The organism is Winogradskyella ludwigii (assembly GCF_013403985.1).
Taxonomy (GTDB): domain Bacteria; phylum Bacteroidota; class Bacteroidia; order Flavobacteriales; family Flavobacteriaceae; genus Winogradskyella; species Winogradskyella ludwigii.
The window spans coordinates 1-461,373 of record NZ_JABFDF010000001.1 but is presented as its reverse complement, the minus strand read 5'-3'; the positions used below and the strand labels follow the sequence as shown (position 1 = coordinate 461,373).

Below are 461,373 nucleotides of genomic sequence, written 5' to 3'. Positions count from 1 at the left end.
GTGAACTTTTTAGTGCGGTTTCTGGTGATTTTAGTTTTTGGTCAGGGCCTGTGAGTTCATTTAGTGTGAATTTTGTTACTGCGCCGTATGTTCCATCCGCTTTTGTTTATAATGTAAATACTACGAATACTGAAGGTACTGCTGGTGATTGGGTTTCAGCTAGTGGCTCAATGGTAAGTGGTAAGGGTTATCTTGTAGATGTCCCAAGTGCATTTGTGTCGTCGGGATTCACAGCGGCATTCGAAGGTACTGCGACTAACGGATTAGTTAATATCGATGTCCTTAAGTCCCCTACAGCAACTGAGCCAGTTGAAGAATTAAGACATTGGAATTTGATTGGTAATCCTTATCCATCAGCATTAAATGTTGAAGAATTTTTAACTGCAAACACATCATTGGAAGGTAACGTAAGATTTTGGGCGAACTCAGGAACAAGTAATACTGCTATTGCAGGTCAGTTCTATTCAGGAGTCGCTTATGAATATGGTGATGATTACGTAACTTATAATCGTACAGGTTCTGTGCCAGATATGTTTGGTGGAAATCTTGCTTCTGGTCAAGGATTTTTTGTTCAGGTAGATGAAAGTGCAGCGGCAACTTCTCAAGTTACTTTTGAAAACGTAATGCGTTATGATGATGCTGAGATTGCTTATGATAATTCACAATTTGTACAAACTAATGAGTCAAGTAGTGTAACAGGTAGTTCTAGCAACCAATTGGTTTGGTTAAGCTTAGTGGATAATACAAATACATCATCTTTAGCACTTGTAGGTTATGTAAATGGTGCAACAAATGGAAACGATAGAATGTATGATGCATTTTCGGATGGTAGTCCAATGCGTATTTATTCAACGATAGGAACTTCAAAAATGGCTATTCAAGGTCGTGCGCTTCCTTTTGATGCTGCAGATTTAGTACCATTAGGTGTTGATTTGCCATCGGATGGTACATTTACTATAGGGATTGATCAAGTAAAAGGTGATTTATTTCAAACGTCCGCTCAAGGGATTTATCTTGAAGATGTATTGTTAGATGTTGTTCATGATTTAAGAGCACAGCCATATAGCTTTACTGGTATCGAAGGGTCAACTTTAGATCGTTTTATTTTGAGATATACTCCTGCACCGCTTTCAGTTGATGAGTTTGATCTTTCTAGCACATATGCATTTGTAAAAGATAACGAGTTAAATATAAATTCATCAAGCAGTATTAAAGAGGTTACAGTTTATGACCTTACGGGTAAGCAGATTGTCGTTTATACTCCAGATGTTATTGATACTAGCTTTACAACGCCTTTTAACTTTTCTAAAGGGATGTACCTTGCGGTAATTAAGGTTGGAGAAGGAAACGAAATAGAAGTAACTAAAAAAATTATGAATTAGAAAGGCTTTTATTCTTCTAATATATAGAAATGCTGTCAGAATTTATTCTGGCAGCATTTTTTTTATTTAATAGTATAACTATGTTACTACCATTAAGTAAGCTTATGTAATTGTAGATATTGCATTCAGTTTTATATTAAAATGTAACTTTTAGTTAAGTTTATATCAATAGTTGACTTTATTTATAATGACTATAAATAAAAAAGATGTTTTAATATGAAAATTATTTGAGCAATAATTCGTAAATTCGCACGGATTTTTTAGATAACTAATCTTTAATAGATATGTCAAAAGACATCAAAATAAACAAAGGTTTGGACATAAAGCTTGTCGGTGTAGCCGAAAAAGCAATAGAGAATGCTATTATTAGTAATTCTTATTCCATAAAGCCTGAAGACTTTCATAGTGTAATACCAAAACTTGTAGCAAAAGAAGGAACTCTTGTAAAAGCGGGCGAAACTTTATTTTACAATAAGGACAATGAAGCTATGAAATTTGTATCGCCTGTTTCGGGTGAAATAACAGAAGTACAACGTGGAGCGAGACGTCGAATAGATGCTGTTAAGATTACAGCAGATAAGACTCAGACATTCCTAGATCATGGTAAATTTGATTTAGCGTCGGATGCTGAAAAAACTAAAGCACATTTATTAGCAACTGGTTGTTGGGCTTTTATTAAGCAACGTCCATACGATGTTATAGCAAAAGCGGATAGCACACCAAAGGCTATTTTTGTTTCTGGATATGCAAGTGCACCTTTGGCGGCAGATTTGGATTATACTTTATCTAGTAAAGAAGCAGAATTACAGGCAGCAGTAACCGCATTATCTAAATTTACAGATGGTGGAGTTCATATTTCTGTCGGAAAAAATTCTAATTCACCTTTAGCAAACTTACAAAACGCGATAACTCATAAAGTTTCTGGGCCACATCCATCTGGTAATGTTGGGACATTAATTAATAAAGTGAATCCTGTTAATAAAGGAGAAACAGTTTGGACAATAAACGCACAAGATTTAGTGATTATTGGAGAGTTGTTACTTACAGGTAAATTTAATGCCGAGCGTATAATTGCGCTTGCAGGATCTTCTGTTAAGAAGCCAAGGTATTTTAAAACAAAGTTAGGTTCTGAAATCGCCACTATGATTTATGATAATGGCGTTGAAAGAGATGGTAATGATCGTATTATTTCAGGAAATGTTTTAACTGGGAAACAAGTAAAGCCTGATGGTTATTTAGACTATTATAGTAATGTTATTACAGTGATTCCTGAGGGTGATGATTATGAATTATTTGGATGGAATAAGCCAGTATTTAATAAGATATCGACATCTAGAGCATTAACTTTTTCTTGGTTAAGCCCTAAGAAAAAATACGATTTAAATACTAATACAAACGGTGAACATCGTGCATTTGTAACTACAGGTACTTACGAAGAAGTATTTCCTTTGGATATTTATCCAATGCAGATATTAAAAGCTTGTATGTATAAAGATTTAGATGAAATGGAAGCTTTAGGAATGTACGAAGTTGCACCTGAGGATTTTGCATTAACAGAATTTGTATGTGTATCTAAACAACCACATCAAAAAATTATAAGAGAAGGATTAGACTTAATGCTAAAAGAGATAGGATAATGGGTTTAAAACAAAATTTACATAATTTTAAGGAAAAGAATAAAGACAAAAAATGGTTGCCTGCATTTTCTGCAATACATACATTTTTATTCTTGCCTAATGAGACCACGCATAATGGAACTCATATAAAAGCAGCCGATGATTTAAAAAGAACAATGAACACTGTTATTATGGCAATGGTTCCTTGTTTGATCTTTGGGATGTTTAACGCTGGTTATCAGCATCATTTAGCTTTTGGAGAGATTCAACAGGCAACAGGTGGATTCTTAAGTGCCGAGTTTTGGACTTTAGATAATTTCTCTGTTGGTTTTTGGAAAGTAATTCCATTAGTCGTTGTGTCTTACGTTGTTGGTTTAGCAATTGAGATTTTATTCGCAATTAAAAATAGCCACGAAGTAGAAGAAGGGTATTTAGTAACAGGAATGTTAGTGCCACTTATTGTACCAATTGATACACCTCTATGGATGTTAGCGGTTGCTGTTGCTTTTGGAGTTGTCATAGGTAAAGAAGTATTTGGAGGGACAGGGATGAATATACTTAATCCTGCCTTAACGATTAGAGCCTTTTTATTCTTTGCATATCCAACTTGGATGTCAGGAGATAAAGTTTGGGTACATGGAGCTGTAGAACGTGATCAGATGATTGCTGCAGGACAAAATGTAGATGCTATTTCAGGTGAAACGATATTAGGTTCATTAGCACAAGGTAAAGAAGTTGCTTATTCTGTTTGGGATATGTTTTACGGAATTATTCCAGGTTCAGTTGGAGAAACATCAACACTTTTAATCTTGTTAGGAGGGTTATTCTTAATCTTCGCTAAAATTGGAAGTTGGAGAATTATGTTATCATCTGTTGTAGGTGCCTTAATTATGGGCTTAATTTTTAATGGTCTTGTTAGTGCAGAAGTTATTTCAGAAGGAAGTAAATTCTACGGATTAATGAGCACAGAATTCTGGCAGCATTTACTAATTGGGGGTTTTGCCTTTGGTACGGTGTTTATGGCAACGGATCCTGTAACAGCATCACAAACAAATAAAGGGAAATTGATATATGGTTTCTTAATAGGATTTCTTTCTATTATGATTCGTGTATTCAATCCAGCATATCCAGAAGGTGTTATGTTAGCCATTCTATTAATGAATGTATTTGCACCAACAATTGACCATTATGTGGTTCAAGGAAATGTGAAGAAAAGAATGAAACGTTTAAAAGCTAAAGTTGCATAACGATGGAAAATAGAACAGATAAAAATTCGTACACAATACTATTTGCTATAGGTATGGTATTGATCGTTGGCTCTTTGTTAGCATTTACAGCGTCTTCATTAAAACCTACCATTGCAGAGAATCAGCGAATGGAAAAGCAACAGAATATTCTGTATGCAATGGGAGTTAATGATAATGATGAAAGTAGTGCAACGTTTATTTCAACAGATAAAGTAGCTGATGAATTTTCAAAATATATCAAAAAACAAGTTGTCATTGAAGGTAGTAAATCAACAGAAAATGACCAGGCTTATTTAATTGATGTTAAAAAGGAACAAACAAAAGCAAAAGCAGGTAAAACAAGAAGATTACCTTTATTCGTTGGTGAAAAAGACGGTCAAATGTTTTATATAGCGCCAATTAGAGGTAAAGGTTTATGGGATGCGATTTGGGCATACATAGCTTTAGATGAGAATATGGTTGTTCAAGGTGCTTATTTTGATCATAAAGGTGAAACACCTGGATTAGGAGCTAATATTAAGCAACGATTCTTTATGGACGATTTTATTGGAGAGCATTTATTAGACGAGTCAGGTAATTTTAAAGGAATTACTGTTGCAAAAGGTAACGCAGATCCAAAGAATTTAAATAAAACAGATAACGAGGTAGATGCAATTGCAGGAGCAACAATTACTGGTGATGGTGTTACAGCTATGATTAAAAGTGATTTGAAGCTATACGTGCCTTATTTTCAAACTTTAAAACAATAAGCAATGGGACTTATATCAAAAAAAGACGCCAAGTTAATTACAGATCCATTAGCAGACAATAACCCTATTACTATACAGGTATTAGGTATTTGTTCCGCTTTAGCAATTACAGCAGAGCTTAAAGCTTCAATTGTAATGGCTGTTTCAGTATTATTTGTTTTAGGAATTGGTAATGTTGTGATTTCTTTAATGCGAAATATTATTCCTTCAAAAATTAGAATTATTGTTCAATTGGTTGTAGTTGCTGCTTTAGTAATTATTGTTGATCAGGTTTTAAAAGCATTTGCTTACGAGTTAAGTAAAACACTTTCTGTATTTGTTGGATTAATTATTACGAACTGTATTATTATGGGACGTTTCGAAGCTTTTGCTTTAGCAAACAAACCATGGCAATCATTTCTAGATGGTATTGGTAATGCAGCGGGTTATGGCTTAATACTTATAATAGTTGGTTTCTTTAGAGAACTTTTAGGTTCTGGAACTTTATTAGGATTTAAAGTTTTAGGAGACCCTATTGAAAAAACAGGACTTTATGCTATTGGCTATGAAAATAATGGATTTATGTTATTATCACCCATGGCACTAATTGTTGTAGGAATCATTATTTGGATTCAACGTAGTAGAAACAAAGCATTAATAGAAGATTAAATTAGTTAATGGTTATTAGTGTTAGTTAATAGTTTAACTAGCATCGAAATCATACCAACTAAAAAAGAAAATATATGGAACATATAGAATTATTTTTCAAATCGATATTTATAGATAACATGGTATTTGCTACGTTCTTAGGAATGTGTTCTTATCTTGCTGTATCTAAAAAAGTATCTACTGCTGTAGGTTTAGGAGCAGCTGTAATTTTTGTATTGGCAATAACTGTCCCTTTAAACTGGTTGTTAGATCAGTATTTATTACAACCAGGAGCTTTATCTTGGTTAGGTGAGGAGTATGCAGATTATGATTTAAGTTTCTTATCATTTATTATGTTTATTGCAACCATTGCAACAATGGTTCAATTAGTAGAAATAGTAGTCGAGAAATTTTCACCATCATTATATAATTCACTAGGTATCTTTTTACCTTTAATTGCTGTAAACTGTGCTATTTTAGGAGGGTCATTATTTATGCAGTCTCGTGAAATTGCCACTTTAGGATTAGCTACAACTTACGGTGTTGGTTCTGGTATTGGTTGGTTTTTAGCAATTTTAGCAATTGCTGCTATTCGTGAGAAAATCAGATACTCTAACGTACCACCAGCTTTACGTGGATTAGGAATCACCTTTATTATCACAGGTTTAATGGCTATTGGTTTTATGAGCTTTGGAGGAATGTTAACAGGTGGTGATGACGAAGTGAAAAAAGAAGATACAACTGCTCAAGTTGAAGCAGCGAAGAAAATAGAAGAAACAAAAGCATTAGCTGATAACACAATTAAAGTAATTGAGTAATATGATTTTATTAGCAGCAAGTACAACAGGAACAATATTAGCAACAGTAGTCGCGTTTTTAATAATTACGTTATTATTAGTTGGACTATTATTATTTGTTAAACAGAAACTTTCTCCATCAGGTCCTGTAAAGATTACCATTAATGGTGAACGTGAAATTGAAGTAGGTTCTGGAGATAGTTTACTAACGACTTTAGGAGCACAAAAAATATTCTTACCATCTGCATGTGGTGGTGGTGGAACATGTATTCAGTGTGAATGTCATGTTATTAATGGTGGGGGTGAAGCTTTACCTACAGAAACACCACATTTTAGTAGAACAGAATTACAACATGGTGCACGTTTAGCTTGCCAAGTAAAGGTAAAGCAAGACATGGAAATTACTATTCCTGAAGAGATTTTTGGAATTAAGAAATGGGAAGCAACTGTGGTATCTAATTTCAACGTAGCGACATTTATTAAAGAATTTATTGTAGAGATACCAGAAGATATGGGTTACAAAGCTGGTGGTTATATCCAGATTGAAATTCCTGAAACTACAGTTAATTATTCTGAAATGGATGTTACAGCACATCCTGAAGATCACCCTGGGGAGCCAGATAAATTTAAGCCAGATTGGGAAAAATTTGGATTATGGCCTTTAGTAATGAAAAATACTGAAACAGTTGAGAGAGCTTATTCAATGGCATCTTATCCTGCAGAAGGTAGAAAAATTATGTTGAATGTACGTATTGCAACTCCTCCTTTTGATCGAGCCAAAGGCGGTTGGATGGATGTTAATCCAGGTATTGCATCGTCTTACATATTTAATCAGAAGCCAGGAGATAAAGTGGTAATCTCTGGACCTTATGGTGAATTCTTTATCAACGAGTCTGAAGCAGAAATGTTATACGTTGGTGGTGGAGCAGGTATGGCACCAATGCGTTCACATTTATATCAATTATTTAGAACCTTAAAAACAGGTCGTAAAGTAACATATTGGTATGGTGGTCGTTCTAAAGCCGAATTGTTTTACATTCATTATTTTAGAGCATTAGAAAAAGATTTTCCAAACTTTAAATTTTACATTGCATTATCAGATCCTACAGAGGCTGATAACTGGAAAGTTAAGACTGATGTAAATGACGAAGCTGGAGATGGTTTTACAGGTTTTATACACCAAGTAGTAATAGACCAGTATTTATCTAAACACGATGCACCAGAAGATCTAGAATTGTATTTCTGTGGACCTCCTTTAATGAATCAAGCGGTTCAGAAAATGGGTGAAGACTTTGGAATGGATGATGAGAATATTAGATTTGATGACTTTGGAGGATAGAATTCCTTTGAAAAAAGAACCTTATAGTAGAAATTATAAATTATAAAAAAAGCCAATACATTTAATGTATTGGCTTTTTTAATTTATCAGTATTATTTTCTAAATCATGGTATGTTGTTGGTTTGCGATATCAAAATTAAATAATATGGAACAATCCATAATATTATTTATACCATCTAAAATGCAAAGTTGAGCTACAACGTCACTTAAACCATTAAACAAGATAGTCTTATTGATGTTTTTAGGTCTATATAAGCGTTGTTTAGTTGTAAAGTGATAACCACATCCTTTTAGAAATGCAATTTCAATTTGAAGTAACTGTGTAGGAGAATACCCATTAAACTGTTTGCCTAAATTTTGGTGCACTAAACCAATGTAATTTAATTGTAAGGATCCATGTTTATCTGTAAAATATTTCCAAGATTCATTGTTGTCTAGAATATTTCCAACGGCACATTGTTTACAATCTTCTGGATTTAACGAGCCATTATGAAAGGCATTGTATAATTTTAGAATAGCATTTTCAAAACGAATTGAAGTTGTCATAGTTATACCCTTTATCTTTTAAAGACTTAAGATACAATAAAATAACGTTATGTTCCACGTTATGCATTAAGACAATGCATTATTGAGGTTTTTACTCTTGTAGTTCTTCTTCTAAGATTCCTTTTAGAGTCTCTATAGAAATTGGTTTTATAATATAATTAGATATGTTTTTATAGCGCTTTGCACGATTTAAGTCTACAGGATCAATAGAAGAACTTACAATGTAGATCGTAATCGACTTATGAGCTTCAATCTTAATAAACTCGTCTAAAAACTCCCATCCATCCATTATTGGCATGTTGATATCTAACAATATAATATCAGGAATGTCCTTACCATTGAGCATTATGGGTTTTAATTGATTAATAGCTTCTTGTCCATTTTTAAAAACCATGAATGATTTACAAAAATTTGATAACTCCATCATTCTTTTTGCACCAAAAATAAATATGGGATCATCATCGATGATACATGCTACGTCAATTTTACTCATGTTTTTTTAAATGTATATAAAAGGTTGTACCTTCATTAACTTTACTTTCTACTTCAATTTTTCCGCCTATGGCTTCTACTTGATTTTTAGTTATAAATAATCCTAAACCGCGAGAATCATCATGTTTATGAAATGTTTTATACATGCCAAATAGCTTTTCGCCGTATTTTTCTAAATCAATACCTTGGCCATGATCTTTAATTTCTAAAACAACAAAGTCATTTACAATATTAGTGTTTATTTCTATGTTAGCGGGCTCATTAGGTTTTTTATATTTTATAGCATTGGTTAAAAAGTTCAATAAAATACTATCTAGATATGCAGGTACTGCTTTTACTAAAATATTAGGATCAATGTTTATAGAAACGGTAGTTTTAGAATCTATAATGAGCGCAGCAATACTTGAATGCGCACGATTAAAGTTTTCTAATAAGTTTAATGGTTCAGTTTTTAAATCCTTTTGAATGTTTATTGCGGCAACTTCGTTTAAGTTTTCTACAGTCTCACCAAGATGACTTACAGCTAAGCCTATTAAAGGAAAAATTTCATTTTCAGTAGTTTCAGGTAAGTCCATTTTTACAATATCTAACAGCATATCTAAATTCCCGTAATGCGATCTTAAATTATGCGAAACAATATGTGCAAAATTTAGTAAGCGCTTATTCTGATCTTCTGTAGTCGCTAATAATTGATCTACTTTTTTACTCGTTTCTTTAATTTTTGTAAGGTCATTAATTTGTGCGACATAATGCAGTGGCTCTCCACTGTCATCTCTAATAATTGATGTAAATAACTGTGCCCAAATGTTTTTTCCTGTTTTACTTATATAGCGTTTTTCTGTCTCGTAATATTCGCGTTGCCCTCTCATCATTTCTATCATGGCTTTTTGACCAATATGAATATCTTCAGGGTGCGTAATAGTTTTAACTGTCATGGTTGATAATTGATCTTTACTGTAGCCCAAAGTTTTACATAAACTTTTATTAACATCAAGCCAATTGCCATTTAAATCTACAATGGCCATACCTACTAAAGTGTTTTCAAACGTCTTTCTTAATTGTTGTTCTTTATAAGCGAGTGCTTTTGTATCTTTTGTTTTTTTATCTATATCTTGAAATAGACCTTGTACTTTAATACATACATTGTTTTTAATTATAGGCATCCCTATCGCTCTTATCCATTTGTCTTTGTTAGTAGGAGTGACAATTTGAAGTTCTACATCAAAATCTTCGTGATTTGAAATGCACTTAGTGAATAAAGTAGAAATAGTATCTCTGCTATAGCCTGTTTTGTAAAAAGAAATACCAGATTCAACATTTGGTGTGAAATCTATTGGTACTTCGTGTATTTTTTTTGTTTCAGAACTCCAATCTAGAGTTTCTAATTCAAGATCAAATTCCCATGTGCCAATAGAGGCATATTTTTGAATAAAATCTAATAGGTTTACTTCATTTTGGTTGGTTGCCTTTGTGACTTGAGAGCTCAAAATATAGGGGGTATTAATTAATAAGGGAACACGAATATAATTTTTAAATTTTAAAACCAAAGATATTTATTCATTTAAATCCGTTTAAAGCCCTTTAAATGTAGGGTTTAGATTACTTTTTTGATTTTGAAATTAAAATAGAGCGATATAATCTTGTTATTTGGTTTTTTTTTATCACATTTAATCCCTGTATTTCGACTACGCTTATTATAAAATTTAGAGAGAATCGTATTGCTATTGTTACTTCGTTTGTTCAACTATTTTAATTCCTTATAATGGTTTATCATTATATTATTACAAAAGAGTTTCTTTTAAAAGCCGAATTAATCCGGAAATCCTACCATAACGAACTATAATTCATTATTCAACATACGAAATATTAAAGGTTTTACGTTTGTTAAAATATGAAGAAAGTTATACTCATCCTTTTTATATGTGCATCTCTTATTGTTTTTGCACTTCAATTTAAACCCGTAGAAAAAGCTGTAGGTATAGTTTCTGCTGTTATTGATACTCCAGGTCTTGTTAATAAGGATAGTTTAACCATTGTATCAAGAGTTAATATTCCTAATGGTTACAAACGTGTTGACTATGCAAAAGGAAGCTTTGAAACATATTTACGCCATTACAAATTGAAAGCCTTTGGAAGCAAAATTATAAATTATGATGATACCAACTATTTTTGGCAAGGAGGTCATATTGGTATTTTAGAAATTTCGGTTCCTAAAAACGGACTGCAACAATGTGCCGATGCATTAATCAGGATAAGAAGCGAATACCTGTGGGATTCTAACAGAAAAGACGAAATAGGTTTCAACTTTACCTCTGGTCATTATTGCTCATGGACAAAATATGCTGATGGTTATAGACCAAAAGTTAATGGTAATAAAGTATCGTTTCATAAAACGGCAAGTGCAAATTCATCTAAAGATAACTTCTATAAATACTTGAATTTAATATACATGTATTCTGGAACTTTGTCACTTTATAACGAATTAGAATCTGTTTCTGCTAAAGATTTAAAAATAGGAGATATGCTCATCAAAGGAGGTTCACCTGGCCATATTGTTATGATTGGAGATGAAGTTGTAAATAAAAATAACGAGAAATTATTTGTACTATTTCAAGGTAATACACCAGCTCAAAGTGTGCATTTGGTTAAGAATTTGGAATACTCAGCGATTTCGCCATGGTATCAATTGGAAGATGATGCTATAATTCTGGTTTCAAATTACACGTTTAGTAGTGCAAAATTTGTACGTTTTAAATAGCAAGTTTGTATCTTTGTTTTATGAGTAAACCTTTAACACCTCAAGAAATTCATAACCTCGCCATGAACCACGTAGGTAAAGACCTAGAAGCTCGTGGTTTTGAATTTGTAGCTATTAATAGCACACTAAAACGGCATCCACAATTTGTTTGTATAGATAAAAATAGTCAATACTTTTTTGTGGTTGTTAGAGCTGTGATTTTGCCTGAAAACCCAAATAACTATGATGTTGTTTGGATGGAGACATTCAAAAAACATGCTTACGAGAAAGATGCAAAAGTATTATATGCTGGAGTTGGGTTGGGCAATCCTAAAGGTGAAGATTTACCTATTCATTTAAATGAAGACTACTTAATTGAATACAATGGTATACAAGTATTAGAAATGAATTTAAATTAATTAATTTCTACAAAAAAATCTCATCAACAAAAATCAATAATTTCAGTTTTTAAATAATGATCAAAAAATTACTCATATTTAGTTTTGTATTACTAATACTTTCTTGCCAAGGAGAACCTAAAAACATCAAATTATCTGGACCTGTTTTTGGTACAACTTATAATATTCAATATCATTCTGAGGATAATACCAATTATAAAAAGCGGTTTGACAGTCTTTTTAATGTGGTAAATGAATCCATGTCTACTTACATTCCAAATTCAATAATTTCTAAAATTAATAAAGGAGAAAATATTGAAATAGACGCGCATTTTAGACGTGTTTTTACTAATGCAAAGCAAATTTATAGAGCAACAGAAGGTGCATTTGATCCCACTATAGGAGCTGTTGTAAATGCTTGGGATTTTGGACCGGAAGGAAAAATTACCAATATAGATAGTACTGCAATTAATAGCTTAATGAGATCGGTTGGCTACAACAGAATGGGACTTAGAGATAATAAAGTTATTAAGAATAAGTCTTCTTTTATTGATTTTAATGCCATTGCAAAAGGTTACGGAGTAGATGTTATAGCAGAATTTTTAGAACAGAACAATATTAAAGATTATTTGGTTGAAGTAGGAGGGGAAATAAGAGCAAGAGGGATTAATGTTGAAAAAAAATCCCCTTGGAAAGTCGGTATCGATGATCCAAATTTTGAAGGCGAACAATCATATTCTAAAGTGCTTACTTTACAAGATGAAGCTATGGCAACGTCTGGTACGTATCGTAAATTTAAGATTGATGAAAACGGAAATCGGTATGCACATATTATTGATACCAAAACCGGTTATCCATCAAAAACAAACATTTTAAGCGTTTCTGTGATTGCAGAAGATTGTATGACGGCAGATGCTTATGCTACAGCGTTTCAGGCGATGGGAATTGAGCGTGTTTCAACGTTTTTAGAACGTCATGATGAGTTAAAAGCTTATTTTATTTATGAGAATGAAAATAACGAACTAAAAACACAATCTATAAATGATTTCCCTGTCAATTAATATATTGACTGTTTAAGTGGCATTCTCGCCCATTCACTAAGATTTTTGAAATTATGAATGTTCAATTTCGTAGTTTTGATAGAAACCGTGGATTCTTGATTTTTCGTTATTTCATCCTAACACTATTTTTTTTCGTCTTTCAAAAGAATGCTGCACAACAACCTGTGTCTATTCATTTAACAGAAAAAGATGGTTTACCTGATATAGAATTTTACGATATTCTAGAAGATGAAGATGGTTATATTTGGCTCGCTGCAGACAAAGGCTTGTATCGTTATGATGGTAAGCACTACAAATTATTTACCAATCCTTTAAAACGTGGTCGTTCTCTGTTTAGCCTTACTTTAGATGCAAAAGGGCGTCTTTGGTGTAATAACCTTTCTGGGCAATTTTTTTATGTCGAAGACAACGAACTAAAGCTCTTTAAAGATTTTGAAGATTTAAATACATTAGTTGATTTTCAGGTTTACGATAACCATCTTGTTATTGCTGCGAATAACAAGCTAACAACCATAAATTTAGATACAAAAAAGACAACGCATGTGTTAGATGGTGTTTATCAAGATCATTTTGCAGCATTAGATGGAAACAACGATGGATTTTATTTCAATAGAAATAACATTATTCATTTTACTAAAGATGTTACATTTAAAGAAACACAACCAATTCATTTTAATCCTTTTAAAGCAGGACAGCAGAGTGGTTTAAAAATGTTTTTCGATTATAAGAATCAAGTATTTTTCTTCAATGAATTAAAGTCTACCAAAAGAAATAATTTATTTTATGTAGCAGATAATGATTTAATAAAGGTTGAATTGCCCAATGCATTAGAGTCTGCAATAATTGTTAGTTCTTATCAAGTTGAGAATAAGTTATGGGTCTTAACTAATAAAGGGATTTACATTTCTACTATTGAGAATAACCGTTTAATTGTATTAGAACATTATTTTAAGAATAGTTATACTACTGATTTTATTATAGATCACAACAGCAATTTCTGGGTTACTACATTAAAACAAGGTGTGTTTGTTATGCCTAATTTGGCTTTAAAAAAAATAGATTTACCAGAGAATTTAGGAATAACTGCCATAGAAAAAACAGATCATGAAGAGTTGTATTTAGCAACGTCTAATTTTAAAATTTTTAATTATTTAAAAAAAGATCATAGCATAAAAAAACTCAATGTATCCTTTCGTAATAATGTATATGGTATTTGTTATAATTCGTTATCAGATGATTTATTGATGGTAGCCACAACAGAGTCCATTTTTTACAATTCAAAAGAAAGATTAAACAAGAAGAGTCAACTTATTGTAACGAAGTCTATAGAGGTTTACGATGATGATCAATATTTAGTAAGTCTTCCACACGCCTTGTGTCTCTACAGTAAAAAAAGAGATTCGCTGTCTTTGTTACGCCTAGCTAGAAGTTATGGTTCCGTTTTAAATACCAACAAAACAAAAGCCTATTGTAATTTTATTGATGGTTTTGGTGTCGTAGATTTAAAAACAAAAGCCTATAAACAAATTACTTATAACGATTCAACGGTATATGGTGCTAAAATAGCAATAACAAAAGACGATATTGTTTGGGTTGCCACATATAATAAAGGATTGTATGGATTTGTAAATGACACTTTGCAGTATAAATTAGATACTAATAATGGATTGGCTTCTAATGTTATTAATGTTATTACTTCAGATGAAAAATCAATTTGGATTGCTACAGATAAAGGCTTACAAAATTATAACTACGAAAAGCAAGAAGTTATAACCGTAAATAGAGAAGATGGTATAGAGTCCTACAATATTAACTCTATGGTTGTTTTAGAAGATGATGTTTTCTTTGGCTCTAATCTGGGATTATATAAGTTTAATAATAAGAGTATTAATAAAACAAGAAAAACACTTCAGCCGTATTTTACATCTGTAGCAATTTTAGAGAAGGATACTATTATTCAATCGAATTATGAGTTAGAGCAAACGGAGAGTGAAATTAGGTTTGGTTTTAATGTTAACGGATTTCAATCTAACGATTTTGTAAATTATGAATACAAATTAGAAGGTTACAGTAACAATTGGATTGCGGTAGAAGAGGGGCTAGATTTTGTAAAATTTAATACCTTGCCAGCCGGAAAATTCACATTTCATTTAAGAGCAAGAAACACATTTCAAAAAGAATATACGCGACCTATCAGTGTCGTTTTAAAAGTACGATTACCGTTTTACAAGACATGGTGGTTTTATATATTGCTTTTAATAATTTCAATAACTGTGGTGTGGTGGTATTTTTCTAGAAAAACAGCACGTTTAAATGCTGCTCAGCAACAAGCCTTAGAAAAAGCTAAAATCAATCAGCAATTGGTGTTTTCTCAGCTAGAGAATTTGCGTTCTCAAATGAATCCTCATTTTATATTTAATGCCTTAAACTCTATTCAAGATTACATTATTTTGAACGAAAAGAAATTGGCACGCGAGTATTTAGTGAAATTCTCACGTTTAATAAGAACGTATTTAGAGCACAGTCAATCCAATGAAGTATCGTTAAAAGAAGAAATAAAAGCACTCAGTTTATATTTAGATCTTGAAAAAGAACGGTTCGATGATGATTTTAATTTTAAAATAACAGTAGACAAAAGTCTTAATCTGGAGACGATATTTTTGCCCTCTTTATTTATACAGCCTTATGTAGAAAATGCATTGAAACACGGATTACTTCATAAAAAAAACAATAAGAGATTACAGTTAAATTTTATAAATGATGACGTTCAAAACTTATTAATCTGTGAAATTATTGACAATGGTATAGGTCGTGAAGCATCAGAGAAAATTAAGAGTCAGCGTTTAAAACAACATAAATCTTTTGCGACTTCTGCAAACCAAAAACGTATAGATTTATTGAATAGAAGTCAAGATAAAAAAGTGGTATTAGAGGTTGAAGATATTGTCAATGAAAAAAGGGAAGTACAAGGGACTAAGGTAATTATTACAATGACATTAACATATTAAAGGTAAAACTATGAAAGCGATTATTATAGACGATGAGAAACGCGCAAGACGAATTTTAAATGTGTTAATTGAAGAAGAATGTCCTGAGATTGACACTGTTTTTGAAGCCGAAAATTTAGTAGATGGAGTAGAAATAATTAAAGCCAAAAAACCTGACATTGTATTTTTAGATATTGAAATGCCTAACCATTCTGGCTTGCAAATTCTAGATTTTTTTAAAAAGGATCCTATTAATTTTCAAATTATATTTACAACTGCTTATGGACATTATGCTATAGAAGCCTTTAAATTATCTGCTGTAGATTATCTTTTAAAACCTATAGATACAAAGGAAATGAAACTAGCCATTTTAAAAGCATCTAATAATCTTGAAGAAAATTTTATAAAACAAAAATTACTAAATCTAGAACGTAATTTTGAGCAGTTGGCACTAAATAAAATCGCTTTAGAAGTGCCTAAAGGCATCAGGTTTGTATCACATGAAGATATCTTAATATTTGAAGCTGATGGTGCTTATACAAAAGTATACTTGCAAAATGGTAAAACAGAATTGATTTGTAAAACGTTAAAGCATTTTTCAGAACAGCTTAGTAATAAACCATTGTTTTATAAACCACACCGTTCATTTGTAATCAATTTAAAGTATATGACAGAGATTACAAAGAAAGACGGTTTACAAGTTATTATGAGTAACAATAAAAGTATACCTATTGCTCGTGAACGTAAAGATGAGTTTATGAAAATTATAAATCGAGTGTTTTAAACACCTAAATTTAGTTAAATCATAATTTTAAGTTCCGCTCATTCACAAAATCATACCATTCATAAAAAAGTTAAAAATAGTTTCCCTTTCCCTTGCCATTTTTGTTTCATAATTATAAAACCAAATTTATTATGAAAAAATTATTACTCATTTGCAGCTTATTAATTGTGAGCAGCATTCATGCAACTACTTTTACTTCTGGAGGTATTAATTATTACATAGGTGTTGACCTTGCTCCTAATACGGCTAGAGTATCTACACACGGTTATTTTTTCGGAGCTGCTACTATACCTGCTTCTGTAACTTACAATGGAGTTACTTATAATGTTACGTCTATTGGAGATAGTGCTTTTTACGGTTGCTATGGTTTAACTTCTATTAGTATTCCTAATTCGGTAACATATATTGGTTCGGCGGCTTTTAAAGGATGCTATGATTTAAGTTCAGTTAGTATACCTAATTCTGTTACGTCTATTGGGGAAAGTGCTTTCTACGGTAGTTATAATCTAACTTCTGTAAGTATTCCTAATTCTGTAACATCTATTGGAGATTCTGCATTTCAAAATTGCACTGGTTTAACGTCCGTTAATATTCCTAATTCCGTAACTAGCATTGGAGACCATGTCTTTTATTATTGCAATAGTTTAACTTCTGTAAATATCCCTAACTCTATAGTGTCTATTGGAGATTCTGCATTTTATGCGTGTAGTAGCATAGCTTCATTAAGTATTCCTAACTCGGTAACGTCTATTGATAGTCAGGCTTTTTACGAATGTACTAGTTTAACTGCTTTAGATATTCCTAATTCGGTAGTTACTATTGGAGCTGCTGCTTTTGCCAATTGTAGTGGATTAACGTCTTTAAATATTCCTAATTCAGTAACAAATATTGGGAATTCAGCATTTTCTTCTTGTGAGAGTTTAACTTCTGTAAATATCCCTGATTCGGTAACGTCTCTAGGTGAGTATGCGTTTAGCTCTTGCACCAGTTTAGGCTCTGTAAATATCCCTGACTCCGTAACATCTATTGCTGAAGGTACTTTCTACAATTGCACTAGTTTAACAGATATAAGCATACCTAACTCTGTAACTTCTATTGAAGCGTATGCTTTTGGAAATTGTACTGGATTAATTGCTGTATATGTAAATCTTGATACACCAATAACTATTGATGATACTGTTTTCTATAATTTATACTATTCTAACACTTTACTTACTGTCCCTACTGGTGCTACTACAGCTTATGAAGCAGCAGCATATTGGCAAAATTTCAATCCTATAGAGGAAAGTAATACCTTAGGTACAGGTATTCTTGAAAAAAGTTTAACAGTATCGATATATCCAAATCCTGTAAAAGATATTTTAACGATTCAATCAGATAAAGAAGTTCAATTCGTTGAACTATTTAATTTACAAGGACAAAAAGTAAAAACATTTAACAAGAAACATTTACCTATATCAGATTTGGCAAGTGGTGTATATCTCATTAAGATTTCAGATTTAGAAGGCCATCAACATATAAAACGATTTATAAAAGAGTAAAACTAATTATTATAGATTTTAAAGAAGGGAAGTCATTATGGCTTTCCTTTTTTTTGTTATTACTATTCATTATCTAAAATCTACCATTCACTAAAAAGTTAGAAATTACACTGCAGCACTTTTGCATTTTTGTTTCATAATTATAAAACCAAATTTATTATGAAAAAAATTACATTTTTTCACGAACACATAATTAATAAATGTCTCGTGAGTAAATCAAGATTACTTTTTTTATTACTGCTTATTAGCAGTTATGCATTTGCACAATTTCCCACAGATGCAACTAAGCAATATTCGTTTACAAACGGAGATATTATTAACGAAGCAGGTAGCAATTACGATTTAGTGCTTAATGATGGTTATGGAACACCAACTTTTGTGGCTGACCGTTTTGGGAATGCAAATTCGGCTACCGATTTAAATAATGGACATTTTAGTATGGGACCAATGCCAAATCGTAGTGGTTACGATGGTAACCAATTTGCTATTAGTTTTTGGTTTAATACAACCGATTTAGGAACGCTTTTCGATCAATACGATAATGGACAAGAAAAAGGTTGGATTATAGCTGTTTTTAATACCAAATTAGCATTTATAACGGCATATGACTGTTATTATGGGTATTCATGTAGTAATACTCTGGATTTTCAATATGCCAATCAAAATTATAGAGATGGAAATTGGCATCATGTTGTTGCCATGATGTACAAGGAAAATGATGGAATGGATCAACAATACATAAAAAGATTATATGTAGATAATGTTTTAGTTCAAGATGATGTTCAGGTTACATTACCTTTTAATGGGACACAGCAAATGGGTATGATAAGTAGTACAAGTACTATGGAAGCACTAACTGGATCGAGATCATCTAATGATCTCTACGATGGACTCATGGATGATATTTATTACTTTGAACGTGGAATTACTACCGCTGAAGTTAATGCATTATATAACGAAGGTTTAGTTATAGATATTCCAGATGTTAACTTAAAAGCAGCTTTACTAAGTGACTCTGCCATCAATGCTAATGGAGATAATGATATACAAATTTCTGAAGCTACAAACTATACAGGAGCCATTAACGTATCTAACTTAAATATTAGTAGCAGTAAAGGCTTAGAGGCCTTTGTAAATATAACGAGTTTAGATATTAGCAATAATAATTTAGAACATTTAGACTTGTCTAGCAATACTACACTAGCAAGCTTAGATGCTCAAAACAATACATTAATCACTTTAAACATTCAAAACGGTAATAATAGTAATATAAGCGATGCGGATTTTAATGTAGAAAATAACTATGCTTTGTATTGTATTGAGGTAGATGATGTAAGTTATAGTGAAACCAATTGGACTAACACAAATGCTTATACTATGTTTTCTTTAAATTGTGACTCAGCGATTGTAGACATACCAGATTCGGCTTTGAAGGCTAGTTTAATAAGTAATTCTTCATTAAATGGTAATGGAGATTCGGAAATACAAGTTATAGAAGCTAGAGATTATACAGGAAGTATTTATGTAAGCACAAGCTCAATTCAAGATATTACAGGCTTGCAAGCATTTCCTTACATAGTTGGATTGGATTTAAGTTATAATAATCTCGCAACTATAGATCTTAGAGCTAACAGATATATAAATAGTACCAGTGTTGCAGGAAACCCTTTAACATTATTGGATATTAGCGGTTTATATTTACTACAATCGGTTAATATGAGCTTTACAAGCTTAACTCATATAGATTTATTAACCAATACAAGTTTACAATATTTAGAAGCCCAATATGTACATAACTTAGGTAATTTAGATTTTTCTTCAAATTTGAATATAAATTATATTTACGTTAGTGGTAATTCTTTGTCAAATATTGATTTAAGAACAGGAACCAATGTGGCTAATAATTTGTATATAGAAACTATTGGGTCTCCTAATTTAACTTGTATTTTTGTTGATGATCCTTCATTTAGTCAAAATAATTCTTTTAAAAATTCAATTACTGAGTTTTATCAGTTAGATTCAGAGTGTGCAAATTTCACTTTAAATACTGAAGATGTAGAGTTTCAAACTAACATAATTTCAATTTATCCTAATCCAGCACACTCCATATTAAACATTGAGACGAAAGTAGAACTCACTACTATTTCTATTTATTCTTTATTAGGAAAAGAAGTTATTAAAACGAATACTAAAACTGTAGATGTTTCTAATCTTTCAGAAGGTATCTATCTAATTAAAATGCTAGATTTAGAAGGCCATCAGCAAATAAAACGATTTATAAAAGAGTAAACCTAATTAGTATAGGTCTTAAAAAGGGAAGTCATTATGGCTTTCCTTTTTTTTGTTATTACTATTCATTATCTAAAATCTACCATTCACTAAAAAGTTAGAAATTACCCTACAGTACTTTTGCATTTTTGTTTCATAATTATAAAACCAAATTTATTATGAAAACCATTTTATTATTTTTTGTTGCATTAATAACGACAAACTTATTTGCACAAAAAACTTTTTTTGAAAATTTAGAAGACCATGGAGACAATATTACCTATTTAGAATATGGGTCTATTGGTAAACTTAATGATGGCACCACTTATGCGCAAGGATCAGGAGAAGAAGTGAAAATAAAAATAAGAAGGCACCAGAATATTCCTTGTGGACTTGAAATTTTATCTGTTTCGGAAGATGGCGAACAATCTGTGAAATATTGGCAAGATATGACCAAACAAACCTATATCGATTTAATAAATTATCCGCTAACCTCTATTAATTTTCATAACGGGTATTACGAAGGTTATGTAGCTATAGGTAATTATGTGTTTTTTCTTAAAGATTTTAAAAGTAAAACAGAATTTGGAGAAATTAGACGTGTTTACGTTTTAAAAGGTACTACTCCAGATGGTGTTGAACCCGTAAAGAAAAAGAAGAAAAAGTTCGGGAAATTTCTTAACAAGGTAAAAAACGTTGCATTAAATACAACTTCTGAAGAAGATTACACAAAAGCACCAGAGTATAAAGCGCTAATGTCTCAAGACAATAAAAAAATGATCACAGATTATTTAGTGGCTATGAAAGCAAAAGAAGCGGCACATACAACAACTGCAAAAGAAGAAGCAGATTTAGAGCTAGTAAAAGCTGAAGGTAAAAAATATGCCGCATATATTAAGAGTAAAAACGATGCATATTGGCAGAGTCCTGAAGGTCAAAAAACACTTAGAGGTTGGAAATTAGCAGATGAACACAAAGCGAGTTGTCCTAAAACAGCAGAATCTTGTGGTAGTCCTTTTCATTAATTAATATATAAGATTTATGAAAATATTTAAAAATTTGGTTATAGTTGGCTTAATGTTATTGGTTTTTAACTGCAGTTCAGATGATGACCAATCGAAAGAAAACAATAACCCAAGTACTTTTGTATTAACAGAAGGAATGGCAACAAGTATCGGTATACCTTTTAATTGGACAACGTCCATAGATCCAGATAATGACACTGTTATTTATGCCGTTTACTTAAACAACAATTTATTAGTTGAGGATTTAAACGCTTTAACTTACGTTATTGAATATAACCTGTTTTTATCTGGAGAAAATACAATTTTAGTGATTGCCTCAGACGGTAACGGAGGTTTCACAGAGCAAGAGCTAGTTGTTAATTTGTTGTCCTAAAGTTACCACGAGAGTTTAAAAACAAAACTAGAGCTAATAGTAATCATGTGTTTTTTTATTAATTAGAATTCTAGCTAAGGCTGAGTCATTAAATGCTCAGCTTTATTTGTTTTAGGATTATGTTTGTTTTTTTTGACACTTAAAATGTTACTCAGCAACTCAAAACTGTATTTTAGAAATTTAAGTATTATTTAATTATAGTAAATTGTATTTTTATCATTCACATTTTGTTTGTTCAATTGTATAGAAATTATTTTCTGTTATGTTTTTTTCTGCTTTCTTTTCTGATGGAAGCACAGCAACCTGTGTCTATTCATCTTACTGAAAAAGATGGCTTACCAGATATTGAGTTTTATAATGTTTTAGAAGATAGTAAAGGGTTTATTTGGTTAGCTGCAGATACCGGTTTATATCGTTATGATGGCAAAACATATACCCAATATACTAACCCAGAAAAGCGAGGCTTATCTGTTTTCGAACTTTTTGAAGATGAAAATGGACGTATTTGGTGTACCAATATTTCAGGACAGTTTTTTTATGTTGAAAACAACAAACTCATCACCTTTATAGATTTAAAAGAAGAGCTAAAAGGGAAGTTAGCAAATTACACTATACGAGATAACAAACTTTTAATAACCGCAAGTCATTCGATATATATCATTGATTTACTTACCAAGAATATTCTTTTAAAAGAAGTTAGTGATGATGGAGGCATTAGATTGATGCCGCTCAAGGATTCATACATGATAATCAGTTTTTATACTGTGAAACTATTTAATAAAGACTTAAGGGAAACGAATCGATTTTTGTTAAATATCCACTTTCGTGATACTAAAGGTAAAACTACAGCACAAGGTCAAACTCAAGTTTTTAAACTAAATGAGATTTTATTTTTTTCTCAACAATTTAAGTATAAAAACATGTTTAGAAGTATCAACCTAAATACAGGCACTACGGATGCTACAATAGGATTAGAACTTCTGAAAAATAAAAGGATTATTAGGATAAAGACCATAAAGGACAATATGTGGGTGTTAACCCATACTGGAATTTATATTTATGAAAACGATAAAAATGAATTCACACTTAAAAACCAAATATTAGAAGATGAAATCGTTACTGACGTTATCATTGATAAAGATCAAAATTTTTGGGTGTCCACACTTAGTAATGGTGTTCATTTAATTCCGAATATAGAGGTTGTAAAACATAAATTGCCTGAAAACAGCGATGATATTAGGGCAATCGATAAGGTGAATGATTCGCTTGTGTTTTTTGGTTCTAAAAGTGGAGTCGTAGGGTTTTTAAACGTTGATGCTTCTACTTATAAAGCATCTGCTAATCTGGGTAATAAAGTCTCTGCAATACAGTATAATTCTAATATTGGATATAGTTATGTAAGTATCGATGATGGTGGTTATTTTGTAAATAACAAAACATTAGAAACCATAAAAAAACATGAATTTCTTGGTGTGAAAAGTTTTTCTCGCGTTAATGAAACAATGACACTTTTTGGAACCTATAGCAGATTGGCTTTTTTGAATAATAAAGCAGAGTTAGTTAAAACATTTTCTGATAACAAGCGGATCTATACAACCTACTACAGTGAAAATAGCAATACTATTTTTATTGGGTATGTAGATGATTTATTAGTTTTAGATAACGACTTTAAGTCCACTACAATACGCTATAAAGAGAAAGAGATTTTAGCCATTTCTATTACGGAAACTGCAGATGGCATCGTTTGGGTGGGAACGTTTAAAAATGGAATTTTTGCAATAAGAGATAATCAAGTTATTGCGCATTACACTACAGAAGAAGGCTTGTTGTCTGATCAGATTAAATATTTAAAGGCAGACGAAAATTCGATTTGGATAGCGACACCAAAAGGTTTGCAAGTATTTAATACGGATAGGAAGGATTTTAAAAATTTAAACAAGACAGATGGTATTTTGTCTTACAAAATTTCTGGAATCGAAGTCTTAAAGAATCGCGTGGTGTTGTCTTCAAATAAGGGGATTTTTTCTTTTGATAAAGAGAAGGTATTTAAAACGACGTCACAACCCGAAATTTATTTTAATGACATAAGAATTAATGAAGAATCGACTGATCTAGGAACGGATTATGATTTAGATTATAATCAGAATTCAATTCAATTTAGTTTTAATGTCAATGGTATTTTATACAATATAAATAAAACGTATCAATACCGTTTAGTTGGTTATAATAATAATTGGATTACTACAGATTTAGGTGTGAATACCGTAAAATACAGTAGTCTACCAGTGGGTAAATATGCGTTTCAGGTAAGGCCAACATCAATTATTGACGGGACTGACGCTAACCTTAAAAGTATTAAATTGAATATCAAATTGCCATATTGGAAAAAGTGGTGGTTTATTTTAGCCTACAGTTTATCTGTTGTAGGTCTCATTATTTTGTATTACAAAAGGAAATTAAAAAATAAAGAAATAGCGAAAGAAATAGAGATTAGACAACTCTCTTTAGATAATGAGTTAATCGCTTTAAAGCTAGAAAATTTACGCTCGCAGATGAATCCGCATTTTATATTCAATGCGCTTAATTCTATTCAAGAGTATATTATGCTCAATCAAAAAAAACTAGCTAGTGAATATCTAGGGAAGTTTGCCGATTTAATTAGAACCTACCTCAGCCATAGTACCAAAGGAAAAATCACCTTACAAGAAGAAATAGATTGTTTAGAAATGTATTTAGAATTAGAGAAATTACGTTTCGAAGATAAGCTGCATTATGCCATTACAACTTCTGGTAATTTAAAACCAGATGAGGTTAATATACCAACAATGCTTGTTCAACCTTATGTAGAAAATGCTTTAAAACACGGATTGTTACATCGTAAAACGAATCGTGATTTAAGAATCAATTTCTTTGTAAATGAAGTATCAAAAACAGTGCAATGTATTATTGTAGATAATGGTGTTGGTAGAGCGCAAGCCGAAAAGTTTAAGGCTAGAAGTCGTAAAAACCATCCGTCTTTTGCTACTAAAGCCACACAAGATCGATTAGCATTATTAAACTACGGCAAAGAAAAACAAGTTGGTGTGGTTATTACTGATCTGTTTGATAAAGATATGCCTATAGGCACGCAAGTTGATATTACCATTCCGTATACCACAGATTAATCTCTAAAACAGATCCTGATAAAATAAGACAAGGAAGTCGTAATTATAGGTGAAGAACCTAAAGTGTTTTGAGGAATTTTGGTTGCCTTTTTCATATTTTACAGACCAAATCGTTCGTATAAATTAATTTTAAGTGTATCGAAGAATACTCGAAAAGAGATAATGGCTACCTATGAATCATTACCATATTCGCTTTAGAAACTCAAAACCGTTTTTCAGAAGAAAAGCAAATGACCCTTTGTTATTAATTTTATTTTTGTTTCCTCTTGAAGAAGGCCTTCTTTTCAGTATAAAATTTAATTATACCTTTCTCAGTATTAAATAATGAAAAAAGCAATCTTATTTTTCGTAATTATTTTTATTGGTCAACTTTGTTTTGCTCAAAAAGAAGAAGCAAATGACAGTATTGTAATTAAGAAAGTAGACAGTATATTAGTTATTGTTAGAGGTCTAATGAATACTGATTTAGAGGCTGCCGAAACGATGGCTAATTATACTTTGAATTATTCTAAAAAGCATGATTATTTAAGAGGTATAGGTAAATCTTACGGTACCCTTGCAGGAGTGTATAATTACCAAGGGGAAACGGAAAAATCAATTACCTATCTCATAAAATCAGCGCAAATTTATGAGTCTATTGATGATCAAAAACTTGCTGCTGTAACAAACGTTAACATTAGTTATTCGCTATACGAACAATCTCAATATAAGGAAGCTAAACAATATGCGTTAAAGGCACATAATTATGCACAAAAATCTAACGATGTAGAATATTTAATATTAACACATACCTTATTTGGAATAATTGGTGTTAAAACTAAAAATAGTTATGAATATGTAACAAAGAACCTAAAGCAAGCTAAAGAATTTTCACTCATACAAAAAGACACAATTTGGCTAGCAAGTGTTTTAAATTTGCAAGGAGAAGCAGATATAGAATATGATAAAAGCTATGTTGATGCTATAATTCTTTTAAACAAAGCGGCAAAAATAATTAGAAAAAAAGAGCCTAACAATCATTTTCATTTGGGCTTCAGTTATTTGAATTTAGGGAAGGCTTACTATAAAATGAAAAATTATAGAGAAGCACTGCAGTATAACGATACGTCATTAACGCATTATAATGCACTAAATTATGCAAAAGGACTTCGATTAACCTATGAAAATAGAAAGGATATACTCGCAAGCTTAGGCAAATACAAAGAAAGTAATGAAGCTTTTGAGTTATTTATTCAAAATAAAGATTCTGTATTTAAAAAAGAACAAGCCTTTCAACTTAATAGAATAAGAACAGAATACGAAACAGAACAAATTACGACTCAAAAAGAAAGAGCCGAAGCTAAACTAAAACTAACTGAAACCATTAATCAAAAAAATAAAATCTATTTTATTAGTACAGCTGTAATTGCTGGCTTGATACTACTCGTGTCCATCTTTTATTTTAGTCGATTAAAAGCGAAGAAGAAAGCAGAATTAGTAACTATAGAACTTAAAGAAACACAGAAGCGATTAGCCATTGAAAAGCAATACAGAGATTCTGAACTAAAGGCTTTGAAAGCACAAATGAATCCACATTTTATATTTAATGCGCTTAATTCTATTCAGGATTATATTGTGTTAAATCAAAAAAATCTGGCGAGTGATTATTTAGGGAAGTTCGCCGATTTAATCCGGAATTACCTTCATTTTAGTGATACAGGATTCATTTCAATTCAGGATGAAGTTCATAATTTAAAGCTCTACTTAGAGCTTGAGAAATTACGTTTTGAAGAACAATTAGAATATACCATTCAAGTTGATGAGACTGCGAATTTCGATGAGATTAATATCCCAACAATGTTAGTTCAGCCTTATGTTGAAAATGCATTAAAGCATGGTTTATTGCATAAAAAAGATAATAGAAAACTTCATATATCTATTTCTAAAACTTCAGATAAAATTATAGAATGTATCATTGAAGATAACGGCATTGGTAGAGAGAAATCGAAAAAAATAAACACGAAAAGAGAAGGGCAACACAAATCCTTTGCCTTAAAAGCGACTACGGAACGATTAGATTTATTAAATTATGGCCGTGATAAAAAAATCGGTGTGGAGTTTATCGATTTAAAAGACAATGAAAAAGCTGTTGGGACAAAAGTGATTTTAGTAATCCCTATTATTAAAAAGTAAAAATGAAAGCATTAATTATAGACGACGAAAAAAAAGCAAGACATGTTTTACATATTTTAGTAGAAGAAAATTGCCCTAAGATTACTCAAATTTTTGAAGCTGATGACTTAATTTCAGGTGTAGAACTTATAAAAAAAGAATCACCAAGTATAGTGTTTTTAGATATTGAAATGCCTGAGCATTCTGGTTTAGAAATTTTAAATTTTATTGAAAAAGAAGTTTATAATTTCGAAATCATTTTCACTACGGCGTATAGCGAATATGCTATACAAGCTTTTCAATTGTCTGCTATAGATTATTTGTTAAAGCCTGTAAGACCTAGTCAGGTTAAGGAGGCAGTAGATAAAGCGATTGCGTTTTTAGGCAATACCCAAATCAACAAACGACTAGCGGAATTAAAAACAAGTTTGCAAGATTCTAACTTTAAAAAAATAGGATTGCCAAATGCAGATGGCATTAAGTTTGTGAATTTTACTGATATTATTATGTTAGAAGCAGACGGCATGTATACAAATGTTTCAACAACTATAGATGGAAGTATCTTAGTAAGTAAACCTTTAAAATTCTTTGTAGATATCCTTAATGACATAAAAACGTTTTATCGTCCGCATCGCTCACATCTTATTAATCTATCTTATATCAAAGAATATATTAAAAAAGATGGAGGTTATATCGTGATGGAAAATGATAAAACCGTATCTATTTCTAATGATAAAAAGGAAGAGTTTTTAACTATAGTTCAAAATATAGGATAGCTTCATTTAGAGTTCAAAATAGAATAATAGTGATTATGGTTTTAAAGCCGAAGAGAATGCGCTTGCATTTGCCATTAATTGGATTAGAATAAAAGAATAAAAAGTTAAATCAAAAATAGAAGATAAAAGCAAAGTTGTAATTATTCGTTGCTTTATAGGGTGAAAAAATCTTCTAATAATCTCGTAAGTGTAGGGGCTTACGGGATTTTTTTTTGTTTAGAAGTTGAAAGTGGTGTTTCAGAAGTTTATACCATTTTATATAGGCTTCATCGTAGATCTTTGTTTTCATAAATCTTAAAAATATAACCTATTATGAAAACAAAATTACTTTTAATCTGTTGTTTAATTGCTACAAGCTACTATAGCTTTGGCCAAAATGTAAATATCCCAGATGCAAATTTTAAGGCGGCATTAGTTGCTAATAGTAATATAAATACTAATGGAGATAGTGAAATACAAGTAAGTGAAGCAAACGCTTATACAGGCGGAATTGCTGTTGGAAATCAAAGTATCCAAAGTCTTGTAGGTATTGAAGAATTTACAGAAATAGTTGTTTTACAGGCTTTTGGTAACTCATTAACTAGTGTAGATGTATCTCAAAACACAAAACTTACGCAGCTTTTATTAGAAAACAACAATAACTTAGCCGGACAACTAGACCTTGGAGCATTAACAATGCTTACAGATGTTAAAACAACCAGTACCCAATTAGAGTCTATTAATATGGCTAATGGTAATAATGCTAATGTAACGCGTTTTGAAGGTAGCTTAAATTTTTCGTTAACTTGTGTACAGTTAGATCCTGGTTTTTCACCTGATTTTCACTGGCAAACAAGCAACGGTTCTGTATTTGGCTATAACTGCTTTGGTACTTGTTTTGTAACGATTCCAGATGCCAATTTTAAAAATTATCTTCTAAATAATACCGCTATAAATACAAATGGAGATACTGAAATTCAATGTGATGAAGCAGCGGTGTATTCAGGTGCTATTTTAGTATCAAACTTATCTATTCAAGATTTAACAGGAATTGATCGATTTTTTAATCTTACAGAATTGGACTGTTCTAATAACCAATTAACTAATATAGACTTAACGTCTAATGATGATTTATTGGTCTTAGATTGTTCTAATAACCAACTTGGAAGTTTAAATCTTTTATTAAACACACAATTGGTAGATTTGTATTGTAACGCAAATATGCTCACAAGTCTTGATGTTAGTAATAACATAAATTTAGTACAGTTAGATGTAAACACAAATCAACTTTCAGCTTTAGATGTGAGTGCACTTACGGGTTTAAATAGTTTGATATGTGGCTCAAATCAAATAACAAACTTAGACGTTTCAACAAATTCTGTTTTAACAGAAATAGCTTGTAATGATAATGATCTTTTTGAGTTGAATGTAGCCAACGGAAACAATACAAATTTCTCAACGACTGTTTTTAACGCGACGTCTAATTCTAATCTCGATTGTATAAAAGTTGATGATGCAGCTTACAGTGATTCAAATTGGACAAACATAGATTCGCAAACTAGTTTTGACGAGACTTGCTCGTGTAATATAACCATTCCAGATGCTGCTTTTAAAGCATATTTAATAGGTAATAGTAATATTAATACTAATGGTGATTCTGAAATACAATGTAGTGAAGCTAGTTTGTACTCAGGCGGAATTAGTATTGGAGGTCAGAGTATTCAGGACCTTACAGGAATAGAAGCATTTACGGAAATTGTAGCTTTACAGGCTTTTAGTAATGCACTTACAAGTGTTGATCTTTCTAATAATACTAAATTAACACAGCTTTTACTTGAAAACAATGCAGGACTTACTGGGCAATTAGACCTTAGTACTATGACACAATTAACCGATTTTAAAGGAAATAGTACACAATTAAGTGAGATTAATGTGGCAAACGGAAACAACTCTAGTTTTAGTCGTTTTCAGTGTGTAAATAATTCAGTATTAACATGTGTGCAAATAGATTCAGGTTTTACGCCCAGTGTAACTAACGGGTGGCAAATAGCGAGTTCTTCAGCTTATAGTACAAATTGCTTTACGTTAAGTGTACAGTCATTTGAAGTCGATAAAATAGTCCTATATCCAAATCCATCTATTTCAGGGTTAAATATTGAAATGACTCAAGATCTAAAGCAAGCAACGATCTATTCTATTTTGGGAGCAGAGGTTTTAAAAACAAATTCAAAAACCATAAATACATCAAACTTAAAAAGTGGCATGTACATTATCAATATTGAAGATAAAACTGGAAACGTTTCAATTAAACGCTTTATCAAGCAATAACACATGGTTTTGTTTTTTAGAAATCTCGTAAGTGTAATGCTTACGAGATTTTTTTTGTTTAGAAGTTCAAAGTGGTGTTTCAGAAATTAACAGCCTTTTTTTGAAGCTTCATTCTTCATATTTGTGTTCTAAATCTTAAAAGAGAACCTATTATGAAAACAAAATTACTTTTATTACTAGCTGTGTGTAGCTTTTTAAATATCCAAGCTCAACTATGTACCACAAGCTTTAGTCAAGGAACTAGTAGTCTTAGTCCTAATTATAGTTGTGGTCAGGGATATATAGCACAATGTGATGGGACTTTAGAATATGTTCAATTCTTAGCCGCATCTGCAGGTACAATTCCGGCTGGAACCTTAAAGATATTTTCTGGCAATCAGGTAAGCGGTTCACCAATATACACGCAATCACATCCTGCAATTACGGTAAGTCAAGCTAACGATCCTATTAGAGTAGATATTACAGGTGTTGTAAATATGGTTAATAATGTCCAATATACTTTTGAAATTACCATAAACAACGTTGATATTTTATTTGATTTTGCTGGAGGTTATTCAGGTGGTACTTTTTTTCAAAGTGATAACGGGATAATAATTGAACAGCCTAATTTCGATTTAAATTTTGATGTGTCTATTCTAGAACCTTGTACAGTAAATATTCTAGACACGAACTTTAAATCTTATTTAGTAAGTAATATAGCAATAAACACTGATAGTGATACAGAAATTAGTTGTGCAGAAGCAACAGCTTTTACAGGAGCAATTAATGTTTCTAACCAATCTATCTCAAATTTGGTTGGATTAGAAGCTTTTACGAATATTACACAATTAAATTGTAGTTATAATTCATTAACATCTTTAGACCTTGCTAATAATATAGTTTTAGAGTTATTAAATTGTCAGAATAATTCATTAGAAATTTTAAATGTGGCAAATGGAAATAATACAGCTATCACATCCTTTACAGCAAGAAACAACCCAGATTTAACCTGTATTCAAGTAGATGATGTAGCATATATTAATAGTGTTAACTTTTTTTATATAGACAATGGTGTTGCTAGTTTTAGTACAAATTGTAATTTTTGTTATGTAACCATACCAGATGCTAATTTAAAAGCTGCTTTACTAGCAAATACAGCAATAAATACAAATATAGATTCTGAAATTAGTTATACTGAAGCATTAGCTTTTACAGGTATTTTAGATGTTCAAAATCAATCTATATCAGATTTAACAGGTATAGAAGCTTTTACAAATATTACAGGATTATTTTGTAATAATAATGCATTAACTAGCTTAGATATCACTAGTAACACCTCTTTAATTGCTTTAAGATGTCTTAATAATTCCTTAACGAGTTTAAATGTCGCTAATGGAAACAATGCTAATATTGTTCAATTCAATACGCTTAATAACCCAAATTTAACTTGTATTCAAGTCGATGCTGGTTTTACACCTCCACCAACAGCTTGGCAAAAGGACGGAGTAGCAAATTATAGTGATAACTGTTATGTAGCTCCTTGCATCGTAAATATACCAGATGCTAACTTTAAAACAATACTTGTAGCAGATACAGCAATAAACACAAACGGTAATGCAGAGATTGAGTGTAGTGAAGCAAGTAATTTTACAGGGTCTATAAATTGTGCTAATAGTTCTATCTCAGATTTAACAGGTATAGAAACATTTACAGCTTTAAAATGGCTTTACTGTTTTAATAATACAATAAGTAGTATAGATGTTTCTCAAAATGTAGCTCTAATAACACTAAGCTGCGGAGATAATACTTTAAGTAGTTTAGATGTATCACAAAATCCGGACTTATTAATTCTTGGTTGCGCAAATAATGTATTAACGAGTTTAAATGTAGCCAATGGAAATAATGCTAACACTATTGATGCTTATTTTGAGGCAACAGGAAACTCAAATTTAATTTGTATACAAGTAGATGACGCAACATACAGTACAAACAACTGGACAAACATTGACACACAAACAAGTTTTAGCACTAACTGCTCACTAAGCGTAAATGATTTTAATCTAAACTCAATCTCATTACACCCAAACCCAACAAGTTCAATGTTAAATATTGAAATGACTCAAAACATAAAACAAGCAACTGTCTATTCTATGTTAGGTAAAGAAGTGCTAAAAACTCAAAATAAACAGATTGATGTTTCTCGTTTATCAAACGGAGTATTTTTGATTAAAATAGAAGATGAAAACGGAAACGTTTCAACCAAACGTTTTGTTAAGCAATAACGATTAATCGTAGTTATTTTAAATCTCGTAACTCTTACACTTACGAGATTTTTTTTGCTTTAGAAGTTGAGATTGTTGTTTCAGAAGTTAAGTTGGATTTTTAGTAGGCTGGTTTAAGATATTTGATTTTATAAACTTTAAAATTCTTAACCTATGAAAACAAAATTACTTTTATTATTGATGTTAATTTCAACATTAAGTTATGCGCAAACAAGAATTGCATCAGGTAGCGGAGACGCAAGAGGTGTCACAGTAGTAGATGATTATGTCTATACCACGAGTAATGCTAATCTTTTAAGAGCTAATAAAAATCAAGTTGGGACAAATAATTTCGAAACTGTGTCTACAGGGTTCACTAGTAATGGTATAAGTTATAATGGCTATAATCTTTGGAGTCTAAACCAGAATATTTATGTGCCAGGTTATGGTATTAGATCGGCTTATGTTGGAGGTACAATACCAACAAGCTCTTATGAAGCATTAAATACCTCAGGAACTGTGTCTACAGTTTACATTTATAATAATGAATTATATTTTACATCTACAAATCCTAATAATAATTCGCTAAACGAATTACGTAAAGCTACAGGTGTTAACTCGAGTGTATTTGTTGCTTCATTGCCAGTAAGTCATCAATATATAGCAGATGTTACTAATGAAGGGGCAATTATGTATTTTACATATACTGGTACAGGCAGCAGTAATGGAGCTATCTATAAAATAGACTTAGCAGCAGCGACACCAATGGCTCAATTGGTGAAAAGTGGCTTGCCAAAACCATGGGGAATTCATTTTGTAAATGATTATCTGTATTTTGTTAGCAGTGCAAGTACAGGATATATTCGTAAAATTCATAAATCGGGTACAGGAGTAGTTTCGTACATAGGTCAATCGATCAATAATCCAAGAGGTATAGATATTGATGGTGAAGATATTTATATCGCTGTGGTTGGAACACTACCAGGTATTTATAAATATACAGACACTAATTTAGCACCTTGTACTGTAAATATCTCAGATGCCAACTTTAAATCTTATTTAGTTGGAAACACCGCTATAAACACCAATGGTGATGCAGAAATACAATGTAGTGAGGCAAGTGCTTTTACGGGAGCCATAAATGTTGGCAACCTATCTATTTCAGATTTAACAGGAATTGAGGCGTTTACGAACTTAACTCAATTATACTGTTATAATAATAATTTAACAAGTTTGGATGTATCACAAAATACGGCTTTGATAAATTTAGAATGTTATACTAATCAATTAAGCAGTTTAAATGTATCACAAAATATGGCTTTAACAAGACTTTCGATTAGTAGTAATATGTTTACAAGTTTAGATGTTTCTGCAAACACTGACTTAGAATATTTAGATTGTGAAGCCAATCAACTAAGTGCTTTGGATGTTTCTACGAATACAGCTTTAACACAGTTATATTGTAGTTATAATCAACTCACCAGTTTAGACGTTTTAGCAAATACGGACTTAGGAGTGTTGCAGTGTAGTAATAATCAACTAAGTAATATAAATGTTTCAGCAAATACAGCTTTACAAGGACTAGGCTGTAGTTATAATCAGCTCATAAGTTTAGATGTTTCAGCAAATACGGCTTTACAAGGACTAGATTGTAGTAATAATCAACTAAGTAGTCTAGATATAGCTAATGGATACAATCCGAATTTAGTTCAATTTAATGCACTTAACAACCTAGATTTAACCTGTATTCAAAGAGATGCAGGCTTCACGCCAACATCAGGATGGCAGAAAGATGCAACAGCAAGTTATAGTGACGACTGCGCAGCATTAAGCATAGATGATTTTCATCTAAATTCAATCTCATTACACCCAAACCCAACAAGTTCAATTTTAAATATAGAAATGACTCAAAACATCAAGCAAGCAACTGTCTATTCTATGTTAGGGAAAGAGGTACTAAAAACTCGAAATAATCAAATTGATGTTTCTGGTTTATCAAACGGAGTATTTTTGATTAAAATAGAAGACGAAAACGGAAACGTTTCAACCAAACGCTTCGTCAAGCAATAACACATAGTTTTGTGTTTTTATAAATCTCGTAAGTGCTATGCTTACGAGATTTTTTTTGTTTAGAAGTTGAAATTAGCATTTCAGAAACTCAAGCCATTTTACAATGAGTCCATATTCGATATTTGACACTATATAAACTTAAAATTTAACCTTTTATGAAAAAAATAATAATAACGGTTGCTTTAATTTTTACAGCAACCATAGCGCAAGCTCAAAAAACCTTTTACGAAGCGCTTGAAGCTAATGGTGAGACAGCAACCTACGAAGGGTTTTCTGGTATATCTATAAATGACGATGGCACTGTAGCTATTGTAAGTGGTAAACCTGCAGTAACTATTACCGTAATAAAATTAGCAACCGGACAGCCTGTGGGCTTTGAGGCTAAACCAGTTTCTGAAACTTATGGTGGTTTTGGAGCGTCTGAACTAGGCGATTATGATAGAGTAGATAGTTACCCAAATGTAATGACCATAAAAAACACTTACAAAAGAGGGTTAGATGGTTACATGGTCATTGACGATTTGTTATTTAAGATTAGTTACATACCAAGTGAAGGTGTTCCAGAAGTGAAGAATGTTACTGCGGTATATGTTATGGTAAAAGATCGTAGCGAAACAAAAGAAGACACAGGAAAGAAGAAAAAGAAGAAAGGTGGTTTTTTAGGCCGTATGAAAGCTAAGTTAGAAGCTACAGGACAATCACCAACCTATAAATATATACAAACGGTAAATATTGAAAAGATATTCAACGATTACGTCACGGCGATGAAAGCCAAGCAAGCGAGTCCAATAACTGCACAAGACAAAACAGATATTGCAAAAATTAAGCGTGCAAGAGAAGCAGGTGACGAAGAAATAAAACGCTACAACGATTCTATAAAAGCAACGCCAGAGTATAAAGACTTGCAAAGAAGAATAAAACAAAATGAGGCAAACTATCAGGCATCAGAGTTAAAAAACACGGTAACACTTCGTAATAACTCGAATCATGAAATTTATGTAGGTAGAGCTGGAAGTAGTAATCCAGGAACAAGAATTAGTGCTGGTGGAACAGCCAGATGGAGCTGTGATCAAGATGCTTATTTACAAAAAATAACGAAGTCTGGTGGAAGTAATGCTTATTATTCTACTAATGTACAAGTGTACCGCAAAAATTCGGGTTGTGGTAATACGGTTAACGTAAACTAATAATAGTAAAATTAATTCTAAAATTTCGAAAAGTTGGACTAATTAATTTTAGTCCAACTTTTTTTATCATTTATGAAGTATTTAAAGCAAAATAAATTAGAAATTTTTCTTGTGCTATTCTATATCATCATAGGAATAGTTCTATTGCTATTATTCTAAAAATTTTTTTACCTTTAGAGTAAATACCAAAAAATGAAACATTTACTACTCGTCTTTTTCTTATTGCCAATACTAAGTTTTAGTCAATGTCCACCAACAGGAGGCATATTTACTTCACAAGCAGAAATAAATGCCTTTGCTACCAACTATCCAAACTGTACAGAAGTTGATAGCTTTGTTATTTCAGGAGATGATATTACCGATTTAAACGGACTTCATCAAATAGAATCTTGTACGAGTTTTTCAATTAGTAATAATTTAATATTACAAAATACAAATGGCTTAAATCCTAATATAATTATACAATATGTTGAAGGTACAGGCACGACGTTTTCTATATCTAATAACGCATCATTATTAACGATTAATGGATTAGAAAATTTTCAAAGTCAATCTGGTTTTGAAAGCTCATTTACTATTACTAATAACCCTATGTTGCTTAGTGTAGATGGTGCACCTAGTTCTTTTAGTCCACTTACTTGGCTTTATATTGAAAACAATGATGCCCTTTTAAACTTAAATGGATTAGAAAATTATGCAGCAGCAGAATATACAAGTATCTCTGATAATGACAGTCTTATAGATTTAACAGGTCTTGATGAAATATATGGAGAAACAGTTCATATTTCTAATAACAATAATCTTCAAAGTTTAAATGGCCTTGTGTCCAGTGGTTTTGATGATTTTTTATATATAGAAGGCAATCAGAACTTAACAGATATTAGTGCAATCTTTGCAGGAAGTTATTTTGATGATGGTTTAATTATAAGAAACAATCCCAATTTATCAATTTGTAGCACAGATCAAGTCTGTTTTTTTATAGATAGTAATATAGAAGAAGGTGTTATGCTTCCAGGTATTTTTGAAAATAATGCACCTGGTTGTAATAGTAATTTTGAAGTAGAAAATGTTTGCGGAGTCAATTCAAATGATAATTGTGGATATACCATTAATCTATTGACCTTCGGTGAAATGATAACAGCAAATAATGAATTTGCCACGACGTCGTTACAAACACCTAGTTGCAGTGATGTCGCTAATAGAAAAGATGTTTGGTTTGCCTTTAATTCAGGTGAAAATCTAACGGTTGATGTTATTATAGATTCAGGATACAATTTACAATTATGGGAAGGAGATTGTTATGATTTAGTTCCCTTAGACAATGGGTGCAGTAATGCATCATTAGAAGATGTCTCTGTATCTCCTAATACATCTTATTATTTACAAACTTGGAATGATGATTCTACTGATAGAGGAGGTTCGTTATGGTTTGATTTATTAGTACAAGATGGTAATTTGTCTACACCAGAGTTTAAAGTTTCTGAAATTAATATCTATCCTAATCCTGTACAAAACGAATTACACATTCAATCTAGTTTAACAATAGATACAATTGAAATGTATAACTTATTAGGTGAACTCGTTTTAGAAAGTAAATCTAAAACACTAGATGTATCAAATTTAACAACAGGTTTATATCTAATGAAAGTGGTTAGTAATGGAAGAGAATTTACCTCTAAAATAGTGAAGCAGTAATTTTTTTGACTTTAAGTTTTATTGAAGTGCATTAATCAATACCAACAACCAACCAACAGCTAAAAGTAAACCACCAATTGGAGTCACAGGGCCTAAAAACCGAAGTTTTTTGCCTTTAGCATCAGATAATATCAAACCATAAATACTAAAGGAGAATAGTATAATACCTATTGTGAAACACCAATACGTAGCTGAGGTCACGTTGGTAGCGTTAAGGCCTAAAGCTAATAATGCGATGGCGTGATACATTTGGTACTTTACGCCAACTTCAAAACTATGTAATTGATCTGTAGATAAGATTTTTTTTAAAGCATGAGCGCCAAAGGCACCAAAGGTTACAGCTAACATTCCAAAAAGTGCACCTGTGGCAATTATAATGTGTTGAGTCATTTAAGCAAATTGTTTTATTTATAAACTACAGGGATAATTTCGCCTTTAGCCAAGCAGTATTTTTCAATATCTTCGTTAGAAAGGGAAGCGGTATAGTCTACTTCTTCAACTTTAAAACCTATAGAACGAAGCTTATCAAAATAATCGCGACCATAAACACGAACGTGATCGTATTGTCCAAAAATCTTAGCACGTTCATCTCTATCTGTAATAGAATCATCTTCAAAAGTCACTTCTCTATCTAATTCTTGTGGAATCTGAAAAATACCATAACCACCAGGTTTCATAACTCTATATAATTCTTGCATGGCTTTAGTATCATCTGGGATATGCTCTAAAACATGGTTACAGAGAATTGCATCATAACTGTTATCTTCAAAAGGCAAATTGCAAATATCTGCTTTAACATCTGCAATAGGCGATAATAAATCTGTAGTGGTATATTTTAGGTTTTTAAGGGCTCTAAAACGATTTAAAAAACATTGTTCTGGAGCAAAATGAAGTACACTTTTTTCTGCAGTAAAAAAGTCAGTTTCATCTTTTAAATACAACCATAACAAACGGTGACGCTCTAAACTTAATGTGGAAGGCGATAATACATTGTTTCTTTGATTACCATAACCATAAGGTAAAAACGTTTTAAAACTTTTACCATCAATTGGGTCTGTGAATGTATTACCTTTTAAAAAGAAAGCTAAAATTGGTCGTGCCACGTAACTAAGCCTTATTAATAAAGGTCTTGGTATGGTGTTTAATATAAATTTAAAGACTTTTTTCAAATTATGTTCTTAAAATGCCTTAACCTCTATTGGGCTAGAAATTAAATTATAAATGCCATCCCAAAGTATAATACGCTGTTGTAAAGATGCTTTTGCAATATCTAATGTCTCGTTCCATTTTTGCGCATCATTTCCACATAATTCTTCAATCATTTTTAAAGAAAGCGGACCATGTTCATCACCATCTAATTCAATATGGCGCTTTAAATAGTACGTCAGTTTACTATATGTATTATCGCTAGTTTTTGATTGATTTATAATTTGAAAAAACATATCAGGAATCACATCTTCACGACCAAATGTAAAACTGGAAGCAATTTTATGTGGTTCATCTGTTGCAATTACTTTAAAAGTAAAGTCAACAAATTCTAACGTTTCCTTATTTAATTTAATTTTTTCTGCAGCAACTAAAACAGAGTCTCCATGTCTAACATAATCTACAAATTGTTCAATGGACATTGTGCTTGCTCCAACTTGGTGCATTGCGTCCAAATACATTTCGTAATGACTTTTAGGTTCACCTTTCTCATTAATATCACTTTCTTCTCCAAGTACAATTTCGTTTATAAAACGCGCTGTAGATGGATTTTTAACAGGAGTCCAAGGAAGTGTTGTGTTTGTTAGTTGACCTTGAAGTGCTTTTAATAAAGACATAAAGTCCCATACAGCAAAAGCGTGTTGCTCCATAAAAATTTTTATGTCTTCAACCGAAGCTAATGCACTGTATAATTTATGATTGTTGAGCTCTGCTCTTAATGATGATAATTCTTTTTCTAAGTAATCAATGGTCATAAATAAAAATTATAGAACTAGGGCTTTTTGTCTAAAAGCATCTTCCTCATCAGAAACAATGCCTAAGGCTTCATGCACATATCCAAACGTTGATAAAATTTCAGGTTTTCCATTTACAATAGCAATATCATGCTCAAAATGTACACTTGGTTTAGCATCTTGTGTTACAATAGTCCAACCATCACTCAATTGTTTCACTTTATGAGTTCCTAAATTTATCATTGGCTCAATGGCAACTACCATACCTTCAATGAATTTTTTACCACGACCACGTTTTCCATAGTTTGGCATTTCAGGATCTTCGTGCATTTTTCTACCTAAACCATGACCAACCAATTCTCTTACTACACCATAACCTTCAGCTTCACAATATTGCTGGATTGCAAAACCAACATCACCAACGCGATTACCAACCTTTAATTGTTCGATACCAACGTAAAGTGATTCTTTAGTAATCTGAATGAGTTTCTTAGTCTCTTCGGCAACATTTCCAATTTCAAAAGTATAAGCATGATCTCCATAAAAGCCATTCATAAAAGAACCACAATCTATAGAAACAATATCTCCATCTTTTAACGGAATATCAGTTGGAAGTCCGTGAACAACAGCTTCATTTACACTACATAATAATGTAGAAGGACAATCGTAAAGTCCTTTAAAACCAGGTAAAGCACCATGGTCTCTAATAAATTCTTCGGCTATGGCATCTAAATGGTTAGTGGTTACACCTTCTTTAGTTTCTTTAGCTAACATACCTAAAGTTTTAGATACGATGAGTGCACTTTGGCGCATTAACTCAATTTCTTCTGCTGTTTTTACTATAATCATGATTCAAAATATTGAGCGGCAAAGATAGGGAATTTATATAATTTATAAATTCATTACAACATGATAAATGACAGTTTATAAAAGGATTTTCTATTATAAATTTGCAGTCTAAAAAAGGAACTCAACATGTATAGAACCGTTACTGCAGAAGAAGCTTTAAAAGTTGTAAAATCTAATGACCGTGTGTATATTCAAGCAGCAGCTGCAGCACCACAATCACTTGTAAAAGCATTATCTGCAAGACATGAAGAATTAAGAAATGTTGAAGTCTGCCAGCTACATACTGAAGGTGTAGCACCTTATGCGAATCCAGAATTAAGGGATAGTTTTCATGTCAATTCTTTTTTCATAGGAAAAAATGTTAGACACACTCTAAAAGCAGGAAATGGATCTTACACTCCTGTTTTTTTAAGTGAGTTACCACTCCTTTTTCAACGACATATTTTAGAACTCGATGTGGTTTTGATTCATGTTTCTGTTCCAGATCGTCATGGCTATTGTTCATTAGGCGTTTCTGTAGAGGCTTGTTTAGCCGCAATAGATAATGCAAAAACGGTTATTGCTCAAGTAAATCCGCAAATGCCAAGAACTCATGGAGCGGGAATTATTCATATTTCTGAAATAGATTATTTTGTTGAGTCTAATGAAGAATTACCAACACACTTAATGGCAGCACCAAATGCTGTTGAACGTGAAATAGGGAAACATGTAGCCAATTTAATAGAAGATAGAAGTACGTTGCAGCTGGGAATTGGTTCTATACCGAATGCGGTTTTAACACAGTTAACAAATCATAGAGATTTAGGTTTACATACTGAGATGTTTTCTGATGGAGTCATCGATTTGATTTTAAACAATGTAATAAACGGAAATTATAAAAAGATTAATAGAGGACGAGCATTATCTACTTTTGTATTAGGTTCTAAACGCTTGTATGACTATGTAGATGATAATCCGTTTGTAGAAATGCGTGCTTCTAATTATAGCAATAATGCTGCATATATTAAACAAAACCCAAAGATGGTTGCTATAAATTCTGCTATTGAAGTCGATTTAACAGGTCAGGTTTGTGCAGATTCTATTGGATCTGATATTTACTCTGGTGTTGGCGGACAGATGGATTTTATAAGAGGAGCTTCTTTAAGCCAAGGTGGTAAAGCGATTATTGCATTACCATCAGTGACTAAAAATGGTATAAGTAGAATTGTACCTGCTTTAAAATCTGGTGCAGGTGTAGTAACAACTAGAGCGCATGTTCAGTATGTGGTTACAGAATATGGAGTTGCCAATCTTTATGGCAAAACAATTAAGAATAGAGTAAAAGCGTTAGTTGATATTGCACATCCCAATCATAGAGAATCTATAGATAGAGACTACTTTGAAATGCTTAAGTAATTTTAAGCCTTTAAAATTGCCACCATTTTTTTGGAGGAGCAGCAATTTTTGGTTCTTCATTAGTAATCATTTGATAAACTTCTCCCCAACCTAAAATTCCACCTATATTACGATCGTCAATAAAAAGGTCTGCATGGATTTTACGACTTCTGCTATAATCGAATTTTTCTTCAGGGAAACTGGCATTAACAGCATAAAATTCTATGCCGTTTTCTTTACAGAAATCGACAGCTTCATCTAGTTTAACACCACATCTATAGGTCCATAGTATAAGTCGGTGTCCATCTTCTTGGAGGCGCTTAAGTGTTTCAAAAGCAAAAATGCGCGTTTTTCCAATACCTGGATAGCCATCATCTACTATGGTGCCATCAAAATCTACGGCTATTATTAATCTATTTTGAAAATTCATGCTTTAATCAATTGTTGCGCAAATTTACAATAATTGAAGATTTATACAAGGCTTTGTTGTGTCATTAGCTTTGGTTGTGGTAGACCAATTAATTTTAAGATGGTGGGTGCAATGTCACCTAAAATGCCATCTTTAATATTTTTTAAATCCTTGTCTATTAAAATAATAGGTACAGGGTTAGTTGTATGAGCCGTGTTTGGTGAACCATCAGGATTTATCATCGTTTCACAATTACCATGATCTGCAATTAGAATGGTCGTGTAATCGTTTTCTAAAGCCGTTGTAACAACTGTTTTTACACAAGCATCAACAGCTTCACAAGCTTTAATAGCTGCAGCCATAACTCCTGTATGTCCAACCATATCGCCATTTGCGAAATTTAAACACACAAAATCAACATCACCTTTTTGTAATTCTGGTACTAAAGCATCTGTTAATTCAAAAGCACTCATTTCTGGTTTTAAATCGTATGTCGCTACTTTTGGTGAGTTTCTTAGAATTCGTGTTTCACCTTCAAAAGGTTTTTCTTGTCCTCCTGAAAAGAAAAATGTTACATGAGGATATTTTTCAGTTTCAGCAATTCTAATTTGTTTTTTGCCGTGATTCTCTAAAACTTCACCTAAAGTTTCAGAGAGGTTATCTTTATTAAAAACGACGTTAATACCTTTAAAGCTATCATCGTAATTCGTTAAAGTAACATAATAAAGATTTAATTTATGCATGTTCTGTTCGTGGAAGTCTTTTTGCGACAATGCTTCTGTTAATTGTCTTCCACGATCTGTTCTAAAGTTAAAAAAGATAACAACATCGTCTTCTTTAATAGTTGTTACAGGTTCGTTATTGTCGTCTGTAGCAATTAAAGGTTTTATAAACTCGTCTGTAATATCATTATCGTAATTATTTTGAATAGATTGTAAAACGTTTTGTGTTTTTTCTCCTTCGCCATTAACTAAACCATCGTAAGCTAATTTTACACGTTCCCAACGTTTATCTCTATCCATAGCGTAATAACGTCCAGTAACTGTTGCTAGTTTTCCCGAAGTTTTACTAAGATGATCTTCTAATTTTGAAATATAACTATAACCCGATTTTGGATCTACATCTCTACCATCTGTAAAGGCATGTACAAAAACATTTTCCAAACCATAATCATGCGTAGCGTTAAGTAAACCAAAAAGGTGATTGATGTGAGAGTGTACACCACCATCACTTACCAAGCCTACTAAATGCACGTTTTTATTATTGGTTTTGGCATATTCAAAAGCCGTTTTTAACACAGGCTCTTCACGTAGTGTTTTATTTTCTACAGCAAGGTTAATCTTCACTAAATCTTGATATACAATACGTCCTGCACCCAAATTCATATGTCCAACTTCACTATTTCCCATTTGTCCTTCTGGTAAACCAACATGTAAACCATCGGTTCTTAAACTTGCGTTTGGGTATTTAGTATAAAGTGAATTTATAAATGGAATTTGTGCATTATCTATAGCCGAAACTTTAGGGTCAGGTGATTTTCCCCAACCATCTAAAATCATCAAAATTACCTTCTTGTTCATGTCAGAATTTTTAGTGAATTCAAAGATAACATTTACTAAGCTATTTCTATTTTGTAAAGTGAAAAAATTAAGTTGTTATTTTATTTTTTATCAATTTAATAACCTTAATGCTTAGCTTGTTATTATAATAGGTGTGTAGGTAATCAATTCGTTTGCAAAATGTTAAATATATGTTATAGAATTTTTAAAGTGTAACAACTTTAGATTTTGGTCGTCTATTATTATGTAATCAAAAAACAAATCAAATCATTTTAATTTAAAATCTTTCATCATGAAAAAATCAACAGTAGTTTTAGCTTTAGCATTAAGCTTTTCAATTTGTAACTTAAATGCAACGAATAGTATTTCAACATTAAAAATCAATGAAACTTTACAGCAAACCATTGAAATAACACCACTTTGTAAGGCTGTTGCCACAGGTAATACCGAAGAAGTAAAAAGACTTATTAATAATGGAGCAAATGTTAATGCCAAATCTAATGGTATGTTACCAATTCATTATGCTGCAAAATACAACCGAGTAGAATTAATTAAGGTCTTAATTACAGCAGGATCTGCAATTCATGATTCTTGCGATAAAGGCTATACTGCATTAAGACTTGCAGAGAAAGCCAACGCAGTAGATGCGGCATCGTTCTTAAAACGTTTTAAAAACAAAAATGCTTAGGAGTAAGCAATTATTTGAGTTAGTTAGTTAAAATGCGTCTTATTTATAGGACGCATTTTTATATTTTATCTTTACCTCAATTTAAACTCAAGCTATGAACTACCAATTCAAAATAATTCCAAGTGAAACTATTAACCAAATAATTCCTTTAGTTTATGCGCTAAATGATGGTAAAGTAAGCGAAGAATTATTGAAATCTCGTTTTGCAGAAATGATAACGCAAAATTATAAATGTGCAGGTGTGTTTTATGGAGAAGAATTGGTTGGTGTATCAGGATTATGGTTTTGTACACGACACTATTCTGGTAAATCAGTAGAGTTAGATCATGTCTATATCTTACCTAAGCATAGAGGCAATGGTCTTGGAAAACAGTTTATGGCATGGATTTATAATTATGTTAATGATTTTGGCTGTAACACTATGGAGTTAAATACCTACGTGCAAAATTATCCCTCTCACAAATTTTATTATAATGAAGGTTTTGAAATTTTAGGATATCATTTTCTTAAAAAACTATAATTTATTTTAAAAAGCCTAAATCAGAGTTTGTAGCAATTTCATAAGGGGCTTTATTGTACTCAAAAACTCTAGCTTCTAACATTCCTTTTAATGTGAGTTGATTGCCTTCTGCCGCAATCCAACTTCCTTCACGTAAACCAATTACAGGTTGGTTGTTATACGCATGAAATTCTTTAATACGAGTTTCTCTGGTTTCGCCCATATGAGTGCTACCTTCAATAGGATCTAAATAATGCGGATTGATATTAAAAGGGACTAATCCTAAGGTTTTAAAACTAGGAGGATATACAATAGGCATATCATTAGTGGTATTCATTGTTAAGCCGCAAATATTACTTCCAGCACTTGTTCCTAAATAAGGAGTTCCTGTTTTTACAGCATCTTTAATAGCAACTAAAGCGTTGTTTCGGTATAATTGAGATACGAGAACAAAGGTGTTTCCTCCTCCAACAAAAATACCTTTAGCATCTTGTATGGCTTGCTCTGCATTAGTAAATTCATGAATGCCTTTTATTGTTTTTCCTATTTTACTAAATGCTTTAGCTGCTGTTTTGGTGTAATCGTCATGCGAAATACCTCCTGGTCTTGCATAAGGGATAAATAAAATTTCGTCTGTAGATTTAAAATGAACTTTAAGCTCGTCTAATAAATACTCTAAATAACCAGAGCCATGAATGGTTGATGTGCTTGCGATTATAATTGATTTCAAATTTTGAATTTTTAGGTGCTAGAATTACAAAGAAAGTTAAACTTTTTTAAAGGTACTATTTTATCATTTAACAAATATTTACTAGTCATTTTCTATGAGAATAGAAGAATATAACCGAAATTTAGTCAAGAATTAAAACCAAAGAAAGAAGATGCTTAAAATTGTTTTCGTTTCAGGGAATAATTTATAACCAATATCAAGCCGAATTTTTAAAATAAACACCTTTAAATACATGAAAAAAATACTACTCTTAATATTCGCAATCTCTACGTTTTCAGCCTTTAGTCAAGAGCTAGAAAGAGTAACTGTAAATGGTAGAATTGTTGTTGCTACAGGCGACAAAGAAGGTGTTGCCGTTTTTAATACCTCTTCTAATAAAGGGACGTACACGGATAAAAATGGAGATTTTGAAATTAAAGTTGGCCTTAACGATATTGTAGAATTTGGAGCGCTTCAGTTTAAAGATTTTAATGTTACTATTTTAGAAAACGTAATAGCGTCTAAACGTTTAACGGTTATTCTAGTAGAGGAAATTAATAAATTAGATGAAGTTGTACTGTTGCCATTTGGTCTTACAGGAAATTTGGGTGCAGATTTAGATAATGTCAGAACTCATAATGTAAGTTTAGATGCTGTTTATTTTGGATTAGATAATATAGACGATTTTGAATTTTCTGCAGATTACAAAACTAAAGCAGATAATTTAGCTTTTAACGAATACAATCCGCACATGGAGAACATGGTAGATTTAGTTAATGTAGCAGGATTTTTAATCAAACAGATAGTAGATTTAGATAACATTAAATTTAAATCGAAAAAAGAAAAAGAATTAAAGAGAACACCATTTAAGAAGGCATTAGATGCCTATAGCGTTAATTATATACACACCAATTTTGAAATCCCTTTAGATCAAGTCGAAGCATTTACAGATTATGTAGAGCAAGAAGGTGTTGATACGGAGTTGTTTGAAACGGATAAAGAAATGCAACTTTTAGAGCGTATTTCACAATTGAGTAAGGAGTTCATAAAAGGTCTAAGTGAAGAAGATTAAAAAGCTTTACTTTATTATTTTACTTTTAACTGTTGGTGTTTTAAATGCACAGCGAACAAATTTAAGTGGGCAAATTAGTGCAGATGATGACGTTGAAGGTCTACATATTCTCAATAAAACAGCTGCAAAATATACGATATCTAACGACGATGGAAGTTTTATAATTCCTGCAAGAGCCTTAGATACTTTAGTTGTTTCAGGAGTAAAATACCAATTACAAGAAATTATTCTCACAAACACTGTAGTTAAATCTGGTGAAATTAATATTCAACTTATTGAAAAAGTAAATGAACTAAACGAAGTGGTTGTTGGTAAGGTTTTAACAGGTAACTTAGAGTCTGATGTGCAGAATCTAGATATTAAACCCGAAATTAATTTTTACGATTTAGGAATTCCAGGATCTACAGATTTACCATTAACTCAAAATGAACAGCGCTTGTACGATGCAGATCATGGTCAGTTTGTGTATTATTATGGTCTAGCATTGTCAATAAATGTTCATAAAATATTAAATAGAATCAATGGAGACACTCAAGCATATAAAGCTAGAGTTTTAATGGAATCTAATGAAGTTTGTATTAAACGATTAAAGACAGAATATTCTAAAACCATTTTTGAAGCGCTTGTAATTCCTGAAAAACATAGAAATGAATTTTTTCAATTCTGTCTCGAGGATGAGGAGTTTAATTCTATTTGCGAAGATGGTAACCACATAAACGATGTTAGTTTTCTCTTAGAAAAGTTAACCGTTTTTAAAACTAGATTAAATGAAAATGATTAAAGTTATAGTTGTTTTTATGTGGTTTACTCTAAGTTGTTGTCTTGAGGCTCAAACTATAGATCTTAACGGTCAGCTTATCGCAAATGATGAGGTAGAAGGACTTCATATTCTTAACAAAACAGCTGCAAAATATACCATTTCTAATGATGATGGTAGTTTTGTTATTCCTGCGAAAGTATCAGATACTTTAGTTATTTCTGGAGTTAAATATCAATTAGAAGAGGTTATTATTACAGCATCTATTATAGAATTAGGTGAGTTTAATGTGCAACTTAAGGAAAAAGTAAACGAGTTAAACGAAGTCGTTGTTGGTAAAATTTTAACTGGAAACTTAGAATCTGATTTAGAAAATTCAGAAGCAGAACCCAAAATTAATTTTTACGATCTAGGGATTCCAGGATTTACAGGGAAACCATTAACCCAAAATGAGCGTAAACTTTTTGATGCAGATGCAGGCGATATGGTTGGTTTAGTAGGAGGTACTTATGGAGGTGGTCCTAGTCTCAATCTTAATAAATTTTTGAATACCATAAGTGGTAGAACAAAAAAACTTAAAGCAATTGTAGAACTTGATAATAGATCTAGCTGTATTGAACGTTTAAGAAGAGATTATGAATCTTATATTTTTGAAAAAGATACCTTAGCAGAAAATTTGCATAACGAGTTTTTCTTGTTCTGTCAAGAAGATGCCAGATTTTTAAACTTATGTAAAGAAAATAACGATTTAGAATTGCTTGAATTTTTACTAGCAAAACTAGAAATCTATCAAGAAAATAGAACGTCAGTAATAAAAGAGTAATACAAAACAATTATAATAACACATGAAACCATTTCGCATTTTAGTCATCTTATTAATACTTCCGCTGTTAAGTTTTACCGGAGACCAACACGAGTATTACGTTAGTGTTACAAAAGTAGAATACGCTAAAGAATCACAATCACTTCAAATTATTAGTCAGATTTTTATAAACGATTTCGAAACGCTATTACGTAAGCGTTACGATGAGAAAATAACGTTAGATACTACAAACGAATCTGAACTTGTAGAAACTTACATGAAACGTTATTTAGCCGATAAACTAAAAATTAACGTTAATGGCAATGCCGTCAATTTTAAATTTATAGGTAAAGAATACAAGGATGATATTACGTATTGTTATTTAGAGGTAGAGAATGTTACTGATATTGAGTCTATAGAGGTTACAAATCAAGTATTGTTCGATGCGTTTTCTGGTCAACAAAATATTGTTCGTTTAAAACTCTTGGATAGAAATAAAAGCTTTTTGCTGTTGCCAGATAATGATTCATGCATGTTAAACTTTAAATAAAAATCTGTTAAAACCATCATAAATTCATATTTTGGCATCTCTTTTAAAACACTAACTATTCAATATGAAAATTTTCAAGTATTTTTTATGCATTATGCTTTTTACATCTTTTAGCGCTATTGCTCAAGATGACGTAAAGCCAGAACGTGAACAAGGTCACACTAACCAAAACAAGTTTAAACAGTTATATGATGAGTTTTCTACTCCTAACATGTTTAGAACAGGTTCTGGTGCTCCAGGTCCTGGTTATTATCAACAGCAGGCAGATTACAAAATGGATATTGAAATCGATGATGATACTGCAAAATTATATGGTAACGAAACGATTACTTATACTAACAATTCACCAGACGAATTAAAATATCTTTGGGTACAGTTAGATCAAAATATGCGTGCACAAGATAGTAAGACTCCTCTTATTAGTAGTACGGGAATTGGACCAGTAACATCGTCATCTAGAGCTGTAAAATCATATTTAAAGGAATCTTTTGATGGTGGTTTTATTATAGAACATGTAAAAGATGTTAACGGAAAAGATTTAGCGCATACCATTAATAGAACAATGATGCGTATTGAGTTGCCAAAAGCAATGAAAACAGGGGATAAGTATTCTTTTAAAATAAAATGGTGGTACAATATTAATAATCACGTTACAGATGGAGGGCGTTCTGGATATGAGTATTTTGAAGAAGATGATAATAACTTATATACAATAGCGCAGTTTTATCCACGTATGGCTGTTTATAATGATGTGGAAGGATGGCAAAATTCTCAATTTTGGGGACGTGATGAATTCGCTTTACCATTTGGAGATTTTGACGTTAATATTACAGTACCTGCAGATCATATTGTAGATGGTACAGGTGTTTTAGTAAATCGTGAAGACGTATTTACAAAAGACATGATGAAGCGTTATAAAAAAGCATTGAAATCTTATGACAAGCCTGTTATGATTGTAACAGATGCAGACGCTAGATTAGCTGAGAAGTCTAAAAGTAAAAAGAAAAAAACATGGAAGCTTTCGGCTAAAATGGTTCGTGATTTCGGTTTTGCATCCTCTCGTAAATTCCTTTGGGATATGATGGCTGTAAAGATTGGAGATAAAGATGTTATGGCTGTTTCACTTTACCCTAAAGAAGGAAATCCTTTATGGGAAGAATGGTCTACAAGAGCCGTAGCTGCGACATTAAAGTCGTATTCACGTATGACGTTTGATTACCCTTACCATAAAGCAATTTCAGTGAATACACCAATGGGAATGGAATATCCTATGATTTGTTTCAATTTTGGTCGTCCAGATGAGAATGGTAAATATTCAGATAGAACAAAATACGGGATGATAAGCGTTATTATTCATGAAGTTGGTCATAACTTTTTCCCAATGATTGTGAATAGTGATGAGCGTCAATGGACATGGATGGATGAAGGTTTAAATACATTTGTTCAGTATGTAGCAGAACAAGATTTTGGAGAATGGAATCCTACAGCGTTATCACCTTCAGATAAAACGTATCCATCACGAAGAGGACCTGCAAAAAATATTGTAAGATATATGGGCGGAAATCAAGATTTTATTGCGCCAATTATGACTAAAGGTTTAAATACATACCAGTTTGGTAGCAACGCTTATAGCAAGCCAGCAACAGGTTTAAACATGTTAAGAGAAACCATTATGGGGCGTGATTTATTTGATTATTCATTTAGAGAATATGCACACCGTTGGATGTTTAAACACCCAACACCAGAAGATTTTTTCCGTACGATGGAAGATGCTTCTGCAGTAGATTTAGATTGGTTTTGGAGAGGTTGGTTTTATACAACAGATTACACCGATATAGGTATTAAGGGAGTTAAGAAATTTGCCGTTACAGGAACACCAAATGAGAATGGTAAAAAAATAGCAGAACGTAACAATAGAGACCCAAAAAGTTTAGTTTATTTTATTGAAGAAGGAGCTGACGGTTATGAAGATGCAATGAAAAGCGCAACACCTATAGATGGTTTACCTACTGTTAAGGAATATATAATGGATAATTTTACTCCAGAAGAGCAAAAGGCAATGAAAACAGCACCAAAATACTTCTATGAAGTAACTTTTGATAAGCCAGGTGGATTAGTAATGCCAATTATAGTAGAGTATAATTATGCAGATGGAACCAAAGAAAAAGTAACGTATCCTGCTCAAATATGGAGATATAATGATAATGAAGTAAGTAGAACAGTCGCTAGTGAAAAGGAGATTGTATCTATTAATTTAGATCCAGATTTGGAAACTGCAGATGTTGATACTACTAACAATTCTTGGCCAAAAGAGGTTAAAGAAAGTGATTTTAACAAGTTTAAGAATAACGTAAAGAACTAATACTGTTTTTTATAGATCTAAAAGCCGACTTTTTTTGAGTCGGCTTTTTTTATTTCTATACAAGAAGTGGTTTAATTGATAAACTCACTTTATATTTGCACTGTGATACATCAACCAACATTATTATTCATTGGAGGTACCGAAATAGTATTTGTACTATTAATTGTGGTATTGGTATTTGGAGCAGATAAGCTTCCTGAGATCGCACGTGGTTTAGGGAAAGGTATGCGTCAATTAAAGGACGCAACTAATGATATTAAGCACGAAGTAACTAAGAGTGCCAAAGAAAATAATATCATTGACACAGATGTTACTAAAAACGTTAAGGAAGAGCTTAACAAAGTAAAAGATGACCTAGAAGACTTCACAGGATCATTAAAACGCTAAACAGAGTTTATTTACAAAGCTTGTAGTTAATATCTTGGGCGCCTTAGTCACTCTCTAAAACATGTCTATCAAAAATAGTTTGTAGCTCCTTTTTTGGATTTTCAGTTAAACCCGAATGTGTTTTAGAACTTTGTATAATAGTACTACGAGAAGCGGCTAACCATCTAAATCGGTCTGACATTTCAAATTGGGCAATAGCGCCTCCAGAAACATCTCCCTTACAAATTAATTCCCAAGAATTTAAGTAGCAGTTAATAGCCTCTAAATCGAGTTCGCATGAAAACGCATTCAATTTTTGTTCGTTCACTTTAAATTTAACACCAAGAAATTTTTTACGCTTAGAGAATAAAATAACACCAATGTTAAAAAATTCTTCACGCTCTACTTTAGGCACTAATCTAATAATAGCATATTCAAAAGTAACTTTATCTTGCATCTTCAGCTTCTTTTACTAGTGTGTCAATTTTTGAAAGTCTCGAATTTAAGTAGTCCATATAAGCTTTTCGCTTTTGGTCAGGAGTCAATGAGTCAGACTCATTTATTAACCAATCTTCCGGTATTTTGTGTATTATAGCTTCAATGGTTGCTTTGTCTAGTTCCTTAACTATTGTTTTAGAGACTGCGTTAAGTTGAGTTGCACGTTCTAAAAGTACATGGTCTTTAATAAGTGGAAATGTTCTAGTAAGATGATTCTCCCAAGTATTCCAATTATGATGAAAATAAAAACTGGCACCATTATCTATAACCCATAATTCTTTATTCCAATTGAGCAGATTGGTGTTTTTTACAGTACGGTCTATATTGCTAATAATACTATCTAGTAAAACAATTTTAGAAGACGTTGTAGCATCTGCAACAGACACTAAAGGATCAAAGGTGATTGAGCCACTTAAGTAATGTAGTCCTAAGTTAAGACCAACACTAAATTTAAGTAAGTCTTGGATTTCTTCATCAGGTTCGGTTTTACTAAAGGAATCATCTAAATTCATAAAAACCAATTCTGGAACTTTTAATCCAATGGCTCGTGCTAATTCTCCGCCAATAAATTCAGCGATTAATGCTTTTGTACCTTGACCAGCGCCTCTAAACTTTAAAACATACAGAAACCCATCGTTAGCCTCAACAATAGCAGGAAGAGAGCCACCTTCTCTTAAAGGAGTGATGTATTTAATAACATCGACCGTTCTTATGTCAATTTTACTCATATCTGCGTTATTATATTTTTCTACTAATTGTTAAGCCATCTCTTATAGGAAGTAAAACCGTTTCAATGCGTTTATCATTTTTAAGAAGCGTATTGTAATCTAAAACGGCTTTTGTAGATTTATCTTTATCATCTAAAGGTTCTACAACTTTTCCATGCCATAATACATTATCAGAAAGAATAACACCTCCTTTATTCAATTTGTCTATTATTAAATGAAAATAATTTGAATAGTTTGGTTTATCAGCATCAATAAAAATCAAGTCAAAAGTTCGGTCTAATTTTGGAATAATATCTAGTGCACTTCCTGTATGCTGAATAATTTGGTTTCCAAAATTCGATTTATCAAAATATTTTCTTTGAAAATCAGTCAATTCTTCATTAATATCAATGGTATGAAGCTCTCCTTCGTCTTGTAAGCCTTCAGCTAAACATAACGTAGCATAACCTGTAAAAGTGCCTAATTCTAAAATAGATTTTGGTCTAATTAATTTAGATATCATACTTAAAACACGACCTTGATAAGGTCCGCTAAGCATAATGGGTTGTAGTACTTTTTGATAGGTTTCTCGGGTTAGTTGCTCTAATAATTGTGGTTCTTGTTCAGAATGAGCAACAACATAATTGTCTAAATCTTCAGGAAGAAAATACATGAGTATAAATATTTTGTAGAAAAATAAAAGTTATTAATAAATGAAAAGATTAAGATAAAATTCGAGAAATTAACTTCTGTTTAGCCGCTTCGTCATCTCCGCATAACCATTGAATTACATTATCTTCCCAAATAGCATCTCCTTCTGTTTCTGTTATAATCTTTCTATCGATAGCTAAATCTATAATCTTACCTGGATAAGACGATTGTTTTTCGCTTTCCATTTCACCTAACGGATAAGGGTCATCTAATCCCATAATAACTTGTTTAGCACCTTGATTTCTAATCAGTAATTCTAAACCACCAGTATCGTGCACTAAAGTATCAAAGAAAATATTTTTGTGGCCAACGGCTTTTCTTGGGTGACTTTTGCCTTCAAATAAATCTGGTCGTCCATCAAAACCTTGAATACGTCGTCCTAAATTAATTTGAGCTAATTGTCCGCCATGAGCAAAACAAGTCCTCATGTTAGGATATTTATCTTGGTAGCCATTCAGCGTTAAAAAGTGATAAGCGTCTCCACATTGTGCTAACATCCATATCAAATGAAAACGCCAAGATATATTTTCAAGTTTTATAAATTTTTCACCGTCATAAGGATGAATTTCAACAGCCAAATTATATTTATTAGCCATTTCAAAAATGGGTTCGTTTTCTTCATCAAAAATACAGCGCCAAGTGCCTATAGAATCCATATAATGCGTTGGCAAACATAAGAGTTGCATCCCTAGAACTTCTACACAACGTTCAATTTCCCAACATGCACTTCTTACAAAACCAGGATGAACAACAAAGCCACAAGTAAATTTACTCGGATGATTATGCTGTACTTTAGCATTGAAATCATTTTGAAATCGCAATGCTTGCTTCATTTCTTCAACTCTTAAACCGTTTCCGTAAAGCTGAGATAAATTTAAAACCACAGCATGGTCTAACTTATTTCGCTCCATCCATTCTAACTTTTCATCTAAGAAAAAACTAGAATCTGTGATTGGACGATTCCAATCTTTTTGAAGCATAAATTTCCGATCTTTATCCACCCAAAAAATGCCTTTTTCTTGCATAAATGGAGGGATTTCTTCCGGATATGGTAAAAGGTGTGAATGGCCGTTTATTCTAAGTTTGCGTTTTTCCATGTTTAGTTGCCGAGAAATGAGGGATTATTATAGTGTTAATTATCTTATTTTGAAAATAGGATGTTCTTTTTAATAGCTAAAATGAACCTTTTTCTATAAGCTTATTCTATTTTAACTTTTTGTGGTGGTTGCATAATTTCTCCACAATTTGGACAGGTTCGTTTGTCTTGATTTCCATAATATTCATCAAATATTTTTGGCATATCAGTTTCAATATTATCTAGCGTAAAATCTTCTTCATACAATTTTGTTGTACAACTTTCGCAAAACCAAAGTAAGGCATCTTTTACATCTTTTTCTCTAGGATATTCAATAACTAAACCTACAGTGTTTGCTCCACGTTGAGGAGAATGTGGCACTTTTGGAGGTAGAAGAAAAATTTCACCTTCTTTGATATGAATATCTTTGGGCGTCCCTTCGTCAATGATTTTAAGCACCATGTCTCCTTCTATTTGATGAAAGAATTCTGGTGTTTCGTTATAATGGTAATCTTTTCTGCTATTTGGTCCACCAACAACCATGACTATATAATCTCCATCTTTCCAAACCACTTTATTGCCAACAGGTGGTTTTAATAAATGACGGTTTTCGTCTATCCATGCTTTAAAATTAATTGGAGGATATATCTTGCTCATGGTTATGTTATTTTTTTGTCATTCCTGCGAAGGCAGGAATCTATATTATAATTGTTTTTATTTTGGATTCCTACGTTCGCAGGAATGACAAGTTATAAAGTTACAAAGATTTTGTTCGTCCGCCATCAACAGGAAGATTAATTCCGTTAATATAAGCAGCACGTTCACTTGCTAAAAACGTTATTGCATCAGCTAATTCTTCTGGTTTTGCAAAACGTTTTGCAGGAACAGCATTTTTCATGGCATTAGCTGCTTCTTCTTCTGTGCTTCCAGATTTCGCCGATTTGTTTTTTATAATTTGAGTTAATCGCTCAGTTCCTGTCGCTCCTGGTAAAACATTGTTTACTGTAATGCCAAATTGACCCAATTCATTAGCTAAAGTTTTACTCCAATTAGCAACTGCACCTCTAATGGTATTGCTAACTCCAAGTCCATCTAAAGGCTGTTTTACAGACGTTGAAATTACATTAATAATTCGTCCGTAATTTTCATCTTTCATAAACGGAACAACCGTTTGAACCAATACATGATTACATTTTAAATGTTGGGTGAAAGCCGATTCAAATTCGTCTACTTCAGCGGAAAAAACTGGACCACCTTTTGGGCCACCTGTATTATTTACCAAAATATGAAACCCGTGATTTTTAGAAATATAATCTGAAACCTTTGCTTTTAAATCATCAGGATTTGAAAAATCAGCCACAATATAATCGTGTGCTCTTTGTTGAGGTAATTCTGAAAGTGTTGCTTTTAACTTGTCTTCATTTCTAGCAATTAGGGTTACTTGTACTCCTTCTGCTGCAAAAGCTAGTGCTGTTGCTTTTCCTATGCCTGCTGTGCTACCACAAACTAATGCGTATTTGTTATTGAGGTTGAAATTCATTTTCTTTTTCGGATTTATTATAATTACTTATTTTACTATTTAGAATTATGAGTACTAATACTATCGCTTTAGGTTTGTTTTCAAACCAGAAATGATAAATTAATGCGCCCAAAATAAAAGGAAGTATATAACTTATGATTTTACTGAAAATTTGTAGTATCTGTTTAATAGAATCTGGTAGTATTGAATATATTTTATCCCTAATTAATTCAATAAATATGTTTAAAAAGTATATCGAAATGTAAATTAATAGTATTAGGATAATGAGTTTTCCAATATTTATAAAATTATCGAAATTACCTTCTTTGAAAACATCAATTAGAAAATTGATACAAAAGATTATGATAAAAATAAATAAGATTGGTCTTAAAAATTTTGTCCATACAAGTAATAAAAATTCTCTTCTGTTCAAGGTTGCTTTTTGGATACGGTTAATATTTTATACAAACATTCTTGGCTTCCGTGAAAAAACGCAAGGCTTCAAATCCACCTTCACGTCCAACTCCAGATGCTTTTACACCTCCAAAGGGTGTTCTTAAATCGCGCATCATCCACGTATTTACCCAAACAATTCCTGCTTGTAATTGGTTGCTTAGTTTCATGGTGCGTTTTAAATCGTTTGTCCAGAGTGTAGCAGATAAACCATATTTCACTTTATTGGCCATTTCTAAAACCTCGTTTTCTGAATTGAATGGCATTATAGTAACGACAGGTCCAAAAACTTCTTCTTGGTTTACTCTGCAGTCGTCATTTGGAACTTCAATAACCGTTGGTTCTAAATAATAACCGTTTTCATATCCATTTACTGTGACTTCGTTTCCGCCACATAAAATAGTTCCGTTTTCGTCTTTAGCGATTTCAATGTAATCTTTTACCTTTTCTAAATGCGATTTAGAAACTAAGGCTCCAATATTGGTGTCTGCTTCAGATGGATGTCCAACTTTTAAAGCTTTTACTTTTTCAACAAAGTCTTTTTTGAATTTTTCATAGATAGAAGCATCCACAAAAATGCGACTGCCACACAAGCAAATCTGCCCTTGATTAGCAAAAGACGAACGAACCGTTGTGTTTAGCATATCTTCATAATCACAATCAGCAAAAATGATATTTGGGTTTTTTCCACCTAATTCTAAGGATAGTTTTTTGAATAGTGGTGCAGCGACTCTCGCAATATGTGCTCCTGTTGCTGTGCCTCCTGTAAAACTTATGGCTTTAATGTCTGGATGCTCAATAATGGCTTGTCCAGTGGAAGTGCCTAATCCGTGAACAATATTTAAAACACCTTTAGGTAATCCTGCTTCGTTACAAATTTCGCCAAGTAAATAAGCTGTCATTGGTGTGACTTCACTTGGTTTGGCAACTACGCAATTTCCTGCCGCTAAAGCTGGTGCAATTTTCCATGTAAATAAATAGAGTGGAAGGTTCCAAGGCGAAATACAACCTACAACTCCAATGGGTTGACGTAAGGTGTAATTAATGGCATTTTGACCAACGGATTCATGACTTTCACTCGCGAATTGTGTTATCGCATTTCCAAAGAATCGAAAATTACTTGCTGCTCTCGGGATATCAACGGCTTTTGCTAACGAAATAGGTTTGCCATTGTCTTTACTTTCGGTTTCTGCAAAACGGTCTAAGTTAGCTTCTAGTAATTCTGAAATTTTAATTAAAATTCTGCTGCGTTCTTCTAGCGTCGTTTTGCTCCATGTTGGAAATGCAGTTTTTGCAGCAATGTATGCGCTTTCGACATCTTCTTTTGATGAGTTTGGGATTTCTCCATAAACCTCGCCATTAGATGGATTGTAGTTGTTGATCCACCCATTAGCAAGAGGAAGCAAAAATTCTCCGTTTATGTAGTTTTTGATATTTTCCATTTTATAACGCGCTACAATGATTTATCATTAATATTGAATATCTGTTAAGTAGTTCTTCTTTTTTGAGTGATAAATACTTATGCATTCGATTTTGGGTTGAAGAAAGGTTTTTGCTAAATAAACTTAATTCATGTGAAATCTCTTTTTTGTGTTTAGATAAATCAGTTTTTGAGTTCCAACATAACAAAATATAATTACAATTTTCAGCTATTTTTTGGTTATATATAAATTCTATTTCCGGATTTTTACTTCCAATTAATAAGAATTCCTTAGGAGAAAGTTCAACAAGTGGATGGTATACTTCAGGCTCCGAATAATTAATAATTCTTATTTTTTTAAAATTATTTAAATCTATTTCTATTTTATAATTGTTTGAAGTGAAATCTAGTTGTAACTCACCGAGATTCTTTGTTTGAATAAGAGTGTAAATTGTGATACTATTTTTGTTTAGTAGGTTTTCTAACCTTTTACCATAATCCGTATTTTCATCGTATTTGTCATAAGAATAGTGATAGTAATAACCATTTAGTCTCTCACCACTTTTCGATTCTAATTCTAGATTTAAACGATAAATGTTTCCTGCATCCGCATGAGAAAAAAGCGCAGTGAATAACGATATGATAATTACAAATGGCTGCATTTAAAGTTTTTTATAAGCCATAACCTTAATCTCCACCACCAAATCAGGATGAGGTAACTGATGCACTGCAACTGTTGTTCTGGTTGGTCCTGATTCTTTTTCAAAGAATTCTCCATAGGCTTTATTGTAGTCTGCAAAGTCATTCATGTTGACTAAAAAAGAGGTCACATCTACCACATCTGTTAAGCTAGCTCCAACTTTTGCTAAGTTTTTTTCTATGTTCTTTAAGACTTCTTGGGTTTGGGTGTATGCGTTTAAACGTTTTGTTCCCATGTCGTCGATTAGGTCAACGCCTGCAATGGTGTTGTCTGCACGTCTAGAACTTGTACCCGAAACGAATATGAAGTCTCCGACTTGTTTTACGTGTGGATACGCTCCTCTTGGTGTTACTCCTGTTCCTGAAGAAGCAGGAATCTTATTATCTGTGTTACTCATGTTATTGTCATTCCTGCGTAGGCAGGAATCTTTATTTAATTCAACTCCAATTTATAATGGATTCCGCATCAGGTGCGGAATGACAAAATTGCTAATGCAATCCAGCAATTTTATCATCTTCTAAAATAGCTTCAGTTTCTGTTTTTACTTTTTTTAGAATATCTTTTAAATCGTCTTCGGGTGAAATAATTTTATCCGTTAACATATTTAAAATCGCTTTATCTTGAGCTCTTCCTCTTAACATGGCTTCTCTGTAGCCTACCATTTCGTTGAAAGTTACTAAACTATATTTAGAATCGTATTCCGTTGGAAACTCTTTTTCTAGAGCCATTTCTATTTTTCGTTTTTCTTGAAAAATAGGATTTGCCACATGACCTTTCATTTCGTGGAAATTATCTATCGCTAAGTCTGCTATGGCATCTGTGTCTTTCTTTCGGTTTTTTTCGTAAGCTGTAAAAGTAGCTTCCCAATTGTCTAAATTTTGGTCTAAAACTTTATCGAATTCAACGACATCTTCAAAAGATGCATTCATACCTTGACCATAAAATGGTACAATAGCATGGGCAGAATCTCCCATCAATAGTGTATTTCCTTTATAATGCCAAGGTGAACATTTTACGGTTCCTAATGCAGCTGTTGGATTTTCGAAAAAATCATCCACTAAATTGGGCATAATCGCTAAGGCATCTGGAAACTCTTTTTGGAAGAATTCCGTAACTAATTCTGGTGTCGTTAAATTATTAAAATTGTATTCGCCTTCAGCATAACTTAAAAATAGTGTGACTGTAAAACTACCATCTAAATTTGGTAAGGCAATCAGCATAAAACTACTTCTAGGCCAAATGTGTAATGCGTTTTTGTAGGTTTTATAGTCGCCATTTTCTGTTGGTAGAATGCTTAATTCTTTATAACCATGACTTAAATAATCTTGCGAAAAGCTGAATAGAAATTTCTTGCCTAAATAATAACTTTTTCTAAGTGCAGAACCTGCTCCGTCTGTTGCTATGATACAATCCGCATCTTCAATAAATTCTTCTTTAGAGTTGTAATCTTGAAATGTAGCTGTAGTATTTTCAAAGTCTACAGAGTTACATTTCTTGTTAAAATAAATTTTTACGTTATCGTGTTTTTCTGCTTCGTTTAGTAGTAATGCGTTTAGTTCACCTCTAGAAATTGAATTAATATATTGATGCTCGCGACCACTATAATTTGATAAAAAGGTGTTGCCGTCTTTATCATGAATCATTCTGCCATTCATTGGTATGCAAAGTTCCTTTACTTTGTCTTGAATACCAACAAGTTTCATGGCTTTGTTACCTCTGTCTGAAAATGCTAAATTTATAGACCGTCCTGCAGAAATATCTGTTTTTCTTAAGTCAGGTCGCATTTCGTAAACAGTAACGTTATAGCCTCTTTGTCCTAGTCTTAAGGCTAGTAGACTTCCGCAGAGTCCTGCTCCGATGATTAGTATGTTTTGTTTTTTGTTATTCATATATTTATTTTTCTGTTCATTTGCCTTGATGCAAACGAACCAAAAATCACAATCAATCTGAGGAAATTCCTTCGGAACATTCGCTTTCAAAGCTTCATGCTTGAAGCTTTGCTTCGCAGTTCCGCTTTTTCGCTCTCTATTTCTGCAGATTGATGTTCAATTCTCCGAATTGATTAAGGACTTGATAGTTTAATTATTCCGTTCTTAATTCAGTCAGTATTCTATTTTTGTTAATAAATCCATTACAGTTCCTTTTTTGCTAAATAACTAGGATGGGCTTTTTAATATTGCTTTCATTTTTTCAACCATCAAATACACATCTTCAAATGAGTTGTACAACGGAATTGGTGCACATCTAATAACATCTGGTTCTCTCCAATCGCTAATAACTCCAGCTTCGGTTAATTTATCGTGTAATGATTTATCTGCATTTAAAACCTGAATAGATAATTGACAACCACGTTCATCGGGATTTTCTGGTGTGATGATTCGGATGGTGTCTTCACCTAATGTTTTCAATAAAAACTCAAAATACCCAGTTAGTTTTTTCGATTTTTTTAGAATTTTATCGAATCCTACTTCATTAAACATATCTAAAGAAGCTTTTATAGCTGCCATGGATAAAATTGGTGGATTACTGAGTTGCCAACCTTCGGCTCCAGGTAACACATCAAACTCATGTCGCATATTAAAACGTGTATCTTTATTGTGGCTCCACCAACCTGTAAATCGGTTTAAGGTTTTATCATAAGCATGTCGCTCATGAACAAAACAACCTGATAAACTTCCTGGGCCAGAATTCAAATATTTATAAGTACACCAAACGGCAAAATCAGCTCCAGAATTATGTAAATCTAAATCTACGTTTCCTGCACCATGTGCACAATCAAACCCAACTTTACAACCATAACGGTGTCCAAGGTCTGTAATGCGTTTAAAATCGAAAAACTGACCAGTATAATAATTGACGCCTCCAACCATAATAAGTGCAATTTCATTGCCATGCGCTTTGAGAATGGTTTCTAAATCTTCATAATTTAGTAATTCTTCGCCTTCTCTTGGTTTCCATAAGATTAAACCTTCTTTATCATCGTAACCATGATGACGTAATTGTGATTCTACAGCATATTTATCGGAAGGAAAGGCATCACTCTCAATCAATATTTTATAACGTTCTTTCGTTGGTTTATAAAACGAAGCCATCATAAAATGAAGATTTGCCGTTAAGGAATTCATGGTTACGACTTCAATGGGTTTTGCGCCTACTAATTTTGCTGTAGCTTCTGTTAAAAATTCGTGATAAGGTAACCACGGATTTTTGGCATCTGTATGGCCTTCAACTCCGAGATTTGCCCAATCTTCTAACTCTTGATTGATATAAGCTTTTGTTGATTTTGGTTGCAAGCCAAGTGAATTTCCACAGAGGTAAATAAGCTCATTTCCATCTTTGTCTTTAGGAATATGAAATTGTGCTCTGTAGCTAGATAATTCGTCTAATTCGTCTTGTTTTTTTGCGTAAGCAAGACTAGGTTTGTAGTTGGACAATTTGAGTTTGTTTTCGGTTGCTAACAAAAATAGTATAATTATATTAAATTTCCGTTTATCGAATAACCTAGAAATAATCATCTAGATATTAGTGAATTATATATTATTGTAATTATATTTAGGTTTAATTGATCCTTATTTCCTTATAAATGCTAAAAAAACTATGGTTGTCTTATCGTCATTGGTATATTAAGTACAGTGGTTTTTCTAATAAGAGCGAAAAAGAAGATTTAACATACTTTAGAGATAAATTGTTTATCTCTATTTTAATATTAACTCTTGCTTTAAGTTCATTATCATACATTCCTAGTGCAATAATGGCTATTGCATTAGATAAATGGTTTGTGTTTTATATAGATACTATTGCTGTTCTTGTAATCGCATTCTTGTTTTTTTATAAAAGAATGTCTTTGAAAACAAAGAAAATAATTCTTTCTGTTAATTTCTTCTTGCTTTCTTTTGCGTTGATAATTGACTTAGGACTTAATGGTAATGGAACTATTTTGCTATTTATGCTTAGTGTTTTAATGACGCTTTATAGTGGTGAAAAAGCAGGTGTTATTTCTGTGGTGGTTACCGCTGCGTTTTATATAATTGTTTTATTAATTGATTATATGAAATGGATAGATCTCCATTTTTTTACAGTGTTTGACATCGAAATATTATTTATTGTTTTTGTTAATAATATCGTTTTCGGTTTGTTATCTGTTTTTTCAGTATCGTTTTTAATAGATCGTTTACATAATGCATTATTAAAAGAGAATCAATTACAAGATGAACTTATTGAAAAACATAAAAATGTAATCATAGCTAAAGATAGAGCAGAGGAGTCTGATCGATTAAAATCTGCATTTATGACTAATATGAGTCATGAAATTAGAACACCTATGTATGGTATTTTGGGTAGTGCAGAACTTTTAAAGTCCTACCAAACTGAAGATGATGAATATCAGGAGTTTGTGTCTGTAATTGAAAGTAATGGTAACGAGTTACTCGATGTTATTTCGGATATCTTGGATATATCTAAAATAGAAACAGGTCAAATGTCTATTAGAATATCGTTGTTTAATGTTAACGATACTATTCAGGCTATTTATAAAACGTTTTTACCAGAAGCAAAATTAAAAAATGTAGATTTTACCGTAAATAATTTTATTTCAGAAAATGATAGTCTTATAAATTCAGATATCGATAAGCTTAGCATGGTTTTGAAGCATTTAATAGAAAATGCTATTAAATATACATCAAAAGGAGATGAGATTATGTTAAGTTGTAATGTAGATAGTAATACGTCTCAATTAAAGTTCTGTATTACAGATACAGGTGTTGGTATTCCTGAGGATAAAAGAGAGACTATTTTTAATCCTTTTTATCAAGTAAATGTAAATAAGAATACAGCAATTCATGGTTCTGGAATTGGTCTGTCTATATCAAAAGCGTACGTAAAACTGTTGGGTGGTCATCTATCACTAATTAGTGAAATAGATGAAGGCTCTACTTTTACTTTTAGTATTGATAAAAATTTACAAAACAAAAAAGAAGGACTGACTTAGATTCAATCTTTCAAAAAAATAAAGCACTTTTAACAAATCGTAAAAGTGCTTTAATATATAATAGGCGCCAAATGGCGGAAAATGTAAGCTATACATTTTGAAGTAAAAACTTAAAACGCGAATCTTACATTATAGGTTACAAAAGTAAGTTATATTTCTACTCATCCAAAGTTATAGTGACATCAGTAAAATTTAAATTCCAATTACCGCTTTCCATCTTGTGGTCGGTTGCAATTTTAATTCCATTGTAATCTTTATAGTTTTCGAAGGTTGTTGCCATCGTTGGTGTTACAGAATTTCCTTTTCTATAAATCCACTCCGTTATAATAAAATTGTCATCAAAAAAGATATCGTAAGCATCACCAGGAGTATAACCACCTTCGTTAGGGTAGGTTAGTGTAATCATATTAGATAGCGTTTTACTAACAGGTGACTCTGCTTTTTTAGACTCAGATATGGTAGCCGAAGTGTCCCAAACCAATTGAAATGGTATTAACAACCAAAATTTATCATTTATAAAAGCGCTATCAGCATTACTATTTGTAGTATCTATTTGGTTTCTGCTATACTTAACGGTGTCTTTGTTCGTTGTCATGCTCACCATATTAGCTTTAGGTTGCCAAGTCCAAGATCTTCCATTTCCTTTTATAGTATCTCTATCGACTTGAAAGGTGAATTTAATTTCAGAAACATTTTTCCAATTCTCGAAACCATGCGCATTTGCAATTTTCCTAGCAACAGTTGGTTCTTTATGGATTTCTTTTAAAGGAGATTTCGCTCCGTCAGACTTACAACTAAAAACAAGTAACAGACAGGTGAGAACTAAATATATTGATTTCATATTAAAAAAGTTATAGTAAATTACATGCTAAATTAACCAACCATGAAGGACAACACGAATTATTTTGAAGTTAATAAAGCCACTTGGAATAAAAAAGTAGCTATACATGCCCAAAGTGAAATGTATAATATTGAAGCCTTTAAAAAAGGTAAAACATCGTTAATATCTTATGAATTAAAAGCTTTAGGTAATGTTAAAGGCAAGTCATTACTGCACTTACAATGCCATTTTGGACAAGATACATTGAGTTGGAGTCGGATGGGAGCGAAGTGCGTTGGAATAGATTTAAGTGATGAAGGAGTGAAATTGGCAAAACAATTAAATGCCGAATTACAACTTGATGCTGAGTTTGTGTGTTGTAATGTTTTGGATGCCTCTAAGCATGTTTCTGAAACCTTCGATATTGTTTTTACAAGTTACGGGACTATTGGTTGGTTACCAGATTTAAAACCTTGGGCAAAAATGATTTCTGAACGCTTAAAAGTAGGAGGGGAATTTTATATTGTAGAATTTCATCCTATTGCGTGGATGTTTGATTATGCAGATGGACAACCTAAAATGACATATCATTACAGTCAAGATGAAGTGATTTATGACGAATATGAAGGCACTTATGCTAATCAAGATTCAAAAATAGTAAGTAAGGAATATGGTTGGAATCATGGTTTAAGTGAAGTGATAAATTCACTTATTGAAGCCGGATTACAAATTGAGTACCTCAATGAATATGACGAAAGTCCGTATGATGTATTTCCAGATTTAATAAAAACAGATTCAGGAATGTATAAAATGAAGAATCAATTGTTTCCTATGATCTTTGAATTGAAGGCAACGAAAAAAAAAGTCATTTTAATTCCTAAAGAGAAAACTGCACAATTGGACCTAAAAGATCTGAAATTTAAATCGAAAAGTGAATAGTTTTAAATATGAAAATAGTAAAATTATTAATTCTTGTCCTAACTCTTAACTTCAGCTTTGCTCAAACAATTAAAGGCATTGTAAAAGATTCATTAACAGGTGGTGCGATCTCTTATGCTAATGTTGTTTTAAAGAATGGAAAAGGAACTTATGCTAATGAGTTTGGGGATTTTGAATTGAAAATTAAAAACATAAATAGTGATACATTAAAAATTTCAACTATAGGTTATAAATCTAGGCTATTGCCTGCTACTAGTTTTAAAACTGATGTGATACTTGAAATTTTCTTAGAGCCTGAAATTGAGAATTTGGATGAAGTCGTCATTTCTAGTAAAAGAATAAAATATGGTGAGAAAGAGATTCTAGGCGAAAAAAGAGACGGAAATATGGGTGTTACGTCCTTAATTGGTTATGAAACTACTGTTTTAATAGAAAACCCCAAAGACAAAACAGGTAAAGTTAATAGCGTTTATATAAATCTTAAAAAACGAAAAGATGCTGAATATATAGCAACCTTTAATCTTAAGTTTTATGAATTTGATTCGATAACTAATTCTCCTGGTAAGTTGTTATATCATGAAAATTTATATGTGAAACCTAAAAATAAAAAATATAAACTTTGGGTTGATGTAAAAGATTTAGGAATTAGATTCCCTAAAAATGGAATTTGTGTTGGTGTAGAAATGGTAAATACATCAGGGAAAGTGAAAAAGTACGCTTATTTTGGACCAAATTATCGTTATACGTTTACCGAAGTGAAAGATTTACAGACTTGGTCTAATTATCATAATACAGGATGGAGAGATGGATCAATAAAATATAAAAACCCCAAACGTACTAAAGTTGGAGTTTTAAATCCAATGATAGGTATTGAGGTTGAATATATATATTAGAATAGTTTTTTATATTTTAAGACCTGTCAGTTTTTGAAAACCTGACAGGTCTTGTGCTTTAATGTTTTACTTCAGTCTTTAATAACTGAGGAAACTTAGCTTTAAATTTATTTAATCTCGGAATAGAGACGCTTCTAATATAACCTTGATTGGGATGTAAACGCTCGTAGTTTTGGTGGTAATCTTCACCAATCCAAAATTTTTGAAAAGGATAAACTTCAGCAGCAATGGTAGCATCTAATTCTTTTGCTAGTGCAGCTTTTTTAGTTTCAATGATTTGTTTTTGTTCATCGTTTTGATAAAAGATTATAGAACGATACTGTGAGCCATTATCCGGACCTTGACCATTAACTTGAGTTGGGTTTTGAGATCCAAAATAAACATCGACTAAATCTGAAAAACTAATCACTTCTGGATCATAAATGATCTCTACAGCTTCAGCATGACCTGTTCTTCCTGTGTTGCTTGCTTTATATGTTGGTTTCTCTGTGTGTCCGCCAGCATAGCCAGAAATGGATTCTTCAACACCTTTTACACTTTCAAAAATAGCTTCTACACACCAAAAACAGCCACTAGCAAAATAAGCTCTTGCTTTTCCATCTTTTATAGGGACAGCAACAGGATCTGCATCAATAACTGTTTGTTGTTCTGGGTTAGTTTGTGCTTGATTGTTACAGCTAAATAATAAGCTGATGGTTAATATACTTAAGATTTTTTTCATGTTATAGTTTTTCTTCACTTGTGTAGTCGTTTAAAATTACAATTCCTTAAATACAGTTTTGCTAAAATTATATTAAAGAATTAGTAGCTAACTTTTGAACAAAAAAAAAGCCTTTGCAATTGCAAAGGCTTAGATATATAATATTTGAATGCTTATTTGCTAAGTTTTGCAAATAACTTATTCATTTTTATTTTTTCTTCTTCAGCTAATGCAGCATCAACTAAGATACGTCCACTATGCTCATCAGTAATTACTTTCTTACGAGAAGCAATTTCTACTTGTACTTGTGGTGGAATAGTAAAGAAAGAACCTCCAGAAGCTCCACGCTCAATAGCAACAACAGCTAAACCATTTTTAACGTTGTTTCTAATTCTTTGGTATGCTTTAACTAAACGCTCATCGATTTTCTTTTTAAAATCTTCAGACTTTCCGTTAAGTGCTTCTTCTTCTATTTCAGTTTCCTTTAAAATCTCATTAAGTTCGCCTTTCTTGTGCTTTAAATGCGCAGTACGATCTTTTAAACGATTTTTTGTTTCAGAAATAACTTCTTTTTTCTGCTCTATCTGAACCTTAAATTCTTTTATGTTCTTTTCAGCCAATTGAATTTCTAATTCTTGAAATTCAATCTCTTTTGTCAATGAGTTATATTCTCTGTTATTTCTAACATTTTTTTGTTGCTCACTGTATTTTTTGATTAAAGATTTTGCTTCTTCGATTAAGTTTTTCTTTCCTTTAATCTCATCATCAACAATTGTAAGGCTATCATTAAGTTTTTCCATTCTTAAGTTCAATCCTTCAATTTCGTCTTCTAAATCTCTAACTTCTAAAGGAAGTTCTCCTCTGACATTTCTTATTTCATCTACTCTAGAGTCAATTAATTGTAAATCATATAGTGCTCTTAACCGCTCTTCAACAGAAACTTCAGCTTTTTTTGCCATAATTATAAATACTTTATCGGATTTGTATTTGTCTTTGATAAAATGATTGCAAAATTAGTGATTTTTTTCGAGAGATAGTCTACTAAAAACGATTTTGTGAACTGTTCGCTTTCATAATGTCCAATATCTGCTAAAACAATGTTGTTTTCCGCGCTAAAAAAGTCATGATATTTAAGGTCTGCAGTAATTAAAATGTCAGCATTCATAGCTTTTGCAGCAGGAATAGCAAAACTTCCTGAGCCACCTAATACAGCAATGCGTTTTATAGGTTTGTGTAATGAATTTGAATGCCTTATGCATTCAGTATTCATCCTGTTTTTAATAAAATGGAGACAATCCATAGTTTCCATTTCATTTTCAAGCTCTCCAATCATTCCAATACCTATATGTTGATTGGTGTTTTCTAAAGTTGAAATTTCATAAGCAACCTCTTCATAAGGATGCGATTCAAATAAGACTTTTAATATTTTTGGTTCTAAATGCTTTTTAAAAGTTACAGAAATAGCGATTTCTTTTTCTGTATGCAATTGTCCTTTTTTGCCAATGACAGGATTTGAATCTTTATTGCCTAAATAAGTGCCTTCTCCTTCAATATTAAAACTACAGGAGTCGTAGTTACCAAGACTCCCTGCGCCAGCTTCAAATAATGCCGTTCTTAATGTCTGAGCATTTGCTTTAGGAACATAAGTTTGTAATTTTTTTATAGTTCCTTTTTGAGGAATTAATATTTTCTTATTTTTTAATCCTAACTGATCACAAATAATAGAATTTACGCCTTGTAGTGCGTTGTCTAAGGCTGTATGTATAGAAAATATAGCAATGTTATGTTGAATTGCTTTTATGACAACACGCTCCACATATGTTTTTCCTGTTAGTTTTTTTAAACCTGAAAAGATAATAGGATGAAAGCTTACTATGAGATTACAATTGTTTTCAATCGCTTCATCAACAACTGCTTCAAGTGTATCTAAAGTGACAAGAATACCTGTAACTTTTTCATTTTTATTACCAACAAGAAGTCCTACGTTGTCAAAATCTTCAGCATAGGCTAAAGGTGCTAAGTTGTGCAAGTGATTAATTACGTCTTGTATAATCATAAGTGTATATTTGTTTCAAAAATAATATAATTTAGTCGTCGTGAAACATCAATCCTCTATTTTGCCCTTAAAACACTATGGTTATTGTGATGTTCCTTGTTATAAAAATAGGCTATAAATAAAATACATGAAGTTTATCCGCATCATATTGTTTCCTATTATGCCCTTCTATTACGTGATTACTTGGTTGCGAAATAGGATGTACGATTTAGGTTTTAAATCCTCTAAGTCTTACGATTTCCCTCTGATTTGTGTAGGAAACTTAAGTACAGGTGGCACAGGAAAAACTCCAATGATCGAGTATTTAATTCGGTTATTAAAGGACGAAAAATCAGTAGCGACTTTAAGTAGAGGTTATAAACGAAAAACTATAGGTTTTGTTTTAGCAGACCAACATGCCAATGCAGACACTATTGGTGATGAACCTTTTCAGTTTTATAGAAAATTTAAAGATATTACTGTTGCTGTTGATGCTAATAGGCAAGAAGGCATAGGGAAACTTAGAGAATTGAAACCGCAACCAGAAGTGGTTCTGTTAGATGATGCTTTTCAGCATAGAAAAGTTAATGCTGGTTTTAATATTCTTTTAACCGCTTATAATAATCTTTATTTTAAGGATATGGTTTTGCCAACAGGGAATTTGCGAGAGCCAAGGTCTGGAGCAAAACGAGCAGATTTAATAGTGGTTACAAAATGTAGTAAGACTATCTCAGATGCTGAAAAAAGCATGATTACGTCTAAATTAAAATTAAAAGATTCTCAGCAAGTGTTTTTTAGCTATGTAGATTATGCCTCTAATGTAATATCTGAAAATGATGAGTTAGAATTATCCAAGCTTCCAAAGTTTACTTTGGTTACAGGTATTGCTAATGCTAAGCCATTGGTGGATTTTTTGAAAGAAAAAGGACAACAATTTGATCATTTAGAATATAGTGATCATTATAGTTTTAAAGCGTCAGACATTGATGTTTTGGCATCTAAATCGCTTATTATTACCACAGAAAAGGATTTTGTACGTTTGTCTGATTATAACCCTTTGAAAAGTAAATTGTACTATTTACCTATAGAAATGGTTATAGATAAAGCACTAGAATTTAATACTACGGTAAGCAATTATATTAACTAAAGTAGCTAGATACTATTTCTTCTCCTGAAAGTGCAGCATGTAACTTAGTTTCAAAATCTTCTTGTTTAAACGGTTTAGAGATGATATCATTAAAACCAGCATCTCCAAATTCATGCATTTTATCTTCTAATGTTACTGCAGTTAGGGCAAAAATGGTTAAATCTTTATCAAATGTTCTTATGATTTTTGTAGCTTCTAATCCGCTAATGCCAGGCATATGAATATCCATTAAAACAATATCATAGGTAACTTCTTTTACTTGCTCTACAGCAGCTTCTCCGTTGTCAACCACATCACAATACAGACCCATTTTATTAAGTATCTTTTTAGTGATCATTTGGTTAATTTTATTGTCTTCTACAATTAGAATTTTTACATTACTTAAATCCAAACTCTTCATTTTATTAACTTTAACGACGTCTTCAATTTCTGGTTTGTCTACGCTTTTATCATATTTTAACGGAATCTCAAAAAAGAATGTTGTGCCTTTTCCAAGTTCACTCTTTAGGTAAATTTTTCCTTTAAGAATTTGAATTAACCCTTTTACAATAGATAAACCTAAACCTGTACCTCCATATTTTCTATTAATTTGTACAGAGCCTTGAGAGAAGCTCTCAAACATGTGATCTTGCTTTTCTTTTGTAATACCAATACCATTATCTTCAATTTCGAAACGAAGATTGTACATATTGTTTTCTAGCCCAATTTTGTATGTTCTTACCCATATGTCACCATCTTTTGTGAACTTGATAGCATTTCCGAGCAGGTTAATTAAAATTTGAGATATTTTTAGTTGATCGCCAACAAATGTTTCTGGCAATCCCTTTTCGTAGTCAAAATGAATTTTTGTATCCTGATCCTTAGCAGAATTACTAAGCGCAGAGATCACGTTTTCTAATTTGTTTTTAAGGTTGAAATGTTCAGGATCTATTTCAACTTTATTAGCTTCAATTTTATTAATTTGAAGGATATCATTAATAAAGGTTAACAGATAGTCTCCTGAGAATTTTAAAGATTTTAAATGCGGAATTTGATGTTCTTTTGGTTCTTCATCTAATAACATATTAGTAAGACCTGTTACGGCGTATAAAGGTGTTCGTAACTCATGAGTAACTGTAGATAAGAAATTAGCCTTTGTTTTGGAAGCCAGTTCTGCTTTTTCTTTAGCAACAATAAGCTCATCATTCTTTTTATGAAGCATAGTGTTGGTGTTTAACCTTATGTTATTGTTTTTGTATAAAGACAAGGTTAGTAGTGATAATATGGTGATTAAGGCAATACTTAAAATAGTTGTTATTCTTGTAAACGCACTTTCTTTATTTATATCTTCAATTTGAGCTACTAGTTGTGCGTTTTTTGCATCTTGATAATTGCTAATGTCTTTACCTGATGTTCCTGGTGCAATATTTGCCCTTTTTACATTTAATATAGAGTCAGATAAATGAATGTGTTTTGTGATGTAGTAATGCGCATTTTTAAAGTCCTTATTCTTTTCATGAATATTACTAAGCGTTAAGAAGGCTTCATTTACATTTTCTAAAACTTTACTCGACTGTGCAATAGCTAGACCTTCTTCAGTTTGAGATAAAGCCATTTTAGGGTTATTTAAAGCACTGTGTATCTTACCACTTTCAATTAAAGCACTACCAAGTCGTCGCATTTGATTGTGTTTTTTTGCGAGAAGTATAGTGGTGTCTAATTTGGCTTTTGCTTCTTCATAACGATCTTGGGCGATGTATACTTTAGCTTCGTTTAATGTAACTTCAGAGATATATTCTTCTAAATCTTCTTGTTCAAATAAATTTTTTGCAGATGTGAAATACTCTAAGGCTAGTTTATATTCTTCTTTTGTACTGTGAATTACACCTCTAATATTATAAGTTATCGCGAGGTTGCCTAAATCATCATTTTCACGTTGAATTTGAACAGCTTTCGTAAGAGAAGCATTAGCTTGATCTTCTTCTCCAACTAAAAATTGAACTTTAGCTATTTTAGTATGAATCTTACCTTGATTTAACTTATCCTCAATTTTTATAGCAATATTTAATGCTTTATCTAAGTTGTCTTTAGCATTATAATATTTACCGCGATCCGTATCTAGTTTTGCTTGCTTTAAGCGTTCATTAAGCTGTAAGCCAAGCATGTCTATATCTTCTCCGCTATCTTGTTGCGCAAAAATAAGACTACAAAAACATGTAATAAATACAAATATATAATATTTGATTTTGGACATTTAGCTCAATTTAATTCAAGCAAATATAATTATTTATTCGACAAAAGTGCTTTTTTGTCCGTCAAATTGCAAATTAAGTCTAAAACCCTTGAACTATAGCCAGTTTCATTATCATACCAACCAACTATTTTTACCATATTACCAATAACTGAAGTCATAAGTGAGTCAAAGATACAAGAGTGCGGATTACCAACTATATCAATAGAAACAATAGGATCTTCTGTGTATTCCAATATACCTTTCAGTTCTTTGTTTGCTGCATTTTTAAAAATTTCGTTCACTTTTTTAATTGTCGTTGGCTTTTCTACATTAATAGTAATATCAGTTAAAGATCCGTTAGCAACAGGAACTCTAATACCACAACCACCTATAACATCTGATAAGTCAGGGAAAATTTTGGTTAAAGCCTTAGCTGCACCTGTTGTTGTTGGTACAATAGATTGACCAGCGGCTCTTGCTCGTCTTAAATCTTTATGAGGCTGGTCATGTAGACTTTGATCTGTTGTGTAAGAATGTATGGTGGTAATGTAAGCTTGTTTTATGCCTAGATGTGCTTTTATTAAAGCAATCATAGGTGCTGCATTATTTGTGGTACACGAAGCATTAGAAATAATAGTTTCAGTACCCTCTAATGTAGTATCATTAACACCTAAAACAATTGTTTTAATATCATCTTCTAAAGCCGGAACTGATAATACAACCTGTTTTGCTCCATTAGTAATATGATGTTGAAGCTCTGTTTTTGTTTTAAACTTCCCTGTAGATTCTATAACAAAATCGGGTTGTACTGTAGACCAATCAATTAATTTAGGATGCAACTGATTGTATAGTGGAATTGAAACATTATTTACAATAATATGATGGTCATCAAACGAAACAGTTTCGTTTAAAACACCATGAATGCTATCGTATTTTAATAAATGACTTAATGTTTTGGCATCTGCCAAATCATTTATAGCTACGATTTGTATTTCTGGATGTTTTAATGCGAGTCTAAAAACACGACGACCAATTCTGCCAAAGCCATTAATAGCAACAGTTATCATTAATTAATGTGTTTTTGAGCTTTATAAGAAGATCTTACCAAAGCACTACTTTCTACATGTCTAAAACCTAACTCTAATCCAATTTCTTCGTATTCTTTAAACTGATCTGGATTAATAAATTGTTTTACAGGTAAATGTTTTTTACTTGGCTGTAAATATTGACCTATCGTAACAACATCTACATCATTGTTACGTAAATCATGTAGCGTTTCAATAACTTCTTCACGTTCTTCCCCTAAACCTAGCATAATTCCAGATTTGGTTCTGCGCTGTCCTTGAGATTTTAAGTATTTTAAAACGCCCATACTACGATCATACTGCGCTTGTATTCTTACTTCGCGAGTTAGACGTCTTACGGTTTCAATATTGTGAGATACAACTTCAGGAGCTACGCCTATGATACGGTCAATATGTTTTTCTACACCTTGAAAGTCAGGAATAAGAGTTTCTAGAGTGGTTTCAGGATTCATTCGTCGCACTGATTTTACAGTTTCAGCCCACATAATACTTCCCATATCTTTAAGATCATCACGATCTACACTGGTTAATACAGCGTGCTTAATTTGCATCAATTTTATAGAGCGTGCTACTTTTTCGGGTTCATCCCAATCAACCGTTTCTGGTCTTCCTGTTTTTACACCACAAAATCCACAAGAACGTGTGCAAACGTTTCCTAAAATCATAAATGTTGCTGTACCTTCTCCCCAACATTCTCCCATATTGGGACAACTTCCAGAAGTACAAATCGTATTTAGTTTGTACTTATCTACTAAGGATCTTAGTTCAGTGTATTTTTTACCTGTAGGTAATTTAACTCTTAACCATTTTGGTTTACGTTCTGGTAAAATATTTGAAGCAACTTTGGTTTCCATGCAATTCTAAATTTCAATACACAAAGATACAAAGTAAATAATAAAAAGTGTTTTATGATAGGAAGGATGATGCGTAAGATTTGTAAATAGGTTTTACTTTCAGAGAATGAATTAAATCCATTTTTTTTAAGGGTAACTATACTTAAGATTTTGTAATAATTGCAGCCAATAGCTTTTTTGCTCTTAGTAGTTTAACTTTTACATTATTAATGGGTTCATTAAGTTCTTCTGATATTTCCTTATAACTCAACTCTTGGAAAAATCGTAAATTAATGACTTTTTGATAATGTGGTTTTAATTTTTTAATATCTCTTAAGAGATTGGCGAGATTTTGTTCGGTAATAATTTTGTCTTCAGGAGTTGGAGAATCATCAATAATTTCAAAATAATTAGCCTCGTTGTCTTTAGAAGTATTTCTAATTGAATGTTTTTGCTTTCTTACTAAATCAATATGAATGTTTTTAGAAATAGTAATTAGCCAAGTCTTAAATTTATAATCGTCGTTATAAGTTGCAATTTTGTCAAAGGCTTTTGAAAAGGATTGAATGGTAATATCTTCAGCATCATTTTCATTTTGAGTGCGTTTAAGCTGAAAAGCATAGACGTCATTCCAATACGTATCTAGAAGAAATTTGAAAGCGATTTGTTCTTTATTTTTTGCTTTTTTTATAGCTTCTTTTATTTCCAATGTTTTGGCTTAGATATCAAATTAGCAATAAAGATACTTAATTGTGTAGTAATTAAAAACAATTCTAAAATTGGTGCTAATATAATAAGATCAACTTCACCGAATTTTTTAGCTGTAAAACCAAAACAAAGCCATTGAATTAGAAAACGTAAGCTTATTAAAGCGACTATCCAATGCCATGAAAAGCCTATCGCTAAAAGTGAAATGCCAAGAATCCAGAATAGTAATTGTGTGCTAAAAAATAGGCCTAATAAAAATTGATGTTTCAATTTATAAAATGAAGCTGTACTAATATGTCTTCGTTTTTGAAGTATCCAAGCTTTAAACGATGTTTTAGGTTCAGAAATGGTAAAGCTGTCTTTAGTAAAACATAAAGCTGTATTTGATGAATTTGCGACTTCATTTATAAATAAGTCGTCATCACCAGATTTTATAGACATGTGATTGTTAAATCCAGAATTGTTAAAGAATAATTCTTTCCTGTAAGCCATGTTACGGCCAACTCCCATGTATGGAGATCCCATATTCGCATAAGAGAAATATTGAAGGGCCGTCATCACAGTTTCATACCTAATAAGTTTGTTTAAAAACGAAAACCTTTTTTTTGCATAAGCTCCATAACCTAAAACTATAGATTTTTTATTAGAAAAATGGCCACTCATATGTTCTAGCCAATGCTTTGAGTTTGGTGCGCAATCTGCATCAGTAAAAACAAGAAAATCGTGTTTGGATGCTTTAATTCCTAATGTGAGCGCATACTTTTTATTTCCCCAAAAAGCTTCATTGGTCTTAACATCTACAAGTTTGATGTTAAGGTTGTCTGCTTCAAAAGTTTTCATAACCTCTAATGTATCATCAAAAGAACTATCGTTGACTAATACAATTTCGAAGTTTGAATACTCCTGATTAATTATTAAAGGAATGTTTTTTTTTAAGTTTTCGGCTTCATTTTTAGCACAGACAATTACTGAAATTGGAATATGCTTTTTTAGTTGTTTATCGGCACGTTTAATGCTAAACGAGAAGAGAAAACTGAGATAATAAATAATTTGAACACTAACAACTGCAATAAATGCATAAAATAATAATAGGTAAAGCGTCATTAAGGCTTATGAGTGTTGAGGTTCACTACAGTCTTTATATTCTTCTGGAGATTTTCCGCAAAATCCACAAGCTTCACCTTCTTGGTTAAGCATTGGGTTTTGGCTTGCACAAGTACCAGCAAATTTTCCATCTTTTTTAGCCCAAATTTTTATAGCAATTCCTGCTACTGCTAAAGCTAATAATCCCAGTGTAATTAATAATAATTTCATTGTAAGCTTAATTTTTCACAAAGATAATGCTTTTACATTTATTTTCTGTTCATTTTGGTTGTGACTTAACGCTTTGATTGTGTGTCTCATCACTATTAAACATATATAATTAACTAATTAATTTATCAATTATGAAAAAATTATTCGCAGAGTTCTTCGGAACATTTTGGCTAGTATTTGGAGGTTGTGGTAGTGCTGTTTTTGCTGCTGGATTTCCTGAACTAGGAATTGGATTTGTAGGTGTTGCTTTGGCATTTGGTCTTACGGTATTAACTATGGCTTATGCAGTTGGGCATATTTCAGGAGCCCATTTTAATCCAGCAGTATCAATAGGTCTTTGGGCTGGAGGAAAATTTGAAGCTAAAGATTTACCAGGTTATATTATTTCTCAAGTTTTAGGTGCCATTGCAGCAGCTGGAGTATTATATGTTATTCTTTCTGGTAAAGTTGGGTTTGATGGCGTAGGTAGTTTTGCGGCTAATGGTTATGGAGATTTGTCACCAGATGGTTATAGTATGGCATCTGCATTGATAGCAGAATTTATACTAACAGCCTTTTTTCTATTGGTTATTTTAGGAAGTACATATCCAAAAGCACCTAAAGGATTTGCAGGTATAGCAATTGGTTTAGCTTTAGTTCTTATCCATTTAATTAGTATACCTATTACTAATACGTCAGTAAATCCGGCAAGATCTTTAAGTCAGGCTTTATTCTCTGAAGGAGCACATTTATCTCAGGTTTGGTTATTTTGGGTAGCTCCAATAGCAGGTGCAATCGCTGGAGGTATTATACATAGAACTTTATTCTCTAAAGACTAAGTCTAAATATTCAACAAAAAAAAGAGGCGCAATTTTAATTGCGCCTCTTTTTTTTATATAAAAGTATTTTATTTTTCTTTTAGAGAAATTTCAGCAACTTCAGTATCATTTTCGCTTGCGTTGTCTCCTTTTGTACCAATTTTAATACTAAGTGCTAATGCATCTTCCATATATGGGATTTGTTTTAGCTTACGGTCAGATTCATCTAAAATTCCTAAGTTCACCATTCTATCTTGCAACTCAGCCCAAATTTGGTATTGTTGCTCTTCTGGTAATTGAGGTAAAGTGATCACATCAATCATAGATGTTTTTTCAACCGAATTAATATAAGCTACAGTTTTTAAATTTTTGGCGCGTGCATTACCATTAATGACATATTTTCTAGAATCAGGATTATTAAGTTTTAATAATTCTCTAGATAACTCATCTAATTTAGAATTGTTACTTTCAATATCGCTTCTTAGATCAAAAATTTCATCTACAACCACATTGTTTTCACTACTTAAATCAATATTTTTTTGATAAAGCATAAATGATGTTGCAGCAAATAAAACGGCTGCTGCACTTGCTGCAATGCTATACCAAGGGGTTTTTCTGTCTTGAACTAATTGAATCACTTTAGTATCATTGGCTTCTTCTAAAGAATCCATAATGTTTCCTAACATATGATTTGGTAAATCAACAGCACCTGCTTTTGCTACAATTTCTAAATTATCTTGAAGTTTTTCATAAGCTTCAGCAGCTTCTGGATAGTTTGAAATAAAGTGTTCTACTTCTATAGATTCCTCTAAAGAAAGATCTCCAACCAAATACTTATTAAGTAGATCGGAATTTAAAAAGTTTTGTATTTGTTTTTCCATGATCAAATAATTTAGGGATTGTAGACTTTTTTAAGTTCTCGCAATCCTATTTTTAATCGAGATTTAATTGTGCCAAGCGGAATATCTAATTCATCACTTGCTTCTTGTTGTGTCATCCCTTGAAAAAATAAGGCATCTAGCACAATTTGATATTTATCTTCTAGTTTTCCAACATGTTGTTTGATGTCCATGACATCTTGATTAAAATTTGTTGTTGGTAGAATATATACGTTCGAAGTTTCAATTTGGACTTCTTTATGGAAACGATTATTAAAACTTCTTAGTTTATCTATAGCTGTATTTCGTGCTATACGAAACAGCCATGTAAAGAGTTTAGCTTTTGAGGCATCGTACTTTGAAGCATTTTTCCATACTTTAATGAAGGTTTCTTGTAACGCATCTTGAGCAATTTCTTCATTAATTGTAATTTTTAAGATTACACCATAAAGACTGTTAGAATAGTTTTCGTATAATAAATTCAACGCACGCTTATCTCCTTTTTGGAGATATGCGATAATTTTTTGTTCAGTAGGTGTAATACTCAAAATGTTAAAATCTTATTTTATTCGACTTTTAAAACGTCTAAAGCTAACTTATAAACGTAAATATAATTAAATACACCTAATAGGTGCTTATTATAAAGAATTAGAATGGTTTTATCTCTTAGGGATTTGATTAATAGCGTTTTCAAAAAAAATTATTCTAAACTCAAAAGTCACAATTTAGGTTGTGACTTTTGCTTTATATAATGTTCACTTCTGTTTCAATACTAATATTAAATAATCGTTTTACTGTTTTTTGAATCAACTGTGCCAATTCAAAAATTTCTTTTCCAGTTGCGTTGCCGTAATTTACTAAAACCAACGCTTGTTTGTCATGTACACCATAATCTTTAAAACGCTTTCCTTTGAAACCCGCTTTTTCAATAAGCCATCCAGCCGGTATTTTTATAGCTGTTTCTGATATTTTATAAGAAGGTGCTTCAGGAAAATTTTGTTCTAGTTCAGTGAACTCTTCAGCAGTAATAATTGGATTCTTAAAAAAACTACCACTATTACCAATTTCTTTTGGATCTGGTAATTTACTTTGTCTAATGGCAATTACAGCATTTGAAATATCTTGAATTGTAGGTTGCGTTATACTTTGAGTGTCTAATTCATTTCTAATAACACCATAGTCTGTGTGTAATTGATGGTTTAAGGTTGTAAGCTCAAGATTTACACTCGTAATAATATACTCTCCTTTGATACCTTGTTTAAAGATGGATTCTCTATAACCAAAATTACAATCTGATTTTAAAAATGTTTTTACAGACTGATCTTTTATGTTTACGGCTTCACAACTTACAAAAACATCTTTTAGCTCAACTCCATAAGCACCAATATTTTGAATTGGAGCTGTACCAATATTACCTGGTATTAAAGATAAATTTTCAATACCACCATAATTATGCTGTAAGCACCATAGTACAAAATTGTGCCAGTTTTCGCCAGCCATAGCTTTTACAATAACGGTATTTTTAGAGGTGCTTACGACTTCAATTCCTTTTAAATTAATATGAAGTACTAAAGCTTCAATATCTTTAGTTAACAACATATTACTTCCTCCTCCTAGAATAAAAAGAGGATTAGAATGCTGTTTTTTTAATATCGTGTTTAGTGCTTCAATAGAATTAATATCGCAGTATGAAGCTGCTTTAGCATCGATACCAAACGTATTAAATGGTTTTAATGAAGCATTATTAATAACAGTCATTAGTCCTTATATACTTTAAGTGCTTCCTCTAAAATTTTCACTGAAATCTTTAGACTCTCTTCGTTTAAAACGTAAGCAATACGAATTTGGTTTAGTCCTACACCTGGAGTAGAGTAGAAGCCAGCAGCTGGAGCAACCATAACAGTATCATTATTATAATCGAAAGATTCTAATAACCATTTTGCAAAATCGTCTGAGTTTTTTACAGGTAATTCTGCGATGCAATAAAAAGCACCATTTGGAGTCGCTACTTTAACACCTTCTATTTTTTCTAAGGCTTCAATTAAAGTGTTTCTTCGTTTTACATATTCCTCAATAACATCATCAAAATAACTTTGTGGTGTTTCTAAAGCCGCTTCACTTGCAATTTGTGCTAATGTAGGTGGACTTAAACGAGCTTGAGCAAATTTCAATGCCGTTTTGATAAAGGCTTTATTTTTAGAAACTAAATAACCAATACGTGCACCACACATACTGTAACGTTTAGAAACTGAATCTATAACAATAGCATGTTCTTCTAATCCTGGTTCTTGTAGAATAGAATAGTGTTCCATACCATCGTAAACAAATTCTCTGTATACTTCGTCTGCAATTAAAAACAAATCGTGTTTTTTTACAATTGCAGCCAATTGTTTTATTTCTTCTTTTGAATATAAGTAACCTGTTGGGTTTCCTGGATTACAAATTAGAATTCCTTTAGTTTTTGGTGTTATAAGCTTTTCAAATTCTTCAATTGGAGGTAATGCAAAATTATCTTCAATTTTAGAGATTACAGGAACAACATTTACACCTGAAGCTGTAGAAAAACCATTGTAATTTGCGTAAAATGGCTCTGGGATTATAACTTCATCTCCAACATCCATAATACTTCCAAAGGCAAATAAAAGCGCCTCACTTCCGCCTGTAGTCACAATAATATCATTGTGAGTAACATTTATAGAATTCCGTTTATAATAGTCTGCTATTTTTATTCTATAGGTTTCGGAGCCTTCAGATCTGCTGTAAGCTATGGTCTCTAGAGTGTTATTTTTAATAGCGTCAAGAGCAACTTGCGGAGTTTTTATGTCTGGCTGACCTATATTAAGGTAATAAATATTTTTACCCTTTTTTTGAGCTTCTTCAGCATAGGGAACCAATTTTCTAATTGGAGATTCTGGCATATTGATGCCTTTGTTTGATATTGTTGGCATTGTATATTTGTTTTAAAATGCTAAGTTCTGAAAATTCTTAAAGCTTATATAAAGAAAAGACATAAAAAAAATGAGTCCTTTATGTGAGGACTCATTTTTTAAGTTATTGTAAGCGTAATTGATTATTGCTCAATCATACTTTTACTTTTCTTTTCTAAAACACTTGTTTTATTTGAATCGATAACCGTTCCTTTAATTTTTAAAGCTACAGTTGGTGTATCAGCATTAGAAAATACAGTAATAGTTTTTCTAATTGGGTTGACTCTTTTAGTATCGTATTTTACTTCAATTACTCCAGATTCACCAGGAAGAATTGGTCCTTTTGGTTTCTTAGGCACTGTACATCCACAAGTAGATTTTACATTAGATATTACTAAAGGTGCATCACCAGTATTGGTAAACTCAAAAACTCTAACTCCATCAGCACCTTTTTCAATGGTACCGTAATCTATCACGTCTGTCTTAAATTCTATTTTTGCAACTTTTTCTTGTGCATAAGAACCTAAGCTCATTAATCCTACAAATAATACTGCTAATAAATTTTTCATCATTTTAATTTTGATTAGTCAAACTTAGTCACTTTTTCATTCCTAACAAAATTTATTAGACGTAATACACTCCATTTAACAGAATTTATGGCTTTTAAACCCATATTCTTACGTTAATAATTTCTCTAAATAGGAATTATAAGTACTTTTGCTCGTTATTATAAGTTATTACAAAAACAATACCAAACATGGAAATTCCTTCTAAATATAATGCACTGTCAGTAGAAAGTAAATGGTACGACTACTGGATGCAAAACAATTATTTTCACTCTAAACCAGACGAAAGAGAACCTTATACTATTGTAATTCCTCCACCAAACGTGACAGGAATATTGCATATGGGACACATGTTGAATAATACTATTCAAGATGTATTAATTCGTCGTGCACGTTTATTAGGTAAAAATGCCTGTTGGGTTCCTGGTACAGATCACGCATCTATTGCTACAGAAGCTAAGGTTGTTGCTAAATTAAAGGAACAAGGGATTGATAAAAATGATTTAACACGCGAAGAGTTTTTAGAACACGCTTGGGAATGGACAGAAGAATACGGAGGCGTAATCTTAGAACAGCTTAAAAAACTAGGTTGTTCTTGTGATTGGGACAGAACTAAGTTCACCATGGACGATGATATGTCTGAAGCTGTAATTAAAGTATTTGTTGATTTATATAGCAAAGGCTTAATTTATAGAGGATACCGAATGGTAAATTGGGATCCAGAAGCCAAAACAACTTTGTCTGACGAGGAAGTAATCCATGTTGAAAAGCAAGGTTTACTTTATTACCTTGAATATAAAATTGAAGGTAGCGATGAAAAATTAACCATTGCAACTACAAGACCAGAAACTATTTTTGGAGATACTGCGATTTGTATCAATCCAAATGATGAACGTTTTACACATTTAAAAGGGAAGAAAGCCATTGTTCCTTTAAATGGACGTGTTATTCCTATTATTGAAGACGAATATGTAGATTTAGAATTTGGTACAGGTTGTTTAAAAGTAACACCTGCTCATGATGAAAATGATAAAGTTTTAGGAGATAAGCATAATTTAGAGGTTATAGATATTTTTAATGACGATGCTAGTTTAAATAGCTTCGGATTGCATTACGAAGGTCAAGATCGTTTTGTTGTAAGAAAAGCAGTTACTAAAGAATTAGAAGGAGCTGGTATTTTAGTAAAAACTGAAAACCACATTAATAAAGTAGGAACTTCAGAACGTACAAAAGCTGTAATCGAACCAAGATTAAGTGATCAGTGGTTTCTTAAAATGGAAGATTTAGCAAAACCTGCTATTGATGCCGTTTTAAAAACAGGTGAAGTAAAATTATTTCCTAAGAAATTCGAAAATACCTATCGTCATTGGATGGAGAATATTCGTGATTGGAATATCTCTCGTCAGTTACTTTGGGGACAACAGATTCCTGCTTATTTCTATGGCGACGGAAAAGAAGATTTTGTAGTTGCAGAAACTATTGAAGACGCTTTAAAATTAGCACAAGAGAAAACTAATAATTCAGCTTTAAGAATCGAAGACTTAAAGCAAGATACTGATGCATTAGATACATGGTTCTCTTCTTGGCTTTGGCCAATGAGCGTTTTTGATGGAATTAGAAATCCTGAAAACGAAGAAATTAAATACTATTATCCAACAAATGATTTAGTAACTGGTCCAGATATTTTATTCTTCTGGGTTGCACGTATGATTGTTGCAGGTTACGAGTATAGAGATGAAAAACCTTTTGAAAATGTTTATTTAACTGGTTTAGTTAGAGATAAGCAAAGACGAAAAATGTCTAAATCTTTAGGGAACTCGCCAGATGCCTTAAAATTAATTGAAGATTATAGTGCAGATGGTGTACGTGTAGGTTTATTATTAAGTTCAGCTGCCGGAAACGATTTAATGTTTGATGAAGCCCTTTGCCAACAAGGAAAAGGTTTAGGTAATAAAATATGGTCTGCGTTCTATTTAACTAATTTATGGGAAGTTGAAGATATTGAGCAGCCACAGTCTAGTAAAATAGCTATCGAATGGTTCGAGTCTAAATTTCAGAAAGTACTTTTAGAAATAGAAGATCACTTTAGTAAATATAGATTGTCTGATGCTATAATGGCAATCTATAAGTTAATAAATGATGATTTTGCATCTTGGTTATTAGAGATTGTAAAACCAGCCTACCAACAGCCAATAGATTCAAAAACATATAATGCTGTTATGGTAATTTTTGAAGATATTCTAAAAGTAGCTCATCCATTTATGCCATTTATTACAGAAGAAATCTGGCAAACTATAAGTGACAGAACACCAGATGAAGCGTTGATAGTTTCTAAATGGCCAGAAGCAAAATCAATTAATGAAAATTTGATTTCTGAATTTGAATTTGCAACTGAAGTTATCTCTGGTATCAGAAACATTAGAAAACAAAAGAATATAGCTTTTAAAGATGCTATTGGTTTTTCAATAGTGAATAACGAAAATGTAAATTCGACGTTTGATGCAGTGATTTCAAAATTAGGAAATCTTGAAAGTTTCGAGTATGTAACGGAAGCTGTTGAAGGCGCATTAACTTATAGAGTAAAATCTAACGAATACTTTATTCCTATGGAAGGAAGTATTGATATTGAAGCAGAAATAGAAAAGCTTTCTGAAGAGTTAAAATATACAGAAGGATTTTTGAAGTCAGTACAAAGAAAATTATCCAATGAGCGTTTTGTTGCAGGTGCACCAGAACAAGTAGTAGCAGCAGAAAAGAAAAAAGAAGCCGATGCTTTAGCTAAGATTGAAACCATTAAAGCAAGTTTATCGAGTTTAAAATAGAGATAAACTTCATTATTATAAGTAATAAAAAAAGACTGCCATAAAGGTGGTCTTTTTTATTTACCACTCATTAATCCTATTACTATCCAACTTCACAAAAATAAACAGCAAAATAGTAAAGCCCCAAAGTCCAGAGCCGCCATAACTGAAAAAGGGTAGTGGAATACCAACAGTTGGAATTAAACCCATAACCATACCAATATTAATCGTAAAATGGACAAATAATATAGAAGCTACACCATAACCATACACACGACTAAATTGTGATTTTTGGGCTTCAGCGAGATATAAAACTCTAATGATAAGTAGAACAAACGTAATCACTACGAAGCTTGTACCTAAGAATCCCCATTCCTCACCAACTGTACTAAATATATAATCGGTGTGTTGTTCTGGTACAAATTTACCAGTTGTTCTAGTGCCTTGTAAAAAGCCTTTCCCTGAAACACCTCCAGAACTAATGGCTTGTTCAGATTGAATAAGGTTGTAAGCTTCGGCTTTTTTCATCCGTTCTAGCTTTGTTGGGTCTTTTTCTAAGCGTAACCAAAGGCTAATTCTATTTTGTTGATGGATTTTTAAACCATGCTGATAGAATAGTTTTACACCATAAGAAAAGCTTACACAAACTAAAAGGACTATAATATATTGTAATATTGAACCTCGTTTTTTCCGTCTAATAAAGTAAACACTAGCAATAATAATAGTAGCTATAATAGCGGTTATTACGATACCAAATTTTAGACCTAAAACGGCAAGTATTATTAATGATAAAGCGATGATTAAATAGACCTGTTGTAAGCCTTCACGATAAAAAACAAAGAAAAAAGCTAAGTAAACAATAGTACTACCAGCATCATTTTGAAGTAAAATAAGTAAAGCAGGAGTAAAAATAATAGCAGCAACCCTTAACTGATCTTTTACGGTTTGCATATTGGTTTGTAAATCACTGATGTACTTAGCGACAGCTAACGCTGTAGCAAATTTAGCGAATTCACTAGGTTGGATGGTCATACTACCAATACCATACCATGAACGTGCGCCATTAACATCCTTACCGAAAATGAATAAACCAATTAAGGCTAATATGGCGACGAAATATATAACACTGGCAAATTGCTCATAGAATTTGGCTTCAAATGATAAAATAAAAACAATGAGTAAAAATGTTAAACCAACAAACACAAGGTGTTTCCCATAAAGTTGATCTGTATCAAAATAGCTTGTGACCTCACCAATATGAGATGCTGATAAGATATTAAGATATCCAAAACCTAGTAATAATAGAAATAGGATGATGGTAATCCAATCGAAATTAAAATTTTTTTGATTTACTCTTAACATGAAAGATTATAATTTTAAGTCGCTTGGTTTTTCAATTTTAATAGGATTTTTTTCTTCGATGGCATAATTCTCAATGACCTGAAGTGTTGTTTCACGATTAATTTTGAAAGGTTCTCCAGAATATGGTTTTTTGTATTCGTTTTCTAGACTATGGGTTAAGATCCAATTTTCTAAATCTGTTCTTGTAATATCTCCTTTAATATGTTTTTCAATCATTAAACTTGCCATTCGTCCTGCAAACCGACTTCCCCAATATCCGTTTTCAACAAATACAGCAATAGCAATTTTTGGATTATCTTTTGGTGCAAATGCTACAAAGATAGAATGATCTGTAAGTTGGGTTTTCACACTATCAATTTTCATAAAGTTTTCTGCAGTACCTGTTTTTCCACAGATATCAATACCAGGAATTCTTAATGAAGCAGCTGTTCCTTCGTTATAAACATCAAACATACCTTGAACTACAGGTTCAAAATGACGCTTGTCAATGGTTGTGTAATTTGGTGTTGTATATTTACTATCAATAGTTTCACCTTCAATATTTTTTATAATATGAGGAGTATAATAATAACCACGGTTTCCTATCGCAGCAACCATATTTGCAAGTTGAATTGGAGTTGCTTCAACTTCGCCTTGACCAATAGCGTTAGAAACAATATAGGTAGATCCCCAGCGATTGTCTCCGTATTGTCTATCGTAATAATCTCCATCCGGAATTCGTCCAGGTTGTCCAACTGATAAATCATTGTTTAGGAAATTACCTAAACCAAAACTTTTGGCGTGATTAGCCCAAACATTCATGCCTTTTCCAGCATCATCATACTTGTCAACAATTCGTCTATACACATTTACAAAATAGGCATTACAAGATTGTGCAATACCATCATTCATATCCAATGGACTTTTATGATGATGACAACCTGTTAATTTTCGACTACCATAATAGTAGCCCATTCTGCATGCAAATTTATCATGAGTATCTACAACTCCTTCTTGTAAGCCAATAAGTGCATTAATAACTTTAAATGGAGAACCTGGAGGATATTGTGCTTGTAAACCTCTATCAAAAGTTGGTTTGTTTACCTTGTCTAGAAATAATCGAGAAAAATTCTTGTTACGTTCTCTACCGACTAATAAATTAGGGTTGTAACTTGGGCCTGTTACCATCGCCAAAATTTCGCCGCTACTAGGATCAATAGCAACAATACCTCCTCGTTTATGTTTCATTAATAATTCGCCATAAGCTTGTAATTCAGAATCAATAGTTATGGTAACGTCTTTTCCTGGTTGTGGTAAAGTATCTAGTTTTCCTTCTTTAAAAGGACCTATATTTTTGTTAAATCGATCTTTTTGAATGAATTTAATGCCTTTTACTCCACGTAAGGTTTCTTCGTAAGTCTTTTCAATACCTTGTTTTCCAATAAGATCTCCTAAACTATAATACGCATCATTTTGAATAATTTTACGATTAACCTCTCCAAGATCACCAAGAACATTGGCTCCAATACTTGTTTGGTACGATCTAAGTGATCGTTTTAAAATGTAGAAACCTTCAAATTTTCTTATTTTTTCTTGAAGAACTGCATAATCTTTTTTTGATAGTTGAGGTACAAAAGGTGAGGGTAACCTTGGCGAATAATGCCTTGCTTTTTCTAATTTCTTGTCGTAATCTGCTCTTGTGATTTTTAAAAGGCTACAAAACTCTTCTATTTCTAAAGAATCTAAAGGAGCAACTTCACGCGGAATTACCATCACATCATAAGACGGTTGGTTAGCTACTAAAAGTTTTCCGTTTCTGTCATAAACATAGCCACGTTTAGGATAATTGTATTCTTTTCTAATGGCAGTGTCTTCAAATATATTGTAAGCAGAATTGTTATAAACTTGAAGGTAAAATAAACGTGCAATAAATACAAGACCAACAAGAATAACAGTTGTTAATAATAGCAGTTTTCTCATTTACGGTTTCGGCTAAATAATATTATTAATAATAGACTTAGGAGTATAGTGAAGATACTAGAAAATAACGTCTTTTTTAAGATTAATAGTATATTGGAAATGTTAAAAATTTCTAGCGAGAATAATATTAAATGATGAATAACGGTACCTAAAGTGATATATGTGATTAAGCTACCAATATCTGTAGTGGTAAACTTTATACTTTGATGCTCGTACAACATACCAAATGAACTTTTTAAAAGTACTGGTCTGGCATAAGCTAATGAGACAGCAGCTGCAGCATGCACTCCACCTGAGTCTGAAAATAAATCGACGAACATACCTAACAAGAAACTTACTAATAAAAGCATTAATCGTTCTTCTTTGATAGGAAATAGAAAAATGAATATAATATAGATGTATGGATTAATATAACCAAAGAAATCAATATGATTACAAATGACCACCTGCGCTAACAGAAGCAAAATAAATCGAGCGATATTTAAGCCTGTAACGTTATTCATTGGTATTATTTTCTAAAGAACGAATTTCGTTACGGTTTAAATTTTCTACGATATAAACCGCTCCAATATTGGTCATATCATTAAATAATTTGACTTGAATGGTATACGTATCTCCGCTAATATCACTTTCAAAACTAGTAATGGTACCAATACCAATTCCTTTTGGGAAAATTGAAGATTCCCCTCCTGTTTCAATAGTATCTCCGACTTTTACGGGAGCAAACTGAGAAACATCTTCAAGTTGAACATAAATAGGGGATTCACCATTCCATGTTAAAGAACCAATATGATTAGTAGATTTAATTTTAGCATTAATTCTACTTTTTGAATTTAATATAGACAGTGTAGTCGAATAATTTTTAGAGGTATTATCAATTATTCCAATAATCCCGTTAGAAGTCATAACTCCGAAATCTCTTTTAATACTATCGTTTTTACCTTTGTTTAATGTAAGATAGTTATTGGTTAAAGAATAACTGTTTTTATAAACGTCTGCAATCGTAATTCTATATTTTCCTTTGGAGTATGTACTATCAATAAATGAAGAATCCGTTGCGATATTAGTATTAAGTAATTGCTCTCTTAAACGTTTGTTTTCTTCAGCTAGAATATCGTTTTTAATTTTCAAGTTGAAATATTGGTCCACAGAATTCATGGTACCATAAACACCTCCAGTTAAACCGTTGGCTGAATTTATAAATTTACTCCTATGATAAGAATGCGATTGAATGGTTAAAGCTAAGGCAATACTAAAAAGCAAAGAAAACAACAGAAAGGTTTTGTTTCTTATAACAAAATTAAAAATTTGTTGCATTAGTTATGGCTTATTTAATCAATACGCTTTTGTATTTAGGTAAGTTTTTAAGTACGATTCCGGTACCTCTTACAACAGCTCTTAATGGATCTTCTGCGATATAAACAGGTAAATCTGTTTTTTGAGATAAACGTTTATCTAAACCTCTAAGCATTGAGCCACCACCTGCTAAGTATATTCCTGTATTGTAAATATCTGCAGCTAATTCTGGAGGTGTTTGAGATAAGGTTTCCATTACAGAATCTTCAATACGTAAGATTGATTTGTCTAATGCTTTCGCAATTTCTCTGAATGAAATTTGAACTTGTTTTGGTTTTCCTGTTAATAAATCTCGTCCTTGAACGCTCATATCTTCTGGAGGTAATTCTAAATCTTCAGTAGCAGCACCAATTTGAATCTTGATTTTTTCAGCAGTTCTATCTCCAACATACAAGTTGTGCTGTGTTCTCATGTAATAGATAATATCATTTGTAAATACATCTCCTGCAACTTTTACAGATTTGTCACAAACAATACCTCCAAGGGCAATCACGGCGATCTCAGTGGTACCACCTCCAATATCAACAATCATGTTTCCTTTTGGTTGCATAATATCTATGCCAATACCAATAGCAGCAGCCATTGGTTCATGTATTAAATAAACTTCTTTTCCGTTAACACGCTCACAAGATTCTTTTACAGCTCGCATTTCTACTTCTGTAATTCCAGAAGGAATACAAACCACCATGCGTAATGCAGGATTAAAAAACTTCTTCTTCAGTGCAGGTATGTTTTTAATAAACATGCTAATCATCTGCTCCGAAGCATCAAAATCTGCAATTACACCATCTTTCAATGGACGAATGGTTTTAATGTTTTCGTGCGTTTTTCCTTGCATCATGTTGGCTTCTTTACCAACGGCTATAATTTTTCCGCTAATGCGGTCTCTTGCTACTATCGATGGATTGTCAACAACAACTTTGTCATTGTGGATTATCAGTGTATTTGCGGTTCCTAAATCTATGGCTATTTCTTCCGTTAGGAAATCAAAAAATCCCATGTGCTATTCTTAATTATTTCGGGTTATTCTCGTCTTTTTTTAAGACTATCAGTAAAAGTAATAAAATATACGTTATTTATACGGTTATAGATGTTTATTGCGAAACTTTTTTTGTTTTTTTTTATACATTGATAAAGCAATGTGTTGCCTAAATGTTTACGTAAAAAAAAAGAACCCAAAATTAAGGTGAATTATACCTCGATTTTGGGTTCTAAAAGTAAGCTATTTAGTGCTTGAAATGACGTGTGCCTGTCATTACCATAGCCACATTGTTTTCATTACAATAGTCAATACTTAATTGATCTTTTATAGAGCCACCTGGTTGTATAACAGCGCTAATACCAGCGTTATCTGCAATTTCTACACAGTCTGGAAAAGGAAAAAATGCATCACTCGCCATTACCGAACCTTTTAAATCAAATTTAAATGATTGCGCTTTGTGTATCGCTTGGTTTAAAGCATCAACTCTACTAGTTTGTCCTGTACCACTTGCACATAATTGTTTGCCTTTAACTAAGACAATTGTATTTGATTTCGTGTGTTTACAAATTTTAGAAGCAAATATTAAATCGTCTAATTCTTGAGTTGTAGCGGTTGTTTTTGTAACTGCTTTTAAACCTTCAAGTGTATCTGTAATGTTGTTTCTATCCTGAACTAAAACACCATTTAAACAACTTCTTACGTTGGTTTGTGGCATTTCAATATCTTTTAGAATTAAAAGGATTCTGTTTTTCTTTCCTTTTAAAATGTCTAAAGCTTCAGGTGAAAATGAAGGTGCAATAACCACTTCACAGAATAATTTGTGAATCTCTTCTGCTGTTGCAACATCAATTTCAGTATTACTGATTAAAACTCCACCAAAAGCCGAAACAGGATCTCCTGCCAAAGCATCTACATAAGCTTGGTGTAAGGTGTCTCTTTGAGCCAACCCACAAGCGTTGTTGTGTTTTAATACGGCAAATGTTGGTGCGTCGTTTTTGAATTCTAGCATTAAATTGACAGCTGCATCAACATCTAAAAGATTGTTATAACTTAATTCTTTACCATGAAGTTTTGTGAAAATTTCATCAAAATCACCAAAGAAAAATCCTTTTTGATGTGGGTTTTCGCCATATCGTAAAACTTTTCCATTGTTTTCAGAGATTTTTAATGATGGAATCTCATTGTTTTTGTTGAAGTAATTGAAAATTGCAGAATCGTAATGCGATGATACATTAAATGCTTTTGCTGCAAATTGTTTTCTGTCTTCTTCAGATGTCTCTCCATTTTTAGTTTCTAACAATTCTAAAAATTCAGCATAATCGTCAACTGAAGATACGCAAGTTACATCGGCATAATTTTTAGCTGCAGCTCTAATTAAAGAAATACCTCCAATATCTATTTTTTCTATTATATCCTGATTAGCAGCTCCTGAAGCTACTGTTTTTTCAAAAGGATATAAATCTACAATAACTACATCAATTTGTGGAATGTCAAATTCTTTTAGTTCAGCAACATCACCTTCGTGATTCTGACGATTTAAAATCCCTCCAAATACTTTTGGATGAAGTGTTTTTACGCGTCCACCAAGTATAGACGGATAAGATGTTACATCTTCTACAGGTACAACTTTAATACCTAGGTCTTTGATGAATTTCTCAGTGCCTCCAGTTGAATAAATGGTGACGTTGAGGTCGTTTAATTTTTTTACAATTGGTGCTAATCCATCTTTACTAAATACAGAAATTAGTGCCGATGAAATGGTTTTGTTACTCATAATGTTGTGTTGTGTTTTTAGATGGTGCAAAAATAGGGATATTCAAAACGATAGCTTTGTGCTAAATTGAGTTTCTTTCAGTTTTTTGTAACAATAAATTGTTGAAAACGTCCTATATTTAAAATCTTATAAAAGAACTTATAAATGCTAGTCTATTTACGTTTACTAAAAGAGAGTTTTTCGTTTGCTTTAAATGCACTTCGTAACAATAAACTCAGGACCTTTTTATCGCTATTAGGTGTAACTGTAGGTATATTTTCTATTATTGCTGTTCTGGCTGCAGTAGATTCATTAGACAAAACAATAACATCTCAATTAAGTTCTTTAGATAGTAATACCATGTATTTGGCCAGTTTTTCTTTTGGGCCAACAGATGTACCAAGATGGAAACGCGAAACATTTGATGAAATTTCTTATAACGAATTTAAAACTTTGCAATCCTCAATAGGAGATGCTGAACATATTGGCTTACAAAAATTTGTGAAGCGCGAAAATATTAGATATGAATCTGAGCAAGTGAATAGTGTAAATACGGTTGTGGTGTCTCATGAGTTTAGTGACATACAAGTATTACAATTTGAAAAGGGCCGTTTTTATAATGAATCTGAATCTAATTCGGGAAAAGCTGTTGTAGTTATAGGTTCGGAAATCGCAAAGGCGCTTTTTGGAGACTTTGAACCTCTTGGGAAAAAGGTGCGTTTGTATGGTCAGAAATTTACAGTTATTGGAGTTGTAAAAAAAGAAGGCTCTGGTTTATTTGGAGATAGTAATGACGAATCTATATTTCTTCCTGCTAATTATATTAGAAATAGATATGGTGATAATAATGCTAGCATTAGAAATATTGTAATAATAAAACCCAAAGAAGATGCCGATATTGATGGTTTAAAAGCTGAAATTATTCAGGTATTAAGAAATAAACGTGGTATTAAGCCTGACGAAATAAATTCGTTTTTTATAACCATTGTAGCTGGTTTACAGAATTTAATTGATGGTATTATTAGCAGTTTAAATATAATAGGTTGGGTAATTAGTGGTTTTTCACTTTTAGTTGGAGGCTTTGGTATAGCTAATATTATGTTTGTAAGTGTAAAGGAACGGACTAATCTAATTGGAATTCAGAAATCTTTAGGAGCAAAAAATAAATTTATATTATTTCAATTTTTATTTGAAGCCGTTATCTTAGCTGTAGTTGGTGGACTCGTAGGTTTATTTCTAGTCTGGATTGGTACCATAATAGGAAGTAGTCTTACTGAGGATTTCGAATTTGTGTTGTCTCCTCAAAATATGGCTCTTGGATTTTTTATATCTTCGGTAATTGGACTTATTTCAGGAGTGATTCCTGCATTAAGAGCTTCTAGATTAGATCCGGTTGAAGCCATAAGAACAGGTATGTAGTTTTTCTTTACAGCTGTTTAGCGAAAAAATTATTTTAATATTGAAGCAACTTCTTTACAAACAAATTCTAAGAATCTTTCGTCTGCTTCTGTAAATGGATCTGGAGTATTAGAGTCTATATCTATTTGTCCAATATTTTCTCCGTTTACAAAGATTGGGATTACAATTTCGGCTTTAACGGTTATGCTGCATGCAATATAATTGTCTTGAGCAGCCACATCTGCAACCACAAAATTCTCATTGCTTACAGCAACTTGTCCACAAATACCTTTTCCAAACGGAATTATGATATGATCTGTTGGTTCCCCAACGTAAGGTCCTAATTTTAATTCGTCCTTATCTCCGTTTTTAAAATAAAAACCAACCCAATTATAGTAGCTAATATTTGTATCTAGAATTTCGCAAATCTTTAATAAGCGTTGATCTACACTAAGATTTTCTTGTGCTACAATCGATTTTATTTCGGGTTTTAGGTCTTGTAAATTCATGAGTAAAAATAAATTTTTGTAAAAGTATCTAAAAACCCCTATTTTAATATGTAGTTTTTTATAAATTTAACAGCAATCTAACACAAACACTATTTGAAATCACTTTTAATAAAATATAAATCTGTTATTCGTTTTATAGTTACATTCTTAGCTGTTTATGGTGTTTTAACTATTGGTTATAATGTGTATTTAAATGCCTCAGACGGTTCTAAATTTTATCCGGATTACTTAACACACTTAGTGGCAGAGCACACTAATGCTTTGTTAAATAGTGTTGATTACCAAACAGATATTGTGGCACATCCTAGTGAGCCTTCAATTAAAATTATAATTAATGGAAAGTACGTGGCTCGTGTTATTGAAGGTTGTAATGGTATAAGTATTATTATTATGTTTCTGTCTTTTATTGTGGCTTTTGCCGGTAAGTTTAAAACTACTTTTTTCTACGGTCTCGCTGGTAGTATTATTATTTATGCGTTTAATTTAATTAGAATTGTAATTTTATCTATTGGATTATATCATTATCCATGGAGAAGAGAAATTTTACATACCGTTATATTTCCTATGTTAATTTACGGAACTGTTTTTTTACTTTGGATGGTTTGGGTAAATCGATTCTCTAAAAAAGTAAAATCTAATGCATAAAAAAGTTACTTATATATTAGTAGGATTATTAGTGCTGTTACTAGTCTTAATTAGAGCTTATGAAAACGTTCTGTTTTACGATCCTTACTTAACGTTTTTTGAAAACGACTACTTATATATAGATAGTCCGAGGAGGGAAGTGTTAAAGCTGGTGTTGTCTACAACATTTCGGTTTTTATTGAATACGGTAATTTCGTTAGGAATTTTATATCTCATTTTTAAGGATAAAAGTATTGTCAAGTTTTCGATAATAATCTTTGCTGTCGCTTATGTTTTATTGCTGATTCCGTTTTTATATTTTGTAATAAACCCGAATCAAGAAGATTACTATTTGTTTTTCAATATTAGACGCTTTTTAATTCAACCTATTGGATTAATTTTGCTCTTGCCAGCTTTCTATTACTATAAGCTTAATCGTTAATAGTTTAATAATTAACATTATGAATTCATTAATTTTGTAGCTTTGCATCGTGAAATTTTCATACACATATAAAACTATTTCTATAGCGCTATCATTGTTAGTGCTATTGTCTACATTATCTTTAACTATAGATAAGCATTTTTGTGGAGATGTTTTAATTGATGTGGCCATATTTTCAGAACCAGATAAATGTGCTGATGATGTGGTTAATTTTGATACGTCTGAGACCATAAACAAAACGTGTTGTAAAGACGAAATTGATGTTATTGAAGGTATTAATCAATTAACAATAAATGCTTTTGAAGATTTGGAGCCTGTACTTAAGCAGGTTTTATTTGCATATACGTATTCATATATCAATCTTTTTGAAGAAGTACAAAACTTAAGTATACCTCATAAAGATTACTCACCACCTATACTCATCAAAGACATAGTGCTCTTAGATGAAACTTACCTTATTTGATTTAATTATAACCCTTTACTAAAAAAAGGAAGCACATATTTATGTGTTATTAGTTATACTTATAAATCAAAGAAATGAAAAGAATTTTATTAATAAATATTATGTTCTTGTCGCTAATTACGTCTGCGCAAGATCAATTAAAAGGTATTGTTTTAGAAACAAGCAGTACTAAAGAAATGCCGTTATCTGGCGCAAATGTATACTGGTTAGGCTCATCAATTGGCGCTATAACAAATGAAGATGGTACGTTTTCGTTGCCTTATAAGTTTTCGTATAATGCGTTAGTAATTAGTTATGTTGGTTTTAAAACAGATACACTAACCATTAATGAAAACAAGTACATTAAACATGTGCTTCAGGCTAGTGAAGAGTTAGATGCGGTAGAAATTACATCTCGAAATCAAGCCACCCGAAAATCGTACTTAAAAGCCGCAAATACCTTTACTGTGACTAGTGACGAACTCTTAAAAGCAGCCTGTTGTAATTTGGCAGAGAGCTTTGAAACCAATCCTTCAATAGATGTTAATTTTTCCGATGCTATTTCAGGGTCAAAGCAAATTAAAATGTTAGGTTTAAATTCACCTTATATATTAATTGCAACAGAAAATATACCAGCGATACGTGGTGCTTCTCAAGCTTATGGCTTAAGTTTTATTCCTGGTACTTGGGTAGAAAGTATTCAGATTACAAAAGGTACAGGCAGCGTGGTTAATGGGTTTGAGAGTATTGCAGGTCAAATTAACGCTGAAATGGTTAAACCTTCTACAGACGATAAGTTATTCGTGAACCTCTACGGAGCTTCAAGTGAGCGTTTAGAGTTAAATACCCATATTAATACTGAAGTTTCCGACAAATGGAGCACAGGTTTATACATACATGGTAATACACATCAAGAAAAGCACGATGTAAATAATGATGGTTTTCTAGATATGCCAATCTATAATCAGATTAATGTTATGAACCGTTGGCAATACACTAATCCTGAAAAAGGAGTGGTGAGCTTTATTAATTTAAGATATCTTAATGATGAGAAACAAGCAGGACAACTCAGTTTTGATCCAGATAGAGACAAAGGCACTACTAATTTTTGGGGAAGCGAAATTAATACAGAGCGTTTTGAAGTTACAACAAAATTAGGTTATGTAAATCCAGAAATTCCCTACCAAAGTCTTGGATTTCAAACGGCTTTTAGTCATCATCAACAAGATTCTTATTTCGGGCTAAATATCTATGATATTAAACACAATAGTTTTTACTCCAACTTGGTATATAATTCAATTATATCAGATTCCAGACATAAAATAAAAACAGGATTAAGTGTTACATATGATCATTATGATGAGCTTGTAAATACTACCATCTATGAGCGAACAGAAAATTCCGTAGGTGGATTTTTTGAGTATGCTTTTGATAATTTAGATAAACTATCATTAACAACAGGAGTCCGTGTAGACCAGCATAATAGATTGGGCTTTTTTGTAACGCCTCGTTTGCATGTGCGTTACACACCTTGGGAGAAATCGGCGTTAAGAGCGTCTATAGGAAGAGGAAAGCGTAGTGCTAATATTTTTGCAGAAAATCAGAATATGTTTTCAAGCTCTAGACAGATTAATATTTTAAACTCGAATGGTAAAATTTACGGTTTAGATCCTGAAATAGCTTGGAATTATGGAGTTAGCTATTTGCAAGGTTTTAATTTATTTGACAGGAAAGCAGACGTTACTTTTGATTTTTACCGAACAGATTTTCAGAATCAAGTGGTTGTAGATTGGGAGAATCCATATGAAGTTAATTTTTATAATTTAGAAGGCGATAGTTATGCCAATAGTTTTCAATTTGAATTTAATTATAATGTTTTTGAACATTTTGATTTACGTATGGCTTACAAGTATTATGATATTCAAACGGATTATAATTCTGGTCAATTAGAAAAACCATTAGTACCAAAACATCGTTTGTTTGCAAACACATCTTACGAAACAGAAGTTAGCAGTAATGGTGCACAATGGAAGTTTGATGCCACCTATAATTGGTTAAGTTCTCAGCGTTTTCCAAGTACAGACATAAGTGCTCCTCAATTTCAGGTAGCAGATAGAACACCAACTATAGGAACCTTGAACTTGCAAGTCACTAAAGTGTTTTCTCCAAAATTTGAAGTATATTTAGGAGGCGAGAATGTTACTAACGTGCGCCAAGACAATCCTGTAATTAGTCCAGATAATCCATTTGGTTCAAATTTTGATAGTAATTTTGTGTATGGCCCAATTTATGGAAGTATGTATTATGCAGGATTACGATTTAGAATAAAATAAAGAATGCCTGAGACGACAGGAATAGTATAACTAAAAAGATATAATAATATGAAAACAGTAATTTTAATATTTACGTTGTTAGTAACAACATTAACTTTTGCTCAAAACAAAAATGCAAAGGCAAACATAGAAGTAGATGGTGTTTGCGGTATGTGTAAAGAGCGTATTGAAAAAGCAGCAATTAGAACCAAAGGAGTAAAATCTGCAGTTTGGAATGTAGATACACATGAGTTAAAGTTAATTTATGATGGACGTAAAACAGATGTGAAAACTATTTCTAAAAATGTAGCTGCTGTTGGTCATGATACTAAAGAAATTAAAGCAACAGACGAACAATATCATTCTGTGCATCCATGTTGTTTATATCGCGACGAAGATGTTAAGAATGACCATGCGAAAGAAAAGAAAGAAGACGGAAAATAAGAGTTAATAGAGAAGCCTGAATTTAGATTCAGGCTTTTTTATGTCTTGTTGTCTCATAACTTTAATTGTGTTTTGTTATAGAGGTGGTTTTCTGTAAATTTTGAACGAACTTAGCTGATGATGCTGATAACTAATTATCAAAAATGTAATCCATGAAAAAGACCATTTTTATTCTATTACTTTTAAGTTTTTTAATAGCATGTAAGAGTGAAAAAGTAACCCATCAAGAAATTGTAACTAATTACTATAAGGCTAGAGATGCATTTAATTACAATGCGTTAAAAACAGTTATAGATGATAGTATTACTGTAATAGGAGGGGATTACGTTATGCCTTATAATCAGGATAGTTATTATGAAGAATTTAAGTGGGATTCCATATTTAGAACATCTTATAAAATAGTTGAATTAATAGAGGAAGACGATTGGGTCATGGCAACTGTAGTTTCAAATTCTATTAAATATGAGTTTTTAAAAAACAATCCGCTTACATGTCAATACAGAATATCTTTTAATTCTGATAAGATCTCAAAGATTGAATCATTAGAATGCTTAGGTGTAAATTGGGATATTTGGCAGGAACAAAAAGATACTCTCGTCAGTTGGATTGATAAAAATCACCCTAAACTCGATGGTTTTATTCATGATATGACTATGAATGGAGCGCTAAATTATCTAAAAGCAATAGCGCTTTATAAGGAAGAAAAAGAATCCTTGTAGTTGTATATAAGCAATGTTTATTTTAAAGCAGAATCAATTTCTGCAATTAGAATGTCACAACTTTCAGCATTAAATTTTGTTGCATTTTTCTTTTCGTCAAATGTAGTTAGTAAGGCTCTTACAATGTTTTTCAATTTAATTTCATCTAAAAAAGGATCTTTACCATATTGAATTTGGTCGTAATCTGCATGATTTACAAGATAGTTGCCTAAATAATCTTTAATTAAGCTGGTGTGTCTAATATAAGCATCTGCCATTTCTTCGTAATCAGAATAGTGTTGCTGAATAACTGTTTTTAACTTGAAATCTTCGATCAATTTTAAATCGCCAGAATTAATTAGAGTTTTATAAGTGATACTTTTAGGTCTAAAATTCTCGTATTTGACGATTTCAAATATATTATTTAATAAGCGCATATCTTGGTTCTTTTCAGAATTTAATACAGGAATAATATCTTCGCATATTGCTATTTTTTTATCTATAGCTTTAATATTTTTTTCGAGTTGAATTTTATCTGCTTCTATATCACTTTTAAGATTTGTGAGATATTGATTTTTGAGCTTACTGTCTTTTACGTTTTCGGCACATTTATTCATGCTAAAGGCAATAGAAATTCCTATAATAACAATAATGATTTCTCTTAAGGTGTATTTCCAAGTTGTTTTTGCCATTGTATTGTGAATTAGGTTTCTAAATCTAAGGAATATAATTTAAATTTCGGTTTTAGGCAACGTAAAAGACCTCACAGGTTTCTAAAAGTTGCGAGGTCTAAAAAGAAAAAGCCTCTGATTCTCATCAAAGGCTTTTCAACTTTATAATATTTATACTCACTAATAGTTTTGGTAGCAGTGAGTTCTTTGCTTATCCTTACTGAGGATTACATCATGCCTGGCATACCGCCTCCGCCCATTGGCATAGCAGGTGCATCTTCTTTAATGTCTACTAAAGCACATTCGGTCGTTAAGATCATACCAGCAACAGATGCTGCATTTTCTAAAGCGATACGCGTTACTTTCTTAGGATCAATAATTCCAGCTTTAAGCATATCTACATAAGTTTCAGTTTTAGCATCATAACCAAAGTCTTTTTTGCCTTCTAAAACTTTATTGATAACCACAGAACCTTCACCACCAGCATTTTCTACAATAGTACGTAAAGGAGCTTCAATCGCTTTATTCACGATTTGTACACCAGTTGTTTCATCTAAGTTCTCAGTAGTAATTTTTTCTAAACACTTCTTAGCTCTCACTAAAGCAACTCCACCACCAGCAACAATACCTTCTTCTACTGCAGCACGTGTAGCATGTAAAGCATCATCAACTCTATCTTTCTTTTCTTTCATTTCTACTTCAGAAGCAGCACCAACATAAAGTACAGCAACTCCACCAGCTAATTTAGCTAAACGTTCTTGAAGTTTTTCTTTATCGTAGTCAGAAGTTGTAGTTTCTATCTGAGCCTTAATTTGGTTAACTCTAGCTTTAATATCTTCAGCTTTTCCACTTCCGTTAACAATAGTTGTGTTGTCTTTGTCAATAGTTACCGTTTCTGCAGTACCTAGCATGCTAAGATCTGCATTTTCTAAAGAGAAACCTCTTTCTTCAGAAATAACAACACCACCTGTAAGGATAGCGATATCTTCTAACATTGCTTTACGTCTGTCTCCAAAACCTGGTGCTTTTACAGCAGCGATTTTAAGTCCACCACGTAATTTGTTAACTACTAAAGTTGCTAAAGCTTGTCCGTCTACATCTTCTGCGATGATTAGTAACGGACGACTAGATTGTGCAACTGGTTCTAAGATTGGAAGAATTTCTTGTAAGTTAGAGATTTTCTTATCGAATAATAAAATGTATGGATTCTCTAAATCAGCAATCATTTTATCAGCATCAGTAACAAAGTAAGGAGATAAATAACCTCTGTCAAACTGCATACCTTCAACAACGTCAACGTAAGTTTCCATTCCTTTAGCTTCCTCAACAGTAATTACACCTTCTTTACCAACTTTAGCGAAAGCCTTTGCGATTAAATCACCAATAGTATCGTCATTGTTAGCAGAAATTGCAGCAACTTGCTTTATCTTATCAGAATCGCTACCTACTTTTTGCGTCTGTTTTTCTAAATCTGCAATTATTGAAGCTACAGCTTTATCAATACCACGTTTTAAATCCATTGGATTTGCACCAGCAGCAACGTTTTTAAGACCTTCTTTTACTATTGCTTGCGCTAATACAGTTGCAGTAGTTGTACCATCACCAGCTAAATCGTTAGTTTTAGAAGCCACTTCTTTTACCATTTGAGCTCCCATGTTTTCAAGCTCATCTTCAAGCTCAATCTCTTTTGCTACAGAAACACCATCTTTAGTGACTTGTGGTGCACCAAATGATTTTCCAATAATTACATTACGACCTTTTGGTCCTAACGTTACTTTTACTGCGTTTGCTAAAGCATCAACACCACGTTTAAGTCCGTCGCGTGCTTCAATATCGAATTTTATATGTTTTGCCATTATTTAATTTTTTAACTTTTAGTTTCAGCACTTAGCTTTTAACTAGAAGGTTATAATTTATAAATTGATTTTTTATTTAAAGTGAGCTAAAGGCTAACAGCCAATAACTAAAAGCAATCTAGATAATTGCCAAAATATCGCTTTCACGCATCATTAAATAATCTTTGCCTTCAAGTTTAAGCTCTGTTCCACCATATTTGCCGTAAAGTACAGTATCTCCAACTTTGACAGTAATAGGTTCGTCTTTTGTTCCTTTTCCAGTAGCGACAACAGTTCCTTTTTGAGGTTTTTCTTTTGCATTATCTGGAATAATAATACCTGAAGCCGTTTTTGTTTCAGCCTGCATAGGTTCTACAAGAACACGGTCTGCTAAAGGTTTAATGTTTAAGCCCATTTTGTTATATGTTTTTAGTTGTTTATTAATTTATAATTGGTTTTAGTTCGAAAATTATGCCAAGACATAAAGTCTGACAAAGTTTCAGATGTGTATATCTAAAAGTCAGGCATAAAAAAAAGCCAACTTAAAAAGTTGGCTTGATGTTTTATATTAGGATAACGTTTTGTTATTCTGCAGATGTACCGTCTGTTGTTGCTGCATCGTTTGCTGCAGGTGTAGAAATTGGCATATCTGTAGGTTCGTTAGTATCTAAAGCTTTAGATTCTGTTGTACCTCCTGATCCAAGTGTTAAGTTAGAAGCTAAGATTAAAATAATTAATCCTGTAGCTAAAACCCATGTACTCTTGTCTAAGAAGTCTCCAGTTTTCTTTACTCCACCCATTTGTTGGGTTCCACCACCTCCAAAAGATGAAGAAAGACCTCCGCCTTTAGGGTTCTGTACCATAATTACTACGATTAGTAAAAAGGCAACGATTACTATTAGTCCTAAAAATATTGTAAATGCACTCATTTTATATTGTGTTATTGTCTTTTAATTCTTTTACCAATTTTATTTGGTGTGCAAAGAAACTACTTTTTTCTGGATATTTCAAACTTAAAATTTTGTAAGATTGAATTGCTTTATCGTAGTTTTTTTGTTCTAAATAAATTCGAGCTAATGTTTCGGTCATTAGACTGTCCGAAATAGCATCGTCATTGTTAACTAGTTTTGGTTTTGGTGCGTTGCTAGTAATGGGTTTAATCTTTGGATTCTCAGTTATAAATTTATCTATAATTGCAAGTTTATCTTGCAAAGGAGATGTGAGTTTTTCATCAAAAGCTTTAGTAGTATCTTCTTTTTTTGATTCCACTATAGGTTCCACTTTTATTTCTTCACCTTTTACTTCTTCAATTTCCTCGCGAACAATAGGTTTAAAACTTGTAATTTTTAACCATTCTGAAAATGAATGATTTTCAGTTTTATCAAATTCTAAAGGTTTACCAATGTTTAGTTCCTTTTCTGCTGTTATGTTTTTAACATCTACAGCTATAATAGAATCTTCAATTTTTGGTTTTTTGACTTCTAATTTTGGTTTAGGTAAGGGTTTTACCTCAAACAAACCAGGATCTAAAACACCTTCTGTAGCCTTAATGTGTTGTTTTAAAGCATCATCTATAGTTACACTTTTGTTTACTGAAATATCATCTACAGCGTTAACTTCAATAGATCTTATGTGCTCAATATTTTGTTTGATTTTTTCGGATATTTCATTCTGATTGAAAACAGCCGAAGTAATATAATCGAATAATACACTACGATCTGTAGTATGTGCTGCTGTGACTTTTAAAGCATTATTGTATTTGTAGCTTTCCTTTTGTTTTAAACCTTTAAGGTATAGTGCTCTTAACGGTTGAAAATAAGGATAGTCTTTAATAACCGAAGAGAGTTCTTCAGTTTGAGATGCTGTAACGGCTTCTGGGTGCAGTAATAAATGGGAGAGTTCTCTAAGCTGCATAATTTACCAATCTGCTAATGAAGCGTTAAGAATATCTTGAGTTAATCGTTCTAAAATTTCGTCTAAGGCAGTGTCTTTTACACTTCCAGTAAGTTGATCTGCTGCAGGGTAATCAAAATAGAATGAGAAACGTTTTTCAAAATCTTTTTCTGAATCTTTAGTGTTAATATAACGCACATTAACACTAATAGTTAACCTGTTTTGAGCTGCTGTGTTGTCTGAAGTTGCCGTCATTGGTGAAACACGATATTCAACAATTTCTCCTTCGTAAATAACTTCTCCACCAGAGTTTACTAAACTAGCACTTGTTTGATTAACGATGTAATCTTGAAGAGTGATTGTAAATAATTGGTCTAATCCAGGTTCAATTAAATCGGCATTATTCTGGAAAAAGTTAACTTGAAAGGACTCTGGCATATCCGTAATTCCTGTAAACGAATAATTTACTTTACAGCCAAAAGATAAGAGGCAAATAGCAACTATAAAAAGGTATTTATATGGTTTCATCTAATATGTGTTTGTTCGTTTTGTCTAGATAAACGATTTTTTAAGCTCAATATTCTTACTGCGTTCTTAAACTTATATTAAAGATCAAATTGCTTAATCTTTCTGTACAATGTACGCTCGCTAATACCTAATTCTGCGGCTGCTAATTTACGTTTTCCGCTATGACGTTCTAAAGATTTTTTAATTAATTCTAATTCTTTGTCATGTAATGAAAGTGTTTCCTCTTCTTCAATTTCTTCGGCAAAATGATATTTGTCTTCTAATTCAGAAGTGTCTTCAGTGGTTTCTTCACGATGTTCTCCAAGCGCTAAAACTTCTAAATCTTCAATTGTAGTATCAAATTTTTCCTCTTTATCTTCTCCGTAAATCTTTTCAATTAAATGTTCATTGGCTTTTTGAACATCAGAATCACTTCCTTTTTTCATCAGTTCCATGGTGAGTTTCTTAAGATCGTTTAGATCACTCTTCATGTCAAATAAGACTTTGTATAAGATTTCGCGTTCGCTACTAAAATCACTTTCAGACTTTGTATTATTTACAACAGCTGGTAAATTACTGCCTGTATTTGGTAAATAATGTTGAAGCGTAATACCGTTTATTGTTCGGTTTTGTTCTAATACAGATACTTGTTCTGCTACATTTCGTAATTGACGAATGTTACCATTCCAGCGAAATTTGATGAGTAGATTTACAGCATCGTCTGTTAACTTAATCGTGGGCATTTTATACTTTAATGCAAAATCACTAGCAAATTTTCTAAATAATAAGTGAATATCCTCCTTACGTTCTCTTAATGGAGGTAAGTTAATTTCTACAGTGCTTAATCTGTAATATAAATCTTCTCTGAATTTTTCTTTTTTTATGGCCTCAAACATATTAACGTTTGTTGCAGCTACAATTCTAACATCAGTTTTTTGAACTTTACTAGACCCTACTTTTATAAATTCTCCATTTTCTAAAACACGTAGTAAACGGACTTGAGTTGTTAATGGTAATTCTCCAACTTCATCTAAGAAAATAGTCCCTCCATCTGCAACTTCAAAATAACCAGAACGTGTAGACGTAGCTCCTGTAAATGCTCCTTTTTCATGGCCGAATAATTCACTGTCTATAGTGCCCTCTGGAATGGCACCACAGTTAACAGCAATATATTTACCGTGTTTTCTGTGTGATAATTGATGTATAATCTTAGGGATACTTTCTTTACCTACACCACTTTCTCCTGTAACTAAAACAGAAATGTCCGTTGGTGAGACTTGTATCGCTTTTTCTATAGAACGATTAAGCTTAGCATCGTTACCTATAATTCCAAAACGTTGTTTTATGGCTTGAATAGATTCCATAGTTTAGTTTACAAAATTAAATACTTCATTAAATTCAAAAGATAATTCTGGTCCGAAGTTGTAAGCAATATCACGACTTATAATTCTTCCTGCAGAATTGTACTCTAAATTGAAGTTAAAAACGGTTCCGTTAAATGAAGCTCCGTTCCAGTTGTTTGTTGAAAGAAATTGTGCTATTTGCCCTCCGATTTCATCAGAATAATCATCATTTAAAAAGTTTAATAGATAATTATCACTGTATACTACTTTTAGTGGGTTTAGATTATTGTCAAATTGATAAATTGTGTTACTATCAATTTCTCCGGAGGTTGTGCTGCTTGTAATATTGCCAATAACATTATAAGCTATAGTTTCTAATTGAATAGAAAACTCTCCATCAAACGATTCTTTTTTTATAACACGGTCAGAACCATCTACTGTAAATACGGTAGAAATACTAGATCCAACTTCGATTCTTGTAATAGTGTTTCCGTCATAAGTGAAATTGTATGTATAATCGTCCTCATCATCTTCGTAATAATCATAAGTTATACTTGATATGACACCGTTGGTATAATTTATTAAAGTTTCGTTTGTAGTAACTCCGCTTGTATTAACAGAGATATCACTAACAATTTGACCAGAACCATTACGTTCTATAACTTGATTTTCGTTTTCGGAAGGACTCCCGTTAGCAGATAAAGCATGTGTGCCAGATACAATTTTGTTATTACTAATGGTTAGACTAGAGTTGGTTGTTGTTTCAATTGGAAGTCCAAAAAACACCAAGCTTATTTCTGTATCTAAATTATAAACAGAAAGGGTTAAGTCTGAACTTTCACTAGAACTGCCTCCACCTGTGTTACCTCCACCTTCAATTATAGCAGGATCTAATGGTTCTGTATTACAAGATGTTATGAGAGTTAGCATGAATACTATTAAGGCTAATTTTTTCATCGAAAATTTGTTTTTTGTTCTCATAACCAAAATGAGAATATTAATATAATTTTAATTGTTTTTAGAATAGTCAATCGCTTTTCCAATAAGCGTTGCACTTGTACAATCCGTAATTAGTACATTAACTAAATCTCCAATTTTATAATGTTCTTTAGGGAAAACAGCAACTGTATTATCAGAGGTTCTTCCAGACCATTGTAAGTCCGATTTTTTAGAGGCTTTTTCTATTAGGATCTCAACGGTTTTATTTACGTTTTCACGCGTGTTCATTTCGCTATACTTTCGTTCTAATAGAATAATTTCGCTTAGACGTCTCTTTTTTACTTTTTCAGGGACATCATCTTCCATTTTTCTCCCAGCCATGGTGCCTGGTCTCTCAGAGTAGGTGAACATAAAACCAAAGTTATATTTTACATATTCCATTAATGATAACGTATCCTGATGATCCTCTTCAGTTTCAGTTGGGAATCCAGCAATTAAATCTACGCTTATTGAACATTCCGGAATTATACGTCTAATATTATCTACAAGCTCAAAATATTCTTGACGTGTATGTAAACGATTCATTTCTTTTAGAATCCGATCGCTTCCGCTTTGCACAGGTAAATGGATGTGTTTACATATGTTATCGTATTTTGCCATGGTTTCAATAACATCTAATGTGAAATCTTGTGGATTAGAGGTTGAAAATCGAATTCGCATTTTTGGTTGTGCTTTTGCACATAGCTCTAAAAGATTAGCAAAACTTACAGCAGTGGCTTTTTGAAGCTCAGAAGCGTTGTTAAAATCTTTCTTTAAACCACCTCCGTACCAAAGGTAGCTATCTACGTTTTGTCCTAAAAGTGTAATTTCTTTAAATCCTTTAGACCATAAATCATTAACTTCTTCAATAATACTTTGCGGATCTCTACTGCGTTCTCTTCCACGTGTAAATGGTACAACACAAAATGTACACATGTTATCACAACCTCTTGTAATTGAAACAAAAGCTGTAATTCCATTGGTGTTTAGACGGACAGGAGAAATATCTCCGTATGTTTCTTCTTTAGAAAGTATAACGTTAATAGCATCTCTTCCTTCATCAACTTCAGCAAGGAGATTAGGTAAATCTTTGTACGCATCTGGTCCTACAACTAAATCTACAATTTTTTCTTCCTCTAAAAATTTGGTTTTTAAACGCTCTGCCATACAGCCTAAAACACCCACTTTCATTTTTGGGTTGGTTCGTTTTGCAGCGTTATAATGCTGTAGTCGTTTTCTAACAGTTTGCTCTGCTTTATCTCTAATAGAGCAGGTGTTTACCAATACAAGATCTGCTTCTTCAAGGATTTGTGTAGTGTTAAAACCTTGTTCAGATAGAATAGATGCTACAATTTCACTGTCGCTAAAATTCATGGCGCAACCATAGCTTTCTATAAATAGTTTGCGTTGGTTACCTTCTTTTTTATCTAAAATTAAGGATTTTCCTTGTTTTTCTTCGTCTATAACTTTCTCCATAACATGTTCCGTAAAGTAAGAATTTCATCGTTTTTATAATGCAATCTCCAAATAGGAATGCAAAGGTAATACTATTTTAGAAATTGTGACAAAGTGGCAGTTATAATATTTGATTATACTTTAAAAGGTGTTTGAGCAATGATTTTTTTGAGTATTAACTGAAAATAGATTTCTTTTGGCAATTAAATCAAATTATATCAATAGAAATGAACATCACAGAAATGCAAAACCGTATTCAGAACGCAAGAGTATTGGACTTTGGAACGCTTTTTAATCAATCTGTAGAACTCTTTAAGAAAGTTTGGGTTCAAGGATTAGTCACTTTATTGCTTAATATGGTTTTGGCAATACCAGTAATAATGATAGTTTATATACCATTATTGTTTTTTGGTTTTATGAGTGCTTTAACCGTTGATAGTAGCTATGATTCCTATGGAGACACAGGAATGAGTGTTATAATGGTAATTATAGTTTTAATAGCCTATATTTTTATGGTTGTAGCAATGAGTGCTATTGGATTGGGTTTAAAAGCTGCATTTTATCGCATATGTAAACTTAAAGACCTAGAGCAGCTGGGTAAAGAGGATTATTTTTATTTTTTTAAAAAACCGTATTTGGCCAAAACAATTAAGTTAGGTATGGTATTTACTGGTATTGCTGTTTTAGCAACACTTTTGTGTTTTCTTCCTATTATATATGCTCTTGTTCCTCTTTCGTTTATTGTTACTGTCTATGCTTTTAATCCTGATATGTCTATTTCAGAAATTGTTAAATTAGGTTTTGATCTTGGCCATAAAAAATGGTTAATCTCTTTTGGGCTTATGTTCGTAGCTGGATTTTTAGGAATGATTATTGGCTTTTTAATGTGTGGTTTTGGTGTCTATGTGACCTCTTCATTTGGTCAATTACCAGCCTATTTAATTTATAAAGAGGTTATTGGGTTTGATGATGATAATGAACAGATGAGGCGAATAGAAAATCTTAATACAATTTAACACCATCATTTATGTGGTTTAAATAAAAGGAATCACTGTCAATGTTAAAGGTTTAAAGAAAAGGACTCTTATTCAGTGGCTTTTAGTGTGTATTGGTTCTATTTAATAATTTATACTTTTTACGAATTAAAAATGATTTATAAATATTTATAAACAGTAGGAGTCTTACAAATTGTAAGGCTTTTTCTGTTATTGTTCATATATTGATTACGATAAAATGTACTGTATTTACGACCAAATTAGGATTGTAACTTAATTTTCATATACATTTGTACACGCAAAATTTTAAGAATGTCGAAGAATCTAGTTATTGTTGAGTCACCTGCAAAGGCTAAAACTATTGAAAAATTTTTAGGAAAAGGGTATAAGGTAGAGTCCAGTTTTGGACATATTGCAGATTTACCATCTAAAGAATTAGGAGTAGATGTAGAAGGAGATTTTATGCCTAAGTATCAGATTTCCAAAGACAAAAAGGATGTTGTTAAGAAGCTAAAAGATTTAGCGAAAAAGGCAGACATGGTTTGGTTGGCTAGTGATGAGGATCGCGAAGGAGAGGCGATTGCATGGCATTTAGCAGAAACGCTAAAACTCGATGAGAAAAAGACCAAACGTATTGTATTCCACGAGATTACTAAAACGGCGATTAACAAAGCAATTGAAAATCCACGAACTATAGATTATAACTTAGTAGATGCGCAACAAGCAAGACGTGTTTTAGACCGTATTGTTGGTTACGAATTGTCTCCTGTATTATGGCGAAAAGTTAAAGGAGGCTTATCTGCAGGTAGAGTACAATCTGTTTCTGTACGTTTAATCGTAGAGCGTGAGCGCGATGTACAAGCTTTTAAAGCTAAAGCATCTTATAGAATAGATGCCGAATTTACAACGGAAGGAGGTAATTCATTTAAAGCCAAATTACCAAAGAATTTTAATTCAGAAAAAGAAGCTTTAAAATTCCTAAACGATAATATTGGAGCATCTTATGAAGTTGCTGATTTACAGAAAAAACCAGCAAAAAAATCTGCTGCTGCACCATTTACAACATCAACCCTTCAACAGGAAGCATCACGTAAATTAGGTTTTTCTGTAAGTAGAACCATGACTAATGCACAACGGTTATATGAAGCTGGTTTTATTACCTATATGAGAACAGATAGTGTTAATCTATCTAACGACGCTAAAAAAGGAGCTGAAACAGAAATTATTTCAGCTTATGGATCAGAATACAGTAATCCAAAAAATTATAAAGGAAAATCTAAAGGAGCACAAGAGGCTCACGAAGCGATACGACCTACGGATTTTTCAAATCACACTGTAAATGCAGAACGCGATCAAGCAAGATTGTATGATTTAATATGGAAACGTGCTATTGCTTCACAAATGAGTGATGCTAAATTAGAACGTACAAATCTTAAAGTTCAAATTAACAGTGAGAATAAAGTTAAAGAACAATTTACTGCTAATGGTGAGATTATAACTTTCGAAGGCTTTCTTAAAGTCTATTTAGAAGGTACAGATGATGAAGATGCGGAACAAGAAGGTATTTTGCCAGATTTAAAAGTAGGTGAAGCCCTTCAAAATAAATTTATCACAGCAACAGAACGTTTTACAAGACCACCTGCAAGATTTACAGAAGCTTCTTTGGTAAAGCAATTAGAAGAGTTAGGTATTGGTCGTCCGTCTACATATGCACCAACAATTTCTACGATTCAGAATAGAAACTATGTCGAAAAAGGAACTAATGAAGGTGATGAAAGAAATTACAAACAATTAGTTTTAAAAGATCAAAAAATAACCGACAACGCACTTTCAGAACAAACAGGTTCTAATAAAGGCAAGTTGGTACCTACAGACATAGGAATTATTGTTACTGAGTTTTTAGTTAAGCATTTTGAAAGCATTTTAGATTACAATTTTACAGCGAAAGTTGAAGATCGTTTTGATGACATTGCTGAAGGGAAGCAAGATTGGCGTGAAATGATGAAAGACTTTTATAAAGGCTTCCATCCACAAGTTCAAGATGTACAGGAAAATGCAGAACGCGAATCAGGAGAACGTATATTAGGTACAGATCCCAAAACAGGTCGGACAGTTTTAGTAAGACTTGGTAAATTTGGACCTTTAGTGCAATTAGGTACACCAGACGACGAAGAGGACTCTCAATATGCAAGTTTATCACCAGACCAACAATTAGGTACTATCACTTTTGAAGAGGCTATGGACTTATTTAAGCTTCCAAAAGCACTAGGTCATTATAAAGATGAAGAAGTTGAAGTAAACAATGGGAGATTTGGACCTTATGTAAAGTTTGGTAAAAAATTCGTTTCATTACCTAAAGGTGTAGATCCTTTAAGTGTTGAGTATGATGAAGCTTTAATTTATATAAAGGAGAAAGAATTAGCAGATGCTCCAATATACATGTATAAAGATCTTGAAGTTACAAAAGGTAAAGGACGTTTTGGGCCATTTATAAAATGGAACAATTTATTTATCAATGTAAATAAAAAATACGATTGGGATAACTTATCAGAAGAAGACATTGTTACTCTAGTTGAAGAAAAAATTCAGAAAGAGATAGATAAAGTTATTCATAACTGGGAAGACGCAGGTGTTAGAGTAGAGAAGGCAAGATGGGGAAGACACAACATTATTAAAGGCAAACAAAAATTAGAGTTGGCTAAAACCGTTGATGTCACTAAAATGACATTAGCTAAAGCAGAAGCTTTGCTTGAAAAAAATGCGCCCAAAAAGAAAAAAGCAGTAAAAAAGAAAGCGGTTAAGAAAACTACAGCCAAGAAAACTGCAACAAAGAAGAAAACAACGACAAAAAAGTAATAGTAACTTATGAATTTTAATTTTCTCACGCCTGTATCTGATGCGGTTTTAGCTCACAATGAACTAACAGCGCAGCAAGCGCTAGGAAAAAAAATTAAGATCCATTCACGCCAAAACGGTATTCCAAACTTGGATAACGTTCAAATGGCTATTATTGGAGTAAAAGAAAATAGAAATGACGTCAATTATATTGGTGCTGAGATCAATTTTGACACGATACGTAAAACACTTTATACGTTGTTTCCGGGTAATTGGCACACAACACTTGCAGATCTTGGTGATATAGAACCAGGTGAAACTGTAGAAGATACTTATTTTGCAATACGTACAGCTATTACTGTGTTAGTAGAGAAAAAAATCATTCCAATTGTTATAGGTGGAAGCCAAGATTTAACTTACGCTAATTATAGAGCTTACGATTCTCTTATGCCAATGGTTAATGTTGTAAGTGTAGATTCAAACTTTGATCTAGGTGATGCTAACCTTCCTATTAAAAATAATAGTTATGTTGGTAAAGTAATCGTAGAAGAGCCATATAACCTGTTTAACTATGCTACCATTGGCTATCAAACTTATTTTAATTCTCAAGAAGAGATAGATCTTATAGAAAAATTATATTTTGAAGCGTATCGCCTAGGTGAAATTTCTGGTGATATAAACAAAGTAGAACCTTTAATGCGAGATGCAGATATTGTTTCCGTAGATTTAAAGTCTGTAAGAGCTTCAGAGGTTAGTGATAACCAAAAGTACTCGCCAAATGGTTTTTCTGGCAAGGAGATTTGCGCTATTAGTAGATATGCCGGTATTAGTAATAAAGTATCCTCGTTTGGGATTTATGAATATCATGGATCTAAAAATGATAGTGCTACTGCTATGCTAATGGCTCAAATGATTTGGTATTTTATTGAAGGAGTCAATTGCAGAATGAAAGATGATGATTTTAATAACGAAAAATCATGTCAGAAGTATAATGTTTTGGTTGAGGATGATGAATTAATTTTTTATAAAAGTTTAAAAACTGGACGTTGGTGGATTGAAATTCCATTTTTACCAAATGTTAATAATAAATTAAAAAAGCATACGTTATTACCATGCATGCATTCCGATTATGTGCGCGCTACTCAAGGTGAAACACCAGAGCGTTGGTATAAGGCTTACAGGAAGAATAGCTTTTAAATAAGCACTTTATCGAACTTTAACATTTTTTTTATCGATGAAATGCTTATTTTGAGGGTAAAGTGCAAAAAATATAGAAAAAAAGTTGTTTATTCGGAAATATATAAATATGTTTACGACCTCAAAAATAATAAGGACTAATTTAACCTAGAGTTACTATGAATATTAAGAAGTTTATTTTACTAACCGCAGTACTAATTATGGTAGCCAGTTGTAATTCTGGAGACCGCGGACAATTAGTAGGCGTACAAGGTAAGAAGTGGCATCCGGAAAAGCCCTATGGTATGACGTTAGTTCCAGGTGGAGCTTTTATTATGGGTAAATCAGATGATGATTTAGCTGGAGTACAAGATGCGCCAACTAGAACAGCGACAGTTCGTGCATTTTATATGGACGAGACTGAAATCACAAACAGTGAGTATCGTCAATTCGTAGAATGGGTAAGAGATTCTACTCTAAGGTTAAAATTAGCTGAGATGGCTGACTTAGAAGGGAAGACACCAGGAAGTGGAGATATAGGCGAGTATGCATATGTAGATGCTGAGTCAGAAGAGCTAAACGCTTATGAAAGCTATATGGTTAATACCTATGGTAACGAACAAAGAAAAATTAATCGCGATGCAGAATTACAATTCAGTACGGATGATTATCCAGATGAATTATATGCAGAAGTGATGGATGGTATGTATTTACCATTAGAAGAGTCTTACAACGGACAACGTACTTGGGATGTTAAACAATTTAAATTCCAGTACACTTATATGGATATTCAGAAAGCTGCTAAGAATAGAGATTTAAAGCGTTCTGAAGTAATTATTCAACAAGAAGTTGAGATTTATCCAGATACAACAGCTTGGATTAGAGATTTCGCTTATTCATATAACGAGCCAATGCATAACGATTATTTCTGGCATGATGCTTACGGTGATTATCCTGTTGTAGGTGTGTCTTGGAAACAAGCACAAGCGTTTTGTCAGTGGAGAACTTTATATCATAACAGTGATAGAAAGAAAAGAGGAATGCAGCAAGTAAACTCTTACAGATTGCCATCTGAAGCAGAGTGGGAATATGCTGCTCGTGGTGGCTTGCAAGGAGCAACTTATCCTTGGGGTGGACCTTATACTAAAAATGACAGAGGTTGTTTTATGGCTAACTTTAAACCATTAAGAGGTGATTATGCTGCAGATCAAGCATTATATACTGTAGAAGCAGATTCTTATGATCCTAATGATTTCAACTTGTACAACATGGCAGGTAACGTATCTGAATGGGTAAATGGTTCTTATGATCCTGCATCTTATGAATTTGCATCATCAATTAATCCTAATGTAAATGATCCAGATAACGCACGTAAAGTCGTTAGAGGTGGGTCTTGGAAAGATGTTGCTTATTACTTACAAGTAAGCTCAAGAGATTACGAATATGCAGATTCTGCAAGAAGCTACATTGGTTTTAGAACAGTTCAAGATTATATGGGAACTGAAGTGACTAAAAATGCAGCAACAAACTAATTAAACTTAACTTAAATTAAATATTAATCCAGACTGAGCAAAACTTAACCAAGGCTCCTTCGAAAAACAAAAAAAATTAAAATCATGGCAAAAAAGAAACTATCAACAATGAATATGGTCTATGGACTTGGAGCAGCAATTGTAATTGTAGGTGCATTATTCAAAATTCAACACTGGCCAGGAGGATCCCTTATCCTTACAATTGGTATGATTGTAGAAGCGCTTGTATTTACTATATCTGCATTTGAAAAACAAGGAGATGATTTAGATTGGTCATTAGTATATCCAGAATTAGCTGGTGGTGAATCATTAGGTGGAAAAAAGAAAAGTATTGAAGCGCCTAAAGATGCTGAAGGTTTATTGTCTAAAAAATTAGATAACTTATTAAAAGATGCTAAAATTGATGGTGCGCTTATGGCAAGCTTAGGTGATAGTATTAAGAACTTTGAAGGTGCAGCAAAAGGAATTTCTCCAACTGTTGATTCTATGGCTTCTCAAAAGAAATATAGTGAAGAAATGTCGTTAGCAGCAGCTCAAATGGCTTCTTTAAATAGCCTATACAAAGTACAGGTAGAAAGTGCAAGTCGTCAAGCTACAATTAATGAAGAAGCAGTTGAAAATGCAACTAAATTAAAAGAACAAATGCAATCTTTAGCATCTAACCTTTCATCGTTAAATGGTGTATATGGTGGTATGTTAACTGCAATGAATAAAAACTAATTGGTTTTATAATCGATTTAATTAATTAATTCAAAATTAAAACTAGTTAGAAATGGCAGGAGGAAAACAGTCCGCAAGACAAAAAATGATTAACCTTATGTATCTAGTATTTATTGCGATGATCGCAATGACTGCAAGTAAGGAGATATTATCAGCATTTAGTCTTTTTGATAAGAAATTTGAAAACGCAAATGAATTAGCTGTAAATTCTAATACAACTTTATTAAAGGGTTTAGAAAAACAAGCTGAAGAAAAACCAAATGAATTTGGTGTAACGTATAATAATGCTAAAAAAATCAGTTCTTTATCTGATGAATTTTACACATTTTTAGAGACTCAGAAAAAAATGATTCTAGATAAAGGTGGATATGCAGAAGAATATAAAGAATTAGGCCTATTACCAGCTGAAAAGATGGATAAAGGTACTGTATTAGATGAAGCATGGTTTACAGGAGATCGTTTAACAAAACCAGGAGATGCGTTTGTTGCTAGAATTGAAAAGTACAAATCAGATATTAGAGCCGTTTTAGGTGAAGATGTAGCTTTTAACCCAGCTAAAGAAACTCTAGAAACGCGTTTCACTACAGCTGAAATGAAAAACAAGGAAGGTAAAAGTCAAAGTTGGTTAGAATATAACTTTAAGAGTTTTCCAGCAGTAGCATCATACACGAAGCTTACAGCTATGCAAAATGATATTAAAGCTACTGAAGCTAACCTTTACAATGTGTTTTTAGGTAATACAGTAGATGAAGTAACATCTTTGAAAAACTATACAGCAATTGTAATTCCAGACAAAAATGCTTTTTTCGCAGGTGAAACTTTTACAGGTAGAGTTGTTCTTGGTAAGTATGCTAATGTAATCCCAACAAAATTAAAAGTTGGAGATGATGAATTAGATTTAAATAGAGAAAATGCAATTGACTCTACAGGAGCTGCACGTATCGAATTTAAAGTAGGTAATGTTGGTGAGCATGATATTAAAGGTCAGTTTACTTTTTCTGAAAAAGGTCAAGATTTACCTATCGATTTCACAGGTCAGTACGTAGTAGTGCCAAGACCAAACTCTGCAACAATTTCTGCAGACAAAATGAACGTTGTTTATCGTGGTGTTGCTAACCCAATGACTATCTCTTTTGCAGGTGTACCTGATAATAAAGTAAGAGCTACAGGAGCAGGACTTAAATCTACAGGTAGTGGTAAATATGTAATGAATCCTGGTACAGGTAGAGAAGTTACAATTAATGTTTCTGCAACTTTAGATGATGGAACTCCAGCAAGTGATAAAAAGACGTTTAGAATTAAAGATATTCCAAAGCCTACAGGAACAATTTCTGGTAAGGATGGGGTTGTAAAACTACCTAAACGAAATATTGAAATAGGTACAATTGGAGCTAAGTTAGATGATTTTGTATTTGATTTACCGATCAATGTAACATCGTTTAAAATGAAAGTTCCTGGACAGCCTACAGTTTCTGTTGCTGGTACTAAAATGAATAGCCAAGCAAAATCTGCAATAGGTAAAGCACGTAAAGGTGATGTCGTTCAGATTTTTGATATTCAGGCTAAAATTACAGGAAATGCTAAATACAGATTAAAAGGTGTATCACCTGTATTTGCAGAAGTAACAAACTAATTGATAGTTTTAAAGTATCAATAAAAGTAAATCCCAAATTATAATAAAAATAAGATGAATTTAAAAAGCTTTTTATGTATCGGAATAGGAGTTTTAGCAGCAAATACAATGTTCGCTCAAGCTAATGTTCTAAACGCAAAAATACCTGAAGAAATAGGTATGAAAACTGAAGCGCAGTTACTTCTAGATAACGACAAGCCTTTAGAATATGGATATGTCGGAGATAGAGATATCTTATTTTCAAAAATGACTTGGGAGAAGATTGTCTTAGACGAACGTGCTAACTTTCCATTATATTTTCCTATTGAAGATAACTTAGGTGATGATAGAAAATCATTATATATGGTTTTATTGGAAAATATCAAAAATGGTACGATATCAAAAGTGTACGCAGATTCATATTTTACTGAAGAACGTACTATGGAAGATTTGGCTCCATCATTAAAAACGGAAAAGATTACAGATGAAGGAATTGATTGGATGAACGCAGAAGGTGTTTCTGATACATCTTTGATTCCTGAAGAGTATGTTATTCGTAGAGAGATTGGTCCAGCTGATATTAATTCTTATTTAGTAAAAGGATTATGGTATTTTGATAAACGTCAAGGTGAACTAAAATTTCGTATTCTTGGTATTGCACCAGCAGCACCAGATGTGAATTTTATTGATTCTGAAGATGATGCTAACAAAGAACCAATCGGTTTATATTGGGTGTTCTTTCCAGAAATAAGAGATATTCTTCATGAAGCAAAAGCTTTCAATAATAAGAATAGTGCAGTGCCTATTTCTTTCGATCATTTATTAAACAGTAGACGTTTTAGTGGAGTAATCTACAAAGAAGAAAATGTTTATGGTGATAGAGAGGTTAAGGAGTATGTTGCAGAAAATGCATTAATGCAGCTTTTAGAGTCTGAACGTATCAAAGACAAGATTAGAAACTTTGAACAAGATATGTGGAGCTACTAATTAGTTCTAACATAAAATATATAAACGTCCACTTTTAAGTGGGCGTTTTTTTATGCCTAAAATTCAAAACATAGCGTTATATGAATATTTTTAAATTCATAATCTATAATTAAAGAAACCATTTATCAGTTATACTTTTTTACTTTTGCTATTATGAAAGAAGTCGATTATATTATAGTAGGTTGTGGGTTAGCAAGTATTGCATTTTGTGAGAAATTAAGAAGTAATAATAAAACATTTGTGGTCTTTGATAACAATTCTCAAAAGTCGTCTTTAGTTGCAGCAGGACTCTATAACCCTGTTATTCTTAAACGATTTTCTGCCGTTTGGAAAGCTAAAGAACAGATGAGTATTGCACTTCCTGTTTATGCGAAAATTGAAAAAGAGTTAGGTATTAAGGTCGATTATAAGCTTCAAATCCTAAGACGTTTCTCTTCAATAGAAGAACAAAACCGATGGTTTAGCGCTATGGATAAGCCTAATATAGAACCTTATCTGTCTTCTGACCTCATAAAAAATTCTAATCCTTCTGTAGATGCATCTTTTGGTTTTGGAGAAGTGCTAAATGCTGGTAGAATTGATACTGAAATGCTTATAACAAGTTACAAGATATTTTTAAAACAACATGATTGTTTGAGTGAAGTTGAATTTCAACATGATCAAATTCATTTTGAAAATAATTCTATTCAATACGGAAATCTTAAAGCTAAGCATCTAATTTTTGCCGAAGGTTTTGGTGTAAAGCAGAATCCGTATTTCAAAACTATTCCACTTGAAGGTACAAAAGGAGAAGTGCTTACAGTAAAAGCACCCGATTTAAAAATGGATTATGCGATTAAGGCTTCGGTATTTATCATTCCGCTTGGAGATGATTTATATACTGTAGGTTCTACTTATAATTGGAAAGATAAAACCAAAACGCCAACAGAGGAAGGTAAAGAAGAGTTACTTACAAAATTAAAAACCTTTATAGATTGTGATGTTACTGTTGTAAAACATGAAGCAGCGATAAGACCGACAGTAAAAGATAGACGACCATTAGTAGGTAGACATTCTGAATTTAAAAATCTGTATATTCTTAATGGATTAGGTTCTAGAGGTGTTATGATTTCACCTTATGTAGCAAAAGAACTTTTTAATTTTATTGAAAATGACCAAGCTTTAGATGTTGAAATTGATGTTAATCGTTTCAACTCATAGAAGTATTCCTCGATTTTTCAGTATGCGGCTTAAGAAGAATAGTTTATTCAATATTACTGGGTAGTTATATACTTGCTTATAGAGCGTTATGTTATTTCTCTTTTACAAGATTTTTATCATAACTCATAAAAATATTAATCCAAATATTACGAGATAAACGCATTATAATAGGAGCAAAACCAATTAGAGTGGCTACAATTGCAATAAATGCTATGGTTAAATTAGATTCTAATATATTGTAGCTAATAATAAATGCAGCTACAGCAAAGGCAATACCAACACCATAACTCACGTACATAGAACCATAGAAAAACGAAGGCTCTATCTCATATTTTGTTTTACAATGAGAGCAAGTTTCTTTCATTTTTATAACTTCAGAGAGTACATAAGGGTTTTTGTTTACGTACATCGATTCTTGGTGACATTTTGGACAAACACCAAAAAGAATACTATAAAGTTTCATTCCTTTTCTAATCATAACTAAAACCTTTACTTTTGCATTTTCGAAGACAATGCAAAGATAAAATATTAATACTGAAGCATTGTAACAATTGTAACGTAAAACGCAATTGTAATACTCAAATATACTTATGTTAAATATCCATAACCTTTCTATATCATTTCAAGGAGAATACCTTTTTGAAGAAATTACATTCAAACTAGGTCTTGGCGATCGTATTGGCTTAATTGGTAAAAACGGAGCAGGTAAATCTACTATGCTAAAGATTTTATCTAAAGAACAAGAACAAGATACAGGTCAAATTGCTGCTGATAAAGACATGAGAATTGGATTCTTAAAGCAAGATATTGATTTTGATTTAGGGAAAACAGTATTGGAAGAGTCGTATCAAGCATTTAAAGAAATTAAGAAATGCGAAGCGCAACTCGAAGATATTAACATTCAATTGGCTGAGCGTACAGATTACGAAAGTGAAGTGTATCATCAATTAATGGTAGATTTAAATGATGTTCAGCATCAATACGAAATATTAGGAGGTTATAATTACCAAGGTGAAACGGAAAAAATTCTTCAAGGTTTAGGGTTTAAACGTGAAGATTTTGATAAGTTAACGGATACCTTTTCTGGTGGATGGAGAATGCGAATTGAATTAGCAAAACTTTTACTTCAAAATAACGATCTATTACTTTTAGATGAGCCCACTAACCACTTAGATATAGAATCTATTATTTGGTTAGAGAATTTCTTAAAAACCATAACAGGAGCCGTTGTTATTGTATCTCACGATAAAATGTTTTTAGATAATGTAACTAATCGTACTATCGAAATCTCATTAGGTAGAATTTACGATTATAATAAACCGTATACACAGTTTTTAGAGTTACGTAAGGAAATGAAGGTTCAGCAATTAGCTGCGCAGAAAAACCAAGAAAAACAAATACAACAGACCGAAAAGCTAATTGAGAAGTTTAGAGCAAAAGCATCTAAAGCTACAATGGCGCAATCTCTAATTAAAAAATTAGATAAGATTGATCGTATTGAAGTTGATGAGGATGATAACAGTGTGATGTCTCTAAACTTTCCAGTGTCAATTACACCAGGAAAAGTGGTTGTAGAAATTGATAACATTTCTAAAAAATATGGAGACTTACAAGTTTTACATAACGTAAACTTATCTGTTCCTAGAAATATGAAAACGGCCTTTGTTGGTCAGAATGGTCAAGGAAAATCAACACTAGCTAAAATTATTGTTGGAGATATTGAGCACCAAGGAAATTTAAACTTAGGACATAACGTACAAATTGGGTATTTCGCACAGAACCAAGCAGAATATTTAGACGGAAACAAAACCGTTTTGGATACCATGATTGATGCTGCTAATGAAACCAACAGAAGTAAAGTTAGAGATATTTTAGGATCGTTTTTATTTAGAGGATCTGAAGCAGAAAAGTATGTAAGAGTACTTTCTGGTGGAGAACGTAACCGTTTGGCTCTAGCTAAATTATTGTTACAACCTTTAAATGTGCTTATCATGGATGAGCCAACCAATCACTTAGATATTAAATCTAAAAATGTATTAAAAATAGCGTTACAGAATTTTGAAGGAACGTTAATCTTAGTATCTCACGATAGAGATTTTCTTCAAGGCTTAACAGATACGGTTTACGAATTTAAAGATCAAAATATCAAACAGTATCTAGGGGATATTGATTTTTACTTAGAACAACGTAATCTTGAAAATTTAAGAGAAGCCGAAAAACGAACCGTTGTAGCAAATAAACCTAAGGAAAGTAATAAGCAGAGTTACGAAGATCAAAAGAAATTAAAATCTTTAAATAATAAGTTGAGTAATATTGAATCTAAAATCAATCAACTTGAAAAAGATATAAAAACCGATGATACTAAGCTAGCCACTGATTACGATAAAACAGCGTCAGATCCAAAGTTTTTTGATGGGTACCAAAAGAAGAAAAAGTCGTTAGAGAAATTAATGAACGATTGGGAATTGGTCCAAGCTGATTTAGACAAGATTTCCTCTTAAATATTAAGAATACTTTAACGAATTCACATAATGATAAAGTTAGCTTTGCAGATTACTGACGACCAATATCATTATGCTAAGAAAAATTATATTATCTGTTTTAGGTATTGCCTTAATTGTAGGTGCCTTTATTTTTGCCAAAAGCTTAATTGACAACAAACATAAGCCTAAACCTGTTATTCCAAAGGTGGTTAAAACAGTCCTTATAGATACTGTTACAAACGGAACAATTCCTATCGTGATTTCTGCAAACGGTAACCTGACTGCAAAACAACGTGTTGAGTTGTATTCTGAAGTTCAAGGTATTTTTAAAACGGGTTCAAAACTTTTTAAACCTGGAGAAAAATTCAATAAAGGAGAAACGTTAATTCGTTTAGATGCATCTGAGTACTACGCAACTGTGCAATCTTCTAAAAGTGAATTATATAATAGTATCGCTGCTATAATGCCAGATTTACGATTAGATTTCTCTGATGTTTATCCTAAATGGCAAGCTTATTTAAATGGATTCGACTTAAATAAATCGACACCTAAATTACCAGAAATTTCAGGAGAAAAAGAAAATTACTTCATCACAGGTCGTGGTATTGTAAGCGCTTATTACAATGTTAAAACGCTAGAACAACGTTTAACTAAGTACAGGATTACAGCGCCATTCTCAGGGATTCTAACCGAAGCTCTAGTTACAGAAGGTACTTTTGTTAGAAGCGGACAGAAATTAGGGGAATTTATTAATCCTGCTGTTTACGAAATGGAAGTTGCTATCAGTAAATCTTTTGCAGATGTTTTAAAAGAAGGTGAGAGTGTGAGTTTATCTAGCTTAGATAAAACAAAAACTTACAATGGTAGTGTTTCTCGTGTAAACGGAAGTATTGATGCAACTACTCAAACCATAACCGTATACATTGAAGTAAAACATCCAGATTTAAAAGAAGGCATGTATCTTGAAGCCAACTTAAACGCCGAGAAGATTGAAAATGCTATTGAAATAGATAGAAATTTATTGTTAGACAGTCAAGAGGTGTATGTAATAAACGATAGTTTGTTAGATGTTATTTCTGTAAAACCAGTGCATTTTTCTAATGAAAAAGTGGTTTTAAAGAATGTGCCAAACGGAACTGTTATTCTAAGAAAACCTGTTCCAGGTGCTTATGCAGGAATGCATGTAAAGGCTGCTAAAAGTAAAACTTCAACTTCTGATTCTATTCAATAATGAGAAAACTAATTGAATATTTTATTAGGTATCATGTTGCAGTAAACATATTTATTATTGCATTTTTTGTATTCGGGATTATTGGCGCATTGTCTTTAAAGTCATCTTTCTTTCCGCTTACAGAGTCTAAAATTATCAATGTTAATATTGCTTATCCTGGTGCTTCACCTCAAGAAATTGAAGAAGGGATTGTGCTTCAGATTGAAGATAATTTAAAAGGATTAAAAGGGGTTGATAGAGTCACATCAACTTCGCAAGAAAATAGTGGCTCAATAACTGTAGAGATTGAAAAAGGGGAAAGTCTAGATTTTATGCTTCTCGAAGTTAAAAATGCGGTAGACAGAGTGCCTTCTTTTCCAACAGGTATGGAACCTTTGGTGGTATCCAAACAAGAAGCCGTTAGAGAAACGATTTCTTTTGCCATAAGTGGAAAAAATATTCCTTTGGTGACGTTAAAGCAATTAGCAAGGCAAGTTGAAACTGATCTGCGTGCTATAGATGGAATCTCTCAAATTGAAATGTCAGGTTTTCCTGAAGAAGAAATAGAAATTGCAGTTAACGAATTAGATTTACTAGCTTACAATCTTACATTTGACGAGGTTTCTTCAGCCGTGAGTAATTCTAATATTCTTGTTACAGGTGGAAATGTAAAAACGGTTGCAGAAGAGTATTTAATTAGAGCTAATAATAAACAGTATTATGGTGCAGAGCTATCAAATATTATAGTGAGAGCATCTCCCGATGGTAAAGTCATTCGTTTAAAAGATGTTGCTATTATTAGAGATCGGTTTTCAGAAACACCAAATGCAACTTATTTTAATCAAGAATTATCTGTAAGTATTTCAATTACAAGTACTAATAATGAAGATTTAATAACGTCTGCAGATAAGGTAAAAACATTTATTGAAGAATATAATCAAAAATATACCAATGTTCAGTTACATGTAGTAAGAGACTTATCTATAACACTTAATCAACGTACACAATTACTTACAGAAAACGCCATTGTAGGTATGATTTTGGTATTACTGTTCCTGTCTATATTTTTAAATACAAGATTAGCATTATGGGTTGCCTTTGGATTGCCTATTTCGTTTTTAGGGATGTTTATATTTGCCGCTCAGTTTGATGTAACTATTAATGTATTGTCACTTTTTGGAATGATAATCGTTATTGGTATTTTAGTAGATGATGGTATTGTTATTGCCGAAAATATTTACCAACATTACGAAAAAGGAAAGAGCCCAGTACAAGCGGCTCTAGATGGAACAATGGAAGTTATTCCACCTGTAGTTTCTGCAATTATTACAACATTATTAGCCTTTTCATTATTCTTCTTTTTAGATAGTAGGATTGGTGAATTTTTTAGTGAAGTCGCTGTTATTGTAATTTTAACGCTTGTCGTTTCTTTGGTAGAAGCACTTGTTATTTTACCAGCCCACTTAGCGCACTCGAAAGCATTGAGAGCTAAAAAAGTTGAGGAGAATCCATCAAAAATAAAACAGTTTTTCTCATTTATGAGAGTTATTAATAATGGTGGTGATCGATTAATGGCTTTTTTAAGAGACCAACTCTATACTCCTATTTTAGAGCGTGTATTAAAATATAAATTATTCTCATTAGGTGTATTTGTTGCTTTATTAGTATTAACATTTGGGTCGCTTGGAGGAGGTGTTATTGGCGTAACATTATTTCCTAGAGTGGCTAGTGATGCGGCCAATATAGAGTTGGTAATGCCTGCTGGTACAAATGTGAAAATCACTGATTCTATTATTTCTCTAATAGAAGATAAAGCATTTATTGTAAATGAAGAATTAACTGAGAAATATCTAAAAGGAACAGGTAAACAGTTATTTGAAAATACCATTGTAGATATTAGTAGTAGTTCTAGTGCAAGATTAAGAATTAACTTATTACCAGGAGAAGAACGACCAGATGCTATTAAAGCAAATTTAATTACAGATCGTTTAGAAGAATTAGTAGGACCAGTAATTGGTACAGAACGCTTAATTTATGGTTCTGGTGGTAATTTTGGAGGTAGCCCAGTCTCGGTATCCTTATTAAGTAATAATATTGAAGAATTAAAAGCGTCTAAAGCAGAACTTAAAAAGTATATGGAATCTAATCCATTGCTTAAAGATATTGGAGATAATGATCCCGCTGGTATAAAAGAGATAAGATTAGAACTTAAGGAAAGTGCTTATTTATTAGGCTTAGATTTAAGAACGGTTATGGCTCAGGTACGTTCAGGGTTTTTTGGATCACAAGCACAGCGTTTTCAACGTGGTCAAGATGAAATTAAAGTTTGGGTTCGTTACGATAAAGAGAACAGAAGCTCAATCAATGACTTAGATGCCATGCGAATTGTGACACCAACAGGAGAGCGCGTAACATTAAAGGATATTGCAGATTATACCATTGCGAGAGGTGATGTGGCAATAAATCACTTAGAGGGTAAACGTGAAATTCAGGTTTATGCAGATTTAAAGGATCCTAGCACAAGTAATACAGATATTATAGACGATATTAAAACGGTATTTATTCCACAATTACAATCTAAATATCCAACGATTAATGCGTCTTTTGAAGGACAGAACAGAGAAAAAGATAAACTAACAAGTTCATTAGGAGTTGCAGGTCCAATTATTTTATTATTAATATATATCACTATAGCATTTACGTTTAGAAGTTATTCTCAACCCTTTTTATTATTGCTGTTAATTCCATTTAGTTTAACAGCTGTAGCTTGGGGACATTGGTTACTAGATTTTCCAGTTAATATTTTATCCCTTTTAGGAATTATTGCTTTAATTGGTATTATGGTTAATGACGGATTGGTTTTAATAGGAAAATTTAATAGTAATTTAAAGGAAGGAATGACCTTTGATCTGGCATTGTCTGAAGCAGGGAAATCAAGATTTAGAGCTATTTTCTTAACCTCATTAACAACAATTGCAGGACTAGCACCTTTATTATTAGAAAAAAGTAGACAAGCACAATTTTTAAAACCAATGGCAATTTCAATTTCATTCGGAATCGCTTATGCAACAGTCTTAACCTTGTTGGTACTGCCTTTATTTTTATCCTTTAGTAATACTATTAAAGCAAAGAGTAAGTGGTTAGCGACAGGAAAAGAGGTAACAAAAGAAGAAGTAGAACGTGCAATTAAAGAACAACAAGAAGAAAATGAGCACTAAATATCAATTAATTACGCTACTTCTAATGTACTGCTTTAGTGTAAAAGCACAAGAAGTTTTAACCAAAGAGGAAGCAGTAGCATTAGCATTAGAAAATAATTACGGAGTTAAAATTGCAAAAAACGCTGTTTCAGTGGCAGAGAATAATAAAAGCATTCTTAATACTGAATTTTTACCTACGGTATCTAGTAGTGCAGGAGCAACCTATAATTTAGATAATACGGAAGCTGAATTTTCTGATGGTTCAACTACAGTATTAAATGGAGCTGAAAGTTCTAATTATAATGCGAGTGTCAGTTTAGATTATACAATTTTTGATGGGTTAGGCAGACGCTATAATTATAAAAGATTAAAGGAACAGTACAGGTTATCAGAACTTCAAGCTAGAGAAACTATAGAGAATACTATTATACAATTATTTTCAGTGTATTATAATGTTGCTCAATTAACAGACAATTTAAATACATTAGAAGAGACTTTAAATATTACTAAAGATCGATTGACAAGAGCAGAATATCAATTTGAATATGGTCAGAACACAAAATTAGAAGTGTTAAATGCAGAAGTTGATATTAACAACGATAGTATTAATATCATTAATATTAAGCAAGATATCAAAAATGCTAAACGCGATTTAAAACTTGTTTTAGGTAAAACATATACAACAGATTACGATGTAGAAACAGAAGTTGAGTTTACATTACAATTTCAAAAAGATAGTTTATATCAAAAAGCAAAATCTAGGAATGTAGCTTTATTACAAACTGAAAGTAATATTGCTATATCTACATTAGATATCAATTCTGGTAAATCGGCATATTTACCAACAATTGGTTTGACAGGAACTTATGGTTGGAACAAGAATAATAATAATGCGGCTTCCTTTGTTTCTGTTTCTACTAATACAGGTTTGTCTGGTGGATTAAATTTAAGTTGGGATTTGTTTGATGGAGGTTCTACGATTACTACTGTTAGAAATGCCAGAGTGAATTTAGAAACTCAAAAATTAGAAAAAGAAAATATTCTTTTAAGTATAGAGCGTGACTTTAATAATGCTTGGGATAATTATTTGAACAAGTTAGAAATTTATAGTATTCAGGAAAAAAACATAAGAACTGCTGAAAATAATTTTGAACGTACACGCGAAAAATTCAAACTAGGGCAAGTTAATTCTATCGAATTTAGACAGGCACAACTCAATTTATTAAATGCAGAGTTAAGTAGAAATGAAGCTAAGTTTGCAGCCAAGTTATCTGAGTTAGAAATTCTTCAAATAAGTGGTGAATTATTAAATGTTCAATTTTAAATAGAAGCTAAAATGGAAGAGCATTTCTTTCAATGCCCATACTGTTGGGAGCAAATTTCAATGCTTGTAGATGGCTCTCAAAGTCATCAAAATTATATTGAAGATTGTGAAATTTGCTGTAATCCTATTCAGATTTCTATAACTATTGAAAATCAAGAAATTATTAGTTTTAATGCCGAAAATATAGAACAGTGATATTTTTAGCGTGTTGATTTTACTAGGCTCTTGTTTTTAATTGTGTAGTTCGTCGAAAAAATTTGCATTTCGTGGTAATCGTGATTATATTCGTAGTGTTATTGTGTCCCTCCGCAAAAATCTACTATTATGAAGACTATAAAAACAACATTACTATTCTGTTTAATTTCATTATTTTCTTTTGCAGGTGTTTCTGAGGATCAGAAAGCAGCACTTGTAGACTTATACAATACAACCAATGGAGACTCTTGGAGACAATCTTGGGATTTAGATCAGCCAATTTCAAACTGGTATGGTGTAACTCTAGAAGGAGATAACGTAATTGCTGTAAATTTAAGTTTCAACGGGTTGGTAGGGAATCTTCCTGAATCAATTTCAAAATTATCACATTTAAAATCTCTTAATCTATCATTTAATAAACTAAGTGGCCAATTACCAGGTACTTTAGTAAGTATGATTAATTTGGAAGATTTAAAATTATTTTCTAATGCATTTAATGGTGCAATTCCTTCAAATATTGGAAATCTTAAAAACTTAAAATCTCTAGAGTTATATAACAATGATTTCTTTGGTGAGATTCCTGCTTCTATTGGAGATCTAACTAATTTAGAGAGTTTAATGTTAAGTAGCAATCAATTAATAGGAAGATTACCATCAAGCTTATCACGTTTAAAATCGTTAAAAGTACTAAGTGTTTTTGATAATAGTTTATTGGGGAACATTCCTTCTTCACTAGGAGAGCTTAAAGACTTGGAAGAACTAATATTATCAAACAATGCATTTTACGGAGATATACCAAATGAGTTAGCGCAACTAACAAACCTAAATACATTACTATTAGGGCAGAATCAGTTTAAAGGTAATTTTGCAGCTTTAAAAGATAAATTACCAAATATTGTAAATTTCGATTTAGATGATGTTAATAGAAAAGGGGCATTAGCTACTTTAGATGATGAGGAAGATGATGATTAATGTCTAACATAATTTCATAAAAAATAACGCTAAAAATAAAATTTAGCGTTTTTTTTATGTTTTATCTTTGGTAATAGAAATAAAGTATTATCTTTGCAGTCCCAAAACGATATGTCGGCATTATGAACCGAAAGTTAAAAGCTAAGATAATCGTTTTTTGAATACACATCGCGGGATAGAGCAGTAGGTAGCTCGTCGGGCTCATAACCCGAAGGTCACTGGTTCGAGTCCAGTTCCCGCTACTAAGTAAGACAAGCCTTTCAAGAAATTGAGAGGCTTTTTTTATGAGTTTTTTTGAATAATTAAAAATTCCTTTTTTAATTTTATAGAATGAATGATAATTTAAAAAATGAATTCTTCGGTATAGGTATTCAAAATGGGAAGACTCCAGAAAATCTTGGAGTGCTTTGGAGATCTGCTCAAAATTTGGGTGCTAGTTTTATATTCACAATTGGAAATCGTTATGCTAAACAAGCCTGTGATACACATGATGCTGTAGCTTCAATACCTTATTTTCATTATGAAAGTTTTGATGATTTCTTTAAAAACATACCAAAAGGAGCTAGACTTGTTGGCGTAGAATTAACTGATAAAGCAATTCCTTTAGAAACATTTAATCATACTCGACGTTGTGTCTATTTGCTTGGCGCAGAAGATCACGGTTTGTCTAAAAAAGCTATTGAGAAGAGTCATTTTTTAGTGAAGTTTCAATCTCAATTAAGTCTTAATGTTTCTGTAGCTGGTAGTATTGTAATGTACGATCGTGGTATTGATAAACCAAGAGTATAGTTGTCATTATTTAATATTTGACCTGTAACAAACAAGCATAAAAAAACCTTGAACTATTAATTCAAGGTTTTTCAGTGTTATATATTTTGAAAGCGTTTAACCATTCATAGAGATTAAGAACTCTTCATTGTTTCTAGTTTGTTTAAAACGATCATTAATGAATTCCATAGCTTCCACAGGATTCATATCTGCTAAATACTTACGCATTACCCACATTCTTTGAATTGTAGTAGCATCTAATAAAATATCATCACGACGCGTGCTAGAAGATGTTAAATCGATAGCTGGATAAATACGACGATTAGAAATCTTACGATCTAATTGTAGTTCCATGTTACCAGTTCCTTTAAATTCTTCAAAAATAACTTCGTCCATTTTAGAACCTGTTTCAGTTAATGCCGTAGCAATAATGGTTAAAGATCCACCATTTTCTATGTTACGAGCTGCACCAAAGAAACGTTTTGGTTTGTGTAAAGCATTAGCATCTACACCACCAGAAAGTATTTTACCTGATGCTGGTTGTACCGAGTTATATGCTCTAGCTAAACGTGTAATTGAATCTAAAAGAATAACCACATCATGGCCACATTCCACTAAACGTTTTGCTTTTTCTAAAACGATATTTGCAATCTTAACGTGCTCGTGCGCTTCTTTATCAAAAGTAGAAGCAATAACTTCGCCACGTACGTTACGTTGCATGTCTGTAACTTCTTCAGGGCGTTCATCAATTAATAAAATCATTTGATAAACTTCAGGATGGTTGGCTGCAATGGCATTGGCAACATCCTTTAATAACATTGTTTTTCCCGTTTTTGGTTGCGATACAATCATACCACGTTGTCCTTTACCAATTGGAGCAAACAAATCCATAATACGTGTAGAAATCGTTGCTTGCTTTTCTGCAATGTTAAATTTCTCTTGTGGAAATAATGGTGTTAAATGTTCAAAAGCAACTCTGTCTCTGACAACATTTGGACTTTGACCATTAATTTTGCTCACTTTTATTAAAGGGAAATATTTTTCACCTTCTTTTGGCGGACGTACATTTCCTAAAACAGTATCACCAACTTTTAATCCAAATAAACGGATTTGAGATTGTGATACATATATATCATCTGGAGAGGATAGGTAATTATAATCCGAAGATCTTAAAAATCCATAACCATCTTGCATAACATCTAATACACCTTCACTTTCAATGATAGCATCGAATTCAAAATCTGGCTCGCGATAGCGATTTCTGCTATCCTTATTGCCATTATTTTTATTACCATCTTTAGAACGAGGTTGTCTGTTATCCTTGCTTTGTGGACGTCTATTGTCGTCTTTACGAGGATTAGGTCTTTTCTGTTCTTGTGGTTTATTTGGTGTTTTATCGTTAACAGGTTTTTCTGTTTTCGATTTATTGTCTTGAGGTTTGCGCTCTAAAGGTTTACGAGGGTTAGGTTTCTTACGCTCTTTAGGTTCTGTTTTTACTTCCTCTTTTTTATCTGTAGTTTCCTTAAGATCTAAAGTTTTTTGTTCTTTATTCTCTTTCGGCTTTTGAGTAACTCTAGCACGTTTTTCAGCTGGTTTACTTTCTTTTGGCTTTACTTCTGATGGTGTTTCAGTAGCTACCTTAGCTTTAACAACATCAGGATTTGCCGCTTGGTAATCTAAAATTTGATAAACCAAGTCTAATTTTTTTTGTGTACGGTATTTTGGTACATTTAGTTTTTTCGCTATCTCCTGTAATTCAGGAAGTTTTTTAGCTTTTAACTGTGAAATTTCAAACATTCGTATGTTGTATATGTATTATAATTTGATATTATTAATTCAATATTTTCTAAATGAAATATAAGTAAGAAAAAGTGAGATTAATGTGGAAGATTAGAAGGATGCAACTCAGAGCGTTACTTCTTTCTACTGCAATAATACAATTTTATTTTAAAACAATTTCTATCTTTTTAAAAAATAAACTGCTAATTTCGCAGAGATTTAAAAACAAAAAGTCAATATTAGTTTGTTATAAAAGATATGATTCAACGTATTCAGACCTTATATTTATTTTTAGCCGCTGTTATTTCTGCAGGCTTAATATTTGTATTTCATTTATGGACCAATAATGAAGAGGCTAAAGTGTTTGCTCTAGATAATTATTTGTATTTAGGCTTGTTTTTAGGCTCAGCATTACTATCTTTGATTTCAATATTTAGATTTAAAGACAGGAAATCTCAATTTGTATTGGGACGACTTAATATAATATTAAACTTAATTTTACTAGGAATTTTTGTTTATCAATCTCAAAATTTATCTGGAGAAACTAACGTTTCTGAGAAAGGTATTGGGATTCTTCTTCCTATTTTTTCTATTGTGTGTTTAGTCTTGGCTAACAAGGCTATTAAAAAGGATGAAGATCTCGTAAAATCTGTAGATCGATTACGATAAAACTAGAATCTTAATTAGTGTGAAAAACCCAGACTCTGCCGTCTGGGTTTTTTTATTTATCGTTTTTCAAATTCAATAACTTCTAAATCTTTAATGTTCTTGCCGTCAATCTTAAATCGTAACATGGTTCGAACTTTATGAAACCCATGTTTACCAGCAGCACCTGGATTCATATGTAATAGATCTAATTTTTTATCTGGCATTACTTTCAAAATATGAGAATGTCCTGTAATAAAAAGATCTGGCGGATTAGCAACTAGAGCATCTTTTACATTAGAGTTGTACTTTGGAGGATATCCACCAATATGCGTTATCCAAACATCAACACCTTCGCACATAAATCTATTATTAAGTGGGAATTCTGTTCTTGCTTTAGCATCATCAATATTTCCGTAAACGGCCTTTAAGGGTTTTAGCTTAGAAATTTCGTCAGTAACGTCTAAATCACCAATATCGCCTGCGTGCCAAACTTCATCGGCTTGTTTTACATGTTTTAAAATGGCATCATCGATGTAACTATGTGTATCTGATAAAAGGAGTATTTTTTTCATTTTATGTTTGTAGAAACTATGGTCTTTTTATTCACTTGTAAAAGAATTTTATGTCCTTTTCTTATCCGTGAAATGTTATTTGTCTTATTGGATTTTGTTAAATATAAATTCTAGAGTTTCTTTTTAACTCTAAATATTACGTTAACGAGATTCCTGCGTTCGCAGGAATAAAGTATCTTTGCACTTTAACAAAAGTAATATTTCTATTGCGATTTTTCATCGAACTTTCATACAATGGTAAAGCATATCATGGTTGGCAAAATCAACCCAACGCAATCAGTGTACAAGAAGTTTTAGAAAAAGCTCTGAGTACAATTTTAAATACTAAGATTGCCATAATGGGAGCAGGTAGAACAGATGCAGGCGTTCATGCGTCTCAAATGTTTGCTCATTTTGATTTTGAACAGAAAATTAAATCAAAAGATTTGGTTTATAAATTGAATTCATTTTTACCTAAAGATATTGCTGTGACTTCTATTTTTGAGGTGAAACCAGAAATGCATGCCAGATTTTATGCGACAAGTAGAACTTACAATTATAAGATTTCGACAGCTAAAAATGTATTTAATTATGATTTTACATACTTAGTGCATTTACCATTAGATGTTGAAGCCATGAACGATGCTTGTAAAATCTTATTTGAGTATAAAGATTTTCAATGCTTTTCTAAGACCAATACAGATGTAAAAACTTATAATTGTGATATTAAAGAAGCATTCTGGACGAAGACTGAAAACCAGTTGATTTTTACGATTACTGCAGATCGATTTTTACGAAATATGGTGAGAGCAATTGTAGGAACCATGGTAAATATTGGCTTAGGGAAAATGAAAGCTAACGATTTACATCAAATTATAACGTCAAAGAATAGAAGTGAAGCTGGTTTTTCAGTTCCAGCGCATGGTTTGTATTTGGTGAAAATAGTTTATCCAGAAAGTATAAAAATAGACCAATAGAAAAACAAATAATTAGATTTCCGTTGTCCGGAAATTAGATACAGAACCCATTCCTATAGCTATAGGAACAACATAAAATGGCAAAAAAAGAAAAGAAAATATTTGATGTATCGTTGTTTACACGATTGTTGCAGTACATAAAACCGTATCGTACAGTTTTTACGATTTCGTTGTTTTGCGTCATTGGTTTAGCATTATTTGGTGCCTTTAGACCTTATGTTCTAAAAGAAGCTATAGATATCAAAATTGCAAACAAAGAGTATAATGGCTTTGTTATTTACATGGTGGTGATGTTAACCCTTTTAATATTGGAAGTAATTTCTCAATTACTTTTCATTTATTACGCAAGTTGGTTAGGTCAGTCCGTGGTTAGAGATATACGTGTTAAGTTATTTAAGCACATGCTTAAATTTAAAATGACGTATTTTGATAAATCGTCTGTAGGTGTTTTAATTACAAGAGCTGTTACAGATATGGAGCGTATTGCAGACATCTTTGGGCAAGGACTATTTATGATTTTTAGTGATGTCTTAAAAATGTTAGTTGTTGCTGGTTTTATGTTTTACATGAACTGGAAGTTGAGTCTCATCGTTATTGTGACGCTACCTTTTGTTTTAATAGCAACTAATATTTTTCAAAAGTATATGAAACGTGCTTTTGAAGATGTACGTACAGAAGTATCTAACCTAAATTCATTTGTACAAGAACGTGTTACTGGTATGAAGATCCTTCAGTTATTTACACGTGAAGATACTGAGTACAGGAATTTTAAAGCTATAAATGAACGTCATAAGAAAGGATGGTTAAAAACAGTTTGGTACAATTCAATCTTCTTTCCTATTGCAGATTTTATTTCATCTTTAACTATGGGAGCTGTAATTTGGTATGGTGGCATAAATGCGGTATCAGGGCAAACAGCAACGTTAGGAGATCTTATTGCCTTTACCATGTTTATTCCAATGTTGTTTAGGCCTTTAAATCAAATTGCAAATAAATTCAACACATTACAAATGGGAATGGTTGCTGCAGATCGTGTTTTTAAAGTGTTAGATACCACTTCAAATATTGATGATTCAGGGACTATTGAAGCCCTTCATTTTAAAGGTCGAATAACTTTTAAAGATGTGCGGTTTTCTTATGTGAAAGATGAAGAAGTTCTTAAAGGAATTTCGTTTAATGTAGATGAAGGTGAGACTGTGGCAATTGTTGGAGCAACAGGTGCAGGAAAATCTACGATCATTAATTTATTGAATCGTTTTTACGATATTAGTTCAGGAACTATAAAAGTTGATGATACAGATATAAAGGATATGACTTTAACGTCGCTAAGAAGTCAGATAGCAGTGGTGTTACAAGATGTATTTTTATTTGCAGATACTATTCTTAATAATATAACTTTAAATAACGAGGCTATTACAGAACAAGATGTGGTGAATGCTGCTAAAGCAATTGGAATTCATGAATTTATTTCTAGTCTTCCGGGTGGTTATAATTATAATGTTAAAGAAAGAGGTGTGATGTTATCTTCAGGACAACGTCAATTGATTTCGTTTTTAAGAGCTTATGTGACTAATCCAAGTATTTTAATTTTAGATGAAGCCACATCTTCTGTAGATTCGTATTCAGAGCAATTAATACAGGATGCTACAGACAAGATAACTAAAGGAAGAACTTCTATTGTTATTGCGCACCGATTAGCAACCATACAACAAGCCGATAAAATTATAGTAATGGATGCTGGCGAAATCGTAGAAATAGGAACACATAAATCCCTTCTAGAAAAAGAAAGTGGTTACTACAAAAACCTTTATGAAGTTCAGTTTTTAAAGCCTGAGGTGGCATAAAATTTGCTTATTTATTTTTGGCTGCTGCAGCTGCTTCTGCTGCTTTTTGTCCAGCTTCAAACGCACCTTTCTGTAGTTCTATGAGATCTTGCATAAAAACAGAATCTTTAAACATAATGCCTATTATCACAGCCATAATAGTAAGAATAATCATAAGGACTAATAAAATGCCCAAAAAGATTAAAGTTCTTAAGATAATATCTGGAATGGATAATTTATATAATCGTTTATAACAATACCCAAAAAAGGCTATTTGAAAAAAGATACTTCCGCTACTTAAAATACTAGCTGGTAATTGAAGCAGAAATAATAATAAGTTTAAAAAAGAACTAATTAAAGAGAACTGTGCAACCATATACATTACCATTACCAAATGTTCGGTATAGTTAAATTCTTTTTTATTTATAAATACTAATCTAGAAATTAAAGCATAAAACGGAATTAAAAGCACCATAAATAAAGAGTAATAATCTTTAACGCCAGACATGAATTTTGCAGCAAAAACTTCTTGTTCTTTTATACCTGCAGAAGACATTTCTATAAGTTGGTTAGGGAAGTACTTATTTAGGATAATCATGTAGATTCCTCCAATTGTTATTGCTAAGGCTAAATAATTAATTGGATTAATATAGCGTTTTCGAGTACCATTTATAAAACCACCAATAACATCTTCAGGTTTTTTGAAAAGATTTAAAAAAGTGAGTAAAAATGTATTATCTAAATTTAAGAAGGTAGAGCTTACATGTTCAAATAGATTTTTAATTGTTAACCTATTTCGTATTACTTTACCACCACAATTTTTGCAATAGTCATCGTTCTCTTCAAGCTTGGTATGGCAATTTTTACAATTCATTTATTTAACTCTTAAATGCTATTATAAAACCGATTATAACACCTAAAACACTCAGTATCGTAGTAATTATGGTATAGACTGCACCAACTAATAAAAAATACAGGACACTATACCAGAATGTGGTTTTGTATATGCGTTTTAATAGGTAAAATAAATAGGCAAAGTTAAGCACAGTGATTACTCCGATTACTACAAAGTAATTAAGACCTAAGAATAAAAATAAAATACTCAAGATTACTGTAACTATAATAATTTGTGCATTATAATAAAGGTTTAAGACCAAATGCTCTGTGAAATTAAATTGTCTTTTTCCAGCAATGAAGTAAGCAAGCCAAGTTGATAATGCAGAAAATGGAACAGTAATAATATAGATAATAGTTTGGTATTTATTAAAGCCATCAAAATCCATAGTACTCATAGGATTGTTTTTATCCTTAGGAATACTTCTAAACAAATTTTCTAGTGTAAGCAAATCGGTATCAATAGCTTCTTTAAAGAATGTGGTCATTAAAAACACCTGAATTCCGGCAAAAGTCAATGAAATTGCAAAATACTGCAATACATCAATGTACTTTTTTCGAGTACCATCAATATAGCCTACAATTACAGTTTCTGGTTGTTTAAAAAGGTGAACAAAGGTTCGTAGGAATTTGTTATCGATAGAAATAAACTGTTCATTTACTTGTTGAGCCAATACTTTTGGTTGTAGTCGATTCTGAATGATTTTCGCTCCACATTCATCACAGAATTTCTGTGTGTCTCTAAGCGTGTTATTACAGTTTTTACAATCCACTAGCCTAAATCCTCTTTAATTTTTTGAGTCAATTCATCGGTGTTCTTAAATATTTCAAATTCACCATTTTTTATATACGAAATCTGTCCTGTTTCTTCACTCACACAAAGTGCTAAGGCATCTGTTTTTTCCGTAATACCAATCGCAGCTCTATGTCGTAAGCCAAAACGTTCTGGGATTTTCTTTTCGTTATTAACAGGAAGAATAACACGTGTTGCTTTTACTATATTTTTATCTATAATAACAGCTCCATCGTGCAGCGGACTATTTTTAAAAAAGATACTTTCTATAATAGGTTGTGACACTAAAATATTCATAGCATCTCCAGTGTCAGTTAAAAAGTCTAAGTTGTTATTACGTTCTATAACAATTAAAGCGCCAGTATTTGTTGTTCCCATTTTATGACATGCATTAATAATGGCATCAACATCTGTAGAGGTTTGGTCGTCGTTTTTTAGAAACTTAAAATTTTTAAAAAGATTATTTTTTCCTCCAATATTGGTGGAGCCAACCATTAAAAGGAATTTTCTAATTTCAGGCTGAAACACGACAATCAAAGCAATAATACCAACTTTCATAAAACCATCAAAAATGCTGTAAAGCATGTGCATATTAAGATAGTCCGTTAATCGCCAAGCAAAATAAATAATAAGAATTCCAATAAAGATATTAATGGCAACTGTACCTTTTACAAGCTTGTAAATGTAATAGAGTAATATAGCCACGAGGAAGACATCCACGAAGTCTATAAATCTAAATTCCCAAAGTTGTAAGTTTTCCAAATGGTTGGTGTTTCTGCTAATTTAAGAATTTATGTTAAAGCGATGCAAAAAATGATTATCAATAATTCTTATTTTGTGTCCTGTAAGGTTTTTGAAAACTGACAAGTCTCCTTTTTTAGTATATGAATTCGTTATAATCAATATTGATCTTGTTAGATTCAATTTTTGATAATTTTGATTTTATAGAAATATAATCCTCGAATTTTAATTTTTCATTAAAGTTACAAACTAACGTTACTGAATCTTCTTTTACTATTTGACGAATTGTTTTTAATAGATCTGTAAATTTCAATTGTGGTTGAACTTGATTGTTAATGATACCTTCAATGAAGGCATTTGTATCATCTATAAAATGTATTTCTAGATGGTTTTTTTTATAAATATTGTTTTTTCTTACCCAATAATTACTCGTATCTTTTTTAGCATAGTTTATTTCAGTAAACTCCAAAAATCCTAGGTTCTTAATGCTTGTATCATTACAAGTAAAATAATTTTTAGCATCTTCATTTTTGTGCATTTCGGCATTTCGCTTTTTGTCTTGTAGAAATTTTATATGCGGAATCGCTTGCGCTAATGTTAATCGCTTATCTACATTAATAAGCCAATTTGTTGTAATAATTAAATTCTTTCGATTTAACAATGTGGAATCGGGTTGTGTTTCATCATAAAAAATATAGGCAGGAGACACGTCTAAGACTTCTGTGATTTCTGCATTTTTAATTTCGGGTAGTAGTAAAACACGTTCGTTATTACAGCTAAAACAGCATATAATGATGAGTAAATATATAAAGCGCATAGTTAATTAGATTTCAGTTGGTTAAAAAGTGTAATGCATTCCATGGCTTCTTTTACATCATGAACACGTAATAGTTTAGCTCCTTTTTGTAAAGCAACCATGTGTAAAGCCGTTGTTCCGTTTAATGCTTCTTTAGATGTTGAATTTAAAGTTTTATAAATCATAGATTTTCTAGAAATACCAGCTAAAATTGGTTGGTCTATTAGTTGAAGTAGCTCTAGTTGATTTAATAATTGAAAATTTTGATCCAATGTTTTTGAGAAGCCAAAGCCAGGATCTATAATAATATCATTTATTTTTTCTTGGTGTGCAGCAGCAATACGTTCAGCAAAATAGGCGATAATATCTTTAGTTAAATCATCATATTGCGTTTGTTGTTGCATTGTTTTAGGATTGCCTTTCATATGCATCATAATGTAAGGCACGCTTAATTTTCCAACGGTTGCTAGCATATTAGAGTCTAATTGTCCTGCAGAAATATCATTGACCAAAGCCGCTCCAGCGTCTATACTTTGTTTAGCGACATTACTTCTAAACGTATCAATAGAAATTAAGGTTTCCGGAAAATGCTTTAAAATTAATTCTATAACAGGGATAACACGATTTAACTCTTCCGTTTCACCAACATCAGCAGCATTTGGTCTAGAACTGTAACCACCAATATCTATAAAAGTAGCTTGGTGATTCAGCATGGTTTCCACCTGATTTAAAATACCAATTTCATCCTTGTATTTTCCACCATCAAAAAATGAATCTGGAGTCACGTTAAGGATTCCCATCACTTTTGGAGTCGATAAATCTATTAATTTTCCTTTACAATTTATATTCATATTTCATCTCAAAAAGGCATTAAGAAAACTTTAAACCTCAAACCTTGAACTTTTAATTTATTTGTCCGAAATTTACGGAAATTATAATGTAATAAATGCAAGATACTTCAAAACAATACGATGCAGTTATCGCTAAATGTAGAGCACTTTTTGTGAATAAAATGAGTGATTATGGTAGTGCATGGCGAATTTTAAGATTACCATCATTAACCGATCAGATTTTTATAAAAGCGCAACGCATTAGAGGTTTACAGCAAAATGCAGTTAGAAAAGTAGATGAAGGAGAAGTAAGTGAGTTTATTGGTATTATAAATTATTGTTTAATGGCACTAATTCAACTAGAAAAAGGTGTGGTTGAACAACCCGATTTAAACACAGAAGACGCTACCGAATTATACGATGCAAAAATTGCACTAACTAAGCAATTAATGTTAGATAAAAACCATGATTACGGAGAAGCTTGGAGAGATATGCGTGTAAGTTCGTTAACGGATTTAATTTTACAAAAATTATTACGCGTTAAGCAAATAGAAGACAATGCTGGTAAAACTATTGTTAGTGAAGGCATCGATGCTAATTATCAGGATATGATTAACTATGCGATTTTTGCTTTAATTCACTTAGGTGAATCTAATTAATGGAGCTAAATGTTAGTGGTTTATCGTAATCGGATTCATATTAAAATAATCAAGAAAACAAACTAAAACAGATTCCTGCTGTAGTTTTTATTGAGAAAGGTCAAAAGCAGGAATGATAATAAGGAAATGAAATACATTGTACAATTAAGCCGAATATTTACAGGAATACTTTTCATTATCTCAGGATTTATTAAGCTTAATGATCCTTTAGGATTTTCTTATAAGTTGCAAGATTATTTTGCGGCAGAGGTTTTAAACCTTGAGTTTTTAATTCCTTATGCGCTTGGTATTTCAGTAATTGTTGTGGTATTCGAAGTGGTTATTGGTGTATTTTTATTATTAGGTTACAAACCAAAATTTACGGTTTGGAGTTTACTCTTAATGATTGTGTTTTTTACATTTCTAACAGGATACACATATTTAACAGGCTACGTACCGCAAGGAGTTAGTTTTTTAGACTTTTCATCTTGGGAAGCATTTAACTCTAGTCAGATGAAAGTTCAAGATTGTGGTTGTTTTGGAGATGCTCTAAAATTAACCCCTTTTGAAAGTTTCAATAAAGATTTGGTGCTTTTAGTTCTTATAGTAATTTTATTTATTGGACAAAAACACATTAAACCGTTATTCACAAAATTACCAACAACAGTTATAGCATTATTAAGTTTTATAGTGTCACTGTGGTTTGGTTATCATGTTTTAATGCATTTGCCTTCAATAGATTTTAGAGCTTATAAAATTGGAGCTAATTTTCAAGAAGGTATGGCAACACCAGAAAATGCAGCTAAAGCAGTTACAGAATATACATGGACATTTAATGTCAATGGAGAAGAAGAGGAGTTTGTAACTAACGGAAGCTACCCAAAAGTAGATGGAGAATATGTTGGTGTAGAAACTAAAATGATAGATGAAGGTTATGTACCACCAATTCAAGATTTTTCTATAGAATCTGAAGACGAAGATCTAACAGAATTCTTCCTAGAGAAAGAAAAATTAATAATTATTGCGATGTATAATATTGCAACAGGTGAAGCAGAAGGTATCGCAAAATTAAAAGCATTTACAGACCAAGCCACTAAAAAGGGTTATACCGTAATTGGATTAACATCTTCAGGGAATCAACTAAAAGCCAATCTAAAAGCAGATTATAAGCTTAATTTCGATTTTTACCTGTGTGACGAAAAAGTGATTAAAACTATTGTGCGTGCTAGTCCTGGAATTGTTATTTTAAACAAGGGAACTGTGGTAAATAAAGCACATTGGAATGATATTGAAGATATAGAACTATAATTTGATAAGATATTTCTTAAATAAACTACTATACGCTTTCATCACTTTAATAGGTGTTATAACAGTCATTTTCTTTTTGTTTAATATTCTGCCAGGAGATCCTGCAAAAATGATGTTGGGTCAAAACCAAACAGCAGATCAAGTGCAGGCTGTAAAACAGAAATACGGTTTTGATAAACCTATTGGTACTCAGTTTTTGTATTACTTAAATGATTTATCACCACTATCATTTCACTCAAACACACCAAAGGATTACACACATTTAAGTCCTAATAAATATACAGCAGCACCACTTTTTACAATTGGCAACACAACTACAGTACTTAAAGCACCATATTTAAGAGAATCCTTTACCAAGCAAGGCAAAAAAGTAACCCAAGTTATTAAAGAAACAATGCCAAATACGTTTGTTCTGGCGGTTTCTGCAATAGTTATAGCCATTATTTTAGGTGTTATTTTCGGAATCATTTCAGCCTTATACAAAGATACTTGGATAGATAAAACCATTCAGATTTTAAGCACATTTGGCATGAGTGTACCATCCTTTTTTAGTGCCATTTTATTTGCATGGCTATTTGGTTTCGTATTGCACAAATACACCAACTTAGAGATGACAGGCAGTTTGTATGAGCTTGACGACTTTGGAGAAAAAATGACCATTAAATGGAAAAATTTAATCCTTCCAGCCATAGTTTTAGGCATTAGACCTTTGGCTGTTGTTATTCAATTAATGCGAAATTCATTATTAGAAGTCCTCAATCAAGATTATATACGAACAGCTAGAGCAAAAGGATTAAGCGAATTTCAAGTGATAAAAAATCACGCTGTAAAAAATGCGTTGAATCCTGTGGTTACAGCAATTTCAGGTTGGTTTGCATCTATGCTAGCAGGAGCCGTTTTTGTCGAGTATATTTTTGGGTGGAATGGCTTAGGCAAGGAAATTGTAAACGCACTAAATACATTAGACTTACCAGTAATAATGGGAGCCGTTTTAGTGATTGCCATTATCTTTATTACCATCAATATTTTTGTAGATATTATATATGCTTGGCTCGATCCTAGAGTAAAATTATCTTAATTTAAGCTCTTAAATAATCTCAATTTCGAGATTATTACTTCGAATAAACCATAATCATCATTTCTATAACGTTTGCGCTCATTATTCCTGCTTTCAGAAAAGATTTGTGTGGTCTTTTTACCTTATTTTTGTATTATAAAAGTACAAGTCAATAAACACTTCTTTTCTAAGAAGCTAATACATAACATTATGAGAAAAAATATCGTAGCCGGAAACTGGAAAATGAATAATGATCTAGCGCAAACAGAAACGCTAATTACACAATTAAAAGGTCAAACTAAAACGTCTAATGCAGAGGTAATGATCGCGCCATCATTTACAAACCTATGGCACGCATTTCAGTCGTTAAGACAAGACGATATCGAAGTTGTGGCTCAGAACATGCACTTCGCAGAAAACGGAGCTTATACAGGAGAGGTGAGTGCAAGTATGTTAAAAAGCATCGGGATTCAAACCGTTATTCTTGGACATAGCGAACGTCGTGCTTATTTTAATGAAACAGATGCGTCATTAGCAAAAAAAGTAGATGCCGCTTTAACCAACGATATTAGAATTATTTTCTGTTTTGGAGAAGAATTAGCAGATCGTAAAGCAGGTAACGAAGAAGCGGTTGTAGAGAGCCAAATAAAAAATGCATTATTTCATTTAGGAGCAGAGGCTTTTAAAAATATCGTTTTAGCATATGAGCCAGTTTGGGCTATAGGAACAGGAGAAACAGCAAGTCCTGAGCAAGCACAAGATATGCACGCGTTTATTAGAAAAACGTTGGCAGACACATACGGAAACGAGGTGGCAGATAATATGTCTATCCTTTACGGAGGTAGTGTAAAACCAGCAAACGCTAAAGAAATTTTTGGTAAGCCAGATGTAGATGGTGGTTTAATTGGAGGAGCAGCTCTAAAAGCAGAAGATTTTTACGCTATCGTTAATGCGTTTTAAAAAAATAAATTATTAAAGTGCGTCCAACTCATTTTTAGTGAAGTTGGGCGTTACTTTTTACAACCCTATTAGTTTTAGATACCAAAACAAGTTTGGTACAAGCCTAACAGGGTTGTAAAAAGTCGCGTCATCCACTATATCTTTTTATGCGTTGGCTTCTACTTCGTTCAGCCACCAAATAAAAAGGATGCCGTTTCTACCGCTAACGCATGCAAACCAAAGACAGTTGTATAGAGTAAAACATGTTAAGCACCAATCGTAAATAAAAAACCGTATTTCAAAACAAAATATGTCCAACATAATATACATAGGCTACAATTTTAAAGTAAAACCGTTACAACCAGCAACCGAAATTATAATCGCAGAACTCGGTTACGCAGGTTTCGAAAGTTTTGTAGAAACAGAAGAAGGTGTAACAGCTTATATTCAAAAAGAAGAATGGAATGCCAATATCCTAGATGACATTCATATTCTAACGTCAGATGAATTTGAGATTACATTCGACTTTAACGAAATAGAACAAACTAACTGGAATGAAGAATGGGAGAAAAACTTCAATCCTATAATTGTAGATAACGAGGTTTCAGTACGTGCACCATTTCACGAGAAACCAGATACTAAATACGATTTAATCATAGAGCCTAAAATGAGTTTCGGAACAGGACATCATGAAACCACTCATATGATGATTCAACATATTCTAAAAAATGATTTTAAGGGTAAGTCGGTTTTAGATATGGGTTGTGGTACTGGAGTTTTAGCCATTTTAGCAGAAAAAGTAGGAGCAACAAAACTCGATGCCATTGATATAGATAATTGGTGTTACCTAAACAGTGTAGAAAACGTAGAGCGTAACGATTGTAATAATATTTCGGTTTACGAAGGAGATGCAACGTTGTTAGACGGCAAAACATACGACAGTATTATAGCTAACATCAATAGAAATATTTTATTGGCAGATATTGAGAGTTATGCCAAATGTTTAAATGAAAATGGGACACTTTTTTTAAGTGGTTTTTACCAGGAAGATATCCCAATTATTGAGGCAGAATGTAATAAACAGATGTTAAAATTGAGCGAAACTCTACAAAAAGGTCAGTGGGTTTCGTTAAAATTTATAAATTAGTATAAACTTAAGTTGAACTATAATTTTTATTTAACGAAAATTATAAAGGACAAAAGGGATGACAAAAGAAAAATATTCAGAAGAATTACTTCTACAAGAAGAAGAAATTAGACAGAATGAAATTGTATTATTTAATGACGAGGTCAACACCTTCGATCATGTAATTGATACGCTCATTTATGCCTGCGATCACATGCCAGAACAAGCGGAACAATGTGCTTTGTTAGTGCATTACAAAGGTAAGTGTACTGTTAAGACTGGCTCTTACGAGGATTTAGAACCACGATGTTCTAAGCTTCTACAAGCAGGACTAAGTGCAGAAATAGTTTAAATAAAAAATCCCACTAATAGTGGGATTTTTTATGTTATAAAATGAAATGAATATCAAATTTATTTCGTCATTCTACCTACAGCACAACTCACAAAAGATTTTGCTTTCTTTGGTAACGAGTTAGCATCACCAACAATAGGATAACCTAAATCTGATAATTTTTCTTTTGCAATAGTAATGTCGTTTTCAGAAACGGAAGTGAAACTTACTTCATCAGTATCGTTATTCACAATAACCTCAGAAATACCTTCTAATTTAGATAACTGTGTTACAATAGTATTTGCACAGCCACCACATTTTAAGTTTTGAATATTAAGAGTGCTTTCCATGTTTGTTTTTATTTAAGTTTACAAGAGTTCCAACCAAATAAGGTGTATAAAGGACAAAAGCTGATAAAGCTTGTTAATAAGAATATAATTGAAAATGCCATCAGGACGTAAGCTAACGTTCCTTCAATAACATTAAAATAATAGAGTAAGGCTATAATAACTGCAGCAGCAATTCTAATACCTTTATCTAAAGTGCCCATGTTTTTTTTCATAACAGTATAGGTTTATAAGGTTGATGGACAAACAAAGTCCGTCGTTTTTAAATCCGTATTTTTAATTGCAGCAAATCCGCCTTCTACATCAATCAGGTTATTAAAACCTCTTGCTTTTAAAATAGATTCAGCAATAACAGAACGATAACCACCAGCACAATGCACGTAGTAGGTTTTATCCTTGCTGAGGTCTTTCATTTTTTCATTAATAACATCTAATGATAAATGTTGAACATCTTCTAAATGCGATGCTTGGTATTCTCCATCTTTACGTACATCTAAAATATTGAGTGTTTCAGATTTTGCTCTATTGGCAAATTCTTCTGCAGATATAGACTCTAAAGTGTCTATGTCTTTTCCTGCTTCTTGCCAAGCTTCTAAGCCACCATTGAGATAGCCTAAAGTATTATCGTAACCAACACGCGATAAACGTGTAACGGCTTCGGCAGATTTTCCTTCAGGAACAACTAAAATTATAGGTTGTTTAATATCTTTAATTAAAGCGCCAACCCAAGGAGCAAAACCACCATTTAATCCTATAAAAATAGAATTAGGAATGTGACCTTTAATAAAATCGGCTTGAGATCTTACATCTAAAACCAAAGCAGATTCCTGATTTGCGATAGCTTCAAACTCTTCAGGATTAAGTGCAATATCACCTGTTTTTAAAACAGTATCAAAATCATCATAACCCATTTTATTCAACAACGCATTTTTTGCAAAGTATTGAGGTGGAGGCGCAATACCATCTAAAACTTCTTTTACAAATTCAGCTTTAGTCATATCTGCACGTAATGCGTAATTGGTCTTTTTCTGTTCTCCTAAAACACCAACAGTTTCTTTACTTAAATTTTTACCACAAGCAGAACCCGCTCCATGAGCAGGATAAACAATAACATCGTCTGCCAAAGGCATAATTTTAGTTCTTAACGAATCAAAAAGCATACCTGCTAAATCTTCTTTAGTTAAGTCAGATTTGATTGCTAAATCGGGGCGACCAACATCTCCTAAGAATAAGGTATCACCAGAAAATATAGCATGATCTTTACCATTTTCATCTTTCAATAAATACGTTGCAGATTCTAAAGTGTGTCCTGGAGTGTGTAAAACTTTGATCGTTACTTTTCCTAGTTTTAATTCTTCACCATCTTTAGCAGAATGAATATTATATTCGGTTAATGCTCCAGGTCCAAAAACAATAGTTGCTCCTGTTTTCTTAGCCAAATCAACATGTCCTGAAACAAAATCGGCATGAAAATGCGTCTCTAAAATATATTTAATTTTTGCGTTATCAACTTTTGCTTTATCTATATACTGTTGTATTTCTCTAAGAGGATCAATTATAGCAACCTCACCGTCAGATTCAATGTAATAAGCACCCTGTGCTAAACAACCTGTATATAATTGTTCAATTTTCATAGTTACGATTTATTGTGGTGCAAATTTACGAAACTTGCGTTTTTGAAATGTGATAATTGTCACAAAGTGTGTTAAAAAAGTTCTTTGTAAACGATATAAACAGCCATTACTAAGGTGAAATAGCCAAATCCTTTTTTTAATCCTTTTGCACTAATTTTTTTAGAAAAAGCCAATCCAATAAAAATACCAATAATAGAGAAAATAGTGAATGTTATTAAGAAACGCCAATCTATGGTCAGCGTTTTTAAGTCACCTAAAAAGCCTATTAACGATTGAATAGATATGATAAACAAAGAGGTGCTAATCGCTTTTTTTATGGGTAATTTTACTAAAAGCACTAAAGCTGGCACTATTAAGAATCCGCCTCCTGCACCAACTAATCCTGCTAGAGCTCCAATTCCTATGGCTTGTGTACCAATAGCAATATAATGGTTATTATCATAATCTCTGATTTCTGTATCACTAGCAATTGTTTTCGATTTTATCATAGACCAACCAGCTAAAAGCATGATCAATGCAAATAACAACATAATAAAAAGTGAATTGGTAAGTGAAAAATTGCCAATTGAAAATATAACCTCAGGCAAGTTAGGTATAACGATACTTCTAACTGTGAACACTGTGATTATTGAAGGAAGCGCAAATATTATAGCTGTTTTAAAATCTATGGTCTTTTCCTTTATGTTTCTTACAGTACCAACTAAAGCTGTACTACCAACAACAAAAAGGGAATAGCTTGTGGCAATTATTGGACTAAAGCCTAAGAAATAGACTAATATTGGGACGGTCAAGATTGAGCCACCTCCACCTATTAGACCCAAAACAAGTCCAACAATTAAAGCTCCAATATATCCTATAATCTCAACGAAATCCATTTTAATGCGGTAATTTATCTTTAACTATACCATAAACAAACGTGCCCAATAAAGCCGCTGCAATAACAATGAGTATGGAAGGAACACCAGTTCCAATAAGAATATACATTGGTCCAGGACATGCGCCACACAGCGCCCAACCTAATCCAAAAATTGTTCCTCCTATAATATAACGTTTAAAACCACTTTCTTTTAATGGTACTTGTAAAAATGATCCTTCAATGTTTTTTACTTTAAGCAGTTTTGCAATTAATAATAAAGTTATACCTGTGATTACTGCTGTGCCTATGATTCCATACATATGAAACGATTGAAATTTAAACATTTCAAAAATACGATACCATGAGACGGCTTCAGACTTTACTAGTACAATGCCGAAAAGAATACCGACGATAAAGAATTTTATATACTTGCCCATGGTTAAAAGAGTATTGGAAAAATAAGATGAATCATTATTAAGCCACCTAGAAAGAAACCTATTACAGCAATTAATGATGGTAATTGTAAACTACTTAATCCTGTAATAGCGTGGCCAGAAGTACAACCACCTGCGTAGCGCGTACCAAAACCAACTAAAAAACCACCAACGATTAATATGAGTATACCTTTAATACTAAAAACAGCCTCCCAACTAAATAATTCTGGAGGTAGTAAACTATTACCAATATCAGTAAATCCAAGAGTTTTTAAATCTATAATTGTAGCATCGCTAAGATCTATAGCAGCGGGTTCAGATAAATAATAATGAGCAATAAAACCTCCTAAGATAGCTCCTAGTACTACGACCAAGTTCCATCTTTGGCTTTTCCAGTCGAATTTAAAAAAATCAGAATGTTTTCCTGCACCTCCAATAGCACATAGCGTTCTTAGGTTCGAGGACATTCCAAATGTTCTTCCAAAATAAAGTAGAAGGTACATTATAATTGCTATAATTGGCCCTGAGACATACCATGGCCATGGTTGTAAAATATATTCCATTGATTAATTTGATACAAAAATAGGATTCTATAATTAAGACTATGTTACAAAAGTGACTAAAAGTCGAGGACTAAAATCTTGTTTCTACCAAGTTCAATTTTGTTTTCGCGTTCTAATTGTTTTAATAGGCGAGAAATGACCACTCTAGACGTGTTTAAATCTTCAGCGATTTCTTGGTGTGTAACTTCTAAACTGGTTGAAGAAGATAGTTTAACTTGGTCTGTAAGATATTTAAACAAGCGCTCGTCCATTTTCATAAAAGCTAGGGTGTCTATAGTTTCTAGCATTTCGTCAAAACGAACCTGATAACTTTGTAATATAAAACTTCTCCAACTTTCGTTAGAATTAAACCATAATTTCATGTTTGCAATTGGTATCATTATAACCGAAACATCTTCATCTGCTATAGCGCGTATTTTACTAATAGATTTAGACATACAGCATGTTAGTGACATGGCACACGTATCTCCTGCTTCTAAGACATATAATAAAAGTTCGTCTCCATGACTATCCTCTCTTAAAACTTTAATATTTCCACTAACTAGTAATGGGATGAAATTTAAGTCTTGACCTATATCAATAATGATATCTGCTTTTTTGTACGTTTTTAAAGAGGCAACAAGAGCAATACTATCGATTATTTCATTATCGAATAAGTAGCTCATCGGTTCGAGAAGTTCTTTTGAAATCATACTTCAAAAATAAGAATAAGAATTTTGAAAAAATAATTTGGTTGTTATTTAATAAAAGTATTATATTTGCACCCACTTAAAAAAAGGCCTCGTGGCGCAACTGAATAGCGCACTTGATTACGGCTCAAGAGGTTACTGGTTTGAATCCAGTCGAGGTCACAAGAGCACAAAGTCCATTTCTTCACTGAAATGGGCTTTTTTCGTTTTACGGAATAGCAAAAACAAAAGTTTTTTTATCTTAAAAACTAAAATATAATCTATTATTTAGTGATTGTATTTACACTGAATTGGTGATTTATACAAGGCTTTTAAAAGGACTTCAAAAGAAAATATAGTACTCACTTGAGTATTTTCTTAATGAAAAGTTTAAAGCTACAGTGTTTTATCCTAAAGCATTTTTGGTTACATAAACACGCCAACCTATCATAGCCAATTGAAATTTATTCGCTTTGCTAAGATCTAACTGTTTTTTAGAATAAGAAGGGAGTACGGCTTTATTAAGTTTAGCCAAAAATCTAAAGATTTTAATTTTCATGTACTGTTGAATAATAAATCTTTAACAAAAGTAGTAAAACTTATTCTAGAACTAAGTCTTACGTTTTTTTGATTGGTGGTTTGGTTGGTTTAGATTATTGCTAATATTATTTCAATAATCAATTTAGTTAGTGTCATCATAATTTTTTGGTTTTAGAGGTTAATAAAATTGGTTGTTCGTTTGATTGAGTTTTCAATATATCATCTAAACAGCTACTTCTCCAAATGTTTTTATAAAAATCGATGAATTTGAATTCTAATGTGTAACAAAATAAAGCATAAGTATTTCTATATTTTGTGACTTGTCTATAATTAAATTAACATTTGTAATCTAAAATGCTATTTATGGTTATTATTTGTTATATTTCTAGGGTGTTTTTAGAGCTGTTTCGTTAATCGTAGAGGGATTTTGTGCTATAATCCTTCAAATTTTATGCTTTTGTCTTTTTTTGATTTTTTTTTCATGACAAATTTCATGTTTTATTTCAACCTTTTTTTGTAATTAATTTAGACTTAACAGTTAGATTTAATAATAAAACTATCTTTGTAAAAAAAAAGAAATGAAAAGAATTACTTTACTGGTATTGTTATTAATTTCAGGATTAAGTTGGTCTCAAGTTTTACTGATCAATGAATTAGATCCTGATACTCCGAGTATAGATACTCATGAGTTTATTGAATTAAAATCTGAAACCCCATATTTTTCTACTGATGGTTATATATTAGTATACTTTAATGGTTCGTCTAGCGGAGGAGATAGTAGTTATTATACTTACGACTTAAATGGATTAACTACAGATATTAATGGGTTATTAGTAATTGGTAGCAGTAATGTGTCTCCTTTTCCACAATCATTAATGTCTGAGAATGTGATACAGAATGGACCAGATGCTGTAGGAATTTATCAAGCTTCTATTAGTGATTTTCCAGAAGAGACAGTAGCAAGTCAAACTAATTTGATTGATGCTATGGTTTATGGTACAAACGATTCTGACGCTACAGGTTTATTAACTAAGCTTGGGCAAACGGAACAGTATAATGATAATGGAACCAATGCAAATCCAAAATCGATTCAGCGTTACGTAGATGGAGGAGGGGTTGTAACATTTTCTGCGGCAACACCAACACCAAGAAGAGAAAATGATGGCTCTGGTATCGCAATTAATCCTATCGCTATTTCTATAGATGACACACAATATGGAGAAGGAGATGTTTTTGATATTACATTCACAGCAGAAACAAATTTGACTTCAGATTTAAACTTCACGATTAGTTTAAGTGATTTTGGGTTTGATACATCTGATTTTACAGGAAATACGAGTCTAACAATTTTAGCAGGTGAGAACATAACAACTACAACTATTACGTTGATAGATGATGCTGATGATGAAGGTGATGAGGTTTTAAAAATTAGATTTTTAGATTTAATTGAACCAATTGTAGCTTCTAACGGAGCTGTTGAAATTAGAGTTGTAGATAATGATTTTACAGTTGCAGCTTGGGGAACACCTATAAATCCAACTTATGGCATTGTAGAAAGTACCCAGTCTGATGGGTATTATAATAGTTTAGATGGTTTATCAGATGTGGCATTGAGACAAGCGCTACAAGATATCATTGCAGATCCGTCTACAGTTAGAGCACAAACCTATACAGATGTTATTGATATATTAAAGGAGGCAGACCAAAACCCAGAAAATAGTAATGAGGTTTGGTTAGTGTATTTGGAAGAGGGGAGAGCTAAGTTAGATTATCAAACAACTTCTTTAAGTACAGGTAAATGGAATAGAGAACATACTTTTCCTAGGTCTAGAGGTGGATTTTTTAGTATTGAAGAAGATGAAGTTGCAGATGGTATTGATGTTTTTTGGACAACTAAAGCAGATTCGTTACGTCATGGAAACTCAGATGCGCATGCGTTAAGAGCTGCAGATGGCCCTGAGAATAGTACTAGAAATAATCAGTTTTATGGAGAATACAACGGTCCAACAGGAACTTTAGGTAAATTTAAAGGAGATGTTGCAAGAAGTGTTTTTTATATGGCTGTACGTTACAATGGTTTAGAAATTGTAAATGGTTTTCCTGATGGTATTGTTGGTGAATTTGGTGATTTAGCAACATTGTTAGATTGGCATAGAAATGATCCACCTGATGATTTTGAGATGAATAGAAATAATGTGGTTTACAATTGGCAGAGAAATAGAAGTCCATTTATAGATCAGCCAGATCTAGTAGAATATATTTGGGGAAATATGATTGGTGAAGAATGGGATCAATCATTAAGTATAACTGATAATACAGAACTTAATATTGCTGTGTTTCCTAATCCTACAACAGGACGCATATATTTTTCAGGTTTAAATTCTAAAGCAGATGTTGAGGTTTATTCTATAGAAGGAAAACTTTTAGCGCAATATCAATCTGTTGAAGATTCCATAGATTTAGATGTTACTTCAGGAATATATCTTATAAAGTTAACTAACGATAACCGTTCTGTAATTAAGAAGGTTGTTGTAGATTAAATGATATATCACATAAATTGAAAAGCCAAACTAATTGATTTTAGTTTGGCTTTTTTTGTTTACGAGTTAATAACCTTCAAGCTCGAGTTCACTAGTTCTTACTACTAATGCATTCTTAACTATACCAAATTCTATATTGGGAATTCCATAGTTGTTTTTATAGCTTGCGCTGCTTTTTTGTCCTTCTTCATTGTTAAGACTGATTTTTATACTTATAATCTCTCCTGATTTATTACGTTTTAATTTTGAGTATTTGACTAAGATACCTTGTTTTTCTAAAATGGTTTTTTGAGCTTCTAAAATATGATTTTGACTAGTTTTTGAGATGTAAACTAAAGATGCACTTTTTGAGATGTCTTCTATATCAATGTAAGTTGTGCTATACGATATGCTCAATGGACTAGCTTTTTCGTTGCTTTCATCGTCTGGAGTAAAAATAAAAGTTTTACCCTCTGTAACGTCATTTTTGTTTTTGGAAATAACTTCTACAGCGCCATTGGCGCCTTTGTCTCCATATTTTTCTTTTGCTTCTTTGCCTTTTAAAACATTTAAGCTTAAAACGGTTTCTTTTGAGTATACTTTTAATAAATCTGATTTAGATATTTCTTTACCATCTAAGATATATAATATGTTCTCATTAGGAAATTGGTTGTCTAAAATGGCATTATTAGAAGTTCCTGTTTTATTCGGTTTTGTTTTGATAATAATAACACCATTTTTACCTTTTTTTAGGCCGTAAGCATTAATTGCATCTTTACCTTTTAAAACAGTCATGCTTTCAATGTCATCAGGATTGACAGATTTTAAATATTCCGATGTAGCAGGTTTACCCTCTACAATTATTAATGGTTTTGGATTCTGAAGATCATGACTCGTATTGTAAATTGCCTTATTTGATGGGTTGTGTATAGTAATCTCTTCACTTATTATTTTAGGATTAGATCCGTCTTCATAATAAAAATCAGATTTTGTGCTAGTTGGACTTTTAATCTCTAACGAATCTATCGTGAAATAAATAGTGTCTTTCGAGTTTTTACTAGAGACTAACCGTTTAATATAAGTTTTGTGTTTAGGATTATGAGATTTAAAATAGGTACTATCTTCAACTATAACTACTAAAGTGTCGTGATCAATAATTTGGTTTTGAAGATTTTGTTGCTCTTGAGTTTCTTCTATGATATAAATTTCTTTTAAATGATCTTCATCTTGAATTGAACTAACTCCAAAATTGCCATTGTCGTTCATTTCAAAATAGAATGAATCTATACCAGTGTTATCTTTAACATTATAATTTGTAGACTTGTTTTCGGTTTTGAAATCAATATTAATGGCTGTAATCTCATTTTTACTATTTCGCTTTATGCGTTTTATAGTCATAGTAACACCTTTGGATTTTAAAAGTGTTTTAAACTCTTCTAGGCGATCGTCGTTCATTTGGTTTGTGAACTTTAGCTTTATGCTTTCGTATGTAATTGAATCTTTTGTACTTGTTGTTTCAGCTTCAATATAAACCTCTTCCGTATTCATACTAATGAGTAGACCAGCTAAAAGTGGTAACATAAGTAAGTATTTCAATTGATTTTTTTGTTTTGATCTCGATTTGTTTAACATAAGTATTCGCTTTTTGATTGATGAATTATAAAAATTATTAGATAATATGGTGTTGTGATTAGCAACACTAGTTTTTAATAATAAATGCTGATATTCTTTTTTAGAATTCGATAAAGATTGTGTTTTAGAATCTGCGATATACTCTAAATTTTGACGAATTTCTTTTCTGTATAGCCAAATTAATGGGTTGAACCAAAACACTGCACAGGCAGCTTGAGTTAATAAAATATCTATAGAATGTAATTGGTTAGCGTGTACTTTCTCATGTGTTAATATAAGTTGAAGTTCTTCCTTTTTATAAGATTCTGGATTATAAACAATCCATTTAAAAAATGAAAACGGTGAGATTTTAGTGTTTACAATGACATAAGTGAAACGCTTCTCTTTATGTTTTGGATTTTTTAGAAGGAGTAAAACTAAAGATCCAAACTGAAGCACAAATTGAATTAAAAATACAGACAATCCAATTCCATATAATATAGGTATAAGTTTAAACCAATCAAATGCGGCTTTAGTTTGTGTTTGAGTCACAAAATTTGAAGGTAATGTTTGAATAAATGCTGTTTCTTGAATTGTTATAGTTTCTATAGGAATATAAACAGGGATTACAATTAATGGAAAAACCAAGGCCAAAATTAAGCCTGATAAAAGAAACCATCTATTATGTTCAAAAAACGTTTCCTTCTTCAGAAAAATGTAAAAACATAAATACATTAAGGTAATTACGACTGATGCTTTAAATAGATATTCCATAATTATTTTTTGTTTTCTATTAAGGCAATAATCTCTTTGAGCTCATCAACGCTTATTTTTTCTTCTTTTGCAAAAAAGGAAACGACGTTTTTATAAGAATTATTGAAGTAATTTTCAATAGCAGTATTCATAAACTTAGTTTTGTAGTCCTCTTTAGTTACTATAGGGAAGTATTGGTGTGTTTTACCATACGCATTATAACTTACGTAACCTTTTTCTTCTAGATTTCTTATAATAGTAGAAAGCGTATTGTAATGGGGTTTGTCTTCCTTTATTTCGGCTAATACATCTTTTACAAAAGCTTTTTCTAGCGTCCATAAAATGTGCATTATTTCTTCTTCTTTATTTGTTAGTTTTTGCATGATGCTATTTTTTACTTCTCAAATGTATAACTATTTTTTTAGTTATACAACTAGAATAATAGTTGTATAACGAAACATATAGTTTTAGTTTCTCTGAAAATGAAGTATTATCTTCGCGTTTTTAAGATAAACAAGAACTTAAATAATAGATTGGAGATGAGTGTGTTTTGGGTAATTGCAGGTTTAGCATTATTAGTTGTAGGTGGTGATTTTTTGGTAAGAGCTTCTGTAGGTCTGTCTTTTAAACTTAAAATTTCTAAATTAGTTATTGGGATGACGGTTGTGTCTTTTGCAACATCAGCCCCAGAACTGTTAGTGAGTTTGCAAGCGGCTTTAGAAGGAGTTTCGGATATTGCATTAGGTAATGTCATAGGGTCTAACATTGCTAACATCGGATTGGTTTTAGGGATTACAGCTATAATTTCTCCTCTAGCAGTAGATAAGGAGTTTTATAAGCTAAATTGGCCAATGATGATGTTGTTGTCATTTGTACTTTATTATTTTTTAAAGAACGATGGGGTTTTAACAGCTATTGAGGGAGCAATTTTGTTAGTAGCTTTAGTGATTTTTCTAGTTGTTTTAATTAGAAGTTCTCGGAAATCTACAAAAGCAAATATAGATGAGGTAGATGATGCGCTAGCTGCTGTTTCTAACTTTAAAATAATAATGTGGTTATTAATTGGAGCCGCAGGATTATATTTTGGTTCGCTTTGGTTAGTAGATGGAGCAAAAGAATTAGCAACAACAATAGGTATTAGTGATTATGCGATTTCGGTTACTGTAATTGCAATAGGGACTAGTGTGCCGGAATTAGCAGCTTCTGTTATTGCAGCTCTAAAGAAGGAAAAAGCCATTTCGTTAGGAAACCTTATTGGTTCTAATATCTTTAATATCGCTTCTGTTCTAGGGCTTACAGCGATGATTAAGCCTATCGTTGTTAATCCAGAAACTCCGGAGATATTATCGACCAACATTTTTTGGATGATTGGTTTTGCAGCTATTTTAATTCCATTTATTATCATTCCTAAACGTTTTGAAATAGGTAGAATTAAAGGGTTTTTGTTGTTTGGTGCTTATTTGGCATTTATATATATAGCCTTGAAATAACCATTAGGTTTATATTTAAGTTGATTAGAGTTATAACTTTAGTCTAAAGTTGTAACACGTAAAAAAAGAAAGCCTCTTGAAGATATCTTCAAGAGGCTTTTTATATAGTAATAGAATTACTAATAAGTTGTTTTATTTATTTTGTAACAATAAACTTCTCTGTAATGCTAGAGTTACCAGTTGTAACCTTATACATGTATAAACCTGAAGCTAGATTGTTGGCGTTAAATTCAGCTTTGTAAGATTGTCCAGAATAAGCTTCTCCATTAAAGATTTGACCAACTTTACGACCATTTATATCAAATACCTCAATAGTTACATCACTAGTAGCTCTTGGTGTGAATTCTATATATGAAATACCATTTGTTGGATTAGGATATGTTTTAAAGCCTAATTCATTAGCGTTTACATTATCTACGCTTAATAAATTGTAATGAGCTGTAGCGTAAGCTGGGTAGTTAAATGGCTCACAAGTTCCAACAGCAATTACTCCATCAAGATCATAAGCGTCTTCAGTTGTAGATAATTCATTGTTGTTTACAACTTTTACATAATAGATAAAGTCAAAATCTCCAGCATCTGAAATGTCAATTGCATTATTTGATTTACAAACAGTACCTGCAAAATGATAATTGATATTATCTGCAGAAACATAAATATCAGCAAATTCATTATATGTGTCACAACCCCAAGTGTTTTGGAATGTAGTTTCTACAACAACTAAATCTGGACCAGCTTGATTGTAAACAGCACCACCAAATGTTAATGTGATTTCTCCACCATAACCAAGAGTAGTAAATACATACGCGTCAGTTCCTTCAGGTTCACCTAAAACATTTTCTGGAGTTTCAGTTCTAATAGCGTCAATTACTCCACCGTTCTTTTTTGTTCCTTCAACATAGTTTAAGTAATCTAAAGCATAACATCCAGCAGGAGTTGGGTCAATAGCTTCATTACAGCCTGTTAAGGCTACAACACCATCTAAATCAAAACCATCTGTAGAAATAGATCCAATAGGTGTAGTATCCACGATTTTTACTTCTGTAATATAGGCAAGAGCAATAGGTGCATTGCTAATGTCTAAATCTCCAGCATCGTCAGTAAGTACAGATCCTATTAAATAAAAGTCTATGCCATTTTGAGAAACATAAATATCCGCAGATTCTGGGTAGCTTGAGAAAGAAGCATTACCAAAAGTAGTTTCAACAACTTCGATATCTGGTCCTGCGTTATTATAAACAACACCGTTAAAACCTATAGTAACTTCTCCACCATAACCTAATGATAAGAAATTCATTGAATCATCCATTTCTGGTTGACCTAAAGCTTTGTCAGTGTCCATGCGATCCGCAACATTTAATGGTGCTCCTGTTTCATTTGTTCCTGGAACATAGTCAATAGCGAACGAACCATAGCAAACATCACTAGGTATTTCTTCACATCCATTAATTGCTTCAATACCATCAAGGTCATAACCGTCAAAAGAAGATCCTGTTGTAGTATCTGTAATTCTAATTTGAATAACATATTCTAAACCAGTAGTTGAGATGTCAACAGATCCGTCACGGCAAATAGTACCATATTCAACCCATGTTGTTCCATCTTGAGATAATTCAATTAAAGCATTTTCGTCATCAGATCCACTACAGGTATCACCAGAAAATGAAGTTTCATAAATCATGATGTCATTTCCAGCTTCGTCATAAACGGCACCTCCTAAAGATAGTGTAATAGTTCCGTTGAGTCCTAAAGCATAAAATCCGCCAGCAGCGTTAGACTTGTCTGGTGTGTATAAAGCGGCAGATACATCAGAACGATCTGCACTTACAGCAGTTCCATCTGATTTCAAGCCTTGAGTAGCTGTAACCACTTCAACGGCATTACAGCTGTCCTGTGAATTGCCTTGAAATGCATTCAAGTTAATTGAAGCCAACGTTGCAGCTCCGCATAAAACAGGAAGTAAAAGTTTAGTAAATTTTTTCATATTGATTAAAATTATGATTAATAACATATCAATATTATGAATGTATTTATGCAGTACCTAAATAAAACGAAGACAGTCAATAAAGCTCGATAAAAAGATGAAATTTCTTTAAAATGCAGATTTAACCGTTACAAGGATATTCTCACAGTATCCTATGGCAACTTTTATAATTTTAAATATTGAGTTGGTTTTTTAAATAGTTGTGGTTCTTGTGTTTACTAAGTGTTAAATGAGTAATTATGATTTTTGAAAGCAAAATGTATATCCGTTAAACGGAGAGAGAGGTAAGTAGATTCTTTGATGGTAAAAGTACAATCAATCAGTGTTATTGTTGCTGCTTAGATGTATATTTTTAATGTTATTATTATAATGAGTAAAATTAATTGAAATAATTACGAAAGAAAAAGTCGTTTAGAAAATAAATTCTAAACGACTTTTTGATGTGTGTTATTATGCTTAATTAAGAGATATTAGCGCTTTTTACAGTTTTAATAATTCTACCAGCAATTTTGTATGGATCACCATTAGAAGCTGGTCTTCTATCTTCTAACCAACCTTTCCAGCCTTTTTCAACTGCAATAATTGGAATACGGATTGAAGCTCCTCTATCAGAAACTCCCCAAGAGAAATCTGTAATAGCTGCTGTTTCATGTTCACCTGTTAAACGTTGGTCGTTAAACTCTCCGTATACGGCAATATGTTCTTTAACAACAGGGCGGAAAGCTTCACAAATTTTTCCATAAGTTTCTTCAGAACCACATGTTCTTAAAACTTCGTTAGAGAAGTTAGCATGCATTCCAGATCCATTCCAGTCCATATCCTTACCTAATGGTTTTGGATGATAGTCAATATAGTAACCATATTTTTCAGTTAAACGGTCTAATAAATATCTAGCAACCCAAATTTCGTCACCAGCTTTTTTAGCTCCTTTAGCAAACAATTGGAATTCCCATTGTCCAGAAGCAACTTCTTGGTTAATACCTTCAAAGTTTAATCCAGCATCGATACAAAGATCTGCATGTTCTTCAACTAAACCTCTACCATGTGTGTTTTTTCCTCCAACAGAACAATAGTACATTCCTTGTGGTGCAGGATACCCACCAATTGGGAAACCTAATGGCAATTGTGTTTTAGTATCCATAATGAAATACTCTTGCTCAAAACCAAACCAGAAATCATTATCATCATCATCAATAGTAGCTCTTCCATTAGAAACGTGTGGTGTTCCATCAGCGTTTAAAACTTCTGTCATTACTAAATATCCATTAATTCTATCTGGGTCAGGATAAATAGCGATAGGTTTAAGTAAACAGTCAGAAGCTCCACCGACAGCCTGTCTTGTTGACGATCCGTCAAAAGACCACATACCTAACTCGTCTATGGTTCCTTTAAAATCTTCGTGCTCTTCTACTTTTGTTTTACTTCTCAAATTTTGAGTTGGGAAGTACCCATCTAACCAAATGTATTCTAATTTAATTTTTGCCATAATGAAAATTTTGTTGTTTTCTATAAAAATTATAGTTACAAATATTGCTTTTTTTTTCTTTTGGTCAAAAAAAATAGGGCACTTTAGGTAAAATGTTATTAATTATTATTGATAACCCTATTTGTTTATGGGTAGGTTGATCTATTTTAAAGATTTTGTATTTTTGCCCCAAAATATTATCAATATGTCAACACTTAGATTTCATGCTGTAAAAGCATCATTAAAGAGGAAGCCATTAAAAATTAAAGACGTAAAACGACGTTCCGAAATTTTTGGAGCAAATGTTTTTAATGAACCCTCTATGCGCCAATATCTCACTAGTACAGCGCTTAATAGTGTATTGGAAGCTATTGATAAAGGCACAAAAATTAATAGACTCGTTGCAGATCATGTTTCAACAGGAATGAAAGAATGGGCCATTTCTAAGGGCGCAACGCATTATACACATTGGTTTCAGCCGTTAACAGGTGCAACAGCAGAAAAACATGATGCCTTTTTTGAAACAATAGGTGATGGTTTAGCTATTGAGAAATTTGGTGGAGACCAACTCGTACAACAAGAGCCAGATGCCTCTAGTTTTCCTAATGGTGGCATTAGAAACACGTTTGAAGCAAGAGGTTATACGGCTTGGGATCCAACGTCTCCTGCATTTATATATGATAAAACTTTATGTATACCAACCGTTTTTGTGTCGTATACAGGTGAAGCTTTAGATTTTAAAACTCCGCTTTTACGAGCATTGCAGGTGGTAGATAATGCTGCTGTTGCAGTTTGTAAATACTTTGATAAAAATGTGAAAAAAGTTAATGCGTCTTTAGGTTGGGAGCAAGAGTATTTTTTAATTGATAGCGCTTTAGCAGCCTCTAGACCAGACATTTTAATCACAGGAAGAACTGTTTTAGGACATTCTCCAGCAAAAGGTCAACAGCTCGATGATCATTATTTTGGAACTATTCCTGCAAGAGCAATGGCTTATATGCGAGACTTAGAGCATCAATGTATGCTGCTTGGTATTCCGGTTAAAACAAGACATAACGAAGTAGCTCCAAATCAATTTGAATTAGCACCAATTTATGAAGAAGCCAATTTAGCAGTAGATCATAATTCGTTATTAATGGATGTGATGCAAAAAATAGCCAAGCGTCATAATTTTACTGTGTTAATGCACGAAAAGCCGTTTGCAGGAGTTAATGGGTCTGGAAAGCATAATAATTGGAGTTTAAGTACTAACACAGGTGTTAATTTATTATCGCCAGGAAAAACACCAATGAGTAATCTTCAGTTTTTAACATTTTTTATAAACACCATTAAAGCGGTTGAAACTCATGAAGAGTTACTAAGAGCGGCTATTGCTTCTGCTAGTAATGATCATCGATTAGGTGCTAATGAGGCACCTCCTGCTATTATTTCTATTTTTATTGGCGAGCAGTTAACTAAAGTTTTAAAAGAGTTAGAAACGGTTACTAAAGGAAAATTATCTCCAAAAGAGAAAACAGATTTAAAACTTAATGTCGTTGGTAAAATACCAGAAGTTATATTAGATAATACAGACAGAAATAGGACGTCACCTTTTGCTTTTACTGGTAATAAATTCGAATTTAGAGCCGTTGGTTCTACCGCAAATTGTGCCAATCCAATGACCGTTTTAAACACCATTGTCGCTAAACAGTTAATGGATTTTAAAGTTGAAGTTGATGAACTAATTGACGAAAAAGCAATGAAAAAAGACGATGCTATTTTCAATGTTTTAAGAGAGTATATAAAAACGTCTAAAGCTATTTTGTTTGAAGGTAATGGCTATAGTGCAGATTGGGAAAAGGAGGCTAAAAAACGCGGCTTAAGTAATAATAAGACCACACCTGAGGCTTTGAAAATTAAAAAGGCCAAATCTACTATCGAACTTTATAATAGTTTAGGGATAATGAATAAGATAGAGACCGAAGCACGTTATGAGATTGAAATGGAAGATTACAGTCATCATATTCAAATAGAAAGTCGCGTAATTGGAGATATTGCTAGAAATCATGTGGTACCAACTGCTGTAAAATATCAAAATGTATTAATAGAAAATGTTACAGGTCTTAAAACAATTTATGGCGATCGATTTAAAGATTTTGCTAAAGCACAATTAACACTAATTGAACAAATATCAGAACATATAGAAGCTATAAATTCATCAGTTACCAAAATGATAGAAGCGCGTAAAGTATGTAATCAACAAACAGATTTAGAAAAAAGAGCGAGTGGTTATTGTAAGGAAGTGAAACCATTTTTTGAAGAAATTAGATATCACTGTGATAAACTAGAATTAATGGTTGATGATGAATTGTGGCCTTTAACTAAATATAGAGAGCTTTTATTTACCAAATGATATTATAGCAGTAGTTTAGGGTTTTAATGAATGAAGTTCATGTCGATGAAATACGTATTTATACGTACGTAATGAAATCGAAAATAAGCAAAATATGTCGTTTGTCGATAACTTTAAACTAGTTATCGAAAAGGAGTGATTTTCATCCGAATTTATTATGGTTGTCACTTTAACGATAGGTTTGTTTTGTATCTTTGTAGGGCTATTAATCAATACCTATAAAAATGAAAAAGTTACTGCTAAGCGTAGCAATACTTATCGGAGCAACACTACTTCTTTCACAAGATAATTCAGATGAATTGAATAATCTTAATCAAGATGATGTTGCAAGTGTTCAGGTAAAGTTACCCTTGAATCTTAAAAATTAAGGTAAACATATAAGGTGAATTTAGAATTTGCCTTTTTAAAGAGAAAAGATAAAACTGATGATTCGGTTTTATCTTTTTTTTTTGCAATTTTAATCACTTTTAATGTGGTCGTTGGTGGATGTGTATTCTTTAAATATTGCGCACTATAGATTAACATTTATTCCAAACTTATACATTCAGTTAAAGGAAATTGTCTTCACTGTTTATTTTCTTAACAAGAAGAAAATGAAAACTGTAATTAATTCCAGTCAAATCATTCCTTATAATTAAACACAATTCTTACTTTTGCAACACCTATTCCAATAAACTGTACTATGAGTAATTCGGTGAGTAAAAGATATGCACAACGAGGTGTTTCTGCTTCAAAAGAAGATGTCCATAATGCCATTAAGAATATAGACAAAGGTCTATTTCCTAAAGCATTCTGTAAAATAGTTCCAGATTATTTAACTAATGATGATGATTATTGTTTAATCATGCACGCAGATGGTGCAGGTACAAAGTCATCATTGGCATATATGTATTGGAAAGAAACAGGAGACTTATCTGTATGGAAGGGTATAGCACAAGATGCCTTAATAATGAATATTGACGACTTACTTTGTGTTGGAGCGACAGATCATATTATGTTGTCTTCAACTATAGGAAGAAACAAGAATCTAATTCCTGGAGATGTAATTTCTGCAATTATCAATGGAACAGAGGATTTAATAGAGGATCTAAAATCTTTTGGAGTTACTATTCACTCTACAGGAGGAGAAACTGCTGATGTCGGAGATTTGGTAAGAACCATAATTGTAGACTCTACAGTGACTGCTCGTATAAAACGAAGTGATGTTATAGACAATGCTAATATAACTGCAGGTGATGTTATTGTAGGTTTAGAATCCTTTGGTCAAGCATCTTACGAAACCGAGTATAATGGAGGCATGGGAAGTAATGGCTTAACATCAGCAAGACACGATGTGTTTTCTAAATATTTAGCCGAAAAATATCCTGAAAGTTACGATGCTGCTGTGCCTGAAGATTTAGTGTATTCAGGTCATACTAAATTAACTGACGCTGTAGAAAATTCACCAATAGATGCAGGGAAATTAGTCTTATCACCAACACGAACCTATGCTCCAATTATAAAAGCTATTTTAAATGCTTATAGCAGTGAAGAAATTCACGGTATGGTGCATTGTAGTGGTGGTGCGCAAACTAAGATACTTCATTTTATAGACGAACTTCATATTGTAAAAGATAATATGTTTAAAGTTCCTCCGTTATTTAAACTGATTCAAGAACAATCTAAAACAGATTGGAAAGAAATGTATCAAGTTTTTAATTGTGGACATCGAATGGAGTTGTATGTAAAACCTGAGGTTGCTAATGCTATTATTGAGATTTCAAAATCTTTTAATGTTGAAGCTAAAATTATAGGAAGAGTAGAGGCTTCTCAACATAAGAAGCTTACAATTACAAGCGAATACGGCACATTTATGTATTAATTTTTAGGTATGAAAAACTATTCGTGGTTTATTTTTGGTGTATTTGCATTATGTTGTACTGTCCTTTCTGCGCAGCCAGACTCTTTATATTTTAAGAAAAAAAAGAATGAACCTATTAAATTAGGTTGGAGAACAGTAAAAGAAGTGGGTTTAAACGTTAATCAGGTGTCTTTTACCAATTGGAATTCTGGTGGAACCAATTCTATTTCAGGAATTATAACAGGTAAAGCTGAAGCAAAATATAAACAAGAAAAATGGTTTTGGAATTCTAATTTTAACGTTCGTTATGGTTTAAATAAGCAAGACGATCTTAATGTTAGAAAAACAGAAGATGTTATTGAAGTGATTTCTAATATTGGTTTAGAAAAAGATCCCAAAAGTAACTGGTTTTATTCGTCAAAATTTAGTTTTAATACACAATTAGCCAATGGATACACGTATCCAGATCGAGATAATCCAATATCTAAGTTTTTAGCGCCAGGATATATGTTTTTTGGTTTGGGAATGGAATATGGGCGTTTTATTGAGCGTATGTCTTTTTATGCGTCTCCGTTTACATTAAAAACAACGTTTGTTTTAGATGAAGAATTAGCAAATGCAGGTGCTTTTGGTGTAGATCGTGCCATTTATGATTTGGAAGGCAATGTGATACGAGATGGCAGAAAAGTAAAACAAGAATTAGGTGTTTTATTAACAAATCAATACGAAGAAGAAGTATTTGAGAATATAAAAGTCACTAGCCTTTTACGATTGTATACCGATTATATTAATAGTTTTGGAAATATAGATTTGGAGTGGGAGCTTAATTTTGATATGAAAGTTAATAGGTTTGTTAAAGCTACATTAGGTTCGCATCTTAGATATGATAATGATATTAAGATTGAAGTAGAGCGTGATGAATTAACCAATGAAGAAAACGTAATTGAAGGTCCAAAATTACAATGGAAACAAATTTTAGGAGTTGGTGTGGTTGTTGATTTGGATAATCTAATTAAATCTAATTCATCATCTTAATGCATTCTAGGTTTTTATAGGCTTCCTACACTCAAATACTTGTAATCTTCAAGTTCTGTAAGTTTATCTATCTTTTTTGTAGTGCCATTTTTTAGTAGGTAAATATTATCTGACGCTTCAATGATGTGTTGGTACATATGATCAGAAATTACAATCGCTTTTGTCTGCTTCTCTTCAACAATCATTTGTTTTACAGTTTCAATGTGTAGAGGTGATAAATGTGAAAAGGGTTCATCTAAAAACACAATTTTACTTTTCGTTTTCAGAATAATATAAGTCTCAATGATGCGTCGTTCTCCTCCTGACAATGCTTTAAATCTAGAATTTTCATAGATTGAAAATGCCTTAAATTTTTCAATAAAAACAGTCCAATTCAATTTATATAATTTAAATATAAATGACAATTTAAACGTGTCAGGAATAAAATTGTATTGCGGAAGATATTTGGAAAACCCTGTCAAATACAAAGGTTTTAAAAACGGTTTATGGTTTAATCTAATCAACATGTATTTCGGTTTTAAATTTCCGAAAGCAATATTTAATAAACTACTTTTTCCACAGCCATTTCTACCTAAAATAGCTGTGACTTGTCCTGTTTCAGCTTTAAGGTAAATACCATATAAAATGCGTTTGTTTTTGAAGTAAAGTTCTACATTGTCTAGTTCAAATATCATTTAATTATTATAAAAAATCTGTAATTTTATTTTTTGCTACACGGCTTTATAAACAGCACTTAAGTAAATTCATTAAAAACGGTTAGGTAAGTAATAGTTAACAGGCTATCCACAATAAACATAATAAAAAAGAGCTTAAAAGGTGATATGCCTAAATTCTTATAAAATGTTAATTTACGCTTGTTTGGCGTTTCGCTCACATAATACCATGCAAAAACCGTAAGAAATAGTTTGGTAAATAGGGCAGGTGCCACATACGGATTGAAAAACGCAATTATGACATTTGCAATAAAAGACCAAACCACAAACGGTTTGTAAAAGGTAAGTATAGCTAGGAATCGATACATACTATAGCTATAACGTTTGTTTTGTGTAGTTTATTTTTGAAAAGTTAAGCTTATCGCTTTTTTATGTAGTTTTTATTTTAAAGTAGATTTCAATAACACGAACTAGTACCAACGATTTGAATCATTTATTCCTAAGAAGCCTTTGTTCTTTTTTCTTAAAAAAATCGTATTTTTGAACTTCAATTTTTGAAGATAGATGTTAGAGAAAATACAAATTATAAATCAACGTTTCGATGAGATCAATGATCTTATCATTCAGCCAGATATTATATCAGATCAGCAACGCTACACTAAGCTGATGAAAGAATACAAGGATCTTAAATTAATTGTAGACAAAGGAGCTGTTTACAAAGAAGCCTTAGAGAATAGTGCTGAAGCTGAAGAAATCATAGCAGATGGTTCTGATGCCGAAATGGTAGAAATGGCAAAAATGCAACTTGATGAAGCCAAAGAAGCTATTGAGAAATTAGAAGGAGAGATTCGTTTTATGCTTATTCCTAAAGATCCAGACGATGCTAAAAATGTCGTGGTTGAGGTACGTGCAGGAACAGGTGGAGACGAAGCTAGTATTTTTGCAGGTGATTTATACAGAATGTATTCTAAATACTGTAGTGATAAAGGCTGGAGAGTTGATGTAGTAAGTACAAGTGACGGAACTTCTGGTGGATTTAAAGAAATTATTTTTGAAGTTTCTGGTGAAGATGTTTACGGAACTTTAAAATTTGAAGCTGGTGTGCATCGTGTACAACGTGTGCCACAAACCGAGACACAAGGTCGTGTACATACAAGTGCAGCAACAGTTATGGTGTTGCCGGAAGCAGAAGAATTTGATTATGAATTAGACATGACTGAAGTACGTATAGAGCGTACAACATCTACAGGTCCTGGAGGTCAGTCAGTAAACACAACGTATTCTGCAATTAAGTTACATCACGAGCCAACAGGTATGATTGTAAGCTGTCAAGATCAGAAATCATCACATAAAAACTTAGAGAAAGCTTTAAAGGTTTTACGTTCACGTTTATATGATTTAGAATTAGCAAAACAACAAGCAGCAGATTCTGCTAAACGTAAAAGTATGGTAAGCTCTGGAGATAGAAGTGCTAAGATTAGAACGTACAACTATTCTCAAGGTCGTGTAACCGATCATAGAATTGGTTTAACACTTTACGATTTATCAAATATCATTAATGGTGATATTCAAAAAATAATAGACGAATTAATGTTAGCTGAAAACACCGAGTTGTTGAAAGCTGATGATGATTTAATTTAATAAATTCCTGCGAAAGCAGGATTTTTTATAGTATACGATGAGTCTTTTTCATAATCATAAGAATTTAAAGTATTACGATTTGTAAAAGTAAGACCAACAACATGGCAAAAATAAGAATCGAACGAAGTTCTGAATGGAATAATAAAGGTCGAAAAATTGGAGTTTACATCAATGATATTAAAGTTGGAACCGTTAATGACGGAGAAACTGAGGAGTATGAAGTAGAAAGTGGAGTCAATGAGGTTTATTGTAAAATCGATTGGTGTAGAAGCCCAAAAATTAAACTCAATAGTGTCCAAAATGAAACAAAGACTTTAAGTTTAAACGGATTTAAATACGGAGTTTATATCATAAGAATCACATTAGGATTATTACTTCTATATTACCTTTTAAGTTATGCTTTTCAATTACAAGTTAATTTCTTAATCATAGTTATTGCTATGGGATTCTTATATCCTCTTTACTTTATAACACTAGGAAAAGATAAATATCTAAGGTTAATTGAATCAGTTACAAAATAATGACAACACAACAACTTACAGCCCAAATCCACAAAAAACAATCCTTTCTTTGTATTGGATTAGATGTCGATTTAAATAAAATTCCAAAGCATTTATTAAATGAAGAAGATCCTATTTTCGCTTTTAATAAAGCTATAATTGATGCTACACACCATTTATGTGTAGCTTATAAACCCAATACAGCGTTTTATGAAGCTTACGGAATTAAGGGTTGGCAAGCTTTAGAAAAAACAATCGACTATCTTAACGAAAACCATCCTGAAATTTACACGATCGCAGATGCCAAACGTGGAGATATTGGAAATACAAGCACCATGTATGCTAAGGCATTTTTCGAGGATTTAGGTTTCGATAGTGTTACAGTTGCACCTTATATGGGAAAAGATTCAGTAGAACCTTTTTTAGCATTTAAAGATAAACACACCATACTTCTAGCCTTAACGTCTAATCAAGGGGCTTTCGATTTTCAAACTAAAACAGTGGATGGTGTAGAGTTGTACAAGCAAGTCTTAGAAACTTCTAAATCTTGGGCAAATTCAGAAAATCTAATGTATGTTGTTGGTGCTACTAAAGCTGAGTTTTTAGCAGATATTAGAAAAATTATACCGGACAGTTTTTTATTAGTTCCTGGTGTTGGAGCACAAGGCGGTAACCTTCAAGACGTTTGTAAGTATGGTATGAATGATTCCGTTGGTTTATTAATAAATTCATCTCGTGGAATTATTTACGCTTCTCAAGATGCTGATTTTGCAAAAGCTGCCGCAGAAAAAGCAGAGGAATTACAGTTGCAAATGGCTGTGGAATTGAATGATCGTCATTAACCAAAAAGATGATTACGTAAATTGTCTCCATGATTAGGCTTTAGAAGTCTTTTAAAGTGCCTGATTTTTTAATTTTCGATACAGCTTTATGAATTATACAGACCAACTTAAACGAGAGATCCAACTAAAAAAAACACCCAAACGAATTGTCTCGTTAGTGCCATCTCAAACCGAATTGTTAGTGGATATAGGATTAGAAGCATCAATTGTTGGTGTCACAAAGTTTTGCGTACACCCAAAACATCTTCGAATGTCTAAAGCAGTGGTTGGTGGTACAAAGAAAATTAACATTGAAAAAATAAAAGCACTCAGGCCAGATATTATTCTTTGCAATAAAGAGGAAAATACTAAAGAAATTATTTCAGAATTAGAGGACATAGCTCTAATTCATATTAGTGACATTTACAATCTAGACGATTGTTTTGAGCTGATTAATATGTATGGGGAAATTTTTGATATTAAAAGGACAACGTCAACTTTAGTCTCAAATATTAAATTAGAACGCGAAACATTTCAAGTTCAACTTCAAAATAAAGCCAAGTTAAAGGTCGCTTATTTTATTTGGAAAGCCCCTTGGATGGTTGCAGCTTCAGAGAACTTCATTGATGTTATGGTAAACGAAGCTGGTTTTTCTAATGTTTTTGAAGCTGAAAAACGGTATCCAGAAATTGATTTAGATAATTCAAAATTAAAATCGGCAGATGTTATTTTTCTGTCTAGTGAACCTTTTCCTTTTAAGAACGATGATCTCGTAGAGTTACAATCTCAATTTCCTAATAAGACGATTAAAATTGTAGATGGAGAATTGTTTTCTTGGTATGGAAGTCGGTTGTTACGGTCTTATAACTACTTTCAAACACTTCACGATTAAACATGAAAAAGTCGATACCTAACTAAAATATCGACTTAAAAATTCTAAACTAACTGTTTTAAGATGTGACTAACTAACTCAATCTTTATGACACTACAAAGATGATTCTATTCTTAAAGTTAAATGTTAAGTGACTATTAGGATATTATTAAATGTAAGTTCAATAAATTAATTAGCTTGAAGCGTTGTGTCTCCAATTACGAATTTCAACTTGTTAATTTTGTGTAGCACTTTTGTCGCTTTGTACTCCGAGAAATCACTTAACGCATGATCTGTCGGTCTTAAATTGTAAGCATCTTCAATAAGTTGTTGATACTTTTTATTTAATCTTTTCTTTTTGTCTAGGAGTTTATTTAGGTTAGCCACAATTAAAATGCTTTAAAAATTAGTTACTTAAAATTAGTAATTAATTTTTAAAGCATATTCTATTTAACTTTTTTTTAATCCTGTAAAGCAAATACTTTCTTCAACAAATCAGAACTACGAGAAGAAACATTACTTCTAATTTCTTTTTCTTCAACAGCAATCATCGTATAAACACCTTTTAAAGCTTCAGTCGTTACATAGTCCGTTAAATCGGTATTAACATTGTTAGTTAAAGGTAAGTTGTTGTATTTAGTAATAAGGTTAGACCAAATTTTATCCGCTCCAACTTTACTAATAGAACTATTAATAACGGGTTTAAATTTGCTATAAAGTTCTGTTTCCGTCTTAGTTGTTAAATAAGAAGTTGCAGCATTATCTTGTCCTAAAAGAATATCTTTTGCGTCATCAAAAGTGATATCTTTTACTGCATTTACAAAAATAGGTGTTGCTTCAGATACCGCATCTTCAGCAGCTCTATTCAATACTTTTAAACCTTCGTCTGCTAAACTGCTTAATCCAATTTTACGCAGTGCGCTATCTACTTTTTGTAATTCTTCAGGTAAAACGATTTTTACTAATTCGTTTTTAAAGAATCCATCTTCAGCAGTTAATTTAGTTACTTGTTTTTCTATACCTAAGTCTAAAGCTTCTCTTAATCCAGAAGCAATATCGGCATTACCTAATATGTCAGAAGTTCCTTGTGGTAAAGAGTCTACAACTTGTTGTAATTCAGCACAAGCAGTTAAATTTAAAATAATAAGTAGGGCAAAAATTCTTTTAATCATAATATCGTTTTTAAGTGGTTAGCAAAGATAATTCATATTAACAAAGAAGACTTCAAATTTTAAGTTAATAATAGGTCACAATGTCTCTACAACTCTAAGCGTTCTTAAGCTTAGTTATCTAATTAATTTATTAGACTCTAATAATTGTAAATAGTCACATTTGGATTTACTATTAATAGAAGCTACTTTTATGCATTAGATACTATTAGTTTTTAGACAAAAGATTTAAAACGTTATTTTTAGCACAGTATTTGATTATCCATTAGTAAATTATTTTATACCTATGAGTTGTTTAAAAAAGAAACACTTTACTTTAATTATAATTTGCATCCTAACAGCAACATATTCTTACGGTCAAATTAAAGTATCAGAGTTTATTCAAGACTCAAAAATTGCTTCAGCAGAAAATAATAAACTCTATTTTATTGATTTTTGGGCAACATGGTGTGGTCCATGCATTACAGCAAAAGAACATTTAGGTGTTTTGCAAAAACAATTTCCTAATGATTTATATATTGTATCTCTTACAAAAGAGAGCCCTTTAACAGTAGAGCGTTTTTTGAAGGGGAAACCTACAGAATTGGCTATTGCTATTGATTATAATGGAGAAACATTTAATAGTTATAAAGTAGCAATTTTACCAGATGGAGTTCTAATTAATGCAGATGGAAAAGTATTATGGAGAGGAGGTGCACCAGATCTGAAGAAAGAAATGGTTTCCAAGTTTTTGAGGCAACAAAAAGGTGAATCTGCTCTAAATTCTGTGGTGAAAGTGTTAAAAGTTGAAGAAGAGATTATTGATGATTATATGCCAACAGAAGATTTAGAAATAAAAACAATTCTAAATAGTTTTGAAGATTTAGATATTTCAAATACGACTAATTATTTAAAATTATCGGGATCACTAAATCGTATTGTTAGTTATTTGGCAAAAATATATAAAAATCAAATTGTGTTAGAGGAAGGGTTAGACATGAATTATGAGATTTATTTTAAGAAACCTTTTGATAAAAATGAAAATTTAGCCGTTAAGCTTATTACTGAAATGAATCTTGACATTGAACGAAAATTTAGTGAAGGAGAAGGTATTAGTTTTGTGGTTGATTCCCCGAAATTTTGGAATACGGATCAAATTGATTGGGGAAAAAATAATGCGCAATATTTAGTAGATGATTCTCAGATTAAGGCAGATAATGTATCTCTAAGAGATGTAGCGTATCAATTGGCTTATGTTTTAGATATGCCTATAATAGTTCCAGATGATAACGAAATAAGCCTAACACTTCATGATTGGGATTTTCATTATAAGTTTTTTCAATTAATGCAATCAGATCTTGAAGATAATTATGGAATAAAGGCGGAGAAGAAAAAAATAACTTTCCCTGTTTACCATATACAAAAAATTGCACCTTAAAACGTGGCCTGTTTAATTATAAATTATCTTTATTCTCTAGAGCATCTGCTATATTAAAGTCTTTCCATAAATAGTCATTTTCTAAACTAAAAGATCAATTTTATTTAAAAGAATGATGTTTAATAAACGTTATAAAAACTACTAATCGAAGTGATTTTAAAAGCCTAAAGAACAAAATTGAAATTCTATATTAATGAGATGATGCCATGCATATACAATCCTTAAAATAGTTGTTATATTTTATAACCATAGGTAAGCATTAAAATTATACAAATAAAAAAGCTCCTTATTAGGAGCTTTTTGTATTATAAATGATATACTAAATTCTTAGTTACTTAAAACTCTAAATTCCGTACGTCTGTTTTTTTGATGTTGTGCTTCAGAACAATTAGATCCGTTAGAACATCTATTTGTTAATCTAGTTTCACCAAAACCTTTAGCTGTTAATCTACTTCTTGTAATTCCTTTAGACACTAAATAGTTAACTACAGAATTAGCTCTTTGTTGAGATAATGATTGATTGAAATCATCATTTCCGTTAGAATCCGTATGAGACATAATTTCAATGCTCACGTTAGAATCATTTAAAATTGGTAATAAAGTATCATCAATAGTCTTCTTAGAAGCTGCAGTTAATCTTGCACTACCTGATTGGTAAAATACAGGTAATACATTTGGATCTAATAATTCACAATCAACTTCTTCCCAAGTTGTAATACCTCCTTTTTTATCTAAAACAGTTCTAGTTACTGTTTTGAATTGTGCAGCAATTGTATTTGTAGATGTAGATGCAGGTGTTTCAATAACTCTTCTCTTAATCGTTGTGTATTCAGCAGGAATTTCAATTTCATCCATTCTAGAAGGTGTTTTAATAACACGCTTCTTGTAACTTGTGTTTTGCTCAGCAACAGGAATAGAATTTGTGCTAGCGTCAGAAGATAAAGTTGTAAAACCAACATCTTTAAATTGAGATGGGTACTCAACGAAACATGCAGCAACACAATCATCTTTGTTTACAGAAGGACAATCTTCTAATACTTTGTATTCCCATCCAGATGTTTTTGGGTAAACTTCAAAAGTTCTTGAATCATTTCCAAAAGATGCAGGTACAACTTTTAAATCTGTACGACTTTCTTGTTTAATGTAAGGTACATCTACATTTTCATAGGTAGCAGGTACGTAAACAAACTTCTTAGAAGCTTCTTTTACTAATACGCGGTCTTCAACCGTTTTGTATGTTGCAGGAGTAACTTGTAACGTTGTGTAGGCTGGATACGCTTGAATCGTTTCTTCAACCTCTTTAAAGGTATCTTTTGTAATACACTTTACGTAGCATTTACCTGGTTCTGGATTTGTTGGTAAACCTTGTGCTTGAGAAAATCCAATTCCAGCAACTAAGGAGACGAATAATAATAGTTTGTGTTTCATAAAATAAGTTAATAGTTAATAAATTAATTTTGTATTTATAGTAAAGGGTATTAACCTCTTACATATTATGAGACGCGATTATTTACTAAGAGTCACAATTAACTTGTAGTTCTAATGTTTTTTAGTATGAAGCAGTATGGTAATTTATGTCGTGAAACTACTAAATTCAGGAGGGGCAAGTAAATCTTAAAAAGACGAATAAAATTAATTATACTTTTTATTTATAGCAAGTTGTAGCCAGATTTATTGTCTTTTGCTAATTTTATTAAGAGAATATTATAGTCTTATTGTTATATACCATCACTTTTCTATTCGCATGAAGTTTTATAGCATTAGACAACACAATTTTTTCTAAATCACGTCCTTTGGCTATTAAATCTTTTATAGAATGTGTATGTGAAACTCGTGCAACATCTTGTTCTATAATAGGACCTGCATCGAGTTCTTCAGTTATATAATGACTAGTTGCACCTATGATTTTTACACCACGTTTATAAGCAGAATGATAAGGTTTTGCACCAACAAAAGCAGGTAAAAAGGAATGATGAATATTAATTATTTTATTAGGATATTTATCAATTAAGGTGTCAGATACAATTTGCATGTATCTAGCTAATACCACAAAATCAATGTTGTGCGTTTCTAATAATTCTAGTTGTTTCTGTTCTGCCTCATCTTTTGTAGCCTTGGTAACAGGAATATGAAAAAAAGGAATATTAAAACTGTCTGCAATGGGTTTTAAATCGAGATGATTACTCAATATAAAAGGAATCTCTAAAAATAATTCACCCGAGTTATAACGACCAAGAATATCGTATAAACAATGGTCATATTTTGAAACAAATAGCGCCATTTTTGGCTTTTGTTCTGCAGCATAAATACGCCATTTTAGATTGAATTTTTCAACCAAAGTACTACTGAATAGTTCTTTGAATTCTTCAAGAGAAAAAGTACTTGAAGCAAACTCGCACTCTAAACGCATAAAAAATATATCTTGTTCTCTGTCAACATGTTGATCTATGTAAACAATATTTCCTTCATTAGAAGCCATGAAATTGGTAACTGAAGCAATTATATTCGATTGATCTTTACAATTGATGAGAAGCGTAATCTTATGCATAAAATTGATCTTAAATTAGTTGATAAAAGTAATTAAAATAGTATGCTATCGCTACTTTCTTTAAATTTTAGATAATTAGTGAATGTTGCTTTAAATTTTTGAATATTCCTTAAATTTGTCACTCAAAACAGCAATATTTTTACGAATGAAACAAGTTGCACCTTACAAGCCAAAATATAAAGTACGTATAGTTACTGCTGCATCGCTCTTTGATGGGCACGATGCTGCGATAAACATCATGCGTCGTATTATACAATCTACAGGAGTAGAAGTGATCCATTTAGGTCACGATAGAAGTGTAGACGAAGTGGTAAATACGGCCATCCAGGAAGATGCTAATGCTATTGCGTTAACATCTTATCAAGGAGGACACAATGAGTATTTTAAATATATGTACGATTTGCTCAAGGAAAAAGGAGCAGGTCACATTAAAATCTTTGGAGGTGGTGGTGGAGTGATTCTTCCTGCAGAAATTAAGGAATTAATGGATTATGGAATTACCAGAATCTATTCTCCAGACGATGGAAGGGCATTGGGTTTACAAGGCATGATTAATGATTTGGTACAACTATCGGATTATGCAATTGGAGATCAATTAACAGATGAAGGTAAAATGCTTCATGAAAAGAATTCAAAATCTATTGCAAGAGTAATTTCTTCAGCTGAAAATTTCCCTGAGGTTGCTAAAGAGACTTTAAAAGTTATTCATGAAAAGAATAAAAATTCTACAACACCAGTTCTAGGAATTACGGGAACAGGTGGGTCAGGTAAATCGTCTTTAGTTGATGAGTTAGTTCGCCGGTTTTTAATCGATTTCCCGGATAAAACTATTGGTTTGATTTCTGTAGATCCGTCAAAACGTAAAACAGGTGGAGCGCTTTTAGGTGATCGTATTCGTATGAATGCAATTAATTCGCCTAGAGTTTATATGCGTAGTTTGGCTACACGTCAATCTAATTTGGCATTATCTAAATATGTAAATGAAGCTATTGAAGTTTTAAAAGCGGCTGAATACGATTTAATTATTCTTGAAACTTCTGGTATCGGACAATCAGACACCGAGATTATGGAGCATTCCGATGTTGCACTTTACGTGATGACACCAGAATTTGGAGCAGCTACTCAACTTGAAAAAATTGATATGCTAGATTTCGCAGATTTAGTAGCCATTAATAAATTTGATAAACGCGGTTCTTTAGATGCTTTACGTGATGTAAAAAAACAATACATGCGTAACAATAATCTTTGGGATGTTCACCAGGATGATTTACCTGTTTATGGCACAATAGCTTCGCAATTCAATGATCCAGGAATGAATACGCTTTACAAAGCGATTATGGATAAATTAGTTGAAAACGCAGATGCTGATTTAAAATCTACATTTCATATTTCTGATGAAATGAGTGAGAAGATTTTTGTGATTCCACCAAGTAGAACACGTTATTTATCTGAAATTGCAGAAAGCAATCGCGCTTATGATAAAACGGCTAATGTTCAGGTTGAAGTCGCTCAGAGATTATATGGTATTTATAAAACATTAGAATCTGTTTCTGGTGTGGCATTAAACTTATCGAAATACGGCATTGAAAACGAAGGATTAGAAGAATCTCTAGCAGATGATCAATTTATAAAACTCTTGTTTGCAGAATTCGATCGTGTAAAACTAAACCTAGATCCTTATAATTGGGAAGTCATTACAGGTTGGGACGATAAAGTAAATAAGTATAAAGACCCAATTTATTCTTTTAAAGTAAGAGATAAAGAAATAAAGATTGAAACCCATACAGAGTCATTGTCTCATTCTCAAATACCAAAAGTAGCGTTGCCAAAGTATCAAGCTTGGGGAGATATTTTAAGATGGTGTTTGCAAGAAAATGTACCAGGAGAATTTCCTTACACAGCAGGATTGTATCCTTTTAAAAGAACAGGTGAAGATCCAGCACGTATGTTTGCAGGAGAAGGTGGACCAGAACGTACCAATAAGCGTTTCCATTATGTAAGTATGGGATTACCTGCTAAGCGATTATCTACAGCTTTCGATAGTGTAACACTTTATGGTAATGATCCCGATTTGCGTCCAGATATTTATGGTAAAATTGGTAATGCAGGTGTTTCTATCTGTTGCTTAGATGATGCCAAAAAATTATATTCTGGTTTTGATTTAGCCAATGTAATGACGTCGGTGAGTATGACAATTAATGGTCCTGCTCCAATGTTATTAGGCTTTTTTATGAATGCTGCCATAGATCAGCAATGTGAATTTTACATTAAAGAAAATGGACTAGAAAAAGAAGTTGAAGCTAAAATCGCAAAGCTTTATAAAGGCAAAGAACGTCCATTTTATAATGGAGATTTACCGGAAGGAAACAATGGTTTAGGATTGATGCTTTTAGGTGTTACTGGAGATCAAGTATTACCAGCAGATGTTTACGCAGAAATTAAAAAGAATACCATCGCTCAAGTTAGAGGAACGGTTCAAGCAGATATTTTAAAAGAAGACCAGGCTCAAAACACATGTATATTCTCTACGGAATTTGCATTGCGTTTAATGGGAGATGTTCAAGAGTATTTTATTGAGAATAATGTACGTAATTTCTATTCGGTTTCTATTTCTGGTTATCATATTGCAGAAGCAGGAGCGAATCCAATTACGCAACTGGCATTAACGTTATCTAATGGATTTACTTATGTTGAATATTACCTTTCTAGAGGGATGGATATCAACAAATTTGGACCTAATTTATCATTCTTCTTTTCAAATGGTATAGATCCAGAATATGCTGTTATTGGTCGTGTGGCTCGTAAGATTTGGGCAAAAGCCATGAAACATAAGTACGGAGCTAATCCAAGAGCACAGATGCTTAAATATCATATTCAAACATCTGGACGTAGTTTACATGCTCAAGAAATTGATTTTAATGACATACGTACATCGCTTCAAGCGCTGTATGCTATTTACGATAATTGTAATTCATTACATACCAATGCTTACGATGAAGCGATAACAACACCAACGGAAGAATCGGTTCGTAGAGCTATGGCAATTCAACTGATTATCAATAAAGAATTAGGATTAGCTAAAAATGAAAACCCAATTCAAGGGGCTTTTATTATTGAAGAATTAACCGATTTAGTAGAAGAAGCTGTATTGTTAGAGTTTGATCGCATCACAGAACGTGGAGGCGTTTTAGGAGCAATGGAAACGATGTATCAACGAAGTAAAATACAAGAAGAAAGTTTGTATTATGAAACGTTGAAACACAACGGAAAGTTCCCAATTATTGGTGTAAACACTTTCTTAAGTTCTAAGGGGTCACCAACGGTTGTTCCTGCGGAAGTTATTAGAGCAACCGAAGAAGAAAAGCAGTTTCAGATTAAAACATTAGCGAACCTTCATGAAGCAAATGATACAGCAGCATTGTTAACTGATTTACAACAACGCGCCATTAATAACGAAAATATATTCGAAGCTTTAATGGAAGTTTGTAAAGTATGTAGTTTAGGTGAAATTACGGCTTCGTTATTTGAAGTAGGAGGTCAGTATCGCAGGAATATGTAAGCATAGAGCTTCTTTTCGTTTTTTCGAAAAGTGTGCGAATCGCTTATCCCAAATTAGTTTTGGGATCTCGACAAATAAAACAAAAAAGCGTTTCATTTTGAAACGCTTTTTTACATCAATAAATAAAATAACATGTCCATCAAGCACACATTTAAAGCTACTGTTAACTGGGATATTAATGAAGGTGAAAGCACACAAAATCCAAGGACGTTTAGTAGAAATCATGAAGTTGTAATAGCAAATAAAGTTTCGCCATTACAAGTTTCTGCAGCAAAAACCTTTAGAGGAGATGATAGATTATATAACCCAGAAGACTTATTGTTATCTGCTTTAACATCGTGCCACATGATGTCTTATTTATACGTTTGTGCACAACATAAAATTGAAGTATTAAATTATACAGATCAATCTGAAGGTGATTTAGATGTAGAATCTTCAGGAAAGGGGAGTTTTAAAACCGTAAGATTAAAACCAGTAGTCACTATAAGAGATGAAACTAAAAAGGAACTGGCTTTAAGCTTACATCAAAAAGCAAATGAACTTTGTTTTATAGCCAACTCTTGTAATTTTCCTATATCTCATGAAGCCATTATTTTGGTGGAATAATTCAATTTGAAAAAATAATCACATCTTTTTGCATCTTTTTGAAACCTTTCTCGTCTATTATATGAACTTAAAAATCATAGATCATGAAAAATAAAGAATGTACTTGCAACTGTGAAGGTTGCTCAAAAGGAAATTGTAAAAACTGTACATGTGATAATTGTACTTGTACAAATTGTAATTGTTAATTTAATGTTAGTTCGGATATGAAGTTTTGTATCCGAACTAATTTTAATTAAATTAGAGTATGACGACAAAAGATGTTTGGGGAATTTATGCTGAGGATGTAAAACACTTTATTTTAAGTAAAGTCAAGGATACTGACGTTACTGAAGATATTCTACAAGATACTTTTATAAAAGTACACACAAAGTTACATAGCTTAAAAGATGAAGACAAGTTGAAACCATGGCTGTTTTCTATTGCTCGTTATACAATTTTGGATTATTTCAGAATGAATAAAAAAGAAATTCCGGTTGAAGATTTAGAAATAGAATCTGAACCAGAACCCAAACAACATTCTGAACAAGATTGCCTAAGAGGTATCATAAAAAGCTTGCCTAAAAAATATAGAGATCCTTTATTTTTATCTGACATAAAAGGCTTAAAACAACAAGAGGTTGCTAATCAATTACAGTTGTCCTTACCAACGGTAAAATCTCAAATTCAACGTGCTAGAAAACAGATAGCACAAGGTTTTATGGACTGTTGTGGTTTTAAAATGAATGACGAAGGCCACTTAGTTGGAGAAATACAAGACAAAGCGGACTGTAAAGTTTGTCATTAGTAGTATCTTTGAAACTTCTATAGCTATATTGTTAATCCAGCTATTTTTATAATCAGTAAGATGTCTTTCAAAAAATTACACCCTTTATTAAAAGAATCCTTAGAAAACGCAGGATTTGAAACTTCAAATCCATTGCAGAAAAAAGTGCTTCCAACTTTAAAAGGAGGTTCAAGTGCTTATATCATTGCACCAAAAGGAAGCGGAAAAACCACAGCGTTAATTATTGCTACAATTCATAAATTAAAAGCTGAAGCCGTTGAGGATTCTCCAAGAGCTGTTATTGTTGTAAAAGATAAAGAAGATGCGTTGGCGTTAAAGGAAGAGTTTGAACGTTTTACTAAAAATACAGATCTAAGAGTTTATGCACTTTATGACGAGTATGATATTGAGAAACAAAAAACAGAAGTTTATTTCGGACAAGATATTGTTATTGCCTCTCCAGCACGATTAAGTAAACTTTATTTTTTAAATGGAATTCACTTAGGAGAAGTGCAATTCTTTGCGATAGAAGAAGCAGATTATCTAGCACGAAGTAACGGCTATAACCATATTTTAAGATTGTCTGAAAGTATTAACAAATGTCAATTTGTAATTACATCAGATACTATGAATTCTAAAATACAGAATTATCAAAACTCCTTTATGAGTAATGCACATTTAATTAAAGGCTAACTATATAAGTTCTTTTATTATTTTTTTGATCACTAACGTTATAAAGTCATCATCCAGTGACGTTGTAGTTTTCTAAACTTTTTTAATTCACCTCTAAGAATTGGCAAGTAATCTTTGCCATTACTATTCGATTTTTCTAGTCGTCTGCAATTGCTGTATAAACGCGTTGTTAACCGGTCTAAACTTTCTAAATGTTTACTTTTTTTATCAGAACAACGTTCTTGCTCCGCATTAATAATTTGAGGAGCCAAATTTGTGGATTGTTGTACTATATCACCAGTGAAATAAATATTCTGATCCTCTGAACCATCTGGATTTAAATAGGATAGATCTTGATTGAGATAGGTTGAAATACTTCGAGAAAGCACAATAATATCCATTGCCTTTTGGTAAATAGGCAAATCAGAAAAATGCGATGGTAGGTTATAACTCATAATTTCAATAGCAGTGAATACGAAATTAAGGACTAATTTTCAAAGCTAACTTTAATAATTAAAGTGTTATTGTATATTTGCTTTAGTATTTGTGTTTTTTATAGTTAAATTATTTAATATGTTTATTGACGAGTTAAATTGGAAGATTTTAAAGTGTCTTCAGCAAAATGCACGCATGTCTAATGCAGAGATTGGTAGACGAGTAGGGATTACATCTCCAGCAGTTTCAGAACGCATAAAGAAGTTAGAAGATGCTGAAATTATACAAGGTTATACCACTTTTGTATCGCCTTTAGAAGTTGGTTATCAGTTTAAAGCATTAATTACATTACGCGCTTTTATGGGAATGCTAAAACCCTTTTTAGAAAAAGTAAAAAGCTATGATGAGGTTGTAAATTGCTATAGAATTACAGGTAATGAAAACATAGTTATGGAAGTGGTTTTAAAAAACCAAAGACATCTTGAGGCCTTTATCGATCAGCTCATTATTTTTGGTGAAACAAAAACACAAATTGTACTTTCTCATGTTATTAAATACAGTGAGGTAAAACCTGTAAAGTAATTAGCTGATACTTTTTTCAATATCATTTGCAATCATTTTAGCATGGATTCTAGAATTTTCTATAAACCATTTATGCGTTTCTAAACCACCACAAATTACGCCAGCCAAATAGATACCCTTAACATTAGATTCCATGGTGTCACTATTATAAATAGGAATTTGTTTTCCGTCTTTTGAAAATTTAATTCCAGCTTTAGTCAAAAATTTAAGATTTGGTCGGTATCCTGTAAGTGCAATTACAAAATCGTTAGGCAGATTTATAGTTCCATTTGGTGTTTTAACTATAATCTCATTGGGCTTAATTTCTGTGATCTCAGAATTGAAATACGCTTTAATACTACCTTCTTCAATTCTATTTATAATATCTGGTCTTACCCAATATTTTACACGTTCTCCGATGGCTTCTTTTCTTACAATCATAGTAACATTACCACCTTTTCTGTAAATTTCTAAGGCTGCATCTACAGACGAATTACTTGCACCTACAATAGCAATGTTTTGCAACGTAAAAGGATGTGCTTCTTTATAGTAATGTTGCACTTTTGGTAAGTCTTCACCAGGAATATTTAATAAATTAGGAATGTCATAAAACCCGGTTGCAATGATTACTTTTTTAGTTTGATATCTTGCTTTGTCTGATGTTACATTAAATCCATCAACTGTTTTTTCAATGGTTTGTACGTCTTCAAATAAATTAATGTTTAATTGGTTGGCTGTTGTAACACGTCTGTAATATTCTAAGGCTTCATTTCTGGTTGGCTTAGGGTTGTTACTAATAAAAGGAATGTTGTCAATTTCTATTTTATCAGATGTTGAAAAAAATGTCATATTTAAAGGGTAATTAAATACGGAATTAGTTAAAGCCCCTTTTTCAATAACGGTATAATCCCAATTTCTTTTTTTACATTCTAAGGCACAAGCAATCCCAATTGGTCCTGCTCCTATAATTATAACGTCTTTATATTTTGTATTCATTTTACGGTTTTAATTTATGCGCCAAGGCGGACTTTTTCTGTTTTTTCCTGCGTGATAAATAATAATTGGATTACCATCAGGATCGTTTAAATGCGCTTCGCACCAAAGCCAAGGTTGTTCTATAATTTGAGAATTAAAAATAATACCTTTTTGTTGAAGATTAGAAACTGTTTCAGAAAGATTTTCAACTTCAAAATATAAAGTTGTGCTTTTAACAGTGGGTAATTCTTTAGTCTTATGAATTGAAAATGTAGCATCATCATCAGGACATTCAAATCTAACATAACGTGGTGAAGCATCTACAATTAAATTTAAACCTAATGTTTTATAAAACACAGTTGATTTTGCAACATCTGCAGATGCTATAGTGATTTGATTTAAATTCATTTTGATATACTTTAATAATAACGCTAATAAGGAACAACAACAATGAGATTCATCTTATTTGCATACTGATTTGTAGTTGAGATTATAAATATAAAACCTAAGATATTAAAGTTGGGCTTCTGAATATTGTTATATTGTATGTAAGTATAGTTACTATAGATATATGTCTCTAAATCGTTCTTTATAAATTATAGAGGCTGTTGCATTATTTTACTTCGTGATAATTGAAATAAAATTGGATATGTTGTATTTTTGATATTCAAAATTTAAAAATGAGAATTTTAATTGCCTTACTTATTCTAGGATCTTTTCTGAGTTGTGGAGAAAGTGAAAAACAGATTTTAGTTGAAACGCCTTTTCAAGAAAAAATGAATTCAGAATTTAAGGATGCTTCAAAGTCGCCTTTAAAATCTAAGGATTTGAAAACATTTAAAGGTTTAGATTTTTTTGCTTATGATTCTGCATTTGTGGTAACTGCGATTTTAAAACGAACTGCGAGTACAGATTGGTTTGATATGAAAACAACCACAGACCGTTTGTCTAAAGAACGGGTTTATGGTATTTTATCATTTGAATTAGAAGGCAAGTCTTTTCAATTGAATGTTTATCAGGGTGAGAAACTTATGAAAAAAGAAGGTTTTGAAGACTATTTGTTTCTGCCTTTTTTAGATCATACAAATGGTTCTTCAACTTACGGAGGAGGACGCTATATAGATTTAAATATTCCTGAAGGTAATAGCTTAGTGTTAGATTTTAATTCCGCGTACAATCCGTATTGTGCTTACAATGAAAAATTTTCATGTCCAATTGTACCACGAGAAAATTATGTTGACTTAGAGATAAAAGCAGGTGTGAAGGCTTTTGTGAAGTAATAGTTATACTGCCTTTGTAAGAAAGTTTAAAAGATCTTTTCAACTAAATAATTATCAAAAGAAACTCCTTTGATACTCTTCTTCTGTTTTTTTAATACTTCAAAATATTTGTTATCAAAAAAAGGCAAAGCTGTTTTACTTACATCAGATTTTAACACTTCAAAATCATTCATCATCACTTGAGATTCAACAATACGAAGCAACTTAGAACCAACACCTTGACGTTGGTGATCTTTATGTACAAATAAACCCTCTAAATAATTGCCGTTTTTTAAGTAGGCAACACCAAGAATATTGTTTTCAACTTCAGCAACAATAAAATAAAATTTAGTAATTCGTTTTTCCCACTCTTCAATATCATCTGCTCCAGAAGCCCAAGCTGTAATTTGCTTTTCGGAATAATGCTTCTTGTTAATGCTAGTAATTGTATCTCTAAAAATAGTAGTGATTTCAGGAATATCGTGTAAAGTTGCCGTTCTTATTTGTATCATAATTTATAATCTAAAGATGCCACCGAAAGATACCACACGTTGAAAAAAGTAAAAACTTTGTTCAGCATGATCAGATGTGCTATCTGTGGTTCTAATATCATTCATATTTATATAACCACCTTTTGCATTTAATTGCACAAAAAAGTACTTGAAGAAGGTTAAGTTTAATCCGAGATTAGCAGATAAACCATAACCTGAGACATGAAATTGGTCGTATTTTTCTTTTTGTAATAATGTTGTATTCGTTTTAGGAAATAAGAAACCGCCACCAATACCCTCGGTTAGGTTCACTTGGAATATATCCGTGTTATTAATGCCAAATATGGATGAGATATCATCATACCTCGCAATTTCAGTATAGATATAATTGAGACCGTCAGTGTGTTCAAATTTTAATAAATCTTCAGAGATAAATACGCTTTCGTTATTAAAATCACCATTGTAAATACTTCCAGCATCACTTTCTGGTAAATCAATATAGCCGTTTACAGTTCTGTCTCTGTTTCTATTCATGACATATTTCATGTGGTCTAAACCCAAGGAAACGGTGTAATGGTCTGAAATAAAATAACCTAATTTAGCATTGGTTTGAGGAATGGTCATCCTAGCAGGATTAACATAATCGATATGCCAACCTTTAGGTTTGTCTTTTGCAGTGGCATCACTAATTGTAAAATCGTAATCATCTCCCTTAAAACGGATATCTGATTTAGAATACGCACCTCTATTTCCTCCCCAACTCACAAAAAATTTACCTTTGTTGGAAGCTGTGTATTTTAGTGTTTGTTCTGTTTGGCCGTGTGCAATTGTGCACAAAATAGTGAATCCAATACATAGGATTCTGTTAAAGTAGTTCATAAGAAATGTCCGTAATGGAAATAAATAGACGTGAGTCTTTCAATGTACTTACAATAGTTTATAAAATAATATTATAATGAATTGATCGTTTTTCGAATAGCGACCAAATTAGTTAATAAACCTTCTAGGTTATCTAAATGCAACATATTAGCACCATCACTTTTTGCATTTGCAGGATCAAAATGAGTTTCAATAAATAAACCATCAACGTTATTTACAATTCCAGCTCTAGCAATAGTTTCAATCATGTCTGGTCGTCCTCCCGTAACACCAGTACTTTGGTTAGGCTGTTGTAAAGAGTGCGTTACGTCTAAAACTGTTGGTGCATATTCGCGCATGGTTGGGATGCCTCTAAAATCTACAATCATATCTTGATACCCAAACATGGTACCTCTATCTGTAATCCAAGCTCGCTCATTACCAGCATCTCTCACTTTTTGTACGGCATGTTTCATGGCTTCCGGACTCATAAATTGTCCCTTCTTTAGATTCACTACTTTGCCAGTTTGAGCTGCAGCAATAACTAAATCTGTTTGTCTCACTAAGAATGCAGGAATCTGTAATACATCTACATACTCTGCAGCAAGCGCCGCGTCAGATGCTTCGTGAATATCTGTTACAGTTGGTACATCAAAAGTTTCAGAAACCTTTCTGAGAATTTTTAAGGCTTTTTCATTTCCAATACCTGTAAAACTATCGATTCTACTTCGGTTTGCTTTTTTGAAACTGCCTTTAAAAACGTAAGGGATTTCAAGTTTATCAGTGATTTTTATAACTTTTTCTGCAATACGCATTGCCATGTCTTCGCCTTCAATAGCACAAGGGCCACAAAGTAAAAAGAAGTTATTTGAATCGGTATGTTTTAATTTTGGAATTGTAATCAAAGCTATATACTTAAATTGTTAGGCAACAAAGATACAATTATGAATGCTTAGTTGAAACTATGTTTATTTGATATTTAATTGCAAAGTTTCAAATTCGCTATTTTTTAAAATACCTTTTTTATACTATTACGAACAATCCATAAAGACATTACAAAATTTCCAATAACTAAAAGGCCACCATAGAATAACAACTTTTTAGAAGCTTCTGTCCATTGTATAATGTTTAATAAATCAAATAAGTAAGCAAATATGAGATATGATGATAAGCAAACAAAAATGATACCTAATGAAAAATTTAATTTTCGTGTAGGTTTAATTAATTGCCATAAAAAAGGAATACCAAATAATAAAATAGGATATGCAGAGATGCCGTTACTTTGGTTAATTTCTGTAAACCAATATATAATTACTGATAAAAAATAAAAATAAGGAATAAACCTTGTGTATTTACTAAGGGTAGCCATCTGTTTTAATATTTTAGGGATCAGATTAATCTGTTTTGATTATTTTATGAAAGCCTATTTAGTAGTCTATTTTTTAGGGAAAACTTTACATAATTCATCAATTATCAAACGAAAGATACATTGTGAAATTGCGTAATAATGAAATTATAACATATAATTAACGAATTGAGTAGAATAAGATGTACCTTTGCACGCTTAAAATAAGGCACAATTATGGCTAATATTAAAAACATTGCAATTATTGCACACGTCGATCACGGAAAAACTACGTTGGTTGATAAAATCATGTATCACTGTCAATTGTTTCGTGATAACGAAAACACAGGTGACTTAATTCTAGATAACAACGATTTAGAACGTGAAAGAGGTATTACAATTACTTCTAAAAACGTTTCTGTAGTATATAAAGATACTAAGATTAATATCATTGATACTCCTGGTCACGCCGATTTTGGTGGTGAAGTAGAGCGTGTATTAAATATGGCAGATGGTGTTGTGCTATTAGTAGATGCCTTTGAAGGTCCTATGCCACAAACGCGTTTTGTATTACAAAAAGCGATTGACTTAGGTTTAAAGCCTTGTGTGGTTGTAAACAAAGTAGATAAAGAAAACTGTACTCCTGATGAAGTACATGAAAAAGTTTTCGATCTAATGTTTGAACTAGGTGCTGAAGAATGGCAGTTAGATTTTCCAACGGTTTATGGTTCTGCAAAGAACAACTGGATGAGTGATGATTGGAGAAATGAAACTGAAAATGTTGAGCCTTTATTAGATATGGTTATTGAGCATGTACCAACTCCTGTATTTGAAGAAGGAACAACTCAAATGTTAATTACATCTTTAGATTTCTCTTCTTTTACTGGTCGTATTGCAATTGGTAGAGTTCAAAGAGGAACTATAGTAGAAGGACAGCAAATCGCTTTAGTAAAAAGAGACGGAACGATTACAAAAAGTAGAATTAAAGAAGTCTTTATTTTTGAAGGTCTAGGCCGTAAAAGAGTAAAGAGCGTACAAACTGGAGATATATGTGCGCTTGTAGGTGTTGAAGGTTTTGAAATTGGAGATACAGTTTCAGATATTGAAAACCCTGAAGGTTTAAAGTCAATTGCAATTGATGAGCCTACAATGAGCATGTTATTCACTATTAACGATTCTCCTTTCTTTGGTAAAGACGGGAAATTTGTAACATCTCGTCACATTAAAGATCGTTTAGAAAAAGAATTAGAGAAAAACTTAGCAATGCGATTGGGCGAAACAGCCACAGCAGATAAGTTTATGGTTTTTGGTCGTGGTGTATTACACTTATCGGTTTTAATTGAAACGATGCGTCGTGAAGGATATGAATTACAAATTGGACAACCACAAGTAATTATCAGAGAAATTGATGGTGTTAAATGTGAACCAATTGAAGAATTAACAATTGATTTACCTGAAACGGTTTCTGGTAAAGCTGTAGAGTTTGTAACGAAACGTAAAGGTGAGTTATTAAGTATGGTTACTAAAGGTGAGCGTATGATTTGTGAGTTTATGATTCCTTCTCGTGGTATTATTGGTTTACGTAACCAATTACTAACAGCAACTGCTGGAGAAGCTATTATGGCACACCGTTTTAAAGAATACCAGCCTCTTAAAGGTGAAATTCCTGGACGTATTTCTGGATCTTTAATATCTATGGAAAATGGAACTGCAATTCCTTATTCAATTGATAAATTACAAGATAGAGGTAAGTTTTTCGTTGAGCCAGGAGAAAATATTTACGAAGGTCAAGTTATTGGTGAGAACTCTCGTCAAGATGATATGGCTGTAAATATTACAAAAGCTAAAAAGCAAAGTAATGTACGTAGTTCTGGTGCAGATGATAAAGCTAAGATTGTTCCGGCAATTAAATTCTCTTTAGAAGAAGCTTTAGAATACATTCAGAAAGATGAGTATGTAGAAGTTACACCAAATCACTTAAGATTACGTAAAATCTACTTAAAAGAGACAGATCGTAAACGTAACAAGTTTTAGAGAAACGTTTATTTCATAAGTATTATTAAAAGAGAAACACTGAAAAGTGTTTCTCTTTTTTTTGTTTTGTAAATAGATGTTCATTTTTAAGGTGTTGCCAATTTGTATTGTTTTCCTTTCTTTTATAGAATTCTCTGTAATAAATAAACTTAACTATTAGTTTTTTATTTACTTTGGTCTATAACTAAAAAGTAAATATCATTTTCAAAGTAAAAAAATATCAACCTAACTTACAATCGGAATGGGATGCGTTTGTAAAAACGTCTAAGAATGCCACATTCTTGTTTCAGCGTGATTTTATGGACTATCACAATGATCGGTTCAAAGATTGCTCAGTAATGGTATATAAAGGGGATCAGCTATACGCATTACTACCTGCAAATGTTGTTGGAGATAAAGTAATCTCTCACCAAGGATTAACATACGGAAGCTTTGTGCTTCAAGATCAATCAAAATTTTATTATGCTTTTGAGGCTTTCAAAGCTATGCTTGCTTTTTATCATGCTGAAGGTTTAATACAACTAGAAATAAAGGTTATTCCTACATTTTATAACAAGATGCCAGCAGATGAATTAGATTACTTTTTATACAAAGCAAATGCGCAGTTGTTAAAAAAAGAGGTGTTAATGATTATTGATTATTCGCATAAACTACGCTTTCAGAAAAATAGAAGGGAAGGCATTAATAAAGCTTTACGTTCTAATGTTGTATTAAAGTTAGATACTAATTTTAAAGATTTTTGGTCTGACGTTTTAATTCCTAATTTAGAGAATAAACATGGTGTTAAACCCGTGCATTCATTAGAGGAAATAGAATTATTAGCATCACGTTTTCCAAACAATATTAAACAAGTAAATATCTATAAAGACGGAAAAGTAGTTGCAGGAACAACGGTGTTTTTAACAGAAACAACAATACATCCTCAATATGTCTCAGGTAATTTAGATAAAAACACGCATGGAAGTCTTGATCTTGCTTATGATTTTATAATCAACAAAATGTGTGATGATAAACGCTATTTTGATTTTAATATTTCTAGTGAAGCTAACGGAACAAAAATTAATGAAGGTCTTATTTTTTGGAAAGAAAGTTGTGGTGCAAGAAGTCATACTGCTAATACATTTGTTTTAAAAACAGATTGTTATAAAACTTTAGAGATTCCTAAAACTTAATTGTTTTGTCGTTTTTTTTTCAATTCTTTGATGTTATTCTCAATAGAGTTCTTAAAATCCGTATACTATAAGTTTTAATTTAACCAATTGTTGTTTTATATTTCGGAGACTAATTTTACTTTTAAAATATAATTTGTTTGTTCAAGTAAATCTAAAGTGTGTTTATAGTTTAATGTAGGAATATGACAAAGAAATCTCCAAATTTCTCGAAATTAAAATTATGATTAAATTCTTAGACCTACACAAAATAAATAACCGTTTTCGTGCCGAATTTCAGGCATCCTTTAGTAAATCGCTAGACGACTCGTATTTTATTTTAGGTAACAATGTATCTAATTTCGAAAATGAATTTGCAGCTTATTGTGGTACCAAATTTTGTGTTGGTACAGCGAATGGCTTAGATGCACTTACTCTAATTTTAAAAGGTTATATAGCTTTAGGAAAATTAAAAAAAGGAGATAAGGTTATTGTGCCTGGTAATACATTTATTGCTACAGTGCTATCCGTTTTGCATGCAGAATTAATTCCTGTTCTTGTAGAACCTAATTCCGATACCTATAATATCTCTGTCTCCACAGATAAGTCAATATTCGTTGATGCTAAAGCTCTAATTATGGTGCATTTGTACGGACAACTTACAGATGTAGAAAGTTTTCAGAAAATAGCAAAAGATTTTAATTTACTTTTAATTGAAGATGCAGCACAGGCGCATGGTGCTAGATGCAATCTAGGAAAAGCAGGTAGCCTGTCTCAAGCAGCAGCTTTTAGTTTCTATCCTACCAAAAACTTAGGTGCACTTGGAGATGGTGGTGCAGTTACAACAAACGATGCGCAACTTTTGGAGGTGTTAAAATTATTACGTAATTACGGAAGTCATAAAAAGTATACGAATAAAATTATTGGTTTTAATAGTCGCTTAGATGATATGCAAGCGGCATTTTTAAGTGTAAAATTAAAAGTATTAGATGCTGATAATGCAGCACGACGATCTGTTGCTAAAAAATATTTAGAAGGTATAAATAATTCAAAATTGAAATTACCTTTTTACGATGGTTCAAAAAATCATGTGTTTCATGCGTTTGTAATTGAGGTTGATGATAGAGATCACTTTAGTGCTTTTTTAGATCGTAATGAAATTGAATGGTTAATCCATTATCCAATTCCACCACACCAACAAGAAGCGTTAAAATTATTTTCACATTTTAATCTTCCACTTACTGAGAAGATTCATAAAAGAATTATAAGTTTACCAATGAGTCCTGTAATGAGAGGTGAAGACATTCAAACCGTTATAGACGTTTTAAACACCTACTAATTGAAAAAGTTTATTAATTATATAAATAATGAAGTTTTAGTAAAAGCGGCTAGGCTAAATATGACTAGTATTAGCTTAAAGATTATAGCTGGTATTTTAATTTCAAAATTTATTGCCGTTTATATAGGTCCATACGGAATGGCACTTGTAGGTAATTTAAGAAATTTTCTGAGCGCATTGCAGTCTTTATCTATTTCCGGACTTTACAAAGGTGTAGTTAAATTTATAAGTCAATCTAAAAATGATGCAGTTAAACTTGCAGAGACTTTATCTACCGTATTTTATTTTGGCTTTTTTACGTCTACATGTTTAGCCTTTTTATGTTATTACAACGCACAGGCTATAAATAATATTATTTTTTCACCATATTACAACTTCACTTATATTATAGAAACGGTTGCTATCGTTTTGCCATTATATGCTTTAAATATGTTTGCTTTTTCCATTATGAATGGGTTTTCTAAGCATAAATATTTGCTTCTTATTAATATGCTTGCTCAGGTTTTGGGCCTTATGGTAACATTAATTTTAATATACCAAGAAAATATTGACGGAGCATTAACAGCTATAGTTATTATGCCAGCACTTAATTTACTAATCACTATTGTTGGTATTGCTTTTAGAAAAAATTTAATAGCATCAGTTAAAATCACACAAGTGAGTTTTACGGTGTTAAACAAATTGAGTCCTTTTATGATTATGGCATTGGTTAGCGCAATTGCCTTACCTATTGTAATGATTACTATACGGAATTATATTTCGGATGAATTAGGAATTAAGGCAGCAGGTTATTGGACGGCAATGACGCGTATTTCAGATTATTATTTAATGTTTTTTAATTCGTTAATGGCATTATATGTTTTACCTCGGTTTTCTGAAATTAATTCCAAACAAGAATTTAGAAAAGAAGTAGTTAATATCTATAAAAGTATTATACCTACCTTTTTGGTAATGCTACTTATTATTTTTTTCAGTAGGTCAGTGCTTATAAATATATTATTTACAGAAGCATTTAGACCTGTAGAAAATTTATTTGGCTACCAAATAATAGGAGATATTATACGTTTACTTTCTATGGTAATTGCGTATCAGTTTTTAGCAAAAAAAATGTTTCTACATTTCATTATTTTAGAAGTGTTTTTATTTGTAATCATGTATTTGTCTAGCATTTACTTAATTGATGAGTTCGGACTTCAAGGAGCTGTAATGGGACATTGTGTGAGTTATTTTATGTACTTCTGCATACTATTATTACTATTTAGTAGTTCATTGTTTGGTGTAACCGAAGAAGGTTTGGACAATAATTAAAATAGAAACGTGAAGCTTCCTAAATTTATTAGCAATAACATAATCCTTAAGATAACATCGCTCAATGCTGTAGTTATTACTATTCGCTTAATTGTTTCTGCCTTTATTCAGCGTATGTTAGCCATTATGGTTGGAGAAGCCGGTTATGCAAGTATTGGACAAGTAAGAAACGTTATAGCTATGCTAACCAGCACGTCTACGCTTGGTACATTCAATGGTGTTGTAAAATATGTAGCCGAATTTAAAGACGATCAGCCAGAGCTTTCCAAGCTGTTTTCTACCGTTACTATTTTTGCAATTATAGGTTCTGTAAGCTCAGGTGTTGTTCTGTTTTTTGGAGCGCCATTTTTATCAGAGTATCTTTTTCAGTCAAACGACTATGTTTATATTTTTCAGCTTTTGGCGGTTATTGTGCCGTTTATAGGTGTAGGTCGTGTTGTAAATGCTGTAGTTAGTGGTTTATCGGATTATAAACGCTATGCTAAAATTGAATTGATAAGCTACTTATTAGCCACTGTAGCTGTTGTTATAGGTGTGTATACATCTCAATTGAAAGGTGTGCTTATTGCGATTGCTTTTGCACCAATGATTCAGTTAATAGTTTTGGCTTTTGTATTTGGAAAAACCTTGAATACGTATTTAAAATTCAAGTCCTTAAATCTTAATCTTCTTTATAAGAATAAGTTATTGGCATTTACGTTAATGTCTTTTATCTCTACTTTTTTGTTGAATTATATTGAGTTAAATATTAGAACCTTAGTCACTGATGAAATAAATATTAATGAGGCAGGTTATTGGACCGCTGTTACGTTTATTTCTAAGAACTATATGGTGTTTGCCACAGGATTATTTACATTATACGTATTACCAAAATTTGCAAGTATCCATAATAAGCATGAATTTAAGGTTGAAGTATTCAATATTTACAAAACCATTCTGCCAATTTTTGCTTTAGGAATGTTGTTAGTCTATGTTTTAAGAGACTATATTATAATGTTTATATATCCAGATTTTACAGGTATGGAACCCTTGTTTAAATGGCAACTTTTAGGAGATTTCGTGAGATTGGGAGCATTAGTATTATCGCATCAATTTTTAGCCAAACGGTTGGTTAAAAGTTTTGTGATTACAGAAATCGTTTCTCTAGCCTTGTTTTTCGTGCTCTCTAAATTTTTTATTCAATATTATGGGACGGAAGGTATTGTAATTGCGCATTTTGTGAGGTATATTATTTACTTTGTAATGGTCTTTTTTGTGATAAGAAATTATTTTAATAATCAAAAAAACAATTCCATCGATGGATAAAACATGTAAATTATTTATAGATAATAAACCTTTTGAATTTAAGGTTGAAGGTGATTTTTTTTGGGGGAAACCAGAATTGCTTTATCCAACGGAAGATAATGTTTTGTCTAAAATGACGTGGGAAAATGAGGGGTTTAATATCGTTGAAGCATTTGAAAATCAAGACTTTTTAAAGCTTCAAGAATCTGTAAAAAATATTATAGTTGATGCTTTAGAGACTAATAATATAGCTGTAGATCATAATACATTTCAATTAAAAGATTATCATAAATATGTGAAGACTGATGCGCTTCATAACCAAGTGATTTCTATAACTCGTAATCTTGAAACTTCAGATTTTGATTTTGATATCGATTTATTAGCAAAACGTTTCGGTGATATTTTGGGTTACAAATTGACATCTTATGTAGAAGAGCTTAAAAAATCACATATTCAAATACGGATAAGCAGGCCAAAGTCTTTAGATATAAATCCACCACACAGAGATGGTTATTTAAGTTATTGGGAAGACATTATTAATGTTTGGTTACCTATTGCAGGTTGCAATGAAAAATCGTCTTTACCTGTTGTAGCAAAAAGCCATTTAATACCAGAAAACGAAATTTTAAGAACAGAAAGTAAAGGAGCAAAAATTAACGGAAATGTCTATTATGTACCTTGTATTTTAGAGACAAAATCGGGAGTCATTAAGATGACAAGACCAAACCCTAAGGAAAGTGAAGCCTTATTATTTTCTCCTTTTTTAATTCATGGTGCTGCCGTAAACGAAAATGAAGATATTACAAGAGTTTCTTTAGAACTTCGTTTTCCGAAACAAAAATATTAAGACCATTTTTCTAAAAATGATTTTGCACTATCAATATGGTTGTGATGCGTTTTTACAAATTGACGTGCATTCTTAGATATTTCAATTATTTTCTCCGGATTTTCAATTAGCCATTCTAATTTTGAGGCAATCTCTTTTGCATCGGGTAATGCATTTATAACAATAGTATCTGGAGCTACATTATAGTAGTCTTCCCATTCTTGTTCGGCTCCCGTAAACACTACTTTTCCTTTTGCCATAGCTTCTAAAGCATTATAGCCTTGGTCATAAGCATAGACTTGATCTAATAGGATATGAGCAGTGTCAAAAGCTTTAATATATTCTGTATAAGGTAAGTTTTCGACTTTAATTATAGTAACTTCTGATTTGTATTTAGTTTCAATGATATCTAATGCAGCATCAAAAATGTCATTACCTTTTTTATAATAGTTTGCTCTGTTTATGCCATGAAAAATAGTTATTTTTCCTTCTATATTAGATTCTTGATAAGGTATGCTATCTACATTTATAACATGAGGAATCATTCCTAAATGTTTTTTATGGTTTTGTAAAGGAATGTAATAATCAAGGTCAGAGCTGATAACACCTTCAATTTTATTGTAAATATGATGATGTAATTTTACAAATTCGGGAGTAATATATTTTAAACCTAACGCGAAATCTGTAGATTTTACGCGGCCTTCAAAATAAGGGGTATGTATGGAGTATCTGAATTTTTTGTCAAATGAGAATTTAACACTCGGATAGTCTGTGCCGCATGATAGAATAAATACTTTCTTGTTCCAGCTGGTTATTAAATCGAATACTTTTTGTTCATCTTTAGCAGAACAGAGAAATGAAGATTCATTTATAAATTGAACAACATCATAGTGTTCTAGTTGCGTTTTATGCTTTAGTAGTTGCTTCTTTACGTGAATAAAATGTAAATCTATTTTAAACAAACGTATCATTAAAGATCTCACTTTTTGTAATGGTCCTGTTCTAAATTTTTGATTTATTTCTATGTCAACATCAACTTTTTTGAAACCATCACACATGCCAACAACAATTGCTTCATGTCCTAAGTTTTGCAACCCTTCTTTTAAATATCTATGTGACCTATTGTATTCTCCAACCAATAAAACTCTCATGTGTAGATTCTAATTATTGTAACCAAAGTTATGGAACATTTCAACAATAATCTTGTTAGAATAGCATTGAAATATAGATGTTTCATTTATATCGTTACATTTGTCTCAAAGATACTCGTTAATGCTAAAAGCCAATAATAAAAAGATTTGTATTGTTGTTTCCTCTTTGGGTAAAGGAGGTGCAGAACGCTCTTCTGGCTTATTATCACAGATGCTTTTTGATGTTGGTTTTGATATACACGTTGTTAGTGTGCTTAATGATATTGAGTTTCCATTTAAGGGTAAACTTCTTAATTTAGGAGAACTAAAGGCAAAGGACGATTCTGTTTTAGGACGATTAAATAGACTTAGAGTATTAAAAGCTTATTTAAAACAGCATAACTTCGATTATGTCATTGATAATAGAACCCGAATTGGGTTTTTGAAGGAATTTATAATTTCTAAATTCATCTATTCTCCTAAGAAAACAATTTACTGTATTCGAAGTTTTAAAACCGGTAATTATATGAATCCTAATCGGTTTTTAGGCCGATTATTATATGGTAATGCTTTTAAGGTTGTAGGTGTTTCAAAATCCATAGCAAAAAAAGTGAAAGAAGATTATGGTTTTAAAAATGTAACTTCAATTTATAATGCTATTACTTTTGAAAAAGACGTTTTAAAAGATGGAACTAAAGAAAAGTATATTCTATTTTTTGGGCGCTTAGATGATGATGTAAAGAATATTTCATTGTTATTAGATGGTTACTCAAAATCGAACTTACCAAGTCAGCATTTTAAGCTTAAAATTTTAGGAGAAGGAAAAGATTTAGAAAAGTTGAAAAAAAAATCTAAAGACTTAAACTTAACTTCTAGTGTTCACTTTTTGGGTTATGATCCAAACCCTTCAGCAATGGTGAAGACAGCATTGTTTACGGTTTTAACAAGTAGATATGAGGGCTTTCCAAGATCAATTTTAGAATCTTTAGCACTTGGAACTCCTGTGATTTCTGTAGATTGTGAATCTGGACCAAATGAAATAATTAAAAATAATTTTAATGGTCTATTAATCGAAAATGATAATTCAGAAGTATTAGCACAGGCTATGAATTTACTTTTTGAGGATAAAGAGTTATACTTACGGTGTAAGAATAATTCACAACCTAGTGTAATCGATTTTTCTGAAGTAAGCATTGTGCAACAATGGCAGGCCATTTTAAAGTAAAATTAATATATGAATACCATAAACAACGTAAGCATAATAGATATACCTAAAGTTCATGACGAACGTGGATTTTTAGCAGTTATAGAAAAAAACACAATTCCATTTGCTATTAAACGTGTGTATTATTTATATGATGTACCAAGTGATAGTTATAGAGGAGGACATGCACATAAAGAGCAACAATCTGTAATAATAGCATTAAGTGGAAGTTTTGAGGTTCTAGTAGACGATGGAAAAAGTACAAAACGAATAATGCTTAATAAACCCAATCAAGGCTTGATTATGCCAACACAGATTTGGAGAGAAATAGATAATTTTTCTTCTGGTGCCGTTTGTTTAGTTTTAGCTTCAACAGAATATAATGAAGCAGAGTACATTAGAGATTATAAAATATTTAAAAATCAGTTTTAACCCGCTGTTTTAAGTTTTTTTGTGCTAGGATAATATACTTTTTCACCTTTTAAAGCTATTATTTTAAGCAATAATTGTAATAACCATTTTGGACTTTTTAGTAGAAAATTTTGTTTAAAATTTAGATTATTGGTATCTAAGTGAGAGGTGTAATAATTAAAATGCTTTTTATCATTTTGTATCTTACTTAAAATAGCCATGGAATACCTATTTCTGTCTAAAAACGCTTTTAATTCCTTGTTTTCTTTTTCTTCGTTATGATATTTATCAAATTTTAATTTTTTACTAAGATCAAAAGTAGTGTTGGATAAGCTAGAGGGGTAATAATTATAATATGCTAATTGTCTATTTATAAATAGAATATCAAAATATAATCCAAAGCGAATCCATAAGTCAGTATCCTGACCAGATATAATCAATGGATCAAAATAACCAGTTTGTTCTATGATAGATTTATTAAAAACAACACTAGAGCTGGTAATTAAGGTATATTTCTTACTTGCTTCAAAATAATTATGTTTACCATAAAGATCTAATTGTTTAAAGCTGTATTTGACAGGGATAATTTTGTTATCATATTTTTGAGAAATACCAGTAGTAAAAATTTTAATTTCAGGAAATATACTAATAGCATCATACATGTCTTGTAGATATGATTTTTCCCAAGTGTCATCACCATCTAAAAGAGCAATAAATTTAGACGATGCTTTTTTGATTCCTGTATTTCGAGCTATAGATGCTCCTTGGTTTATAGTAGTTATAAGTTTGATGCGTTTATCTTCTAGTGATTCAATAATCTTTACACTATCATCAGTTGAACCATCGTTGATTATAATAATTTCAAAATCTTTATAGGACTGATTTAAAACACTGTTTATTGTGCTTTTTATATACTTCTCTTTGTTATAAACAGATATGATTATTGAAAAAAAAGCCATTATTTTTTAGAGTTTAAATAACAATAATACATTAATCTATATAAATCAAAAATAAAAAGCGATGGTTTATTTCCTAATAAATTCTTTTTAAATAGACGGTCATATTTATTGTAAAGAAACGAAAGCAATTTTGATATTCCGTTATTTTTTATTTTAGAATAAGTGCTAGAAATTCTAGTATAACTAGCAGGTAATAGATCTTGCTTTATAAACAAATCTATAGCCTCTACAGAGTCTAAAGATTTTTTTAAGAATGTTTTGCTGTCTTCAATCCCAAGATGATAAACAGGGTTTTCTATATGGTTTAATTTAATATTAGATCCTTTTAAATTATATGAAAACAAAGTGTCTTCATGTCTTAAATTAGGGATGTCCTCATTAAAACTAACCTTATTAAAAACACTTTTATGTATTAAAAAATTCAAGGTTAAAAAGCTTAAATACGTGTTTTTATTTCGGTTTTCAGCAGATAATGCTTCTCTTTCTTTTCCGTAAATCCATCGCAATATATGTGAACTATCCATACGCTTCTCTTGGTATAGTATACCACCATTTATAATTTCATATGGCTCCGAAATAAATTTAAGATATGTTTCAATAAAATTGTTTTGCGTTGGTATAACATCTGCATCTAGAAAAAGACACCAATCGTATTTTGCGTTTTTGGCTAAGCTGTTTCTTATGGCACTGCGGCCAATATTTTTTGGAAGAATAGTATACTCACAAAAAGAAAATGTAGTTATAGTCCTATTTATAGTCTGTAATTTGAGATCACTAGAACAATCGTCAAAACATAATATTTGAAAAGGTGTGGTCGTTTTAGATAACTGCTTATGCACTTCAGATACAAGATCTAAAATATTATAATTATATACAGGTATTAAAACAGAAATCATGGCTAATTATGTCGTTTAAATTTGAAATTTAATAGCATATCAAATTTACTTTTTTACAATAAAAACAGTTTCAGCTTTTAATCCAAAAGCGTCATCGGTATCTTTATCAAAGGTCTTAATATTAACTTTAAAACCAACAGATTCTAGTCTATTTTGTAAGCCTATAATAGAATAAACTCTAACATGATCGTCTTGGCCAAATGCGATCTTTCGAGCTTCTTTCGAAGTAATACTAGAATCTTCGTAAATATCACCAACTTTAAAAGGGGTCTGTATAAAGCATATTCCATTTGGTTTTAGTACGCGATATAATTCGGACATTGCTTTAATATCATCTTCAATATGTTCTAAAACATGATAGCAAATAATAAGATCATAGAAGTCAGATTCTGAGGCAATAGCTGTAATATCGTAATTATAATCTGCAATAAACTCATTTTCAAAATCAGAACTATAATAATTTAGGTTATCTAATTTTTTGAATTTTTCTGAAAGTGCTCTTGGTGGCGAAAAATGTAAAACAGTGCCATTAAGCGCATCAGTATCAAGAAGTGTTTTATACAATCGTCTGGTACGAGAACGACTACCACACCTTGGGCAAAGCAAATCCTTATCGTCTAATTCTATAAAGTGTTTTAATTTGAAATCACAGATATTACATTGATAGTTATTCCCTTTATATTTTAAGCTAATGAGTTTTCTAAAAAAGAATTCATTGTTTTGTAATAATTGTTTCGGAAGAATACGTTTAGCAATACTTTTTAAGCTTTTATACATTGCATTTAGCTCTTTCGTTGCACCACTTCAAACACCTTGTTTTCGTCGCACTTTAAAGTTTTACTTGGGTATTTTAGAAGTAAAGCATAATCGTGAGTGGCCATTAAAATAGTATTACCATTTTTATTAATGTCTTGTAATACCTCCATCACTTCAATACTCGTTTGTGGATCTAAATTTCCTGTTGGCTCATCTGCTAAAATAAGTTCAGGGTCATTAAGTAAAGCACGTGCAATAGCGATACGTTGTTGTTCTCCACCAGAAAGTTCATGAGGATATTTAAAACCTTTAGTTTTCATGGCAACCTTATCTAAAACGGTATCAATACGGTCTTTAATGCGGTCTTTTTCTTTCCAACCTGTAGCTTTTAAAACAAACTCTAGGTTGCCCATAATAGTACGATCTGGTAATAATTTAAAATCCTGAAAAACAATTCCCAATTTTCGTCTTAAAAACGGGATGTCTTTCTCTTTCATGGTTTTTAGGTTATAGTCAACCACAGAACCTTCTCCTTCCGTTAATTGTAGGTCGCCATAAAGTGTTTTCATAAAACTACTTTTTCCGCTTCCTGTTTTTCCAATGAGGTAAACAAAATCGCCTTTTTGCATTTCAAAGTTTACTTTAGAAAGTACCATACTTTCACCTTGATAAATTGTAGCATCTTTAAGCTGTAAAACCGTTTCGGACATATTAATAAGATATAAATAAATTGGTATTTGTAAATGTATTGCTTAAAATTTCAAATGACAAATTCTAAAATGATAAAAGACTGCAGCTTGAAAGTTAAAAAAAACAGATATTTAATTAAAGTAGTTAACGATAACTATTTCATAATTTAATCTTGAATACTTCAACTTCATTTTCGAGTGCAATTAAACTTTTAAAGCTTAAAATAATCAATATAATTCTGTAAATCTTTGTCGCCACGACCAGATAAACTAATAACAACAATGTCATCAGGTTTAAAGGTTTTATGTTTAAAAATAGCCAAAGCATGAGAACTTTCTATAGCAGGAATAATACCTTCTAATTGCGTTAATTCTAAACCAGAATTCATGGCTTCATCGTCGGTTGCCGAATAAAATTCACCACGTCCTGTTTTATACAAATGCGAATGTAAAGGACCAACACCAGGATAATCGAGTCCTGCAGAAATTGAATAGGGTTCAGTGATTTGTCCGTCTTTAGTTTGCATTAATAAGGTTTTACAACCGTGTATAATGCCTTCTTTTCCTAACACAGAAGTTGCTGCGCTTTCACCAGAATGAATGCCTTTTCCAGCGGCCTCTACAGCAATAATACCAACGTCTTCATTATCTAAAAAATGATGATACGTTCCTGCGGCATTACTTCCTCCTCCAATACAAGCTACAACGTAATCCGGATTTTCTCTGCCTTCTTTTTCTTTTAGTTGCCATTTTATTTCTTCGGAAATTATCGATTGAAATTGAGTAACCATATCAGGATAAGGATGTGGACCAATAGCAGAACCAATAATGTAATGCGTATCAACCGGATTATTTATCCAGTCACGAATAGCCTCATTTGTGGCATCTTTTAAAGTACGACTACCAGATAATGCAGGGACAACTTTGGCTCCTAACATTTTCATTCGAGCTACATTTGGTGCTTGACGTGCAATGTCAATTTCTCCCATATAAACCACACATTCAATACCTGTTAAAGCACAAACGGTTGCGGTTGCAACTCCATGTTGACCAGCTCCAGTTTCGGCAATAATTCTATTTTTACCTAAACGTTTTGCCATAAGGATTTGCCCAATGGTATTATTAATTTTATGGGCACCTGTATGGTTAAGATCTTCGCGCTTTAAATAAACCTTGGTATTATATTTTTCTGAAAGACGTTTAGCCAAATAGAGTGGAGAAGGACGACCAACATAATCTTTTAATAAAGCATTAAACTCTTCTTTAAAAGAAGGCTCTGCCATTATTTTTAAATAATTTTGGCGTAACTCTTCTACGTTTGGGTAGAGCATTTCTGGTATGTATGCTCCTCCAAATTCGCCGTAGTATCCTTTTTCGTTAATGTTGTATGTGTTTTCCATAATCCTAGGTCATTCCTGCCAAGACAAGAATATATTTATTTTAATTTTCATTGTGGATTCCACATCAAATGTGGAATGACAAATGCATTTTAAATGTTATTCGTCAGTTTGAGTTATTTCGATTTTTTTCAAAATTGTATTAAGAACTTTTTAGTGCTTCTCGATACCATTTTTTCGTGCCTCAAAAATCATTCGAAGTGACGTGTTTTTTTAATTTTTCTAATTCTTCAATATTCTTTAATCCAGGTTCTATTTCAAATTTACTGTTTACATCTAATGCATAGCAATATTTTGAAGCTTCACTTGCTTTGAATTCTTTGATTTTTTCAATTTCATTTAATCCAATACCTCCACTTAATAAATAAGGTTTGGTTGATGGATACTGATTTAAAACATTCCAGTTAAACGTGAAACCGTTTCCTCCTGGTAATTTTCCTTTAGTATCAAATAAGAAATAATCACAAACGTCTTCATATGGTTCAAGTACATTAAAGTTGAATTCGTCTTTAATACTAAAGACCTTTATCACTTCTACATTGGTTATGGCTTTACAGTATTCTGGAGATTCATTTCCGTGTAATTGAACAGCTTGCAAGTTGAATGTTTTAATCGTTTTTAATACCGTTTCTAAATCTTCATTAACAAAAACGCCAACTTTTTTAATTGTATTTGGCAATTCAGGAATGGTAGTATTAAAATGTCTAGCAGATTTATCATAAAATATAAAGCCCAAATAGTCTGGTTGCAAGTTGGCAACAGCCTCTATATTGTCTTCATATTTCATTCCGCAGATTTTTAGTCTCATAATCTTTGTCATTCCTGCGAAGGCAGGAATCTATTTTGTTAATTGATTAATGAATTTTTTAGCACTCTCTCCTGGATTGTCTGTTTTCATAAAATTTTCGCCTATTAAGAAACCTTGATAACCATAAGGTTGTAATTCTTTAATAGCATCAACAGAACTGATGCCGCTTTCAGACACTTTTACAAAATCGTTTGGTATTTGATCACTTAATAATTTTGAAGTTTCTAAACTGACTTCAAACGTTTTTAAATTTCTATTATTTACACCTAACATATCTAAAGAAGACATAATGGATTTATGTAATTCTTCTTCGTTATGGACTTCCAATAAAACATCTAGATTTAGACGTTTCGCAAATTCTGAAAACTGTTTAATTTCTGCTTTAGTTAATATGGCTGCAATTAATAAAATAACATCTGCTCCATAAGCTTTGGCTTCTAAGATTTGATACTCATCAATGATGAATTCTTTTCTTAAAAGCGGCAGGTTGCAGCTTGCTCTTGCTATTAATAAATCGTCTATAGCTCCACCAAAATATTTTACATCTGTTAATACAGACATGCCACAAACTGCTGCATTTTCATAACCACGAGCAACATCTTGTACATTTAAATCTTGATTGATTACTGATTTTGATGGCGAACGTCTTTTGTGTTCTGCAATAATCCCTGATTTGCTTACTCTTAAATTTTGAGCAAGTGAATAGGTCTGACGTTCAAATAAAACAGATTGTTCTAATTGACGAATTGGAATTAGAGATTTTCGTAAATTAACTTCTTTACGTTTGTCTATTACTATTTTATCTAATATGTTCATTTACTAAGTTCAACGAGTTTATCTAAAGCTTGTTTTGCATTTCCACTAATTAGAGATTCTTTTGCGAGTTCAAAACCTTCTGCGTGTGGAATTTGTTTTACTGTAGCAATAGCCAATCCAGCATTTGCACACACCACATTGTTTTGAGCTTCTGTACCATTGCCTGCAATGATTTCAGAAAAAAGTTTTGCTGCTTCTTTTACGGTATTTCCACCAAAAATTTCAGATTGCTTTATTTGATTAACGCCTAAATCCCTTGGTTCAAATAAAGTTTCAGCTGTGTTTGTAATCACTTTAGTTTTTCCTGTTAATGAAATTTCATCATAACCATCTAAGGCATGTACTATGGCATAATTCTTATCTGATTCTTGATATAAATAGCCATATAACCTTAGTAATTCGAGATTAAAAACACCTACCATTTGATTTTTTGGAAAAGCAGGATTGACCATAGGACCTAACATATTGAAAAAGGTTTTTACACCTAATGCTTTTCGGATTGGTGCTACGTTTTTCATCGCAGGATGAAATAATGGGGCGTGCAATACACAAATTCCAGCTTCGTCTATACTTCGTTTTAAAAAGTCAATATCATTTGTGAATTTTATACCTAAACTTTCCATAACATTAGACGAACCACATGCTGACGATACTCCATAATTTCCATGCTTTGTAACATGCACACCTGCACCAGCAGTTACAAACGATGATAAGGTTGAAATATTAAACGTGTCTTTTCCGTCTCCACCTGTTCCACATAAATCTATAGTATTGTAGTCTTCTAAATCTACAGGAATACATAATTCTAAAAGTGCATCTCTAAAACCACGAAGCTCTTCTGTGGTTATGCTTCGCATCATATAAACGGTTAAGAAGGATGCAATTTGATTCTGATTATATTTCCCTTCGGAAATATTAACCAAGACGTTTTTTGCTTCATCACTTGTGATGCTTTCTTGGTTAATTAGTCTCGTTAGTAGTTGTTTCATTATAATGCCCGCAAAAGCAGGTATCTTTTTAATTAAACTTGTATCTGTTTATGTTGTCTTAGTCCTTGATGTTCTTATTTCAAGTTTATTGGTTCACCCAATTCTCGAGTATTTTTTTACCATCTGGTGTCAATACAGATTCCGGATGATATTGAACGCCTTTAACATCATAAATCTTATGTCTTAGTGACATTATTTGTCCGTTTTCGTCAAAAGAGGTAGCTTCTAAGCAATCTGGTAAATTTGAGTTAACGACCCAAGAGTGATAACGACCAACTTCAAATGTTTTTTCAAGTCCTTTAAAAAGCGATTCGTTATCTACAGAAAGTGTAATGTTGGTTGCAACACCATGATATACATTTTCTAAATTTTCTAATGTTCCACCAAAAACTTCTCCAATAGCTTGTTGTCCTAAACAGACGCCTAATATGCTTTTGGTTGGTGCGTAAGTTTTTATGATTTGTTTTAATAATCCCGCTTCATCTGGTATGCCTGGTCCTGGAGATAAGACAATTTTATTAAATGCGTCTACGTCTTCAAGTGTTAACTTGTCGTTTCTTTTTACAGTGACTTCGCAACCTAAGTCTTCTAAATAATGAACTAGATTGTATGTAAAACTGTCGTAATTGTCTATTACTAATACCTTTTTCATATTAAATTTCTTCTGCTTGTTCAATGGCTTTTGTTAAAGCACCAAGCTTATTATAAACTTCTTGTAATTCACTTTCGGCCTTAGATTTGGCAACTAATCCTGCACCTGCTTGCCAAAACAATTTGTGATTCTGGCTTAAAAATGTTCTAATCATTATAGCTTGGTTAAAGTTACCGTTAAAGTCCATGAAACCAATAGCTCCTCCGTAATATCCTCTGCTTGTTTTTTCGTATTTCTCGATCAATTGCATGGCTTTATGTTTAGGAGCTCCGCTTAAAGTTCCTGCAGGAAATGTATCTGCTACCACTTGCATGGTGTCTGTGTTTTTATGAATAGTTCCTGTAACTTTACTGACCAAATGGATAACATGCGAAAAGAATTGTACTTCTCTATAATTTTCAACAGTTACGTTGCTTCCGTTTCTACTAAGGTCGTTTCTTGCTAAGTCAACTAACATAACATGCTCGCTATTTTCTTTGTCGTCCTTTATTAATTCCTCTGCGAGTTCTGCATCTTTAAGATCATTTCCGCTACGTTTAAAAGTTCCAGCAATTGGATGAATTTCGGCTTTGCCATCACTAACTACCAATTGTGCTTCTGGTGAGCTTCCAAAGATTTTAAAATTCCCATAATCGAAATAAAACAAATAAGGTGAAGGGTTAATACTTCTTAAGGCTCTGTATACGTTAAACTCGTCTCCACTAAATTGTTGCGAAAACTGTTTAGATAAAACCAATTGAAAGACATCTCCTCTTGCACAGTGCTTTTTTGCTAATTCTACATGTTCTTTGTACTCTTCATCTGTAAGATTAGATTCAATACTTCCCTTTGTTTTAAAATCGTAAGAAGCATATTGTCTTGTCTGAATTAATTGCAGAATATCATCGATGTTATTTTCTGTATCAAAACAATGCGCAAAAATATAAGCTTCGTTTTTTTGATGATTTATAGCGATAATATTTTGGTAAACCGCATAATAAATTTCAGGAATAGTAACTGAATTGTCTTTTTTTGAAATCTCTATATCTTCAAAGTACTTTACAGCATCATAAGCAGTGTAACCAAAAATACCATTATTTATAAATTTAAAATCTTCAATAGTATCTACATCGAAGCGCTGTGTGAATTTGTGAATTTCTTCTACAACACCAACAGTTTCAATAGCATTTGTAGTAGAGCTACCATCAGGATAAGTTTGATAAATTGTATCTCCTTCAACTTTAATAGACGCAATAGGATTACAGCAGATATATGAAAAATTATTATCGTTGGCATGATAATCACTACTTTCTAAAAGAATACTATTAGGGAACTTATCTCTAATTTTAAGATAGATACTAACCGGAGTAATAGTATCTGCTAGAATCTTTTTATAATGTGTATTTAAACTAAATGTTTTCATTTTATGTCAAATTCAATTTGATATCTCTTAAAGCAGAGATGCGTTTCAAAATAATAGCTTCTGAAGCCATGTTAAATTAAAAAAGGCTTGTCGTGAATGACAAGCCTTTTTTTATATCAGTATTACATACCAAGGATTAGTTCACGAACGTAAGTTTGAGAAATTCCACCACCAAGTATGATTTGTTATTGTTTTCATTTGAACATCAAATATAGAAATCAAATTTTAGATTTCAAACACTTTAAGAAAAAAAGATTCTTGTAGTGATGAATTTATACTGAAACAAGAATTAAATTTTCTGTAGTTAGCATTCTTGAGGCTTAAAACTCTAATGTTACATCTAAGTCAAAGTTATCATAAATAGCTTTGTCTTTTAAACCATCAAAAAAGCTAGAAGAACCATATTTAATATCGTACTCAGTTCTGTCTATTTCTAATTTGGCTGTAGCCATGTTATCTTTTACAGTCATTGAGAATTCTACAGACTTAGTAGTTTCTTTAATTGTTAAATTAGCTTGAACCTTATAAAAACCATCTTTTCCTGAAACGTTTACAAATTCTAATTTAGCTGTTGGGAATTTTTCAACACCGAAAAAATCAGCAGATTTTAAATGTCCCTCAAGCTTACCTTTAGATTCTCCTTCTAAATCGGTAACATTTATTGATGGCATATCTATTTCAAATGAGCCGCCTGTTAAGGTGTTGTTATCAAAAGTAAGAGTTCCACTTTTTAAGTTTATGGTACCTTCATGCTGTCCGGTTACTTTATAACCTTTCCAGGTAACTTTACTTTTTTCTACGCTAACTTCTTTTTCTGTTAAAGCCGTGAATGACATAAATGATAATGCCAAGATAAAAAGTGTTGCAATTTTTGAATTTCTGTTTTTCATAATTATTTGTTTTTAAGTTTTATTAAAAGGGTGTTTAATTGTATTAACTCGTCTTGAGTTAAATTTTTTGTTATGTTTTTTTCTGTACTATCTATAATTGGGTCAATCGTTTTTAGAGTTTCTAAACCTAAATCTGTAATTACAATTTCTACTTTTCTTCTATTTGTTTTGCATATGGTTCGTTTTACAAACTTTTTCTTTAACAGCTTATCAACGAGTCTAGTTGTATTACTCATCTTACTTACCATACGTTCTTGAATGTCTTGTAAGTTTATGGCATTTCCGTTTTGACCTCTTAAAATTCTAAGAACATTAAATTGTTCTAAGGATAAATCAAAAGGCTTTAGTTCTAATAATAAATCATCTTTCATCCAAACGCTTGTCTGAAAAACGTTAATTACTGACGCTTGGTGTAACGATATATTGGCTTCTGTTTTTAATATTTTATTTAACTCTTTCATGTACAACAATTGTATATACAAATGTAGATGTATTTTTGAGATTTAAAATTAATATTTTGTTAAATTAAAATTATTTAGGTTTTGGTGTTTTTTTTAGATGTGTGTTTTAAAGAATGAAATAAAAAAGTGATAAAAGAGTTCTATATAAGAGTTTAATGTTTGTATTTTCTTACGTTAAGGGCGAAATATGTTAAAAAATGAATCTGAAATGTAACACTTCTGATTTTTTTACGTCTATATCATAAGGAAAAGTTAATTTTGCTAAAAATTGAAAATATAATATGGCTGATTTATCACAACAAGAATGGGAAGAACAACTAGAAGCAGATAATAATGCTGTAATTTTAGATGTTAGAACACAAGATGAAGTTGATGAAGGGATGATTCCTAATGCAATTCATATAGATATTTATAAAGGTCAAGGTTTTGTAGATGAAGTAGAAGCGTTAGATAAAACAAAAAACTATTATGTTTATTGTAGATCTGGTGCTAGAAGTGGGCAAGCTTGTGGGATAATGAATCAGTTAGGTTTTGAAAAAGCCTATAATTTAGAAGGTGGTTTTATGAATTGGCAAGGTGATGTTGCTCATAAAGAGTAGATATTTAAAGTAAGTAATTATGAGAAAAATATATGTAATCTTTAGTCTTTTTGTTGCGGTAAGTCTCTTTACCAGTTGTTTGGATAAGTCTTCAAATAATAGTGATGTTGTTAAATTAGTAACAGCAGAAGAGATGCAGTCCATTTTAGAATTAGAAGATGTTCAATTGGTAGATGTACGCACACCAAAAGAATATGACGAGATTCATATTGCAAATGCTCAAAATATAGATTTTAAATCTCCAACGTTTGATGCCGATATTTCAAAATTAGATAAAAAGAAACCTGTTATATTATACTGTAAATCTGGAGGACGTAGTGCCAAGTGCGCTAAAAAGATGGAAGAAGCAGGCTTTGAAAAAATATATGATCTCAATGGTGGTATTTCAAAATGGAAACACTCAGATAAACTCACTTTTAAAGTGCAATCTTAAATTTTACAAACCGAACCTAGTGTTCGGTTTTTTTATACCCTTAGATTTCCTTCTCTAATTCTTAAGGTTTTTATAAATTAGACGACTGTTAACTATAATTAAAAACACATCTGCTACATTTGGGTTTTAACACGTTGTTTATGAATTTAAAAAAAGTACTTCTACTTTGTTTTTTAGTATTCTCGTTTGCATCCAATTTAGATGCTCAAGTTTTCGATCCTGTTTCATGGGAAACTAAAACAGAACAAATATCTGATACAGAATATGACTTAATTGCTACGGCAACTATAGATGCTGGTTGGCATTTGTATTCGCAACTGGTACCAGATGGTGGTCCAATTCCAACAACGTTCGCCTTTACAGCTAATTCGGGTTTTGAATTATCAGGTAAAACGTTAGAAGATAAAGGGCATACTGTAGATGATCCTGTTTTTGAAATGAGAATTAAGTTTTTTGAAAACAAAGCAGAATTCAGACAACGTATAAAAGTTTTAAATTCCGAATTATCTTTAGTTAAAGGTGAAGTTGAATTTATGGTTTGCGACGATGAAAAGTGCTTACCACCAAATTATATCGATCTTGAATTTAATCTAAAATCTGCTGCAGACGTTAAAGAAGCAGCTATTTCTACAACCATAGATTTTTCAGGAACTCCGTCTAAAATCCTAGAACCAGTAAAATGGATGGGTTCAGTTGAAAAATTAAGTGCTACAGAATTTATTTTAGTTTCAACAGCAACCATAGATGAGGGATGGAAATTATATGCTCAGAATATTGCTGAAGGTGGTCCAATTCCAACAAGTTTTGAATACGCATTAGAAGAAGGTGTCCATTTAGTAGGAGATACTTATGAAGAAAAAGGTTTAGAAAGTGTGGATAAGGTCTTCAATATGAAGATTAAATACTTTAAAAATAAAACAGAGTTTAGACAGAAAATCAAAGTTTTAGATACTGCAATTACTACAGTAGAATCAGAAGTTGGCTTTATGTCTTGTGATGATACACAGTGTACAGCACCAACGTATGTCGATTTAAAATATGATTTAACTAAGACTACTGCCGCGACTTCAGATATTTCGGGAAATTCAGATTCAAGTGATAAAAATTCAAATAATGGACTTTGGACTATATTTCTTTTAGGATTAGGTGCAGGACTAATCGCACTTTTTACACCTTGCGTTTTTCCATTAATACCAATGACAGTAAGTTTCTTTACTAAACAAAGTAAGACTAAGTCAGAGGGAATTAAAAATGCGTTAATTTATGGTTTATTCATTATTGTCATATATGTCATTTTAGGAACGGGAGTGGTGGCCATTTTTGGAGCAAGTGCTATTAACGAATTTTCTACAAGTGTTGCTTTTAACCTTATATTTTTTGCTATCCTTGTTATTTTTGCAATTTCGTTTTTGGGAGCATTTGAAATAATGCTACCTAACTCTTGGGCAAATAAAATTGATAGAAAAGCAGATAGTGGTGGTTACACAGGTATCTTTTTTATGGCTTTGGCATTGGCCATTGTGTCATTTTCATGCACAGGACCTTTCGTAGGGAATATTATCGTATTATCAGCAACAACAGGAGGATTAGCTCCAGTGATAGGTATGTTAGGTTTTTCTCTAGCTCTGGCATTGCCATTTGGTTTATTTGCAGCATTTCCTGGTTGGTTAAATTCATTGCCAAAATCTGGCGGATGGTTAAATACGGTTAAGGTGGTTTTAGGATTTTTAGAACTAGCCTTTGCGTTTAAATTTTTATCGCAAGCCGATTTGGTATTACAACTACACTTCTTAGAACGTGAAGTATTCATAGCAATATGGATTGCCATCTTTGGAGCGTTATCATTATACCTTTTTGGGAAAATTCAATTGCCACATGATTCACCTTTAAAGCATATTTCAGTAGGTCGTTTATTGCTAGGCCTGTTAACTTTATCTTTTACTGTTTATATGATTCCAGGACTTTGGGGAGCACCGTTAAAAATAATTAGTGCATTTCCGCCGCCGTTAGATTATTCTGAATCGCCTTATGGTGTAGGAAATTCTAGAGGTGGTGGTACAAGTATAACAGATATTCCTGAAGGCGCCCATTTACTAGCACCACATGATATTTTGGCATTCAACGATTATGAAACTGGTTTGGCATATGCTAAAAAAGTAGGGAAACCTGTAATGTTAGATTTTACGGGTTGGGCTTGTGTGAATTGCCGTAAGATGGAACAAAATGTTTGGGTAGATTCCAAAGTATTGTCAAAACTTAAAAATGACATTGTTTTGATTTCATTATACGTTGATGAGAAAATAAATTTTCCTGAAGGTGAAGCACCAGATTCTCAATTGCGACCGGGTAAAAAATTACGAAATGTAGGTCAGAAATGGAGTGAATTTCAAACCGTTAAATACAAAACGAATACACAGCCTTATTATGTGTTAATGGATCATAATGAAGAAAATCTTATTGAGCCTGTTGCTTATACGCCAGATATTGAAGAATATGAGGCATGGTTAAAAGAAGGTATAGGGAATTTTAAGAATTAGAACACCAAGCTAAAAACAGAACCTTCGTTTTCAATACTTTTTACTATGATTCGGCCTTTATGTAAGAGCATAATTTGCTTACAAAGACTTAATCCTATGCCACTACCTGTGGCTTTACTCGTAAAGAATGGCACAAATATATTCTCTAGAATATCTTTTGGGATACCAGAACCATTATCAATGACTTTTATAACAATATCTCTATTAGGGTTTTGAGATGCTAATACTTTAATTTCTGAATGGTCTTTACTTTTACAAGCGTCAACAGCATTTAAAATAAGATTGATAAGTACTTGTTCTATAAGATGTGCATCAATATCTAATTCTAATTTTGGTGAGGTAACCTCGAATGTAATGGCAATAGCTTTGGCTTTTATGGATGGTTCCATTAAAAGCTGGATGTTACTAAATAAGTCTTCAATTTTAACACGTTGTAGGTTGAGGTGTGTCACTTTACTCAAACTTCTATAGGTTTTCGCAAATTTTAAAAGGCCTTCACTGCGGTTTTTAATGGTTTTTACACCAGCGTTTAAATCCTCTAATTCAAGGCGCGTTTCTTCAGGATGTTCTATAGCTAATTGCAAGTTTTGTTGAAGTGTATCTGCCAAGGACGAAATTGGAGCTATAGAATTCATAATTTCGTGTGTCATCACACTTAAAAGCTTCTTCCAAGATTCTGATTCATTTTTATTTAAGGTATTATCAATATCCTGAATGACAATCAACTTAAATGCATCATCCTTTACTTGAAATACCGTATCGGAAATTAAAATTTTTATAGTTTCATTTTGAAGTGCAATAGAAATCGAATCCGGTTCGCGATGATAGGTTTCAAAAACGGTATTAAAGAGTTCTGGTTTTCTGTTTTCAACAAAGCGGATATTTTTAAAAGATGGGACATCTAAAATGTCTCCAAAAGGCTCATTACTCCAAAGGACGTCTCCGGATTCTAGATTATAAGCAATAATTCCAATATCTACCATTTCTAAAATCTTCTGTAGATACACATACTGTGCTTCGTTTTGCGAATTGATGTCTTTAATGGTTCTATTAATCTCATTAAAACCTGTGTACAAAAACCGAATATCTTTAGGACCTCTGTCTTCTGGAAACCAACGTGAGAAATCACGATATTTTACAGCTTCAAAAAAATCATCTATAGCTACAAAACGACGTTTTACAAAGGTATAGGTGTTTATAAACAAATAAAGTAGTGCAATGCTCGTAATGGTAATGTAAGCGGATTGATCTTTGTAAATAGAATACACTAACGCAAGTATGGTACTCACCAAAAGTAGAATTCTAAAAAAAAGCCAAAATATGTAACTTCTATAGTTCATACTTTTCTAGTCTTCTGTATAAAGCAGCTCTTGTAATCCCTAGATCTTTAGCTGATTTTGAAACATTACCTTTATTCTTTTCAAGGACATTTAAAATGGCGTTCTTTTCTAAATCGTCTAAGTTTAAACTCTGAGTATTCATATTTGTAGAGGTCGATGAACGCTCTATAGAAGAAAATACTAAATCTTCTGGTTTTAAAACCGAGCCATCTGTCATAATCACAGCTCGTTCTAATACATATTGAAGTTCTCTTACATTACCTGGGAAGTCGTGATTTTTTAATTTTGAAATAAATCCGGAATCAAATGAAAACGGACTTTTATTATATTTTTCGGCATATAAGGTGACAAAGTGATGTGCTAATTCTGTAATATCTGTACCACGATCTCTAAGTGGTGGAGCAATAATATCCACCGTATTAATTCTGTAGATTAAATCTTTCCTGAACCGCTTTTCATCTGCTAAAATTTGAGGATTGATATTAGTAGCGCAAATCAACCGAATATCTATAGAAATAGATTCATTTGATCCCAAAGGAGTCACTTGCCTATTTTGCAACACGGTGAGTAATCGGGCTTGCTGACTTAAACTAATATTTCCAATTTCATCTAAAAATAAAGTGCCACCAGTAGCCGCTTCAAATCGGCCTTTTCTATCTTCTCTAGCATCGGTAAAAGCCCCTTTTTTATACCCAAATAATTCACTTTCAAATAGCGATTCTGTTAAAGCACCTACATCTACTTTTACAAACGGTTGGTGTTTTCTATTAGAGTTATCATGAAGCGCACGAGCAATTAAATCTTTTCCAGTACCATTTTCACCAAGGATTAAAACATTAGCATCTGTTGGTGCTACTTTTTTTAGTTTTGTAAAGACATCAGTCATCACATCGCTATCACCAATAATTTCAACAGAATTTGTGTTAAGTTGCTTATTTTTAGTGTTTTGAGATGTTTTCTGACTTAGTATCGTAGTCATGGTTTCTACAATTTTTTCATTTTTCCAAGGTTTCATTAAAAAGTCGGAAGCTCCTTCTTTTAATCCGCGTATCGCTAAATCAATATCGGCATAAGCGGTCATTAAAATAACAGAGGTTTCAGGTTTTTGTTGTCGAATTTTATTTAGCCAAAAAATACCTTCATTACCTGTATTGACTAAACCATTAAAATTCATGTCTAGAACAATTATGTCGTAAGCAGTCTTCTCAATTTGAGATAGAATATTACTCGGATTCTTTTCGGTAACCACCTCTTTAACCAGTGGTTTTAAAAGCAAGCGCAATGCTGTTAATACATCAACATCATCGTCTATAACTAATATTGTAGCGTTTTTTAATACCATCCATACAATATTACGATATTAAATTCAGCTTATAAAAATTCAAAAAATAAAATTTTAGAGGTAGTTAAAAGTGTGCATTTTCGAACATAAAGTGTATCAAAATCGGACACTTTTAGTTTTGATAAAAACAATAATTAGTTGAAAATCAATATTTTGTGTTTTTGGCATCATCTTCACTATATAAAAAGTATAAATAATAGATATATAATGGACGTTCCAATTCAAAAGAAGAAATTTTCAACTCAAAAAATAGGATTAGCTATAGGGATTATTGCAATAATAGCTTTAATCATATATGTTATTTTTCAAACCTCAGGTGGTTCTAAATTGAATGTGGATAGAGAGCGAATTTCAATTAGTACAGTAAGTGAAAATGTATTTCAAGAAAATATTCCCGTTAACGGCATTGTGCTTCCAATCACTACAATTTATTTAGATGCTTTGGAAGGTGGACGTGTAGAAGAGAAGTTTGTTGAAGATGGTGCTATGCTTAAAAAAGGAGAGCCAATTTTAAGATTATCAAATACTGATTTGGAATTGAGTCTCATTAACCAGGAAACGTCGGTATATAATTTATTAACACAGATGCAAATTTCTCAAAATGCAGCGCGCCAAAATACGATTAACAGACAAAATCAATTTACCGATGTTGAAAATAATCTCATTGAAGCAGAACGTGTTTATAATTTAAACAAACGGTTATACGAAAAAGGAGCGATAGGAAGAATGGATTACGAGTCTTCTGAAAATAATTACAACTATCAGAAAGAACGTATGAAACTATCTAAGCAAGTACTATCTGAAGATACCATTTCTTCAAAATTAGAAGTGAGTCAAGCAAAAAACTCATATGCCAGAACGCAAAGTGCATTAGAGCTTATGCGAAAAAAAGTAGGCGATTTAGTGGTGAGAGCACCAATCGATGGGCAGTTAACGTCGCTAGATGCTGAAATTGGTCAGTCCATTAATAAAGGTACACGATTAGGTCAGGTTGATGTGATTACTGGTTATAAAGTAAGAGTGGATATTGATGAACATTATATTTCGAGAATCTATAATGGTCAAACTGGAACCTTCGTGCTGAATAATAAAACCTATACTTTAGAAATTAAAAAGGTATTTACACAAGTTACCAATGGTCGTTTTCAAGTGGATATGAAATTTCAGGGTGATGTGCCTGAAGGTATTAGAAGAGGTCAAAATCTTCAAATTAGAGTGGCTTTAAGTGCAGAAAAAGAAGCGTTGTTAGTTGCGAAAGGTGGATTTTTTCAAAAAACGGGAGGCAACTGGATTTTTAAAGTGAGTGAAGATGGAAATACGGCTTATAAAGTCAACATAAGATTAGGAAGCCAGAATACAGAATATTATGAGGTACTTGATGGTTTAAATCCTGGTGATAACGTAGTCACCTCGAGTTATGATTCCTTTGGAGATACTGAAGAATTGATTTTGAAATAATAAAAAAGAAGCAAGAGAACCAACAAGAAACAACCAATAACTAAGAGCTAACAGTCAAAAGCCAACAGCTAAAAAATAGAAATACAATGATACAAATTACGGACTTAGAAAAGTTTTATAAAACCGAAGAAGTACAAACCATAGCCTTAAACAAATTATCATTTAATGTTAAAGAAGGTGAGTTTGTAGCGATCATGGGACCTTCAGGATGTGGGAAATCGACCTTATTAAATATTTTGGGATTATTAGACGATCCTGATGGAGGTAGTTTTATGTTTAACGGAACAGAAGTCGCTGGTTACAATGAGCGTAAACGTTCGGAATTGCGTAAACACAATATCGGTTTTGTTTTTCAAAGCTTTAATCTTATAGATGAGCTTACCGTTTTTGAAAATGTAGAATTACCATTAATCTATACAGGTGTAAAACCAGCAGAACGGAAAATACAAGTGGAGGCGGTTTTAGAAAAAATGCAAATCATGCACCGAAGAAATCACTTTCCACAACAATTATCTGGTGGTCAGCAACAACGTGTAGCTGTGGCACGAGCAGTTGTAAACAAACCCAAACTAATTTTAGCTGATGAGCCAACAGGAAATTTAGATAGTACTAATGGAAATGAGGTTATGGATTTATTAATAGATCTTAATGAAGCCGGCACAACCATTATCATGGTAACACACAGTGAACACGATGCAAAATACAGTCACAGAATTATAAGAATGTTAGACGGACAAAAAGTAACCGAAAATATCTTGGCGTAAATCGACTTTCATAAATCAATCAATCAATCAATCAATCAATCAGGCGGAAAGCACTTTAGTAAATCATAAAACAATTCATCACATACTACTGAAGTGCCAAAGCCAAATCAATCAAAAAACGAACAGTAATTCTTAAAAACTATGTTTAAAAATTATTTTAAAATAGCGTTTAGAAACCTTATTAAAAATAAGGTGTATTCATTTATTAATATTTTTGGATTAGCGGTTGGCATGGCTGCGACGATTATGATTGGTTTATGGGTCACTGATGAATTAAATTTTAATAATCATTTTGAAAATAAGGACACCATAGCTCAAGTATTTCAAAGCCAGACGATAAATAATGATATTGGAACAGGTCCTGCAATTCCAAGACCTTTAGAGTTTGCTTTACGTGAAGATCACACTGATAATTTTAAGCATATTGTGATGTCATCTTGGGAACAACCGCGATACCTGAAATTTGGTGAAACCAATATTTACATAACAGGAAACGCGATGCAAGAAGGGGCAACAGATATGTTGGATTTGGATATTGTTTCAGGTGTAAAAGATGGACTTAAAGAGAAGAATTCAATAATGTTATCAGAATCTGCTGCAAAGTCTTTATTTGGTAATGAAACCGCTTTAGGGAAAATAGTAAAAGTGAATAATGAGGATGATTTAATTGTTACTTCGGTTTATAAGGACATTCCAACAAATAACTCATTTAGCGATATGGAATACATCATTCCATGGAAACATTATGTAACAACACAGCCTTGGTTAGAATTGTCAAAGGATGCTTGGGGAAATAATTCATTTCAGATGTTTGTGCAAATTAACGAGAATACGACTATGGATGTGGTAACCTCTAAAATTAGTGATGTAAAGAAAAATGCCTCATCTGAAACAGCTCAATTTAATCCCCAACTATTTTTATTACCAATGAAAGATTGGTATTTACGAAGTGAGTTTGAAAATGGGGTGCAATCCGGTGGACGTATTGAAAACGTTTGGTTGTTTGGTGTTATTGGTTTATTTATTCTGTTATTAGCGTGTATCAATTTTGTGAATTTAAGTACCGCACGTTCAGAAAAACGAGCAACCGAAGTTGGTATTAGAAAATCGATAGGTTCACAGCGTAGTCAGCTTATTTTTCAATTTTTAAGTGAATCGTTTTTAATTGTTTTCCTGTCGTTTATTGTTGCACTTGGATTAGTGTTGTTATTCTTAAACGGATTTAATAATTTGGCTAGTAAAGCCATCGTTTTTCCGTGGGTAAATCTTCAGTTTTGGTTAATTTCAATGGCTTTTGTAATTATTACGGCATTTTTAGCGGGAAGTTATCCTGCCATTTATTTATCATCTTTTAATCCTGTTGCGGTATTAAAAGGCACCTTCAAATCTGGTCGTTATTCATCTTTGCCTCGAAAAATTTTAGTAGTCGCACAGTTTACCGTTTCTGTAGCCTTAATTATAGGAACATTGGTGGTGATGAATCAAATTCAGTTTTCTAAAGATCGACCTGTTGGGTATGATAAAGAAGGGTTGATTCAAATTCCTGTTATGAGTAATGAGTTCATTGGAAAAAAAGAAGTGATGCGCAATCAGTTTATCGCTTCTGGTGGAGCTCTAGAGATGGCAGGAACAAGTGCGCCTATGACTAATGTGTGGTCTAATAGATCTGGTTATACTTGGGATGGTAAGCCTGCTGATTTTCAAGAAGATTTAGCATATACATCAGTCTCATATGAATTTGTGGAAACTTTAGGCTTAAAAGTTACTGCTGGTCGTGGGTTTTCTCGGGAATTCGCTTCAGATTCAAATGCTGTATTACTTAATGAAACGGCTGTGAAATACATCGGACTTATAGATCCAATTGGTAAATTTATTAGAGATTCTGATACTGAAGATCCAAGTCCAGCTTTAAAAATTGTAGGAGTTGTTGAAGATATGATTATTCAATCGCCATACAGTCCTGTAAAACAAGCGATGTATGTTTTTGATAGCGATGATAATACCGCGTTTTATAACGTAAGACTTAATCCTGAAAAAAGCACTAGTGAAAATTTAGCGCTTATTGAAGGTGTCTTTAAAAAGAACTTCCCAAACACTCCTTTCGATTATCAGTTTGTAGATGAAGAATATGGAGCAAAGTTTGAATCAGAAGAACGCGTTGCCAGTTTAGCCAGAGTATTTACAGTGTTAGCGATTTTTATTAGTTGTTTAGGTTTATTTGGATTAGCATCTTTTGTGGCTGAACAACGTACTAAAGAAATTGGTGTTCGTAAAGTCTTAGGAGCATCCATCAGTCAGTTATGGTTATTGCTTTCAAAAGATTTCATCACGCTGGTATTCATCGCATTGTTAATTGCATCTCCGTTGGCCTATTATATTATGGGACAATGGTTACAAAAATTTAGCTATCGTACCACAGTCAGTTGGGATGTCTTTGCTATTGCTTGTTTTGGAGCGTTAATCATTACACTAATCACTGTAAGTTTCCAAGCCATTAAAGCAGCAACGTCTAATCCAGTAAAGTCATTGCGTACCGAATAATAATCAATCAAAAAACGAACAATCATGTTTAAAAATTATATAAAAATAGCAATCAGAAACCTCTGGAAAAACAGAACATTCACGGCACTCAATGTCGTAGGTCTTACAGTGGCATTCGGAGTAGCACTATTATTAGGCATGTATGCCGTTTTTCAATTGTCTTTTGATCGCTTTCATGAGCATGGAAATGAAATCTATCAAGTGTATACAGAGGATAGTGGGTTAAATGGCATTGAAGCTAACATCTCAAAATCCGAACCTTTTGCGGCAGCACTTCGTGAAGAGGTTACAGGAGTAGAGAAAATTACACGTTATAATGGTTCTGGAGTCTTATTAACTTATCAGGATAAGCAACTCGGTATGGGCACTGCGTATGTAGATCCCGATTTTTTCGACATGTTTAGCTTTCCAATTATAAAGGGTGATAAGACAAATCCAATAACGTCAGAGTCTTCAGTTGCAATGACAGAGCAGGCTGCAAAACGTATATTTGGTGATGAGAATCCTATAGGGCAAACCGTTACGATTTTAAGAGATGAAGTAGAAGTGCCTTTTAATGTCACCGCGATTATTGAAGATTTTCCCAATACAAGTTCTATAGGTTTTGATATCGTACTCAATTTTAAAAGTCAAAATGAGCATGCTTATGCCAGAACTGTAGGACGTTGGGACATGGAGAATCATGAGGTGTATATGCAACTTGCAGGAAGTGTACAACCTGAGCAATTTGAGAAAAGCACAGCAGATTTTACCCAATTACATTATAAAAATGAGATTGATAATGCCAAGCGTGATGGCCTTCAACCTAATGCAGATGGCCTTTACAGACAAATAAAAGTATTGCCGTTGGCAGATGTTCGATTTGCTAATTTTAATCAAGGACCAGTAACAGTAAGTCGTACAATGCCATATTTAGTTTTGGGTATTGCAATTTTAATTCTGTTTATCGCTTGTGTTAATTTTATAAATATGAGCATTGCTAAAAGTACACAGAGATTGCGTGAGATAGGAATGCGAAAAACACTTGGAGCAAACAAAAGGCAGTTGTTTTTTCAGTTTTGGGGAGAGAGTGTTTTGGTGTTTTTGATTTCCATCGGACTAGGAGTTTTATTAGCCGTGGTTTTACTACCATACTTTCAAACCTTATTTAAAACCCAAGCGTCATTGGCAACCTTACTCAACCCATCATTGTTATTGGTGCTTATTTTAAGTGTTTTGCTGATCACATTAATTGCAGGAGGTTATCCTGCGTTATTAATGAGTCGTCTTGGAACCTTACAAAGCTTAAAAGGGAAGCTCGATGTCAATGGTAAAAACCATTTGCGAAATAGTTTAATGGTCTTACAATTTGGGATTGCTATTTTACTGATTAGTGGTACGCTTGTACTTTGGGATCAGGTGGAATTTATGAGGACTAAAGACTTAGGTTTCAATAAAGATCAAGTGATTGCTTTTCCACTGAATGGTCAACTTAACGATCAACAAGCAATAGAATTACTTCGAAATAAACTTCAAGATAAACCTAATATTGTAAGTGTTACAGCATCTAATAATATTTTAGGTTTAGGAAAAGATGGCTCGCGTTCGACTAGTATTTTAGGTTTTGAACACAAAGGTAGAGGCGTGGATACGCATATGTTAGTTGTTGATGCAGATTACGTTGAAACTTTAGATTTGAATATTATTGAAGGTCGTTCATTTCGAAAAAACTTAGCGAGTGATAGTCTTTCAGTTATTATCAATGAAGCTATGGCAAAGCAACTCAATGAAGATGATATTTTAGCCTCACAGATAGATTTAGATGATGCAGTATATTCTGTTGTAGGTGTTATTAAAGATTTCAATTTTCAAGAACTCGACCAGACGATTGCACCAATGACTTTATTTGCGCTTCCTAACTGGAATTTACGCAACGTATACGTTAAGGTGTCATCACAAAATTTAGAACAAGCCTACACCGATGTAAAAGCAGCTTGGCATACTATTGAGCCCAATGCCGAATTTCAAGGGTCTTTTTTAAATGAAAATATTGATAGAACCTTACGAAATGAGCGTACTATGATTACCATGATTGGTAGTGGTTCAATTTTAGCTATTGTGTTAAGTTGTATTGGTTTGTTTGCTATGTCATTACTCATTGTAGCACAGCGTAAAAAGGAAATAGGAGTTCGTAAAATAGTCGGTGCGAGTGTCTCGGCCATTACAATATTACTGACTAAAGACTTTTTAAAATTAGTAGTTATCGCTTTTTTAATCGCGTCGCCAATAGCATGGTGGGCAATGCATAATTGGTTACAGAATTATGCGTATCATATAGATCTTAATATTTGGATGTTTTTATTGGCAGGCGGAATAGCAGTAGTAATAGCCATGCTTACCATAGCCGTAAAAACGATTAAAGCAGCAACCTCTAATCCTGTAGAATCTTTAAGAACGGAATAATCATCATCAACCTGCAAGGTTTTTGAAACCTTGGAGGTTTTGCGATAAAACAATACATCATGATTAAAAATTATTTCAAAATAGCATGGAGGAACCTCATGAAGCATAAGGTGTTTTCTCTAATTAATATTATTGGTCTTACCATTGGATTAAGTGCGTCGTTTGTAATTGGTTTAATGATTTATTACGATGCTACCTTTGATGCATTCCATAAAGATGAGGATCGTATTTATAGAGTCGTTACAGATTTAATTAGTCCTGAGGCTACTTTTTCTATTCCTGGAGTCACTTTAGCATTGGAGGATGCCATTACCGAGAATTCAAATTTTGAAACCGTTAGTGGGTTTTATATAGAACGGCCTTCAAAAGTTGAAAATAGAGTATTAAATTCCGAATTTAAATGGCCCAACTTCGTCATTTTTGCAGATGCTAATTATTTTAAGATTTTTGACTATAAATTTTTAGCTGGTAATACATCTGAAATTTTAACAAGTCCAAATAATGTTATTCTTACCGAAAATCGAGCAGCTGATTATTTTCCAAATACGAAACCGTCAGATATTATTGGAAAAACCTTAATTTACAATGATTCACTTCATATAACAGTTACAGGAATTGTTGAGAATTTTAGAGAACGAACAGATTTTGTGTTTGAAGAATTTATCTCGCATTCAACAATTTTGCAAACACGATTGCGAGACGATTTCCTCAATAAAAATTGGAACAACACCAACGATGCGTCTCAGCTATTTGTAAAGGTGACGCCAAATGCCGACTTATCAGCGCTACAAAATCGTTTGGATAATTTAGCAAAGGAGCACCAAGATGAGGAATCTAAAAAATATGGTGATGAACAACAATTTACACTACAACCATTAGGAGATATTCACTTCAACGAAAAGTATGGTATTTACGATTGGTCTAAAGGCCAGGCTAGTAAATCGCTGCTTACAAATCTCGCTTTGGTGGCTATATTTCTATTGGTGTTAGGTTGTATCAACTTTATAAATCTTAATACAGCGCAAGCTTCTCAGCGTGCTAAAGAAATTGGCATTCGTAAAACTCTTGGAAGCTCTAGAAAACAGCTGATAGGTCAATTTATGGGTGAAACATTTTTATTGGTTTTGGTGTCTGCAGTATTATCGCTATTACTTTCTAGATGGTTGATTAATGTGTTTTCAGATTTTGTGCCAGAAGGTTTAAGTTATGAACTGATGAAATCACCTTTAATCATTCTTGGTATTGCTATTCTATTACTATTAGTGACATTTTTATCGGGCTTTTATCCCGCATTAGTACTTTCAAAGTTCAATACAGTTTCAGTTTTAAAAAATCATTTAGCTGTCGGAAATAAAAAAGTGAAGCTCAGAAAATTCTTAACGGTTTTTCAGTTTTCCATTGCTCAAGTATTTGTAATTGCTACGTTGTTGGTTGGTCAACAAATTAATTTTCTTTTAGAGACAGATATGGGTTTTAAAACGGATGCTATTGTGTCTGTTTATAGCCCAAGAGCAGAACGCGAAATTTCTAAAAAAGAGCTTTATGCCGAAAAATTAAGAGCTATTCCGGAAATTAAGTCGATTAGTATTGGAGGCAATGCACCTGCATCTATTTCTACGAATAGTTCTTCAGTCACTTATAATAATGGTGACAATGAGGTTAATTTAGACTTACAATTTATTTTTGGCGACGTCAATTACGCGAAGGTATTTGAGTTAGATCTTATAGCAGGACGAACCATCCGAAATGATACCGTTAAAGAGTTGGTGATTAATGAGACGTGTAGAAAAAGACTTGGTTTTAAAAGTCCCGACGAAGCAATTGTGAAAACGGTTTTATTAGGTGATCAAAGTGTGCCTATAGTCGGAGTTATGGCAGATTTTTTCCAACGTTCCTTGCGAAGCGATATTAAACCCATGGCATATAGAGGAGATTGGTATCAACCAGAATGGAGTCAATTTCAAGCCGTTCATATCGCATTTCAAAATGAATCATCAGCAGATTTTAAAGGAACACTTTCAAAAATTGAAAATGCTTATAAAACAGTCTATACTGAGACCGATGATTATCGCGTAGAGTTTTTAGATGAAACCATCCAGAAGTTTTATAATCGGGAGCAAAAGATGTCCAAACTTTTAAATTGGGCTACAGGTTTATCAATATTAATTAGTTGTTTAGGATTGCTCGGACTTGTGATTTATACCACCAACCGACGTGTAAAAGAAATTGGAGTGCGTAAGGTTCTAGGAGCTTCATTACTTCAAATTAACGCGCTCTTATGCAAAGAGTTTTTAATCTTGGTAGCGATTGCTTTTGTCATTGCGGCACCAATTGCGTATTACGGCATTAATAATTGGTTGCAAGATTTTGCATACAAAACAAGTATTAGTTTTTTGGTGTTTTTAGTGAGTGGTTTAGCGATGATTGTCTTTGCCTTATTAGTCATTAGTATAAAGACGCTTCAGGCGGCAAATGCCAATCCTGTGGATTCATTACGCTCAGAATAAACTGTTCATTTGCGAACAAGAAGTGTATCAAATTCGAACAGTTTTAAATTCTTAATTAAATATAAAATACTGACATATAGCTGTTTGTGGTTTTGGCATCATCTTCACTATATAATGAGTAGAAGTAATCAATTAAGTTAAAAAATAGTATGATTTTAAATTATATAAAAATAGCCTTCCGGACTTTACGTAAAAATAAAGGGTATAGCTTTCTAAACATTTTCGGATTAGCCATAGGAATTACGTGTGCTAGTTTAATTTTTCTTTGGGTTGAGGATGAGGTAAGTTTTGATTCTGATTTTTCAAAACAAGATCAAGTTTACTATGTACCAACACATCAAGAATATGATGGTGAATGGAGAACGTTTAATTCTACTCCAGGACCATTTGCTGAAGCTATGAAAGCGGAAATTCCAGGAATAGTAAAAGCATCACGAACAAAGCATCGAGATTTTTTATTTGCTGTAAATGATAATGCCATCAATAGCGGTGGACGTTTTGTAGATGAAGATTTTATAACAATATTCAGTTTAAAATTTGTTGAAGGTAATGCAAAAGAGGCTTTCAATAATCCTGAAGCCATAGTTATTACGCAAGAAACGGCAGAGCAGCTTTATGGTAAAAACACAAAAGTATTAGGCAAAGTACTTAAAGTAGACAATACAGATAATTACCTGATTACAGGAGTTATTGAGAATTTACCAAAGAACGTGACGTTTCCTATAAATTGGATTGCGCCATTTGAGCGTTGGAGTGCAGATAAAGAATGGACCAATGGTTATGGTAGTTTCTTCGCAGATACCTTTGTTGAGTTGTCACCAGAAGCTGATTTTAATGCTGTAAATGATCAAGTCCTTGGATTGCTTGAGAAAAAAACAGGAGACAGTGATTCAAAAGCATTTTTACATTCTATAAAAGATTGGCATTTAAGAGGTAATTTTGAAAATGGAAAGCAAGTTGGAGGACGCATAGATTCGGTTAGATTATTTACAATTATTGCTTTAATTATTTTGCTTATAGCTTGTATTAACTTCATGAATTTATCTACTGCACGAAGTGAGAAACGTGCGAATGAAGTTGGAGTAAGAAAAGCCATGGGTTCTGGTCGTTCACGATTAATTTTTCAATTTATATCGGAAGCTTTAATCCTTTCTTTTATCGCGACTTTGGTTAGTGTATTATTGCTCTTTATTTTATTACCGCAATTTAACTTACTTATTGAGAGGAATTTAGTTTTAGGATTAGCGCAACCACTACATATTATCTTTTTATTAGGAATTACGCTTGTTTGCGGAATCTTCGCTGGCCTTTATCCAGCATTCTACTTGTCTTCGTTTAATCCTGTTGAGGTTTTAAAAGGTTTAAAAGTCACTCAAGGATCTGCAACATTTATTAGAAAAGGATTAGTTGTTGGTCAGTTTACAATTTCAATTGTTTTTATTATTTGTACCATTTTGGTTTATCAACAAATTCAACATGTAAAAAACAGAGATTTAGGTTTTGATAAAGACCAATTGATTTCATTGAATGTCAATGGTACTATGATTGAAAAATTTGATATCATCAAACAAGATTTAATACATACAGGAGCGGTTTCAAGCGTAGGTTTAAATAATTCAGGTATTTTAAATGGAGGCAACAATGGTTCTAACTTAACATGGACGGGCGGAACAGATACAGAAGACGTATTGATTTTCTTTAGATATATCAGTTCAGATTTTTTAGAAACAGCAGGTATGAAACTTGCCGAAGGTCGCGGTTTTAGCGAAAATGTAGCAAAAGATAGTACGAGTGTTTTAATTACAGAATCGTTTGCTAAGCTTATGGGAACTGGCAGTGCTATTGGTAAAAAAGTAATACGAGACGACACTTACACAGTAATAGGTGTTGTAAAAGATTATCTGTTCGAAGATATGTATGGACAAAGTGATCCTGTGTTATTTTTTAATTATCTGGGTGAATCTAGTTACATGTATCTAAAAACGAATCCTAATATTGAACCAAATGAGATGCTGTCTAAAGTTGAAGCGGTTATGAAAAAACATAATCCTGCCTTTCCTTTTGAGTACAGCTTTGTAGATGATGCTTTTAATGCCAAATTTAGAAGTGAACAACTCATAGGAAAACTCTCTCAACTATTTGCCTTACTAGCAATTCTTATTTCTTGCCTTGGGCTTTTTGGATTGGCCGCTTATACTGCAGAACAACGTAGTAAAGAAATTGGAGTAAGAAAAGTATTAGGTGCTAGTGTTGCAGGTATTGTGAAATTATTATCTAAAGACTTTTTGAAGTTGGTTGGTCTTTCCATTGTTATCGCAATTCCTATGGCTTGGTATGTTATGGATAATTGGCTTCAGAATTATGCGTATCGCATAGAAATTAATTGGTGGATTTTTGTCACAGCAGGAGTTGTTGCTATTGTAATTGCGATGATTACGGTAAGTTTTCAGGCTGTAAAAGCAGCATTGGCAAATCCTGTAGATAGTTTAAAAACCGAATAAAAAAACAAGTATTATGATACGTAGTTATATAAAAATTGCTTGGAGAAGTTTAAAGACGAATCGTTTATTTTCAATTGTAAATATTTTAGGGCTATCCATTGGTTTAGCCACAACATTGGTTCTGTTTTTATTTATTTTACACGAACGTAGTTTTGATTCCATGTACGCCAACAAGGATAAAATCTACCGTGTGCTTCTTAATACAACAGAAGATGATCTTGAAACTTGGACTGGTTCTCCTTCTGCAGTCGCACTAGAGTTGGAAGCAAATATTCCTGATATTGCAGAAGCAGGACGATTACTCAAACACGATTTTGGAGGGACTGCTTTTATTAAAGCGGGTAACGAGGTGTTTACTGAGAAAAAACTATTCTGGTCTGATGCTGCGATATTAGATATGTTTGATGTTGAAATTGTTAAAGGAGAAGGTTCAGAAGTTCTCAATACTCCAAATACGGTTTTACTTTCAGAAAGCGCTGCAAAACGGTATTTTGGAAATGAAAATCCAATAGGAAAGACCTTAACCATAGATGATGTGGATGTTGTTGAGGTGAAAGGTGTTTTTAAGGATTTTCCTGAAAATAGTTCGTTAGACTTCAATGTGGTTGCTCCGTTTTTAATGCAAAATGCAGCAAAAAATCCTACATGGGATAATGCGAGTTTTGAAACCTTTTTGCTCTTTAATACGGCGTCACCTAATGTCGCAAATGTTGAAGCTAAGATTCAAGATATTCTAGATAAAAATGTTAAGAAAGATGAGCAATGGTATAACTTCTCGCTTCAACCTTTAGAACAAATCCATTTATATTCTTCGACTTATAAGGATAGTTACATTGAGCGAAATGGTGATATCAATCAAATTAGAAATTTAACGGCTTTAGCGATTTTAATTTTAGTAATTGCTTGTATTAATTATATGAATTTAATTACAGCACGATCTCAAAAACGCGCCACAGATGTAGGTATTAATAAAACGCTTGGAGCATCTGTTAGAGATATCGTTGTTAGATTCTATATTGAAACAGGTTTAATTACTGCAATTGCTATGGTTTTAGGAGGTGTGCTTGCTGTTGTAGCATTGCCGATGTTTAATGATATTGCAGGAAAAGAACTCGATATTTCGTCACTTTTTTCTATTGAAATCATCGTTTTCTTAGTCTTAATTTGGTTCGTAACAAGTCTTATTTCAGGATCCTATCCTGCATTGTATTTATCACGATTTTCGCCTAAAGAAGCCCTCAAGCCTTCTGCTAATAAAGGAGGTATCGCAAGTGTTATAAGAAAGGGGTTGGTTGTGGTTCAGTTTTCAGCATCCGTTGTTCTGATTATTGGAGTCATTGTAATTCATCAGCAACTAGAGTATATTCAGAATAAAAGTTTAGGCTATAATCCCGAAAATGTAATGGCAATATCAACATCTGCAATTCGCGGTGGACAGGCTAATCAGGCTTTAATAAATGCTTTTAAAAAATTACCAAATGTCTCAGTTGTAGGACGATCTCAAGGTTATCCTGGTATGGGAGTTAGTGGAAGAAGTATTAATAAACCAAATACAGACGAAACCATGGGGATTTCAACAAATAATTCAGAGCGCGAAGTGGCTGATGTATTACAACTTAAGCTCTTGGCAGGTCAGTTGCTACCTAAAAACAAACAAGCAGGTGATACCTTGGTTGAGGTTGTGGTGAACAAAACTACTGTGGACTTTTTAGGCTTATCTCCAGAGGAAGCTATTGGAAAAAAAGTAGCGATGCAATTAGGTAATAATGCTTATATACATGGTGTTGTAGAGGATTTTAATTTTGCTTCGTTGCATAATCCAATTGGTGCTTATGCGTTTCATAACTCAAGCAGAGAACCAAAATCGTACTTGTTAATTCGATTTACAAATGAAGTCTTATCTGAAACGATTTCAAATTTTGAAAACACATTTAAAAACATAGCACCAAACTCTGCCTTTGAGTATACCTTTTTAGATAAGAATCTAGAATTGCTATATGAGAAAGAACAACGCACAGCAAATGTTGGATTGTTGTTTTCAATTTTGGCAGTAATTGTAGCTTGTATGGGTTTATTTGGCTTAGCAGCTTTTATGGCAGAACAACGTCATAAAGAAATTGGAATACGGAAAGTTTTTGGAGCAAGCGTCCCAAGAATCGTACAGTTACTCTCTATCGATTTTATGAGATTGGTATTAATTTCTTTAGCGATTAGTTTCCCGTTAGCATTCTATGTTATGAATCAATGGTTACAAGATTTTGCTTATCGTATTACTATTAGCTGGACCGTTTTTGCGATTGCTGGTGCATTAGCGTTGGTGATCACATTTGTTACGGTCGGCTACCAAGCGGTTAGAGCTGCAGTAGCAAATCCTATAAAAAGTTTAAGAACAGAATAAATTTATAAAAATAATTTATGAGAAATTTAAAATATAGCTTAGTCATACTATTGGTTTGTATGAGCCAAATTGCATTAGCTCAAACAAAGAAGCCTGTTGAAGCTTTTGATAAGGTTATTATAAGTCCACATATAGAAACCACATTTGTTCAAGGAGATGAAGAATCTGTAACCATAATAGAGAGCACAGAACCAGAAGACAAAATAAATATTGAAGTCAAAGGGGGAACACTTCGTGTGTATTTAGATGACGCTAAAGAAACCACTAAGCATGAAAGTATTACTAAAGATGGTATGAAAATGAAAGTGCCAATTTATAAGGGAAAAGTGCTAACTATAATCGTTACGTATAAAAATATAGACGAATTATCTTTAAGAGGAGAACAACGAACGCTTTGTAAAGATTTAATTGACGTTAAAAAGTTTACGCTTAATATTTATGGTGAATCTCAAGTAACTTTTAATCATGTTAATTTCGACACATTTAACGTGGATATTTACGGTGAAAGTGAATTGATAATTAAAAAAGGAACTACAGTTAAGCAGAATATTACAGCGTATGGAGCAGGAATCATCAACCTTGTAGATATGGATAATAAATCGTCTAAACTTAAAGCTTATGGAGAAGCCGTGTTTAAAATTCAAGCTTCAAAAAGTATCAAATTTACGGCTTATGGTGAAGCCACATTACGCTATAAAGGAAAGGCTGAGGTCAATAAAGGACTGAGTTTTGGAGACTATGAAATTAAACGAATAGACTAAATTATATAAAAGACAAATAAAATGAAAAACACACTATTAAGTCTAAACGAAGCCACTAGAACTGTAAACTCAGGAAGCAATAAAGTTACGCTACTAGATAATATTAATTTAAATGTTGAAGAGGGAGAATTCATCTCACTAATGGGACCTTCTGGTTCTGGGAAATCTACTTTGTTGAATTGTATTGGCATGTTAGATAATTTTACAGATGGAGGCTATACCTTTCTAGGAGAACCTGTGCATAGCATGAAGGAAAAAAACAGATCCAAATTGTATAAAGAATATATCGGATTTGTGTTTCAGGCGTATCATCTTATTGATGAACTCACCGTTTATGAAAATATTGAAACCCCGTTGCTCTATAAAAATGTAAAATCTTCTGAGCGCAAAGCGATGGTGGCCGATATGCTAGACCGTTTTAATATTGTTGGGAAGAAAGATTTATTCCCAGTTCAATTAAGTGGAGGACAACAACAACTCGTTGGGATTGCGAGAGCTCTAATCGGTCAGCCAAAGTTAATTTTAGCAGATGAGCCAACAGGGAATTTAAACTCGAAACAAAGTGAGGAAATTATGGAACTCTTTGCGCAGTTAAATAAAGAAGGAGTGACCATAATTCAAGCCACACATTCTGAAAGTAATGCCGCATATGGCTCTCGAATTATCAATCTGCTAGACGGAAAAATAGTCTAATCATCATAAACAAAAAGGTGTTTCGATAACGTTGCGTCACTTCGAGTGGAATTTTTGTTTTTCAAAAAATTTTGTATCGAGAAGTAATAGATGAACATAAGATTCTCGATACATTTCTCGCTCACTCGAAATACTCGAATTGACCATACTGTAGGATTAGTCTTTCGATACCTAAATAATTTAAAGAAACAAATCATGACACATAAACTTGTAATATTAATCCTCATTTTAGTGATGAGCTGGTCTGGTGTTGCTCAAAATGACACTGAGAAAAGTTATTCTTTAGACGAATGCATTGCCATCGCTATAGAGCATAATCTCGATTTGAAATCCACCAATTTACAAGCCAATTCTGCGAAAGTAAATTATCAGCAATCCAAAGCGAATATATTACCTAGCATTAACGGAGATTTTAGTTTAGGTGTTAATGATGGTAGAAGTATCAATCCTTTTACCAACGCTTATATTAATCAGGAATTGACATTTTCAAACTTAGGATTAAGCTTGGATATGACGATCTTTAATGGCTTTAGATTATTAAATTCAGCCAAGCAAAGCCGACTCAATAAAAAAGCTTCAGATCTAGAAATTGATGCAGCAAAGCAAGATTTAATTTTGAATGTTACGTTGGCTTATCTTCAAGTTTTAAATGCGAGAGATGTTTTAGAATTAACTAAAGCACGATTAGAAACAACGAAACAACAACTTGAAATTCAGAAAAGGTTTTATGAAAATGAATCTGGGAATCCAGCGGATTATGCAGATATTTTAGGACAAGTAGCGAGTGATGAAACCAGTGTTTTAATGTCTGAAAGTAGTTTGAATAATGCAAAATTAAGCTTAATGCGATTGATGAATTTACATGATAACATCTATGTAGTGACCGATGGATTAATCTTAGATTTTGAAAACTACAATTTGTCGGCTGACGCTGTTTTTAAAGAAGCCTTACAAAACTTAGCGACGTTTAAAGCTAAAGAATTACGTGTTGAAGCTGCAAAAAAAGGTGTGAGTGTCGCTAAGTCTCAGTTTACACCAGAAATATCGCTTTTTGGAGGTGTAAATACAAACTACTCTAGTGCAGCAGAACTGTTTACTTCATCAGGAGCAAGCATTGTTGAAACTGGAGATTTTGTAACGGTCGATGGTCTAGATTTACCAATTATGACAGAGCAGACCAATTTTGATTCAAAAGGTATTGATTACAAAGACCAATTAGATAATAATTTAAATACGGTTGTTGGTGTTCAAGTTTTTGTTCCATTATTTAATGGTTTTAGAGCCAAAAATAATGTGGCTTTAGAAAAAATTAAAGTAGAGGAGTCTATCCTAGAATTAGAGCGTACACATGTAGATATTAAAAATGCCATTGCTCAAGTTCATTTTGATATGGAAGCAGTTTATAATCGTCATTTAAGTTTAGTAAAACAAGTGGAAGCCTACGAAGAGTCTTATCGCATTAATGATATACGTTTTAAAAATGGTGTGTCTAATTTCTTAAACTATATTACCAGTAAAAATAATTTAGATAATGCAAAAGTAAATTTAGCCAATGCCAAATACGAATACTTATTACGTGTAAAAGTTTTAGATTATTACAGAGGAGTAGACGTGTCTATTATTGAATAGAATTATTTTTTAAACTCATTTGAGTACATATAATTGCTTTTGGGTTAATCCTTTTAATATTAAAGAATTTACTTTATACTCTATTAACTGGAATCAAATTCATGTACTACAGAAAAAAACATGGTAGAGGCTTTCGTTATGTCGATAGCGCTAATAATACTATAAAAGATAAAGCTTTAAAAGACTGGTTTAAATCTCTGGTTATTCCGCCAGCTTGGACAGATGTGGAAATTGATTCCAAAAAGTCAGCTAAAATTTTGGCTACTGGTCGTGACGATAAAAACAGAAAACAATACATCTACAACCCAAAATATAGAGAAAAACAAGATCAAGAAAAATTTGATCGTATTCTAAAATTCGCAGACAATTTAGAACGTATGCGACGCGTTACAGGTCAGCACCTACGTAAACGAAAATTAGCTAAAGAAAAAGTGCTTGCCTGTATGGTCCGACTTTTGGAAGCGGCTTATTTTCGTCCAGGAAGCGATCATTATTCCAAAGAAAATAACACTTATGGTTTAACTACGATGCGAAGTAAGCACTTGCAGATTGAAGGAGATGAGTTAATTTTTCATTACATAGGAAAGTCAGGTAAAGATCAAGAACGGCATATTGTAGATGAAAAGTTAGCTAAAATAGTTCAAGAAATAGACGATTTACCTGGTTATGAAATTTTCAAATTCATAGACGAAGATGGTTCTAAACAAGATGTAAAGAGCGATCATCTTAATAACTATATAAGAGAAATTATGGGTGAAGAATTTTCGGCTAAGGATTTTAGAACTTGGGCAGGCACTGTAATTGCTGCTATGGCATTGGATGAAATAGGATTTTCTAAAAAGCAAGATCAAAAAGAACTTGATAGTAATATTCGTGATGCTGTTATTAAGGTTAGTGAAAGGTTAGGAAATACACCATCAGTGGCGCGTAGTTCTTATATTGATCCTCGTGTGATCGATAAATACATTGACGGGAAAACTATTAATCATTTTCAAAAGGAAATTTCACGACTTTTAAAAGTAAATGAAAATTTATCACGAGAAGAAATCGGAGTTTTATGTATGTTGAAAAAGAAATTGAATTAGTATGAGATAATGTATGTGCACTTACCTTCAGTTAATTCCACTCTAAATCACTACGTTCTTGCCAATAATGCTGAGGTGAAACTGCAAATGATTTTAATTTTGAGATTTCCTTTTTGTTCAATTTAAAATTTAGCGCTTTCAAATTTTCTTTAAGCTGATTTGTATTTGAAGCACCACTTAAAATAATACTTGGCTCTAAGCTATCTATTATAAACCGAATAGCGATAGCATCTACTCCTACATTGTATTTGTTAGAAAGATCTTCTAAATAATTATACGCAGATTTATAGGCTGTAAACGTATCGTTTTTAAAAACTCGGCCGTTAGCTAAAGCTTCTTTGATAATTATAGTTTTTCCTTTTGCTAATAATTGTTTTAAAATTTCAAAAGTAGATTGTTCAAAAATATTGAAGGTTACTTGGTAGCTGTCAAATAAATCTTCACCATTAAAACTAACGTTTTCTGCTTCTTCAATAATTTTTATTTGCTCTGTTCCGCTAGATGAAATTCCAATCTTTAAATGATGTGCTTGTTTTATTTCATGTAATTTAGAGAGTACAGCATTATTTGTTAAAACACCGCTATCTAGTGTTGCAGAATGAATTTGATAAATCTTTAAATTAGGTAGAAGGGCTTTTGAGATTTCCCATTGCTCATTCAATTTTTCAATAGAATGCTCTTTAATTTCATGTTTTCCTGTAAACCCAATTTCCCAATTAGCTACATATGTGTAACCAAATTTTGTAGAGAGGTTAACATTTTTATGATTTCTAGAATCATTCCAATCTTGTAAAAACTGTTCTCCTAAACCATAAGATGGAGCCACATCAAAATCACGAATGCCAAGTGCGTAGCTTTCATCTAAAACTTTTAAAGCATTTGTTTTAAAGGCTTCAACAGATTTATTTAGTTCGGCTTCTGGTCTAATATTTATATAATCAGGTCTGCCTAAGGCGGCTAGGCCTAATCCAATTTTTGTACTGCTCATCTGTGAATGCTTTTATGTGATTTTTAAATTTTTGGGAATAAAGTCTGAGTTTATGTGATTAGAAAAATCACTTAATAATAGCCTCAATTTAGGATTTATAAAGCGTTCACAAAAGGGTTTTTTAGGATTTTTTTGATAGTAATTTTGAATGGCTTCACGAGACGCTTTAAATTTAGAAAACGGATATACTTTAGTGATTAATTGATGTTCAAATTTGGGTTGAAAGTTATTTAGTAAAGTTTCTGCTTCTAAGTTCTGTTCGTCTGAAAACGAATAAATAGCAGAGCGATATTTTTCTCGCATAGAATGCGCAGAGGTGCTTTTATGTGTATGTAAATGAATTTCAATTAAAGTTTGAAGACTTATAATGTCTGTGTTATAATGTACAATTACGGCTTCAGAAAAGGAGCTGTTTTCGTTAGTAGAAGCAACAAAACCTTGTGCTACTTTAGTTACACCATTCAACGATTGAAATACCGCTTCTGTACACCAATGACAACCTCCTCCAAATGCTATTTTAGTTTTTCTATCCATTTAATTAATTCAGAATCCGATGGGTTGCGTAATCTTTTGTTGCCTAATGTAATGGTTGGGAAGTTGAGTTTTTTATTAGTGTATAGATTTCTTAATTCTTCCGCTAAATTTTCATGTTTTATAACATCTAAAAACGAATAATCCAAACCGCTTTGGGTTAAAAAGTTCTTATAGTGTTGTGTTTTATGGCATTGGGCTGAGCCGTAAAGTTTAATTTTTAAAATTGAAGACATTACAAATTCGCTTTCTTACTTTGTAAAACTAAAAAGCAACGCTCAAACGAAAGTTGCTCTTAGCATTTATTTTTAGTTTTGTTTCAATTTATCTGAATGCAATTTTCTAAGTTTTGCTAATTTCGGATCAATAACAAAACTACAATACCCATAATCAGGATTGTTTTCATAAAAATCTTGGTGCTCTTTCTCAGCTTCGTAAAATGTAGGAGCTTTAGATAATTCGGTAACTATAGGATCGTTGTAATATGGTATCATTTCCTTAAGCACTACTTCTGCAATTTCTTTCTGTTTTTCATTATGATAATAAATTACAGAACGGTATTGTGTACCACGATCTGCACCTTGTCTATTTAATGTGGTAGGATCGTGAGTGGTCATGAAAATGACTAAAATATCCTGATAACTAATTATATTAGCATCAAAGGTTACTTGTACAACTTCAGCATGACCAGTTAAACCAGAACATATTTCTCTATATGTAGGTCGTCCTGGAACTGTACCTCCAGAATAGCCTGAAAGAACTTGTTCTACACCTTCTACTTCCTGAAAAACCGCTTCTGTACACCAAAAGCAGCCACCACCAACTGTGGCAATTTGTAAATTTTTAGTTGTCATTAGGCAATCTCGGTATCTAAAATCATTGATTCTGAATTCACGCAATAGCGCAATCCGCTTGGTTCTGGTCCATCAGGGAAAACGTGACCAAGGTGGCCGTCGCAAGTATTACACATAACCTCGACACGGACCATTCCGTAAGAAATATCTTTCTCGTATTTAATTGCATTATTTTTAATAGGTTGTGTAAAGCTTGGCCATCCTGTACCAGAACTAAACTTTATAGTCGAGTCAAACAAAGGAGTGTTACAGCAAACACAGTTGTATTTGCCTTCTTCGTAGGCTGTACAAAGGTCGCCACTATGTGCGCGTTCTGTTCCTTTTAGTCTACTAATTCTAAATTGCTCTTCTGTTAAGAGCGCTTTCCATTCTGTTTCCGTTTTTTCAACACGGCTGTCTGGAGTAAGATTTCCTTTTACAGAAAAGTTAATAATATCTTTCCAAGTTAACATAATATATTGTCCTTTCTTTTTTTAGTTATTGAAGATAAAGATAGTCGAAATGTTTCTGAAATTCTTACAATTTAAAGAGTACCAATTGATCTGTTTTCAACTTGTAGAATTTAAGAAACAAAATGATAAATAGACGTTAAGTTTTTCTTAAATACAGATAAAATCTTCGGATGATTCTTTTTTCTCTTTTATAAACAATAATTTTGCAGCTCATTATAATGAAAACAAGAAATTTATGAGTCAAGTAAAAGAAAATGATACTGTAAAAGTACATTATACAGGTAAATTAAAAAGTGGACAAGTCTTTGATAGTTCTTTAGAGCGTGAGCCTTTAGAATTTACATTAGGAAAAGGTATGTTGATTCCTGGTTTTGAAAAAGCAGTCATTGATATGAAAGTGAATGATAAAAAAACAGTTGATATTCCGGTTGCAGAAGCTTATGGTGATGTAAGAAAAGAATTATTTCATAAGGTTGAAAACACGCAGCTTCCAGAAGATGTAAAGCCAGAAGTAGGATTAGGTTTAATGTCTAAAGATGCGCAAGGTAATGAGCACCCTTTTAAAATTGTAGAGGTAAACGAAGACCATATCGTTGTAGATGGAAATCATCCTTTAGCAGGACAAGAGTTAGTATTTGATCTTGAATTAGTAGAGATTAAGTAATACGACTTACCTTAAAAGATATAAAGACCTGTGAAGTTAACTTCACAGGTCTTTTTTTTGCAAATTAATAAATGTTCTTCTTTAGGACTGATTAAACTAATGTCATGGAGATTCTTATTACTTAGAATAACTTCTGTTGCATTAGCTAATGTTAGAAGAATATCTAAAAATATTTCAGTGATATTGATGAGTTAATAAATTTGATTAAGGTTGTTGTGCTTCAAATATTAAAAAATAAAATCATGATGATTTAAATCATTTTTTGTCTCATTATCTTTAGTTAATTTTATATAAATCTAAAATGATGAAACAGATACTCCTACTTACAGATTTTTCTGAGAATTCGGTAAATGCTATACATTATGCTTTAAATTTATTTAAAGATGATAAGTGTAATTTCTATATTCTGCATGTAGAAAGTTCTAAATCCTATTTAAGTGATGATTTGGTTCTTGGTGGTAATCAAAGCATACATGATACTATTGTAAAAAAATCCAAACACAAATTATCTGAACTTATTGAGAACCTTAAAGCTCATTTTAAAAATGATAATTATACGTTTCATAAATTGGTTGATTATGATAGTGTAATAGATGCTGTAAACCAAGTAAAAACATCTAAGGCAATCGATTTAATTGTTATGGGAAGTAATGGTGTAACAGGAGCAAAAGAAACTATTTTTGGTAGTAATACTGTTAATGTAATTAGAAATGTAAATTGCCCAACATTGGTAATTCCTGAAGGTTTCTTATATGTTAAGCCATCCGAAGTTGTATTACCTTTAGATTTAAATGATGTTTTAAACAGCAACGCCTTTGTAGAACTTCTTAAGTTCACTGCACACTACAGTGATAAAATACATTTATTGCGCTTAATTCCAAACAATGAACTATCGCAAGAGCTAGAAAAAGATACCAAGTACATGACTACTCATATGAAAAATATAAATTATGCTTATCATGTAATTAATGATGTGCCAATGAATTATGCTGTAAGATGCTACACACAAACACATGATATTAATTTATCTGCTTTGTTGGTGCAAAAGGAAGGTTTTTTCGAACATTTTTTTACAAGTTCGTCAACTTCAAAAATCAGTAATACATTAAGAGTCCCTTTATTAGTGATTCATTCATGATTCCATGAGTTTTATTTATCTTCCAATAAGCGATTTCGTTTGTCTTCTTTCTTAATGTTTTTTATAATTTCGAAGAGTTGTGTTTTAAGATTTCTGTATTCGTTTTCAAATTCTCTTATTTTAATAAGTAAGCCTTGATGCGATTTTTTATAAACCTTTTCTTCGTTAATTTGGTTAACACCATCCACAATAATTTGAAGATCATTTTCATGCACTCTTATGGCTTCAATTAATAGATTGTTGCGTTTTTCAGATTTATTAAGAATATCTATAATCTCTATGTTATCGGAGAATTTTTCTGGCTCAAGAAGTTGTAGTGTAAACGATTTTATAAGGTCATCAAAAAAAAGATGTTCATCTTTAATGAATAATAATTCTGAAAGCCATTCTTTTGAGTCTTCGTGCATTTGTTCTGCACTTATCCATTCTGCATATTTTGATTTATTCATGATTTCTATTTTTAAGATGTCGTAAAAAAAATGATATTGTAGTAATTTTAAATTTATCAACAACCAAAGATTATCTAGTGTTGTTTATTAACCAAAACAGGGTATCACTAAAAACGGAACTACAGGATGAAATCCCATTTTCTTAATAATAGGTTCTTTGGTTAAATCCTCAATAAAACTGTGTTTGTAATTTATCATTGTAAGAATATCAATGTTAAATGTTTTGATGAAATCTTTGATAGCGTGATCTTTATTGTCGTAATCTTTCATCCAATGAAAGCTGTGTTTATAATCTTCCAAATACGCTTTTAGCATTGCTAAATTGTAATTTTGCTTTTCCGTAAGATTAGTTTTTTCATTAATATGGCATATTCGAATCTTTGAGTTATGTAATTTCGATAAATTTTTAATTGGTCGTAATTCTTCACCATAGAAACGATTAAAATCTGTAGGAAAACCAATTTGCTTAGGAGTAACATATTCAAAATCTTTTGGGACTACTAAGATTGGACATAGTCTAATTTTATTGATCACTGTAACCGTATTGCTCCCAAATAAAAATTCGCCAACACCAGAAGCTCCTTTAGTGCCCATTATAACCATTTCAATTGCGTATTCTTTAATGGCAGACTTAATATTATCTTGAAGTGGGTCTGAACTAAAAATGGTTTTGAAATTATGCTTTGTATTTACATTTTCTGCTTTAGCATCTAGCTTAAGTGCATTTAGTTTATCTTGAGATTCCTTTTTAAGGTTATCTACATATGTAGAAGTTACATAGGTTCTAGAAACGGAACTTGGAAACATCCATGTATGCAAAAAATAGAATGTACAGGTTTCATTTTTAAATAATTTAAAGGCATATGAAGCGGCGCTTTTAGCGTTTTTAGAAAAATCTGTAGGTAATAGAATGTGATGTCTCATGATAGTTGTATTATAATCCTTAGGTATAAAATTAAAGGATTAATAAATGATATAAAATGACTTCTGTCATCTTATAAAAGGAATTTTAGAAATAATGTAAGTGCCTAAATCCTTATTTTATGGTCAATAAGTTCTGTTACAATAATTTTCTTTTTTATTGTTTTGAAGACATCACTAAAAAAGGAACTTTTAAATGAAACCCTATTTGATTTATAGTAGAACTAAAGAAAAGATTTTCGAAAAATGAATGCTTATTATTAAGCATTGCTAACATGTTTATTTTTGTTTTTTTCTGAAACTCATCTATCGCTTGTGTAATATTCATACTATCAAAATGATGAAATAAATAGGACGCATTTTTAAATTGAGATTTTAATTCTATTTGATTATTGATTTGCTTTTCTGTTAAATCGTTGCCAGTAGAAACATTCATCGCATTAATTCTAGAATGGTGTGTTGTGGTAATATATTTTAGAATTTCCATTTGAAACGATTTATAATCGACTTCTAAATCTGTGGGAAATAATATATCTAAAGGTGTTTCATATTCAAAATTTGAAGGAATAGCTAATACAGGGCATTTTATCTCTTTAAAGACATGGACTGTGTTGGAGCCAAATAATACTTCTTTAGCTCCTGTAGCTCCTTTGGTTCCCATAATTATAAGGTCTGTTTTATTTTCAGATATAAATTCCTTAATGCCCGAAACTAAAGTGTCAAACCGTGGCAATGTATGAAATTTATGATTGGGATTGTTTTTAAATGTTTTAGAGATTTTATCGGTCAATTCTTTTAAATTATCTATCGCTGTATTTCGTATGGCATCTCCCAAACCAAATTGCGCTGGATAGCCCAAAACATATTCAACATTATAAATTATGGGTGTGTACGTGTTTAGAATATGAAACGTACACGTGTCATTTTTAAATAATTTAATAGCATAGGAAATGGCATTCCAAGAGTTGTCAGAAAAATCGGTGGGCAAAAGTATATGTTTCATGAGTTGAGGTAGTTAATGTTAATGTCGTGTGGTATTCTGCATCGCTAGAAGTGGTATTTGTAAGCCAAGACTAACTTTATCAATTGTAGATGGAAAAAGCATATCTTCTAAAAATGAATGCTGCGTATTTACCATCGTTATCATGTCTATATTGTTTTCTGTAATCTGGGATGTAATCGTTTCTGGTACTTTTTTGTTATTTATTATATTAAAATCGACTTTGTTAATTAATAATGAGTCTTTTATAAAAGCCTGATTGTCTTCTTGTCTCATAGATAATTTTGTGCACGTAGAAATGTAAATGACATGAATATGACTTCTGTAAGATCTAGCAAGAACAGAAAGCAATTTTAGTTCGCGTTTTTTATAAGGAATTAGATAATCCGTTGGAAATAGAATGCTTTTAGGTTGTGTATTGGTATAGTTTGAAGGAATAGCCAATACAGGACATTGCACATATTTTAAAACTTGAAACGTCTGACTTCCAAAAATGATATGTTGGTTGTTAGATTTTCCTTTTGTACCCATAACAATGAGATCTATGCTATATTTATCTGTAATTTCATTAGCTTCTTCTACAAGTGTATTGTAAGCAGAAATACTATGATAGGTGTATTTAGGATTTGGAGCAATTGTATTTACTTGCTTTAATAAATTTTCTAGGTTTGTTTTAGATTTTGTTTTTACGTCATTTAAAACAGCGTCAGAATTTTCTCGCGACACTAAATCATCATGGTCGTAAAACTCATTTCTGTACGCATGCATAAAATAGAATTGAACTTTTTGGTACTTAAAAAACTCCAGAGCATATTTTATAGCATTCATCGAGTTTTCAGAAAAATCGGTGGGCAAGAGTATGGATAACATAATTTTAGTTTTTAGTGTGGATTATAAAGTTAAATCCTAAATCCCCTAAAAACAATGATATATATCAGATTACGCCACAATCTACATTAAGGTAAAATAAAAAAAGAGACAACTTGAAGGGATCTTATTTATAGATTTTAGTTAAGTAGAAGTTTCTTAATAGTTTTGAGCATTGAACCAACACAACTCTAATAACTATTGAAATTCCTTACGACTATAAATCTGTAAATAATGAATCTAACAAATTGCCTCTGTGAGATTAATAGCACGATAATATTAATACAATTAAAAATTACACACACTGATATTAATCAGTTTTAGTATTTATTCTAATAATATAATGCCATACGCTATGTTTAGTAAATAGATACCTACTAAAAATAGTAAGGTGTAAATAACCTGTACCAATTTTACATTTATATAAGCTAACCACGTTACTGTTCCTTTTGGAAAAGAAAATAGCGCCAAGCCAATAATTAAGGCAAACCAGCCAATAAGCGTAATAATTAGTTTGTAATTTAGTTCCCATATATTGTGAAATAATATATTTAACAAACCAATTAAAATACCTATAAAGGCTGTAGTGATCAAGAATTTTTGATCGGCTAAGTCGTCAAAAATTTGTTTTATTCGTTTTGGATTAAGACTTAATATTAAAAAGAAAATAAGTAAGTACCAACCCCAAAATTTTGCTAGAAATAGTGAATTATCCATAATTTTCGTTTTTTTCGTGTAAGACCAAAAATGGAATATCAGTATGATAACTGATGTGTTCCACTTTTGAATGAAATAATATTTGCTGAAAGTAGTTCAGGTTTTTAGCCACCATGCATACCATGTTTATGTCTCTACTTTCTATAAAACATTGAATAGCATCTTCGATATTTTTATTGGTTAGATAATGAAAACTATAGAGATGCCTATTAAAGAAATCTTCAAGTAATTCTTTGTTTTGCTGTTGTTCATTATTTAGTTCTACTTTGTTTTTATTAATATGCAGAATCCGTAATGTTCCTTTAAATTGGTCTAGAATTTTGGCAATAGGTTGAAGAACTTGTAAATCATGAGATAAAGAAAAATCGGTAGGTAACGCAATTTCTTTCGGAATAACATAAGATGCATTTTCGGGAATAATTAACGTGTTGCATTTTACCTTAGTAATTACATCAGCAGTATTACTGCCCAAAATAAGTTTCTCTAGTCCAGTAGCTCCTTTAGTGCCCATGACTATGTAATCAATATGTTTTTGCTCTAAGGTATTTCTGATACCATTTATAAAGAAATTAGTTTCTATAAGCGTATAAAAATTTTGATCTTTATAATTGGTGTCTAGTTTAGAAATCTGTTTTAAAAGTTGTCTTAATCTTTGCTTTATATTATTTACATATAAAGTATTAATATCATTTTTATATATAGGCACTGAGTCTTCAGACGTTTCTATATAAATTGGAGTATTAACGTGTAGTAAATAAAAATTGCATTTCAGATGTTTAAAAATATGGATAGCATAAATTATAGCATTCCACGAATTTTCTGAAAAATCTGTAGGTAATAGTATGTTTTTCATCGTAAAATAGCATTAGAGTATCAAAGTTATGTCTATGATATCATCTTTAAAATGATATTGATCATTTTACGCTTTTACGTATGAATTTATTGAATTTGTTTTAGTTTTTCTAAATCTAAAATCCTGATATTTCTGCCATCAATTTTAATAAGACCTTGCTTTTTAAAATTCGTTAAGGTTCGTATTAGGGTTTCTGTCGCAATACCAGCTATGCTTGCTAAGTCGCTGCGAGAGATATTTATTGGGTCTTCTGGTTTACGATTTATTTTTTCAGCAAATTTTAAAATAGTAGTAGCTGTTTTCTTATTAACAGAGCCATAAGCCATATTTAAGAGTTGATTCTTAATTGTTAAAAGATCGTCTGACAATAATTGCATGAGTTCTAAAGTAACTTTAGGATTACGATCTAGAATTGCGTTAAATTTAATAGTAGAAATCCCTATTAATTTAGTGTTTTCAATAGCAGATGCTGTTTCTTTATGAGGTAAACTACTTGTAAATGACGTATAGCCAAATAAGTCATCTTCTTTATATAATCCGGTAACTAATTCTTTTCCGTGTTCGTCTATTTGTTGACACTTAATAGATCCTTTTCTAATCAGATAGATGTAATTAGAGTGGTCACCTTCACGATAAAATATTTTATCTTTTTCAATCGTGAACTTCTTACCATTATCATCAAAATAGTTTTTTAAATCATTAATTGTATTAATACGGCAAGTTGCGTTGTCTTCCTCTTTCGCTAAATAGATCTCTTTGTTCTCACTGAGAATTGCAGCTTTTGCCAAACGGCTTTCAATAGCGTTAACAAGTTCGTCTTCTGTAAACGGTTTTGTAATATAGTCGTCTGCACCAAGGTTCATCCCTTTTCTAACATCTTTATGCTCCGTTTTTGCAGATAGAAAAATAAAAGGAATGCATTTTGTTTTAAGATCTTGAGATAAGGCTTTTAACGTTTCGTAACCATCTAACTCAGGCATCATTATATCGCAGATAATAATATCAGGTAAGTGTTTTTTTGCCGCTATTATACCGTTTTTACCATTGGAAGCTGTAAAGACTTTATAGTGAGAAAGTTCTAGTAATTCTGAAGTGTTGTCTCTTAAAACAAGGTCGTCCTCTATGAGTAATATACTTGTCATTGATTCATGGTATTAGGAAGCGTTATTGTAAATATAGTGCCTTTATCTTCAACACTTTCAAAACCTATAGTACCACCTAAATTTTCTAAATGGTTTTTTACAATATTCAGACCAATACCAGTGCCTTGAGTATTAATAACATTTTCTGCTCTGTAATAGCGGTCAAAAATATTTTTCTGATCTTTTAACGGTATACCAATTCCTTCATCTTTAATGGTAATTAAAGTTGTGGTTTCATCTTGTGTTACTTTAATAGTAATTGTTTTATGTGCTTTAGAATATAGAATAGCATTATTTAATAGGTTAGAAAGTATTAAAACTATTGATTTTTCATCTTGAAAAAGTGAGAGGTTATCAATATTATCAGGATATTTTATAGACTGTCCTTCTTTAAGAAGCATGTTGGCATTGTAGATCACATCATCTATCACTTTACTAAGCTTAAAGTGAGTGAAATTATAATTTAGTTTACCGGATTCTAAGCGTTCTAAAGATAAAAAATCATTGAGTATAGTATTTAAATACTGCACTTTATCTGCAATGGTTTTTATATGTTTATCTCGTTTTTCTTGTTCTTCGCTTAATTGATATTTTCCTAATAAAACAGACGACGTTAAAATACCGCTGAGAGGTGTCTTAAATTCATGAGATACCAGGGATAAAAATTTAGTTTTCAGTTCGTTTAGCTCTTTTTCTTTGGATAAGGCCACTTTTAATTGGGCTGTACGTTCTTCTACTTGTTTTTCGAGCTTTTCGGTATAATTTTTACGTTCGGTTATATCTAGAATAATAGCAACAAATACATTTTTATCTCGCAAATGATTGAGTTGTAAATGTACTTCTACAGGATATGTTGTAAGGTCTTTACGTTGATGAATGGTTTCAAATTCTAATTTTTCACTATTTTTTTTAAGTAGTACAGCGATGGTTTTTCTAAACTCTTTTTCAGTATCATTTATTTTAATATCTAGAGGTGTCATGCACTGCAATTCCTCAAGGTTGTAACCTAGGTTTTTCTGAGCACCATAGTTAACGTTCAAAAACTTTAATGTATCAGCATCAAAAACATAAATTTCATTAAGAGATTCATGTATTATTGTGGCCAAATGATTACGTTCAGATTCGGCTTTTTTGATCTCGGTAATATCATTTTGTATGCCTATAAAATTAGTAACAATGGCATCGTTATTTATGATGGGCATAATGTAAAGGTCATTCCAAAACAAAGTGCCATCTTTTTTATAATTACGAATTCTAACTTGGCAACTTTTACCTTTCTTTATAGCATGTCTTATCGTTTTAAGGCCTTCTTGGTTTCTATCTTCACCATGCATAAAGCGACAATTTCTGTTAATTATTTCTTCGCTTGCATATCCTGTAAGATTTTTAAATGCAGTATTAAAATAAATAATTGGATTATCCTCAAGCAACGCATCCGTTATAATAATACCATTACTAGCAGATTGCAATGCACTACTTTTTAACATTAAATTTTTCTCAGTTTCCTTGCGTTGAGAGATATCTTTAACCAAAGCCATCGTATAGATTTTGTTGTGGGTTTTAAATGGATTTAATTCAACTTCAACCGCAATTTTATTTCCATTCTTTTTTAAACCAAAAATGTCTTTAGTTTCTTCCATACGTCTCGATTTTGGTTTTTTCAAGAAGGATTGGACGTATTGTTTATGGCTGTGATGGTATTCACTTGGGATAATGAGATTTAAATCTTTTTGAAGTAACTCGCTTCGGCTATAGCCAAAAATATCTTCTGCATTAGAGTTAAGCTCTATGATCGTTTGTTGGTCATCAACAATTATAATAGCTTCCGATACTGCTTCTAATAGTACATTAAAAATTTCTTGGTCTTGATGAAGCATTAATTTAGAATTTATTGGTCACAAGATTGATTTTAAATTTAACGATTTTTCAAAAGAACACCTAATTCTATTTGTTAAGTTTTAAGTAATTATTAGAAACTGATTAATGTCATCGTACAGCTAAATCTTATATCGTAATTTTAGATGTAAACAACATTATATCATGAGTTTAGATAAGGGAGTGTCGTTACAGTTTTATCAGAATTTAGGCAAGATATTTTATGCTATTGCTGTAGCAGATCATGTGGTTAGAGATGAAGAGTATACTACTGTTATACACTTAGTAGAAACGTACTGGTTACCTGAAGATTCTGTCTTGTTAAGCTCAAAAAGCGATGAGAAAAATGCCATCATAGATACTTTTAAATGGCTTTATGAACATAAGGAGGAAGATGCAGATGAATGCTATAAAAGTTTTATAAGCTTTAAAAAATCGAACCCATCAATTTTTACAAAAAACATTAATGCGTTAATCTTAAAAACGGTTGGTAAAATAGCAATGAGTTTTTCTGGTCTGAATAAATCTGAACTTATTCTATTAGCCAAACTTGATTTTGAATTAAGGAAATAATAATTGCAAGTTTTTTGCATTGGTCTGACCAAGATCATTTCACGATCATAATTGTAATACTAATTTTAGAGTATAATTTTTAAAATGTAAATATCATGAAAAAATCATTAATTATATTTTTAACGGTCATTATACTTCCGCTTTTTGGATTTGCACAGTCTATTGAAAATCTAGATTTTATTTCACCATTTCATAACGATGTCGCAGCTATTAAAAATGATGGAAAATGGGGTTTTATAAATAAAGAAGGTCAACAAATTGTAGATTTTAGAACCGATTTGGTGGAGACCAAAACAGATCAGGGTAAGTATCCAATGTTTACAGATGAGAGATGTCAAATTGTACAAATTAAAGCTAGTATTTCATATTACGGATTTATAGATAAGTCCGGAAAAATAATTATTGAGCCACAATTTTTAGATGCTACTAACTTTATTAACGGTGTTGCTATCGCTTTAAAATTAGATAAACAAATACTGTCTAGAAATTCTGCTCTAGATAAAGAAATGGTTAATTATAGATACTTTGAAGTGCTAATAAATACGGATGGGAAGATCTTATATTATCTCAATCAAGATGGTATTAACATTGTCTTAGATAAAGATTTTATGGAAGCGACTCCTAAAATTACATCTAAATATTTAGCAGAAGATCTTTATGCTGTAAAGGTAAAAAACGAATCATGGACAGTTATAAAGGTTAAAGACAAGCTTTAATAAAATAACTTTAATATGAAAAGTTGGATATTTATAATAGCTGTTTGTTTTGTTTTTTCTTGTTCTAAAAAGGAAGAGAAAATCTTACCTGTAGAACAAACCTTAACGGAATCTGTTTATGCGTCTGCAACAATTCAGCCAGATAGTTTATATCAGGTGTATGCTGTGGTTTCAGGATTAATAGATGCTAATTTGGTAGAAGAAGGTGATGTGGTTCAAAAGAATCAGCATTTGTTTCAAATTATAAATAGTACTCCAAAACTAAATACACAAAATGCAGAATTTGCACTGAGTTTAGCAGAAGATAATTACAGAGGTAGCTCAACCGTTTTAAGTGGTATTGAAAGTGAAATTAAAGCCGCAAAATTAAAATGTCAGAACGATTCTATCAATTATTTTAGGCAAAAGAGATTATGGGATCAAAATATTGGTTCTGAGATTCAATACGATACCAAAAAACTTAATTATGAGTTGTCTTCCAATGAACTTAAAGTGCTTCAGAATAAATTCTATAGAACAAAAAACGAATTGAATACAGCATTAAAGCAAGCCCAAAATAGGTATCAATCTGCGACAGTTTCAACAAAAGATTTTACGGTAAATAGTAAAATAAATGGCAAAGTATATGCGGTTTATAAAGAACCAGGAGAATTAGTTACAAGCATGGAGCCATTGGCAGCTATTGGAAGTGTTAAACGGTTTGTTATTCAATTGTTAGTCGATGAGGTGGATATAGTAAATATCACAAAAACACAGCAAGTTTTAGTGAAGTTAGATGCTTATGAAAACGAAATTTTTGAAGCTAAAATTTCTAAAATATACCCTAAAAAAGATGAGCAGAATCAAACGTTTTTAGTGGAAGCACTTTTTGTGAATCCACCAAGTGTATTATATCCTGGCTTATCTGGAGAAGCTAATATTGTTACCGCTCAGAAAGCGCATGTATTAACCATTCCTAAAGCTTATTTAGGAGCTGATAATACAGTAAAAACAGACGATGGAACTGTTACTGTTAGTGTAGGATTACAGAACATGGAATTTGTAGAAATTCTATCCGGAATTACTCAAGGTACTTATATCTATAAAGTAAACAAATGACCAATTGGAGCGTAATATTGGGTATTGCAAAAACGCATTTACTTACCAAAATTAAGTCTACAGCTGTTGCTGCCTTAGGTGTAACTTTCGGGATTGGATCTTATATTACGTTGGTGTGTTTCATGACAGGCTTAAATGGGCTTTTAGATGATTTAATACTAAATCAAACTCCTCACATACATATTTACAATGAAATTGAACCATCAAAAGAACAACCTATTTCGCTTTTCGATGAGTTGAGCGAAAGCTTTAATATCGTTCATTCTATCAAACCAAAACTAAGTCAGGCAAAGATTCATAATGCATTACCTATTATTAAATATTTAGAAACCAATTCAAATGTACAAGGAGCACTTCCGCAAATAAAAACTCAGATCTTTTACCTCTCTGGATCTATTGAATTGGGAGGGAATCTTACAGGAATAAATCCTATGGAAGAAGTTCAATTTAATAATATGGGAGATTATATTGTAGAAGGGTCTGCAGAAGATTTAAAAAACACAGAAAATGGTATATTATTAGGTATTGGTATTGCCAAAAAAATGGCTTTAAAAGTGGGAGATCGTGTGCAAGTTAGTCCTGTAAATGGAGGGGTTTTTCCTTTGAAAATTGTTGGGTTCTATCAAAGTGGTGTTTCAGATGTTGACGCTAGACAAAGCTATGCCACCATAAAAACAGTACAGCGTATTTTGGGCGAAGCCAATAATTATATTACAGATATTAATGTGAAGTTAAACGACATGGAATTGGCTTTACCAATGTCCAAAAAGATTGAACAGCAATTTAAATTGAAAGCCGTAGATTTTAAAACTGCAAATGCCCAGTTTGATACAGGCACATCAGTTAGAAATCTTATTACCTATGCGGTTTCTATAACGTTACTTATTGTCGCGGGTTTTGGAATTTATAATATTTTAAATATGCTCATTTATGAGAAAATGAATGACATTGCGATATTAAAAGCCATTGGATTTTCGGGACGAGATGTACAGCTCATTTTTATGAGTCAGGCCATGATTATTGGTTTTGTTGGAGGTGTATTAGGCTTGCTTTTAGGTTATGTATTAGTAAGCATTATTGGCACAATTCCTTTTGAAACTAAATCCTTACCATCAGTAGAAACTTATCCAGTTCAATTGGACCCTATGTTTTTTGTCATTGGATTTGTCTTTGCTATGGTGTCCACTTTTTTTGCAGGTTACCTACCTTCAAAAAAAGCTAAAATAATAGATCCCGTTAAAATTATAAGAGGTCAATAATATGAACACAATTTTAGAAGCTAGACGTATCAATAAATACTTTAGAAAGCCCGTATTATTTCATGTGCTAAAGGATATCAATTTTAAAATTAATAAAGGTGAATTCGCTTCAATTATAGGGAAGTCTGGTTGTGGTAAATCTACCTTGTTGTATATCCTTTCTACAATGGATACTGATTATGAAGGGGAACTATATCTCAATAATCAGTTAATTACGAGTCAGAATAATGATTACTTATCACATTTGAGGAATAAAAGTATTGGTTTTGTATTTCAGTTTCATTATTTATTATCGGAATTTTCAGTTTTAGAAAATGTGATGCTTCCAGCTAAGAAATTAGCAGAAAAATCAATTCAGGAAATTGAAAATGATGCCATGGAAAAATTAAAAATATTGAATATTGAACATTTGGCTTTAAAACGAGCGTCACAAGTATCTGGTGGAGAAAAACAACGGGTTGCTATTGCACGTGCTTTAATTAATAGTCCGTCAATTATTATGGGAGATGAGCCTACTGGCAACCTAGACAGTCACAATGCCCAAAATGTATTTAATATTTTTAAAGAGTTGAGCGAAACACAAGATTTATCGCTTCTTATTGTAACTCATGACGAGGATTTTGCTAATAAAACGGATAGGATTATACACATGGAAGATGGTGGGATTTTAGCTGATTAAAATCATTTTAAAATTCAAAAAACCGTTGTAAATTCTATACTTATTTAAATCTTATAGAATGCCACAATTAGAAGATATGCAACAATGGTTTAACGATTACCCTATTATATGGAGGGTTGCTAAGTTTCTTGTTTTACTCATTGTAATTATGCTAGGAATTCAAATTCTCAGAAATTACTTTAAAAGAAAAATCTCAAACACAGGCATTCGGTATAAGGCACAAAAAGGAATTGAAGTTATTGGTTATGTACTATTAGTTATTATTGCCATTGGCTATTTTTCTGGCACTATTAAAGATTTTACCATAATTATAGGTGTTTTTACTGCAGGATTAGCCTTTACATTACAAGAGTTAATATTAAGTATCGCTGGTTCGGTTTACATTTTTTTAGTAAAAGTGTACGCGCCAGGAGATCGTATACAAATTAATGGAATTAAAGGAGATGTGATTGATGTAGACAGTATTTATACCACTATGATGGAAATCGGAGAATGGGTGAGTAGCGATAATTATAGTGGCCGAATAGTGAAATTAAGTAATGCCTTTGTTTTTAAAGGACCGATCTATAATTATTCTCAAGATTTTCCATTTATTTGGGATGAAATCAACTTGCCTATTCGTCATGGTTCTGATATTGATTTGGCAAAATCTATTGTAATTAAAATAGCAACAGAAACACTTTCAGAATTTACTAAGAACTCAAAAGCGCAGTGGAAAGCTATTGTAAATAAATATTATATTGAAGATGCTGAAGTAGAACCAACGTTAGCCATATCACTTACTGATAATTGGATTGAATTTAATCTTAGGTATATCGTAGATTTTAAGAAACGACGTTACACAAAACATCTTTTAAATGATAAAATTCGTGTAGAATTTGAAAACTCTAACGGCAAAATTATATTAGGATCTACAACTATTGAATTGATAAAAATTCCGGAATTAGAGGTTAATGTTTCAGCTTCAAAATAATCTAAGGATTAATAATATTCAGGTTGAAAAACTATGGATTTTGGTTATTGTCGATGCTTGTTTTTTGAGTATTACTAAAAGATATTTTATACCGTTTTTATCTAACTGATTAAGATCATGATTTAGCTTGTTAGTTTTTAGTAACTTAGTTCACGCGCAAAAAAAAGATAAATTATGTTTAGAACATTGACAGAGAAAGAATCTATAGCCCTTTTAATGCTAAATTATATTGGGAGTTTATCTTATATACATAGAGATAAACCTTTTGTTGTGCCAATTACTTATTTTTTTGATATGGAAAATAGTGTCATCATTGGATATTCAGGCGAAGGCCATAAAATAGATGCGATGAGGAAAAATAAAAACGTATCTATGAATGTTTTAGATATTGATTCTGTAAATTCTTGGAAATCGGTTTTAGTTCATGGCACTTTCGAAGAATTATCAGGTAGTGCATCTAAAGCAAAACTACATCAATTTTCACTTGGTGTTAAAGACTTAATTATAAATAAAGAATTTAAGAAACTGGATTTTATAAGTGAGTTTTCGAGTAAAATAAATTCAGATAAAATGCCTGTTGTTTTTCAAATTAACGTGATTGAAATTACGGGTAAAATGAGAGCATAAAATAGTGTAGGTAGAGGTGTATTTTCAAAATCTATTAAAAAAAATTATACAATTAAATAAAAAATAGCTTAACGATCTTTATTAGTTTTAGAGCGTTTAAGCTATTTTTTTAATTATTTTCTGTTAACCAATCCTTTGGTCATTTCATTTAGTATTTCTACTTTTTCTTCAAAATTACCTTTTATAGTTTTTCGGTATTCATTTAAGTTTTTTACTAAATCATCGATGTTGTCCGGAATAACATCTTCAAAGAATTGTCGTAATCGTTTTGCTGTGGTTGGAGATTTACCGTTTGTAGATATAGCAATTTTTACATTGCCTTTAGTAACGATGCTACCCATGTAAAAATCGCAAAATGGTGGATTGTCGGCTACATTAACTAAAATATGTCGTGCTCTACAATCGTGATAAACGAGTTGGTTTATATCAGTTTGGTCAGTTGTAGCGATTACTATATGCTTATACTCTAAATAAGTACTATTGTAGGTGTCAGTTATCATTTCTACACTAAATTTTTTGGCAAGGATAACAGTTTCATGTCTAAAGAGTGTTGCCACCATTTGTACTTTGGCGTTTGGACTTGACTTAAGTAAAAATGATAATTTCTCTAAAGCAACATTGCCGCCACCTACAATTAAAATATTAAGATTAGAAACTTTTAAAAATACAGGATATAGTTCGTTTGGTGTCATTCTATTCATATATCATATTATTAACTACTTATTTTTTGCAAATTAATAAAAATAAGTATTATTACTTAGTTTTATGTACGTATTTTAAAGATATTACTTATGTTTGAGAAGTAATACTTAATTTGATGTCATATGAAGTTATCTAAAAAAGCAAAAGTAACCTTAGTAGGCGCAGGACCAGGTGCTAAGGATTTGATAACTTTAAAAGGCTTAAAAGCAATGCAAAGCGCCGACGTTATTCTTTATGATGCTTTAGTTAGTGAAGAATTACTTTCCGAAATAGACGATTCAACCCTTAAAATATATGTAGGTAAACGTTGCGGTAAACATTCGTTTACACAAGATGAGATTAATACGTTGATTGTAGAACATGCATTTCAATATGGTCATGTTGTGCGATTAAAAGGTGGTGATCCTTTTGTCTTTGGTAGAGCGAATGAAGAAATTGATTACGTTGAATCTTTTGGTGTCGTTGTAGATGTTATTCCAGGAGTATCAAGTGTTATCGCTGTTCCAGGAAGTCAAGGAATACCAATGACACAACGTGGTATAAGCTCAAGCTTTTGGGTAATGACAGCGACTAAAAAAGATGGTTCGTTTTCTCAAGATTTAAAATTTGCGTCACAATCAGAGACTACCATGGTTATTTTAATGGGGATTAGAAAGTTTAAAGAAATCATTCAAGAAGTTATTAAATATAGAAACCCACTAACGCCTTTTGCTATTATTCAAAATGGAACTATGAAAAGCGAATCATTTTCTGTGGGTTGTATTGGTGATATTTCTGGTGCAGTGAACAATATAGAAGATTCCTCACCTGGAATAATTGTGATTGGAGATGTGGTTGCAGAGCATCCTTCATTTTTTGAAGAAGAAGTGCAACGTGTGTTGTATTCTAGTTTGTAAAAAAAAATATCGAGCATTGTTTAGGTTTAGTTACTTAGGCTTTTTAAAAATACGTAGTTATGAGAAAAATCATTGTTGTTGGGAATGGAATGGTTGGTTATAAGTTTTGCGAAAAATTTATAAATCAAGATGAAAGCAAAAAATTTGAAATCACTGTTTTTGGAGAAGAACCAAGACCAGCTTATGATAGAGTGCATTTAAGTGAATTCTTCGAGAATCAAGATGCAAAGGCTTTAGAAATGGCACCTGCAGAATGGTATAAAGACAATGGTATTAATTTAATTGTTGACGAACGTGTTTCAGAAATAGATAGAAATAACAAAACAATTACAACAGCAAAAGATAGAGGCTTTTCTTACGATTATTTGGTTTTAGCTACAGGTTCTTCTGCTTTTGTTCCTCCAATAAAAGGAGTAGAAAAAGAAGGTGTTTTTGTGTATAGAACGATTGAAGATCTTGAAGGTATGCTCGCTTATGCTTCAAAAATTAAAACAATAAATCCCAATGCGAAAGCGGCTGTTTTAGGTGGTGGTTTATTAGGTCTAGAAGCCGGAAAAGCAGTTATGGATATGGGTTTAGAGCCTCATATTATTGAGTTTGCCTCTAAACTAATGCCAAGACAGTTAGATTCTAGAAGTAGTCAAGTTTTACAATTGAAACTGGAATCTATAGGGTTAAACATTCATCTAAGTAAAGCAACCAATCAAATTTTAGGTAATGGAGTTATTACCGGAATGGAGTTTGGTGAAGATGATATTTTAGATGTGGATATGTTGGTTATTTCAGCAGGAATTCGGCCAAGAGATGAGCTAGGAAAGACGAGCGGATTAGAAATGGGTGTTCGTGGAGGAATTGTCGTCGATAACAAAATGAAGACATCAGACGATAGTATTTTTGCTATTGGAGAAGTTGCTTTATACAATCAAATGATTTACGGTTTGGTGGCACCTGGTTATGATATGGCTGGTATTGCTGTAGATCAAATTTTAGGTGAAGAAAATTTAATGGCAGATCAAATTGATATGTCTACAAAGTTAAAATTAATAGGAGTTGATGTTGCTAGTTTTGGAGAGCCTTTTATGCCAGCATCAAAAGGACATTCTGTGATTTTTGAAAATAAAACACAACATTTATATAAGCGAATAAATGTCAGTCTCGATGGAAAAAAACTATTAGGTGGCATTCTTATAGGCGACGCTTCAGACTATAATATGCTGCATCAAGTCTTTTTAAATGAAATGGCAATACCAGAAGATGCCGCGCAATTAATTTTACCTGCAAGTGATGGAGGCTCATCATTTGGAAGTGTTTTAGATTTACCAGATACAGCACAAGTGTGTTCGTGTGAGAGTTTAACCAAGGGCACCATTTGTGGTTCAATTACAGAAGAGGGTTGCAATAATTTATCTGAAGTTATTGCTCAAACAAAAGCAACAACAGGTTGTGGTGGTTGTAAGCCAATGGTTGTAGATTTGGTAAATGAAACATTAAAATCTTTGGGTAAAGAAGTTAAAGAAACGGTTTGCGAGCATTTTAATTACAATAGACAAGAGCTTTATGATTTGGTAAAAATCAATAAAGTACCTAATTATAACGAAGCTCTAAATTTGTTTGGTAATGGTCAAGGTTGTGAAATTTGTAAACCCGTATTTGCTTCGATTTTTGCAACAATTACTATGGAAACTGCAAATCGTCAACCAGGAATTCAAGATACTAACGATCGCTTTTTGGCAAATATCCAAAGAAACGGAACCTATTCTGTAGTGCCAAGAGTGCCAGGCGGAGAAATTACACCACAACAACTTATTGTTTTAGGAGAAGTAGCCAAGAAATACGATTTATATACCAAAATAACGGGAGGTCAGCGAATAGATTTATTTGGAGCGCAAGTGCATGAACTGCCTTTAATATGGAAAGACTTAATTGATGCTGGTTTTGAAAGTGGGCACGCCTATGGAAAATCGTTGAGAACCGTAAAAAGTTGTGTAGGTTCTACATGGTGCAGATATGGCATGCACGAAAGTGTCACTTTTGCCATTGAAATAGAAAAACGGTATCGAGGGTTACGTTCGCCTCATAAATTTAAAGGAGGAGTTTCTGGTTGTATCAGAGAATGTGCAGAAGCTAGAGGTAAAGATTTTGGTTTAATTGCTGTTGAAGGTGGATGGAATCTATACGTATGTGGAAATGGAGGAGCAACACCAAAACATGCAGTTTTATTCGCAGAGCAATTAGATGATAAAACGGTTGTTAAATACTTAGATCGCTTTTTAATGTATTACATAAGAACTGCTGGTCCATTAATTAGAACAGCTCCTTGGTTAGATAAATTAGAAGGAGGAATTGATTATCTAAGACAAGTTATAATCGAAGACTCCATAGGAATTGCAGAAGATTTAGAAAACGAAATGAAAGGTCTTATCAATAAGTATGAATGTGAATGGAAGCAAGCCATCGAAAGTCCTGAAATAATGAAACGTTTTAAACATTTTGTGAATTCTGATGATACAGATGATACTATAGAATTTGTACCAATGCGTGATCAAAAAATGCCAAAAGCTTGGTAAAACTAAATAAAATTCAAAAATGGAAAATATATTAAGTCAATATCAGTCGGTTCCAGATACTAAAGTAGCAATATGGTTTAAAGTCGGTCAAATAGCTGATTTTCCTGAAAATAGTGGAGCATGTATAAAATACAAAACAAAGCAAATTGCTGTTTTTAATTTTACAAGAACAGGGAAATGGTATGCGAGTCAGAATTTATGTCCTCATAAAATGGAAATGGTCTTGTCATTAGGGATGATAGGAGATAAAGAAGGTGTACCTAAAGTGGCTTGTCCGTTACACAAGAAAAATTTTTCATTAGAAAATGGTTCAAACTTGTCTGGAGACGATTTAAAAATAGCAGTATATCCTGTTAAGATTGAAAATGAAAATGTTTATATTGGCTTCGAAGATTAGAAAATCCAATACATGAAGCCAACAAATTTTGAAATTGCAATAGCATTAATCGATCAAAAAAATGCTGAAGATGTTAATACGTTAAATAGTCACGGTTTAATGTTTTCAAAAGAATTATTGTATTCTAAACGTATGTCTCAGAAATTGCTACAATTTAAAGGAGATGTTTCAGAAGAACTTCAAATAGCAGCAAGAGCACAGCATATTTGCAGATGGAAAATTGCTAGGAATGAATTTTCAATGGATAGAATTGGCTATTTAAAATGGAGAGAAACCTTAAAGAAAATGCATGCAGAAATCACTTCAGAAATCTTGCAAACTGTTGGTTATAGTAATGATTTTATACAAAGAGTCTCTTTTTTGATTAATAAAAAAATGATTAAAAAAGATGAAGAGAGCCAAGTGATTGAAGATGTTATTTGTTTGGTTTTCTTAGATTACTATTTTGAAGACTTTGCTGCTAAGCATGAAGATGAAAAAATTATTAGTATTCTTCAAAAAACTTGGAAAAAAATGTCTAATGAAGGTCATGAGTTTGCCTTAAATCTCAATTTTTCAGAAAAAAGCTTATCACTTATAAAAAGAGCGCTTCAATAAGATTTAGAATTAAATGACTAATAAAACGGGTTCTTTAGATCAACAAACGTTTACAAAATTGCAACGTTTGTATAGTATTGCTTTAAGTACTATTGCAATCTCAGTAATTATTAGTCAGGTTCTAGTAAGCAATCATTTAGATAAACAACAAAGTGACTCTACAGTTATTAATGTGGCTGGTAGACAGCGAATGTTAAGTCAGAAACTTACCAAAGAAATTGTTTTACTTTCTGTTTATTCAGATAAAAAAAATAGAATTTCGTTAAAAAATGATATTCAAAGTACACTTAACTTATGGCAGCTTTCTCATGATGCTTTACAAAAAGGGAGCGATAGTTTAGGACTTCCTAATCAGAATAGTGCAGTAATAAAACAGAAGTTTACGACGCTAAACCCTGTTTTCAGTATAATTCAGAAATCATCAAAATCAATTCTTCAACAATTAGAAAACAACCCATTAATTTCTGTAGATCGTTTATCGTTAAATATCAGTAAAGTAACTGTAAACGAAAGTACTTTTTTGTCGATAATGGATGCGATTGTAAATCAGTATAATATAGAAGCAGATGATAAAACCGCTTGGTTAAAAACCTTAGAGTTCTTAATCATGGTTTTTACATTGTTGGTTTTGCTCGCTGAGTTTTTGTTCATTTTTTGGCCTACAGCAAAATCAGTTAAGGCAACATTGTCTCAGTTGTTAATTGCAGAAGAAAAAGCAAAAACTATGGCATTTAATGCTGATGAGTTAAGTATAGCTAAAGAAAAATCGATTAGAGAATTACGAGCTTTAAGTCAGGCAATAGATGAAACGTTGCTATTTGCTAGAATTTCGCCTAATGGGAGCTTAATATATATGGGAACTAAGTTTTCACGATTGTTTAAGTTCTCAAAATTTAAAAAGGAAGTTTTCTTTTGGAATGTTTTATCAAGTCATAAAACTGAGCAATTATTTATTGAAGACATTATTACCAAGAATCAAAAAACAGGTTGGCAAGGAGAAGTAAAAGCGACTATTGAAGGCGATAAAGATGTTTGGCTAGAAATGTCTATTGTGCCTTATAGACCAACAGAAGATAAATCAGAGTTATTAATTATTGCTTCAGAAATTACAGCAAAAAAAGAAGGTCAAATAGAAATTGAACGATTGACTAATGCCAATTTTGAAGAAAAAATGAGTCAACAAAAAATAATCTCTAGCAAGATTATTGAGAATCAAGAAAAAGAACAAAGTAGAATAGCAAAAGATGTGCACGATGGCATTGGGCAGATGTTAACGGGGTTAAAATATAATTTGGAAAGTATCAATATGGATGATATTGAGAAAACAACATCTAAAATACAACATCTAAAAGTCTTAACTACAGATATTATTAAAGGAGTACGAACTGCTACTTTTAATTTAACACCACCAGAATTATCAGATCACGGTGTGGTTCCTGCAATTTCCAAACTCACTAAAGAACTAGGGAAGTTAACAGGAAAGGAAATTTTGTTTTTCAATAAAACAGACTACAATCAGCGTTTAGATTCTCTTGTCGAGATTAATATTTATAGAATAGTACAGGAAGCCATAAATAACGCCATTAAATATGCCGAGTCTAATCACATTTTAGTTTCACTATCTCACAGTAAAAATATTTTAAGTATTGTAATAGATGATGACGGAAAAGGTTTTGATCCTTCTAAAGTAAAAAGCGTTAAAAATGGTGATGGTGGTATGGGAATGACTTTTATGAAAGAGCGCATCAAATATATTGAAGGGAGACTTTTTCTAACTTCAGAATTAGGTAATGGAACACGAGTAACTCTAAATATCCCTATCTAAAAAAATACGTAGTTTTACTTAAAATGGCTATTTTTGTTCGTATAAATTGTTTACGATTATGATAAATGTAGTTTTAGCAGATGATCACGTTTTAGTAAGAGATGGGATTAAAGCCCTTTTAGAAGATCAAACAGGCATTACTGTTATTGATGAAGCCTCAAATGGAAAGGAAGCTATAGAGGTTATTGCTAAAAATAAACCACACGTTTTAATTGTAGATATCCGAATGCCAGAAATGAATGGTATCGAGGTTGTTGCTGAGATTAATAAAATATACAATGATGTAAAAACATTGGTGCTTTCTATGCATGATTCCGAAGAATACGTAGTTAAGTCCATACAAGCTGGTGCAGATGGATATTTACTTAAAGGAGCTAGTAAAGAAGAATTTTTAAAAGCCGTTAATAAAGTCGCTGCTGGAGGAAAGTATTTTACAGGAGATGTGTCCTCTATAATCATGAGTAATTTTGTAAACGGAAATACAAATAAAGCTTTAGAATCTAAGAAAGAGGCAAAGGAACTTCCTTTTAAATTAACTAAAAGAGAAAAACAAATATTAACATTGGTCTTAGATCTTAAGAATAATAAAGACATTGCTGAAGAGCTACAGATCAGCAAACGCACAACCGAAGTGCATCGTTTTAATTTAATGAAGAAGTTAAATGCTAAAAATCTTCAAGAGTTAACTAGTAAAGCTAACGAATACCAATTGGTATAGTTTTTATTCTTTTATCATAATTATAGACGTCAATTTTGGCAAATTCTTAAAATTGTTATCATGTAATTAGTAATCTACTAATAATTATGTAATACGTAGTTTTTTAGCACCGAAATTAAGTATTTATACTTAGTTTTGAGTAAGAATAACATGTATTATGATAAATTTAGAGCAAGAAAAATCAACAACACTAAGTCTACTTAATTTCAAGAATGTTTCAACTCGTACATTTTGGATTACCTCAATATCGTTTTTTCTATGCTTTTTTGCATGGTTTGGTATTGTGCCTTTTATGCCAGATGTCGTTAAAGATTTAGGCTTAACACCAGATCAAAAATGGAATTCAATTATTTTAGCGGTTTCAGGAACCGTTTTTGCACGTTTACTTATTGGTAAACTTTGTGATAAATATGGTCCAAGACTATGTTATACATGGTTGTTAATATTAGGTTCTATTCCCGTAGTTTTATGTGGTTTGGTGCAAACACCAACACAGTTTTTAGTCTGTAGATTATTCATTGGTTTTATTGGAGCTTCATTTGTAATTACGCAAGTACACACATCATTAATGTTTGCGCCTAATATTGTAGGTACAGCAAATGCAACTTCTGCAGGATGGGGAAATTTAGGAGGTGGAGCAAATAGACTTGGAATGCCATTAATTGCGGCTGCAGTTGTAGCGTTTGGTGTTGCAGATGCAGAGGCTTGGCGTTACTCTATGGTTATTGCTGGTGTGGTTTGTTTTCTAATGGGAATCGTCTATTTTTTCTTTACTAAAGATACACCAAAAGGAAATTTTAAAGAATTAGAGGCTTCAGGGCAAATGGTTGTTTCTAAAAAAGATCAGATTGGTTTTTTAGAAGTTTTAAAAGATTATCGTGTTTGGATTCTGTTTGTGGTATATGCTGCAAGTTTCGGAATTGAATTAACGGTTTATGGAACCATGGACGATTATCTTCAGAATACCTTTCAATTAGAGAGAGTAACTGCAGGTAATATTGTCTTGTCTTTTGCCTTGATGAATATTTTTGCAAGAACATTAGGTGGTTATTTTGGCGATATGTTTGGGAAATTAAGAGGTTTACGTGGTCGTGTTTTATTTCTGTCTTTTATATTAGCATTACAGGGTATTATGCTTATATCATTTTCAAGCACTACTAGTTTAATCTTTGGTATTGTTTTACTAATCCTGTTCAGTTTGAGTGTTCAAATGGCAGAAGGAGCAACGTTTTCTGTTGTACCATTTATAAATAAAAAAGCTATTGGTTCTGTTTCCGGAATTGTTGGAGCTGGTGGAAATGTAGGTGCTTTTTTGGCTGCAATGTTGTTAAAATCTAAATCTGCAGTCGCAGAAAAAGCAGCAATTTCTTCGAATCTTGGTATGGGAGAAGACGTCATTAAGGCCGCACAGTCTGCTGCATCTTCAGCTGCAGTTTCAAGTGGATACTTCCTTATTGGTTTTGTTGTTGTCGTTACAGGTATTGTTGCATTAAGTATTAAGTTTTCAAATGAAGAAGAAACAGAAGAGGTTTTAGAATTTATTCCTATAAATGCAGAAAGCTAAAAAGGAGTTAGTTAATAGTGAAATTGACTATTAAGGTTGTCTTTTTTTACTGAATTAAAAATTCAACAGTTACTTTTTTACTGCATTCAGAATAATAAAATCAAACTTGGGTTTGTGAAATTTTAAAGCCATATTTAGTATTAAATCTTGTTATAAATGATGAAAAATGAAACAAAAACAACCTGCTCTTATTGCGGCGTTGGTTGCGGAATTATCGTAACAAAAGACATCAATAACAAGGTTTCTGTAGAAGGAGATCCAGATCATCCTGTAAATAAAGGCATGTTGTGTTCTAAAGGCATGAACTTACATTATGTAGCAAACGATATATCAGATCGTATACTATATCCAGAAATGCGCTGGAGTCGTTCTCATCCTCGTAAGCGTGTTAGTTGGGATACGGCATTAGATAGAGCGGCTCATGTTTTTAAATCTATTATAAAAAAACATGGTCCAGATTCAGTAGCATTTTATGTTTCGGGTCAAAGTTTAACCGAAGAATATTATATCGCTAATAAACTTACCAAAGGATTTTTAGGAACCAACAATATTGATACCAACTCGCGTTTATGTATGAGTTCTGCAGTGGTTGGTTATAAAAAAACATTTGGTGAGGATAGTGTACCTATTTCGTATGAAGATATAGAATTAGCAGACTGTTTTTTAATCACAGGGGCTAATCCTGCATGGTGTCATCCTATTTTATTCCGAAGAATAGAAAAGCATAAAGAAGAAAATCCAAATGTAAAAATCATTGTTATAGATCCTCGTAAAACGGACTCGGCAAAATTTGCAGATTTACATTTACAATTAACACCAGGAACAGATGTAATTCTGCAGAATGCTATAGGGCGTTGTTTGTATAAGAAGGGTTTAATTGATAAAGATTTTATAAAAAAATATACTGAAGGGTTTGATGCTTATAAAAAAGTAATTTTTGAAACTACATTAAAAAAAGCCTCAGAATTGTGTGGTGTTTCTGAGAAAGATATCTTAAAAGCAGCCAAGATGATTGGCCAATCCAAAGGATTCATTAGTATGTGGGCCATGGGCTTAAATCAAAGTGTTATTGGAACAGACAAGAATACATCTCTGCTAAATTTGTCATTAATTACGGGTCAGGTTGGTAAGCCAGGTTCTGGACCATTTTCATTAACAGGGCAGCCAAACGCCATGGGAGGAAGAGAAGTTGGAGGCATGGCAAATTTATTAGCTGTACATAAAGATTTAAATAACGAAGAACATAGAAGAGAAGTTGCAGATTTTTGGGGAGTAGATAAAATATCACCAAAACCTGGATTAACAGCAACAGAATTATTTGATGCTTTAGAAAGTGGAAAGCTAAAAGCGGTATGGATTGCTTGTACAAATCCGTTGGTGAGTATGCCAAATTCTCACCGAATAGAAAAAGCAATGAAGAATTCTAAATTTGTTGTGGTTCAAGAAATTTCTCATAAATCCGATACATTACAATATGCAGATTTGGTATTACCAGCTGCAGCTTGGTTAGAGAAAGAAGGAACGATGACCAATTCTGAACGTAGAATATCATACTTACCTAAAGAAATTGAAGCGCCAGGTGAGGCAAGGCCAGATGTAGAAATATTTTGTGATTTTGCACAAAGAATGGGCTTTAGAGGTTTTAATTTTAATGGAGCAGAAGAGATTTATGATGAATATGCCTCCATGACTAAAGGAACCAACATTGATGTGTCTTTCTTAAATTACGACCGTTTAAAGAATGAAGGTACATTTCAATGGCCTGTAAATGAATATAGACATCCAGGAACTCCACGACTCTTTGAAGATAAAAAATTCTACACACCTTCTCAAAAAGCAATTTTTAATTTACCATCAACTTTAGAAAATACATCTGTAAAAACTAATGAAGAATTTCCATTAATATTAACAACAGGTCGTGTTAGAGATCAATGGCATACCATGACTAAAACAGGAAAGGTTTCTCGATTAAAAACGCACTATCCAAAACCTGTATTAGAAATTAATCCAGTAGATGCTTATCTAAAAAAGATAAAAGATGGAGATATTACTGAAATAAAAAGCAAAAATGGCGAGGTTAGAGTACGTGCAAAAATTACAAATACCATTAAAAAAGGTGTGGTATTTTTACCAATGCATTGGGGAAAAGTATTGCAAAGTAATTTAAATAGAGCAAACAATTTAACCAATACACATATAGATCCTGTTTCAAAAGAACCCGATTTTAAGTTTACTTCAGTAGCGGTTACAAAATATAAAAAACCAAAAGAGAAAATTATAATAGCTGGCGCAGGAGCAGCGGCATTTCGTTTTTTACAGAATTATAGAGATAATAATGAGGTAGATGAAATCCATGTGTTTTCAAAAGAATCTAACCTTTTTTATAATCGTGTTTTATTACCGGAGTACATTACAGAAGAATTGTCTTGGGAACAATTACTAAAGATTAAAAATAAAGAATTAAATAAATTAGATCTTAAAATTCATCCAGAGACTATTGTAAATAAAATAGATAAGGAGACTAAAACAATAACAGATTCTAATGGTGAGTTACATACGTTTGATAAATTAATTTTAGCTACAGGAAGCAGGCCTTTTATTCCTCAGGATGTACAAATAGATTTACCAGGTCGTTTTACAATGCGAAACAAAAATGATGCAGATTGTTTCAAAAATTATCTAGATGCCACTGGTTTACCGCCAGAAGACCAGCATGTTGTCATTGTTGGTGGTGGTTTGTTAGGTTTAGAGCTCGCAGCAGCGATGAAACATAAAAAGGTGAAAATTACCATTATACAACGAGGATCACGATTAATGGAACGCCAATTAGATAAGATCTCTAGCAAATTATTATCTAAAGACGTGCAAGAAAGAGGCATTCAAATTTATTTTGATAATGAAGTTAGTACTGTTTTTGATGATGAAGACACAGGCGAATTAACTATCAATTTAAAAAGTGGAAAATACATTACTGCAAATGCCATTGTATACGCTATTGGTACACGACCCAATATAGAAATCGCAAAAAATAATGGTATTGTTTGTGGTCGTGGTGTTAGAGTAAATCAGCATTTACAATCGTCGCATCCAGATATTTTTGCCATTGGTGAAATCGCTGAATTTAATAATAAATTATTCGGAATTACATCTGCAGCAGAAGAGCAAGCAGGTATTCTAGCCAACTTTATAGCAGGAGATATTAGTGAGGCTTACAAAGGTTCTGTACTTATGAATATTTTAAAGTTTAACGATTTAAATCTCTGTAGTATTGGTGAAATTTCGGTTCCTGAAAATGATCCAAGTTATGAAGAAATTATTTTTACAGACATTTCTAAAGGCTATTATAAAAAGTGTATTGTAAAAAATGATTTACTAATTGGTGCTGTTTTAGTAGGTGATAAAAATGAATTTGCTGAATTTAAGACGTTGATTGAGAGTAAAATTGAAATGTCAGATAAACGAGAGACCTTGTTAAGAGGTGCTTCTAACGATGTCCCGATGTTAGGTAAGTTGGTTTGCTCTTGTAGCCAAGTTGGATCAGGAAATATTGAAGAAGCAATTGCTAAAGGGTGTACAAATTTTACAGAATTATGTAATAAAACAGGAGCAGGATTAGGTTGTGGAAGTTGTAAAACGGAAGTAAGAGAACTATTGGATAACGCAAAACTAGGGGCATGATTAAGCAGTTAAATAGATTGATAGTTAAAGGTGGTGTATTGTCGCCTGGAGAATTAAAATACATTTGCGAATCTGTAGAAAATTTAGGACTTAAAACTATTTCTTTTGGGTCTAGACAAGATATTATATTGCCCAAAAAAGCAAGTAAAGAAGACCTTAAGCAGTTTGATAAACTTCAAATTGTTGATGTAGATACTATAGGTGTAGAAAATATTATGTCATCTTATGTTTGTGCAGATATTTTTCCAAGTACTTCTTGGCTTACAGGCGATAGGTACTTATATCTTTTGGAGCAATTTAGCCCTAAATCAAAATTAAAAATCAACTTAGTAGATCCCAAACAACGCTTAGTGCCCTTATTTACAGGTCATATAAATTATATTGCTTCAGAACATGAAGATTATTGGTATTTGTACATTAGGTTGCCAGGTTGGAAAACAACAGAAATGTATCCTGCATTAATTTACAGTTGGGATTTAGGTAAAATTGAAACAGCTCTTGAAAATATTTTACAGGAAGAACCTGAAACTATAGAAACCATTTTTGCATTGGTTAGTGATGCTGTTGATACTAATAATAGAACTGTAGATAAGCCGTTAGAGGTTCCGTTTTATCCATTTCCTTATTTTGAAGGGATGAACAAGATTGGAGCAGATAAATATTGGTTAGGTCTCTATTGGAGAAATAATAAATACGACATTTCTTTCTTAAAGGATATGTGCGAATTATGCTCAGAAAATAAAATTGGAAAAATTTCTATTACACCTTGGAAATCTTTTATTGTAAAAGGGATCCCAAGAGAATCTAAATTGATTTGGGAAAAATTTTTAGGAAAAAGAGGAATTAATGTTCGTCACTCTATGTTAGAGTTAAACTGGCATATTCCTGTTGCAAATAAAGATGCGCTTAATCTTAAAAAGTACTTAGTTAATAATTTCGATCAAAATGATATTAGTACCTATGGATTAACCTTCGGAATTACAGATTATAGTAAAACCGCTTATTATTTTACATCAATTGTAGTCGAAAAAAATAAGCAACCAGAAATTATTGGGAATTTTCAAACCAGAGACACTTATAATCTATTATATGCTAAGAATTTTGATCCCAATACAAGGAAATACATCATGCATGTTCAAGATGTAGATAAAGTAGAATTACCTGGTCTATTAATGGAATTAAGTCAGTTATATTTTGATCAATTAGGAACTGAACGCGATGAAGAAAAAGAACTCAAAGCAAAAAAAGAAATTACTGAATTAGAGGTGTATCAATGTCAGGATTGTTTAACCATTTACGATGAAGCTTTTGGAGATATTACGCAAAACATTTTACCAAAAACATTATTTAATGACCTTCTAGAGACATATCAATGTTCATTGTGTGAGGCCTCTATATCTAATTTTGAAAAAATAATTATAGTTAAATAATAACAAGATATAATTTGGTTTTAAACAAAAATATAACGTCAAGAAAAGTAATTCAAAATTTGACTTGCGCTTCCTGTGACAATTCGGACTGTTTAATCAAGAGAAATTTAGATCATATATCTAGTTCTTATTTTATAGAAAATAAGAAAACTTTAAAATGCAAAAAAGGACAGCAATTTATTATAGAAGGTGCAGCAGTTAATGGTTTGTTTTTTGTTTTAAAAGGTAAAGTAAAAGTTTTTAGAACAGGTATAAATGCCAAAGAACAAATTGTGCGTTTTGCTAAAGAAGGAGAAATTATTGGTCATAGAGGCTTTGGTACAGAAGAGTATTACTCCATTGGTGCTGTTGCTTTACAGGATGCGGTTTTATGTTATTTCTCTAAAAGTGATTTACAAAAAGCATTATTAGAAAATCCAAAGTTTGGTTATGATATGATGTTATTTTATGCTAATGAATTAAACCGAAGCGAATCTAAAGTGAAATCTATTTCTCAAATGACAGTTAGAGAGCGTGTTATAGATACTATACTGTATATTCATAGAAAATTTGGCGAATTAAATGGGTTTTTAAATCTACCATTGAGCCGTAAAGAGTATGCTGATTATGCAGGGACATCAGAAGAGCAGGTAATTCGTGTGTTTTCTTCATTAAAAAAGGAGGGTTTAATTATTGCAAGAGTAAAAAAAATTGGAATTGCAAATATTCAAAAATTAAAAAATGAGATTAGTGAACATAATTTCTATTTAGATTCTTAGATATAGTTTCTGTTTTTTAGTTTCTAATCAAAAGAAAAAGAGTTTGTGAAACCCTTTCAGTAATTTAACTGAAAGGGTTTTTACTTAGAAATGATATTCAGAATAAGTAAATACTTAGATGTTTTACTTAAGTTAGTTTTTTGTTGTAATCATCTTATATATAGCTAGTTGTGTTTATTATATGTTTTTTGATAGTTTTTACTGTGTATTGAAAAGAGTTTTTAATATGTGTGATATCATGAGTTGTAATTATATCTACTTATATATTTGTTAAAAATAAGTATTAATACTTAGATTAATAAAATTAACGACATATGAATTCACTATTAAAAAAATCAACTTACATCCTGAGTTTAGCGGCAGTACTATTTGCTTGTGGAGGTAAAGATGAAAAAAAGGTTACTAAAACTGTAGAAACCGAAACATTAAAAACAAAACCTTTAGAAATAGAAAAACCACAATTGGCGTTTGGTTTTATCAAATTGACTGATATGGCTCCTTTAGCCATTGCTAAAGAGAAAGGATTTTTTGAAGATGAAGGGTTATTTGTTTCAGTAGAAGCACAATCAAATTGGAAAAATGTTTTAGATCGTGTAATAGATGGTCAATTAGATGGCTCTCATATGTTAGCTGGTCAACCAATTGCTGCAGGAGCAGGGTTTGGTCGTCAAGCAAAATTGGTAACTCCATTTTCAATGGATTTAAACGGAAACGGAATTACAGTTTCTAATGATGTTTGGTCAAAAATGAAACCACATGTACCAAAAGATTCAGATGGTAAACCTATTCACCCTATAAAGGCAGAAGCTTTAAAACCTGTAATTACAGAGTACAAAAATTCAGGAAAAGCGTTTAAAATGGGAATGGTATTTCCTGTGTCAACTCACAATTACGAAATAAGATATTGGTTGGCGGCTGCAGGTATTCATCCTGGAATGTACACAGCAGACAATGTGCAAGGGCAAATTGATGCTGAGGTTTTGTTGTCTGTAACACCACCACCACAAATGCCAGCTACTTTAGAAGCAGGTACAATTTTTGGTTATTGTGTAGGTGAACCGTGGAATCAACAAGCTGTTTTTAAGGGTATTGGAGTTCCTGTAGTTACCAATTATGATATATGGAAAAACAATCCAGAGAAAGTTTTTGTAATGACAGAGAAGTTTGTACAAGATAATCCAAATACAGCAATAGCAGTAACCAAAGCATTAATTAGGGCTGGTAAATGGTTAGATAAACCAGAAAATAGAAAAGAAGCTGTAGAAATTTTATCAATGTCTCAATATGTTGGAGCACCTGTAGAGGTATTGGCAAATTCAATGACAGGTACTTTTGAATTTGAAAAAGGAGATAAGCGAGAAATGGAAGATTTTAATGTGTTCTATAAGTATAATGCTACATATCCTTTTTATTCTGATGGTATTTGGTTCTTAACACAGATGAGAAGATGGGGACAAATACCAGAAGCTAAGTCTGCAGATTGGTACGGCTCTACTATTAAGGATATTTACAGACCAGATATCTGGAAAAAAGCAGCAGCGCTTTTAGTTGAAGAAGGTAATATTCCAGCAACAGATTTACCAGAAACAGATGGTTATAAGCCAGCAACAGGAGACTTTATTGATGGAACTATTTATGATGCAAAAGATCCAATAGGATATATTAATAGTTTTTCAATAGGAAACAAGGATAAATAATAATAACGTTTAATGTCTAACGGGTTTTAAAAACCTGTTAGATGTTAAATTTCACCTTATAAATACTTAATTATAAAAGATGAAAGCAACTGCAACATTAGGGAAAGTATCTAATTTTTTAGGATTAGGCTTTTTTTTAACCTTAAAAGACCTATTTACAGGGAAGTTACAAAAAGAAGAATTAAAGAATTTTTTACGAAAAACTATTGTGCCGCTTGCTTCCATTCTATTATTTTTTGGTTTATGGCATTTGGGAGCAAAATCACTCTATAATATTGAAGCTGATTTTAAAATTGAAAAAGCGTTAAAAGATCAAGGTCAGACTGCTGCAGAAGCCTTAAAAGCATGTATGGCTTCGGGTGATTCTAGTTGCCAACCAAACACGTTGCCTTCTCCATCACAAGTTTGGTCATCTTTTCAATCTTTATTGAGAGACCATAATATTATTAGTGCAGATAAAGCTGCTTTTGCAGAAAAAACTGCAGCTCTAAACGAAACTAGGATTTCGGAGGGAAAAGATGCTATTGTATATACAGGACGACCTTCTTTTGTAGATCAAATTTATAGAAGTTTACAAACTGTTTTTGCTGGCTTTTTATTAGCATTATTTATTGCTGTTCCTTTAGGTATTTTCATAGGGTTAAGCCCAACTTTAAAGAGTGCTTTTAATTGGTTTATTCAAATTTTTAAACCAGTATCACCTGTAGTTTGGTACCTATTAGTTTTTATGATTGTAAAAACATTATTGATTGGTTCTGCAGATGATAGTTCATTTACCATCTCATTTATTAGTGTTGGTTTATGTTCAATGTGGGCAACTTTAGTAAATACAACAATGGGAGTTTCTTCTGTAGATAAAGACTATGTCAACGTTGCTAAAGTTTTAAAATTAGGAACATTTCAGAAAATTTTTAAAGTGATATTGCCTTCGTCTTTACCATTGATTTTTACAGGTTTAAAAATAACATTATCTGTAGCTTGGATGGTTTTAATAGCCATTGAGTTATTAGCGCAAAGTCCAGGTTTAGGATTGTTTGTTTGGGAAGAATTTCAAAATGGAGCAAACGATTCTAACGCTAAAATTATAGTTGCCATGTTTGTGATCGGTATCATTGGTTTCTTGTTAGATAGATTGATGTTAACGATACAAAATTGGGTGTCTTTTGATAAAACAGATGCTATTTAATTAACAATTAAAACTAAAGAAAATGGCATATTTAGAATTAAATAATATTTGTAAAAATTATCATCAGGCAGACGGAGAAACAGAAGTGTTATCTAACATCAATTTACAGATAGAAGAAGGAGAATTTGTTGCTATTGTAGGTTTTACAGGAAGTGGAAAAACAACGTTAGTAAATTTGATTAACGGATTAGAAAAACCTACAAGTGGAGAGGTTTTGTTTAAAGGAGAACCTGTTTTAGGTACAAGTCATGAACGTGGTGTTATTTTTCAAAATTACTCATTATTACCTTGGTTAACTGTAGAGCAAAATGTATTAATGGCAGTGAAAGAAGCTTTTCCAAAACGAGAAAAATCTGTTTGGAAACGGAAAGCAGCTCATTATATAGATATGGTAAGTTTAACACCTGCTATTCATAAATTACCTAAAGAATTATCAGGAGGAATGCGTCAACGTGTTGCGGTTGCAAGAGCGTTAGCAATGAAGCCAGATATGATTATTATGGATGAGCCTTTAGGTGCTTTAGATGCTTTAACTCGTGGTAATTTGCAAGATCAAATCTTAAGTATTTGGGAAAAAGATAAAAGAACGGCTTTGTTAATTACCAATGATGTTGATGAGGGCATTTATATGGCAGATAGAATTATTCCTTTACGTCCTGGCCCAAATGCAACGTTAGGACCTGAGTTTAAAATCGATCTAGAGCGTCCTAGAAATAAAACAGAAATGAATGATAATCCTAATTTTAAGAAAACAAGAAATGCGATTATTGAGTATTTAATGGATATTGGAGATGAACGTAAATCGGAATCTAAAGAAGAGTTTGTATTGCCAGAATTAACACCAAAAGATTTCGTAAAATAATTAAAATTAGGATAAAGATGAGCATTATAGCTGGACATAAAATCACAAAAAATCTGATAGAAAATATTTCTTTTCCTTCCAATGAAGTAATGTTGGATTTAAAAGATCTTAAAAAAGTATATCCAACACCAAAAGGAGATTATGTAGTTTTAGAGCATTTAAATCTTCAAATTCGTAAAGAAGAATTTGTGACTATTATTGGCCATTCTGGTTGTGGTAAAACAACAATGTTGTCTATGATTGCAGGTTTAAATCCTATTTCTGATGGCAGTATATCTGTACTTGGTAAACCTATTAAAGGTCCAGGGCCAGATAGGGGCGTTATTTTTCAATCGCCAAGTTTAATGCCTTGGATGACTTCTTTACAAAATGTATTGTTAGGCGTAAACCAGGTTTTTCCTCATGCCACAAAAGCACAAAGAAAAGATATTGCAAAATACTATTTACAAAAAGTAGGTTTAGAAGATGCTTTTCATAAAAAAGCAAGCGAACTATCACAAGGAATGCAACAAAGAGTTGGTATTGCAAGAGCATTTGCTATAAAACCTAAAGTTTTATTATTAGACGAACCTTTTGGAATGTTAGATTCTTTAACCAGAGGCGAATTGCAAGACATCTTAATAGAAATCTGGAACAAAGAAAAAATTACAGCAGTAATGATTACTCATGATGTTGATGAAGCCATTTTTTTGGCAGATAGAGTTGTAATGATGACAAGCGGTCCCAAAGCTAAAATCGGAGATATTTTAGATATCAATTTTGATAGGCCAAGAACTCGAAAATCAGTTTTAGAACATGATGATTACTATACTTACAGAAAACACTTAATAGACTTTTTAGAACATTAAGAAGTAAAAAATAAATAACAATTTATTCAATTAAAAATAATGCTTTTGAAAGCTGTAATTTTCATAAGTAGAGGGGAAATACAACTTAAAACAATCAAGAAATGAAATTCAAAAAATCAAATAATAATTCAAATTTAAAAACAAGAACCATGAAAAAACAATATGTTTTAATAGGCTTAATGACATTAATAGCTCAATTTGCTCAAGCACAATTTTCATTAGATGGTGAATTTAGACCACGTACAGAGTATAGAAATGGTTTTGGAAGTATAATAGCAGAAGACGCGGATGCTGGTTATGGTATTTCAACAAGAATACGACTGAATGCAGGTTTTAAAACAGAGGGTTACAACTTCTATTTAAGTTTACAGGATGTGATGGTTTGGGGCGAGAATAGACAACTTTTACCTTATGATCAGAATAATTCGTTTGCTGTTTTTCAAGCATGGGCAGATATAAAATTAGGAGAAGGTTTTTCTACTAAAATTGGTCGTCAAGTGTTGTCTTATGACGATCAGAGAATTTTAGGTGGATTAGATTGGGCACAGCAAGGTCGTAATCATGATGCAGCTTTATTAAAGTATACTAAAGGTGACTTTAAGTTTGATGTAGCTTTAGCTTTTAATCAAGATTATAGCAATCCAACAGGTTTTGTGGCTGAAGGAACCTCGTATGATACAACAGGTTTTTTTTCTTATAAAACAATGCAAATGTTACATTTAAGCAAGAAGTGGTCTAAATTTTCTGGAAGTTTATTAATAATGAATAACGGATTTCAAGAGTATGAAGATGATGGAGAAACTGCAGATGGTACTAGTAATTTACAAACTATAGGGACGCATTTAAAATACACTTCAGGGAAATTTGGTATTGCTGCAAATGCCTATCTTCAAACTGGTCAAAGACAAGGGGAAGTAGATATAAAAGGAGCTCACCTGTTAAGTTTAGATATCACACATAAAACATCAGAAAAAGTGACTTTAGGAGCTGGTATGGAAATTGTTAGTGGTAATGATGGTGGAGTAGGAGAAACGGGAGCATTCTTTCCTTTATATGGCACTAATCATAAGTTTAATGGATTTATGGATTATTTCTATGTAGGTAATCATGCGAACTCTATTGGTTTGGTAGATATACATGCTAGTGCAAATTTTAAATTGGGAGCTACTTCTAGTCTTTTAGTAAAAGCTTTAAATTTTAGTGGCGAACAAGAATTGGCAAGTGGTGAAAAATCTTTAGGTACAGAAATAGATTTAGTTTTTAAGAAAAAATTTAAAGGTTATGCTTTAGTTCTTGGTTATTCTCAAATGTTTGCAAGCGATGGTATGTATGAATTGAAAGGAGTTACTGATGATTTAGCAGCTGGAAGTCAGAATTGGGCTTGGGCAATGATCGTCCTTAAACCTAAGTTTTTAAATGGAGCTGCTAAATAAGAATTATTATAACAGGTAATAGCAGTTGAGTTAGTTTAAGTGTTAATGATTATTAGGACTGTTGCTATTTTAAATCCCTCTTTTGAGGGATTTTTTTATTAAAGAGTATTAGTTATGTGTTATGAAGAATTTTATATGTTTTAGTATTCTAATTTAAGAAATGTCTATTTAGAATTAGCCACCAATAGTAATCATACTTCTATTTTGATTGTGCAATTTTGGCTCTTGTAATTTTTCTAAGGTATCCATTCCGCCACGAACTTTAAATTTGGCTTCAACAGCTTTTTTAATAACAGGTTCTATAGATTTTCCTTCGCGTAAAGTGGTTAGTAAATCGGATTCTGAAGCAGAAAATAAACAGTTTTTAATTTTCCCATTTGCTGTTAGTCTTAATCTGTTACACGAATCGCAAAACGGATTAGTAACAGAGCTAATAACACCAAAACTACCTTTGTAACCTTTAATTTTGTAGTTTTTGGTCGTGTCGTTTTTTGCGTCAGTTAATCTTATAACTTCATTTGTTTTATAAGTTGAATTCACACAAGCCATGATTTCTTTGTAGGATACCATTTTATTTTTGTCCCATTTATTACCATCAAAAGGCATAAACTCAATAAACCGAATTGAGATAGGTAAATCCTTGGTTAAATTGATGAAGTTTATGATTTCATTATCATTAAAACCTTTCATTAAAACAACATTCACTTTTACTTCAAAGTCTTCTTCTACTAAAAGTAATAAATTACTGTATACTTTGTCAAATTGATCTCTAAGGGTAATTTCTTTGAATTTTTTTCGATCTAAAGAGTCTAAACTAATGTTGATTTTATTCACATTATTCTGCTTTAAAATAGCGATATGTTTATCAATAATTACAGCGTTAGACGTTATAGAAAGTGTAACATTAAGCGTAGCTAATTTTTCTAAGATAACAGGAATGTCTTTTCTAATTAAAGGTTCTCCTCCTGTTAATCTAATTTTTTTAACACCATGTTTTACAAAGGTTTTTGCAATATTGTATATCTCATCACTTGTCATTAAATGACTTTTGGGTGATAGTTTTACGCCTTCTGCTGGCATGCAATATGAACACCGTAAATTGCAACGCTCTATAAGAGAAATACGTAAATACGCATGATCTCTACCGAAGTTATCTTTTAATATAGATTTTGAATTTACGATGTTGTTGGTGTTAGTCATGTCTTGCACCTTTAAGTATTTTAAAAACATGTAAAACAGATGGGAAAATAGCATCCATAGATTCTTTTGCTCCATTGGTAGAACCTGGTAAAGCAATAACTAAGGTGTTTTTTATGGTGCCTGCAACACTTCGAGATAGCATAGAATAAGGCATTCTATCTTGTCCGTAATTGCGAATAGCTTCTTCAATACCTGGGATTCTTCTATCTAATAATGGAAGTAGTGCTTCAGGTGTTGTATCTCTTATAGAAAGACCTGTGCCTCCTGTGAAAATCACTAAATCGACTTTGTTGTTTTGATGTTTTAATGCTTGTTCTTGAATGTTCTCTATTTCATCAGGAATAACGGTGTAATCTGCAATAGAAACACCACATTCTTCTAATTTTTTTATAATTACTTTTCCAGCTTTATCTTCTTTGTATCCTGCCGAAATACTATCGGAACACACAATAACAGCAGCAGTTAAATCTTTTCTAAACCGATCTTTATAATCCGATTTCCCACCTTTTTTCTCTAAGAGTTTTATGGCGTGAATTTCGATGCCTTTATCAATAGGTTTTAACATATCGTACATGTTTAGTGCAACAACACTTGCGCCATGCATAGCTTCAACTTCAACACCAGTTTTGTAAATGGTTTTTACGGTAAATAAGATCTTAATTTCAAGTTCATTTACTTCGTATTCTACACCTGTAAATTCTATAGGAAGTGGATGACAATCTGGTAGAATATAAGGTGTCTTTTTTACGCCAAGTAATCCTGCGGCTTTACTCATAGCAAACACGTTTCCTTTCGGGACTGTGTCTTCTTCAATAGCTGTAATGGTTTCTGGTTTGCTAACTTTAACAATAGCTTGTGCAGTTGCGGTTCGTAATGTGGTTATTTTATGTGTGATGTCTACCATTTTTATTTATTTACTTTCCATTGATGTGTTTCGTCTTCGAATATTTCTTTTCCAAAAACCGGAACGTCTGCTTTTATGGCCTCAACTATATATTCAATTGCTTTAAAAACTATTTTTCGTTTTGGTGATGATGCAAAAACAAACAAACATATTTCACCAGCTTTAACAGTACCTAAACTGTGATAAATATGCATGCAAGTGAGATCGAATTTCTTAAATGTTGCTTCTCTTATTGCATGAAATTTTTCGTTAGCCATATCTTCGTAAGCTGTATATTCTATAGCAGCAACAGTTTTATTGTCTATAACATCTGCTCTCACTTGACCAAGGAAAATATTGTGTGCACCAATAGTCGTTTTAGATTGGTGTTTTGCAATAGATGTTCCTATAAAATCTGATGAAATCGCACCTTTTTTAAAGACGTTTTTTGTTTTTTTATCTGCCATAATCTATATGTTTTCTAAATGTTTTTTGATTTCTGAACTGTTTTCTTTTATAGAAAAACAGTTATTAATATTTAATTGTTTTAATATGGAAACGGCCTGTTTGCTACGTTTTCCAGATTGACAAAAGAGGATAATTTCTTTTTTTAAATCGATTTTATCTAAGTTGTTTTCTAAGTCACTTAACGGAATGGAAGTAATAGCTATACTATCTATTTTTGGTGTTTCGGAAGTTTCTCTAACATCGATAAGCTGAATATTTTTCTTTTTTAAAGCTTCCGCTATTGAAATTTTACGGACTTCAGAAGTACAATTGAAGCTACTAGTCTTAGTTTTAAATGAATCTTTTTTATCTAAAACTTTACTAATTTCTGCTTCCGATTTATTAATTTTTAAAACTGTAGTTTGATAGTTGAGTGCATTATAAATCAACAATTTTCCAGAAAGGATATTGCCTATGTCTAAAATTATTTTTAGAACTTCATTGGCTTGCATGCTACCAATAATTCCGGGTAAAACGCCTAAAACTCCAACGTCTCCACAATTGCCAGATTGTTCTTTTTCTTGTTGATTAGAAAATAAACACCTGTAACTAGGACCATTTTTATAATTAAAGACAGATACTTGTCCTTCAAATTTATATATAGCACCAAAAACTACAGGTTTATTGGTAATGAGTGCAGCATCGTTTATTAGATAACGGGTTTCAAAATTATCTGTTCCATCTACAATAATATCATAGTTTTTAAATAACGTTATTGCATTTTGATGGGTTAATTTTTTAGGATAACTAGTTATTGAAATGGTATTGTTTAAATCTTGTAAACGTATTTTTGCAGCTTCCGCTTTATTCAATCCAATAGAAGCAGAGCCAAATAATACTTGTCGTTGTAGGTTTGAAATTTCAACAGTATCCAAATCTATAATGCCAATAGTGCCAACTCCAGCAGCTGCTATATACTGTAAAATTGGGCAGCCCAAACCACCAGCTCCAATAACTAAAACTTTTGCTTTTAAAAGTTTGTTTTGACCTGCTTGTCCGATTTCTGATAATGCGATATGTCTCTTGTATCTATTCATATTAATCATCCACCTGCAAAAGGCGGTAAAAGTGCTAGTTCATGTCCTGAAATTAATGCGTCTTGCGAAACCAATTCTTGGTTTTGCGCCACTTGAAAATCTTTGTTTTTTAGACTTGGATATTTTAAATACAATAGCTCTAAAAATTCAGATACATTCTTTTTAGTAAAAAGAATACGCTCTTTTTCACAGGTAGTAATTTCTGCTATTAGTCCAAAATATTTAACGTTAATGGTCATTATTAATCTGTTTTAATTGTTCTGGTGTATTAATATTTGCTGTATTTGCATTTAAACTTTTATCTAAAATAATTGTTTTAACATTACATGTATTTACAGCATATCTCAAACGTCTTTCATCTTCGAGAAGCAGCTTGTAAAATATAGTTTCGCATTGCTTTTTATACAAAGCAATAAGAGGCATGGTTTGTCCTTGGCTTTCTATTTGCACAATATCTACGTCATCCTCTACACTAGTAATTAGTTGTTTTAAAATGTTGGTGCTTATTAATGGTATGTCGCAACTTAACACCAAATTATAAATTGTTTTTGAAGCTTTTAAACCAGAATAAATTCCTGCAACTGGTCCTGCGTTTTCTATTGCGTCCTCTATTCGTTTTAATCCAAAAGCGTCATATTCTTTAGTATTAGATACAATAATAATTTCCGATGTTAATGGTTCTAAAGCGTTAATAATATGTTGTACAAAAGGCATGTTGTTCCATAGAATTAAACCTTTGTCAGTTCCCATGCGTTGGCTTTGTCCACCAGCAAGAATAATACCTGTTATGTGTTTTTTGTCTATCATCTTAAGTAAAAACAAGTTTTATACAAGCGATGACTAAAACAAGTGCAAGCATGTGTTTTAGGTGTTTGTTGTTAATTTTTTTACTACCATAATAACTACCTAAAATGGCTCCGATTATAGCAATGGCAACTAAAAGGAACGAACTCGATTCTATACTAACACCTGTAGAAAGTTGTCCAACTAGTCCTGCAGCCGAATTAACAAAAATGAATAAAGCTGAAACAGCTGCAGCTTCCTTCATATTTCCCCAATGTAGTAGTAGAATAATTGGTGTTAAAATAATGCCGCCGCCAATACCAATTAATCCTGAAAAGAAACCAATTATTGCGCCTAAAGTTAAACCTTGCCACAGTTTTACTTTCTTAACAGAAGTGCTTTTTGTTCCAAAAACATTCAGCATTTTTAAAATAGCGAATACTAATAAAACGGCTAATATTTTCTTGTAAAGTGAGGCATCTACTTCTATAATTCCGCCTAAAAAAGCAAATGGCATAGAAGTGATAGCAAAAGATAAAAACAACTTTTTATTAAAATGACCTTCTCTATAATAATAGTAAAATGAAATACTCGCAACAAACAAATTAAGTAGTAGAGCAGTAGGTTTCATAGTTTCTGGTGCAAAAGAAAATAGAGCCATTAATGCTAAATAACCACTCGCTCCACCATGACCAACACTTGCATATAAAAAGGCAACTATGGGTAGGAGGACTAGAAATAAATAGAGGTGTTCTATTTGTAGCATTAGTTTATAGGTCTTTAAATTGTTTTAATTGATGATCTAAAAACTCCCAACAGTTTTTGTTAATAGTATCGAAAGCCGTGATTAATGATTTTCCGTAGTCGGTTAAGGTTGTGCCACCACCACCTTTGCCACCAATACTGTTTATGGTTACAGGTTTTTTAGCCGATTTGTTTACCGAATCCATTAAATGCCATGCTTTTTTGTAAGATAGATTTAAAGATTTTGCAGCTTTAGATAAAGAACCTGTTTCTTCAATGGCTTTTAACAAAGTAACACGACCTTCTCCTAAAAGAACATTGTCTTTGTTTTCAATCCAAATTCTGCTTTTAATTTTATAATCCATATTGCTTAATTAAATTGGAAGTAGAATAACTTCAACGTCATCATTACTATTAATCTTAGTTGTTTCACTTGGCATAAAAACAAATGCGTTAGAAAGGGCAAAGGTTTGTAACATAGCAGAACTTTGTCCTTCTAAAATACTAACGTTATCATTTTTATATAATGCTTTTAGAAATTGAGGTCTATCTCCTTTTTTATTGAATTCTGAGTTTGATTTAGCTGTAATTCTAGGAAGCTCTAAAGTCTCTCGATCCATTAATTTTTGTAGTGCGATATAAACATAGACATAGAAGCAGGTTAAAGCAGCAGCGGGATTTCCTGGTAATGCAAAAATAGTGGCTTGGTCTTTTTTTCCGAAGAATAAAGGCTTGCCTGGTTTTTGTTTTACTTTATAAAAAAGTGTTTCGACCTCTAAAGCATTAAGTGCCTTACCAACAAAATCATAATCACCAACCGAAATTCCGCCAGAGATTATAACCACATCCTTTTCGCTAATTACAGTTTTTAATTCGGAATAAGTTTTGTTATAATCATCTTCAATTTTATGAAGCGTAACATTGTAAAATTTTAGATTGTATAAAGCATTTTGAAGCATTTTAGAATTGCTTTCATATATCTTGCCATAAGACAAAGGTTGTCCAGCTTCAATAAGTTCGTTGCCAGTTGTAACCAAAGCAATGGATGGTTTTTTAAATACAGAAACTTCTGTAATACCTAAAGCTGTGAGATAACCAATAGCAGCAGGTGTTAGTTTTGTACCCTTTACTAATGCTAAATTACCTTTCATTACTTGTTCACCTAACGGACGAATATTTTGATTTAAAACGATTGCGCCTTCACAAGAAATGACATTGTTTTTTTGTATCACTTTCTCTTGCATAATCACGGCATTGGCCGTGTCTGGGACAGGCGATCCTGTAAAAATACGTACAGCTTCGCCTGGTTTTAAAACAGGTTTATCACTGTCACCAGCTTTAATTTCTCCAATAAGTACATATTCTTTATTGTCATGTAAATTCAAAGCATAACCGTCCATTGCAGATTGCCTAAAAGGTGGCATGTTTATGGGTGAGTGTATATCTTTAAATAAATGGTAATTACCAGACTTTTCAATTGGTTTAATCACCTCTTTTAAAAGTGGTTTACAATTGTCTTTTACTTGTTGAATGGCGTCTTTTATTGAAATCATTTTATTGCGTTATATCTTTTGGGATATAACACAAATGTAAGTATATTATTTTTTAAATTAAGTATTAATACGTAATTGATAAAAATTAAATATAGCTATCCAAATGGTAAAAGATTGAATTATCAGAAGAATAGTATCAGACAAAGGATTTTGTTGTGTGTAGTATTTTACTGATTTTTGTAGGGAACTTATAAATCCCTGTTTATTGGGATATTTCTAAGTTTTGCAATAGCTACATTTGTATATGTTTTTTAAGTTTCAAGATATTTTTACTTTTCTCTTTTTATGCTATACTACAATGAGTATGGCACAAAAGACAATGTCTATAAATAAAATTGAAGACCAAAAAGTAACTGAGCTTTTTTACAATCTAAATAATGGTTATGATCAAAAGGCATATCAGGATGCACACCGTTTATTACACACTTCTAAATCAAAAAAAACAATAACAAACATTAATTTATTATTGGCTTACTACCATAATAAATATGTGTCTATAGATTCTTCGACCTATTACACTAAGCAAGCACTTAAAGGAAAAGAAAGTGTTAGCGATTCTTTAGGTATTAGATTAACCATATTGTCATATCAATTACTAGCTATAAATAATAACAATAAAGGCTTATACCAAGAAAGTAAAAAATGGCACATTAAAGGAGTTGAATTAAGTGAAAAACACAATGAAACTAATCTGTATTTTACCCATTTACATGGATTAGCAAGTGTATATGTTACCCTTAATCAAACACAAGAAGCTTTGGAGCTTTTTGAAAAATGTATAAAAAACTCTAATGATGAGGATATTATTTTAGGGAGTTATATCAATTTAGGTGCTATTTATTCATCATTGTCTAAATATGAATTATCCAATAGCTACTTGCAAAAAGCAAAAGATATCTGTGAGAAGGATACGTACAGAAAGCAGGCTTTAGCAAATGTTATGATTAACATAGGCGATAATTATTTAAGTGCAGGTGAAACTGATAAAGGAATTTTAGCACTCAACGAAGCAAAAAAAATAAGTTACCAAAATAGATTTCAGGATTTAGAACTTATTGTTTTAGGTAAAATTGGGAAGGTGTTCTTCAATGAAAAAAAGGATGATGAAGCGCTTTTAGTTTTTTCAGATGCGTTAATTAAAGCGATGACTCTGGGTAATTTAGATATTGAAATGAATAGTTATCTTATGCTAGAAAAGCTATCTGCACGGCGTGATGATTATAAAAGTGCTTATCGTTATGGAAAACGATTTTATGAAATAAAAGATTCCATCGCTAATTCTCAAGCAGAAAAAGAAATTAATAATTTAGAGATTAAGTTTAAAACACTTGAAAAGGAAAAAACAATAAAACTATTAAAAATAGAGAACTTAAATAAGAGTTTAAGTATTAAGAATCAAAATGCAGATATAGAAAAATATAAGCTTCAAAAAACTATAATTGCAAAACAAAACGAAAATCAGGTATTACAATTACAAAATGGCGTTGAAAAACGTAAAAATGAAATTACATTACTTAAAGAAAGAGAAGCTTTAAAGGCTGTTGAATTGGATAGGGAAAAAACGATTAAGTATATTGTTCTGGTAGCCTTCTTTATTTTATTAGTGCCTATTGTTGGTCTTTTAATTAATTATTATCAAAAATTACAAGCGCAGAGTTTACTTAATTCAAAAGAGAAAGAAATTAATGAACAGCAAGTTATTTCATTAAAAAAAGATCAAGAATTAAAGTTAATAAAAGCCTCTATTAGAGGGCAGGATCAGGAACGAAAAAAAATTGCCCAAGAAATGCATGATAGTGTTGGTGGTAATTTGGCAGCTATGAAATTACAATTTAGCCAGCTTTCTAAACACCCAGAAAAACTCAAGTTAATTTATAGTCAATTAGATGATACTTATGAGCAAGTAAGAAATTTATCACATAATTTATTGCCTAAAAAAATTAGAGAAAATGATTTTGTATTTTTAATTAAAGAATACATTAACACCGTTGAAGAAGCTAGTGAGATAACTTTTAATGTTTCATTTTTTGATGAATTTAAAATTAACGCGCTCAATAAAATATTACAAAACGAATTGTTTTCGGTCTTTCAAGAGCTTACAACGAATACGCTTAAGTATGCTAAGGCAACTACAATAGATATACAGTTAGATCTTTTAAATGAATGTTTGTTCTTTGTTTACGAAGATGATGGTATTGGATTTGATTTGTCTAAAACAACCTTAGGTATAGGTTTAACAAATATAAAGAATAGAGTAGATAATTATAATGGTATATTACATATAGACTCTCAGCCTAATAGAGGTACTAATATCAATATAGAAATTCCATTAAAAGCTTAATTAAATGAAACATAATCTCATAATAGCAGACGATCATAAAATGTTTTTAGATGGTTTGTTGAGTATTTTAAAAACAGAAAGTAATTATAATATTTTATTTACAGCGAAACATGGAGGTCATGTGCAAAAATATATTACCATAAATACCGAAGAAAAAATAGACCTTGTAATCACAGATGTTACAATGCCAGAAGTCGATGGTATTACTTTAAATAAGTGGATAAAAAAAGCGTCTAATTCTATAAAAACCTTGGTGGTTAGTATGCATAATTCACCAGAAATCATAGATGATCTTATAGAGAATAATGTCGATGGTTACCTTCAGAAAAATGCACAAAAAGAAGAATTTTTAAAAGCGATAGAAACTATTCTGTCTGGAGAAAAATATTTCTCAAAAGAAATTAAAGATATCTATCTTCAGAATAAGTTTGAAAAAAATAAAGAGAAAGAAATTAAACTTACAAAACGAGAGGTTGAAGTGATTTCGCTTATCGCGGAAGAGTTTACTACTCAAGAAATAGCAGACAAACTGTTTTTAAGCAAACATACCATTGAAAGCTATAGGAAAAACTTGATTACCAAGCTAAACGTTAGAAACCTTGCAGGACTTACTAAATACGCGATAAAAAAAGGGTATGTGTCTTAGTTTTTTTCAACTCTAATATTCAGAATATTTAAAGGCTCTATTTATATAGAGTCTTTTTTTTTTTTTTTTGTCCTTATGTTTTGTTTTAAACTTAAAGCAAATCCATCAAGGCTTTAAAAAATGAGATCTTTTAAGTTTTCCAAAGAAAAAAAACGTGTTAATGCTATAAAATATCAAAAAAGACAAAATGTAAGTCTCTGTTTGTTAGTTGTTTATTTATTACTACCCTGTTTACAGGGTGTTCGTTTTCACTACAAAAGGGGTTATATAGGTAAGGTAACTGGCCTAAATTTGTATCAGAATATGAGAGACACTGTAAAAAAAATAAAGGTGTTTTAATTATAAAAAAAATAAAAATTTAACCATTTAAAAAAAAACATTATGACTTTCGGAATTACATTAATCTTATTAAGCATCATCGCAGTACCATCTTTATTATTATCAAAAAAACCTAATGCAAAAGAACTCTTAGAAAAAATTGAACCATACCAAGGATGGATCGGAATTATATTTTGTTTTTATGGTGTTTGGGGAATTATCTTTTCAATATTAAACTTAGGTTGGCTTACAACATTCCCAATCTGGTGGATAACATTATTAGCAGGAAGTATTGTAGAAGCTGTTTTAGGATTCATGTTAGGATTTAGCCTTATTAACAAATTCTTTTTATCTAAAAATGAAGCCGCTAAAGAAAAAGCAAATGCACTTAGAGAGAAATTAGCACCAAAACAAGGAAAGCTTGGTATTGTTGGTCTATTTGTAGGAGGCTGGATGATTGTTGCTTCAATCTTATTCTTCTAAAAAAAACATAAAATCAGATTATTATGAAAAAACTTATTTTTTTAATGGCATTGATAATTACAATGCCATTAATTGCCCAAGAACAAAGAAATACAATTACAGTAGTTGGAGAAACACAAGCAGCTGTAGAGGATAATAGCTACACCATTTTAATTAGCTTACAACCAATATATGTGTATGAAGGACAGGCAGAAGTAGAAGTTGCTTCTTTGGCCGAATCAAAGCAAAATTATATTAATCAATTAAAAGCGATAGGTATAGATTTTAGTGGTTTTCAAAGAAATACATACTATGAGTTTGTAACGTCTTATTCGTCTAGTAGAGCCTCAGAGTATTACTATTTTAAAACATCAAGTAAAGATGAGGTTAGAAAAATAACACGATTAAAATCTGCAGGAATGTCTGTTGCAAATACAGAGATAGAACCTAATATTTTATCTAAAGAGCAGTTAGTAAATCTTTCAGAAAAAGCAATAGATAATGCTAGGAAAAAAGCAGAGGCTTTAGCTACAAAAATAGATAAAACTATTGGTGAAGTTGTTGCAGTAGTAGATCAAAACACAAGTGAGCAGTATATGCAAAGTTATGGGACATCAACATCTCAAACACATACTGTAACAGTATCTTTTGAATTAAAATAATAAAAACAATAGTCTTTAAATTAATCAATAAATAAGTAAACCATGAAAATTAAATTAGCAGTATTATCAGTATTCGCGTTCTGTTGTGTATTTAACGCAGAAGCTCAAAAATTAAAAAAGTTTGGAAGTTCAATTGAGAAAAAAGTGGGACCAAAAACATTTAAAGTACCATACACAGATGTGATATCTTATGCAGGTTATGCTTCACCAGGAAACGAAGATGCAGTAGAAGACGGTAAAAAATTCTATTATATATATGTTTGGATACCAGCTGTAGCACCAGAATTAGGAGTAAGAATGCTTTCTCCAGTAGGTAAAACAAAAGTTAAAAATGCTGTTACATCAGAAGCATACACAGAGAATGCAGATTCTAAAGATTATTTTGATACTTACATTACTTTAGAGCGTTCTACGATCTTTAAAAAAGAAGATATTTCAGAAGAAGGTGCAAAAAGTGCAACTTGGACTAAACTTGCTAGTAATGATGACAGTAGCGAAATGCCTAAACAACCAAGTGGACGCAGTTACAATTCATTATTAAGATACGAAAGTGAAGTAGGTAATCCTACAAAAGCGTTAACAGCAGGTTTATATCGTATAGGTTTTACAACTTACAAAACAGGAGAAGTTAATGGAACTTTCTTAGCTGAAGTTGGAGCACCAGTAAAATTACCAGGTGTTGTAATGGCAAAAACAATTACAGATCTTTTAGAAGGACTATAGTGTAAAAACGGGGATTAGTTTTTTGATTAAGCATCTCTTTATGCAAATAAAGGGGTGTTTTTTTTATGCTGCAATCCATCTCATTAACACTCCTTTTTGTATTGTAGATAATCTAAAGAAAGGTCCATTACTATTAGAGTAATAGAATCGACATCCTTATGTGCTTCCATACCAAGCGCTATTAAACAAAAAAGCTCAATCAAGTGAAACTTGTTGAGTTTTTTAGGCTTAAAATCGCAATAAAGTTGCGTTTAATTGTGGAGTCGGAGAGATTAATTATCATTATTCTCTATAGACTTCAAATTTGCAAATTCAACAGCCAGCCTATGCAAGCCAGATGTGAAAACATAAAAAAATCCGTTCAAGCTGGCTTGACGGATTTTTTTATGTTTTCACTCATAACGCAGTTGTGAGTGTTGTGGAGTCGGAGAGAATCGAACTCTCGTCCAAACAAGTAACCAAAAGGCTTTCTACACGTTTATTCTTTTCTTGGTTTTTCGACTTAAAGCTGGTTAAAGACAACCCACTTTTAGCTTATCTTCTTAATCTCGAAAAGGCATCAAAGCACTACCTAATCTAAGTCAATTTTTACGATGCCATAAAAAGAACGCCATTAACTAAGGCTTTCTCGAGACATTTAGCTCTCCTACCTAGTAGGACGAGGCTTAATCTTACTATAATTCAGATTATGCAGCTAAAGCGTAGTTATTCTCGCCGTTTAAAATTTGGTCTAGCCTTTTACGTGTATCAATGCCATTACACGACGTGCTTACAATCTAATTAATCTCGCTGTCAAAACCAGTCGACCCCTTAATGAAATAGTAAATTTTTAATTTACGTCATTGAATTAATCCTGAATTTGTTTCAGGAACTCATCAATTCATAAATAATAATAATTATTTGGGCGTTACCTTATCAGGTCGGGCTGTCCGCTATATCTTTTGCTAAAAAAGCAAAAGGATGCCGCTTCCATCCCTAACGCGCTAAACCCAGAAACAATAATAGAATTTCAAGGGCTGCAAAATTACTAAAAATAATAACGCAAAAGTTATACCAATCTTGTTTTCTATGTGTTTTCAGAAATTGTGTCAGTAATAGCACTTAAACACCTCAAATCATTCATAAATATGTTATGAAATTAAAATAACAAAAAAAATGGCAATAAGCTCAATAGGATTCTATCGTAAAATACTCAAATTGAGTATTGTGATTCTTAGCAATAGCTAATAAATTGCAAATTATAGAAATGCTTAGATCTCTAAAGCACATTTATTACTCTAACAATACCTATAATGAAAAAACAAATACTACTTACACTCTCCCTAATCGTATCTACAACCTATCTAACCCTTAATGCTCAAAACTGGAACGAAATCATAAATGCCACAGCCTCTGATGCAGGCACTGGTGACTATTTTGGCTATTCAGTTGCAATTGATGGTGATTATGCCATTGTTGGCGCTAATCTTAATGACGATGCCGGTGGCTCTTCAGGTTCAGCCTATATCTTTGTGCGTTCGGGAAACAATTGGACAGCACAAACAAAACTCACGGCGTCCGATGCTGCTGCTGGTGATCAATTTGGCACTACTGTTGCTATTGATGGCGATTATGCCATTGTTGGAGCTTATGCTAATAGCGACGCTGGTGGCTCTTCAGGTTCCGCATATATCTTTGAGCGTTCTGGAAACAGTTGGACAGAACAAACAAAACTTACGGCGTCCGATGCTGCTACTGCTGATTTTTTTGGTTATTCCGTTGCTATAGATGGCGATTATGCCATTGTTGGAGCTTTTGGTAATGACGATGCTGGTGGCTCTTCAGGTTCAACATATATCTTTGTACGTTTAGGAGGTAGTTGGGCAGAACAAACAAAACTCACGGCGTCTGATGCTGCTGCTTCTGATTATTTTGGCTATTCAGTTGCAATTGATGGCGATTATGCCATTGTTGGCGCTTATGGTAATGATGATGCAGGTAATAATTCAGGTTCAGCCTATATTTTTGTGCGTTCTGGAAGTACTTGGACAGAACAAGAAGAACTCACAGCATTCGATACTGCTGGAGGAGATCAATTTGGATCTTCTGTTTCTATAGCTGGAGATTATGCCATTGTTGGGGCTTTTGGTAATGACGATGCTGGTTCCTCTTCAGGTTCAGCCTATATCTTTGTGCGTTCAGGAAGTAGTTGGACAGAACAAGTAAAACTTACAGCATCTGATGCTGCGGCTATTGATATTTTTGGCAATTCTGTTTCTATAGCTGGCGATTATGCCATTGTTGGAGCTTTTGGTAATGACGATGCTGGCAATTCTTCAGGTTCAGCGTATATTTTTGTGCGTTCAGGAAACAGTTGGGCAGAAGAAGAGAAACTCACGGCGTCTGATGCTGCTGCTGGTGATCAATTTGGCTATTCCGTTGCTATTCAAGGCGATTATGTCATTGTTGGTGCTAATGGTAATGATGATAATGGTAATAGTTCAGGCTCTGCCTACTTTTTTGAAAAGGAGCCGCCAGCTATTGTCCCTGATCAAACTAATTTACCGGATGTTACATCACAATGTGAAGCTACACCAACAGCACCTACAGCAAACAGTGGAACAATTACAGCAACCGCAGATGTTGTCTTCCCAATAACAACACAAGGCACAACAATTGTAACCTGGACTTACAATGATGGTGTTGGTAATACCTTAACGCAATTACAAAATATAATAATTGACGATACCACAGCACCTATTCTATCATTTTCTAATCCTTCAGATGCGTTGATAGATTCTTGTGCAACTGAAGTTATAGTGCCTTCACCTGTAATTGTAGAAAATTGTACAATAAATACTACTTTAGATTTTGATGGAACTAATGATAGAGTTACCATTCCTTACAGTGCATCTTTAGCTTTTACAACAGAATTTTCTGTACAAGCTTGGATTTATCCAAGAGCCAATAGTTATTCTAGAATCTTAACTAAATATTCTGGTGGTGGTAATAACCAAGGTGAATTTGTTTTTGATACCTACGATGGTTCTATTCCAACATATTATGCCAACGGTAGAGGTTTAAGACTCGCGTTTACAGGGCCTAACGGAGGGTCTGTTCTAAGTCCTAATGTATTAAATTTAAATACTTGGAATCACGTAGTAGGTACTTTTAATAATGGTATTATTAAAATATATGTTAATGGTGTTGAAGTGAATTCGGGCACAACCATATATACTTCAATACCAACATCTTCTTTAGATTATGCAATCGGAGAAGATATTTTTGTGAATCAAAATGAATATTTTAGTGGTCAAATAGATGAATTAAGCATATGGAATAAGGCACTTAAGCCATCCGAAATCACTTCTGGCTACAATAAGATTTTAGAAGGAACAGAATCTGGTTTAGCAGCATACTATGATTTTGAAGAAGGAACAGGAAGTTCTGTATTGATTGATAAATCTAGTAATGGTAATGACGGGCTTTTAACTAACATGGATTCAAATACAGATTGGATAGCCTCTGCAGCGCCTATAACTATGGTGAGTCTTACTAATGATATTACTGGTACTTCTGATGCATCAGGTACATATCCTGAAGGAGAAACTATAGTTACTTGGACTGCTACAGATACCAATGGAAACCAATCAACATTAGAACAAATAGTAAATATTGTTTGTAGTATAACTTACACGTTTAACAATGATGTTTGGTCACCAAATAATCCAAGTGGTTTGGCTACAGCTTTAGATGATATTATTGTTACATCTGGTAATGCTGCTATTAATTCTAATACATCTGCTAACACAGTTACGGTTGAAGCTGGTGCATCGCTTACCTTAGATGCCGCCTTAACAGCTACAGATATTACATTAAACTCTACTTCAACCAGTTATTCAAGTTTATTAATTGGAGCATCTGGTAATGTGTCTGGTACTATAAACTATAACCGTTTCGTTAATTCTAATAGTCTTGGTAACGACCTAATCTCATCACCTTTATCCGGTGAAACTTGGAGTAATTTTTTAAGTTCAGAAAATGCAACAGCCTTATTAGATAATGGCGGAACACCAATCATTTATGCTTTTGCACCTTTTGATAAAACAACAGGTGATTATGAAAATTATGATAGCAACACTACAGCAATCTTAAGCAGTGGTAAAGGGTATAGAGCTGCAACGGATACAGGTGAAACCTTAACGTTTTCAGGAACAGTGCCAACAGACGTTAGCGTAAATATTATGAATACGGCAACCGCTTATTCTCAATGGAATTTAGTGGGTAATCCGTATCCCTCTTATATTAATGTGCACGCGTTTTTAAACCACGAGGTAGACACTGGTATTTCAAACTTAGATCTTTTTACAAATGCATCTGCCGCAATTTATGGTTATAATGCTAATGAAGAAAATAGCTGGACCATCTACAACTTAGCAAATACAACAGTATCTACAGTTATAGCACCAGGTCAAGGCTTTTTTGTGAGTGCAGATGGCACATATGAGTCAGCATATAATTTAGAGTTTACCACAGCAATGCAAACCATTGGGACTTCAGACGATTTTATTGCTGGTCGTAATGCGGACTTAGAACTAATTTATCTTACAATAGATTTAAGTTCAAACACAAACACAAACACAAACACAAACACGTACAATACAGATGTCTATTTTAATGCCAATGCAAGTGAAGGTTTAGATAAAGGTTACGATGCTGAACTTTGGGGAACTGTAGTACCTGAATTTAGTATTTATTCTCACTTAGTACAAGATAATACAGGGAAACCAATAGCATTACAAACCTTAAATGCAACTAGTTTATCTAATATATCTATTCCTTTAGGTGTGCATGCCAACTTAGGAGAACAAATTACATTTAGCATTTCAGAAACCACATTGCCAGCAACAGTAAACGTGTTTTTAGATGATGTTTTAACTAACACATCTACATTACTTAATAACAGCGATTATACCATAACGCCATCAACAGATCTTTCAGGAACTGGCCGTTTCTTTTTACGAACTACAGAAGAAGCGTTGTCTATTACAGACAATAATTTTGATGCTATAAATATATTTTATGAGAAGCGTGCTAAAGATGTCCTTATAAGCGGACGTATTCAAAATAATACTGTAGTTGAGGTTTATGACATGCAAGGCAGAAAAGTGTTGTCTAGTCTTCTTGATTCTACTGTATTAGAAAATAGAATACATGTTGCTTCGCTAAATGCAGGTGTGTATTTAGTTCATCTTAAAAATAGTTCAGAACAAAAAACACAGAAAATAATTATTAATTGATGGGCTGATGTTATCCAAGTTTTAAAATTACAAACGTTTCATATTCAATACTAAAAAAATGGAATTCTCAAATAGTTGTGGTTTAAATTGACAAATAATTTAAATCACACTATTTTCGTAAAAACTATAATAATCCCACTTTTTAGGGAATGATAATTCCATTACCATGACATTCGCCATCATTAAAGAACGTAAAAATCCACCAGACAGACGTGTGGTGTTTTCTCCTGAACATTTAGCAGAAGCGAGAACACAATTTCCTGATGCTACATTTATAGTAGAATCGTCAGATATAAGAATATTTCCAGATGAGGCTTACAGAAAATTAGGATTCGAAGTTTTAGAAGATGTGTCGCATGCAGATGTGATGATTGGCGTCAAAGAAGTGCCAATTGAAAATTTAATTCCTAATAAAAAATATTTCTATTTCTCACATACCATAAAGAAGCAGCCTTATAACAAGAAATTGTTGGTCGCTATGTTAGAGAAAAATATAGAAATGTTCGATCACGAAACTATAATTAAGAAGAATACAGCACGTCTCATTGGTTTTGGACGTTATGCAGGCTTAGTAGGTGCTTATAACGGGTTTAGAGCTTTAGGATTACGAGATAATTTATTCAACTTACCAAAAGTAGAAACGCTTGCAGATTTAGATGCGGTAAAATCAGAATTAGATAAAATAACCATTCCTAATATTAAAATTTTATTATCAGGTACAGGTAAAGTGGCTTATGGAGCCAAGGAGATTTTAGATCATTTAGGTATTAAACAAATTAGTGATGCGATGTATTTAACATCGCAATTTTCGGAACCAGTCTTTGTCATGGCAGATGTTATGGAATATGCTAAACGAAAAGATGGTAAAGTAGGAGATAAGTATAAGTTTTATAAGGATCCATCTGGTTATGAGAGCAATTTTATGCCTTATGCTAAAGAAACGGATTATTTTATAGCAGGTCATTTTTATGGGAATAATGCACCTTATTTATTTACCCGAGAAGATGCAAAACATACTGACTTTAAAATTAATTTAGTGGCAGATATATCTTGCGATATTGATGGTCCTGTAGCCAGTACAATTAGACCTTCAACTATTGAAGATCCTTTTTATGGTTACGATCCTAAAACAGAAAAAGAAGTCGCTTATAATGCTAAAGGAGCTATAACTGTTATGGCTGTAGATAATTTGCCATGCGAATTACCAAAAGATGCAAGTGAAGGTTTTGGAGAAACATTTTTAGAACACGTTATTCCTTCATTTTTTAATAACGACGAAAGGGAAATTTTAAAACGTGCTAAGATGACAGAAAATGGACAACTAACTAAGCGCTTCAGTTATTTACAAGACTATGTAGATGGAAATTAGTCTAGAGGATTATATGTAATGACTTTTAATCCGTCATCTTCTAAATTAATATACTGATAACTAACGTTATCTTTTTTATCGAACTCACCATTTTTGTTGGTGTCAGATATACTTTTAAAATAGAGTCTGTTCAGTGATATAACAATTTTCCAATCTACAATTTGAGCTAAATTTGGCGTCAATTTCTGGAGGTTTTTACCATCAATATGACTTATATATAATGTTTCTACATCGTTAGAATTTAGCTTTCCGTCTTTATTTGTGTCGGCATCTCTAATGGTATAAACTAAAAATTGAAGACCGGTTTGTTTTCTTATATCTTCAAGAAAATGGACAGAAGTTATTTCTATAATTTCATCTGTTAAAGCTGATGTTTTTTCTGAGTTAAGATGTTGAAATTTTATATTATTCAATTTTCCAGATATTGAAAAGTTATTGTAACGCGACACAGAATAGGATGTAGAACCACTTTTACTGCTATAGCTAGAAAATCTTGAATTATATTCTGAAATATAACCAACAGGATGGATTAAATAGTCTGTACTATCAATAGCAATCGGTAAATCTGCGATTTCGATTTTTGAACTATCTTTTTTAATTTGAGTTTTAAGGCTGTCATCATGACTGATTGATTTCGATTTGTCCTCACAGCTCATCATAAATATGGATAGACAAACGGTTATAAAAGTTAGTTTTATCATTTTAGTTTGTTTTTAATTGATTCAAATTCTTAAACATAAAATAGCCTACTACTAAAAAAGCACCAAAGCCAAGAGTAAATAGCCACGCTTCAAAATGTTGAAATGGCGAAAAAATTATAGTTATAATATCCTTAAATAAAAGATGTGGCTGACTTATAATTTCCCACGAGTTGTAACGGAGAAAACGTCCCAAATAAACTCCAAATCCACAAAGAAAAATTATAACAATACTTACAGCTTCAACAGGGAGCTTTTCAAATTTAGATTTTAAAAGTTTTTGCATATCCATTATTGATATAAAAAACAGTAATAATCCACTCAAAGTAAACGATAACACCACCAACACATCGAGCCATAAAAGAGAATGGTTTCCTATTCTAATATGAATTAAATCGGTGACAATATAAGGTGCATTGGGTAAAAAGGCTAACCAAACTAAACTCCAAAAAGCCAGCTTAATTTTGCTAATGTTCGGTTTCGTATTTAAATACATAGTTATTGTATAAGGTATAATGGCTAAAAACACATTCCAGATTAAAAATAAAAAGAAATAAGATTTATTGAGTTTCATGCGTACCATGAGTAAAATAATACTAAATATTAAAGCGACGGTGACTAACACTAAGGTTTTAAATCGGGTTTGAATCAATATTTTTAGTGCTTCCATAATCTGATGTTTTTTAAGTTTTTGAATTTAACAAGAGATGATTCAAAGATTAAAACGGTTAATATTCCTAAGGTGTAAGCGACCAAGTCTGTAACTTGAAACGTACTTCCAAAAATAAGTTTAGCAGTAAAACTATCTTGTAAATTAAAGTAAGCTAAGAATGGAGTTAGTTGAAGAACTTCTATGCCATAAGCAATTAAGAGGACGATTAAACTCGAAACCCTCACATTCAAGTTAGTGCATCCTCTAATAATTGCATATAGTAAAATAACGACGAGATAATCGCCAAAGGTGTGACGAATAAATCCTGTTTTGATAATAAAAGCGATGGCCAATTCTATGAGAAAAAGACTGTGTGCTAAGGCTAAATAGGTTTTATTGAATTGTATGTTCATTGTATAATTATTTTTTCTCCTAAGAATTTTGGTTGGACATTAAACATGACATCTAAACTCGCTTTGGTGCGCGCTAAATATTCGCGTACAGGTATTTTGTATACATCTTTTGCGTTAAAAGCGACAGCGTCAATACCAAAATGTTGAGCAATATAAATAGCACGCTCATTATGGAATTTTTGTGAAATAATGGTGATAGCGTTCTGTCCAAAGATTTCTTTTGCTCTAACGATAGAATCCAAAGTTCTAAAGCCAGCATAATCTAAGATTATACGTTCAGCAGGAATCCCTTTTGCAATGAGGTCATTTTTAAAATCGGTAGGTTCATCATAGCCTTTTCTTCCATTATCTCCACTGACTAAAATGTAGTCTATCTTACCAGCTTTATAGAGTGCAACAGCAGCATCTAACCTGTATTTGTAGAAAAGATTAATGTTTCCGTTTGGCGCGAGTTTGCTTGCTCCAAGAAGGAGTCCTACTTTGTTTTTTGGGATGTTATCTACATCATTGTAGTTAAGTTCTTTGGCTTTATAACTCACCCAATGAAAAGTGATGAAAACACCAAGAACGACGCAAAGTCCAGCTAAGACCAATATTTTTAATTTCTTCATACAGAAATAAGGTTAAGATTTAATAATTCTTGTTTTGGGAAAATAGCATCTCTAAAATCTGAAATAGAAACATGCATTAGATTTCTATAATCAAAATGATGAAAGGCATTGGCAGCTTTTCCTGTTTTAAATGATTTGTGGTAATATTTATAATAATCTGGTAGTATGGCAATACCAAGAATAATAGCTCCATATAAATACGGACTTCGTTTTCCGTTGCCAAAGCAAAGACATTGTAATGCAATTTCGTCTTCAACTTTAGTGCTATAACCACAAAGTACATGGTAGCAATCGTGACGTTCTACTTTTGGAATTAATTCAAAATGATTCTGCTCTAAAAATTCTCCTAAGTGTCTTCCAAAAGTAGGTGCTGGCAGCTTTAATAAATCGGATTTTGTAAGCTTCCAAGCATCATGATTTTTAAATAGATTGGTGTAGATGCGTTGCGAATGTTCAAACAACCAAATGATAAGCTGCTTTCGCTTAGATTTTAAAGTTTTAAATAATAGGTTGCTCATGGTAAATTGGGGATTTGTGGTTCTATAATCGTTTCGGTAGTGCTATATTTTCTTTTACAGCGATTCAATTTAAAATTCCATATTAATAGGGCTAAAACATAAGTGCAAATACAGTAGCTAATCAAAAGTATTTCGAAATTGAAAGCTATAATTGCTGTTATTTCTAACCCAAATAAAACAATGATGTAATACGGGAAAAGTGTTTTAAATACATACATTTTGTCATTGGGATTTTTCGAAAACCAAAACATACAAGACACACTTATTCTAATAATTATGAACGTAAATCCACTTATAATTAAGAATGCAAAAACGATTAATGCTGCCATATTATTTTGTGTTTACTTTAAAATTATCGTATTGTAGTTCTTGCCAATTATTCGTTTCTAGTTTGTATACATATTTGTTGTATTTTGATTTTATAAGTCGAATAGAACCTTCACTTAAACTTTTGTTTTCTAGCTGTTTATTTAACAGTAAGGTGTTATTGTTAGATAATTCAATGACATAGTTATAATCCATTGATTGCGCATAGTTAAAGTTGAAATTGGTAATGTGATAATCCCAATTTATCGTACTCGAAGCGATAAGAATAATAAAAACGGCTTGCGTGTTTATTCGGAATAAATACCAATTGTTTTTTGCGCTATTTATTTTTAGAAGTGTAGTGATAAGTCCAATGGTGGCAAGTAAAAGGTAAACAACGACTCCAATACGCTTATAGGTTAAACCAAAATAATAGATGTATTGACTGTTTTTAAAAACAATACTTAAAACCAATAGAATGTTTAAGATAATCCAAGTAAAAGCGAGACGTTTGAGTGTTATGTTTTGATCGTAAAAATTAAGATTACCTCTAAATACATACAGCAGAATCATTATAGCAATAACAATAGAGGCGATAAGTGCATTGATTCCGCTATGTACTTGGGCAGAATAAGCAGAAGCGCTAATAGCTTGCTGTGACGTTAAAAAGGTAATGTCTGTTATTAAATACATGACAATTAATGCATTTAAAAGCGAAATTAAAATGACGCCAAGTTGGTTTTCTTGTTTTAATTTAAGAATGGAAAAAGCGTCTGTTTTTAGTAAGGTGTCGTCAGTTTGTAAATCCAGTTCAGTAGCGTGTTCTACTACAATTGGCGCATAAATATTATTGAATAGATAATAACCTAAACCAGCAAACAGAAGCCATTGTATGTTTATAAACCCGAAATCGATGTTCTCAATAATATTGCTGAAAACAGGATTCCCTTCTTTGTAAAGAGCAATAAATGCGATGACTATGACCGTTGGAATTAAAATAATTTTAGCCCAATGAACGTAATCGATTGCTGTTTTTTCTTCATCGGCTTTAGGTTCCGTTTTATTAAGTGCAAAGTTGCGATGAAACAAACCAGCAATTGTGGTATACAACCCATTGAGCCAAGAGATGTAAATTGAGGATTTAGTTTCAGAAAGATGCCCTATAAGTGTAAAGAATGCGACAAAATTAGCAATCACGGAAAGGGTAGAACTATGAAAAAACAGGGTTAAGCCAGTAGCAAGATATGCTATGGTGTAGATTTGGGTTTTCCTATTTTTAAAGTGTTTTTGATTATTAATAAAAAGAATAATAACGGTCAGAATACTGAATAGAAATAGGTTTAATCCAATACTTTGATTATAAAAGAAAGTGCTAAATAAAAGGGCTGCAATAAATAGTGCTAGTTTTTTCATATGTTTGGTTTGTTGTTTTAAAAGTACTTTGTTTTTCAAAGTGAATGATTAAAAAAATAGACGAGCTACTGAGTGTAGTCGAAGTCTTAAGTTTTACGTATTAATTTTTCAAGGGCTTCAATGTGTTTTTTAAATTCGGCTTTACCAAGTTCAGAAACACTATATCTTGTGTTTGGTTTTCGTCCTATAAATTGTTTTTCAACCAAAATATATTCTGCTTTTTCTAAAGCTTTGGTGTGGCTTGCTAGATTTCCATCAGTTGCACCCAACAATTCCTTCAGCATATTAAAGTCTGCATACTCATTTACCATCAAAACAGACATAATACCAAGTCTTATTCTATGATCAAAAAGTTTATTTATATTGGTTATAATGCTCAAGCTTCGTTGTTTGTTTTTTGTAATTTTCAGTTTTCATTTTCTCCGCGACTTAACGTCTTTTGTCTGAAATACGTTTTATTTCACATCATATTTAAAATGCATCCAAGTGCCATAAACAATATGCATGATGCCAAAGCCAATAACCCAAAGCCAAAAACCATAACCCGGATAAAGCGCTGCGATAAGTCCCAAAGTTATTTGAATAAATCCTAAATATTTAATATCTCCAATACTATATTTTGAAGCATTCACTAAAGCTAACCCATAAAAGATAAGCATTAAACCTCCTGTTTGGCCATATTTACCTTGCCATAATATAATGAGAGTATATAAACCACCTGCAACAAGCGGAATTAAAAAATTAAAGAGCAAACGTCTAGAGGAATTATCCCATATTTTTTCTCCAGTCTTCTTAGCTTTCCTAGTGGTTAAAATAATACCTGTAATGGCGCTTAAAAATGCAATCATAAATAGAATGAGCATGACACTTCTAAACACCCAACCATCGAGTATAAGTGTTCCGTAACTATACGTGGTAACTAGCCAATACGTAGCGGCTGCACCAACAAGTGCATAGACACCTGCTAAGATTCCAGATAATCCACTCAAGGAAATAAAACGAGACGACTTATTCATTAAGTTTTTAATCTCACTAATGTCTTTTAGATAGTCTTCGTTGCTCATGATTTAAAGTACTTTGAAATACAAAGTAAAATAAATTAATTGGTTTGCGCAAATTTATTTTTAAGATTTGACTAAATTTATAATCGAATAGTTAAACAGCAACAACAATATGATTGAATTACTTTTAGCCATAGCTAATATTTCTGGTGGAATCTTACTTGGTTTAGCAACCTTAGATAAATGGGATGGTGAGCATAATTTTTTTTATAAAATTGCTGGTGTCTTAGCTCCTTTCGATACCATAATAGGTCTTGGCCTTATCATTTTGGCGATATTAGAATTTTGGGATGGTCTGTTATTTAATGTCGTTAGTATTTTAGGCGGCATTTTACTTTTAACGCATGTATTTGGAAAAGTACCTGCTTTAGAATCTAGCTTAAGAAAACTATCTGCCAAGCTAATGCCTTTTAAAGCCATTATTGGAATTGGATTAATTGTAATCGGTGTAATTGGAATATTTTAAAGTGAGATTTTGAACCCAGCAGAAGCACACATCCTAAAACAACCTGAACCTTTCAAATCCATATTCATGCATTTGCAAGTCTTAATAGAGCACACGTTACCAGAAGCAGATTTATTATACAAATGGAGAATGCCTTGCTATTATATAGATAAACGACCAATATGCTATATTAATAAAAGTAAAGATTATGTCGATGTTGGCTTTTGGCATTCCGCACATTTATCTAAAAAGTGGGATACTTATTTAATCTCCGAAAATCGTAAAGTCGTTAAATCCTTGCGCTACAAAACACTTGAAGATATTGATGATGTTGTTTTTATTTCAATTTTAAAAGAAGTAGAAGGGTTTAAAGAAAAAGGATTTTATAAGAAGGGTTAAGTTTTTATCTACAGTTTCTAAATCACTCTGTAACGTTGAGACTGTGTAACTTTATAACTCTCTAAAAAAAAATATTACTTCACCAAAAACATACCTAAGAACACCGCTAAAAATCCAACCACGAAACTAGCAATGGTATAAATTGCAAAACTCATAAAGTCACCAGATTTTAGAAACATATGATTTTCATAAGCAAAGGTTGAAAAGGTGGTAAAACCACCACAAAAACCTGTTGCTAAAAGTAAGGTCTGACTCTGTGATAAGGTTTCATTTTTAGCAGCCAAACCCAAAATAACACCAATAAGTAAACTACCTAAGATATTTGCAGCAAAGGTGCCATAAGGAATTCCGGTTTCTGCATTGTTTAACCATTTTCCAATGATAAAACGCAGCACGCTACCAAAACCACCTCCGAGAAATACAAGAATAAGTTGTTTCAATTTTTTAGTTGTTTTTACACTACAGTTAGTTATATAATTCCGTTGCTTGTTTTATAGCTACATAGATTTCAGCTCTCCAATCTGCAGGATTAGGGTAATTTTCAGGGAGAGTTAAATACGTTTGTAACATTGGTCCACCTTCAATTACTTCTAAATTATTAACCGCGATATAGTTTAAGGTCTTGTCCCAAGCTTCCTGCATATTGGAGTAATCCCCTTTTAAAACTGTTTTTACAGTTCTAAAGGATTCTAATTTTCCGGTTAAAATTTCCGGTTCCTCAGAGAGAATTTTAGAATTTGTTGGAATACAAGCAGAGAATATAATAGCATCATTTTCAGCATCCCATTTATTGTATAAAATAAAAGGTTTTCCAGCCATAGAAATATTATGTGTAATAGCATAAGCACCAACTTCACCTAACTTGGTGGTCATCTTTTCGTCAAAATCATTAAATTTAGAAGATGTAGTATTATAAAGATAGTATCCACCGCTATGTTCCGTTATGCCTTCTACAGTAATGCTGTAAACTTTCATTTCGGCTTGTATGGCACGATCTAATTCTTCTAATCCAAGCTCTAAATCAGGACCAATTTTCTCTTCGGTACTTTCTGTAAATGCAGACCACATTTTAAATTTAAAAGGAAGATTCTCACTCGTAACCGTCCAAGTAACATCTGTAGAACCATCGTCGTTAGCCTTAAAAATCATGTTAAGATCTGCCTTTGGGAATTTGTGCAATTGCAACTCTTGTGCAATTAATGTGTTTAATTTAGCGTCAGTTGTGGTTATAGATCCTAATTCGTTATTCGTATTCCATTGGTAAGAACTCCCAATGCCTTTTTTGTTTTCGCTTAAGGTGATTTCAGTTTCCTGTTTGTCGGAAGTCCAAGGACTCCACGAGTGCCAATTCTTAAAATCAATAACATTGTCATAAATCACAGATTGTGGTGCATTTATGGTTTTGGTTCGTGTAACTTCAAACGAATTTGGTTGCACTGCGATATAGATTGAAACTCCTATGATTAGCATTAGAAGCAGAAATAATACATATTTAAATCCTTTCATTTTAAAGAATGATGTTTAGCCGTTTATCAAAGATAGTCATTTTATGATATGTGATATAAGTGTTACATTTGTGTATAACCAAAACTTAATTTAATGAATTTGAAATCAATATTTAAAATTTGTCTTTTTGCGCTAGTAATAGTGGCTTGTAAGAACGAAGTGAAAGAACCAGCTGAGCCAACTGAAATGGTTGAAGCGGTTGAAACGGATTTTAGTTTTAACGTAGAAGAGTTTGCCGACATTAAAATTTTACGCTACCAAATTCCGGGTTGGGAAGCGTTAAGCTTAAAAGAACAAAAATTAGTTTATTATTTAACGCAAGCAGGTCTTGCTGGTCGCGATATAATGTGGGATCAGAATTACAGACATAACCTAACAATAAGAACGGCTTTAGAAAATGTTTACACGACCTATACTGGAGATAAAACTACAGACAATTGGTCAAATTTTGAAAGCTATTTAAAACGTGTTTGGTTTAGTAACGGAATTCACCATCACTATTCTAACGCTAAGTTGGTACCAGATTTTAATAAGGCATATTTAAACGAATTATTAGCGGCAACAAATACAACTTTAGAAGGAGATGCTTTCGATGTGTTATTTAACGATAAAGATGCTAAGAAAGTAAACCAAGCTAAAGGTGTAGATAATGTATTAGAATCTGCAGTTAACTTTTATGGTCCAGATGTTACAAATGCAGATGTTGCTAGTTTCTATAAAGCTAAAACATCTCCAGACCCAACGAAGCCATTATCTTATGGTTTAAACTCTCAATTAGTAAAAGAAAACGGAGTTTTAAAAGAACGTGTTTATAAATCTGGCGGTTTATATGGTGCTGCTATAGACGAAATTGTAAAGTGGTTAGAAAAAGCACAAGGTGTAGCAGAAAATGAAGCTCAAGGCAACGCTTTAGGCTTATTGATTTCATATTACAAAACAGGAGACTTACAAACTTGGGACGATTATAACGTGGCTTGGACAGCAGCAACGGAAGGTAATATTGATTATATCAACAGTTTTATTGAAGTGTATAACGATCCATTGGGTTACAGAGGATCTTATGAAACAGTTGTTCAGATTAATGATTTTGACATGTCTAAAAAAATGGCTGTAGTTTCAGGAAACGCACAATGGTTCGAAGACAATTCGCCTTTAATGGACGAGCATAAAAAGAAAAACGTTGTTGGTGTTACTTACAAAGTAGTCAATGTTGCTGGTGAAGCTGGAGATTCGTCTCCAAGTACACCAATTGGTGTTAACTTACCAAATGCAAATTGGATTAGAGCAGCAGTAGGAAGTAAATCAGTATCCTTAGGGAACATTATCAATGCTTACAGTAATGCAGGAAGCACAGGACGCTTAGCAGAATTTGTAAACGATGAAGAAGAGTTACAATTAGAAGAAGAATACGGACAATTAGCAGATAAGTTACACACCGCATTACACGAAGTAATTGGTCATGCCTCAGGACAATTAAATCCTGGAGTTGGTGAAACTAAAGAAACACTTAAAACGTACGCTTCTACTTTAGAAGAAGGTCGTGCAGATTTAGTTGGTTTATACTATTTATACGATTCTAAATTACAAGAATTAGGTTTAGTTGAAGATTGGGAAAAAGTAGGAAAAGCGGCTTATGACGGTTACATTAGAAATGGATTGTTAACACAATTAATTCGTTTAGATTTAGGTGATGATGTCGAAGAAGCACACATGAGAAACAGACAATGGGTATCTTCTTGGGCTTTTGAAAAAGGAAAAGCAGACAACGTTATTGAAAAAATAACAAGAGACGGAAAAACGTATTTTAATATTAATGATTACAAAAAGTTACATGAGCTTTTTGGTCAGTTATTAAGAGAAACACAACGTATTAAGTCTGAAGGAGATTATGCGGCTGTTGAAGCTTTAGTAGAAGGTTACGGAGTAAAAGTAGACCAAGCTATTCACGCTGAGGTTTTAGAGCGTAACAAGCAATTTCCTTCTCCACCTTACAGTGGGTTTGTAAATCCTGTGTTAGTACCAGAAACTAATGATGCTGGCGAAATTACAGCAATTAAAGTTACACAACCTAATGCATTTGCAGAGCAGATGTTAAACTACAGTAAAGTTTATAGTCATCTTCCAGAGGTGAACTAATTAGGAAATATTTTAAATATAGAAAAGCACTTACAGAAATGTAGGTGCTTTTTCTTTTAGAATAGAATTAAATATTTTAATGGTCAACAACAATTATCAATTGGTTTATAACGTTGATTAATTTTAAAATTGATTATATTTAAAATCATTCAATAGCGTAATATTTAAACGTATATTAAAGACAGAGAGAGCAATCCTTAGCGGTAACAATGGAAGATATAAAATACTATAACAAACTAAAAAAGTCAACAGATACCTTGGTAGATTTATTGGAAAATGAATCTTATTTTTCTGATGTGCCAGATACTTGGCATGTGGTTATAGTCGATATTTTAAATTCTACATTAGCTGTAGATGAAGGAAAACACCATCAAGTTAATCTAACAGCAACAGGAGCCATAATTTCCGTTTTAAACTTTATAAGAAAAGAAAAGCAAAGCATAGAAATTCCTTATTTTTTTGGTGGAGATGGAGCAACATTTATAATTCCAACTTTATTTTTAGAGCGCATCATACAGATCTTAGATAATTATAGCCTTCATATTAAAAATCACACCAATTTAATCCTTAGAGTAGGTCATATTTCAGTTAATTATTTAAGAGGTCAAGACTTTGGTTTAAAGATAGCTAAGCACCAACTTACCAATCAATTATCAATTCCTATTGTATTAGGTAATGGTTTAAAAAAAGCTGAAGACATAATTAAAACAAACTTTGAAGAGAGTAGAACAGATTTTAAAAAGACGCTTTTAAATTTAGAAGGCATGGAGTGTCGTTGGAAGCAAATCAAGCCAGTTCAATCTCAAAAAAAAGTAGTTTGTTTATTATTAGAGGCTATAAATGAAGACGACCAAAGATTAATTTATAGAGATATTATAAGTGAGATGGATACGTTTTTTGGTACTTTTAATAACCGACAACCCATAAAAACGAATAACTTAAAATTAAATTTTAGTATTCTCAATATATGGGAGGAAATGAAGATTAGACTTACCAAGCAAAATTTAGGTTACTTATTTAAAAAATGGATGGAAACACTTGTTGGTAAATTCTATTTAAACCTTTCTAGTGATGGAAAAGAATATTTAAAGCAAATTGGGCAATTATCTCATACATTTATGCTTGATGGTATGATTAATACAGTCTTTACAGCAGAACAATCTAAAATTGATCTTTTTATAGCCTATTTAAATCAACTCGAAAAAGACCAAAAAATCATTTATGGTATTCATATCACACATGCTTCTGTAATGTCTTGTTATGTGTTAGATAGAAAGACCAAACACTCACACTTTGTAGATGGCACTGAAGGAGGTTATACGTCTGCAGCCAAAATGCTTAAGCAAAAGTTGAAAAATATATAGCATCTTTGTTAGAAGTTAATTCGTCTATTAAATCGTAAAATTCCTCAGTTAGAGTGCATTTTAATATGGCAATGCTGTATATTTTACCAGCGGAAAAAACAGATGCTTTAACCTAAAACATCATTCGATTCAATTATCTTTTTGAGGTAACTTTAGAGGTGTTTTTTTTAAGATCGTTAAAACAGTATAAAAACAATAATGCAGAACACTACAAATTACTTTCAATACTTAAACGGAAAACAACATATTACATTTTTTCTATTTCTGTCCCTAGTTCTAGCATCTTGTAACAACCAACCCAAAGACACTCCAGAAACCGATTTCTGTACCAATATCCACAGAAACGATTCTACATCACTATCCAAAGAATTAGAAGACGTTGCAGAACAAATGGCAACCAAAACGGGAGTTTATGTTTTAGAAGACGGAAGTGGTTCTATGGTGGCAAGAGCATGGTTAACCGAATATGCCGAAAAAACCATAGACATTCAATACTTTATTTTTTCAACAGATAACGTTGGGCTTATTGCTTGCGATTATCTAATTAGAGCCGCAGATCGTGGTGTAAAAGTTCGGATTATTGTCGATGATATTATGGTCGATGCCGATATTCAAGATATTCTCACCTTTGCATCTCATGAAAATATTACCGTAAAAATTTATAATCCTGGAGTTAATTTAGGAAAGAACATTTTTAGTAAAATAAGCAAGTTTGCCACAGATTTTAGGTCTGCCAATCAACGTATGCATAACAAAACGTTTATTGTAGATGGTAAAGTAGTCATTACAGGCGGACGAAATATTGCCGACGAATATTTTGATTACGACCACGAGTATAATTTTAGAGACAGAGATATTCTATTATTAGGAAACGTATCTCAAACCATAAATGCCTCTTTCAATCAATTTTGGAATAGCGATTTAAGTAAAGATGTGACCACGATTATAGACGATTTACCAACCAATGCAACTGCAGAAAACCGGTTTGATAAATTACACGAATACGCTTGTAATCCCGAAAATTTCTGGCCACAAGTAAGAACACGTATTGCCAACTTACCAAACACCTTTAAAACGATTAACGCTTCCGGAAATTTAGTTTGGTTAGACGATGTTCAATTTATTTCAGACGAACCTGGAAAAAACGATGGAGAGCAAGGTTTAGGTGGAGGCGGAGTGTCTACCACAGCATTAATAGATTTAGTTAAAAAAGCAAAGTCCTCTATAGAAATCCAAACGCCTTATTTAATAACCACAACCTTAGCTCAAAATTTGTTTAAAGAAGCCACAGAACGTGGAGTAAAAATTAGAATCTTAACCAATAGTTTGGCTTCAACCGATAATGTAGAAGCCTTTAGCAGTTATCAAAGTGATAGAGAAACCTTACTAAAAACAGGAGTACGTATTTTTGAATTTAAACCAGATGCAGAAGAACGCCTTAGTATTATGACAGGAGAATTACAAGCCACCTTAAACCATAAACCCATTTTTGGCTTACATGCCAAATCCATGGTAATTGATAACCAAATTACAGTGGTTGGGACCTTTAATTTAGATCCAAGAAGTGCCAATTTAAACACAGAATGTGTTGTCGTTGTAAATTCCTCACAAATCTCAAAAGGTGTTTTAAAAGGCATGGAAATAGAATTTAAACCCGAAAACTCTTGGGAAACCACCTTAGATTTTAATCCCGATGCTGAGGTTGGTAATTACAAACGTTTAAAAACGTGGACACGCAAACTATTGCCTAAATCTATTTTGTAACCAACACCAATGTTGCCGTAATTGCAGTCTCTTTTTTTTATTTGAAATAGTACGTGACTTTACGTATAGGTTTCTTCTTACTTTTTTGTTAGTTTTATAACGGGTTAAGTATCATTACGGAAACCCGTATCTAATTACCCTTTAAGAGTAATATCTTACTGAAAATTTAATATTATAAATAAGGATAAAAGTTCCTCTTATTCCGAGAATGAAAAGGGATTAGGAGTGTTTTTATTTTTATATAACTAGTTGTAGGTAATACGAAAAAAATAATATGGCAAACATAAATGATTATAAAATTGTAGGAAAAAAAAGTTCGAAATACTTTGAATTACTTGCGAATGAGCTTGATTTTGATTTTTCAATCCTTGAGCAAAAACAAATCGAACGATTAGGATTCTATTTATTCATAATTGAACACTTAACACATTTGAATGACATTCTTGATATTACAGATATCGTGTCAGATACAGATTTTAATAAGATCTTGTTTGATGAAAAATATGATGATTGTGGAATAGATGCAATTACTGTTAATGAAGAAGAAAATCATATTCAATTATTTAACTTTAAATATCGCAATAAATTTAGCGCAGGAAAACAAAGCTTAAATGAAACAATTCTATCTTCAAAATTTATAAATGCTCTAGTTACAGAAGATCTTTCTCAATTAAGAGGAAAAACTAAGAAAGGAGCTAAAAACATTTTAGAGAAACTAAATAGTAATGATGAATACAAGATTTCATTATACGTTGTAAGTAATGAGGAAATAGAAAGCATTAACAAAGATCATCATTTACAACAACTCGAAAAAATGTACGGGTTAGAAATTATTCTAGTCGGTTTAGATCAAATTAGTCAATTTGTTTCATTAAGACCTAATCCTATTCATTCAAAGTTAATAGTAGATAATGACGCTATAATGTCGTTTTCAGAAAGCTCAATATCATCCTCAAAATCATATATACTCAGATTACCGTTATCGGAAATTATTAGAATTACTTGTGATGACAATAATTTAAGAACAAATTATGCAATTGAAGATTTAACGCCATTAATAAATGTAAAAATTGACTACTCGGTTCTTTTTGATAACGTAAGAGGTCTTGTTGTTAAATCAAAATATAACAACAATATTTCTCATAGTTTAAAAAATGATCCTACAAAGTTTTTCATGTATAACAATGGGTTGACTTTAACTGCGAATGACATTACTGCTGAATCTGTAAATGCTAATAAAAAAGTAAGACTTAATTTAGATTCTATTCAGGTTTTAAATGGTGGTCAATCATTAAGGACGATCCATGCGTTTAATTCGGAGGATTCTAAACATTTAGAGGATTATTTATCAAAAAGTGAAATTCTAGTTAGAATTTTCAAAACCTCTAAAGATTCTTCTCTGAACAATAAAATTGCTGAATTTACAAATAGTCAAAATTCAATATCTAATGTAGACTTAAAATCTCTAAGAGGCGAACAATTACAAATTGAACAATACTTAGATGAACACAATATTATATATTCTAGAAAAACTGGTGATACTGGGTTAAGTAGTTCTAAGAATTATAAACATAAAATAAGTATGGAGAGATTTGGGCAAGTACTAATGTCTTTGAGGGGAATGCCTGAACGAGCTACAAATCAAAAGAAATCAATTTTTGATAAATACTATGATGAACTCTTTTTAAGTACTAGTTTTTCATTAGAAGCATGTCCAAAAATGGTCGTTGATTATTTCAGAATAAAGAAAGAATATGAAAAAGTAAAAGCAACTGTAGCATCAAGTGAACAAAAAGTTTTTTACATCCTATATTTACAATCTAAACTCGATAAGTCTGTAAGTGAATTAATCACTACTCTAGAATCAATAATTGCATCATACATTCCTACCTCTGGAAAAGCTTTATCTGAGGCAAGAAAATTGATTCAATTAAATTTTAAATCATATTTAGATGAACAAGTACTACCTACAACATGGCTATAATTAATACGGATTCAGGTGCTTAATCTCAATGTTTAGTAATTTTAACAAAGTCCGCCAAATCTTTTGATTTGGCTTTAAAAATGAAAAGATAAAACAAAATAAAAAGTTTTGGTTAAGTGCTTAATCGAAAGGATAGTTCCTTTTAATCCCGTACTAACCATAGCCGAGACGTTAACACACCTTTGAGAATAACAGCAGAACATATAAGAGAAAATTATTTGATTTTAATAATTAAGCTATCGATATTATGCTTATTTATCTATTCATTGATTTCTGGAATTTCCAATATAATTGAACATTTTAATGCTGTTATTGATTATACTGCAAATCGATTTGAGGAATACTTTTACATTTCAACAAGCAATTATTATTTACGACCTTCTCTAATCTTATTAATTCCAATTATTGGAATTTTTACTAATAAAAAAATCGGTTGGATTTTAATTCAATCCTATTTCTACTTTTTGATTACAAATTTGGTGTTTCCTGCTACTCAAATTGACTTTACAGATAATACGCTGATTATTCTAAATATTATTGGACTCATACTCATACTTCTGATCATCATTCTGATGAATAAAAATAAAATAAGTAATCTAGTTTATGGAATTAAAAAAGTGGAATTGATTAATAAGAATATTATAGCTTCTGTTATCGGAATTTCAATAACGATAATTTTGGTTATGATTAATGAGAATGGAATTTAGAAAAAAAAATGTGGTAAAATCCTAGCAGATTTTCTATATGGTTTTTATTTGCTAACTTTAGTACTTAAGCCACGTAAAAAACTATACAAAACACGTTGCCAAACCCAGAACCTTAAAGAATGAGAGTAACTACTTTTCCAGATTGGACTTTTGATTTTGACGAAACCAGAATGGGGTGTTACAATATAAATGCAACTCGAAGTACAGGAAATTTAATCGGAATTGACGGAACTGATGAATATAGTGGATTTGAAAAAATTATATCTGACATTGTTGACTTTGAACTAACTCAAAACCGAACTTACTCATACTGGAACAATGTGTTTTCTGAAATTTTTAAATCAAACGGAATAATATTTCAGAATAACTTAGAATTAGAAAAACCAAATGATCATTTCAAAAGTTGGGTAATAAAGTTATATAACGTTGAATTATATTTTAAAAGCTCTGAACCTGAAATTAGGTTAATAAAAAATGAAAAACGATTATACTCGAAAAAATGGTTTGACTTTAGCGGAACTGAATTTCATAAATTAATGAATGTAATAAAACAGAAATAGCAAAAATCCGATGACTAACAACAGAATCCCTTAACTAGCCTCATTTGCAACGAGCACACATCAAATTAAGAAGTTTGTTATACTATTTAGTCTAAATTTGCACGCATCACAGACGAGCGCTAGCAGTCGAAAAGTTAATAAAAACAAATGCGTTCCTCCCAATTAGAAAAATAAAGAAATACCCAATTTGCAAGCAGACATAAAAAATCCAAGACTCACCTGTTACAAATGCATGAATCCTAAAAGCACCTGTATTTGTAAACACATTCAATCGTTACAGACTAAGACGCGTTTTATTATTCTGATGCATCCAAAGGAGTACAAGAAAGAAAAGAATGGAACAGGTCACATGACGAAGCTTCAACTTGACAATTCAGAAATTATAGTTGGTGTCGATTTTACTAATAATAAGCGTGTTAATGAGATACTGACTAATGAAAATAATAATTCTTTTTTATTGTATCCAGGAAAAGATAATTTCAACTTATCGGTAAGCAAAAGTTTAGAAGTAAAGTCTTTTATGGGTCATAATCCACACCTCTTCATTCTAGATGGTACATGGCCTTGTGCTCGTAAAATGCTAAAACTAAGTAAGAACTTGCAAACCCTAAAGCGAGTGAGTTTTGATAATACTATTAAATCAAAATTTATTATCAAACAACAACCAGAATCACTTTGCTTAAGTACCATTGAGTCTGTCTATACCGTTTTAAATTTACTTAAGAAAGGAGACGTTGAAGAATGTGACACAAAGGATTTTCTAATGCCTTTTGAAAAAATGATTGAACATCAATTAGATTATATGCTCAACCCAAACCATAAAAATTTTAGCGCTACAGTAAAAAGTGAACTTACTGCTAAGGACCAATATAAGAAAACTACAGAACGCAATACTATTTTTGAATTAGAGCAATAAATATTTTCAAACCTAACTTCCCTTTAAAATTAGGCTTCTCAAGCATAATTTTTAACAAATCAAAATTTTATTTAAAACACTCAGGCAACCATAACAACATAATTAGCGTCTATTATAGAAAAGGGATAAACCATTGTTTATTTCTATTCATCAATCAATCAATCAATCAATCAATCAATCAATCAATCAATCAATCAATCAAAAAACGTTCATTATGAAATTAAATCAATTATTCTATTCGTTCATTATTTTACTAACACTATCAAGTTGTGCAGGATCTAACATCGACAAAGTTTTAAAACAAGGAGATGTTGTTCAAGAAAATTTTAAAACCACCATTCCTTTTACATACGTAAATGGTTGGATGGTTTTAGAAGTAGAAATCCGAGATAAAGCTTATAATTTTATTCTAGACACAGGTGCTTCTAATATTGTAACAACAGAATTGGCAGAGGGGCTTAATTTAAAAGTATTGGGTGCTGAAGACATAGAAGATATTAATGACACTAAAAATTCAACCAAATATTCAAGAATTGATAACGTTAAAATAGGTATCGTAGATTTTCAAAATACAATTACAGGTATTGCAGATCTCAATAAGATAACAGAAGTAAGTTGTACAAAAATTCATGGGCTTATTGGTTCTAACTTAATGCGAAAAGCCGTTTGGGATTTCGATTTTCAGAACCAGACCATCACCATAGTTAATGACGAAAGTAAATTAGACATTCCAACAGAAACTATAGATTCTAAAATGTATATCGGAACTGCAGGCATACCTTCTATTACATTAAAAATTAATGGACAGAAAGTACTAAACAATACCATAGATTTCGGAAATGGTGGCACTAATCTATTACGAGGAGATTATTTTGTAAAACAAAGGGATGCCAATCTCATTACAAAGTATGTAAAAGGAAGTCAAAAAGCGTTTGGTGGCTTTGGCCGTACTGAAGAGAAAACGTTTTACCATACAATGATTGACGAATTACAAATAGGAAATCATACAGTCAATAATTTGTTTACAACTGTAAAAAGTGGCGCTGGTAATAACTTAGGCTTGGCATTTTTTAAAAATTATAGAGTGATCTTAAACTGGAATAAGAAAAAATTACGAATGATAGAAATTACTAAAGCAGGTAACGATACTTATAATACCTATGGTTTTTCTATGTTTTATATTGAAGGCAATGTTTACGTAAATGCCGTTGTAGAAACGTCTAGTGCGTCTAAGGTTTTAATACAAGACGACATAATATTGCGTATAAATGACACCAATTATGCCAACATTGTAGAAGAAGAGTATTGCAGTATCTATAGTGATAGTTTTGAGCAAAAAACAGAAGCATTATCCATTACAATCTTAAGAGAAGGAAAAGAAATGACATTCGATTTATTAAAAACGGAATTACTTTAAAAAGCAGTCGTAAAAATCAAATTATAAAACCTCTTTAGATTTTAAAATTTAAAGAGGTTTTTATTGATATCACTCTTTTGAGAGCGCTCGTAATGGAAGGGAATAATTTATTGATATTGTAAGTAAAATGGATTAAGAAATGAACCTCTTTTTCTTGAAATTTTCATTAACTTTGAGTAGCTGTCCCATTTAACATGTTGTTGCAGAGTTAGTTTTATCGTATGGCTAAATAAATTCTCAAATTGGTTATTATGTCACTACGCCAAATCATTTATACCAGTCAAGCTTCCGAGCAGTTCACAAAACGTAACCTATTAGATTTACTACACACATCACGTGGTTATAACACCATAGATAATATTAGTGGCCTTTTGATGCATAGAAATGGCTATTTTCTTCAAATTATAGAAGGAGAACAAGATGTTATAAAAGATTTGTTTCAACGGCTTAATAATGATACGCGTCATATAAATATTAAATTGATACTTGATCGTTCTGTGGAAAGTCGACTGTTTTCAAATTGGGCAATGGCTTGTGCCGATTTTGACGAGCCAGAATTGAGTATGCTACCAGGCCTTCGCACTGATCTAAGTAATCCTGAGGTTATTGAAGAGCTTATAACACATCTACCTGAAATTGCAGATTTTTTGCTAGATAAATTAGACTAATTTGTTCCTTTTTGCTAGCGTTCGTTTGTAACGAGTGCACACAAGAGTAAGAAACTGTTGTATATTGCAGTAATAAACAATGACTATGAAACTAAACCTATTATCCTGCGACGCACAACGCCCAGATAAAAGAGCAATTGCCAAATGTATTACAGAGATTTCTAATGTAAATGGCGCTTTGGCTAACGAATTTACAGATATACTCTTAGAAGGCGATCCTGTAGATATTGAAGTAAGTGATAAAAACTCAGGTTCGGCGTTAAGAGCTTTGCGTAAACTAGATATTGATTACGAGATTATTGATTGAAATACCAACAGGAAAATCAAATTATCGATAGTGTTGTAGTTTCAAAATAGTGTAAAACTTAGGCTAGCAAATCTTCTAAAGCAGGTCTAAGGTTTACAAACTTAAAATCAAAACCTTCAGATTCCACTTTTTTAGAACAGACACGTTGACTTTCAAATAATAAAATATGCATCTCTCCTAAAATTAGTTTCATTACAAATTTTGGAATGTTTGGTAAAATTAAAGGACGTTTTAAAACACGCGCTGCTGCTTTGGTTAATTCTTTATTACTTACAGGGTTTGGTGCCACACCATTGTAAATACCTTCAAAATTATGTTGTATGGCATACACAAAAAGAGAAGCCAAATCTTTAACATGAATCCAGCTTTGCCATTGTTTACCATTTCCAAAAGCAGCTCCAGCACCAAACTTTATAGGTTTTACAATTTCAGGTAAGGCACCTCCATCTTTAGCCAAAACTAAACCAATTCTAATTTTAGCAACTTTACAACCTAAGGACTTAAAACCATCAACAGCAGCTTCCCATTGGTCTACCACTTGTCCTAAAAATGAATCTGAAATTTCAGTTTCGATTTCTTCATAGTATTTAACCAAACTTGATGGGTAAATACCAATAGCACTCGCTGAAACAACTTGCTCAATGTTGTAATTATGGGCTTTTATAGTGTCTTGCAGAAGTTGCGCTGTTTTTGTTCGGCTGTCAAGAATTTCTTTTTTGTAAGCATCTGTCCATCGTTTAGAAATAGATGCGCCAACCATATTAATGATGCTATTAACACCTTTAAAACAATTATGGTCTATCTCGTTTTTATTGGGATTCCAGTAGAAACCTTTATAATTGGGTTCTGTGCTGAGTTTAGATTTTGAAGTTGTTAGATAATGTACATTAATTCCTGCAGCATGACATTGTTTTACAATTTCTTGTCCAATTAATCCTGTCGCTCCTGTTATTAAAACGGTCATTTTCTTTTTAAGTAAAGATACGAAAGGTTAGAGATGTGCGTATGAGATTTAGATATGATTTAACGTTTGAACTAGCAGTATTTTTATATTGATGGTGGTTTATAATTAGCACTTTATGTCAGTTCGAGTGTTTCGAGTGAGCGAGAAATATATCGAGAACTTTTGTTTTACGCATTGCTTCTCGATACAAAATTCCTAAAAAGGGAATTTCACTCGAAGTGACAAATGATAAATATTAATCTGCTTTTTTTTAAGCACTCTATTGTCAGTTCGAGTGTTTCGAGTGTGCGAGAAATGTATCGAGAACTTTTGTTTTACGCATTGCTTCTCGATACGAAATTCTTAAAAGTGGAATTTCACTCGAAGTGACCAATGATAAATATTAGTGTGATGTTTTTTTTAAGCACTCTATTGTCAGTTCGAGTGTTTCGAGTGTGCGAGAAATATATCGAGAACTTTTGTTTTATGGATTGCTTCTCGATACAAAATTCCTAAAAGAGGAATTTCACTCGAAGTGATAAATATTAGTGTGATGTTTTTTTTAAGCACTCTATTGTCAGTTCGAGTGTTTTGAGTGAGCGAGAAATGTATCGAGAACTTTTGTTTTACGCATTGCTTCTCGATACGAAATTCCTAAAAAGGGAATTTCACTCGAAGTGACTAAAAATTATGAGTTATAATTTTGTTGATGAGAATTAAGACTAGTGTGGCTTTTAGCTCACTATTCGTTCATAGAATGCTTCGTTGCTCTCAGCATTTAGTTCGTTTCATTTCACTGAATGCTTCGTTGCTCTCAGCATTTCACGTTTGCCTGGAGGTCCAGGTAAGCGTTCAACGATAAAGCCAACAGCTTGCATAGCGCGTCTTACACTTCCTTTTGCAGAATAGGTGACTAATACGCCATTTTCTTTAAGAGCATTAAACATAATTTTAAAAATGTCTTCTGTCCATAATTCGGGTTGAACACGAGCACCAAAAGCATCAAAATAGATGATGTTGAATTCGTTTTCGGCATTTATATCCTTAAAGAATTTTTGTTGTTTTTCTAATTGAAAATCAGAGGTTATAGAACTAGGTTCTTCCCAAGGTGTTTCATGCAATTTTTCAAAAACAGTTTTATGTGTTTCAGATATCAGTTCTATATAATTGAGCTGTATAATTTCGTCTAGTAGAACTGGGTAAGCTTCAACACCTACATAGTTAATATTTAAATTTAATTTCTCAGCTTCAATTAGTGTTAAGAAGGCGTTGAGCCCTGTGCCAAAACCTATTTCTAAAATGCTAACCTCTTTTGTTGCACTTTGATTTATTTCGGCTTGATCTTTATCTATTTTTTCAGAATAAAAAAACAAACCATGTTTCATAAAAACATGATTTGCTTCTTGTATTGCACCATGAATAGAATGGTATTGTTCGTTCCATTCTTCTATCTGTATAGTTTTAGAACCGTCTGATGTGGTAATGATATTTCTCTTCAAATTTTATTGAATCAGTAATTTTTTAATCTTCGGAATTGGTCCTGTGCATTCTGTTTTATGGCAATTAAGGCAATTGCTAATCGCGGCATTGTAACGCTCTTTTATTTCAGAATTAGACAATGTATCTACAACAGCTTCTTGAGACTCAATAAATACATTTACAAAACTTTGCCAGTTTTGGGTTCTAGATTTGCCTTTAGACATTTCAGCTGAGTGTAATTTTACAAGATCTAGAGGTAGAGAATTGGGTGTTTCTCCAGCTACAATTTGTGACTTTAATTGCAAATTATAAGCATACATAGCTTTCATGAAACCTGCCATTTCAGAAGGTTGGTACATATTGTATACCACTTTCTTTTTAACAGGTTCTTCTACTATTTTCCCTTCATTTTTACAGCTAGTTAGTATAAAAAGGGAAAGACATAAAAAGAAACCTTTATTCTTTAAGTAAAACGCCATCAGCTTCAAAACGGTATTCAAATTTTGGATCTGTAATCGCAGCAATTTCTTCTGTAGATTTACCAGCATCTTCTGCGTAGTGTCTTAATTCTTCTACAGATGTTTCTGTAACAAATGCTTTACCATTCATTACAACATCACCTTCAGCATTTAATGGCATAAAAAATCCGTAATCCTTAAATTTCACCATAATTTCATTGTCTCCATCAACATCTACAGTCATCCAACAGCCTTTTTTAGAACAAACTTCAATGATTTTTCCTTGCATTTTAGAGTTAATCGTGTCACCAACTTTTAAAGTTTTGTAATGCTCCATGATGCGTTCAGAAGTTAAGACATCTGCATCTGTTATTTTATCTCCAAAAGAAGCATAAGCAATTTCAGGTTGCGCTTCTTCAACATTAGGTTCTACGGTTTTAGCTTCATTTTTACAAGAAAAAACAGTTAAGCTAATGGCTAAAAGGAAAATGATTTTTTTCATTATTAATAGATTTTGAATTGAATTATTATAGAATTACAAATTTAAACAATTTAAGGGAATATAACCTTTTATTAAAGATACCGATTATGTACTTTTGTTGGAAAATCATATATAATTATGGCGAATCATACAGATAAAATCAGCATTGAAACTTCTGAAACTTCTAAAATTAACACGGTAGATTTTAGTAAATTAGACTTTGGTCGAGTGTTTACAGACCATATGTTTGTCTGTGATTATGAAGATGGCAAATGGCAAGCGCCAAAAATTATGCCTTATCAAGCGATGACGTTTGATCCTTCTGCACGTGTGTTTCATTATGGACAGGCGGTTTTTGAAGGTATGAAAGCTTATAAGGATGATGATGGTAAAGTGTTTCTTTTTAGACCAAAACAAAATTTTGAACGTATTAATAAATCGGCTGCGCGTTTGGCAATGCCAGCTTTTCCTGAAAATTACTTTTTTGAAGGGTTAGAGGAGTTATTAAAATTAGATAACGATTGGATTAAGCCAGGTATTGGGAATTCAATGTATATACGTCCATTTGTTATTGCAACAGAACCTGCAATTTCTGCGTCTCCTGCAAATATGTATCGTTTTATGATTATTTGCTCGCCAGCGCAATCGTATTACAATTCTCCAGTGCGTGTTTTAGTGGCAGAACAATTTAGTAGATCTGCAAATGGAGGTGTTGGTGCAGCCAAAGCAGCAGGTAATTATGCCGCTCAATTTTATCCTACAAGTTTAGCGCAAAAAGAAGGCTTTCAACAAATTATTTGGACAGATGCAGATACACATACATTTCTAGAAGAAGCTGGAACTATGAATGTCTTTTTTAGAGTAAATGATACGTTGATTACGGCTCCTGTTAGTGATCGTATTTTGGATGGAATTACTAGAAAAAGTATCCTTCAATTAGCGGAAGATTTAGGAATTACTTGTGAAGTAAGACAGGTAAAAGTTGAAGAAATTAAAAATGCAGCAAGAGATGGAAGCTTAAAAGAAGTTTTTGGTGCAGGTACAGCAGCTGTTATTAGTGAGATTTCTGCATTTCAGCATAATGATGAGTTGTTTGAGATTTCTGGTGCTGAAGATTCTTATGCTAAGTTATTTAAACAAACCTTATTGAATATTCAGTATAATGTTTCTGATGATGTTCACGGTTGGAGACATGAAGTAAAGTAGTCTTTTAAATTAAAAACATATTAGAAAAAAGCAGCCAACTGGCTGCTTTTTTTTATGATTCTAAAATGTCTTTAATGTTTGGTTTAAAGTAATTTGGGCCTTTTAACACTTTACCATCTTCGCGATATATTGGTTCGCCGTCTGCACCTAATTTACTCATATTGCTACGTTGTATTTCTTCAAATACTTCTTCAATTTTATGTTGCATACCATGTTCTATAATCGTACCACAAAGAATGTAGAGCATATCTCCTAAAGCATCTGCAACTTCCACTAAATCATTGGCTTTCGCTGCATCTAAGTATTCTTCGTTTTCTTCGCGCATTAGCTCGTAACGCAAGAGATTTTTGTCTAGGCCTAAGTCGGCTTTTGGTGTTTCGCGATGTCCAATTTTAAAAGCGGTATGGAAAGCTTTTACGGCATTTATTTTGTCCTGCATAGTTGTTCGTTTCTTAGTTGTGTTATTCTTATTTTTGCATAAAAATAAGAAGATGTTTAGTACTGGTCAATTGATTTTTGGAATATTATTTTTTATTGCCTTTGTTATCGTTATTGCTTTTCAATATCGTAAAGATCTTAAAATTCATAAGAAATACTACACTGGCATTATTTGGATACTCATAGCTTTTATAGGTTTTATAGGTATGATTACAGCTATAAAGTTTATTTTCATGTAATTAACTATTTTTTAGACCGTTTGTCTGAAATTTCTACACGATTAACATTTTATTTTTAACTTCTTTTCGGAAATATACCTTTTACTAGGTATGTTTTGGTGCGCTCCTATTTGGCATCTTTGTATGTAACCAACTAAAACCTAATACAGATGAAAAACCTCCGTAATGTTTGCTACTTATTTTTAACTTTAGTTTTGATTTGTTGCAAAAATGAAGAAAAAAATGAGTCAACAAATTCAGAAATTAAATCCGAAAAGAAAGAAAAGGACATTAATATTCAGGAAAATAAATTAGATACTTCTTCTGTTCAAATAAAACAAAATAACATAGTGCTAGAAACGGGAGATAGTTATAGCATTAAGTATGTATTAAAGGAGACCGAAAATAATTTTGATCTATCTAGGGATAATATTCATGTTGTAATCCCTAATTCTAGTAGTAATATGAAAATATTGGATGTTTTTAATGTTTCGGACTATAATGCTAATAGGAATTTAAATGCAATTGTAATTCATATTTCAGATTTAACTTCAAGTACAACAAATAATACTGTAACACATAAATTAATAGCCGATATAAAAATACCTAGTATAGCAGATTTGTCAAAAGATCATTTAAAAGATGGAAACTTAAAAGTTTTTATTATTAATGAAGATAAACTAGATAAGAATGAAAAAGCTGCATTAGAGAAATGTGTAACACAAGAAACCCAATATAGTCATATGGAATGTGGTTTGGATAGTGGTATATTATATGAAAAAGATGTACAAGTGCCATTTAGACCTAGAGAACAAGAAGGCGATATCATAACAGGTGGATAAAATAGTATTTACCATACTTATATGTGTTTTCTTGCCTAATAAAATTATTGGGCAAGAGACACCTATTGCCTCTATTTCAGAAATTAATTTACTTTATAGAAATGGAGATTATCAAGCTATTGTTAATCTTGCTGATTCTGAATTGCAGTCTACAAATACTATGGAATTAGCTGAGGCAAATTTTGTTATTGCTAAATCATATGAAAATTTAAATCTTGAAGATAATGCTCTTCGTTACTATAAAACGGCCTTAGATTTTTATAAAAAAGAGAAAGCAGACGAAAAAGTTGCTAGAACCAATTTAGAGATCTATCTATTATTGGATAGTCAAAATAACCTTGAGACCAACAAAGACTTTTATTTAAAAGAAATACGCAATTATGCTCAATTCTCTAATTCTAAAAAATGGCTTGCATCGTATTACACGAATTATGGTGCAGATAATTTGAAGAGAAATCTAAAAGATTCTGCTAAATTCTATTTTTTTAAAGCTTTAAAATTAGCTAATGAGATTGATAGTACACAGATGCAAATCAATATTTCAATTAATCTTGGCTCTACGTTTTCGCGCAAATTCAAAAATCAAGACTCCGCTATTTTCTATTATAATAATGCCTTAAAGAGCTATTACAGAGATACTATAAGTTTTAAAAACTTAAATACAGAATTTAATGTTTTTAATAATATAGGAAATGCGTATAGAAGAAAAAAGCAGTATGTTAAAGCATTAGAGTATTATAATAAAGCCGAAAAATTAGAATTACCGAAATTAAATAGAAAGAGTAAAAAAATCCTTTACTCAAATATGGATGCTACTTTTTATTACATGGAAGATTGGGTAAATGCTTATGATTATTTATATAAATACGATTCAATAAAAGATATTATAAACTTAAAAGAGCAAAATTCATCTATTATAGATATTGAAGAAAAATATAATAATGAAAAACTCAGAGCAGACAATCTAGAAATCGAAGCCAAAAGAAAACAAAGCCAAAACATAGCTTTAGCACTAGGAGGAAGTCTGGCTTTAGGAAGCATAATTGCATTTTTAATCTTTAAAAATACCAAAAGAAAACAAAAACTGGCGGAACAAGAAAAAGCATTAGAAACCCAAAAATTAGCTACCGTTTTAAAAGAGCAAGAGTTAACGACTATTGATGCTATGATAGAAGGCCAAGAAAAAGAGCGGCAACGAATAGCTAATGATCTTCATGACGATTTAGGCGGACTCATGGCAAATGTAAAGCTTCATTTTAACGCTTTAAAAGATAAAGACTCTCCAGAACTTTATAGCAAAACCAATAATTTAATTGAAGAAGCTTATCAAAAAGTACGTTCCGTGGCGCATGCTAAAAATTCTGGTGTTATTGCCAAACAAGGTTTGCTAAAAGCGGTGCAACACATGGCAGATAAAGTTTCAGTTTCAAATAAAATAAAAATAGAGGTATTAGATTACGGCCTAGATAATCGTTTAGAAAACAGTTTAGAACTCACGCTTTTTAGAATAATTCAAGAACTGGTTACTAATGTTATAAAGCATTCTAAAGCCTCAGAAGTTACTATTCATCTTACCAATCACGACGACAGTATAAATATTATGGTTGAGGATAATGGCATTGGTTTTAATCCCAATCAAATTACTAAAACAAATAAAGGTATGGGAATTAGTAGTATTGATAAACGTGTAGAGCATTTGGATGGTAAACTCACTATTGAGTCTGAAAAGAATAAAGGAACAACCGTAATAATAGACATACCATTATGATACGATTAGCCATAGCAGAAGATCATCAATCCTTAATTGATGGTATAAAATTATTATTAGAGTATGAAGATGATATTGATATTGTTGGCACGGCAAATGATGGTGAAGCACTGTTAGAATTGGTGCGTCTTAAGCAACCCAATGTGGTTATTACGGATATTAGAATGCCAAAAATGGATGGGATTACAGCAACAAAAGAAATAAAAAAAGAATTGCCACATACCAAAATTTTAGGTTTTACAATGTTCGATCAAAAGGACGCGATACAGCAAATGTTAGAAGCAGGAGCTTCGGGTTATTTACTTAAAAACTCACCGTTAGAAGAAGTGTTAAAAGCAGTACGTTCCGTATATAATGGACATACCTATTTCGATGCTAATATTGAAATTGAAAAAGAAAACAATACTAATAAAAAGTCAAAAGGCATACTAACCAAACGCCAAGTGGAAATTTTAGGTTTAATTGCTCAAGGTAAAACGTCTCGAGAGATTGCAGATGAACTTTTTATTGGAGTACACACTGTAGATACACATCGGAAAAATATGATTCGTATTTTAGGACTTCATGGTAAGGGGGAATTAATGCGTTATGCCTTAGAAAAGAAATATCGATTTTAAGTCGATTTTTAAGATTGGAAATACCCAGTTTAAGGTATGTTCTAATGCATTTAAATCGTTGATCTTTGATTTTTAGTTATTTGAAAAAATATATGAAAAGTCAAATAAAATTTTAACTTCGCTTTTAACCAACCTAAATTTATATGAAATATACTAAACTACTACCGCTTTCGATTTTTATAATCGCATTAAATTTTTCTTTTGGCCAAAGTTATGTAGGCCATTCTATTGATAATTATTCCGGGATTCAAGGAATTACCTATAACCCATCAAGTGTTGTGGGTTCTAATTTAAGAGGTGATATTAATTTGTTTTCAGCCAGTGTTTTTGGTGGAAGTGATTATTTTGGAATTAACCTCAGTGACATTACGAGTTCAGACGGTGCCTTCGATTTTGATGAGAATAGTGAAAAGTTTCCAAGTGATACTAATAACTTCTTCTTTAATATAGATCTTGTTGGACCTTCATTTATGTTTAACTTAACAAAAAAGAGCAGCATAGGTGTAGTCAGTAGAGTTAGAGCGAACTTCAATATTAATAATATTAACGGAGAACTTTTTGAATCTATTGAAGATGATCTTGATTCTGATGATGATTTTGATTTTGATTCAAAACACTTTAACGGAACCATTCATGCTTGGGCAGAAGTAGGTTTAGCTTACGGAAGAATACTTGTAGAAAAACCGAATCACCTTTTAAAAGGTGGTGTAACCTTAAAATATTTACAAGGTGCAGGTAGTGCTTTTATGAGCAGTCCAGAATTACAAGGACAGTACAATGCAGCTTCAGAATTATTAACAACACAAGGAGAGTTAAATTATGGAACTAGCCAAGACTTTGATAGCAATGATGTAGATTTCAATGATTTATCTGCTGGTTTTGGTTTAGATGTTGGTTTTACTTACCAATGGTATAAGGATCGAGGTAATGATAGTCTTCCAACTTACAAAACACCTTACAAATTAAAAATAGGAGTGTCTGTTACAGATATAGGATCTATTAGTTATGATAATTCTACCGTTAATAATTATAATTTAAATGCTACAGCAGATACCTCTAATTATGATGATGATATAGAGGAGTTTTTAGATAATAATTACACGAGCACAGAAACCGAAGAAACGGCAAAGATTAATTTACCAACGGCTTTACATGTGCTTGTAGATTACAGGTTAGCCAAAAAATGGTTTGTAAGTGCACAAGCAGATTTATCTATGATTAAAAAAGGGGAAGAATTAAGTAATACTGTAATTAATACGGTTACAGTGGCACCAAGATTAGAAACTAAGTGGTTTAGTTTTTATGCACCACTTAGTTTTAGACAATATGGAGATTTGTCTTTTGGAGGCGGACTTCGAGTTGGACCATTAACTGTAGGTTCTGGTTCGGTATTTACCAATCTACTTTCAGAGAGTTCTAAAACAACAGATATTTATCTAGGACTAAAAATTCCATTGTATAGATAAAAAAAACATTTTATAGTTGAGTTTTAAAAAAAATACCCATCATTGGGTATTTTTTTGATTTATAGCCTTTTGTAAGTTTATCAGACTATTAATCAACAAATAATTAATTATGAAATTTTTAAACCAAAAGCTCAAAAACAAAAAAAACAACTCCTTGTTTTTAGGGAAAACAACTAAACGTTTTAAGCAAATGCTTTTAATTTTAGCAGTCCTATTTACAAGTAATTTAGTTGTAGCCCAATCTATTATTACTATAGACAATAATCCAGGCTCTACAACAACACACCAAACCATGCAAGACGCACACGATGCAGCTACGGCTGGAGACATTATCTATGTACAACCGTCTCCAACAAGCTATGGTAATGTTACTATAAATAAAGCACTCACCGTTGTGGGACGCTCTCATAGTGAAGTAAATAATGTATCTACCATTGGTTCTGTTACAATTAATGCTTCAGATGTAACATTAAAGGGCTTAAAAATGAGTTCAGTTTCACCATACTCTACTATTTCTGGATCACCGATCACTAATATTAGGCTATATGAGTGTTATGCATCCATCGTAATAGGTGCTGGTTATAGTGTAACAGACCCTAGATTAATCGGTTTTGAAGCTAGAGGTTGTGTACTATCGACTATAACTCAATATCCAGATGCTCAAGATGTCTTAATCTCTAATAATATTATAACAGGTAGCACCTTAACCATTTATTCGCCAGCAGCTATAATAATTGCAAACAATATTTTCAGGTTAAATAGTGGTTTTACATTACGTAATTATGCAGTAGGAGAAACGGGAATTTTGTATAATAATATGTTTTTACTAAATAGTACTGCTGATAGAACCGTTACGTTTGCAACTGGGGATTGGAATGTGTCTAACAATTTACTCTACAATTATGCAGATTTGTATAGTTTAAATTTTGCAACAAGTGGTAGTGCAACTTACTCAGATAGTAATACGCTGCTTGGCGTAGACCCATTATTTACAGACGTAGATAATACGGTAAATGATAGTATGGCAGGTGCTACTACATATGTCGTAACTGCACGATTAGAAGACGACATGACACTTCAAGCCGCATCTCCTGCGCTAACAGGAGGAGGAGGAGGTACCGAAATGGGTTTGTATAATAATGGTTTTATTTATAAAAACAGTGGTAATCCAAAAGGGATACCAACTATAGATATTACAACTTATGATGGTGCTGTACCTAAAAATGGGACCATAAACGTAACTATAACAGCTAAAGCCCATTAATATGAGAGCGCCAAAAACAATGCGCTTTCTTATAACGGTGTTTTACCACAACTTTAAACCTTTAGGTTTTCTTATCATAGTAATGTTTTTTCTGAATATGTCATCTGTGTCAGCACAGAATATTACAGACTTAGAATATTATTTTGGTACAGATCCAGGTGTTGGTAGTGGCACGCAGATAAGCGCAAATACAAATACAGGAGACCTAACGCAAGCTTTAGCTGTTCCGTTAACAGGCCTAGATCAAGGGTTTCATAGGCTCACCATAAGAGCGAAAGACAATGCTAATACTTGGGGTTTATATAAAGCAGTAACGTTTTATGTCAGTGAACCTTTTTCGGGCTCGTCGGCAATAAGTAATCTAGCAGCGGCAGAATATTGGATGGATTCAGATCCAGGACCAGGCAACGGAACCGAATTGACCATTACCGGGAATCCCGATCAATTAACCGAGAGTTTTGCAATTCCTTTAGGAACTTTAGATGAAGGTTTTCATCAAATAGGTTTACGGATTCAAAATTTGGAAGGCACCTGGAGTTTATATGATAGGGTTACCTTTTATGTTTCTCAAGAAATTTCAGGAAGTGATGACGTAATTAATTTAGCGGCTGCGGAGTATTGGTTCGATTCAGATCCAGGACCAGGGAACGGAACCGAACTTGCCATTACAGGAAATCCAAATCAGTTAACTGAGAACTTTACAATTCCTTTAGGAACTTTAGAAAGTGGTTATCATGAGTTAGGATTACGAACTCAAAATTTAGACGGCACCTGGAGTTTATACGATAGGAAAACATTTTATCTTATAGATAATGAAATTTTTGAAACCGATCCTGTATCGCCATTAACAGATGCAGAATTTTTATATGATACGGCATTTGGATTTGGATTAGGAACTGAAATAAATATCACAGCAACAGAAAACCCGGATGAGTATACTATAGAAATTCCTACAACAGATGTCACCTGCGATATTCATGATGTATGGATTTCGGTTAAAAATGAACTTGGAAACTATGGTCTTTACAGATTGGCAGATAACATTGATGTGTACGATAATTTGCCACCAACCATAGTAGTTTATTCAGATATTACGGTTGAATTAGATGCTTCAGGAGAAGGATCTTTAACACTTGCCGATGTTAATAACGGAACATATGATGATTGCGAGTTGGTTTCAGTAGTATTAAACCAAACAGAATTTGATTACACCTGCGATGATCTTGGTGAAAATACAGTTACCATTACAGCAACCGATGCAGAAGATAAAGTTAGTACTCAAGACGTAACAATTACTGTGGTAGATCCTATTGATCCTATAGCCGTGTCACAAAATATTACGGTACAGCTAGGAGCTAATGGAGACGTTACAGTTTCGCCTTCGCAAATTGAAAACGGGTCTACAGATAATTGTAGTATTGCAAGCAGTACCTTAGATGTTTCTACTTTTGATTGTGATGATTTAGGTGAAAACACAGTCACTTTTACGGTTGAAGATACAGACGGAAATACTAATGAAACAACAGCGGTTGTTACAGTTGAAGATGTAATAAATCCTACAGTAATCACTCAAAATATCACGATTCAATTAGATACTGATGGAAATGCCACACTTGAAGCTAGTGATATTGATAATAACTCTACAGATAATTGTACGATTGCTAGCTATAGTATAGACATAACTAGTTTTACTTGTGACGATTTAGGTGATAATACAGTGACGCTTACGGTTACGGATAATAGTGATAATTCAGCGTCTAATACCGCTACTGTAACCGTTGTAGATTCTATAAATCCGGTTGTGTTAACTCAAGACATTACGGTACAATTAGATGCCACTGGAAATGCAACTATAACCGCGTCTCAAATTGAAAATGGTTCTACAGACAATTGTAGTATAGTGAGTAGTAGTTTAGATAATACTAGTTTTACTTGTAATGATTTAGGTGTTAATACAGTGACACTTTCTGTCACAGACGGAAATAATAATACAGGGACGGCAACGGCTATAGTAACCGTAGAAGATGTTACAAGTCCTATAGCTATTACTCAGGATATTACGGTTTCTTTAGATGCAAATGGAAATGCTACACTTACGGCAAGTATGGTAGATAACAACTCTACAGACAATTGTTCTATAGCAAGTTCTAGTGTAGATATTACAACGTTTGATTGTAATGATTTAGGTGAACATACAGTAACCTTAACCGTTACAGATCAGAGTGATAATTCAGATACGGAAACAGCTACAGTAACAGTTGTAGATACTGTAAACCCTATTGTGTCTACTCAAAATTTAACCATACAGTTAGATGCTAACGGAAATGCAAGTATTACTGCAGCTCAAATTGAAAATGGATCTACAGATAATTGTAGTGTAGCAAGCAGTAGTATAGATATTACCAATTTTACTTGTGATGATGTTGGTGATAATACGGTGACACTTTCTGTAACAGATCAAAGTAATAATACAGGTACTGCAACAGCAATTGTAACTGTTGAGGATACTATAGATCCAGTAGCTATTGGTCAAGATATTACTCGCGATTTAGAAGGAGGAGTCTCTGTTACCATTTTAGCATCAGATCTAGATAATGGGTCTTCAGATAATTGTAACTATAGTTTAAGTATCGATATTGATACATTTACTGAAGTTGGAGAATATGACGTCGTATTAACTATTACGGATAGTAGTGGGCAAACGAGCTCTGTAACTGTTATAGTAACTATTATTAATCCAACACTTGGTGTGTCTGATTTTCATTTGCAACTTGAGCAAATAAAAGTATATCCAAACCCTGTAAAAGGCATGTTAAATATTGCTACAGATTTAGAGATTACACGTATTGAAATTTATGATCTTTTAGGAAAAAAAGTAAATCATATTGACGGACATATCAGTACTGTAAATACGTTAAACTTATCTCAAGGCTCGTATTTTATAAGAATCTATATTGATAATAAATCAGTTATTAAACGATTTGTTAAACAATAAAAAGATGTTAGTAGAGGGGGGTGGTAACTATTAGTTTTAGGAAATTAAGAATGCCAACTTTTACTGAAAATCCCCTTAATTGGGGATTTAACTTAAAAAAGAACACTGTTTAATGAATTGTAAAATACTCAATTTGAGTATTGTGAAAATGAGATATGTCGTGTAATTTTACTACTTTATTATGAGCTTGTATTTATGTTATGATAAGTCCTCAATAATTAGCTTTTAGTTTATAACTATGGAGTAGATGAATTATCTGCTGTTACATGATTTTTTTTCGTAACTTATAGCAACAAAAAGATATTAAACACAATAAAAAGATATTAAACACAATAAATTGTAATTAATAACAACCGCTGGTAATTATTAATTTTAGGGAATTAAGAAAACTAGCAATAATAAGTTTTTAATTACAATAGTTGGTAATTACTAATTGTAGGGAATTAGGAAAATCAACAACCATAAACCTCCTTCTATAGGAGGTTTTTTGATAATAGGAGATCATATTTAAACAGATGTTATATTTTCAATATAAAGCAAAAAAAAACAGCCATAAAATGACTGTTTTGCACTTCAATTCTAAACTTTAATTTTTGCTAGCTACTAGAGTTACTTTTAACTCCATGTCATCATTGATAAATTTATCACCTATATTTTCAACAAATGATTTAGAAGCATATTCAATATTCCATTTCGTACGGTCAATAGTAAATGTTTCACTTGTTAGTGTCATTATGCCATTATCCATTTTGGTGCTAATAGGAAAACTAATATTATTCGTTTTTTCTAAGATAGTTAAATTACCAGACAGCATTGTTTTTTTGTTTGTAGTTTCTATTCCTGTAATCTCAAAAGTAGCAGTAGGATACGCTTCAACATTAAAAAAATCAGCATTTTTAAGATGATTAGTTAATTTTGCATTGCCTTCTTCTTCAACAGGTATGTCAGTAACCATTATGCTATTCATATCAATAGTAAAATTACCGCTTTCAATAGTGCCATCGTTAAGGTCTAATTTCCCGGCATTTAAGGTCATAGTTCCAGTATGAGAACCCGTTGGTTTAAAACCTTTCCATTCAATCATGGATTTGTCTGTGTTTACGACATAGGATGTTGCTGTCGCTTCTGCAACTGCCGCTTTTTTAGCAGTCTTGGTTTCTGCTTCTTTTGCTTTATCTCCGCAGCTTGCAAATGAAATTAGAGCAATTAGTGTGAAAATTTTGAAAAATTGAGTCTTCATAGTGGTGTTTTTTTGTGTTAGTATTTAAAAAGGTAAAGATACATCATAGTAAGATTGAAGAGTGATAAAAAAATGTTAATGACATTTTGACATTTTTATAATAATGGCAGTACTTTTGCCAATTGTAATGGAAAGATAAAATAGAACTCAAAATGAGTAAAAAAGATAAAAATACAAAGGTTGAAGACCCACAAGTAGAGGACCAAACAACAACTACAGAAGAAGCAGAGTTGGAGTTAAGAACTCCAGAAGAACAATTGCAAGATCAATTGGTTGCTGAGAAAGACAAGTTTATGCGTCTGTTTGCTGAATTTGAAAATTATAAAAAGCGAACTACAAAAGAGCGTATTGAATTGTTTAAAACAGCAAGTCAAGACCTAATGGTGTCAATGTTGCCTGTTTTAGACGATTTTGAGCGTGCACTAGCGCATATTGAAGACGATAAAGAAGCTGAAGAGTTAAGAAAAGGAGTCCTATTAATTTATAATAAATTAGTAAACACCTTAGAACAAAAAGGCTTGTCTAAAATAGACGTAAGACAAGGTGATACTTTTGATGCAGACAATCACGAAGCGATTACACAAATTCCTGCACCAACTGACGATCTAAAAGGAAAAATAATTGATGTTGTTGAACATGGTTATAAATTGGGAGACAAAGTTATTCGTTTTCCTAAAGTAGTTATTGGGCAGTAATATTGAAAATGTGAGTTTTTTCTTGTTTAAGAAACTCAGAATAAATTAGTTGATGAAAGAAGATTATTACGAGATATTAGGAATCACAAAGGGAGCATCTGGAGCAGAAATAAAAAAAGCATATCGTAAGATGGCTTTAAAATATCATCCAGATAAAAATCCTGATGATAATGGAGCCGAAGAAAAGTTCAAAAAAGCAGCAGAAGCTTATGAAATATTAAGTGACGCAGATAAGAAAGCACGTTACGACCAATTTGGTCACCAAGCTTTCGAAGGCGGCGGAGGCGGAGGAGGCTTCGGCGGAGGCGGCATGAATATGGATGATATCTTTAGTCAATTTGGCGACATTTTTGGAGGTGGCTTTGGCGGCGGAGGCGGCTTTGGCGGAGGTGGCAGACAACGTGTTGTTAAAGGAAGCAATTTACGTATTAGAGTAACCTTAACCTTAGAAGAAGTAGCTAATGGTGTAGAGAAAAAGATTAAGGTAAAGCGTAAAGTACAAGCGCCAGGGACTACATATAAAACGTGTAGTACATGTGGTGGAGCTGGTCAAGTAACTAGAGTAACCAATACTATCTTAGGTCGTATGCAAACATCTGCAGCTTGTCCAACATGTGGTGGAGCTGGTCAATCTATTGATAAAAAACCTTCTGATGCAGATGATCAAGGCTTAAAAGTAGCAGAAGAAACAGTAACTGTAAAAATACCAGCTGGAGTAGTAGATGGTATGCAACTAAAAGTAACAGGTAGAGGTAATGATGCACCAGGAAATGGTATTTCAGGAGATTTATTAGTTGCTATACAAGAAGAAGATCACCCAACGTTAAAAAGAGAGGGAGATAATTTACATTACGATATGTATGTAAGTTTGCCAGATGCTGTCTTAGGTAACTCTAAAGAAATAGATACCGTTACCGGAAAAGTAAGAATAAAAATAGAGCCTGGAGTTCAGTCTGGAAAAATATTAAGACTACGCGGAAAAGGTATTCCTAGTATAAATGGCTATGGTAAAGGAGATTTATTAGTACATGTAAATGTTTGGACACCAAAGACTTTAAATAAGAAACAAAAGGCGTTTTTTGAAAGCATGAAAGAAGATGAACATTTTGAACCTAAACCTGAGAGTTCAGATAAATCATTTTTTGAAAAGGTAAAAGATATGTTTTCATAAAACACATCTATTTAATATTATTTAGTATATTTGATTTGTCGCTAATTTAATTAGCGATAATTTTTCTTTTTCATAGCAATTTTTTCCCATCCTTGTCTAACCATAAGGGTGGGTTTTGTTTTTTAGTCCATTCATCATTTTTAGTGTTCCTTAGCAAAATTTTCATTCTTGTAGTTTAATTGTGTTTCTGCTTTTCAAAAGAGTTAAAGAAATATTTAATAATCACATAAATAGTAACACATTTTTATTCAAAATCTCTAACATTTAATATCTTTACGTACAAATACCCATGAAAGCGTAAAGTTGGTTGCGTAATTCTTTTCTATTACACTTATAGCTTACTTTACAATTCATTTGGTATACAACCACACCACAAAAATTTAGTTATATATGAATGACTTATTAGTCGCTAATTCCGTTTCTAAAAACTTCGGGGATTTTAAAGCACTAAATCAAGTGTCTATCGCTGTGCCAAAAGGTAGTATTTTTGGTTTACTTGGTCCAAATGGAGCAGGAAAAACGACATTGATCCGTATTATAAATCAAATTACAATGCCAGATAGTGGTGCTGTTCTTTTAGATGGGCAGCCCTTAAAGGGGGAACATGTTAGAGATATTGGTTACTTACCAGAAGAACGCGGTTTATATAAATCTATGAAAGTAGGTGAGCAATGTTTGTATTTAGCACAACTAAAAGGCTTGAGCAAAACGGAAGCAAAAACCAGATTAAAGTATTGGTTTGATAAGTTGGAAATAGGAGATTGGTGGAATAAAAAAATTCAAGAATTAAGTAAAGGACAAGCTCAAAAAATACAATTTATTGTAACAGTGCTTCACCAACCAAAATTATTGATTTTTGATGAGCCTTTTTCGGGTTTCGATCCTATAAATGCGAATTTAATTAAAGATGAAATTTTACAGCTTCGAGATGAAGGAGCAACGGTTATTTTTTCGACACATAGAATGGAGTCTGTAGAAGAATTATGTGACCATATTGCTCTAATTCATAAATCTAATAAAGTCTTAGACGGAAAATTAAATGATATTAAACGTCAGTTCAAAACCAACACATTTGAAGTTGGATTAGAATCTTTAGACAAAGAAAAAGTGTTTTCTGAAATTCAGGATAAATTTGAAGTGCTTCCTGCAACATTTAGAAACTTGAACGATGATATTAAGTTGAATATAAAACTAGGCGAACATGCATCACCAAATGATTTGCTTTCGTTTTTAACATCAAAAGCAGAAGTACATCACTTTGTAGAAGTGATACCATCTGCAAGTGATATTTTTATTCAAACTGTAAAAAACAACCAATAATGAATCATTTACCATTAATTATAAAGCGCGAATATCTTACAAAAGTGAAAAACAAATCATTTATTGTAATGACGTTTGTAAGTCCGTTAATAATGATAGCGCTTTTTGCAGTAGTTGCATATTTATCGCAATTAAATAAGGATAAAGAGCGTACTATTTCTGTTTTAGATGAAACCGGTTATTTAAAAGGTGTTTTTGAAAGTACAGAGCATACCACATATACAGTTCTAAATGGTCTCAATCTTGAAGATGCTATTGCTTTAGTAAAAGAAAAAGAGGATTATGGTTTGTTACATATTGGAGATGCGAATTCTTTAGAAGACGTTTCTAAACATGTAAAGTTTTATTCTGAAGAATCTCCATCGCTTAGTGTGATTTCTGGTTTAGAAGGAAAGATTGAAAAACGCCTTGAACAAATGAAGTTGGAGAAAGATGGTGTTTCTCTGGCTCAGATTGAAGCGTCTAAAACAAAGATTGAAATTGAACAAGAAAGTTTTGACGGAGAAAAGAGTTCTAAAATAGATAATGTTGTTAAGCTAGCTTTTGGTGGTGCTGCAGGTTATTTGCTATTTATGTTTATTATTATTTATGGTAACATGATTATGCGTAGTGTAATAGAAGAAAAAACGAGTAGAATTATTGAAGTCATTATTTCATCTGTAAAACCTATTCAGTTAATGATGGGTAAAATCATAGGAACATCGTTAGCAGGTGTTACACAATTTGCAATTTGGGTAATATTAGGTGGTGTTTTAATGTTTATCGTGTCTGCTATTTTTGGTATAGATCTAACTGAAGTACAAACGCCACAACAAGAGATGATGAACCAAGCTATGGAAGCTAATGGTGCGCAGGTCATGGCAGAAAATTTAATTGCAGCCATTAATAATTTACCCTTAGCTAATCTTATTGTAGCGTTTTTATTCTTTTTTATTGGTGGTTACTTGCTTTACAGCTCGCTATATGCGGCTATTGGTGCAGCTGTAGATAATGAAACAGATACGCAACAATTTATGTTGCCAATTTTAATGCCGTTAATGTTAGCTGTTTATGTTGGTGTATTTACGGTTATTGAAGATCCTCATGGAACCGTTTCTACAGTGTTTTCTTTTATACCATTAACCTCGCCTGTAGTTATGTTAATGCGTATTCCTTTTGGAGTGCCGCTTTGGCAGCAAGGTTTGTCTCTGTTAATTTTAATAGCGACATTCATCCTAGCCGTTTGGTTTGCTGCAAAAATTTATAGAGTCGGAATATTAATGTATGGAAAAAAACCAACCTATAAAGAGCTTTTTAAATGGTTGAAATATTAAACAATGGTTCAAGATTTAAGTGAAATAGAAGATCAAATAACAGGAAGTTCTACTTGGGGAAATATTAAAGATTTTCTGGGATTACACATGAATATTGGTAAGGATATTAGTGTTTCTATTCTAGATGTTTTAATCGTTATTTCGGCAATATTTGTAACCTCTGTTGTCTTAAGAATAGCATTGCGTATTATTACAAGAAACCTTCCAAATGATGATAAAGGCAAATTTAACGTTGTTTATGGTTATTTTAGGTGGCTCGTTTATTTAATCATATTTTTAATAACATTACATAGTGTTGGAGTAAATGTTACTGCAGTATTTGCAGCGTCTGCAGCACTTCTTATTGGTATTGGTCTTGCATTACAAACCTTGTTTCAAGACATTATTTCAGGTGTGTTTATTTTAATCGATCAAACAGTTCATGTTGGAGATATTATTGAATTAGAAGGTAAAGTTGGACGAGTTATAGAAATTAAGTTAAGAACTACAAGAGCGGTGACTCTGGATAATAAAGTATTGGTGATTCCTAATCATTTATATCTTGAAAATAGTCTTTATAATTGGACACAGAACGGAACAACAACCAGAGAAAGTGTTGAGGTTGGTGTCGCTTATGGAAGTGATGTTCAATTAGTGAAAAAGTTATTGATTCAGGCAGCTCAAGAAAACAAAGCTGTATTGTCAGAACCTCCACCAGCAGTAGTTTTTACAGACTTTGGAGATAGTTCATTGAATTTTAAAATTGTTTTTACACTAGCAGATAGTTTTAAAGCCCAATTTCCGAAAAGTGATATTCGGTTTGAAATAGATCGCCTTTTTAGAGAAAATAATATATCTATTCCATTTCCACAGAGAGACATACATATTATTCAAAACAAATAAATATATAATTTATGATTTTACGCGTTTCAAAATGTTATACAATTCTAGCCATTGTAATGCTATCTTGTTTTCATTTTGCGAATGCTCAACTCACAGATTTAGCACGTTTAGAATATTCATTTATTCCAAGTACTAAATCAGAAGATCAATATACCAGATTAAGAGCTTTAGTAAATTATCCTATTAAGCTCAATGAAGACGATTACTTAATTATTGGAGGAGAATATAATAGAATATTATTAAATCTTGAAGATAATTACTCGTTTAACACTGAGCAGCTTAGTAAATTGCATGTCATAGATTTAAACATTGCATATACATTTAAGTCTAATTCTAAATGGCGCTTCGGATTTAAGTTAAATCCGCGTATCGCATCTACATTGACAAAAGAGTTAACGTTAGATGATACATTTCTAAATGGAGGAGCATACATGGTAAAAGATAGAACTAAAGCAGATATAGATAAACCTTACCGACTTATTTTAGGACTAACATATAATACAACAGCAGGTGTGCCTTTTCCATTGCCATTTATTAGTTATTACAGACGTGTTAATGATAATTGGTCATTTAGTGCAGGTGTTCCCAAATCTAATTTGAAATATTTTTTTAATGAAAAAAATATGCTCCAAACATTTGTTGGTTTAGATGGTTATTATGCCCATTTACAACAAGACACAGAAATAGCAGGTAAAAATGTAGATCATATTTCATTATCTGTAGCTGTTGCAGGACTTGGGTACGAATATTGTTTTACAAAACATCTAGTGGCTTATTCTTATGTAGGCTATACCTTAAGATTAAATAACGTATTAAGAGATAAAGACAGAAACGATGTTTTTAAGTTGAATGATTTAAACGCTTTTTATTTTAGAAGCGGATTAAAATTTAAAATATAATTATGCCAAAAATATTAATAATAGAAGACGAAGCAGCCATACGTAGAGTATTAGTTAAAATACTTTCTGAAGAAAATGATACCTATCAGTTAGAAGAAGCAGAAGATGGTCTCGTTGGAATTGAAAAAATACGAAAGGATGATTATGATTTGGTTCTTTGTGATATTAAAATGCCAAAAATGGATGGTGTTGAAGTCTTAGAAGCTGTAAAGAAGATTAAGCCAGAAATACCAATGGTTATGATTTCTGGACATGGCGACTTGGATACCGCTGTCAATACGATGCGTCTTGGTGCTTTTGATTATATTTCTAAGCCACCAGATTTAAATCGATTATTAAATACAGTACGTATTGCTTTAGATAGAAAAGAGCTTGTTGTAGAAAACAAGATGCTTAAAAAGAAAGTGAGCAAAAACTACGAAATGATTGGGAATAGTGATGGCATCGCTCGTATCAAAGATATGATTGATAAAGTTGCACCTACTGATGCTCGTGTTTTAATTACAGGTCCTAATGGAACAGGAAAAGAGCTTGTAGCACATTGGCTACATCAAAAAAGTGAACGTTCCAAAGGACCAATGATAGAGGTTAATTGTGCAGCAATTCCAAGTGAGCTTATTGAAAGTGAGTTATTTGGTCATGTTAAAGGTGCGTTTACATCTGCGGCAAAAGATAGAGCAGGTAAGTTTGAAGCAGCTAATCAAGGAACTATTTTCTTAGATGAAATAGGAGATATGAGTTTGTCTGCGCAAGCCAAAGTATTACGTGCTTTACAAGAAAGTAGAATTCAGCGTGTTGGTAGTGATAAAGACATTAAGGTAAATGTAAGAGTTGTTGCAGCAACCAATAAGAATCTTAAAAAAGAAATTGCCGATGGTAATTTTAGAGAAGATTTATACCACAGATTAGCCGTGATTTTAATTGAAGTCCCAGCTTTAAATGATAGACGAGAGGATATTCCGTTATTAATCAATTATTTCACAAAAAAGATCTCAACCGAACAAGGAAATACTAGCAAATCATTTTCAGATAAAGCGATAAAATTACTTCAGAATTATGATTGGACAGGAAATATTCGTGAACTTAGAAATGTTGTAGAACGTTTAATTATCTTAGGTGGAAATGAAGTAAGTGAAAGTGATGTGAAGGCATTTGCCTCAAAATAAAATAGAGTAATTATGAAGGATGCACATATAGATGATTTCAAAATTTCATCACAAATAAAAATTAAAGATTTACCAACATCTTTTGATTTAGGAATAAATAAAAAGAAGATAGAACGCGAATTAAGAACGCTTAGCGAAAATCTAGCAGACATTCAAAATACCATGTATGCTCATGGTAAATATTCGGTTTTAATGTGTATTCAAGGTATGGATACTGCAGGTAAGGATAGCTTAATTCGTGAAGTTTTTAAAGAGTTCAATGTTAGAGGAATTATAGCACACAGTTTTAAAAAGCCAACAGAATTAGAGTTAAAGCACGACTATCTTTGGAGACACATGAAAGCTTTACCAGCTAGAGGTAAATTTGGTATTTTTAATAGAACACATTACGAAAATGTTTTAGTAACAAGAGTACATCCTGAATATCTAATGTATGAAAACATGCCCAATGTAAATACTTTAGATGATGTAGATGAAGCGTTTTGGGACAGACGATTCAATGAAATTAATAATTTTGAAAAGCTAATTGCAGACAATGGTACTATTGTTTTTAAGTTCTTTTTAAATCTTTCTAAAGACGAGCAAAAACATAGATTATTAAGACGATTAAACAAACCTGAAAAAAATTGGAAATTCTCTCCAGATGATTTAGACGAGCGCAAATGTTGGGATGAATATCAAGAATTTTACGAAGATGCTTTAAATAGAACTTCAAAACCCCACGCACCTTGGTATAATATTCCTGCAGACGATAAATCAACAGCAAGATATATTGTAGCAAAAATTCTTTATGATACATTAAAAGAATATAAAGACATTAAAGAACCAGAATTACCGCCACATCAAAAAGAAAATATAGATCTATATAGAAGTCAATTGGAGAATGAATAAGAACGAAGACAATCTTCCCTATTACCAATTACCTGAATATTCAAAAGAATTTACAGCCGGAACTGTGGCTGCACGTATGGTAGATGCTTTGGGATTTCGATATTATTGGTCTACATATTGTTTAACTCCTAAAGATTTAGCTTATAAAGTTAATGAAGAGGGCAAATCATCTGAAGAAACGATAAACCATATTTATAGTTTGTCTAAAACTATTGTAAACTCCACGTTGAAGCAGCCTAACATTAAAGAAAAAGAAGAATTAACATACACTGAATTACGATCAAAAACGTTACACAATCTTAAAATAGCTGCAGATATTTTAAGAACGAGTGATGATATTTCGCAATTCCAAATTATTTCTGCTGATCGCGAGATTCCTTTTTGGAATCAAATTAATGGACCTATTGCAGATTCCATTTGGCATTGTGGGCAATTGGCTGTTTATAGAAGATCTACAGGAAATCCTATGAACCCAAAAGTGAATCATTTTTTAGGGAAAGTAAGGGGTTAGTTGCCTAAGAGCCTGACTTAAAGACTTAAATAATGCGCTTTTTTAATCTGATTATAGTTTTTGTTGTATTTAGTGTGTTTGCATCTTCAGCCCAAGAAAAATCTGAGCTGCTATTTAGGATTCTAAACGTAGAATCTAAGCAACCTATTCCGTATGTTACCATTCAATTTGCTCATAATAAGAATGGAACTATCTCTAATGCTTTAGGTGATTTTAGGATACCAATGCGCTATAAGGTTGAAAGTGATTCATTAATTATTAGTTGTATTGGTTATAGTACAAAACGAGTTTCACTTGCAGGATTACCGGAAAAGTCTTTCCATACCATATATCTAATTCCTAAAACAGAAGCACTTAATGAAGTCGTTATAAATGCTAATGATAAAAAGAAATTGTTAGCAAGACAAATTGTTCAAAAAGCTATAGATAATATTAAAAATAATTATCCTGTAGAACCTTTTTCATATATGGCGTATTACAGAGATTATCAATTTGCAGATGAAGAATATATCAATTTAAACGAAGGTATTATTGAAGTTTTTGATCAAGGTTTTTTAACGCAAAAAATTAGTAATCCATCAAATAGAACAGCATTATATAGTTATAAATTAAATACTGAATTTATACAGGATTCTTTATTAAGTAATTCTGTATATAACAAATCAAAACAGATTAATGATGGAAAAATGGGAAGTAGTATTGGTAATGAGTTAACACTATTAAATATTCATAACCCAATTCGAAACTTTAATATTAGCAGTTTTTCATTCGTTTATATTTTAGAAAAAGACTTCATTGTAAATCATAATTTTTATAATAAAGGCATTATTTTTTTAGATAATGAAGAACTTTATAAAATTGAATTTTCAGCTAAAAGAGATATTACTAGATATGCCTATAAAGCAAATGGATTTATCTATATCTCAAAGGACGATTTTTCAATACACCGATTTGATTATAATTTATTTTCAAATAGTCCTAGGAAGTTAATTTTGGCCTTAAACATTGAGTACAAAAGGCAAGAAAATGACAAGATGTATCTTAATTATATCACATTTAATAATAATTTCTTTATAACTCAAAATGATGCGTTAAAGGTGGAGAGTTCATTGTATGATAAAAATATAAGTGCATTTATTATTAAATTTAATAGAACTTTAGACAGAAGTTCAATAGAGAAAATTAGCAACGTTAAAATATCGTTTCAAGATAAAAAACTACCAATTTATAGTTTAAACCTTATTGATTCTAAAACGGTTGAGGTTAAATTTAATAAAGAAATTTCAGGTTTTTTAAATAAACAAAATAGAGTAGATGAAGCTCTATTTAGTTTCAAGCTTAAAAACTTTAAAGATGTTCGTGGTTTTAAGATGAAAAAATCAAAAGTTGAAGGCTACCAATTCAGAGAACTTTTTGTGCAACGCGTATTTTTAGATAAAATGTTAAGTAGTACGCTATTGTATGCAGAAAAAGCATTGTCACTAAAACATGCGCCAATTAACGATTTGAAAACCGAAGATTATTGGCTTAATTCTCCTTTAAAACAAATGAATGAAAACATTCCTGATTAGATTATATATTGGTCTGTTTTTTTATTTTCTTACCTAATATACTAGATACACTCCGTACTTTTAATTAATGCGAAAAAGCTTATGGCAAATACCATTACAATGTCTAATTCTAATATTGTTTATTAATTCCCTTTCGCTGGTTGTAAAAATTTAGGAGCTTTAATTTCTTTTTTAATTCCCAGTTGTGACATCAATTCTTCAACGGCTTTTTCAAGTTGAGGATCATTTCCTTTGGACAGCTCTTTTGCATCTTGTCTAACCTCTATGTCAGGAGAAACACCTTTATTTTCTGCAATCCACTCATTATTTATAGGATCAAAGACCGCATTGTCTGGAGACGTTAATCCACCTCCATCTATTAATGCATAATGTGTAGAAGATTTTACCAATCCTCCCCAAGTTGTCATACCTATTAATTTGCCAGCTTTTTGTTGTCTAAATACCCAAGGAAAGAAATCTCCTCCAGAACCTGCAAGTTCATTAATCAACAATACCTTTGGACCTAAAATACCAGCAGGAAGTTTCATTGGTTTACCGTTTGGCACTTCATTAGTCAGTCCTGCTCTTAGACTTCGTGTCATTAGATCTACCATATAATCATCTAATAACCCTCCACCATTAAAGCGTTCATCAATCACAGCACCTTCTTTATCTTGTTGCGCAAAATAATAACGATTGAAAGAAACAAAACCTGGTCCACCTGTGTTAGGTACCCATATATAACCTAAACGACCATTAGATAATTTATCAACTAATCTTCGATTATCTTCAACCCAAGTACGTTGTCTTAAAGAGTTTTCACTTCTAATGGGCTCTACAATTTCAGTCCAATTGCCTTTAAACTCTGGTTGGTCATTGATGTGAAGAATGGTTTGTTTTCCTGAAGTGCCATCTAAGTATTTATAGAAATTATCGTCGGCTTTAATTTCATTGCCGTTAATACCAACAATATATTGACCTTCTTTTATTTTTAGTCCAGGAGCATCTAAAGGTCCAGATAATCCTGGGTTCCAATTTTCTGTGGTGTAAATACGTTTAATTTTCCAATAGTTGTTGTCTGTCTCTAAGTCTGCTCCAAGTAAACCTGCTGTAGAACGCTCAACATCTGGATAATCTCCACCAAAAACAAAACTGTGACCAACAGATAATTCTCCATTAACTTGATCTAAAATATAAGTGAGATCAGCACGATGCTTTATAAATGGCACTAATGGAGCATAACGTTTGTAAACCAATTTCCAATCGCGACCATGTGTATTTGGATCGTAAAAATAGTCTTGCTCATAGCGCCAAGCTTCCTCAAACATTTGTTCCCATTCAGCAGAGCGATCTAATTTCATTTGAAGATTTACTTTTAGACGTTTCCCACCTTTGGCATCAGAACCGCCTGTGTTTGCCACTTGCCAATCTCCATTAATTTGGGCTAACATATGTTCGCCATTTGCAGTTACAGAAAGGGACTGTACACCAGATGCAAATTCGTTGCTTTCCTGCTTATTAAGATCAAACTTAAACAGCTTTGCTCCTCTATCATTTGCTGTATATTCAGAAATAAACATAGTGCCTTTTGGTCCAGCAGTGATAGAGCCATAATATCTCGAAGGCATTGGTAGTGCTAAAGTTCTACGACCAATATTCTCAAAGTCAATATTTATTTTTTTGTCCTCGTCATCTTTTTTATCGGTCTTGTCTTTTTCTTCCTTTTTGGTATCACTTTTTTCTTCTTCGCTGTCGTTTTTAATGTCTTCTTCATCACTTTTTGGTTTAAAAGGCGAATCGTCATTAGCATCTAAATTAATAACATAAGCAGTATAGGCAGGGTCTGCTGTCATAGAGCTTGTATTTGCCCAACCAGATTGGAGCGCAACATCTGTACTTGCTAAAAAATAAATTTGTTTTTGGTTTAAATCCCAAGCAGGTGAAAACGAATCTGCAAAAGTATCTGTAATTGGTTTTGTAACATCTTTTTCTAAGGAATAGAGATAAATCTGTCTAAAATTATTAGATGCTGATTTTTCATAAGCAATCCAATGACTATCAGGTGACCATTTTAATTCTATACGTCCACGTTCCAGGTTGTTACCTCCAATATCAAATGTTTTAATTTTTTTTGTTTCTAAATTCACGAAGCGTAATCGTACATCATCATCTACAAATGCAATATATTTTCCGTCAGGAGACCAAGTTGGATTCCATCCTAATTTAGATTCTCCTATTGAGATCACTTCAGGTTTAGATAAGCCATCTTGAGTAGATAACATTAAAGCATAGCCTTTTCTATTGGCATCCGAAAACCACGCAATTTTATCTCCTTGTGGAGACCAAATTGGTCTTCTGTCTGCAGTACCAGAACTTTCTGTGATATTTCTAGAATCTCCAAATTCTACAGGAACTGTAAATATATCTCCACGAGATTGCATAATGGCACGCTTTCCGTTTGGAGATAATGATTCTGACTGTGTTGAGTTTGAAACGTCTTCCCATTTGGTTTCGGCCCAAGGGAAATCGCCAACAACATTGATATTTAATTGTGTGGATCTACCAGTTAAAATAGTCATGGTATGTAAATAACCATCACGTTCATAAACCAAAGTACCATCATTTCCGCTTAACCATTTAATATCCGAACCTTTAAATTTGGTGATTTGATTTAAAGCTTTCGTCTGAGGATTATAGGACCAAATATTAGCGACTAAATCTCTATCAGATAGAAAATAAATTTTATCACCTAACCATAATGGTTGAATATCAGTTGTACTATCATTAGGTAATAGTATTTCATTTTGACTTTCTAAATCTAATATAATGAGTGGTGTATTTTGTCCTCCTCTATAAGCACGCCATTCTACATCCCAACGATCCATTTTATCCACAATCATTTGCTTTCCATTGGGAGAATAGGCACCGTCATCACTCCATTGCTTTGTTAATAGTTTTGGAGCACCACCATCAACAGAAATGGTATAAAGTCTATTGTAAGGCCGTGGTGCAGTGTCTCTATTGCTAGCAAATAATACGTGCTTTCCATCATTCGTCCAGCCTCTAACTGTCGATCCGCTTGGGTGCCAGGTTAATCGTTTTGGTTCTCCTCCATTTTTAGAAACCACGTAAACGTTATTTGTTCCTGCTCTGTTAGAGCTAAAAGCAATCCAATTACCATCTGGTGAAAAGTAAGGATTAGATTCTCCAGCAGCCGTTGAGGTAATACGTATTGCTTTATTCGAATTCAATTCTGAAACCCAAATGTCGCTGCCATAAGTATAAGTAATGTGCGTAGCGCTAATGTCTGGTTGTCTGAGTAATCTTGTGCTTTGTGCAAAAGTTATAATACTTGAAAACAAAAATAAAATGAATACGTAAATGTTTTGGATAAAATAGTGTGGTTTCATGCTAGAGAGATGATTTACTTAATAATGAGATTGCTGTTATTCACTTATGAATAACTGAACTATTAATTATTGATAATAGATACTTTGATATTCACTTGTCTTTTTCAACTGAAATATCAAAATATATTTTTTGTAAAAGATAGTAGAATTATTATCTAGATACAACTTTTTAGTTGTAAGATATTGTTATTAAGTCTTTTGTGTTTTTTTATAAAAAGGGAATATAAGGAGAATAATTAAATACAAATCACTTTATATTTTAATGACTATAAGTAGTGTTTACTACAATTTTATATTCAATTGAAGTTAATAAGAAAATTAGCAAGAGTTGGTGTTGTGAGACTTATAATAATGAGTAATAGTATGGGTAATTACTCAATAAGTAAGACGCATTAGCTATATCAGTTAATTTTTAACGTCGCTATTCTCGATAACCTCATTAGTTTTACCATATTCTTCTGTATAGATTTTTACTAAAGCCATAAAAATACTAATCAATAATGGTCCAAAAATTAATCCTATAAAACCAAATAAAGGGACACCAACGATAACTCCAATAAGCGTAATTAAAGGGTGTACGTCATCAAGTTTTTTTAATACAAATAAACGAATAATATTATCTGTAGAACCTACAACAACAATACCATAAATTAAAATTCCCCATGCTTGCGTAGATTCACCTGTAGATAAGGTTAATATAAATACAGGTATAATACCAACAAAAGTTCCAACAAAAGGAATCATAGAACCAATAGTTACAATTACGAACCAAAATAAGGGATCTTCTATACCAAAAATAAGAAAACCAATTAACGCAATTAAACCTTGTGCTAAAGCTACTAAAGGAATTCCGATGGCGTTAGATTTTACCATGGTTTGAACTTCTTTTCCAATTTCAGCAATATTATCATTATTCATAGGGATGTAATGACGTAGGGATTGTCTCAATTCCTTACGATTGGTTAGCATGAAATAAAGCATAAAATACATTAAGCCAATTGCAATAAATAAATTAAAAGTGTTGCCAGCCATACTTTGAAGGCTTTCAGATAGCCATGAGGTAATACCTTGCGTATCAATTTGAGAATTAATATCAAAACCTGTTTTAGCTTCGAGTCTCCCTAATTGTTCTTTAAAAGCATTAATTACTTTTTTACTATTATCTGCGGCTTCAGATAATTTGTTACCTAACATATATCCAAAGCCAGTTAATGGAATAAGAACAGTAACAAAAGAAGCAAGCATGAGTGTAATGGCTGCCAATGAAGGTTTCCAAAGGTATTTATGGACTAAGGTTTTCATCACTTTCCTTAGTAAAATATAAAATGTAATTGCGCCTAAAACTCCACTCAAATAAGGGAGCATTTCACGAAAAATCAAACTACCAAATAGGATGATTAATAGTAAAACAAAAATTTGACGGATAATTTTAGGCGCAATCTGGTTCATAGGTATGATATTACACTTTCAAAGATAATTGTAAACTATATTGAAATGTACTTCAATCCCACAAAAAGTTAACCCAGTTACAAAATAGTTGATTAAGAACTATATAGCAATTTCTATTTGGTTATTTAAGATATCTTCAAAAACCTCACGTTTTCTAATTAAATGAGCTTTTCCTTTATATACTAAAACTTCTGCAGGTCTGTAACGCGAATTATAGTTGCTAGCCATAGAATAGCAATAGGCTCCAGCATTTTTAAAACATAAAATATCATTTTCCTTTATTTCAGAAATACGTCTGTTACTCGCAAAAGTGTCTGTTTCACATATATAACCAACTACAGAGTAAAAACGCTCTCGTCCTTTAGGATTAGAAATATTAAGAATATCATGTTGAGACCCATATAGCATTGGTCTTATTAAATGATTGAATCCAGAATCTATCTGAGCAAAAACAGTAGATGTTGTTTGTTTTACCACATTTACTTTAGCTAAAAAGACACCAGCTTCACTCACTAAAAATTTCCCTGGTTCAAAAGCTAAGGTTAAATCTCTACCATATTCTTTACAGAATTCGTTAAAACGAATAGATAGTTTTTCACCTAATTCTTCAATATTTGTTTCAATATCTCCTGTTTTATAAGGCACTTTAAATCCAGAACCAAAATCAATAAATTCAAGATCTTTGAAGTTTTTAGCGGTTTCAAATAAGATTTCACTCGCATATAAAAACACATCAATATCTAAGATGTCACTTCCCGTGTGCATGTGAATACCGTTAATATTCATTTTTGTGTTTTCTACAATACGAAGTAAAAGCGGAATCTGATGAATTGATATTCCAAATTTACTATCAATATGTCCAACGGAAATATTGGTGTTACCACCAGCCATTACATGAGGATTAATACGAATGCAAACCGGAACCTTAGGATGTTTAGTTCCAAATTGTTCTAATATAGAAAGGTTATCAATATTAATCTGAACCCCTAATTTTGCTGCTTCTTCAATCTCTTCAAGAGAGACTCCGTTTGGAGTGAAAATAATATCTTCAGGTTTAAAACCTGCTTTTAAGCCTAAACGTAATTCTTGAATAGAAACGGTATCTATCCCAGAACCCAATTTATTAAATAATTTTAAGACTGAAATATTAGAAAGCGCTTTAACTGCGTAGTTAAGTTTTAACTGTTTTACCTTACTAAATGCTTTTGTTAATCGTTTATATTGAAATTCGATTTTTTCAGCATCATAAACATAGACTGGACTTCCAAAATCCTTTGCAATCTTTAATAAGGTATTCTCTTTCATTTTTTTTGTTTCTTAAATGTTATGGGTCAAAAATAGATGTAATCCTTTTTAAAAACATAAAAATGATAAAATAAAGCTATTTTTACACAAAATGTTAAATAGTTAACAAAATGAAAAAGCTATTTAATTATTTGAAAACTATAAAAATTTAACTGCATGAAAACTATTGCCTCTTGTGTTCAGGATATTATAGTCGCAAGTCCTTTTTTAGAAGAAGGCTTATCGCGAGAGATTATTAATTTTTCGGCATTAGCGAAAGATTTAAACGAGCCAATTTCTAAGATGTTAAGAAAACCAGTGAAAGATGGTGCTATAATGATGGCATTAAGACGTTATCAGCAACCTTTAAATCTAGAGAATTCAAAAAGTCTAAAAAAAGCTTTTAATGCCTTAGGAGATATAACTGTACGTTCTAATTTAAGTGATTTTACATTTCAAAATTCAAATACTTTAATACATAGTCATTCACGGATTTTAGAAAATATAAGTGAAAATCAACAGAAGTTCTATGCCTTTACACGTGGCGTGTTTGAAAGTAATATTATTATTTCAACTTCAGAAAAAGAAAGTATTCTTAAAGCCTTTAAAAATGAAACACAAATAGGTTTACAAGAAAAATTATCTGCTATTAGTATTTATTTACCAAAAGGCAATTCTAAAATAGTAGGCTTATATTATCAAATTTTTAAACGTTTAGCTTGGGAGAATATCACATTATATGAAGTGGTTTCTACAACCAATGAATTCACCATTGTTGTAGAAGATTATTTGGTAGATAAAGCATTTTCGGCTATTAAACGTTTAATAGATTAACCAGATTATTATAAAAATAGTGGTAGACTTATAAGTCTAGATTTGTTTTGCATGGTTAATCGTTAAATCAATAATAAAAACTATTGCTAAAAACTATTAGTATGCTTATTTTTGTTGGACCAATAAATTTCTGATTAAAATGAATTTACACGAATATCAAGGAAAAGAATTATTAAGTAGTTTTGGAGTACGTATCCAACGTGGTATTGTAGCTCACAACGCTAAAGAAGCTGTAGATGCAGCAAAGCAATTAACATTAGAGACTGAAACAGGTTGGCATGTTATAAAAGCACAAGTTCATGCAGGTGGACGTGGAAAAGGTGGTGGAGTAAAATTGGCCAAAAACCTTAAAGAAGTTGAAGAAATTGCAGGACAAATCATAGGAATGGATTTGGTAACACCTCAAACTTCTGCAGAAGGAAAACGTGTTCATCAAGTTTTAGTTGCTGAAGATGTTTACTATCCAGGAGAAAGTGAGCCAGACGAATTTTATATCTCTGTTTTATTGAACCGTGCTACTGGTAGAAATATGATTGTATATTCTACAGAAGGAGGTATGGATATTGAAACTGTTGCAGAAGAAACACCAGAATTAATACATAACGAAGAAATTGATCCTGCTACAGGGATTTTACCTTTTCAAGCGCGTCGTATTGCTTTTAACTTAGGTTTATCTGGTCTTGCTTTTAAAGAAATGACAAAATTTGTTACCGCTTTATATACAGCTTACGATAAATCTGATGCCTCTTTATTTGAAATCAATCCAGTTTTAAAAACTAGTGATAGCAAAATAATGGCAGTTGATGCTAAAGTAACTTTAGATGCAAACGCATTATACAGACATAAAGATTTAGCAGAATTACGTGATTTACGTGAAGAGAATCCTATTGAAGTTGAAGCAGGTGCTTTAGGTTTAAACTATGTGGATTTAGACGGAAACGTTGGTTGTATGGTAAATGGTGCTGGTTTAGCAATGGCAACAATGGATTTAATTAAGCAAGCAGGTGGAGAGCCAGCTAACTTTTTAGATGTTGGTGGTACTGCTGATGCGGCTAGAGTAGAAGCAGCTTTTAAAATTATATTAAAAGATCCTGCTGTAAAAGCTATCTTAATTAACATCTTTGGTGGAATTGTAAGATGTGATCGTGTTGCACAAGGTGTCATTGATGCTTATAAAAACATGGGTAATATTTCTGTACCAATCATTGTGCGTTTACAAGGAACAAATGCAGACATTGCAAAAGAATTAATTGATAATTCTGGTTTAGATGTAATGAGTGCAACTGAATTTCAAGAAGCTGCAGATAAGGTTCAAGAAGTTTTAGGATAAACTATGATATCCTGTAAGGTATTTGTGCTGAATTAATTTCAGTATCTAACTTAACAGGTATTACATAAATTAAAAAAGAGCAACATTTAAATGTTGCTCTTTTTTGCTTTAATAAGTGTTAAAGTATAGAAATCTAGAATCCTAATCTTTTTTCTTTTCCACTTTCTTTTTCTCTCCTTTTTTAGGCATTGGTCCTCTTAAATGAATTATTAAGGCATTCAAGAAGTTTCTTAGAATCTGATCTCCACATTCCATATATTTGGGATGGTCTTCATTTCTAAACAAAGCATTAAGTTCACTTTTTGAAACTCTAAAATCTACCAATTCTAATATTTTAATAATATCATCATCTCTTAATTTGTGTGCTACTCTGAGCTTTTTGAATATGTCGTTATTCGTCATTTTGAATTTATTTTCGATTCCTCAAAAATAGGAATTTATTACTTTTATACTTCGGTTAAATTATTTTAGTCAGTTGTACCTATTTGTGTCTTCTAGTTTAAACATTAATTCATGGTTTAAAAAGCTTATTCGCTTAACCATTGATAAGCCATACCAAAATGTTCAGCCCAAAGTTTTTCATTATGTTGGCCACCTTTTATATTATGAACTTCAAACTGATATGTACTTATATTTTTTTGTATTAATAAGGTAATCATTTTTTCTAATTCTGGGATCATAGTTTCACTTTCATTTGTACCAGCTAAAAAATAAAATTTAGATGTTTTTGGAATTTCTGAGTTTTTAACTAGATCAAATATTTCAGGATTTATCCAAAATGAAGGAGAAAATACGCCAGCTTTTCCAAAAGTTTCAGGATATTTTATCACAGCATAGAACGAAATTAATCCACCTAGTGAAGAACCAAATATGGTTGTATGTTTTGCTTCAGGTTGAGTTCTGTAGGTTTTATCTATGTGTGGTTTTAAGGTGTTTTTTATAAAATTGAGATAAGAATCTCCTTTCCCTCCTCCATGTATTTCATTTTGATATGGCGTCAGTTCTTCTATTCTTTCTTCGTTGCCATGTTCTATACCTATAATTATACTTTCGTTATCGGTTAACGTATCTAAATACTCATCGACTTCCCATTCTTCTGCATACGATGTTTCTGCATCAAATAAGTTTTGAGCATCGTGCATATAAATTACGGGATAGGTTTTTTTAGAGTTTACATAATTTGTAGGTAAATACACCCAAATAGTCTTTAAAGTGTCTAATTGTGGTGCTGCGATTGTGAATCTTGTAACATTCTCACTTTTAGTTGTTTGGCTTGTTGTTTCGTTGACGATAAATGCTAAGATTAGCAAGTATAAATGCTTCAATTTCATGGTGTACCCTAAATTATATATTGATAAACGTTTAAAATTGCCGACCAATTACATTTAATTTTTCGACAAGATACATTATATCAACGACAATAAAATAATGAACTGATGTAACTTTACATTGTAAAATAAATCTTGATAAATCATGGTTAATCGTGTTGAAAAACTGAGCTTGCTTTCTGAGATGATAGCCTTTGCTCAAACAGATGAGAATATAAAATCTATTGAATATAAATTTTTATTCAGTATTGCAAAACAGTTGGAGATTTCTAAAGAAGACTTCGAGTACCTGTTTACGCATCCTGTAACTTATGTGAATTTAAAATCACATAGCGAACGTATTGTTCAGTTTCATAGATTAGTATTACTCATGAATTTGGATCATAAAGTAGCACCTAAGCAATTGGTTAAAATTCATAACTTTGGATTACGAATGGGTTTAAGTCATGAGTCTATAAACCGTGTTCTTGATTTAATGGATAGTTTCCCTAATAAAATGGTGCCACCAGATTTTTTAATTGATATTTTTAAAGTGCAGTATAATTAGTGTTGTTAGTTGAGAAAATAGATGATTTTAATTTAAAGATAAGCGATTTTACACTTCAACACTTCAACACTTCAACACTTCAACACTTCAACACTTCAACACTTCAACACTTAAGTCTTTAATCCATCAAGTTTATTCTGATACGCAGTAATTTCATCTCTGAAACGTGCTGCTTCTAAAAAGTCTAGAGCTTTTGCAGCTTGTTCCATAAGTTTGCGACGTTCTCTTATTTTCTTTTCAAGTTCTCCTTTATTTAGATATTCACTTTCAGGTTCTGCGGCTATTTTGGCATCTAATTCTGTTCTGTAAGTACTCACAGAATTTTTTGATAATGCACTATCTAAACTCTTGTTTAAAGCTCTAGGGACAAGGTTGTGTTTTGTATTGTATGCAATTTGTTTTTCTCTTCGATACTCAGTTTCATCCATCGTTTTTTGCATGCTTTTGGTAATTTTATCAGCATACATAATAGCTTTTCCGTTGAGGTTTCGGGCAGCTCTACCAACGGTCTGTGTTAAGGATCTTGCTGAACGTAGAAACCCTTCTTTATCGGCATCTAAAATAGCAACTAATGATACTTCTGGTAAATCTAAACCTTCACGAAGTAAATTTACACCAACCAAAACATCAAAAACTCCAGCTCTTAGATCTTGCATGATTTCTACACGTTCTAGCGTATCTACATCACTATGTATATATCTAGTTCTTACAGAAATTCGAGTTAAATATTTGGTTAATTCCTCAGCCATTCGCTTAGTAAGTGTAGTAACTAAAGTACGTTCGTCTTTTTCAACACGTTCTTGGATTTCTTCAATTAAATTATCAATCTGATTTAGACTTGGTCTAACTTCTATAATAGGATCCAATAATCCTGTAGGTCTAATTACTTGCTCTACATAAACACCATCGGTTTTTTGCATTTCGTAATCTGCAGGTGTTGCAGAGACATAGATAACTTGATTTTGAAGCGCTTCAAATTCTTCAAATTTTAAAGGTCTATTATCCATGGCTGCAGGCAATCGGAATCCGTAATCTACTAGATTTACTTTTCTGCTTCTATCTCCTCCGTACATGGCATGAACTTGAGAAATGGTTACGTGACTTTCATCTACAACCATTAAAAAATCATCAGGAAAATAATCCAGTAAACAGAATGGTCGTGTTCCTGGTAATCTTCCGTCTAAATATCTTGAGTAATTTTCAATACCAGAGCAGTAACCCAATTCACGTATCATCTCTAAATCGAATTCGGTACGCTCTTTTAAACGTTTTGCTTCTAGATGTTTACCTATATCTTTAAAATAATCGAACTGTTTTACGAGATCGTCTTGTATGTCTTTTATCGCACCATTCAAAACATCTGGAGACGTTACAAACATATTGGCAGGATAGATATTTAAACGATCGTAACGTTCTATAATCTCATTAGTTCTAGAATCAAAGGCTTCAATTTCTTCGATTTCATCTCCGAAAAAGTGAATTCTAAAAGCATTATCAGAGTAACCAGGGAATACATCGACGGTATCTCCTTTTATTCTGAAATTTCCATTTTTAAATTCGGATTCTGTTCTAGAGTATAAACTTTGTACTAATTGATGTAATAATTTGGTACGCGAAATAACTTGATCTTTCTCTATAGAAATTACATTCTTCTGAAATTCCACAGGATTACCAATACCATATAAACACGATACTGACGCAATTACAATGACGTCACGACGACCAGAGAGTAGAGAAGAGGTTGTACTCAATCGCATTTTCTCAATTTCTTCGTTTATAGATAAATCTTTTTCAATGTAAACACCAGATACAGGAATGTAAGCTTCAGGTTGGTAATAATCGTAGTAGGATACAAAATACTCAACGGCATTTTCCGGAAAAAACTGCTTAAATTCTGAATAGAGTTGGGCTGCCAAGGTTTTATTGTGAGCCAAAACCAAAGTTGGGCGTTGCACTTCTTCGATAACATTAGCAACTGTAAAGGTTTTACCAGAACCTGTAACTCCTAAAAGGGTTTGGTATTTTTCTTTATCAGTAATGCCTTTGGCTAGTTTTTTTATAGCTTGTGGCTGATCACCAGTAGGTTTAAATTCAGATTCAATTTTAAATCGCATTTAGCAAAGTTACGATAAAGCGATTATATTTTAATTGTGAAGTGAGTTACAATTGCGTTAAAATAAAATAGACTTCAAGATATTAATTCTGAAGTCCATTTTATAGATTGTAATATGTGTGAGGCATTTTTTAAAATTAGAAAGTAGGAGTTATAAAACCTAATGCTTTAAAGCAAAATGACCTTTAAGTTGTTTTGCGTTTTTTAACGTGATTAGGTACCAAAAATCATTGGACTCTAACATTTTTCCGTTATAATATCCATCCCAAGAATAGTTGCTTGGAATTAGTTGTTTAATAAGTTTTCCGTATCTATTAAATATGAGAATCTCTTCAACAATATTATTAGGGTCAACAACGGTCCATGAATCATTAAACGTATCATTATTAGGTGTGAAAAATACAGGAATAAAAAGTTCTACTGCTGCTGTAATTTCGAAGTTAAGTGATTTTAAAACACACCCATTTTTATCTCTAACATATAAAATATGTGAACCGTCTGCAAGATTGTTAAAGGTATTTGATGCCTGAAAAATAGAATTGTCTATAGCGTATTCATAATCGATAGAAGTATCAGTCATGCTGATGCTAATTGTATTTGTATTTATACTAATATTAGATTCGTCTAATGAAAAATCTAAAGCTGCGTTAATTTCTATATCAAAATTACTTTCGCTAAAGCAAATGTTAGGCGTTGTGCCAATTTCGTTATAAATGTAAATGGTTTGTGAAGAAGAAATGGCATCACCAGCATTAAGTGCTGTTCCCGAACCATCTGTTCCTGTAAAATAATTACCATTGGTAAGAGTTGGTAATATGTATTCGGCACACACCGTTTGGTCTGCAATACTATCTACAGCAGGAGTCGTGCTCACAGTGACGTCAAAACTGGTTTCGTTATCACAAATGTTAGGAGCAGTTCCAATAGCACTATAAATGTAAATGGTTTGTGAAGAGGAAATGGCATCACCAGCATTAAGTGCTGTTCCCGAACCATCTGTTCCTGTAAAATAATTACCATTGGTAAGAGTTGGTAATATGTATTCGGCGCACACCGTTTGGTCTGCAATACTATCTACAGCAGGAGTCGTGCTCACAGTGACGTCAAAACTCGTTTCGTTATCACAAATGTTAGGTGCAGCTCCAATAGCACTATAAATGTAAATGGTTTGTGAAGAAGAAATGGCATCACCAGCATTAAGTGCTGTTCCCGAACCATCAGTTCCTGTAAAATAATTACCATTGGTAAGAGTTGGTAATATGTATTCGGCACACACCGTTTGGTCTGCAATACTATCTACAGCAGGAGTCGTGCTCACAGTGACGTCAAAACTGGTTTCGTTATCACAAATGTTAGGAGCAGTTCCAATAGCACTATAAATGTAAATGGTTTGTGAAGAGGAAATGGCATCACCAGCATTAAGTGCTGTTCCCGAACCATCTGTTCCTGTAAAATAATTACCATTGGTAAGAGTTGGTAATATGTATTCGGCGCACACCGTTTGGTCTGCAATACTATCTACAGCAGGAGTCGTGCTCACAGTGACGTTAAAACTCGTTTCGTTATCACAAATGTTAGGCGCAGTTCCAATGGCGTTATAAATGTAAATGGTTTGTGAAGAGGAAATGGCATCACCAGCATTAAGCGCTGTTCCTGAACCGTCTGTTCCTGTAAAATAATTACCATTGGTAAGTGTTGGTAATATGTATTGGGTACACACCGTTTGGTCTGCAATAGCATCTACAGCAGGATTATCAATATTTAATTGAGCAGTATTTGTAATTAAAGGACAAGCGTTATAAGTGACTTCACAATAGTATTGATTTCCATTAAAACTAGAAGGAGCACTTGTAATATCTAGCCAACTATTTTGAGGATTAGAATATGGACTACTATTAGGAACATTGGTCCAATTTCCAGAAGAATCAAGAACTTTCCATTGGTATTGAAAAATACTATTGTTTAAAGATGTTGTAAAAGTTACACTACCATTTTCACAAATAGTTTGTGTTATAGGGTCTATAATCTCTGGTAAATTATTTGTAATTGGATCAGCTGTATGCGTACCTAAATCCGAACAATCTTCATTAGAATTAATATTCCAATTACTGATATCGTAAGTAGTTTGAGGAATTGGCGCATCTGCATTTCTAATAACTGTATAGCCTCTTTCATCAGGAGCGTTTACGATATCAATAAGAACACCATTGTTTAAAAGTTCAAATTCATCATTATCATTAATCCCTGTTGGAATATTGAAGTCAACATCTAACGGAGAACAGTTAGTTCCGGTTCCCATTTGAATCACAAAAGTATCCATTGGTGGAATTGTACCTGTAATATTATCAAAAGTATTATTTGGCGTTGCATTGCCAACATCTCCGTAACGGACAATAACATACGTACCATCAATTACCACAGGAGAGGTTGTAGGATTATAAAGTTCTATAACAGCATAATCACCAGAACTAGCATCATAAATTTCAGAAATATAAATATCAGCAGAAGAACAATCTGAGGCTATCAAAGTGAAATCTGAAGCTGAAGTTCCTGTACAGCCACCAGTACTTATTATAGAAATACCAGAAGAATTACCTATGCCAGCTGGTACAAGTGCCGTAATTTGAGAATCATCAATAATTGTAAAAGTAGTAGCAATACCATCAATAGTAACAGTGGCTGCAGTACTAAAATTACTACCACTAATAGTAATCAATGTGTTTTCTGGTCCATTTGAAGGTGTAAAAGCATTAATTATTGCTGCAGGACAAAGTATGTTCTCCTTTAATGTTTCATTATTTGTTACAGCAAAACCTGTACTCGTAAAAATTAAGCACAGGGTATAGATACAGTAAATTAATTGTTTAATGCGTTTCATTACTTTTATTTAAATATTGAAAAATAATTGAATTTATTTATTGAGATAAATCCATCCCGCTATAGGCTCAGAATCACTATTTGAATTATTTAAATTTAATATATAAAAGTAAGTGCCTACAGGTAGTACGTTATCGCTATTTAAAATACCTTTGTTTGCTATTCCGTACCATTTATTATCATTATTTCCTTGAAAAACTAATGTTCCGTAACGGTTATATATTTCTAATTTGTGATTTGGATATACATCATATAATCCCTGAATATTAAACCAATCATTTTTTCCATCATTATTAGGTGAAAAACCACTCGGTATAATTAAATCTTCAGGAACCGAAGGAATCTCAAAACTGATAGATTCTACAACACAACCATTACTATCTTGCACATATAGTATATGAGTACCTCCAGAAATATTTGTGAATTCATTATCCGTTTGAAAACTAGAACTATCAATAGCGTATTCATAATTTATTGATGTATCCGTCATTGTAACAGTAATGGTGTCATCATTTATAGTGAAATTACTAGCGTCAAGAGTAAACGCCACTGAAGGATAGATTGTAATTTGAAAACTACTCTCATTTGAACACGTGTTTGGAGCTGTACCAACTTCATTATAAATATAAATAAGTTGTGATGTTGAAATTGTATCACTAGCATTAAGTAAAGTTCCAGAACCACTAGTTCCAGTATAATAATTACCATTGGTAAGTGTCGGTAATGTGTATTCTGAACACACAGATTGATCAGAGAGCGTGTCTACATCAGGCGCATCAATTATAGTAATGTTAAAACTGCTTTCGTTAGAGCAAACATCAGGCGCAGTCCCAATTTCATTATAAATATAAATTGTTTGTGATGTTACAATTGTATCACCAGTATTAAGTAGCGTACCAGAACCATTAGTGCCTGTAAAATAGTTACCATTTGTTAATGTTGGTAAAGTGTATTCTGAGCAAACAGACTGATTAGATAATGTATCTACATCTGGAGTGCCAACTATAGTAACATTAAAACTACTCTCGTTAGAACAGAGGTTTGATCCCGTTCCAACTTCATTATAAATGTAAATAGTAAGTGAAGATGAAACAGCGTTACCAGCACTAAGTTGTGCTCCAGAACCATTAGTTCCTGTAAAATAATTACCATTTGTTAGCGCAGGTAAAGTGTATCCTGAACATTCAATTTGATTAGGAAGTGTATCTACTTCTGGATTTGAAACTTCAAGTTGTGCGGCATTAGAAATAAGTTCGCAACCTGTAGCTGTTAAAATACAGTAATACTGATATCCATTAAAAGTCTCAGGAACGTTAGAAATTGTTAATGTATTACTTGTTGTTCCAGAATAATTACTATCATTTGTAACATTAACCCAATTGCCAGAGTCATTAAGCACAAACCATTGGTAAGTGTAAGTTCCTGTAGTTACAGATACTGAAAAATTAGTAGTTCCATTTTCACAAATAGTTTGGTTAATAGGTTGTGTAATACTAGAAGAAGAACCTCCAGTTGCTGTATGTGAACCTAAATTAGAACAATCTTCATCTTCTAATAAAAGCCATTCGTTAGCATTATATGTCGTACTTGGTGCCGCTGCATCGGCATTTCTAATAAAGGTAAATCCAATTTCATCATCAGTGTATAAAACATCAATTACAGAACCGTTTTTTACTAAGTTTAGTTCATCATCTTCATTTATACCTGCAGCAATAGTAACATCTGCAGATAATCCGCTACAAGTATTCCCGGTGTTACCCATTTCTATAATATAAGTGCTAAAAGGTGCAATACTACCTATTAATGGAATAACAGTACTAGAACTTGTATCACCAATATCACCATAGCGTATAACTTCGTAATTAGGGCTTAAGCTTATAGTTGTATTTGTTGGGTTGTAAAGTTCTATAACACCATAACTCCCTCCATCGGAATCATAAGCTTCTGAGATATAAATTTCGGAAGCTGTATCACAATCAGAGTCTATTAATGTATAACTACTCGCTGTTGTAACTGAACATCCGCCTGAAGTAGTTAATGTAATATTTGAAGTGTTAGAAACACCAGCAGGAACAGTTACTAAGATTTCAGTGTCATTAGTAATAGAAAATGTTGCATTAATACCATTAAAATCTACAGAATTGATGCTTGTAAAATCACTACCAGTTACTGTTATTTCTGTGTTTATAGGTCCGCTTGATGGGCTAAAGAGATTAATAATTGGATCTGGACAAGCTTCACTAATTATTGTTTCTTTTGTGAGAGCGTTGGTCCCAGACAAAAATGAGAAGTTAAAAAATAGAACAAAAGCTGAAAGTAAAAAAATAGATTTCTTCATTATTATATATAAAAAATAGTCTGCTAATGTATAAAAATAAATTGAGTCTTTTCCTACCGTTAATGTTAGGTTGGTTTTAATTTATTGTTATCTCTTTGAATCATTACTTGTATCTCGAATATTTTGACGTTAAAGCACGATGTATGTAGTAAAAATCAAGACCTGTTAACAAATCTTTTAACATCTTATTTCGTTTTTAGTAAAACTTAGATATGTATCTTTGCATTCCCTTAAAAATGAAGATGAAAAGTAAGAGAAATTTACTAATTGTTACCCTTTTATTTTCGCTATGGAATTATGCTCAGAATATTTCTGTAGACAGTCAAACCTATTCTCCACAGCAGCTTATAGAAAACATACTTATCGATAGTGACTGTATAGAGAATGTCATTGTTACAAATATCTCAGGTGGTGATTTTGGAGGTACAGATCAGAGTTATGGTTATTTTGATGCCACAGGTACAACCTTTCCTTTTCAAAGTGGTTTGGTACTTAGTACAGGAAGACTTGAAAATGTTCCCGGTCCAAATACAAGTTTAAGTGATGATGATGCTCCAAACTGGCAAGGAGATGTAGATTTAGAAGTCGCTTTAAGTGAATCGGGTACTATAAATGCTACAATTTTAGAATTCGAGTTTACCTCTGTAGCGTCGCAAATTAGTTTTAGGTATATTTTTGCTTCAGAAGAATATCAAGAAGGAAACTCTAACAGTTGTCAATTTTCAGATTTATTTGGGTTTTTAATTCGTCCTGCATCAAGTCAAGATCTCTATGAGAATATTGCTTTAGTTCCAGATACAAATACTCCTGTAAAAGCTACGACTGTCACACCAGGTGTCCAGGGTAGTTGTGAACCTCAAAATGAGACTTATTTTGGGAATTATAACGATGCAAATGCATCTATAAATTTTAATGGGCAAACAGCTATCTTAACAGCAACTGCCAACGTAATACCTAACGAAACGTATCATGTAAAATTAGTTATTGCAGACGAACAAAATTACAGATATGACTCTGTTGTGTTTTTAGAAGCAGGGAGTTTTGAGTTATCTACCGATGTTGGTCCTAATAGATTACTCGCTACACAGAATGCACTGTGTGAAGGAGAAACTTTAGAATTAAATATTAACGATGTAGGATCACCGTCATACAATTGGTTTAAAGATGGCGTTTTAGTACAATCTACTCCAAATGGTTGTGTAGATTGTGGCATATTTACGGTCACTGAATCTGGAACATACAACGTTGAAGTTGGTTTAGATGATGGTTGTATCTCTTATGGAGAAGTTGTTATTGAATATGCACCTTTACCAATTGCCGTTGATTCTATTTTAATTGAATGTGATGTTAATCAAGATGGTTTAACTACGTATAATTTATTTGATGCTACTACAGATTTAACTGGCGCTAATGGAGCTTTAGCAGTCGCCAGTTTTTTTCTAACTGAACAAGAGGCTTTAGATCTTATAAATCCAATTTCTAATCCACAAAGTTTTGAAAATACAACACCTTTTCAAACCGTATTTGCTTACGTTGTAAATCAAGCAAATTGTTATGAAATTGCAGAATTAGAATTACAAACTTCAAATAATATGTTGGTTATTCCAGATCTTGAAGCTTGTGATGGAGTGGTTGTAGATGGATTTGCAACTTTTAATTTAAATGATTTTGAATTAGCAATCCAAAATCAAATTCCTATAGGAGCTTCATTAGCTTTTTATGCAACAGAAGAAGATGCGTTTAGTGAAACTAATGCACTTTCAAATACTTATGAAAATACGATAGCTAATTTTCAAACCATATATGTAAAAGTTAAAAATGGTAATCAGTGTTTTAGTATTTCCATGGCTAATATCAGTGTTTTGTATACTCCGGTTTTAGAAGCTGATGAAACAGTGATTTACTGTACTAACACATATCCGGAAACCATTACTTTATTGGGTGGTGTGCTAAATGATTTGCCTAATAATTATTATTACGAGTGGTTGTTTAACGGAGTGTCTACAGAAGTTAATACCACTTTTAATGAGGTAAATGAAGCAGGAATATATGACGTTATTGTAACCGATCCTAATGGCTGTTCTTCTAGTAGAACAATTACTGTTAATCCTTCTAATACAGCAGAGGTAGAAAGTGTTTCTGTAGAAGGGGTTGCGCCAAATAATGTAGTTACAATAAATGTTAATGATCCTAGTGATTATGAGTTTGCTATTGGTGTTGATGGCTTATATCAAGATAGTAATGTGTTTTTTAATCTTTCAGAAGGATTTTATACCGTTTATATTAAAGACCGAAATGGTTGTGGTGTAACAGAACAAGAAATATCTGTTTTAGGTTTTCCAAAATTCTTTACACCAAATAGTGATGGAGACTTTGATACTTGGCGTGTTATTGGTGAAAATGCACAGTTTAGCCAAATTAAATCCGTACATATCTTTAATCGATATGGAAAGTTGGTTTCAGTGCAGAAATCCTTAGACGTAGGTTGGGACGGTACCTACAACGACCGTAAATTACCTACGGATGACTATTGGTTTGTCGCTCATTTTATTGATGGTAAAAAGTATACAGGACATTTTGCCTTAAAACGATAGTTATACATTATAGTTTTTGTGTCGTGTACTTGAATCTTCAATGACATTAAGTTTTGCAAACTAACTACAGGCTAATTTTTGATTTATATTCTAATAGATTAACGTCTCAGCGCAAAATGACCTTGCACTTTAAAAGCCTTGTTGTCCTGCTTAATTTCTGCTGAAAACCAATAATCGCTAGCTGGTAAGTTATAGCCATTTAAAGTGCCATCCCATCCTGGTGTATTAGCGCTTAATTGTGTTATTAGTTTTCCTTGACGGTTAAATATATAGATAATACTTCCTGGTAAAGTTTCAATACCTACAATATGCCATGTATCATGTTTTCTATCGCTGTTTGGTGTGAAGAATTTAGGAGCGTCAATAACAAGGACTTCTTTCGTGGTGTCTGCACAACCATTTAAATCAATAATTCTAATAGTGTTATATCCAAGGCGTACGTTTTCGAAAATATTAGATTGTTGAGGTACTCCATCATTTAAAATATAGAGGTAATTTCCACTACCGCTAACAGTAATTGTTATATTATTTGGGTCTGAAAAGTCTACCGTTTCTGTTAGCTCTATATAAGCAGATTCAGATTCTGTAACATTAAAAGTACTCATGCTTACACAGCCAAATTCTGAAGTTACTGTAACCGAATACTCCCCAATTTCTGTAATTTCAATGGATGAAGCAGTTTCATTTGTAGACCATAAATACGTATCTGTTGTAAAGTAAGTTTCTGCAGAAACGACTAAGGGCAAGTTATCTGTACAAACAACCTGATCAGGAATAGCAACGAAAGGTTTCCTGTTTACAATAAGTGAAAAATTTACTAGCTGATAACATCCAGTAGTGTTGTTCTCTATTCGTGCTGTTATAATTTCGTTATTAAAGCCATTATAAGAATCGCTATTTATGGTATTTGCGCCTTCTTCAGCATCACTAATAGTATTAAAATAGGTAACACTATAATCTGTTGGATTTTGAAAACCTAAAACAAAACTATTCTGTTCATTTAAGTTAAAATCAAAATAGCTGTCATAATTATCATCACAAGCGGTTAGGTTTGGTGGTTGATTTGCTATTGGCAATGGGTTTACAAGAAGTTGAAAAGGATAAACAAAAGAACAATGTGTGGTACTAAACTCTACACGAGCATAAATCATATCATTAGTGCTGGTGTAATTATAATTAGTATCTAATGAATTTTGATTGGCTATAGCATCAGCTTCCGAAGAAAAATAACTAAAAAGTACATTGTAATTGGTGTCTACTATGACTTCGTTTATCGTTGTTAAGTCAAAGCTTGACGTTGGGTTGTCACAAATTTCAAAAGATTCAAAATCATTAATTTGTGGAGGTAAATTAGTTATTAAATCTAATGGAACGCTTATAAAGCAATGGCTTACCGTATTATTTATTTTGATATATATGGTTTGCGGATTGCTAATGTTGTCATAGTTTTCAGGATCTGGAATGGCATTTAAGTCAGCTTCCAAATCTTCAATGGTTTCAAAATAAGAAATTTCAATATTTACTTGTCTCGCACCAAGAAATTCAGTTTCAGCATCTGTTAAATCCCATGTTAGAACTCCGTCATAGTTATCATCACAACGTTCTAATGGAGTAGGTAAAGTAACAGTAGGGGCGGAAATAATATTGATATTAAATGAAGAAATACCTTTACAATAATTACCATTATCTACTCTAGCAAATAGCACTTGTGGGTTTGTAGTGTTGGTATAAATTAAAGGGACTTGGTTATTGTTGTTTTCAGCATCTAAAGCAGATGTAAAAAATGTAACGTCTAAATTTTCTGGACTTCCAGTGATTATTTCAGTTATTTTTTCATTCAAATCAACAGTTACAATACCATCATTGCTAATATCATCACAGACAAAAATAGCTGTTGCAGCATTGAATATAGGAATTGAGCCTACTTCTAACTCAAAGGAAGAGGTTCCAAAACAATCGGAGTCTGTAATACTTTCTACTCTTGTGTAGATCGTTTGTGGATTTGAGGTATTGTTGTAAATTGAATATTTGTCTATTACATTTGTTCCTGCAATAGCATCGGCTTCTGTTTCGTAATAAAGTACTTGTTTGTCTAGTTGTCCATTAAGTATTTCGTTGTCCTTTAAATTAAGATAGAAGTCAGCAACACCAATAATAGCTTCCTCACAATTTTCAAAATTACTTATTGGAACAAATTCAGGTTGTGTATTTATGATTACATCAAATCCAGAAAGACTGTAACAGCCTGTTAATTCATTTTCTACACGAGCATAAATATATACGCTTTCTGTAAAATAATTATCTGTTGTATTAATTTCATTTTCGCCGTTATTAGCAGCATCCAAATTGTTGTAAAACGTAATATCTAAACCTGCTGTAGAAGTAACAATTTCTGGAATTTTAGCATCTAAATTTATGTTAGAAATACCATCTTGATCATCGTCACAAATAATTATAGATTCGGGATACATAATTATTGGGGCACTTAGAATATTGATTTCTACAGTGGAAATGTCAAAACATCCTGATAGTGCGTCGGTAACTCTTACATGAAACAATTGAGGGTTGGTCGTATTGTTTACATAATTGGGTAAAATATTTAGGTTATCTATAGCATCGTCTTCAGTGAGATAGTAGGTTACATTTACGGGTTGTGTACTTTGACTAACTGCGCTATCAAAAGTTTCCATTAATATTGAGGTAAACCCATTATCATCTTCATCACAATAATCAACAGTTGTTGGTACTAAAATTATAGCTGGTGCAATTTCTAGTGTTAGATCTATAAATTCTATACATGAGTCATCTGCTGCAATGACGTATATTATGGTACCATTATTAATGACATTGAAAGGGGGATTTTTGTCTACTATATTTATTCCATTCTCTCTGTCTTCTTCTGTGGTGTAAAATGAAATTTCATACCCTTCATAACCATTAATAAGATTTGTTTCTACTTCATTTAAATCAAAATCTGCAATACCATCATTAGAAGTGTCATCACAAACGATAAAGGGATCTGTTAAAAATCCTAATTTTATAATGTTAGCATACAATTCTATATTTGTAACCGTATAACATCCTGTTGTAGGATCCTGAATACGTATATAAACCATCTGAAAGTTGGGTATAGTATTTTGATAGTTTTCAGGATTTGAGATGGCATTTAAGTTATTAAGCGCATCAAATTCAGTAATATGATAGCTCACATTTAAACCTGTAACTCCTTGTAATACGTTATCTATAATGCTTGTTAAATCGAAAACTTCAAAACCATCTTCATCTTGTTCACAAGCATTAATCCATTGAATTTCTGTGTTAATTGTTGGTTTTTCTTGAAATAGAATATCAATCGTTGTCGTTGAAAAACAACCTGTAACATTATCATAAACTCTTACGTAAAGTGTTTGTGAGGTATTAAAATTCTCGTAAGGTGAAGCAATAGGATTTGAATCTAACTCTGCTTCTGTTTGCGAAAAATAATAGGAGATCTCTAAATTACTATTGCCGTTTATAATCTGGTCGTTAGCAATGCTTAGGTCTACAAAGGTATATCCATTTAAACTAGGATCTTCACAAACCGTAATTGGATCTGGATCTACATATACTGGTTTTTCATTAACCACTAAGTTAAATGTAGAATAGGCTAAACAACCGTTTATAGTATCTTCAATTTTAACATAGATAGCTTGAGGCGAACTGGTATTTTGAATAGGTGTTGTAATAGGATTAATACCATTTTCTGCATCTTCGCTAGTGTAATGATAACTGATACTATAACTTGAAGGTGGTACAGCAGCTAGAACATCATTATTTTTAGTGCTAAGGTCAAAAGTCCCAATATTATTGTCAACATCGTCATAACAATATACCATATCAGAGATGTCATCTGCAGATTGCTCTGTGTCAAGTGTAACGACAATAGTATCTTCAATCACACATGAAGTCGTGTTTAGCGGTATTGTAATTTGAACATTATAGGTCCCAGAAGATAAGGCTTCTAACGTTGGATTGTCTTCTCCAGCGATAAGTGTATTATTTTGGTACCATGCATATACAGCTTGAGGATTCTGAATATCTCCGTTTAACGTTACAGAATTCCCACAAGTGCTAATATCAGGACCCAAATCAACAATACCGTTGGCATTGAAACTATTACCTTCTATAAATACAGCCGAATCAAAATTATTGTCAGTTTGATCTGCTATTATTAATTTAATTTCATATTCAACACTTGGTAAAATTGTTGCCGTGGCTGTTAGTACAGTTGTTCGTCCATCATAATTGGTGTCACCCAGACTGTAGCCATCAAAAAAGGTGTCGTTTTCTGCGGTACAGAACCCTTCAATTTCATCGTGTATAGTATTAGTATTTACAGGAGTAGAGGTGCCTGGAACTAGCGCAATATTTGTATATGGACCAGTTGATCCTGCTTCTCTAATTAAAAAAGCAAATCCGTCGGAGTAGAAGCAAGGAAATTCTTGTTGGTACTCTTCTGAAGCTAACAAGTAATTAAATTGAATTTGATTGGCAATAGATGTAAAGTTGAATTGTATAGAGGTTGCATTTTGTGTATTTGTAATGCCTAAAGCATTTTCTAAATCGGAATCAGTTAGCCAAGAGTCATGACCTTCATTTAGGGGATTTGTATTCATCATATTTCCAGCAGAATTTACGCTACCTGTGGTTAAGAGAATACCATTGGCAAAAGGAAAATTTGAATTATTCCGTTCAAAATAGCCAAAACTATTAAAACCATGACTAACTCCATTAACGCTAGAGGATATATCCGAAATTTCTACACAACTCTGGCCTAAACTTTCTTGTATAAGTTGTTCTAAAGGTAAAGAATCGTCTGTTGTGATTTGTTGCGAATAACTAGAGTAAATAGTTATAAGCGTTATTAAGAAAGGGAGTAAGTAATTTAATCTCACAGTTTTGATTTGAAAATGGCCTTGGTTTAACTAAATCTAAAATTTATATAATTTGGTTTTTAGATGGGAATAAGTAACAAAAAATCCCCAACATTGGGGATTTTTAAGGGTAAATTACATTTTTAGTTGGATGAATGACAAATAGCTAAATCTAGTCATTCATTGGATGGCTTATTGTTTAACGTTTTAAAGTGAAATGCCCTTTAACTTGAAACGCAATTGAGCCACGTTGCACGTCTGCAGTAAACCAATAATCACTAGTTGGCATTTCATGGCCATTGTAATAGCCATTCCAACCCGGAGAATTAGAGTTTAATATAGCCATCACTTTTCCGTAACGATCAAATACATTTATAATAGTTCCTGGTAATGTTTCAATACCAACAATATGCCAAGTATCAAAATCTCCATCATTATTTGGTGTAAAGAATTTTGGTATATCAACCACTAATACTTCTTTGGTAATGTTAGCACAACCATTTAAATCTATAATGGTTAAAGTATGGTAACCCATTGCTACATTTTGGAAAAAATTAGATTCTTGTGGATCAAAATCATCTAGTTGATAAAGGTATTCACCGATTCCGCTTACGGTTACTGTAATATTATTTGGATCTGAGAAATCTAATATTTCTGTAGTTTCTATAGTTGCAGATTGCGATTCTGTTACTCCGAAGTATCGTGTGTTAGGACAGCCAAACTGAGATGTAACTTTTACCCAATAGTTCCCAACAGTGGTAATGTCTATTTCAGGAGTCGTTTCTCCAGTAGACCATAAGTAGGAGTCTGTTGCATTATTAGTATTAGCAGATACCAATAGTGGCATATTATCTAAACAAATTACTTGGTCCTCAATATCTATAAAAGGAATAGGGTTAATGATTGCAGAGAATGATGTAATACTGTAACAACCTGTAGTATTGTTTTCTACACGAGCATAAATCACTTCATCATTGTAAGCCATATAATCTGTGTCTAAAGCAGAATTATTTTCATTAGCCTTTAACTCTGAATCAAAATAGGTAACTGAGAATAAATTTGAATTCTGACCACCTAAAATACTTGAGTTTTGTTGGGTTAAATCAAATTCTAAAATACCATCAAAATCATCATCACAAGCCATTAAATTAGCAGGTTGATTAGCTATTGGTAGTGGTTCTACAATTAAATTAAACTCATAATACATAGAACAATGTGTAGTACTGTATTCTGATCTTACATATAGTGTATCAGAATTAGTTTGATACGTATAGTTAGTGTCTAAAGCATTAGTGTTTGCTATAGCATCTGCTTCGTTAGAAAAATAGCTAAACAACACGTTATAAGAATTAGCAGTTGCAATAGTATTCACTTCTGTTAAATCTACAGTGTTAGTGTCATTAGCACAAACAGTATAGTCTTCAAAATCAGTAATAATAGGAGGTTGGTTTACTATTAACTCTATAGGAAGTGCAGCATAACAATTAGATACTGTATTGGTAACCTTCATGTAAACAGTTTGAGGGTTTGATGTATTGGTATAATTTGTAGGGTTTGCAATCGGATTAGAGTTAGACTCAGAATCTTCATAACTAGCATAATATTCTATAATAATGTTTTCCTGTCTTACATCTGTAATATTAGATTGTGCAACCGTTAAATCGAATTGAAGAGAACCGTCAGTATCGTCATCACATTCTATCATAGGTTCTGCAAGTGTTACATCTGGAACTTTTATAACATTAACTACAAATGAAGTAATAGATTTACAAATGGTACCATTATCTATTTGTACATAGATTTGTTGCGGATTCACTGTATTAGCGTATTCTAGAGGTATACTGTTAGTACTGTTTCTAGCATCGTCTTCAGTAGTGTAAAAAGTAACACTTTGAATATCTGAAATACCATCCGTTATTTCGTCAACTTTACTTGAAAAGTCAAATAATACAGATCCATCGTTAGAGATATCATCACATACAAACCAATTAGTTGGTTCGTTGTATACAGGGTTTGTACCTACTTCAACAGCAAAAGATGAGGTAGAGTAGCAAGACTCGTCTGTAATATTATCAATTCTAACATAGATTTGTTGTGGATTAGTAATGTTTTCATAAACACTAGTTTTATCAATAGCATTAGTTTTATTATCTGCATCAGATTGATTAAGATAGTAAGTGACTTCTTTACCGGTTTGACCGCTTAAAGCTTCAGCATCCTTGTTTTCGAAAATAAATTCACCTTTACCATCTGATTGATCTTCACAAAAAATGTATTCTTCTACATAATTAGATAAATCGCCTATAAATGGTAGTGTATTTACTATAATGTCTAATTCTTCAATAGAGTAACAGCCTGTTGTACTATTGGCAACACGCATATAAACGATTTCAGTTTGTGCAGCATAGTTTGAAATATCAACAATAGGATTATTATCTGATCTCGCATCTGCTAAACTGTTATGAAATGTAACTGTTCGGTTTGGCGTTGATAAAATAGAGTTAGGAATGCTATTGTTTAAATCAATAGGTGAGAACCCATCCATATCTGCATCACAAATAATAATATCTTCTGGTTTTTCACTTTCTGGAGCTGGTAGAACTGTAACTTCAAAAGAATTATAGTCATAACAGCCTGTTTGAGTAAATGTAATTCTCGGGAATAATGTAAATGGATTAGAAACGTTTGTATATAAATTAGGTAATGCGTTAGTGTTATCTATAGCATCTTGCTCTGTAAGGAAATAAGTAACACTAAATCCTTCTTCACCATTAGTAACATCTCCACTTAAAGAAGATAAGTTAGTTTCTGTAAAACCATCTTGGTCTGTATCACAAACTATTAAACTGATAACAGATTCAAATTGAATAATTGGAAATAATACCAAATCAAAATCCGAAACTTCCGTACAAGTTAGGTTCTCTAAAGTGATATATATTGTTTGAGGATTACTTAGAGAGCTATATGGTACAGAGGTATCAATAGCATTTGTTCCATTATCTCTATCTTCTTCAGTTTCGTAAAATAGAATTTCAACGTCAGGTAATGTGTTCATCATACCTGTTGCAATATTATCGAAATCAAAATCTTCTGTGCCATCATCATCAATATCACAGGCATTTACGTCTCTAATGTTTGTAGCTGTAAGTAATAAATTGGTATGAAGCTCTATTGGTGTCATTGAAGCACAACCCGAAGTCGTGTTTTCTGCTCTAATGTATATAGTTTGCTCTTCTGCAGTAGTATTTAAATAATTTGTATCATCAGCTATTGGATTAGAACCAGAAAGTGCATCTTCTGGAGTAAGGTGAAATGTAGTAGACACATCAGTTAATCCTTCTAATACTTCTGGAATTATAGTTGTTAAATCAAAATTAGCAAAACCATCATGGTCATCATCACAAGCATCTATGTAATGTGGTTCTACGTTAATTACAGGACTGCTAATAACACTAATATCTAAAGTCGTAGTGCTTATACATCCTGTTTCTGTGTTTTTTACACTTGCAAATACTTGTTGTGTAGCTGTTGTATTGGTAAAAGGCATTGGATATGCGTTAATTCCAGAAGCAGCATCTGCAGCAGAACTGTGGTAAGATACCACTAGATTAGCTTGCGAAAGTGTAATTTCACTATCCTTAAGATCGTTTAGATTCATAGATGTACTTCCATCTGCTGTATCATCATCACAAACTATTAATTGTGTTGGGTTTGAAATGATAGGAGATGAATTTACAATTAAATTAAATGTAGAATAAGCTAAACAACCATTAACAGTGTCTTCGATTCTTACATGTATTTCTTGTGGATTAGCTGTATTTTGAATAGGGGCTGTAATTGCATTCGTATTATCTATAGCATCTGTATAATTATAGTGATAAGATATGGTGTAAACTGACGCTGGTACAGAACCTAAAACTTCAGAATCTTTAGTCGATAAATCAAACATTTCAAAACCATCACCACTTGCATCATCACATAACTGATAATCTGTAATAGGATCTGAAGTTTGCGTAGAACTTAATGTTAAATTAATGTCATCTTCAATAACACAAGAGCTTCCAGCTAGAGGAAGTTGAATTTCAACACGGTAGTTACCAGATGTGGTTGCTGTTAAAGTTGAAAGATTTTCTGACGGAATTAGAACATCATCAAGAAACCACTCGTAAGTTGCATTAGGGTTTCCAATATTTCCATCTAAGCTAACATTACTAGAACATGTAGAGTAATCTTCACCTAAATCTACAGAAGCATCAAAACTATTTCCTTCTATAAATACTGCAGAATCATAATTTTGATCGGTTTGATCTGCAATAACTAATTTAATTTGATATTGTACATTAGGTATAATTGCAGCTGTTGCAGAAAGCACGGTAGTCCTACCATTATAATTAGTGTCTCCAATATTATAAGCATCAAAATACTCTTCGTTTGAAGCGTCACAGAACCCAACAATTTCATCGTGAACCGTATTAGTGTTAACAGGTATTGTAGTGCCTGGAATTAGTGCAATGTTTGTATAAGGGTCATTGGTTCCTGATTCTCTGATTAAAAAAGCAAAACCATCTGAATATTCACAGGGGAAATTACCAAAGTATTCTTCCGAAGCCAGAATGTAATTAAATTGTATTTGATTAGAAATTGAAATAAAATCAAATTCTATTGATGTTGCATTTACAGTTCCTGAAATGCCTAAAGCAGTTTCTAGGTCAGTATCAGTTAACCAAGTGGCATCACCATCATTTAAAATATCATTATTTTGTCCGTTACCAGCAGAGGTAGCATTACCTGTGGTAAGTACAATACCGTTTTCAAAAGGAAAATTTGAAGAGGCGCGTTCAAAATACCCAAAACTACCTATACTAATAGAGGATCCGTTTGAGGGAGATGAAATGTTTGAGACTTCAACACAACCTTGTATTAAGGTGTTTTGAATTAAGTCTTGAGGTGAAACTGTGTTATCTATAGATACTTGCTGGGCAAATGATAAACTACAGATTAAGCCAAAAATTAGGCACAAGGGACGTGTTAAGTAGGTCATTAGATTTGTTAGGTTTAGTTCAATGTTTGCTGAATCGATTTGAATGTAAAACAGCGTGTACTTTTCAATGTGGGCGAAAAGTATATTAAATAAAGACGAAATACAAAATAATACGACGAAATACACTAAATGTTAACATTTGAACCCGTTTATTTCACTTTTTTTTGATAAAAGGCACTAAAAAGTGATTTTTGAAGTACTAAATTCAAATTATAGGCCAACATTTTTATAGATGCCTTAAATTGAATAACATGCCTTATTTAAATATAAAAACCTAATGATAAAATAATCGATCTTAGATTTAACTATAAGTTTTTTTTTGAGGGAGTCTTTAAATTAAAAAGAGAAGTTTGCAGCGAAATCTTGTTGCTAGTGATAAAACTAATAGAAGTAAAGATATTTACGAAGAAATAAGATGAATGGACTAAAATTTTAACAATTTAATGTTACATCTTATTAATTTATCCGATGAAATGAGTAGATCCAGTAAATGATTTTGTTATTTATTAAGGAATATTCATTTTAGTTCTTTTCAAAAATAAATTTAAGAAATCCTAAGTAAGATAAAATAATGGTATGTTGAATAAAATAATAGATTCAATAGTAATCTTAATAATTTACATATACCCAACCCATAAATGGTTGGTAGTTTTGGTCATTTAAGTTCAGAATATAATAATAGGTACCAACAGGGACTATATTCCCTCTATTGTTTAGTCCTCTATTAATCTTACCATACCATGGTTTGTTATTATTGCCAATAAAGATGAGTTCTCCATAACGATTGTAAATTTGCAATTCATGATCTGTGAAAATATCATATAAACCTTGAATATTAAACCAATCGTTTTTAGTATCGTTATTAGGTGAAAATCCTTGTGGAATATAAGGCGGGCAATTTTCTATAGTGAGATTAAATTGAAAGATCTCATAACATGATGACGTTAGCAGTCGCACATAAATAGTTTCAGTATTAGAAACATTATTATAATCCGTTGGCATTAGTATAGCATTAAAGCCCATTTCTAAATCGTCTAAAGAACGATAAAATGAAATATTGTCAATATTATAAGTATTGGTATCAATGGCATCTAATAAATTATAGGTAGCAATTTTAAATCCTTCATTGCAACCTATAAGGTTGGGAAGTATGGTTATCTCAGGAACAAGCAATAATTCAATATCTCTAAATGCACTATTGTTACTTTCATTCGTTTCTGTAACCACTCCAATCGAAGTGCCATCATCGTCTACAACCGCTGTAATGGTTGTAATAGAGCCGCTGTCTTCTGGTAAATTAAGAAGTATAAAACTACTTTCGTTTCCATTTATAGGAATTATATTTACTGTTTCGCTTGTACCAATTAATATACCATTACTATAAAAAGCAATAGGAGTGTTGGCAGGTAAGTTGGCTGTACTATTGTTATTATGGACCGTATAAAAAACTTGAATAGTTTGATCTCCACAATTCACGGTATCGCCTTCTAATGTAATGGTGGCATCTGGCAATTGACTATTAAGAACTGTAATTACATTATTTATCATCACAAAATCTTGGCCAGAAGTGAGTGCAATAGTTGCAGAAGTATCTCCTATATTAATATGGTTTTGAATACTATAAACATCAATGTCCATATTGTAAAGATTAGATTCTCCAGTAAAAGAATTAGTGCCATTAAACGCATTATTTGCTGGGTTTAGGGGATAATTACTAATAACAGTTCCATTAATTGTTAACTGCTCATTAACAGCAATGGCACTATCTCCTTCCCAAGCAATAAATCCAATTTTAGCATTTTCGTTGTCAAGTACATCTAAATTTTCAAGTGTGATGCTTAAAAAATCAGGAACACTTTGCAGACCATCATATACGTTAAGCTGATTTAAAGGAAGATTCTCGTCCTCATAAATTACAGTAATTGCCCAACCACCAAAATTTGTGCCTGTAGGACAATAAGGATCAATAACACTACTTAAGTCAAAATTAGAAATGGTATATTCAGAATTGCCTTGATTTGTAATAATCGTTGTTATATCTGCAAACGCTGCAAAAAATACACGTTCGGTATCTAAGGAATCATTAAATGTGCGTTCTGCAACAATAGCGATATCATTAATAGAAATATTAAAATCGCCATATCCACTACCTGCCCAATACAGATAAGCTGCAATCACATTTTGATTACTGTCTAAAGTTAAATTTGCTGATGATGAGTTTAGAATAGTACACGGTCCTGAGGTACCATTTTCTTCCGTATTCATTGTATTACCAATCGCTGTATAATCATATCTGCCATTAAACTGCTGAAATAATGAAACGTCTTGAGCTAATAACGGATGAGTTATTATAAAGAATAGAAAACAGTATATGTAAATGTTTTTTTTCAATTTATGGACTTGATAAGCTTAAAAGTACATATTTTAAATTAGCGTTTCAACGTAAAATGATTTGTAAATAATCTTCCATCTTGAAGTTTAACACTAAACCAATAATCACTAGAAGGTAGTTTTTCACCATTTAAGGTGCCATCCCAACCAACACTTAAAGGATCGAGTTCTATTAATAATTTTCCATAACGATCAAATATTAATACCACAGAATTAGATTGAAATAAGGAAGAAATACCTTTTACTTGCCAAAAATCATTGGTGTCATCTCCATTTGGTGTGAAAAACTTTGGAAAACCAATTACAGACACCAAAGCATCTGTGGTCCCACAATCATATTTATTTCTAATATAAACTGTATAGAGTCCAGGTTGTACGTTTGTAAACGTAGCCGAGTCTTGGTAAGGCCCATTACTATTATCTAGAGCAAATTCATAATCATCTGTGTCTTCGATAAAAATAGTTATTGAATTATTTTGAGTTGCATCAATAACTTCAATAGTATAATCTGTAGCAATATTTGAAGAGTTTACTGTGATCGTTCTATTCTTAAAACAGCCATTAGTATTAGATACTTTTACAGTATAAACTCCAGGTGCGTTAATTTCTATAGTTGCAGTGTCTTCTCCTGTAGACCATTCATAATAATAGTTGTTTGGAAGGTCGTCAATTACGCCTCCATAAAGCGTCATTGTTTCTGGAAAGAAGTTGAGACAGTATTGTGTTTCAAACGTGGTTTCAATATTTGGTAATTCGAAAACAGAAAGTTCTATGGAACTAATGCCATAGCAAGCATTTGTATTTTCAACACGAGCATAAATTGTTTGATTGTAAGGAATAGTATTAGTAAATGTTGTGTCTAGTGGATTGATCTCAATTAAGGCATCATTATAGGTTTCATAAAAGACAACATCTAATCCAGCAGGTGAGCCTGCTAATATATTAGTGTTAGCATCAGATAGATTAAAGGTCATAAAACCATCTTCTGTACCATCAATGTCACACAATTCTAAAGTCGTATTGTTAGTTGAAGTGGTGCTGACTTCCAAAGTAATTTCGCTAAAATTTATACAACTTGTACTACTATTAGTTACTCTAGCATAAACAATTTGTGGATTGAAAAAATTATCGAAAGCATTGCCATCAATGGGATTATTTTGAGTCTCTGCATCTGATTCCGATAGATAGTATTCTATAGTCGAATTGGGATCTCCATTAGTTATCTCATCAGATATTTCAGTGATGTTAAATGTTGTAAAACCTTCAGGAATGCCATCTTCATCACATTGAATTAGCGAAACATTATTAGCTATGGGTTTTGGTAACACATTGATATTGAAAGATGTGAAACCAATACAACCGGAATCTAAATCTTCAATTCTAACAAATATTTCCGTTAGACCAGGTGTTGTATTTTGATATAAAATAGGCAATGGAGCAGCAGCTGTTTCAGCACTAGCAGAAGTTAAGTGGTAACTGATACTATAATTAGCACCAATAATACCTTCAATAACTTCTTGTGTTTTAAGATTAAAATCGAAAGTTGAAATGCCATTTTGATCATCTCCATCTAAATCATCATCACAAACTTCATAATCTGAAGTTTCATTATAGTTGGTTAGTGTAGAAACATTAATGTCAAAATCATTAATAATATAACAGCCTGTTGTACTGTTTTCAACTCTAATATAGATTGTTTGGTTATTTGAAGAATTATTAAAAACAGTTCCTAAAGAGTTTAGGTTTATGTTAGCATCACTTTCTGATTCGTGATAAGTAACTATAACATCAGACTCGCCGTTAATTATATCTTGAGTTAATGTTGTCAAATCAAATGCTGTAATATTATCATTAAAAGGTGCTGTGGCATCGCAAACGTCCATGTTTGGTAAACTTGTTGAAGCTGCATTGGTAGCTAAAGGATTAGATGGAGCTTCGGGAAAGGCTGCTGTGCCTGTCCATTCTAAAGAAAAAGGACTATTACCAACAGGTCTGTCTATAACGATGTAATAACTTTCTCCTGCTAAGACATCAATAGCACTTACAAAACTGTCTCCATCTGTACCTGGACCTTCAGTAGGGTTTGGATCTGTAGAATTTAATCCTGTTAAATTATTTCCTTGGTTTGCTGCTGCAGGATTTGTGGTAGAACAGCGGATCGCTTGTCCAATATTACCACAGCTTACATTAGGTCCAAAAATAAAAAAATCGTAATCCTCACTAATAGCAGTACTTCCTGGTGTTAAGGTAAAAGCTAATGTCCCAGCTGTTGCGATATTAACTTCTAGCCAAATACTGTTGTTTTCGCTACTACCGCACGTGTTAGAGTTATTTAATTCTTGCGTGCCAATACCACTAACATCTAAACTGAAATCTGAATTACCACAAACGGTTACGGCAAATTGACAATCGTTAGGTTGTTGGGCATAACTAAGAGCTGTAAAGCAATAGATGAAGGTTAATGATATTATATATTTTATAAAAAGATTAGGGGATTTGATCATCGTTTTAATGTAAAGTGATTTGTAAATATACGGCCATCTTCTAAAGTAACTTTAAACCAATAGTCGCTAGTTGGCATATTTTTACCATTGTAGGTACCATCCCAACCAGGACTCAATGGATCAAGCTCTATTAAAAGTTTTCCGTATTTATCAAAGATGAAAATAGAGGCATTGGCCTGGAAATCGTTAGTAATACCATAAACTTGCCAATAATCATGCTTAGTATCATTGTTTGGAGTGAAAAATTTAGGAAAACCTATAACTGATACCAAACGCTCTGCAATGCCACAATTGTTTTTATCTCTAACGTAAACGGTGTATAATCCTGGTGCTAAAGAATTAAAAGTATTGCTGTCTTGGTATGTGCCATTAATAGTATCTAAGACATATTCATATGAACCTTCACCATCTACAATTACGGAAATAGAATTATTTTGAGAGGCATCAGTGATTTCAATATGTCTTATCGAAGCGATATTGGATGGTAAAACAGTAATAGTTCTGATTTTGGAACAACCGTTGGTGTTAGATACTGTAACAGTATATATTCCTGGAGCATTTACTTCAATTTCTGATGTAGTCTCACCTGTAGACCATTCGTAATAATAATTATTAGCCACATCATCTATGATTCCGCCATTTAATGTGAGAGGTTCTGGAGAGAAATTTAAACAATAGAAAGTCTCAAATTCAGTTTCAATATTGGGCAAATTAAAAACAGTTAATTCAATTTGACTAATACCATAACAAGCATTCGTGTTTTCTGCACGAGCATATATTGTTTGAGAATAAGAACTTGTATTAGTAAATGTGGTGCTTAAAGTGTTTGTTTCTAGTAAGGCATCTTCATAGGTTTCATAATATGAAATGTCTAATCCAGAAGGTGAATTTGCTAACATAGTAGAACTAGCTTCTGTTAAATTAAAAGTCATAAAACCATCCTCTAAGCCATCTGTATCGCATACGCTTAAACTGACGTCGTTTGTAGATGTAGTGCTAACTTCTAAAGAAACTTCACTAAAATTAATACAACCAGAATCTGTATTCGTAACTCTTGCAACGATAATTTGAGGATTGAAATAATTTTCAAAAGCATCACCATTTATTGAGTTTACTTGATTTTCTGCATCAGTTTGGTTAGTGTAAAATTCTATACTGCGATTAGAAGTTACATCTATAATATCTTCAATTCTATCTGTAATATTAAATGTTGTAAATCCTTCAGGAATACCATCTTCATCACATTGAACAATTGATATATTATTAGCTACAGGAATAGGATTAATAATGACATTAAAACTGCCTGTAGTGAAGCAATTGGAAGAGAATGTGCTTTCTATTCTAACAAAAATAGTTTCGTTAATTGCTGTTGTGTTTGTATAGGTTAGAGGTAAGGCGTTCTCATTTAAATCGGCATCATCTTGAGAGTTATGAAAAGTAATTTGAGTTTCAGATTCCGGTTGCTCTCCTCTAATTGTTGGAATTAAATCTCCTAATTCTAGTGTTGCAATGCCATCCATAACATCACCAACATTATCACAAAATTCAATGGTATTTATTGCTTCTATTTGTGGCAAATAAATGACTTCAATATCAAATGAATTTAAGGCATAGCAATTAGGGTTTTCGATATTATCTACACGAACAAAAATAGTTTGAGGACTGCTTGTATTGGTGTACGGAAACGTAATTTCGTTTACTGCAGCATCTGCATCTTCAAGCGTTTCATAATAATTTACATTATTTTGTAATGGATCCTGAGTTAATAAGGCTTCTGAGTCTTTAATGGTAAAATCAAAGGTTGAAAATCCATCGTTATCTAAATCATCACAGTTAAAAACATCAGCAAGTGGATTCGCGACAGGGATTTCAAAAACACCAACTACAGCAGAACCTTCTATTGGGCACTCACCATTATTTGGTTCAATATATACTTCGTAAAAACCGGGAGTATCTATAAACAATTGTGATGACGTTTCGGATACTGGTAAACCATTAAATGACCAAACGTAATCTGCACCAATAATATCAGTTGCTTCTAAAGTATAGGTGTCGTTTGTACAGAGTTTTAATTCGGTAGTGCTTATACCATTTTGAATAATGTCTATTTCAGAATTAAATAAAGATTGGATAAAAGGAGGTAAGCCAATCTGACTCACATTTTGGTTAGAACCGTTAATATCTAAAAGAACACCTTGTTCATTATAATTAATAGCTTCAGCATTGGCTTCAGGATTAGTAATAACTCCCAAGTATTTTCCTATATTTTGATTTCCAGTAAAGCTTAACTGCGCTCTGTAAATACGTCTGTCTATTCCTAGTTGTAAAGCTCCTGCAGATATATCATTTGACGTATGAATAATTTGTTGCGAACCAGGAATATCTGTGCTTTCTAAGTCCCATTGTAAAACTTGGCTTGCTCCATTTCCAGCGACTCCAATACCAACTGTTGCATATACTTTACGACTTTCTGCAGAAAATTCTACACCATAAGGACTGTCATTGTTTTGTGCGCTATAAAGTTCTAAAGGGTTAGAAACAATACCAGTTTCATTGTTAAAGTCAAATAAATTAATACTTCCTCCAGCATTTTCACCTGTTAAAGTGGCTTCCCCAAAATTTGCAGCAATAAGTTGCGATGCATCTGGAGATGTTTTAATGTAACCTAATGAATTTCGTCTGTAGCCTTCTACAGGAATGTATGGACCAACAGTTGATATTACAGGAGTTGTACTTACGCCATTAAGATCAATCTTAAAAGCGTAAAATTTATTTCCAAAATGAGTAATAACCCAGAAAGAAGAACAATCCTCAGCACGAACTGCCGTAATTTTCTCTGAACATTTATACTGAATTTCTAAAGGAATGTTAGGATCGTAAGTTACTAAATGTTGGTTTTTTTCATTAATGTCAACATCCCCTAATCCACCGTTAAGTGTCATGTCTATTAAAGAATAGTTGAAACCATTATTAAAACCATCGTCTGAAGCAGGTATAGTTCCTCCTTCTACATAAGTTCCTGTAAATTGGTTAGGATAAGCGTTGGCATTATCTTGATGAGGTTCATCTACAGTAAAAAGGTAGTACTTATCAGGATCATTTGGTTTGGGTACTATAAGTCCAGAAGATGTACTTGATGGATCTCCTAAAAGTCCTGTTCCAGCAAAATAATCTCCATTAGACATTATTTGATGGTTGCGATTCCAAACGGTTCTACCATCAGAGTAAAATTGCAAAAGTCCATCAGAATCAGAAATAGATGTACAACCTTCTAAAGTATTTATTTGACCATCAGTTATCGCATTTACAGTACCAGATTGCGCATTAAATTGCAAGCCAGCATTCCTTCCAAAATACCAAAATGAAGCTTCATTTTGTGCAAAAATTTGGGTGCTAATAAGTAGAGATAATAAAAATAAATAGTTCCTTTTCATACGTGCTGAATGTGTGTAAACACATAACGGATACTAATATAACAACTAGAATTTAAAAAACTCCTAATTTAAATATTGAAACATTATTTATACCATTTTCAATGTTTAAAAACGTATGTAGCTATGATGTCAAAGTTTTTATAAATCTCTCTTTTTTAATAATCTATAAGATAAGAAAATGAATATAGCAGTCCAACCTAAAACAATGGCAATTTCATACCAATGCACTCCATAGTCGTACATAATATCTGCTTTTTCAGGAAATTTTGTCATTACAATCCGTTGGATAGGTTGGTTAATAAGATTGTACATAGACTCTAATGGCATAAAACTTTTAACTTTAAACGCCGCATCTACAGTTCCAAAAATATATACAGAAACCCAAAATACAATCCATTCAAAAATATATAGAATGACTAAGAATGCTAAGGCGAAGGCAGAACGCTTCAATAGCATTCCAAAAAACAGACATAAACTAAAGAAACCAACAAGCTTTACAAAATACGCGAGTAAGAATTCTACTTCCCGGAAAATAATTGTAGCTTCAGTATAGCTTGAGTAATACATGCCAATTACAAATGTAGCCACGCCAATAAGTAGGGTGGCACACAAAGAGAAAAATACAATAGTATAGAATTTTGACAGCACAAATTCCTTCTTGCTTAATCCATCTATTAAATTTTGCTTCAGCGTTTTATTACTGTATTCATTACCAATCATGCTAACGACAACTATAGCAAAAAAGAATTTAAAATACGATGCAAAAAAGGTGGTTATATGCCAAATGATTGGAAAATTAAAAATACCAAGTTCGCCTAATTCAAGTGTAAAAAACCCGAAAAAATTGATTTTAATAGACGATAGAATTAAAACTGTAAATGGTAAAATAAAGGATATGAAAATTAAAACAAGACTAACTTTATTAAGCCAAAGTTTTTGAAATTCTATTTGTACAAGACGTAACATATGATGTGTTGGTTTAGTTGTGATATCACTTTAGCAATGCTTTATGTGACAAACGTTTTAACTTATTTTAGTTTAAATTATCTGTAAGTTGTAAGAATTGCTCTTCTAAACTCTCTTTTCGTTTTACAAGATGAGATAGAAAAATCCCTTTTTCAAACATTAATTTATTAAAATCTGAAGCAGACATTGGTCCGTTTAAAAAAGCCGTAATTAAATCGCCTTCAACTTTTACGTTGCCAATATTAGTATGTGCTTTTAAAGCTTCTAATAATGCCAGATCATTTTCAGTTTTCAACTCAAAAAAGCCGTAACTGTTAATCATTTCGTCTACGCGACCTGAGTATAATTTTTCTCCTTTACGCAATACTACAACATGTGAACATACTTTTTCAACTTCGTCTAAAAGGTGCGAAGCCAAAAGAATAGTGGTGCCTTTAGCTGCAATATCTTTTATAATTTGACGTATTTGGTGAATTCCTTGTGGATCTAAACCATTTGTTGGTTCATCTAAAATTAGAATTTCAGGATCGTTTAGTAGAGCAGAAGCAATAGCCAAACGTTGTTTCATACCCAAAGAGTACGTTCTAAACTTATGATCTTTTCTATCCAACAAACCAACAACGGCAAGTTTTTCGTCAATCTTACTTTCAGAAACACCTTTTATTCTGCAAACTAATTTTAAGTTTTGCTCGGCTGACATGTATGGATAAAAATTTGGTCGCTCTATAATGGCACCCACACGTTTTAAAGCATCGTGTGTTGAGACGTTGCCATCAAACCAATGGAAATCGCCTTTTGTTTTATTTACAACATTTAAAACAATACCTAATGTTGTAGATTTACCACTTCCGTTTGGTCCTAAAATACCGTAAACGTTGCCTTTTTGAATAGAGAAACTTAGATTTTTTACGGCTGTTAAGTATCCAAATTTCTTTGTGAGATTATTAATGGTAAGGATTGGCTCCAAAATAAATGATTTTTAATATGCTAAATAAAGCTTAGCATAAGTTGGTTATATATGTTAGACGAGTAATGCTTTTGTTTGTTACAATGATAATAAATTAATAGCGTTAATTCTTGAATCAATTGAATGTTATGGAACTATAAATTTAATAACTTGAAAAGTTCAAAACATTTTTCAGTATTCATTTTAAAACCCTTAAATTTAGCAGATGAGTGAAGATTTAAAAATATTAAAAAGGAAACCAACCTATACCATATCTACTAAATTAGACGCGTATTTGTCTAAATATAGAAGAAATATAGATCTTCCTATTTTTTATTCAGACTTATTACGTTTTCAAGGTTCTATTGTCGTTTATGATAAAAATGATGTAGATACCCTTTGGGTACGTGTGTATTATAATGACTTTGAACGCGAGGAAATAGACGCAAGTTTAAAACAAGTTTACTCGAGTTTAATTTCTGATGGTGGTACCAGTATCCTAAAGTACCTTACTGTAGATGCTATTGATTTTTGTACGTTTGGTAATTCTAAGCCTTTTAGAATTAAAGTTAGAAATATTCTTAATGATAATTATACGCACTTCTATGTTAAAACAGCAGATGCATCACGAGTGTATGGCTTAGAGTTGGAGCAAATGTTATCTCCATATCAAATTAATTTTTTAGTATGTAAGGATACACTAATTGAAGAACATATTGCAGGAATTCCGGGAGATGAATTTATAAAAGATATGTTACCTGATTGTAGTGCTTCCGAAAAATCGCAAATAGCAAAGGAGTTTGTTAAGTTTAATGAACGTTGTTTAATTAGGTTGTTAGGAGACATGCGATCTTACAATTATGTGATTGTGCCAACACATGATTTTGATCACGTAGTTTTTAAAATTAGAGCTATTGATTTTGATCAGCAATCTTATGAAGGCAATTTAAAAATATATAGACCTCAATTTTTTAAGGAAAACTTTAAAATGGTTGAATTAGTACGAGAAAAAATTCAGCATGAATCCATAGATCAGTATAAAATTGAGGAACGCTCCATAGTTGCGCGAAGAATGATTAGTTATCACACAAGATTAAACGCCTTACTGGATTGTATGGTTGTAGATGAAATTTCTATACCAGAACATATTGAAATGCTAAAAGAACAAATCTATGATTATACTATGGATTTAAACTTTAGAAACAGCAAGAATATGGGAGAGGTGCTTACAAATGCACTCGATTTTGTAAAGCGAAATTATGAAGATGTTAGTTTAAAACGGTTATTATAGATCAATTAAAAACTTAGATTTATTATAAGCGTCGATTATTAACTTTTAGAATTTAAAAAAGAACTTAATTTGGGTTTTAACTTTATTAAATATTAATTCCAGTTCTCATCAAAATTCAAATTATCATAATCATTAGGATCTAAATCGTCTTCAAATTCATCGTAATCATCCTCATCTTCTTCAGCTTCAAAGTTTTTTTCTGGAGCTTCATCAGGAATTTGACCATGAACATACATTAAGTTAGGGTAGTCTGTACCTTCAGCTTCTTCAACAATTTCACCTAATTCTACGTAGAACGTCCACATGTTCATAAAATCGTATAAATAGATTAGTCGCGTAGATGCTTCATGAACCATATCTTTAATGATGGTAGTACTCATCATTTTTACTTCATTACCAGCTTCACTCATGTCCATCATAGCGATTTCCTCACCTTGATTCCACTGCTCATCACTCATGTAAAAAGACGCCATTTCCATACCATTAAACCCAAAAGATTGGGTAATAGTGTTGTGTAAATCTTCCATTGTGTCACTTTCGCGAATTTCAATATCACGGAACACATCATCTTCGGTATCGTTATCAAGTATAACTCTAAATCTGTAAATCATGTTGCAAAGTTAATTTATTTTTAATTATTTACTGAAACGATGTAATGTAAATGTCATCAATGTTAGTAAAATAAATGCACCAACTTGGTGTAGAACGCCTAACCAAACCGGAACGGCAAAAACTAAAGTTAAAACACCCAATAAAAACTGAAATCCAACCATGATTAAAAGTCCGTTAATACCTTTAGATTGAAATGGAGTTAATTGTATTCTACTTCCTTTATACCAAATTGCTAGAATGAAAATGACAACAACATAAGCGAAAGTTCTGTGTACAAATTGAACACCACTTTTACCTTCTGTAAAGTTTAAGTATGTTGGGTTTTGTTCTATATAAACCGTTTCGTGAATCCATTTTCCTTCGTTCATTAATGGCCAATGATTATGAATCCATCCTGCATCTAAACCAGCCACAAAAGCACCATATATTATTTGAATGATAAGAACAACTAAACTGATTCTTATAAAATTCCGTAATTTTTTATCTATGACTTTTTTGTTAGGAAACATTAAATCTAGTGCCACCCAAAACGTATAAGCAAAGGTTATAAATGCCGTAGTTAAATGTGCTGCTAATCTATAATGACTTACGTTTGGCTCATCTATTAATCCAGATTTTACCATGTACCAACCTAAGAACCCTTGAAAACCTCCCAGAAACAATAGAATAGCGGCTTTCTTAATTGTAGATTTTGAAAGTCGTTTTTTAATTAAGAAGTATATAAATGGAATAACAAATACCATACCTATAAAACGACCAATAACTCTGTGAATCCATTCCCAGAAATAAATGTCCTTAAATTCTTCTAAATTAAAATGATTATGAAGTTTTTGATATTCAGGATATTGCTTATAAAGTTCAAAAGCCTCGTTCCATTCTACCTCATTCATTGGTGGAATGGTACCAGAAATCAATTTATAATTAGAAATTGATAAACCAGAATGTGTCAGTCTGGTTATACCTCCAACCACAACCATAATAAAAATAAGAATACAGCCAGTGAGTAGCCAATAGATGACAGCTTTACTATCTTTTTTCATAGCATTTGTATTTTTTAAGATTTAGTTTGTTGAAACTTCTAACCCTAATTTCTTTCCTTTCTCCAACATCAATTGAAAAGCAGCCTTATGTTCATTTGGAATTTCTCCTTCTAAAATAGCTTCTTTTATTGCCTCCTTTATCAGTCCGATTTCTCGCGACGGTTTTAAGTTAAACGTTTCCATAATTTCTTCACCAGAAACTGGAGGTTGAAAATTACGAACCTGATCGCGTTCTTCTACTTCTACAATTTTATCTCTAACCTTTTGAAAGTTGTTATGATATTTTTTGAATTTTTTTGGATTCTTAGTTGTGATGTCTGCTTCACAGAGCGTCATTAAATCTTCAACATAATCACCAGCATCAAACACCAAACGTCTTACAGCTGCATCAGTAACATCTGTAGCTAATACAATTGGTCTTGAACTCATAAATACCATTTTCTGAACAAATTTCATTTTGTCATTTAAAGGCATTTTCAATCTTTTAAAAAGCTTGTAAACCATTTTTGAGCCTACAAATTCGTGCGCATGAAATGTCCAGCCAATTTTTTTGTGGAATTTCTTGGTTGGTGCTTTTCCTATATCATGTAACAAAGCAGCCCAACGTAACCATAGGTTATCTGTTGTTCTTGCAATATTATCTACAACTTCTAAGGTGTGATAAAAATTATCTTTATGTCTCTGACCTTCAATTTCGTCAATGCCTTTTAAGGCTGTTAATTCAGGTAGAATGTATTTTAATAATCCTGTTTTTTCCAAATGAATAAAACCAATGGAAGGTACTTTACTTTCTAAAATTTTGTTGACTTCAACAACAATGCGTTCTTTGGTAATAATGTTAATACGCTCGTTATTATCTGCAATGGCTTGAAGTGATGTCGCTTCAATTTCAAAATTAAGTTGCGTTGCAAACCTGATTGCTCGCATCATTCGCAAAGGATCGTCACTATACGTGATATTTGGGTCTAGAGGTGTGCGAATAATGCCTTTGTCTAAATCGCTTAGTCCATTAAAAGGATCTAAAAGTTCACCAAAATTATTTTTATTTAAACTTAAAGCTAAAGCATTTATAGTAAAATCACGTCGGTTTTGGTCGTCTTCTAAAGTGCCGTTTTCAACAATAGGATTTCTGCTATCTTCGTTATAACTTTCTTTTCTAGCACCAACAAATTCAACTTCAACACCTTCAAAAATAAGCATTGCAGTGCCGTAAGTTTTAAAAACTTGAACCTTTGGTTGGTTAGGTAAGTTTTTTGCAACTTGCTTTGCTAATTCAATGCCACTGCCAACAGCAACAACATCAATATCTTTTGCGTTTCCACGTTCTAATAAATAATCGCGTACAAAGCCGCCAATGACGTAGCTTTCTACTTGCAGTTCTTCAGCAGATTGAGTGATGTATTTAAAAATACCGTGTTGTAAAGCTTGTTTGTGATTCATAAGTTAATTGAAACAACAGGTACTCTCTAAATAAATTGAAAAGCAACTGTTTTTTAGCTGTGCAAAGATACAACACAAGGCTAATCTATTAAAATGAATATGGCGCTTTTTGTTATGGGATAATTATTTAGAATCTTGTGAAATAATTAAAAACGAGCACTAAAATTTGGTATGCTTAACATCTTCTTGTGCTTTTTTAAAATCTTTAGGTTTTCCTATATCAATCCAATAATCGTGAATAGGATAGTTAATAATCTTAATTCCATTAGATAATAAAACTTTAATTAAATCTGTAGCATCAAAAAATGTGTTTTCTGGAATAAAATCTAAACACGATTTTTTAAAGATATAGATGCCCGAATTTAAATGATAAGAATAAGAATGTTTCGCTTTTAAAGACGTTACATAGCCTTCTTCTGTTTCTACGAGATCATGCGGAACGTTGACTTGGTATGGAATAGTGGCTATTAAAGCATCCGCTTTTTTTGATAGAAAATGGTTAAAAAGAGCTTTTAAATTTACATTAGTGAGCAAATCTGCATTCATCACTAAAATGTAATCCGTTTTAAAGTTTTTTATAAGTTTTAACGCGCCAATAGTACCTAAAGGTTGCGCTTCTTTAATGAAATTAAAATCAATTTGATGTTTATTATTGGTTTTGAAATAATCAACAATTTGTTCGCCTAAATAATTTATGGTAACATTTATATGTTTTACACCATGCGATGCAATAAGTTCTGTACAGTATGCAATTATAGGTTTATCACCAATTTTTAAAAGTGGTTTAGGTGTTAGATTGGTCAACGGATTTAAACGCTTGCCTTTACCACCAGCCATTATTACAACATCAATTTTGTTATGCATCAATTACATTTTATGATCTAAATATTTGCCTTTTTCAAGGTGGTTAAAGTTCGGTAAAATTTTATGAAATTGAAGGATTATATCTTCCTTTGCCCAAGATTTTTTTGATTTAAGTTGGTTTATACCTTGAGTAAATAGGTTGAGATCATCTTCATTATTAACATCAAATTCATTTTTAATGATTCCAATATCAATAAAGCGATTCATATCTAAAGTTTCATCTTCTGTAAAGAAAGCTTCTGTGTCTTTTTCTCCAGTAGTATCACTTTTAGTAAATAAACAAGGCCATTTATTATTGTGAGGTAACATTTTTGTAAAGGCTCTTGCATCATCTTCATCTTTACACAGATGAGCCTTATAACCTAAGTTTTTAATATATTTTAAGGCAATATCTGCAAAGTTTATTTGAGGTGAATCTTCGGTTAGCTTAGGAAATAAAACATCTCTGTTTTCACCAAAGACACAAGACATTAAACATAGTTTTCCAGCTTCTTCAAGTGTTATAAAGTGTCTTTTTATATCGTTAGGTGCCACAATTGGTTGCTGTTTTTTTATGCGCTGGTCAAAGCTGTGTAGTAAAGAACCATCCGAAAAAGCAACATTAGCAAACCGTGCTGTAGAAATATTTATAGACTTGCTTTTTTGAAATAAAAATAGTTCCATAATACGTTTAGAAGCTCCCATCATATTCACAGGATCTGTGGCTTTGTCTGTAGAAACGCAGAAATATTTTTTTACACCAGAAATAATAGATTGTTCAATAGTTTTTATAGTGTTAAAAATGTTTACATCAAGCATTCGCATTAAGGTAAACGGATCTTCTTCGCTTCGCACATGTTTTAAGGCTGAAAGATTCAATACATAATCGTAACTTCCATCTGTAGCGATAAAAGCATCATATGCAATAGAGCCAATATCTAAAGCAAAGGTTTTAAAATCACCATTTATATAACCAAAAGTACTTCTGAGATCTCTTACCAATTCTACCAAATTGTTTTCGCTGATATCTACAATATGAAGTTTTTTAGGATGACGTTTGAAAATTTCTTTAGTTACAGCTTGTCCTATGGAACCTGCTCCTCCAAGTACTAAGAATCTTGATGATGAAACAATTGAGTTTAATTCGTTAGTATGCGTCTTTATATCTTGTGCAAACAATTCGGTTTTTCTGCCTATGAGATCTAATGGCTGCATTTGAAGTTTTATTTACTGTAAATTTAAGATAATGATTTTATAATTTAAGGCAATATGAAGCTGAGTTATAAAAACTACTTGATTTAAAGGAAACAGCCTTTCGGATTTAATTTGTAAATAAAGAATGGAATATATAAATATGACTATTTTTGTGATCTAATGCCACGTATAAGATCTCTACAAAGAAGTAATTAAGTAGTTTCAAAATCGTTGAATAGCACGTAGTGAATAGAACAAAAAACATACACGATAATTTTAGACCACATGAAGGGTTTTTAGACGATATTATAACCAATTATGATTCTAAAGGCGAAGATTACGGTAATCAAAAGCGGAATTCTTTAAAGCTTTTTAAGCTTGAAGAGAAAACACTCAATGTAAAGTCGTTTAGAGTACCAAATGTCATCAATCAGATTGCTTATCGGTTTTTACGAAAAAGTAAAGCACAGCGCTCTTTTGAGTATGCAAAAGAACTTCAGAACCTAGGTGTTGGCACTCCACAACCTGTTGCATATTATGAATATACATCGAGCTTTTTGTTTAATAAGAGCTACTATATTTCAGAACATTTAGAATGCGATTTAACGTATAGAGAATTAATTACAGATTTTAATTATCCTAATTACGACCCTATTTTGAGAGCTTTTACAAGATTTACTTTTGATTTGCATGAAAAGGGAATTAATTTTTTGGATCATTCTCCAGGAAATACCTTAATAACTACGGATAATAATACTTATAAATTTTATCTCGTTGATTTAAACCGAATGCAATTTGTTTCGATGGATTTTAATGCGCGAATGAAAAATTTTGCAAGATTATCCAAATACAAGCATATGGTTGAGATAATGAGTGATGAGTATGCTAAATGTTATGGGAAATCTTATGAAGAGGTTTTTAATTTAATGTGGAAAGAAGTACAACTTTTTAGAGGAAAAATAGAGCGTAAAAAAAAGTTAAAGAAACTACTTAAGTTCTGGAAATAGAAACTATTTTTCGTTGTTAAGTGCTCTTAATTTAGAGTATTTCAAAAATGTGATATTTGCTGTTTGTACTGCAATCATATAACCATTAAAGCCATCTAAAATACCTAATCTTAAAAAGTAAGTTTTAAAAAAAGCCCATGTTGGATTCAATATAATTTTCCAAATTGGTGCTTTTTTTCCTAATTCAAAATAAGATTGTGCCGATAGCGATGAAAAATATTCTGTTTTTAGATTAAATTCAGAATAGGTTTGATACGTATAATGTAAAATATCTCCTTTTAGATGTCCTGATTTTGAATTATTAGAATTAAAACTAATAGTTTCATGGATTTTATGACCTGTCCAAGAAGCTTTTCGTTTATCAAAAACACGTAGCTTTTTATTAGGATACCAATCAGAATGCTTTATCCATTGTCCACAAAAGTTATTAAAACGATTAGTATAATAACCATCAAATTTCCAATTAGATTTTAGGTCAATTATAGATTGCTGTAATGTTTCAGATAAAGCCTCATCACCATCTAAAGATACAATATGGTCATAGCTTGCTTGTGATAAGGCAAAATTCTTTTGTTCTATATAACCTAAGAATTTTTGTTCAATAAATTTGACGTTAAACCGTTCGCAAATGGTTTTAGTGTTGTCTGTAGAAAACGAATCCACAACGATAATTTCATCCACGACATTAACTAAAGACGCTAAACATTGTTCAATGTTCCGTTCTTCATTAAAAGTAATAATGACTCCAGACAGTTTCAGCATCTTATTGATTTCAATGCTGTAAAAATAGTATTTTTGCTAAATGCAATCTAATCTACAAGCAACAATAATTGTAAGCACCTTTAATAAACCAGAATGGCTTAAGCTGGTATTGCTCAGTTTTGATATTCAAACGACTAAGAACTTTGAAATTATTATTGCAGATGATGGTTCTGATGAAAAAACGAAAACTGTTATAAATGAATTTTCTGAACACTCAGACCTGAAAGTTGTTCATGTTTGGCAGGAAAATAACGGTTTTCAGAAAACAAAAATTTTAAATAAAGCCATTTTAGCTTCAAACGCTGACTATTTAATTTTTACAGATGGAGATTGTATTGCTCGTAAAGATTTTGTTGAAACACATTTAAAATTAAGGCATTTAAAACAGGCACTTTCTGGTGGATACTTTAAACTAACAGATGTAGTTTCTAGGGAAGTAAATGAACAAGTAATTAGACAGCAAAACTGTTTTGAAAAGGATTGGCTTATAGCTCAAGGACAGCCAAAAACGTTTAAAATGAACAAGCTTACAAAGTCTAATACAAAGGCAAAGTATTTAAATTTCATAACTCCAACAAAAGCCACTTTTGATGGCATGAATGTGTCTTGTTGGAAGAACGATATTCTAGCAGTAAATGGTTTTGACGAGCGTATGAAATATGGAGGAGAGGATAGAGAAGTGGGTGAGCGAATGATGTATAACGGTGTTAAATTTTTACAGATTCGTTATAGTGCCATTTGTGTGCATTTACATCATGAACGGCCTTATAAAAATGAAGAAGCTCTTAAAATAAACAAGCAAATTAGAAAAAACACTAAACAAGAGAAATCTACTTACACCAAATTTGGCATTAAAAAAGATGCAACTATTTCTTTATAGTATAGGGTTTTGAGTAGCTCTTCCAAGTAAAATAACCCAGACGTTTTCTTATTTTATACTTTCTAATTAAATTGATAGGTTTGTTTTTTAAATGACTTTTGTCTTCGTGTAAATATGAAATACAGGTCTCTATAACACGCTTACTTGATTTGCCGTCCTGATACGGATGTAAATTCTTAATAAAAGGGTCTATTTTTTTTATTAAATCTTCAGGGTAGCTTAGCGCGTAGTTAAACATCTCTTCTAGTTGAGCTGCTTTGTCTACATGAATTAAATAATCATGATTAAATGTATGTTTAAAACTCACTACAGGTTTCTTTTGTAATAAAAACTCTTGAATAGCAGAAGTGGTGTCTGCGAATAAAATATCAGAATGTTGGAATATTGGAATGAGGTTGGTCGTATTGTGATACGTGAAATTCGCATTCTCAAGTGATTTCCATTTGTTTTTTATGTCGTCAGGTATTTTAGGATGCAATACCATATCAAATGTGTATTTATCTGTTAGAGATAATTTCTTAATTTCATTAAATACGGTTTCATCAAAAGCGAGACTCAACCTTTCTGTAAACGTAGAAGCTATTAATATTTTTGGTTTATGGTTTGATTTCTGATTACTAATAGGGAAAAGAGGATCAACTTTACTCCAACCTGTTTCAGTTACCTTAAAGTGTTTATGTTTTTTCTCTAGTTGTTTAAAAATAGACGTGGTACTTGGACCTTGTGTACAGTATAAATCAAAGAAACCACGAATTCTAAATTCGCTGAAAATGTGTTTTTTAGAGGGTCTTTTTTGAGCTAAAAAACCATGAAATATTTGTACTTTAAGTCCTGTAATAAAATCAGGGACATCATTGGTTGCTGTTAAAACAATATCAGGTTTATAGGCTACAACATCCTGTATAGTGCTTAAAACATTAGCCTTTCCTTTCAATGCTTCTTTGCCATCTTTAAGATCACTGTACCACATTACAGTGTCTCCTCTGCTTAAGATTTCCTTTTCTAAAGGATTGCCTATAGGTAAAGCATAACTGTAAGAAATATATATTAAAAATTTATAAGGCATACACGTGATTAATTTATGACATTCGTTTTTCTAACCAATTTAATATATACGCCAGAATTTGAGGCGGACTACGATCTAAACTTTGAAGCCCTAAGAATAATTTTCCTTTAGTCTTCACATCTAAATTGAATCTATACCAATACAACGGTTTTTTATAAGATCTAAAATACATTAACTGTAAATCATCTTTAAAATAACACGTTTTATTTTTTATCTCTAAATGGTTGGCTAATCCTTGAGGTGTAAACTGACTTGTTTTTCTAAACCGATGTTTTATATTTTCGACAAGAACATTTTCGTTGGCCTTAAAATAGTTTTCAAAAGTCGATTTTCTTAGTGGGTGAGGAGTGTGCTTAAAATTGTAATACTTATTAAAACCAACTAGTCTAGCCGCATTTTGTTGAATAGATTTATGTCCAACTCTTGGTTTTTTAAATTTTTTATAAAAGATATCTTTATCAAACTTTAGCCATTTCCCTCTTAAAATAGGAAGTCCGTCTTTAAAGAAATCAGTAGGCTTTGTATCGTTTATTAAAAAGAAATCATCATTAAAATAAATAAAGTGCTCAGCTAAATTAGGAATTCTGTACAAACAGGTTTCAATTGGTCTGCAATTAAAAGTAGGTAAATACTCTTCATAACCTTGAAAAACAACCGTATGATCAACGATAGAAACTTTGTTGTAAGTATCTCCGTTTCTATTTTTTAAAAAATCGGGTGTTTGGTTATCTGTTATAATATGAATATTTCTAATATATGGTGCATATTTTAAGATAGAATCAATAGTAAATTTAATTTCATTAACCTGATTGTAACGCGTTCTAAATTTTACAGATTTAAGCTTCGTTTTATCTTCTATATAAGGTAACATTTTGGCTTTATGATTTTCATCATCTCCATCTACCCAAAGAATTACGGCATCAATCTCATTTTGTTCAATACTACCTTCTGTCATAATTTATAATAAAATTGAATTAAATGAACGTTCTTAAAATTCAGTAATTACGTTTTTGCCGTTTTCCAAAATGGGTAATTTAAAATAGTCTCCAATAATGGTATTGTATTGGTCTGGATAAAATTCTTTTCTAGCGTCAGATGGATAAAACGTCATTTCTCCAAATATCGTTTTTCCATTAACGGAGTAAAAATCTACTCTAACAAAAGGGAGTTTCTTAGATAAAATCACAGATAAATCTACCATTTCTTTAAGGTTAGTAGGTTTTGGGATTCCGGCCGAAATTGTTTTGTAGGTTTTACTTTTTCCAAAAGGTAATAAATTAAATTCTAAATCAAAACAACCTTGTTTATGGTCTTCGTCTCTATCTATATGTACATCTATAAATTTAGGAATGCCGTTAAAGCAGTAAAACTTATAGTCCGTTAAGGTGCTTTTATCATCTTCCTTTAAAAATTTTTCAATTATTATTCTGGGTGGCACATCTTTATACGCCCATTCTTGTCCCATTCTATAATATTGGTTTTTAGTTAACCATTTTCCAATTTTCTTTATGGCTTTAGTTTTATCAAGCTTTTCCTTATCAGAAACAATGAGATTATGGCTGCTTGTATGTGTCGCTTTTATTACAAACTTGTTTGGTAAATCTTCAAAAGGAATAGCTTCTGGTTTATCATAAACACCATAAATTTCATTTAAATATTGTGCACCAATTTTTTCTTCGACATAAGCTCTGACAGCATATTTATCTACTAATTGATTTAGAATTTTTGGACGGTAAAAAACCTTATACCATTCAATTTTGGCATTAAAATCTTTTGGATTATTTAAATCTAATTTTTTGCCTGAAAAGTATTCATAATGGAAATGCACATACAGTTTAGAAGGTAAAAACCGCATTTTTCTTAACTGTCTTAATATGGATCGACGTATTTTATTTGGCATTATTCATTGATTTCAGTAAATATACTATAAACTTATTTTTTTAATACCTTATAGCAACCTATAACCAAACACATATCAACGATACTGTCTAGAAAGTTTGCATTATACACAGGGTTTATTGATAGATTTATGATTAAACCAAGTTAATTCCTGATTATGGATCTGATGATATCAGCTTCTAATTTCAGGAATTAACCACAGAATAATATTCTTTTAAACAGCCACATCATACTCACGTAAAGCATCATTAAGCGATGTCTTTTTATTGGTGCTTTCTTTACGTTTCCCAATAATCAAAGCACATGGCACTTGAAATTCTCCAGCCGCGAACTTTTTAGTATAGCTTCCTGGTATTACTACAGAACGTGCAGGAACAACACCTTTTGTTTCTACAGGCTCATCTCCAGTAACATCAATAATTTTTGTACTCATAGTTAAAACTACATTCGCACCTAATACAGCCTCTTTTTCTACACGCACACCTTCAACAACAATACAACGACTACCAATAAAAGCGCCATCTTCTATAATTACAGGAGCGGCTTGTAAGGGTTCTAAAACACCACCAATACCAACACCTCCAGAAAGGTGAACGTTTTTGCCAATTTGTGCACAACTACCAACAGTTGCCCAAGTATCTACCATTGTGCCTTCATCTACGTAAGCACCAATATTTACATAACTTGGCATTAAAATAGTGCCAGCAGAAATATATGATCCGTGTCTTGCTACTGCATTAGGTACAACTCTAATACCACGTTCGGCATAGTTTTTCTTTAATGGAATTTTGTCATGATATTCAAAAATACCAACTTCAAAAGTTTCCATTTTCTGAATCGGGAAATATAAAACAACTGCTTTTTTTACCCATTCATTTACCTGCCATCCATTTGCCGTTGGCTCTGCTACACGTAACTCGCCAGCGTCTAAAAGATCTACGACGCTTCTTATGGCATCGATAGTTGATTGATTAGTTAGAAGCGAACGATCGTTCCAAGCATTTTCTATTGTAGATTGTAGTTGTTTCATCTTTTCTTTTGAATTTTATTTTCAAAGATACTTTTATAATAGTTGAAGCTAAAAAGTTTTTTGAAAAATATGTGACTTTAAGGAAAAAGGTAGTGTCTTAATGGTGTTGAATACATTGATTTTTAAATATCTATGAATTTAATTAATAGCTAATTCCGAAAACTCCTCTCCCCTTATAATGGGGAGTTTTCATTTTATGTAATCAATTAAAAATAAAATGTGACCCATCAGATCACGTAGGGTCTTAATAACAATTAGCAACATGATTTATTTTAAAGGGATATAATCGTATTGTAAGATTGATTGATTTAAAAACGTTTCTTTTTTGTAAAGAAGCGTTTTTTTTTTTTTTTTTATGAAGTCAATTTCAATATGTATTTGATAATGAATCATATTTGCTATTAAGGAAAACATTATTACTAGTATTTTAAAATGAATTAAAAATAAAATGTGACCTATCTGAAAATGTAGTGTCTTAATAATAGTTAACAACATGATTTGTTTTTAGAGGGATATAATCGTAAAGTTAGATTGGTTTATACAAATATTTAAAAACGCTTCTTTTTTTATAAAGAGGCGTTTTTTTTATGAGATCAGTTTCAATATGTATTTGATTAAGCATCAGATTTGTTGTTTTGGGAAGAATTATTTCTATTATTTTGTAATGAACTAAAATAAAATGTGACCTATCTGAAAATGTAGTGTCTTAATAATAGTTAACAACATGATTTGTTTTTAGAGGGATATAATCGTAAAGTTAGATTGGTTTATACAAATATTTAAAAACGCTTCTTTTTTTATAAAGAGGCGTTTTTTTTATGAGATCAGTTTCAATATGTATTTGATTAAGCATCAGATTTGTTGTTTTGGGAAGAATTATTTCTATTATTTTGTAATGAACTAAAATAAAATGTGACCTATCTGAAAATGTAGTGTCTTAATAATAGTTAACAACATGATTTGTTTTTAGAGGGATATAATCGTAAAGTTAGATTGGTTTATACAAATATTAAAAAAACGCTTCTTTTTTATAAAGAGGCGTTTTTTTTATGAGGTCTATTTTAATAATTATTTGGTATTACATTACCTTTGTTGCTATGGGAAGAATTTTAGCTATTGATTATGGTACAAAACGAACAGGTTTAGCCGTTACTGACGAAATGCAAATTATAGCATCCGGACTTACTACTGTAGAAACTAAAGATCTTCTTCAGTTTTTAAAAGAATATGTTTCAAAAGAAAACGTTGACAAAATTGTAGTTGGTTTGCCTAAACAAATGGATAATACAGCTTCAGAAAGTGAAGTCTATATTCAGAAGTTTTTAGTACAATTAGAAAAAGCCATGCCTGAGATTTCTGTAGATCGTGTAGATGAACGTTTTACTTCAAAAATGGCATTTCAAACGATGATTGATAGCGGACTAAAGAAAAAACAGAGACGTAACAAAGCATTGGTAGATGAGATTAGTGCAACCTTAATATTACAAAGTTACCTTTCTAGTCATTCATTTTAATAGTGTAGTTGTTAATAGATTCTATTTTTCTGCTAGATAAATTAAAGATGAAGCACGCATCAATAAAACTATGAAACTGAATTGGATGTTTTACAAGATTGCCGCTCTTGGTTTACAATGACCTAACTAAGTGATTTTGTTGTCTAGTTTTGAAATATTATCCACATAAATTAATACTTTTGCATCCGAAAATACAAGAATTATGATTTTACCAATCGTTGCCTATGGTGATGCTGTTTTAAAGAAACAAGCAAAGACCATTGATAAAGATTACCCTAAGTTAGAAGAACTGATAGAAAACATGTACGAAACCATGTATGGTGCATTTGGCGTTGGTTTAGCTGCTCCTCAAATAGGTTTACCTATTCGTTTGTTCTTAGTAGATGCAACTCCGTTTGCAGAAGACGAAGATTTATCTAAAGAAGAACAAGAACAACTTAAAACGTTCAAAAAAACATTTATTAACGCTCAGATTTTAGAAGAAGAAGGTGAAGAATGGGCTTTTAATGAAGGCTGTTTAAGTATTCCAGATGTAAGGGAAGATGTATATAGACAACCAAAGATTAAAATTCAATATCAAGATGAAAATTTTGAAACACATATAGAAGAGTATGATGGTTTAATTGCTAGAGTTATTCAGCATGAATATGATCATATTGAAGGTGTGTTATTTACAGATAAATTATCATCATTTAAAAAACGTTTAATAAAAGGACGTTTGACAAATATTTCAAAAGGAAAAATTAAAATAGATTACAGAATGCGTTTTCCTGCAATGAGCAAAAAACGTTAATAAAATATATATGAGTTTAGACAAAATTTTATCCATCTCTGGAAAACCAGGTTTATTTCAAATAGTTAAGCAAACAAGGACAGGTGCTGTTGTAGAATCGTTAATCGATAATAAACGAATTACAGTTGGTGCGCATAGTAACATTAGTATTCTTAGTGAGATTGCTATTTATACGTTAGCGGAAGAAGTGCCTTTAAGAGATGTGCTTAAGAAAGTTAAGGAAAAAGAAGGTGGTAAGCCAACAACTATAAGTCATAAGGATAGTAAAGATGTTTTAGAAGAATTTTTCTTTGAGGTTTTACCAGATTATGATGAGGATCGTGTGTATCCTTCAGATATTAAGAAAGTGGTACAATGGTACAATTTACTTCAAAAGAATGACCTTTTAGGTTCTCTTGAAGAAACAAAAGAAGCTAAAGAAGCTTCTGACGAAGAAGAATAAATAATACGTCAGTTCGAGTGATTTTTGTTCTGAAACTTTTCGGAACAAAAATCGTATCGAGACCATATTTTATACTGAAGCTATGTCAGATAAAACAGCCCAATTAAAAGCCTTTGAGCGTTTGTTAACTATCATGGACGAGCTGCGTGAGCAGTGTCCATGGGATAAGAAACAAACCATGGAGTCGTTACGTCATCTTACCATAGAAGAGGTTTACGAACTTGGCGATGCTATTTTAGACAATGATTTAGAAGAGGTTAAAAAGGAATTGGGAGATGTGTTACTTCATATTGTTTTCTATTCTAAAATAGGAAGTGAAACCAACAATTTTGATATTGCAGATGTTTGTAATAGTATTTGCGATAAGTTAATTCATCGTCATCCACATATTTATGGTGATGTTGTGGTTAAAGACGAAGCAGAAGTAAAACGAAATTGGGAGCAACTGAAACTTAAAGAAGGTAAAACAAGTGTGCTTGAAGGAGTGCCAAAAAGTTTACCTGCAGTTGTAAAAGCAAGCAGAATACAAGAAAAAGTTGCAGGAGTAGGATTTGATTGGGAAAAGCCAGAACAAGTTTTTGAAAAAGTAGAAGAGGAGATTGCTGAATTAAAAGTTGAAATCCTAAAAGGTGACCAAGATGCTATTGAAAGTGAATTTGGTGACGTTATGTTTTCTATGATAAATTATGCGCGTTTTCTTAAAATAAATCCTGAAAATGCTTTAGAGCGCACCAATAAAAAATTCATAAAACGCTTTCAATATCTTGAAGGCAAAGCTAAAGAATTAGACAAGTCTTTAAAAGATATGACGCTTTCTGAAATGGATGTGTTTTGGGAAGAGGCAAAATTGCTTTAGTGAACTCTAAAAGTACTCGGTTTTAAATAAGATATTTTATCAAAGTCTAGTTACTAATTAAGTCTTTTTATCGCACTATAAATTTACACATTTACAGATCCAAACCTTCGGACTTTAATTCTAAATATCGCTTTTTGATTATTAGATCTTAGTAGATGTAAGTCAATTAATGTTAAAATTTAAAAATTTCATTTACAAAACATCCAAAACTAGCTTTTGTGCGTAATTACTATATATAAAAACAATAAACGTTTTTTATATTCTTAGTAGAATCTTAATTATTATTTTAAGCGGTTGTAATTAAGGTTAATTTAGTTTAGTTAGGGCAAAACCCATCTGTTAATACAGATGGGTTTTGATATTTAATGATATAGCGTAAAAAGATTACTTTTTTATAAGTTTCATTCTTGATATTTCTCCGCTATTATTTTTGATTTCAACAATGTAATTTCCACTATTTAAATCTTGAATATTAATTTCTTCATTTATTTTAGAGTTTCCTGTTCTAACAGTTCTTCCTAAAACATCTGTAATTGTATAGCTAATATCTTCTGTAATGTTTTCGTTACTTGAAACAGTGAATACTCCTTCTGAAGGATTTGGGTAGATTTTTAATTCTGTGTTAAATTCATAATCGAACACATTTAAAGGTTGATTTTCTGCTATAATGTTATCAATATCTAGTATAGCATCAATAGGTTCAGATTCCCAAGCAGGTACTGAACTATGTAATATTCTAAATTCTTCTACACCTTGACTAGAGCTTCCAAAAGTTACAGCATAGTTGAAAGGGTCAGAAAGTTCAGTAATATTGTCTTCAAGAATAGAAAAAGATATCCTCTTCCAACCTTCATTTGGTATTACAGCAATAGCATTAGTGGTGCTACAACGGTAAATTAAACCATAATCTGTCTGAAAGCCTATTCTTAAGAAAATAACGTTAGATCCAGAGTTTCTAACATCCATAGAAATGTATTTTATACGATCAGATAAGTTTCCTTGATAATAATCACCATTCCATTGGCCATTATTTTTTGTCATCAATTCTAAATCTGAACCAGAACCACTAGAGGTCACACGTAGAAAGTTGTCATCATCTCCTAACGGTCCTCCATCATAAATATTTTCATTTGGAATAGAACTGTTCTTTGTCCAATTACTGAAGGTGAAATCTTCAAAATCGTCTACCTGTCCTAATGTGACTTGAGATAAAGCAATGGTAGGTAAGCATAATAATAGTAGAATGAGTAATTTTTTTTGCATAAGATAATTTTTAAATATTAATTGATTTGAATCTTTTATTCATAAAGAACAAAGCGACTAAAATACAAACAATTTTTATGTTTAAAAATTCTCTTTTAAAGTAAATACTGTAAAATTTATAAAATAAATTTTACAGTATTTTGTTAGTTTAGCTATACATACTACGAACCTTAGTTAATTTAGATTTCCACAACTCTAAATCCTTTTTATGGTTAGCAATATTGTTATGCACGTCTTTAACTAAAGGATTATCTGATTTTACATTAGAGAAAAACTGTAAGTTATTTTCTAATTGGTTGATTTCAGATTTAATGTCATCCATCCTCTTTTTGATAAAGCTATACTCGTTATCTAGTAATCTTGTATCGTTCGGATTTGCTAAATTTTCAAGTTTACTTTCAAACTTAATCATTTCTAATTTCGCCTTGTCCATTTTAAGCTTATCGAAACTATCATCGATTGCCTTATAGAATTTTCCATCTATATAGCGTTTGCTTTGTGGTACATGGCCAATTTCTTTCCACTCCGAGATTTTAGCTTTTAGAACTTCGATATCTGCTTTTGGGTCTTCGGTGAGTTCTAATGTTTTTAATGCGTCTAGAAGTTTCACTTTCTTATCAAAAGCATCAAATAAGTGTTGGTCTTCAGCTTTACGAGCAGAGTGCATTTTGTCAAAATAATGATTACATGCTCCTTTAAATTGCTTCCAGATTTTATCGCTATCACGTCTTGGTACGTGACCTATTTTTTTCCATTCGTTCTGAATATTCTTCATTAATGGAGTTACAGTAGCAAAGTCATCACTGTCTTTGTTGTCTTCTGCAATTTGTATTAAATCCTTTTTCTTTTTAAGGTTATCGTACTGGTCTTTCTTTAAATCTTTGTAGAAATTATTCTTACCACGATTAAAAGTTCTAACAGCATCTTTAAATTTAGCCCAAGTGCTTTCATTGACTTTTAAAGGGACTTTACCAGCTTTAAAGAATGCATCTCTTAGTGCTTCAATTTCTTTAATCTTTTTCTGCCAAGCACTATGAGAATCCGTTTTATCTTCTGCAATAGCTGTAATTTTAGCTATAATTTCTTCTTTGCGCTCAAGGTTTTTTTCATGAGCTTTATCCATGTCTGCATAATATGCTTGTCGCTTATCATGGATAGATTTTGTTGCATTACTAAAACGTTCCCAAATAACTTCTCTATGCTCTTTGCCAACTGGGCCAAGTTCTTCTTTCCATAGTTTATGCAAAACTTGTAATTCTCTAAACGAGCGGTTAGTATTCTCATCTAAAGCTAACTCTTCCGCACGTTCTATGATTTTTAATTTCTGATCATAGTTATGCTTAAAGTCCATATCTCTTAAATCATTATTAAGATGTAAAAAGTCGTAAAAACGTTCTACATGATGATGGTAAGTATTCCAAGCATTATTGTATTTGTCTCTAGGAATTGGGCCTGCATTTCGCCACTGTTCTTGGAGTTCTTTAAAATGTTTATAGGTGGTACCCATGTTTTCTTCAACACTAAGCAAACCTTTAATATCCTCTATAATTTGTAATCTATTATTAAGATTTTCTTGAAGATTTTGTTCACGCGCTTTGTAATAAGCATTTATAGAATGTTTGTATTCTTTATATAGCGTGTTGAATGATTTTTTGGTGTCGTTGGTGTAATAGAAATCTATAATATTACCACCTTCTGCAATAAACTCTTCCTTTTTCTCATCTATAAGTTCACTGAATTTAGCATTAAACTCGGTTTTTATCTCATTGATGTGTTTAGAAATGGTCTGGATTTTATGACTTTTTAATAGTCTACTAACTTCTACAGTTAGCTCATCCATAGACATGGCGTGATAATCTTTTTCCTCAACCTCATGACGTTCGGCATTAGATTCATCCTCAGCATCCTCAGCGTTAGATTCATCTATTTCGTTTACATGATTTTTATCTTCATCAGTTTTTGAAACACCTTCGGCTTCTACTGTTGTAGTTGTTTCAGTTTTAACTTCTGCTTTATCCGATGTTACTTCGGCATCTTGCTCAAGTTCTAGTTTTGCTTCAACTACAGGAGTTGTTTCTTGTGTTGGAGTAGTTTCTGTTGATTCTACTTCTTTTTTTCCATCTGCTTCTGGCAGGTTATCATTCTCAGACATACGTCAATGTTTTTTATTAGGATGTTAAAGATACTAACAGTTGTTAGAACTACAAAGGAAATGTATCTAGAGGTTTTAAATTATGATTTATATCAATACGGGATTATATGCCTAATTTATTCTTAAACCATATTTCCCATGATTTCTCGGCCTGTAATCTCAACATTTCCGAGCCATTTATAGTTGTTGCTCCTTTAAGTTCTCCACATTGCAAGAATTTTGTTTGCTCAGGATTGTAAATAAGATCGTATAAAATATGCTTACTTGTAATGGCATCATACGGAATGTTTGGACACTGATTAACCTTAGGGAATGTGCCAATAGGTGTGCAATTGATAATAATTGTATACTTTGAAATAATGTCGCTTGTTAAGTCTGAGTACAAATAGGTTACGTTTTCCTTTTGAGAGCGTGAGACAAAATCATATTTAATTTTTAGCTTTTTTAGAGCATAGGCTATAGCTTTAGAAGCACCTCCAGTACCTAGAATTAATGCTTTTTTATGATGTGATTTTAAGTGTGGTTTTAATGAATTTTTAAAACCATAAAAATCGGTATTGTAACCTTTTAGTTTATTGTTTTTTGTAATTCGAATGGTGTTTACAGCACCTATTTCTTTTGCACGTTTATTTAATTTGTCTAATAAAGGTATTACTTGTTCTTTATAAGGAATAGTAACATTTAAGCCTTTTAAATTGGATGTATCTTTAATAATGGCTTTAAGCTCGTCTATGGATTGTAAGTCAAAATTTACATAGGTGTGCTGTAAGTCTTCTTTTTTGAATTTATCGGCAAAATAACCTCTAGAGAAAGAGTAGGAGATGTCTTTACCTACGAGTCCGAATTTATAATTTAATTTGTCTTGTGCGTTTTCCATACCATTCTAATCCTAAAACTATAAGAATTCCAAGGGCAATATAAACAATTGCAATGTAAGTTTGTGTGTTCAATTCTGGTAAAAAGCGATCGTAATTGGAAATGATTTGTTTTCCAGTTGCATCTAAAATAAGCGAACCATCTAAATTGGTTTTAAAGACGGTGTTTTTCCAAGGCCAAACCACTCCAAGTGAGCCTATTATAAAACCCATAATAGTAGCGAGGGTTATATTTTTATAGTGTTTTAAGATGTAATTTAAAATATGAGAAAAAGTAACCAAACCAACAACAGAACCTAATGTAAACACGGCTAAGACTTTTAGCATTCTAATTCTTTGGACGTTATGAATAAATTCAAAATTACCACTCATTATATCAAAAATGGTATCATAAAGCGCATTTACAGAATCGACGAGTAACAGCACGTAATTACCTAAAATGATTAATATAAATGATCCAGAGAAACCAGGCAGCGTCATTCCAGAAACACTAATTATACCGCAAAAGAATACAAAAAACAGATTGTCGTTTTCAGTAGCAGGATCTAAAAAGCTAATGCTTAAACCTGCAATTGCACCAAGCGTTATGGCAATAAAAGTTGTTTTGTTCCATTCTTTAAAATCCTTACTGATGTAGTATATAGATCCTAAAATCATTCCAAAGAATGCACTCCAAACATAGAGTTCGAAATTAATAATAAGGTAGTCTAATAGTTTAGAAACACTAAAATAACTGACTATCATTCCTAGAAATAATAAGCTTAAAAACTTACCATTTATGTAACGATAGAAACTGCTAAATCGTGCATTTAATAATAGTAGAAAAGCCGTTTTATTTACGCGTTGTAATGAGTAGATAAATTCTTCGTAGAAGCCAGCAACAAAAGCGACAACACCACCAGAAACTCCAGGAACTTTATTTGCAGCTCCCATAGCCAAACCTTTAATGACCAAGAATACACGATCTTTAAGGGCTCTTGTACTTTGCATTAGGCCTTATCTTTTTGTTTCCCCAGAGTTTCTAAAAGAAGGATAGCAGCAAAACCAATAACCATAAATACTAAAGCCATTACCATTTCATTATCGCCAATATAAGACGATGGTAAAATACTTTTATCTAATAAGGTTACAATTTCACCTTCAGAATTAACACGGGTTTTTAAAACCTCTTTCCAAGGCCATATTTTATTAAGAGACCCAATCATAAAGCCTGTTAAAATAGCTAAGGTGAGATTTTTATGGTGTTTAAACATCCAATTTAAAGCTTTAGAAAAGACCTTAAGTCCAATTATAGCACCTACAGCAAGGAGTATAAACTTGAAAAAAGCATCTTTAAAAAGCTCCATATTTCCTGTTAGAATACCGTCTCTTAAATTATTAATAGTATCAATTGCAGTTTGATAAGCACCAAGAATTAACAAAATAAAAGCGCCAGAAACACCTGGTAATATCATTGCTATAATGGCAATAAATCCACAAAACAATAAATAGAAAGGACTATCTGGTGATGCAAATGGTTCTGCAAGCGTGATATAAAAAGATAATACCGAAGTGATGGCTATCGCTAAAATTATTTTGATAGACCAACCTTTAATTTGTTTTGCTATATATAGAATACTTGCTAAAACCAATCCAAAAAAGAATGACCAAAGTAAAACTGGCTCATGATGTAAAAGCCATTTAATAAGTTTTGCTAAGGACAAAATACTAATTGCTATTCCAGAAAATAGAGCCAGTAAAAAGTTGCCGTTGATAGAATTCCAAGCTTTTTTAAAACCCTCTTTTTTCCAAACTTTAAAAACACCAAGATTTACCTTGTCTATACTTTCAAGAAGTTCTTCGTAAATACCAGATATAAAAGCTATGGTTCCGCCAGAAACTCCTGGGACAACATCTGCTGCTCCCATGGCAATACCTTTAAATGTAATTACTAAATAATCTATAAATCGTCTTTGCATTCTTCTATTAATGAGTGGTGCTAAGGTAAGATTTTTTTTAGTTTGAAGACTTTTTAGCTTCTGAAATTATCGTGTTAATCATTGGCTTGTCTGCAAGCTGAGGGAAAATTTCTGCAATTATAAAGTTGTAGTCAATATTTAGGCGTGTGGCATTTTTAAGATGAAAACTACCTTCTTCATATTGATGAACCGTAAAATACAGACCTGATAGTCTATATTCTACTTCAGCATTTTCAGGATAAAACTCTGACGCTTGCAATAAATTAAAAATTGCGGCATCGTATTCTCCTAAAATAATTAAAACATCTGATCGGTTTATCCATGTATCTAATTCAAAATTACCTAATTCTAAAGCTTGCTTATAACCACGTTCTGCTTCTTCAAGAAAATTTAAGCGTTTATTAATAGTCGCGTACATTTTCCAATATACAACATTGTCTCCATCAATAATAACAGCCTTGTTTATGTAATGTAGCGCTTTTTGATAGTTGAGACGCTTCATATAAAATTTGGTAATGGCAATCCAACCTTTATCTAATAAAGGGTCTTCGTCTATGGTTTTTTTGAAAAACTGAACAGCTAAATCCTCTTCATCGAGTTTGGCATAACAATGGCCAATGCGTAAAAGGGCAAAAGATGTTGGGTCCTCTAAAGCTAATGTAATTTTATAATTTTCGAGAGCTTCTGTATAGTTGTCTAATTTTTCTAATACTTTACCTTTTTCAATATATGCACCTACAAAGGTGTCATCGGAAATTATAGCAAAATCGAAAGCATCATTTGCTTTTTCGTAATTTTTGGTTGTATAATATTGACGACCTAATTGATGCCAAGCCACTTCACAATAAGGATTGGTATCTAAGAATTTATTTAAATATTCGATAGCTTCTTTGTGTAATTTTAAGAAATCATAGCAGTATACAATATTATGTAGCGCAGAATAATCTGAAGTATCTGTCTCTAAACATTTTTTGAAATAAATAATGGCGCTTTCAAATTGATCTAAAAATAAATATTCCATACCAACTAGAGCGTAGAGATCTGCATCGTCTTCTGGTGTGCTAGACATTTCAATTGCAATAAGCAACGTGTCTATTGCCATTTGATGCTTGTCTTGCTTAGAAAGTACATTTGCTTTTTGAATGAAAATCTCTTCGTTCGTAGGTTCAAGATTATGAAGACGATCTAAAAGCTCATCTGCTTCTTTAAATTTATTTTCAATCACCAACATTTCAACTTGAAATAATCTAAGATTAATAGATGAAGGATGCTGTTCTAAACCTAGTTTTATGGCACGTTTAGATAATGCAACCTTACCATTTTCAAGGTAATGATGAATGATGTTTTCGAAATCGTTCGAATCAAAGAACAATATATTATTGGTCTTTAACATCGATTCAAATCGAGTAAGAGGGAAGTTTTCGTCGTCTTGACTATATTGCATAAATGGTTTAATAATTAGCTGAAATAAAATTACAGTTATCCACTGCGCGAGATGACTTTTTAAACTAATGTTCTTAACAAAATAATTAACATTGAGATATTACTTTATGTTAAGTGAGTTAAGGGTTTGTTTATTAGATCGTTAGTGTTGTTTTTTAATATTTAAATTTCGTCTAATATTGAAGTTATAATAGCACATCCTTTAATTATTTCATCATTAGAAATGGTTAATGGAGGTGTAATTCGGATGGCTTTGGGTTCAAAAAGTAACCAAAACAAGATTAATCCTTGGTCTTGAGCCTTCAAAATTACTTGACTTGTAAGATCTGCACTTTCTGTAAATGCGGCTAACATTAGTCCACGACCTCTAATATCTTTAATATGCTTGTGCTGAAGATGTTTTCTAATCAATTGTTCCTTTTCTAAGGTCTCAGCCATTAGATTGGATTCCGTAATTTCTTTCAAGGTTGCTAAAGCAGCAGCGGCAATAATAGCGTTGCCTCCAAAGGTTGTTATATGGCCTAGTTTAGGATTGTCACTTAAGCAATCCATCATTTGTTTAGATGCCGTAAACGCACCAATAGGTAAACCACCTCCTAATCCTTTTCCTGTAACTACAATATCTGGTTGGCAGTTGTAATTCTCAAAACCAAATAGTTTTCCTGTTCTTCCTATACCTGGCTGAATTTCATCTAAAATAAATACGGCTCCAACTTCGTTACAGCGTTGTTGTACTTTAGTTAGATAATTATTAGTTGGTTCAATAAATCCGGCTCCTCCTTGAATAGTTTCTAGAATAACTGCTGCGGTTTTATTTGTAATTTGATTTAAATCGGCTTCAGAATTAAATTCAATATGTTTAATATCTGGTATTAGTGGTAAAAAGGGTTGCTTGCGTTCTTCATAATCCATAAGGCTTAGAGAACCCATAGTATTCCCATGATAAGCATTTTTTGCAGCAATAATTTCTGAGCGCCCTGTGTAGCGTCTCGCTAATTTTAAACTGCCTTCAATAGCTTCTGTTCCTGAGTTTACGAGATATGTAGATTCTAAAGGTTTAGGTAAGTGTTTGGCTAATAACTTCGTTAATTCTAAAGCTGGTTGTTGGATATATTCACCATAAACCATTACATGAAGATACTTATCTAATTGTTCCTTTATAGCATTAACAACTTTAGGGTGTGAATGGCCTAAGCTACAAGCGGAAACTCCAGCAACAAAATCGAGATATGCTTTGTCTTTACTGTCGTAAATATAACTTCCTTTGGCATGACTAATTTCCATCGCTAAAGGATGCGGTGTCGTTTGTGCTTGATATTTTAAAAAGTCGTGTTTCAATTATTGACCTTCTTTTTTAGTTGTTTCGTTTGTCGTTTGATCTGTTTCTGTCTCTGATTTTAAAGGCTTAACTGTGGGCTTTTGAGGTAGACTTCTTGCGGCTTTATTTTCCTTTTTAGGAGTGGCTTTTCCGGCTTCTTTTACACGCTCAGTTAATTTGTCGTCTATAAATTCTTCAGGTGGAACATAATCGTCTAAACCTTTAATTTTTGTTAGATTTAATGGAGGATCATCTTTAAATAAATCGTCTACAGATAAAGGCTGTTCTTCTCCTCGCCAATCAAAACCTCTTAGTTTTCTAGCACTTTTAGGAAAATCTGATTCTGGAAAAATATCACCATCAACTTGGTTGATAAATCGGACTTCATCAATAGCTTGATCTAGGATTTTTACATTGATATTTCCAGATTTCGATTTTTGAATACCTATGAGTTCGTTGTCATCATTTCTTAAATAACGTATCGTTTCAGCATTTTTAATAATATCTACATTGTAAAGAGCATTATCTTCAAATAAGCCAATTAATCGTAGTCCTTTTATTTGGTTGAATGCATCTTCACTTATCGTGTCTTTACTTATTAAGAATGAGTTTTCAAATACCTTTAGAGAATCTAGTTGTTCAGTTTTAGGATTAGAAATTAAATGAATGGTGTCTCCGGTCATCTGATTTCCAATATTCCAAAGCACTGGTTTTCGTTGTAGTGCGAAAGCATCTGTAGAACTAAACCGACTTAGATTAATCATTTGTGTTAACCCTTTTTTATGGTCTACATGAATGGAATCTGCTTTTCCTGCCATGTCACTTTTATAAAGTCTTGCATTGTAATAAGCACGTGTTATGCGATTCTTAGGTTTTCCTGTAACCAATAACGTATCTGCATGCATGTAAATTGAATCATTTTCTTGAACTGTAATCGCTAAAGCACGTTTTGTAATATACATGGAGTCTTTTGCACGCCAAACTTCAGCATAATGACCTTTTACAATGCTATTATTAAGTGTATCGGTAACTGTAATATTATTGGTTGCGGAGGCAAAACTTTTATCGCGATCAAAATATAAGCTATCTCCTTCAATAGTGCGATTGTCATAGTCGATTTTTGAATTACGTTGAAAATGTCCTATATTATTATTGGTGTCGTAAAATCCACGTTCTGAATAAATTTTACTCGTTTCTCCAACAATTGTAGATGGTCCAAAGAGATAAGCATGTCCATTTTCTGTAAAGAAATCGAGACGTTCAGTTTTTAAGGTATAATCAGGATTTACAAGAACCACATCTTGAATAAATTGGTATTTACTCGTATTCATGTAATATCTACCAATTTGGCTTGTAATGGTTCCTGAAGAATCTCTTTCAACAGTTCCTTTAGTGTTGTAATAAGCTTGTTGCTTTGCTCTATCAAAGTAAAGCGTATCAGTTTTTAATATGGATTGTGGTTCTGTTAAAACAACGTCTCCTCTCGCGATAGCTAATTGAGATTTTCCGCTATATTCTAAATATTTGGCCACCATATTTATAGAGTCGCCTTGTTTCAATACAACATTACTAAAAGCTTCTATAAAATCTTGGTCTTCATAATAAATGGCTTTATCGCACCACATATTAATACCTTTATGAATAAAATGAACTTGCTGCGATTTGTCTCTTAAGAATACAAGTGCACCATCTTCAATTTCTGGAGCTGTTGAGGCATTACCAGCATATTCAATAGTTATTTTTTGTTTTTCTTGCGCATAGCTAAAAAAAGCAAAGGTGAAGCATAATAGAAATACGAGTTGTTTAAAACGTTTCAAAGGCATATGTTTTTTACAAAATAACACTTAATAGATTTGCTTTAGTATGTGTTAACGTTTTTTTTAACAGAACTGTATAGCTTACAAACCATTATAGTAGATAAAAGTATTGGTTTTTTTGAGAAAGAGTTTAAAGCAAAGACTATATATCTTTACTCTAAATTTTCACAAAAAAACCAATAATTTATTGAGGTCTAATTATACCGTTTTACGAATAATTGTCTGCTTACGATCTGGTCCAACAGAAACAATTGTAATAGGAATATTTAATTCTTGCTCTAAGAATTCTACATAAGCATTTAAATTATCTGGTAATTCTGAAGCTTCTGTCATTCCTGTTAAATCTGCAGCCCAACCTTTTACTTCTGTATAAATAGGAGTAACGTTTTCTGCTTCGATATTATATGGTAAATGCGTGATGGTTTCACCTTTATAATTATAAGCCGTACATACTTTTAAGGTTTTAAAACCAGAAAGTACATCACCTTTCATCATAATTAATTGTGTTACACCATTGACTTGACAAGCATAGCGTAAAGCAACTAAATCTAACCAACCACAACGTCTAGATCTTCCTGTTGTTGCTCCAAATTCTTGACCAACGCGACCCATAGTTTCTCCGTCTTCATCAAATAATTCTGTAGGAAACGGTCCTGAACCAACACGAGTTGTATAGGCTTTAAAAATACCGAAGACTTCGCCAATTTGGTTTGGTGCAACACCTAAACCTGTACAAGCTCCTGCGGCTGTGGTGTTTGATGATGTTACAAAAGGATATGTTCCAAAATCAATATCTAACAAAGAACCTTGCGCTCCTTCTGCTAAAATAGATTTTCCAGAAACTTGTGCTTGATGTATGTATTCTTCAGAATCTATGAATTTTAAACTTTTTAAAGTCTCAATAGCTTCAAAGAAATCAGCTTCTAATTCTTTTAAATCATATTGAATATCTACGTTGTAAAATTCAATCATTGCTTCATGCTTATCTGCTAAAGCTCTGTATTTGTCTTTAAAATCAGCTAATTCAATATCACCAACACGTATACCGTTTCTACCCGTTTTGTCCATGTAAGTTGGACCAATACCTTTAAGTGTAGAGCCAATTTTAGCTTTACCTTTAGAAGCTTCACTTGCAGCATCTAATAAACGATGCGTTGGTAAAATAATATGGGCTTTACGAGAGATGCAAAGTGATTTTCTATAATCAACATTTTGCTCTGCTAATTTATCGAGTTCCTTTTTGAAAATTACAGGATCTATTACTACACCATTACCAACAAGGTTAACCTTGTCTTCATGGAAAATTCCCGAAGGAATAGTGTGTAAGACATGCTTTTTTCCGTTAAAAACTAACGTGTGTCCTGCATTTGGGCCACCTTGAAAGCGTGCAATAATATCGTAATTAGAGGTAAATACATCGACAATTTTTCCTTTGCCTTCATCTCCCCATTGTAATCCAAGTAGTAAATCTACTGCCATTTTAAATCTTATTAGTCGTCTTTTTTACGATTACCGTAAAAATATAGTGAATGATTAGTTATCTGAATATCAAAAACCTCTTCTATGGTTTTTTTGATGGATTGAATTCGTGGGTCACAAAATTCTATAACCTCACCTGTATCTGTGAGAATTACATGATCGTGATTTTTATCGAAATATGATTTTTCGTAGTGTGCCTGACTTTGTCCAAATTGATGCTTGCGAACTAAAGCACACTCTAAAAGTAATTCTATTGTGTTATAAAGGGTTGCTCTACTTACACGATAGTTTTTATTCTTCATTTTAATATATAAAGACTCGATATCAAAATGCTCTTTACTATCGTAAATTTCTTGAAGTATTGCGTAGCGCTCTGGTGTTTTTCGGTGACCTTTTCCTTCAAGGAATTGCGTAAATACGCGCTTTACAATTTCCTGATTGTTTTCTTGTGTGTTTGCATTCATAATTAAGAAACAAATTTAAGTAATTTTTATAGGATATGAATTATAAATACAACTATTAACAGCTAAAGAAATGAACATGTTTTTAATAACTTTTTTAAACATGAAGAAAAGATCAAACTCTAGTTACCTTATCTATCCCATTAATCTTTTTAAGCTTGTCAATAACTTTCTTAAGCATGGTTTGGTTTTTTACTTCAACAGTTATTTTTCCTGTGAATACTCCGTCGTCACTAGAGAAACTTAAGCTTTTCATATTAACGTGCATGTTTTCTGAAATCAGTTTGGTAATATGATTTACCAGTCCCATATCATCAATACCAGATAAGGTAATTTGTGATGTGTACACTTGCTGCGACGAATCTATCCATTTGGCTTGTAAAATTCGATAAGCATAATTAGATTGAAGACTTACAGCATTTGGACAATTTTTCTTATGAATTTTAATCCCATCATTAATCGTTAGAAACCCAAAAACTTTATCTCCTGGAATTGGATTACAACAATTGGCTAAAGTATAGTTAAGCTTTTCTTCTTCTTTACCAAAAACTAACATATCATATTTAGAGGTAATCTCTTCTTTATGAATGTCTTTATGTACAGTAGGTTTATAGATTTTGTTTTTAAAATAACTGACCAACGCATTACTACGGGACGAGGCAAAAGCTTTTAATTTGGTGTTATCAATGCTACCTATACCAACTCGGTAAAATAAATCTAAAGAGGTATTCAGTTTAAAATAGCTTACTAATTCATTAATAGAGCTTTCATTTAATGAAACTTTAAGTTGTTTTAATTTTCGTCTTAAAATCTCTTTTCCTTCTTCTGCTATAAGCTTAGTATCTTCATTTAATGCCGATTTAATTTTGCTTCGTGCTCTTGCAGTTGTTGCATAATCTAGCCAATTGGCATTTGGTTTGGCACTATCTGACGTCATAATCTCAACCCGATCTCCACTTTGCAACACATGACTTAAAGGCATTAATTTACCATTTACTTTTGCACCACGTGTTCTTAAACCAACTTCTGTATGTATGCTAAATGCAAAATCGAGAGGCGTGGCTCCTTTTGGGAGTGATTTTAAATCTCCTTTAGGCGAAAAGACAAAAATTTCTTTAGAATATAAGTTGAGTTTAAATTGTTCTACAAAATCTACAGCATCTGCTTCATTGTTTTCTAAAGCTTCTTGCAAACGGTTAATCCATAAGTCTAGATTATCCTCTTTGTCATCTGCATTTTTGTATTTATAGTGCGCAGCATAACCTTTTTCTGCAATTTCATTCATACGTTCACTACGAATCTGAACTTCGACCCAACGACTTTTTGGTCCTACAACTGTAATATGAAGTGCTTCATAACCTGTAGATTTTGGAGATGATATCCAATCACGAAGTCTAATAGGGTTGGGTGTAAAATGATCTGTAACGATGGAATATATTTTCCATGCTAAGAATTTTTCGTTTGCAACATCGGTTTTATAGATAATTCTAACGGCAAATTTATCGTAGACTTCATCAAATGAAACGCCTTGTTTTACCATTTTTCTACGAATACTAAAAATAGATTTTGGTCTCCCTTTAATTTCGTAGTGTAAACCTTCTGTATTTAAAGAGTCTTCTATAACCTTAGAAAATGCTTTAATATAAGCGTCCTGGTCTTCTTTACTTTCTTTTATTTTTTCATGAATATCGTTGTAGACTTCTGGTTCGGTATATTTTAATCCTAAGTCTTCGAGTTCGGTTTTTATGTTGTAGAGTCCAATTCTGTGCGCAAGTGGTGCGTAAATGTATAGGGTTTCAGAAGCTATTTTAACCTGCTTGTCTGCTCGCATAGAGTCCATGGTTTGCATATTGTGCAAACGGTCTGCTATTTTTATAATAATAACGCGAACATCATCATTTAAAGTAAGCAGCATTTTTCTGAAATTCTCTGCTTGTAAAGACACATCCATGTCTTTTTTTAATGAAGAAATTTTGGTAAGTCCATCTACAATTCGAGCAACAGTTTCTCCAAAGAGTTGCTCCATGTCGTCAATAGTGTAGTCTGGGTTATCTTCTACGACATCATGCAACAATGCTGCTGCAATAGATGTGGCATCCATACCAATTTCTTGCGCTACAATTTTGGCTACAGCAATGGGATGAAAAATATAGGCTTCTCCAGATTTACGTCTTTGGTTTTTGTGTGCGTCTACTGCAACTTCAAAAGCATGACGAATTAATTTTTTATCCTCAGTGGTTAAGGTAAGGTAGCTTACTTTAAGTAATTCTTTGTAAGCTTTAGCAATGGCTGCGTTCTCTTTTTCAATGTCCTCTTCTGTCATAGAACTAAATTAGTGAATTGCTTTTTAATGGGCAATTGTTTTTTTGAAGGAAATTTAGAATTTATTTATATTGTAGAGTTCTAAATTTTAAAAAAAAACAACAGAACCCACAAATAAGTGGGTTCTGTTGTGATTTTATTTGAAATTGAAACTTATGGATTAGTAGACCATAATGATGCATTTGCCATCATAGCTCTTCTTGGTAATTTTAAACCAGATACAATTAATTCTGCAAAATCTTCAGGTTGTAAAACGCTGTCTTCAGAATCTTTTTTAGCAATACCTAAATCTATTGACATATCTGAAGCAATTGTACTTGGCGTTAAGGTACAAACTCTAATGTTGTTTTTTCTCACTTCTTTCATTAACGATTGAGACATTCCAATCACGGCGAATTTTGAAGCAGAATACGCAGATGTTGTTGCGTTACCACTTAATCCAGCAGTAGATGATACATTTATAATGTCACCTTCGTTTTTAGCTATTAAATGTGGTAAAACTTCTTTAGTTACATAATACATTCCCATAACGTTGGTTTGTATAATTTGCCTCCATTGGTTTACTTCCATATCATTAAGCGACCCAAAAGCAGCAATACCAGCATTGTTTACTAAGATGTCTATAGAACCTAGAGTGTCAATTAAAGATTTTATACTTTTTTGAACTTCCTCGTAATTGCTAACATCAAAAGCAGCATAAATGGCATTAACACCAAGTGCTTTTAATTCTGAAACGGTTTCTTTTAAAACGGCTTCATTTCTACCTGTAATTGCAACATCGATGCCTTCTTTTGCAAAAGCTATAGCTGTTGCTTTTCCTAAACCTCTTCCTCCTCCTGTTATTATTGCTTTTCTATTTTTTAACTCTGTCATGATTTTATATTTTCTTTTATTCAAAGTTATAAAAAATGTAGCTTTATAGTGTTATAAAAATGTGAAGTTACTGTCTGAATTTCATAATAAGTTATAAAACTTTGAAATGTAAGTTTTTGGTTTTATTTACTGTGTTTTTTCCAATATGGTTTACCATAACTGCAAAATATTTCCTCACCGGGATTTATGTCTTTTGATGCTTTAATACACACATTATCGTCTTCATCTAAAGTAATAATGGCATTGTTTTTAAAAAGACTATGCGATATTCCTTTAGCGTCATTGGCATACTTTGCATAACAGTCTGTATACATGCTATCCATAATATTACCATCTAATAAATTAATAAAATACCGATCCTCGTTTTGTTGTGCTCTTTTTTCGGCTTCTTGGTTTGTGATAATTTCTCCTTTGAATATTGAAATTATTTCGTGTTCAAAGATTTCTATAGCTGTAAATAATCCTTTTCCAGCGTCTTTAATTTGTGAAGATTCAGTATATAAATAATCTGATTCTGGTGACTCAATGATGTCCATATTTATAAAGTCGTCGTCTGTTTTTGAGGTATTCACGTTTTACGAAGTTTGTTTTATTTCTTCAAATTCCTAACACGTTCCAAAAGCGTAGGATGCGAATAATGCATAAACACATACGCTTTATGAGGTGTTAAATTACTTAAGCTATTTTTAGATAATTTCTTTAAAGAAGTAACTAGAGGTTCGGCTTTATAAGTGTTTTTAGCATAATCATCTGCTTGGTATTCAAAAACGCGAGAAACGTAATTCATTATTAATCCTGTGATTTCTGAAATAGGAGAATAAAGTAACCCAAAAGCAATGAGTCCAACATGGAAACTTGGTTTTTCAACTCCAATGGCATTAGATAATAATGGATTCGAAATAAAAATGGATAAGATGAAAAGGGTTAATCCGGTGAGTAGGATAGAGGTTACTAAATTAAATATAATATGCTTTTTTTTATAATGACCAACTTCGTGTGCTAAAACGGCAACGATTTCTTCATCGTCTAAATCGTTGACTAAAGTATCGTAAAGTGTAACGCGTTTTTCACTTCCAAAGCCCGAAAAATAGGCGTTGGCTTTGGTACTTCGTTTTGAGCCATCGATAATAAAAATTTTATCGAGATTAAAACCTACCGATTCGGCATAAGCTGAAATCTTGTTTCGTAATTCTCCATCCTTTAAAGGAGTTTGTTTATTGAATAGTGGGACAATAAGTTTAGAGTAAAACATGTTCATAAAAACAGTGAATATGGTTACAATTCCCCAAGCATATAGCCAAAATTGATTGCCTGTTAATTGATAAAACCAAACAATAAGTGCAATAATACCTCCGCCAAGAAGTACTGTCATGAGTAATCCTTTTAATTTATCTAAAATGAAAGTTTTTTTTGAGGACTTATTAAATCCGAATTTTTCTTCAATAACAAAAGCTTTATAATATTCAAAAGGTGTGGTAATAATATCGCTTGCTATCATTATAATTCCAAAGAAAATTAAAGCGACAAGGATTGGGTTTTCAGAATAACTTCTAGCGAAATTATCAACGTATTCAAAACCATCTAAAAGCAAGAACCCTAAGGTTAAGGCAAAAGAAAACAAGGATGTTCCGAGTCCAAACTTATAATTAACGGATTTATAGGCTTGCGATTTTTTGTATTCTGTTTCATCGTAAACGTCATTTAATTCTTCAGGAATTGGGTCGTTGTAATGTTTTGCATTTATAGCATCAAGCACTTTATCAATGATAAAATTGATGACGATAATGGCAATAATGATATAGAAAAGAGTATGTGCTGTCATTTATGTTTTATGTGCGTTTCCGTTACTTCGAGTGAAATTCTTTTTTCAAGAAATTTGCATCGAGATATTTCTAGTAGTAATGGTTCTCGATGTAATTTTATCAGACTTCGAAAATCACTCGAACTGACGTTTATAATTATTTAAAATCGCGTTGGCGTTTGGCTTCAAAAATAAGAATTCCTGCAGCTACAGAAACATTCATAGAATCTATAACACCTTGCATTGGTATGCTTACGTTTTTTGTTGCAGCTTGGCGCCATTCTTCAGTTAAACCTGTGGCTTCTGTACCAACCACAATTGCTGTTGGTAAGGTATAATCTTGTGAGTGGTAAGGTTCGGATTCTTGTAAAATAGCAGAGAAAATATTGAAATTATATTTTTTTAGAAAATCAATAGCTTCATCAGAAGTGGCCATCGCAATTTCTGTAGTAAAAACGCAACCAACACTAGAACGGATAATATTAGGATTATATAAATCCGATTTTGGATTCGCAATAATCACAGCATCTACATTTGCAGCATCTGCAGTACGTAAAATAGCGCCAATATTCCCGGGTTTTTCCGGTGCTTCAGCGACTAAGATTAATGGATTTTTAGAGGTAATTTTTAAATCGTCTAGTTGGTGTGTTTTTGAACTGACAACAGCAATAACACCTTCCGTTGTATCTCTATGTGCTAGTTTCTGAAAAACGTCTTTTGATATTTCTATAATTTCAATATTATATTGAGACATCGATTTTGCTTCGCTTTCCGAAAATAATTCAGGATAAAATAATACCGTTTCAACTTTATATCCTCCTTTTATAGCTAGCGATAGTTCGCGTTTTCCTTCAATTAAAAACTGACCAGATTTTTTGCGTGCTCTAGACTTTTCTTTAAGTAGAAGCAGTTGTTTTATTAAAGGATTTTGTGTGCTTGATATCGTTTTATTCATATTAATTATTTGATAGCCTTTATGGATACAACGCAATTAAAAGTTGTACATGCTAAAGAAAAGCTAAAGTTAAGAATTTACTGCGTTTTAAATAATAATTTTGAAAACCAATCGAGTCTAGGCTCGATTTAAAGGTTGTTTAGTATAACAAATAAAGCGATCTAATTTAAGTGGAAACTATTTATTGGAGCAATTGTTGCAATATAAAATAATTGTGACTATTTGAGTTAAATGATGTCCAATAGATACCGTATTTATGTTGAGCTAAAATTTGAGGCGCTAAAGTTTATATGTGTAGAATTAAAAACATTTAAAATTGTAATACGTAGTGTCCAAAATGATGATTAAAAAATATAGCTTATTTGTGTTTATTATAGTTAGCCTATTTTCATATGGTCAAGAAATTACGTTTCAAAAAAATGGAAGTTCTAATGCTACTAAATTATTAGTGGTTCAAAAATTGAATAGAAACAAGGATAGTTTAATCTTAGAAAGTGGCAAAATAAAGATTAGCCAAGTCGATATATTAAATGACGACTATTTGGAAACTATAAAAGTAGATAGTACAAAGGCGAAGATTGATCTTACAAAATTGCCACATGGTAACTATGTTATACAAGCCAGAGTTGATAAGCATTGGGTTGTTATGTATATGGTAAAAAGAGAATACTCAAGTACAGGTTTAAATTTTACGGATGCTAAGATCAATACAAAACTGAATCATATTTCTGTTGCAGCTAAAGATTCAAAGGATAAATCTGTAATAACTAAACAAGATTCACTAGAGAATCATTTAGAAGATAATACGATGTATTGGGTAGTGTATGAAAGCAATTCTTCGTTTTCATCTGTAAAAACGATGAGTTTAAAATACCCTGAAGAAATAAATAATTTGATATCTAAAATAGAATTAGAAGTTAATTCTGGAATAGGGAAAAATAATAAGTTGTTTATATACGAAGTCTACAATACAGCAGAATTTATGAGTAAGCAACTCCGAAACCATAGATATTATAAAAAAGAAGAGTCAAAGCTTTTTAACGTATCTCCATTGTATTGCTTTGAAAATAAAATAGGTAATAGATCTTAGTTTTTAAAAGAGTGTGTTATTTTATAATTGGATTAAAATGGCTCTAAAACAAAAACTATTTAACCTATTTCTATTCTTAACAATCAGTGTAGCTTCATTTGCCCAAATAGCCAATCAACCAAGCGATTTTATAAGGTGTGACCAAAATGGTGATGGGTTTGAATCTTTTTCTCTCGAAGTAAAAATCCTGAAATTCTCTTAGACTAGAATGCTTTAGATTAGCAATAATAACGGCATCAACATTTGTTGTACATAAAAAAGATCGAATATTTCGTCGTTTCTCAGGTGCTTCTGCTACTAAAATTAATGAATTTTTAGAAGTGAGTTTTAAATCTTCGAGTGTGTTTTTATTTTCTTTTTTGAAGTTATAACAGCAATGACACTTTCACTGGTACCTCTATATGCTAATTTCTGAAATACGTCTTTGGATATTTCTATAAGCTCAATATTGTATTGCACATAGCTTTCGCTTTGCTTTGCGAAAATAAATCTGGAAAGAATAGTAAATTTTCAGTTTTATAACCACATTTTATGGCTAATGTAAGTTTCAATTAAAAATTGATTGGATTTTTTACATGCTCTGGACTTTTTTTGAAAATAGAAATTGTATAAAAAATAAAACACGTTAAATTTTAATGTATTTTTAAAATCTTGACATGCAAGTAGGGAATCAAGGTGTTAACTTGTTTTATTTGTAGTTATTACCAATTTTAAATTATTAAATCCAGCCCAATATGAAAAAACAACTACTAGTTTCTATTTTATGCTTTTTAACCTTTGGGCTCTTTGCTCAAGTTGCAAATCAGCCAACTGATTATAACCTTTGTGATGATGGCTTTAATAGTGAAATTGCAGAATTTAATTTAATTATAAAAGATGCCGAAATATTGCAAGGTCAAGATCCTGTAACTTTTTCGGTTAGCTATTATCTTTCTCAACAAGATGCTGACAATGGCATTAATTCATTGTCTAGTCCTTTTACAAATTTTACTAACCCACAAACTATTTTTGCAACAGTCACCGATAATGTCACTGGTAATTTTGATACTACAACATTAGATTTGATAGTAATTCAAGCAACAGATGCTGGTTCTGATGGCTATTTAGAGATATGTAACAACGAATCACCTATAGATCTTTTTTATGTGCTTGGAGGCTCACCTCAATTGGGTGGTACTTGGTTACCTGGATTGGCAAGTGGTACAGGTATTTTTAGTCCTAATATTGATGCATCCGGAATTTATACATATACCGTTCAAGGAGGTGGTTCATGCCCAAGTAGTAGTTCTACCGTCTCCGTGTCTGTGTTACAAGGACCAAGTGTTAACCAACAAACCGTATTATATGCTTGTAGTTTTGATGGTAGTGGTTTTGCTCAATTCGATCTCTCGCAAGCAACACCGCTTATTATAGGAAGCCAAACAGATGTAACAGTAAGCTATTATGAAACACAGGCAGATGCAGATAATAATGTTAATCCACTTAATGCTATAAGTCCATATGCTAATATAATTCCCAATTACCAAATACTCTATGTAAGAGTAGAAAGTACTACTTCTGATTGTGTGGAGATGGCTTTCTTAAATCTGATAGTTTCTGGCGTCGCACCTTTACCTACCATTTCAGACTATATTGTTTGTGATGAAGACCAAGATGGATTTGCCGAATTTAACCTACAAACTAAAAATAACGAAGTTCTAGTAAATCAATATAATTTTGAATTGTTTGTTACGTATCATTCAAGTGAAAGTGATGCGCAAAGTCAAATAAATGCATTGCCAGATCTTTATACTAATACGTCTAATCCGGAAACAATTTATGTTGCGGTATCCGATTATTATGGTTGTAATATAGAAGTGCAAAGTTTTAACCTTGTTGCGGATGTAAATTGTATGCCTTGCCAAGATATCGGATTAACTATAGATAGTACACTACCAGGAATTAATAATTCTGGTATCATTGTAGCTCAAATAAATGATAACATAAATTTTATTGGTAATGCTGTTTTCTCTAACGATGGCACAGATGCAACTTATAGTTGGGACTTTGGAGATAATAATATGGCTTCAGGATTGTCTGTTGTCCACTCATATTCACAAACAGGAAATTACACAGCAACATTAACTGTTACTGATAATAATCCAGAAGGTTGTACTGCGTCTATTAGTATCGAAGTTATAATTTTAGGTGAATTTCTAAGTGTAGACCAATCACAGTTTACAGTAGAAGAACTTATTCAAAATGTACTTATAAATAATGAGTGTAGTCAAATTTCAAACATTATATATTCTACCGGAAGTACATTTAGTACTGTAGAACCTAATGGCATTGGTTATTTTGTTTATGCTGGTGATGATTTTCCTTTTTCTGAAGGATTACTTTTAAGTACAGGTGAAGCTGCTGATGTTGCAGGACCTAATGATAGTAATATAAGTTCAGGTTCAAATGGTTGGCCTGGAGATGTTGATTTAGATACTACTTTAGAAGTGCAATCAAACAATGCAACCACTATTGAGTTTGACTTTGTGCCAGTGGTTAATCAAATCAATTTTGAGTTTTTAATGGCTTCAGAAGAATATAATGGAGGTGATTTTGAATGTCAATTTTCAGATGCATTTGCTTTTTTGCTTACCGATCCAATGGGTAATACTACTAATTTGGCTTTAATTCCAGGAACTGAATTGCCAATAACGGTGACTAATATTCACAATGCCAACAGCTCATGCGATGCTGCAAATCCTGAGTTTTTTGCAGGTTACACTTTCGAAAACTCTCCACCTTTTCGCTTTAACGGCAGAACAGTAAGTTTTACTGCGCAAGCCGAAGTAAACATTGGGGAAACGTATCATATAAAATTAGTGATAGCGGATGATGTTGACTCAGGATATGATTCTGCTGTCTTTTTTAAAGCTGGAAGTTTTGATATAGGTAGTCTTTGTGAAGATACAGGATTAATTAGTTTAAAAGCTTTTAACGATACCAATACCAATGGTAATTTAGATAGTGGAGAATCTAATTTTACTAATGGTACTTTCACTTATGAGAAAAATAACGATGGAATAATTAATGTGGTCAATTCTTCAAATGGAAGTTTCACTATTCTAAGTACAGATGAAAGTGATACTTATGATATTACATTTACGGTAAATTCTGATTTTACAAATTGTTATACCCAAAACGTTACATTGTTTAATGATGTTAATGTTGTATTTGGTGAGCTAGCTCAAATTGAATTTCCAGTAGAAGATAATTTAATTTGTGAAGATTTAGCGGTTCATCTCATTAACTCATTTGAGTCACCAAGACCAGGCTTTGAGTATAGTAATGCTTTGGTTATAGAGAATTTAAGTGGTGCCAATATAGCTTCTGGTTCTGTGGACTTTGCGCTAGATGAAGATTTATTAATAAATAGTACCGTCTTAACGGATCCAAGTATAACTGTAACGATGACGACATCAGGTTTTACTTTAAATTTTATAAACTTAGGAGCAGGTGAGTCCGAAACGGTATTAATTAATTTATTGTGTCCTGCAACGGTTGCTTTAGGCGAGTTAGTTACTAATACAGCAACTTATACAACAGTGTCTAACGATATGTTATCAGCTAACAATCAGTCGTCGTTATCAGAAATAGTCATCGGTTCTTACGATCCTAACGATAAAATGGAATCCCATGGAAAAGATATTCTCTATGATGATTTTGCAGCATCAGATGAATATTTATACTACACCATTCGTTTTCAAAATGTGGGTACAGCAGAAGCTATCAATGTTAGAATTGAAGATGTTTTAGATACACAATTAGATGCTTCTACTTTTCAAATGTTACGTTCTAGCCATGATTACGTAGTTACTAGAACAGCTAATAATTTAGAATGGAATTTTGATAATATCAACTTACCAGCAGAACAAAATGATGCCGAAGGCAGTAATGGTTTTGTGTATTTTAAAATAAAACCAAATGCAGGTTATGCTATTGGAGATGTAATTGAGAACTCAGCATCCATTTATTTCGATTTTAATGCACCTATAATAACCAATACGTTTCAAACTGAATTTATAGAAACATTATCTGTAAACGGTTTTGATAGTAATAGTTTTAGCCTCTTTCCTAATCCAGCAAAAGAAAAGGTAACCATTCAATTGGCATCGTCTAATTTTGAAACTGGAAGCGTCAATATTTACAACATTCAGGGGAAAATCATTCTTAATGATATTAAGTTAGAAACAAATGCTTCAACAATAGATATTTCAAGTTTAGAAAGCGGCTTGTATTTTGTAGAATTAACTATAGGAAATACTGCAACCGTTCAAAAACTAATTGTGAATTAAGTTGAAAACATATTTTATATGAAAAGCTTCAGATATATTCTGAAGCTTTTTTATTAGAATATGAAATAGATTTTTTCTTATATCTTTAACCAACCCCAAAAACCTCATTATGAAACAAAAACTACTTTTATTTTTTATTACACTATTTATTACGATGATTGCTTCAGCGCAATGTGATATCGTTACGCCAAATTATTATGAAGACTTTTCTGTAATACCTAATGAATGTTGGGAAGAAGCAGATAGTGGAGATGCTGAATCTGGACCTATGGATATAGGATCTGGATCATGGGGCTCAGAGGGTTTCTTAAATAATGGGCTTAGTGGTGCTTACCGAATCAACCTATACTTAGCTAATAAAAGTGATTGGCTTTTGTCTCCAGAGTTTGATTTGTCAGGTGGTCCTTTTCAGGTGGATTTTGATTTTGGCATCATGGCATGGGATAGTAGTACCACTGCAGGTACGTTGGGATCTGATGATACGGTTCAATTGTTATTAACCAATGATGGTGGTACAACATGGATACCGCTATTAACGTATAATGAAAACTCAGAGGTATCTGTTGAAGGTGAACATCCTATTATTGATTTAACGGCTTATAGTGGCGACACTGTTCAATTTGGAATATTAGCTTCAGAAGGCGAAGTCGATGATTTTGAAGACGTAGAAGTATTTGTCGATAATTTTAGAGTGAGAAATTTGATTACTTGTTTCGAACCAATAGCGCTTAATGCTAATAATTTAAACTTTACTTCGGCAGATATTAGCTGGGAAGAACAAGGAACAGCAACCTCATGGAATATAGAATATGGAGTTGCAGGTTTTACACTAGGAACGGGAACCATGATTATTGGGCTTACTGAAACATTTTATAGTGTAACAGACTTAACTAATAACACAGAATATGATTATTATGTTCAATCGGTATGTGGCGAAGAAAATTCTAATTTTGCAGGACCATTTACATTTACAACAACACTTCAAACTAATTTTGATATAGATTGCGTTGCGAACGGTTTACTTACTCAAGATTACTGTTACGATAGTGGTGGAGCGACTAATCCAGTTATTTTTACTTATACAAGTGCTGACGGAATTACACCAGTAAATTTAACATTCAATTCTGGATTTGTAGAAAATGGTTGGGATGAGTTAGTTGTTATAGATTCTGATGGCTCTACATTTCCTGGTTATGCCGCAGAAGATGAGAATTATGGAAATGGTGGTGATTTAACTGGGCTAACTTTTCAGTCAACAGGAGATTCTATTTCATTCTACATAAATTCAGATGCTTCTTTAAGTTGCCAAAGTGGAAGTTTAATGAATGGCATTAATTATACGGTTTCATGTGCTACGTGTATTTATCCAACAGCTACATTTGAAGTGGTTAATGATTGTGAAAATGGAGAGCAATTTTTAATCGATGTAGATGTTGCAAGTTTGGGTGACGCAACATCATTAACCATTTCAAATAATAATAATGAAGAAACAACATCTGTAACAGCAACAGGAGTTTATCAAATTGGACCTTTTCCTTTTTTAATTGATGTAATGGTTACTGTAGACAATGATCAAGACGATAATTGTAGTATTAATAGCTCGATGATTCAAGTTTTGGGTTGCCCTCCTATTAATGACGAATGTGAGGCGGCGATAGTTGTACCAGTTAATAGTGGAATATCTTGTGATGTTTTAACTTCTGGGACTATAAATTTAGCTACGGACTCTGGTGTTTCAAATGACAATTGTCCTGGAGTGCCAAACGACGATGTCTGGTTTTCTTTTACAGCTTTATCTGAAATACAAAATATTTTAATCCAAAATATAGCAGGAGGGACCTATAATTTAAACCTAACACTATTCGAAGGGACTTGTGGAGCATTGACAGAATTAAGTTGTTCTGAAAGTACATCTATTGTTGCTCAAAATTTAATTATTGGAAACACATATTATGTAAGAGTTTTCTCGGCAGATATGGTGTCCGAAACCTCTACTTTTGAATTGTGTATAAAAGAGGCCGTTGCAAATACTGTGTGTGAAAGTGCAGTAGCATTTTGCTCTAATGGTAATGAAATTACAACACCTAATATTACAGGAGTACCGAGTTCTTATAGTATGTCTTGTTTAGCTTCAGCACCAAACCCATCTTGGAATATTCTTCAAATTGATGATGACGGAGCTATTGAAATTGAAATTAGTCAGTTAAGCACTGAAGGCACTAATTTAGATGTTGATTTTGTATTGTTTGGGCCTTTTGAATCGGTAGATTATGCATGCGACGAAATAGTTGAAGGTTGTACTTCATGTCAAAATATTATCGATTGTAGTTATTCTGTATCTTCAGTAGAAAACTTCACGATTACTAATGCATTATCAGATGAAATTTATATTCTTCTAACCACTAATTATTCCGACCAGGAAGGGACTACATATATTAGTCAAACTAATTTTGGTCAACCTGATTCGGGATCTTTAAAGGCAGATTTTGAAATCGATTTAGGGCCTGATCAAAATTTATGCGGTGTAAACGCTTATCAATTAGATGCAACGACAGCATTAGGTGACAGTTATCAATGGTATTATGAAAGTAATGTCATTACAGGAGAAACTAATGCAACACTGACGGTTACTGAAAGTGGCACATATAGTGTTTTTGTAAATAATGACTTATGTTCCTCAAGTTCTACCGATGACATTATCATAACATTTAATAACTGTGACGATGTGGGCTTAATCAATGTGTCTGCTTTTTATGATGATAACGAGAATACTGTTTTCGATTCAAATGAAACCCATTATGCAAATGGTTATTTTACGTATGAAGCCAATAATGATGGTATAATTAATACAGTAGCATCTTCTACAGGAAACTTTACTATTGCGAGTTATGACGACACCGATACTATTGATATCAATTATTATTTCTATGATGAATATAGTGATTGTTATGATGTTTCTATAGCATCATTTCAAGATATCACTGTGTTAAATGGAGAAAATATAGCTGTAGAATTTCCAATTGTAGACGAGCAGAGTTGTGAAGATATTTCGGTGTATCTTATAAATGAACAATCTCCAAGACCAGGTTTTGGACATACTAACTATTTAATAATTCAAAACTTAGGTTTAACACCAACTTCAGGTACTATTAATTATAGCTTAGATTCAAACCTTAGTATCAGTAATATAAGTACAAACAGTAATTATACAACGACACTAAATGCCGATGGTTTTAGTCTCGATTTTGTTAATTTATTACCTCAACAAACGATAATTGTGAATGTAAATTTACAAACAGCAACCTCTGCGAACCTTGGTGATTTAGTTACCACCACGGCAACGTATACAACGTCTTCGAATGATATAGTTTCAGAGAACAATGAATCTTCTGTTACCGAAGAAATTATCGGTTCTTACGATCCTAACGATAAAATGGAATCCCATGGAAAAGACATTCTCTATGATGATTTTGTAACTTCAGATGAATATTTATATTACACCATTCGTTTTCAAAATGTGGGTACAGCAGAAGCGATCAAAGTTAGAATTGAAGATGTCTTAGATATACAATTAGATGCTTCTACTTTTCAAATGTTACGTTCTAGCCATGATTACGTAGTTACTAGAACAGCTAATAATTTAGAATGGAATTTTGATAATATCAACTTACCAGCAGAACAAGATGACGCAGAAGGTAGCAATGGTTTTGTGTATTTTAAAATAAAGCCAAATGCAGGTTATGCTATTGGAGATATTATTGAAAACTCAGCAGCTATTTATTTCGATTTTAATGCTCCTATAATAACCAATACGTTTCAAACTGAGTTTGTAGAAACATTATCTGTAAATGGTTTTGATAGTAATAGTTTTAGTCTCTTTCCTAATCCAGCAAAAGAAAACGTAACCATTCAATTGGCATCGTCTAATTTTGGAACTGGAAGCGTAAATATTTACAATATCCAGGGAAAAGCAATTTTGAAACAAATAACGCTTCAAGCGAATACATCAGTCATTGATATTTCAAGTTTAGAAAGCGGCTTGTATTTTGTAGAATTAACTATAGGAAATACTGCAACCGTTCAAAAACTAATTGTGAATTAAGCTGATATAATATTTAATAAAAAAAAGCTTCAGATATATTCTGAAGCTTTTTTTATTGGAGTAATTTAAATTGATATTTTCTTATATCTTTAAGCAACCCCAAAAACTTCATTATGAAACAAAAACTACTTTACCTATTTTTATTCTTAACGATCAGTATAACTTCATTTGCTCAGGTGGCTAATCAACCAAATGCTTACGTAGTTTGCGATGATGACAATGATGGTTTTGCTTTATTCGATTTAACTATTGCAGATGCACAAGTTTTAGGAAGTCAGAGTGCAATAGATTTTACAATAACATATCATGAAACGCAGAGTAATGCTACCAACGGTACTACTGCGATAAACGGTTCGTATATGAATATAACTAGTGGGTTTCAGATACTATATGTACGATTAGAAGCTAATGCTACAGGGAATTATGCGCTTACTGAATTAGCCTTAGTTGTAAATCCAACACCTATAGTTACGGCATCAACATCTTTAGAGTTATGTGACGATAATGCAGATGAGACCGCTGTATTCGATTTAACTGTAAAAGATACTGAGATTACAAATGGGAATACAGATTGGTCCGTAACTTATTATGAAACCAATGCAGATGCACAAGCACAGACCAACGTTATTACAAATCCAACGGCATATACAAATAATTCAGTAAATGGATATGGAGCTAATCCACAAACTTTATTTGTTGTAGTGACTGATATTAATACAGGTTGTGTAGATTACACCACATTAACCATACGTGTTTTACCAAATCCTTCTAGTGCTATCGGAACTCCAAGTGATATTATGCTTTGCGATGATGATAATGATGGAATTACCGATTTTGATCTAACACTAAACGAGGGTGAAATAAATCCGTCAGGAGAGCCCTTTACGCTATCTTATTTTATAAATGAAGCTGATGCCTTAGGTAATTTTGTTCCTTTAGATCCAACTAATTTTACAAACATAAGTAATCCACAAACTATTTATGTTAGAGTTGAAGGATTAAGTGGCTGCTTCGCGCTTACTGATTTTGATATTTATGTAACTTCATTGCCAGAATTAAATATAGAAAGTAGTTATGCTTTTTGTGCTGGCGATACATTGGTATTAGATACAGAATTATCTACTTCAGATTATAGTTTTCAATGGGTGTTTAATGGTAATCCTATACCAGGTGAAGCGCAATCGTCTATTACGGTAATACAACCTGGTTTGTATAATGTTACAGTTATTGCTTTGTCTGGATGTGGAGCAGTTACTACAATGATTAACGTAGAGGAAGTTATTTGCACAGATGCGGATAATGATGGAGTCATTGATAGTGATGAAGATGTAAATGGCAATGGTAATCTAGAAGATGATGATACCGATGGTGATGACATTCCAAATTATTTAGATGATGATGACGATGGTGATGGTGTTGCTACTAGTGTTGAGATCAATATTGTATTAGGAAGAAATACCATTCATCCATTTGTGGATACAGATAATGATCTTATTGAGAATTATTTAGATGACGACGATGATGGTGATGGCATTCTAACGATAGACGAAGATTATAATGATAACGGAGATCCAACAGACGATGATACAAATAGCAACACGATTCCAGATTATCTTGAAAGTTCAGTAGCTTTAAGTTTAAATGAATTTAATGTCACTCGCTTTAATATGTTCCCTAATCCAGCAAAAGAAAACGTAACCATTCAATTAGCAACATCTAATTTTGGAACAGGAAACGTGAATATCTTCAACATTCAAGGTAAAGCAATTTTGAAACCTATTAATTTTGAAGGGAATTCTTCGGTTTTAGATATTTCTAATTTAGAAAGCGGCTTGTATTTTGTAGAATTAACTATAGGAAATACAGCAACCGTTCAGAAGTTAATTGTGAATTAAATTTAACTTTATTTAATATTTTAAAAAGCTTCAGATAAATTCTGAAGCTTTTTTTTGTAATGTATTGTATTTATTCACGTCGAAAGAATCTAATCAAAACCATATCATGAAAAAAATAGGACAAACTCTACTCTTAGCAATTTTAATTACAGCTTGTAAAAACGAACCAAAACAAGAATCTACAGTTGTTGAGGAGGTTAAACAAGAGCAAATTATGACCAGTATTTATCCAGAATCTATTACTAAAGTTTTCAATGCACACGGAAGCATTGAGCAATGGAATAAAATGAATACGCTTTCTTTTACCATAACAAAACCTACAGGAAAAGAAAAGACTACCAAAGATTTAAAAACTAGAGCAGAATTAATAGACACACCAACATATACACAAGGATTTGATGGTGAAACCCTTTGGATTAATGAAAAAGATGGTAATGCATATAGAGGAAAACCTCAATTTTATAAAGGATTAATGTTTTACTTCTACGGAATGCCTTTTGTTTTTGGTGATGATGGAGTGTCTTATAAAGAAACGGATCCATTAGTTTTTGAAGGAAAAACATATCCAGGAATCTTAATTTCTTACGAAGCTGGTATTGGTGAATCTTCAGACGATCAGTATAAGATTTTTTACGACGCAGAAACAGGTCAGATGGAATGGTTAGGGTATACAGTAACCTTTGGGAAAGCAGAAGCTAGTCCAGATTTTCATTTTATAAGATATAACAATTGGCAAACCGTTAATGGTTTGGTAATACCAAAGAGTATTGATTGGTATAATTATGAAAACAATGTACCTACTGAAAAACGAAATACAGTTGAGTTTACAGATGTAATGCTTTCTGAAAAAGCTTTAGATAAAGCTATATTTTTAAAACCAGAAAGTGCTAAGGTTATAGACTAATATAGATAATTAATTATAAAGTAAAAAAAAAAGCGAGCCATTTGGCTCGCTTTTTTTTATTAATCTACTTGATTAGGTTTCTCAGAATAACGTTTCCAAAGCTTAGTTTGGTGCGTTTCTAGACTTACAGGTCTACCATCAATAAATGCTTTGGTTAAAATGTTAGTTCGCATGTCTAATGCATCACCTTCACTAATAAAAAGTGTAGCACTTTTACCAACTTCTAACGTGCCATAACTATCATCTATACCCATAATTTTTGCCGGGTTTTGAGTGATTAATTGCAAGGCTTGCGCTTTTGTTAAGCCATGAGCAACTGTTGTACCTGCGTAAAACGGAAGATTACGAGAATTCATACGTTCCATTTGTCCGCTAGGTTCTAAGGCAACTAAAATACCAGCGTCCACTAATATCTTAGCTTGTTTAAAGGCATAATCATAATCGTCATCTTCTTGTTCTGGTCTTGAATGCACACGCGTTAAAAATACAGATATATCATTTTGCTTTAAAAAACTGGTAATATTACTAGCTTGGTAGCCACCAACAATGGTGATTTTAGAAACACCTTGCGATTTCGCTAAATTCACAGCATCAGTAATACTTTTCTCGTCATTAGCATTAATGTATAAGTGTTTTGAACCATCAAACAATCCAATCATAGCTTCGTATGGTAAATGACGTTCTGTTTTGTCTCCGTTACTATAACTTTTGGATTCTGTAAAGTAATCGTTTAGTTCTTTAACTTGTTTAGCGTAATCCTTATTTGGTTTTAAACCACGTTCTTCTCCGAGCCACCATCGCCCGCGTCTAAAACTACTTGGCCAATTAACATGAATACCATTATCTAATTTAATAGCAGCATCTTCCCAGTTCCAAGCATCGTATTGAACCACAGATGAGGTTCCAGAAATACGGCCTCCTCTTGGTACTACTTGTCCAAGTAAAACACCATTAGGTCTCATGGATTCAGTAACTTTAGATTCTGTATTATAAGCGATGATACTTCTAATATGTGGATTAAAAGTTCCTAATTCAGATAAGTCGTCAGAGGCTTTTACAGCATCAACTTCAACCAAACCTAACGTGCCATTAGCAACAATAAATCCAGGATATACATGTTTGTCTTTGGCATCAATAATAGTCATGGATTGTTTGGTGAGTGGTGTAGTAGTTTCTGGTCCAATAGTCGTTATTTTTCCATTACTTACTACTATAATACTGTTTTCAATGACTGTGCCATTACCAATATGGGCTGTAGCACCTACAATAGCAAAATCTTTAGTTTGCTTTGGTCCTGGTGTTTGTTGTGCGAATCCGAAAGCGGTACACAACATAAACAATACAATGTTTATTTTATTTAAGTTTTTCATTTTAAAATCCTTTTTAGTTGTGTAAATCCATTGAGTCACAATGTAATGTGTGATTCTCTTTTTTCTTAACCGGTTGTGTTTTTAAGCCTTTATTTTTATCTTGAAGCATCAAATTAATAAGCTCTCCTTTTTCTTTTTTAATAGCTTCCCTCATTTGCTTATCAGTTTCTAAATCAAAATAAGTCACCCCTTCAATAATTGTTTTTTCTGCTTTTGCATAAATTGATAAAGGATGGTCAGACCATAATACCATATCTGCATCTTTACCAACTTTAAGACTTCCAACACGTTGATCTAAATGTAATAGTTTAGCCGGATTTAAAGTCACAAATTTCCAAGCCTCTTCTTCGCTAACTCCACCATATTTTACAGACTTTGCAGCTTCTTGATTTAGACGACGCGACATTTCAGGATCGTCACTGTTAATGGCAACTGTAATTCCTGCGTTGTGCATAATTGCAGCATTGTAAGGAATAGCGTCATTTACTTCATATTTATAAGCCCACCAATCACTAAAAGTAGAACCGCCAACTCCGTGTGCTTTCATTTTATCGGCCACTTTATAACCTTCCAGAATATGCGTGAAGGTGTTAATCTTAAAATCGAATTGCTCTGCAACTTTCATCAACATATTAATTTCACTTTGCACATAAGAATGACATGAAATAAATCGCTCACCATTAAGAATTTCAGCAAGTGTTTCCATTTCGGCATCATATCTATAAGGTTTACCGCTTTTCTTTAATTTATCGTAAGCTTTTGCTCTTGTAAAATAATCGACAAATACCTGTTCAACTCCCATTCTTGATTGTGGGAAACGCGAATTCGTTCTGCTACGCGATTGCTTTACATTTTCCCCTAAAGCGAATTTTATAAATTTAGGAGAATCATCATAAACTAAATCATCTGCAGCTTCTCCCCATTTTAGTTTGATAATTGCAGAACGTCCTCCAATAGGATTTGCCGAGCCATGTAAAATTTGAATTGACGTCACGCCTCCTGCCAAGTTGCGATAGATATCAATAGATTCGTCATCTAAAACATCTTCAATAGTAACTTCTGCTGAAGAATTTTGTCCTCCTTCATTTATAGACGATGCTGCAATGTGCGAATGCTCATCAATAATACCAGCAGTAACATGTTTTCCTGTGGCATCAATAACTGTAGCGTTTTTATTAGAAAGGTTCTTTCCAATTTTTGAGATTTTTCCATCTTTAACTAAAACATCCGTATGTTCTAGAATACCTTCTTTTTCATTAGTCCAAACGGTGGCATTTTTGAATAATAAAGTTTCCGATTTTGGTTTCTCTGTAAATCCGTATGCTAAATTTGGATATGTAATAGGACTCATTAAAGGAGTGTCTGTATCATCGTCAGCTTTCTTTTTGTCTCCTTTTTTACCAGAATCTTCGGTTTTAGATTTATTCGCATAGAATGCTATTTCATTCCCGTTCGGTAATATTGCTTTTCCGTTTAATGAATTATTTCCCGACGCATTAGCAACGATTCTTATATATTCTTTTTTAGTACTATCAGCGGTTTTAAAAGTAAGGTTCATCCAATCGTCTTTATAACTCAATTTTGAGCCTAACGTTTTGTCATTACTTTCTAGTTTAGCTTTTGGTTTACTTGTACTTTCTGAAATAGACAATTTAAAGTCCGTATTATCAAGTTTAAAATTATAATCACCATCAATATTTTTTGTATTCATATTAGCAATGACGTTTGGAGACCCTTGAACCCAATTTTCGTAGAGTTTGGTTTTCTTTTCAAAAATATCACCATCTGTAATTAAGAAATTGGCATAGCTTCCAGCTTTTAGGGTTCCTAAAATATCAGATTTACCTAATAAAGAAGCAGGAATTGTGGTTAAGGCTTCTAAAGCTTTTTGTTTTGAAAGTCCCATTTCAATAGCCTTTAATAAATTAGAAGAAAAGGTTTTGTTAGATTTTAAACCATGCGTTGTTAAGGCAAATTTAATTCCGTTTTCTGCTAATAGTCTTGGGTTATGTGGTTGCTGATTCCAAGAGCGCATATCACTTAAAGAGATTGTACTTGCCAAGAATGGATCATCAACATCATAAGCCAATTGAAAATCTATTGGTAAAATTATAGTTGCATTAGTACTTTTTATTTCAGGGATACGTTCATATTCATCACCACCACCAACAATAGTGTATTGTATGTTAAAAGCATCTCCAACTTTATCTGCGCGCATTAAATTGACTCTACTGCCAGCTTCAAAAATTTGAAGTAAGTTTTTATTTTTGTTTAGCGCTTCAAGTGATAAATCTTTAGTATCAATGTTTCCTGCTTCATACCAGCTGGCATCATTATACATTTGACGCAATAAGGCCATACTTCCCATTATAGAGGACGGATAACGTTGTTGCGAGGTTACACTTTTACTAAATGATAAATGCTGTGTGGTTTCGCCATCTACAACACGCATAGAATTATCGGCATTATTATTCAGCGCAATTAAAGCACCTGTACCACGAACAACACCATCTGGCATGTGTGTATTAACAACTCCAAATCCTAGTTTATGTAATTCTGAAGCCGATTTTTTATCATATTCAAAAGTAGCCATTACATCTTGTTCTGGCATAATATGATCGTTCCAGTAATAACCACTTCGACTCGCACCATATTGTGGACCATTGCCACCACGTTTTGGTTTTTTTACACCAAAGGTTGTGTACATATCAATAAAAGATGGGTAAATAGTTTTTCCTGAAAGATTAATTTTTGTGGTATTCTTCGGGATATTTACCGATTTTCCAACGCTAACAACTTTACCATCCTTTATAAGGAGTGTGGCATTGTCTATTATTTCGGTTGGAGAAACATGAATTGTGGCATTTGTAAATGCGGTGTAATTCGAATTATTTGAGACCACGCCAGAATTACTAGGAAAGTAGTCTTGTGCGAAAAGCGAAAAACTGCACATGAGAATGAGCAGCCGTAAATGTGTTTTTATCATAAAATGGTTGGTTGAATTAACGATCTAAATATAGGAATTAAAGCTTGAAAGGGCTTTTAAATTCAATATTTTAACGTTTTAAAGGACGATAGATGTCGTCTTAAGCACCATTTATAAGAAACTGTTTTTTATCAATATTTCACCTTAGATTAAACAGATATTTAAGATATGCTATAGGTTTTTGTCTGTGTAATAGTTAACCAAAAGTGCCACCACATAGCTGTAGCTCTGCATACCCGAAGATTGATTATTTGCTTTTAAGAAATTGTCAAAGGTTACTTCAAAGATAGGTTCGATTGGATTTTCGTATGCGTTCCAGAAATCTTTTACCTCTTGATAATTTTTTAAGATACCTTTATTTATAGTAGGTAGCAATTTCTCGTATAATTCAGGATCTCTTTTATAAACTTCGGCTAAACAATAACGCAATGCAAACGTGTAGCCTGAATATTTAAAATACGTATCATCATTATGAATAGCAGCTAAGCTTCCTATAAAATTGGCTTCATTTTCTGCTGCGTAACCTAGTTGGTGAGCAGCTTCGTGACAAGAGGTTGTTGGAAACTTATAAGTTGAAATTAAGCCGTTAACCTGAGCTTCATTGGTAAATGGGTTTAGATAACCAGAAAATCCCATATAAGTTAAAGGCAAACTATAAATTGATTTTTTAATGCTTTTTGGATGGTATTCAAGATGAGGATAAATTTCTGAAAGTGTTTGGTAACCGTCTTTTACTTTATTGAAAATTTCAGCTTTACTATAAGGCAATTCAACTTTGACAGTATCGTTTTTTGTAAGTTGAAATTGTAAGTCATTCGATTTTAAAATTAAACGTTTAGTGAATGAAACGAGTTCCTCACTGGTATAATCGGCTTTAAGGTTTAAGGATTTATATAAGGGTTGTCTGTAATAGTTAAAAGCCCAAAGCATATGAAATGCGAAATATACAATAGATAAAGTGGCACCAATATCTAGAAACCAATTCTTCGTGTCTTTAATGATGCGTTTCCGATTTATAATTAACCATCTTATCAAATAAATTCCGGCTAGTGTGTATAAAATATCTCCAACCGAAAAAGGAATCCAACCAAAAATATAGCGACTAAGTTTAGACAAGAAAACATAAAGTCCATTGCTGTAAAATTGCTCAACAAATTCCGGATAATGCTTCAATTGAGATAAGAAAAGCAATTGAATTCCGAAGAAAATAACAAGAATAAGTTTTACGTTTTTTCGCATGTATCAAAAATAGGGAAAAGATTGAATTTCCTAATTACTTTGTAGTAGAGAAACAAGTTGACAATGCTAATAAAGAGATAATCGTATTTTGTACCTTTGCAATTCAATATAATCAAGACATATGAGTTCAGAAATAAGAGCCTTAGAGCCAAAACAACTTTGGAATAAATTTGCAGATTTAAATGCTGTGCCACGACCTTCTAAAAAAGAAGAACGTGTGATTCAATTCATGAAAGATTTCGGAAACAATTTAGGTTTAGAAACCATAGAAGACGAAGTTGGAAATGTAATTATCCGCAAGCCTGCCACAAAAGGTATGGAAGATAGAAAAGCCATTGTGATGCAATCGCATTTAGATATGGTACATCAAAAAAATAATGACACTGTTTTTGATTTTGATGAACAAGGTATAGAAATGCATGTTGTTGGTGATTGGGTAAAAGCAAAAGGAACAACTCTTGGAGCGGATAATGGTTTAGGCGTTGCCACTATTATGGCAATTTTAGAAAGCGATACTATTGCACATCCTTCATTGGAAGCCTTATTTACTATTGACGAAGAAACAGGAATGACAGGTGCTCAAGGTTTAAAAGGTGGTTTACTTAAGGGTGAGATTCTTTTAAATTTAGATACCGAAGAAGATGATGAAATTGGAGTAGGTTGTGCAGGAGGAATTGATGTAACTGCGACACGTGATTACAATGAAGAAGAAACTCCTGAGTTTAAATTAGGGTATAAAATCACCGTAAAAGGTTTACAAGGTGGCCATTCTGGAATGCAAATTCACGAAGGTCTAGGAAATGCCAACAAATTAATGAACCGTTTATTATTTGATGGCTTTGAAAACTTCGGTCTACGTATTTCTGAAATTGATGGTGGAAGTTTACGTAATGCAATTCCAAGAGAAAGTAATGCAACCGTTGCAATCGATGCTGTTCATGAAGATGCTTTTGAATCTGAAATGAAAGACTTTGCAGACATGCTAAAAGTAGAGTTTAAAACGATGGAACCAGATTTAGAAATTGTGGTTTCTAAAATAGAGACTCCAGAAAAAATAATGGATTTAGGTGTGCAAGAAGGTCTAACTAGAGCTTTGTATGCTGCTTGGAATGGTGTTTATAGAATGAGTCCAGATATTGAAGGTTTAGTAGAAACGTCTAACAATATCGCTAGAGTTATTGTAAAAGATGGACATATTAAAATTGGTTGTTTAACGCGTAGTTCTGTAGAGAGTACAAAGTTAGATTTAGCCAATACATTGCGCGCTGTTTTTGAACTTACAGGTTGTGAAGTAGAATTGTCTGGAGATTATCCTGGATGGGCTCCTAACATGGATTCTGATATCTTAAAAGTACTAGTACCAATTTACGAACGTTTAAATAATGGAGAAAAACCACATGTTGCAGCTTGCCATGCAGGATTAGAATGTGGTATTTTAGGAACTAACTATCCTGATATGGATATGATTAGTTTTGGTCCTAATATTAAAGGAGCACACTCACCAGATGAACGTGCTCAAATATCTTCTGCACAGAAGTATTGGAAGTTTGTACTTGAGATATTAGAAAATATTCCTAAAGCTTAAAATGCATAAAAAAGACCTGTCAGGTTTTTAAAACTTGACAGGTCTAAATATCTAAATATATTAAAACAAAAAGCAGCTAATCAAGAAATTTTGATTAGCTGCTTTTTTATGTCTTGTATTAAGAAACGTATTATTTAATACTTACCAATTCCACATCAAAAACAAGGTTAGCACTTGCAGGAATAACAGGAGGATTTCCTCTTTCTCCATAACCTAAATAGTACGGAATAAAGACTCTTGCTTTATCCCCAATTTTCATGTTTAACATTGCTTCTCTGAAACCTGCAATTAAACCAGCGGTTTCGTTGTAAGGCATATCAAAAGGAACGTAGCGTCCTGCTTGGTCTTGTCTTTCGTCATATTTTCCATTTTTCTGAGCAACGTCTTTTTGTGTTGTCCAAAATAAATCTCCATTTTCTAAATAACCAGCACAATCAATATTAACACGGTCTGTTGCTTTTGGAGTAACACCTTTACTTTCGTGTGTAAAGATCATTGCCATTCCTGTTGGAGATTCAATTTTACGTCCTTTTAATTCGGCATTCCTATTTAAGAAATCATTTTTTGCTTCTTCAGCTTTCGCTTTAGCAGCTTTTTTAGCTTCTTCGGCTTTAACAGCAGCTTCTGCTTTTGCCGCTGCAACACGTTCTTTTATTTTTGGTAATTCTTCAGTGAATACTTTAGGAGCATCGAACTTTTTTGCAGCTGAACCTTTTCTTATGATGCTAATTTTCTTAATAACAACATCTTCAAGTGGTTTATTGGATCTTGGTTGAACTTTTACATTAGATATAGTATCTAATATTGCAAGTCCTTTTACTAATTCACCAAAAACAGCATGACAAGCTACTCTAGGATTGCTACAATCTTTTATCATGCCTTCTGCATCATAACCATCTAACCATGGAGTTGCTTTTTCTGTGATAAAAAATTGGCTTCCATTAGAATTAACGCCAGAATTGGCCATTGAAAGCATTCCTGGTTTATCATGTTTTAATTCTTCAATAATTTCATCTTCAAACTTATACCCAGGATCACCAGTTCCAGTTCCTGTTGGATCACCTCCTTGTATCATGAAATTGTTCATTACACGATGAAAGGTTAAATCGTCATAAAAAGGTTTTCCTTTAAATTCTTCTTCTACCAAAGGGTGAGTACCTTCCGCTAAAGCAACAAAATTTGCTACAGTAACAGGTGCTTTTTCAAAAAACAGTTTTGCAACCATGGTGTCTTTAGAAGTTACAATTTCGGCATAAAGCCCATCTTCTAAATCAGAATAACGTGCCTGGCAAGATATATTTGCCAATACTAATAGTACAACTAATGCTGTAAGTGCTTTTTTAATCATTTTTTTGAATTATAGTGTTTAAAGTTACGTCGCAAATTAAGGGAACATTGGTTCCTATTTTATCTTCATCTCCATAATAACCAAATGCTTTTTGTGATGGAAATATGAAAGTTACGGATTCGGTAGGTTTTAAAAGTTTTAAGCCTTCTCGTAAACCTGTGAACAATTCTTCTTTGTCCATAACGTAGGTTTTAGTTGTGTTTGAGTAAATTTCGTCACCTTCAAGATTAGAAACATCAAAGGTGAAATTTATAACATCACCAAATTGAGGCTGTATAGTATCGCTTTCGATTTTAGTAGAGTAATAATACCAAAAACCACTTTCTGAAGCGATATAGTTGTTTGCAGGATTACTTTTTATAATGTCTTGAATTTGTCCTCTTTCAAGTTCATTCAGTTTTTTGTTACGTTCTGCAGAGGCTTTTAAAAAAGAACCAGACTGCACAGATTCTGGTCGTCGTGCTTCGGGAGTTTTACAACTAAAACACAACAATAATACTGCAGCGAGTATAAATAGGTTTTTCATGTTTAAATATTTAATTTGAAGCCAATTTTGGGGCTTACTGGATCAAATCTTGTTTATATTGTGGTAATATACTAATAAAATTGGTTATTGTTGTTTGCATATCATCATCACTACGTCCTCCAGCAGCATTGGTATGGCCACCTCCATGAAAATGGGCTCTCGAGAATTCGTTTACTGAAAACTCACCTTTACTACGTAATGAAATTTTTATAATTTGATCCTGTTTACTTTCTATAAAAATCGCAGCAAAAATAATATTATTTAAGGATAATGCATAATTTACAAAACCTTCAGTATCTCCTTTTTTAAAGTTGAATTCATCCAATTCCGCTTGAGAAAGCGACATATATGCGGTTCTTGATTCTGGAATGACCTTGAGGTTTTGCATAGCTCTACCTAATAATTGCAAACGACTATAACTATTAGTATCATATATATTATTATGAATTTGAGAGTTGTTAGCTCCTTTCTCAATCAAATTTCCAATAACATAGTGCGTTCTACTCGTTGTCGCTGGAAATCTGAAAGAACCTGTGTCTGTCATAATACCAACATATAAGCAAGTTGCAATAGTAGAATTGATTTTTTCTACATCACTAAGCATTTCAATAAAATTATAAACCATTTCACAGGTTGAAGACATCTTTACATCAGAATACATGTATTTGGCATAATCATCTGGTTGTTGGTGATGGTCTATCATCAGTTTTGTTGCAGAAGAGGCTTCTAAGACTTCAGCCATTGGTTGTCCTGCTCTATGAAATGCATTAAAATCTAAAGTAAAAATAAGATCTGCTTTTTCAATTAGTGTATTACAGTCTTTTTGTTGTGTTTCAAACTTTAAAACGGTTTCATCTCCTGGTAACCATTTTAAAAAATCAGGATAATCATTAGGCGCAATAACGGTTACATTATGATTGTATAATTTTAAATAATGATACAATCCTAAAGTAGAACCCATAGCATCTCCATCTGGGTTTCTATGCGGAACAATAACAATGTTCTTTGGTTTTGATAATAATGCTTTTACTTCTGATATTTCTGCTGTATTCATAGGTGGCGAAGATACGTTTTTTTACATTTTATGATAAAGAATTGTCAATTTGAAATGCTAAAAATTTGTAATTTTTCTGTTATAATGACTTAAAACGTATTTGATTTAAAATTTGGTAATTGTTTATCATTGATTTTAGAAGCCAAATTCCTTTTGTAATACGGTCTTCAAAGGCTATATAGTAGATGCTAAATTAATGATTAACAGCTCTTGATTAATTAAAGAAATGTATTACTTTTGCAGCTCATTTAAAAAAAATACATGGCAACTAACAGAACATTTACAATGTTAAAGCCTGATGCTGTTGAAAAAGGACACATTGGCGCAATATTAGAAAAAATTACTGCTTCAGGTTTTAGAATCGTAGCAATGAAATTGACACAAATGACTACAGCAGATGCTGAAGAATTTTATGCAATACACAACGAACGTCCATTTTTTGGAGAGTTAGTTGAATATATGACACGTGGTCCTATCGTTGCAGCTATCTTAGAAAAAGATAACGCAGTAGAGGATTTTAGAACATTGATTGGTGCTACTAATCCTGCTGATGCAGCAGAAGGTACTATCCGTAAATTATATGCAGCTTCTATTGGAGAAAATGCAGCTCACGGAAGTGATAGCGATGAAAATGCAGCTATTGAAGGTGCTTTCCATTTTGCAGGTAGAGATATGTTTTAGTCAAAACATTATATCATATTAAAAAGACCATCTTTCTAAAAAGATGGTCTTTTTTTATAACATAAAATACTAAGTGGTATTGTAAACGGGATGTTTTTAAAGTTCCTCTAAAAATCCTTTTTGATTAATCGTCTGTTACACCAATGCACCATTGGCGCCAATAACTTGTCCAGAAATCCATTTAGAATCATCGCTAGCCATGAATAAAACAACTCTGGCAATATCTATAGGTTCAGCAAGTCTATTAAATGCATTCATTGCACTCATTTTATCAATGATTTCTTGTGATTTTCCGTTTAAGAATAATTCTGTTGCTGTGGCACCTGGAGCGATAGCATTAACCGAAATACCTCTTCCAACTTCCTTAGAAAAAACTCTTGTAATTTGTTCTACAGCTGCTTTTGTCGCTGAGTATAATGCATATTTTGGAAACATCAGTTTTGCTGTACTCGATGAGAAGTTTATAATGATGCCATTGTCAGCTAGTTTTTGGTCTGCCTCTTGAAGCGTGTTAAAAATACCTCTAACGTTTACATCAAAGAGTTTAGTAAATTCCTCTTGGGTATTATCTTTTAGAAATTTATTATACATAATGCCAGCATTATTTATTAAAACATCGACTTTACCATAGGTTTCAATGGTTGTATCGAAAAGATTGGTTACTTGATCTTTCTGACTCACATCTGCTTTAATTGCTAATGCTTTGCCACCATTATCAATGATGTCTTTTACGGTTTGGTTGGCTTCATCTTCGCTATTTGAATGGTTAACTATTACGGTAGCTCCATTTTTAGCTAACAGTAAGGCGACTTCTTTACCGATGCCTCTAGAGGCACCTGTTACAATGACGACTTTATTTTTTAGTTTCATAATATGTTATTTTAAAGCGATTAAATTTTTAGCGACAAGGTCTAAATTTTGTTCGTTAATTTCTGGTTTTGGAGAAAGCGGATATAATTGTGCTCCTGGTCTGCTAATAAAAGCACCTCTCCAACCAGCCCAAAGTGCACCTGCAATATCCCATCCATGTGCCGCGACCAACAAACATTCAGAAGGTTTTATTTTCATTTTTCTTGCTGCCCAATCGTAAGCATCTGCATCAGGTTTAAATTTCCCCATATCTTCAATACTAAGGCGTTCTTCAAAATAGTCTAGTAATCCTGAGTTTTCAAACTGTGTTTTTACTCCTTTATTAGATGAGTTTGTAAAAGAAACAAGTTTGTAACCAGCATCTTTTAAACTTTGTAAAGAGGCCTTTACTTCAGGATGCGCAGGTAAAGAACGAATAGGACCCAAAATAGCGTCTTTAGCTTGTTGTTCAGTTATAGTAATGCCATTGTTTGCACCTACCATTTGCAGCGCTGCAGCACCTATTATCCCAAAGTCATTATATTGTCTACCTACTGTAGTTACTAATGAATATTGCAGCATAGTTGTAAACCATAGAGGTAATAATTCACTTCTTCCTCCAAGCATGTCACCTACACTTTTTTTCATAACCGTTAAGTCTAATAACGTTTCATTAACGTCAAAAAATATAACTTTTGGTCGTGTATTTATAATCGGACTTTCTTGTGTTTCGTTTTTCGTAGCAGCAAATCCAAATTGAGGTATTGTAGCTCCTGCAATTCCGAGTAATGCCGTGTTTTTAATAAAATTTCTTCTGTTGTTTTTCATGAATTATTATAATTAAAACATTCTTTGCGGTATGTTTTTTGGTTAAAAAAAATTAAACTTTTAATTGATGTAAGTATAGTGATAGCCCTTTGATGTATTGATCTAAAATATAATCGTCATTATATAGTTTTCTAAGGCCTCTAATGCCTTCAAACGCACTAATGAGATAGATCGCAATGGCTTCACCTGATACGTCTTTTTTTATAATATTCTCGTCTTGACCTCTTTTTATGAGAAGAACCAATGCTGATTTCCACTTTTCTACAATATGTTTTAAAGCCAATTGATAGCTGGCCTCATAATTTCCTATTTCATTGATTAAATTATTCATAGGACAACCATGTTGCTTGTCATAAAACGGGAACGACTTTAGTCTATTCAGAAATGTACTTTCTAAAATTTCCATAGCATTACCTTGTTGCTTTAATGGTAAAATCATACCATCATAAACACGTTTTTGAACTTTTAATTCTATAACTTCTATACCAAGTTGCTGTTTACTTTTATAATGGTGATAAAATGCTCCTTTTGTCATTTTTGCAGCTTTCATCACGTCATTAATACTTGTAGATTTAAATCCATGTTCATAAAACAACGTAAAGGCTTCATTTACAATGTGCTGTTTTGTGAGTTGTGATTTTAATTCTTGCTGCATATCGTAAAGATATATAAAAAAGTACATGTGGTATGTTTTTTAACGTATTACTAACAAGCTCTAAGTTGGTGGTTTTAGATTTTTTTAAAAGTTACAATTGGTCATTAAAAAGTTACAATTCAGTAATTCCAATTTTAAAAAACAGAACTTGTATCCGATATTTGAATCAAACAAAACATAAACCATGAATTCACTTGTAAAAATCATCATTATTTTTCTTATTAGTATTATAAGCTTTCACATAGAAGCTCAAGAAAAATTCAACGTCACTATAAAGGTTGAAGAAGCAAATAGCAATAATGGAAAAATGTTTATTGCACTTTATAATTCTGAAGTGGGTTTTTTAAAGAAATCTTATAAAAGCACAATCAGTGAAATTGAAAACAAGGCATCTGTAATAACTTTTGAAGCTATTCCTAAAGGCACTTATGCAGTTTCAATTTTTCATGATGAAAATGATAACGGAAAAATGGATACTAATTTTATGCATATTCCCAAAGAAGATTATGGCTGTTCAAATGATGCTACAGGTTTTATGGGACCACCAAAATGGGATGATGCTAAGTTTGAGTTAAAAGAGAATAAGACGATTAAAATAACACTATAAAATATAAAATTTAGACCTATGAAAAATCTATTCATCGTTGCCATACTAATAATTACAGGACTTACTGAGGCACAAACAAATTTTGAAAAGGGCATGAACAAAGCCTTTGAATTATGGCAATCAGATAAAACAGACGAAGCCGAGAATATGTTTGAACGTATTGCTAAGGCAGAGCCAAAAGAATGGTTACCAAACTATTATATTGCTCAAATTAACAGTTTAAAAAGCTGGAGTGAAAAGGATGCAACTGTACTGAAAGCACAATTAGATAAAGCACAACAACATTTAGATAGCGCTATGCTGAAAAATGAAAACAATGCTGAATTACTAGTAATGCAAGCACAAGTGTTAACCAATTGGGTCGCTTATGATGGTATGACGTACGGTATGAAATATGGTGCAAAAATAGCAGAACTCTATGAAAAAGCATCTGTGCTAGATCCAACAAATCCAAGAGTTGCTTTTGGAAAAGCAGAATGGGCAATGGGAAGTGCAAAATATTTTGGAAAGGACGTAGCTCCTTATTGTAAAGAGATAGAAGCATCATTAGAACTTTTTGATACCTTTAAGCCAGAGAGTCAATTACATCCAAATTGGGGAAAAGAACGTGCACAAACTGTTGCTAAAGATTGTAAAGCCTAATAAATTATGAAATCGTCATTTAAGAGAATTATTATCACCTTCATTATAGGAACAGTAGTTTTTGTAATAGGCCATTTGTTTTTCGATGGTTTTAATTTTAAATCTGTAAATGACTTTTTAATAGATTTTGGCTTCTATCAATTATATGCTTTTGTTTTAGGTTATTCTAACATGGAGTTTTTCTACTATATGGAAAAGAGAACCTGGAAAAATGGTGAGACCATAAAACGAATTGTGATAGGAATTGTAGTTGCAACAATTATAACACTTATAGGAATATTCGTTTTAAGAACATTTACTGCTCTAGTTTTATATCATATAGATTTTGAATCTTTTTTGAATAATGAATCTTGGAACGGCTATTCTTTTGGGCTTTGGATTACATTGAGCATCATTACTGTTTTTCATATTATATACTTTTATAACCGTTATCAAAAGAATAAAATAAAAGAGCAAAAAGTAATTGCAGGTACAGCAAGTGCAAAGTTCGATGCATTAAAGAATCAATTAGATCCTCATTTTTTATTTAATAGCTTAAATGTATTAACGAGTTTAATTGAAGAAAATCCTAAAAACGCTCAAAAATTCACAACCTCATTATCTAAAGTCTATCGTTATGTTTTAGAGCAGAAGAGTAAGGAATTAGTGACTGTAGATGAAGAGCTGAATTTTGCTAGAACATACATGTCGCTTTTAAAAATGCGTTTTGAAGATAGCATTATTTTCGAAATTCCAGATAAGGCATCAAACCCAGAAAGTAAAGTAGTGCCATTATCCTTGCAGTTACTGTTAGAAAATGCAGTAAAACATAATATGGTAACGAGTAGCAAACCTTTGCATATTAAAATTTATCAAAAACAAGGCATGCTCATTGTCGAAAATAACCTTCAACTAAAACAAATTGTAAAAAAGAGTACAGGTGTTGGATTAGAGAATATAAAACAACGTTACAAATTATTATCAAACAAAACCGTATCAATCAATCAATCAACAAGCAGTTTTTCGGTAGCAATACCAATGCTTACAAAACAAGTATCAATTATGAGAACCATAGAACCTAAAACACAATTTGACGACAGATATGTTAGAGCACGTAAACGTGTTGAAGAGATGAAAGAATTTTATTATAGTTTAATTTCTTACTGCATTGTGATACCATTTTTAATTTTTATTTGGTTTCGTTATACACCACATACCATCCAATGGTTTTGGTTTCCAATGCTAGGTTGGGGAATGAGCTTAGCATTTCAGGCCTATAAAATTTATGTAAATGATGGTGTTTTAGGTAATGGATGGGAAAAACGTAAAATTGAAAAGTTTATGCGTGAAGAGGAAGAGCAACGTTGGAATTAATTTTTAATAGCATGGAAAAATTTACAGAAGCACATAGGTATCAAAGAATAAAAGATAAAGTAGATAATCTTAGAGCGTTTTATATACATTTCATTGGTTATTTTATATTTAATACAACCATTACGACTATTAAGATCATCGATGATTTAGATGAAGGAAAAACATTACAGGAAGCTTTATTTGACTTTGGAACAATAGCGCTTTGGCTAATCTGGGGAGTAGGAATAGCATTTCATGCATTTTCAGTGTATGGGTTTGATTACTTCTTAGGCAAAAACTGGGAAAGCAAAAAGCTCCAAGAATGTATGGAAGTGGAAGAACGTTTTTTAAATCAGAAAGTATAAAATATCATGAAAAATAATATAGAACCCTTCGAGAATAGTAATGCTCAAAGCGCTTGGGGAAAAGAAGAAGCCTATTTAAGAGCTAAAAAAAGAGTAAAAGCAATTGTTGGATTTTACTGGCATTTAGCTTCTTATGTGATTGTCAATGTATTCCTAATCATTTTGATAACTTCGAGCGGTGTTAAGTTTTTTAGCTTCGGAACATTCTCAACCGCATTTTTTTGGGGAATAGGACTAGCTTTTCATTTTGTGGGAGTTTTTGGACCTCGTTTTTTCTTAGGAGACAACTGGGAAGAACGCAAGATTAAAGAGCTAATGGATAAAGACAATAAACACTGGGAATAATGAACAACACAAATGATTTTTTGCAAAAAGAGCGTTATAAATTTGCAGCAAAAAGAGTAAAACAACTCAAAGGATTTTATACGCATTTAACCATTTATATTATTGTTAATCTCATCTTTGTTTTTATCAATATTGAAAATTTAAGTGATGGCGAAAGCTATTTTCAATGGCGTAATTTTATCACATTTTCATTCTGGGGAATTGGTGTATTAGCACATGCAGGTTCTGTGTTTCTTCCAGGTTTACTATTTGGAAAAAATTGGGAAGAACGCAAGATTAAAGCGTTTATGGAGCAAGAGTCTAAAGAAGTCAATCGTTACGAATAAGTGTCAATCTACCAAAATAAATAGCAATGAATGTAATTATAATAGAAGACGAAAAACCATCTGCAAGACGTTTACAACGTATGTTAAAAGTTTTAGACATTGATGCAGAAACAATGTTGCATTCTGTTGAAGAATCTATTGAATGGTTTCAAAATAACGAGCATCCTGATTTAATTTTTTTAGATATTCAGTTAAGTGATGGGTTGTCTTTTGAGATCTTTGAAGCTATTGAGATTAAATCGGCTGTAATCTTTACAACTGCATATGATGAATATGCATTGCAAGCCTTCAAATTAAATAGTATAGATTATTTATTAAAGCCAATTGACGATGACGATTTAAAAATTGCTGTCGAAAAATATAAAGGAAGATTGCCGCAACAACAATCCGTAACCTTAGATTTTAATGATATTAAAAACCTTCTGGTTAACCCAATAGAGCGCGAGTACAAAAAACGATTTTCGGTAAAGGTTGGTCAGCATTTAAAATTGATAAATATTGAAGACATAGAATGTATTTATAGTGAAAACAAAGGCACATATGCTTATACTAATGAAGGTCGGAATTACCTATTAGATGTAACTTTAGATCAGTTAGAAGCCGATTTAGAGCCCGATGTCTTCTTCAGAATTAGTAGAAAGTTCTATGTAAATATTAATGCCATAAAAGATATGGTAAGCTATACCAACTCAAGACTTCGCATAAAATTAAACCGTTTTAACGAACAAGATATTATTGTCGCAAGAGAGCGTGTAAAAGATTTTAAGAACTGGTTAGAATAAACTAGTCCAATTTCTTTTTGTCTTCTGTAATTCTATTATCATCAAAAGCAGATGGTAATAATTTAGGAATAAACTTCACAAACAATGGCAAAAGCAGCATACCACCAGGTAGCATAAAAATTGCTAGACTTGGAATAGACTTAAAAATATCTAATAATTGCGTTTGAATTTTCTTTTGTTCTTCGTCAGTAAGGTTTCGCGTTGTAGATTGTGCCAAAAGTGTCATGGCTTCTTTACTTTCAGATAGTTCTTTAATTAAGCGTTTACTATTACGTGTAATAAGCTTAGAAACAACTTTGCTACTATTATCATAAAAACTTTGCGCTAAGTTTTTAGAACTTAAAAAGGCAACATCTTCTTTGTGCTCATCATAAAAAAGATTGATGTCATTTACAGATCTAACAATGACGGTATTATCAACGTTTAAATCTGTTTTTAATTGATTTAAAAAGTTTTGTTCTTCGCGATCAATAATCTTGTCGGTCCATGACGCCATACAGACCAAATCGATAACATATAGTTTTTCTAACGGTTCATTTATTATAGCAATAGCATCACTATAAGTTAGAAGTTTAGCATTTTTATGTCTTATAGAACCTTCAAACAGCTTAATAAGATTCTCATCATATTCAGATTTTTCACTTTTATTTTCTATAACCGAGAATACAATGGTTTCTAAAGCCGATTCCAAGTTTTTAACATAGTCTTTAATATCTGTTTCGTCTTTTAAAAAACGTTGATATCCTAAAACATCAACAAATAAAAGGGCATTAATTAAAAAATAATTAAAACTTTTTGAAATAAAATTATCATCAATATGTATGCGTTTATGAATGATTTTTTCGAGTAAACCATCAGGTGATTTATCGCTAAATAGGTCTTCAAAAAACGAACGTTTTTGGTCGCTAATAGACTTGTAATATCTAATAAGACTCTCTGTAAACTCCTCGTTTGTTTTTGTTTCTTCTTTATTATAAATAAAATAGTAGGTAAGCAGTAAATTGGTCTTGCAACGTTCCTCTTCACTAAGATCAAAGGGTTTAACAATATTAAGGACTACTTTAATATTACTACCATATATAAACCCAACATGCTTTAAGTTATTATAAAACACATCAGTCTCAGTTTGAGAATACATGGTTTCAGAAACTTGATTTAGCAATTTTTTTATCCAGCCACTAGCTGATGGATTCATAGCATCTTAATTTGAAGGCTCAAAGTTAATTTTTTCTGCTTATAAATCATGAATTTATTTCATTAACAAAATTTTAACAAAACCACCTCTTAGATTTTTTCGTAGGTAGAACAGAGACAACAAAAATCAATAAATCTCAAAAATTATGAAAAAAACAAAAATTTTAATTGCAACAGCAGTATTAGGTATTGCAACATTCGTTGCTATTGCAGCAGATCACATCGATGCTCCTGCCGTACAAGGTGGAACAAGTGATATCACAGACTTTTATGCCTTTAGAGGCGAAACAGAATCAAATTTAGTACTCGTTGCTAATGTTCAAGGGCTTTTATTACCTGGAGACACTGGTGCTGCTTCATTTGATGAGCGTGTATTATTAGAATTCAATATTGATACCGATGGTGATAATGTAGAAGACCTAGTGATCCAAGCAACACCAAGAGATGGGAAAATGTATTTCTTTGGACCAACGGCTCCTGCACAAACAGGTTTAAATAGTACAATTGTAACAACAACTGCAAATGCAGCTTCAGTAGATATTACAGCTTATGGAGAAACTGCAATGGTAGAAGAGTTTGCAGGTATGAAATTCTTTGCAGGACCAAGAGATGATCCTTTCTTTTTCGATTTTAACAAATACACAGAGATTATTGCTGGAGATGCTTCAGGATTTGATAGTCCTGGCGACGATACTTTTGCAGGTTCTAACGTATTATCTGTAGTTGTTGAGGTTCCTAAATCTATGATTGGTGGTAGTGGTACTATTAATACTTGGGTAGAATCTAAAAGAAAACAATAATTTAAAACTAGTGGTCATTGTGACACCTTAAGATTTAAGTTGAAAATAATTTAATCAACACCTAAAGGTTACTAATGGTATTAATTAATAATAAAAATTTAAAAACATGAAATTCAATAATATAAAACTTTTTGCAGTTGCAATTTTAGCGTCTATGACAGCTATGAACTGTAGTAATGACGACGATAACACAACAGGATCTACAGATATAAGTTTCACAGGAACTTACGCTCAGGAAGACCAAATGGGTAGACCAGCAATTAATACTGTTTTTGTAAACGACGGTATGAAAGATGCTTTTAATACCACAATACCTTCAGATATGGGAGCTGCATTTCAAAGCGCATTTCAAACAAAATTAGAAACGTTGAGTCCAGCATATGATCCTGCTTCTCCAGATGACGCAAATGCCTTAGGTTTTACAGCGGCACAATTTACAGGAGTATTAGCTACAGATGTATTGACGGTATCTTTAGATGCACCAACAACATTTTTTGATGGTACAAATATCTTAACAGGTAGAAATTTAACTGACGATGTTATTGATGTAGAATTGATCTTAATATTTGGTGGTGAAGAAGGATTAACTAACCCAGAATTTCCAGGATTAGTTAGTGATAACGTATCCTCTAATGATAAAGCATTTTTGACGTCTTTCCCTTACTTAGCGTCTCCTTGGTAAGCGATTGATTTAGTATTCTAAAATGAGGTCGAAAGATCTCATTTTAGATTATTATCAATTACCAAAACACATTAATACAAACTCAAAAACAACTTATTATGCGTATTAAAAACATACTTCCCATTGTTGTAATACTAACATTGCTTAGTTGTAATTCTGAAAAGGTTACTAATAAAGCAGATTACAATCAATACCTCTCTACTAAAATTAATACTACTGAACTTTTAGAAAATGTAAATTTCTGGACCAATAGAATAGAAAATAGTTCTAGTTCTTATTCTTATTTAATAAGTCGTGCTAATGCTTATACTAAAGTATTTAACACCACTGGAAACATTGATTATTTAATAAATGCTGAAAAAGATCTTATTGAAGCAAATAAAATAGTGAAAGATAAAGACGCAGGTCTATTAAAAAACTTAGCATCAAATTATATTTCACAACACCGTTTTAAAGAAGCTCTAGTCTTACTTAATAAAGCAGAAGCTAACGGTTCAAAACTTAACGGAACTAAAAAAATGCTTTTCGATGTGCATTTAGAATTAGGAAATTACATCTATGCAGAAGCCTATTTAAAGGATTTGAAAAACACAACGAGTTTCGATTATCTTATTCGTTTAGCGAAACTAGAAGACCACAAAGGTAATCTTGATGGCGCTATAGAAAACATGGAAAAAGCAATGGCAATTGCAGAAGAATCTAACTTAACAGGTATGAAACTTTGGTCTTATACCAATATTGCAGATTTTTATGGTCATGCAGGCGAGATAGAAAAATCATATAGCTATTATCTGAAATCTTTAGAATTAGATCCTGATAATGCCTATGCCAAAAAAGGAATTGCTTGGATTGTGTATTCTTACGAGAAAAACCCAAAGGAAGCTTTAACTATTTTAAACCATGTAACATCGTATCATAATACTCCGGATTACGATTTATTGAAAGCAGAAATTGCAGAATTCAATAAAGATTCTGATTTAAAATTACAATCCTTAGAAAACTATCAAACTTCAGTTAAAAATGTGCTGTATGGAGATATGTATAACAAGTATAATGTAATGGTTTTTTCAGACGATTTACTATTGCCAGAACGTGCATTAGAAATCGCCATGAAAGAAGTTGAAAACAGACCAACACCACAATCTTATGATTTATTAGCTTGGAGCTACTATAAACTTGGTAACATTAATAAAGCCAACGAAATTATTGAGAATTTTGTAGATGGAAAAACATTTGAACCCTCAGTACTTTACCATGTTGCTGAAATTTATAAAGCAGTTGGAAAAACAAAAGAAGTTAAACATTTAAAATCCGAACTTACTGCTAGTCTTTACGAACTAGGACCTACCATGGTGGATAAGATTTATCAACTGTAATATGTGTAAAATATAGCAGAATAATTATGTTTGCTACTCTGTAAATTATCCAACTAATTTTAAATTTTTCAAAATGAAACAAATCAGCATATTAACTCTTTTTTTAAGTTGTTTTGCCTTAACAGCTTATAGTCAAAATATAAAAGGGCGCATAATTAATGAATTAAAACAGCCTCTAGAAGGTGCTTATATATATAACCAAAATACAGAAAGTCACGCTCACACATTAGAAAATGGTGTATTTGTAATTATGAATACAGAAGTAGGCGACTCTTTAAGAATTGGTTTACTAGGCTATAAAACCCAATTTATAAGGTTAGAGTCTACTGAAAATCTAAGTATTACTCTTGAAGAAAAAGCTTTTCAGTTAGATGAAATGGTTATTACGGAAGAATTAAATACAGTAAGTACAATTTCACGATTAGATTTAAATCTAACACCAGTAAATTCTTCACAAGAAGTCTTAAGAAAAGTACCTGGTTTATTTATAGGTCAGCATGCAGGTGGAGGTAAAGCAGAACAAATATTTCTTCGTGGATTTGATATCGATCATGGTACTGATATTGCACTTTCAGTAGACGGTATGCCTGTTAATATGGTGTCTCATGCACATGGTCAAGGCTATAGTGATTTACATTTTGTAATTCCAGAAACGGTTAATAAAATTGATTTTGGTAAAGGTGGTTATTACGCGCAAGAAGGAGACTTTAACACCGCTGGTTACGTTAACTTTAAAACTAAAGACTATTTAAAAGAAAGTGAAATTTCATTTTCTGCAGGTCAGTTTAATAGTTTGAGAACGGTTGGTTTATTCAATTTGTTAGAGAATACTAAGAATCAAAATGCTTACGTAGCTATGGAATATATTGCTACAGATGGTCCTTATGATTCTCCTCAGAATTTTAATCGCTTAAACCTTTTTGCAAAATATGTGATGTTTTCACCTGAAAATGATAAGCTAACTTTAACAGCGTCACATTTTACGAGCCGTTGGGATGCATCAGGGCAAATTCCGCAACGTGAAGTAGATAACGGGAATATTTCAAGATTTGGAGCTATAGATGATACTGAGGGAGGAGAAACAGAACGTACCAATTTGAATGTTACCTTCGATAAATATATAGATGACCATACGCAATTAAGTACCAATGCCTTTTATTCGCATTATGCGTTTCAATTGTATTCAAATTTCACGTTCTTTTTGGAAGATCCAATTAATGGAGATCAAATTTTTCAAAAAGAAGACAGACAAATTTTTGGAGCTAACACAGCGATTACTCATACCAAATATTTAGGTGATACAGAATTAACGCTGACTTCTGGTTTAGGATTAAGACATGATATTGCTGATGATGTAGAATTATCTAGAACATTAAATAGAAGTACAACGTTAGAGAATATTCAGTTAGGAGATGTAAATCAAACTAATATTGATGCGTTTGTTAAGGCTGAATTTGATTTCGGAAAATTTAAAATTGCACCAGCATTGCGCTTAGATTATTTCAAGTTTATGTACAACGATGCTTTACAGTCAAATTATCAAACGTTATCAGAGACTAAAACTATTGTAAGTCCTAAGTTAAATTTTTATTACAACGCACAAGATAATTTACAATTGTATTTAAAATCAGGATTAGGATTTCATTCCAACGATACTAGAGTCGTAGTTGCCAATGGAGGTGAAGATATTTTACCACGTTCTTACGGAGCAGATTTAGGTTCGGTATGGAAACCATTTCCAAAACTAGTAGTCAACTCAGCACTTTGGTATTTATTTTTAGAGCAAGAGTTTGTATATGTTGGAGATGCCGGAATTGTTGAGCCAAGCGGGAAAACAAGACGTTACGGATTAGATTTAGGATTGCGTTACCAATTGAATGATTGGTTGTTCTTAGATTCTGATGCTACAATAACCAATGCCAGAAGTATAGACGAGCCAGATGGACAAGATTACATTCCTTTGGCACCAGACTTTACGTTAACAGGTGGTTTATCTGTAGATGATCTTAATGGTTTTTCAGGAGGATTACGTTTTAGATATTTAGATGATAGAGCGGCAAATGAAGATAATTCTATTGTTGCAGAAGGGTATATGGTTACCGATTTCAATGTGAATTATAAATTAAAAAATATAACACTTGGTTTAGCTATTGAGAACTTGTTTGATGTAGAATGGAATGAAACCCAATTTGCAACAGAATCTAGATTACAAAACGAAGCACAATCTGTAGAAGAAATACATTTTACTCCAGGTACACCATTCTTTTTAAAAGGAACGATAAGCTATAGATTTTAAGACCAGTTTTTAACAGAAATGGTATAAGAACTTTCAGCGCTTAAGCTGTGGGGAAGCAGATTAAGTTGAGTTGATTGGTTGCTAGCAAGAAAGATTAATCTCTAAGGGAGGTTAATTAAATCATGAGTTTTCATGGTGTTTTTGAGTTTTTTTGTTGGTAAAGGCACCTGCTCGAAAGAGTAGGTGTTTTTTTGCTTTTAATTAAATATGAATAAAGATTAGGTTTTAAGTCTATTCAAGTTCAATCAACTGTATGCTATCATTATCAAGATGTTTAAAAGTACCAACGATTATATCTTGATTCTCTAATAATAAATCTAGCGTATCACATAAGGTATTGCAGTCTATATCAATTTGATTCAGTAATTGGTAACCAGAATCTGTAGTAATAAAAACGTTGTCGTTTAGTTTTAAATTTAGTTCAAATTCAGTTTCAGCTGGCACGTCTTGTACTGATATAACCTCTAAGAGTGTGTTTTTAAATGAGCCGTCATCAGCAGCTGGATTGCCAAATTGATCAACCCTCACAGAAAGATCATAAATATGTCCAGGAACATAATTAAAACCTTCAATAGTAGCGTAGAAGTTGTTCCAACTATTTGTTCCAATGTTATCATCATATTGCACAAGCAAAGTTAAAACGGGTTCTAAAGCAATAGCTGTATTTTGATAATGATTAATGCGCATGGTAGTTATTTCAGAAAACGTTACATCATCGTTAGAACAAGCGCATAAAATACCAATGGCCATTAAAAGTAGAAGGTGTTTTTTCATAATAATTTATTTTTTAAGTAGATACAAGAATTATCAAATGGTTGCGTCAAAATCGGAGCGTGTTTTATATATCGTCTAAAACTAAATAAATAATTTTATGCGTCTTAAGGTGATGGGTTTAAATTATGCCTCTCATTGTTGATGTTAATTATCACTTAATGCCTTTTTTTATGCTATAAGCTTGTTTTAATCATGTTTTAAGCATGCTATAACCACGCTATAACCTGTATTAGGATATTTCTTTTTTTTAGGTTTTGAAACTACCTAAAATTAATCATTCCTAATATATGTAACGTCGCGTTTTTTTCGATATTTAATACCGTAATATTTCAAAAATGAGTATTTAAAAATATAACGGTTTTAACACATTAACGGTTTTAAATCACATTAAAATTTCAGTACTTTTATGGCTTCATACTAAATAAACAAACAAACTGAACATGAAGAAAATATTTTTAACAATGATCGCCATATTTATTTCATTCTCGTCAGCAATGGCAGATGAAGGCATGTGGTTTTTAATGCATATTGAGCGTTTAAATCATCGCGATATGCAAAAAATGGGTTTGCAATTAACATCTGAAGAAATCTACAGCGTTAACAATCGGAGTTTAAAAGATGCTATTGTGCAATTTAATGGTGGCTGTACGGCTAGTATTGTTTCGGATAGCGGATTAGTATTAACCAATCATCATTGTGGTTATGATGCTATTGCAGAATTATCTACAGCAGAACAAAATCATTTAAAGAACGGATTTTGGGCAGGATCAATGGCCGAAGAAATGAAGCCTGAAAGCCTTTACGTTCGCTTTTTTGTGAGAATGGACGATGTTTCTAAACGTATGTTATCTCAAGTTAATGATAACATGAGCGAAAAAGAACGTGAAGCTGCACTTAATAAAGAGATTGCTAAAATTGAGCAAGAAAATAGCGAAGGTGGAAAATACACAGTTTCTGTGCGTTCATTTTATCAAGGTAACGAGTTTTATTATTTTGTTTACGAAGATTATACAGATGTTCGTTTAGTTGGAACACCACCAGAAAATGTAGGTAAATATGGTGGAGATACAGATAACTGGGAATGGCCAAGACATACAGGTGATTTTTCATTATTCAGAGTTTATGCTGATGCAGAAGGACAGCCAGCGAAATACTCTACAGATAATGTGCCTTTAAAAGCAAAATATCATTTACCAGTAAATATAGATGGTGTAAAAGAAAATGATTTTGCTATGATTTTAGGTTATCCTGGAAGAACAAATCGTTGGATGCCAGCTCAAGGTGTAGAGCAAAATGTTAAATATGCATATCCTGCTTGGGTTGAAGGTTCAAAGTTAAGTATGGACGTGATGAAGAAATATATGGATGCAGACGAATCTGTAAATCTAATGTATGCATCTGGTTATGCAGGTATTGCTAACTATTGGAAAAATAGAGCGGGAATGATTAAAGCTTTAACAGAGCACAAAACCGTAGACAAAAAGAGCAAAACCGAAGCTAAATTTAATAAATGGGCTAATAAAAAAGCTAATAAAGCGATGTATGGTGATGTTATTAAAAACATCAATAACTACTATAGCTTAACCAACGAAAAGGCGAAGCAAACTAATTACTTACTAAATATATTACGTGCTAGTAAATTTTCAGTGTTGCCGTATAGAATAGGGTCTGCTTTTAAACAATACGTTGGAGCGAATGAAGCAGAACGTAAAAATCTTTTACCACGATTAGAGGCTTTTATAGAAAGTAACTATGAAGGTTATCACTTGCCTTTAGAGAAAGAAATATTAGCAAAGCAATTAGGTTTGTTGGCTTCAAAATCTAACTATTCTTTACCGGAATTAGTTGCTGAGGTTGGAGAAAAAAATGACAATGATTTTACGGCGTATACGAATGCTATTTTTGATTTAAGCTTATTCTCTTCTAAAGAAGGTGCTTTAGCATTTTTACAATATCCTGATGAAGCGATTTTAGAGAATGACCCTATGTATAAATTATCTACTCAATTATTAGATAAGTACAGAGAGAGTCCTGAAAGTTTAGAGCAGCCTACAAATGATTTTGATGCCTCTTTTAGATTATTAGTAAAAGGCTTACGTGAATCTGGATTAAGCGATATTAAATATCCTGATGCAAATTCTACATTAAGATTATCATACGGAAAAGTGAGAGCTTTACCTGCAGATAAAAGAAATGATGCTAACGAGAATAATTATACCACATTTCAAGGTATGATTAAAAAGTATAAGCCAAACGATCCTGAGTTTGATTTAGATCAAGGTATGTTAGATATCTACGAGAAGAAAGATTACGGTCGTTATGCTAACAAACGTGGTCAATTACCTGTAAACTTCTTAACAGACAATGATATTACTGGTGGTAACTCTGGTTCTCCTGTAGTAAACGGAAAAGGTGAATTAATAGGGTTAGCTTTTGATGGTAACATTGAAGCCATGGCTGGTGATGTTATTTTTGATAAAGATTTACAACGTACTATAAATGTAGATATCAGATATGTACTTTGGTTAATTGATAAATACTCTAATGCTAAGCATATTGTAGATGAGTTAACTATTATTGATAACTAGTATTACAATAAAAAAATAGTAATTAAAAAGCGATCTGAATTTTAGATCGCTTTTTTTATGGTAGATTTTAAGGATGGATTTTAATAGATTTATATAAAGCTAGTAAAGTATCTCATTGAAATATTCTGAAGTAGCCGAGGACTACAAATTATATCTAGATCGCTTTAGTTTAAAATATAGATTAATGAAAAGATAGATATAGAAACCCATAAAATAACAGCCAAAACAATGGGTTTTATGCCTGTAGATTTCAATTCTTTTATAGAAATTGTAGATCCAACAAGAAACAAAGTTAATATTAGTAACCGTTTTGACATTAGTACAATAAAGCTCGTCGTTGGTTGAGGTAGAATATGATAACTGTTTATTATAATAGCGGCTATAAATATTAGAATGAAGTAAGGGATTTTTATTTTTTCGCCTTTTGTTTTAAATAGAAACATTGAAAAAAGAGATAATGGAATAATCCATAATGTTCTGGATAGTTTTACTGTTGTAGCAATTCTTAACGCTTCTTCTCCATAGCCTAGAGCTGCACCAACAACCGAACTTGTATCATGTATGGCAACAGCGCACCATAAGCCAAATTGTTCTTGTGTTAAGTTTAGAAAGTGTCCAACTGCCGGAAAAACAAACAAAGCAATAGCGTTTAATAGAAATACAATGCCCAAAGCGATACTTATAGTTTTACTTTTCGCTTTTATAACTGGTGAAATTGCAGCTATGGCACTTCCACCACAAATAGCCGTTCCAGATGTTATAAGATGACCTAGTTTTATATCTATTTTTAAAAGCCTTGTTAACAGTAAACCCAAGAATATGGTTAAGATTATAGAATAGATGGTTAAACCAAAAGCTTCTTTACTTGTTTCTAACGTTTCTTTTAAGCACATTCCAAAACCTAATCCTACAACTGAAATTTTTAAAAAATAATGAATGGCTTTATGGCTATAGGCCTTAAATGGATTATTGAAAACAATAGTATATATAAAACCTAGTGTTAAAGCAACAGGACTATTTATAAAGCCTAAAAGGGCAATTACAACTATAAAAAGATAAACCGCTTTAGCTAATATAGCTTTCATATCATTACATATTATTTGATACAAAAGTAGATGTTATAAATAACCTATAAGCAAATTAAATAGTTGTTAGAGATAACTAAAAGTTATAATTAGATTTTATGAATTTTTTAAAATAGTCGAAAGTAGTAGAAAGATATCCGGTTCTTTTTACGAAATAAAACCAGCGCTCAATACTTAAGTCTTTAATATCTATTATTTTGAGTTTGTTATTTACCAAGTCATCAGCAATAGAATTGATGGAAAGCAGTGCATAATGGTCTGAGTTGTACAAATAATTTTTAATGGCCTCAGTACTATTAAAAGATACCACACCATTAAGTTTCTTAATTTTATTTGTAGCTAAAAAAGCATCAATAATTTCTTTGGTTCCAGAACCCAATTCACGTTCTATCATCGGTATTTTCTGTAACGTTTCTGTATCAATAATCCCTTTTGGAAAGTTGTTATTATTACTGTTAGTTACAAGTACAATTTCATCTTTAATAAATTTTTCGAATTGTAACTTAGGGTTAGAAGAGCTGCCTTCTGTGATTCCAAAATCAATGTCCTCGTTTAAAATTAAATTTTCAATAATTTCAGAATTGTTACTGATAATATTAAATGTGGTTTGCGGAAATTGGACTCTAAATTTCGCAATTATTTTAGGAAGCGTGTAGTTAGAAAGTGTTGTGCTTGCGCCAAAAGTGATAAATTCTGGGAAGCTATCTTTTTTAATCAGAAACTTTTCGTCCATTTCTGTATAGATCGCTAATATTTTATTGGTATAGACGAGAAATAATTTTCCCTCGGCTGTCATTTCAATCGAGTTTCTTTTTCTAATAAACAGTGTTGTTTTATAGTCTTGTTCTAAGTTTTTAATGGCTTTAGAAATTGCAGGCTGTGAAAGATGTAATTGTTCTGCAGCTTTTGTGAAACTTAAATGTTTTGCAACAATTTTGAATATTTGTAATTTGGTTTTCATTAGCTTATTTTCAAGGCTGTTATACTTAAGTTATTTTATTTTCTGGTAGTAATTGAAAACAAATCCGCTAGCAACACGATTTCTACTCGTTTTATCTTCCTTTCCTGTCCAATATATTCTTAAGTATTTACCAGTCTTATCTACATTAAAACTCCATAGGCTTTTATTAGCATAGACTAAATTTTTTAAATCCGAAAACATATCTAATTGGTTGGTAAATTCAAACTCTTCGGTTTTAATAAGATTCTTTTTAGATATTTTACCTTCATAAAACAGAATTTTATGCGGTGTAATCTGAATATACTGTTTTTTACTTTTATCTTTTTTTACTGCTATGCAATCATTGCATTCACTTTCTAAATATTCCCAAGTTCCTATAATATTATCAGTTAGCGATTTTCTTTCAGATGCTTTTAATGAGTCTAGTTTTTTAGTAATTTCTGTGTTCTTTGAATGTATGTAAGCATACACTGTTTGAGAAACCTCTGATTTTATGTATTTAGGAAACTCTAACGCATCAATATCTTGACACCATAGCATATGATTAGAAATTAATAGCATTAATATCAGTAGGATTTTTTTCATAAAAGTGTACTCTGTATATTAAAATTCAAATTGAAAATCTGAAATAATTTTGCATTAAGATTAGATCTAGTAATAAGTTATATATGTGGTAGTTATTGTTTTAAAATATTGAATAGCCTAATATTATTGAGAAAGTTTTATAGTCTGAACTCCAAATTCTATTCATTTTAATAAGCTCTCTACTTGTTTGATACCTTATTTCTAAACTGAATTTATCTCGGAATTCATATCCAACACCAAATGCTAAATTTTGTTCAGTTTCAAGATGCAAAGTATTAGTGTTAGCACTAGTAGAGCTATCAAATTCAAAGGACGATTTTGAATTTAAATCAAAAACATAAGAGATATTGACAAAAATATTTGATTCATTTTTAAGAAAGAAGGTATGTCTTAAACCTACAGGTATTTCAATAGAACTGTAATCAATCTTACTCATTAATTCACCTCCTATTATAACGCTGACATCAGTATTTGTTGTTTCAGATTTAAAACTTTGATATGTAGGTTCAATAATAAGTGTCCATTTATTTTTATCAAAAGGCAAAACAATTTCAGCCTCTAACCCAATTCCAAAACCAGTTTTAGTTCCGAAATCTATAACGTCTTTAGAGTTATAAGTAGCGTTTACTAATGTTAATGACGAACTATTATAACGAGGTCTTATTGTTAAGTTAAAAAAATCTCGTTTTTCTTTAGGTTCAACTATAGTTGAATTCTGGCCTAGACATTCACTGTATGCAATAAAAAATTGTTTTAATTCCTTTGATTCATATTCTAAATTTTTGAATTTATTCATTTTGAAGTCAGGACATTTTAGCGCATTTAATAATTGCTGTCTAAAATGATTGTTTTCTGCAATTTTATATTCTGTTGTTTTATAACTTTTATAAACTAATTGTTCAATTTCTGAATCTTCTTTTTTATAAAAAAAACGTATTAAACCATTATCTAGGTATTGATATAAATTGGCTTCACCTTCAATTAAGACTTTTAGAAAAAGCGTCTCTTCTTCAAATTTTGGGTTTCTGTGTTTACTTAATGTATTAATGTCTGCACTAGATCTATCAATATTGACTTTAGCTTTGATGTATTTTGAAATATTAGTAATACCAAATTCTTTAACGGTTGTTAAATTGGCTGTTTTAATTTCTGCTTTTTCTGATCTTTTATATTGAAATTCAGTGGGATTATTGTTCCAATCAATAGTTCTAATGAGACAATTAATTTTTTGATTACTATTGTCAATAAAATACCCTTCTTCAAAAATAATTTGCGAATAAGATGAAAGGCTTAAAAGGATTGTAAAAAAGATTAAGAGCGTCTTTTTCATAGAGTTGTAATTGTTGTTTTATGCAATTGGTTGCGTGATTAAGCACCTAATTTAGTAAACTTTTACGAACCCGTGAAAATTCCGCAGGAATTTTCGCAAGTAGGCTAGAACCAAGCAATTAATTGTACACGGTGTTGTGGGTAGTTATTTTATTTACTACAGACAAATATTTGTTTTTCTGAACTATCGTTAAATTCCTCTTCTTTAAAACTTCCGAATTTATGAATAATTGTAAAACCATTCCATTCCAGGTATGAGTCTAATTCTTGAGGAAAATACAATCTCATATCTAAATTTTGAGTCGAATGAAATTCATCATTTATATAGTAATTCCATTCTATCCGATTAATTTGACTTTGGTTTTCATAACGCATTTTCTGCTTTATTAAAACATTTCTTCCATCTTTGGTTGTGTATTGATTAATTTCATTTTCCTCGTTTCTGCTTTCTACAATGTATTGAATATTTGGATTATAGCAATCCAACAAAAACAATCCTTTTTCTTTAAGGTGATTTTTTACAACATTAAGTGCTTGAAATAAATCTTCGTTTTGATATAAATGATGAATAGAGTTAAATGGAATAAAAATTAAATCATATTTCTGACGTAAATTTAAAGTTCTAATATCTGCTTGAATAAAATCAATTTCTAAACCAGCTTCTGAAGCTTTAAGTTTTGCTTGTTCGAGCATTGAAGAAGTGATGTCAACTCCACTAATATTATATCCATCCTTTGCAATTGGAATTGTAAGTCTACCAGTTCCGCAACAAAGTTCTAGTATACGAGCATTTTTTTGTTTTGGTAGCCAATTTTGGTAAAATTCCAAATCAGTTAAGTCAGTATTCATTCCGTCGTAAACATTCGCATCATAAATCAAATCTCCTACCTTATATTCACTTTTCATTTTAATTTTCAATTTGTTGCCTTAAGTTATTGAATAGAGCATTTAGTCTTTTAGCTTGTTGCAAACGTGTTTGTGTATGGTTAGTTGCGTGTTTCAGTAACTAAGTTAGTAAACATTCACAAGTAGGGAAGAACCAAGCAATTAATTATACACGGTGTTGGTAATTGGCTTTTATCTTTTCAATGAAAAATGGCCTGAAAAAATTGTTCCATTTCCAAGATTAGCTTTGAACCAATAGTCGTTTGACAACATTCCTTTTCCATTATAATATCCATCCCAACCAACATCATTCGATGTTAATTGAGTTAATAACTTTCCATATCTGTCAAATATCAATATTTTGGAATTTGGCAATTTATTTATTCCTATTATTTGCCAAAAATCGTTATATCCGTCACCATTTGGGGTAAAGAATTTGGGATAATCAATTATAGTTACTTCATTTGAATCCTCACCACAACCTTCTTTGTCTCTAACATATACATTGTAGCAACCTCCCATGATATTTGGGAAATAATTACTGTCTTGGTAATATACACCATCAATTGAGTACTCAAAATCACCATTACCTGAGGCTATTATTTCAATAAAATTATTTCCTAATTCTCCGTAATTTACTTGCTGTATTTCTGGTAAGTCTGAACGAACAAGACTAAATGTAAACGAATTTTCACAAGCTATACCATTTTCAATTTGGGTAACAGATATAGTATAACTGCCTTCTTCTGTTATTTCTGCTATGTAAGTATCTGAAATTATTGAGCCATCTTCAAAAATCCAATTATAAGAATTAAAACCAGAATTGACGGTTAAAAAAATTGATGGTTCTAAATTACAAATGAAGTATTCTTCTTCTAAATTAATTTCGGGTAACTCATTTACAACCAAGCCAAAAGATGTTTCTGAATAACAAATTGGATTTGAGGCATCTTCAACTCTAACGTATATGGTTTGAGAAAAAGGCTCTGTGTTTTGAAAAAATGCAGGTAAAGGACTTGGAAGCGAATTATTATTGGAATCATAATATTGTATTATTAAACCTGTTTGAGTCCCAATAATTTGTTGCTCTATATTGGATGTGTCAAATTCAGCATATCCATTCCCTAGGTCACATGCATACAAATTATTAGATTGATTTATGTTTGGTTGCGTTACGGTTTGTAATTCAAGTGTGGTTTCAGTATAGCAACTTGTATTGGTATCAGTTACTCTTAAAGTTATTAATTGATTAAATGGATTAGAATTAGTGTATGGGTTTGGCAAAGGACTAGATAATTCATTTCCATTTTGGTTAAAATAACTAACAGTCATTCCTGTCTGACCATTCAAAACTTGATTTTGAACATTAGAAGTGTCAAAATATTCAGAAATTCCATCATTATTATCATCACATCCATTTAAAACATTTAAGGAATTTGCTATCGGTAATGGATTTACAATTAAATCAAAAGAAATTTCACTATAACAATTAGTAATAGGATTTGTTATTCTTGCCGTTATAGTTTCTTGGTTGGGAATTGTGTTTAGAATTGAATTAGGTAGTGGATTTGGCAATTGCAATCCATTTTCATAGAAAAAAATAATTGTCATTCCAGTTTGCTCACCTAAAATAGTGCTTTCAATATTACTAATATCAAACTCAGTGATTCCGTCTTCATCATCATCATCACAAGCATAGATATTACTAATCTGATTAATTTCGGGAAGAGACTCAACAATTAAGTCGAAAGAGACTTCTGTAAAACACGTTAAATTATTATTGTAAGCAATCCTAGCTGTAATAGTTTCTTGACCAACAATAGAATTGGAAAGAGGGTTGGGTAATGGGCTTGGTAATTCCATTCCATTACTATTAAAATATTTAATTGTCAAATTTGACTGACTTCCTATTAAATCATTATCTATTGAAGATGTATCAAAATAACTAGAAATTTGACTTCCATAAACATCTTCACAACTATATCTATTTGCAATTTGATTTACAATAGGACTATTACTAATAACAACTTCAATACTTAGAGTTTCTATTTCAGTTCCACAAGTAACCAATGCGGTAACGTCATAATTCCCATTGTTGGTAAATGTATGGATGGGATTAGTTAAAGTAGATGTATTATTTACGCCAGAAGCAGGATTATCAAAGTTCCATAATACTGAATCAAAATCACCACTAATTTCGAACGAAGTACTTTCAGCCAAACAGGAATTTTCATAGGAAATCAAACCATCCAAATCTGTTTGATCGGTTTTGTATTTGTAAAAAAGAACATCTGAATTACTGTTACCACTATTATTAGTTATTTCAGTGCCGTTTATTTGCATTGGTGAGCTTTCGAAGAAAGCACTTAAATAGATGTCATCATCTACTATTAAAATTGGACCTGGTCCATCTACGTAACCATACCCAGCTCCATAATAGCTTTCTCCAGATGACCGTAAAACAAATTCTTTTTCAAAACTGTCAAGATTAACTTTAAATAACACCAAGTCTTCAGTATAAAAATTGGTGGTTTCTATTGTTGTGTCACCCAAAGTTAATGCCAATCTAAAACTTGTTAAAATAAATAGCTCATCATTTTTATGATACATGTAACCATTACTGATGTTATCGGTTCTCCAATTACCACCAATAGTTGGTGAAGGTAAACTTGAACAGTTATCTATGGGTGTAATATTTTCAAGATTTCCATCGCTTGTAGAATATTCAGTCAATAAACTACCAAATTGGCAATTACTCACAGTAAAGACATTTCCTAAAACATCTACAGAATTGTAATAGCTTCCCCATAAATATAGTTTATCGTTTGTGTTATTATAATATAAGTTTGATGCATTATATCTATTGTTATTAGCAGAATAGCTTGATATTTCATTAATCCATTCTTGGTTTAAATTTGAGTCGAATTTTGTAATATGCGTAATGTCATTAGAGGTTCCTGTTAAATATATATTACCATTTATGTCAATTTCAGAATCAATAAGAGTATCTTCTCCGTTTACTCCAAAATTTTCTGCATCAATCAGGTTTCCTTCTAAATCAAATTTAGCGATGTAGTAATCTTCCACATCACTTGTAAGGGTAATTTCGTTATTAATACTAATTGTGGTATAAAAAATCCCGACAATAAAAATTGTATCATTCCAATAATGTACGTTACTACCAATTTGCTGTCCTCCAAGAGGTCTACTCCATAAGAGTTGGCCTTGAGAATCCATTTTGACAATATTCATACCAGAATTTATCACGATATTACCTACATTGACTTGACTCCAATTATTTGTGACTATAACATATATATTATCTTGTTGGTCTACGGTAGTTTTATAAGCACCAAAACCAGCACCAATAGAGGTAACGAAATTATTTGACCAAATTAGATTACAATTAAAATCATATTTATAAATAGCACCTCCACCAAAATTTCCTTGAAGAGTTGTGAAAATAATTCCATCAGATACTTTATTAATATCTTCAGGGTGGTCATTTGTCCAACTACCTATGCTCTGACCGCAGTCAAAGCATTGTGAATAAGAAAAAAGAGAATAAAGTAATGTCGTTAGTATAAATAAATTGAATCTCATTTAGTCTTTTAGCTTGTTGCCAACGTGTTTGTGTATGGTTAGTTGCGTGGTTTAGCAACTAAATTAGTAAATAATTACTGACCAAGAAAGTCTGAGAGGACTTTCGTAAGTAAGCAAAAAGCTAGCAATAAATTATATATGCTGTTGTAAACAGTTATTATTCCACTCGTGTATATTCTTGATAGCGGTGTGATTGAAAATTATTACCATCACAAGGAAAATCTCCCTCATTATAATAATATCCAATTCTTAAAACATCTTCTGTAACCTCTAAAAATGTTGTATTGAATGTAATTCCATTCAAAATTTGTGTGAGATTTTCACCAGATAAAGACCAAGTTCCTTCAAAGACATATTCGCCGGGCGATCCAGTATCATCACAGTAATAAATGTCGTTTACTGTTCCATCAGAGTTAAAAGTTAATTCTCCTTGAAGACAGGTTGCGAAAACACCAGTTTCTTCACTTCCTGTTGAACAGACAAAGACTTGTTTTAATAGTTTCCATGTTCCAATAATTGACATTGAATCTGTATTGGTATCATCATCCTGCGAGCAAGATGAGAAAATAATCAGTCCAATTAGAATGCCGCAAAATAATTTTATTTTTTTCATTTGTAGAGTCTTTTAATTGTTTACGTGTTTGTGTATGGTTAGTTGCGTGGTTAAGCAACTAAGTTAGCAAACTTTTACGAACCCGTGAATATTCCGCAGGAATATTCGCAAGTAAGCTCAATGAAGCAATTAAATATACACGGTGTTATGCACAGGCTTACTACTCAATATTTTCAGCTAGTTTATTTTTTAATTCTATTGCTGTTGTTTGTTTCAATTCTAACGTCATAACTTTTTTAGAACTTATTTCGAATTCTATTAAATCAAAATATGGTAAATCATCTATATAAGAAGTCGCCATAATATACGCTTTATCTCCAATGGGTAAAATCAAATCCTCTGCGTCGTTGTGCGTGAATCCGAAAGAACCGTCCATTCTTTCGTAACCAGGAATATACATATTCTTATTTGGTAATAAAAGCGAAGTGAATACATACGAAAAATCTTCGTTTTTAACTTTTAGGATTAAATCTACTATTTCAGATTTTGGGTCATTAAAAAATTTGTCAATATTCGACCAGCCTAATTTTCTGACCGAAAAAATATAACTTGTATTAAAATCTTCCACAAATCCATTTTGTCCTTTTTTTGTTATTACTTCAGGAATGAATAGGCCATTTTGGCTTTCTTTTAATTTAACCGTATCTCTTGAGATATCAATTATTTTTATATTAGCTTTTTGAAACTGGGTTTTATCTCCTATTTTTCGTTCAGGACTCCAAAACCATTTATCAAGTTCTTTACTTTCAAAGTCAGCAATATTGTCAAATTGGTAAGTAATAGTTTTATAAGATTGTTCAAGTTCCTTTAATTCTTTATTAAGAATGCTTTTTTGGTTTGTCCAATTTATTGATAAACTATCTTTTACTCCTTCAAAAATCAACATTTCATCATCTAATTCTGATGTTGGAATCATAATTCCGATTTCTTTTCCGCTTTTTAGTTTTGTTATTTTGTCGTTTATAGAAGCATTTATGTATAACATTCCACCACTGGATAAAAGTTTATTGTTACTAGTCGTGGTTAAGTTTCCAATTACAAAGTCAATTGGATTAAATATTTCTTTTATTTCAATTTGTATTTGATTAATTGAATCTCCTGTCTCTATTTCAAAGGTATTGGCATAAATTCTATAAATAGAACCATTTTTTGTAACGAGAGTTGTGTCAGTTTTTATGTCAATATTGAAATATTCACTTTCAATATTATCTTGATTGTATATTTCAGAGAATATTTTAGCTTTATTTTCAGCGATGGAATTTCGGTCATCTTTACACGATGAAAAACCCAAAATTAATAATAAAGCAATTACGATTGTATTTCTCATAGGCGTTTTTTCAGCTTGTGCATAACGTTTTTGTGTATGGTTAGTTGCGAGGTTCAGCAACTAATTTAGCAAACTTTTACGAACCTGTGAATATTCCGCAGGAATATTCGCAAGTAGGGAAGAACCTAGCAATTAATTATACACGGTGTTGTAGGTAGTGTTTCTCATTGACTAGGGATTTCGCCTTTAATCCATTGTTCTTTCTGTTTATAGCCAGAACTGACAAAAAGAAAATTCTCTTTTTCAAAATCAACTAAACCTAATGCTATAACCATATGTTTTTCTCCTTCTAAGTATTCCTCATCAGTATTTTTTGAGTCAATTTTATTTAAATAGCCAACAACTCTAATCTTATCTCCAATCACATTTTCCTCATTTTTGAACATTAAGACAGTCCATAAATAATTTCCTTCTCCCAACTCTAATTTGTAAAAAGGTGTATTATTTCTGCTATTTTTTATTTCAAGAATATTCGCGTCATACGCAATCATTTTATTCGTGAATTTTTTAATCTTATTAAATTTTGTTTGGTCAAAGTTTGTCGGAAAAGATTTTTCAGTCACTTTATTAGTTTGTCCAAAAGACAATCCAATAGTGAAAGTTAAAAAGAGTAAAATCAAATTATTTTTCATTTGCGTTCTGTTTTGTATTATACTGATATAGGTTGACTCTTTTTGGTTAATATTTAGACGTTCAAAAGATTTCTTTTAGCCGTTTAGAAG

General features: G+C 32.1%; 396 protein-coding genes, 2 tRNA genes and 1 other RNA gene (1 of these 399 only partly in view). 199 read left to right on the top strand and 200 right to left on the bottom strand.

Annotated features, from left to right (window positions below; translation table 11 throughout):
- From HM981_RS01995 to nqrF, 7 genes are all read left to right on the top strand, one after another.
- Positions 1–1,382, top strand: the 3' end of a protein-coding gene (locus tag HM981_RS01995; RefSeq protein WP_179336912.1) for a T9SS type A sorting domain-containing protein. 1,819 nt of this gene lie to the left of the window's left edge; the window shows 1,382 of its 3,201 coding nt (coding positions 1,820–3,201); its start codon lies beyond the left edge, outside the window; it ends in the stop codon at positions 1,380–1,382.
- 284 nt (positions 1,383–1,666) lie between these two features.
- Positions 1,667–3,019, top strand: a complete 1,353-nt coding sequence (locus HM981_RS01990; RefSeq protein WP_179336911.1) for a Na(+)-translocating NADH-quinone reductase subunit A — start codon at positions 1,667–1,669, stop codon at positions 3,017–3,019.
- Positions 3,019–4,245, top strand: coding sequence for an NADH:ubiquinone reductase (Na(+)-transporting) subunit B (locus HM981_RS01985; protein WP_179336910.1), 1,227 nt, complete (start codon positions 3,019–3,021; stop codon positions 4,243–4,245). The genes HM981_RS01990 and HM981_RS01985 overlap by 1 nt, the downstream gene beginning before the upstream one ends.
- 2 nt (positions 4,246–4,247) lie before the next feature.
- Positions 4,248–4,994, top strand: coding sequence for a Na(+)-translocating NADH-quinone reductase subunit C (locus tag HM981_RS01980; RefSeq protein ID WP_179336909.1), 747 nt, complete (start codon positions 4,248–4,250; stop codon positions 4,992–4,994).
- Positions 4,995–4,997: 3 nt separating this feature from the next.
- Positions 4,998–5,642, top strand: coding sequence for an NADH:ubiquinone reductase (Na(+)-transporting) subunit D (locus tag HM981_RS01975; protein WP_179336908.1), 645 nt, complete (start codon positions 4,998–5,000; stop codon positions 5,640–5,642).
- Between the two features lie 74 nt (positions 5,643–5,716).
- A complete protein-coding gene (gene nqrE / locus HM981_RS01970) occupies positions 5,717–6,439 on the top strand; it encodes an NADH:ubiquinone reductase (Na(+)-transporting) subunit E (RefSeq protein ID WP_179336907.1) in 723 nt (240 codons plus the stop codon).
- 4 nt (positions 6,440–6,443) lie between these two features.
- Positions 6,444–7,757 (top strand): NADH:ubiquinone reductase (Na(+)-transporting) subunit F, encoded by a 1,314-nt coding sequence (nqrF, locus tag HM981_RS01965; protein ID WP_179337657.1) that lies wholly within the window; start codon positions 6,444–6,446, stop codon positions 7,755–7,757.
- A 99-nt stretch (positions 7,758–7,856) separates the two neighbouring features.
- Here nqrF and HM981_RS01960 read toward each other — a convergent pair whose 3' ends face one another.
- The 3 genes from HM981_RS01960 to HM981_RS01950 form a co-directional block, all read right to left on the bottom strand.
- The gene (locus HM981_RS01960; RefSeq protein WP_179336906.1) at positions 7,857–8,303 is read right to left on the bottom strand and encodes a Na(+)-translocating NADH-quinone reductase subunit F; all 447 of its coding nucleotides are present in this window, start codon (positions 8,301–8,303) and stop codon (positions 7,857–7,859) included.
- Positions 8,304–8,394: 91 nt separating this feature from the next.
- Positions 8,395–8,796, bottom strand: a complete 402-nt coding sequence (locus HM981_RS01955) for a response regulator (protein WP_179336905.1) — start codon at positions 8,794–8,796, stop codon at positions 8,395–8,397.
- Positions 8,789–10,282 carry a sensor histidine kinase gene (locus tag HM981_RS01950; protein WP_179336904.1) on the bottom strand — a complete coding sequence of 498 codons (1,494 nt, stop codon included), beginning with the start codon at positions 10,280–10,282 and terminating at the stop codon, positions 8,789–8,791. Before HM981_RS01950 ends, HM981_RS01955 begins: the two co-directional genes overlap by 8 nt.
- A gap of 404 nt (positions 10,283–10,686) precedes the next feature.
- On the opposite strand from HM981_RS01950, the gene HM981_RS01945 reads away from it, so the two are divergent.
- From HM981_RS01945 to HM981_RS01865, 17 genes are all read left to right on the top strand, one after another.
- Positions 10,687–11,553, top strand: coding sequence for a DUF4846 domain-containing protein (locus HM981_RS01945; RefSeq protein ID WP_179336903.1), 867 nt, complete (start codon positions 10,687–10,689; stop codon positions 11,551–11,553).
- Between the two features lie 20 nt (positions 11,554–11,573).
- On the top strand, positions 11,574–11,951 hold the full coding sequence (locus tag HM981_RS01940; RefSeq protein ID WP_179336902.1) for a Na(+)-translocating NADH-quinone reductase subunit F: 378 nt from the start codon (positions 11,574–11,576) through the stop codon (positions 11,949–11,951).
- A gap of 56 nt (positions 11,952–12,007) precedes the next feature.
- The gene (locus tag HM981_RS01935; RefSeq protein ID WP_179336901.1) at positions 12,008–12,991 is read left to right on the top strand and encodes an FAD:protein FMN transferase; all 984 of its coding nucleotides are present in this window, start codon (positions 12,008–12,010) and stop codon (positions 12,989–12,991) included.
- Positions 12,992–13,044: 53 nt separating this feature from the next.
- Positions 13,045–15,999, top strand: a complete 2,955-nt coding sequence (locus HM981_RS01930) for a sensor histidine kinase (RefSeq protein WP_179336900.1) — start codon at positions 13,045–13,047, stop codon at positions 15,997–15,999.
- A 10-nt stretch (positions 16,000–16,009) separates the two neighbouring features.
- The gene (locus HM981_RS01925) at positions 16,010–16,762 is read left to right on the top strand and encodes a LytR/AlgR family response regulator transcription factor (RefSeq protein WP_179336899.1); all 753 of its coding nucleotides are present in this window, start codon (positions 16,010–16,012) and stop codon (positions 16,760–16,762) included.
- Between the two features lie 131 nt (positions 16,763–16,893).
- Positions 16,894–18,303: a leucine-rich repeat domain-containing protein gene (locus tag HM981_RS01920; RefSeq protein WP_179336898.1), complete on the top strand. Its 1,410-nt coding sequence runs from the start codon at positions 16,894–16,896 to the stop codon at positions 18,301–18,303.
- A gap of 159 nt (positions 18,304–18,462) precedes the next feature.
- Positions 18,463–20,592, top strand: a complete 2,130-nt coding sequence (locus tag HM981_RS01915; RefSeq protein WP_179336897.1) for a T9SS type A sorting domain-containing protein — start codon at positions 18,463–18,465, stop codon at positions 20,590–20,592.
- Between the two features lie 158 nt (positions 20,593–20,750).
- Positions 20,751–21,596 carry a hypothetical protein gene (locus HM981_RS01910; RefSeq protein WP_179336896.1) on the top strand — a complete coding sequence of 282 codons (846 nt, stop codon included), beginning with the start codon at positions 20,751–20,753 and terminating at the stop codon, positions 21,594–21,596.
- 16 nt (positions 21,597–21,612) lie between these two features.
- The gene (locus HM981_RS01905) at positions 21,613–21,969 is read left to right on the top strand and encodes a hypothetical protein (RefSeq protein WP_179336895.1); all 357 of its coding nucleotides are present in this window, start codon (positions 21,613–21,615) and stop codon (positions 21,967–21,969) included.
- Between the two features lie 287 nt (positions 21,970–22,256).
- Entirely contained in the window at positions 22,257–25,133 is a 2,877-nt protein-coding gene (locus HM981_RS01900; protein ID WP_179336894.1) for a sensor histidine kinase, read from the top strand.
- Between the two features lie 324 nt (positions 25,134–25,457).
- On the top strand, positions 25,458–27,305 hold the full coding sequence (locus HM981_RS01895) for a histidine kinase (RefSeq protein WP_179336893.1): 1,848 nt from the start codon (positions 25,458–25,460) through the stop codon (positions 27,303–27,305).
- A 2-nt stretch (positions 27,306–27,307) separates the two neighbouring features.
- Positions 27,308–28,060 carry a LytR/AlgR family response regulator transcription factor gene (locus HM981_RS01890; protein WP_179336892.1) on the top strand — a complete coding sequence of 251 codons (753 nt, stop codon included), beginning with the start codon at positions 27,308–27,310 and terminating at the stop codon, positions 28,058–28,060.
- Between the two features lie 312 nt (positions 28,061–28,372).
- Positions 28,373–30,367 carry a T9SS type A sorting domain-containing protein gene (locus HM981_RS01885; RefSeq protein ID WP_179336891.1) on the top strand — a complete coding sequence of 665 codons (1,995 nt, stop codon included), beginning with the start codon at positions 28,373–28,375 and terminating at the stop codon, positions 30,365–30,367.
- 152 nt (positions 30,368–30,519) lie between these two features.
- Positions 30,520–32,628 carry a T9SS type A sorting domain-containing protein gene (locus HM981_RS01880; RefSeq protein ID WP_179336890.1) on the top strand — a complete coding sequence of 703 codons (2,109 nt, stop codon included), beginning with the start codon at positions 30,520–30,522 and terminating at the stop codon, positions 32,626–32,628.
- Positions 32,629–32,781: 153 nt separating this feature from the next.
- On the top strand, positions 32,782–34,677 hold the full coding sequence (locus HM981_RS01875; protein WP_179336889.1) for a leucine-rich repeat domain-containing protein: 1,896 nt from the start codon (positions 32,782–32,784) through the stop codon (positions 34,675–34,677).
- A gap of 155 nt (positions 34,678–34,832) precedes the next feature.
- Entirely contained in the window at positions 34,833–35,864 is a 1,032-nt protein-coding gene (locus tag HM981_RS01870; RefSeq protein WP_179336888.1) for a hypothetical protein, read from the top strand.
- Between the two features lie 192 nt (positions 35,865–36,056).
- On the top strand, positions 36,057–37,559 hold the full coding sequence (locus HM981_RS01865) for a T9SS type A sorting domain-containing protein (protein WP_179336887.1): 1,503 nt from the start codon (positions 36,057–36,059) through the stop codon (positions 37,557–37,559).
- Positions 37,560–37,577: 18 nt separating this feature from the next.
- Here the strand turns inward: HM981_RS01865 and HM981_RS01860 are convergent, their stop codons facing one another.
- From HM981_RS01860 to map, 4 genes are read right to left on the bottom strand one after another with little or no spacing between them, the layout of a single operon-like run.
- Positions 37,578–37,949, bottom strand: a complete 372-nt coding sequence (locus HM981_RS01860) for a DUF423 domain-containing protein (RefSeq protein WP_179336886.1) — start codon at positions 37,947–37,949, stop codon at positions 37,578–37,580.
- Positions 37,950–37,963: 14 nt separating this feature from the next.
- Positions 37,964–38,728, bottom strand: a complete 765-nt coding sequence (locus HM981_RS01855) for a class I SAM-dependent methyltransferase (RefSeq protein ID WP_179336885.1) — start codon at positions 38,726–38,728, stop codon at positions 37,964–37,966.
- A 9-nt stretch (positions 38,729–38,737) separates the two neighbouring features.
- A complete protein-coding gene (locus tag HM981_RS01850; RefSeq protein ID WP_179336884.1) occupies positions 38,738–39,520 on the bottom strand; it encodes a DUF3050 domain-containing protein in 783 nt (260 codons plus the stop codon).
- Between the two features lie 9 nt (positions 39,521–39,529).
- Positions 39,530–40,348, bottom strand: a complete 819-nt coding sequence (map, locus tag HM981_RS01845; RefSeq protein WP_179336883.1) for a type I methionyl aminopeptidase — start codon at positions 40,346–40,348, stop codon at positions 39,530–39,532.
- A gap of 126 nt (positions 40,349–40,474) precedes the next feature.
- Here map and HM981_RS01840 point away from each other — a divergent pair, with 126 nt between their 5' ends.
- Positions 40,475–41,743 (top strand): acetyl-CoA hydrolase/transferase family protein, encoded by a 1,269-nt coding sequence (locus HM981_RS01840; protein ID WP_179336882.1) that lies wholly within the window; start codon positions 40,475–40,477, stop codon positions 41,741–41,743.
- Positions 41,744–41,753: 10 nt separating this feature from the next.
- On the opposite strand, the gene HM981_RS01835 is transcribed toward HM981_RS01840, so the two are convergent.
- Both HM981_RS01835 and gpmI read right to left on the bottom strand, forming a co-directional pair.
- Positions 41,754–42,152: a BT0820 family HAD-type phosphatase gene (locus HM981_RS01835; protein WP_179336881.1), complete on the bottom strand. Its 399-nt coding sequence runs from the start codon at positions 42,150–42,152 to the stop codon at positions 41,754–41,756.
- 41 nt (positions 42,153–42,193) lie between these two features.
- On the bottom strand, positions 42,194–43,711 hold the full coding sequence (gene gpmI, locus HM981_RS01830) for a 2,3-bisphosphoglycerate-independent phosphoglycerate mutase (protein WP_179336880.1): 1,518 nt from the start codon (positions 43,709–43,711) through the stop codon (positions 42,194–42,196).
- Positions 43,712–43,982: 271 nt separating this feature from the next.
- On the opposite strand from gpmI, the gene HM981_RS01825 reads away from it, so the two are divergent.
- Complete coding sequence (locus HM981_RS01825) at positions 43,983–44,378, top strand: ankyrin repeat domain-containing protein (RefSeq protein ID WP_179336879.1); 396 nt, start codon at positions 43,983–43,985, stop codon at positions 44,376–44,378.
- A gap of 94 nt (positions 44,379–44,472) precedes the next feature.
- The gene (locus HM981_RS01820) at positions 44,473–44,898 is read left to right on the top strand and encodes a GNAT family N-acetyltransferase (protein WP_179336878.1); all 426 of its coding nucleotides are present in this window, start codon (positions 44,473–44,475) and stop codon (positions 44,896–44,898) included.
- A gap of 1 nt (position 44,899) precedes the next feature.
- Here HM981_RS01820 and pepE read toward each other — a convergent pair whose 3' ends face one another.
- On the bottom strand, positions 44,900–45,607 hold the full coding sequence (gene pepE / locus HM981_RS01815; RefSeq protein ID WP_179336877.1) for a dipeptidase PepE: 708 nt from the start codon (positions 45,605–45,607) through the stop codon (positions 44,900–44,902).
- A 232-nt stretch (positions 45,608–45,839) separates the two neighbouring features.
- On the opposite strand from pepE, the gene HM981_RS01810 reads away from it, so the two are divergent.
- From HM981_RS01810 to HM981_RS01785, 6 genes are all read left to right on the top strand, one after another.
- The gene (locus HM981_RS01810; protein WP_179336876.1) at positions 45,840–46,658 is read left to right on the top strand and encodes a peptidase associated/transthyretin-like domain-containing protein; all 819 of its coding nucleotides are present in this window, start codon (positions 45,840–45,842) and stop codon (positions 46,656–46,658) included.
- Complete coding sequence (locus HM981_RS01805; protein ID WP_179336875.1) at positions 46,645–47,439, top strand: peptidase associated/transthyretin-like domain-containing protein; 795 nt, start codon at positions 46,645–46,647, stop codon at positions 47,437–47,439. Before HM981_RS01810 ends, HM981_RS01805 begins: the two co-directional genes overlap by 14 nt.
- A complete protein-coding gene (locus tag HM981_RS01800; protein ID WP_179336874.1) occupies positions 47,426–48,238 on the top strand; it encodes a peptidase associated/transthyretin-like domain-containing protein in 813 nt (270 codons plus the stop codon). Before HM981_RS01805 ends, HM981_RS01800 begins: the two co-directional genes overlap by 14 nt.
- A gap of 22 nt (positions 48,239–48,260) precedes the next feature.
- On the top strand, positions 48,261–48,767 hold the full coding sequence (locus HM981_RS01795; protein ID WP_179336873.1) for a DUF6702 family protein: 507 nt from the start codon (positions 48,261–48,263) through the stop codon (positions 48,765–48,767).
- Between the two features lie 64 nt (positions 48,768–48,831).
- Positions 48,832–51,129 carry a M1 family metallopeptidase gene (locus HM981_RS01790; protein ID WP_179336872.1) on the top strand — a complete coding sequence of 766 codons (2,298 nt, stop codon included), beginning with the start codon at positions 48,832–48,834 and terminating at the stop codon, positions 51,127–51,129.
- A gap of 102 nt (positions 51,130–51,231) precedes the next feature.
- A complete protein-coding gene (locus tag HM981_RS01785; RefSeq protein ID WP_179336871.1) occupies positions 51,232–51,516 on the top strand; it encodes a Sec-independent protein translocase subunit TatA/TatB in 285 nt (94 codons plus the stop codon).
- A 43-nt stretch (positions 51,517–51,559) separates the two neighbouring features.
- On the opposite strand, the gene HM981_RS01780 is transcribed toward HM981_RS01785, so the two are convergent.
- The 11 genes from HM981_RS01780 to kynU all read right to left on the bottom strand — a co-directional run bounded on the left by HM981_RS01780 (position 51,560) and on the right by kynU (position 62,012).
- Entirely contained in the window at positions 51,560–51,952 is a 393-nt protein-coding gene (locus HM981_RS01780; protein WP_179336870.1) for a DUF3037 domain-containing protein, read from the bottom strand.
- Entirely contained in the window at positions 51,942–52,721 is a 780-nt protein-coding gene (locus HM981_RS01775; protein WP_179336869.1) for a HipA family kinase, read from the bottom strand. Before HM981_RS01775 ends, HM981_RS01780 begins: the two co-directional genes overlap by 11 nt.
- Before the next feature lie 10 nt (positions 52,722–52,731).
- A complete protein-coding gene (locus HM981_RS01770) occupies positions 52,732–53,373 on the bottom strand; it encodes an O-methyltransferase (protein WP_179336868.1) in 642 nt (213 codons plus the stop codon).
- A 49-nt stretch (positions 53,374–53,422) separates the two neighbouring features.
- Positions 53,423–54,508: an amidohydrolase family protein gene (locus HM981_RS01765; protein ID WP_179336867.1), complete on the bottom strand. Its 1,086-nt coding sequence runs from the start codon at positions 54,506–54,508 to the stop codon at positions 53,423–53,425.
- Between the two features lie 101 nt (positions 54,509–54,609).
- On the bottom strand, positions 54,610–55,143 hold the full coding sequence (locus HM981_RS01760) for a 3-hydroxyanthranilate 3,4-dioxygenase (protein WP_179336866.1): 534 nt from the start codon (positions 55,141–55,143) through the stop codon (positions 54,610–54,612).
- A gap of 100 nt (positions 55,144–55,243) precedes the next feature.
- Positions 55,244–56,026, bottom strand: coding sequence for an SDR family oxidoreductase (locus tag HM981_RS01755; RefSeq protein ID WP_179336865.1), 783 nt, complete (start codon positions 56,024–56,026; stop codon positions 55,244–55,246).
- Between the two features lie 431 nt (positions 56,027–56,457).
- Positions 56,458–57,900, bottom strand: a complete 1,443-nt coding sequence (locus HM981_RS01750) for an aldehyde dehydrogenase (RefSeq protein WP_179336864.1) — start codon at positions 57,898–57,900, stop codon at positions 56,458–56,460.
- A 1-nt stretch (position 57,901) separates the two neighbouring features.
- Entirely contained in the window at positions 57,902–58,540 is a 639-nt protein-coding gene (locus HM981_RS01745; RefSeq protein WP_179336863.1) for a hypothetical protein, read from the bottom strand.
- Positions 58,541–58,975, bottom strand: a complete 435-nt coding sequence (locus HM981_RS01740) for a RidA family protein (protein WP_179336862.1) — start codon at positions 58,973–58,975, stop codon at positions 58,541–58,543.
- A 91-nt stretch (positions 58,976–59,066) separates the two neighbouring features.
- Complete coding sequence (locus tag HM981_RS01735; RefSeq protein ID WP_179336861.1) at positions 59,067–60,467, bottom strand: FAD-dependent oxidoreductase; 1,401 nt, start codon at positions 60,465–60,467, stop codon at positions 59,067–59,069.
- 267 nt (positions 60,468–60,734) lie between these two features.
- On the bottom strand, positions 60,735–62,012 hold the full coding sequence (kynU, locus tag HM981_RS01730; protein WP_179336860.1) for a kynureninase: 1,278 nt from the start codon (positions 62,010–62,012) through the stop codon (positions 60,735–60,737).
- A gap of 149 nt (positions 62,013–62,161) precedes the next feature.
- Here kynU and HM981_RS01725 point away from each other — a divergent pair, with 149 nt between their 5' ends.
- Positions 62,162–63,565: a sensor histidine kinase gene (locus HM981_RS01725; protein ID WP_179336859.1), complete on the top strand. Its 1,404-nt coding sequence runs from the start codon at positions 62,162–62,164 to the stop codon at positions 63,563–63,565.
- A gap of 157 nt (positions 63,566–63,722) precedes the next feature.
- Here HM981_RS01725 and HM981_RS01720 read toward each other — a convergent pair whose 3' ends face one another.
- The gene (locus tag HM981_RS01720; RefSeq protein WP_179336858.1) at positions 63,723–64,406 is read right to left on the bottom strand and encodes a hypothetical protein; all 684 of its coding nucleotides are present in this window, start codon (positions 64,404–64,406) and stop codon (positions 63,723–63,725) included.
- Between the two features lie 42 nt (positions 64,407–64,448).
- On the opposite strand from HM981_RS01720, the gene HM981_RS01715 reads away from it, so the two are divergent.
- Both HM981_RS01715 and HM981_RS01710 read left to right on the top strand, forming a co-directional pair.
- A complete protein-coding gene (locus tag HM981_RS01715; RefSeq protein WP_179336857.1) occupies positions 64,449–65,324 on the top strand; it encodes a class I SAM-dependent methyltransferase in 876 nt (291 codons plus the stop codon).
- An 8-nt stretch (positions 65,325–65,332) separates the two neighbouring features.
- Positions 65,333–66,217 carry a carboxypeptidase-like regulatory domain-containing protein gene (locus HM981_RS01710; protein WP_179336856.1) on the top strand — a complete coding sequence of 295 codons (885 nt, stop codon included), beginning with the start codon at positions 65,333–65,335 and terminating at the stop codon, positions 66,215–66,217.
- 58 nt (positions 66,218–66,275) lie between these two features.
- On the opposite strand, the gene msrA (HM981_RS01705) is transcribed toward HM981_RS01710, so the two are convergent.
- From msrA (HM981_RS01705) to HM981_RS01695, 3 genes are all read right to left on the bottom strand, one after another.
- Entirely contained in the window at positions 66,276–66,938 is a 663-nt protein-coding gene (gene msrA / locus HM981_RS01705; protein WP_179336855.1) for a peptide-methionine (S)-S-oxide reductase MsrA, read from the bottom strand.
- A 152-nt stretch (positions 66,939–67,090) separates the two neighbouring features.
- Positions 67,091–67,876, bottom strand: a complete 786-nt coding sequence (locus HM981_RS01700; protein WP_179336854.1) for a zinc ribbon domain-containing protein — start codon at positions 67,874–67,876, stop codon at positions 67,091–67,093.
- 2 nt (positions 67,877–67,878) lie between these two features.
- Positions 67,879–68,973: a Nif3-like dinuclear metal center hexameric protein gene (locus HM981_RS01695; RefSeq protein ID WP_179336853.1), complete on the bottom strand. Its 1,095-nt coding sequence runs from the start codon at positions 68,971–68,973 to the stop codon at positions 67,879–67,881.
- Between the two features lie 127 nt (positions 68,974–69,100).
- On the opposite strand from HM981_RS01695, the gene lpxK reads away from it, so the two are divergent.
- Positions 69,101–70,099 (top strand): tetraacyldisaccharide 4'-kinase, encoded by a 999-nt coding sequence (gene lpxK, locus HM981_RS01690; protein WP_179336852.1) that lies wholly within the window; start codon positions 69,101–69,103, stop codon positions 70,097–70,099.
- On the opposite strand, the gene HM981_RS01685 is transcribed toward lpxK, so the two are convergent.
- The 6 genes from HM981_RS01685 to HM981_RS01660 form a co-directional block, all read right to left on the bottom strand.
- Positions 70,092–72,332 (bottom strand): ATP-binding protein, encoded by a 2,241-nt coding sequence (locus tag HM981_RS01685; protein ID WP_179336851.1) that lies wholly within the window; start codon positions 72,330–72,332, stop codon positions 70,092–70,094. The genes lpxK and HM981_RS01685 overlap by 8 nt on opposite strands.
- A gap of 29 nt (positions 72,333–72,361) precedes the next feature.
- Positions 72,362–73,378 carry a type I glyceraldehyde-3-phosphate dehydrogenase gene (gene gap / locus HM981_RS01680; RefSeq protein WP_179336850.1) on the bottom strand — a complete coding sequence of 339 codons (1,017 nt, stop codon included), beginning with the start codon at positions 73,376–73,378 and terminating at the stop codon, positions 72,362–72,364.
- Positions 73,378–74,250: a lipoyl synthase gene (gene lipA / locus HM981_RS01675; RefSeq protein ID WP_179336849.1), complete on the bottom strand. Its 873-nt coding sequence runs from the start codon at positions 74,248–74,250 to the stop codon at positions 73,378–73,380. Before lipA ends, gap begins: the two co-directional genes overlap by 1 nt.
- Positions 74,251–74,392: 142 nt before the next feature.
- Entirely contained in the window at positions 74,393–74,938 is a 546-nt protein-coding gene (locus HM981_RS01670) for an RNA polymerase sigma factor (RefSeq protein ID WP_179336848.1), read from the bottom strand.
- Positions 74,929–76,041, bottom strand: coding sequence for a glycosyltransferase (locus tag HM981_RS01665; protein ID WP_179336847.1), 1,113 nt, complete (start codon positions 76,039–76,041; stop codon positions 74,929–74,931). Before HM981_RS01665 ends, HM981_RS01670 begins: the two co-directional genes overlap by 10 nt.
- Before the next feature lie 6 nt (positions 76,042–76,047).
- Positions 76,048–76,251 (bottom strand): membrane or secreted protein, encoded by a 204-nt coding sequence (locus HM981_RS01660; protein WP_179336846.1) that lies wholly within the window; start codon positions 76,249–76,251, stop codon positions 76,048–76,050.
- Positions 76,252–76,382: 131 nt separating this feature from the next.
- Here HM981_RS01660 and aqpZ point away from each other — a divergent pair, with 131 nt between their 5' ends.
- Complete coding sequence (gene aqpZ, locus HM981_RS01655; RefSeq protein ID WP_179336845.1) at positions 76,383–77,069, top strand: aquaporin Z; 687 nt, start codon at positions 76,383–76,385, stop codon at positions 77,067–77,069.
- A gap of 68 nt (positions 77,070–77,137) precedes the next feature.
- On the opposite strand, the gene HM981_RS01650 is transcribed toward aqpZ, so the two are convergent.
- The 5 genes from HM981_RS01650 to HM981_RS01630 all read right to left on the bottom strand — a co-directional run bounded on the left by HM981_RS01650 (position 77,138) and on the right by HM981_RS01630 (position 81,422).
- Positions 77,138–77,929: an anti-sigma factor gene (locus HM981_RS01650; protein ID WP_179336844.1), complete on the bottom strand. Its 792-nt coding sequence runs from the start codon at positions 77,927–77,929 to the stop codon at positions 77,138–77,140.
- A gap of 11 nt (positions 77,930–77,940) precedes the next feature.
- On the bottom strand, positions 77,941–78,474 hold the full coding sequence (locus tag HM981_RS01645; RefSeq protein WP_179336843.1) for an RNA polymerase sigma factor: 534 nt from the start codon (positions 78,472–78,474) through the stop codon (positions 77,941–77,943).
- A gap of 196 nt (positions 78,475–78,670) precedes the next feature.
- Positions 78,671–79,684, bottom strand: a complete 1,014-nt coding sequence (gene murB / locus HM981_RS01640; protein ID WP_179336842.1) for a UDP-N-acetylmuramate dehydrogenase — start codon at positions 79,682–79,684, stop codon at positions 78,671–78,673.
- Positions 79,684–80,874, bottom strand: a complete 1,191-nt coding sequence (locus tag HM981_RS01635) for a pyridoxal phosphate-dependent aminotransferase (RefSeq protein ID WP_179336841.1) — start codon at positions 80,872–80,874, stop codon at positions 79,684–79,686. The genes murB and HM981_RS01635 overlap by 1 nt, the downstream gene beginning before the upstream one ends.
- 122 nt (positions 80,875–80,996) lie before the next feature.
- The gene (locus HM981_RS01630; RefSeq protein WP_179337656.1) at positions 80,997–81,422 is read right to left on the bottom strand and encodes a DUF1573 domain-containing protein; all 426 of its coding nucleotides are present in this window, start codon (positions 81,420–81,422) and stop codon (positions 80,997–80,999) included.
- A gap of 188 nt (positions 81,423–81,610) precedes the next feature.
- On the opposite strand from HM981_RS01630, the gene HM981_RS01625 reads away from it, so the two are divergent.
- Positions 81,611–84,241, top strand: coding sequence for a valine--tRNA ligase (locus HM981_RS01625; protein WP_179336840.1), 2,631 nt, complete (start codon positions 81,611–81,613; stop codon positions 84,239–84,241).
- Positions 84,242–84,301: 60 nt separating this feature from the next.
- On the opposite strand, the gene rodA is transcribed toward HM981_RS01625, so the two are convergent.
- The 6 genes from rodA to purH form a co-directional block, all read right to left on the bottom strand.
- Positions 84,302–85,582, bottom strand: a complete 1,281-nt coding sequence (rodA, locus tag HM981_RS01620; RefSeq protein WP_179336839.1) for a rod shape-determining protein RodA — start codon at positions 85,580–85,582, stop codon at positions 84,302–84,304.
- A 6-nt stretch (positions 85,583–85,588) separates the two neighbouring features.
- Positions 85,589–87,541, bottom strand: coding sequence for a penicillin-binding protein 2 (gene mrdA, locus HM981_RS01615; RefSeq protein WP_179336838.1), 1,953 nt, complete (start codon positions 87,539–87,541; stop codon positions 85,589–85,591).
- Positions 87,538–88,044, bottom strand: a complete 507-nt coding sequence (locus HM981_RS01610; protein ID WP_179336837.1) for a rod shape-determining protein MreD — start codon at positions 88,042–88,044, stop codon at positions 87,538–87,540. The genes mrdA and HM981_RS01610 overlap by 4 nt, the downstream gene beginning before the upstream one ends.
- Positions 88,037–88,858, bottom strand: a complete 822-nt coding sequence (mreC, locus tag HM981_RS01605; protein ID WP_179336836.1) for a rod shape-determining protein MreC — start codon at positions 88,856–88,858, stop codon at positions 88,037–88,039. Before mreC ends, HM981_RS01610 begins: the two co-directional genes overlap by 8 nt.
- 10 nt (positions 88,859–88,868) lie before the next feature.
- The gene (locus HM981_RS01600) at positions 88,869–89,897 is read right to left on the bottom strand and encodes a rod shape-determining protein (RefSeq protein WP_179336835.1); all 1,029 of its coding nucleotides are present in this window, start codon (positions 89,895–89,897) and stop codon (positions 88,869–88,871) included.
- Positions 89,898–90,123: 226 nt separating this feature from the next.
- Positions 90,124–91,653, bottom strand: a complete 1,530-nt coding sequence (gene purH / locus HM981_RS01595) for a bifunctional phosphoribosylaminoimidazolecarboxamide formyltransferase/IMP cyclohydrolase (RefSeq protein WP_179336834.1) — start codon at positions 91,651–91,653, stop codon at positions 90,124–90,126.
- 144 nt (positions 91,654–91,797) lie between these two features.
- Between purH and HM981_RS01590 the strand changes: the two genes are divergently transcribed.
- A complete protein-coding gene (locus HM981_RS01590; protein WP_179336833.1) occupies positions 91,798–93,051 on the top strand; it encodes an ABC transporter permease in 1,254 nt (417 codons plus the stop codon).
- Between the two features lie 29 nt (positions 93,052–93,080).
- Here the strand turns inward: HM981_RS01590 and HM981_RS01585 are convergent, their stop codons facing one another.
- A complete protein-coding gene (locus tag HM981_RS01585) occupies positions 93,081–93,539 on the bottom strand; it encodes a GAF domain-containing protein (protein WP_179336832.1) in 459 nt (152 codons plus the stop codon).
- Positions 93,540–93,632: 93 nt separating this feature from the next.
- On the opposite strand from HM981_RS01585, the gene xrtF reads away from it, so the two are divergent.
- The 6 genes from xrtF (at position 93,633) to HM981_RS01555 (ending at position 98,522) form a co-directional block, all read left to right on the top strand.
- Positions 93,633–94,184: an exosortase family protein XrtF gene (gene xrtF, locus HM981_RS01580; RefSeq protein ID WP_179336831.1), complete on the top strand. Its 552-nt coding sequence runs from the start codon at positions 93,633–93,635 to the stop codon at positions 94,182–94,184.
- Entirely contained in the window at positions 94,177–94,605 is a 429-nt protein-coding gene (locus tag HM981_RS01575; protein WP_179336830.1) for an exosortase F system-associated membrane protein, read from the top strand. The genes xrtF and HM981_RS01575 overlap by 8 nt, the downstream gene beginning before the upstream one ends.
- Before the next feature lie 49 nt (positions 94,606–94,654).
- The gene (locus tag HM981_RS01570) at positions 94,655–95,068 is read left to right on the top strand and encodes an HYC_CC_PP family protein (RefSeq protein WP_179336829.1); all 414 of its coding nucleotides are present in this window, start codon (positions 94,655–94,657) and stop codon (positions 95,066–95,068) included.
- 74 nt (positions 95,069–95,142) lie between these two features.
- Positions 95,143–97,380 (top strand): TonB-dependent receptor, encoded by a 2,238-nt coding sequence (locus HM981_RS01565; RefSeq protein WP_179336828.1) that lies wholly within the window; start codon positions 95,143–95,145, stop codon positions 97,378–97,380.
- Positions 97,381–97,428: 48 nt separating this feature from the next.
- Positions 97,429–97,803, top strand: coding sequence for a heavy-metal-associated domain-containing protein (locus tag HM981_RS01560; protein ID WP_179336827.1), 375 nt, complete (start codon positions 97,429–97,431; stop codon positions 97,801–97,803).
- 152 nt (positions 97,804–97,955) lie between these two features.
- Positions 97,956–98,522, top strand: a complete 567-nt coding sequence (locus HM981_RS01555; protein WP_179336826.1) for a hypothetical protein — start codon at positions 97,956–97,958, stop codon at positions 98,520–98,522.
- Between the two features lie 17 nt (positions 98,523–98,539).
- Here HM981_RS01555 and HM981_RS01550 read toward each other — a convergent pair whose 3' ends face one another.
- From HM981_RS01550 to miaB, 9 genes are all read right to left on the bottom strand, one after another.
- Complete coding sequence (locus HM981_RS01550) at positions 98,540–99,193, bottom strand: DUF6090 family protein (RefSeq protein ID WP_179336825.1); 654 nt, start codon at positions 99,191–99,193, stop codon at positions 98,540–98,542.
- A gap of 206 nt (positions 99,194–99,399) precedes the next feature.
- Positions 99,400–101,028, bottom strand: a complete 1,629-nt coding sequence (groL, locus tag HM981_RS01545) for a chaperonin GroEL (protein ID WP_179336824.1) — start codon at positions 101,026–101,028, stop codon at positions 99,400–99,402.
- Positions 101,029–101,146: 118 nt separating this feature from the next.
- A complete protein-coding gene (locus HM981_RS01540; RefSeq protein ID WP_179336823.1) occupies positions 101,147–101,422 on the bottom strand; it encodes a co-chaperone GroES in 276 nt (91 codons plus the stop codon).
- Positions 101,423–101,591: 169 nt separating this feature from the next.
- Entirely contained in the window at positions 101,592–101,936 is a 345-nt protein-coding gene (secG, locus tag HM981_RS01535) for a preprotein translocase subunit SecG (protein ID WP_179336822.1), read from the bottom strand.
- Position 101,937: 1 nt separating this feature from the next.
- The gene (locus HM981_RS01530; RefSeq protein WP_179336821.1) at positions 101,938–102,921 is read right to left on the bottom strand and encodes a hypothetical protein; all 984 of its coding nucleotides are present in this window, start codon (positions 102,919–102,921) and stop codon (positions 101,938–101,940) included.
- A 3-nt stretch (positions 102,922–102,924) separates the two neighbouring features.
- The gene (locus HM981_RS01525; RefSeq protein WP_179336820.1) at positions 102,925–103,428 is read right to left on the bottom strand and encodes an LptE family protein; all 504 of its coding nucleotides are present in this window, start codon (positions 103,426–103,428) and stop codon (positions 102,925–102,927) included.
- Positions 103,429–103,505: 77 nt separating this feature from the next.
- Positions 103,506–104,771 (bottom strand): sigma 54-interacting transcriptional regulator, encoded by a 1,266-nt coding sequence (locus tag HM981_RS01520; protein ID WP_179336819.1) that lies wholly within the window; start codon positions 104,769–104,771, stop codon positions 103,506–103,508.
- A 3-nt stretch (positions 104,772–104,774) separates the two neighbouring features.
- The gene (locus tag HM981_RS01515; protein WP_179336818.1) at positions 104,775–105,707 is read right to left on the bottom strand and encodes a hypothetical protein; all 933 of its coding nucleotides are present in this window, start codon (positions 105,705–105,707) and stop codon (positions 104,775–104,777) included.
- A gap of 51 nt (positions 105,708–105,758) precedes the next feature.
- Positions 105,759–107,204, bottom strand: a complete 1,446-nt coding sequence (gene miaB, locus HM981_RS01510; RefSeq protein WP_179336817.1) for a tRNA (N6-isopentenyl adenosine(37)-C2)-methylthiotransferase MiaB — start codon at positions 107,202–107,204, stop codon at positions 105,759–105,761.
- Between the two features lie 206 nt (positions 107,205–107,410).
- On the opposite strand from miaB, the gene HM981_RS01505 reads away from it, so the two are divergent.
- From HM981_RS01505 to HM981_RS01470, 8 genes are all read left to right on the top strand, one after another.
- Positions 107,411–108,199, top strand: a complete 789-nt coding sequence (locus HM981_RS01505) for a hypothetical protein (RefSeq protein ID WP_179336816.1) — start codon at positions 107,411–107,413, stop codon at positions 108,197–108,199.
- A gap of 291 nt (positions 108,200–108,490) precedes the next feature.
- Complete coding sequence (topA, locus tag HM981_RS01500; protein ID WP_179336815.1) at positions 108,491–111,034, top strand: type I DNA topoisomerase; 2,544 nt, start codon at positions 108,491–108,493, stop codon at positions 111,032–111,034.
- 9 nt (positions 111,035–111,043) lie between these two features.
- The gene (locus tag HM981_RS01495; RefSeq protein ID WP_179336814.1) at positions 111,044–112,210 is read left to right on the top strand and encodes a formimidoylglutamase; all 1,167 of its coding nucleotides are present in this window, start codon (positions 111,044–111,046) and stop codon (positions 112,208–112,210) included.
- Between the two features lie 164 nt (positions 112,211–112,374).
- The gene (porK, locus tag HM981_RS01490; protein WP_449489494.1) at positions 112,375–113,721 is read left to right on the top strand and encodes a type IX secretion system lipoprotein PorK/GldK; all 1,347 of its coding nucleotides are present in this window, start codon (positions 112,375–112,377) and stop codon (positions 113,719–113,721) included.
- Positions 113,722–113,805: 84 nt separating this feature from the next.
- Positions 113,806–114,441, top strand: a complete 636-nt coding sequence (gene porL, locus HM981_RS01485) for a type IX secretion system motor protein PorL/GldL (RefSeq protein ID WP_179336812.1) — start codon at positions 113,806–113,808, stop codon at positions 114,439–114,441.
- Positions 114,442–114,493: 52 nt separating this feature from the next.
- Entirely contained in the window at positions 114,494–116,074 is a 1,581-nt protein-coding gene (porM, locus tag HM981_RS01480; RefSeq protein WP_179336811.1) for a type IX secretion system motor protein PorM/GldM, read from the top strand.
- Positions 116,075–116,128: 54 nt separating this feature from the next.
- Positions 116,129–117,040, top strand: coding sequence for a type IX secretion system ring subunit PorN/GldN (porN, locus tag HM981_RS01475; RefSeq protein WP_179336810.1), 912 nt, complete (start codon positions 116,129–116,131; stop codon positions 117,038–117,040).
- Positions 117,041–117,193: 153 nt separating this feature from the next.
- Positions 117,194–118,240: an NAD(P)/FAD-dependent oxidoreductase gene (locus HM981_RS01470; RefSeq protein WP_179336809.1), complete on the top strand. Its 1,047-nt coding sequence runs from the start codon at positions 117,194–117,196 to the stop codon at positions 118,238–118,240.
- Between the two features lie 91 nt (positions 118,241–118,331).
- Here HM981_RS01470 and HM981_RS01465 read toward each other — a convergent pair whose 3' ends face one another.
- Complete coding sequence (locus HM981_RS01465) at positions 118,332–118,718, bottom strand: DUF983 domain-containing protein (protein WP_179336808.1); 387 nt, start codon at positions 118,716–118,718, stop codon at positions 118,332–118,334.
- 112 nt (positions 118,719–118,830) lie between these two features.
- On the opposite strand from HM981_RS01465, the gene HM981_RS01460 reads away from it, so the two are divergent.
- From HM981_RS01460 to HM981_RS01425, 8 genes are all read left to right on the top strand, one after another.
- The gene (locus HM981_RS01460; RefSeq protein ID WP_179336807.1) at positions 118,831–120,741 is read left to right on the top strand and encodes an ABC-F family ATP-binding cassette domain-containing protein; all 1,911 of its coding nucleotides are present in this window, start codon (positions 118,831–118,833) and stop codon (positions 120,739–120,741) included.
- A gap of 73 nt (positions 120,742–120,814) precedes the next feature.
- Complete coding sequence (locus HM981_RS01455; RefSeq protein WP_179336806.1) at positions 120,815–121,954, top strand: efflux RND transporter periplasmic adaptor subunit; 1,140 nt, start codon at positions 120,815–120,817, stop codon at positions 121,952–121,954.
- Positions 121,954–125,151, top strand: coding sequence for an efflux RND transporter permease subunit (locus tag HM981_RS01450; protein WP_179336805.1), 3,198 nt, complete (start codon positions 121,954–121,956; stop codon positions 125,149–125,151). The genes HM981_RS01455 and HM981_RS01450 overlap by 1 nt, the downstream gene beginning before the upstream one ends.
- Positions 125,141–126,457, top strand: coding sequence for a TolC family protein (locus HM981_RS01445; protein WP_179336804.1), 1,317 nt, complete (start codon positions 125,141–125,143; stop codon positions 126,455–126,457). Before HM981_RS01450 ends, HM981_RS01445 begins: the two co-directional genes overlap by 11 nt.
- 12 nt (positions 126,458–126,469) lie before the next feature.
- On the top strand, positions 126,470–126,652 hold the full coding sequence (locus HM981_RS01440; protein WP_179336803.1) for a CPXCG motif-containing cysteine-rich protein: 183 nt from the start codon (positions 126,470–126,472) through the stop codon (positions 126,650–126,652).
- A gap of 129 nt (positions 126,653–126,781) precedes the next feature.
- On the top strand, positions 126,782–127,624 hold the full coding sequence (locus HM981_RS01435; RefSeq protein ID WP_179336802.1) for a leucine-rich repeat domain-containing protein: 843 nt from the start codon (positions 126,782–126,784) through the stop codon (positions 127,622–127,624).
- 169 nt (positions 127,625–127,793) lie between these two features.
- Positions 127,794–127,866 (top strand) — tRNA-Met (locus tag HM981_RS01430).
- Between the two features lie 88 nt (positions 127,867–127,954).
- Positions 127,955–128,413: an RNA methyltransferase gene (locus HM981_RS01425; protein WP_179336801.1), complete on the top strand. Its 459-nt coding sequence runs from the start codon at positions 127,955–127,957 to the stop codon at positions 128,411–128,413.
- A 96-nt stretch (positions 128,414–128,509) separates the two neighbouring features.
- Here the strand turns inward: HM981_RS01425 and rho are convergent, their stop codons facing one another.
- Positions 128,510–130,189, bottom strand: a complete 1,680-nt coding sequence (gene rho, locus HM981_RS01420) for a transcription termination factor Rho (RefSeq protein WP_179336800.1) — start codon at positions 130,187–130,189, stop codon at positions 128,510–128,512.
- A 240-nt stretch (positions 130,190–130,429) separates the two neighbouring features.
- Between rho and HM981_RS01415 the strand changes: the two genes are divergently transcribed.
- Positions 130,430–130,840 carry a DUF4293 domain-containing protein gene (locus HM981_RS01415; protein WP_179336799.1) on the top strand — a complete coding sequence of 137 codons (411 nt, stop codon included), beginning with the start codon at positions 130,430–130,432 and terminating at the stop codon, positions 130,838–130,840.
- Positions 130,841–130,896: 56 nt separating this feature from the next.
- On the opposite strand, the gene HM981_RS01410 is transcribed toward HM981_RS01415, so the two are convergent.
- A complete protein-coding gene (locus HM981_RS01410; RefSeq protein ID WP_179336798.1) occupies positions 130,897–131,391 on the bottom strand; it encodes a metallophosphoesterase family protein in 495 nt (164 codons plus the stop codon).
- A gap of 206 nt (positions 131,392–131,597) precedes the next feature.
- Here HM981_RS01410 and truA point away from each other — a divergent pair, with 206 nt between their 5' ends.
- Together truA and HM981_RS01400 are read left to right on the top strand one after the other, a co-directional pair.
- A complete protein-coding gene (gene truA, locus HM981_RS01405; protein ID WP_179336797.1) occupies positions 131,598–132,347 on the top strand; it encodes a tRNA pseudouridine(38-40) synthase TruA in 750 nt (249 codons plus the stop codon).
- Between the two features lie 77 nt (positions 132,348–132,424).
- Positions 132,425–134,191 (top strand): ABC transporter ATP-binding protein, encoded by a 1,767-nt coding sequence (locus HM981_RS01400; protein WP_179336796.1) that lies wholly within the window; start codon positions 132,425–132,427, stop codon positions 134,189–134,191.
- A gap of 7 nt (positions 134,192–134,198) precedes the next feature.
- On the opposite strand, the gene HM981_RS01395 is transcribed toward HM981_RS01400, so the two are convergent.
- From HM981_RS01395 to folP, 5 genes are all read right to left on the bottom strand, one after another.
- The gene (locus HM981_RS01395) at positions 134,199–135,044 is read right to left on the bottom strand and encodes a DUF3667 domain-containing protein (protein WP_179336795.1); all 846 of its coding nucleotides are present in this window, start codon (positions 135,042–135,044) and stop codon (positions 134,199–134,201) included.
- Between the two features lie 4 nt (positions 135,045–135,048).
- On the bottom strand, positions 135,049–135,837 hold the full coding sequence (locus HM981_RS01390) for a DUF3667 domain-containing protein (RefSeq protein ID WP_179336794.1): 789 nt from the start codon (positions 135,835–135,837) through the stop codon (positions 135,049–135,051).
- Positions 135,837–136,619, bottom strand: coding sequence for a diadenylate cyclase CdaA (gene cdaA / locus HM981_RS01385; RefSeq protein ID WP_179336793.1), 783 nt, complete (start codon positions 136,617–136,619; stop codon positions 135,837–135,839). Before cdaA ends, HM981_RS01390 begins: the two co-directional genes overlap by 1 nt.
- Positions 136,620–136,734: 115 nt before the next feature.
- A complete protein-coding gene (locus HM981_RS01380; protein WP_179336792.1) occupies positions 136,735–137,415 on the bottom strand; it encodes a hypothetical protein in 681 nt (226 codons plus the stop codon).
- A gap of 2 nt (positions 137,416–137,417) precedes the next feature.
- Positions 137,418–138,245 (bottom strand): dihydropteroate synthase, encoded by an 828-nt coding sequence (gene folP, locus HM981_RS01375; protein ID WP_179336791.1) that lies wholly within the window; start codon positions 138,243–138,245, stop codon positions 137,418–137,420.
- A gap of 95 nt (positions 138,246–138,340) precedes the next feature.
- Here folP and HM981_RS01370 point away from each other — a divergent pair, with 95 nt between their 5' ends.
- The 6 genes from HM981_RS01370 to HM981_RS01345 all read left to right on the top strand — a co-directional run bounded on the left by HM981_RS01370 (position 138,341) and on the right by HM981_RS01345 (position 143,644).
- Positions 138,341–138,883, top strand: a complete 543-nt coding sequence (locus HM981_RS01370; RefSeq protein ID WP_179336790.1) for a DUF1599 domain-containing protein — start codon at positions 138,341–138,343, stop codon at positions 138,881–138,883.
- 126 nt (positions 138,884–139,009) lie between these two features.
- Complete coding sequence (locus HM981_RS01365; RefSeq protein WP_179336789.1) at positions 139,010–140,170, top strand: BT_3928 family protein; 1,161 nt, start codon at positions 139,010–139,012, stop codon at positions 140,168–140,170.
- Position 140,171: 1 nt separating this feature from the next.
- Positions 140,172–141,248: an ABC transporter permease gene (locus tag HM981_RS01360; RefSeq protein ID WP_179336788.1), complete on the top strand. Its 1,077-nt coding sequence runs from the start codon at positions 140,172–140,174 to the stop codon at positions 141,246–141,248.
- Positions 141,249–141,437: 189 nt separating this feature from the next.
- Positions 141,438–142,187 (top strand): triose-phosphate isomerase, encoded by a 750-nt coding sequence (tpiA, locus tag HM981_RS01355; protein WP_179336787.1) that lies wholly within the window; start codon positions 141,438–141,440, stop codon positions 142,185–142,187.
- Positions 142,188–142,476: 289 nt separating this feature from the next.
- A complete protein-coding gene (prmA, locus tag HM981_RS01350; protein ID WP_179336786.1) occupies positions 142,477–143,313 on the top strand; it encodes a 50S ribosomal protein L11 methyltransferase in 837 nt (278 codons plus the stop codon).
- A 58-nt stretch (positions 143,314–143,371) separates the two neighbouring features.
- On the top strand, positions 143,372–143,644 hold the full coding sequence (locus HM981_RS01345; protein ID WP_179336785.1) for an ATP-dependent Clp protease adaptor ClpS: 273 nt from the start codon (positions 143,372–143,374) through the stop codon (positions 143,642–143,644).
- Between the two features lie 59 nt (positions 143,645–143,703).
- Here HM981_RS01345 and HM981_RS01340 read toward each other — a convergent pair whose 3' ends face one another.
- From HM981_RS01340 to HM981_RS01310, 7 genes are all read right to left on the bottom strand, one after another.
- The gene (locus HM981_RS01340) at positions 143,704–143,973 is read right to left on the bottom strand and encodes a heavy-metal-associated domain-containing protein (RefSeq protein WP_179336784.1); all 270 of its coding nucleotides are present in this window, start codon (positions 143,971–143,973) and stop codon (positions 143,704–143,706) included.
- Positions 143,974–143,981: 8 nt separating this feature from the next.
- Positions 143,982–144,185, bottom strand: a complete 204-nt coding sequence (locus HM981_RS01335; protein WP_179336783.1) for a YgaP family membrane protein — start codon at positions 144,183–144,185, stop codon at positions 143,982–143,984.
- A gap of 12 nt (positions 144,186–144,197) precedes the next feature.
- Positions 144,198–145,604, bottom strand: coding sequence for an MBL fold metallo-hydrolase (locus HM981_RS01330; RefSeq protein ID WP_179336782.1), 1,407 nt, complete (start codon positions 145,602–145,604; stop codon positions 144,198–144,200).
- A 71-nt stretch (positions 145,605–145,675) separates the two neighbouring features.
- Entirely contained in the window at positions 145,676–146,479 is an 804-nt protein-coding gene (locus HM981_RS01325) for a sulfite exporter TauE/SafE family protein (RefSeq protein WP_179336781.1), read from the bottom strand.
- Position 146,480: 1 nt separating this feature from the next.
- Positions 146,481–146,897, bottom strand: a complete 417-nt coding sequence (locus HM981_RS01320; protein WP_179336780.1) for a DUF6691 family protein — start codon at positions 146,895–146,897, stop codon at positions 146,481–146,483.
- A 2-nt stretch (positions 146,898–146,899) separates the two neighbouring features.
- Entirely contained in the window at positions 146,900–147,457 is a 558-nt protein-coding gene (locus tag HM981_RS01315; protein ID WP_179336779.1) for a YeeE/YedE family protein, read from the bottom strand.
- 56 nt (positions 147,458–147,513) lie between these two features.
- Entirely contained in the window at positions 147,514–148,122 is a 609-nt protein-coding gene (locus HM981_RS01310; protein WP_246286088.1) for a Crp/Fnr family transcriptional regulator, read from the bottom strand.
- Between the two features lie 112 nt (positions 148,123–148,234).
- On the opposite strand from HM981_RS01310, the gene HM981_RS01305 reads away from it, so the two are divergent.
- Positions 148,235–148,308: transfer RNA gene (locus HM981_RS01305), tRNA-Arg, on the top strand.
- Positions 148,309–148,531: 223 nt separating this feature from the next.
- Here HM981_RS01305 and HM981_RS01300 read toward each other — a convergent pair.
- Entirely contained in the window at positions 148,532–148,684 is a 153-nt protein-coding gene (locus HM981_RS01300) for an SsrA-binding protein (protein ID WP_179336777.1), read from the bottom strand.
- Positions 148,685–149,243: 559 nt separating this feature from the next.
- Here HM981_RS01300 and HM981_RS01295 point away from each other — a divergent pair.
- On the top strand, positions 149,244–151,205 hold the full coding sequence (locus HM981_RS01295) for an endonuclease (protein WP_179336776.1): 1,962 nt from the start codon (positions 149,244–149,246) through the stop codon (positions 151,203–151,205).
- 66 nt (positions 151,206–151,271) lie between these two features.
- Here the strand turns inward: HM981_RS01295 and HM981_RS01290 are convergent, their stop codons facing one another.
- Positions 151,272–153,569, bottom strand: coding sequence for a M56 family metallopeptidase (locus HM981_RS01290; RefSeq protein ID WP_179336775.1), 2,298 nt, complete (start codon positions 153,567–153,569; stop codon positions 151,272–151,274).
- Between the two features lie 2 nt (positions 153,570–153,571).
- A complete protein-coding gene (locus HM981_RS01285) occupies positions 153,572–153,931 on the bottom strand; it encodes a BlaI/MecI/CopY family transcriptional regulator (protein WP_179336774.1) in 360 nt (119 codons plus the stop codon).
- A 156-nt stretch (positions 153,932–154,087) separates the two neighbouring features.
- Between HM981_RS01285 and HM981_RS01280 the strand changes: the two genes are divergently transcribed.
- Complete coding sequence (locus HM981_RS01280; RefSeq protein ID WP_179337655.1) at positions 154,088–155,038, top strand: calcium/sodium antiporter; 951 nt, start codon at positions 154,088–154,090, stop codon at positions 155,036–155,038.
- Positions 155,039–155,174: 136 nt separating this feature from the next.
- On the opposite strand, the gene HM981_RS01275 is transcribed toward HM981_RS01280, so the two are convergent.
- Both HM981_RS01275 and HM981_RS01270 read right to left on the bottom strand, forming a co-directional pair.
- On the bottom strand, positions 155,175–157,022 hold the full coding sequence (locus HM981_RS01275; protein ID WP_179336773.1) for a T9SS type A sorting domain-containing protein: 1,848 nt from the start codon (positions 157,020–157,022) through the stop codon (positions 155,175–155,177).
- Positions 157,023–157,482: 460 nt separating this feature from the next.
- Positions 157,483–158,508, bottom strand: a complete 1,026-nt coding sequence (locus tag HM981_RS01270; protein WP_179336772.1) for a glutamine synthetase beta-grasp domain-containing protein — start codon at positions 158,506–158,508, stop codon at positions 157,483–157,485.
- Between the two features lie 184 nt (positions 158,509–158,692).
- On the opposite strand from HM981_RS01270, the gene HM981_RS01265 reads away from it, so the two are divergent.
- From HM981_RS01265 to HM981_RS01255, 3 genes are all read left to right on the top strand, one after another.
- Positions 158,693–160,879, top strand: a complete 2,187-nt coding sequence (locus tag HM981_RS01265; RefSeq protein ID WP_179336771.1) for a glutamine synthetase III family protein — start codon at positions 158,693–158,695, stop codon at positions 160,877–160,879.
- A gap of 682 nt (positions 160,880–161,561) precedes the next feature.
- Positions 161,562–162,740 (top strand): AIR synthase related protein, encoded by a 1,179-nt coding sequence (locus HM981_RS01260; protein ID WP_179336770.1) that lies wholly within the window; start codon positions 161,562–161,564, stop codon positions 162,738–162,740.
- Between the two features lie 9 nt (positions 162,741–162,749).
- The gene (locus HM981_RS01255; RefSeq protein WP_179336769.1) at positions 162,750–163,754 is read left to right on the top strand and encodes a DUF3078 domain-containing protein; all 1,005 of its coding nucleotides are present in this window, start codon (positions 162,750–162,752) and stop codon (positions 163,752–163,754) included.
- 14 nt (positions 163,755–163,768) lie between these two features.
- Here the strand turns inward: HM981_RS01255 and HM981_RS01250 are convergent, their stop codons facing one another.
- Together HM981_RS01250 and HM981_RS01245 are read right to left on the bottom strand one after the other, a co-directional pair.
- Positions 163,769–164,428, bottom strand: coding sequence for an ATP-binding cassette domain-containing protein (locus HM981_RS01250; protein WP_179336768.1), 660 nt, complete (start codon positions 164,426–164,428; stop codon positions 163,769–163,771).
- Between the two features lie 59 nt (positions 164,429–164,487).
- Positions 164,488–164,775, bottom strand: a complete 288-nt coding sequence (locus HM981_RS01245; RefSeq protein ID WP_179336767.1) for a hypothetical protein — start codon at positions 164,773–164,775, stop codon at positions 164,488–164,490.
- A gap of 196 nt (positions 164,776–164,971) precedes the next feature.
- On the opposite strand from HM981_RS01245, the gene prfA reads away from it, so the two are divergent.
- The 4 genes from prfA to HM981_RS01225 all read left to right on the top strand — a co-directional run bounded on the left by prfA (position 164,972) and on the right by HM981_RS01225 (position 168,261).
- Positions 164,972–166,048 (top strand): peptide chain release factor 1, encoded by a 1,077-nt coding sequence (gene prfA / locus HM981_RS01240; RefSeq protein WP_179336766.1) that lies wholly within the window; start codon positions 164,972–164,974, stop codon positions 166,046–166,048.
- A gap of 101 nt (positions 166,049–166,149) precedes the next feature.
- Positions 166,150–166,569 (top strand): hypothetical protein, encoded by a 420-nt coding sequence (locus tag HM981_RS01235; RefSeq protein WP_179336765.1) that lies wholly within the window; start codon positions 166,150–166,152, stop codon positions 166,567–166,569.
- Positions 166,569–167,390, top strand: a complete 822-nt coding sequence (gene pyrF, locus HM981_RS01230; protein WP_179336764.1) for an orotidine-5'-phosphate decarboxylase — start codon at positions 166,569–166,571, stop codon at positions 167,388–167,390. The genes HM981_RS01235 and pyrF overlap by 1 nt, the downstream gene beginning before the upstream one ends.
- Positions 167,391–167,478: 88 nt before the next feature.
- Positions 167,479–168,261, top strand: a complete 783-nt coding sequence (locus tag HM981_RS01225) for an ABC transporter substrate-binding protein (RefSeq protein ID WP_179336763.1) — start codon at positions 167,479–167,481, stop codon at positions 168,259–168,261.
- 168 nt (positions 168,262–168,429) lie between these two features.
- Here the strand turns inward: HM981_RS01225 and HM981_RS01220 are convergent, their stop codons facing one another.
- Positions 168,430–168,627 (bottom strand): Lacal_2735 family protein, encoded by a 198-nt coding sequence (locus HM981_RS01220; RefSeq protein ID WP_179336762.1) that lies wholly within the window; start codon positions 168,625–168,627, stop codon positions 168,430–168,432.
- 74 nt (positions 168,628–168,701) lie between these two features.
- On the bottom strand, positions 168,702–169,412 hold the full coding sequence (locus HM981_RS01215) for a DUF4197 domain-containing protein (protein WP_179336761.1): 711 nt from the start codon (positions 169,410–169,412) through the stop codon (positions 168,702–168,704).
- A gap of 283 nt (positions 169,413–169,695) precedes the next feature.
- On the opposite strand from HM981_RS01215, the gene HM981_RS01210 reads away from it, so the two are divergent.
- The gene (locus HM981_RS01210) at positions 169,696–170,826 is read left to right on the top strand and encodes a TlpA family protein disulfide reductase (RefSeq protein ID WP_179336760.1); all 1,131 of its coding nucleotides are present in this window, start codon (positions 169,696–169,698) and stop codon (positions 170,824–170,826) included.
- Positions 170,827–171,153: 327 nt separating this feature from the next.
- On the opposite strand, the gene HM981_RS01205 is transcribed toward HM981_RS01210, so the two are convergent.
- Both HM981_RS01205 and purU read right to left on the bottom strand, forming a co-directional pair.
- Positions 171,154–172,254, bottom strand: a complete 1,101-nt coding sequence (locus HM981_RS01205) for an OmpA family protein (RefSeq protein ID WP_179336759.1) — start codon at positions 172,252–172,254, stop codon at positions 171,154–171,156.
- A 265-nt stretch (positions 172,255–172,519) separates the two neighbouring features.
- Positions 172,520–173,374, bottom strand: a complete 855-nt coding sequence (purU, locus tag HM981_RS01200) for a formyltetrahydrofolate deformylase (protein WP_179336758.1) — start codon at positions 173,372–173,374, stop codon at positions 172,520–172,522.
- A 145-nt stretch (positions 173,375–173,519) separates the two neighbouring features.
- On the opposite strand from purU, the gene HM981_RS01195 reads away from it, so the two are divergent.
- From HM981_RS01195 to HM981_RS01180, 4 genes are all read left to right on the top strand, one after another.
- Complete coding sequence (locus tag HM981_RS01195) at positions 173,520–176,933, top strand: methylmalonyl-CoA mutase family protein (protein ID WP_179336757.1); 3,414 nt, start codon at positions 173,520–173,522, stop codon at positions 176,931–176,933.
- A 132-nt stretch (positions 176,934–177,065) separates the two neighbouring features.
- On the top strand, positions 177,066–177,539 hold the full coding sequence (locus HM981_RS01190) for an OsmC family protein (protein ID WP_179336756.1): 474 nt from the start codon (positions 177,066–177,068) through the stop codon (positions 177,537–177,539).
- 244 nt (positions 177,540–177,783) lie between these two features.
- Positions 177,784–178,323, top strand: coding sequence for a sigma-70 family RNA polymerase sigma factor (locus HM981_RS01185; RefSeq protein WP_179336755.1), 540 nt, complete (start codon positions 177,784–177,786; stop codon positions 178,321–178,323).
- 60 nt (positions 178,324–178,383) lie between these two features.
- Complete coding sequence (locus tag HM981_RS01180) at positions 178,384–178,995, top strand: DEAD/DEAH box helicase (RefSeq protein WP_179336754.1); 612 nt, start codon at positions 178,384–178,386, stop codon at positions 178,993–178,995.
- Positions 178,996–179,033: 38 nt separating this feature from the next.
- Here HM981_RS01180 and HM981_RS01175 read toward each other — a convergent pair whose 3' ends face one another.
- The gene (locus HM981_RS01175) at positions 179,034–179,429 is read right to left on the bottom strand and encodes a hypothetical protein (RefSeq protein WP_179336753.1); all 396 of its coding nucleotides are present in this window, start codon (positions 179,427–179,429) and stop codon (positions 179,034–179,036) included.
- Positions 179,430–179,547: 118 nt separating this feature from the next.
- On the opposite strand from HM981_RS01175, the gene HM981_RS01170 reads away from it, so the two are divergent.
- On the top strand, positions 179,548–179,991 hold the full coding sequence (locus HM981_RS01170; RefSeq protein WP_179336752.1) for an Lrp/AsnC family transcriptional regulator: 444 nt from the start codon (positions 179,548–179,550) through the stop codon (positions 179,989–179,991).
- Here HM981_RS01170 and HM981_RS01165 read toward each other — a convergent pair whose 3' ends face one another.
- On the bottom strand, positions 179,992–180,966 hold the full coding sequence (locus tag HM981_RS01165) for a YpdA family putative bacillithiol disulfide reductase (protein ID WP_179336751.1): 975 nt from the start codon (positions 180,964–180,966) through the stop codon (positions 179,992–179,994).
- A gap of 9 nt (positions 180,967–180,975) precedes the next feature.
- Complete coding sequence (locus tag HM981_RS01160) at positions 180,976–181,353, bottom strand: VOC family protein (RefSeq protein ID WP_179336750.1); 378 nt, start codon at positions 181,351–181,353, stop codon at positions 180,976–180,978.
- Between the two features lie 272 nt (positions 181,354–181,625).
- Here HM981_RS01160 and HM981_RS01155 point away from each other — a divergent pair, with 272 nt between their 5' ends.
- Positions 181,626–182,225 carry a DUF1684 domain-containing protein gene (locus tag HM981_RS01155; protein WP_179336749.1) on the top strand — a complete coding sequence of 200 codons (600 nt, stop codon included), beginning with the start codon at positions 181,626–181,628 and terminating at the stop codon, positions 182,223–182,225.
- 26 nt (positions 182,226–182,251) lie between these two features.
- Here HM981_RS01155 and HM981_RS01150 read toward each other — a convergent pair whose 3' ends face one another.
- The 4 genes from HM981_RS01150 to HM981_RS01135 form a co-directional block, all read right to left on the bottom strand.
- Entirely contained in the window at positions 182,252–182,716 is a 465-nt protein-coding gene (locus tag HM981_RS01150) for a GNAT family N-acetyltransferase (protein ID WP_179336748.1), read from the bottom strand.
- Between the two features lie 3 nt (positions 182,717–182,719).
- Entirely contained in the window at positions 182,720–183,574 is an 855-nt protein-coding gene (locus tag HM981_RS01145; RefSeq protein WP_179336747.1) for a hypothetical protein, read from the bottom strand.
- Positions 183,575–183,645: 71 nt separating this feature from the next.
- The gene (kdsA, locus tag HM981_RS01140; protein WP_179337654.1) at positions 183,646–184,464 is read right to left on the bottom strand and encodes a 3-deoxy-8-phosphooctulonate synthase; all 819 of its coding nucleotides are present in this window, start codon (positions 184,462–184,464) and stop codon (positions 183,646–183,648) included.
- A 98-nt stretch (positions 184,465–184,562) separates the two neighbouring features.
- Entirely contained in the window at positions 184,563–184,922 is a 360-nt protein-coding gene (locus HM981_RS01135) for a hypothetical protein (protein ID WP_179336746.1), read from the bottom strand.
- A gap of 213 nt (positions 184,923–185,135) precedes the next feature.
- Between HM981_RS01135 and typA the strand changes: the two genes are divergently transcribed.
- The 6 genes from typA (at position 185,136) to HM981_RS01105 (ending at position 192,858) form a co-directional block, all read left to right on the top strand.
- On the top strand, positions 185,136–186,932 hold the full coding sequence (typA, locus tag HM981_RS01130) for a translational GTPase TypA (protein ID WP_179336745.1): 1,797 nt from the start codon (positions 185,136–185,138) through the stop codon (positions 186,930–186,932).
- A 299-nt stretch (positions 186,933–187,231) separates the two neighbouring features.
- Positions 187,232–188,104 (top strand): GNAT family N-acetyltransferase, encoded by an 873-nt coding sequence (locus HM981_RS01125; protein ID WP_179336744.1) that lies wholly within the window; start codon positions 187,232–187,234, stop codon positions 188,102–188,104.
- Positions 188,105–188,324: 220 nt separating this feature from the next.
- Complete coding sequence (locus HM981_RS01120; RefSeq protein WP_179336743.1) at positions 188,325–189,419, top strand: DegT/DnrJ/EryC1/StrS family aminotransferase; 1,095 nt, start codon at positions 188,325–188,327, stop codon at positions 189,417–189,419.
- Positions 189,420–190,727, top strand: coding sequence for an O-antigen translocase (locus tag HM981_RS01115; RefSeq protein WP_179336742.1), 1,308 nt, complete (start codon positions 189,420–189,422; stop codon positions 190,725–190,727).
- Positions 190,728–190,736: 9 nt separating this feature from the next.
- On the top strand, positions 190,737–192,032 hold the full coding sequence (locus tag HM981_RS01110) for an O-antigen translocase (RefSeq protein ID WP_179336741.1): 1,296 nt from the start codon (positions 190,737–190,739) through the stop codon (positions 192,030–192,032).
- Entirely contained in the window at positions 192,025–192,858 is an 834-nt protein-coding gene (locus HM981_RS01105) for a phytanoyl-CoA dioxygenase family protein (RefSeq protein ID WP_179336740.1), read from the top strand. Before HM981_RS01110 ends, HM981_RS01105 begins: the two co-directional genes overlap by 8 nt.
- Here HM981_RS01105 and HM981_RS01100 read toward each other — a convergent pair.
- A complete protein-coding gene (locus HM981_RS01100; RefSeq protein ID WP_179336739.1) occupies positions 192,855–193,988 on the bottom strand; it encodes a glycosyltransferase in 1,134 nt (377 codons plus the stop codon). The two genes, HM981_RS01105 and HM981_RS01100, sit on opposite strands and share 4 nt — an antisense overlap.
- Positions 193,989–194,109: 121 nt before the next feature.
- Here HM981_RS01100 and HM981_RS01095 point away from each other — a divergent pair, with 121 nt between their 5' ends.
- The gene (locus tag HM981_RS01095) at positions 194,110–195,192 is read left to right on the top strand and encodes a glycosyltransferase (protein ID WP_179336738.1); all 1,083 of its coding nucleotides are present in this window, start codon (positions 194,110–194,112) and stop codon (positions 195,190–195,192) included.
- 9 nt (positions 195,193–195,201) lie between these two features.
- The gene (locus HM981_RS01090; protein ID WP_179336737.1) at positions 195,202–195,603 is read left to right on the top strand and encodes a sugar 3,4-ketoisomerase; all 402 of its coding nucleotides are present in this window, start codon (positions 195,202–195,204) and stop codon (positions 195,601–195,603) included.
- On the opposite strand, the gene HM981_RS01085 is transcribed toward HM981_RS01090, so the two are convergent.
- From HM981_RS01085 to HM981_RS01030, 12 genes are all read right to left on the bottom strand, one after another.
- On the bottom strand, positions 195,600–196,541 hold the full coding sequence (locus HM981_RS01085; protein WP_179336736.1) for a glycosyltransferase family 2 protein: 942 nt from the start codon (positions 196,539–196,541) through the stop codon (positions 195,600–195,602). The two genes, HM981_RS01090 and HM981_RS01085, sit on opposite strands and share 4 nt — an antisense overlap.
- Entirely contained in the window at positions 196,541–197,437 is an 897-nt protein-coding gene (locus HM981_RS01080; protein WP_179336735.1) for a glycosyltransferase family 2 protein, read from the bottom strand. The genes HM981_RS01085 and HM981_RS01080 overlap by 1 nt, the downstream gene beginning before the upstream one ends.
- A gap of 45 nt (positions 197,438–197,482) precedes the next feature.
- The gene (locus HM981_RS01075) at positions 197,483–198,214 is read right to left on the bottom strand and encodes a class I SAM-dependent methyltransferase (RefSeq protein ID WP_179336734.1); all 732 of its coding nucleotides are present in this window, start codon (positions 198,212–198,214) and stop codon (positions 197,483–197,485) included.
- Between the two features lie 5 nt (positions 198,215–198,219).
- Positions 198,220–198,903 carry a cell division ATP-binding protein FtsE gene (locus HM981_RS01070; RefSeq protein ID WP_179336733.1) on the bottom strand — a complete coding sequence of 228 codons (684 nt, stop codon included), beginning with the start codon at positions 198,901–198,903 and terminating at the stop codon, positions 198,220–198,222.
- 191 nt (positions 198,904–199,094) lie between these two features.
- On the bottom strand, positions 199,095–200,282 hold the full coding sequence (gene trpB, locus HM981_RS01065; protein ID WP_179336732.1) for a tryptophan synthase subunit beta: 1,188 nt from the start codon (positions 200,280–200,282) through the stop codon (positions 199,095–199,097).
- Positions 200,283–200,463: 181 nt separating this feature from the next.
- Positions 200,464–201,087 (bottom strand): phosphoribosylanthranilate isomerase, encoded by a 624-nt coding sequence (locus HM981_RS01060; RefSeq protein ID WP_179336731.1) that lies wholly within the window; start codon positions 201,085–201,087, stop codon positions 200,464–200,466.
- Between the two features lie 30 nt (positions 201,088–201,117).
- Positions 201,118–201,903, bottom strand: coding sequence for an indole-3-glycerol phosphate synthase TrpC (gene trpC / locus HM981_RS01055; RefSeq protein ID WP_179336730.1), 786 nt, complete (start codon positions 201,901–201,903; stop codon positions 201,118–201,120).
- The gene (trpD, locus tag HM981_RS01050) at positions 201,900–202,892 is read right to left on the bottom strand and encodes an anthranilate phosphoribosyltransferase (protein ID WP_179336729.1); all 993 of its coding nucleotides are present in this window, start codon (positions 202,890–202,892) and stop codon (positions 201,900–201,902) included. The genes trpC and trpD overlap by 4 nt, the downstream gene beginning before the upstream one ends.
- An 85-nt stretch (positions 202,893–202,977) precedes the next feature.
- Complete coding sequence (locus HM981_RS01045) at positions 202,978–203,544, bottom strand: anthranilate synthase component II (protein ID WP_179336728.1); 567 nt, start codon at positions 203,542–203,544, stop codon at positions 202,978–202,980.
- Between the two features lies 1 nt (position 203,545).
- Complete coding sequence (locus HM981_RS01040) at positions 203,546–204,946, bottom strand: anthranilate synthase component I family protein (protein ID WP_179336727.1); 1,401 nt, start codon at positions 204,944–204,946, stop codon at positions 203,546–203,548.
- A 320-nt stretch (positions 204,947–205,266) separates the two neighbouring features.
- Positions 205,267–205,836 (bottom strand): YceI family protein, encoded by a 570-nt coding sequence (locus HM981_RS01035; RefSeq protein ID WP_179336726.1) that lies wholly within the window; start codon positions 205,834–205,836, stop codon positions 205,267–205,269.
- Positions 205,837–205,838: 2 nt separating this feature from the next.
- Complete coding sequence (locus HM981_RS01030) at positions 205,839–206,297, bottom strand: MarR family winged helix-turn-helix transcriptional regulator (protein WP_179336725.1); 459 nt, start codon at positions 206,295–206,297, stop codon at positions 205,839–205,841.
- 281 nt (positions 206,298–206,578) lie between these two features.
- Here HM981_RS01030 and HM981_RS01025 point away from each other — a divergent pair, with 281 nt between their 5' ends.
- The 3 genes from HM981_RS01025 (at position 206,579) to HM981_RS01015 (ending at position 209,866) form a co-directional block, all read left to right on the top strand.
- Positions 206,579–206,896 carry a rhodanese-like domain-containing protein gene (locus HM981_RS01025; protein ID WP_179336724.1) on the top strand — a complete coding sequence of 106 codons (318 nt, stop codon included), beginning with the start codon at positions 206,579–206,581 and terminating at the stop codon, positions 206,894–206,896.
- A 19-nt stretch (positions 206,897–206,915) separates the two neighbouring features.
- The gene (locus tag HM981_RS01020) at positions 206,916–207,329 is read left to right on the top strand and encodes a rhodanese-like domain-containing protein (protein ID WP_179336723.1); all 414 of its coding nucleotides are present in this window, start codon (positions 206,916–206,918) and stop codon (positions 207,327–207,329) included.
- A gap of 140 nt (positions 207,330–207,469) precedes the next feature.
- Complete coding sequence (locus HM981_RS01015) at positions 207,470–209,866, top strand: protein-disulfide reductase DsbD family protein (RefSeq protein WP_179336722.1); 2,397 nt, start codon at positions 207,470–207,472, stop codon at positions 209,864–209,866.
- Here HM981_RS01015 and HM981_RS01010 read toward each other — a convergent pair.
- The gene (locus tag HM981_RS01010) at positions 209,863–211,206 is read right to left on the bottom strand and encodes a sensor histidine kinase (protein WP_179336721.1); all 1,344 of its coding nucleotides are present in this window, start codon (positions 211,204–211,206) and stop codon (positions 209,863–209,865) included. The two genes, HM981_RS01015 and HM981_RS01010, sit on opposite strands and share 4 nt — an antisense overlap.
- Complete coding sequence (locus HM981_RS01005; protein ID WP_179336720.1) at positions 211,196–212,548, bottom strand: sigma-54-dependent transcriptional regulator; 1,353 nt, start codon at positions 212,546–212,548, stop codon at positions 211,196–211,198. The genes HM981_RS01010 and HM981_RS01005 overlap by 11 nt, the downstream gene beginning before the upstream one ends.
- Positions 212,549–212,755: 207 nt before the next feature.
- Here HM981_RS01005 and HM981_RS01000 point away from each other — a divergent pair, with 207 nt between their 5' ends.
- From HM981_RS01000 to HM981_RS00950, 11 genes are all read left to right on the top strand, one after another.
- Positions 212,756–214,006, top strand: coding sequence for an efflux RND transporter periplasmic adaptor subunit (locus tag HM981_RS01000; protein WP_179336719.1), 1,251 nt, complete (start codon positions 212,756–212,758; stop codon positions 214,004–214,006).
- 86 nt (positions 214,007–214,092) lie between these two features.
- On the top strand, positions 214,093–214,770 hold the full coding sequence (locus HM981_RS00995; protein ID WP_179320825.1) for an ABC transporter ATP-binding protein: 678 nt from the start codon (positions 214,093–214,095) through the stop codon (positions 214,768–214,770).
- Positions 214,771–214,911: 141 nt separating this feature from the next.
- Positions 214,912–217,311 (top strand): ABC transporter permease, encoded by a 2,400-nt coding sequence (locus tag HM981_RS00990; RefSeq protein ID WP_179336718.1) that lies wholly within the window; start codon positions 214,912–214,914, stop codon positions 217,309–217,311.
- Positions 217,312–217,335: 24 nt separating this feature from the next.
- A complete protein-coding gene (locus HM981_RS00985; RefSeq protein ID WP_179336717.1) occupies positions 217,336–219,753 on the top strand; it encodes an FtsX-like permease family protein in 2,418 nt (805 codons plus the stop codon).
- A 59-nt stretch (positions 219,754–219,812) separates the two neighbouring features.
- A complete protein-coding gene (locus tag HM981_RS00980; RefSeq protein ID WP_179336716.1) occupies positions 219,813–222,260 on the top strand; it encodes an ABC transporter permease in 2,448 nt (815 codons plus the stop codon).
- A 149-nt stretch (positions 222,261–222,409) separates the two neighbouring features.
- Positions 222,410–224,761, top strand: coding sequence for an ABC transporter permease (locus HM981_RS00975; RefSeq protein WP_179336715.1), 2,352 nt, complete (start codon positions 222,410–222,412; stop codon positions 224,759–224,761).
- A 13-nt stretch (positions 224,762–224,774) separates the two neighbouring features.
- On the top strand, positions 224,775–227,159 hold the full coding sequence (locus HM981_RS00970; protein ID WP_179336714.1) for an ABC transporter permease: 2,385 nt from the start codon (positions 224,775–224,777) through the stop codon (positions 227,157–227,159).
- A gap of 17 nt (positions 227,160–227,176) precedes the next feature.
- Positions 227,177–227,920: a head GIN domain-containing protein gene (locus tag HM981_RS00965; RefSeq protein ID WP_179336713.1), complete on the top strand. Its 744-nt coding sequence runs from the start codon at positions 227,177–227,179 to the stop codon at positions 227,918–227,920.
- A gap of 21 nt (positions 227,921–227,941) precedes the next feature.
- The gene (locus tag HM981_RS00960) at positions 227,942–228,613 is read left to right on the top strand and encodes an ABC transporter ATP-binding protein (RefSeq protein WP_179336712.1); all 672 of its coding nucleotides are present in this window, start codon (positions 227,942–227,944) and stop codon (positions 228,611–228,613) included.
- A gap of 195 nt (positions 228,614–228,808) precedes the next feature.
- On the top strand, positions 228,809–230,242 hold the full coding sequence (locus HM981_RS00955; protein WP_179336711.1) for a TolC family protein: 1,434 nt from the start codon (positions 228,809–228,811) through the stop codon (positions 230,240–230,242).
- A gap of 101 nt (positions 230,243–230,343) precedes the next feature.
- A complete protein-coding gene (locus HM981_RS00950) occupies positions 230,344–231,327 on the top strand; it encodes a DNA topoisomerase IB (protein WP_179336710.1) in 984 nt (327 codons plus the stop codon).
- Between the two features lie 31 nt (positions 231,328–231,358).
- On the opposite strand, the gene HM981_RS00945 is transcribed toward HM981_RS00950, so the two are convergent.
- From HM981_RS00945 to msrB, 5 genes are all read right to left on the bottom strand, one after another.
- On the bottom strand, positions 231,359–232,315 hold the full coding sequence (locus HM981_RS00945; protein WP_179336709.1) for an aldo/keto reductase: 957 nt from the start codon (positions 232,313–232,315) through the stop codon (positions 231,359–231,361).
- Between the two features lie 12 nt (positions 232,316–232,327).
- Complete coding sequence (locus tag HM981_RS00940) at positions 232,328–232,849, bottom strand: peptide-methionine (S)-S-oxide reductase (protein WP_179336708.1); 522 nt, start codon at positions 232,847–232,849, stop codon at positions 232,328–232,330.
- Positions 232,828–233,082, bottom strand: coding sequence for a glutaredoxin family protein (locus HM981_RS00935; RefSeq protein ID WP_179336707.1), 255 nt, complete (start codon positions 233,080–233,082; stop codon positions 232,828–232,830). Before HM981_RS00935 ends, HM981_RS00940 begins: the two co-directional genes overlap by 22 nt.
- A 72-nt stretch (positions 233,083–233,154) precedes the next feature.
- Entirely contained in the window at positions 233,155–233,700 is a 546-nt protein-coding gene (gene msrA / locus HM981_RS00930) for a peptide-methionine (S)-S-oxide reductase MsrA (RefSeq protein ID WP_179336706.1), read from the bottom strand.
- Positions 233,700–234,152, bottom strand: coding sequence for a peptide-methionine (R)-S-oxide reductase MsrB (gene msrB / locus HM981_RS00925; protein WP_179336705.1), 453 nt, complete (start codon positions 234,150–234,152; stop codon positions 233,700–233,702). Before msrB ends, msrA (HM981_RS00930) begins: the two co-directional genes overlap by 1 nt.
- Positions 234,153–234,387: 235 nt before the next feature.
- Between msrB and HM981_RS00920 the strand changes: the two genes are divergently transcribed.
- Positions 234,388–234,816, top strand: coding sequence for an FKBP-type peptidyl-prolyl cis-trans isomerase (locus tag HM981_RS00920; protein WP_179336704.1), 429 nt, complete (start codon positions 234,388–234,390; stop codon positions 234,814–234,816).
- A 304-nt stretch (positions 234,817–235,120) separates the two neighbouring features.
- A complete protein-coding gene (locus HM981_RS00915; RefSeq protein ID WP_179336703.1) occupies positions 235,121–235,954 on the top strand; it encodes a universal stress protein in 834 nt (277 codons plus the stop codon).
- Positions 235,955–235,965: 11 nt separating this feature from the next.
- On the opposite strand, the gene HM981_RS00910 is transcribed toward HM981_RS00915, so the two are convergent.
- The 8 genes from HM981_RS00910 to HM981_RS17465 all read right to left on the bottom strand — a co-directional run bounded on the left by HM981_RS00910 (position 235,966) and on the right by HM981_RS17465 (position 243,780).
- A complete protein-coding gene (locus HM981_RS00910; protein WP_179336702.1) occupies positions 235,966–236,403 on the bottom strand; it encodes a hypothetical protein in 438 nt (145 codons plus the stop codon).
- An 87-nt stretch (positions 236,404–236,490) separates the two neighbouring features.
- Positions 236,491–237,327, bottom strand: coding sequence for a universal stress protein (locus tag HM981_RS00905; RefSeq protein ID WP_179336701.1), 837 nt, complete (start codon positions 237,325–237,327; stop codon positions 236,491–236,493).
- A gap of 154 nt (positions 237,328–237,481) precedes the next feature.
- Complete coding sequence (locus HM981_RS00900; protein ID WP_179336700.1) at positions 237,482–238,327, bottom strand: universal stress protein; 846 nt, start codon at positions 238,325–238,327, stop codon at positions 237,482–237,484.
- An 18-nt stretch (positions 238,328–238,345) separates the two neighbouring features.
- A complete protein-coding gene (locus HM981_RS00895) occupies positions 238,346–239,194 on the bottom strand; it encodes a universal stress protein (protein ID WP_179336699.1) in 849 nt (282 codons plus the stop codon).
- 324 nt (positions 239,195–239,518) lie between these two features.
- Positions 239,519–239,908: a hypothetical protein gene (locus HM981_RS00890; RefSeq protein WP_179336698.1), complete on the bottom strand. Its 390-nt coding sequence runs from the start codon at positions 239,906–239,908 to the stop codon at positions 239,519–239,521.
- On the bottom strand, positions 239,901–240,761 hold the full coding sequence (locus HM981_RS00885) for a universal stress protein (protein WP_179336697.1): 861 nt from the start codon (positions 240,759–240,761) through the stop codon (positions 239,901–239,903). Before HM981_RS00885 ends, HM981_RS00890 begins: the two co-directional genes overlap by 8 nt.
- Positions 240,762–240,847: 86 nt before the next feature.
- Positions 240,848–241,903 carry a response regulator gene (locus tag HM981_RS00880; protein ID WP_179336696.1) on the bottom strand — a complete coding sequence of 352 codons (1,056 nt, stop codon included), beginning with the start codon at positions 241,901–241,903 and terminating at the stop codon, positions 240,848–240,850.
- On the bottom strand, positions 241,900–243,780 hold the full coding sequence (locus HM981_RS17465) for a sensor histidine kinase (RefSeq protein WP_179336695.1): 1,881 nt from the start codon (positions 243,778–243,780) through the stop codon (positions 241,900–241,902). The genes HM981_RS00880 and HM981_RS17465 overlap by 4 nt, the downstream gene beginning before the upstream one ends.
- Before the next feature lie 163 nt (positions 243,781–243,943).
- Here HM981_RS17465 and HM981_RS00870 point away from each other — a divergent pair, with 163 nt between their 5' ends.
- The 7 genes from HM981_RS00870 to HM981_RS00840 all read left to right on the top strand — a co-directional run bounded on the left by HM981_RS00870 (position 243,944) and on the right by HM981_RS00840 (position 249,703).
- Positions 243,944–244,351, top strand: a complete 408-nt coding sequence (locus tag HM981_RS00870; protein WP_179336694.1) for a hypothetical protein — start codon at positions 243,944–243,946, stop codon at positions 244,349–244,351.
- Between the two features lie 95 nt (positions 244,352–244,446).
- Positions 244,447–245,067, top strand: coding sequence for a WG repeat-containing protein (locus HM981_RS00865; protein ID WP_179336693.1), 621 nt, complete (start codon positions 244,447–244,449; stop codon positions 245,065–245,067).
- Between the two features lie 15 nt (positions 245,068–245,082).
- Positions 245,083–246,165: an efflux RND transporter periplasmic adaptor subunit gene (locus tag HM981_RS00860; RefSeq protein ID WP_179336692.1), complete on the top strand. Its 1,083-nt coding sequence runs from the start codon at positions 245,083–245,085 to the stop codon at positions 246,163–246,165.
- On the top strand, positions 246,162–247,424 hold the full coding sequence (locus tag HM981_RS00855) for an ABC transporter permease (protein WP_179336691.1): 1,263 nt from the start codon (positions 246,162–246,164) through the stop codon (positions 247,422–247,424). The genes HM981_RS00860 and HM981_RS00855 overlap by 4 nt, the downstream gene beginning before the upstream one ends.
- A gap of 1 nt (position 247,425) precedes the next feature.
- Positions 247,426–248,103, top strand: a complete 678-nt coding sequence (locus HM981_RS00850; RefSeq protein ID WP_179336690.1) for an ABC transporter ATP-binding protein — start codon at positions 247,426–247,428, stop codon at positions 248,101–248,103.
- A 58-nt stretch (positions 248,104–248,161) separates the two neighbouring features.
- Positions 248,162–249,076 carry a mechanosensitive ion channel family protein gene (locus HM981_RS00845; RefSeq protein WP_179336689.1) on the top strand — a complete coding sequence of 305 codons (915 nt, stop codon included), beginning with the start codon at positions 248,162–248,164 and terminating at the stop codon, positions 249,074–249,076.
- Between the two features lie 174 nt (positions 249,077–249,250).
- A complete protein-coding gene (locus HM981_RS00840; RefSeq protein WP_179336688.1) occupies positions 249,251–249,703 on the top strand; it encodes a pyridoxamine 5'-phosphate oxidase family protein in 453 nt (150 codons plus the stop codon).
- Between the two features lie 113 nt (positions 249,704–249,816).
- On the opposite strand, the gene HM981_RS00835 is transcribed toward HM981_RS00840, so the two are convergent.
- Entirely contained in the window at positions 249,817–250,395 is a 579-nt protein-coding gene (locus tag HM981_RS00835) for a precorrin-2 dehydrogenase/sirohydrochlorin ferrochelatase family protein (RefSeq protein ID WP_179337653.1), read from the bottom strand.
- Between the two features lie 132 nt (positions 250,396–250,527).
- On the opposite strand from HM981_RS00835, the gene cobA reads away from it, so the two are divergent.
- From cobA to HM981_RS00760, 15 genes are all read left to right on the top strand, one after another.
- Positions 250,528–251,301, top strand: a complete 774-nt coding sequence (cobA, locus tag HM981_RS00830; protein WP_179336687.1) for a uroporphyrinogen-III C-methyltransferase — start codon at positions 250,528–250,530, stop codon at positions 251,299–251,301.
- Positions 251,302–251,360: 59 nt separating this feature from the next.
- Complete coding sequence (gene nirB / locus HM981_RS00825; protein ID WP_179336686.1) at positions 251,361–253,868, top strand: nitrite reductase large subunit NirB; 2,508 nt, start codon at positions 251,361–251,363, stop codon at positions 253,866–253,868.
- A 19-nt stretch (positions 253,869–253,887) separates the two neighbouring features.
- Positions 253,888–254,265 carry a nitrite reductase small subunit NirD gene (nirD, locus tag HM981_RS00820; protein ID WP_179336685.1) on the top strand — a complete coding sequence of 126 codons (378 nt, stop codon included), beginning with the start codon at positions 253,888–253,890 and terminating at the stop codon, positions 254,263–254,265.
- A 12-nt stretch (positions 254,266–254,277) separates the two neighbouring features.
- Complete coding sequence (locus HM981_RS00815; RefSeq protein ID WP_179336684.1) at positions 254,278–254,862, top strand: DUF4202 domain-containing protein; 585 nt, start codon at positions 254,278–254,280, stop codon at positions 254,860–254,862.
- A 13-nt stretch (positions 254,863–254,875) separates the two neighbouring features.
- A complete protein-coding gene (locus tag HM981_RS00810) occupies positions 254,876–256,687 on the top strand; it encodes a PAS domain-containing sensor histidine kinase (protein ID WP_179336683.1) in 1,812 nt (603 codons plus the stop codon).
- Positions 256,688–256,745: 58 nt separating this feature from the next.
- A complete protein-coding gene (locus tag HM981_RS00805; protein WP_179336682.1) occupies positions 256,746–257,405 on the top strand; it encodes a response regulator transcription factor in 660 nt (219 codons plus the stop codon).
- A gap of 157 nt (positions 257,406–257,562) precedes the next feature.
- Positions 257,563–258,969: an MFS transporter gene (locus HM981_RS00800; protein ID WP_179336681.1), complete on the top strand. Its 1,407-nt coding sequence runs from the start codon at positions 257,563–257,565 to the stop codon at positions 258,967–258,969.
- Between the two features lie 156 nt (positions 258,970–259,125).
- The gene (locus HM981_RS00795) at positions 259,126–262,647 is read left to right on the top strand and encodes a nitrate reductase (protein WP_179336680.1); all 3,522 of its coding nucleotides are present in this window, start codon (positions 259,126–259,128) and stop codon (positions 262,645–262,647) included.
- Positions 262,644–264,077: a rubredoxin gene (locus HM981_RS00790; protein ID WP_179336679.1), complete on the top strand. Its 1,434-nt coding sequence runs from the start codon at positions 262,644–262,646 to the stop codon at positions 264,075–264,077. Before HM981_RS00795 ends, HM981_RS00790 begins: the two co-directional genes overlap by 4 nt.
- A 59-nt stretch (positions 264,078–264,136) precedes the next feature.
- Complete coding sequence (locus tag HM981_RS00785; RefSeq protein WP_218846216.1) at positions 264,137–264,835, top strand: Crp/Fnr family transcriptional regulator; 699 nt, start codon at positions 264,137–264,139, stop codon at positions 264,833–264,835.
- Positions 264,836–265,149: 314 nt separating this feature from the next.
- Positions 265,150–266,532, top strand: a complete 1,383-nt coding sequence (locus tag HM981_RS00780; RefSeq protein ID WP_179336678.1) for a CmpA/NrtA family ABC transporter substrate-binding protein — start codon at positions 265,150–265,152, stop codon at positions 266,530–266,532.
- Positions 266,533–266,611: 79 nt separating this feature from the next.
- A complete protein-coding gene (locus HM981_RS00775) occupies positions 266,612–267,718 on the top strand; it encodes an ABC transporter permease (RefSeq protein WP_179336677.1) in 1,107 nt (368 codons plus the stop codon).
- 22 nt (positions 267,719–267,740) lie between these two features.
- Positions 267,741–268,580, top strand: a complete 840-nt coding sequence (locus HM981_RS00770) for an ABC transporter ATP-binding protein (protein WP_179336676.1) — start codon at positions 267,741–267,743, stop codon at positions 268,578–268,580.
- A 17-nt stretch (positions 268,581–268,597) separates the two neighbouring features.
- Positions 268,598–269,428, top strand: coding sequence for an ABC transporter ATP-binding protein (locus HM981_RS00765; protein ID WP_179336675.1), 831 nt, complete (start codon positions 268,598–268,600; stop codon positions 269,426–269,428).
- Positions 269,429–269,529: 101 nt separating this feature from the next.
- Positions 269,530–270,861: an alginate export family protein gene (locus HM981_RS00760; RefSeq protein ID WP_246286085.1), complete on the top strand. Its 1,332-nt coding sequence runs from the start codon at positions 269,530–269,532 to the stop codon at positions 270,859–270,861.
- 174 nt (positions 270,862–271,035) lie between these two features.
- On the opposite strand, the gene moaA is transcribed toward HM981_RS00760, so the two are convergent.
- From moaA to HM981_RS00715, 9 genes are read right to left on the bottom strand one after another with little or no spacing between them, the layout of a single operon-like run.
- Positions 271,036–272,043: a GTP 3',8-cyclase MoaA gene (gene moaA / locus HM981_RS00755; RefSeq protein ID WP_394351699.1), complete on the bottom strand. Its 1,008-nt coding sequence runs from the start codon at positions 272,041–272,043 to the stop codon at positions 271,036–271,038.
- 10 nt (positions 272,044–272,053) lie between these two features.
- Positions 272,054–272,965 carry a bifunctional molybdenum cofactor biosynthesis protein MoaC/MoaB gene (gene moaCB / locus HM981_RS00750; protein WP_179336673.1) on the bottom strand — a complete coding sequence of 304 codons (912 nt, stop codon included), beginning with the start codon at positions 272,963–272,965 and terminating at the stop codon, positions 272,054–272,056.
- Positions 272,966–272,967: 2 nt separating this feature from the next.
- Positions 272,968–273,411 (bottom strand): molybdenum cofactor biosynthesis protein MoaE, encoded by a 444-nt coding sequence (locus HM981_RS00745; protein WP_179336672.1) that lies wholly within the window; start codon positions 273,409–273,411, stop codon positions 272,968–272,970.
- 3 nt (positions 273,412–273,414) lie between these two features.
- On the bottom strand, positions 273,415–274,488 hold the full coding sequence (gene moeB / locus HM981_RS00740; protein ID WP_179336671.1) for a HesA/MoeB/ThiF family protein: 1,074 nt from the start codon (positions 274,486–274,488) through the stop codon (positions 273,415–273,417).
- A gap of 5 nt (positions 274,489–274,493) precedes the next feature.
- Positions 274,494–274,727 (bottom strand): MoaD/ThiS family protein, encoded by a 234-nt coding sequence (locus tag HM981_RS00735; protein WP_179336670.1) that lies wholly within the window; start codon positions 274,725–274,727, stop codon positions 274,494–274,496.
- The gene (gene mobA, locus HM981_RS00730) at positions 274,717–275,295 is read right to left on the bottom strand and encodes a molybdenum cofactor guanylyltransferase (RefSeq protein WP_179336669.1); all 579 of its coding nucleotides are present in this window, start codon (positions 275,293–275,295) and stop codon (positions 274,717–274,719) included. The genes HM981_RS00735 and mobA overlap by 11 nt, the downstream gene beginning before the upstream one ends.
- 1 nt (position 275,296) lies before the next feature.
- Positions 275,297–276,037 (bottom strand): sulfite exporter TauE/SafE family protein, encoded by a 741-nt coding sequence (locus HM981_RS00725; RefSeq protein WP_179336668.1) that lies wholly within the window; start codon positions 276,035–276,037, stop codon positions 275,297–275,299.
- 4 nt (positions 276,038–276,041) lie between these two features.
- A complete protein-coding gene (locus tag HM981_RS00720) occupies positions 276,042–276,380 on the bottom strand; it encodes a winged helix-turn-helix domain-containing protein (protein WP_179336667.1) in 339 nt (112 codons plus the stop codon).
- Between the two features lie 9 nt (positions 276,381–276,389).
- Positions 276,390–277,568 (bottom strand): molybdopterin molybdotransferase MoeA, encoded by a 1,179-nt coding sequence (locus HM981_RS00715; RefSeq protein WP_179336666.1) that lies wholly within the window; start codon positions 277,566–277,568, stop codon positions 276,390–276,392.
- A gap of 304 nt (positions 277,569–277,872) precedes the next feature.
- On the opposite strand from HM981_RS00715, the gene HM981_RS00710 reads away from it, so the two are divergent.
- From HM981_RS00710 to HM981_RS00690, 5 genes are all read left to right on the top strand, one after another.
- On the top strand, positions 277,873–279,909 hold the full coding sequence (locus tag HM981_RS00710; protein ID WP_179336665.1) for a tetratricopeptide repeat-containing sensor histidine kinase: 2,037 nt from the start codon (positions 277,873–277,875) through the stop codon (positions 279,907–279,909).
- 4 nt (positions 279,910–279,913) lie between these two features.
- Positions 279,914–280,555, top strand: coding sequence for a response regulator transcription factor (locus HM981_RS00705; protein ID WP_179336664.1), 642 nt, complete (start codon positions 279,914–279,916; stop codon positions 280,553–280,555).
- Between the two features lie 381 nt (positions 280,556–280,936).
- Positions 280,937–281,356 carry a hypothetical protein gene (locus HM981_RS00700; protein ID WP_179336663.1) on the top strand — a complete coding sequence of 140 codons (420 nt, stop codon included), beginning with the start codon at positions 280,937–280,939 and terminating at the stop codon, positions 281,354–281,356.
- Positions 281,357–281,379: 23 nt separating this feature from the next.
- The gene (locus HM981_RS00695) at positions 281,380–281,997 is read left to right on the top strand and encodes an SIMPL domain-containing protein (protein WP_179336662.1); all 618 of its coding nucleotides are present in this window, start codon (positions 281,380–281,382) and stop codon (positions 281,995–281,997) included.
- 42 nt (positions 281,998–282,039) lie between these two features.
- Positions 282,040–282,720 carry a Lipl32 family lipoprotein gene (locus tag HM981_RS00690; RefSeq protein WP_179336661.1) on the top strand — a complete coding sequence of 227 codons (681 nt, stop codon included), beginning with the start codon at positions 282,040–282,042 and terminating at the stop codon, positions 282,718–282,720.
- A 416-nt stretch (positions 282,721–283,136) separates the two neighbouring features.
- Here the strand turns inward: HM981_RS00690 and ssrA are convergent.
- Positions 283,137–283,530, bottom strand: a transfer-messenger RNA (tmRNA) gene (gene ssrA, locus HM981_RS00685).
- A 482-nt stretch (positions 283,531–284,012) separates the two neighbouring features.
- Here ssrA and HM981_RS00680 point away from each other — a divergent pair.
- On the top strand, positions 284,013–287,999 hold the full coding sequence (locus HM981_RS00680; RefSeq protein WP_179336660.1) for a LamG-like jellyroll fold domain-containing protein: 3,987 nt from the start codon (positions 284,013–284,015) through the stop codon (positions 287,997–287,999).
- Between the two features lie 166 nt (positions 288,000–288,165).
- Complete coding sequence (locus HM981_RS00675) at positions 288,166–289,368, top strand: NAD(P)-dependent oxidoreductase (protein ID WP_179336659.1); 1,203 nt, start codon at positions 288,166–288,168, stop codon at positions 289,366–289,368.
- On the opposite strand, the gene HM981_RS00670 is transcribed toward HM981_RS00675, so the two are convergent.
- From HM981_RS00670 to HM981_RS00635, 8 genes are all read right to left on the bottom strand, one after another.
- Positions 289,365–290,069, bottom strand: coding sequence for a hypothetical protein (locus tag HM981_RS00670; RefSeq protein ID WP_179336658.1), 705 nt, complete (start codon positions 290,067–290,069; stop codon positions 289,365–289,367). The genes HM981_RS00675 and HM981_RS00670 overlap by 4 nt on opposite strands.
- A 1-nt stretch (position 290,070) precedes the next feature.
- On the bottom strand, positions 290,071–290,736 hold the full coding sequence (locus tag HM981_RS00665) for a DUF1361 domain-containing protein (RefSeq protein WP_179336657.1): 666 nt from the start codon (positions 290,734–290,736) through the stop codon (positions 290,071–290,073).
- Positions 290,724–291,131 carry a ribosomal maturation YjgA family protein gene (locus HM981_RS00660; protein ID WP_179336656.1) on the bottom strand — a complete coding sequence of 136 codons (408 nt, stop codon included), beginning with the start codon at positions 291,129–291,131 and terminating at the stop codon, positions 290,724–290,726. Before HM981_RS00660 ends, HM981_RS00665 begins: the two co-directional genes overlap by 13 nt.
- The gene (locus HM981_RS00655) at positions 291,128–291,742 is read right to left on the bottom strand and encodes a SanA/YdcF family protein (protein ID WP_179336655.1); all 615 of its coding nucleotides are present in this window, start codon (positions 291,740–291,742) and stop codon (positions 291,128–291,130) included. The genes HM981_RS00660 and HM981_RS00655 overlap by 4 nt, the downstream gene beginning before the upstream one ends.
- Positions 291,739–292,260 carry a Coq4 family protein gene (locus HM981_RS00650; RefSeq protein ID WP_179336654.1) on the bottom strand — a complete coding sequence of 174 codons (522 nt, stop codon included), beginning with the start codon at positions 292,258–292,260 and terminating at the stop codon, positions 291,739–291,741. The genes HM981_RS00655 and HM981_RS00650 overlap by 4 nt, the downstream gene beginning before the upstream one ends.
- A 330-nt stretch (positions 292,261–292,590) precedes the next feature.
- Entirely contained in the window at positions 292,591–293,979 is a 1,389-nt protein-coding gene (locus HM981_RS00645) for a DUF4153 domain-containing protein (protein WP_179336653.1), read from the bottom strand.
- An 86-nt stretch (positions 293,980–294,065) separates the two neighbouring features.
- Positions 294,066–294,359: a winged helix-turn-helix domain-containing protein gene (locus tag HM981_RS00640; protein WP_179336652.1), complete on the bottom strand. Its 294-nt coding sequence runs from the start codon at positions 294,357–294,359 to the stop codon at positions 294,066–294,068.
- Positions 294,360–294,434: 75 nt separating this feature from the next.
- Positions 294,435–295,043, bottom strand: a complete 609-nt coding sequence (locus HM981_RS00635) for a hypothetical protein (protein ID WP_179336651.1) — start codon at positions 295,041–295,043, stop codon at positions 294,435–294,437.
- 109 nt (positions 295,044–295,152) lie between these two features.
- Between HM981_RS00635 and HM981_RS00630 the strand changes: the two genes are divergently transcribed.
- Both HM981_RS00630 and HM981_RS00625 read left to right on the top strand, forming a co-directional pair.
- The gene (locus tag HM981_RS00630) at positions 295,153–295,506 is read left to right on the top strand and encodes a hypothetical protein (protein WP_179336650.1); all 354 of its coding nucleotides are present in this window, start codon (positions 295,153–295,155) and stop codon (positions 295,504–295,506) included.
- Positions 295,507–295,515: 9 nt separating this feature from the next.
- The gene (locus HM981_RS00625; protein ID WP_179336649.1) at positions 295,516–295,884 is read left to right on the top strand and encodes a DUF1801 domain-containing protein; all 369 of its coding nucleotides are present in this window, start codon (positions 295,516–295,518) and stop codon (positions 295,882–295,884) included.
- 74 nt (positions 295,885–295,958) lie between these two features.
- Here the strand turns inward: HM981_RS00625 and crcB are convergent, their stop codons facing one another.
- Both crcB and HM981_RS00615 read right to left on the bottom strand, forming a co-directional pair.
- Positions 295,959–296,324: a fluoride efflux transporter CrcB gene (gene crcB / locus HM981_RS00620; RefSeq protein ID WP_179336648.1), complete on the bottom strand. Its 366-nt coding sequence runs from the start codon at positions 296,322–296,324 to the stop codon at positions 295,959–295,961.
- A 25-nt stretch (positions 296,325–296,349) separates the two neighbouring features.
- The gene (locus HM981_RS00615; protein WP_179336647.1) at positions 296,350–297,390 is read right to left on the bottom strand and encodes an SRPBCC family protein; all 1,041 of its coding nucleotides are present in this window, start codon (positions 297,388–297,390) and stop codon (positions 296,350–296,352) included.
- A 93-nt stretch (positions 297,391–297,483) separates the two neighbouring features.
- Here HM981_RS00615 and HM981_RS00610 point away from each other — a divergent pair, with 93 nt between their 5' ends.
- The 9 genes from HM981_RS00610 to HM981_RS00570 all read left to right on the top strand — a co-directional run bounded on the left by HM981_RS00610 (position 297,484) and on the right by HM981_RS00570 (position 309,213).
- A complete protein-coding gene (locus tag HM981_RS00610; RefSeq protein WP_179336646.1) occupies positions 297,484–299,526 on the top strand; it encodes a dipeptidyl-peptidase 3 family protein in 2,043 nt (680 codons plus the stop codon).
- A 209-nt stretch (positions 299,527–299,735) separates the two neighbouring features.
- The gene (locus HM981_RS00605; protein ID WP_179336645.1) at positions 299,736–300,890 is read left to right on the top strand and encodes a DUF3095 family protein; all 1,155 of its coding nucleotides are present in this window, start codon (positions 299,736–299,738) and stop codon (positions 300,888–300,890) included.
- Positions 300,891–301,088: 198 nt separating this feature from the next.
- Entirely contained in the window at positions 301,089–302,654 is a 1,566-nt protein-coding gene (locus HM981_RS00600) for a phospholipase D family protein (protein WP_179336644.1), read from the top strand.
- A gap of 274 nt (positions 302,655–302,928) precedes the next feature.
- Positions 302,929–304,638: an AIPR family protein gene (locus HM981_RS00595; protein ID WP_179336643.1), complete on the top strand. Its 1,710-nt coding sequence runs from the start codon at positions 302,929–302,931 to the stop codon at positions 304,636–304,638.
- A gap of 826 nt (positions 304,639–305,464) precedes the next feature.
- Positions 305,465–305,905, top strand: a complete 441-nt coding sequence (locus tag HM981_RS00590) for a hypothetical protein (RefSeq protein ID WP_179336642.1) — start codon at positions 305,465–305,467, stop codon at positions 305,903–305,905.
- 187 nt (positions 305,906–306,092) lie between these two features.
- Positions 306,093–306,821 carry a tRNA-uridine aminocarboxypropyltransferase gene (locus HM981_RS00585; protein WP_262890187.1) on the top strand — a complete coding sequence of 243 codons (729 nt, stop codon included), beginning with the start codon at positions 306,093–306,095 and terminating at the stop codon, positions 306,819–306,821.
- Positions 306,822–307,035: 214 nt separating this feature from the next.
- Positions 307,036–308,238: a retropepsin-like aspartic protease gene (locus HM981_RS00580; protein WP_179336640.1), complete on the top strand. Its 1,203-nt coding sequence runs from the start codon at positions 307,036–307,038 to the stop codon at positions 308,236–308,238.
- Positions 308,239–308,489: 251 nt separating this feature from the next.
- Entirely contained in the window at positions 308,490–308,906 is a 417-nt protein-coding gene (locus HM981_RS00575; protein WP_179336639.1) for a BLUF domain-containing protein, read from the top strand.
- A gap of 85 nt (positions 308,907–308,991) precedes the next feature.
- The gene (locus HM981_RS00570; RefSeq protein ID WP_179336638.1) at positions 308,992–309,213 is read left to right on the top strand and encodes a hypothetical protein; all 222 of its coding nucleotides are present in this window, start codon (positions 308,992–308,994) and stop codon (positions 309,211–309,213) included.
- A gap of 58 nt (positions 309,214–309,271) precedes the next feature.
- On the opposite strand, the gene HM981_RS00565 is transcribed toward HM981_RS00570, so the two are convergent.
- The 4 genes from HM981_RS00565 to HM981_RS00550 form a co-directional block, all read right to left on the bottom strand.
- The gene (locus tag HM981_RS00565; RefSeq protein ID WP_179336637.1) at positions 309,272–310,177 is read right to left on the bottom strand and encodes a TIGR01777 family oxidoreductase; all 906 of its coding nucleotides are present in this window, start codon (positions 310,175–310,177) and stop codon (positions 309,272–309,274) included.
- Between the two features lie 767 nt (positions 310,178–310,944).
- Positions 310,945–311,655 (bottom strand): tRNA (5-methylaminomethyl-2-thiouridine)(34)-methyltransferase MnmD, encoded by a 711-nt coding sequence (gene mnmD, locus HM981_RS00560; RefSeq protein WP_179336636.1) that lies wholly within the window; start codon positions 311,653–311,655, stop codon positions 310,945–310,947.
- 3 nt (positions 311,656–311,658) lie between these two features.
- On the bottom strand, positions 311,659–312,114 hold the full coding sequence (locus tag HM981_RS00555) for a hypothetical protein (protein WP_179336635.1): 456 nt from the start codon (positions 312,112–312,114) through the stop codon (positions 311,659–311,661).
- Complete coding sequence (locus HM981_RS00550; RefSeq protein WP_179336634.1) at positions 312,092–312,595, bottom strand: DUF4920 domain-containing protein; 504 nt, start codon at positions 312,593–312,595, stop codon at positions 312,092–312,094. The genes HM981_RS00555 and HM981_RS00550 overlap by 23 nt, the downstream gene beginning before the upstream one ends.
- A gap of 117 nt (positions 312,596–312,712) precedes the next feature.
- Between HM981_RS00550 and HM981_RS00545 the strand changes: the two genes are divergently transcribed.
- A complete protein-coding gene (locus HM981_RS00545) occupies positions 312,713–313,780 on the top strand; it encodes a branched-chain amino acid aminotransferase (RefSeq protein WP_179336633.1) in 1,068 nt (355 codons plus the stop codon).
- Positions 313,781–313,832: 52 nt separating this feature from the next.
- On the opposite strand, the gene HM981_RS00540 is transcribed toward HM981_RS00545, so the two are convergent.
- Positions 313,833–314,219, bottom strand: a complete 387-nt coding sequence (locus HM981_RS00540; RefSeq protein WP_179336632.1) for a pyrophosphohydrolase domain-containing protein — start codon at positions 314,217–314,219, stop codon at positions 313,833–313,835.
- Positions 314,220–314,606: 387 nt separating this feature from the next.
- Between HM981_RS00540 and HM981_RS00535 the strand changes: the two genes are divergently transcribed.
- The 6 genes from HM981_RS00535 to HM981_RS00510 all read left to right on the top strand — a co-directional run bounded on the left by HM981_RS00535 (position 314,607) and on the right by HM981_RS00510 (position 323,388).
- Complete coding sequence (locus tag HM981_RS00535) at positions 314,607–315,278, top strand: hypothetical protein (protein ID WP_179336631.1); 672 nt, start codon at positions 314,607–314,609, stop codon at positions 315,276–315,278.
- Positions 315,271–317,046, top strand: coding sequence for a tetratricopeptide repeat-containing sensor histidine kinase (locus tag HM981_RS00530; protein ID WP_179336630.1), 1,776 nt, complete (start codon positions 315,271–315,273; stop codon positions 317,044–317,046). Before HM981_RS00535 ends, HM981_RS00530 begins: the two co-directional genes overlap by 8 nt.
- Positions 317,043–317,663, top strand: a complete 621-nt coding sequence (locus tag HM981_RS00525; RefSeq protein WP_179336629.1) for a response regulator transcription factor — start codon at positions 317,043–317,045, stop codon at positions 317,661–317,663. Before HM981_RS00530 ends, HM981_RS00525 begins: the two co-directional genes overlap by 4 nt.
- Before the next feature lie 143 nt (positions 317,664–317,806).
- Entirely contained in the window at positions 317,807–319,129 is a 1,323-nt protein-coding gene (locus HM981_RS00520) for a DUF5723 family protein (RefSeq protein ID WP_179336628.1), read from the top strand.
- Between the two features lie 109 nt (positions 319,130–319,238).
- Positions 319,239–320,393, top strand: a complete 1,155-nt coding sequence (locus tag HM981_RS00515) for a right-handed parallel beta-helix repeat-containing protein (RefSeq protein WP_179336627.1) — start codon at positions 319,239–319,241, stop codon at positions 320,391–320,393.
- A 1-nt stretch (position 320,394) separates the two neighbouring features.
- Positions 320,395–323,388, top strand: a complete 2,994-nt coding sequence (locus tag HM981_RS00510; protein ID WP_179336626.1) for a T9SS type A sorting domain-containing protein — start codon at positions 320,395–320,397, stop codon at positions 323,386–323,388.
- A 586-nt stretch (positions 323,389–323,974) separates the two neighbouring features.
- Here the strand turns inward: HM981_RS00510 and HM981_RS00505 are convergent.
- Positions 323,975–324,628, bottom strand: a complete 654-nt coding sequence (locus tag HM981_RS00505) for a YceI family protein (protein WP_179336625.1) — start codon at positions 324,626–324,628, stop codon at positions 323,975–323,977.
- A gap of 152 nt (positions 324,629–324,780) precedes the next feature.
- On the opposite strand from HM981_RS00505, the gene HM981_RS00500 reads away from it, so the two are divergent.
- The 10 genes from HM981_RS00500 to HM981_RS00455 all read left to right on the top strand — a co-directional run bounded on the left by HM981_RS00500 (position 324,781) and on the right by HM981_RS00455 (position 335,047).
- Complete coding sequence (locus HM981_RS00500) at positions 324,781–325,323, top strand: nucleotide exchange factor GrpE (protein WP_179336624.1); 543 nt, start codon at positions 324,781–324,783, stop codon at positions 325,321–325,323.
- A 52-nt stretch (positions 325,324–325,375) separates the two neighbouring features.
- Positions 325,376–326,494, top strand: a complete 1,119-nt coding sequence (gene dnaJ / locus HM981_RS00495) for a molecular chaperone DnaJ (RefSeq protein WP_179336623.1) — start codon at positions 325,376–325,378, stop codon at positions 326,492–326,494.
- Between the two features lie 390 nt (positions 326,495–326,884).
- Positions 326,885–327,814, top strand: coding sequence for an ABC transporter ATP-binding protein (locus tag HM981_RS00490; protein ID WP_179336622.1), 930 nt, complete (start codon positions 326,885–326,887; stop codon positions 327,812–327,814).
- Positions 327,814–329,127 (top strand): ABC transporter permease, encoded by a 1,314-nt coding sequence (locus tag HM981_RS00485; protein WP_179336621.1) that lies wholly within the window; start codon positions 327,814–327,816, stop codon positions 329,125–329,127. The genes HM981_RS00490 and HM981_RS00485 overlap by 1 nt, the downstream gene beginning before the upstream one ends.
- A gap of 3 nt (positions 329,128–329,130) precedes the next feature.
- Positions 329,131–330,009: a mechanosensitive ion channel family protein gene (locus HM981_RS00480; protein ID WP_179336620.1), complete on the top strand. Its 879-nt coding sequence runs from the start codon at positions 329,131–329,133 to the stop codon at positions 330,007–330,009.
- A gap of 11 nt (positions 330,010–330,020) precedes the next feature.
- The gene (locus HM981_RS00475; protein WP_246286081.1) at positions 330,021–330,908 is read left to right on the top strand and encodes a DUF6268 family outer membrane beta-barrel protein; all 888 of its coding nucleotides are present in this window, start codon (positions 330,021–330,023) and stop codon (positions 330,906–330,908) included.
- A 2-nt stretch (positions 330,909–330,910) separates the two neighbouring features.
- Positions 330,911–332,074, top strand: coding sequence for a sigma-54-dependent transcriptional regulator (locus HM981_RS00470; protein WP_179336619.1), 1,164 nt, complete (start codon positions 330,911–330,913; stop codon positions 332,072–332,074).
- Between the two features lie 12 nt (positions 332,075–332,086).
- Complete coding sequence (locus HM981_RS00465) at positions 332,087–332,965, top strand: PPK2 family polyphosphate kinase (protein ID WP_179336618.1); 879 nt, start codon at positions 332,087–332,089, stop codon at positions 332,963–332,965.
- The gene (locus tag HM981_RS00460; protein WP_179336617.1) at positions 332,958–333,476 is read left to right on the top strand and encodes a hypothetical protein; all 519 of its coding nucleotides are present in this window, start codon (positions 332,958–332,960) and stop codon (positions 333,474–333,476) included. The genes HM981_RS00465 and HM981_RS00460 overlap by 8 nt, the downstream gene beginning before the upstream one ends.
- Before the next feature lie 32 nt (positions 333,477–333,508).
- Entirely contained in the window at positions 333,509–335,047 is a 1,539-nt protein-coding gene (locus tag HM981_RS00455; RefSeq protein ID WP_179336616.1) for a carboxypeptidase-like regulatory domain-containing protein, read from the top strand.
- 122 nt (positions 335,048–335,169) lie between these two features.
- On the opposite strand, the gene HM981_RS00450 is transcribed toward HM981_RS00455, so the two are convergent.
- The 3 genes from HM981_RS00450 to lysA form a co-directional block, all read right to left on the bottom strand.
- Positions 335,170–338,436 (bottom strand): S41 family peptidase, encoded by a 3,267-nt coding sequence (locus HM981_RS00450; RefSeq protein ID WP_179336615.1) that lies wholly within the window; start codon positions 338,434–338,436, stop codon positions 335,170–335,172.
- A 405-nt stretch (positions 338,437–338,841) separates the two neighbouring features.
- The gene (locus HM981_RS00445) at positions 338,842–339,885 is read right to left on the bottom strand and encodes an AI-2E family transporter (protein ID WP_179336614.1); all 1,044 of its coding nucleotides are present in this window, start codon (positions 339,883–339,885) and stop codon (positions 338,842–338,844) included.
- A gap of 99 nt (positions 339,886–339,984) precedes the next feature.
- Entirely contained in the window at positions 339,985–341,190 is a 1,206-nt protein-coding gene (gene lysA / locus HM981_RS00440) for a diaminopimelate decarboxylase (RefSeq protein ID WP_179336613.1), read from the bottom strand.
- A gap of 156 nt (positions 341,191–341,346) precedes the next feature.
- Here lysA and HM981_RS00435 point away from each other — a divergent pair, with 156 nt between their 5' ends.
- Both HM981_RS00435 and sucC read left to right on the top strand, forming a co-directional pair.
- Entirely contained in the window at positions 341,347–342,003 is a 657-nt protein-coding gene (locus HM981_RS00435) for a hypothetical protein (protein WP_179336612.1), read from the top strand.
- A 139-nt stretch (positions 342,004–342,142) separates the two neighbouring features.
- Positions 342,143–343,333 (top strand): ADP-forming succinate--CoA ligase subunit beta, encoded by a 1,191-nt coding sequence (sucC, locus tag HM981_RS00430; RefSeq protein WP_179336611.1) that lies wholly within the window; start codon positions 342,143–342,145, stop codon positions 343,331–343,333.
- Between the two features lie 141 nt (positions 343,334–343,474).
- Here sucC and HM981_RS00425 read toward each other — a convergent pair whose 3' ends face one another.
- Positions 343,475–343,735 (bottom strand): DUF1456 family protein, encoded by a 261-nt coding sequence (locus HM981_RS00425; RefSeq protein WP_179336610.1) that lies wholly within the window; start codon positions 343,733–343,735, stop codon positions 343,475–343,477.
- A gap of 125 nt (positions 343,736–343,860) precedes the next feature.
- Positions 343,861–344,664: an alpha/beta hydrolase gene (locus HM981_RS00420; protein WP_179336609.1), complete on the bottom strand. Its 804-nt coding sequence runs from the start codon at positions 344,662–344,664 to the stop codon at positions 343,861–343,863.
- Positions 344,665–344,806: 142 nt separating this feature from the next.
- Here HM981_RS00420 and HM981_RS00415 point away from each other — a divergent pair, with 142 nt between their 5' ends.
- The gene (locus tag HM981_RS00415) at positions 344,807–345,208 is read left to right on the top strand and encodes a TerB family tellurite resistance protein (protein ID WP_179336608.1); all 402 of its coding nucleotides are present in this window, start codon (positions 344,807–344,809) and stop codon (positions 345,206–345,208) included.
- Between the two features lie 110 nt (positions 345,209–345,318).
- Here HM981_RS00415 and uvrB read toward each other — a convergent pair whose 3' ends face one another.
- The 3 genes from uvrB to HM981_RS00400 all read right to left on the bottom strand — a co-directional run bounded on the left by uvrB (position 345,319) and on the right by HM981_RS00400 (position 352,536).
- A complete protein-coding gene (gene uvrB / locus HM981_RS00410) occupies positions 345,319–347,322 on the bottom strand; it encodes an excinuclease ABC subunit UvrB (protein WP_179336607.1) in 2,004 nt (667 codons plus the stop codon).
- Positions 347,323–347,481: 159 nt separating this feature from the next.
- Positions 347,482–350,199 (bottom strand): T9SS type B sorting domain-containing protein, encoded by a 2,718-nt coding sequence (locus HM981_RS00405; protein ID WP_179336606.1) that lies wholly within the window; start codon positions 350,197–350,199, stop codon positions 347,482–347,484.
- A gap of 33 nt (positions 350,200–350,232) precedes the next feature.
- The gene (locus HM981_RS00400; protein ID WP_179336605.1) at positions 350,233–352,536 is read right to left on the bottom strand and encodes a T9SS type B sorting domain-containing protein; all 2,304 of its coding nucleotides are present in this window, start codon (positions 352,534–352,536) and stop codon (positions 350,233–350,235) included.
- A 242-nt stretch (positions 352,537–352,778) separates the two neighbouring features.
- Here HM981_RS00400 and HM981_RS00395 point away from each other — a divergent pair, with 242 nt between their 5' ends.
- The gene (locus tag HM981_RS00395; RefSeq protein ID WP_179336604.1) at positions 352,779–355,130 is read left to right on the top strand and encodes a T9SS type B sorting domain-containing protein; all 2,352 of its coding nucleotides are present in this window, start codon (positions 352,779–352,781) and stop codon (positions 355,128–355,130) included.
- Between the two features lie 98 nt (positions 355,131–355,228).
- Here HM981_RS00395 and HM981_RS17550 read toward each other — a convergent pair whose 3' ends face one another.
- From HM981_RS17550 to HM981_RS00360, 7 genes are all read right to left on the bottom strand, one after another.
- A complete protein-coding gene (locus HM981_RS17550) occupies positions 355,229–360,064 on the bottom strand; it encodes a T9SS type B sorting domain-containing protein (protein ID WP_179336603.1) in 4,836 nt (1,611 codons plus the stop codon).
- A 178-nt stretch (positions 360,065–360,242) separates the two neighbouring features.
- On the bottom strand, positions 360,243–365,084 hold the full coding sequence (locus tag HM981_RS00385) for a T9SS type B sorting domain-containing protein (protein WP_179336602.1): 4,842 nt from the start codon (positions 365,082–365,084) through the stop codon (positions 360,243–360,245).
- Between the two features lie 609 nt (positions 365,085–365,693).
- Positions 365,694–367,475: a T9SS type B sorting domain-containing protein gene (locus tag HM981_RS00380; RefSeq protein WP_218846212.1), complete on the bottom strand. Its 1,782-nt coding sequence runs from the start codon at positions 367,473–367,475 to the stop codon at positions 365,694–365,696.
- Between the two features lie 38 nt (positions 367,476–367,513).
- A complete protein-coding gene (locus tag HM981_RS00375; protein WP_179336601.1) occupies positions 367,514–369,979 on the bottom strand; it encodes a T9SS type B sorting domain-containing protein in 2,466 nt (821 codons plus the stop codon).
- A complete protein-coding gene (locus HM981_RS00370) occupies positions 369,976–373,413 on the bottom strand; it encodes a T9SS type B sorting domain-containing protein (protein WP_179336600.1) in 3,438 nt (1,145 codons plus the stop codon). Before HM981_RS00370 ends, HM981_RS00375 begins: the two co-directional genes overlap by 4 nt.
- Before the next feature lie 138 nt (positions 373,414–373,551).
- On the bottom strand, positions 373,552–374,379 hold the full coding sequence (locus tag HM981_RS00365) for an ABC transporter permease (protein WP_179336599.1): 828 nt from the start codon (positions 374,377–374,379) through the stop codon (positions 373,552–373,554).
- A 67-nt stretch (positions 374,380–374,446) separates the two neighbouring features.
- Positions 374,447–375,346, bottom strand: a complete 900-nt coding sequence (locus HM981_RS00360; protein WP_179336598.1) for an ABC transporter ATP-binding protein — start codon at positions 375,344–375,346, stop codon at positions 374,447–374,449.
- A gap of 205 nt (positions 375,347–375,551) precedes the next feature.
- Between HM981_RS00360 and HM981_RS00355 the strand changes: the two genes are divergently transcribed.
- On the top strand, positions 375,552–376,616 hold the full coding sequence (locus HM981_RS00355) for a hypothetical protein (RefSeq protein WP_179336597.1): 1,065 nt from the start codon (positions 375,552–375,554) through the stop codon (positions 376,614–376,616).
- Between the two features lie 92 nt (positions 376,617–376,708).
- Here HM981_RS00355 and HM981_RS00350 read toward each other — a convergent pair whose 3' ends face one another.
- From HM981_RS00350 to HM981_RS00330, 5 genes are all read right to left on the bottom strand, one after another.
- A complete protein-coding gene (locus HM981_RS00350) occupies positions 376,709–377,227 on the bottom strand; it encodes an IS1096 element passenger TnpR family protein (RefSeq protein ID WP_179336596.1) in 519 nt (172 codons plus the stop codon).
- Positions 377,228–377,251: 24 nt separating this feature from the next.
- On the bottom strand, positions 377,252–378,268 hold the full coding sequence (locus HM981_RS00345; RefSeq protein WP_179336595.1) for a COX15/CtaA family protein: 1,017 nt from the start codon (positions 378,266–378,268) through the stop codon (positions 377,252–377,254).
- 21 nt (positions 378,269–378,289) lie between these two features.
- Positions 378,290–379,708 carry a CCA tRNA nucleotidyltransferase gene (locus HM981_RS00340; RefSeq protein WP_179336594.1) on the bottom strand — a complete coding sequence of 473 codons (1,419 nt, stop codon included), beginning with the start codon at positions 379,706–379,708 and terminating at the stop codon, positions 378,290–378,292.
- Positions 379,709–379,867: 159 nt separating this feature from the next.
- Entirely contained in the window at positions 379,868–380,572 is a 705-nt protein-coding gene (locus tag HM981_RS00335) for a sugar phosphate nucleotidyltransferase (RefSeq protein ID WP_179336593.1), read from the bottom strand.
- Positions 380,573–380,575: 3 nt separating this feature from the next.
- The gene (locus HM981_RS00330) at positions 380,576–381,766 is read right to left on the bottom strand and encodes a UDP-N-acetylglucosamine 4,6-dehydratase (protein ID WP_179336592.1); all 1,191 of its coding nucleotides are present in this window, start codon (positions 381,764–381,766) and stop codon (positions 380,576–380,578) included.
- Positions 381,767–381,990: 224 nt separating this feature from the next.
- Here HM981_RS00330 and HM981_RS00325 point away from each other — a divergent pair, with 224 nt between their 5' ends.
- Entirely contained in the window at positions 381,991–382,752 is a 762-nt protein-coding gene (locus tag HM981_RS00325) for a lipopolysaccharide kinase InaA family protein (protein WP_317167149.1), read from the top strand.
- Positions 382,753–382,755: 3 nt separating this feature from the next.
- Here HM981_RS00325 and HM981_RS00320 read toward each other — a convergent pair whose 3' ends face one another.
- Positions 382,756–383,514 (bottom strand): glycosyltransferase family 2 protein, encoded by a 759-nt coding sequence (locus tag HM981_RS00320; RefSeq protein ID WP_179336591.1) that lies wholly within the window; start codon positions 383,512–383,514, stop codon positions 382,756–382,758.
- Positions 383,515–383,554: 40 nt separating this feature from the next.
- On the opposite strand from HM981_RS00320, the gene HM981_RS00315 reads away from it, so the two are divergent.
- On the top strand, positions 383,555–384,394 hold the full coding sequence (locus HM981_RS00315) for a glycosyltransferase family 2 protein (protein ID WP_179336590.1): 840 nt from the start codon (positions 383,555–383,557) through the stop codon (positions 384,392–384,394).
- Here the strand turns inward: HM981_RS00315 and HM981_RS00310 are convergent.
- From HM981_RS00310 to HM981_RS00295, 4 genes are all read right to left on the bottom strand, one after another.
- The gene (locus tag HM981_RS00310) at positions 384,381–385,460 is read right to left on the bottom strand and encodes a CDP-glycerol glycerophosphotransferase family protein (protein WP_179336589.1); all 1,080 of its coding nucleotides are present in this window, start codon (positions 385,458–385,460) and stop codon (positions 384,381–384,383) included. The genes HM981_RS00315 and HM981_RS00310 overlap by 14 nt on opposite strands.
- A 13-nt stretch (positions 385,461–385,473) precedes the next feature.
- A complete protein-coding gene (locus HM981_RS00305; RefSeq protein ID WP_179336588.1) occupies positions 385,474–386,415 on the bottom strand; it encodes a Stealth CR1 domain-containing protein in 942 nt (313 codons plus the stop codon).
- A gap of 33 nt (positions 386,416–386,448) precedes the next feature.
- Positions 386,449–387,360, bottom strand: coding sequence for an ATP-grasp fold amidoligase family protein (locus tag HM981_RS00300; protein WP_246286079.1), 912 nt, complete (start codon positions 387,358–387,360; stop codon positions 386,449–386,451).
- Positions 387,361–387,573: 213 nt separating this feature from the next.
- The gene (locus tag HM981_RS00295) at positions 387,574–388,389 is read right to left on the bottom strand and encodes a 2,3,4,5-tetrahydropyridine-2,6-dicarboxylate N-succinyltransferase (protein ID WP_179336587.1); all 816 of its coding nucleotides are present in this window, start codon (positions 388,387–388,389) and stop codon (positions 387,574–387,576) included.
- A 1,097-nt stretch (positions 388,390–389,486) separates the two neighbouring features.
- On the opposite strand from HM981_RS00295, the gene ruvX reads away from it, so the two are divergent.
- The 4 genes from ruvX to mazG all read left to right on the top strand — a co-directional run bounded on the left by ruvX (position 389,487) and on the right by mazG (position 391,994).
- The gene (gene ruvX / locus HM981_RS00290) at positions 389,487–389,903 is read left to right on the top strand and encodes a Holliday junction resolvase RuvX (RefSeq protein WP_179336586.1); all 417 of its coding nucleotides are present in this window, start codon (positions 389,487–389,489) and stop codon (positions 389,901–389,903) included.
- 202 nt (positions 389,904–390,105) lie between these two features.
- Entirely contained in the window at positions 390,106–390,696 is a 591-nt protein-coding gene (def, locus tag HM981_RS00285; RefSeq protein ID WP_179336585.1) for a peptide deformylase, read from the top strand.
- Positions 390,697–390,706: 10 nt separating this feature from the next.
- A complete protein-coding gene (locus HM981_RS00280; protein WP_179336584.1) occupies positions 390,707–391,138 on the top strand; it encodes a DUF5606 family protein in 432 nt (143 codons plus the stop codon).
- Between the two features lie 82 nt (positions 391,139–391,220).
- Entirely contained in the window at positions 391,221–391,994 is a 774-nt protein-coding gene (mazG, locus tag HM981_RS00275; protein ID WP_179336583.1) for a nucleoside triphosphate pyrophosphohydrolase, read from the top strand.
- A 384-nt stretch (positions 391,995–392,378) separates the two neighbouring features.
- Here mazG and HM981_RS00270 read toward each other — a convergent pair whose 3' ends face one another.
- From HM981_RS00270 to HM981_RS00200, 15 genes are all read right to left on the bottom strand, one after another.
- Positions 392,379–393,257, bottom strand: coding sequence for a T9SS type A sorting domain-containing protein (locus HM981_RS00270; protein ID WP_179336582.1), 879 nt, complete (start codon positions 393,255–393,257; stop codon positions 392,379–392,381).
- A gap of 148 nt (positions 393,258–393,405) precedes the next feature.
- Positions 393,406–395,409 carry a DUF349 domain-containing protein gene (locus HM981_RS00265; protein WP_179336581.1) on the bottom strand — a complete coding sequence of 668 codons (2,004 nt, stop codon included), beginning with the start codon at positions 395,407–395,409 and terminating at the stop codon, positions 393,406–393,408.
- A gap of 103 nt (positions 395,410–395,512) precedes the next feature.
- Positions 395,513–396,286 carry a shikimate dehydrogenase family protein gene (locus HM981_RS00260; RefSeq protein WP_179336580.1) on the bottom strand — a complete coding sequence of 258 codons (774 nt, stop codon included), beginning with the start codon at positions 396,284–396,286 and terminating at the stop codon, positions 395,513–395,515.
- The gene (locus tag HM981_RS00255; protein WP_179336579.1) at positions 396,255–397,274 is read right to left on the bottom strand and encodes a DUF368 domain-containing protein; all 1,020 of its coding nucleotides are present in this window, start codon (positions 397,272–397,274) and stop codon (positions 396,255–396,257) included. The genes HM981_RS00260 and HM981_RS00255 overlap by 32 nt, the downstream gene beginning before the upstream one ends.
- Entirely contained in the window at positions 397,274–398,242 is a 969-nt protein-coding gene (locus tag HM981_RS00250) for a DUF368 domain-containing protein (protein WP_179336578.1), read from the bottom strand. Before HM981_RS00250 ends, HM981_RS00255 begins: the two co-directional genes overlap by 1 nt.
- Before the next feature lie 37 nt (positions 398,243–398,279).
- Entirely contained in the window at positions 398,280–399,686 is a 1,407-nt protein-coding gene (locus HM981_RS00245) for a tetratricopeptide repeat protein (RefSeq protein WP_179336577.1), read from the bottom strand.
- Between the two features lie 161 nt (positions 399,687–399,847).
- Entirely contained in the window at positions 399,848–401,023 is a 1,176-nt protein-coding gene (locus HM981_RS00240; protein WP_179336576.1) for an aspartate aminotransferase family protein, read from the bottom strand.
- Entirely contained in the window at positions 401,024–402,826 is a 1,803-nt protein-coding gene (locus HM981_RS00235; RefSeq protein WP_179336575.1) for an OstA-like protein, read from the bottom strand.
- Positions 402,827–403,018: 192 nt separating this feature from the next.
- Positions 403,019–404,299, bottom strand: coding sequence for an adenylosuccinate synthase (locus HM981_RS00230; RefSeq protein ID WP_179336574.1), 1,281 nt, complete (start codon positions 404,297–404,299; stop codon positions 403,019–403,021).
- An 11-nt stretch (positions 404,300–404,310) separates the two neighbouring features.
- A complete protein-coding gene (locus tag HM981_RS00225; RefSeq protein ID WP_179336573.1) occupies positions 404,311–404,763 on the bottom strand; it encodes a Fur family transcriptional regulator in 453 nt (150 codons plus the stop codon).
- A 112-nt stretch (positions 404,764–404,875) separates the two neighbouring features.
- A complete protein-coding gene (locus HM981_RS00220; RefSeq protein ID WP_179336572.1) occupies positions 404,876–407,083 on the bottom strand; it encodes a RelA/SpoT family protein in 2,208 nt (735 codons plus the stop codon).
- Between the two features lie 152 nt (positions 407,084–407,235).
- Complete coding sequence (locus HM981_RS00215; protein WP_179336571.1) at positions 407,236–407,955, bottom strand: 3-ketoacyl-ACP reductase; 720 nt, start codon at positions 407,953–407,955, stop codon at positions 407,236–407,238.
- A gap of 122 nt (positions 407,956–408,077) precedes the next feature.
- On the bottom strand, positions 408,078–408,527 hold the full coding sequence (locus HM981_RS00210) for an SET domain-containing protein (protein WP_317167148.1): 450 nt from the start codon (positions 408,525–408,527) through the stop codon (positions 408,078–408,080).
- 17 nt (positions 408,528–408,544) lie between these two features.
- Entirely contained in the window at positions 408,545–409,777 is a 1,233-nt protein-coding gene (locus HM981_RS00205; RefSeq protein ID WP_179336570.1) for a M48 family metallopeptidase, read from the bottom strand.
- A gap of 136 nt (positions 409,778–409,913) precedes the next feature.
- Entirely contained in the window at positions 409,914–410,711 is a 798-nt protein-coding gene (locus tag HM981_RS00200) for a TrmH family RNA methyltransferase (RefSeq protein WP_179336569.1), read from the bottom strand.
- Between the two features lie 337 nt (positions 410,712–411,048).
- Here HM981_RS00200 and HM981_RS00195 point away from each other — a divergent pair, with 337 nt between their 5' ends.
- The 5 genes from HM981_RS00195 to HM981_RS00175 all read left to right on the top strand — a co-directional run bounded on the left by HM981_RS00195 (position 411,049) and on the right by HM981_RS00175 (position 423,033).
- On the top strand, positions 411,049–411,801 hold the full coding sequence (locus HM981_RS00195; RefSeq protein ID WP_179336568.1) for a hypothetical protein: 753 nt from the start codon (positions 411,049–411,051) through the stop codon (positions 411,799–411,801).
- A gap of 734 nt (positions 411,802–412,535) precedes the next feature.
- Positions 412,536–416,132, top strand: a complete 3,597-nt coding sequence (locus HM981_RS00190) for a DUF7619 domain-containing protein (RefSeq protein WP_179336567.1) — start codon at positions 412,536–412,538, stop codon at positions 416,130–416,132.
- Between the two features lie 109 nt (positions 416,133–416,241).
- The gene (locus HM981_RS00185) at positions 416,242–420,234 is read left to right on the top strand and encodes a T9SS type A sorting domain-containing protein (protein ID WP_179336566.1); all 3,993 of its coding nucleotides are present in this window, start codon (positions 416,242–416,244) and stop codon (positions 420,232–420,234) included.
- Between the two features lie 113 nt (positions 420,235–420,347).
- Complete coding sequence (locus tag HM981_RS00180) at positions 420,348–422,129, top strand: T9SS type A sorting domain-containing protein (RefSeq protein ID WP_179336565.1); 1,782 nt, start codon at positions 420,348–420,350, stop codon at positions 422,127–422,129.
- Between the two features lie 106 nt (positions 422,130–422,235).
- Complete coding sequence (locus HM981_RS00175) at positions 422,236–423,033, top strand: hypothetical protein (protein WP_179336564.1); 798 nt, start codon at positions 422,236–422,238, stop codon at positions 423,031–423,033.
- Positions 423,034–423,092: 59 nt separating this feature from the next.
- Here the strand turns inward: HM981_RS00175 and HM981_RS00170 are convergent, their stop codons facing one another.
- From HM981_RS00170 to HM981_RS00160, 3 genes are all read right to left on the bottom strand, one after another.
- Positions 423,093–424,403 (bottom strand): amidohydrolase family protein, encoded by a 1,311-nt coding sequence (locus HM981_RS00170; protein WP_179336563.1) that lies wholly within the window; start codon positions 424,401–424,403, stop codon positions 423,093–423,095.
- 13 nt (positions 424,404–424,416) lie between these two features.
- Complete coding sequence (locus HM981_RS00165) at positions 424,417–427,389, bottom strand: amidohydrolase family protein (protein WP_246286076.1); 2,973 nt, start codon at positions 427,387–427,389, stop codon at positions 424,417–424,419.
- Positions 427,390–427,560: 171 nt separating this feature from the next.
- Entirely contained in the window at positions 427,561–428,628 is a 1,068-nt protein-coding gene (locus HM981_RS00160) for a DUF3810 domain-containing protein (protein WP_179336562.1), read from the bottom strand.
- Positions 428,629–428,749: 121 nt separating this feature from the next.
- Between HM981_RS00160 and HM981_RS00155 the strand changes: the two genes are divergently transcribed.
- Positions 428,750–430,213: an aminoacyl-histidine dipeptidase gene (locus HM981_RS00155; protein WP_179336561.1), complete on the top strand. Its 1,464-nt coding sequence runs from the start codon at positions 428,750–428,752 to the stop codon at positions 430,211–430,213.
- Positions 430,214–430,343: 130 nt separating this feature from the next.
- Here the strand turns inward: HM981_RS00155 and HM981_RS00150 are convergent, their stop codons facing one another.
- The 3 genes from HM981_RS00150 to HM981_RS00140 are packed head-to-tail and all read right to left on the bottom strand — an operon-like array spanning position 430,344 to position 433,141.
- The gene (locus HM981_RS00150; RefSeq protein ID WP_179336560.1) at positions 430,344–431,561 is read right to left on the bottom strand and encodes a peptidylprolyl isomerase; all 1,218 of its coding nucleotides are present in this window, start codon (positions 431,559–431,561) and stop codon (positions 430,344–430,346) included.
- On the bottom strand, positions 431,554–432,087 hold the full coding sequence (gene gldI / locus HM981_RS00145) for a gliding motility-associated peptidyl-prolyl isomerase GldI (protein ID WP_179336559.1): 534 nt from the start codon (positions 432,085–432,087) through the stop codon (positions 431,554–431,556). The genes HM981_RS00150 and gldI overlap by 8 nt, the downstream gene beginning before the upstream one ends.
- A gap of 34 nt (positions 432,088–432,121) precedes the next feature.
- The gene (locus HM981_RS00140; protein ID WP_179336558.1) at positions 432,122–433,141 is read right to left on the bottom strand and encodes a DHH family phosphoesterase; all 1,020 of its coding nucleotides are present in this window, start codon (positions 433,139–433,141) and stop codon (positions 432,122–432,124) included.
- Between the two features lie 261 nt (positions 433,142–433,402).
- Here HM981_RS00140 and HM981_RS00135 point away from each other — a divergent pair, with 261 nt between their 5' ends.
- On the top strand, positions 433,403–433,822 hold the full coding sequence (locus HM981_RS00135; RefSeq protein ID WP_179336557.1) for a nucleoside-diphosphate kinase: 420 nt from the start codon (positions 433,403–433,405) through the stop codon (positions 433,820–433,822).
- Between the two features lie 135 nt (positions 433,823–433,957).
- On the opposite strand, the gene HM981_RS00130 is transcribed toward HM981_RS00135, so the two are convergent.
- From HM981_RS00130 to HM981_RS00120, 3 genes are read right to left on the bottom strand one after another with little or no spacing between them, the layout of a single operon-like run.
- Positions 433,958–434,692, bottom strand: coding sequence for an SDR family oxidoreductase (locus HM981_RS00130; protein WP_179336556.1), 735 nt, complete (start codon positions 434,690–434,692; stop codon positions 433,958–433,960).
- A 6-nt stretch (positions 434,693–434,698) separates the two neighbouring features.
- Positions 434,699–435,499 carry a haloacid dehalogenase type II gene (locus HM981_RS00125; RefSeq protein WP_179336555.1) on the bottom strand — a complete coding sequence of 267 codons (801 nt, stop codon included), beginning with the start codon at positions 435,497–435,499 and terminating at the stop codon, positions 434,699–434,701.
- A gap of 52 nt (positions 435,500–435,551) precedes the next feature.
- Entirely contained in the window at positions 435,552–436,181 is a 630-nt protein-coding gene (locus HM981_RS00120) for a TetR/AcrR family transcriptional regulator (protein WP_246286074.1), read from the bottom strand.
- Positions 436,182–436,338: 157 nt separating this feature from the next.
- On the opposite strand from HM981_RS00120, the gene HM981_RS00115 reads away from it, so the two are divergent.
- Genes HM981_RS00115 through HM981_RS00085 form a run of 7 tightly spaced genes read left to right on the top strand, consistent with a single transcriptional unit; the run spans position 436,339 to position 440,553 of the window.
- The gene (locus HM981_RS00115; RefSeq protein WP_179336554.1) at positions 436,339–436,761 is read left to right on the top strand and encodes a DUF2141 domain-containing protein; all 423 of its coding nucleotides are present in this window, start codon (positions 436,339–436,341) and stop codon (positions 436,759–436,761) included.
- A gap of 18 nt (positions 436,762–436,779) precedes the next feature.
- Positions 436,780–437,403, top strand: a complete 624-nt coding sequence (locus tag HM981_RS00110) for a tetratricopeptide repeat protein (RefSeq protein WP_179336553.1) — start codon at positions 436,780–436,782, stop codon at positions 437,401–437,403.
- Between the two features lie 6 nt (positions 437,404–437,409).
- Positions 437,410–438,756: a histidine kinase gene (locus tag HM981_RS00105; protein ID WP_179336552.1), complete on the top strand. Its 1,347-nt coding sequence runs from the start codon at positions 437,410–437,412 to the stop codon at positions 438,754–438,756.
- Positions 438,757–438,767: 11 nt separating this feature from the next.
- Positions 438,768–439,100 carry a 2TM domain-containing protein gene (locus tag HM981_RS00100; protein WP_179336551.1) on the top strand — a complete coding sequence of 111 codons (333 nt, stop codon included), beginning with the start codon at positions 438,768–438,770 and terminating at the stop codon, positions 439,098–439,100.
- A gap of 6 nt (positions 439,101–439,106) precedes the next feature.
- Positions 439,107–439,445 (top strand): 2TM domain-containing protein, encoded by a 339-nt coding sequence (locus HM981_RS00095; protein WP_179336550.1) that lies wholly within the window; start codon positions 439,107–439,109, stop codon positions 439,443–439,445.
- Positions 439,445–439,771: a 2TM domain-containing protein gene (locus HM981_RS00090; protein WP_179336549.1), complete on the top strand. Its 327-nt coding sequence runs from the start codon at positions 439,445–439,447 to the stop codon at positions 439,769–439,771. The genes HM981_RS00095 and HM981_RS00090 overlap by 1 nt, the downstream gene beginning before the upstream one ends.
- Before the next feature lie 26 nt (positions 439,772–439,797).
- A complete protein-coding gene (locus HM981_RS00085) occupies positions 439,798–440,553 on the top strand; it encodes a LytR/AlgR family response regulator transcription factor (RefSeq protein WP_179336548.1) in 756 nt (251 codons plus the stop codon).
- A gap of 1 nt (position 440,554) precedes the next feature.
- Here the strand turns inward: HM981_RS00085 and HM981_RS00080 are convergent, their stop codons facing one another.
- On the bottom strand, positions 440,555–441,748 hold the full coding sequence (locus tag HM981_RS00080) for an LETM1-related biofilm-associated protein (protein WP_179336547.1): 1,194 nt from the start codon (positions 441,746–441,748) through the stop codon (positions 440,555–440,557).
- Between the two features lie 145 nt (positions 441,749–441,893).
- Here HM981_RS00080 and HM981_RS00075 point away from each other — a divergent pair, with 145 nt between their 5' ends.
- The 4 genes from HM981_RS00075 to HM981_RS00060 all read left to right on the top strand — a co-directional run bounded on the left by HM981_RS00075 (position 441,894) and on the right by HM981_RS00060 (position 446,901).
- Positions 441,894–442,547, top strand: coding sequence for a DUF4331 family protein (locus HM981_RS00075; RefSeq protein ID WP_179336546.1), 654 nt, complete (start codon positions 441,894–441,896; stop codon positions 442,545–442,547).
- Between the two features lie 106 nt (positions 442,548–442,653).
- A complete protein-coding gene (locus HM981_RS00070) occupies positions 442,654–443,229 on the top strand; it encodes a DUF4331 family protein (protein WP_179336545.1) in 576 nt (191 codons plus the stop codon).
- Positions 443,230–443,327: 98 nt separating this feature from the next.
- Positions 443,328–444,605, top strand: coding sequence for a tetratricopeptide repeat protein (locus HM981_RS00065; RefSeq protein ID WP_179336544.1), 1,278 nt, complete (start codon positions 443,328–443,330; stop codon positions 444,603–444,605).
- 73 nt (positions 444,606–444,678) lie between these two features.
- Complete coding sequence (locus HM981_RS00060; RefSeq protein WP_179336543.1) at positions 444,679–446,901, top strand: TonB-dependent receptor; 2,223 nt, start codon at positions 444,679–444,681, stop codon at positions 446,899–446,901.
- A gap of 231 nt (positions 446,902–447,132) precedes the next feature.
- Here the strand turns inward: HM981_RS00060 and HM981_RS00055 are convergent, their stop codons facing one another.
- On the bottom strand, positions 447,133–447,675 hold the full coding sequence (locus HM981_RS00055; protein ID WP_179336542.1) for a DUF4377 domain-containing protein: 543 nt from the start codon (positions 447,673–447,675) through the stop codon (positions 447,133–447,135).
- Between the two features lie 440 nt (positions 447,676–448,115).
- On the opposite strand from HM981_RS00055, the gene HM981_RS00050 reads away from it, so the two are divergent.
- A complete protein-coding gene (locus HM981_RS00050; protein WP_179336541.1) occupies positions 448,116–450,263 on the top strand; it encodes a S46 family peptidase in 2,148 nt (715 codons plus the stop codon).
- Between the two features lie 164 nt (positions 450,264–450,427).
- Here the strand turns inward: HM981_RS00050 and HM981_RS00045 are convergent, their stop codons facing one another.
- The 9 genes from HM981_RS00045 to HM981_RS00005 all read right to left on the bottom strand — a co-directional run bounded on the left by HM981_RS00045 (position 450,428) and on the right by HM981_RS00005 (position 461,283).
- Complete coding sequence (locus tag HM981_RS00045; RefSeq protein WP_179336540.1) at positions 450,428–451,348, bottom strand: YeiH family protein; 921 nt, start codon at positions 451,346–451,348, stop codon at positions 450,428–450,430.
- Between the two features lie 76 nt (positions 451,349–451,424).
- Positions 451,425–452,309, bottom strand: coding sequence for a LysR family transcriptional regulator (locus HM981_RS00040; protein WP_179336539.1), 885 nt, complete (start codon positions 452,307–452,309; stop codon positions 451,425–451,427).
- A 30-nt stretch (positions 452,310–452,339) separates the two neighbouring features.
- Positions 452,340–452,894: a hypothetical protein gene (locus tag HM981_RS00035; RefSeq protein ID WP_179336538.1), complete on the bottom strand. Its 555-nt coding sequence runs from the start codon at positions 452,892–452,894 to the stop codon at positions 452,340–452,342.
- Between the two features lie 100 nt (positions 452,895–452,994).
- Positions 452,995–454,224, bottom strand: coding sequence for an outer membrane beta-barrel protein (locus HM981_RS00030; RefSeq protein ID WP_179336537.1), 1,230 nt, complete (start codon positions 454,222–454,224; stop codon positions 452,995–452,997).
- A 149-nt stretch (positions 454,225–454,373) separates the two neighbouring features.
- On the bottom strand, positions 454,374–455,129 hold the full coding sequence (locus HM981_RS00025; RefSeq protein ID WP_179336536.1) for a class I SAM-dependent methyltransferase: 756 nt from the start codon (positions 455,127–455,129) through the stop codon (positions 454,374–454,376).
- Positions 455,130–455,300: 171 nt separating this feature from the next.
- Positions 455,301–458,711, bottom strand: a complete 3,411-nt coding sequence (locus tag HM981_RS00020; protein ID WP_246286072.1) for a T9SS type B sorting domain-containing protein — start codon at positions 458,709–458,711, stop codon at positions 455,301–455,303.
- Positions 458,712–458,868: 157 nt separating this feature from the next.
- Positions 458,869–459,234, bottom strand: a complete 366-nt coding sequence (locus tag HM981_RS00015) for a lipocalin family protein (protein WP_179336535.1) — start codon at positions 459,232–459,234, stop codon at positions 458,869–458,871.
- Between the two features lie 250 nt (positions 459,235–459,484).
- Positions 459,485–460,651 carry a hypothetical protein gene (locus HM981_RS00010; protein WP_179336534.1) on the bottom strand — a complete coding sequence of 389 codons (1,167 nt, stop codon included), beginning with the start codon at positions 460,649–460,651 and terminating at the stop codon, positions 459,485–459,487.
- A gap of 164 nt (positions 460,652–460,815) precedes the next feature.
- Positions 460,816–461,283: a hypothetical protein gene (locus HM981_RS00005; protein WP_179336533.1), complete on the bottom strand. Its 468-nt coding sequence runs from the start codon at positions 461,281–461,283 to the stop codon at positions 460,816–460,818.
- Between the last annotated feature and the right edge of the window lie 90 nt (positions 461,284–461,373).

Coding starts and splice junctions, on each gene's coding strand:
- HM981_RS01990 (WP_179336911.1), top strand. CDS start 1,667: ATGTCAAAAGACATCAAAATAAACAAAGGTTTGGACATAAAGCTTGTC.
- HM981_RS01985 (WP_179336910.1), top strand. CDS start 3,019: ATGGGTTTAAAACAAAATTTACATAATTTTAAGGAAAAGAATAAAGAC.
- HM981_RS01980 (WP_179336909.1), top strand. CDS start 4,248: ATGGAAAATAGAACAGATAAAAATTCGTACACAATACTATTTGCTATA.
- HM981_RS01975 (WP_179336908.1), top strand. CDS start 4,998: ATGGGACTTATATCAAAAAAAGACGCCAAGTTAATTACAGATCCATTA.
- nqrE (WP_179336907.1), top strand. CDS start 5,717: ATGGAACATATAGAATTATTTTTCAAATCGATATTTATAGATAACATG.
- HM981_RS01960 (WP_179336906.1), bottom strand. CDS start 8,303: ATGACAACTTCAATTCGTTTTGAAAATGCTATTCTAAAATTATACAAT.
- HM981_RS01955 (WP_179336905.1), bottom strand. CDS start 8,796: ATGAGTAAAATTGACGTAGCATGTATCATCGATGATGATCCCATATTT.
- HM981_RS01945 (WP_179336903.1), top strand. CDS start 10,687: ATGAAGAAAGTTATACTCATCCTTTTTATATGTGCATCTCTTATTGTT.
- HM981_RS01940 (WP_179336902.1), top strand. CDS start 11,574: ATGAGTAAACCTTTAACACCTCAAGAAATTCATAACCTCGCCATGAAC.
- HM981_RS01935 (WP_179336901.1), top strand. CDS start 12,008: ATGATCAAAAAATTACTCATATTTAGTTTTGTATTACTAATACTTTCT.
- HM981_RS01930 (WP_179336900.1), top strand. CDS start 13,045: ATGAATGTTCAATTTCGTAGTTTTGATAGAAACCGTGGATTCTTGATT.
- HM981_RS01925 (WP_179336899.1), top strand. CDS start 16,010: ATGAAAGCGATTATTATAGACGATGAGAAACGCGCAAGACGAATTTTA.
- HM981_RS01920 (WP_179336898.1), top strand. CDS start 16,894: ATGAAAAAATTATTACTCATTTGCAGCTTATTAATTGTGAGCAGCATT.
- HM981_RS01915 (WP_179336897.1), top strand. CDS start 18,463: ATGAAAAAAATTACATTTTTTCACGAACACATAATTAATAAATGTCTC.
- HM981_RS01910 (WP_179336896.1), top strand. CDS start 20,751: ATGAAAACCATTTTATTATTTTTTGTTGCATTAATAACGACAAACTTA.
- HM981_RS01905 (WP_179336895.1), top strand. CDS start 21,613: ATGAAAATATTTAAAAATTTGGTTATAGTTGGCTTAATGTTATTGGTT.
- HM981_RS01900 (WP_179336894.1), top strand. CDS start 22,257: ATGGAAGCACAGCAACCTGTGTCTATTCATCTTACTGAAAAAGATGGC.
- HM981_RS01895 (WP_179336893.1), top strand. CDS start 25,458: ATGAAAAAAGCAATCTTATTTTTCGTAATTATTTTTATTGGTCAACTT.
- HM981_RS01890 (WP_179336892.1), top strand. CDS start 27,308: ATGAAAGCATTAATTATAGACGACGAAAAAAAAGCAAGACATGTTTTA.
- HM981_RS01885 (WP_179336891.1), top strand. CDS start 28,373: ATGAAAACAAAATTACTTTTAATCTGTTGTTTAATTGCTACAAGCTAC.
- HM981_RS01880 (WP_179336890.1), top strand. CDS start 30,520: ATGAAAACAAAATTACTTTTATTACTAGCTGTGTGTAGCTTTTTAAAT.
- HM981_RS01875 (WP_179336889.1), top strand. CDS start 32,782: ATGAAAACAAAATTACTTTTATTATTGATGTTAATTTCAACATTAAGT.
- HM981_RS01870 (WP_179336888.1), top strand. CDS start 34,833: ATGAAAAAAATAATAATAACGGTTGCTTTAATTTTTACAGCAACCATA.
- HM981_RS01865 (WP_179336887.1), top strand. CDS start 36,057: ATGAAACATTTACTACTCGTCTTTTTCTTATTGCCAATACTAAGTTTT.
- HM981_RS01860 (WP_179336886.1), bottom strand. CDS start 37,949: ATGACTCAACACATTATAATTGCCACAGGTGCACTTTTTGGAATGTTA.
- HM981_RS01850 (WP_179336884.1), bottom strand. CDS start 39,520: ATGACCATTGATTACTTAGAAAAAGAATTATCATCATTAAGAGCAGAG.
- map (WP_179336883.1), bottom strand. CDS start 40,348: ATGATTATAGTAAAAACAGCAGAAGAAATTGAGTTAATGCGCCAAAGT.
- HM981_RS01840 (WP_179336882.1), top strand. CDS start 40,475: ATGTATAGAACCGTTACTGCAGAAGAAGCTTTAAAAGTTGTAAAATCT.
- HM981_RS01835 (WP_179336881.1), bottom strand. CDS start 42,152: ATGAATTTTCAAAATAGATTAATAATAGCCGTAGATTTTGATGGCACC.
- gpmI (WP_179336880.1), bottom strand. CDS start 43,711: ATGAACAAGAAGGTAATTTTGATGATTTTAGATGGTTGGGGAAAATCA.
- HM981_RS01825 (WP_179336879.1), top strand. CDS start 43,983: ATGAAAAAATCAACAGTAGTTTTAGCTTTAGCATTAAGCTTTTCAATT.
- HM981_RS01820 (WP_179336878.1), top strand. CDS start 44,473: ATGAACTACCAATTCAAAATAATTCCAAGTGAAACTATTAACCAAATA.
- HM981_RS01810 (WP_179336876.1), top strand. CDS start 45,840: ATGAAAAAAATACTACTCTTAATATTCGCAATCTCTACGTTTTCAGCC.
- HM981_RS01800 (WP_179336874.1), top strand. CDS start 47,426: ATGAAAATGATTAAAGTTATAGTTGTTTTTATGTGGTTTACTCTAAGT.
- HM981_RS01795 (WP_179336873.1), top strand. CDS start 48,261: ATGAAACCATTTCGCATTTTAGTCATCTTATTAATACTTCCGCTGTTA.
- HM981_RS01790 (WP_179336872.1), top strand. CDS start 48,832: ATGAAAATTTTCAAGTATTTTTTATGCATTATGCTTTTTACATCTTTT.
- HM981_RS01780 (WP_179336870.1), bottom strand. CDS start 51,952: ATGCAAGATAAAGTTACTTTTGAATATGCTATTATTAGATTAGTGCCT.
- HM981_RS01775 (WP_179336869.1), bottom strand. CDS start 52,721: ATGAGTAAAATTGACATAAGAACGGTCGATGTTATTAAATACATCACT.
- HM981_RS01770 (WP_179336868.1), bottom strand. CDS start 53,373: ATGTATTTTCTTCCTGAAGATTTAGACAATTATGTTGTTGCTCATTCT.
- HM981_RS01765 (WP_179336867.1), bottom strand. CDS start 54,508: ATGGAAAAACGCAAACTTAGAATAAACGGCCATTCACACCTTTTACCA.
- HM981_RS01760 (WP_179336866.1), bottom strand. CDS start 55,143: ATGAGCAAGATATATCCTCCAATTAATTTTAAAGCATGGATAGACGAA.
- HM981_RS01755 (WP_179336865.1), bottom strand. CDS start 56,026: ATGAATTTCAACCTCAATAACAAATACGCATTAGTTTGTGGTAGCACA.
- HM981_RS01750 (WP_179336864.1), bottom strand. CDS start 57,900: ATGGAAAATATCAAAAACTACATAAACGGAGAATTTTTGCTTCCTCTT.
- HM981_RS01745 (WP_179336863.1), bottom strand. CDS start 58,540: ATGCAGCCATTTGTAATTATCATATCGTTATTCACTGCGCTTTTTTCT.
- HM981_RS01740 (WP_179336862.1), bottom strand. CDS start 58,975: ATGAGTAACACAGATAATAAGATTCCTGCTTCTTCAGGAACAGGAGTA.
- HM981_RS01735 (WP_179336861.1), bottom strand. CDS start 60,467: ATGAATAACAAAAAACAAAACATACTAATCATCGGAGCAGGACTCTGC.
- HM981_RS01725 (WP_179336859.1), top strand. CDS start 62,162: ATGCTAAAAAAACTATGGTTGTCTTATCGTCATTGGTATATTAAGTAC.
- HM981_RS01720 (WP_179336858.1), bottom strand. CDS start 64,406: ATGAAATCAATATATTTAGTTCTCACCTGTCTGTTACTTGTTTTTAGT.
- HM981_RS01715 (WP_179336857.1), top strand. CDS start 64,449: ATGAAGGACAACACGAATTATTTTGAAGTTAATAAAGCCACTTGGAAT.
- HM981_RS01710 (WP_179336856.1), top strand. CDS start 65,333: ATGAAAATAGTAAAATTATTAATTCTTGTCCTAACTCTTAACTTCAGC.
- msrA (WP_179336855.1), bottom strand. CDS start 66,938: ATGAAAAAAATCTTAAGTATATTAACCATCAGCTTATTATTTAGCTGT.
- HM981_RS01700 (WP_179336854.1), bottom strand. CDS start 67,876: ATGGCAAAAAAAGCTGAAGTTTCTGTTGAAGAGCGGTTAAGAGCACTA.
- HM981_RS01695 (WP_179336853.1), bottom strand. CDS start 68,973: ATGATTATACAAGACGTAATTAATCACTTGCACAACTTAGCACCTTTA.
- lpxK (WP_179336852.1), top strand. CDS start 69,101: ATGAAGTTTATCCGCATCATATTGTTTCCTATTATGCCCTTCTATTAC.
- HM981_RS01685 (WP_179336851.1), bottom strand. CDS start 72,332: ATGTCCAAAATCAAATATTATATATTTGTATTTATTACATGTTTTTGT.
- gap (WP_179336850.1), bottom strand. CDS start 73,378: ATGATAACTGTTGCTATTAATGGCTTTGGCAGAATTGGTCGTCGTGTT.
- lipA (WP_179336849.1), bottom strand. CDS start 74,250: ATGGAAACCAAAGTTGCTTCAAATATTTTACCAGAACGTAAACCAAAA.
- HM981_RS01665 (WP_179336847.1), bottom strand. CDS start 76,041: ATGACGCTTTACCTATTATTATTTTATGCATTTATTGCAGTTGTTAGT.
- HM981_RS01660 (WP_179336846.1), bottom strand. CDS start 76,251: ATGAAATTATTATTAATTACACTGGGATTATTAGCTTTAGCAGTAGCA.
- aqpZ (WP_179336845.1), top strand. CDS start 76,383: ATGAAAAAATTATTCGCAGAGTTCTTCGGAACATTTTGGCTAGTATTT.
- HM981_RS01650 (WP_179336844.1), bottom strand. CDS start 77,929: ATGGAAAAACAAATACAAAACTTTTTAAATTCCGATCTACTTAATAAG.
- murB (WP_179336842.1), bottom strand. CDS start 79,684: ATGACTGTTATTAATAATGCTTCATTAAAACCATTTAATACGTTTGGT.
- HM981_RS01635 (WP_179336841.1), bottom strand. CDS start 80,874: ATGCCAACAATATCAAACAAAGGCATCAATATGCCAGAATCTCCAATT.
- HM981_RS01630 (WP_179337656.1), bottom strand. CDS start 81,422: ATGAAAAATTTATTAGCAGTATTATTTGTAGGATTAATGAGCTTAGGT.
- HM981_RS01625 (WP_179336840.1), top strand. CDS start 81,611: ATGGAAATTCCTTCTAAATATAATGCACTGTCAGTAGAAAGTAAATGG.
- rodA (WP_179336839.1), bottom strand. CDS start 85,582: ATGTTAAGAGTAAATCAAAAAAATTTTAATTTCGATTGGATTACCATC.
- mrdA (WP_179336838.1), bottom strand. CDS start 87,541: ATGAGAAAACTGCTATTATTAACAACTGTTATTCTTGTTGGTCTTGTA.
- HM981_RS01610 (WP_179336837.1), bottom strand. CDS start 88,044: ATGAATAACGTTACAGGCTTAAATATCGCTCGATTTATTTTGCTTCTG.
- mreC (WP_179336836.1), bottom strand. CDS start 88,858: ATGCAACAAATTTTTAATTTTGTTATAAGAAACAAAACCTTTCTGTTG.
- HM981_RS01600 (WP_179336835.1), bottom strand. CDS start 89,897: ATGGGATTTTTTGATTTCCTAACGGAAGAAATAGCCATAGATTTAGGA.
- purH (WP_179336834.1), bottom strand. CDS start 91,653: ATGAGTAACAAAACCATTTCATCGGCACTAATTTCTGTATTTAGTAAA.
- HM981_RS01590 (WP_179336833.1), top strand. CDS start 91,798: ATGCTAGTCTATTTACGTTTACTAAAAGAGAGTTTTTCGTTTGCTTTA.
- HM981_RS01585 (WP_179336832.1), bottom strand. CDS start 93,539: ATGAATTTACAAGACCTAAAACCCGAAATAAAATCGATTGTAGCACAA.
- HM981_RS01575 (WP_179336830.1), top strand. CDS start 94,177: ATGCATAAAAAAGTTACTTATATATTAGTAGGATTATTAGTGCTGTTA.
- HM981_RS01565 (WP_179336828.1), top strand. CDS start 95,143: ATGAAAAGAATTTTATTAATAAATATTATGTTCTTGTCGCTAATTACG.
- HM981_RS01560 (WP_179336827.1), top strand. CDS start 97,429: ATGAAAACAGTAATTTTAATATTTACGTTGTTAGTAACAACATTAACT.
- HM981_RS01555 (WP_179336826.1), top strand. CDS start 97,956: ATGAAAAAGACCATTTTTATTCTATTACTTTTAAGTTTTTTAATAGCA.
- HM981_RS01550 (WP_179336825.1), bottom strand. CDS start 99,193: ATGGCAAAAACAACTTGGAAATACACCTTAAGAGAAATCATTATTGTT.
- groL (WP_179336824.1), bottom strand. CDS start 101,028: ATGGCAAAACATATAAAATTCGATATTGAAGCACGCGACGGACTTAAA.
- HM981_RS01540 (WP_179336823.1), bottom strand. CDS start 101,422: ATGGGCTTAAACATTAAACCTTTAGCAGACCGTGTTCTTGTAGAACCT.
- secG (WP_179336822.1), bottom strand. CDS start 101,936: ATGAGTGCATTTACAATATTTTTAGGACTAATAGTAATCGTTGCCTTT.
- HM981_RS01530 (WP_179336821.1), bottom strand. CDS start 102,921: ATGCAGCTTAGAGAACTCTCCCATTTATTACTGCACCCAGAAGCCGTT.
- HM981_RS01525 (WP_179336820.1), bottom strand. CDS start 103,428: ATGAAACCATATAAATACCTTTTTATAGTTGCTATTTGCCTCTTATCT.
- HM981_RS01520 (WP_179336819.1), bottom strand. CDS start 104,771: ATGGAATCTATTCAAGCCATAAAACAACGTTTTGGAATTATAGGTAAC.
- HM981_RS01515 (WP_179336818.1), bottom strand. CDS start 105,707: ATGAAAAAATTAGCCTTAATAGTATTCATGCTAACTCTCATAACATCT.
- miaB (WP_179336817.1), bottom strand. CDS start 107,204: ATGGAGAAAGTTATAGACGAAGAAAAACAAGGAAAATCCTTAATTTTA.
- HM981_RS01505 (WP_179336816.1), top strand. CDS start 107,411: ATGAACATCACAGAAATGCAAAACCGTATTCAGAACGCAAGAGTATTG.
- topA (WP_179336815.1), top strand. CDS start 108,491: ATGTCGAAGAATCTAGTTATTGTTGAGTCACCTGCAAAGGCTAAAACT.
- HM981_RS01495 (WP_179336814.1), top strand. CDS start 111,044: ATGAATTTTAATTTTCTCACGCCTGTATCTGATGCGGTTTTAGCTCAC.
- porL (WP_179336812.1), top strand. CDS start 113,806: ATGGCAAAAAAGAAACTATCAACAATGAATATGGTCTATGGACTTGGA.
- porM (WP_179336811.1), top strand. CDS start 114,494: ATGGCAGGAGGAAAACAGTCCGCAAGACAAAAAATGATTAACCTTATG.
- porN (WP_179336810.1), top strand. CDS start 116,129: ATGAATTTAAAAAGCTTTTTATGTATCGGAATAGGAGTTTTAGCAGCA.
- HM981_RS01470 (WP_179336809.1), top strand. CDS start 117,194: ATGAAAGAAGTCGATTATATTATAGTAGGTTGTGGGTTAGCAAGTATT.
- HM981_RS01465 (WP_179336808.1), bottom strand. CDS start 118,718: ATGATTAGAAAAGGAATGAAACTTTATAGTATTCTTTTTGGTGTTTGT.
- HM981_RS01460 (WP_179336807.1), top strand. CDS start 118,831: ATGTTAAATATCCATAACCTTTCTATATCATTTCAAGGAGAATACCTT.
- HM981_RS01455 (WP_179336806.1), top strand. CDS start 120,815: ATGCTAAGAAAAATTATATTATCTGTTTTAGGTATTGCCTTAATTGTA.
- HM981_RS01450 (WP_179336805.1), top strand. CDS start 121,954: ATGAGAAAACTAATTGAATATTTTATTAGGTATCATGTTGCAGTAAAC.
- HM981_RS01445 (WP_179336804.1), top strand. CDS start 125,141: ATGAGCACTAAATATCAATTAATTACGCTACTTCTAATGTACTGCTTT.
- HM981_RS01440 (WP_179336803.1), top strand. CDS start 126,470: ATGGAAGAGCATTTCTTTCAATGCCCATACTGTTGGGAGCAAATTTCA.
- HM981_RS01435 (WP_179336802.1), top strand. CDS start 126,782: ATGAAGACTATAAAAACAACATTACTATTCTGTTTAATTTCATTATTT.
- HM981_RS01425 (WP_179336801.1), top strand. CDS start 127,955: ATGAATGATAATTTAAAAAATGAATTCTTCGGTATAGGTATTCAAAAT.
- rho (WP_179336800.1), bottom strand. CDS start 130,189: ATGTTTGAAATTTCACAGTTAAAAGCTAAAAAACTTCCTGAATTACAG.
- HM981_RS01415 (WP_179336799.1), top strand. CDS start 130,430: ATGATTCAACGTATTCAGACCTTATATTTATTTTTAGCCGCTGTTATT.
- HM981_RS01410 (WP_179336798.1), bottom strand. CDS start 131,391: ATGAAAAAAATACTCCTTTTATCAGATACACATAGTTACATCGATGAT.
- HM981_RS01400 (WP_179336796.1), top strand. CDS start 132,425: ATGGCAAAAAAAGAAAAGAAAATATTTGATGTATCGTTGTTTACACGA.
- HM981_RS01395 (WP_179336795.1), bottom strand. CDS start 135,044: ATGAATTGTAAAAATTGCCATACCAAGCTTGAAGAGAACGATGACTAT.
- HM981_RS01380 (WP_179336792.1), bottom strand. CDS start 137,415: ATGCGCTTTATATATTTACTCATCATTATATGCTGTTTTAGCTGTAAT.
- folP (WP_179336791.1), bottom strand. CDS start 138,245: ATGAATATAAATTGTAAAGGAAAATTAATAGATTTATCGACTCCAAAA.
- HM981_RS01370 (WP_179336790.1), top strand. CDS start 138,341: ATGCAAGATACTTCAAAACAATACGATGCAGTTATCGCTAAATGTAGA.
- HM981_RS01365 (WP_179336789.1), top strand. CDS start 139,010: ATGAAATACATTGTACAATTAAGCCGAATATTTACAGGAATACTTTTC.
- tpiA (WP_179336787.1), top strand. CDS start 141,438: ATGAGAAAAAATATCGTAGCCGGAAACTGGAAAATGAATAATGATCTA.
- prmA (WP_179336786.1), top strand. CDS start 142,477: ATGTCCAACATAATATACATAGGCTACAATTTTAAAGTAAAACCGTTA.
- HM981_RS01345 (WP_179336785.1), top strand. CDS start 143,372: ATGACAAAAGAAAAATATTCAGAAGAATTACTTCTACAAGAAGAAGAA.
- HM981_RS01340 (WP_179336784.1), bottom strand. CDS start 143,973: ATGGAAAGCACTCTTAATATTCAAAACTTAAAATGTGGTGGCTGTGCA.
- HM981_RS01335 (WP_179336783.1), bottom strand. CDS start 144,185: ATGAAAAAAAACATGGGCACTTTAGATAAAGGTATTAGAATTGCTGCT.
- HM981_RS01330 (WP_179336782.1), bottom strand. CDS start 145,604: ATGAAAATTGAACAATTATATACAGGTTGTTTAGCACAGGGTGCTTAT.
- HM981_RS01325 (WP_179336781.1), bottom strand. CDS start 146,479: ATGGATTTCGTTGAGATTATAGGATATATTGGAGCTTTAATTGTTGGA.
- HM981_RS01320 (WP_179336780.1), bottom strand. CDS start 146,897: ATGGGCAAGTATATAAAATTCTTTATCGTCGGTATTCTTTTCGGCATT.
- HM981_RS01315 (WP_179336779.1), bottom strand. CDS start 147,457: ATGGAATATATTTTACAACCATGGCCATGGTATGTCTCAGGGCCAATT.
- HM981_RS01310 (WP_246286088.1), bottom strand. CDS start 148,122: ATGAGCTACTTATTCGATAATGAAATAATCGATAGTATTGCTCTTGTT.
- HM981_RS01300 (WP_179336777.1), bottom strand. CDS start 148,684: ATGAAAATTAAAATCTTTAGATTTTTGGCTAAACTTAATAAAGCCGTA.
- HM981_RS01295 (WP_179336776.1), top strand. CDS start 149,244: ATGAAAAGAATTACTTTACTGGTATTGTTATTAATTTCAGGATTAAGT.
- HM981_RS01290 (WP_179336775.1), bottom strand. CDS start 153,569: ATGGAATATCTATTTAAAGCATCAGTCGTAATTACCTTAATGTATTTA.
- HM981_RS01285 (WP_179336774.1), bottom strand. CDS start 153,931: ATGCAAAAACTAACAAATAAAGAAGAAGAAATAATGCACATTTTATGG.
- HM981_RS01280 (WP_179337655.1), top strand. CDS start 154,088: ATGAGTGTGTTTTGGGTAATTGCAGGTTTAGCATTATTAGTTGTAGGT.
- HM981_RS01275 (WP_179336773.1), bottom strand. CDS start 157,022: ATGAAAAAATTTACTAAACTTTTACTTCCTGTTTTATGCGGAGCTGCA.
- HM981_RS01270 (WP_179336772.1), bottom strand. CDS start 158,508: ATGGCAAAAATTAAATTAGAATACATTTGGTTAGATGGGTACTTCCCA.
- HM981_RS01265 (WP_179336771.1), top strand. CDS start 158,693: ATGTCAACACTTAGATTTCATGCTGTAAAAGCATCATTAAAGAGGAAG.
- HM981_RS01260 (WP_179336770.1), top strand. CDS start 161,562: ATGAGTAATTCGGTGAGTAAAAGATATGCACAACGAGGTGTTTCTGCT.
- HM981_RS01255 (WP_179336769.1), top strand. CDS start 162,750: ATGAAAAACTATTCGTGGTTTATTTTTGGTGTATTTGCATTATGTTGT.
- HM981_RS01250 (WP_179336768.1), bottom strand. CDS start 164,428: ATGATATTTGAACTAGACAATGTAGAACTTTACTTCAAAAACAAACGC.
- HM981_RS01245 (WP_179336767.1), bottom strand. CDS start 164,775: ATGTATCGATTCCTAGCTATACTTACCTTTTACAAACCGTTTGTGGTT.
- prfA (WP_179336766.1), top strand. CDS start 164,972: ATGTTAGAGAAAATACAAATTATAAATCAACGTTTCGATGAGATCAAT.
- HM981_RS01235 (WP_179336765.1), top strand. CDS start 166,150: ATGGCAAAAATAAGAATCGAACGAAGTTCTGAATGGAATAATAAAGGT.
- pyrF (WP_179336764.1), top strand. CDS start 166,569: ATGACAACACAACAACTTACAGCCCAAATCCACAAAAAACAATCCTTT.
- HM981_RS01225 (WP_179336763.1), top strand. CDS start 167,479: ATGAATTATACAGACCAACTTAAACGAGAGATCCAACTAAAAAAAACA.
- HM981_RS01215 (WP_179336761.1), bottom strand. CDS start 169,412: ATGATTAAAAGAATTTTTGCCCTACTTATTATTTTAAATTTAACTGCT.
- HM981_RS01210 (WP_179336760.1), top strand. CDS start 169,696: ATGAGTTGTTTAAAAAAGAAACACTTTACTTTAATTATAATTTGCATC.
- HM981_RS01205 (WP_179336759.1), bottom strand. CDS start 172,254: ATGAAACACAAACTATTATTATTCGTCTCCTTAGTTGCTGGAATTGGA.
- purU (WP_179336758.1), bottom strand. CDS start 173,374: ATGCATAAGATTACGCTTCTCATCAATTGTAAAGATCAATCGAATATA.
- HM981_RS01195 (WP_179336757.1), top strand. CDS start 173,520: ATGAAACAAGTTGCACCTTACAAGCCAAAATATAAAGTACGTATAGTT.
- HM981_RS01190 (WP_179336756.1), top strand. CDS start 177,066: ATGTCCATCAAGCACACATTTAAAGCTACTGTTAACTGGGATATTAAT.
- HM981_RS01185 (WP_179336755.1), top strand. CDS start 177,784: ATGACGACAAAAGATGTTTGGGGAATTTATGCTGAGGATGTAAAACAC.
- HM981_RS01180 (WP_179336754.1), top strand. CDS start 178,384: ATGTCTTTCAAAAAATTACACCCTTTATTAAAAGAATCCTTAGAAAAC.
- HM981_RS01175 (WP_179336753.1), bottom strand. CDS start 179,429: ATGAGTTATAACCTACCATCGCATTTTTCTGATTTGCCTATTTACCAA.
- HM981_RS01170 (WP_179336752.1), top strand. CDS start 179,548: ATGTTTATTGACGAGTTAAATTGGAAGATTTTAAAGTGTCTTCAGCAA.
- HM981_RS01165 (WP_179336751.1), bottom strand. CDS start 180,966: ATGAATACAAAATATAAAGACGTTATAATTATAGGAGCAGGACCAATT.
- HM981_RS01160 (WP_179336750.1), bottom strand. CDS start 181,353: ATGAATTTAAATCAAATCACTATAGCATCTGCAGATGTTGCAAAATCA.
- HM981_RS01155 (WP_179336749.1), top strand. CDS start 181,626: ATGAGAATTTTAATTGCCTTACTTATTCTAGGATCTTTTCTGAGTTGT.
- HM981_RS01150 (WP_179336748.1), bottom strand. CDS start 182,716: ATGATACAAATAAGAACGGCAACTTTACACGATATTCCTGAAATCACT.
- HM981_RS01145 (WP_179336747.1), bottom strand. CDS start 183,574: ATGAACTACTTTAACAGAATCCTATGTATTGGATTCACTATTTTGTGC.
- HM981_RS01135 (WP_179336746.1), bottom strand. CDS start 184,922: ATGGCTACCCTTAGTAAATACACAAGGTTTATTCCTTATTTTTATTTT.
- typA (WP_179336745.1), top strand. CDS start 185,136: ATGGCTAATATTAAAAACATTGCAATTATTGCACACGTCGATCACGGA.
- HM981_RS01125 (WP_179336744.1), top strand. CDS start 187,232: ATGGACTATCACAATGATCGGTTCAAAGATTGCTCAGTAATGGTATAT.
- HM981_RS01120 (WP_179336743.1), top strand. CDS start 188,325: ATGATTAAATTCTTAGACCTACACAAAATAAATAACCGTTTTCGTGCC.
- HM981_RS01105 (WP_179336740.1), top strand. CDS start 192,025: ATGGATAAAACATGTAAATTATTTATAGATAATAAACCTTTTGAATTT.
- HM981_RS01100 (WP_179336739.1), bottom strand. CDS start 193,988: ATGAGAGTTTTATTGGTTGGAGAATACAATAGGTCACATAGATATTTA.
- HM981_RS01095 (WP_179336738.1), top strand. CDS start 194,110: ATGCTAAAAGCCAATAATAAAAAGATTTGTATTGTTGTTTCCTCTTTG.
- HM981_RS01090 (WP_179336737.1), top strand. CDS start 195,202: ATGAATACCATAAACAACGTAAGCATAATAGATATACCTAAAGTTCAT.
- HM981_RS01085 (WP_179336736.1), bottom strand. CDS start 196,541: ATGGCTTTTTTTTCAATAATCATATCTGTTTATAACAAAGAGAAGTAT.
- HM981_RS01080 (WP_179336735.1), bottom strand. CDS start 197,437: ATGATTTCTGTTTTAATACCTGTATATAATTATAATATTTTAGATCTT.
- HM981_RS01075 (WP_179336734.1), bottom strand. CDS start 198,214: ATGTATAAAAGCTTAAAAAGTATTGCTAAACGTATTCTTCCGAAACAA.
- HM981_RS01070 (WP_179336733.1), bottom strand. CDS start 198,903: ATGTCCGAAACGGTTTTACAGCTTAAAGATGCTACAATTTATCAAGGT.
- trpB (WP_179336732.1), bottom strand. CDS start 200,282: ATGGAAAACACATACAACATTAACGAAAAAGGATACTACGGCGAATTT.
- HM981_RS01060 (WP_179336731.1), bottom strand. CDS start 201,087: ATGAGACTAAAAATCTGCGGAATGAAATATGAAGACAATATAGAGGCT.
- trpC (WP_179336730.1), bottom strand. CDS start 201,903: ATGAACATATTAGATAAAATAGTAATAGACAAACGTAAAGAAGTTAAT.
- trpD (WP_179336729.1), bottom strand. CDS start 202,892: ATGAAACAACTACTAACGAGACTAATTAACCAAGAAAGCATCACAAGT.
- HM981_RS01045 (WP_179336728.1), bottom strand. CDS start 203,544: ATGAAAAAGGTATTAGTAATAGACAATTACGACAGTTTTACATACAAT.
- HM981_RS01040 (WP_179336727.1), bottom strand. CDS start 204,946: ATGAAAACATTTAGTTTAAATACACATTATAAAAAGATTCTAGCAGAT.
- HM981_RS01035 (WP_179336726.1), bottom strand. CDS start 205,836: ATGAAAAACAGAAATTCAAAAATTGCAACACTTTTTATCTTGGCATTA.
- HM981_RS01030 (WP_179336725.1), bottom strand. CDS start 206,297: ATGAAAGAGTTAAATAAAATATTAAAAACAGAAGCCAATATATCGTTA.
- HM981_RS01025 (WP_179336724.1), top strand. CDS start 206,579: ATGGCTGATTTATCACAACAAGAATGGGAAGAACAACTAGAAGCAGAT.
- HM981_RS01020 (WP_179336723.1), top strand. CDS start 206,916: ATGAGAAAAATATATGTAATCTTTAGTCTTTTTGTTGCGGTAAGTCTC.
- HM981_RS01015 (WP_179336722.1), top strand. CDS start 207,470: ATGAATTTAAAAAAAGTACTTCTACTTTGTTTTTTAGTATTCTCGTTT.
- HM981_RS01010 (WP_179336721.1), bottom strand. CDS start 211,206: ATGAACTATAGAAGTTACATATTTTGGCTTTTTTTTAGAATTCTACTT.
- HM981_RS01005 (WP_179336720.1), bottom strand. CDS start 212,548: ATGGTATTAAAAAACGCTACAATATTAGTTATAGACGATGATGTTGAT.
- HM981_RS01000 (WP_179336719.1), top strand. CDS start 212,756: ATGGACGTTCCAATTCAAAAGAAGAAATTTTCAACTCAAAAAATAGGA.
- HM981_RS00995 (WP_179320825.1), top strand. CDS start 214,093: ATGATACAAATTACGGACTTAGAAAAGTTTTATAAAACCGAAGAAGTA.
- HM981_RS00990 (WP_179336718.1), top strand. CDS start 214,912: ATGTTTAAAAATTATTTTAAAATAGCGTTTAGAAACCTTATTAAAAAT.
- HM981_RS00985 (WP_179336717.1), top strand. CDS start 217,336: ATGTTTAAAAATTATATAAAAATAGCAATCAGAAACCTCTGGAAAAAC.
- HM981_RS00980 (WP_179336716.1), top strand. CDS start 219,813: ATGATTAAAAATTATTTCAAAATAGCATGGAGGAACCTCATGAAGCAT.
- HM981_RS00975 (WP_179336715.1), top strand. CDS start 222,410: ATGATTTTAAATTATATAAAAATAGCCTTCCGGACTTTACGTAAAAAT.
- HM981_RS00970 (WP_179336714.1), top strand. CDS start 224,775: ATGATACGTAGTTATATAAAAATTGCTTGGAGAAGTTTAAAGACGAAT.
- HM981_RS00965 (WP_179336713.1), top strand. CDS start 227,177: ATGAGAAATTTAAAATATAGCTTAGTCATACTATTGGTTTGTATGAGC.
- HM981_RS00960 (WP_179336712.1), top strand. CDS start 227,942: ATGAAAAACACACTATTAAGTCTAAACGAAGCCACTAGAACTGTAAAC.
- HM981_RS00955 (WP_179336711.1), top strand. CDS start 228,809: ATGACACATAAACTTGTAATATTAATCCTCATTTTAGTGATGAGCTGG.
- HM981_RS00950 (WP_179336710.1), top strand. CDS start 230,344: ATGTACTACAGAAAAAAACATGGTAGAGGCTTTCGTTATGTCGATAGC.
- HM981_RS00945 (WP_179336709.1), bottom strand. CDS start 232,315: ATGAGCAGTACAAAAATTGGATTAGGCCTAGCCGCCTTAGGCAGACCT.
- HM981_RS00940 (WP_179336708.1), bottom strand. CDS start 232,849: ATGGATAGAAAAACTAAAATAGCATTTGGAGGAGGTTGTCATTGGTGT.
- HM981_RS00935 (WP_179336707.1), bottom strand. CDS start 233,082: ATGTCTTCAATTTTAAAAATTAAACTTTACGGCTCAGCCCAATGCCAT.
- msrA (WP_179336706.1), bottom strand. CDS start 233,700: ATGACAACTAAAAATTTACAAATTGCCACAGTTGGTGGTGGCTGCTTT.
- msrB (WP_179336705.1), bottom strand. CDS start 234,152: ATGTTAACTTGGAAAGATATTATTAACTTTTCTGTAAAAGGAAATCTT.
- HM981_RS00920 (WP_179336704.1), top strand. CDS start 234,388: ATGAGTCAAGTAAAAGAAAATGATACTGTAAAAGTACATTATACAGGT.
- HM981_RS00915 (WP_179336703.1), top strand. CDS start 235,121: ATGAAACAGATACTCCTACTTACAGATTTTTCTGAGAATTCGGTAAAT.
- HM981_RS00910 (WP_179336702.1), bottom strand. CDS start 236,403: ATGAATAAATCAAAATATGCAGAATGGATAAGTGCAGAACAAATGCAC.
- HM981_RS00905 (WP_179336701.1), bottom strand. CDS start 237,327: ATGAGACATCACATTCTATTACCTACAGATTTTTCTAAAAACGCTAAA.
- HM981_RS00900 (WP_179336700.1), bottom strand. CDS start 238,327: ATGAAACATATACTTTTGCCCACCGATTTTTCTGACAACTCTTGGAAT.
- HM981_RS00895 (WP_179336699.1), bottom strand. CDS start 239,194: ATGTTATCCATACTCTTGCCCACCGATTTTTCTGAAAACTCGATGAAT.
- HM981_RS00890 (WP_179336698.1), bottom strand. CDS start 239,908: ATGGATAATTCACTATTTCTAGCAAAATTTTGGGGTTGGTACTTACTT.
- HM981_RS00885 (WP_179336697.1), bottom strand. CDS start 240,761: ATGAAAAACATACTATTACCTACAGATTTTTCAGAAAATTCGTGGAAT.
- HM981_RS00880 (WP_179336696.1), bottom strand. CDS start 241,903: ATGACAAGTATATTACTCATAGAGGACGACCTTGTTTTAAGAGACAAC.
- HM981_RS17465 (WP_179336695.1), bottom strand. CDS start 243,780: ATGCTTCATCAAGACCAAGAAATTTTTAATGTACTATTAGAAGCAGTA.
- HM981_RS00870 (WP_179336694.1), top strand. CDS start 243,944: ATGAGTTTAGATAAGGGAGTGTCGTTACAGTTTTATCAGAATTTAGGC.
- HM981_RS00865 (WP_179336693.1), top strand. CDS start 244,447: ATGAAAAAATCATTAATTATATTTTTAACGGTCATTATACTTCCGCTT.
- HM981_RS00860 (WP_179336692.1), top strand. CDS start 245,083: ATGAAAAGTTGGATATTTATAATAGCTGTTTGTTTTGTTTTTTCTTGT.
- HM981_RS00855 (WP_179336691.1), top strand. CDS start 246,162: ATGACCAATTGGAGCGTAATATTGGGTATTGCAAAAACGCATTTACTT.
- HM981_RS00850 (WP_179336690.1), top strand. CDS start 247,426: ATGAACACAATTTTAGAAGCTAGACGTATCAATAAATACTTTAGAAAG.
- HM981_RS00845 (WP_179336689.1), top strand. CDS start 248,162: ATGCCACAATTAGAAGATATGCAACAATGGTTTAACGATTACCCTATT.
- HM981_RS00840 (WP_179336688.1), top strand. CDS start 249,251: ATGTTTAGAACATTGACAGAGAAAGAATCTATAGCCCTTTTAATGCTA.
- HM981_RS00835 (WP_179337653.1), bottom strand. CDS start 250,395: ATGACACCAAACGAACTATATCCTGTATTTTTAAAAGTTTCTAATCTT.
- cobA (WP_179336687.1), top strand. CDS start 250,528: ATGAAGTTATCTAAAAAAGCAAAAGTAACCTTAGTAGGCGCAGGACCA.
- nirB (WP_179336686.1), top strand. CDS start 251,361: ATGAGAAAAATCATTGTTGTTGGGAATGGAATGGTTGGTTATAAGTTT.
- nirD (WP_179336685.1), top strand. CDS start 253,888: ATGGAAAATATATTAAGTCAATATCAGTCGGTTCCAGATACTAAAGTA.
- HM981_RS00815 (WP_179336684.1), top strand. CDS start 254,278: ATGAAGCCAACAAATTTTGAAATTGCAATAGCATTAATCGATCAAAAA.
- HM981_RS00810 (WP_179336683.1), top strand. CDS start 254,876: ATGACTAATAAAACGGGTTCTTTAGATCAACAAACGTTTACAAAATTG.
- HM981_RS00805 (WP_179336682.1), top strand. CDS start 256,746: ATGATAAATGTAGTTTTAGCAGATGATCACGTTTTAGTAAGAGATGGG.
- HM981_RS00800 (WP_179336681.1), top strand. CDS start 257,563: ATGATAAATTTAGAGCAAGAAAAATCAACAACACTAAGTCTACTTAAT.
- HM981_RS00795 (WP_179336680.1), top strand. CDS start 259,126: ATGATGAAAAATGAAACAAAAACAACCTGCTCTTATTGCGGCGTTGGT.
- HM981_RS00790 (WP_179336679.1), top strand. CDS start 262,644: ATGATTAAGCAGTTAAATAGATTGATAGTTAAAGGTGGTGTATTGTCG.
- HM981_RS00780 (WP_179336678.1), top strand. CDS start 265,150: ATGAATTCACTATTAAAAAAATCAACTTACATCCTGAGTTTAGCGGCA.
- HM981_RS00775 (WP_179336677.1), top strand. CDS start 266,612: ATGAAAGCAACTGCAACATTAGGGAAAGTATCTAATTTTTTAGGATTA.
- HM981_RS00770 (WP_179336676.1), top strand. CDS start 267,741: ATGGCATATTTAGAATTAAATAATATTTGTAAAAATTATCATCAGGCA.
- HM981_RS00765 (WP_179336675.1), top strand. CDS start 268,598: ATGAGCATTATAGCTGGACATAAAATCACAAAAAATCTGATAGAAAAT.
- HM981_RS00760 (WP_246286085.1), top strand. CDS start 269,530: ATGAAATTCAAAAAATCAAATAATAATTCAAATTTAAAAACAAGAACC.
- moaCB (WP_179336673.1), bottom strand. CDS start 272,965: ATGGTAGACATCACACATAAAATAACCACATTACGAACCGCAACTGCA.
- HM981_RS00745 (WP_179336672.1), bottom strand. CDS start 273,411: ATGGCAGATAAAAAAACAAAAAACGTCTTTAAAAAAGGTGCGATTTCA.
- moeB (WP_179336671.1), bottom strand. CDS start 274,488: ATGAATAGATACAAGAGACATATCGCATTATCAGAAATCGGACAAGCA.
- HM981_RS00735 (WP_179336670.1), bottom strand. CDS start 274,727: ATGACCATTAACGTTAAATATTTTGGACTAATAGCAGAAATTACTACC.
- mobA (WP_179336669.1), bottom strand. CDS start 275,295: ATGATAGACAAAAAACACATAACAGGTATTATTCTTGCTGGTGGACAA.
- HM981_RS00725 (WP_179336668.1), bottom strand. CDS start 276,037: ATGCTACAAATAGAACACCTCTATTTATTTCTAGTCCTCCTACCCATA.
- HM981_RS00720 (WP_179336667.1), bottom strand. CDS start 276,380: ATGGATTATAAAATTAAAAGCAGAATTTGGATTGAAAACAAAGACAAT.
- HM981_RS00715 (WP_179336666.1), bottom strand. CDS start 277,568: ATGATTTCAATAAAAGACGCCATTCAACAAGTAAAAGACAATTGTAAA.
- HM981_RS00710 (WP_179336665.1), top strand. CDS start 277,873: ATGGCACAAAAGACAATGTCTATAAATAAAATTGAAGACCAAAAAGTA.
- HM981_RS00705 (WP_179336664.1), top strand. CDS start 279,914: ATGAAACATAATCTCATAATAGCAGACGATCATAAAATGTTTTTAGAT.
- HM981_RS00700 (WP_179336663.1), top strand. CDS start 280,937: ATGACTTTCGGAATTACATTAATCTTATTAAGCATCATCGCAGTACCA.
- HM981_RS00695 (WP_179336662.1), top strand. CDS start 281,380: ATGAAAAAACTTATTTTTTTAATGGCATTGATAATTACAATGCCATTA.
- HM981_RS00690 (WP_179336661.1), top strand. CDS start 282,040: ATGAAAATTAAATTAGCAGTATTATCAGTATTCGCGTTCTGTTGTGTA.
- HM981_RS00680 (WP_179336660.1), top strand. CDS start 284,013: ATGAAAAAACAAATACTACTTACACTCTCCCTAATCGTATCTACAACC.
- HM981_RS00675 (WP_179336659.1), top strand. CDS start 288,166: ATGACATTCGCCATCATTAAAGAACGTAAAAATCCACCAGACAGACGT.
- HM981_RS00670 (WP_179336658.1), bottom strand. CDS start 290,069: ATGATAAAACTAACTTTTATAACCGTTTGTCTATCCATATTTATGATG.
- HM981_RS00665 (WP_179336657.1), bottom strand. CDS start 290,736: ATGGAAGCACTAAAAATATTGATTCAAACCCGATTTAAAACCTTAGTG.
- HM981_RS00660 (WP_179336656.1), bottom strand. CDS start 291,131: ATGAACATACAATTCAATAAAACCTATTTAGCCTTAGCACACAGTCTT.
- HM981_RS00655 (WP_179336655.1), bottom strand. CDS start 291,742: ATGAAGAAATTAAAAATATTGGTCTTAGCTGGACTTTGCGTCGTTCTT.
- HM981_RS00650 (WP_179336654.1), bottom strand. CDS start 292,260: ATGAGCAACCTATTATTTAAAACTTTAAAATCTAAGCGAAAGCAGCTT.
- HM981_RS00645 (WP_179336653.1), bottom strand. CDS start 293,979: ATGAAAAAACTAGCACTATTTATTGCAGCCCTTTTATTTAGCACTTTC.
- HM981_RS00635 (WP_179336651.1), bottom strand. CDS start 295,043: ATGAGCAACGAAGACTATCTAAAAGACATTAGTGAGATTAAAAACTTA.
- HM981_RS00630 (WP_179336650.1), top strand. CDS start 295,153: ATGATTGAATTACTTTTAGCCATAGCTAATATTTCTGGTGGAATCTTA.
- HM981_RS00615 (WP_179336647.1), bottom strand. CDS start 297,390: ATGAAAGGATTTAAATATGTATTATTTCTGCTTCTAATGCTAATCATA.
- HM981_RS00610 (WP_179336646.1), top strand. CDS start 297,484: ATGAATTTGAAATCAATATTTAAAATTTGTCTTTTTGCGCTAGTAATA.
- HM981_RS00605 (WP_179336645.1), top strand. CDS start 299,736: ATGGAAGATATAAAATACTATAACAAACTAAAAAAGTCAACAGATACC.
- HM981_RS00600 (WP_179336644.1), top strand. CDS start 301,089: ATGCAGAACACTACAAATTACTTTCAATACTTAAACGGAAAACAACAT.
- HM981_RS00595 (WP_179336643.1), top strand. CDS start 302,929: ATGGCAAACATAAATGATTATAAAATTGTAGGAAAAAAAAGTTCGAAA.
- HM981_RS00590 (WP_179336642.1), top strand. CDS start 305,465: ATGAGAGTAACTACTTTTCCAGATTGGACTTTTGATTTTGACGAAACC.
- HM981_RS00580 (WP_179336640.1), top strand. CDS start 307,036: ATGAAATTAAATCAATTATTCTATTCGTTCATTATTTTACTAACACTA.
- HM981_RS00575 (WP_179336639.1), top strand. CDS start 308,490: ATGTCACTACGCCAAATCATTTATACCAGTCAAGCTTCCGAGCAGTTC.
- HM981_RS00570 (WP_179336638.1), top strand. CDS start 308,992: ATGAAACTAAACCTATTATCCTGCGACGCACAACGCCCAGATAAAAGA.
- HM981_RS00565 (WP_179336637.1), bottom strand. CDS start 310,177: ATGACCGTTTTAATAACAGGAGCGACAGGATTAATTGGACAAGAAATT.
- HM981_RS00555 (WP_179336635.1), bottom strand. CDS start 312,114: ATGGCGTTTTACTTAAAGAATAAAGGTTTCTTTTTATGTCTTTCCCTT.
- HM981_RS00550 (WP_179336634.1), bottom strand. CDS start 312,595: ATGAAAAAAATCATTTTCCTTTTAGCCATTAGCTTAACTGTTTTTTCT.
- HM981_RS00545 (WP_179336633.1), top strand. CDS start 312,713: ATGGCGAATCATACAGATAAAATCAGCATTGAAACTTCTGAAACTTCT.
- HM981_RS00540 (WP_179336632.1), bottom strand. CDS start 314,219: ATGCAGGACAAAATAAATGCCGTAAAAGCTTTCCATACCGCTTTTAAA.
- HM981_RS00535 (WP_179336631.1), top strand. CDS start 314,607: ATGAAAAACCTCCGTAATGTTTGCTACTTATTTTTAACTTTAGTTTTG.
- HM981_RS00525 (WP_179336629.1), top strand. CDS start 317,043: ATGATACGATTAGCCATAGCAGAAGATCATCAATCCTTAATTGATGGT.
- HM981_RS00520 (WP_179336628.1), top strand. CDS start 317,807: ATGAAATATACTAAACTACTACCGCTTTCGATTTTTATAATCGCATTA.
- HM981_RS00515 (WP_179336627.1), top strand. CDS start 319,239: ATGAAATTTTTAAACCAAAAGCTCAAAAACAAAAAAAACAACTCCTTG.
- HM981_RS00510 (WP_179336626.1), top strand. CDS start 320,395: ATGAGAGCGCCAAAAACAATGCGCTTTCTTATAACGGTGTTTTACCAC.
- HM981_RS00505 (WP_179336625.1), bottom strand. CDS start 324,628: ATGAAGACTCAATTTTTCAAAATTTTCACACTAATTGCTCTAATTTCA.
- HM981_RS00500 (WP_179336624.1), top strand. CDS start 324,781: ATGAGTAAAAAAGATAAAAATACAAAGGTTGAAGACCCACAAGTAGAG.
- dnaJ (WP_179336623.1), top strand. CDS start 325,376: ATGAAAGAAGATTATTACGAGATATTAGGAATCACAAAGGGAGCATCT.
- HM981_RS00490 (WP_179336622.1), top strand. CDS start 326,885: ATGAATGACTTATTAGTCGCTAATTCCGTTTCTAAAAACTTCGGGGAT.
- HM981_RS00485 (WP_179336621.1), top strand. CDS start 327,814: ATGAATCATTTACCATTAATTATAAAGCGCGAATATCTTACAAAAGTG.
- HM981_RS00480 (WP_179336620.1), top strand. CDS start 329,131: ATGGTTCAAGATTTAAGTGAAATAGAAGATCAAATAACAGGAAGTTCT.
- HM981_RS00475 (WP_246286081.1), top strand. CDS start 330,021: ATGATTTTACGCGTTTCAAAATGTTATACAATTCTAGCCATTGTAATG.
- HM981_RS00470 (WP_179336619.1), top strand. CDS start 330,911: ATGCCAAAAATATTAATAATAGAAGACGAAGCAGCCATACGTAGAGTA.
- HM981_RS00465 (WP_179336618.1), top strand. CDS start 332,087: ATGAAGGATGCACATATAGATGATTTCAAAATTTCATCACAAATAAAA.
- HM981_RS00460 (WP_179336617.1), top strand. CDS start 332,958: ATGAATAAGAACGAAGACAATCTTCCCTATTACCAATTACCTGAATAT.
- HM981_RS00455 (WP_179336616.1), top strand. CDS start 333,509: ATGCGCTTTTTTAATCTGATTATAGTTTTTGTTGTATTTAGTGTGTTT.
- HM981_RS00450 (WP_179336615.1), bottom strand. CDS start 338,436: ATGAAACCACACTATTTTATCCAAAACATTTACGTATTCATTTTATTT.
- HM981_RS00445 (WP_179336614.1), bottom strand. CDS start 339,885: ATGAACCAGATTGCGCCTAAAATTATCCGTCAAATTTTTGTTTTACTA.
- lysA (WP_179336613.1), bottom strand. CDS start 341,190: ATGAAAGAGAATACCTTATTAAAGATTGCAAAGGATTTTGGAAGTCCA.
- HM981_RS00435 (WP_179336612.1), top strand. CDS start 341,347: ATGAAAACTATTGCCTCTTGTGTTCAGGATATTATAGTCGCAAGTCCT.
- sucC (WP_179336611.1), top strand. CDS start 342,143: ATGAATTTACACGAATATCAAGGAAAAGAATTATTAAGTAGTTTTGGA.
- HM981_RS00425 (WP_179336610.1), bottom strand. CDS start 343,735: ATGACGAATAACGACATATTCAAAAAGCTCAGAGTAGCACACAAATTA.
- HM981_RS00420 (WP_179336609.1), bottom strand. CDS start 344,664: ATGAAATTGAAGCATTTATACTTGCTAATCTTAGCATTTATCGTCAAC.
- HM981_RS00415 (WP_179336608.1), top strand. CDS start 344,807: ATGGTTAATCGTGTTGAAAAACTGAGCTTGCTTTCTGAGATGATAGCC.
- uvrB (WP_179336607.1), bottom strand. CDS start 347,322: ATGCGATTTAAAATTGAATCTGAATTTAAACCTACTGGTGATCAGCCA.
- HM981_RS00405 (WP_179336606.1), bottom strand. CDS start 350,199: ATGAAACGCATTAAACAATTAATTTACTGTATCTATACCCTGTGCTTA.
- HM981_RS00400 (WP_179336605.1), bottom strand. CDS start 352,536: ATGAAGAAATCTATTTTTTTACTTTCAGCTTTTGTTCTATTTTTTAAC.
- HM981_RS00395 (WP_179336604.1), top strand. CDS start 352,779: ATGAAAAGTAAGAGAAATTTACTAATTGTTACCCTTTTATTTTCGCTA.
- HM981_RS00385 (WP_179336602.1), bottom strand. CDS start 365,084: ATGACCTACTTAACACGTCCCTTGTGCCTAATTTTTGGCTTAATCTGT.
- HM981_RS00375 (WP_179336601.1), bottom strand. CDS start 369,979: ATGATCAAATCCCCTAATCTTTTTATAAAATATATAATATCATTAACC.
- HM981_RS00370 (WP_179336600.1), bottom strand. CDS start 373,413: ATGAAAAGGAACTATTTATTTTTATTATCTCTACTTATTAGCACCCAA.
- HM981_RS00365 (WP_179336599.1), bottom strand. CDS start 374,379: ATGTTACGTCTTGTACAAATAGAATTTCAAAAACTTTGGCTTAATAAA.
- HM981_RS00355 (WP_179336597.1), top strand. CDS start 375,552: ATGAGTGAAGATTTAAAAATATTAAAAAGGAAACCAACCTATACCATA.
- HM981_RS00350 (WP_179336596.1), bottom strand. CDS start 377,227: ATGATTTACAGATTTAGAGTTATACTTGATAACGATACCGAAGATGAT.
- HM981_RS00345 (WP_179336595.1), bottom strand. CDS start 378,268: ATGAAAAAAGATAGTAAAGCTGTCATCTATTGGCTACTCACTGGCTGT.
- HM981_RS00340 (WP_179336594.1), bottom strand. CDS start 379,708: ATGAATCACAAACAAGCTTTACAACACGGTATTTTTAAATACATCACT.
- HM981_RS00335 (WP_179336593.1), bottom strand. CDS start 380,572: ATGCATAACAAAATTGATGTTGTAATAATGGCTGGTGGTAAAGGCAAG.
- HM981_RS00330 (WP_179336592.1), bottom strand. CDS start 381,766: ATGCAGCCATTAGATCTCATAGGCAGAAAAACCGAATTGTTTGCACAA.
- HM981_RS00320 (WP_179336591.1), bottom strand. CDS start 383,514: ATGCTGAAACTGTCTGGAGTCATTATTACTTTTAATGAAGAACGGAAC.
- HM981_RS00315 (WP_179336590.1), top strand. CDS start 383,555: ATGCAATCTAATCTACAAGCAACAATAATTGTAAGCACCTTTAATAAA.
- HM981_RS00310 (WP_179336589.1), bottom strand. CDS start 385,460: ATGCCTTATAAATTTTTAATATATATTTCTTACAGTTATGCTTTACCT.
- HM981_RS00305 (WP_179336588.1), bottom strand. CDS start 386,415: ATGACAGAAGGTAGTATTGAACAAAATGAGATTGATGCCGTAATTCTT.
- HM981_RS00300 (WP_246286079.1), bottom strand. CDS start 387,360: ATGCCAAATAAAATACGTCGATCCATATTAAGACAGTTAAGAAAAATG.
- HM981_RS00295 (WP_179336587.1), bottom strand. CDS start 388,389: ATGAAACAACTACAATCTACAATAGAAAATGCTTGGAACGATCGTTCG.
- ruvX (WP_179336586.1), top strand. CDS start 389,487: ATGGGAAGAATTTTAGCTATTGATTATGGTACAAAACGAACAGGTTTA.
- def (WP_179336585.1), top strand. CDS start 390,106: ATGATTTTACCAATCGTTGCCTATGGTGATGCTGTTTTAAAGAAACAA.
- HM981_RS00280 (WP_179336584.1), top strand. CDS start 390,707: ATGAGTTTAGACAAAATTTTATCCATCTCTGGAAAACCAGGTTTATTT.
- mazG (WP_179336583.1), top strand. CDS start 391,221: ATGTCAGATAAAACAGCCCAATTAAAAGCCTTTGAGCGTTTGTTAACT.
- HM981_RS00270 (WP_179336582.1), bottom strand. CDS start 393,257: ATGCAAAAAAAATTACTCATTCTACTATTATTATGCTTACCTACCATT.
- HM981_RS00265 (WP_179336581.1), bottom strand. CDS start 395,409: ATGTCTGAGAATGATAACCTGCCAGAAGCAGATGGAAAAAAAGAAGTA.
- HM981_RS00260 (WP_179336580.1), bottom strand. CDS start 396,286: ATGGAAAACGCACAAGACAAATTAAATTATAAATTCGGACTCGTAGGT.
- HM981_RS00255 (WP_179336579.1), bottom strand. CDS start 397,274: ATGCAAAGTACAAGAGCCCTTAAAGATCGTGTATTCTTGGTCATTAAA.
- HM981_RS00250 (WP_179336578.1), bottom strand. CDS start 398,242: ATGCAAAGACGATTTATAGATTATTTAGTAATTACATTTAAAGGTATT.
- HM981_RS00245 (WP_179336577.1), bottom strand. CDS start 399,686: ATGCAATATAGTCAAGACGACGAAAACTTCCCTCTTACTCGATTTGAA.
- HM981_RS00235 (WP_179336575.1), bottom strand. CDS start 402,826: ATGCCTTTGAAACGTTTTAAACAACTCGTATTTCTATTATGCTTCACC.
- HM981_RS00230 (WP_179336574.1), bottom strand. CDS start 404,299: ATGGCAGTAGATTTACTACTTGGATTACAATGGGGAGATGAAGGCAAA.
- HM981_RS00225 (WP_179336573.1), bottom strand. CDS start 404,763: ATGAATGCAAACACACAAGAAAACAATCAGGAAATTGTAAAGCGCGTA.
- HM981_RS00220 (WP_179336572.1), bottom strand. CDS start 407,083: ATGACAGAAGAGGACATTGAAAAAGAGAACGCAGCCATTGCTAAAGCT.
- HM981_RS00215 (WP_179336571.1), bottom strand. CDS start 407,955: ATGACAGAGTTAAAAAATAGAAAAGCAATAATAACAGGAGGAGGAAGA.
- HM981_RS00205 (WP_179336570.1), bottom strand. CDS start 409,777: ATGACAGCACATACTCTTTTCTATATCATTATTGCCATTATCGTCATC.
- HM981_RS00200 (WP_179336569.1), bottom strand. CDS start 410,711: ATGAATAAAACGATATCAAGCACACAAAATCCTTTAATAAAACAACTG.
- HM981_RS00195 (WP_179336568.1), top strand. CDS start 411,049: ATGATGATTAAAAAATATAGCTTATTTGTGTTTATTATAGTTAGCCTA.
- HM981_RS00190 (WP_179336567.1), top strand. CDS start 412,536: ATGAAAAAACAACTACTAGTTTCTATTTTATGCTTTTTAACCTTTGGG.
- HM981_RS00185 (WP_179336566.1), top strand. CDS start 416,242: ATGAAACAAAAACTACTTTTATTTTTTATTACACTATTTATTACGATG.
- HM981_RS00180 (WP_179336565.1), top strand. CDS start 420,348: ATGAAACAAAAACTACTTTACCTATTTTTATTCTTAACGATCAGTATA.
- HM981_RS00175 (WP_179336564.1), top strand. CDS start 422,236: ATGAAAAAAATAGGACAAACTCTACTCTTAGCAATTTTAATTACAGCT.
- HM981_RS00170 (WP_179336563.1), bottom strand. CDS start 424,403: ATGAAAAACTTAAATAAAATAAACATTGTATTGTTTATGTTGTGTACC.
- HM981_RS00165 (WP_246286076.1), bottom strand. CDS start 427,389: ATGATAAAAACACATTTACGGCTGCTCATTCTCATGTGCAGTTTTTCG.
- HM981_RS00160 (WP_179336562.1), bottom strand. CDS start 428,628: ATGCGAAAAAACGTAAAACTTATTCTTGTTATTTTCTTCGGAATTCAA.
- HM981_RS00155 (WP_179336561.1), top strand. CDS start 428,750: ATGAGTTCAGAAATAAGAGCCTTAGAGCCAAAACAACTTTGGAATAAA.
- HM981_RS00150 (WP_179336560.1), bottom strand. CDS start 431,561: ATGATTAAAAAAGCACTTACAGCATTAGTTGTACTATTAGTATTGGCA.
- gldI (WP_179336559.1), bottom strand. CDS start 432,087: ATGAAAAACCTATTTATACTCGCTGCAGTATTATTGTTGTGTTTTAGT.
- HM981_RS00140 (WP_179336558.1), bottom strand. CDS start 433,141: ATGAATACAGCAGAAATATCAGAAGTAAAAGCATTATTATCAAAACCA.
- HM981_RS00135 (WP_179336557.1), top strand. CDS start 433,403: ATGGCAACTAACAGAACATTTACAATGTTAAAGCCTGATGCTGTTGAA.
- HM981_RS00130 (WP_179336556.1), bottom strand. CDS start 434,692: ATGAAACTAAAAAATAAAGTCGTCATTGTAACAGGTGCCTCTAGAGGC.
- HM981_RS00125 (WP_179336555.1), bottom strand. CDS start 435,499: ATGAAAAACAACAGAAGAAATTTTATTAAAAACACGGCATTACTCGGA.
- HM981_RS00120 (WP_246286074.1), bottom strand. CDS start 436,181: ATGTACTTTTTTATATATCTTTACGATATGCAGCAAGAATTAAAATCA.
- HM981_RS00115 (WP_179336554.1), top strand. CDS start 436,339: ATGAATTCACTTGTAAAAATCATCATTATTTTTCTTATTAGTATTATA.
- HM981_RS00110 (WP_179336553.1), top strand. CDS start 436,780: ATGAAAAATCTATTCATCGTTGCCATACTAATAATTACAGGACTTACT.
- HM981_RS00105 (WP_179336552.1), top strand. CDS start 437,410: ATGAAATCGTCATTTAAGAGAATTATTATCACCTTCATTATAGGAACA.
- HM981_RS00100 (WP_179336551.1), top strand. CDS start 438,768: ATGGAAAAATTTACAGAAGCACATAGGTATCAAAGAATAAAAGATAAA.
- HM981_RS00095 (WP_179336550.1), top strand. CDS start 439,107: ATGAAAAATAATATAGAACCCTTCGAGAATAGTAATGCTCAAAGCGCT.
- HM981_RS00090 (WP_179336549.1), top strand. CDS start 439,445: ATGAACAACACAAATGATTTTTTGCAAAAAGAGCGTTATAAATTTGCA.
- HM981_RS00085 (WP_179336548.1), top strand. CDS start 439,798: ATGAATGTAATTATAATAGAAGACGAAAAACCATCTGCAAGACGTTTA.
- HM981_RS00080 (WP_179336547.1), bottom strand. CDS start 441,748: ATGAATCCATCAGCTAGTGGCTGGATAAAAAAATTGCTAAATCAAGTT.
- HM981_RS00075 (WP_179336546.1), top strand. CDS start 441,894: ATGAAAAAAACAAAAATTTTAATTGCAACAGCAGTATTAGGTATTGCA.
- HM981_RS00070 (WP_179336545.1), top strand. CDS start 442,654: ATGAAATTCAATAATATAAAACTTTTTGCAGTTGCAATTTTAGCGTCT.
- HM981_RS00065 (WP_179336544.1), top strand. CDS start 443,328: ATGCGTATTAAAAACATACTTCCCATTGTTGTAATACTAACATTGCTT.
- HM981_RS00060 (WP_179336543.1), top strand. CDS start 444,679: ATGAAACAAATCAGCATATTAACTCTTTTTTTAAGTTGTTTTGCCTTA.
- HM981_RS00055 (WP_179336542.1), bottom strand. CDS start 447,675: ATGAAAAAACACCTTCTACTTTTAATGGCCATTGGTATTTTATGCGCT.
- HM981_RS00050 (WP_179336541.1), top strand. CDS start 448,116: ATGAAGAAAATATTTTTAACAATGATCGCCATATTTATTTCATTCTCG.
- HM981_RS00045 (WP_179336540.1), bottom strand. CDS start 451,348: ATGAAAGCTATATTAGCTAAAGCGGTTTATCTTTTTATAGTTGTAATT.
- HM981_RS00040 (WP_179336539.1), bottom strand. CDS start 452,309: ATGAAAACCAAATTACAAATATTCAAAATTGTTGCAAAACATTTAAGT.
- HM981_RS00035 (WP_179336538.1), bottom strand. CDS start 452,894: ATGAAAAAAATCCTACTGATATTAATGCTATTAATTTCTAATCATATG.
- HM981_RS00030 (WP_179336537.1), bottom strand. CDS start 454,224: ATGAAAAAGACGCTCTTAATCTTTTTTACAATCCTTTTAAGCCTTTCA.
- HM981_RS00025 (WP_179336536.1), bottom strand. CDS start 455,129: ATGAAAAGTGAATATAAGGTAGGAGATTTGATTTATGATGCGAATGTT.
- HM981_RS00020 (WP_246286072.1), bottom strand. CDS start 458,711: ATGAGATTCAATTTATTTATACTAACGACATTACTTTATTCTCTTTTT.
- HM981_RS00015 (WP_179336535.1), bottom strand. CDS start 459,234: ATGTCAATTATTGGAACATGGAAACTATTAAAACAAGTCTTTGTCTGT.
- HM981_RS00010 (WP_179336534.1), bottom strand. CDS start 460,651: ATGAGAAATACAATCGTAATTGCTTTATTATTAATTTTGGGTTTTTCA.
- HM981_RS00005 (WP_179336533.1), bottom strand. CDS start 461,283: ATGAAAAATAATTTGATTTTACTCTTTTTAACTTTCACTATTGGATTG.